Raw genomic sequence first — 359485 nt, 5'->3', positions numbered from 1 at the left:
TTCGACTGCGCCGGAAGTGGGGCGAATTATAGACCTCTGGAATCTGCCGTCAACCGTTAATTTCGCTTTTCTTTCAATAACTTGCGTATTGGTTAAAAAACATTCAATCAGATGAGAAAAGAGCTTCTTCTATATAGAAGAAGACTTAAAGGACGCCTTCCTCCTTCAACATAGCCACCGCGCCTGCCCCCAGACCCAGCACCCGCTGCAGAACCTCTAATGTGTGCTCACCTAATAAAGGAGGCGCATGACGATATTCAACGGGCGTCTCCGACAATCGAATCGGGCTGGCCACCTGGGGCACCATCCCCGCCAATGCATGCGGCAGTTCGATCGCCAGACCGCGCGCCTTCACTTGTGGATCCTCAAACACTTGCGACAAATCATTGATCGGCCCACAAGGCACGCCCGCCTGTTCCAGTTGTGCAACCCACTCGGCAGTCGTCTTGAAGACCGTAGCTTGGCGGATCAACGGGATCAGCACCGCGCGGTTCGCTACCCGCAGCTTGTTGGTCGCGAAGCGCGGATCATCCGCCCACTGCGGTTGGCCAGCCACCTCTGCGAACTTGCGGAACTGCCCGTCATTACCCACGGTAAGAATGAAGTCACCATCCGCCGTAGGAAAGTCCTGATAAGGCACGATGTTGGGATGCGCATTTCCCAGACGCTTTGGCGCATTGCCGGTGGTCAGGTAGTTCATCGCCTGGTTCGCCAGACACGCGACCTGTACATCCAGCAACGCCATATCGATGTGCTGGCCGCCACCGTCGTGATCGCGATGAGCCAATGCCGCGAGGATCGCCACCGTCGAATACAGCCCGGTAAGAATATCCGTCAGCGCCACGCCCACTTTCACCGGGCCAGCGCCTTCATCTCCTTCAGGTCGACCAGTCAGACTCATCAAGCCGCCAAGACCCTGAATCATGAAGTCATACCCTGCACGCTTGGCGTAAGGGCCGGTCTGGCCGAAGCCGGTGATGGAGCAATAGATCAGATTCGGGTTGAGCGCCTTCAGCGACTCATAGTCCAGACCATAGGCCGCCAGACCACCTACTTTGAAATTCTCAATCAGAATGTCCGACTTTGCCGCCAGGTCGCGCACCAGCTTCTGCCCTTCAGGGCGGGTGAAGTCGATGGTGACCGATTGCTTGTTGCGGTTTGCCGAGAGGTAATAAGCCGCTTCCGACGTGTTCTCGCCGTAAGCGTCTTTAAGGAAGGGCGGACCCCAGGCGCGGGTATCATCACCATTGCCCGGGCGCTCGACCTTGACCACTTCGGCGCCAAGATCGGCGAGGATTTGCCCGGCCCAAGGCCCGGCCAGCACTCGCGATAAATCCAGTACCCGTAGATGCGACAGCGCGCCCATGGTCCGCCCTCCTATTAATAGAACGCCTGCAGACCGGTTTGTGCACGCCCGAGGATCAGCGCGTGAACGTCATGGGTACCTTCATAGGTATTCACCACTTCCAGGTTGACGAGGTGACGGGCCACGCCGAACTCATCGGAGATGCCGTTACCACCGAGCATGTCGCGCGCCATCCGCGCAATATCCAGCGACTTGCCGCAGGAGTTACGCTTCATGATCGAAGTGATTTCAACGGCGGCGGTACCCTCGTCCTTCATCCGGCCCAAGCGCAGGCAGCCTTGCAGTGCCAGGGTGATCTCGGTCTGCATGTCGGCGAGTTTCTTCTGTACCAGTTGCGTCGCGGCCAACGGGCGACCGAACTGCTGACGGTCCAGAGTGTATTGGCGCGCGGTGTGCCAGCAGAACTCGGCGGCGCCCAGTGCGCCCCAGGAAATGCCGTAGCGTGCGGAGTTGAGGCAGGTGAAAGGACCTTTCAGACCACGCACGTCCGGGAAAATGTTCTCTTCCGGCACGAACACGTTGTCCATGACGATCTCACCGGTGATCGAAGCGCGCAGGCCGACCTTGCCGTGAATCGCCGGAGCGCTCAGACCTTTCCAGCCTTTCTCCAGAACGAAGCCACGGATATCGCCGGCATCGTCCTTGGCCCAGACCACGAATACGTCAGCGATCGGACTGTTGGTGATCCACATTTTCGCGCCGGTCAGGCTGTAGCCGCCATCGACCTTGCGAGCCCGGCTAATCATCGCGCCCGGATCGGAACCGTGGTTCGGTTCGGTCAGACCAAAGCAACCGATCCATTCGCCGGAAGCCAGCTTCGGCAGATACTTCTGTTTCTGTGCTTCGGTACCGAATTCGTTGATCGGCACCATCACCAGCGAGGATTGCACACTCATCATCGAGCGATAACCGGAGTCGACGCGCTCGACCTCACGTGCGATCAAGCCATAACTGACGTAATTCAGACCGCTGCCACCGTATTGCTCGGGAATGGTGGCGCCGAGCAGGCCGACTTCACCCATCTCGCGGAAGATTGCCGGGTCGGTCTTTTCATGCCGGAAAGCTTCAAGCACACGCGGCGCCAGACTCTGTTGAGCGAACTGGGCGGCGGTGTCGCGGATCATCCGCTCTTCTTCGGTGAGCTGTTGATCCAGCAGCAGGGGATCGATCCAATTGAAACTAGCTTTACCGCCCATGAGTGTGCCCTCGCAATCGGGTGAATTAACGTGGCATTGATCCTAGGCGCGGTTCGCCATCGCGGCAAACGAGGATTTCGCATCCTGTTGTGCTAATTTCTCACTCCGAAACGTCGCGAATTGCCTTTTATGCAGCGTATTAGTGAGGTTGACGTACATGCGCAGGAAGATCCCCAGCACCGCCGCACTGATCAGCTTCGAAGCCGCCGCCCGCCATGAGAGCTTTACCCGGGCCGCTGAAGAGCTGTCGCTCACCCAGGGTGCCATTTGCCGACAGATCGCCAGCCTTGAGGAATTCCTCAGCGTGGAATTGTTCCGGCGCTCGCGACGTGGAGTGAAACTGACCGAGGCGGGTCTTTCCTACAGTCGCCGGGTGGCGACTCAGCTCGATGCAGTGGAGCGCGACACCCTTTCGGTGATGGGCCAGCAGGGCACCAACGTCATCGAGCTCGCAGTCGTCCCGACCTTCGGCACGCAATGGCTGCTGCCACGGCTCAAGGATTTCCAGCTCAAGCACCCGGAAGTGACCGTCAACCTGACCAACCGCACTCGGCCATTCCTGTTTGCCGACACCGAATTCGATGCCGCGATCTACTTCGGTGATGCCGACTGGTCGGGTACCGAATCCCACAGGTTGATGGGCGAAAATCCGATGCCGGTGTGCAGCCCCGCCCTACTCGGCGATCGCAAGCAACTGACAGCGCAAGCCATCGCCGAGCTACCGCTGCTGCAGCAGACCACCCGACCTTACGCCTGGCGCCAATGGTTCAACTCGCAGCAACTGAATATCCCTCGCGACATGACAGGTCCGCGCTACGAGCTATTCTCCATGCTTGCCCAGGCAGCCATGCACGACATGGGCGTCGCGCTGATTCCGCCGTTTCTGATCCAGCGCGAGCTGGCAGAGAAACGTCTGGTGGTTGCCAACCCTCAAGCGCTCTCCAGCATCAAGGCCTATTACCTGATGATTCCGGAGCGAAAGGTCGAATCGGCATCGCTGAAGGCATTTCGCGACTGGCTGGTAAATCAAGCGCAGAGCTACAGCCTAGAAGAATAAAGGCTCTGCGCAATACTTAACCCCGTAGTCAGAAAAAACAAAGCCCTACAGATATAACTATTTGTCGCTTTTGCGCAGACTGTATCCGAAAGTCGTACAGACGTCCCACAAGCTGCCAAACACGTGGCTTTGAGCCTCTAATGGCGACTCATTACTGCCTATTCACGCCACCGATGCGAATTTTTTTCAAATTCAGCCAGAATCCATGCAGGGCACGGCCTGCAAGGGGTTCAACTGGCCATCTGCGACATTCGGTCACGGCATGACTTGTAGTTAATTTTCCGTCACCCGTCATAATCCCTTGAAGGGCATAAAGTTCGCCTGCAAAATGCCGCGCCCCGCCCTGATTCGGCGGGATCGTGCTGATCGGCCGCCCCAGTCGCACCATCCGTAGTGCATGGGTTTACTCAATAAGATCACGCAGGAGATTTGACGTGCACATTGGTGTTCCTCTCGAAACCCAGACCGGTGAAACACGGGTTGCTGCAACCCCGGAAACCATCAAGAAGCTGATCAGCCAAGGCCATAAGGTCACTGTGCAAAGCGGCGCTGGCGTCAAAGCCAGTGTCGTCGACAGTGCCTATGAAGCGGCCGGCGCAAGCATTGGCAGCGCCAATGACGCGTTTGGCGCCGAGCTGATTCTCAAAGTGGTCGCGCCAAGCGATGCCGAACTGACGCTGATCAAGCGCGGTACGGTGCTGGTGGGCATGCTCAACCCGTTCAACAACGAGACCATCGCGAAGATGGCCGAGTGCGGCATTACCGCGTTCGCCCTCGAAGCGGCGCCGCGTACCTCGCGGGCGCAGAGTCTTGATGTGCTGTCGTCGCAGGCGAATATCGCCGGCTACAAAGCGGTGTTGCTCGCGGCTCACTATTACCCACGCTTCATGCCGATGCTGATGACTGCTGCGGGCACCGTGAAAGCGGCGCGGGTGCTGATTCTCGGCGCAGGCGTGGCCGGTTTGCAGGCGATTGCCACGGCGAAACGCCTGGGTGCGGTGATCGAAGCGTCTGACGTGCGTCCAGCGGTGAAGGAACAGATCGAATCCCTCGGCGCGAAGTTCGTCGACGTGCCTTACGAGACCGATGAAGAGCGCGAATGCGCCGTCGGTGTCGGCGGTTACGCGCGGCCGATGCCGGCGAGCTGGATGCAGCGTCAGGCGCAGGCTGTGCACGAGCGCGCCAAGCAGGCCGATATCGTCATCACCACCGCGCTGATTCCGGGCCGCAAAGCGCCGACGCTGCTCAGCGCCGAGACCGTGGCACAGATGAAGCCGGGCTCGGTGGTCATCGACCTCGCCGCCGCCCAGGGTGGCAACTGTCCCCTGACCGTCGCCGATCAGGTCGTTGTGGAAAACGGTGTGACCATCGTCGGCCCGACCAACCTCGCCGGTGAAGTCGCTGCCGATGCTTCGGCGCTGTACGCACGCAACCTGCTGGACTTCCTCAAGCTGGTGTTCACCAAGGAAGGCCAGTTCGACGTCAACCTCGAAGACGACATCGTCGCCGCGTGCCTGATGTGCCGCGACGGCCAAGTCATCCGCAAAAACGCCTAAGCAGGGATTCAGACGATGGAAGAGCTTATCTCCCCCGGTATCTACAACCTGATCATCTTCGTGCTGGCGATTTATGTCGGTTACCACGTGGTCTGGAACGTTACGCCTGCGCTGCACACGCCGTTGATGGCAGTCACCAACGCGATCTCGGCGATCGTGATCGTCGGCGCCATGCTCGCTGCTGCGCTGACCGTCACGCCGCTGGGCAAAACCATGGGCACGCTGGCCGTGGCACTGGCGGCAGTCAATGTGTTTGGTGGCTTCCTGGTCACCCGCCGCATGCTTGAGATGTTCAAGAAGAAAGCCCCGAAAGCAAAAGAAGAGGCGCCGAAGTAATGAGCATGAATCTCGTCACGACGCTCTACCTGATCGCGTCGATCTGCTTTATCCAGGCCCTCAAAGGCCTGTCGCACCCGACCACTTCGCGGCGCGGCAACCTGTTCGGCATGCTCGGCATGGCGTTGGCGATCCTCACCACCGTTGGCCTCATCTATAAGTTGGGCGCCGAGCTGGCCACTGCCGGTATCGGTTACGTGATCGTTGGCCTGTTGGTCGGCGGCACCGCCGGTTCGATCATGGCCAAGCGCGTTGAAATGACCAAGATGCCGGAACTGGTAGCGTTCATGCACAGCATGATCGGCCTCGCGGCGGTGTTCATTGCCATTGCGGCGGTAGTTGAGCCGCAGTCGTTGGGTATCGTTAAACAGCTGGGCGATGCGATCCCGACGGGCAACCGTCTGGAGCTGTTCCTCGGTGCCGCCATCGGTGCGATCACCTTCTCGGGTTCGGTGATCGCCTTCGGCAAGCTCTCGGGCAAATACAAGTTCCGCCTGTTCCAGGGCGCACCGGTACAGTTCGCCGGTCAGCACAAGCTCAATGCGGTTCTGGGTCTGGCCACGCTGGTTCTCGGCCTGACCTTCATGTTCACCGGCAACCTCACGGCGTTCGCGCTGATGCTGGCGCTGGCGTTCGTGATGGGCGTGCTGATCATCATCCCGATCGGCGGCGCCGACATGCCGGTGGTGGTGTCGATGCTCAACAGCTATTCCGGCTGGGCGGCGGCGGGCATCGGTTTCTCGCTGAACAACTCGATGCTGATCATTGCCGGCTCGCTGGTGGGTTCGAGCGGTGCGATCCTCTCGTACATCATGTGCAAGGCGATGAACCGTTCCTTCTTTAATGTGCTGCTCGGCGGCTTCGGCAATACGGCAGACGCAGGTCCTGCCGGTGCGCAGGAAGCCCGTCCGGTGAAATCCGGCTCGGCTGATGACGCAACCTTCCTGCTGACCAACGCCGACACCGTGATCATCGTCCCGGGCTACGGTCTGGCAGTGGCCCGTGCACAACACGCACTGAAGGAACTGACCGAGAAGCTGACCCATCGCGGCGTGACTGTGAAGTACGCGATCCACCCGGTGGCCGGTCGGATGCCTGGGCACATGAACGTCCTGCTCGCCGAGGCCGAAGTGCCTTACGACCAGGTGTTCGAGATGGAAGACATCAACTCCGAGTTCGGTCAGGCCGACGTGGTGCTGGTGCTCGGCGCGAACGACGTGGTCAACCCGGCCGCGAAGAACGATCCGAAGTCACCGATTGCCGGTATGCCGATTCTCGAAGCGTTCAAGGCCAAGACCATCATCGTCAACAAGCGCTCGATGGCCAGCGGCTATGCCGGTCTGGACAACGAACTGTTCTATCTGGACAAGACCATGATGGTTTTCGGCGATGCGAAGAAAGTCATCGAAGACATGGTCAAAGCGGTCGAGTAATTCACCACTGCAATAGCGAACGCCCCGACTTGTCGGGGCGTTTTTGTTTGCGCCAGACGCTGGACAATTTGCCGCGTTGTTGCAGATCCGGTAACGGTGTTTTACTGCAAACCCGCGAAATAGAGGCCTCGTTTGCGACCTTGGTAGCGGGACAGGCGCCGGCCAAATTCACTAGACTGCGCATCCTGCTACTCGTTGCCCGAGATAATAATCCATGTACCGTGACCGTATTCGCCTGCCTTCGTTGTTGGATAAAGTGATGAGCGCTGCCGACGCCGCTGCTCTGATTGAGGACGGCATGACCGTCGGCATGAGCGGTTTCACCCGCGCCGGCGAAGCCAAGGCCGTTCCCCACGCACTGGCCGAGCGCGCCAAGGTCACGCCGCTGAAGATCAGCCTGATGACCGGCGCCAGCCTGGGCAACGACCTCGACAAGCAACTGACCGAGGCCGGCGTGCTGTCGCGGCGCATGCCGTTTCAGGTCGACAGCACGTTGCGCAAGGCAATCAACGCCGGCGAAGTGATGTTCATCGACCAGCATCTCTCGGAAACCGTAGAGCAACTGCGCAACCAACAGTTGAAGCTGCCGGACATTGCCGTCATTGAGGCAGTCGCCATCACCGAACAAGGCCACATCGTGCCGACCACTTCGGTGGGCAACTCGGCCAGCTTCGCGATCTTCGCCAAACAAGTGATCGTCGAGATCAACCTGGCCCACAACGCCAACCTCGAAGGCCTGCACGACATTTATATCCCGACGTACCGCCCGACGCGCACGCCAATCCCGCTGGTGAAAGTCGACGATCGCATCGGCAGCACGGCGATCCCGATTCCGCCGGAGAAGATCGTTGCGATTGTCATCACTCAGCAGTCGGACTCGCCGTCCACAGTGTCGGTACCGGACGTTGATACCAACGCTATCGCTGAACACCTGATCACCTTCTTCAAGCAGGAAGTTGCGGCCGGGCGCATGACCAACAAGCTCGGCCCGCTGCAAGCCGGAATTGGCAACATCGCCAACGCGGTGATGTGCGGCTTGATCGACTCGCCGTTCGAAGACCTGACCATGTATTCGGAAGTGCTCCAGGACTCGACTTTCGACCTGATCGATGCCGGCAAGCTGAGCTTTGCCTCGGGCAGTTCGATCACCCTGTCCGAGCGGCGCAACAGCGACGTGTTCGGCAACCTGGAGAAGTACAAGGACAAACTGATTCTGCGGCCGCAGGAGATCTCCAATCACCCGGAAGTGGTGCGGCGTCTGGGCATCATTGGCATCAACACTGCGCTGGAGTTCGACATCTACGGCAACGTCAACTCCACCCATGTCTGCGGTACGCGGATGATGAACGGCATCGGCGGCTCCGGCGACTTCGCGCGCAATGCGCATCTGGCGGTATTCGTGACCAAATCGATCGCCAAGGGTGGCGCGATTTCCAGCGTGGTGCCGATGGTCAGCCACGTCGACCATACCGAGCATGACGTCGACATCCTGGTGACCGAAGTCGGCCTCGCCGACCTGCGTGGCCTGGCGCCACGGGAGCGTGCACGAGTGATCATCGACAACTGCGTGCATCCGGACTTTCGCCAGGCACTGAATGACTACTTCAGCGCTGCCTGTGCAATCGGCGGTCATACCCCGCACATTCTGCGCGAAGCACTGAGCTGGCATATGAACCTGGAAGAAACCGGGCGCATGCTGGCGGTGTGATTCACACAGATAACCACCGAGGCAAACACAGTTTTGCGTCGGTGGATGTTCGCAAAGAACAGGATCACCAAAAACTGTACTGCTGTACCGGTCTTTTCCTACCGCAAACTCCTACTCAACCTCCTGATACAAGCAAAAATGCACCAATCAAGTGCGGACAGGTACAGTTTGCCCAATTTCGACCCGTACACCACCCATAAACAGTTAACTGCTCACTCACAATACAAATGAACTGTATCTACAGAGACTAGGCAAACGAGAGGATCATGGGCACCAGTCAAACCACTACCTGATCCCGCCACAAGCGGAAGGATGTCAACCATGGAACGTACACTCAGTTCCGAACTGTTTTTCGAAGACAAAGCTGTAAACACCCAGGCTTCCCTGCCTCTGCGCGTTATTGCCAACCTGATGTTGTGGCAGCGCCGCATCTCCAGCCGCCACCAACTGGCCCGTCTGGATTCGCGTCTGCTGGCCGACGCCGGTATCAGCGAAGCACAACGCTACGAAGAGCTGAGCAAGCCGTTCTGGCGCTAAGCAGCGTCGCTGGCTCTGGTCGTCAGACCCACCGCCAGCAACCCGAATTGCACAAGCAAAACCCGTCGTGGGCAACCACGACGGGTTTTGTCGTTTCAGGGCCTTGAATGCTCTAAAACGCATAACTGAATGAGTACAGGCACAATTCACGAAATCCCCAGATAACACCAGTACAGTTATGCAGAACCTTTGGAGTATCACTGGCCACCACTGGGCGAACCGGATTTGGCAGCCTAATATCCATGCAGAACGTGGCGAACGTTGCGCAACAGGCGTCTGACTCCTCAGATACCGAGCCACCTCTCACTACGGTTTATCCAAAGGAGTTACATCATGACCCGTCTTCGCCTGCTCAGTGCCGCCGCCCTGCTGGCCGTGGCTGCCAACGCCAGTGCTACCAGCTTCATCGTCACCACCGACTCGATCGTCGGCGCGCTGAAAGCCACTTCCGACGCCACTTCCGATGTGACCTCCTCGTTCCGTGACGACAAGATCGTCCTCGCCGCCCGCGACGATGCCGCCAGCTTCGTGGCCAGCGAAGGCGATATCCGTGGAGTGAAGCTGGAAAGCGCGCTCGATCACATCCGCCATCAGGCGCCACAACTCAATGCCACCGATGCCCAATTGGCTCAGGCCATTCTGACCCTCTGATCGTTTGCGGTATTGCGGGACACGCCAGCCGTGTCCCGATGTTTCAACGCTGGCTCTGGGCCGGGCATTTGCGCTAGCCTTCAGGCTCGTTAACAGTTGTCGAGTCCCATGCGCTTTCTTCCAACTCTGCTCATCTCTTCTACTTTATTCACCGCCTGCTGGGCGATGTCTGCCAACGCCTTCGATGCTTTCAATGCATCGACCCAAGGCACGGTTGTCAGCGGTTACGCGACCAGCATGGTGTCTTCTGCACCGTTCGACCGTAAACTGCTGCTCGCCGCTCACGATGACGCGGCCGCCTTTGTTGCCAGTGACGGTGAATGGCGAGGCGCACGGCTGGAATCCGCGCTGCATTACCTGCGCAAAACCCGGCCGAAACTTCATGCCAGCGACCTTGAACTGGCAGAGGCAATTCTCGTCCAATAGTTATCCTTGTCCTTCCGGAGTCGTTCCATGCGTAGCCCGCTGATTGCTGCCGCCCTTGGCCTGTTTGTGCTGGCCGATATGGCCCAGGCGCACACCCTGGTAGCCACCAGTAACATCATCGTTCGTGCCTCCCAGCGCAGCATCGATTTCACTTCCGATACCACCACGTCGATTCGCGATTCGAAAATCATCCGCGAAGCCCACGACGACGCCGCCAGTTTCGTCGCCAGCAACGGTGACATCCGTGGCGCGCACCTCGAAGCAGCCCTCAACACCTTGCGCACTCGCGTGCCGGAAGCGCGCGACGCCAGTGATCAGGTACTCGCCGAAGCCATTCTCGCGCTGTGAAGTCCGTTGGCGCCTGGCTGCTGGCCGGGGCGTTGTTGCTGCTTGGCAACAGCGCCCACGCCGGCCTGCAATTGCGGCTCAAGACCGAGGGTCTGAGCCCGGCTCAACAACAGGCCAGTCAGGCGCTGATCGATGAGGCGATGGCGAAACTGCCGCCGAGCTTCATCGAGCGGCTGGATCGGCGCATCGACGTCGGCTGGACCGACGACATGCCTGCCAACGCTTACGGGCAGGCGACGCTGGTGTCCGAGCTCGATCTGAATCGCAAACTGCTCGCCGGTCTCACCGATGGCAGCGCGGCGAAAGAGAAAACCAATCGCCCCCACGGCACTGTGCGCCAGGAACTGCTGGCCACGGTACTGCACGAAATCACGCATATCTACGACCGCGCGCGTTTATGGCCGAGCGCCGAGCGCACGTTGATCCAGCGCTGCACCCGACGCTTCAACAGCGCCGGGCTGATCGGTATTCCCGATGAGTGTCGCGGGCAGAACGGTCGGCGCTTCACCATCAGCGACGACCCGCGCCTGCTCGATCTGGCCGGGTGGCAACAGTACGTCGGCCGCCGTGGCGAGCGTGAACAACACAACCGCCAGATCGCCCGCAGTCCGGATCTCTACGAAATTTCCAGCCCCAAGGAGTTCGTTGCGGTCAACATGGAGTACTTCCTCCTCGACCCGAGCTACGCCTGCCGCCGCCCGGCGCTCTATCGCTACTACAAGGAACATTTCGGCTGGGCGCCGCCAGCGCAGGACACCTGCAGCAAGAGCTTTGCCTTTCTCAATGCGGGCAATGACTTCGCCAAGCAGCCTCTGGGGCAAGTCGATCCGGAACGGGTCTATGCCGTCGATTACCTGCTGGCCGAAGCCAATCAGAACTGGGTCAGCCGCTGGGGTCACAGCATGCTGCGCCTGGTGATCTGCGCCCCCGGTCGCCCGCGTGGCCCGGATTGCCGCCTCGACCTCGATCAGCACCTGGTGCTGTCCTATCGCGCTTTCGTTGGCGATGTGCAGCTGTCGAGCTGGGACGGACTGGTCGGCAAATACCCGTCGCGGCTGTTCGTGTTGCCGCTGGCACAGGTGATCGACGAATACACCAAGACCGAGCTGCGCAGCCTCGCTTCGGTGCCGCTGAACCTGTCTCGCGAGGAAATAGAAGGCGTGGTCGAACATGCTGCCGAGATGCACTGGAGTTACGACGGCAACTATTTCTTCCTGTCCAACAACTGCGCGGTGGAAGGCTTGAAACTGTTGCGCAGCGGCAGCAATAACAGCCAACTGGTCGGGCTAGACAGCATCATGCCCAACGGCTTGCTGGAAGTGCTCAAGGGCCGTGGTCTGGCCGATACCAGTGTGCTCGACAATCCGAAAGAAGCGCTGCGCCTGGGTTACCGCTTCGACTCGTTCCGCGATCGCTATCAAGCGATGTTCGATGTATTGAAGAAGCAGCTGCCGATCAAGCAGACCACTGTCGAGGATTGGCTGTCACTCAGCGCTGAGCAACGCCGCGAATGGTTCGATCGCGCCGACCTGCGCACCAGTGCGGCCCTGTTGCTGCTGGAGCAAGCCAGTTTCCGCCGGCAGTTATTGCTGGCCCAGGACGAGGTCAAGCAACGCTACCTCGGCGCCCGCGAGCTGGAAAACGGCGGCATGGACAAAGCCAACGCGACCTTGCAGGAGATCCTCGCCAACAGTGGCTTCCTCAGCCGCCCGGCGGAACTGCTCGACTCCAAAGGTTACGGACTACCGCAGCCCAGCGAGTTCGCCCGACTGGAAGCGGAAAGCAGCCAGCGGCAGAAGAAGCTGCTGGCCCTGTCCGGCGATCTCGATACCGAAGTGCGCAAGCTGCTTGAACCCAAGCGGGCGGCCGAGATTGCCGCCAGCGAGGCCAACGTCAAGCAGATTGGCGAGCATCTGCGCAAACTGCACAAGGCCTCGGGCGGACTGCAATTACCCTGAGCACAAAAAAGGCTTCAGAACGCCTGTTCTGAAGCCTTTTCTATTTCCCTGCGGCTTTAGACGCGAGCTTTGCGCACGCCTTGGGACAGCGCCGAACACAGACTCAACACACCATCGATGGCCTGCTCAGGCGTATCGGCACTGGCGATGTGATCAATCAGCGCCGAGCCCACCACCACACCGTCAGCCAGACGCGCGATGGCCGCAGCCTGCTCCGGTGTACGGATGCCGAAACCGATGCTGATCGGCAGGTCGGTATGCCGACGCAGACGTGCAACCGCCTCTTCCACATGTTCCAGAGTCGCTGCACCGGCACCGGTGACACCGGCCACCGACACGTAGTAGACGAAACCGGAACTGCCGTTGAGCACACGCGGCAGACGCACATCGTCGGTGGTCGGCGTGGTCAGGCGGATGAAGTCCAGGCCAGCAGCCTGCGCCGGGTCGCACAGCTCTTCGTTGTGCTCTGGTGGCATGTCGACCACGATCAGGCCATCGACGCCAGCCTCTTTGGCTTCGGCGATGAAACGCTCGACGCCGAATTTGTGAATCGGGTTGAAGTAGCCCATCAACACCAGCGGCGTGTCGCTGTTGCCCTCACGGAACTCGCGAACCATTTGCAGGGTTTTCGCCAGATTCTGTTTGGCGCCCAGGGCGCGAATGTTGGCCAACTGGATTGCCGGGCCATCGGCCATCGGATCGGTGAACGGCATGCCCAGCTCGATCACATCGGCACCTGCGGCAGGCAGGCCTTTGAGGATCGCCAGCGAAGTGTCGTAATCAGGATCACCGGCAGTGACAAAGGTCACCAGCGCCGCGCGGTTCTGTTGCTTGAGGTCGGCAAAGCGGGTTTGCAGGCGGCTCATCAGTGTTTCTCCTGCTGCGACTGTTGCATATGGTGCATCACGGTTTGCATGTCCTTGTCGCCACGGCCCGAGAGGTTGACCACCATCAGGTGATCCTTCGGCAGCTTCGGTGCGCGCTTGAACACTTCGGCCAGGGCGTGGGCGCTTTCCAGGGCAGGAATGATCCCTTCCAGACGGCAGCATTTGTGGAACGCTTCGAGGGCTTCGTCGTCGGTCACCGAGGTGTACTGGACGCGGCCGATGTCGTGCAACCAGGCGTGTTCAGGGCCGATGCCCGGGTAATCGAGGCCAGCGGAAATCGAGTGGGCGTCGATGATCTGGCCATCGTCGTCCTGCAGCAGGAACGTGCGGTTACCGTGCAGCACGCCCGGCACCCCGCCGTTCAGGCTGGCCGCGTGCTTGCCGGTTTCGATGCCGTAACCGGCGGCTTCGACGCCGATGATCTCCACGCTCTTGTCATCGAGGAACGGGTGGAACAGGCCCATGGCGTTGGAACCGCCACCGATGCACGCCACCAGGCTGTCCGGCAGACGACCTTCCTGAGCCTGCAGCTGATCGCGGGTTTCCTTGCCGATGACGGCCTGAAAGTCGCGGACCATTGCTGGATAAGGGTGTGGGCCGGCCACAGTGCCGATCAGATAGAAAGTGTTGTCGACGTTGGTCACCCAGTCACGCAGGGCTTCGTTCATCGCATCTTTGAGAGTGCCGGTGCCGGCCACGACCGGAATGACTTCAGCGCCGAGCAGCTTCATGCGGAAGACGTTGGCCTGCTGACGTTCGATGTCGGTGGTGCCCATGTAAATCACGCAATCGAGACCGAAACGCGCAGCAACGGTGGCCGTGGCCACGCCGTGCATGCCGGCGCCGGTTTCGGCGATGATGCGCTTCTTGCCCATGCGCCGCGCCAACAGAATCTGGCCGATGCAGTTGTTGATCTTGTGTGCGCCAGTGTGGTTCAGCTCTTCACGCTTGAGGTAGATCTTCGCGCCGCCGCAGAACTCGGTCAGGCGTTCGGCGAAATAAAGCGGGCTCGGACGTCCGACGTAATCACGCTGGAAGTAGGCCAATTCTTCCTTGAATGCCGGATCTTCTTTGGCCGCTTCGTATTCGCGAGCCAGGTCGAGGATCAACGGCATCAGGGTTTCCGCTACATAACGGCCACCGAACGCACCGAACAGGCCGTTGGCGTCAGGGCCGTTACGCAGATCAGAGGTGTTCGAAGTCTGGGTCATGGGTCGCTCCAGGTGAATTCGGTCAGAAGACAATGACGACCACTCTACCCCTGACTTTCCAGGCTGAAAACCGATAAGATCGCCGAAACCTGTCAGGAAAACTCACAGATCCCATGAGCCATGACCTTCCCCCGCTAAATGCCTTGCGCGCCTTCGAGGCCACCGCTCGTCTGAACAGTGTGAGTCAGGCTGCCGAACAGCTGCACGTCACCCACGGCGCGGTCAGCCGCCAGCTCAAGGTGCTTGAAGAACATCTCGGCGTGAGCCTGTTCGTCAAGGACGGACGCGGCTTGAAACTCACAGATGCCGGAGCGCGTCTGCGCGATGCCAGCGCGGAGGCGTTCGATCGCTTGCGCAGTGTTTGCGCCGAACTGACGCAAAGCACAGCGGATGCGCCGTTCGTGCTGGGTTGTTCGGGGAGCCTGCTGGCGCGCTGGTTTATTCCGCGTCTGGGGCGGCTGAATGCCGATTTGCCGGATCTGCGTCTGCACCTGTCTGCCGGTGAAGGTGATCTCGATCCCCGGCGCCCGGGCCTTGATGCGTTGTTGCTGTTCGCCGAGCCACCGTGGCCGGCCGATATGCAGGTCTATGAACTGGCGGCGGAACGCATCGGCCCGGTGATGAGCCCGTTGTATAGCGGTTATCAGAAGCTGCACACCGCTGTGGCCGCAGATCTTTTTGATGAGCCCGTGCTGCACACCACCTCTCGCCCACAAGCCTGGCCCAGCTGGGCGCAGCAAAACCACCTCGATCCCAAGGCGTTGAAGCTCGGGCAAGGTTTTGAGCATTTGTATTATTTGCTGGAGGCGGCTGTTGCAGGTCTCGGCGTGGCAATCGCGCCGGAGCCGCTAGTAATCGAAGATCTGAAGGCGGGTCGCCTGGTTGCGCCGTGGGGCTTTTGCGAAACCCCGGCGCAACTGGCGTTGTGGCTACCCAAGCGCGCCGCAGACGGACGCGCCCGGCAACTGGCGCAGTGGCTCAAGAACGAGCTGCGCCAGACTGATCACTCACCGCGCTTGAACAAAAAGTAGGCGGCGAGCAGACCGATTGCACCGACAGCCACGCCGGCTGTGGTCCATGGATGTTCCTGCGCGTAGTCACGAGTGGCAATGCCGGTCTCGCGGGTTTTCACTTTGACTTCTTCGTACGCGTCGCTGAGCAGATGACGGGAATGTTTCAGTGCACTTTCGGCATTGCTTTTCAGCGCCTTGAGGGTCTTGCGCGACTCGTCCGAAGCATCGTCTTTCAAGCTTTCCAACGATTTGAGCAGACTCTCGATCTCGGCTTCCATGCTTTGCAACGAGGCTTTACGTAAAGAGGTGTTGGCCATGGTGGCTCTCCTGCATTGGTGATGAGTGGCGTGTGTTGGTTGGGACTTCACCACTTCGAGAAAGTGCAGAAATTCTGAACTTCGGCAGCGCAGAGGCGCCGAAATCAACAGTGCAATTGCCTGCTAGGCTCAATTTCACACGCCATTCCAACCCAAGGAGATCGCCATGAGTGACCATCACACGTACAAGAAAGTCGAGCTGGTCGGTTCGTCCACCACCAGCATCGAAGACGCCATCAATAACGCGCTGGCCGAGGCGAACAAGACCTTGCGCAATCTGGAATGGTTTGAAGTGACCGAAACCCGTGGCCACATCGAAAATGGCCAGGTAGCGCACTTTCAGGTCACGCTGAAAGTCGGCTTCAAGATTGCCGCCAGCTGAGTTTGAGCTAGTCTTCTGAACTTGCGCGCTGGCCGAGTGCCATAGGGAATGGCAAAGCGCTACAAGGTGAGCGCATCGGGTGGATGACTCGATGCCCGCCTCTTTCAATCCGACCAGGGAGTGCGACCGATGAAGAAGTTCATGTTGGCAGTAGGTTTGTTGAGCCTTGCGGGTGGTGCGTTTGCAGCCGGCAAGCCATGTGAAGAGCTGAAAAGCGAAATCGCCGCGAAGCTCGACGCCAAAGGCGTTTCCGGTTATTCGCTGGAGGTTGTCGACAAAGGTGCGGCGGCTGATGGTGACGTTGTCGGCAGTTGCGAAGGCGGCAGCAAGGACATCGTTTACAAGCGCGGTTGATTGCGCCTGAAATACAAAAGCCGACGTGGATGCGTCGGCTTTTTTGTGGGCTCCATGTGCCCGATGTGGGAGTGAGCTTGCTCGCGAAACCGGTGGGTCAGTCGACATATCGAGTGCCTGACACTCCGTCTTCGCGAGCAAGCTCGCTCCCACAAGGTATGTGTGGTGAATCTTAGCCCTTCATCACCTGCGCCAGCAGCTCGTACGAGCGCACGCGATCAGCATGCTCATACAAATCGCTGGTGAAAATCAGCTCGTCCGCCTGGGTCTGCTCGATCAGCACCTCAAGCTTGGCGCGGATCTTCTGCGGGCCGCCGACCATGGCGAGGCCGAGGAAATCGCCCACCGCTTCACGTTCGTGGGGCAGCCACAGGCCGTCCATGGTTTTCACCGGTGGGCGCTGCACCAGGCTCTGGCCACGCATCAATGCAAGAATGCGCTGGTACACCGACGTCGCCAGGTAATCGGCTTGCTCATCGGTATCCGCTGCCACCAGCGGCACGCCGAGCATTACGTACGGCTTGTCGAGCACCGCCGACGGTTTGAAGTGATTGCGGTAGATGCGGATCGCCTCGTGCATGAAGCGCGGCGCGAAGTGCGAGGCGAAGGCGTAAGGCAAGCCGCGCTCACCCGCCAATTGCGCACTGAACAGGCTTGAGCCGAGCAGCCAGACCGGCACGTTGGTGCCGGTGCCGGGCATGGCGATCACCCGTTGCTCCGGGGTGCGCGGGCCGAGGTAGCGCATCAGTTCGGCAACGTCTTCAGGGAAGTCGTCAGCGCTGCCCGAGCGCTCACGGCGCAAGGCGCGGGCGGTCATCTGGTCAGAGCCGGGCGCGCGGCCCAGACCCAGGTCGATGCGTCCCGGGTACAGGCTCTCGAGGGTGCCGAACTGCTCGGCAATCACCAGCGGCGCATGGTTGGGCAGCATCACCCCGCCGGAACCGACGCGGATCGTCGACGTGCCTCCGGCCAGATAGCCGAGCAACACCGAAGTGGCCGAACTGGCGATGCCGTCCATGTTGTGGTGTTCGGCGACCCAGAAGCGCGTGTAGCCGAATTTCTCGGCATGCTGCGCCAGGTCCAGCGAGTTGCGCAGCGATTGCGCCGCGCTGCCGTTTTCGCGCACCGGCACCAGGTCGAGAGTGGAAAATTTAACGTCGGACAGTTTTTTCATGAACCTGCATCTCCGGGTGGGGAGGCAGGTTTTTCTTGCGAACGAAAACCTGCCAAATCCATAAGCGTGTTTTATGGAATGAGGGCATATACCCGAGATTCAATAGCAGCGACAAAATTTCCTACTAAAAAAGTCAACGATTCAGCCAGGCTGAACTTTGTTCCGCCGTCTATCCTCAGAAGCCTTGCTAGTAAAAAACGGCGACGGCGCGGCGTTCCGCGCCATATTTGAGGAGGCAGACATGGCTATCGTGAAAAAGGCATCGGCGCATTGGGAAGGCGATCTGAAAACCGGTCTCGGCTCGATCTCCACCGAAACCGGCGTGCTGCGCGAAGCGCCGTACGGCTTCAAGGCGCGCTTCGAAGGCGGCAAAGGCACCAACCCGGAAGAACTGATCGGCGCGGCCCACGCCGGCTGCTTCTCCATGGCGTTTTCGATGATTCTCGGCGATGCCGGCCTGAAGGCAGACAGCATCGACACCAACGCCGAAGTCACCCTCGATCAGGTTGACGGCGGCTTCGCGATCACTGCGGTGAAACTGATTCTCAAGGCGAAGATCCCGGGCGCAACTCAGCAACAGTTTGAGGAGTTGAGCAACAAGGCCAAGGAAGGGTGCCCGGTTTCCAAGGTGCTGAATGCGAAGATCACCCTCGAGGCTTCGCTCGTCAGCTGATTCGGCGTTTGCCGGGCTGACGCCTTCGCGAGCAGGGCTCGCTCCCACGGGGGATTTGTGCACGTCGCAGATCCAGTGTGTGAGCGAGCCTGCTCGCGAAGGCGGCCTCGGATTCAACTCAGCAACCGGCAATCAGTACAAGGTGTGAGCAAAGTCAGAACCCGCTCAGCAGAAATGTGGTCGAATAATCGACAGCAGCTTCAGCGCACACCCGTGCGCGCTGCCTCAAGGAGCTTCATCGATGAAACGTATTGGCTTGGCGATTCTTTGCAGTGCACTGGCCACGTCCGCTATCGCAGCCCCCAAAAAATGCGAGGAGCTTAGAAAGGAGATCGAGATCAAGATCCAGGCGAAGGCGATCCCAACGTACACCCTTGAAATCATCACGGCAGAAGAGGCGAAGCAGCACGACTCGGCCATGATCGTCGGTTCTTGCGAGAACGGCACCAAGCGGATTATCTATCAGAGAAACGATAGCTGATTGCCTATCACGGCACGCAATTGATCTGCCGCTCGTTGGCAACGATCTGCCCCTGACGATTGATCAAGCGTGCACTTGGCGTGAAGGCCAGCGATCGGGCCTCAAGGCGGTAACGCTGCCCGGCCTCGAAGTGTTCATAGGGCACCGTCATGTAACACAGCCGCTCTTGCGGATCGGTATCCATGCCCTGACCACCCCCGAATACTTCGAAGTCAAAGCGCACGGTGAGCTCATGACTACCGGGCGTCACCTGAAAAAACCGTCCGTCGCGCAAGCGCTGTTTATCCAGGCGCTCGGCCATCAGCACCTTGCCGCCGGGGGTAGGCATGGCGAAGTCGACCCAGGCTTTGTCTGGATCGGCCGCTGGCAACGGGCTCTGACAACCGGCGAGCACACTGGCGGCCAGCAATGTCGTCAACTTGCGCATGATCGATATCCTTTGACGGGATTTGCAGCATAGCGCCGATCAACTGCTCTGACAGCCCGCCGGTGTGCCCTGGCCGACAACCTTGCGCTGTTCGTCATAAAGCCTGGCCCAAGGCCGGAAGCCGATACTGCCCGCCTGCAACTGATAGCGCTGGCCGGCGTTGAAATCCTTGAATTTCACGCTCATCTGGCAATCGCGCCACAGCGGTTCGGCATTCGGGCCGATGTTGGTGGCCTCGACCGGGAATTGGTAGCGCACCTTCAGCTCATGGCTGCCGGGCTGCACTTCGAAATAACGTTTGTCGACAGCCTGTGTGGCGTCGACTTGTACGGCTTGCAGCGCCGTGTCGTGTTGGCGAGCGTCAAGATCGATCCAGGCTTGCGAAGGGTCGGGGTCGGGCATTCCGAAACCGGCACAACCGGCCAGCATCAGCAGGCCTCCTGTCAGCATCAACATGCGCATAGCGGTGCTCCTTGAGGCGGGATAGTCTTGGGGCAGACTTTCCGGGGAATTTCTTATTTTGATCAGGCCGTTTTCCAGCCTTGGGTTACTTGATCGCGTTTTTCCGATTTTGTTTCCGGGTGTGTTGTTTTTGTTGCTCAACGGTTGCACCAGCGTCAGCTATTACAGCCAGTTGGCCAGCGGCCAACTGCAATTGCTGCGCGCACGGGAGCCGGTCGAAAAAGTCATTGCCGACCCCAGCCGCGATGCCAAATTGCGCGCGCATCTGGCTCAATCACAAAAGGCCCGCACGTTCGCCAGCGAGCATCTGCACTTGCCGGACAACCAGAGCTATCGTCTGTACGCCGACATCGGTCGCCCGTACGTGGTGTGGAACGTGTTCGCCACCGCAGAGTTTTCCCTGACGCCGCAGAATCACTGCTTTCCGATTGCCGGCTGCGTGGCCTATCGCGGCTACTACAGCCAGAGCGCGGCCCGTGGCGAGGCGGCGATTCAACGTTTGCAGGGCATGGACGTGTCGATCGGCGGGGTCGAGGCGTACTCGACGCTTGGCTGGTTCGATGACCCGATCCTCAATTCGATGATGGGCTGGGGCGACGAACGGCTGGCCACGTTGATCTTTCATGAACTGGCGCACCAGAAGTTCTATGTGAAGGACGACACTGAATTCAACGAGTCTTTCGCCACCTTCGTCGAGCAGGAAGGCACGCGGCAATGGCGCACGTTTCGCGGGCTACCGGCAGAGTCGGATTCCAGGCTCAAGCAGCGTGACCAGTTCATCGAACTGGTACTCGACACGCGTTCAAGACTGGAGAAGCTCTATGCGCAGCCGCTGTCGGTTGAGCAGATGCGTGAGCGCAAAGCAGCTGAATTCGAGCACTTGCGCCGGGAGTATCGGGTCATGCGCGACAGTCAGTGGGCCGGGGACAAACGTTATGACGCTTGGGTCAATGCGCCACTGAACAACGCGCGATTGTTGCCGTTCGGGTTGTATGACCAGTGGGTGCCGGCGTTTGCGGCGCTGTTCAGGCAAATGGATGGGGATTGGCTGAGGTTTTATGCCGAGGTTGAGCGGTTGGGGCGATTGCCGGTTGATGAACGTAAGGCGGCTTTGAGGGCCTTGGCAGTTCCTGAGTCCACCAGCGGCTGAACGGGCCTCATCGCTGGCAAGCCAGCTCCCACAGGGACAGCGGTGAGCCTGAAGAATCGCTAACCTGTGGGAGCTGGCTTGCCAGCGATAGCCATCTGCTCAGCGCTGCAAAAAAGCCTGATGCAACGCATTCAAAGTTTCAAAGTGATAAGCCGGCGATTCGGCGTTCAATTCCTCGAAGCTGCCAAACCCATAGCCCACCGCCGCCGCATCCAGGCCATTGCTGCGCGCGCCGATCAGGTCGTGCTTGCGATCGCCGATCATCAGGGTCTGCGCCGGGTCCAGGCGTTCTTCCTCAAGCAAGTGCGCAATCAACTCAACCTTGTTGGTCCGCGTGCCGTCCAGCTCGCTGCCGTAGATCACCTTGAAGTGGCGGGCGAAGTCGAAGTGCCGGGCGATCTCGCGGGCGAACACCCACGGTTTGGAGGTGGCGATGTACAACTGCCGCCCCTGCCCGCTCAAGGTTTCCAGCAACGGCGTGACCCCGTCGAACACCCGATTCTCGTAGAGCCCGGTGACCTTGAAGCGCTCGCGATAGAAATTCACCGCTTCCCAGGCCCTGGCCTCGTCGAAGTCGTAGAACTGCATGAACGCTTGCAGCAGCGGCGGGCCGATGAAGTGTTCCAGTTTGCTCAGGTCCGGTTCGTCGATGCCGAGATTGGCCAAGGCAAATTGAATTGAGCGGGTGATGCCCTCACGCGGGTCGGTCAGGGTGCCATCGAGGTCGAACAGTACGGTCTGGTAATGCATGAGAGTTCCTGAGCTGGTGTAGGGCAATTCAGAGCTGGTCGTAGCCTTCGGCCAGATGCAGGTCCTTGAGCTTGACGTAGTTCGCCGCGCTGTACGTAAAGAAGGCGTTTTCCTTATCGGTCAGCGGGCGCACTTGCTTGACCGGGCTGCCGACATACAGGAAGCCGCTCTGCAGGCGCTTGCCCGGCGGCACCAGGCTGCCGGCGCCGATGATCACATCGTCTTCCACCACGGCGCCGTCCATGACGATGCTGCCCATGCCGATCAATACGCGGCTGCCAACGGTGCAGCCGTGCAGCATGACCTTGTGGGCGATGGTCACGTCATCGCCGATCAGCAATGGAAAACCGTCCGGGTTGAATGGGCCGGCGTGGGTGATGTGCAGCACGCAGCCATCCTGCACGCTAGTGCGCGCACCGATGCGGATGCGGTGCATGTCGCCACGGATCACCGTCAGCGGCCAGACCGAGCTGTCTGCGCCAATTTCGACGTCGCCGATCACCACCGCCGAACCGTCGACGAATGCGCCGTTGCTCAGGCGGGGGGTGTGATTCTGGTATTTGCGAAGGGACACGATTAGTTCTCTCTCTGTCGCCGATAGCTGCGGTGAGTGTCGATTGTAATTAAGATGGGCGCATGTTTCTTCCAGCCAAGGTGCCAACCGTGAGCGTGAACAACCCTCTTTTGCAGTCCTATGACCTGCCGCCGTTCTCCACGATCCGTGCCGAACACGTCCTGCCCGCCATCGAAACCATCCTCGCGGACAACCGCGCCGCCATCGCCGAAATTCTCAAGACCCAGGGCAAGAACCCGACCTGGGCCGGTCTGGTGCTGGCGATGGACGAACTCAACGATCGCCTCGGTGCGGCGTGGAGCCCGGTCAGCCATCTTAACGCCGTGTGCAACAGCGCCGAACTGCGTGAAGCCTACGAGTCGTGCCTGCCGGCCCTGAGCGCCTACTCCACCGAGATGGGCCAGAACCGCGAACTGTTCCAGGCGTATGAAGCGTTGGCCAACAGTCCGGAAGCTGCCAGTTTCGACGTCGCGCAAAAAACCATTCTGGAACACGCCCTGCGCGATTTCCGTCTGTCGGGTATTGATCTGCCGGAAGCCGAGCAGAAACGTTACGCCGAAGTGCAGAGCAAACTGTCCGAGCTCGGCAGCCGCTTCTCCAACCAACTACTCGACGCCACCCAGGCGTGGACCAAGCACATCACCGACGAAGCCGCCCTCGCCGGCCTGACCGATTCGGCCAAGGCGCAGATGGCTGCCGCCGCCCAGGCCAAAGGTCTGGATGGCTGGCTGATCACCCTGGAATTCCCCAGCTACTACGCGGTGATGACCTACGCGCAAGACCGTGCGCTGCGCGAAGAAGTCTACGCCGCCTACTGCACCCGCGCCTCGGACCAAGGCCCGAATGCCGGGCAGAACGACAACGGCCCGGTGATGGAAGAGATCCTCGACCTGCGTCAGGAACTGGCCCGACTGCTGGGTTTCGCCAGTTTCGCCGAGCTGAGCCTGGCGACGAAAATGGCCGAATCCAGCGATCAGGTGCTGAGCTTCCTGCGCGATCTGGCGCAGCGCAGCAAGCCGTTCGCCGCTCAGGATCTGCAACAGCTGCGCGCGTACGCCGCCGAACAGGGCTGCGCCGATCTGCAAAGCTGGGACAGCGGTTTCTACGGTGAAAAACTTCGCGAGCAGCGTTACAGCGTCGCTCAGGAAACCCTGCGAGCCTACTTCCCGATCGACAAAGTCCTCAGCGGCCTGTTCGCCATCGTCCAGCGTCTGTACGGCATCGAGATCGCCGAGCAGAAAGGCTTCGACACTTGGCACCCGGACGTCCGCCTGTTCGAGATCAAGGAAAACGGTCAGCACGTCGGCCGCTTCTTCTTCGACTTGTATGCCCGCGCCAACAAGCGTGGCGGCGCATGGATGGACGGCGCCCGCGACCGTCGTCGCACCATCGACGGTGTGCTGCAAAGCCCAGTCGCCAATCTGGTGTGCAACTTCACCCCGGCCGACAGCGGCAAGCCTGCGCTGCTGACCCATGATGAAGTGACCACCCTGTTCCACGAGTTCGGCCACGGCCTGCATCACCTGCTGACCCGAGTCGAACACGCTGGCGTATCCGGCATCAATGGCGTGGCCTGGGACGCGGTCGAGCTGCCGAGCCAGTTCATGGAAAACTGGTGCTGGGAGCCGGAAGGCCTGGCGCTGATTTCCGGCCACTACGAGACCGGCGAGCCACTGCCACAGGACCTGCTGGAAAAAATGCTCGCGGCGAAGAACTTCCAGTCCGGGCTGATGATGGTGCGTCAGCTGGAGTTTTCGCTGTTCGACTTCGAACTGCATGCCACCCACGGCGATGGCCGCAGCGTGGCGCAAGTGCTGGAGGGCGTGCGTGACGAGGTGTCGGTCATGCGCCCGCCGGCTTACAACCGCTTCCCCAACAGCTTTGCGCACATTTTCGCTGGTGGTTACGCGGCGGGTTACTACAGCTACAAGTGGGCTGAAGTGCTGTCCGCCGACGCCTTCTCGAAATTCGAGGAAGACGGCGTGCTCAACGCTGAAACCGGTCGGGCGTTCCGCGAGGCGATTCTGGCGCGCGGTGGCTCGCAGGCACCGATGGTGCTGTTCGTCGACTTCCGTGGCCGTGAGCCATCGATCGATGCGCTGCTGCGCCACAGCGGCCTGAGTGAGGACGCGGCAGCATGAGCGACGGCCCTGTGATCACCAAGAAGCGCTTTATCGCCGGTGCGGTCTGCCCGGCGTGCAGCGAGCCGGACAAGTTGATGATGTGGAACGAAGACGGCGTGCCGCACCGCGAATGCGTGGCTTGCGGATACTCCGACACCCTCAACGAGCAGGGCCTGTCGGTGCCCAAAGAACTGGGCACGCGGGTCAATACCAGTGCGCTGAAGCCTGCCGCCGACAAAAAGGTCCAGGCCGTGCAGTTCTTCCCCAACCCCAAGTTGAAGAAAAAGCCCGACGAGCAACAGTGACAACTACCGCCACCTGCCGATGATCGTCGTCAGGTGGCGGTAACTATCTACCACCTCACCCCCGCGCTTCGTGATTAGGCTGGTCAATCCAGCCCTCTCTCACGGAAGACGCCATGCCTGACACCAACCCACTCCTGCAACAATGGCAGTTGCCGCCCTGGTCGGCGATACGCGCCGAACATCTGCTGCCGGCAGTCGAGCGCATCGTTGCCGACAACCTGCTGATCATCGAAAACGTCATCGCCACTCAGGTCGATCATCCCAACTGGGACGACGTGGTCATTGCCATCGATGAAGCCGATGCACGCCTGAATGAAACCATGGCGATTATCGAATTCCTCTCGGTCAGGCATGCCGATGATCCCGAGTGGTTGGCGCAGGAAGCGCTCAGCACTCACGCTGCACAGCATTACAAAGCTGCGAAGGCCGGCAATCGACAGTTGCTCCAGGTTTATCAACGATTGGCACTGAGCTCCATAGCCGCCAGCTTCAGTGATGCACGCAAAGCCTCGCTGGCGAAAATCCTGCGCAGGTTTCACTTGGCCGGCAGCGAATTGTCGAGTGCGCAGCGCAAGGATCTGGCGCGATTGAACGGCGAAATCGATTTGCTGGAAAAGCGCTTCATGAGCAACCTCAAATCGGTCAACGCGGCATGGAGCAAGGACATCGACGATGCAGCGCTGTTGGCAGGACTGCCGGCCGAAACGCAGGCGCATCTGGCCGCCAATGCCAACAAGGCCGGCCTGCCCGGGTGGCGGCTGACACTCGATCAGAACACTTACGATCAGGTCATGAAGCGGGCGCGGCACCGCGGTTTACGTGAAGAGTGTTTCAAAGCCTGGTGCACCCGCGCTTCGGATCAGGGGCCATACGCCGGCCGCTTCGACAACGGACCGGTGCTGCACAAGCTGCTGGCGGCGCGTCATGCCAAAGCCCGGCTGTTGGGTTTCGACAACTTCGCTCAGCTGCGACTGCTCGATCGCATGGCCGTGGATACTGACCAGGTCCGCCGTTTTCTGCAGCAGCAGATCGCCCTCAATGCAGCGGCGCTTGCGCGCGAAACCGATGACCTGCAAGCCTCTGCACGCCAGTACGGTATTGATCAGATAGAAGCGTGGGATCACGACTTCCTCGCCGAGCAATTGCGCCTGAAACAGTTGGGCGGCGAGGTGCAGGACCTGCGCCTGTTTTTTCCGCTGGACGCCATACTGCAGAGCCTGTGCCGCTTCAGTGAGCACATGTTCGGCATCAGGATCAGCGAAAATATTCGCCTGGAGACTTTCAACGAAGAAGTGCGCCTGTTCGAAGTCAGCGAGCATGAGCAAGCGGTCGGCTTCATCTACATCGACCCGTTCCACCGCGCCGCTGGCGCCGACTACGCCTGGACAGGTGTACTGCGCAACCGACGGATCAATGCGGAAGGCCGGCCATCACTGCCGATAGCCTCGCTTCAATGCAATTACACGGCCGCCGCCGACGGGCTGAATCTGCTGGCACATCAGGATCTGCGCGTGCTGCTGCACGAATTCGGCCATTGTCTGCATCACGTGCTGACACGTTCGCCGCACTACAACCTGTCCGGCATTTCGCAACTGAGCCGCGACGCTGCCGAGTTTGTCGGGCAGCTGTTCGAGAAATGGGCGCTATCCGGGCAATTCCTGCGCTGGCTGGGTACGCATCATCAGAGCGGTGAGCGCCTGTCGCAAACGCAGGCCGACGCCGCGTTTTCCACCACCGAGATCCAGCGCAGCCGAGAGACGGCAATGCTGTTGCTGAGCGCGCTGTTCGACTTCGAACTGCATCGCAGTCACGGCGACGGTCGCACTGTTCAACAAGTGATGGCGGATGTGCAAAGCGCATTCCCGGGCCTGCATATTCCAGCCTACTGCCGCTTCGCCAACAGCTGCGATTATCTGGTCACCGGTTACGAGGCTTCGCTATACGCCTACAAATGGTCGGGTGTACTGGCGAGCGAGGCATTCAAACGCTTCGAACGTGAAGGTCTGTTCAATGAACAGACGGGCCGGGACCTGCGCAAACACCTGCTGTCGGGAGACAGACAGTCACTCCCCGCCGCGCTGCAAGCGTTCTTGGGTAAACCGATCGACAGCGCGCTGTTTCCTGCGCCAGCCGATTGAGCTGATCAACGCTGGACGTGCGCCGAGTCGAACCAGCTCTTCATCGAACACATGGCGAATGCACTGGTGCTGCATTCGCCATTGATCAAGGCTTCGTGCAACCGATCGACATCGGCCTGCATCACGTAGCGCACGCTGTCGTGGAAATGCTGACTGTCACCAAAACCGCCCTCGGTCATTTCCTTGAGCGCCTGCTCTTTGCTCCAGCCCTGCACCACCACGCGGTACATCGCCGCCATCAGACCGGTGCGGTCAGAACCGTGCTTGCAGTGCATGAGCACCGGGCCGTCGGCTTCGGCGGACTGAATCGCGCGCAGAGCCTTGAGCACATCGCTGTCGTCGACGTGGTTGGTGCGATACGGCAGTTGCACCTGCTTGATGCCCGGCGCGGAGAGCCAGTCGCTATCAGCGTCAGGCAGGAAGTTGATTACGGTGACGACATGCAGATCGTTCAACAGCGGCACCGCGCTACGGTCGGGCAAGGCGCTGCGATACAGCGTCGGTGACATGCGGAACAGGTTGAACTGCGCCTCAACCGGCTGTGCCCACTCGGCCGGGCGAGATGCCGTGGCGTCGGCCGCCCGGGCGGCAATGCCATGCAACAGGGCAACAAGCGAAAAACATAACGCGGGGAAAAAGCGCACTCGAGACATGCTGGGCTGACCGTTTCGGCAATCTTCATGGGAGGAATTGCAGCTTCGCTTTTGAGCGGTCAATACGCCGTGAGCCGGTCGTCAAAGAAACGTGAATCGTCGCTTCGCCGGGCTTTTTTCCAGGAAAACGGTTTTTCTTGATGCTTAGCCTGCTACCATTTGTCACATGATGTTGCAGACGTGGCGCCCTTTTTCGGGACAGACCCTTGTCATCGCGACGCAAATTCCTCGAGCTGCTCGCAGAAGCGGCTGACTTCTATGCCTGATGAGGTGCCCCCCATGTCTGATCAAGATCGAGACAACCCGCGGCGTGAGTTCTTGCGCAAATCCCTGACCCTGATTCCGGTGGTCACGCTTGCCGGTACCGGCCTGGGCAGCAGCGTGCTGCAAGCCGCACCTGAAAGCACACCGGCGCCGGCCGCAGCAAAACCGGCCTCTGTCGCTGGTGACTATCAGCCGAGCTTTTTCACCGCTGAAGAATGGGCATTCATCAATGCCGCCGTCGCCCAGTTGATCCCCAGCGATGCGCAGGGCCCGGGCGCGCTTGAAGCCGGCGTGCCGGAATACATCGACCGCCAGATGAACACGCCGTACGCCGCCGGTGCCCTGTGGTACATGCAAGGCCCATTCAATGCCGACGCTGCGCCGGAGATGGGCTGGCAGAGCAAACTGGTACCCAAAGACATCTATCGCCTCGGCATCGCCGCCACGGATCAGTGGGTAAAAGGTCTCAGCGGTAAAACATTTGCCGAGCAAGACAGCGCTACCCGAGACGATTTGCTCAAGCAACTCGAAGCCGGCAAGCCGCAGTTCGATGCGGTGCCGGCGAAGATCTTCTTCAATCTGCTGCTGCAAAACACCAAGGAAGGTTTCTTCTGCGACCCGATCCACGGTGGCAATAAAGGCATGGTCGGCTGGACCATGATCGGTTTCCCCGGCGCCCGCGCCGATTTCATGGATTGGGTGGAACGCAACGAGCAATACCCCTTCCCGGCAGTGTCGATTCGCGGCGAGAGGGCGTAAGCATGGCAACGGTATTGAAGAAGGTTGATGCAGTCATCGTCGGTTTCGGCTGGACCGGGGCGATCATGGCCAAGGAACTCACCGAGGCGGGCCTCAACGTGCTGGCGCTGGAGCGCGGGCCGATGCAGGACACTTACCCCGACGGCAACTATCCGCAGGTGATCGACGAACTCACCTACAGCGTGCGCAAGAAACTCTTTCAGGACATCTCCAAAGAGACGGTGACCATTCGCCACAGCGTCAACGACATCGCCCTGCCCAACCGCCAGTTGGGCGCGTTTTTGCCGGGTAACGGCGTCGGCGGCGCCGGTCTGCACTGGTCTGGCGTGCACTTTCGCGTCGACCCGATCGAGTTGCGCATGCGCAGCCACTATGAAGAACGCTACGGCAAAAGCTTCATCCCCAAAGACATGACCATTCAGGATTTCGGCGTCAGCTATGAAGAGCTGGAACCGTTTTTCGACTTCGCGGAAAAAGTCTTCGGCACCTCCGGCCAGGCCTGGACGGTGAAGGGCCAACTGGTCGGTCAGGGCAAGGGCGGCAACCCCTACGCGCCGGACCGTTCCAACCCGTTCCCGCTTGAAGCGCAGAAGAACACCGTATCCGCACAGCTGTTTGGTAAAGCGGCTACAGAGGTGGGTTACAAACCTTACAACCTGCCTTCGGCAAATACCTCTGGGCCGTACACCAATCCCTACGGCGCACAGATGGGGCCGTGCAATTTCTGCGGTTTCTGCAGCGGCTACGTCTGCTACATGTATTCCAAAGCCTCGCCGAACGTGAACATTCTGCCGGCGCTCAAGCCCCTGCCGAATTTCGAGCTGCGGCCCAACTCCCATGTGCTGCGGGTCAACCTCGACAGCAGCAAGTCCAAAGCGACCGGCGTCACCTACATCGACGGCCAGGGCCGCGAGATCGAGCAGCCGGCGGATCTGGTGATCCTCGGCGCCTTCCAGTTGCACAACGTGCGTCTGATGCTGCTGTCCGGGATCGGCAAACCCTACGACCCGATCAGCGGCGAAGGCGTGGTCGGGCGTAACTTCGCCTACCAGAACATGGCCACCATCAAAGCCTTTTTCGACAAGGACACCCACACCAACAACTTCATCGGCGCTGGCGGCAACGGCGTGGCGGTGGACGATTTCAACGCCGACAACTTCGACCACGGCCCGCACGGCTTTGTCGGTGGCTCGCCGATGTGGGTCAACCAGGCTGGCAGTCGACCGATTGCCGGCACCTCGAACCCGCCGGGCACGCCGGCCTGGGGCAGCGCGTGGAAACGCGCCACCGCCGATTACTACACCCACCAGGTGTCGATGGACGCCCACGGCGCGCATCAGTCCTACCGTGGCAACTACCTCGATCTCGATCCGGTGTACCGCGATGCCTACGGCCTGCCGCTGCTGCGCATGACCTTCGACTGGCAGGAAAACGACATCAAGATGAACCGCTTCATGGTCGAGAAGATGGGCAAGATCGCCCAAGCCATGGGCCCGAAAGCCATTGCGGTGATCGGCAAGCAGGTCGGCGACCACTTCAACACCGCCTCGTACCAGACCACCCACCTCAACGGTGGCGCAATCATGGGTACCGATCCGAAGACCAGCGCGCTGAACCGCTATTTACAGAGCTGGGACGTGCACAACGTATTCGTCCCGGGCGCCTCGGCGTTCCCGCAGGGCCTGGGCTACAACCCGACCGGACTGGTGGCGGCGCTGACCTACTGGTCGGCGAAAGCGATCCGCGAGCAATACCTGAAAAACCCCGGCCCGCTGGTGCAGGCTTAAGGAGCGATGACCATGAAAACTTTCGTTATCGCCACCCTCGCCCTGCTCGGCAGCACCGCAATTTATGCGGCCGATGTTGATCAAAATCTGATCAAGCAAGGTGAATACCTCGCCCGCGCCGGTGACTGCGTGGCCTGTCACACCGCCAAGGGCGGCAAGCCGTTCGCCGGCGGCCTGCCGATGGAGACGCCGATCGGCACGATCTACTCGACCAACATCACCCCGGATAAAACCGGCCTTGGCGATTACAGCTTCGAGGACTTCGATCAGGCCGTGCGCCACGGTGTGGCCAAAAACGGCAGCACGTTGTACCCGGCGATGCCTTATCCGTCTTACGCGCGAGTCAACCAGGCCGATATGCAAGCGCTGTACGCCTACTTCATGCACGGCGTCGAACCGGTGGCGCAGGAGAACAAGGCCAGCGATATTCCCTGGCCGTTGAGCATGCGCTGGCCGCTGATGGGCTGGCGCTGGCTGTTCGCACCGAAGGTCGAGGATTACCAGGCCACGTCGGCCGATCCGGTGATCGATCGCGGGGCATATCTGGTCGAAGGCCTCGGCCACTGCGGCGCCTGTCACACCCCGCGCGCGCTGACCATGCAGGAAAAATCCCTGAGCGCGGCGGACGGCAGCGAATTCCTCGCCGGCAGTGCGCCGCTGGAAGGCTGGATCGCCAAGAGCCTGCGCGGCGATCACAAGGATGGCCTCGGCAGCTGGAGCGAAGAACAACTGGTGCAGTTCCTCAAGACCGGGCGCAGTGATCGCAGCGCAGTGTTCGGCGGCATGAGCGATGTGGTCACCCACAGCATGCAGTACATGAGCGACGCCGACCTCACCGCGATTGCCCGCTATCTCAAATCACTGCCGGCCAATCACCCGGCGGATCAGCCGCATCAGTACGACGAGAAAGTAGCCAAAGCGCTATGGAACGGTGACGACAGCCAACGCGGCGCGTCGGTGTACATCGACAACTGCGCGGCCTGCCACCGTACCGATGGCCATGGCTACACCCGGGTGTTCCCGGCGCTGGCGGGCAATCCGGTGCTGCAGACGGATGACCCGACCTCGCTGATTCATATCGTGCTCAAGGGCGGGACTTTGCCGGCAACGCACACCGCGCCATCGACCTTCACCATGCCCGGTTTCGCCTGGCGCCTGTCGGATCAGGAAGTGGCAGATGTGGTGAGTTTCATTCGTGGCAGCTGGGGCAACAAGGGTGCGCCAGTGAAAGCTGCCGATGTTGCCGAGTTGCGTACGGAGGATATGAAGCAGACCTCCGGTGACGATCTGGGCCAAGTGACGCAACACAACTGACCACTCGCCCGACGGCACTAGCCAGATGAGGATCGCCCCGATACTGTGCGCATATACAGTATCGGGGCGTTTTCATGTCTATTCCATTGCCACCTCGCGGTCGCGGCACCGCAACCAATCCGCACAACCGCTTTGCGCCGAGTCGTTCAGTGGCCGAGGACGATGGCTGGTATCAGGAAGTGCCAGAGACGCAAAACACCGAAGTGATCATCGAGAAGGCCAAATCGATCATCAGCCGCAACACCTCGCCGGATCTGCCCTTCGACCGCTCGCTCAATCCCTATCGCGGCTGCGAACACGGCTGCGTCTATTGCTATGCACGGCCCAGCCACGCCTATTGGGACATGTCGCCGGGCCTCGATTTCGAAACCCGGCTGATTGCCAAGACCAATGCCGCCCAGGTCCTCGAGGAACAGCTGAGCAAACCCGGCTATCAATTTGCGCCGATCAATCTCGGCTCCAATACCGACCCGTATCAGCCCATCGAGCGCGAATACAAAATCACCCGGCAGACCCTGGAAGTGCTGCTGCGCTATCGCCACCCGGTGACCATCGTCACCAAAGGTTCGCTGATTCTGCGCGATCTCGATTTGCTCACGGAGCTGGCGCAGCAACGGCTGGTGGCGGTGATGATCAGCCTGACCACGCTGGATGATGAACTCAAACGCATCCTCGAACCCCGCGCCGCTGCGCCCAAGGCACGCCTGCGTGCGATCCGGGTGATGCGTGAAGCAGGCATTCCGGTCGGCGTGCTGTGTTCGCCGATGATTCCGATGATCAATGACAGCGAAATCGAAAGCCTGCTCACCGAGGCCCACACCGCCGGTGCGCAAAGCGCCGCCTACATGATGCTGCGCCTGCCGCTGGAAGTGGCGCCGCTGTTCGAGGAGTGGTTGCAGGCGCACTATCCGCAACGTGCCGCCCATGTGCTGAGCCTGATCCGCCAGAGTCGCGGCGGCGAACTCTACGACAGCCGTTTCGGTGCGCGCATGCGCGGTGAAGGACCGTTTGCAGACCTGCTCGCACAAAGATTTGCCAAGGCCATCAAAAAGCTTGGCCTGAACAAACGCGAAGGCTATAACCTCGACTGCTCGGCCTTCTGTCCGCCGGGTCGCCAGATGTCGTTGATTTAGCGACAATTGGCTTTGGGTTGACGGGTTGGAATCCTTCCGCCGAAACACGCCGGTCACGTTTTTTGTGACCTGGAACACACGTTCTAGAGCGTTTGATTCAGTTTCAATTAAGTTTCGGCGGCTACCTTGTTCATCGAGTGACTGACGGGTCGGGATGACCCGGATGGTTTAAACAGCCACTGGCTTCATACCGGAATACCGGGGAAGACTCCCTGAATCCGCACAAGAGGATGAATCATGAGTGACAAGGATAAACAGTCGTTGGCTGCCTCGGCGCAAAGCCCTGAAGCACAATCCGCCGATGCAGCACTGCGACAGATCGTTGATGGCTTTTTACGCTTTCACCATGACGTTTTTCCGCAGCAGGAAGAATTGTTCAAGAAGCTCGCCACCGCTCAGGCGCCCAAGGCGATGTTCATCACCTGCGCCGACTCGCGCATCGTTCCCGAGCTGATCACCCAGAGCTCGCCGGGCGATCTGTTCGTTACCCGTAACGTCGGCAACGTGGTGCCGCCCTACGGTCAGATGAACGGCGGCGTCTCCACCGCGATCGAATACGCGGTACTGGCGCTGGGCGTGCAACACATCATCATTTGCGGACACTCCGATTGCGGCGCCATGCGCGCGGTACTCAACCCCGACAGCCTGGAAAAAATGCCGACGGTCAAAGCCTGGCTGCGCCACGCTGAAGTCGCGAAAACCATGGTGCACGACAACTGCAACTGCACCGACGAAAAAGACAGCATGCCGATCCTCACCGAGGAAAACGTCATCGCCCAACTGCAGCACTTGCGCACCCATCCTTCGGTAGCCTCGCGCATGGCGAACGGTCATCTGTTCATCCATGGCTGGGTCTACAACATCGAAACCAGCGAAATCAAAGCTTACGACGCGGACCAGGGTCGTTTCCTGCCTCTCGACGGCAGCCATCCGATTCCTGTGGCGACGCCCAAAGCGCGCTTCTAAATCTTCCCAACAATCTGTGTGGTATGACGCCGGCCGCTGATTCAGCGGTCCGGCCTCGCCACGCCTGAAGAAAACTTCGGGAGAATCGCCATGCGTGCGGCTCAATTGAAAGCTGTGTTGCCACGGGAGCTGCTCGCCTCCGTGGTTGTGTTTCTGGTCGCCCTGCCGCTGTGCATGGGCATCGCGATTGCCTCAGGGCTGCCGCCGGCAAAAGGTCTGATCACCGGCATCATCGGTGGTCTGGTGGTCGGTTGGCTGGCGGGGTCGCCGTTGCAGGTCAGCGGTCCGGCGGCGGGTCTGGCAGTGCTGGTTTTCGAGCTGGTGCGCCAGCATGGCGTCGAGATGCTCGGACCGATCCTGCTGCTCGCCGGTTTTCTGCAACTGGTCGCCGGGCGACTGAAGCTTGGCTGCTGGTTTCGGGTCACGGCGCCAGCGGTGGTCTACGGCATGCTCGCGGGCATTGGCGTATTGATTGTGCTCTCGCAAATCCATGTGATGCTCGATGCCAAGCCGCAGCCTTCCGGGCTCGACAACCTCACGGCGTTCCCGGCGGCCGTAGCGCAAGCCTTGCCATCGTTCGGCTGGCAGGCGGGTCTGCTCGGTCTGTCGACGATTGCGGTGATGTGGCTGTGGGAAAAATTCCGCCCGCATTCGCTGCGCTTCATTCCCGGCGCATTGCTCGGTGTGGGTCTGGCGACGGTGGCGAGCCTGATGCTGGCGTTGCAGGTCAAACGCGTTGAAGTGCCGGCGAATCTGGCCGAAGCGATCGATTGGCTCAAGCCGGCCGACCTGATGAATCTGGCCGACCCGACGCTGCTGATCGCCGCGTTCGCCGTGGCGTTTATCGCCAGTGCCGAAACCCTGCTATCCGCTGCGGCGGTGGATCGCATGCACAGCGGCGTGCGTTCGGACTTCGACCGTGAACTGTCGGCGCAAGGCGTCGGCAACATGCTCTGCGGTCTGGTCGGCGCGCTGCCGATGACCGGAGTGATCGTGCGCAGTTCGGCCAACGTCCAGGCCGGTGCGACCACGCGCTACTCGACGATTTTCCATGGCCTGTGGCTGCTGGCATTCGTGCTGTTGCTGTCGAGCGTGCTGCAAAGCATTCCGGTGGCGAGCCTGGCGGGGGTGCTGGTGTATACCGGTTTCAAACTGGTCGACCTGAAAGCTTTCCGTGGTCTGGGTCGGTACGGGCGGATGCCGATGTTCACCTATGCTGCGACGGCGCTGGCGATCATCTTCACTGATCTGCTCACCGGTGTGCTGATCGGTTTCGGCCTGACCATGTTGAAACTGGCATTCAAGGCTTCGCGCCTGAAGATCAGCCTGATCGACTTGCCGCAGGACGGCGAGATGGAACTGCGTCTGGTTGGTGCAGCGACGTTCCTCAAAGTGCCGGCGCTGACTCAAGTGCTGGGCAGCATTCCCCACGGCACGACGGTGCATGTGCCGCTGAACAACCTGAGCTACATCGACCATTCGTGTCTGGAGTTGCTTGAGGAATGGGGCCGGGCGAATGCGGCGAAGGGATCGAAGCTGTTGATCGAATCGCGCGGGTTGAAGCGACGGCTTGAGGGGCGGGTTCGGACCAATACCGGGATTGGTGCGGCGGGTTAGAAGTCGACCTCAAAACGCAAACCCTGTGGGAGCGAGCCTGCTCGCGAAAGCGGTGTATCAGCCAACAGAGATGTTGAATGATCGACCGCATTCGCGAGCAGGCTCGCTCCCACACTGGATTTATGACACAAGAAAATCAGGCAGCAGGCTGATCCAGCTCAAGCCCCACACCCAACCGGCGGCTCATGCACGGCCAGCGTTTCCACGCCGCGCCAGTGTCCGGACTGCTGAGTTTTTCGCGGTAGGCTTCGACCGACTCCAAAGCAAAACTCTCTTCGTTGAGCATCTCGTCGATCGCGTGATGCACCGCTTCATCCAGTTGGTTGGCAAATTCCTCACCGATCAATTGGTGAGCAATCAGGTTGGCGACCGTCATGTCCAAGGGGATCAATGGCTGGCCGAAATGCTTGATGTACAGGTCGTTGACCTCTTCGACAAAACGATGTGCCAGATAGGCCTCGTCGAGCAGGCTGTCCAGGCCGACATGCCCGGCCATGATCGCCGGCGGCTGGAGGAAATACTGCTCGGCGATTTTCAGCACCGGTTTGATCTGCGATTCGATGCCTGCTTCCCTGGCGACTTCATTGGCTGCATCCAGCAGGTCCGGTACTTCATCGATGTAGGCGGCGACAAAACGCGTCAGCACGCCCTGGGCGTCGGCTTCCGGCAATTGGATCGCCGGGTGCAGGTGAGGCAGCTTGCTTTCCAGCTGACGGGTCAGCAGGCCGGTGTCTTTTTCGTGCTGTTGGGCTTTTTGGATCTGCTCGCGCAATGCGGCGGTGTTCATGAAAACTCCAGGAAACAAGGCAATGAAATAGGGAAGACATAACTTAGCTGGCTTACGAAAAACGCTAAGACGCATTTGTCATAATTATTTCATCCTTGATGCAGCTGCGTTATATCCATTCGCCACCACTCGTCTGCATCCTTCTCCATTCGGGCACTTGAACGCAAGCGCCGGGTGTTTCAGCTCATTTACGTGCCCGGGTTGCAATTCCCGGGCGCTGTCTATACTCGCCAATGAATGGAGTTAGCTGATGACGCCCGACTGCACCCGCAGCAAGGCCCGGCGATTCAAGTTCGTAGTCTGATGCAGCCGCTCCCTTGCCGCAGGCGATACGCCGGCGGGATAACAAGAACGATAAGGGGAACCCGCAATGATGCGACATCCACATGTCTGGATGGGCCTCCTGTTGTGGTCGATTTTCAGCCCGGCCAACGCGGCATGGACTGTGAATATGGCGCCTGGAGCGACTGAAATCAGTCACGCAGTATTCGACCTGCACATGACCATTTTCTGGATCTGTGTGGTGATCGGGATCATCGTCTTCGGCGCCATGTTCTGGTCGATGATGGTGCACCGCCGCTCTACTGGCCAGGTCGCGGCCAAATTCCACGAAAGCACCGGCGTCGAGATCATGTGGACCATCGTGCCGCTGCTGATCCTGGTGGCCATGGCCGTCCCCGCCACCGCGACGTTGATCAAGATGTACGACACCAGCGAGCCGGACATCGATATCCAGATCACCGGCTATCAGTGGAAGTGGCACTACAAATACCTGGGCCAGGACGTTGAGTTCTTCAGCAACCTGGCCACCCCCGCCGAACAGATTCACAACAAAGAAGCCAAGGGCGAGCACTACCTGCTCGAAGTCGACAAGCCGCTGGTGCTGCCGATCGGCGCCAAGGTGCGCTTTCTGGTGACCTCGGCTGACGTCATTCACTCATGGTGGGTGCCGGCGTTTGCGGTCAAGCGCGATGCGATTCCCGGGTTCGTCAATGAGGCCTGGACGCGCATCGACAAGCCTGGCCTCTACCGTGGCCAGTGCGCCGAATTGTGCGGCAAGGACCATGGCTTCATGCCGATCGTGGTCGAGGTCAAGGAGCAGGCCGACTACGAAAAATGGCTCGCCGAGCGCAAGGCCGAGGCCGCGCAACTCAAAGAACTGACCAGCAAGGAATGGACCCTCGACGAGCTCAAGGAGCGCGGCGACAAGGTTTACCACACCACTTGCGTGGCCTGTCACCAGGCCGAAGGTCAGGGCCTGCCGCCGATGTTCCCGGCACTCAAGGGCTCGAAAATCGCCACCGGGCCGATCAAGGATCACCTGAGCATCGTCTACCACGGCAAACCCGGCACCGCCATGGCGGCGTTCGGCAAGCAGCTGTCGGAAGTCGATATCGCAGCGGTCGTGACTTACGAACGTAACGCCTGGGGCAACAACAAGGGCGACATGGTCACGCCAAAAGAAGTGCTGGAGCTGAAACAGGCGGAAAGCAAATGAGCCGGTCAATTGCGTATTCAGTGAACCGGTCGGGGCAGCGCGCCCTGGCCTGCCCCGTCCACTTTCGTGAAGGAGACCGGCCATGAGCGCTGTCATCGATGACCACGGTCACGCCGACCACGCCCACGGCCCCGCCAAAGGCCTGATGCGCTGGGTGCTGACCACCAACCACAAGGACATCGGCACGCTGTACCTGTGGTTCGCCTTCTGCATGTTCCTGCTCGGCGGCTCGTTCGCCATGGTCATTCGCGCCGAGCTGTTCCAGCCCGGCCTGCAGATCGTCCAGCCGGAATTCTTCAACCAGATGACCACCATGCATGGTCTGGTCATGGTGTTCGGCGCGGTGATGCCGGCATTCGTCGGCCTCGCCAACTGGATGATTCCGCTGATGGTCGGTGCGCCGGACATGGCGCTGCCACGGATGAACAACTTCAGTTTCTGGCTGTTGCCGGCGGCGTTTCTGCTGCTGGTGTCGACGCTGTTCACCCCGGGCGGCGGACCGAATTTCGGCTGGACCTTTTATGCGCCCCTGTCGACGACCTACGCGCCGGAAAGCGTGACGTTCTTCATCTTCGCCATCCACTTGATGGGCATCAGTTCGATCATGGGCGCGATCAACGTAGTCGCGACCATCCTCAACCTGCGCGCTCCCGGCATGACCCTGATGAAAATGCCACTGTTCGTCTGGACCTGGCTGATCACCGCGTTTCTGCTGATCGCAGTGATGCCGGTGCTGGCCGGCTGCGTGACGATGATGCTCATGGATATTCACTTCGGCACCAGTTTCTTCAGTGCTGCCGGCGGGGGTGACCCGGTGCTGTTCCAGCATGTGTTCTGGTTCTTCGGCCACCCCGAGGTGTACATCATGATCCTGCCGGCGTTCGGCGCGGTCAGCCAGATCATCCCGACCTTCGCGCGCAAGCCGCTGTTCGGCTACACCTCGATGGTCTACGCCACGGCGAGCATCGCGTTCCTGTCGTTCATTGTCTGGGCGCACCACATGTTCGTGGTCGGCATTCCGCTGGTGGGCGAATTGTTCTTCATGTACGCGACCATGCTGATCGCCGTGCCGACGGGTGTGAAAGTGTTCAACTGGGCGAGCACCATGTGGCAAGGCTCGATGACCTTCGAGACGCCGATGCTGTTTGCCGTGGCGTTCGTCATTCTGTTCTCGATCGGTGGTTTTTCCGGGCTGATGCTGGCGATCGCCCCGGCGGACTTCCAGTATCAGGACACCTACTTTGTCGTCGCGCACTTCCACTATGTGCTGGTGCCGGGGGCGATCTTCGGCATCTTCGCCTCGGCCTATTACTGGCTGCCGAAGTGGACCGGGCACATGTACGACGAAACCCTCGGCAAGCTGCACTTCTGGCTGTCGTTCGTGGGCATGAACCTGACCTTCTTCCCGATGCACTTCGTCGGTCTTGCGGGAATGCCGCGACGGATTCCGGACTACAACCTGCAGTTCGCCGATTTCAACATGGTCTCGTCGATCGGCGCATTCATGTTCGGCGCCACACAGATTTTCTTCCTGTTCATCGTCATCAAGACCATCCGTGGCGGCGCACCGGCCCCGGCGAAACCGTGGGACGGTGCCGAAGGGCTGGAGTGGAGCGTGCCGTCGCCAGCGCCGTACCACACCTTCACCACGCCGCCGGAAGTGAAATGAACACCTGCTGTTTTTTGCAATGTGTGCAGAGGCACAGATCCCCAGTGGATGCTCACAGATCTCCTGTGGATGTACACAGATCCCTTGTGGGGAGGGGATTTATCCCCGTTGGGCTGCGCAGCAGCCCCAAAACCTGCAATCGAAATTCATCAGGTAGACCGTGTGCGCTGGATTCAGGGCCGCTTCGCAGCCCAACGGGGATAAATCCCCTCACCACACAGGTATTGCCGGGCAAAGGTGATCACCGGGGAGGCATGAATCATGGCTGACTCGATCTCGCTGAAGAAACTCGTCACCCGCCTGCTGCTGGTGGTGGTGGCGATGTTCGTCTTCGGTTTCGCCCTGGTGCCGATCTACGACGTGATGTGCAAAGCCTTCGGCATCAACGGCAAGACCGGCGGCCAGTACTCAGGCGAGCAAGTGGTCGACACGTCGCGCCAGGTGCGCGTGCAGTTTCTTTCGACCAACACCGCCGACATGCCGTGGGACTTTTACCCGAAACACGACGAGCTGACCGCCAATCCCGGCGCGGTGCACGAGATGGTGTTCATCGCGCGCAATCCCACCGACAAACCGATGAGTGCGCAAGCGGTGCCGAGCATCGCGCCGAGCAACGCGGCGGCGTTTTTCCACAAGACCGAATGCTTTTGTTTTACCCAGCAGGTGCTGCAGCCCGGTGAACAGATCGAGATGCCGGTGCGTTTCATTGTTGACCGCGACATGCCCAAGGAAGTGAAGCACCTGACGCTGTCCTACACGCTGTTCGATATCACCGCCCGACATCCGCCGGTGGCTGTTAACACTGGCGGTTGAGCGTGGCCGATAAGGAGAACAATAAATGGCAACTCATGAGCATTATTACGTCCCGGCCCAGAGCAAATGGCCGATCATCGCCACGCTCGGGATGTTCGTCACCGTGTACGGCCTCGCCACCTGGTTCAACGATCTCAAGGCCGCACGCCCGGATTCCCACGGCCCGCTGATCTTTTTCGTCGGCGGCCTGCTGCTGGCGTACATGTTGTTCGGCTGGTTCGGCGCGGTGATCAAGGAAAGTCGCGCGGGGTTGTACAGCCCACAGCTGGACCGCTCGTTCCGCTGGGGCATGAGCTGGTTCATCTTTTCCGAGGTGATGTTCTTCGTCGCCTTCTTCGGCGCGCTGTTCTATATCCGCGTCGTGTCGGCACCGGGGCTGGCCGGCGAAGGCAGCAAGGGCCTGTCGGAAATGCTCTGGCCGAACTTCGAATATGTCTGGCCATTGCTGAACAACCCCGACCCGAAACTGTTCCCCCCACCCAAGGACGTCATCAGTCCGTGGGGCCTGCCGCTGCTCAACACGATCCTGCTGGTCAGTTCCAGCGTGACCATCACCATCGCCCACCATGCGCTGAAGAAAGGCCATCGCGGCGCGCTGAAACTGTGGCTGGCGATCACCGTGCTGCTGGGCATCGCGTTCCTCGGTTTCCAGGCCGAGGAATACATCCACGCCTACCAAGAGCTGGGGCTGACCCTCGGTTCGGGCATCTACGGTGCGACGTTCTTCATGCTTACCGGCTTCCATGGCGCCCACGTGACCATCGGCACGATCATCCTGTTCGTGATGCTGATGCGCATCATGAAAGGCCATTTCGACAACGAGCACCAGTTCGGTTTCGAAGCGGCGAGCTGGTACTGGCACTTCGTCGATGTGGTGTGGATCGGTTTGTTCTTCTTCGTTTACGTCCTCTGACTGCTGGCGCTACCAGGGCGCATGGGACACCAACTGGCCGCTGTAGAAACCCCAGGCCATCAGGCCGACGGTGACCACGGCCAGTGCCACCCGAACACTCAAGGCGATGACCAGCCGATTGGAGCTGCTGTCGTCCTTGACCAGGAAAAACAGGCCGCTGAACAGGCTGAAGACCGTGGCAATCAGCATCAGGACGATCGCTGCTTTGAACATGGCAAGACTCCGGGGGACAGGCGATGCACTTGAGTATAGCGATCGCGATGACTGACTTTATGGCGCGCCCATGAAGCGCTTTCGCCCGGGCGTGATTCCCACTGTCGTGGTGGCGCTGTTGCTGCCGCTGATGGTTGCGCTGGGCTTCTGGCAACTGGGCCGTGGCGCGGAGAAAACCGCGCTGCTGGTCAGTTATGCCGAACGTCGCGTGGCCGAACCGCTGGCCAGCGGTGAACTGCTTGGCAGCGCCGACCCGGCTTACCGCCGCGTGCGCCTGCACGGCCAGTTCGACTCCGCCCACACGCTGTTGCTGGACAACCGCCAGCGTGGCGGCAAGGTCGGCGTCGAATTGCTGCAACCGTTTCAGGACCAACGCAGCGGCCTCTGGCTGCTGGTCAATCGCGGCTGGCTGCCATGGCCCGATCGGCGCGTGCCGCCGCAATTCACGACACCGGCCGAGGCGCTGACGCTCGACGCCTGGGTCTATGTCGCCCCCGGCGCAACGTTCCAGTTGCACGCCGATCCGGTCAGCCATGTCTGGCCGCAAACCATTACCGCCGTCGAGCCGGGCAAATTGTGGCAAACCCTGGAGCGCGACGGCTTCGCCTACGAATTACGCGCCGAACCCGGCCCGGCCAGCTACCAGACCGATTGGCCGGTAGTCGCGATGGGCCCGGAAAAACACCTCGGCTACGCCGTGCAATGGTTCGCCATGGCCACGGCCCTGCTCGGTCTTTACCTCTATTTCGGCTGGCACCACGCAAAGGAGAAACGCCATGGGAAGCGTCATGAATCCACCCAGCATGTCTGAGGCCAAACCCGTTCCCAGCCGCCGGCGCGGGCGCATTCAATTGTTGCTGATCGTGCTTGGCGTGGTCGGGCCGATGCTGCTCGCCACCGGCATGTACAAATTGCAGTTCTGGGTGCCGGAAGGACGCAGCTACCACGGCGAGCTGATCGGCAACGGCCAGACCCGCGCCGACCTCGGCGTGCAGGCCGATGAGCAGCGCTGGCAGATTCTGGTCACGGCGCCAAAGGACTGCGCCGTCGATTGCCAGCAACTGGTTTATCTGGCGCGGCAGATCCAGATCAGCCTCGGCCGCGAAGCCGGGCGCGCCAGCCACGCCCTCGCCGCCGCGCAACCACTGAGCGCTGATTACGCCGCGAAACTCGACCGTGAATATCCGCAGTTGCAGCGCTATCCGCTGGATGCCGGGGTGTTCGTCAGGACCACCGGCGACAAAGCCGTGCCGCAGCTGTGGATCGTCGACCCGCACGGCAATCTGGTGCTGCGTTACGAGCCGAATGTGAAGGGCAAGGATCTGCTTAACGACCTGCGGCATCTGCTGAAACTGTCGAACATCGGATGAGGGCATCGTCATGGCCAAACCTGGATTTCGCCTCGCGCTGTTTGCCACCCTGCTGGCGCTGATTGTGGTGCTGCTCGGCGCCTATACGCGCCTGACCCACGCCGGCCTCGGCTGCCCGGACTGGCCAGGCTGCTACGGCTTTATCAGCGTGCCGAAAAGCGAGGCGCAACTGGCCCATGCCGAACTGCATTTCCCTGACGCGCCAGTGGAGGCACACAAGGGCTGGAACGAGATGATTCACCGCTACTTCGCCGGCACCCTCGGCTTGCTGATTTCAGTTTTGGCCGGGCGCGCCTGGGTCAACCGGCGCCATCCGGGCCAGCCGGTGAAACTGCCGCTGTTTCTGCTGGCGGTGGTCATCGCCCAAGCGGCGTTCGGTATGTGGACGGTGACGCTCAAGCTTTGGCCGCAAGTGGTCACCGGGCATTTGCTCGGCGGCTTTGCCACGTTGAGTCTGCTGTTCCTGCTGACGCTGAGGTTGTCCGGCGTGCTGCCGGCGCTGACCGTACCCAAGCGCCTGCAATACTGGGCGACGGCGGGCCTGCTGCTGGTGATCGGCCAGATCGCCTTGGGCGGCTGGGTCAGTTCCAACTACGCAGCGGTGGCCTGCATCGACTTCCCCACCTGCCACGGCCAATGGCTGCCGCCGGCGGACTTCGCCAATGGTTTTCACCTGACCCAGCACATCGGCCCGAATTATCTCGGCGGGCAACTCGATAGCGATGCGCGCACGGCGATTCACCTGACTCACCGCATCGGCGCCTTGCTGCTGACGGTGGTGCTGCTCGGTCTGGCCTGGCAGTTGAAAGCGGTAGGCATGACCCGATTGGCCGGATTGCTGCTGATCGCCCTTGCGGCGCAGATCACCCTAGGCATCAGCAACGTGCTGTTTCATCTGCCGCTGCCGGTGGCCGTCGCCCATAACGCTGGCGGTGCGGCGTTGTTGCTGACGCTGGTACTGGTCAATTACCACGCCCGCACCAGCCTGTTGCGGGTGAGCCAACCGGTGCTGGCGCGCTGGCGCTTCAGTGCGCACAAACCTGTCGTCGCGCCCATCGCATTGAAAGGAGAAACGCCATGGCGAGTCTGATCGGCCAGCGTGCGGCGCAAGCGCTGTGGCGCGATTATCTGGAGCTGACCAAACCGAAAGTCGTGGTGCTGATGCTGATCACCTCGCTGGTCGGCATGTTCCTCGCTACCCGCGCGGGCGTGCCGTGGACAGTGCTGGTGTTTGGCAATCTGGGCATTGCCTTGTGCGCCGGCGGTGCGGCGGCGGTCAATCATGTGGTCGATCGGCGCATTGATGCGGTAATGGCGCGCACGCACAAACGGCCGCTGGCCGAAGGCCGGGTTTCACCTGCGGCGGCGCTGACCTTCGCCTTGGTGCTGGCATTGCTCGGCCAGGCGCTGCTGCTGACCTTCACCAATCAGCTGACCGCTTGGCTGACTCTCGCCTCGCTGCTCGGTTACGCGGTGGTCTACACCGGTTTTCTCAAGCGTGCGACGCCGCAGAACATCGTCATCGGCGGCCTCGCTGGCGCCGCGCCACCGCTGCTGGGCTGGACCGCCGCCACCGGCCATGTCAGCGCCGAACCGCTGTTGCTGGTGCTGATCATCTTCGCCTGGACTCCGCCACATTTCTGGGCGCTCGCGATTCATCGCAAAGAGGAATACGCCAAGGCCGACATTCCGATGCTGCCGGTGACCCATGGCGAGCACTACACCAAAGTGCACATTCTGCTGTACACCTTTGCGTTGCTGGCGGTGAGTCTGCTGCCGTACGTGATTCACATGAGCGGCGTGCTGTATCTGGTCTGTGCGCTGGCGTTGGGCGCAAGGTTTCTGCAATGGGCCGTGGTGCTGTACCGTGGCACTCGGCCGCACGCGGCGATCAATACCTTCAAGTACTCTATTTATTACTTGTTCCTGTTGTTCATCGCCCTGCTCGTAGACCACTACTTACTGTTGAACCTATGACCCGAACCCAGAAAACCGTCTTCATCCTCGTCGCCGTGATCGCGTTGATCCTCGGGCTTACCGTCAACAAAGTGCTGAGCGGCAAAGGCCAGGGCGACCCGACTGCGCTGATCGACGCCGGCATTATCCTGCTGCCGCAGAGCCGCAACCTGCCGGACGTGACCATGACCGATCAGGACGGCAAACCAGTTGCCATCGACGAGTTGAAAGGCAAGTGGAGTCTGTTGTTCTTCGGTTATACCTTCTGCCCGGACATCTGCCCGACCACCCTGGCGCAACTGCGGCAGATCAAGAGTGAATTGCCGAAAGAGGCTGTGGATAAATTGCAGATCGTGCTGGTCAGCGTTGACCCCAACCGCGACACGCCGAAGCAGTTGAAACAGTACCTGGGCTACTTCGATCCGCAGTTCATTGGCCTGACGCCTTCATCTATCGAGGAGCTGCAGAAGGTGGCGAACGCGGTGAGCATTCCGTTCATTCCGGCTGATACCAGCAAGCCGAATTACACCGTGGACCACAGCGGCAACCTTGCGGTGATCGGGCCGGATGGTACGCAGCGTGGGTTTATTCGGGCGCCGTTGAACAATGCCAAGCTGGTGGCGCAGTTGCCGGCGATGCTTGAGCGCAAATGACAGTTCAAAAGCTAAAAAGCCCCTCACCCTAACCCTCTCCCAGAGGGAGAGGGGACTGACCGAGGTGTTTATTCGAATTGCGCCGACCTGCAATTGTGAGTCGAACTCAGGCTCGAAAAGCTTGAAGGTCGGCCCCCTCTCCCTCGGGAGAGGGCTGGGGTGAGGGGCAGCTTCAAAGCAGGTCCAAAGCCAGACACCAGACACAAAAAAGGGGACGCGATTGGCGTCCCCTTTTTCATTGCAGCCATCCAAATCAGAACGCCGGCAATACCGCGCCTTTGTACTTCTCGGTAATGAACTGCTTCACTTCCGGGCTGTGCAGCGCAGCAGCCAGTTTCTTCATCGCGTCGCTTTCCTTGTTGTCCGCGCGGGACACGAGGATGTTCACGTATGGCGAGTCGTTGCCTTCGATCACCAGCGCATCCTTGGACGGATCGAGCTTGGCTTCCAGCGCGTAGTTGGTGTTGATCAGCGCCAGATCAACCTGGGTCAGCACGCGCGGGATGGTCGCGGCTTCCAGTTCACGGATCTTCAGGTCTTTCGGATTCTCGGCGATGTCTTTGACGGTCGACAGGATGTTTTTCGAATCCTTGAGCTTGATCACGCCAGCCTTGTCCAGCAGCAACAGCGCACGGCCGCCGTTGGTGGCGTCGTTCGGGATCACCACGTTGGCACCACCGGGCAGGTCCTTCAGATCCTTGAGCTTGCTCGAATAAGCACCCAGCGGTTCCAGGTGCACGCCGGTCACGGCGACGAGGCTGGTGCCCTTGGCCTTGTTGAACTCATCGAGGTACGGCTGGTGCTGGAAGAAGTTGGCGTCCAGACGCTTTTCCGCGACCTGTACGTTCGGCTGAATGTAGTCGGTGAAGACCTTGACCTTCAGATCCACGCCTTCCTTGGCCAGGGCCGGTTTGACGAATTCGAGGATTTCCGCGTGCGGCACCGGGGTGGCGGCAACGGTCAGGGTCTCGGCGTGGGCCGAAAACGCCGCAACAGCGGCGAAAGCAGCGATCAGTTTTTTCATTCAGCTGACTCCTTGTGAGGGCGCCCGCCAGCGAATGGCCCGCGCCTCTTGATTAAAAAACCGCTTATTTGCGCGAGAAATGCACGACCAGACGGTCGCCAACCATTTGCAGCACTTGCACCAGAATCAACAGCAGCACCACGGTGACGATCATCACGTCAGTCTGGAAACGCTGGTAGCCGAAACGGATCGCCAGGTCGCCCAGACCACCGGCGCCGACCACACCGGCCATCGCCGTGTAGGACACCAGTGTAATCGCTGTCACCGTAATCGCTGCGAAGATGCCCGGACGGGCTTCCGGCAGCAGGGCGTTCATGATGATCTGCCGCGTGGTCGCGCCCATCGACTGGGTCGCTTCGATGATGCCGCGATCGACTTCACGCAACGCAGTTTCCACCAGACGCGCGAAGAACGGCGTAGCACCCACCACCAGCGGCGGGATCGCCCCGGCCACGCCCAGCGAGGTGCCGGTGATCAGCACGGTGAACGGAATCATCACGATCAGCAGAATGATGAACGGCAGCGAACGCAAGATGTTCACCACCAGCGACAGCACGGCGTAGAGGCCACGGTTTTCCAGCAATTGACGCGGGCTGCAGAGAAACAGCAGCACGCCCAGCGGCAGGCCGAGCAGCACGGTGAACAGCAGCGAACCGCCGAGCATCAGCATGGTGTCGCCAGTCGCCAGCCAGATTTCGTACCAGTCGATATTGGCGAAGAAACTCATCAGGTCAGCCATTAGCGCAACACCTCCATGTGAACGTCAGCGGCGGTGAAGCGGGCAAACGCCGCCTCCATGTCGCCACCGGTGACAGCGAGGGTCAGTTGCCCGTACGGAATGTCTTTGATGCGGTCGATGCGACCGGCGAGGATGCTGTAGTCGACGCCGGTTTCCCGGGCGACGGTGCCGAGCAACGGCGCGTAGGTCGCCTCGCCCTGGAAGGTCAGACGCACGATACGCCCCGGCACGTGGGCGAAGTCGTCACGCTGCTCGCTCTCGTCGATCTGCTCGCTTTCCTGGACGAAACGCTTGGTGGTCGGGTGCTGCGGATGCAGGAACACATCGGCCACCGGACCCTGCTCGACGATCACGCCGGCGTCCATCACCGCGACCTGATCGCAGACGCGCCGGATCACGTCCATCTCGTGGGTGATCAGGACAATGGTCAGTTTCAGCTCGCGATTGATTTCTGCCAGCAGTTGCAGAACCGATGCGGTGGTCTGCGGATCGAGGGCGCTGGTGGCCTCGTCGCACAGCAGAATTTTCGGCTTGGTCGCCAGCGCACGGGCAATGCCGACGCGTTGCTTCTGGCCGCCGGACAGTTGCGCCGGGTACTTTTTCGCGTGGTCGGACAGACCGACCCGCGCCAGCAGCTCGGCCACCCGTTGATTGATTTCACTGCTCGACAGCTCACCGGCCAATGTCAGCGGCAAGGCCACGTTATCGGCGACAGTCTTGGAGGCGAGCAGGTTGAAGTGCTGGAAGATCATCCCGACCTGCTGGCGGAAACGGCGCAGGCCGTTGGCGTCCAGTGCAGTGACTTCTTCGCAGTCGACGATGATCTTGCCGCCACTGGAATCTTCCAGGCGATTGATCAGACGCAGCAGGGTACTTTTGCCCGCACCGGAATGGCCAATCAGGCCGAACACCTGGCCGTTCTCGATAGAGAGACTGGTCGGGTGCAGCGCGGGAATATCCTTACCGGCGACGCGGTAAGTCTTGTGGACGTTTTGAAACTCGATCACGTAGCGAACCTTGTGGGGCGCGTTGGAAAAGGATCAGCGGTTAGCCGGGCGCGCATTTTAGCCTGTCCGTATAGAGGTTCTTAGCATTTATTTCGCAATTAACCTTCGATTTGGCAATAACAAGATCAAAGGTCATAAAAAAGGAACGCTCCGAGCGCCTCATCAGTCACTAGTTAAGCGACTTGAAACCCTGGGTGCCGTGCCCGGGAATCACTCAAGGGTCTGCGGAAGGCATCCGGGGCCAAACGAGGAGTTTACGTCTGATGAGCATCAAAAAGCCTGCACCCGATAAAAGCGAGATGGCCGGAACCGACACCCCGGATCGCGCCAACACCAACGCCAAGCTCGACAGCCTGGAAGAATTCCGTTCGGACGCCACCGGTCAGGCACTGCGCACCAATCAGGGCGTGAAGATCGCCGACAACCAGAACACCCTCAAAGCCGGGCCGCGCGGGCCTTCGCTGCTGGAAGACTTCATCATGCGTGAAAAAATCACGCACTTTGACCATGAGCGGATTCCGGAGCGCATTGTCCATGCGCGCGGCACCGGCGCGCACGGTTTCTTTCAGACCTACGAGAACCATGCAGCGCTGACCAAGGCCGGTTTCCTACAGGATCCGGGCAAGAAGACGCCAGTGTTCGTGCGCTTTTCCACGGTGCAGGGGCCACGTGGTTCCGGCGATACCGTGCGTGACGTGCGTGGCTTTGCGGTGAAATTCTTTACCGACGAGGGTAACTTCGACCTGGTCGGCAACAACATGCCGGTGTTCTTCATTCAGGACGCGATCAAGTTCCCGGACTTCGTCCACGCGGTGAAACCCGAGCCGCACAACGAAATCCCCACCGGCGGCTCGGCTCACGACACGTTCTGGGACTTCGTCTCGCTGGTGCCGGAATCGGCGCACATGGTCATCTGGGCGATGTCCGACCGGGCGATCCCGAAAAGCCTGCGCAGCATGCAGGGCTTTGGCGTACACACCTTCCGCCTGATCAACGCCGAGGGCAAATCACGCTTCGTCAAATTCCACTGGCGCCCTACCGCCGGCACTTGCTCGCTGGTGTGGGACGAGGCGCAGAAGCTCGCCGGTAAAGACACCGACTACCATCGTCGCGACCTGTGGGAAGCGATCGAGATGGGCGACTACCCGGAGTGGGAACTGGGCGTGCAGATCGTCGAAGAAGAGAACGAACACGACTTTGATTTCGACATTCTCGACCCGACCAAGATCATCCCCGAAGAAATCGTCCCGATTACGCCGCTGGGCAAAATGACCCTGAACCGCAACCCGGACAACTTCTTCGCCGAAACCGAGCAGGTCGCCTTCTGCCCTGGCCACATCGTGCCAGGCATCGACTTCTCCAATGACCCGCTGCTGCAAGGTCGACTGTTCTCCTACACCGACACGCAGATCAGCCGACTCGGCGGGCCGAACTTCCATGAGCTGCCGATCAACCGTCCGGTGGCGCCGTTCCACAACGGCCAGCGTGACGCGCAGCACCGCACCACCATCGATAAGGGTCGTGCCTCGTACGAGCCAAACTCGATCGACGGCGGCTGGCCGAAAGAAACCCCGCCGGCGGCACAGGACGGTGGTTTCGAGAGCTACCCGGAGCGCATTGACGCCGCGAAGATCCGTCAGCGCAGCGAGTCGTTCAGCGATCACTTCTCCCAGGCCCGCTTGTTCTTCAACAGCATGAGCGACCACGAGAAAGAGCACATCATCGCTGCCTACAGCTTCGAGCTGGGCAAGGTCGAGCGTGAGTTCATCCGTGCCCGTGAAGTGAACGAGATCCTTGCCAATATCGACCTGACCCTGGCCAAACGCGTGGCGGAAAACCTCGGCTTGCCGGCGCCAGCCAAAGGCACGGTCGAAGTGCGCAAGACCTCGCTGGAGCAGTCGCCAGCGCTGAGTCAGGCCAACCTGCTACCAGGCAATATCAAAACGCGCAAAGTGGCGATCCTTGCTGCCAATGGTGTTGACGCTGCGGCCATCGATGCGATGAAGAAAGCGCTGGAAGCCGAAGGCGCCCACGCGAAACTGCTCGGCCCAACCTCGGCGCCAGTCAAGACTGCTGACGGCAAGGCATTGCCGGTGGATGCGTCGATGGAAGGCATGCCTTCAATTGCGTTCGATGCGGTGTTCGTACCGGGTGGCGCGGCGTCGATTACCGCGTTGAGCGGTGACGGCGTAGCGCTGCACTACCTGCTAGAAGCCTACAAGCACCTGAAGGCGATCGCGCTGCACGGCGAGGCCAAGCAGTTGCAGGACTTGCTGAAGCTCGATGCGGATGCGGGGCTGTTGCAGGGCGCGGATGTGGGTGCGTTGACCAAACCGTTCTTCGCCGCGATTGGCGAGCATCGGGTTTGGGCGCGAGAGCCTAAGGCCAAGGCGATTCCAGCGTAAAAGCAAAAGATCGCAGCCTTCGGCAGCTCCTACAGGATGTACTCGATCCCATCTAGGAGCTGCCGGAGGCTGCGATCTTTTTATGGTTTACGCGGGCTTAAAACCATCTGCGCCGGTACCGTGCGCAAGATCTGCTTCTCGATCTGCAAATCAAAATCAGGATCGAGCTTCTTTACTCGCTTGCTCAGCAACGTCGCCAGCCACGGATAATCCGCGGTGCGCGGCGCCTGGATGCTGACGGCGCATTCGTAATTCACCACATCAGCGGCGATAGCATCGAGTTGTCGTTGCAGCTTGTGAATATCGCCGATGTTCAACGCAACAGTGGTGCTCTCGGCGGTCGGGTCGATGACCTTGGCTTTCGGCCTGGCTTCGGCAGCCAGCAGCGCGGCCTCAGCCTTTTCCAGCTCGGCCTTGCGCGCTTCGGTGATCGCGCCGTTGACGCCGCCGGTCAGCGCTGGCGCCTTGGGCATCAGAGCACGGGCGCGGCTGAGCGCGGTGGCGGCAGCGTTGACATCGCCTTTCTGCAGAACGATCTGGCTGCGGCGCAGGTACGCTTCGGCCAGCTGCCGCTGGTACTGCTCAAGGGACTGATCGTTGGGGGTCGCGGCCTGCAACGCGGCCAACTGGTCTTCGGCGGTGGCCAGTTCGCTGCTGGCGAGGCTTTGCTCCAGCTGTGCGATGGCCGTAGCCCGCGCATCCGGGACTTCAGCCACCGGCGGCGTGCTTTGGCAGGCGCCCAGCAGCACTGAAAATGCGACAAGGAGCAGATAACGGGAGGCGAACGGCTTCATTCCTGCGACTCTCTAATTGCGCAAAAAGCGGCCAAGTCTACACCCCACGACGGGGCAGAACAAAACTCAACAGAAACAGCGCGGCTGCCGTCACCACGATCGACGGCCCCGCCGGGGTGTCCTTGAACCAAGACAACGCCAGCCCGCCGCACACCGCGAGCATGCCCAGCAGGCTCGCGCCCAGCGCCATCTGCTCCGGCGAACGGGCGTGACGCTGTGCCGCAGCCGCCGGGATGATCAGCAGCGAAGTGATCAGCAGCACCCCGACGATTTTCATCGCCACGGCGATCACCACCGCGATCAACAGCATCAGCGCCAAGCGCAAACCCGCAACCGGCAAGCCTTCGACCCGCGCCAGTTCTTCGTGCACGGTGACCGCCAGCAACGGCCGCCACAGCGTCACCAGCAACACCAGCACCGCCGCAGTGCCGCCGAGAATCCACGCCAGGTCGCTCGGACTGATCGCCAGCAAGTCGCCAAACAGATAGGCCATCAGGTCGATCCGCACTTCATGCATGAAGCTTAGTACCACCAGGCCGAGAGAGAGCGTGCTCGGTGCAAGAATTCCCAACAGCGTGTCGGACGCCAGCGGCTGACGCTGTTGCAGCGTCACCAAGAGCACCGCCAGCAGCAGGCAACCGACCGTCACCGCCACCGTCGGGCTGACGTCCAGCAAAAAGCCCAGCGCCACGCCGAGCAGTGCGGCGTGGGACAGCGTATCGCCGAAATAGGCCATGCGCCGCCACACCACAAACGAGCCGAGCGGCCCAGCCACCAGCGCCAGGGCCAGACCTGCAAGCAGGGCATACAAAAGAAAATCAGCCATGCTTGCAGCCGTCTCCATGAACATGAGGTTGCCCGCCGAGCGGGCCCTTGACCACCGAACCGTGCAGGTCGTGGGCGTGGTCGTGATGGTGGTGATAGATCGCCAGACTCGGCGCGTTCTTGCCGAACAGCTCGACGAATGCCGGATCGCCGCTGACCTGCTCGGGGTGCCCGGAGCAGCAGACGTGGCGGTTGAGGCAGACCACCTGATCGGTGGTGCTCATCACCAGATGCAAATCGTGGGACACCATCAGCACGCCGCAACCGTGGCGGTCGCGCAGCCGGGTGATCAGGCTGTACAGCTCGGCCTGCCCGGCCACGTCGACGCCCTGCACCGGCTCATCGAGCACCAACAGTTCCGGCTCGCGCAGCAGTGCCCGAGCCAGCAGCACGCGCTGCATTTCGCCGCCGGAAACGCTCTGCACCGGGCTGTCGATCACGTGTTCGGCGCCGACCTCCTTCAATGCGGCCAGGGCACGCGAACGATCGACGCCAGGCACCAGGCGCAGGAAGCGCAGCACTGACAGCGGCAGGGTCGGGTCGACATGCAGTTTCTGCGGCATGTAGCCGACGCGCAGCTTCGGTTTGCGCCAGACGCTGCCACTGTTCGGCTTCAACAGCCCGAGCACGGCGCGCACCAGCGTGGTCTTGCCGGCGCCGTTGGGGCCGATCAGGGTGACGATCTGCCCCGGCTCGACGCTCAGCTCGATGTTGTCCAGCACGGTCTGCCCGGCAAACGTGACGGCGACCTGTTCCAGACGGATCAGCGCATTGCTCATCAGGCCCCCTGGCAACCGGCGCACAGGCCAACCACTTCGACCGTCTGCGCTTCGACGATGAAACCCACGTCTTTGGCGCTGCTGATGATCGCGTCGCTGATCACTTTTTGCTCAAGTTCGATAGCGGCGTGGCACTCGCGGCAGATCAGGAACTGGCCCTGATGCGCGTGTTCAGGATGCACGCAGCCAACGAAGGCGTTGAGCGACGAGATGCGATGGACCAGGCCGTTTTCCAGCAGGAAATCCAGCGCGCGGTACACGGTAGGCGGCGCGGCGCGGCGGCCGTCCTGCTCGCTGAGCACCGCAAGGATGTCGTAGGCACCCAGTGGCTTGTGACTCTGCCAGACCAGTTCCAGCACGCGGCGGCGCAGGGCAGTCAGACGCAAACCTTTCTGCGCGCACAAGGTATCGGCCTCGGACAGAGCGCTGTGCACGCAATGGGAGTGGTCGTGGGGACGGCTGGCAATCGGTGTAATAGGCATGAGCGGCGACGAGATTTGCTGGAGACGTTATTATGTTACCCGTTCTCGCTTCCTTGAGTGGTCATCGTGTCCCGACTTTTTTCTGTTTTTGTGGCTTTTGTTGCCAGTTTTCTGCTGATCGGTACGGCTCAGGCCGAGGTCAAAGTGCTCACCAGCATCAAACCGTTGCAGTTGATTGCCGCTGCCGTGCAGGATGGCGTGGCGATTCCCGAGGTGCTGCTGCCGCCGGGTGCCTCGCCGCACAATTACGCCTTGCGCCCGTCCGACGTACGGAAGGTGCAGTCGGTCGATCTGCTCTACTGGATCGGCCCGGACATGGAAGGTTTCCTGCCGCGCGTACTCGGCGGTCGCAGCCTGCCGAGCGTCGCGGTGCAGGATCTGCCAGGCCTGAAGCTGAGGCATTTCGGCGCGGACAACCATTCCCATGCCGAAGAAGCCGACGAGCATGATCACGATCATCGCCCCGGCTCGCTGGATGCACATTTGTGGCTGTCACCGGTCAATGCGCGGGTGATCGCCGACAAAATGGCTGCCGACCTCAGCGCCGCCGACCCGGCCAATGCCCAGCATTATCAGAGCAATGCCAAAGCCTTCGATGAACGTCTGGATGCGCTCGATCAGCGTTTGAAGAAGCGCCTGGCCAATGTCGAAGGCAAGCCGTACTTCGTCTTTCATGAGGCGTTTGATTATTTCGAAGACGCTTACGGCCTGAAGCACGCGGGCGTGTTCGCGGTGGCCGCCGAAGTACAGCCCGGCGCCCAGCACGTCGCGGCGATGCGCAAGCGTTTGCAGGAAGTAGGCAAAACCTGTGTGTTCAGCGAACCGCCATTGCGTCCGCGCCTGGCGGAAACACTGGTGGCTGGCCTGCCGGTGAAGCTGGCGGAACTGGATGCGTTGGGCGGGTACACCCCGGCGACGGCTCAGGGCTATGAGCAGGTGCTGGAAAAACTCGGCAATGATCTGGCCGGGTGCCTGGAGTCGCTGTAACAACACAAACCCTGTGGGAGCGAGCCTGCTCGCGAAAGCGGTGGGTCAGTCAGCAAAAATGCTGAACGGGCCGCCGCCTTCGCGAGCAGGCTCGCTCCCACAGGTTCGTGTTTGCTTGGCGAATCTACTCAGAGGGCGAAGGGCAATGGTGTATTGACCTTCTGCCGCTGCGCCAGGCGCTGCTCGAATTCCTGCGGATCGTGAATCAACACATCCTGCCCGGCGAACTGTTCGGCGGCGATCAAGCGTGACAGCCAGAACCGCACACAAGCCACACGCAACATCGTTGGCCAGAGCTCAGCCTCCGCCGCCGTGAACGGGCGCAGCGCCGCGTAGGCACCGAGGAATGCCCGGGCGCGCGGGCCATCGATCACGCCCTCCTCGTCCGAACACCAGTCATTCAAGGCAATTGCCACGTCATACAGCATCGGCCCCGAGCAGGCGTTGTAGAAGTCGATCAGGCCGGTCAGGTGGGTGCCTTCGAACATGGCGTTGTCGCGGAACAGGTCGGCGTGAATGTTCGCCCGAGGCAGCGCGAGGATCTTGTCTTTGCGCTCGGTGATCTCATCCAGCGCCTTTTGCAGCAAGGCACGCGGCTCATCGCTCAGGTGCGAGAGAAATTCAGTGCCCTCCTCCAGCATCCAGTCCAGCCCACGATCGGTCTTGCGCTTGATCATGCGCTCGCCCTGGGTCGCCAGGTGCAGATGCGCCTGCAACTCGCCGACCTGGGCACAATGCTGGGCGTTGGCGACTTTGATGTGCTTGCCGGACAGGCGCGGTTGCAGCAGCGCCGGTTTGCCTTTGAGCTCACGCAGGGCCAAGCCGTCGGTGGTGCGCAGGGCGTAAGGCACCGGCAGTTCGGCTTCGTGCAGCACGTCGAGCAGGTCGATGAAGAACGGCATCTCTTGCACCGGGCCGCGCTCGACCAGGGTCAGGACAAACTCGCCCTGCTCCAGGCTGATGAAGAAATTGGTGTTTTCGCTGCCGGCGGCGATCCCCTGGAAATCAAGCAGGCGGCCGAGCCCGTAAGGGGCGAGAAAGGTTTCCAGCTCGGGCCGAGCCAAGGGAGTGAACACAGACATGTCTTAACTGCCAGTACGGGCGCCGCAGCGGCGGCGCCGAGTGAATTAAAAACCTACTTCCATTCGAAGATCTTCCATGACGGGATCAGCATATCCGGCTGGTCCGAGCGGATGAAATTGGCATCCGTCCCGTCGGCGCGCACCAGAAAGTACGGCGGCGCGCCCTTTGGCGTGACCTTGATCGCATACAGGAAACCGTTCTGGCGGTACTCCTGAATGGTCTTGTCGCCCTCCGTGCGGATGGTGACCTCGGGGTCGCCGCCCGGCGCATCATCCGCCGCCATCGCGGCCAGTGGTGAGACAGCGATCAACCCGACCAGCAGCAAGCGATTTAACGTACGCATGATAACCTTGTCCCTTTGTCGTCAACGGTCCCGCTATTCTAGCGCCGGACCCGCCGAAAAGGTTGATCCTGCTCATGAGCCAAGCCCCCCTCGTCCTGGTGGACGGTTCGTCTTACCTGTACCGCGCCTTTCATGCACTGCCACCACTGACCACGTCCAAAGGCCTGCCGACCGGTGCGGTCAAAGGCGTGCTGAACATGCTCAAGAGTCTGCGCAAGCAGTACCCGGACAGCCCCTTCGCCGTGGTGTTCGACGCCAAGGGCGGGACATTTCGCGATGAGATGTACGCCGAATACAAGGCCAACCGGCCGAGCATGCCCGATGACATGCGCGTGCAGATCGAGCCGCTGCACCAGAGCGTGATCGCCCTCGGCTTCCCGCTGCTGTGCGTCGACGGCGTCGAGGCTGACGATGTGATCGGCACCCTCGCCCGCAGCAGCGCGGCGGCCGATCGCCCGGTGATCATTTCCACCGGTGACAAGGACATGGCGCAACTGGTCGATGGCCACATTACCTTGGTCAACACCATGTCCGGTAGCTCGATGGATGTGGAGGGCGTTAAGGAGAAATTTGGCGTCGCACCGGAGCAGATCATCGATTATCTGGCGCTGATGGGCGATTCGTCCGACAACATTCCGGGCGTGCCGGGCATCGGCCCGAAGACGGCGTCCGGCCTGCTGGTTGGCGTCAACGGCGGTCTGACCGAGCTGTACGCCAACCTCGACATCGTGCCGACCCTGCCGATCCGTGGCGCAAAAACCTTGCCGGCCAAGCTCGAAGAGCACCGGGAGATGGCTTTCCTGTCCTATCAACTGGCGACCATCAAGGTCGACGTGCCACTGGATATCGGCCTCGATGATCTGCAGATGGGCCAGGAGGATCCGGCCAAACTCTACGAGCTGTACACCCTGCTGGAATTCAAGAGCTGGCTCAATGATCTGGATCGCGATGCCAAGCGTCTGGAACTGAGCGCGGCGGCCGAACCTGCGCCGGCGGGCGATCTGTTCAGCGCCCCGCAAGCCGAGGCACCTGCTGCCCCTGCCGAAGCCGCCTACGAAACCATCCTCGATCAGGCCCGCTTCGACGTCTGGCTGGAAAAACTGCGCAACGCCAGGCTGATCGCCTTCGACACCGAGACCACCGGCATCGACGCGCAGCAGGCGCAACTGGTTGGCCTGTCGTTCGCCGTACAGGCCAACGAAGCCGCGTACATCCCGCTGACCCATTCCTACATCGGCGTGCCGGAGCAGTTGGATCGCGACACCGTGCTGCGCGCACTCAAGCCGATTCTGGAAGACCCGAACAAGCTCAAGGTCGGCCAGCACGCCAAGTTCGACATGAACATTCTGGCCAACTGCGCCATTGGCGGCGATCAGAGTGAAGGCATCAGCGTGCGCGGCATCGCCTTCGACACCATGCTCGAGTCCTACGTGCTCAACTCCACCGCGACCCGCCACGACATGGACAGCCTCGCGCAAAAGTACCTCGACCACACCACGGTGAGCTTCCAGGACATCGCCGGCAAAGGTGCCAAGCAGCTGACCTTCGACCAGATCGCCCTGGAACAGGCCGGGCCGTACGCCGCTGAAGACGCCGACATCACCCTGCGCCTGCATCAGACCCTGTTCGACAAGCTCAGCGCGATTCCGAGTCTGGCCAGCGTGCTGACCGGCATCGAAATCCCGCTGGTACCGGTACTGGCGCGCATCGAACGCCAGGGCGCGTTCGTCGATGCCGAACTGCTCGGCATTCAGAGCATTGAGCTGGGCAACAAAATGGTCGCGCTGGAGCGTGAAGCCTTCGACATTGCCGGGGAGGAATTCAACCTCGGCTCGCCGAAGCAGCTGGGCGTGATTCTTTATGAAAAGCTCGGCCTGCCGGTGCTGAAGAAAACCGCCAAAGGCCAGCCGTCCACCGCTGAAGAAGTGCTGGCGAAACTCGCCGAAGACGATCACCGCTTGCCGAAGGTGCTGATGGAGCACCGTTCGATGAGCAAGCTGAAAAGCACGTACACCGATCGCCTGCCAGAGCAGATCAACCCGCGCACCGGACGTATTCACACCTCGTATCATCAGGCTGTGGCGTCCACCGGGCGTTTGTCCTCCAGTGATCCGAACCTGCAGAACATCCCGGTACGCACAGCCGAAGGCCGGCGCATTCGTCAGGCGTTCGTCGCACCCAAAGGCTACAAACTGCTGGCGGCGGACTATTCGCAGATCGAACTGCGGATCATGGCGCACCTGTCCCGCGACGAAGGCCTGATGAACGCCTTTCGCAACAATCTCGACGTGCACACTGCAACCGCTGCCGAAGTATTCAAGGTCGAGCTTGATCAAGTGACCTCGGACCAGCGCCGCAGCGCCAAGGCGATCAACTTCGGTCTGATCTACGGCATGGGCGCGCAGAAGCTCGGCAAGGACATCGGCGTCGACACCAAGACCGCCAAGGCTTACATCGACACCTACTTCGCCCGTTATCCAGGCGTTCGCGAATACATGGAGCGCACCCGCGCGCAGGCGGCGGATCAGGGTTACGTCGAAACTTTCTTCGGCCGTCGCCTCTACCTACCGGAGATCAACTCGAACAAGCCGCAGGAACGCGCCGCCGCTGAACGCACGGCGATCAACGCGCCGATGCAGGGCACGGCAGCGGACATCATCAAGAAAGCCATGGTGGCTGTGGATAACTGGCTGACAGCGTCGGGTCTGGACGCGCGGGTCATCCTGCAAGTGCACGACGAACTGGTGCTGGAGGTTCGCGAGGATCTGGTCGAGCAGGTCAGCGCCGAAATTCGTACGCACATGAGCGAAGCGGCGAAACTGGATGTACCGCTGCTGGTGGAAGTTGGCGTGGGCAACAACTGGGATGAGGCGCACTGAGTATTGGCAGAGTTGCCGCGACCTACCGTCGCGGCAACTCCCGGGAATCCGGCTTAGATCGAAAAACGCTTCAGGCTATTCCAAAGCTTTTTGAAAAAAATCTGAACTAATCTGTCGATCGAACACTCAGAGGTACTGAATGGCTGGTGAAGCCCTTCGATGCTCCTATGTTGTGTTAAGTGTTGGCAGATATCTGAACCCCGCCCTAGCGGTTCGGAACTTGAACCCCGGAATTTCTCCCTCCCCAATGAAATCCGGGGCTTTTTTTGCCAAAAAATCGGCTGTAGCGCGGCCATGCTGCGTTAAAAGCATCGCTAAAAATGCTCATTTAGGTCCCCTAAACTCCGCTTTTTAGCGCTACTTTTGCCTTGCCTGGCCACACTACAACCAATTTTTCCCCATTCTGAATTTACTCGGCTGCCGCCTCGGCGCCTTTGTCTGCCAGTTCCATCCAGTTGGCCAGTACAGTGTAGGCCTCTTCCAGGCCCATGCGTTTTGGTGCGGAGAACAACTGGATGGTGATCGAGTCGCCCCAGCCTTTGCGGATTTCCGACTGTACTTTCAGCAGGGTGTTCTTGGCTGCGCCGTAGGTGAGCTTGTCGGCTTTGGTCAGCAGGATGTGCATCGGCATGCCGGCGGCGACGGCCCAGTCGAGCATCAGCAGGTCGAAGTCGGTCATCGGATGGCGGATGTCCATCATCAGGATCAGACCTTTCAAACTCTCCCGACCACCGAGGTAAGCCTCGAGGTGGCGCTGCCAGTGTTGCTTGAGCGGGATCGGCACTTTTGCATAACCGTACCCCGGCAGGTCGACCAGACGGCGATCTTCGTCTAGCTTGAAGAAGTTCAACAGCTGTGTGCGACCCGGAGTTTTCGAGGTGCGCGCCAGGCTGGCGTGGGTCAGGGTGTTCAGCGCGCTGGATTTGCCAGCGTTGGAACGACCGGCAAACGCCACTTCGAAGCCTTCGTCGTCTGGGCATTGATCGACTTTGGCGGCACTGAGCATGAACGTGGACTGTTGGCACAGGCCGAGGATGGGATTCTTGAGTTGCATGGGATTTCCGATGTGGGCGGCGCCGGGATTGGGCGCGGAACGCGGTGTCGCTTCCGTTTCAGTGACGCCAGTATATAATGCCGCAGATTTTGTGTGTGCTTTGTCCCAGCGAAGGATGAAGTTCACGAGAGCGACAGACTTTGATTGCGCATTAGAACGCAGAACGCTCTCAACCCTGAAAAGGTCGTTTTATGACGAAATGGCTGCTGGCTGCCGGAGTCTTGATGCCGCTTTACAGCGCACAGGCTACACAGGATCCGGAAGCTGTGTACAACCGTGTTTGTGGTGCCTGTCATTCCGGCCAACTACCCATGGCGCCCGCAAGAGGCGATCAGGAAGCTTGGACGCCGAGGTTGGCGAAAGGTATGGGGACGCTGGTGCAACACGTGACCCAGGGTTTCAAGGCGATGCCGCCGCGTGGTTTGTGCATGGACTGCAGTGCCGAGGATTACCAGGCCATCATCCTGTGGATGAGCGAGAGTAAGCCCGGTCCATAACTTAACCCTTAGCCGTAGTTGGATTAGCTGATGAACAAATTGATCGTGAGTCTGCTGTTGACCGTGGGAATTTCAGGTGTCGCCCATGCTGCCGGCGATGCCGCAGCAGGCCAGGCCAAAGCTGCCGTGTGCGGAGCCTGTCACGGCCCGGACGGCAACAGCATGGCGCCAAACTTTCCGAAACTGGCAGGTCAAGGTGAACGCTACCTCGACAAGCAATTGCACGACATCAAGTCGGGCAAGCGCGTGGTGCTGGAAATGACCGGGCTGCTGACCAACCTGAACGATCAGGATCTGGCCGACATCGCCGCGTACTTCGCCAGCCAGAAAGGCAGCGTCGGCGCCGCCGATCCGAAGATCGTCGCTCGCGGTGAAGCGCTGTTCCGTGGCGGCAACCTGGAAAAAGGTCTGCCAGCCTGCACCGGCTGCCACTCGCCGAACGGCTCCGGCAATGCCGCCGCAGGCTTCCCACACTTGGGTGGCCAGCACGCTCAATACATCGCCAAGCAACTGACCGATTTCCGCAAGGAAGACGGCGGTCGCGCCAACGACGGCGACGCAATGACCATGCGCACCATCGCACGCAAGCTGAGCGACGAAGACATCGCTGCGGTTTCCAGCTACATCCAGGGCCTGCACTGAGGCCCTTATTCGAGGGTTGCACGAGGCGCGTAACGCCTGCGACGTTAACGCTCGATTAATCCTTCGCAGCAAGTATAAAAAGGGTGGCTTTGGCCGCCCTTTTTTGTGGCCGCTGCCGTTACACTACAGCACTCATGCCCGCCAGGATCTGTGTCGCAACAGGTCGAGCGAGGCGACCCAAATTGTTCAGGAGTAAAGCATGCGTAATCTGATCATCAGCGCCGCCCTCGTCGCTGCCAGCCTGTTCGGCGTCACCGCCCAGGCCGCTGAAGCCCCTGCCGCCCCTTACGTCGAACTGGCCAACCCGGTGCCGGTGGCAAAGCCTGGCAAAATCGAAGTGGTCGAGCTGTTCTGGTACGGCTGCCCGCATTGCTACGCTTTTGAGCCAGTGATCAATCCATGGGTTGAAAAACTGCCGTCCGACGTCAACTTCGTGCGCATCCCCGCCATGTTCGGCGGCCCATGGGACGCTCACGGTCAGATGTTCCTGACTCTGGAAGCCATGGGTGTCGAGCATCAGGTACACAACGCCGTGTTCAACGCGATCCAGAAAGAGCACAAGAAGCTCACCGACAAGAACGACATGGCTGACTTCCTCGCCACTCAAGGCGTGGACAAGGACAAGTTCCTCGCCACTTTCGACTCGTTCGCTATCAAAGGCCAGATCGTCAAGGCCCGTGAGCTGGCGAAGAAGTACGAAATCACTGGCGTGCCAACCATGATCGTCAATGGTAAATACCGCTTCGACATCGGCTCTGCCGGTGGTGCCGAGCAAGCATTGAAGCTGGCTGACGATCTGGTCGCCAAAGAGCGAGCGGCTAACAAGGCTGCTGCCAACTAAGCGCGGCATTCGCCATGCGCCGCTGGAAGTCCGAACGCATCGTTGGCCTGCATGATCCGCAGGTCAACGAGCATCATCTGGCGTCTACGGGCCTGCCCGCAGACCAGCGTCTGCGCTTGCTCAGCTTCAACATTCAGGTCGGCATCAGCACCGAGCGCTATCGACATTACCTGACCCGCAGCTGGCAGCATCTGCTGCCGCACACCGGGCGCTCCGGCAATCTGCAGAAGATCGGTGACCTGCTCGGCGACTTCGACCTGGTCGCGCTGCAGGAAGCCGATGGCGGCAGCCTGCGTTCAGGCTACGTCAATCAGGTCGAACATCTGGCCCACCTCGGCGCCTTTCCCTACTGGTATCAACAACTCAATCGCAACCTCGGTCGACTGGCCCAGCACAGCAATGGCGTGCTCAGTCGCCTGAAGCCGTGGGCGATCGAGGATCACCCGCTGCCCGGCCCGAAAGGTCGCGGCGCGATCCTGCTGCGCTTCGGCGAAGGTCCGGAAGCGCTGGTGGTGGTGATGATGCACCTGGCCCTCGGCGCGCGGACGCGCAGCCTGCAACTGGCCTACATTCGTGATTTGATCAGCGGGTACAAGCATCAGGTGCTGATGGGCGACATGAATACCCATGCCAGCGACCTGCTCGAACACTCGCCGTTACGCGATCTCGGCCTGCTGGCCCCGCAGGTGGAAGCGACCTTCCCCAGCTGGCGCCCACAGCGTTGCCTTGATCATATTCTGCTCAGCCCGACCCTGACCCTGGAAAAGGTCGAGGTGCTGGCCCAGCCCATTTCCGATCACCTGCCGGTCGCGGTGGAAATTCGTCTGCCGGGTTCGCTCACGGCCGACGCATTGCCCGCGTTGAGCCCTGCCCCTCGCGGAACCTGTGAATGAGCGACGACGCCCAGCGCTGGAAAGAGAAGTACCTCAAGAGCATCGAACAGCAGGACAAGCTCGAACGCCGCTGGGCCGCGCGACTCGACCTGCTGCGGCGCGGTCTGGTGCGCAGCACGCTGGCGGCCGAGGGCACCGACAAGGCTGTTGATCAGTGCATGAAAGAAATGCGCGAAGTCGTGCGCACCGATGACATGGACGCCGGCCTCGCCGCCCTGCTGCCGCGTCTGGAAAAAGCCGTGCTCGACTCCGAGCAGCGCCGCGAGACCCGCATCGATCAGGTCAGCACCGCGCTGACCGCGCTGGTCACCCAGTTGCAGGCTTTGCCGCTGCCGCGCGAAGTCGCGCAACCGCTGAAGAAATTTGCCAAACAACTGGACAGCCGAGTCGGTCAGGCGCGGGAAATGCCACTGCTGCTGAGCGAACTCAGTGGCTTGCAGGGCAAGGCCTTGAGTCAGTTGGAAACGCCTGCCGAGCCGGGGCGGCCGGGGTTGTTGCAGCGTTTGTTTGGTAGTCGCGACAGTGAAGAAACCGTTGCACCGGCGGCCGACATACCAGCAACACCAGTGCCGCAGCTGGTCGAAGCTCAGCAGCCTGAACCGGAGCCTGCGCAATCGGCACCGGTGGCCAACGCGGAGCCAGCGATCGCAGCGCCCGAGACCATCATCGAAACGCCCGCCCAGACGCCGCCTGATGAGCCGCAAGTCGTTGCGTTCGCTGCGCCTGTGGTCGTCGTTGAAGCCGAGCCAGTGCAGGTTGAACCAGCCGCTGACACCGAGATAACCGTCGCTGCGCAAGTAACCGAAGCACTCAACCCCGACGAACTGATCCACCCCGACGATCCGTCGCCGCTGCTCCTCGACAGCCTGCCCTTGCCCGAGCCGATCGCTCAGGCCTTGGCCGCCATCGACCCGGAGCAGTCGGAGCACGACATCCTCTTCGCTCTGCCGGATTCCCCGGAGCCGTCCTACAGCTCCGTAGCCAGACATATCGAAGACACGCTGATCGGCCTGCTCGACGACCTGACCCTGCCCGAGCGTCATCGGCCGCAAGCCGAAGCCATGCGCGAACGGCTCAAACACGGGCTGAACTGGTACGAACTGTTGCCGATCCTCGACGATCTCGCGACTTTAATGCTGGCGATTACCGACAGCGGTCAGCACGAATTCGAAGCCTATCTGCAGCAACTCAACGAACGCCTCGAAGCGTTTCAGAGCAACCTGCAAGCGGCCAGCGAAGGGCATGCCGACAATAGCTCGGCGGCGCGGGCCATGGACACGCAGATTCGCGAGCAGGTCGACGGCTTGCAGAGCAGCGTCCAGCAAGCAGCCGACCTCGATGACCTCAAGCATGTGCTGGAGAATCATCTGGAAGGCCTGCTGGGAACGATGGATCAGCACCAGAAGCAGCGCGACGCCCGCGAGCAGGAAGTCGCCGCCAGGTTGAAGAGCCTGTCGGAGCGCGTGGCGCATATGGAACAGGAAGCCATGGGCTTCCGTGAACACCTTGAAGAGCAGCGGCAGAAAGCCCTGATCGATCCGTTGACCGGCCTGCCCAACCGCGCGGCGTGGAGTGAACGCCTGGAGCATGAGATCCAGCAATGGCAGCAGCACGGCAACACCCTCAGCCTGGCCATGCTCGACCTCGATCACTTCAAGCGGATCAACGACAGCTACGGCCATCTGGCCGGCGACAAAGTGCTGAAGATCATCGCCACGGTATTGCGCAAACGCCTGCGCGGCTCGGATTTCATCGCCCGTTTCGGCGGTGAAGAGTTCGTGCTGTTGCTGCCCGCGACGCCACCAGCGGTGGGCGCGAAACTGCTGGAAACCCTGCGCGCGGCGATCGAAGCCTGCCCGTTTCATTTCAAGGGCGAGCGAGTGACCATCACCATTTCCATGGGACTCGCGTCATTTCGGGTGGGAGAACACAGCGATCTGGTGCTGAAAAGAGCCGATCAGGCGCTGTACCGAGCGAAAAACGCCGGGCGCAACCGAGTCGAGCTCGGCTAAGGCAATTGTTCCATTTTGTTTAAATCCGCCCGCTGGCGGACTCTGAGCAAATCCGTACGTTACACTGTTGCATTATCGTTTTCAGCGTATCGTCCTCTGCCATGAAATTCCTTGCCCTTGTTGCCTCGTTGTTCGTCCTCGCTGGTTGCGCCAGCGGCCCGCGTTACGACACCAGCCACCCTTCGGCCAATTACGACAGCCGCATCCAGTTCGTTGTGGTGCATTACACCTCCGCGTCTCTGGAGCGTTCGCTGCAATTGCTGACCCATGGCGACGTCAGTAGCCATTACCTGATTGGCGATGACAAGAGCGCCACCGTGTACAAGCTGATGGACGAAAACCAGCGCGCCTGGCACGCCGGCGAAAGTCAGTGGCAGGGCCGTACCTGGCTGAACTCCAGTTCCATCGGCATCGAAATCGTCAATCCCGGCTACAAGGACACCCCGACCGGGCGCCTGTGGTATCCGTACAGCGAAGCGCAGATCCAGTCGTTGACCACCCTGCTCAAGGACATCAGCAAACGCAACGGCATCAGCCCGCGGCACATCATCGGTCACAGCGACATCGCGCCGTTGCGCAAGCTTGATCCGGGGCCACTGTTCCCCTGGAAACGTCTCGCCGCCGAAGGCCTTGGCCTGTGGCCGAACGAGCAAGCGGTGGCGCGTCAGCAGGCTATTTTTAACAGCAACCCGTTGCCGGAGATCGGCTGGTTCCAGGCGCAACTCGCGCGTCTGGGTTACGACACACCGCAGACCGGCGAGCTGGACGTCGCCACGCGGCATGTCCTCGCCGCGTTCCAGATGCATTACCGCCCTGCCCGCTTCGACGGCACGCCGGATGCACAAACCGCGGCACTTCTTTTGGTCCTCAATCAGACAAAATAATGACGCCCGCCCGACGGTCAGGGCGAAATCGCAATCAGCAGCTATAACTCATGGTAATTCTTCGGAAAATCCCTGATGGCTGCGACCCGAGAGACGCTGCGTAGCTGGTTTTATCGCCCTGTTTTTTTGGCGATGATCGCGGCTGTCCTCAGCGCCAGCCTGCTGATTGCAGGCGGTATGTTCGCGGCGATGCGCCAGATGGAAATGCGCGAGAGCCAGGAAATGAACGCCCAGGGCGAGCGTTTTCTCGCGCGCCTCGAACAATTGTTCGGCCAGTTGCGCGAAAGTCTCGACGACCTTGAAGCCCAGCCCTTGCGCGGCTGCGACGAAGAAATGATCGCGACTCTGCAGCAAGTCACCTTCAACTACCGCTTCGTCTACGAAGCCGCGTACATGGACGCCTCGCGGTTCTGCTCCAACCGTCCGCGCCAGGAAGGTCTGTCGTTGGTGCGCGCGCCGGACATTCAGGGTCCGACCTACAGCTATTGGCTGAACACCACCACCGAACCCGATGAAAATCGCGCGGCGCTGATGCTCGGTCGCGGCAACTTTCGTGTCGCGACCTCGCGCGGGCATTTGACCGACATGGTCGATCTGTCGCCCGGCAGCAGCCTGCTGGTGGTACTCGATCACGGCACTCGCGCGATTCCGGTGCTCGGCACCGCACAGACCTGGCCACCGACCGAACCCTGGCCACCGAAGAGCCCTGATGCGCTGCAAGTCACGCAAACGCGGCTGATCTATCGCATGCCCACCGACAACCCGGAATACCAATTGGTGCTGATTACGCCGCGCACGGGCATGCACGTCCCGGCGGTGTGGTGGTGGCTGTTGCCGGTGTGCCTGATCGCCGGCGCCGTTGTCGGCTTTCTGACCTTGTTGCTGGTGCGTCAGCGCCAGTCGCTGGATGCCGAGCTGCACGGGGCGATCCGCCGGGGTGAGTTGCAGGTGCTGTATCAGCCGATCTTCGATCTCGACAGCCGCAACTGCGTCGGTGCCGAAGCGCTGCTGCGCTGGCGGCGCCCGGACGGCACGCTGACCAGCCCCGACCTGTTCATTCCCATGGCGGAGAACACCGGGCAGATCCGGCAGATGACCGACTTCGTCTTGCAGCGTCTGCTCGAACAGCTGGGCCAGTTACTGCGCGCCAATCCGCAGCTGTATATCTCGGTGAACCTCGCAGCCTGCGATGTCATGGTGCCGCGCATCGGCCAGGTCATGGCGCGGCTGCTCGCGCTGCACCGTGTCGCCGCGCGGCAGATAGCCTTCGAAGTCACTGAGCGGGGCCTGATTGATGTGGTGGTGGCGCGGGAAAACCTGCAAGCCTTGCGCGACGTCGGCCATCAGGTGCTGATCGATGATTTCGGCACCGGCTATTGCAGCCTCGCCTATCTGCAGACCTTGCCGGTGGACTGCCTGAAGATCGATAAGGCGTTCATCGATGCGCTCGGCCATGACGCAGCGAGCAGCGGCGTCGCTCCGCACATCATTCACATGGCGCAGGCGCTGGATCTGAAAGTGATTGCCGAAGGCATCGAGCTGGAATCCCAAGCCGCACTGCTCAGCAGTGAGGGAGTCAAGTTCGGTCAGGGCTGGCTGTTCGCTCACGCACTGAGCGCCGTGCAGTTCATTGAACTGATCACCCGTGGACGACGCCTGGCCGGACGGCGTATGGACGATGAAGCCTAAACCGCCAGCGCCATGTAGAACTGGGTGCCCTGCCCCGGCCGCGAATAAACGCCCATGCGCCCGCCGTGCAACTGGACGATTTCCTTGCACAGCGCCAGGCCAAGCCCGGCACCGCCCTTCTTGCGCCCGACCTGCACGAACGGCTCGAAAATCCGCCCCTGCTGGCCGTAGGCAATGCCTTCGCCATTGTCTTCGACACTGATGATGACCCGCTCGCCATGGCGGCGCGCCTGCAGACGGATCTGCCCGTCGCGGGCAGTGTGCCGCAGGGCGTTGTCGATCAAGTTGTCGAGGACGCGATCAAGTTGCGCCTGATCAGCCTGCAACCTCGGCAGCGGGCCTTGAATCTCGACGTTCAGCGCAACACCTTTGGCCGCAGCCACGTCGGCAAAGCGCAGTTGCGCCTGCTCCAGCAGGTCCTCAATGGAACATGGCGCCAGGGTGAGTTTCTGTAGACCGTTCTGGTAGCGCGAGAAATTCAGCAGATCGTTGATCAATTGCATCAGGCGCTGCATTTCTTCGTTGACCGTATCCAGCAGGTCAGCTTCGCGCGATTCCGCCGGGAACTTGGCCCGCTCGCGAAACAGCCCGAAGGCCATGTGCATGCCCGTCACCGGCGTACGCAGTTCATGGGACGCGCGCAAGACAAACTCACTGCGTACGCGCTCGAACGCGCGTTGCTCGGTAACGTCGTGCAGCACCATCACCGCGCCGAGAATATGCCCCTGGGTATGACTGACCGGCGTCAGGCTGTAGGTCAGCAGGCGCGATTCGCCATCGACTTCGATGCTCAGATCTTCCGGCGCGCGCTCCAGCGTGCCGCCGCGCAGGACCAATTGCAGTTGCGCATCCAGCTCCGGACGGCCGAGTGCAGTACCCAGGCCTTGGCCGAGCCGGTCATCTTCCCAACCCAACTGGCGCTGAGCAACAGGGTTGAGGTGTTCGAGCTGGCCCTGGCGATCAATCATCAACAAACCGTCGTCGATACTGTCGAGCACCGCTTGCAAGCGCTGCTGACCGGCCAACAGTTCGTCGACATTCATCGCCTGGTGTTCGCGCAGCGCCTCGGCCATCAGGCCGAAGCGTCGCGACAGCAGGTTGACTTCCATGGCCGTGGAAATCGGCAGGGTCACGTCATAGTTGCCCTGGCCGATGTTGTCGGCAGCCTTGGCCAGCGCTTCGATCGGTGCGCCGAAACGTCGGGCGATGCCCTGGGCAGTGACGAAACCGATGATCAGCACCGCCAGCCCGACCAGGCCAAGCAGCCCGGCAATCAGCAAGGCCCGTTCGCGGGCAGCGTGCTGGACGGCATTGATGGTTTCCAGTGCGTGTTTGTGCTCAGCGATCAAACCGTTACGGAGAATATTGAAGCGCTCGCGGAAATCCGCACTGGTGCTGGCGTTCTTCGCCGCTTCGGCAGTCACGTCGAATGAGGCGAGGAAGTTCAGGTAATCGGCCTTGGCCTGGCGGAAACCGTAAGGCTGGCCATCGCCCTCCTGCTGCTGGGCGATGCCTTGGTCAAGCAACTCGAAGTAGTGCTGCTTGGACGCTTCGAACGCGACGGGGTCGGGCTTCTCGGCGAGCATGATGATCAATTGATCACCGAGGGTCTGGCGCAGCTTGAGGCCAAGATCCAGGGTGACGAAGTTGCTGCGCACCAGCGCTTCCTGTGACCCGGCCATCTGCATCACGCTGACCAGCCCGAGCAAGAGCCCGAGCAAGGCCACGGTGATCAACGCAGAAATGCTCAGGAACAGGCGCGTGCGCAGCTTGATCGCCAGTTTCATCGCGCAGTGCTCACAGGTTGTACTGCTTGCGTTTGCGATACAGGGTCGAGGCGTCGATGCCGAGGGTTTTCGCCGCTTGATCCAGAGTGCCGGCGGTGGCCAGCACCGCGCCGATGTGCGCTTTCTCCAGCTCGTCCAGGCTCAGTGCCGCGCCGACCCGTGGCGCGTTGTTGGCCGGTTGTTCGGCCATGCCCAGGTGGCTGATTTCCACGCGTTCCTGCGGGCAGATGATGCTGGCACGCTCGACGACGTTGCGCAGTTCGCGAATATTGCCCGGCCAGCGATAACCGAGCAGTGCTTCCCGCGCCTCATCGCTGAAGCCGCGCGCCGGGCGTGCGTACTCTTTGACGAAACGCGCAAGGAAGCGATCGGCGAGGGTCAGGATGTCTTCGGCGCGCTCGCGCAATGGCGGTAGATGCAGGGTGATGACGTTGAGGCGATAGAGCAGGTCTTCGCGGAAACGGCCGTCGCGGACCATGTCTTCGAGGTTGAGGTTGGTGGCGGCGAGGATGCGCACATCGGCGCGGCGAGTGACCGGGTCGCCGACCCGCTCGTATTCCTTGTCTTGAATGAAACGCAGCAACTTGGGTTGCAAAGTCAGCGGAAAGTCGCCGATCTCGTCGAGAAACAGCGTGCCGCCGTCGGCCTGGTTGACCCGACCCAAAGTACTTTCGCTGGCGCCGGTGAACGCGCCACGGCTATGGCCGAACAGCTCGCTTTCCATCAGCTCGGCAGTCAGCGACGGGCAGTTGATAGTGACGCAGGATTTCTTCTCGCGCTTGCTCCAGCCGTGGATCGCACGGGCCAGCTCACCTTTACCCGTGCCGGACTCGCCAAGGATAAGAATGTTGGCGTCGGTGCTTGCGACCTGCCGGGCCGTTTCCAGCACGACTTTCATCGCCGGGCTGTGGGAATCGAGACCGTCTTTCGGTTTGCGGATCTCGCCTTCCAGCGCTTCAAGGCGCGCGGAGAGCTGGCGCACTTCCAGCTGCTTGGCGGTGGCCAGGCGCAGTTGATCAGGGCTGCATGGCTTGACCAGATAATCGGCGGCGCCAGCCTGGATGGCATCAACCGCGGTGTCGACCGCCGAATGGGCGGTGACGATCACTACGCGCATCCACGGCGCCTGAATGCGCATCTGCGCGAGGACGTCGAGACCGTTGTCCTCGCCCAGGCGCAAATCAAGGAAGCACAGATCGAAGACCTGACGTTGCAGCAAAGCATCGGCCTGGGCTGCGCTATTGGCAGTGGCTACCGTATAGCCTTCGTCTTCGAGGCAATAACGAAACGTACGCAGGATGGCGGATTCATCGTCCACCAGCAGAATGCGGCCTTGTTGCTCAGTGGCAGATTCCATTTTTCCTACGCTCCATAGTGATTAGTCTTGGGTTAGTCCCGGAAAAATCGGGCAAGTTGCATGGTTGATTCTGAACGATACCAGCCATAGGAGGGTAGCTCTCTACTGCCATAACGGCCAATTCATTGATTTCTTTGAGTTTTAAAACATTCTGCGTTTTGCAGGGCAGATCCTGCGTCCTCTTCTGACATCTGCGTACCGGTAGCAATTCCATATCATCGAAATTTCCCACGAAATAATCGTGCATTGCGCACGACCGCAGAAGAGCCATCGTGCAGGATGCGTCTTAGGAAATTTCTCAAACACTCCTAACCCGTTGTTTTCATTGGTTTTTTTATAGATGAAAAAACTGGCATGCAGGCTGCAATACCTCACTCAGCCCGGGCAGAACAGCACTGCCCCAACCGAACAAGCGTGAGGAACACAGGATGACTCGCCCAATCGCCGCCCAAGTACGTATTTCGCCACTGCAGATCCAGCAAGGTCTGTTCGGTGTACTGGCGTTGCTGATCACCCTGATCGTCTGCCAGCAGTACATGAGCTGGGAAAACAGCCGTAAACCCGAGCCACTGATTTCGATGCAGCACAGCACTCAAACGCACTTCAGTGCCGTGAGCAGCAGCCAGGCTGAAAACGCTTCGATGCACATGATCGATGTCGACCAGGCGCAACCGCTGGATCAATTGCCACGGGAAGAGCGCTGGGTTTTCTAAGTCAGTGAATACATTCAGGCGCGTAGCGTCGGAAACCGGAAATACCCCTAAATAGAGAAGTAAGGAGAATCACCATGTTGAGCTGGGCAATTACATTCTTGATCATTGCCATCATCGCCGCCGTTCTGGGCTTCGGTGGTATCGCGGGCACCGCCACGGGTATCGCCAAGATTCTCTTTGTCGTGTTCCTGGTGATGTTCATCGCTTCCTTCTTCTTTGGCCGTCGCGGCCGAGGTTAACGATGATCGGTCTCAAGACATTGGCCGCCGCCCTGCTTCTGGGCGGCAGTGCCATGGCCATGGCGGCCAATGACGGCCAGACCCGGGTCAACGAACTGCTCGCCTCCGACGCGCAGTACCGTGAAACCTGGGAAGGCGTGATCAAAAAGGAAGAGCGCGTACCGGAATGGGTGATCAACCTGTCCGGCACTTCCGAGCAACAGATGCACGCCGTTACGGAAGATGGTGATCAGTATCTGGTCGGCCCGCTCTGCGAGAGTCAGGACAAGTGCCTGAATCACCGCTTGATCGTGGCCTTCAGCTTCGACAAGGATGACGCCTACGCCATGCTGGTCGATGTGCCGGAAGGTCTGCCGCAGGACAAGTCGCCGACGCGCCACGCGACTTATCGCTTCTTCGGCAAACCTGATCAGGGCATGCAGGATCTGCTGATGGAAACCCTGAAGAAAGATCCGAAGTGGTACTGACGCAGGACGCGCAAAGGTTTCGAACACGAAAGCAGCGCCCCGCTGCTTTCCACTGCGCCGCCCGATGAGGGTCGGTGCATGACCAGGGGGCCGGGATGTTCTGACTGATACAGGGTCGGAGTGACCTACGGGTACAGGGAGTACCTGCGCAAGGGCCGGGTCAGGGTAAAAGCTGCGCCGCAGGTTCGTCGACCCGGTGGTCTGACGAATCTGCGCTGGGCTTTGAATCCGCTAAAACATTGATCCAGCACGCCAAATTCCTTTTTTCAATCGTCGACACTGCGAGGAAAACATTTCGCGGTGTTTCCTGGCGACCGTATATCGACAAAGATCGCGCTCGTTCCGTGTGACTTCTAGTCTTGCGATTCAGACTTTTTCCGGAAATTTCCGCCGGTTTTGCCTGTGCAAAATTTAACCAGCCTACGCTGTAACGGCCGGTTCACGGCACTTATGCTGGCACAAATGTCACAATCGAACCGCTTGGGACGCCAGTTTCAAATGAAAAAGCTCATGCCGATTAGGCATAGGGTAGGCGTTTACGGCATTAGACGGCGCCACCTTGCATCGGAATAGTTGCGCCTTTTTTCGCCTGCCGAAGAGCCGTAAACACGCGTTTCGGGGCACCTTATACGGAGGCAGATGCACAGACTTTTCCGCTGATGAGCGTTCCAGTTCCTGCATGTGCCTGAGTCAAACGCAAGTAAGGGTAAAGATAATGAAGAAGGCAAAAATCAGCCTCGCCTGGCAGATCCTCATCGGTCTGATTCTGGGGATTGCAATTGGTGCGTTGCTCAACCACTTCAGTGCTGAAAAGGCTTGGTGGATCAGCAACGTCCTGCAACCGGCAGGCGATATCTTTATCCGTCTGATCAAGATGATCGTGATCCCGATCGTCATTTCCTCGCTGATCGTCGGCATCGCTGGCGTCGGCGACGCCAAGAAACTCGGGCGTATCGGCCTGAAGACCATCATCTATTTCGAGATCGTCACCACCATCGCCATCGTTGTCGGTCTGGTGCTGGCCAACGTGTTCCATCCGGGCACCGGCATCGACATGAGCACTCTGGGCACGGTCGACATTTCGAAGTACCAGGCGACCGCCGCCGAAGTGCAGCATGAACATGCATTCATCGAAACCATCCTCAACCTGATCCCGTCGAACATCTTCGCGGCCATGGCTCGCGGCGAAATGCTGCCGATCATCTTCTTCTCCGTGCTGTTCGGTCTCGGCCTGTCGAGCCTGCAGTCGGACCTGCGCGAGCCGCTGGTGAAGATGTTCCAGGGCGTTTCGGAAAGCATGTTCAAGGTCACCCACATGATCATGAACTACGCCCCGATCGGCGTGTTCGCACTGATCGCGGTGACCGTGGCCAACTTCGGCTTCGCCTCGCTGCTGCCGCTGGCGAAACTGGTGATCCTGGTTTACGTCGCCATCGCCTTCTTCGCCTTCGTCGTGCTGGGCCTGATCGCCAGGCTGTTCGGCTTCTCGGTGCTCAAGCTGATGCGCATCTTCAAGGATGAGCTGGTACTGGCCTACTCCACCGCGTCCTCGGAAACCGTGCTGCCACGTGTCATCGAGAAAATGGAAGCCTACGGCGCACCGAAAGCCATCTGCAGCTTCGTGGTACCGACCGGTTACTCGTTCAACCTCGACGGCTCGACCCTGTACCAGTCGATCGCGGCGATCTTCATTGCCCAGCTGTATGGCATCGACCTGTCGATCAGCCAGCAACTGCTGCTGGTGTTGACGCTGATGGTCACCTCCAAAGGTATCGCCGGCGTACCGGGCGTGTCTTTCGTGGTGCTGCTGGCCACTTTGGGCAGCGTTGGCATCCCGCTGGAAGGTCTGGCGTTCATCGCCGGTGTCGACCGCATCATGGACATGGCGCGTACCGCACTGAACGTGATCGGTAACGCTCTGGCGGTGCTGGTTATCGCGCGCTGGGAAGGCATGTACGACGACGCCAAGGGCGAGCGCTACTGGAACTCCCTGCCGCACTGGCGCAGCAAGGAAAAACTGCCGGCTGGCGAGATTTCCAAGAACTGATGCAAAACCCTGTGGGAGCGAGCCTGCTCGCGAAGACGGTGTATCAATCTACAGAGATGTTGAATGTGCCGGCCTCTTCGCGAGCAGGCTCGCTCCCACAGTGATTGATGCACGCCCCACCAACGAACCCCGGAGCAATCCGGGGTTTGTCGTTTCTGGCGACCCCGCTATCATTCGCCGCATTCTTCGGGGGATTTGACTGATGCTTAATGGCCTGTGGCTTGGCTTCTTCATCGTGGCAGCCGTGTCGGCGCTGGCGCAGTGGCTGATCGGCGGCAACGCCGGGATCTTCGCGGCGATGGTGGAAAGCATTTTCGCCATGGCCAAGCTGTCGGTCGAAGTCATGGTACTGCTGTTCGGCACCCTCACCCTGTGGCTGGGCTTTCTGCGCATCGCCGAAAAGGCCGGGATCGTCGAGTGGCTGGCCAAGGTCCTCGGCCCGCTGTTTCTGCGGCTGATGCCGGAAGTCCCGGCCGGCCACCCTGCCCTTGGCCTGATCACGCTGAACTTTGCCGCCAACGGTCTGGGCCTGGACAACGCCGCCACGCCGATCGGCCTGAAAGCCATGAAAGCGTTGCAGGAGCTCAATCCCAGCGCCACCATCGCCAGCAACGCGCAGATCCTCTTTCTGGTGCTCAACGCCTCGTCGTTGACCCTGCTGCCCGTGACCATCTTCATGTACCGCGCCCAGCAAGGCGCGCCGGATCCGACGCTGGTGTTCCTGCCGATTCTGCTGGCGACCAGTTGCTCGACTATCGTCGGTTTTCTCTCCGTAGCTTTCATGCAACGCCTGCGCATCTTGGACCCGGTGGTCCTCGCCTATCTGCTGCCCGGCGCGCTGATCCTTGGCGGCTTCATGGCCCTGCTCGGCACGCTTTCCGCGACAGCACTGGCGGGATTGTCGTCGATCCTCGGCAATCTCACGCTGTTCGGCCTGATCATGCTGTTTCTGCTGATCGGCGCGCTGCGCAAGGTCAAGGTGTACGAGGCGTTCGTCGAAGGCGCGAAAGAAGGCTTCGATGTGGCGAAGAATCTCTTGCCGTATCTGGTCGCGATGCTCTGTGCGGTTGGCGTGCTGCGCGCCTCTGGTGCGCTGGATTTCGGCCTGGACGGCATTCGCCATCTGGTCGAGTGGGCCGGCTGGGACACGCGCTTCGTCGATGCGCTGCCGACGGCGATGGTCAAACCGTTCTCCGGCAGCGCCGCGCGGGCGATGCTCATCGAGACCATGCAGACCTCCGGCGTCGACAGCTTCCCGGCGCTGGTCGCGGCGACGGTGCAGGGCAGTACCGAAACCACGTTCTATGTGCTGGCGGTGTACTTCGGCGCGGTGGGGATTCAACGCGCACGGCACGCGGTGGGGTGTGCGTTGCTGGCGGAGTTTGCCGGAGTGGTTGGCGCTATTGGGGTCTGCTACTGGTTCTTTGGTTGAGCAAAATTCCCATGTGGGAGCGAGCCTGCTCGCGAAGACGGAGTGTCAGTCAACGCTTAAGTGACTGATACACCGCTTTCGCGAGCAGGCTCGCTCCCACAGGAGTTGTGGTGTGTCAGCGCGGTTGCGGGGCCAGTTTCTGGCCTTGCTCCACGGCCCAAGCCACAACCTTGGCCGTGAGGCGATCACTGGCCAGGCCAAACCCGGCAACCACCGCTGGCACCTGCACATCATTCAACGGCTGGCGCTCTTCAAAACGGCGGCTGGCGAGGATGCGCTGGTCGTAACCACGCACCAGCAACGCATCGACCCGCACCACGACGCCGGCCTGGGTGCCCTGATATTCGGTCTGAAACGCCTGCAAACTGCCGCCCAGCTCCAGATCCGCCTGGAAGTTGCTGTCGTCGGTGCTCAGGAGCGTCACTCTGCCGTCACGCTGGAATCCATCGAGCAGGCGATTGCGCAGCAGTACCGGCGCCGGATCGCTCCAGCGCGAGCCCTTGTAGCTGCTGATCACATCGCCCTGCGGGATAACGGCAATGCTCGGCCGGTTCAGTGCTTCGCTGGCCTGCAATTTATTCAAGCGCAGCGACCACGACTGCGTCGCCGCCGGGCTGGCCGAGGCGGGCGCTTGCGCGGCGGGCAGGCGGTAGACGTCCGAGGGTTCCGATTTGGGCAAGATCGAGCACGCGCCGATCAGGGTCAGGCCAGCGCCGAGCAGGGCGATTCGAGTCAGCTTCATGGGGTGAATTCCTTGTTCTTGTCGCTGCCCAGCAGGTAGCCGCTGGGGTTGGCCTCGAGGCGTTGGGAAATGGCGCGCAGCGAGGTCAGCGTCTCGCGCAGTTCGCGAATCGCCGGGGCCAGGCCGTTGAGGCCCTGCATGCCGTTATCCAGCGAATTCTGGTTTTTACTGAGCAAGCCGTTGATGGTCACGCTGCTTTGCTCCAGCGACTTCATCGCCTGTTCGGCACTGCCCAAGGCCTGCTTGCCCTGATCGTTAAGCAGGCCGTTGGCGTTGCGCATCAACAGTGAGGTCTGCTCGAGCATGCTGCCGGCCTGTTTGCCGACGGTCGCCAGTTGCTGCATGGCTTGTTTGATGTCGCCGCGCTGGTCGTTGATGGTGCCGGTGGTCTGTTCCAGATGGGCAAGGGTCTTGCTCACACGCTCGACGTTTTCCGCGGAGAACATGTGGTTGGCGTTTTGCAGCAGGGCGCTGATGCCGGTCATCAAGTCGCTGCTGTCGTTGAGCAGGCGGGAAATAGGCGAGGGCGAGGCGACCAGAGTTGGCAGCTTGCCGTCATGCCCGCGCAGTTTCGGGCTCTCGGGTGTGCCGCCGCTGAGCTGGATGATCGACGTGCCAGTAATGCCGGTCAGTGCCAGCTTGGCCTGGGTGTCTTCCTTGACCGGCGTGTCGCCCGCCAGACGAATCCGCGCCAGCACCCGGCGCGGGTCCTGCGGGTCGAGGCGCAGGCTGACCACGTCACCGACCTTGATCCCGCTGTACTGCACCGAACTGCCCTTGGACAGACCGCTGACCGCCTCGTTGAACACCACTTCGTAATCCTTGAACTCGGTGTCGACGCTGGATTTGGCCAAAAACAGGCCGAAGAGCAGGGCGCCGGCCACGACGATCACCGTGAACAGGCCGATCAACACATGATGGGCTCGGGTTTCCATATCAGACCTCGTTGAGCAGTTTGGCGGCGTCCAGCGCCGAGCGGCCGCGCGGGCCGTGGAAGTATTCGTGAATCCACGCGTCGGCGGTTTCCGAGACGACGTCGATAGGGCCGGCAACCAGCACTTTCTTCTGCGCCAGCACCGCCACGCGATCGGTGATGGTGTACAGCGTGTCGAGGTCGTGGGTGACCAGAAACACACTCAGACCCAACGCGTCACGCAGGGTCAGGATCAATTGATCGAACTGCGCCGCGCCAATCGGATCAAGGCCGGCGGTGGGTTCGTCGAGAAACAGAATGTCCGGATCCAGCGCCAAGGCCCGCGCCAGCGCCGCGCGCTTGATCATGCCGCCGGACAGCGACGCAGGGTATTTGTCCGCCGCCGACAACGGCAGCCCGGCCAGCGCCAGTTTCACCGCCGCCAGATGCTCGGCGTCGTGACGGCTGAGGCCGGCGTGTTCGATCAGGGGCAGGGCGACGTTCTCGGTCACGGTCAGCGAGGAGAACAGCGCGCCCTTCTGGAACAACACACCAAAGCGCCTTTCGATCAATGAGCGCTCATGCTCGGGCAGATTTGGCAGGTTCTGGCCGAAGACCTTGACCATGCCTTCGCTGGGCCGATTCAGCCCGACGATGCTGCGCAGCAGCACCGATTTACCGGTACCGGAGCCACCGACCACGGCGAGAATTTCGCCTCTGTACACGTCCAGATCAAGGTTCTCGTGCACGCTCTGCGGGCCGAAGCGATTGCACAGGCCACGGACTTCGATCACCGCCTCCGAGGGCGCGCGGGGTAGACGACTCACCAGCCCATCTCCATGAAAAACAGCGCGGCCACCGCATCGAGCACGATCACCACGAAAATCGACTGCACCACGCTGGAGGTGGTGTGCGCGCCGACCGATTCGGCGCTGCCGCTGACCTTGAAACCTTCCAGGCAACCAATTGCCGCGATCAGGAAGGCGAAGATCGGCGCCTTCACCAGCCCGACCAGAAAATGCTGAATGCCGATGTCCGATTGCAGCAGCGAGAGGAACATCGCCGGCGAGATGTCCAGCGACACCGCACACACCACACCGCCGCCGACGATCCCCGAGAGCATCGCCAGAAACGTCAGCATCGGCAGCGCCACCAGCAGCGCCAGCACGCGCGGCACCACCAGCAACTCGATCGGGTCGAGGCCAAGGGTGCGAATCGCGTCGATTTCTTCGTTGGCCTTCATCGAGCCGATCTGCGCGGTGAATGCACTGGCGGTGCGCCCGGCCATCAGGATCGCCGTGAGCAACACGCCGAATTCGCGCAGGAACGAGAAGCCGACCAGGTCCACGGTAAAAATCGTCGCGCCGAAACTGGCCAGCACTGTGGCGCCAAGAAACGCCACCACCGCGCCGACCAGAAACGTCAGCAGGGCCACGATCGGCGCGGCATCGAGACCGGTCTGCTCGATGTGCGCGATCATCGGTGTGATGCGCCAGCGCTTGGGCCGCAACAGGCCACGGGCGATGACTTCGAGAATCAGGCCGACGAAGCCGAGCAGTTGCAGCGTGTCGGTCCAGACCTTGTCCACCGCGCGGCCAATGCGCGTCAGCAGTTGCACGCTGACGCTGATTTCCGGCTCCTTGATCGGCACGCAGAAATCACTCAGCGAGCAGTACACGGTTTGCAGCAAGGCGCGATCAGCCGTCGAAAGGGTGCAATCAGGGTGTTCGGCGGTTTTGCCCAAGCGCTCGGAACCGAGCAGCTCGACCAGCAATGACGCGCCGGCGGTGTCGAGGGCTCCGAGGCCGTTCAGATCGATGGAAGTGTTGGCGTCGTACTGGCCGCGGAGCTTTTCGCTCAGATGCTTGAGCGCGGTGTAGTGGGCGAGCGTCCAGTCGCCGCTGACCCGCAGGCGGGCAGGGCTGAGCGCGGTGTCCAGGTGGGCACTGCCGGGGGTTGGGCTGCTGGTCATAAGCTCCGTGCTTGTACGGCCGTTACGAGATCCTACGTAATAGCACGAACCGGATTACTTTTCTTTGGCCGGTGTGCTGTCGGTAATTGCGAAACGCAGCACGCCGATCAACTGCCCGTCCTCTGTCAGCACCCGCACCTGCCATTTGCCCGCCGGGTTGCCGGGGAAGTTCTGCTTGTGCGTCCACGCCCGGTAGCCTTCCTTACGCCCGCCATGGATGTCGAGGGCGATGCGGTCGACCTCTTTGCCGTTGAAGGTCCAGACGTGATAAATCCGCTCATCGAGGCCGCGCGGCGCGTTGATCGCAGTGTAGGCGTAGAGCCCGCCGCTGCGGATCTGCTCGGCGCTGACGGTATCGAGGCTGGCGCCGGGGGTGCGATCCTGCAGCTGCGTGCTGATCGCTACGTCGGTCATCCACAGCGTTGCCGGCGGCACCCACGAACGCAGCGCCCAACCGACGCCGCCGATGCCGAAGGTAATGAACAGAATCGCCAGGGCGTTGCGCACCGTGCGGATCGGGAAGATCGATGCCAGGCTCGGGAACGACAGCAGCACGGCAATCCCCAGCGCCCATTTGAAACTCTGCGCGGTGGTCAGGTGCATGATCACCGGCAGCGCGGTGAGCAGGGCGGCGAACAGGGTCAGGGTGTGCAGCGCGAGAAACGCCCAGCGCCGTGGCGCCAGCCATTTGTAGTACAGCGGATCGACGATGGAGATCAGTGCAGCAACGCTGAGCAGCCCCGTGAAGACCAACTGGCCGCTGTTCCACGTGGTGGTGATGAAAAAGAACGGCAGAACGAAAAACAGGCTTTCCTGATGGATCATCTGCGTCGCGTAGCGCAGCAGCGGCTGGGGAATCTCGCGCTTGAAGATCCGTGTGAACAGCCCGGTCAGGGTGTTTTCCAGCATCAGCCAGATCCAGCTGAGCAGCATGATCACCGTGATCCAGCTGGCCAGCCCCTGTTGGCGATCGACGAGGATGAAACTGCCGACCCCGGAAATGAAACCACCCGCCGCGATCAACCCGGGGTAGCGCTTCATCAGCTCGAGAAGGCGCTGGATAAGGAGGGTCAGTTTTGGCATTTTGGCGGTTCACGACGATATGGGGAAAATCCCGGAAAGGTTAACGCCGCATGCCCCCTGTGGCGAGGGGATTTATCCCCGATCGGCGGCGCCGCCGTCGTAGATCCTGCAAGCGAATTTTGTCTGGCTATACCGAGGTGCCCTTATTGGAGCTGCTGCGCAGCCCATCGGGGATAAATCCCCTCGCCACAAGTGCTCACTCACCACAGGATTAATGGCTTCCGGCAATTTTGTGGCGACGATGCAGGCGCCAGCCGATCACGATCAGCAGCAACAACCCGATTCCACCAGCGACCAGCCACAACACCTGATCATCACTGATCAATGGCTTCTCGATCCGGATATACCCCGGCTGCAGCAACAGCTCGCGCATCGCCTTGTTCGCCGCTTCCAGCGTCACCCCTTGCAGCTCCCGCGCGGGATTGGCAAAGCGGCCATCCTGATAGTCGGCCAGCGCGCTCCAGTAATAGTCAGCCAGTGCGCTATTGCCCTGCACGGCCCAGGCCTGGTGGGCAATGGCGGCTTGTTTGATGCGGGCGAAGGTGCTCGGGTCGAGGCCGTTTTTCAGCAGGTCGGCCTTGAGGTCTTCCAGCACTTGAATGGCTTCGTCGACGTCATCGCGATCCAGGTCAGCGTTGAGGCTCATGAAGCCGACACCGCCGAACACTTCGCGCTCGGCCCACGGCCCGTACGACAAGCCATGGTTGAGACGAATCTGCCGGTACAGCGCCCAGTCGAGGTAATCCTTGAGAATGTCGAACGTCTGGTCGTACTGATCGTCGAGCACCGGTTCCGGCACCAGCCAGTGCAGCTTGGCGCTGTCGCCGATAAAGCCACGGGTAAGGGTGCGTTCATGGGCGGCGCTGGTGCGGATGTCCGGCAGCGCGCGGTGCTCGCTCGGCTCGACCGGCTCCAGCTCACCCCAGGTACGCTCCAGATAGGCCGGCAGCAGTTTGTCGAGTTCGCCGACGACGATCAGGGTCATGTTGTTCGGCGCATACCAGGCCTTGCGCACCTTCTCCAGTTGCTCTTGGGTCAGATGGCCGACTTCGGCGCGCTGCGGGCATTTCAGTCCCAGCTCGACAGCCAGTTGATTGCTCGCGGTATGACCGAGGTCCTGACGGTCGAGGAAACGTTGCAGCCTGGTGTAATGCCCGCCGTCCTCACGCTCGACCACTCGTTTCGCCGCGTTGATTGCGTTGTCGTCAATGCGTGTCTGGGTCAGCAGCGCGAGCAGCAGGTCGAGCACCTTGCGCTGGTTTTTCGCCGGGGCTTCGATGACGAACGTGGTGTCGGCATTGCTGGTGAACGCATTCCAGTCCCCGCCCAGCGCCTGCATGCGCTCTTCCAGACCGCCTTCGCCAGTGGCGTCGATACCGCTGAACAGCAGGTGTTGGAGCAAATGCGGCAGCTCTTTCTCGTCGCAATCGAAGTCATCCAGGCCAACGCCGACCACCAGCCGGATCGCCACATGCCCACGCTCGGTGCCGGGTTTGAGCATCAGCTGCAAACCATTGGGCAACGCATAGCCTTCGACCTGAAACCGATCCAGGGCAAAAGCGGGCAGGGAACCGAGCAACAGACAGGCGAACAACAGGCAACGCATAACAGGCTTCCATACGGCTGATTTGGAGATCCGTGTCGCTATTCAGGCCGCTATTCGCGAGCAGGTCGAATCGTCGCACCGTCGCTCCCACAATTGAAATACATTCCCCTGTGGGAGCGAGCCTGCTCGCGAAGATCTTGCGGCTGAACCACTGTAACTGACTGGCCCCAGCCCCAGACGTTCAAGGCGAATGCGTAATGTCGGCCATGTCATCCACCGCCAGCGCGCCGGTGTCCGCCGTTTCCAGCACCACATAGGCGCTGCTGCAGAACAGTGAATTGAGCCGTTTCATGTCGGCAATCAATTCCAGATGCAGCGAACTGGTCTCCAGACTCTGCACGATCTTGCGTTGCAAACGGCTGACATGTGCGTGGGCCAGACGCCGTTCCTGCGCACGAAAGCGGCGTTTCTCGCGCAGCAACTGCCGGGCGCTCTCGCGGTCGCCGCTGAGAAACACCGACAGGCCCAGGCGCAGGTTGGCGATCAGTTGCTGTTGCAGCCCGGCGAGGTCTTCCAGGCCTTCTTCGGAAAACGAACGGCGCTGCGAAGTCTTCTGCTGCTGGATCTTGCGCAGCATGCGCTCGATCAGGTCGGCGGCGAGTTTCAGGTTGATCGCCAGCTCGATGATCTCGGCCCAGCGCCGACTGTCGTGCTCGCCGAGATCCTCGCGGGGCATCTGCGCCAAATACAGCTTGATCGCGCTGTACAGCGCCTCGACGTCGTCGGTCAGGCGGCGCATTTCCTGGGTGACGGCGGTCTGCTTGCCGCGCAGCACGTCGAGGGAGGCGTCGAGCATGTTGTCGAGCAGATCGCCCATGCGCAGGGTTTCCCGCGCGGCATTGGCCAGCGCCAGGCTCGGCGTGACCAGCGCGGTCGGGTCGAGATGACGCGGCTTGGCGGTGCCGTTGACCTCCGGCCGCTCCGGCAGCAGCCACGCACAGAGCCGCGCCATCGGCCCGACGCTGGGCAGCAGGATCAGGCAGCGCGCGGTGTTGTAGAGCAGGTGGAAGCCGATGACCATTTCCTGCGGGCTGAAATCAAGGCTGTCGATCCAGTGCACCAGCGGGTCGAGCACCGGGATGATCAGCAGCAGGCCGATCAGTTTGTACAACAGACTGCCCAGCGCAACCTGGCGGCCGGCGGCGTTCTGCATGCTGGTGCTCATGAACGCGAGGATGCCGCTGCCGATGTTGGCGCCGATCACCAGGCCGATTGCCACCGGCAAGCTGATCACCGCAGCCCCGGCCAGCGTGGCGGTGAGCAGCACGGCGGCGAGGCTGGAGTAGGAAATCATCGCAAACAGTGCGCCGACCAGGGCATCGAGGAGGATGTCGCCGGTCAGCGAGGCGAAAATCACTTTCACCCCTTGCGCGTGAGTGATCGGCGCAGCGGCCTCGACGATCAATTGCAGGGCGAGAATGATCAGCCCCAGCCCGATCGACACCCGGCCCATCTGCCCGAGCCGCGTCTGTTTGCGCGACAGAAAGAAAATCACCCCGAGGAAAATCAGCAGCGGCGACAGCCACGACAGATCGAGGGTCAGCACCCGCGCCATCAACGCGGTACCGACGTCTGCGCCAAGCATGGTCGCCAGCGCCGGGGTCAGCGCCATCAGGCCCTGACCGACAAACGAAGTGACCAGCATCGCCGTAGCGTTGCTGCTCTGCACCATGGCGGTGACGAGAATGCCGGCGATGAACGCCAGCCATTTCTTCGACATGTTCTGGCCGATGACATGTCGCAGATTGGTGCCATAAACCCGCAGGATGCCGGTTCGGACTATGTGCGTGCCCCAGATCAACAGGGCGACGGCGGACAACAGATTGAGCAGGGTGAGCATGCAGACCCCCTGTAGTAGCAGCGCCCCAGAGGGGCAAGTGAACGGCACCGCGCGGTTTCTACGTTCTTGATACTTAAGCTGTAGTTGGCGAACGGTCTCGGCGCCAGCATTGCACAGCTAAAGCGTGGATTGAAACAAAAGTGTCATCAAAACAAATGCATCCACTCACCGAATCCGACACGTTTCCCCAAAACAACTGTGGGAGCGAGCCTGCTCGCGATAGGGTCGTCAGCTTCAACATCATCGTTGTCTGAGAGACCGCTATCGCGAGCAGGCTCACTCCTACAGGATTGTGGTTTTGCAGGATCAATCGCTGAAGTGGTCCCTGCTCAGGCCAACGTCGATTAAATACCTGGCCGTCTTCACATTCCGCTCATCACATCGCGCATAGCACTTGATGTGCATCAGCAGGCTGTATTTGTGTGGAACCAGAAGAATGACCCCATCCGCCTGATCAAAAAGCTTCGCTTGTAGCTGTCGCCTTTCATCATCACTCTGCACTTTGATCCAATCATTTCCCTCAACGGGTTCAGGAGTCCAGTTGGCGTTCCTGAACATCGTTTGCAGCTCGGCCAAGAGCGCAATTGTCTTATCAAAGGGAAGCGATTCAACCATTGGCGACGTCGTTATGCCGTCTACTTTTCCCTTGGTATAGCCCACCGCGCCGTAAATTGTTTTGGGCAAGGTAAAGCCATGCTCGGGATCATCAAAAGTAATCACGACCGGGCTGCTTATCCAAGTCGAGTCGACCTTGGGAGGGTCACTTGGATATATGGCTGTTTTTCGTTCAACAGGGAAACTGGAGTCTTTGACGACTTCGGCGTATGGCTTCCCAATATGAGCATAGATCCTGTCGACACCGGACATGGAGTAGGCGACAACAACCGCCAGAACGAGCGTTATCCCAGTCCCGGCAAATGCCAGTCGACGCGAAATAATCGTCACTTTATTCCGCCTCCGTTAGCAATATCCGTAATTGACTGTTTCAGTTGAGCACGAGTCGCTGGGTTCTTGAGCAAAGCATCAAATTGGCCAGCAGCTCGTAACACGAACTCCATTCGCTGATCCCTGTCCGCGAGATTAGCGATAGGATTCTTGGAAAATGAAACTTGTCTGTTATCGGGAGCCTTGCACTGACTAGCAAGCGTTAGTTGAATTTCCTCTGCTGCACCAGAGAACATGCCAGTCACCACGGATACGTAGTTGCCCGCATGAGTACCGCGCATCAGTGTTGCAAATTGCGTGTCCTCATACATTGCGGGCTGCAAGATATTCAACTGTTCATGTCGTGCCATCTGTTGAACGCTTTCGGCAATTTCACCGGCATCAATCGCTTCAAAGGTTCGGTAAATCTCACCCGCATCAATCCCAAACTGCACCTTATTCGCTATCGGCCACATTACATCCTTCTCAATGCCACGCCGGCTTCTCAAACACTTTTCCATTTCCTTGTACCCCCGCACCATGAAAAACCGGTGCAACGGATAAACATCGAGAAACAGCGACGTATTACCCAGCGCCAACATCTCATACACATAGTCCAGTTGCTGCTGAACCACTGAGCGTGGGTTGTCGCCGAAGGTGATGTCCTCCGTCGGCATCGGATTGGCTGCCCGAGCCTTGGCCAACTCCTGCTCTGCCTCGGGATTGGTCTTGCTGAACTTGAATCCAAAGCCTTCGAACAGAGTTTCCGATGGTGCGGTTCGCAGCTTTTCCTGTGCCGCCTTCTGTGCAGCGATGGCGGTTTGCAGTTTGGTGGCGTGGATCAGCCCACACCCCACCTGCTTCGAAGCAAACGCCGCCAACCCCGCCCACTGAAAACGGTTATCCGCCAGCCACAATTGCGCGTACGCGGCGTTGATTTTGCGGTTGCGGGCCTGGGGGTCGGCGATGAGGACGCCGCCGGGGGCGACCCAGTCTTCGGCTTCTTTCTGGAAGCGGCGCCACAGGCAGTTGCAGGTCAGCAGCGGGACTTCTACGCGGGTTTTCGGGTTGGGGCCGGCGGTGCTGGTTTCCCGTTTACAAGCGGGCAGCTCACAGGTGCTGTCCCAAAGTTTTTTCATGTCCAGGTCGTCTGGAGCGATGCATTGTCCGGTCATTGTTTCTTCCTTGAAGCTCAGGCGGTCCAGCGAACGACGGAGAGATCGGGCTGCAGGGTCGTGACGCTCTGCGTCATTCCCTGCGCATTGGTCAGGCCTTTGACGATACGGCCTTCGGCGGTTTCGATTTCGTAGCCTTGTTCGGCGATGGGCTCACCGTTACCGGCGCTGACCGCTTTGAATTCGACCAAGGACTGGCCGATGATTGGTAACGGTGGAACGAACGGAGCAGGGGTGTGCGAGCTGCCGATGATCACATTACCGGAACCGCCGACCACGACGCCGCCGTGGGTGGCCGTGCTGTCGAGGGTCATGGCGTTTTTGCCGTTGATGAACACCGTGGCGGAGAAGGCGCCATTCAGCGCTTGGCCGCAGGTGCAGGTGTCGCCGAGGCGAGCGGCGGCGAGGCCGTTGAAGAAGACATCGCCCGAACCACTGGCAATCGGGTTGGTGCCGTGACCGGGAATCGGGCAAGTGGTCGGGTCCGTGACGCGCGCGGCGGGTTTTCCAGACATGAACGTTCCTTGTTTGTCGTTGAGGCGAGCAGGGACGCTAACGAGCGAAGGTCGGTGAGTCAACCTTTTCGGCCCGTTTCGAATGGATGCGATATGCCTCTGTGGGAGCGAGCCTGCTCGCGAAAGCGGTGCGTCAGACAGCCTCTTTTTTCGACCGATGTGACGCCTTCGCGAGCAGGCTCGCTCCCACAGGTTGTGTGTCTGATCCAAGAGAGGATAAACATGGATTTCGCAGCGTGTTTACGTACACGCCGCGCTTTGGGGCTGGTCTCTATCGTTTGCTGGCCACTGCTCATCAGTGGTCGGAATTAGTAGCCCGGGTTGCTCGTTATTGTGCGCAAGCATCGTTGCGTCAGGTTATGCCTGATCCTGATGGTGGTTGTGCGCAGGGCACCTTCGGGTGCGCCGGAAAGCTAGCTCCCCGGTCTACTAACCTGCGTTCAGCCGCCTCCCTTCTTTTAGTAGAGAACGGCAGTGGCTTCATTCTATGGAGCAGCTGAACATGAAAAAGATAACGCCAGATCCACTGGTCACCGATCTTCCTCACCCCGACCTCGAAGCGCAAAGACTCAAACAAGCCGCCGACCGCGCTCTCGACAACCTCGTTCCCCCTGCATAAACACAAAAACCTGTGGGAGCCTGGGTTGCCAGTGATGGCGTCAGGTCAGCAAACATTAAAGTCGCTGACCGTACGCTATCGCTGGCAAGCCAGCTCCCACAGGTTTTGTGTTGCCGCTGGACTACCGGATTATTGGCCCGGCACATCCTTGCGCAGTTTCACCGGATCCTGCTGTTTCTTTTTCCGGGCCATCGCGCCGCGCAGTTTGATGTTGATCGCTTCCACCGCCAGCGAGAACGCCATGGCGAAGTAGACGTAGCCTTTTGGCACGTGCACGTCGAACGATTCGGCGATCAGCACGGTACCGACCACCAGCAGGAAGGACAGCGCGAGCATTTTCAGCGACGGGTGCTTGTCGATGAATTCGCTGATCTTGCCCGACGCCAGCATCATCACCAGCACTGCCACGACGATCGCCGCGACCATGACCGGAACGTGGGAGACCATGCCGACGGCGGTGATCACCGAGTCCAGCGAGAAGACGATATCGATGATCGCGATCTGGATGATGGTGTAGAGGAAGTTGCCGCCCTTGCCCGATGGCGCGTCGTCGCTTTCGTCTTCGCCTTCCAGCGCGTGGTACATCTCCTGCGAGCTTTTCCACAGCAGGAACAGGCCACCGAAGAACAGGATCAGGTCGCGACCGGAAATGCCCTGGCCGAACACTTCGAACAGGTCGGCGGTGAGACGCATGACCCAGGTAATCGACAGCAGCAACAGGATCCGCGTGATCATGGCCAGGCCAAGACCGAAGATCCGCGTGCGCTGCTGCATGTGTTTCGGCATGCGGCTGACCAGGATCGAAATCATGATGATGTTATCGATACCGAGGACGATTTCCAGGGCGGTCAGGGTAAAGAAGGCAACCCAGATTTCGGGGTTGGTCAGCCAATCCATGTGTATTCCTTTGAGCAATTGTTGAACCGGAAAAGGTCCGGGCTTCAAACCGCGAAGCCAGGACCCGTAACGGTGAGTCTTGGGCTTATAGAGTGCTGAACATCGGGAAAGTCCCCAACAGCAGTGCAGCAATCAGAATGCAGATGCACACCAGGATCGCCCATTTCAGGGTGAAACGCTGGTGATCACCGAAATCGATGCCGGCCAGCGCCACCAACAGATAGGTCGACGGCACCAACGGGCTCAGCAAGTGGACGGGCTGGCCGACGATCGAGGCACGGGCCATTTCCACCGCAGTGATCCCATAGTGGCTGGCCGCTTCGGTCAGCACCGGCAATACACCGTAATAGAACGCATCGTTGGACATGAAGAAGGTGAACGGCATGCTCACCAGTGCCGTGATCACCGCCAGGTACGGGCCGAGGAAATCCGGAATCACCGCCAACAGGCTCTTCGACATCGCATCGACCATGCCGGTGCCCGACAGGATACCGGTGAAGATACCGGCCGCAAAGATCAGCCCGACCACTGCCAGCACGCTGCCGGAATGCGCGGCGACGCGATCCTTTTGCATTTGCAGGCATGGGTAGTTGACGATCATGGCGATACTGAACGCCACCATGAACAGCACCGGCAGCGGCAACAGGCCGCCGATCAGCGTGCACATCAGGCCGAAAGTCAGTGCGGCGTTGAACCAGATCAGCTTCGGACGGCGTGCGTCGGGGAATTGCGAGACGCTGATTTCACTGTGATCGATCTCGTCGCCAACCAGGTGCAGCTCGCCGAGGCGGGCACGTTCACGCTTGCCGTAGAAGTAGGCAATCACCAGGATCGCCACGACACCGGCGGCCATGGCCGGGATCATCGGTACGAAAATGTCCGACGGGTCGACGTGCAGGGCACTCGCCGCGCGGGCGGTCGGGCCGCCCCACGGGGTCATGTTCATCACGCCACCGGCGAGGATGATCAGACCGGCCATGATCCGCGGGCTCATGCCGATGCGGCTGTACAGCGGCAGCATGGCGGCCACGCAGATCATGTAAGTGGTCGCGCCGTCACCATCGAGGGAAACGACGAGCGCCAGAACGGCGGTGCCGACCGAAACTTTCAACGGGTCGCCCTTGACCAGTTTGAGGATCTTGCGCACGGCCGGGTCGAACAGGCCGGAGTCGATCATCAGGGCGAAATACAGAATGGCGAACATCAGCATCACGCCGGTCGGCGCCAGTTTGGTGATGCCTTCGAGCATCATCGGGCCGATTTTCGGCGCGAAACCACCGAACAGCGCGAACAGGATCGGGATGATGATCAGGGCGATCAGCGCGGACAGGCGCTTGGTCATGATCAGGAACATGAACGTGATGACCATGGCGAAGCCAAGGAAAGTCAGCATGGGAATACTCCAGGCGTAGCGCGGCTAATGGAATGAGCGGATCGGGCGGGATCAGCGCAGAACGGCAGGCGCGAGGCGTACGGGTGGAGTGACCAGCAGGAAGCGGAAGAAACGGCGGGTTGCAGAAGACATCAGAATCACCATTGTTGTTGTTAATTGGGCCGGGCCTGTGGAAAAAACACAGGGCTTGGGCCAACCGGTCTGTTGCCGGGAGTGGGGCGATCCTAATCGGGGAAGCTTTCAGCTACCTTTCGGGCGCGAAAGCGATGAATGAATGGTCAACCGGCGGTCGGATGCAACGACAGCCAATGAATGCGGGCCGAGAAGCGATGCGAGGGAACGGACAGACAACGCTGGCTGGCAGTCTGGACATATTCGTTATCAGTTCAGTCCAAGCACCTGGTTAAAAGATCGACAGATCCAGCGGCCGCACCGCGCCCATCCAGATCGCGTGTTCGGTATGGTCGAGCAGGTCGTTGCCAGTGTCCGGATGCAGGAACACCACCAACCCATTGCGGTTAAGCGCCAGCCACGGCAGCACCTCGCCGATCAGCTCGGGGCCGAAAGCCAGTTGGCAGCTCCAGTCGGGGTGCGGCCCCACCGGGCGTTCGTGCACGCGGCCCATTTTCAGCGCAAACAACTGCGCGGCCTGTTCGCACAAGGCCCGCGCCTGGTCGATGCTTTGTGCGTCGAAATAGACATGGGCGTGATAGCCCTTGATCCCTTGCATCGTGTCGCCTCTCAATCGGTTCGAACCCTTGGCTGTTTCCACCGTCACAGGTCATATAGGACAACTATAAGGAAAACAGCCATGAAAAATGCCGAGACCCCAGTGGTCAAAGTGGTGCTTTATGGTGCCATGGCCAGCCTGGGCGGTGCATTGATGGCTGAATTGCTGCGTCGCCAACACGAAGTCATCGCCATTCTCGACGATCTCACCGCACTCGCGCCGCGTCCGGGGTTGCGCACCAAGACCGGCGATCTGTTCGATGCCGAGCGGGTCAATCAAAGCGTCGCCGGCAGCTCGGCGGTGATCTGCCTGCTGGACGCTCCGGGGTTGCCGTTCAGCAGCGACCACGTTGAGCGCTCGGTGACGCTGGGGCCGGTGGAACAAGTGCTGGCAGTCGACGCGCTGGTCGAAGGTTTGCAACTGGCCAGCGTGCCGCGCCTGTTTCTGGTCGGCAACTTCGGTGTGCTCGACGAGCCTGACAATGACGAGCGCCTGCAACGTCACGCTGCCGAAGAAATCCTCGAGGCGGTACAAAGCAGCTCACTGCGCTGGACCCTGGTCAATGCGCCCCATGGCGTGGCCGGGTTGACCATCGAGCACTTCAGTCAGGTCGGCGGCAATCTCGAACCGGGACTGGCCGAACCGCTGGAGCGCCTGAACCGTGTCGCGGTGGGCATCGCCGATGAACTGCGGTTGAACCTGCATGTGGGGCAGCATGTGAATTTTGTGGCGGCTTCTGATTCGTAAAAGATCGGACGATCTTTTGCTCTTCACACCGCAATCGAGGGCAGGGCCAGACCGTTAAGCGATTCGGCACTGCTGGCCTGTTCCGCCATTAACCAATCAACAAATTCTTGAATCAATGCACCCCGACGCTTGCGTTGCGGTAACACCACGTAATACCCCAGCCGCGACAGCGTGGTTTCCGCCAGCGGCCGGCATAGCAAACCCTGCACCAGCAAGTTATCCACAAGGTGCCGCCATCCGATCGCCACGCCTTGTCCGCCAATCGCCGCCTGAATCAGCAAGGTGTAATTGTCGAAGCGCAATTGCCCCGGCGCTGGCGGCGTAGTCAGGCCCAATTGACGAAACAAGCCACTCCAGTCGAACCAGTTGCTGCTGTTTTCCCCACGCAGATGCAACAGCGGAAATTCCAGCAGTGCCTGCGCGGGCAACGGCAATGAACGCTCCTTGAGCAGCAGCGGGCTGCACACCGGGAACACTTCTTCGCTGAACAGCCAGTGGCTCTCACCCTGCTTGAAGCGGCCATCGCCAAACAGGATCGCCACGTCGATGTCGGTGCGCAGCATGTTGTGGTTGCGCTCGCTGGTGACCAGGCTGACATCGATGTGCGGATTGGCCTCATGGAAGCGATGCAGGCGCGGCATCAGCCAATAAGCGGCGAAAGCGAAATCCGTAGCCACTTGCAGCACTTCATGTTGCTGCTGAGTGCTGATTGCGCTCAATCCTGCGTCGATATTCTGCAAACCGAGGGTAACTTGCTCGAACAGCAGGGCGCCAACCTCTGTCAACTCGATACCCCGGTAAATCCGGTCGAACAGGCGTGTACCGAGCTGCTCTTCCAGACGTTTCATTTGCTGGCTGATCGCCGGCTGCGTGGTGCCAAGCTCCACCGCAGCAGCGGTAAAACTGCGATGGCGGGCCGCCGCTTCAAAACCGCGCAGCAGATCGAGGGAGAGGTCACCGAGGGCGTCATACATAAGCTGTACTTATCCTAGTCATTGTCCAGCGCGGGCTTTACCGGAACAGGCATGGAATCCATGCTCGATCGCAGCACTCTCGCATAAATATTCAACATGGAATGCCGCGATCACATGAAGCGCAAGAACATTCTTTTCATCATGGCCGATCAAATGGCCGCGCCAATGTTGCCGTTCTACGGCCCATCGCCGATCAAACTGCCGAATCTGTCCCGCCTCGCCGCCCAAGGCGTGGTGTTCGATGCTGCTTACTGCAACAGCCCGCTGTGCGCGCCGTCGCGCTTCACCCTGGTCAGTGGCCAGTTGCCGAGCAAGATCGGCGCCTACGACAACGCGGCCGATTTCCCCGCCGACATTCCGACTTACGCGCATTACCTGCGGCGTCTCGGCTACCGCACCGCGCTGTCGGGCAAGATGCATTTCTGCGGGCCGGACCAGCTCCACGGCTACGAGGAACGCTTGACCAGCGACATCTACCCGGCCGATTACGGTTGGGCGGTGAACTGGGACGAGCCGGACGTACGGCCGAGCTGGTATCACAATATGTCTTCGGTGCTGCAAGCCGGGCCGTGCGTGCGCACCAATCAGCTGGATTTCGACGAAGAGGTGGTGTTCAAGGCGCAGCAATACCTGTTCGATCACATCCGCGAGGACGGCGAGCAACCGTTCTGCCTGACCGTGTCGATGACTCACCCGCACGATCCGTACACGATTCCCAAGGCTTTCTGGGATCTGTATGACGATGCCGATATTCCGTTGCCTACAGCCTTGAACCAGGACGAACTCGATCCGCACTCGCAACGTCTGCTCAAGGTTTACGACCTGTGGGACAAGCCGCTGCCTGTGGATAAAATCCGCGATGCCCGTCGCGCCTACTTCGGCGCTTGCAGCTATATCGATGCCAATGTCGGCAAACTGCTGCAAACACTTGAGGAAACCGGGCTGATCGACGACACCGTCATCGTCTTCTCCGGTGACCATGGCGACATGCTCGGCGAGAAGGGCCTCTGGTACAAAATGCACTGGTTCGAGATGGCCGCGCGAGTGCCGCTGCTGGTCAGCGCATCGGGACAATTCGAGGCGGGCCGGGTCAGCGCCGCGGTTTCCACCGCAGATTTGCTGCCGACGTTCGTGGATCTGGCCGGTGGCACGCTTGAGCCGGGCCTGCCACTGGACGGCCGTTCGTTGCTGCCGCACCTGCAAGGGCAGGGCGGGCATGACGAGGTGTTCGGCGAATACATGGCCGAAGGCACTGTCAGCCCGCTGATGATGATCCGCCGGGGCGCCTACAAATTTATCTACAGCGAAAGCGACCCGTGCCTACTCTTCGATGTGGATAACGATCCGCGCGAAGAAGAGGAACTGAGCCAATCGCCGCAACATCGTCAGCTGTTCGGCGATTTTCTCGCCGAAGCGCGGGCCAAGTGGGACATTCCGGCGATCCATCGGGACGTACTGGCCAGCCAGCGCCGACGCCGTTTCGTCGCCGATGCGTTAACCATCGGCAAGCTGAAGAGCTGGGATCACCAGCCGCTGGTCGATGCCAGTCAGCAGTACATGCGCAACCACATCGACCTTGATGATCTGGAGCGCAAGGCCCGTTATCCACAACCCTGCCAAAACCAATAACGTTAAGGGGAAGTCCATGCGCAAGTTATCCACAGCTGTCACCGTTGGTCTGATCGCATTGAGCAGCGCCTCGGCTTTCGCCGAGCAAAGTTGCGAAACCGTGAAGATGGCCGATCCGGGCTGGAGCGACATCGCCGCGACCAATGCCATCACCGGATTTCTGCTCGACGGCATGGGCTACAAGGCCAAGGTCGACACCCTCGCGGTGCCGATCACCTTTGGCGGCTTGAAGGATGGCCAGGTGGACGTGTTCCTCGGTAACTGGATGCCGGCGCAGCAGGGCTTCTATGACAAGTTCGTCGCCACCGGTGATGTGACGCAATTGGCGAAAAACCTCGAAGGCACCGAATTCACTCTCGCCGTCCCCGACTATGTCTGGGAGGCGGGTGTGCATGATTTTGCCGACCTGAACAAATTCGCCGACAAGTTCGACAAGAAGATCTACGGCATCGGATCAGGCGCGCCGGCGAACATTTCGTTGCAGGAGATCATCAAGAAGAATGACTTCAACATGGGCCAGTGGAAGCTGATCGAGTCCAGCGAACAGGCGATGCTCGCCGAAGTGTCGCGGGCGGTGAAGAAACAGAAATTCGTCACCTTCCTCGGCTGGACCCCGCACCCGATGAACGTGCAGCTGAAAATGCGTTACCTCAAGGGCGGCGAAAAATACTTCGGCGACACCGGCAACGTCTTCACCCTGACCCGCAAGGGCTACGCCGAGGCCTGCCCGAATGTGGGCAAGTTGCTGACCAATCTGGCGTTCACCCAGGACATGGAGAACAGCATCATGGCCGAGGTGGTGAATAAGAAGATCAGCAATGCCGAGGCAGCGAAAGCGTGGATCAAGGCCAATCCGGCGGTGCTGGACAAGTGGCTGGATGGCGTGAAGACCGTGGATGGCAAGGATGCGTTGATGGCGGTGAAGGCCAAGCTTTGATCTCAGGGTTGCTGGAATAGCGTTCGGCTGGAGATTTTTGCCCCCTCACCCCAGCCCTCTCCCCCAAGGGGGCGAGGGGGAAAGGGAGCCGATCGCTGTTGAATCAAAACTTGCGTTCAACGCCGAAATCGCAGGTCGGTGAATCTTCAACAAACAGCTCGGTCAGTCCCCTCTCCCTCAGGGAGAGGGCTAGGGTGAGGGGCTTTTACACCTGACACCCTGCTAACCTTGAACAAAACCCCAACCGCGAGGACCCATGGCCTTCCCCAGCCGCCATTCACTTTTTCCTTTCCTGAGCTGGTTGCCACGGCAAACCCGAGCCAGCGTCGGGCGGGACCTGATCGTCGGCCTCAGTGGTGCGATTCTCGCCTTACCCCAGTCGATTGCCTACGCACTGATTGCCGGGCTGCCACCGGAATACGGACTCTATGCGGCGATCATCCCGGTATTGATCGCGTGCCTGTGGGGTTCGTCATGGCATCTGATCTGCGGCCCGACGGCGGCGATTTCCATCGTGCTGTACGCCAGCGTCAGCCCGCTCGCCGTGCCGGCGTCCGAGGACTACATCACCCTGATCCTGCTGCTGACATTCCTCGCCGGGATTTTCCAGTGGCTGCTCGGTTTGCTGCGCTTCGGCGCGCTGGTGAATTTCGTTTCGCATTCGGTGGTGCTCGGCTTCACCCTCGGTGCCGCCGTGGTGATCGCCATCGGGCAATTGCCCAATCTGCTCGGGCTGGAATTGCCGGCCAACACCACAGCGCTCGCCAGCCTGATGGATCTGCTGCGACATCTGGGGGCTGTGGATAAGCCTTCACTGATGCTCGGCGTCGCCACGGTAATCGTCGGCGTGACCCTGAAAAAACTTCTGCCGCGCTGGCCGACGTTGTTGATAACGCTGGTGCTGGCCAGCCTGCTGGTGTGGATCTGGCCGGCGATGTTCGGTCATGTGCATCTGGTCAGCGCTTTCGTCGGACGCCTGCCGCCGCTGAGCGCCTTGCCGCTGGATCTGGAGGTGATCCTGCGCCTGCTGCCGAGCGCGGTGGCGGTGGGCATGCTCGGGCTGGTCACCAGTCTGTCGATCGCCCGTTCGATATCGGCGCGCTCGCAACAGTTGCTCGACGCCAATCAGGAAGTCCGCGCACAGGGTCTGTCGAACATCGTCGGTGCGTTCTTTTCCGGGTCGCTGTCCGCCGGATCGTTTACCCGCTCGGGATTGAGTTATGAGGCGGGTGCCTGCTCGCCGCTGGCCGGGGTGTTTTCGGCGCTCTGGGTGGCGCTGTTCGCGGTGTTCGGCGCGGGGCTGATCGCGCACATTCCGATCCCGGCCATGGCCGGCAGCATCCTGTTAATTGCCTGGGGTCTGGTCGATCACCGGGGCATTCGCGCTTTGCTGCGAGTCAGCCGTGCCGAGTTCGTGGTGATGGCCCTGACCTGTCTCGCGACCTTGCTGCTGGAATTGCAGACGGCGATTTACGCCGGGGTGCTGGCGTCGTTGTTCTTTTACCTCAAGCGCACCTCGCAACCACGGGTGCAGCATTGGCGCGACGGTGACGACGACGTGCTGCGCGTGGGCGGTTCGATCTTTTTCGGCGCCAGCCATTACCTGCAAGTGCGCCTGCAACGCCTGCATGGCGCACGGGTGGTGATCGAGGCGCAGCAGATCAACTTTATCGATTATTCGGGGGTGGAGATGCTGCATCAGGAAGCGCGACGCCTGCTGGGCCAGGGTCGCAGCCTGACCCTGCGCCGGGCGCGGCCGCCGGTGGTGGAGGAGTTGAGGAAGCTGGAAGGGGCTGAGAAGTGCCCGATCAGGTTTGAGGATTGATCTGATATCGCGGTGGTGATGCGATTCGCGAGCAAGCTCGCTCCCACATTGATCGTATTTCAATGTGGGAGCAAAGCTTAAAGGGCCAGTTGGCGTCGCAGCTCGGCGAGTACCGGCGCGGTATCCGGGCGTACGCCACGCCACAGCCAGAACGCCTCGGCTGCCTGTTCGGCGAGCATGCCCAGACCATCCATCGCCAGCGCCGCGCCGTGCTCAGTGGCCCAGCGGCAAAACGCGGTCGGTTCCTTGCCGTACATCATGTCGTAGCACAGCGTCTGGCCTGGCTCGATCAGGCTTGGCACAATCGGCGGCACGTCACCGGTCAGGCTGGCGGAGGTGGCGTTGATGATCACGTCCACCGGTTCGCGCAGCCAGTCGAAACCACTGGCCGACACCGGCCCGAGGTCGCAGAACAACTCGGCCAGCAGTTCAGCCTTGTCCACGGTGCGATTGGCGATGATCACCGAGGCCGGCTTCTCCGCCAGCAATGGCTCCAGCGCACCGCGCACCGCGCCGCCAGCGCCGAGCAAAAGGATGCGCTTGCCGGTCAGGCTGAAACCGGCATTGACCGTCAGATCACGCACCAGTCCCGCGCCATCGGTGTTGTCGCCGAGCAGTGAACCATCTTCCAGTTTGCTCAAGGTGTTCACCGCACCGGCCCGCTGCGCGCGGGCGGTCAGGCTGTTGGCCAGACGGTAAGCGTCTTCCTTGAACGGCACCGTCACATTGGCGCCGCGCCCTTCGCGAAAGAACGCCGTGGCGCAGCCGGCAAAATCATCCAGCGGCGCCAGCAGCGTGCTGTAATCGAGGCGTTGGCCGGTCTGTTCGGCAAACAACTGGTGAATCATCGGCGACTTGCTGTGGCCGATCGGGTTACCAAAAACAACGTAACGATCCATCACCCGTCCTCAGGCCTCGGCCAGCCAGTCGCGACCCTGCAGGAAATACTCGGTCAGACGCGCTTCTGCGCTGCCAGGTTCGGCCTTCCAGTCATAGCCCCAGCGCACTTGCGGCGGCAGCGACATCAGAATCGATTCGGTACGGCCACCCGATTGCAGACCGAACAGCGTGCCACGGTCGTAAACCAGGTTGAATTCGACGTAGCGGCCTCGGCGGAATTCCTGGAATTCGCGCTGCTGAGCAGTGAAGGCGTCGTTCTTGCGCCGCTGCACGATCGGCAGGTAGGCCTCGATGTAGGCATCGCCGATGGCGCGCATGAAGGCGAAACTGGTGTCGAAATCCCACTCGTTCAGATCGTCGAAGAACAGACCGCCAATGCCACGCGGCTCATGGCGATGCTTGATGTGGAAGTAGGTGTCGCACCAGGCCTTGTAGCGCGGGTAGACGTCCGCACCGAACGGCGCACAGGCTTGCTCGGCGACGCGGTGCCAATGAATGCAGTCTTCTTCAACGCCGTAGTAAGGGGTCAGGTCGAAACCTCCGCCGAACCACCAGACCGGTTCTTCGTCTTCTTTTTCAGCGATGAAAAAGCGCACGTTGGCGTGAGAGGTCGGCACATGCGGGTTGTGCGGGTGAATCACCAGCGACACGCCGAGCGCCTCGAAGCCACGCCCGGCCAGTTCCGGCCGATGGGCACTGGCCGAGGGCGGCAGGCCGCTGCCGAACACGTGGGAAAAGTTGACCCCGCCCTTTTCGATCAGCGTGCCGTTTTCCAGCACGCGGGTGCGCCCGCCACCGCCCGCCGGCCGGGTCCAGGCGTCTTCGACGAAACATTTGCCGCCGTCTTCGGTTTCCAGTGCAGCGCAGATGCGGTCTTGCAGATCGAGCAGATAGGCCTTTACGGCGTCGGTGCGGGTCGTCATGGCTTCACCTTGAATCGGGCGGCGCCCCGGCAGGCGGGCGGCGCAAATGGGCGCGTAGCATACCATCGCAGACCGGCGCGCCGCAGTTGACGAAGATCAAGCAGGGGAGTTGGATAGAGGGCTTAGCAACGACCCAAGGAGAGCAGGCAGATGGCAAAGCGTATCCAGTTCCGCGCCCACGGCGGTCCCGAAGTGCTCGAGTATGTTGACTACGAACCCGCTGCGCCCGGGCCGAATCAGGTGCGCGTGGCCAACCAGGCGATCGGCCTGAACTTCATCGACACCTATTACCGCAGCGGCCTCTATGCGCCGCCCGCGTTGCCGTCCGGCCTGGGCTCAGAAGGCGCCGGCATCGTCGAAGCGGTGGGCAGCGACGTCACCCGTTTCAAGGTCGGCGATCGTGTGGCATACGGCAGCGGCCCGCTCGGCGCCTACAGCCAGCTGCATGTGCTGCCGCAGGACAATCTGGTGCACCTGCCCGATGAAATCAGTTTCGAAACTGCCGCCGGCGTCATGCTCAAGGGCCTGACCGTGCAATACCTGCTGCGCCAGACCTACCAACTGGAGGGCGGCGAAACCATTCTGTTCCACGCCGCAGCCGGTGGCGTCGGCTCGCTGGCCTGCCAATGGGCCAAAGCGCTGGGCGTGAAGCTGATCGGCACCGTCAGCTCGAAGGAGAAAGCCGAGCTGGCCAAAGCCAACGGCGCTTGGGCCACCATCGACTACAGCCATGAAAACGTTGCCGAGCGCGTGCTGGCACTGACTGACGGCAAGAAAGTCCCGGTGGTGTATGACGGCGTCGGCAAGGACACTTGGCTCACATCCCTGGACAGCGTCGCACCTCGGGGCCTGGTCGTGAGTTTCGGCAATGCTTCCGGCGCGGTCGATGGCGTCAATCTGGGCATTCTCGCCGCCAAGGGCTCGTTGTACGTCACCCGGCCTACGCTGGCGACCTACGCCAACAACGCCGAGAACCTGCAACGCATGGCCGACGAGCTGTTCGAGATGATCATCAGCGGCAAGCTGAAGGTCGACATCAGCCAGCGCCATGCACTGGCGGATGCGGCGAAAGCACAAACCGAACTGTCGGCACGGCGCACGACCGGTTCCACAATTCTGCTGCCATAAAGCCTCAAGTTGATACTCGGCGAACTCTTCCATGCGTTCGCCGAGTATCTTGCGGCTATATCAAGTACATCTTGCGGTGAAGTTTCTTCGCCGCAGGCCTACGACCGGCAAACTTCCTGCGCAACTTCTTCGATTCATATACGAGCCATTTCTCAGCCCACTCTTCAATCACTGGCGGATCAATACTGACGGTTAAAAACATCACGATACTCCGGCTGATGCGCGTTCATGTTCACAGGCTGATCCAAGGCCATGAGGATTTGTCGCCACTCGGCAGACAACAGCCAATAATCGCCACGGGCACGTTGCTCGATATGCATTGCCTGCGAAGCGATCGGTGTCAGGCCGAAGCGCTGATACAGTTGCCGCTGTGGCGATCTGCACAAGGCCGTCACCCCGTGATATCCGCGATCGATCGCCCATTCCGCAGCGGTAGCGAGCAGGCCATTGATCGACACCGGCCGGTGCTGCTGGGAATGGGTGATCAAGCGACTGAATTCGACATGCCGTGCCAATGCCACAGTGGGAGACACGTGATGCTGCGCCAGTGAGGCCCATTCGAACGGCGCCGGGGTTGCCCGCAGCACTGCAATGAGTTGATCTCGCTGGTAGAGCAAGAAGTGCGTACTGCGCGAGGTTATCGCCAAGCGGGTTTCCAGCGCCCGGGCTCTGGAGGTGAGCATGTAATGCTGCAATCGCAGGCGAAACTGTCGATTGATGAAGCGTTCAAATTCCCCGGCATCCGATCCTGCCTCAAGAATGGCTACACGATAGTCGGCCTGTTGATTCTTGAGTGTCTCCTGAAAGCCCTGCAGATAATCCTTGAGGTGTAAATCCGTAATATCCATTACTTCTCCGCAGCCATTAATATTTCGAAGTTGCTTCAAGCACATTGAAAGGATGGATGCTTTTGGAAATCTCGCCACTGCACGCGTTCTGATAATCACGTGGGAAAACTTACAGATATTGCAGAGTCGAAGAACCGTCTGACGCATGCAAGAACAATGGCAACGGATAAGTTTTAAACGAGTGCAGGAATAAACTGCAGGCATGCGCAAAACTCCTCGTCGATAGCGCCGAGGAGTCCGCAAAAAATAAAAAAGAATGGCGTCAGTCAGGACGAACGACGTTACCGGTGGCCAGGTCGCGGATCACGCTGGGATTCTTGCGCCCGCCAAGGCTCCCGCCGAGCACCAGATCGACCTGCCCACGGAAATACTGCTCGATGCGCAAACGCGTGCGCGCCGGCGGTCGCCCCTGAGGGTTGGCCGATGTGGAAATCAATGGCCCGACCAGCGAGCACAGGTCGCGCACCTGCGGGTGATCGCTGACCCGCAGCGCCACGGTGTCATGCACGCCTGTGACCCATTCCGGCAACAGGTTCTGATGCGGCACCAGCCAGGTGTTCGGCCCCGGCCAGGTACTGGCCATGCGGTCGATCCAGTCCTGCGGGAAGTCCTCGAAGAGGAAATCGAACTGACGGATGTTGTCGGCGACCAGAATTAGGCCTTTGCTCACCGAGCGATTCTTGATCGCCAGCAAACGGTCCACCGCGTCTTCGTTCCACGGGTCGCAACCCAGCCCCCAGACGGCTTCGGTTGGATAGGCAATCACCGCGCCGGCGCGAACTTCACGCGCGGCTTGTTGCACACGCCAACTGTTGACCATGAAAAAACTCTCCACAAACAGGTTTCGCGCAGTTTACCGATCTTCATCGTAAAACCTAGCTCGACCGCGCCAGCCAGCGACCGTTTTCGCATACCGCACGGCCTTCGATTTCCAGCTCGGTCAACGTTGCCAGCACTTTCGGCAACGCCCAGCCACAGCTCGCGGCCAGGGCCTCGCTGGTGTGCGGCGCCGCGTGCAACAGCGCCAGCAACGGGTGATCGGCCTGCGGCGCCGCCGTGGATAACAGTGGCTGCTGCCAGCCGCGCAGGGCTTCAAGGATGTGTTCGATAGTCTCCACCAACACCGCCCCGTCGCGAATCAACTGGTGACAACCGCGCGCGCCGGGGTGATGGATCGAGCCCGGAATGGCATAAACCTCGCGGCCCTGTTCGGCTGCCAGCCGCGCGGTGATCAACGAACCGCTGGCAACACTGGCCTCGACCACCAGTACGCCGAGGGACAACCCGCTGATGATGCGGTTGCGCCGGGGGAAGTTGCTCGGGCTCGGCCCGGCGTCCAACGGAAACTCGGAAAGCACCGCGCTGCCCGAGGCAATCATCGCCTCGGCCAGGCGTTTATTGCGTTGTGGATAAAAATTTTCCAGCCCCGTGCCGAGCACACCCACGGTCAAGCCGCCAACATCCAGAGCAGCCTGGTGGGCAGCGGCATCGATGCCCAGCGCCAGACCACTGTTGATGACAAAACCGGCCCCGGCCAGACTGCGGGAAAACGCCGCCGCCGTATCCATGCCCGGGCGCGAAGCGCGGCGGCTGCCGACCATCGCCAGTTGCGGTTTTTCCAGAATCGACGGATCGCCCGCGACGAATAACAGCGGCGGTGGATCGGCGATTTGCGCCAGCAACGCTGGATAATCCGCTTGGTCCCACATCAATAAATGTTGGTCGGGGTGCTCTAGCCAGCGCATTGCGTGGCTGGCGCCGTCGCGCACCGCTGGACAACGCCGTGCTTCGGCGCAGGCCGCCGGCAACCCCAGTGAGCGCCAGGCACTGGCCGGCGCGCTGAGGGCTTTCGACGCCGAGCCGAAGGCTTCGAGCAGTTTGGCAAAACGCTTGGGGCCGATATCCGGCATGCGGTGCAGACGCAGACGCGCTTCCAGTTCCGCCGGGGAAATGGCCGTACTGACAGACAACATGAATGGATCATCCTTGATCGTTCTATGCTCCGAACCATTCGGAACAAGCTGTGGATAACTCTGTTGGTAACTTGTTAAGCAAGCTTACGGATTTCGCACCTTGTCGAGCACCGCCAGCGAGCGTGAAGCATTGAGGATCAGGCCGTAACTGAGTTTGTCGTAGGTGCGGAACACCATCAGCAGGCCGGCGCGTTCATCGGGAATTTTCAGCGGTTGGCCGGTAATCCGGTCGCGCACGGTTTCGCCGGTTTTCATCACCGCCAGGACATTGCCTTCGGCCAGACCGTCACGTTTGCCTTTGTTCAGGGTAACCACGTCCATCACACCGATCTGCGTTACGCCGCGTGGCACGTCAATGATCAGCCCGTCGATGGAACGCTTCGGCGCGCTGGGCATGAACGTTGAATTGATCGAACGTTCTTCACCGCCGAACAAGCGGTCACCGAGGCGCACTTCCTGGGTGGTGCGTTGCAGGGCGAGGGTGGCGACGTCGCCTTCGGTGGCAACAACCTCGCCGCCGCCGATATCGTCGGCGTTGATGCCGAGAAACTCCTTGGTCTGCGGGTCGGTGTAGACCTTGCCTTGACGGAAGATGCCGTACACCGGTTGCTCCGGATCGAAATGGCCGCGCGCGAAGATGCGGTCACCGGTACCGCTGAGCACCCGTTCGGCATCGCCGGCGACGATATACGGCGCCTTGTCGAAGTCTTCGGCCTTGTCGACGATGCGATTGCTCAGCAGAAAACTGTTGATCGATTTCAGCGGAATGCTCGGAATCGCCTCGGCCACCGGGCTGGTGCGAATCCGTGGCGAGAGTTTGATGGTGCCGCGCGACTCGCCACGATGGACGGTCAGTTGCGGCTGGCCGTTGACGTAGCTGAGGGTCAGCGTATCGCCGGGATAGATCAGGTTGGGGTTTTCGATCTGCGGATTGGCCCGCCACAGTTGTGGCCACTGCCACGGCTCGCGCAGGTATTTGCCGGAAATGTCCCAGAGCGTGTCCCCTGAAACCACCGTGTATTGCTGTGGAAAACCATCCCTGAGTTGCACTTGCCCTTGCGCGGCGCCGGCCGAAGCCAGAAGCAGCAGGGCGAGTAGTGTTTTCCTCATGCAGTGAATCCCTTTATCATGTGCATTCGCGTGAATCGTCAGAGCCCCCGTGGCTCGCTTCTGTTTTTCAGAAGCTACGCTTCACAACGGTAGCCTGCATCTTCGGACCCGCCAGGCCATCGACCCGACTTTACTCAACGTGTGCAGCAATCGAAGCCTATGGCCATTTTAAACATCCTCGAATTTCCGGACCCGCGTCTGCGCACTATCGCCAAACCAGTGGCTGTAGTGGACGACGAAGTGCGTCAGTTGGTCGACGACATGTTTGAAACAATGTATGAAGCGCCGGGCATCGGCCTCGCCGCGACCCAGGTCAACGTGCACAAACGTATCGTCGTGATGGACCTGTCCGAAGACCGTACCGAGCCACGGGTGTTCATCAACCCCGAGTTCGAACCGCTGACCGACGAGATGGACCAGTACCAGGAAGGCTGCCTCTCGGTACCGGGCTTCTACGAAAACGTCGACCGCCCGCAGAAGGTCAAAATCAAGGCGCTGGACCGCGACGGCAAGCCCTATGAGCTGATTGCCGAAGGCCTGCTCGCGGTGTGCATCCAGCACGAATGCGACCACCTCAACGGCAAATTGTTCGTCGATTACCTGTCCACGCTCAAACGCGACCGGATCAAGAAGAAGCTGGAAAAGCTGCACCGCCAGAACGCTTGATGCCCCTCTTCAAAGGCTTGCTGCGGCAAGCCTTTTTCTTTTTATGAGACGCCTTTCATGACTGAGCCACTGCGCATTGTTTTTGCCGGTACCCCGGAATTCGCCGCCGAACACCTCAAGGCCCTGCTGAGCAGCCCGTACGAGATCGTCGCGGTATACACCCAGCCGGATCGCCCGGCCGGCCGTGGGCAAAAACTCATGCCGAGCCCGGTCAAACAACTGGCCCTGGAAAATAATATCCAGGTATTGCAGCCGCCGACCTTGCGCAATGCCGAGGCTCAGGCAGAGCTGGCCGCGCTGAAGCCGGATCTGATGGTGGTGGTCGCCTACGGTCTGATCCTGCCGCAAGCGGTGCTGGATATTCCGCGTATGGGTTGCATCAACAGCCATGCGTCGTTGCTGCCGCGCTGGCGCGGTGCGGCGCCGATCCAGCGCGCGGTCGAACACGGCGATGCCGAAAGCGGTGTAACGGTGATGCGCATGGAGGCCGGGCTGGATACCGGGCCGATGCTGCTCAAGGTCGTCACTGCGATCAGCGCTGAAGATACCGGCGGCACCCTGCATGATCGCCTCGCCGAGATGGGGCCGCCCGCTGTGGTGCAGGCGATTGCCGGTCTGGCTGCCGGCACCCTGCAAGGTGAGGTGCAGAACGACGAACTCGCAACCTACGCACACAAACTCAACAAAGACGAAGCACGCATCGACTGGAACCGTCCGGCGGTGGAGCTGGAACGTCTGGTCCGCGCCTTCAACCCATGGCCGATCACCCACAGCACGCTCAATGGCGAAGCATTGAAAGTGCTGGCCGCGACCGTGGCCGAAGGCACTGGCGCCCCAGGTGAAATCCTCAGCGCCAGCAAGGACGGCCTGATTGTCGCCTGCGGTGCACAAGCGCTGTGCCTGACCCGCCTGCAATTGCCTGGCGGCAAGGCGCTGAACTTCAGCGACCTGTTCAACAGCCGCCGCGAGAAATTCGCCGTCGGCAGCGTCCTCGGCGCTGCGGTGGAAGCGCAATGAACCCGCGTCTGGCTGCCGCCAAGGCACTCGCTGCCGTACTCAGCGGCAAAGCCTCGCTGAACAGCTCCCTGCCGACGCAACTGGACAAGGTCGAGGATCGCGATCGCGGTTTCACTCAGGATCTGGCCTTCGGCACTGCACGCTGGCAGCCACGCCTGTCGGCACTGGCGGAAAAACTGCTGCAGAAACCATTCAAAACCGCCGACGCTGATGTCGAGGCGCTGCTGCTGGTTGGTCTGTATCAACTGCTCTACACCCGCGTGCCGGCGCACGCCGCCATCGGTGAAACCGTCGGGTGTGCCGACAAGCTGAAAAAGCCTTGGGCCAAAGGCCTGCTCAACGCCGTGCTGCGCAATGCCCAGCGCGAAAGCGAGACGATCTTCGCCGAACTTGAACGCGACCCGGTGGTGCGCACAGCTCACCCGCGCTGGCTGCAAAAATCCCTGAAGGCCTTCTGGCCCGAGCAGTGGGAAGCGATCTGCGCAGCGAATAACGCGCATCCGCCAATGATCCTGCGGGTCAACCGCCGTCATCACAGCCGCGATGCTTATCTTGCGTTGCTGGGCGAAGCCGGGATCGCCGCGACGCCGTGCGTTTACAGCCGCGACGGCATCGTCCTCGAAGCTGCTGCCGACGTGCGCAGCCTGCCGGGTTTCGCCGAAGGCTGGATCAGCGTGCAGGACGAAGCCGCGCAACTGGCTGCCGACCTGCTTGATCTGGCGCCGGGGCAGCGGGTGCTCGACGCCTGCTGCGCCCCTGGCGGCAAGACCTGCCACATCCTTGAAGCCGAACCGGCGCTGGCCGGGGTGGTGGCGGTGGATCTGGAAGCCAAGCGTCTGGTGCGGGTGAAGGAAAACCTGGAGCGCCTCGGCCTCGACGCTGAACTGATCGCCGCCGACGGTCGCGATATCGACAAATGGTGGGACGGCAAACCGTTCCAGCGCATCCTGCTCGATGCGCCATGCTCGGCCACCGGGGTGATCCGCCGCCATCCGGACATCAAGCTGACCCGCCAGCCCGACGACATCGTCGCGCTCGCGCAACTGCAAGGCGAACTGCTCGACGCCATGTGGAAAACCCTCGAAGTCGGCGGCATCCTGCTCTACGCCACGTGCTCGACGCTGCCGACCGAGAACACCGAAGTCATCGCTGCGTTTCTCGAACGCACCCCCGGTGCCCGTGAACTGGACCTGGCCACAGCGGCCGGGATCAAGCAGCCCCATGGTCGCCAGTTGCTGGCCCAAGAGGGCGGGCATGACGGCTTCTACTACGCCAAGCTGATCAAGATCGCCGCTGCGCGCGGCTAAACGGATTCATGGAGTGACTGGATGAAAATCATCATCCTCGGTGCGGGACAGGTCGGCGGTTCGCTGGCCGAACATCTGGCCAGCGAGGCCAACGACATCACTGTGGTCGACACCGATGGCGAGCGCCTGCGCGACCTCGGCGACCGCCTCGACATCCGCACCGTGCAGGGCCGGGGCTCGCTGCCGTCGGTGCTGCGCCAGGCCGGTGCCGACGACGCCGACATGCTGGTCGCGGTGACCAACAGCGACGAGACCAACATGGTCGCCTGCCAGGTCGCCCACACGCTGTTCCACACGCCGACCAAAATCGCCCGGGTGCGCGAAGCGTCGTACCTCAATCGCGAGGAACAGCTGTTCCAGAACGAAGCGATTCCGGTCGACGTGCTGATCAGCCCCGAGCAGGTCGTGACCAATTACATCAAGCGCCTGATCCAGCACCCCGGCGCCTTGCAGGTGATCGACTTCGCCGAAGGCGCGGCGCAACTGGTGGCGGTGCGCGCCTATTACGGCGGGCCGCTGGTGGGCCAGCAACTGCGCCAGTTGCGTGAGCACATGCCGAACGTCGAAACCCGCGTCGCGGCGATCTTCCGCCGTGACCGGCCGATCCTGCCCCAGGGCGACACAGTGATCGAAGCCGATGACGAGGTGTTCTTCATCGCCGCCCGCGAAGACATTCGCGCGGTGATGAGCGAAATGCGCCGCCTCGACGAAACCTACAAACGCATCGTCATCGCCGGTGGCGGACAGATCGGCGAGCGCCTGGCCGAGGCCATCGAAAGCCGTTATCAGGTGAAGATCATCGAGATGAGCCCGGCGCGCTGCCGCTACCTCTCCGACACCCTCGACAGCACCGTAGTGTTGCAGGGCAGTGCCTCGGACCGCGATCTGCTGCTGGAAGAGAACATCGCCGACGCCGATATCTTCCTCGCCCTGACCAACGATGACGAAGCCAACATCATGTCGTCGCTGCTGGCCAAACGGCTGGGGGCGAAGAAGGTCATGACGATCATCAACAACCCGGCCTACGTCGACCTGATCCAGGGCGGCGACATCGACATCGCCATCAGCCCGCAACTGGCAACCATCGGCACCTTGCTCGCCCATGTGCGCCGAGGCGATATCGTCAGCGTGCACTCACTGCGGCGCGGCGCGGCGGAAGCGATCGAGGCGATTGCCCACGGTGATGCGAAATCCAGCAAGGTGATCGGCAAACCGATCGAGAAGATCGGCCTGCCGCCGGGCACCACCATCGGCGCAGTGATCCGCAACGAGAAAGTGATCATCGCCCACGACGACACGGTGATCGAAGCGGGCGACCATGTGATTCTGTTCCTTGTGGACAAAAAGCATATTCGCGATGTGGAGAAGCTGTTTCATGTGGGGTTGAGCTTTTTCTGAGGTTGATCGTTCCCACGCTCCGCGTGGGAATGCAGCCCGGGACGCTCTGCGTCCCATAAGCGGACGCAGAGCGTCCAATGAGGCATTCCCACGCGGAGCGTGGGAACGATCATGCGAGGTTGAATAAAATGCTCGAATCCCTGGAAAAAATGCTCGCCAAGGGTGTGGATAACGCTCTGCTGCGCTTCGGTCTGGGCAAGGGTTATCTGGACTTGGGTGAAAACGCCAAGGCTGCCGAGCATTTTCAGCGTTGTGTCGCTTTCGATCCGAAATACTCGGCAGCGTGGAAGCTGCTGGGCAAGGTGCAGCTGGCGCTAGGTGATCACGCCGCTGCGCGTCAGGCCTGGGAACAAGGCCTCGAAGCGGCCCGCGCCCATGGTGACAAACAGGCCGAAAAGGAGATGACGGTGTTCCTGAAGAAGCTCGAGCGACAGGCGCCTTGAGCTACCGATAGTGCAAGGCGAGGCCGTCTGCATTAACCGTCCCCCAAGCGAAGTTGCTCAGTACCAGCGCGCCTCGCCCGGCGGACGCTTCTTGAAGCGTTTCATGCTCCACATGTACTGGCTCGGATACGCCGCGACGTAACGCTCGACCACTTTGCTCATGGCTGCGCAGGACTCGGCGGTATCGGTGCTGTACATGGCTTCGGGCGCGGCTTCGAGAATGACTTTGTAGCCCGAGCCGTCAGGCAGGCGCAGCGCATGCAGGAACACACCGACCGCTTTGCCGCCGGCCAACATGTTCGGCACGAATTTGCTGGTCAGCGCCTGAGTGGCGAAGAACGGCACGAAAATCCCGGCGGATTCGGCCGGTTCCGGGTCGGCGGGAATGCCCACGGCACCGCCCTTGCGCACTTCCTTGATGACGCTGAGAATGCCTTCCTTGGTCGACGCTGCGACCTTGTTGCCCAGTTGCACGCGCTGTTTGCGCAGCAATTCATCCACTGCCTTGAGCTTCGGCGGACGGTAGAAAATGATCGGTTTGCACTGGCTGCAATAGAAGTGGTTGAGCACTTCCCAGTTGCCGAGGTGGCTGGTGATGCCGACCACACCTTTGCCCGAGGCCAGCGCGTCTTTCAACACATCGAGGCCTTCGACTTCGCGAACCAGATCGATCGAGCGCTGCGCCGGCCAGATCCACGCGCAGGCGCTTTCGGTCAGCGACTTGCCGATGTCCTTCAGACTCTGCCCGACCAGGCGCTCACGTTCGGCCGCATCCATCTGGGGAAAACACTTGGACAGGTTGATCCGCACCACGTCGCGGGAACGGTTGGGGGTTTTCCACATGATCCAGCCGATCGCCGAACCCACGGCCTGCACGGCTCGCCATGGCAGCAGGGCAAACAGCCGCAGAGCGCCTACCAGCAAGGCGCCTTTAAACTTTTCCACAGGTCACTCCTGATCTTTGTGCTGTGCGCGAGGCGGGCATTCTAACCGGCGTTGGCGAGCTGCGCGTAGCGGTCGCAATCCTGGGTGTGGTCCATGACCATGCCCGACGCCTGCATCAGCGCGTAGCAAATGGTCGGACCGACGAAGGTGAACCCGGCTTTTTTCAGCGCTTTGCTCATTGCCAGCGCTTCGGGGGTGATCGCCGGGACTTCGCTGCGATCCTTGAAATGATTGATGATCGGTTGGTCGCCCACGAATGACCAGAGCAACGCCACCGGATCCTCCAGCGCCAGCCACGCCTGGGCATTGCGCCGGGCGGCGTTGAGTTTCAGGCGATTGCGGATGATGCCCGGGTCGAGCATGAGCTCGTCGATTTCGGCGTCACTCATCTGCGCCACGCGCTGCACGTCAAAGCCGAACAGCACCTCGCGATAGCGCTCACGTTTGCGCAACACAGTGATCCACGACAACCCGGCCTGGAACCCTTCGAGCAAAAGCAACTCGAACAAACCCTGCGCATCGCGCAGCGGCGTGCCCCACTCCTGGTCGTGATAAGCCATGTACAGCGGATCTTCGGTACACCAAAAGCAGCGTGGCATAAGGCTCCAGGGGGCGTGCGCAGCAACGAATCGGGTATACTCCCGCTCTTTAAATCGCAGCCCAAGAAACAGGTGAATTTCGTGAGCCAGCCTACGCCAGCCGTGCGTACCTTCCAAGACTTGATCCTCGCGCTCCAGCAATACTGGGCCGAGCAAGGTTGTGTGGTACTTCAGCCCTACGATATGGAAGTAGGCGCCGGCACTTTCCACACCGCGACCTTCCTGCGCGCCATCGGCCCGGAAACCTGGAACGCCGCGTACGTGCAGCCAAGCCGCCGTCCGACTGACGGCCGTTACGGCGAAAACCCGAACCGTCTGCAGCACTACTACCAGTTCCAGGTAGTCCTGAAGCCGAACCCGGACAACTTCCAGGAACTGTACCTGGGCTCGCTCAAGCATGTCGGCCTCGACCCGCTGGTACACGACATCCGCTTCGTCGAAGACAACTGGGAATCGCCGACCCTCGGCGCCTGGGGTCTGGGCTGGGAAGTCTGGCTCAATGGCATGGAAGTCACCCAGTTCACCTACTTCCAGCAAGCGGGCGGCATCGAGTGCTACCCGGTGACCGGCGAGATCACCTACGGTCTCGAGCGTCTGGCGATGTACCTGCAAGGCGTCGATTCGGTCTACGACCTGGTCTGGGCTGACGGACCGTTCGGCAAAGTCACCTACGGCGATGTGTTCCACCAGAACGAAGTGGAGCAATCCACCTACAACTTCGAACACGCCAACGTCGACAAACTCTTCGAGCTGTTCGACTTCTATGAAAGCGAAGCCAAGCGCCTGATCGAACTCGACCAGCCGCTGCCGTTGCCGAGCTACGAAATGGTCCTGAAGGCGTCGCACACCTTCAACCTGCTGGATGCGCGCCGGGCGATCTCGGTGACTGCGCGTCAGCAATACATTCTGCGCGTGCGCACCCTGGCGCGTTCCGTTGCGCAAGCCTACCTGCTGGCTCGCGCCAAGCTGGGCTTCCCGATGGCGACCCCGGACCTGCGTGACGAAGTACTGGCCAAGCTGGAGGCTGCACAATGAGTGCGCAAGATTTTCTGGTTGAACTGGGCACCGAAGAACTGCCACCCAAAGCCCTGAACACTTTGGCTGACGCGTTCCTCGCCGGTATCGACAAGGGCCTGCAAGCCGCCGGCCTGAGCTACGAAAGCAAAACCGTTTATGCCGCGCCACGTCGTCTGGCTGTGCTGATCACTGCGCTGGCCACTCAGCAGCCGGATCGCAGCATCAACCTCGATGGCCCGCCACGTCAGGCCGCGTTCGACGCTGACGGCAATCCGACTCAGGCCGCCCTCGGCTTCGCCAAGAAGTGCGGCGTCGAGCTGAGCGAAATCGACCAGAGCGGTCCGAAACTGCGCTACAGCCAGAACATCGCCGGCAAGCCGACTGCGAGCCTGCTGCCGACCATCGTCGAAGATTCGCTGAACGACCTGCCGATCCCGAAACGCATGCGTTGGGGTGCGCGCAAGGAAGAGTTCGTGCGTCCGACCCAGTGGCTGGTGATGCTGCTCGGTGATCAGGTCATCGATTGCACGATCCTCGCGCAGAAGGCTGGCCGTGAATCCCGTGGTCACCGTTTCCACCATCCGCAAGCCGTACGCATCGGTTCGCCGTCGAGCTACCTCTCCGACCTGCGTGCCGCTTACGTATTGGCCGATGCCAACGAGCGTCGCGAGATCATCAGCAAGCGCACCGAAGAGCTGGCCACCCGTCAGGAAGGCACGGCAATCGTTCCGCCGGCACTGCTTGACGAAGTGACTGCGCTGGTTGAATGGCCGGTGCCGCTGGTGTGCTCGTTCGAGGAACGCTTCCTCGACGTGCCGCAGGAAGCGCTGATCACCACCATGCAGGACAACCAGAAGTACTTCTGCCTGCTGGATGCCGACGGCAAGTTGCTGCCACGTTTCATTACCGTGGCCAACATCGAAAGCAAAGACCCGCAGCAGATCATCGCCGGTAACGAGAAAGTGGTTCGCCCACGCCTGACCGACGCCGAGTTCTTCTTCAAGCAGGACAAGAAGCAGAAGCTTGAAGACTTCAACCTGCGCCTGCAGAACGTGGTGTTCCAGGAAAAACTCGGCAGCGTCTACGACAAGGCCGAGCGCGTATCGAAACTGGCCGCGTACATAGCCGCACGTATCGGCGGCAACGCCTCGTGGGCTGCCCGCGCGGGCCTGCTGTCGAAGTGCGACCTGGCAACCGAAATGGTCGGCGAGTTCCCGGAGATGCAAGGTGTCGCCGGTTACTACTACGCCCTCAATGACGGCGAGCCGCAGGACGTCGCGCTGGCCTTGAACGAGCAGTACATGCCACGCGGTGCCGGGGCTGAATTGCCGGCGACCCTGACCGGTGCAGCCGTGGCGATCGCCGACAAGCTCGACACTCTGGTCGGCATCTTCGGTATCGGCATGCTGCCAACCGGCAGCAAAGACCCGTATGCCCTGCGCCGTGCGGCCTTGGGTGTGCTGCGTATCCTGATCGAAAAGAAACTCGATCTCGACCTGAACGACGCCGTGGCGTTCGCCGTGACTGCATTCGGCGGCAAGGTCAAGGCGGCCGGCCTCAACGATGCCGTGCTGGAATTCATCTTCGACCGTCTGCGTGCGCGTTATGAAGACGAAGGCGTCGACGTCGCCACCTACCTGTCGGTACGTGCACTGAAGCCGGGTTCGGCGCTGGACTTCGACCAGCGTGTGCAGGCGGTGCAGGCCTTCCGCAAACTGCCGGAAGCGGCAGCGCTGGCGGCGGTGAACAAGCGCGTGTCGAACCTGTTGAGCAAAGTCGAAGGCTCGGTACCGACCGTGGTCGAAGCCAAGTATTTCGACAACGCCAACGAGTTCTCGCTGTATTCGGCAATCCAGCAAGCGGATCAAGCGGTGCAGCCAATGGCCGCGGCGCGTCAGTACAACGAATCGCTGGCACGCCTGGCGGCACTGCGCGAGCCGGTCGACGCATTCTTCGACGCGGTGATGGTCAATGCCGACGACGCCAATGTGCGGGCCAACCGTTATGCGCTGCTGGCGCGTCTGCGTGGCTTGTTCCTCGGTGTTGCCGACATTTCGCTGCTGGGTTGAGGGATTGCTGTTGAAACTGCTGATTCTCGATCGTGACGGCGTGATCAATTACGACTCCGATGCCTACATCAAGTCGGTGGAGGAGTGGATTCCGCTGCCCGGCTCGATCGAAGCGATTGCGCAGTTGAGCAAGGCCGGCTGGACGGTGGCGGTGGCCACCAACCAGTCGGGCATTGCTCGCGGCTATTACGACCTCGCCACCCTCGAGGCCATGCACGCGCGCCTGCGCGAGCTGGTCGCGGCGCAGGGCGGCGAAGTGGGCTTGATCGTGTACTGCCCGCATGGCCCGGACGAAGGTTGCGATTGCCGCAAACCGAAACCGGGAATGCTGAAAGCCATTGCAGAGCATTACACGGTGCCGTTGACCAACGTCTGGTTCGTCGGCGACAGCCTTGGTGACCTGGAGGCCGCCAAAGCCGTCGATTCACAGCCAGTTTTGGTGAAGACCGGGAAAGGCGAAAAGACTCAGGGCAAAACCCTGCCGGTTGGCACTCTGATTTTTGACGATCTGGCGGCGATTGCCGCAGAACTTATCCACAACTAGAGTACTTCTGAATTTCCTGGCCAGGGATTGCTCGGGAGTGCGCTTGAACAGTCGGGCATTGCCCCGTAACGGTAACCGTCGCCATGTCGATACTGCGGGCCTTCAGAATCTTTCTTTTCTACCTGCTGCTGGGCACAACAGCGTTGCTGTGGTGCAGCCTGAGCTTTTTCATCGCGCCGTTTCTGTCCTTCAAGGCGCGCTATCGTTTCATCAACGTGTACTGGTGCCGTTGCGCCCTGTGGCTGACCAAGGTGTTCCTTGGCATCCGCTACGAAATCAAAGGCGCGGAGAACGTGCCAGACCGGCCCTGCGTGATTCAATCGAACCACCAGAGCACATGGGAGACGTTCTTTCTCTCCGCTTATTTCTCGCCATTGAGCCAAGTGCTCAAGCGCGAATTGCTTTACGTGCCGTTCTTCGGCTGGGCCATGGCCATGCTGCGCCCGATCGCCATCGACCGCGACAACCCGAAGGCCGCGCTCAAACAAGTCGCGGCCAAAGGCGACGAGCTGCTCAAGGACAACGTCTGGGTGCTGATCTTTCCGGAAGGGACACGAGTCCCGTACGGAACCGTTGGGAAGTTCTCCCGCAGTGGCAGCGCGTTGGCGGTGAATGCGGCGCTTCCGGTGCTGCCGATTGCACACAATGCCGGCAAATTCTGGCCAAAAATCGGCTGGGGCAAACAGGCCGGAGTGATCACCGTGGTCATCGGCGAACCGATGTATGCCGAAGGCAGTGGGCCGCGCGCCATCGCTGATCTGAATGACCGTGTGCAGGCGTGGAACGAGAAAACCCAGCGCGATATGGGCTCGCTGCCACCGGCGCCACAGGCACCGGCCGCGAGTGATCAACTGGCTGTCTGAATTTTGTGGATAACCTGTGTACGCTTTTGCTTTAAAAGTCTGTGATCGTTTTCTAACTTATTGATTTTCATCAATATTTATAAATCGATAAGTTGAACGAAATCCGTGCATAAGTTTTATTCCGATGTAAAAAGACCGGCCGTTATAGCCGGTTTTTTGCCCCTTTTCATTCAGCAATCAGCGGCAACTCGATGCGGAATGTGGTTCCCGCATCGACAACGCTGTGACACTCGATCGTGCCGCCATGATGATCAATCACCGCTTTGACCATCGACAGACCCAAGCCCACGCCGTCGATGCCCTGGGCGGAGGAGAAACGCCGATACTGGCTGAACAGGTCAGGCAATTCATCGGCGGCAATGCCCTTGCCCTGATCGGTCAATTCGCAGCGCAGCCACTGTCCAGCACAGCTGACCTTCAGTTGCACCGTGCTGTCTGCCGGGCTGTACTTGATCGCGTTTTCCAGCAGGTTGAACAGGGCGCGCGTCAGCAATCCCTGATCGGCCAGAATCAGCCGCTCCTGGCATTGCTCATCGACCTCGTTGAGCAGCTCGATGCGTTTCTGCTGAGCGATAGGCAGGGCCTGATCGAGGACGTCCAATACCAGCATGGCGAACAATGTCGGGCGGAACTGGTAGGTCTCGGATTCAGCCCGCGCCAACAAGACAAAACCATCGGTCAGATCCAGCGCGCGGCGCACCTGGCGCTCAATCTGCTCGAACAGCGGCGCATCAGCACCCGCCTGATGACGATGCACATCCAGCAGGGCGAGGATCGCCGAATGGGGGGCGCGCAGGTCGTGGGAAAGAAAACGCAGCAGGACGCCGCGTTGCTCCTCGGCCGCACGCTCGGCACTCAAGTCCGTCAGGCTGAGCAGCCAACCGATCGGCGTATCGCCGTCGACCGGCAGCAGCGCCGCTCTTTCCAGGCGCAGACTGCGTTCCTTGTGATCGCGAAATTCCAGCAGCGGCAGGGTGGCCAGCGGCGGTCGCGGCGTTGTGGATAATTCCGGATAGCCGAGCCGTGCCAGTTGCTCGAGTACTTCATCGCCCACGAGCGGATCCTCGAACAACTCGCGCGCCTTGCGATTGCCCAGCAGAATCTTGCCCAGCGGATCACTGATCAGCGTCGCCACCGGCAGATATTCCAGGCCATCGGCAATGAACCGCCGGGTGTCGCGGGTTCGGCTCATGGCTTGTTCGAGCGCCATGATCTGGCCCTGCAAACGGTCGGCACCGGTGAAGCGGGTCCGCCGTCGCTCCGGGAAGACTTTCGGCTCGCTGTCCAGCCGCGCCAGCTCCCAACCGAAGTAGGTCAGCACCACGCTCAGGCGTCGCCAGTTCCAGATCAGGTAACCAAACAACATCCCCAGGGCGGCTGGCGTTGGCGACCACCAGTAGCGGACTTCGGCCAGTAGGGCGCTGGCAATCAGCGCACAGGCCATGCCGATCAAGGTGACCCACAGCGCCCAACGCGGCCGCCACAGCAACAATCCCAGCACACTCGCGACCATCGCCACCGACAACAGTGCGCCGGGCGCTGGCGACGGATTGTGCAGATTGATCTGGGCGCGATAAGACAACAAGGCAGTCAGCGGCAACAGCACTAGACTTATCCACAACCACTCGCGCACCAGCCGGCGGAACAGACGCTGGACCTGGCTCGGCTCACGACTTTCACGTCGGCGTTGAGTGTTATGCATGAGGCACAGGGCAGGGCAGTGGGAATGGTTTCATAGGTCTCAGGTCTGAGGCGTAGACCCGAAGAATCATAGCGGACGTCGACCAACGACGGGCTGCTTCTTTCATCGCGGCCGGGGAGTCGCTATTGTCGACATCCCAGCCCCAGCGACAAGGAACACCGCCGATGCGCGTTGCCATTCTGGACGACGAACCCGCCGAACTGCGCCGGGTCGAGCAAACCCTGGAGCAAATGGCCGAAGCTGGCGAACAGCCGTGGTCACTGCACAGCTTCGAGCGCGGCGAAGACTTGTTGCGCCAGTTGCGTCGGGAGACTTTTGACCTGCTGATCCTCGATTGGCAACTGCCGGACCTCACAGGCCTGGCACTGCTGCGCTGGACCCGCGAACACATGGAGGCGCCACCCGCTGCAATCATGCTCACCAGCCGCGACGGCGAGAGCGATATCGTTCAAGCCTTGAATGCCGGGGCCGACGATTATGTCAGCAAGCCGTTTCGCCCGAATGAGTTGAAGGCGAGGGTGGCAGCGGTATTGCGTCGGCATAGCCAACCGCGCAGCGCGGCGGGCGAAGTACAGACGTTCCACGATCTGACTTTCGACGATGCGGAACTGACCGTCACCCGTGAAGGCAAACCGATCCTCATGACCGAACGCGAATACCGCTTGGCGCGCTGCCTGTTCAGCAACCTGGGGCGGCCATTGTCGCGGGATTACCTGTACGAGCGCTTCTGGCCGAACGAGGAGACAACTTCCTCGCGGCCGCTGGATACGCATATCTACCGATTGCGCAACAAGCTCGGGCTGACAGCGGATCGGGGTTGGCAGTTGCTGACAATTTATGGGTATGGGTATCGTTTGGAGAGTGTCGGCACTGGGAATGAGTGAGGCAAAAAAAACCCCGGCATTGGCCGGGGTTTTTCATGAGCGGGTAGCAATCAGGATCAGAAATCCAGGTTGGAAACCGCCAGTGCGTTGCTCTCGATGAAGTCTCGGCGAGGTTCGACCGCATCACCCATCAAGGTGTTGAAGATCTGGTCTGCACCGATGGCGTCTTCGATAGTGACCTTCAGCATGCGCCGCACGCTTGGGTCCATGGTGGTTTCCCACAGCTGATCCGGGTTCATTTCGCCCAGACCTTTGTATCGCTGAATGGTGTGGCGCTTGGTGCTTTCGGCCATCAGCCAGTCGAGGGCTTCCTTGAACTCGGTAACGGCTTTCTTGCGCTCGCCACGCTGGATGTACGCGCCTTCGTCGAGCAGGGTGCTCAGTTGCGCGCCCAGAGTGACCACGGTTTTGTAGTCGTTGCTGCCGAAGAAGTCGCGGTTGAAGGTGACGTAGTTCGACAGGCCGTGGGAGATCAGTTCGACCTCAGGCAGCCAGACGCCACGTTCACGGTCTTCGCGCAGGCTGGCCTTGTAGACCAGGCCAGACTTCTCGTTGGTACGCAGACGGACTTCGTACTGGGCCAGCCACTCTTGCATCGCAGCGTGGTCGCCGAGAGTTTCGAGGCTGACGGCTGGCAGGTAGATGAAGTGCTCGGTCAGTTCCTGCGGGTACAGGCGCGACAGACGCTTGAGCGTCTTCATCACCATGCGGAAGTCATTGACCAGACGTTCCAGCGCTTCACCGGAAATGCCCGGGGCTTCTTCGTTCAGGTGCAGGCTTGCATCTTCCAGGGCCGACTGCGTCATGTACTCTTCCATGGCGTCGTCGTCTTTGATGTATTGCTCTTGCTTGCCTTTCTTGACCTTGTACAGCGGTGGCTGGGCGATGTAGATGTAGCCACGCTCGATCAGCTCCGGCAGCTGACGGAAGAAGAAGGTCAGCAGCAGGGTGCGGATGTGCGAACCGTCGACGTCAGCATCGGTCATGATGATGATGTTGTGATAGCGCAACTTGTCGATGTTGTACTCTTCGCGACCGATGCCGCAGCCCAGCGCGGTGATCAGCGTGCCCACTTCCTGGGACGAGATCATCTTGTCGAAACGGGCTTTCTCGACGTTGAGGATCTTGCCCTTCAACGGCAGGATCGCCTGGGTCTTGCGGTTACGTCCCTGCTTGGCAGAACCGCCCGCGGAGTCACCCTCCACCAGGTACAGTTCGGACAGCGCCGGGTCTTTTTCCTGGCAGTCGGCGAGTTTGCCCGGCAGGCCGGCGATGTCCAGCGCACCTTTGCGGCGGGTCATCTCACGGGCCTTGCGCGCGGCTTCACGGGCGCGGGCGGCGTCGATCATTTTGCCGACCACCAGCTTGGCTTCGTTCGGATTTTCCAGAAGGAAGTCGGAGAAGTATTTGCCCATCTCCTGCTCGACCGCAGTCTTCACTTCGGAAGACACCAGCTTGTCTTTGGTCTGCGAGCTGAATTTCGGATCCGGCACTTTCACCGAGATGATTGCGGTCAGGCCTTCACGGGCATCGTCACCGGTGGTGGCGACTTTGTGCTTCTTCGCCAGACCTTCCTGCTCGATGTAGTTGTTCAGGTTACGCGTCAGTGCCGAGCGGAAGCCCACCAGGTGGGTGCCGCCGTCGCGCTGCGGAATGTTGTTGGTGAAGCACAACAGGTTCTCGTTGAAGCTGTCGTTCCACTGCAGGGCGATTTCCACGCCGATCCCGTCTTCACGCTGGATGTTGAAGTGGAACACTTGGTTGACCGCAGTCTTGTTGGTGTTCAGGTATTCAACGAACGCACGCAGGCCGCCTTCGTACTTGAACAGCTCTTCCTTGCCGCTGCGCTCGTCCTTGAGGACGATGCCGACACCGGAGTTGAGGAAGGACAGTTCACGAATGCGCTTGGCGAGGATGTCCCAGCTGAAGTGAATGTTCTTGAAGGTTTCGCTGGAAGCCTTGAAGTGGATCTGGGTACCGGTGGTTTCGCTGTCGCCAACGATGGCCATCGGTGCCTGAGGCACACCGTGGACGTAGGTCTGTTCCCAGATCTTGCCACTGCGGCGAACGGTAAGGACCAGCTCTTCGGACAGTGCGTTCACTACCGACACACCTACACCGTGCAGACCGCCGGAAACCTTGTAGGAGTTGTCGTCGAACTTACCGCCAGCGTGGAGGACGGTCATGATGACCTCGGCGGCGGAAACGCCTTCCTCTTTATGCACGTCTACCGGGATGCCACGACCGTTGTCTTTAACGGTGATGGACTCGTCCGGGTGGATGATGATGCTGATGTCGTCGCAATGGCCGGCGAGGGCTTCGTCGATCGAGTTGTCGACCACCTCGAACACCATGTGGTGCAGACCGCTGCCATCGTCGGTGTCACCAATGTACATACCGGGACGTTTGCGTACGGCATCCAGGCCTTTCAGCACTTTAATGCTCGTTGAGTCGTACGTATTTTCTTCGCTCAATGCCTTCACTCCCGATGGTCGTGGGTCTGGGTGATACGGCCCTGTTCCACGTGGAACAAAGCGACTGGCGTTTCCGTCTGCCAGCCTTCCCTCAGTAATTCGTGATCTACACAGGTGATGAACACCTGGCAGCGTAAGTCTTCCAGCAAGCGGCACAGCGCGCGACGGTGGCTCTCGTCCAGCTCGGACGGCAAGTCATCCACCAGATAAATACACTGTCCGCGGCGGGCCTGGCTGACCAGGTGCCCTTGGGCAATCCGTAGTGCACAGACCACAAGCTTCTGCTGACCCCGGGACAGGATGTCCGCGGCATTGTGTGCGCCCAATCTGAGACGCAAATCAGCTCGTTGCGGTCCGGCCTGGGTGTGCCCCATCTGCTGGTCCCGTTGCACGGAACCGGCGAGTACGGCGCTCAATTCGCGGTCCTTGTCCCAGCCTCGGTAATAGCTGAGCGTCAAACCCTCGAGCTCAACCAGTTCGCTCAAGGTCTGTTCGAAGACCGGTTTCAAGGCTGTGATGTAAGCGCGGCGGTATTCATCGATTTCAGCGCTGGCCTGGCACAGTTCCCTGTCCCAAACCGCTTGCGAAACGGCGTCAAGTGTACCATGCCGCAGCCAGGAGTTTCTCTGGCGCAGCGCCTTCTGCAAACGCTGCCAAGTGGCCATGAAACGCGGTTCAACGTGGAACACACCCCAGTCGAGAAACTGCCGGCGAATCTTCGGCGCGCCTTCCAGCAGACGGAAGCTGTCGGGATTGATCAACTGCAACGGCAGGATCTCCGCCAGCTGCGCAGCGCTACGGGCGTTCTGGCCATCGATGCGAATCTGGAACTCGCCCTGACGGTCGCGAGAAATCCCCAGCGCACTGTGCCCGCCTTCAGCCAGCTCAACCTGACCAAATACAGTACAGGCGAGCTGTTCGTACTGAATCACGGGCAACAGCCGCGTGCTGCGAAACGAACGGGCAAGCCCCAGCAGATGAATGGCTTCCAGAACACTGGTTTTGCCGCTGCCGTTGGCGCCGTAAAGAATGTTGATGCGGGGGGAGGGGGAGAAGGTCACCGGGTGCAGATTGCGCACCGCGGTGACCGAAACACGACTTAACGACATTCAGGATCAGCTGATTACAGACGCATCGGCATGACAACGTAAGCCGAGTCGTCATTGTCGGACTCTTGCACCAGCGCACTGCTGTTGGAGTCGGACAGGATCAGGCGAACCTGCTCGGTGGTCATCACGCCCAGCACGTCGAGCAGATAGCTGACGTTGAAACCGATCTCCAGCGAGCCGCCGTTGTATTCAACGCCCACTTCTTCTTCCGCTTCTTCCTGCTCCGGGTTATTGGCCTGGATCTTCAACTGACCGCTGGCCAGTTGCAGACGGATACCGCGGTACTTCTCGTTGGAAAGAATCGCGGTACGGCTGAAGGCTTCACGCAATGCCTGACGATCGCCGAGTACCAGTTTGTCGCCACCTTTCGGCAGGACGCGCTCGTAATCCGGAAATTTACCGTCGACCAGTTTCGAGGTAAAAGTGAACTCGCCGGTGGTGGCGCGGATGTGATGCTGACCGAGAACGATGCTGACATTGCCATCCGGCTCGGTGAGCAGACGCGCCAACTCGAGGATACCTTTACGCGGCACGATCACCTGATGGCGATCCGGCTGACCGATATCGGCTTGCATCGAGCACATTGCCAGACGGTGACCGTCGGTAGCCACGGCGCGGATCACACCAGCGGAAACTTCCAGCAGCATGCCGTTGAGGTAGTAACGCACGTCCTGCTGGGCCATGGCGAAGCTGGTGCGTTCGATCAAGCGACGCAGTTTGCTCTGCTCCAGGCTGCACGTCAGCGAGCCCGGGCCTTCTTCAACAGTCGGGAAGTCGTTGGCCGGCAGGGTCGACAGGGTGAAGCGGCTGCGGCCGGCCTTCACCACCAGTTTCTGCTCGTCGACCTTGATATCGATCAGCGCGTCGTTGGGCAGGCTTTTGCAGATGTCCATCAGCTTGCGCGCCGGCACGGTGATGGAGCCCGTTTCGGCCGGCTCTTCGAGTTGCACACGACCGACCAGCTCGACTTCCAGGTCGGTACCGGTCAGCGACAGTTGCTGGCCTTCGACGACCAACAGCACGTTGGACAGTACCGGCAAGGTCTGTCGGCGCTCGACGACGCCTGCGACCAGTTGCAGGGGTTTCAACAGGGCTTCGCGTTGAATGGTGAAATGCATGGTCTAGTCCCTTGCCTTAATAAGCTGCGCTGGTGTTCATCAAGTGGTCAGTGTACGCAGCAGGTTCTTGTAGTCCTCGCGGATGTCCGCGTCGGATTCCTTAAGTTCGTTGATCTTGCGGCAGGCGTGCAGCACGGTGGTGTGGTCGCGGCCGCCAAACACATCGCCGATTTCCGGCAGGCTGTGGTTGGTCAGTTCCTTGGACAACGCCATGGCCACCTGACGCGGACGAGCCACCGAGCGCGAACGGCGCTTGGACAGCAGGTCGGAAATCTTGATCTTGTAATACTCGGCGACGGTGCGCTGAATGTTATCCACAGAGACCAGTTTGTCCTGCAACGCCAGCAAGTCTTTCAGAGATTCGCGGATCAGCTCGATGGTGATGTCGCGGCCCATGAAGTGCGAGTGGGCGATTACGCGTTTCAGCGCACCTTCCAGCTCACGGACGTTGGAGCGAATGCGCTGGGCAATGAAGAACGCGGCGTCATGCGGCAACTCGACTTTGGCCTGATCGGCCTTCTTCATCAGGATCGCCACGCGGGTTTCCAGTTCCGGCGGCTCGACCGCAACCGTCAGGCCCCAGCCGAAGCGGGATTTAAGGCGTTCTTCAAGGCCTTCGATTTCTTTCGGGTAGCGGTCACTGGTGAGAATGACCTGCTGACCACCTTCAAGCAGCGCGTTGAAGGTGTGGAAAAACTCTTCCTGGGAACGCTCCTTGCGGGCGAAGAACTGAATGTCGTCGATCAGCAAGGCGTCCACCGAACGGTAGAAACGCTTGAATTCGTTGATGGCGTTCAGTTGCAACGCCTTGACCATGTCGGCCACGAAGCGCTCGGAATGCAGGTACACAACCTTGGCATTCGGATTCTTCTTTAATAGATGGTTGCCCACCGCGTGCATCAAGTGAGTTTTACCCAGACCGACGCCACCATAAAGGAACAGCGGGTTGTAGCCGTGCTTGGGATTGTCCGCCACCTGCCAGGCCGCCGCACGGGCGAGCTGGTTGGATTTACCTTCGACGAAGTTTTCGAAGGTGAACGTGCGATTCAGGTAACTGGTGTGCTTGAGCGCACCTTCAACCTGCACGGTGCGCTGCTCCGCGCGAACCGGGGCCTGCTGCGAAGCGGCGCCGGCCATCGGGTCGAAGCTGTCGCGGGAAGGTTCTTCGCTGACTTCAGCGGCCTTCTGTGTGGAACGTTTGGCCGGAGCAGGGGCTGGCGTCGGTGCCGGATTGCTCGCTGGCACATTATTGGCCTGCGCCTGAGCAACCTGCGCGGCCGCCAGTGGCGCATTGGGTGCGGCACGAGGTGCCGAGCTGCGTTTGCTGCCTATTAACAAGGACAGCGCCGGCGTCGAGCCATTGCCGTGCTCATCCAGCAATTCAAGGACGCGGCCCAGGTACTTTTCGTTGACCCAGTCCAGCACGAAACGATTCGGTGCGTAGACGCGCAACTCGTCGCCTTCGGCTTCGACCTGTAGTGGACGGATCCAGGTGTTGAATTGTTGGGCAGGCAGCTCTTCGCGCAAAAGCTCCACGCACTGCTGCCAAAGTTCCACTGACACGGATATCCCCTAAGTTGAAAGCCGGTGAGGCAAAAACAAGCGGCCATTGTAGCGGCGAGCGATTCACTTATCCACATGCAGGTAGGTTCGTCACCATCATTTATCAACGCGTTAACGCATTAAAAGGCGACCAACGGCATGTGAATAAGCCCTGTGGATAAACGCCTCTGAGGGCACTGGACAACTGGGGGCTAAACCCGGTGGATAACCAGCCTGTGGATAACAGGCCATTTCACGCACAGCTTATCCGATAGCGCAGCACAGGCTGAACACTGTTTTCCACTGTAGTTGTCATTCTCTGTACACCACACAAAATAAGGCCTAATAGCAGTTATCCACAGAAGATGGCGTGTCTAGCTTTTACAAGCTTTACAGAAAAGCTTTAAATAATTCCCTTCTTTATTTCTATATCTGGCTGACAGGCTTTCGAGCTTAAACCCTGCCCGGATCTATTTATAAGGAAACGCTGGTTGGAAATTGACCTGAAGGCTTGCTTTCTCTAGAATCCCCGGTCTCTTAAAACGGGGGCCATTCCGGCCCGTTGTGGACGAACCAGGTAACACGACATGAAACGTACTTTCCAACCAAGCACTATCAAACGCGCTCGTACCCACGGTTTCCGTGCTCGCATGGCTACCAAGAACGGCCGCGCAGTCCTGTCGCGTCGTCGCGCCAAAGGTCGTGCGCGTCTGGCAGTTTGATAATCCGGTACTGGAGGTGAGTCAGGACTTCAGTCGGGAAAAGCGTCTGCTTACCCCCCGGCATTTCAAGGCAGTCTTTGACTCCCCTACCGGCAAGGTTCCGGGGAAAAATCTCCTGCTCCTTGCACGCAACAACGATCTTGATCACCCCCGTCTCGGGCTGGTTATCGGGAAAAAGAGCGTAAAGCTCTCCGTTGAGCGCAATCGCCTCAAACGTCTGATGCGCGAATCGTTCCGTCTGCACCAGGATTCACTGGTCGGCTGGGACATCGTTATCGTCGCGCGCAAAGGTTTGGGTGATGTAGAAAACCCCGAATTGATTCAGCATTTCGGCAAACTCTGGAAGCGTCTGGCACGCAACAAGCCCGTTCCGGCAGTCAAAACCGAAACTGTAGGGGTAGACAGTACCGATGCGTAAACTGGCCCTCGTTCCGATCCAGTTTTATCGCTATGCCATTAGTCCTTTAATGGCCAGCCACTGTCGCTTCTACCCCAGTTGTTCCTGCTACGCGTATGAAGCCATTGAAAATCATGGCCTTCTGCGCGGTGGCTGGCTGACCTTTCGTCGTTTAGGTCGCTGTCATCCGTGGAATCCCGGTGGTTATGACCCGGTTCCACCTGTCCCTACCTCCCGTTCTTCTTCGATGGCCGAGTAATCATGGATATCAAACGCACGATCCTGATCGTCGCCCTGGCAATCGTGTCCTACGTCATGGTTCTTAAATGGAACCAGGATTATGGTCAGGCTGCCCTGCCGACTCAGAATGTTGCTTCCAGTACGACTACATCCGGTTTGCCGGACACCGCCACTGGCACAAATGCCGCCAGTGACGATATTCCGCGCGCCGCCAGCGATACCAGCGCACCTGCCGAAACGCCGGTCGCCGCCAGCAAGGATCTGATTCAGGTCAAGACCGATGTGCTCGATCTGGCGATCGATCCACAGGGTGGCGACGTTGCGCAACTGACTCTGCCTTTGTATCCACGTCGTCAGGATCGTCCTGACGTTCCGTTCCAGCTGTTCGATAACGGCGGCGAACGTGTATATCTGGCGCAAAGTGGTCTGATCGGTACTAACGGCCCGGATGCAAACCCGGCCGGTCGTCCGGTTTATTCCTCGGAGAAGAAGGTTTACCAACTGGCTGACGGTCAGGATCAACTCTTCGTTGACCTGAAATTCAGCAAGGACGGCGTCAACTACATCAAGCGTTTCACCATGAAACGTGGCCTGTACGACGTCGCTGTCTCCTACATTGTGGATAACCAGAGCGCTCAGCCCTGGAACGGCGCAATGTTTGCCCAGTTGAAGCGCGATGCCAGCGCTGATCCTTCGTCGACCACTGCTACTGGCACCGCGACTTACCTGGGCGCTGCCCTGTGGACAAGTTCCGAGCCGTACAAGAAAGTGTCGATGAAGGACATGGACAAGGCGCAGCTCAAGGAAACCGTCACCGGTGGTTGGGTAGCCTGGCTGCAGCACTACTTCGTGACTGCGTGGATTCCGGCCAAGGGCGAAAACAACATCGTCCAGACCCGTAAAGACAGCAAAGGCAACTACATCATCGGTTACACCGGTCCTACTCTGACCGCTGCTCCAGGTGCAAAAGTTGAAACCAGCGCTGTGCTGTACGCCGGTCCGAAAAGCCAGGCTGTGCTGAAAGAGTTGTCCCCAGGTCTGGAACTGACCGTCGACTACGGCATTCTGTGGTTCATTGCCCAGCCGATCTTCTGGCTGCTGCAACATATCCACGCCATTGTCGGTAACTGGGGCTGGTCGATCATCTTCCTGACCATGCTGATCAAAGGGATTTTCTTCCCGCTGTCGGCTGCCAGCTACAAATCGATGGCGCGCATGCGTGCCGTGGCTCCGAAACTGGCTGCGCTGAAAGAGCAACATGGCGATGACCGGCAGAAAATGTCGCAAGCCATGATGGAGCTGTACAAGAAAGAGAAGATCAATCCACTGGGCGGCTGCTTGCCGATCCTCGTGCAGATGCCGGTCTTCCTGTCGCTGTACTGGGTTCTGCTGGAAAGCGTGGAAATGCGCCAGGCGCCGTTCATGCTGTGGATCACTGACCTGTCGATCAAGGATCCGTTCTTCATTCTGCCGATCATCATGGGCGCAACCATGTTCATCCAGCAGCAGCTGAACCCGACGCCTCCGGATCCGATGCAGGCGAAGGTCATGAAAATGATGCCAATCATCTTCACCTTCTTCTTCCTGTGGTTCCCGGCGGGTCTGGTGCTGTACTGGGTTGTGAACAACTGCCTGTCGATTGCACAACAGTGGTACATCACGCGTAAGATCGAAGCGGCGACGAAAAAAGCCGAGGCGTAACTTGCACTGTGGATAACACCACTCAAAACGCCCCCTAGTGGGGCGTTTTGCTATCTGCCACTTTTGTCTGGATGCCGCTTTATGAGCACACCCCGTGAAACCATCGCTGCTGTCGCCACTGCTCAAGGGCGCGGCGGTGTGGGCATCGTCCGTATTTCCGGGCCGTTGGCCAGCGTGGCGGCAAAAGCCATCAGCGGCCGAGAGCTGAAACCGCGTTACGCCCATTACGGGTCGTTTTTCAGTGACGACCAGCAAGTGCTGGACGAAGGTCTGGCTTTGTATTTTCCGGGGCCGAACTCGTTCACAGGCGAAGACGTGCTGGAACTCCAAGGTCACGGCGGCCCGATCGTGCTGGACATGTTGCTCAAGCGCTGCCTGGAACTGGGTTGTCGTCTGGCCCGTCCTGGGGAATTCAGCGAGCGCGCCTTCCTCAATGACAAACTCGATCTGGCCCAGGCCGAGGCAATCGCCGATTTGATCGAAGCCAGTTCTGCCCAGGCTGCGCGCAATGCGCTGCGTTCATTGCAGGGTGCGTTTTCCCAGCGTGTGCATAACCTGACCGAGCAACTGATCGGTTTGCGTATCTACGTTGAAGCCGCGATCGACTTCCCGGAAGAGGAAATCGACTTTCTCGCCGACGGCCATGTGCTGAGCATGCTCGACAAAGTACGCGATGAGTTATCCACAGTGCTGCGCGAAGCAGGGCAGGGCGCGTTATTGCGTGATGGCATGACCGTCGTCATCGCAGGGCGTCCGAATGCCGGTAAATCAAGCCTGTTGAATGCTCTGGCCGGTCGCGAGGCTGCCATCGTTACCGAGATTGCCGGCACCACGCGGGATATCCTGCGCGAGCATATCCACATCGACGGCATGCCATTGCACGTTGTCGATACCGCAGGACTGCGGGACACGGACGATCATGTGGAAAAGATTGGTGTGGAACGGGCCTTGAAAGCCATTGGTGAAGCGGATCGGGTTTTACTGGTGGTCGATGCGACCGCACCAGAGGCACTGGATCCTTTTGCCTTGTGGCCAGAATTCCTTGAGTCTCGACCGGATCCGGCGAAAGTCACCCTGATCCGTAACAAGTCCGATCTGACCGGTGAAGCGGTTTCTCTGGAAACCAGTGATAACGGCCACGTGACCATCAGTCTCAGCGCCAAGTCCGCCGAAGGCCTCGATCTGCTGCGGGACCACCTCAAGGCGTGCATGGGTTACGAGCAGACCTCGGAGAGCAGCTTCAGCGCACGTCGCCGGCATCTGGAGGCACTGCGCCACGCCAGCGCGGCATTGGAACATGGCCGCGCGCAACTGACCCTGGCGGGCGCTGGCGAGTTGCTCGCCGAGGATTTGCGCCAGGCTCAGCATTCCCTGGGTGAAATTACCGGGGCGTTCAGCTCTGATGATTTGCTCGGAAGGATTTTCTCCAGCTTCTGCATCGGCAAATAACCCTCCTGCTATTCACAGACAGGTCCGTTCGCGACCTGTCTGCTTCCCTCTTTTCTAAAATCCTCCAAGAGTGCCGGGCAGATTTTTTCTCCCTGAGCGGTTTTCGGCTTCCCGATACCTCTTCCTCCATCAAATTTCTGTGGATTAAGCCCTGTGAATAACTGCCACTGAGGGCAGTTGATAACAGGGCCTCAAAACTGGAGATAACCCACGCTGTGGATAACCACCCCTTTCATCCACAGGCTTAAACCGGTTATCCAATGGCCTCATTGCCACATGAGCACAGAGTTTTGAACCTCTGTACACTTCGAAAAATAAGGCTTGTAGCGATCTATCCACAGAAACGTGGTTCAGTAAGAATAAACATAAAAACAAAGGTTTTATAAATTTCTCTCTTTTTTATTTTTTTAACCTCGAGTTCTCCACAGCTGGTTAAATTTTGTGCAGAGGGTTCTTTAGAAAGGGCGAAGTCCCTATACTTGCCGACCAGGTCCAGAAACCTGGTTTCAATATTTCCTGAATGACCTACTTAAGCAGGCACGAGGTGCGTGGTGGATTTCCCTTCTCGTTTTGAAGTGATCGTCATCGGCGGCGGTCATGCCGGTACCGAGGCAGCACTGGCGTCAGCACGCATGGGGGCAAAAACCCTGTTGCTGACGCATAACGTGGAAACCCTCGGCGCCATGAGTTGCAACCCGGCCATCGGTGGCATCGGCAAAAGCCATCTGGTCAAGGAAATCGATGCCCTCGGCGGCGCGATGGCCATGGCTACCGACAAGGGCGGCATCCAGTTTCGCGTGTTGAACAGCCGCAAAGGCCCGGCAGTACGGGCCACCCGTGCGCAAGCCGACCGAATTCTCTATAAGGCCGCTGTCCGCGAAATCCTGGAAAACCAGCCAAACCTGTGGATATTTCAACAGGCTGCTGACGACCTGATCGTCGAGCAGGAGCAAGTCCGTGGTGTGGTTACACAGATGGGGCTGCGTTTCTTCGCCGATTCCGTGGTGTTGACCACCGGTACCTTCCTCGGCGGACTTATCCACATCGGTTTGCAGAATTTCTCCGGCGGTCGCGCCGGTGATCCACCGTCGATTGCTCTGGCCCACCGTCTGCGTGAGTTGCCATTGCGTGTTGGGCGTCTGAAAACCGGCACGCCGCCGCGTATCGATGGCAAGTCTGTGGATTTCTCCGTGATGACCGAGCAGCCGGGCGATACGCCGATCCCGGTGATGTCGTTCATGGGCAACAAGGAACAGCATCCGCGCCAAGTCAGCTGCTGGATCACCCATACCAATGCCCGCACCCACGAAATCATCGCGGCGAACCTCGATCGTTCGCCGATGTATTCCGCTGCCGGTGAAATCGAAGGCGTCGGCCCGCGTTATTGCCCGTCGATCGAAGACAAGATTCATCGCTTTGCCGACAAGGAAAGCCATCAGGTGTTCATCGAACCGGAAGGTCTGACTACCCATGAGCTGTATCCGAACGGGATATCCACAAGCCTGCCGTTCGACGTGCAATTGCAGATCGTGCAATCGATCCGCGGCATGGAAAACGCACACATCGTGCGTCCGGGTTATGCGATCGAGTACGACTACTTCGATCCGCGCGACCTGAAGTACAGTCTGGAAACCAAAGTCATCGGCGGTCTGTTCTTCGCCGGGCAAATCAACGGCACCACCGGTTACGAAGAAGCCGGCGCTCAAGGTCTGCTCGCCGGGGCCAACGCTGCGCTGCGTGCCAAGGGCAAAGAGGCCTGGTGTCCGCGCCGCGATGAAGCGTACATCGGCGTTCTGGTCGACGACCTGATCACCCTCGGCACCCAAGAGCCGTACCGCATGTTCACGTCTCGCGCCGAGTACCGCCTGATTCTGCGTGAAGACAATGCCGACCTGCGTCTGACCGAAAAAGGTCGCGAGCTCGGTCTGGTCGATGACGCGCGCTGGGCGGCCTTCTGCAAGAAACGCGAAAGCATCGAGCTTGAAGAACAGCGCCTGAAAAGCACCTGGGTGCGGCCGAACACCCCGCAGGGCGATGCGATTGCCGAGAAATTTGGCACGCCGCTGACTCACGAGTACAACCTGCTCAACCTGTTGAGCCGTCCGGAAATCGATTACGCCGGTCTGGTCGAAGTGACCGGGCAGGGCGCCGAAGATCCACAGGTCGCCGAGCAGGTCGAGATCAAGACCAAATACGCCGGTTACATCGACCGCCAACAGGACGAAATCGCCCGTCTGCGCGCCAGCGAAGACACGAAATTGCCTGTGGATATCGATTACACCAACATCTCCGGTCTGTCCAAGGAGATCCAGAGCAAGCTCGGCGCCACACGTCCTGAAACGCTGGGCCAGGCTTCGCGGATTCCTGGCGTAACCCCGGCAGCGATTTCGCTGTTGATGATTCATTTGAAAAAACGCGGCGCGGGCCGTCAGTTGGAGCAAAGCGCTTGAGTGCCAAGGTCACTTCGCAACACGCCGAAGAGTTATCCACAGGAGCCCGCGAGCTCGGTGTCCATCTCACTGAAACCCAGCACGAATTGCTGCTGGGTTATCTGGCCCTGTTGATCAAATGGAACCAGGCCTACAACCTGACCGCCGTGCGCGATCCTGATGAAATGGTTTCGCGGCACTTGCTCGATAGTCTCAGCGTGATGTCGTTCATCGAAAACGGTCGCTGGCTCGATGTCGGCAGTGGCGGTGGCATGCCTGGTATCCCGCTGGCGATCCTGTATCCGGACTCGCAGGTGACCTGTCTGGACAGCAACGGCAAGAAAACCCGCTTCCTGACTCAGGTCAAACTGGAGCTGAAGCTGGATAACCTGCAAGTTATCCACAGTCGCGTCGAAGCCTTCCAGCCTGCGCAGCCATTCAACGGGATCATTTCCCGGGCATTCAGCAGCATGGAAAACTTCACCAACTGGACTCGCCACTTGGGCGATGCCGATACACGCTGGCTGGCAATGAAGGGCGTTCATCCGGCCGATGAGCTGGTAGCATTGCCGGCAGATTTCAAACTCGATAGCGAACACGCCCTGGCCGTCCCCGGTTGCCAAGGCCAACGCCATCTGCTGATACTGCGCCGCACGGCATGATTGGGAACACAAGCAAGAATGGCTAAGGTATTCGCGATAGCGAACCAGAAGGGTGGTGTGGGCAAAACCACCACCTGCATCAACCTCGCAGCATCCCTGGTCGCGACCAAGCGCCGGGTGCTGTTGATCGATCTCGATCCACAGGGCAACGCCACCATGGGTAGCGGTGTGGATAAACATGGTCTGGAAAACTCGGTCTACGATCTGCTGATCGGTGAATGCGACCTCGGCCAGGCCATGCACTTCTCCGAGCACGGTGGTTATCAACTGCTGCCGGCCAACCGTGATCTGACCGCAGCAGAAGTGGTGCTGCTGGAAATGCAGATGAAGGAAAGCCGTCTGCGCAGTGCGCTGGCGCCGATCCGTGACAACTACGACTACATTCTGATCGACTGCCCACCGTCGCTGTCGATGCTCACGCTCAACGCACTGGTCGCCGCTGACGGGGTGATTATTCCCATGCAGTGCGAATACTTTGCGCTGGAAGGTTTGAGCGACCTTGTGGATAACATCAAGCGCATCGCTGAACTGCTCAATCCGAACCTGAAAGTCGAAGGCCTGCTGCGCACCATGTACGACCCGCGCCTGAGCCTGATGAACGATGTTTCGGCGCAGCTCAAGGAACACTTCGGCGATCAGCTGTACGACACGGTGATCCCGCGCAACATTCGCCTGGCCGAAGCACCGAGCTACGGCATGCCGGCGCTGGCTTACGACAAGCAATCGCGTGGCGCCCTGGCCTATCTGGCTCTGGCGGGCGAGATGGTTCGTCGTCAGCGCAAAAATTCACGCATTGCTGCTGCTCAGCCAACTTAAGGAATCCCCATGGCCGTCAAGAAACGAGGTCTCGGACGTGGACTGGATGCACTGCTGAGTGGTCCGACGGTCAGCGCGCTGGAAGAACAAGCCGCGCAGGCCGACACCCGCGAACTGCAACACCTGCCGCTGGACCTGCTGCAGCGCGGCAAATATCAGCCGCGCCGCGACATGGACCCGCAGGCCCTGGAAGAGCTGGCACAGTCGATCAAGTCCCAAGGCGTGATGCAGCCGATCGTGGTGCGCCCGATTGGCGGCGGTCGTTTTGAGATCATTGCCGGTGAACGCCGCTGGCGCGCCAGTCAGCAGGCCGGGCAGGAAACCATCCCGGCGATGGTTCGCGATGTGCCGGATGAAACCGCCATTGCGATTGCGCTGATCGAGAACATCCAGCGCGAAGATCTCAATCCGATCGAAGAAGCCGTCGCCTTGCAGCGCTTGCAGCAGGAATTCCAGCTGACTCAGCAGCAGGTTGCCGAGGCTGTGGGTAAGTCGCGGGTGACTGTGGCTAACCTGTTGCGACTTATTGCACTGCCTGAAGTGATCAAGACCATGCTGTCGCACGGTGACCTGGAAATGGGTCACGCGCGTGCCTTGCTCGGTCTGCCGGACAATCAGCAGGTCGAAGGGGCGCGACATGTTGTCGCACGAGGACTGACCGTGCGCCAAACCGAGGCACTGGTTCGTCAGTGGTTGAGTGGCAAACCGGAGCCGGTTGAAGCCGCAAAACCCGACCCGGACATCGCTCGCCTCGAGCAGCGTTTAGCCGAGCGCCTAGGCTCTGCGGTGCAGATTCGCCATGGCAAGAAGGGCAAAGGCCAATTGGTGATTGGGTATAACTCGCTCGATGAGCTTCAAGGTGTGCTCGCACACATCCGCTGAAACATTTCCTCATGTAGCGCGCAGTCGGAAATCACTACCTGACAGTTGAATAGGGGCAGAACCGCCCCTATACTCTGCGCGCATTTTGTCGGCACAAATTATGCCAAGTTATTGAATTTCGGCAGCCGACCATTGGAGAGCAACTGTGATGGAAACCCGCACGCCAAACCGCTTGCCTTTCCATCGCCTGGCGGTTTTTCCGGTGTTGATGGCTCAATTTGTCGTTTTGCTCATTGCCGCTTTGGCGCTCTGGCAATGGCATGGAGTCGTTGCCGGATACTCGGGACTTTGCGGAGGCCTGATAGCCTTGCTGCCCAATGTTTATTTCGCTCACAGGGCATTTCGGTTTTCCGGCGCCCGAGCAGCCCAGTCCATCGTCCGGTCTTTTTATGCCGGCGAGGCAGGCAAACTTATTTTGACGGCAGTGCTGTTTGCACTGGTGTTCGCAGGTGTGAAGCCACTGGCGCCGATCGCAGTATTCGGCGTGTTCGTGCTGACGCAGTCGGTCAGCTGGTTCGCTCCCCTGCTGATGAGAACAAGACTTTCGAGACCTTAGGGCGTTTGAGGCAACCATGGCAGAGACAACCGCTTCGGGCTATATCCAGCACCACTTGCAGAACCTGACTTTCGGTCAGCTACCCAACGGCGGCTGGGGCTTTGCCCACACCGCAGCAGAGGCCAAGGAAATGGGCTTCTGGGCTTTCCACGTCGATACCCTCGGCTGGTCGGTCGCGCTGGGTCTGATCTTCGTTCTTCTTTTCCGCATGGCGGCGAAGAAAGCGACTTCGGGTCAGCCGGGTGCCTTGCAGAACTTCGTTGAAGTATTGGTCGAATTCGTCGATGGCAGCGTGAAAGACAGCTTCCATGGCCGTAGCCCGGTGATTGCACCGCTGGCGCTGACCATCTTCGTCTGGGTGTTCCTGATGAACGCCGTCGACCTGGTACCGGTCGACTGGATTCCTCAGCTGGCCATCCTGATCTCCGGCGATGCTCACATCCCGTTCCGCGCCGTGTCGACTACCGACCCGAACGCGACTCTGGGCATGGCGTTCTCGGTGTTCGCACTGATCATTTTCTACAGCATCAAGGTCAAGGGCATCGGCGGCTTCATCGGCGAACTGACCCTGCACCCGTTCGGCAGCAAGAACATCTTCGTTCAGGCCCTGCTGATCCCGGTGAACTTCCTGCTGGAATTCGTCACCCTGATCGCCAAGCCGATCTCTCTGGCTCTGCGTCTGTTCGGCAACATGTATGCCGGCGAGCTGGTGTTCATTCTGATCGCTGTGATGTTCGGCAGCGGCCTGCTCTGGCTCAGCGGCCTGGGCGTAGTTCTGCAGTGGGCGTGGGCTGTATTCCACATCCTGATCATCACCCTGCAGGCGTTCATCTTCATGATGCTGACCATCGTCTACCTGTCGATGGCGCACGAAGAAAACCATTAAGACCAGTCTCGACTAGTCTGATGTTCCTCCCGGTCAAACGGGAGGGAGCTCCTTGCGGGGCAGCTGAAACGATTTGTTTTACCGCTTTAATCTAAAAAACCTAAACCATACGACGTAAAAGTCGGGAGGAAAGATGGAAACTGTAGTTGGTCTAACCGCTATCGCTGTTGCACTGTTGATCGGCCTGGGCGCACTGGGTACCGCAATTGGTTTCGGCCTGCTGGGCGGCAAGTTCCTGGAAGGCGCAGCGCGTCAGCCAGAAATGGTTCCAATGCTGCAAGTGAAAATGTTCATCGTTGCCGGTCTGCTCGACGCCGTAACCATGATCGGTGTTGGTATCGCTCTGTTCTTCACCTTTGCGAACCCGTTCGTTGGTCAGATCGCTGGCTGATTACTCGGATCTTCCGAGTAATTTGGTGTGATGGACAACGTAACTGCGAGGTGTTGGCGTGAACATTAATGCGACCCTGATTGGCCAGTCCGTTGCGTTCCTGATTTTTGTATTGTTCTGCATGAAGTATGTATGGCCTCCGGTCATCGCTGCTCTGCACGAACGTCAAAAGAAGATCGCTGATGGTCTGGACGCTGCCAGCCGTGCAGCTCGCGACCTGGAGTTGGCCCAAGAGAAAGCGGGTCAGCAACTGCGCGAAGCGAAAGCTCAGGCAGCTGAAATCATCGAGCAAGCCAAGAAACGCGGTAACCAGATCGTCGAAGAGGCTGTTGAAAAAGCCCGTATCGACGCTGACCGTGTGAAGGTTCAGGCTCAAGCCGAGATCGAACAGGAACTGAACAGCGTCAAAGACAAGCTGCGTGCCCAAGTGGGCTTGCTGGCTGTTGGCGGCGCCGAGAAGATCCTGGGTGCCACAATCGATCAAAACGCGCACGCAGAGCTGGTTAACCAACTGGCTGCTGAAATCTAAGCGAGGGCGATCATGGCAGAACTGACCACGTTGGCCCGACCTTACGCTAAGGCGGCCTTCGAGCACGCTCAGGCCCACCAGCAACTGGCCAATTGGTCAGCCATGCTCGGCCTGGCAGCAGCGGTGTCGCAAGACGACACCCTGCAGCGCGTGCTCAAGGCCCCGCGACTGACGAGCGCAGAAAAGGCCGCCACGTTCATTGACGTGTGCGGCGACAAGTTTGATGAAAAGGCACGCAATTTCATCAACGTCGTTGCCGAGAACGACCGTCTCCTGCTTCTGCCGGAGATCGCCGCTCTGTTCGACCTGTACAAGGCCGAACAAGAGAAATCGGTAGACGTTGAAGTGACCAGTGCATTTGCATTGAACCAAGAACAGCAAGACAAACTCGCCAAGGTTCTCAGTGCACGACTCAACCGGGAAGTGCGCCTGCAAGTTGCGGAGGACGCTGCCTTGATTGGTGGTGTCGTGATCCGCGCCGGCGACCTGGTTATCGATGGCTCGATTCGCGGCAAAATCGCGAAACTTGCCGAAGCATTGAAATCTTGAGTTTGAAGGGGCAGCAGAGCAATGCAGCAACTCAATCCTTCCGAAATAAGTGAAATTATCAAGGGCCGCATCGACAAGCTCGATGTGACCTCCCAAGCCCGTAACGAAGGCACTGTCGTCAGCGTATCTGACGGCATCGTGCGGATTCACGGTCTGGCCGACGTCATGTACGGCGAGATGATCGAGTTTCCGGGCGGCGTCTACGGTATGGCTCTCAACCTGGAGCAGGACTCCGTAGGTGCCGTGGTATTGGGCTCCTACCAGTCGCTGGCTGAAGGCATGAGCGCCAAGTGCACCGGCCGCATCCTCGAAGTTCCTGTTGGTAAGGAATTGCTGGGCCGCGTAGTCGATGCTCTGGGTAACCCTGTTGACGGCAAAGGTCCACTGGGCAACACCGAGACCGACGCGGTCGAGAAAGTTGCTCCAGGCGTGATCTGGCGTAAGTCGGTAGACCAGCCTGTACAGACTGGCTACAAGGCTGTCGATGCCATGATCCCTGTCGGCCGTGGCCAGCGTGAGCTGATCATCGGTGACCGTCAGATCGGTAAAACCGCTCTGGCGATCGACGCGATCATCAACCAGAAAGACAGCGGCATTTTCTGCGTCTACGTAGCCATCGGTCAGAAGCAATCGACCATCGCCAACGTGGTTCGCAAGCTGGAAGAAAACGGCGCCCTGGCCAACACGATCATCGTGGCTGCCAGTGCTTCGGAATCTCCTGCGCTGCAATTCCTGGCACCGTACTCCGGTTGCACCATGGGTGAATTCTTCCGCGACCGCGGTGAAGACGCGCTGATCGTTTATGACGATCTGTCCAAGCAGGCAGTGGCTTACCGCCAGATTTCCCTGCTGCTGCGCCGTCCACCAGGCCGTGAAGCTTACCCAGGCGACGTGTTCTATCTCCACTCCCGTCTGCTGGAGCGCGCATCCCGCGTTTCGGAAGAATACGTAGAGAAGTTCACCAACGGCGCAGTGACGGGCAAAACCGGTTCCTTGACTGCACTGCCGATCATCGAAACCCAGGCTGGCGACGTTTCCGCGTTCGTTCCGACCAACGTGATTTCCATCACCGACGGTCAGATCTTCCTGGAATCGGCCATGTTCAACTCGGGCATCCGCCCTGCAGTGAACGCCGGTGTTTCGGTATCCCGTGTGGGTGGTGCCGCTCAGACCAAGATCATCAAGAAGCTCTCCGGTGGTATCCGTACCGCTCTGGCTCAGTACCGTGAACTGGCGGCATTCGCCCAGTTCGCTTCTGACCTGGACGAAGCGACCCGCAAGCAACTTGAGCATGGTCAGCGCGTTACCGAGCTGATGAAGCAGAAGCAATACGCACCAATGTCGATCGCTGACATGGCGCTGTCGCTGTATGCCGCTGAGCGTGGGTTCCTGACTGACATTGAAATCGCCAAGGTCGGCAGCTTCGAACAAGCGCTGATTGCTTTCTTCAACCGCGATCACGCCGATTTGATGGCCAAGATCAACGTTAAAGGTGACTTCAATGACGAAATCGACGCTGGCATGAAAGCCGGTATCGAGAAGTTCAAGGCCACCCAAACCTGGTAAGCCGCAGCGGGAGCCGCGAGGCTCCCGCTTGCTAACCTGATAGGTGTTACATGGCAGGCGCAAAAGAGATTCGCAGTAAGATTGCGAGCATCAAAAGCACGCAAAAGATTACCAGCGCCATGGAAAAAGTGGCGGTCAGCAAAATGCGCAAGGCACAAATGCGCATGGCTGCTAGCCGTCCTTATGCGGAGCGTATCCGCCAGGTAATTGGGCATCTGGCCAACGCCAACCCGGAATACCGCCACCCGTTCATGATCGACCGCGAAATCAAGCGCGTCGGTTATGTCGTCGTGAGCAGTGACCGTGGTCTGTGCGGCGGCTTGAACACCAACCTGTTCAAGGCCCTGGTCAAGGACATGGCGGTAAACCGCGAAAACGGCGTCGAGATTGATCTGTGTGTAGTCGGTAGCAAGGGTGCGGCCTTTTTCCGCAACTTCGGCGGTAACGTCGTTGCAGCTATCAGCCACCTGGGTGAAGAGCCGTCGATCAATGACCTGATCGGCAGCGTCAAGGTGATGCTGGATGCCTACCTGGACGGCCGTATCGACCGCCTGTCCGTGGTGTCCAACAAGTTCATCAACACCATGACGCAACAGCCTACCGTGGAGCAGTTGATTCCACTGGTGGCAACCCCGGATCAGGATCTCAAGCACCACTGGGACTATCTCTACGAACCGGACGCCAAAGAGCTGCTTGACGGCTTGATGGTCCGTTACGTCGAGTCGCAGGTCTACCAGGCGGTGGTCGAGAACAACGCGGCTGAACAGGCTGCGCGGATGATCGCGATGAAGAACGCTACCGACAACGCCGGTGATTTGATCAGCGATTTGCAGCTGATCTACAACAAGGCGCGTCAGGCTGCGATCACCCAAGAGATCTCGGAAATCGTCGGCGGCGCTGCCGCGGTTTAACGGTTCAAATATTCAGAGGATCCAGCTATGAGTAGCGGACGTATCGTTCAAATCATCGGCGCCGTTATCGACGTGGAATTTCCACGCGACAGCGTACCGAGCATCTACAACGCGCTGACTGTACAAAGCGCGGCCGCAACCACCCTGGAAGTTCAGCAGCAGCTGGGCGACGGCGTGGTGCGTACCATTGCGATGGGTTCCACCGAGGGCTTGAAGCGCGGTCTGGAAGTCACCGACTCTGGCGCAGCCATCTCCGTACCGGTCGGTAAAGCGACCCTGGGCCGGATCATGGACGTCCTCGGTAACCCGATCGACGAAGCTGGCCCGATCGACACCGAAGAGCGCTGGGGCATTCACCGCGCAGCACCTTCGTTCGCCGAGCAAGCAGGCGGCAACGACCTGCTGGAAACCGGCATCAAGGTTATCGACCTGGTCTGCCCGTTCGCCAAGGGCGGTAAAGTCGGTCTGTTCGGTGGTGCCGGTGTAGGCAAAACCGTAAACATGATGGAACTGATCCGTAACATCGCCATCGAGCACAGCGGTTATTCCGTGTTCGCCGGCGTGGGTGAGCGTACTCGTGAGGGTAACGACTTCTACCACGAGATGAAGGACTCCAACGTTCTGGACAAAGTGGCACTGGTTTACGGTCAGATGAACGAGCCGCCGGGAAACCGTCTGCGCGTAGCACTGACCGGCCTGACCATGGCCGAGAAGTTCCGTGACGAAGGTAACGACGTTCTGCTGTTCGTCGACAACATCTATCGTTACACCCTGGCCGGTACTGAAGTATCCGCACTGCTGGGCCGTATGCCTTCGGCAGTAGGTTACCAGCCGACCCTGGCTGAAGAGATGGGCGTTCTGCAGGAACGTATCACTTCGACCAAGGAAGGTTCGATCACCTCGATCCAGGCGGTATACGTACCTGCGGACGACTTGACCGACCCGTCGCCAGCGACCACCTTCGCCCACTTGGACGCCACCGTCGTTCTGTCCCGTGACATCGCTTCCCTGGGTATCTACCCGGCGGTAGATCCACTGGATTCGACTTCGCGCCAGCTGGACCCGAACGTGATCGGCCAGGACCACTACGACACCGCTCGCGGCGTTCAGTACGTTCTGCAGCGTTACAAAGAGCTGAAAGACATCATCGCGATCCTGGGTATGGACGAGCTGTCGGAAGCCGACAAACAGTTGGTTAACCGTGCTCGTAAGATCCAGCGCTTCTTGTCGCAGCCGTTCTTCGTGGCTGAAGTCTTCACCGGTGCTTCGGGTAAATACGTTTCCCTGAAAGACACCATTGCTGGCTTCAAAGGCATCCTCAACGGTGACTACGACCACCTGCCAGAACAAGCGTTCTACATGGTTGGCGGCATCGAAGAAGCGATCGAGAAAGCCAAGAAACTGTAATCCCGGCGCCCGGCAACGGGCGCTAATTTAGGTTGAGGCAATCAGATGGCTATGACAGTCCATTGCGATATCGTCAGCGCGGAAGGGGAAATCTTTTCCGGCCTGGTCGAGATGGTGATTGCGCACGGTGCACTGGGTGATCTTGGTATCGCTCTGGGTCACGCGCCGCTGATCACTAATCTCAAGCCGGGTCCGATCCGCCTGATCAAGCAAGGCGGGGAAGCCGAGGTGTTCTACATCTCCGGTGGTTTCCTCGAGGTTCAGCCGAACATGGTCAAGGTACTTGCCGATACCGTGCAACGTGCTGCCGACCTGGATGAAGCTCAGGCTCAGGCAGCTCTCAAGGCTGCCGAGAATGCCCTGAACGAAAAAGGCGCGGACTTCGATTACGGCGCCGCTGCCACACGTCTGGCCGAGGCTGCAGCCCAGCTGCGCACCGTCCAGCAGATCCGCAAGAAGTTTGGCGGTTAATCCGTCAGCCGCTTATTGTGCGATTGATAAAAAAGGGTAGCCTCGGCTACCCTTTTTTCTTTTCCGAATTCCCACAAACCGGTCGCAGTTGCTGACCACCCAGGATTGGTAGCCAGTCATGTCTCTCGAAATCGTTATCCTCGCGGCCGGTCAAGGCACTCGCATGCGCTCTGCGCTGCCCAAGGTGCTGCACCCGATTGCCGGCAACTCCATGCTCGGCCATGTTATCCACAGCGCTCGGCAACTTGATCCACAACGCATTCAGGTGGTGATCGGTCACGGTGCCGATGTGGTGCGTGAGCGTCTGGCAGCTGATGATCTGAATTTCGTGTTGCAGGACAAGCAACTGGGCACTGGCCATGCCACCGCCCAAGCGGTGCCGTTCATTGATGCCGACACTGTGCTGATTCTTTACGGCGATGTGCCGCTGATTGAAGTGGAAACCCTGCAACGTCTGCTCAAGCATGTCGTGCCGGGCCAGATGGGTTTGCTCACTGTCGAGCTGGATGACCCGACCGGTTACGGCCGCATCGTGCGTGATGCTGACGGCAAGGTCGCGGCAATCGTCGAGCACAAAGACGCCAGCGAAGCGCAACGTGCGATCACCGAAGGCAACACCGGCATCCTCGCTGTGCCGGCCGATCGTCTGGCGGACTGGATGAGTCGCCTGTCGAACAACAATGCGCAGGGCGAGTACTACCTCACCGACGTGATCGAAATGGCGGTCAGCGATGGTTTGGTCGTGGCTACCGAACAACCGCACGACCCGATGGAAGTGCAGGGCGCCAATGATCGCAAGCAGCTCTCTGAACTGGAGCGTCATTACCAGTTGCGCGCCGGCCGTCGCCTGATGGCTCAAGGCGTGACCCTGCGTGACCCGGCGCGTTTCGATGTGCGTGGCGAAGTCAGCGTGGGCCGCGATGTGCTGATCGACATCAACGTGATCCTCGAAGGCAAGGTGATTATCGAAGACGACGTAGAGATCGGCCCGAACTGCGTGATCAAGGACAGCACCCTGCGCAAAGGCGTGGTGATCAAGGCCAACAGTCATATCGAAGGGGCCATTCTCGGTGAAGGCAGCGACGCCGGTCCCTTCGCGCGTTTGCGCCCGGGCACTGTGCTCGAAGCGCGCGCCCATGTGGGTAACTTCGTTGAGCTCAAAAACGCCCACATGGGCGAAGGTGCCAAGGCTGGCCACCTGACCTACCTGGGCGATGCCGAGATCGGCGCGCGCACCAACATCGGCGCCGGCACCATCACCTGCAACTTCGATGGCGCCAACAAGTGGAAAACCGTTTTGGGCGCTGATGTATTCATCGGTTCCAATAACTCGCTGGTCGCGCCTGTGGATATCTCCAACGGTGCAACTACCGCTGCCGGCTCGACCATCACGCAGAATGTGGATAACGCTCAGCTGGCGGTTGGCCGAGCCCGTCAGAAGAACATTGACGGCTGGAAGCGCCCGGAAAAAATCAAGAAATCTTGATTTATCCACAACCTTCTGTGGGAGCGAGCCTGCTCACGAATGCGGTTTGTCAGTCACGTCTTCAGTGGCTGAGACTGCCCTTTCGCGAGGGGGCTCGCTCCCACAGTCATTTCAATCTTTCTGAATTTTTCTCCCCGCGTCTTGACGGCAACCTTTCGATAGAGTTTCATTGCTTGCGTTATCTTTCGAATCGAAACTTAAGCCGCCATGTCCAAACGCAACACTCCTCAGCGCCGTCATAACATCCTCGCCTTGCTCAACGAGCAGGGCGAAGTCAGTGTGGATGAGCTGGCCAAGCGTTTCGAAACTTCCGAAGTTACGATTCGCAAGGATCTTGCTGCGCTGGAAACCCATGGTCTTTTGCTGCGTCGTTACGGCGGTGCCATCACCATGCCGCAAGAACTGGTCGCAGAAACGGCGCAGAGTATTTCCAAGTACAAGCAGGCGATCGCCCGCGCGGCGGTCAAACGCATCCGCGAGCACGCGCGCATCATCATCGACAGCGGCAGCACCACCGCCGCGATGATTCCCGAACTGGGCCAGCAACCGGGCCTGGTGGTGATGACCAACTCGCTGCATGTCGCCAATGCCTTGAGCGAACTGGAACACGAGCCAGTGCTGCTGATGACCGGCGGTACTTGGGATCCGCACTCGGAATCCTTTCAGGGCCAGGTCGCCGAGCAAGTACTACGCTCCTACGACTTCGACCAACTGTTCATCGGCGCCGACGGTATCGATCTGGTGCGCGGTACCACCACCTTCAACGAACTGCTCGGCCTCAGCCGGGTGATGGCCGACGTTGCGCGAGAAGTGATCGTCATGGTCGAGGCCGACAAGATCGGTCGCAAGATTCCCAACCTGGAGCTGCCCTGGAGCAGCATCCATACCCTCATTACCGATGATCGCCTGCCCGTCGAGGCACGCGATCAGCTTCAGGCCCGCGGGATCACTTTGATCTGTGCGGCTGTCAGTCAGGAGAAATAACCATGTGTGGCATTGTCGGCGCAGTAGCTGAACGTAATATCACCGCCATCCTTCTCGAAGGCCTGAAGCGCCTCGAATACCGCGGCTATGACAGCGCCGGTGTGGCGGTTTACACCAACGACCGGACCCTGGAACGCATGCGTCGTCCGGGCAAGGTCAGCGAGCTGGAAACCGCACTGGCCGAACAGCCGCTGGCCGGCCGTCTCGGTATCGCCCACACCCGTTGGGCTACCCATGGCGCGCCGTGCGAGCGCAATGCCCACCCGCATTTTTCCGGTGACATTGCGGTGGTGCACAACGGCATCATCGAGAACCACGAAGCCCTGCGCGAACAGCTGAAAGCGCTGGGCTATGCGTTCAGCTCGGACACCGACACCGAAGTCATCGCCCACCTGCTGACCCACAAGCTCAAGGAACAACCGGACCTGACTGCCGCGCTCAAAGCGACCGTCAAGGAGCTGCATGGCGCCTACGGTCTGGCAGTGATCAACGCACAGCAACCGGATCGTCTGGTCGCCGCGCGCAGTGGCAGTCCATTGGTGATCGGCCTGGGCCTGGGCGAGAATTTCCTCGCTTCCGACCAGTTGGCTCTGCGTCAGGTCACTGACCGCTTCATGTATCTGGAAGAAGGCGATATCGCTGAAATCCGTCGCGACAGCGTGCAGATCTGGGACGTAAACGGCAACGCTGTCGAGCGCCAGACCGTGCAGTACACCGACGGTGCCGAAGCCGCCGACAAGGGCGAGTTCCGCCACTACATGCTCAAGGAAATCCACGAACAACCCGCCGTGGTCCAACGCACCCTCGAAGGTCGCCTGGGCAACAATCAAGTGCTGGTCGAGGCCTTCGGTCCGCAAGCCGCCGAGCTGTTCGCCAAAGTGCGCAATGTGCAGATCGTCGCCTGCGGCACGAGCTATCACGCCGGTATGGTCGCGCGTTACTGGCTCGAAGAACTGGCCGGTATTCCGTGCCAGGTCGAAGTCGCCAGCGAATTCCGTTATCGCAAAGTGGTGGTGCAGCCGGACACGCTGTTCGTGACCATCTCGCAGTCCGGCGAAACCGCTGACACCCTCGCGGCCCTGCGCAATGCCAAGGAGCTGGGCTTCCTCGCCAGCCTGGCGATCTGCAACGTCGGCATCAGCTCGCTGGTGCGCGAATCCGATCTGACCCTGTTGACCCAGGCCGGCCGCGAAATCGGCGTGGCCTCGACCAAAGCCTTCACCACGCAACTGGTCGGCCTGTTGCTGCTGACCCTGTCGCTGGGTCAGGTGCGCGGCACTCTGGCTAACGGCGTCGAAGCCACACTCGTCGAAGAACTGCGTCGCCTGCCGACCCGTCTCGGCGAAGCGCTGGCGATGGACAGCACCGTGGAAAAAATCGCCGAGCTGTTCGCCGAGAAAAACCACACCCTGTTCCTCGGCCGTGGTGCGCAATTCCCGGTCGCGATGGAAGGTGCCTTGAAGCTCAAGGAAATCTCCTACATCCATGCCGAAGCCTACCCGGCCGGCGAGCTCAAACACGGCCCGCTGGCACTTGTGGATAACGACATGCCAGTGGTGACCGTCGCGCCAAACAACGAACTGCTGGAAAAGCTCAAGTCCAACCTGCAGGAAGTCCGCGCCCGTGGCGGTGAGCTGATTGTGTTTACCGACGTCAAGGCCGCGATGACCAATGGCGAAGGCACACACGTAGTGCAGATGCCACACATTCACGACATTCTTTCACCGATCCTTTATACGATCCCACTGCAACTGCTGTCGTATTACGTTGCCGTGCTCAAGGGCACCGACGTTGATCAGCCGCGCAACCTGGCGAAATCGGTGACCGTGGAATAAGTTATCCACAGATGATCTACGCTTCTGGTTTTGAACAATAAGGATTGACACAAAACAATAAAGTTTGACACTTAAGAACATAGATTGACACAAGGCTCAAACCCCCGTATCTACGGGGGTTTTCCTGTCCAGGCTTTTCCTTTGGTCTGGATTCATCGCTTCAACTTTTACCGGGTGTAGTCTGGAAAATGTTTTGAATACGGCCGCTTTGGCAGTCGTGTCCTTTTACGACTTTTTCTCGACGCGAGGTGAAGCGGTCCGCATCGACTGAGGAGGCGTGGGTTGCGAGGTCGTAAATTTGCATCACAGCAGGACATTGAACGGCACATTGCAAATGGATTTGGCGAAGGCGCCGGGGCAAGCTACGTGCCTTGGCTGCGGGTACAAGATGTCCCGTCGATTGGTCGTTCGCACAAGATCCAAGGTGTGAGGATCGAGAGGATTCATCACCTCCTGTCAGATCTCGAGCGTTCTTACTTTCTTGTGTGTGAATTTTCTGAAGACGTCGTGGATATCCGGGAGCAATACCCGTTACTACCCACAGAGCGTGCGCAGGCGATAGCGTCGGCGATCGATGTACGTTATCCAAGATACCCTAGAACAACACTGCCTTATGTGATGACAACAGATTTCCTGTTAACTGTTAAGGACCCGAGCGGAAACTTCAAATCGGTAGCGAGGACGGTGAAGTATCGTTCCGATTTAGTTGGCAGCGGCAGTAAAAGAACGCTTGAAAAACTTGAGATTGAAAAGCGCTTTTGGGAAAGCCAAGGTGTTGATTGGAAAATCGTCACAGACGAATTTGTGACACGGGATTTGATCAAAAATCTTGGACTTATCAGAAAATACTCGAAGCTCTCTCGTGATTTAATGAAAGCCCCGTTGCATTCGAATTTTATCGAGTGCCTAGCAAACTCCCGGGAATATTCGTGGACCTTGGCCACCTGTCTAAGAAAAATAGCGTCCCTTCTTTCCATTTCCTACATAGACGCTCAAGCAATTTTCTTCCATCTGGTTTGGAACAAAATACTGAAAATAGATTTGGTTAACACTCCTCTCCACCTTACTGGTCTAGTCCCTGACTTCGAAGTTTCCCCGAGCCCTGTCCAAGTATCGTTGAAGGAGAAAATGTCATGACTGTTCTCGTTAATGACGTCTTCGAGCCTGTAACCGATCTGTCGGTCATCGCTACGATAGCCAGGCTCCTTTACCACGATGAAACGCAAGACTTAGCAGTTGTGATAGATCTAGCTGACCCACCCCGACAGCCGTACGCGGTTGGTCTGGAGGAGCTGCGTCGCTCGATAGCGTCTGGTCACACCAAACCAGCAGCCATTACCACGCCAGAGTTTATGCTTGTGCTTGAGGAACAGTTGGATGAGAGAGCCAAGCAAGGCCGGGACGAAAAGTGGGCCGTCATCGCCCCTCTGCTAGATCCTGAATACCCAGGACAAATATTTGTACGAGGTGAGTTAGGCCGACTTGTTAGCAAACGGGCGTCAGAGCTCGGAATCCAGCGGAAAACCATCTATCGGCTTCTTTACCGCTATTGGTCTTATGGTCAAGTTCGCAACTCATTGCTTAACAATTATACGGCAGTAGGTATTGCCGATAGAAAATATGATCCGAGCAGGCCACCAGGGCGAAAGCCTAAATTTCAAGGCGTTCTTACTTCGCCTTCCAAGATGCTCAGTGCCGTTGATAAACGATGCATCCGTGTTGGATATGCTCTTTATGTAAGAGATAAGAAATCTTCTATTTCGAGCGCATATGACGAAATGTTGAGACGATTCTACTCTGTTCGAGACATCTCCAAAAACAGTGAAGAAGAGCTTCGTTTGTTGCCTAGTTCAGAACTCCCCAGCTTGAGGCAGTTCCAATATTGGGGACAGATTTTTTTCGACGAGATTGCAACCGAGCGTGGCCGTAAAGGGTTGAGAAGGTGGTTAAAGGATTGCCGTCCGCTTTCAGGTACCGTTCGCGATTGGCTGCGTGGACCCTGTCATCAGTTCGAAATCGACGCAACGATTGCCGATATTTATTTGGTCAACAGCTACTCTAGACGGATGCTCATTGGTCGGCCCGTCGTTTATATCGTAGTGGATAGTTTCTCCGGAATGATTGCTGGTCTCTATGTAGGATTGGAGGGCCCTAGTTGGAATGGGGCGAGACAAGCGCTGTTCAACGCGTTTACCTCCAAAGTCGAGTTCTGCGCTCAGAACGGCGTTGAAATCAATGCAGATGATTGGAATTGTCACCACCTGCCCCACCAGATTTACGCCGACCGGGGAGAGATGCTGTCACTCGCAGCAGAGGGGTTATCCTCAGGATTGGGAATTGAGATGGGCACTGCTCCACCTTATCGGCCTGATTGGAAGCCTATGGTAGAAAGTCGGTTTGGCATTTTGAATGATTTGACGGGTATCAGATGGCTACCTGGCGGGGTGGCTGCGCGGGACAAAGAGCGCGGCGAGCGAGATTACCGGCTCGATGCCACGCTGAATCTCAAAGAGTTCACCCAAATCCTCATCAAGTGCGTACTCCACTATAACGGGCACCATCGACAGCCTGAACGACTGACGCAGGCGATGATGAATGACGGCGTTGAACCTACACCCAACGGGATATGGAATTGGGCCTGCGACAACGACCTGATCGAATCCAACAAACGTCCTGACGAGCTGGTTTACCTCCATCTCTTGCCTCGCGAGCGCGCGACCGTTCAAAAGGGTGGGGTTATGTTTCGCGGCATGCACTACGTGTGTGATATGGCCATAGAAAAAGATTGGTTTGCCAAGGCTCGCAAGGGGGGCGTTTGGTCAATAGAGTGTTGGTTCGATCCGAACTCGGCGGCACACATTTGGATTCAGGGAGAGGCCAAGCAGTTTATCCGTTGTGATCTTCGACGATCGGATGCCGGTTACGCGAATTACCGCTCGGACGAGATTTTTGATCTGCTCGAAGCCTATCGCCAAAAACCGCCTACTCGCCGGCGAGCCGAGCTGGAAAGCCGTGTGCAGCTTAGCGATCAGGTCCACCAGATCATCAGTCATGCACTCGCAGAACGAAAACTGGAACCTGCTCCGCCCACCAAGGCAGAGGCCACTGGAAACATCCGCGAGAACCGCGCAGAAGAACGTCTCCGTGAGCGTGAAAATGCGGTTGTTCCTGAAGGCGTTAGGGCGGAGCCAGCTTCACTTCAATCTGAATTGACACCGAAAGCGCATGATTCATATGCCGGCGAGCGGACTGCGCAGGTTATCGATTTGCTCAAAAGAATTCGGCCAGGACAGGCAAAATGAAAGGTGCACAGACGTTTGCCAATTACGTCAGACAGGACATTAGTGAGTATGCGGGTAACCCGCTTATCGAAGCTTTGCCTCCGATATTGTCGGAGGCCGCGGCTGTTGAGCTGATCTCGAATTTTCCTCAGCCGGTGGATCCGAAAGAGCTGACGCTCGAAGGAGCCACTCGAATTCACTGTATCGACCGGCTAAGAACCGTGGTACAGCCGTTTTTGCTACATCTGGAACTGGAGGCCCTGTTCTCACTGCTCATTCGTCGAGGGTATGTTGGGCGTAACCCGATGTCGCCCGCTACCGTCCGGCATTTGCATTCTTTATCGGGAGCTCAGCGTTACCACGATGCGTTCAAGTCCACTGCAGAAACGTTTACCGTCGTCGGCCTGAGCGGCATTGGCAAGTCGACGGCGCTCCACGCCATCTTGAGCCTTTATCCACAGACAATCCGTCATGAGCGCTATGAGGGAAAGCAGTTTGTTCATACCCAAATCACATGGCTGAAGCTTGACTGCCCTCGGGATGGATCGCTGGCTGGGTTTTGCCAGCAGTTTTTTTATGCGGTTGGTGACGCTCTAGGAGATAAGGACTACCACAAGCGCTACAGGCATCGAAACATCAATGATGCGCTGCAACAGATGGAGCAGGTGGCCAGCACGTTTTTCATCGGCGCCTTGTTGATCGACGAGCTGCAAAACCTCCACCTGGCGAAAACCGGTGGTAAAGAGAGCATGCTGAATTTTTTCCTGCACTTGGTAAACAACATCGGTATCCCGGTGGTTTTCAGTGGCACGAACTCGACGATCAGCCTGTTCTCAGAAGCCATGCGGACTGCTCGCCGAGTCTGTGGTGCCGGTACGCTCGAATTCAAACGATTCGAAAAGGATGATGAGGAGTGGCGGTTGTTAGTCGAAAATCTCTGGAGCTATCAGTGGTGCAAGCAGACGGCTGAGCTGACCGACGAGATTTTTGACTCGCTGTATGAGCACACTCAAGGCGTCACGGATTTCCTAGTCAAGCTGCTGGTATTGAGTCAGCGTTATGCGGTCCAGAGTGGCTCGGAGTGTTTGACTGCCGAGATCCTGGTGAAGGTAAGCAACTCAAAAATGCAGATTCTAAAGCCAGCCCTTTCAGCTCTGCGTAGCCGTGATCCGAAGCGAATGCGACAGTTTGACGATTTGCTGCCGATTGAGGATCAGCTGAGCGAAATGATGGTTTTCGATGGATTGGCACGAGAGGATCGCCTCACCTTGCTTCGAAGCGTTGTATCCCGTGAGAAGCCGGCAGACCCATCTCCGACCATTTTTGCGAAAGATCACCCATCGCCGATTGCTACTGCTGTGGAAAACTCAGAGGCTAAAGCGCTTAGCGAACATGACTCTCCCCTCGACGCTCTGCGCGCTGCGGGCTGGCTCAACGAGGACCTGTTTGAGTTCTCACCGATGTATCACAAAGCGTGAGTAGGAGGGGGGTGAAGTGCACGTTAAACTCCATTTCTTCCCCGCCGCGTTTCCCGACGAGACGCTGCACAGCGTGATTTCTCGTTATGCCCGTCTTTGCGGTGTTCGTAATTGCCAAGCAGCATTTGCCGGACTGAAATCGGCGGCAGCTTTTTCGCAAAATGTGGCATTCCCGAGTCACTTAGGGGATTTTGTCGACGCGCTACCCAGCGGTACCGAGCTATCGGTAGCCGAGGTCCTGATGCGCCACACATTACTACCCTATTACGCGCCGTTTTTGAGGGTGAGCCAGGTTGAACACGCTCGGACGCTGATGACCGCTGATGGTAAAGGCTTGATGTTAAAGCTGGGCGTCAACGCGAGCCGTATTGGATTCGCCTCCCGAGTGCGGTTATGCCCAGAATGTATCGCCCAAGATCAGGCTCAACGGGGAGTCGCTTACTGGCACAGGGTCCACATGCTTCCAGGCGTGCTTGTATGTCCGCATCACGGCACGTCACTCAGGATCCTTGATCCTCGCTGGTCCAGCCGCAGCTCTCGACAACTCAATCTGCCCAGTGATGAGAATGTGCAAGCACACACAGTACTTCTCGACACCCCGTTGCGGTGCATGCCACCGCTTCACGAAATAGCGTTGTGCTCACTTCAGGTCCTCGAGTCTGAAGTCACTGCTTTGTCGGCCGAGGCGGTGCGCTTCATGCTTTTACACAGGGCAACGCAGCTCAACCTTGCTTCTGATAACCATCGCCTGCACCTGCATATGCTGGCGCAGCACATGGCCGATTTTTTTGCCGCACTCCCGCGAGAATGGGAATTTTCTATACTCGGAGATGTTCGTGCAGGTACACCCGCCTCATGGGTCACGAAGCTGCTTCGTACGCCTATAACCTCTCACCATCCGCTCAAATACATTTTATTGGCCGGTGCTCTGGGCGTTGAAATGGTGAGCTTGCTGCATGGTCAATGCCCAGTGAAACAGGCGGTGGCATGTGATCCGAAAGCTCACATTCGGCTTCACGCGCGCCTTTCTCCGGTGATGCCTGGTGAAGGCCTGGACTGTTCGTCAGCCGCTGTGTGGGAACATGCTCTTGAAGGAGCTGATGCCAAAAAGATCGCCACCGTTCTAGGCGTTTCATCAGCGTATGTCTATCGTCACATCCGAAATGTACCCGGCGGGCAAGATGCTTGGAGGGAGGCACGATTTCACATTGAGCTATGCGCAAGACGCGCGGCTTTCGAGGCTGATTATCGATTCTACAAAGCACATGCATGCAGGGGGTATGCGTGGCTGTATCGCCACGATAAGCAGTGGCTTTCGGAGTCAACTGCAAACCCAAGCCCCCATCGTACGCCTCGTCTAAATAGCACCGAAATGTTCGCTGCCCTCGATGCGAGACTGGCCGGCGAAGTCCGTCAGTGTGCCGACGCGCTTTATGCTCTTGCGGGTAAGCCTGTCCGCATTTCGCGTACCAGGATAGGTCGGGAGCTTCATGTTCTTTCTCGCTTCGAAAAGCAGCTCTGCAAGCTTCCTCTATGTGCAGCAATGCTCGAAAAAGTATGTGAACCAATCGAAGGCTTTCACGATAGGCGTCTGCGATGGGCTAGATGCCAATTGCTCTCGGAGGGCAAGCCTGTATCACGTTCTTCGCTCTACCGGGTCGCGAGCATTCGACCCATGCTGTAATCCAGCTGGACATTCCCCCTCCATCTAAAAAAGTTCTAAATCAATTCACCATAAACCCATTATTTTGCTGTTAATGAAAAAATTCACCTCCAGAAAAGGTCCGGCATACCATCACGATCAGCATGTAAACGTACTAACCCGCGATCAACCGAAATAGTTTTGCAACCGGCATGGGCTGACCTACGCGGGTTTATCGATACGTGTTTTGTATTCGAGGAATACGGGCGCGGCAGGATTTAGATGAATTCACTACGATTCAAAGTTGAGCGGCTGTGTCATTTTCAAATCCAGACCGGATACAGAATTTTAGGGGTTGCATATATACTGCCCCCGGATGCACATTCTCTTCGAGCCCTACCTTTAATCGGTAAATGATGTCTGATCTATTATTTTTCCCCGTTTCGATGCCGGATGAAATGCTTTACTCTCGTGTCACCCGATATCACTATCTGTCAGGTAACAGAACCGCGACGGAAACCTATCGCGATTTGTTCGCATCGAAACCCTTTTGCATCGGTGGCATCGTACCCAAGCAGATCGAGAGGCTCGCGCACAGGCTGCCGGGGCAATCGGAGAGCAATCTCGCAGAGTTGATCAGTAGCAATACTACTTTTCCTGCTTACCGGCCGTTTCTTGGCGTTAAGCAGGGGCCGGAGAACGACGTAGGGCCACTGGGTTATGACGGGGTGGTACGGGTGCCCCGCAGAGAAGAGTCCACCCATGGCAAGGCTAAGCTTTGTCCTACCTGCGTTCAGGAAGATCTGATTGAGCGGGGTTCTGCCTACTGGCATCGATCTCACCAGATACCCGGTGTTGCCGTCTGTTGGCGTCATGGCGACGCATTGATCCATGCCTGCCCCGAGTGCTCTCGCCCGTTCTACCGTAAATTGAAGCTGCTTCCCAATCTGACTGAGCCATGTGCATGCGGCTGGAGCCCGTTAAACAGCGCAGCAATACACAAGGGGTCAAAGATGGAACAGAAAGTCGCTCTGTTCGCACACGATATCCTGCAACGCAATATCCCTCCGATAGGCAGTACGGTATTGAGTTCGTGCTACGTCCGCCAATGCAAGAAGCGCGGATTCATTTTCGGAAAAAATGCGGGTATTGCAAAACTGTTCGACAGCATCCAAAGCGCTTACGGCGACGAGCTTTTGGCGCAAATTGATCCGGCCTATAACACCGGGAAGCATGAGCAATGGATCCGGCTCAAATCAGACAAAGGTCAGCTAAATATGCCGCTCGCGCGGCATTTGATCATTGCTCTTCACTTGTTTTCCAGTGCAGATGGCTTTGAAGAGGCTCTGAAAAATGAGTCTATCCTGCTGAGTGCCGCTGTTTCTCCGCGAGCGCCCAAAGTCGAAGAATCGCGTCTAAGCCAAAAAACTAGATATCGCCAAAAAATCGAGTTGCTTTTAGCGCTACGTACCGATGCCGATATCGAGTACCTCTGGAAGAAGGCGTACAAACCTACGCAATGGATTCTAGAAAATGATAACGCATGGTTAATGGCAAAACTCCATGCACCTAAAAAAGCTACAGTTAAGGTCGAAAAGTCCATCGACTCAAGAGACGACGCCTATGCAGCCCTTATCGAAGCGGGCGTAGATGAGCTGTATAAAGTTACGAAAGATCCGAAGAGAGTGAACATTCGGAATTTACAATCGCTGCTCCCAGGTTCGTTACCTCATGAGCTGGATCTACGCAAGCAGAGGTTCCCTCTTACTTATCAACAGATCAAGATTCATCAGGAGTCAGTATGGCATTTCCGTCTAAGAACTTTAGTGTGGACTGTCTCTGAACTCATCAGGATGAAGCTCCCCGTGAATTACTCGACGGTAAGATTGACCTCAGCGGTATCAAGCAAGGTTTTCCTGGCTTTTTGCAGTTTCTTCGAGTGGGATCTGGAAAGCCTGGCAAGAACCGGGGTCGACGCGGAGGTCCTGCTCAGGTCTACCGGCGTATCGAGGAATTGGGAGGGACCACCGGTTCAAATAAGCTTTTGAGGGCATCTTTGTTCCGTCACCGTCTGCCAACCTTGGGTGTTAACAAAAATCCTATCTGGCTTGAAAGCGTAAATGCGGGGTAGCGTCCACCTTTCACATTAGTAACCTTCGCGGCAGCTTTCTGAAAGCTTTCACTTGTTACTCTTTAACTCAGTAAATTGAGCTTTAGGAGAAAATCATGAAAGCAATGACAGCAGTGAAAGCGTTTTGCGCCGCTTCGATTTTGACCTTATCTTCATTAGCCATGGCTGAAGGAGGCGGTGACCGCGTGTATGGTCGAATGATGCAAGAGAACCAACAAGCAATGGAGCAATATGCCTCAAGGAACGGCAAGACTCCTCCTGAAGTTGTTCATTATGAATATGGTATGAACCTCGATATCCAGAAGGTCGTCAGTGTCACGCAAGCCAATAAAACCTGTGGGGTTGCTCCTTCACGCATGACCTATGAAGACTCTACGGGCAAGCTTAACACCGTGGAATATAAGGTCATGGCCGACAACTGCCCCCATGGAAGCTAGACAATGAAAATTATTTAAGAACTGCATAATTTTCCTTTGTCCGAAACTAGCTTACTGCTCGCTGACGTAGAAGTAATTTTCAGGAAAGCCTGAAGTTATCCACTTTATGAAATCATGTCCGTCAGTCGAGGGGTTTCTAACGTGCAGTAAACAATTGCTCGACCACCTGATACATCCCGCCTCCTTGTTTTTCCTTTGGTTTGGGAGGTGGCTTAGGCGCCCTAGTGGCGCCTTTTTTACGTTCGAAATGAGCTATGTCCTCTGCACGGCCATGACCTTCACCATGCAGGAGCGAGATTAGAAGATCAGTTTTCGGGGTATTCAGCGACGACGTGGTCTGTGCCTGCCTTTGACAAGCCGATTACCTTATACGCGTCATGTTTCCCGTCCACTTCCATTCCTGGGGAGCCGGCCGGCATGCCTGGAACGGCAATCCCGAGCAGGTCATCACGTTTGCTCATCGCAATGATTTGCTCGGCGGGCACGTGACCTTCAACAAACTTTCCGTTGATGGTTGCTGTGTGACAGGACGAGAGCTCAGGAGAAATTCCGAAACCGCGCTTGATCGCGCTCATGTTGGTTTCCACGTGATCAACGACGGTAAAGCCGCTGGCTTCAAGGTGCTGGACCCATTTCTTGCAGCACCCGCAATTAGCGTCGCGATGTACATCGATCGTCAATGGCTCTGCTGCGTGACTGGCTGAACTGATGAACAGAGCCACGAAAGCAGCGAGACGAAGTGCCCGTCTGCGACGAAGAGAATTATTTCGCATGGGTATGTTCCTTCCCATCAGTATGTGTATGTGATTTGGGCTGTACGGTTGGAGTCGGGGCCGCGTCATCTGAAGCTTCCCTACCCTTATGATCGGCGTGGTCAGCAGGCTCCTTTGCAGATGGCGCTGCGGAGGGGCCATGGGCATGTGCCGTGTTTTTCTCGTCATCATGAGCGCGGACTTCCGCCCTTTGGTCGGCAGCACCTGCGCCACTTTGCCCCTGGATCGTTCCATGCTGACCCTCATGGTTGTGCATCACGCTTTCGCCACCACCGTGTTGATGGCCACTGCTACTCGTGATCAGAGCTTTGTATTGCTCTGCATCCAGTGACGGAAGCTGCTGGAGAAATGCAACCATCCCCCATACGTAGGGATCGGCCATGCTTTTGCCCCACGCGGGCATGCCGGTGGATTTGATTCCGTGTTTGATGATCCAAAAAGCTGCAGCTGGGTGCCCGTCGACGCCCAGTTTCGAAAGATTCGGAGGTGCAGGGTAAAGGCTGTTACTCAGTTCGGTGCCTGCAAGCCCCGGAGCCAAATGGCAACCGACACACATCGAGTTGTAGTTGCCAGCACCTTCACGGATGAGAGCTTCTTGGCTCAGGTCGGGGACCTGAATGTCGCGCGAGCGCACGTGTATCGAGCGATCCCGAGCAATAGAAAGTAGCGCGTAGACGGGGGCAGAGTGGGGATCATCCGCCCCGACATTGATCACGCCGAAATACACCACGCCGGCAGCCGCTGCTACGGTGGCCAGACCAGCAGCTATTAGTGCCTTCAGTGTAATCTTCATGCCCGGTTCTCAGAACCACATCCGTATACCGGCGACAAAGCGTGCCTCGCTGGCATCTTCACCTTCCTCACGTGCAAAGTCTGCCGTATTGCCATAGGAACGGCTCCAACTCACCCCGATATAAGGGGCAAATTGGCGGACAATCTCATAACGCAATCGGAGCCCCACTTCGGTGTTGGCTAATCCGGACCCGATGCCGCGCTGAGGGTCATTCTTCCCATAAAAATTGACCTCGGCCGTCGGCTGCAAGATCAATCGATTCGTCAGCAGAATGTCGTAATCGCCTTCCAGTCGAGCAGCCGATTGACCGTTCTCACCGATGTAGGCAGTTGCTTCGGCCTCGAAGTTGTAGAGGGCCATGCCCTGAATGCCGAGTGCGGCCCAGGTTTGAGGGGACCCTGGTTTGAAATCCTGTCGTACACCGGTGACGACGTCCCACCACGGTCCGATGGAGTGCCCCCAGAGCGCGGATAATTCAGCGCTTTCCGTCACGCCATTGGTACGTTCGCCTTCCGAGCGCAACCACAGTCGATCAATGTCACCGCCGATCCATCCTTTCGCATCCCAGGCCAACGCACTACCGTTGTCAGCATCCTGGTATTCAAACTTATCCAGCAGCATGAAAGAGTTGATTGTTTTGTCGTGGACACCATGACCAGCGACATCTGGGAAGGCGGCTGCACGGTCAGCATCGGTAAGAACGGGGATAGGGGTTCGACTGGTTGTCGTCGTCCCTTCATCCATACTTTCCATGCCGGTCATTTGACCGTCGTCCATTTTCATCTTGCTGTGCTCCATAGCCCCCATGTTGCTATGGTCCATCGCTCCCATGGAGCCATGGTTCATCTTGGAGTGATCCATCTCTTCAGCGGCGTGAGCCACGGCAAAGAAGACAGGACTCGTAGAAACTGCCAATACCATCAACGTTGGGCGTAAAAAATTCCTGGTCATGATCTCAATCCGCCTTCTTGTTTTCTTGGTCATGATCCATCGACTCATGGCGCATCTTGGTATGAGGCATCGTCGCGTGATTCGGCGTTGCCTCGTTTGACGTGGTCGCAGTCTTGTTCGGCGCATCCGCAGAAGTAGCAGGTGAAGGATCACCACGTTCTTCGACTGCCAATGCTACGCAGGAGAATCCACCCATCAGGCCAAAGGCAAAGAGGCAACCGACCAGCGATTTACGATTTAGGTGTGTGCTCACAGATCGTCTCCTTTACTCATCAACCCGTACTTCACGGAACATGCCCATTTCCATATGGAAAAGCAGGTGGCAGTGATAGGCCCAGCGACCTAAAGCATCGGCGGTGACTCGATAGCTGCGCTTGGTACCCGGTGGCATGTCGATTGTGTGCTTACGTACCATGAACTTGCCGTTTTCATCTTCAAGGTCGCTCCACATTCCATGAAGGTGGATGGGGTGCGTCATCATGGTGTCGTTTACCAAGGTGATGCGAAGACGCTCCCCGTACTTGAGGCGAAGGGGCTCAGCATCAGAAAATTTGATGCCGTTGAAGGACCAGGAAAACTTTTCCATGTGACCGGTCAGATGCAGCTCAATGGTGCGATTGGGCTCTCGGCCATCAGGGTCCTGGAAAGTGCTCTTCAGATCTGAGTAAGTGAGCACGCGTCGACCGTTGTTCCGCAAACCGATACCTGGATCGTTCAGTTTTGGCGTTGGGTTCATGGCCTGCATGTCAACCAACGGGTTGTTGGTTTCGGACGCTGGGTGAGATTGCATCTCGCCTCCCATGCCCCCCATGCCTCCCATCTGGCTGTGATCCATGCCGGCCATGTTGGGCATGTCACCTTTGTCCATCCCCGCCATCTTGCTGTGGTCCATGCCGGCCATGTTGGACATGTCACCTTTGTCCATACCTGCCATCTTGCTATGGTCCATGCCGGCCATATTAGTCATGTCACCACTGTCCATGCCGGTCATCCCGGTCATGCCACCTTCGTCCATTCCCTGCATCTTGCTGTGATCCATGCCAGCCATACCTGACATGTCACCCGGTTTCATATCGCCGCCGCCCATGCCAGCCATGCTGCCATGGTCCATGCCAGCCATACCGCCCATGCCCATGTCATCCATGGTCAACAGCGGACGCGGATCGATCGCCGGTACCGGTGCTTTCAGTCCTTCACGAACTGCCAAGGTCCCCCGCGCATAGCCGGTTCTATCCATGGACTGGGCGAAGATTGTGTAAGCCTCCTCGGTGGCAGGCTCAACAATCACATCATAGGTTTCTGCCACGGCGATGCGGAATTCATCGACACTGACTGGTTGGACATATTGGCCGTCGGCCGCCACCACGGTCATTTTCAAACCAGGAATGCGAACATCGAAATAGCTCATCGCTGAGCCATTGATAAAGCGCAGGCGCAGCTTCTCGCCAGGCTTAAAAATACCGGTCCAGTTGCCGTTCGGCGCTTGGCCATTCATGAGGTAGGTGTAGGTATCCCCGCTGACGTCTGCCAGATCAGTGGGGTTCATTTTCATTTCGGCCCACATTTTCCGGTCGGCGACGGCAGCAGACCAACCTTGCTTGCTGACGTCGTCGATGAAGTCGCCCACGGTACGTTTGTGGTGGTTGTAGTAGTCCGATTGTTTCTTGAGTTTGGCCATGACGCGACCAGGATCCTCATCGGTCCAGTCAGTCAGCATCACCACATAGTCGCGATTGTATTGAAACGGCTCAGGCTCTTTCGAATCGATGACTATTGGCCCGTAAACACCGGCCTGCTCTTGCAACCCAGAATGGCTGTGGTACCAGTACGTGCCGTTTTGATGCACCTTGAACTTGTACTCGTACATGCCGTCGGGCGCGATGCCATGGAAGCTCAAACCCGGTACACCGTCCATGTTGGCAGGCAAAATGATGCCGTGCCAGTGAATGGAGGTATCTTGCTCCAGACGGTTTTTCACGCGCAGAGTGACCGTCTCGCCTTCGCGCCAACGCAGCAAAGGCCCCGGCAACGAGCCATTGATGGTCATGGCTGTGCGCGGCGAGCCAGTGATGTTTACCGGCGTTTCACCAATAAACAGATCAAATTCGTTGCCGGTGAGGACGCTCGGCAGGCCGGGACTGGTCACTGCCCATACAGGAGTGCGCCACAGACCAAGGCCACCAAGGATGCCGCCGGCGGCCAGGCCTTTAACGAATGTCCGTCTAGAGGTTTTGGAATGCATGCCGTTTATTTCCAATCAGTCAAAAGGGAGCCGTTCAAATCAACCCGTGAGTTGGCAAGATGAGCTTCGCGTACCGAAAAAAAGACGAATTTTTCATTGCAAGCGAGCTCAGAAATTGCCACATCTAAACCACCTTCGTGATTACATTTCTGTCAGCTTGGCCGCGTGCCTGATCGTTCAGCAGTTTTTATGGTCCATCGCTTTGGCTTTGCTTTCAGCGACAGGCGGTTGAGCGCTCTGCGTTTGAGCTACCTGGTACGATTCCATCGAATTCGTCCTGGCCACTTCCATACGTGCGAAAGTCCGGTCACCACCGCCTTCAGCCATGGCCAGAGTGGAAACAGTCAGCGCTGCGACGACGAACAAGGTTTTGATGGTGTTCATATGGGCTACCTCAGATGTGTGAAAATATCCCCTCTGAATCACATCATGGATTGGACTCTTTGGGGGTGAGCAAAAGACTCAGTTGGACTATAAGAGACACCCCCTGTCAGGAAGCTTAGGCCAATATTACAGTTGTGTCAGTTTGGAATATTTTTCTTGAAGTACACGCTATTTAATACGTATGGTCTCCATCTTTTCGCATTGCGCGACTTTTATTGAATATAAGATTGAAGTGTAATCATTGCTTTGGGTTCCATTAATTCTCACGGAGGCGATGTTCTAGGTCTCTGCATTAAAATTAATAGGAGACTTGAATGCTCTGCTGCAACAGCTGGGTGTTCAATGATCAAAGAAGATAGTAATGCCACCGAGGGTGATTGATTGTGAGTATTAATTTTGAGAAAGCATTAGGCTCCGCAGAAAGAGCGTTAGTTTATCGTGGCCAAAGAGCTGAGATCTTAAGTAACAATATCGCGAACGCTGACACTCCGAACTTCAAAGCCCAAGACTTGGATTTTTCTACTGTGCTCGCCAGCCAAACCAAAGAACCTGCTACCACTGCGTTTTCTTTGAAAACAACAAACGCAAAGCATTTTCTTAAGAAAGAATCGGCGGTGGCTATATACGGGCGCGACTTGCTTTACAGCACGCCGGCTCAGCCTGCCTTGGACCAAAATACTGTCGATCAGCAGGTCGAGGTCGCGAAATACACGGAAAACGCGATACGTTTCGATGCCGCTTTTACTCGGCTAAATGGAGCATTCAAGGGTTTGCTCAAAGCTCTGCGCGGTGACTAGCAGCATAGGCGCATGCGAGCCAACTTTGGCCGATACAGCGGCTCAGGTACTTTCGGATTCAAAGGTATTCACCATCAGACGACGCTCTACTCAGGAGCAGGCGTCTCCATTCAATGGCTGATCTTGGAAGGAAAACCAACAGCCTCCACAGCTTTACGAAGCTGTTCCGCGTTTTCGCTACTTTCAACACTCACCTTACCGGTTGATCGATCGACTGAGACCGTAGCGTTGCCGTCCAGTGCCTGGATCGCTCTGGTGATTTTGCCGACGCAGCTGCCGCAACCAATGCCTGATACATCTAAGACGACCATGTTAATTATCCTCGTGCTGAGCGGTGTCTTTTCCCCGCAGCTAAAGCATCGACGTTGACACCGTGGCAAGGTCAACAATTATCTAATCAAGGCCGTGAGCGTCATTTCGAGAAATTTCACAAACTTGACCACCCGGTTGTTAATCAGCTCACTACCGTTTGAACGGATTCGACCAGTGCGCCCTATGGCCCTGGTCGGTTGAGGTCGCCTAACGGCACATTGCGGCTCTCTTGCTTGATCCCTCGATTTTGTAAGCCTCTCGTTCCGTCAAAAAGCTTTGATCTGTCCTCCCGCGAACCTTGCATAGGTATAGGGGGTACGCCTATCATGCGAGCTAATATAGCCAGGGGGGTATCACGTGGGCCACATCGCATCACACAAAGACGATCTTCTTAAACGCGTAAAACGTATTGCCGGACAGATTCAAGCTGTTGAACGAGCATTGGAATCGGATCTCGACTGCGCCAAGACACTCCATCTTGTTGCGGCCACTCGGGGTGCCATCAACGGGCTGATGGAAGAGATCATCGAGGATCACGCACGAGAGCATGTCGCGAACCCTGCGCTCAGCGAAGAAGAGCGTAACAAGGGCGTCGAAGAGCTTCTTGAAGCTATCCGCCGGTACTCCAAGTGAATGCATCCAGGTAAACACGTATGAGCAGGACAGACATCGATTACACACACGACCACGTGTTTCTAGGCTCAGCGCACGACGAGAATGCCAAGCGTACGCTTTGGGTTGTAGCACTCACGGTGGTAATGATGATCGGGGAGATCACCGCCGGCTATATCACGGGTTCGATGGCGTTACTGGCCGATGGCTTCCACATGGCAACCCATGCCGGCGCATTGGGCATCGCGGCGGCCGCTTACGGATACGCAAAACGCCACGCTACCAGCCAGCGCTACAGTTTCGGTACAGGAAAGGTTGGAGACTTGGGCGGGTTCGCCTCGGCGCTGATTCTCGGCATTGTTGCGTTGGGCATTGGCGTTGAATCGGTCATGCGTTTGTTGCAGCCAACACCGGTTCAATTTGGCACCGCGACCCTCATCGCCGTTGTCGGTTTGCTCGTCAACATTGTCAGTGCCCTGCTGCTGGGGCATGGGCACGACCACGACCACGACCACGACCACGACCACGATCACCCTCATGCCCACAACGGAAACGACAACAACTTGAGGTCGGCCTATGTCCATGTCATTGCAGACGCGTTGACGTCGATTCTGGCCATCGCTGCATTGCTTGCCGGTCGGTATCTGGGCTGGGTGTGGCTCGACCCGGTCATGGGTATCGTCGGCGCTTTCGTTATCGCGCGTTGGGCCTGGACCTTGATGGGGGTAACTGCGGGCGTGTTGCTCGATCAGACCGACGCCCACGTTGCCGAGGAAATCCGCGAACTCGTTGAGAAACCGGGTGGCGCTACCATTACAGACTTGCACGTTTGGAGGGTGGGTCCTCAAGCGCGCGCGGCGATCGTCAGCGTTCTAGGTGAAGCCACTGTGAACGCCGACAGCATTCGTGAACGTCTCAAACCGGTTCACGAAGTCAGCCACCTGACCGTCGAGTTCCGACAAACATGACTCAGCGCCTGTCCAGCACAGCCTCTATAGGAAACACCGATGCCGCCCGGTAAACGTGAGCTGGCTCGAATCGAGCGCCAGTTCATCGTCACGCTCACCGACGCGTGCGAAACAGCAAAGGACGAGATAAAGGGCTTTATTTGGCTCACTCACACCGCTGACCTAAGTGCGTTGGCTGAAACCCTAAAGGTCATCTGGGTGTTCGAAACCCTGGCTGACAGGAAGCGGGCCGAGATTGATGCGAAGGCCCGCATCTTTGAGTTGACGGCGATCGCCTTGAAAGAGGCCAATCTTGACCTGCCTGTTTCAGACCGCAATGTCCGCTTTGACTCGGAGCAAGAGTGCCAACGCACGCACATAGGCGACTGGAAACGTCGCATGGCTCAACTACATAAAGCTAAGGGGGACTGACCATGGCAAAAGAAATCGAGAATCCTTGTATCTCGGTTTGCCAACTCAGTGGTGATCTGTGTGTGAGCTGCGGGCGAAGCAAGGAAGACATCAGAAAGTGGAAGCGCATGAAGCGGCCTGAAAAAATGGCCGCTGTGCAACGGGCGAATGCGCGCTTAAAGGGACTGAAGAAAGCACATGGATAGCCATTCCCCCGAGTTAAAACCGCTGCAATTTTGAAGGTCAGTCAACTCGGGTATTCCTCAGCCTCAATGCATTGAAAACTACAGATGCAGAACTGACGCTCATGGCTATGGCAGCGATCATTGGCGACAGGAGGTGCCCCGTCAATGGATAGAGCAAACCAGCGGCAAGAGGTATACCCATTGAGTTGTAGAGAAAAGCAAAGCCCAAATTCTGGCGCATGTTTTTAACTGTGGCGACCGAAAGAGCTCGTGCTCGTAAGATCCCCATCAGGTCACCTTTGACCAGCGTGAGTTGCGCGCTATTCATCGCCACGTCAGTCCCCGTTCCCATGGCTATCCCCACATCTGCTCGCTCCAGGGCCGGAGCATCGTTGATACCGTCACCTGCCATGGCCACTTTTCGCCCGTGTTGCTGTAGGTCTGCCACCAGACGTTCCTTGTCTTGGGGTTTGACTTCACCGTGGACCTCTTCAATCCCCATCTCCCTGGCGACAGCCCGAGCGGTAGTAAGCCCGTCCCCAGTAGCCATGATGATTTTCACGTTGTGAGCCTTAAGCTTGGTGACGGCCTCTTTTGAGGTCGGCTTGATCGGATCTGATACGGCCAACAAACCTGCCAATGCGCCGTCGACGGCGAGGTAGATAATACTGATGCCGTCAAGTCGCAACACCTCAGCGCGCTCTTGTAGGGAGTTGGTGCTCACGCCTGCGGCTTCCATCAACGCTGTGTTCCCCAGCTGGAGCTTCTTGCCATCGACAACGCCACTGACGCCGATACCCGAATCCGACTCAAAGGATTCGGGCTTGGTGAGCTTTATGTTCTCGGCTCGGGCGTGATCGACGATCGCATGTGCTAAAGGATGCTCGCTGCCCTGATCAAGGCTGGCAGCCAGGTGAAGGACGTCGTCGGGATTGAAGGTGGGAGTGGCCTCCACGCTGTGAAACACGGGCCGTCCCTCTGTCAGGGTGCCTGTCTTGTCGACAATCAGCGTGTCGATTCTGCAAAGGCTTTCAATTGCACTGGCATCTCTGAACAAAACACCCATGCTGGCTGCTTTACCTGTCGACACCATGATCGACATAGGCGTAGCAAGTCCCAACGCACAGGGACAAGCGATGATCAGCACGGCGACAGCGTTGATTAGACCAAACACCCAACTGGGCTCAGGGCCGAAAAGCCCCCAACCGATAAATGTCATTATCGCAATCGCGATAACACCCATCACGAAGTAGCCGGCAATCGAGTCGGCCATTCGTTGCATCGGCGCCTTGGAACGCTGAGCTCTCGCGACCATCTGTACGATCTGGGACAGCATGGTTTCGGCACCGACCTTCTGGGCCTCCATCACCAGGCTCCCATGCGTATTCAGCGTGGCGCCGATCAGGCTATCTCCAGCTTTCTTCATTACCGGGACTGGCTCGCCAGTGAGCATCGACTCATCCACCGCACTTTCACCCTCAAGTAACGAACCATCAACTGGCACCTTTTCACCCGGTCTGACCCGTAAGTGGTCTCCCAGGTGCACATGTGTGAGAGGAATGTCTTCCTCCTGGCCATCGGCATTGATCCGGCGTGCAGTTTTGGGCGAAAGGCCGAGAAGAGACTTAATGGCGGCGGAAGTTTGTGATCGGGCTTTGAGCTCAAGGATCTGGCCAAGCAACGTGAGCGAGATGATGACCGCTGCCGCTTCGAAGTAAACGCCGATACGTCCATCTTGCATGAAATTGGAGGGAAAACTTTGGGGGAAGAGCGTTGCTATGACGCTGTACAGATAAGCTGCGGCGGTGCCCAACCCAATCAGAGTCCACATGTTGGGACTGCGATTTTTAACCGAGGCCAGTCCCCTTACAAAAAAAGGCCATCCTGCCCATAAGGTCACGGGTGTCGCCAGAGCGAACTCGATCCAGTTTTGAGCCGAACCATGAAGAAGTTGTAACGAGTGACCCGCCATCGCGAGCACGGTTACGACCACGGTTAAGGGCAGCGACCACCAGAAGCGGCGATTGAAATCCCGGAGTTCAGGATTTTCTTCTTCATCAAGCGCCGGCATGACAGGCTCTAGTGCCATGCCACATTTAGGACAGTTACCGGGGCCGGTCTGCCGTATTTCAGGATGCATCGGGCACGTAAATTCAGTGCCCGTTTGTACCGCAGACTCCGGCGTTGTGCTGCCTGACTCGTTGCGCACCACGTGGCCACTGTAGCGCTCAGGGTCCGCTCGAAACTTCTCCTGACATTTCAGGCTACAGAACCGATACGTCTGTCCCTGGTAAGTCTCAGCAAATTTACTCGACGAAGTGACTGCCATTCCACACACCGGGTCATGTAGATCAGCATCATCCCGGGAAGCAGCATGGGTGTGATTATGGTCGTGATGGCCAGAGGTGGTAGGCATGTCTATTCCCCTTGTAAGGTGCTACTAGAAATGAGCATATTCAGTACAACGCTGATTTGCGGCTCCACAGTGGTGCGGTGATGTTTCCGCACGGACCCCGGCTGAGAAGCGTTGCTATGTTACTTGCGACTTAGCGTAGCCAACTCTTGCGTCGGGCCGGCAGAAACAGCCGACTCCGGTTTATTTCAGATCAAATTCGCCGACCATTCCCGATTGGTAATGCCCCGGCACGTTGCAGGCAAACTGAAGCCCTGCACTGTCGTTGAAGGTCCAGATCAGCTCTTGGGTTGAGCCAGGCTCAATCAGGACACTGTTAGGGTCGTCATGCTCCATTGCGACCATCTTCATTCCGCCCATGCCGTGGCTCATGCCGCTCATCTTCCCGGTACCGGTAGGGCTTAATGTTCCGTTCTTGAACATGCTTGCCATTTCTTTCTGGTGTGCTGCATGAGCAGCGGCTTTGCCGATGTTGAACTCATGCAGCAGCGAACCCTCGTTGCGAAGGACAAAGCGGATTGTTTCACCAGGTTTTACGTCAATGCTTTTAGGCTTGAAAAAAATGTCGCCCATCTCGACCTCTACAGTGCGGGTAACGTCAGAGGCCACACCAGGCTGGCCTATGTCGTCTTGTCCATGCCCAGCATTAGCCATAGCCGTAGCAGCGAAAAAAAGGGTCATTGCTGCGATGAACGGGGTAGCGAGCGTAGTTTTCATGGTGACCTCAGGAATACGTGGGAACATTGGCTATGCTAATGATGCTCAGCTGCCAGCTAACTGACTTGGGCATTACTTCTTTGTCAGTTTTCTAAATAGATACGGCGTCCAATTGACGCCGCAACAAGATGCTGACAAGTACTTATCCTGGGGGCGTTTATTGATGGTTTTCTGAAAGCATCAATTTGTGCTCGCGCTGCATCTGGCGCAAAACGTCGTCAACAATTTTGTCGTGCTTCTCCATCCAGGCTAGATGCTGTTGGGGTGACATTGAGGCATCTGGGTGATCGTTGTGGAGCTGGCTCATGATGTCGCCAAGCATCTTCATGTGTTCTGCCATGTGGACGTGACGCTCTCCTTCAGGGGCTTGTTCAGCTTTCATCAACGTGGCCTCGGCCTTGTCGCGCAAACCTTCCATACGCTCAATCACACGATCTCCGCCGCTTTCAGCCCACACAGAAGCCGAGACCAGTATCGAGCTTACAAAAAACAGCATTTTCAGGTGGTTCATCGGGGTAGCTCCTCATGAGGGAATCCGACTTCCATACGATTCATCGCTCAGAGGTCGGTCGAGCACCAATGAAGTGCTCATGTCTGAACCCTAGCCAGCACTCGCTGACATCTACCTGAAGCCAAGATTACTTTTCTGTCAGTTGCTGGTTGGCTGCCAGTTTTCGTTGCAGACTCCGCTTAACCTTTATCTGAGAACGACCTCATGAGACTTCTTGTCGCTGAAGACGAACCAAAAATAGGTATCTATTTGCAGCAAGGGCTCAACGAGGCCGGGTTCAATGTCGACCGTTTCACGAATGGAAAAGAGGCGCTTCAGCACGCTTTGAGCGAAGCCTATGATCTGCTGATTCTCGACGTCATGATGCCGGGTTTGGATGGCTGGGAAGTCCTGCAGAAGGTGCGCGCTTCCGGGAAAGACGTCCCGGTGCTTTTTCTCACCGCCAGAGACCGCGTTGAAGACCGAGTGAAGGGACTTGAACTCGGTGCGGATGACTATCTGATCAAACCCTTCGCGTTTTCTGAATTGCTTGCTCGAGTCAGAACGCTGCTGCGTCGCGGTAGCAGCGCACCTTCGCAAACCTTTATGAAACTGGCTGACCTTGAAGTGGACCTGCTCAAGCGTCGAGCCATCCGAGGAGGCAAACGCATAGACCTTACGGCCAAAGAGTTCGCGTTGCTTGAGCTTCTGCTGCGTCGTCGAGGGGAGGTGCTGCCAAAGTCTCTTATCGCCTCCCAGGTTTGGGATATGAACTTCGACAGCGATACCAACGTTATCGAGGTTGCAGTGAGACGGCTCAGGGCCAAGATAGACGACGATTTTGAGGTCAAGTTGATTCATACCTCAAGGGGAATGGGTTACATGCTCGATGCACCAGATTCGGAGTCGTGATGAACCGGATGTCCCTGACGACTCGTATGAGTCTGATGTTTATGCTCGCGGTAACGGCCGTGCTCACGGTCGCCGGACTCAGTTTCAATAACCTCAGCCGGCATCATTTCAAGATGCTGGATCAGCAGGCATTGTACGAAAAACTCCACTCGACCCAGCGGATCTTGTCCGGGCTGAGCAACATCGATCAATTCAGCGAGGCTAAACCGGAGTTAGAAGCGCTGCTGGGCGCACACCGTGATTTGACTGCGCTTATCATCGATGGCGACGGCAAGGTGCTGTTTGCGGATCCCGGCCCGGTCGACGTTCCGAAGGCGTTTCGAACAACCACAAACACAACCGTCTGGGAATGGCGGGAGCAAGAGCAGATGTTCCGTGGTGTGACTGCGCAATCCGTAGTGACGGGACAAGAAAGGCCATTAACTGTCATGTTGATTTTTGACGTTACGCAGCATATGTCCTTTTTCGAGACGCTCGAACGATGGTTTTGGATAGGGTTGGTGATCAGCGCATTGGTCAGTGCTGCACTCGGCTGGATGGTAGCTAGCAGTGGCATGCGGCCTATCCGCCAGGTCACACGGGTTGCTGCCTCCATGTCAGCAAAATCACTCAAGGAGCGTATTCCCCTGGCACCCGTTCCGAAAGAGCTTCAACAGATGGTGTTGTCGTTCAACGCCATGTTATCCAGGCTCGACGATGCATTTGTCCGGTTATCCAACTTTTCGGCAGACATTGCCCACGAACTACGGACCCCCGTGAGCAACTTGATGACCCACACTGAAGTGGTGCTTTCGAGAAAAAGAAACATCGAGGACTACGAAGACAATTTGTACTCCAATCTTGATGACTTGAAGCGCATGAGCCGGATGATTGATGACATGCTTTTTCTGGCGAAATCTGACAATGGTCTAATTACGCACGAGAGCAAGCCAATAGACCTGGTGGCTGTCGTGGAAAAATTGCTTGAGTACTACCGCCTGTTGGCTGATGAACGAGGGATCGAGCTCAAGGTTTCAGGACGGGGGAGCGTGCGAGGTGATGTTCTTATGCTCCACCGAGCGATTTCCAATCTGCTCTCAAATGCGCTGCGCTACACCTATGAAGGGACGTCAATCAGTGTCGATATTCAGCACAAGGATGCGTCGGTAACGGTTGTCGTGGAAAACCATGGTGAGCCCATTGCCCCCGAACACCTTGAAAAGCTGTTTGATCGTTTTTATCGCGTGGACCCAGCGCGGCGAGAAGGAAGTCCAAGCAACGCAGGGCTAGGTCTGTCGATTACCCGATCAATTGTCGAAGCGCACGATGGCAAGATCTGGTGTACGTCAGGCGACGGGAAAACGGCTTTTCATCTTGAGTTTCCGGCCGTCGATTCGACGGTTAGCTGAGCGACAAAACATTTGGGACCAACGGCGTCTTGGCGTTGTGCGTTTAGCTACGCCTCTGCGGATTTTTCAGAGTGATTGAGCTCCCCGGTCCTGCGGTACGCCGTCTCTTTTCAGGCCTTGCTACGCTCAACGATTAGATGCCAAACATCGGATCAAGCTGACTGAAATGTAATCGAACAGTTTGTGATCGTGTGGCATCGTGTTCTCGCACTGTGACGTTAGGGCTAGCGAGTTTCTCCTGTTCAACCTGGCGAAGAGGACGGGGGCTCCGAGTTAATCAACAGTGGTTTTTAAAGAAATTAAAAACTAGTTCCTCCCAAAAAACCTCGAATCAACAGCGCTTGCTGTGAGGAGTCTTGCATGTCATTCCTTAAAACTACGTCCGTGGCCGTTGCAATCACTGCTGGTTTGCTTCTGAGTGCAGTGGCCCAGGCACATCCAAAACTTCTTTCTTCCACTCCGGCAGAAGGCTCGGATGCGGCGGCTCCGTCGAAAATCGAACTGCATTTTTCTGAGAATCTCACCACTCAGTTTTCCGGTGCAAAGCTGATCATGACCGACATGCCTGGCATGCCTAACTCCCCCATGGGTGTAAAGGCCGCTGTCGCTGCTGGTGGTGATCCGAAAACGATGGTGATTACGCCGGCTGCACCGCTGACCACCGGTACCTACAAAGTTGAATGGCGTGCAGTGTCTTCGGACACCCACCCGATCACCGGCAACTTTTCATTCAAAGTGAAATGATCCATGAGCGACTCATTAAATATCGTGGTTCGCTTTGCTCTCTATTTTGACCTGATGTTGTTATTTGGACTGGCCATATTCGGCTTGTACAGTCTCAGGGGAAAGGAAAGGGTATCGGGCACGGTCTTGAACTTTGAGTCGCTTCTTTACGGTACTTCTATTGCAGGTGTAGCTCTGTCCCTTGCTGCGATGTTGTTGCTTGCAAAAGCAATGAGCGGTGTATCGGAGCTTATGGAGCTACATCACCACATTTTTGAAATGGTCATCATGGGCACCGATGTTGGGTTGACCTGGATGGTTCGGATAGCCGCCTTGGTGGGGGCAATTCTGGGCGTCGCGTTGAATAAACGATATCCGACACCCAGCCTCTGGATCGTCACCGCCTGTGGAGCAATCGCGTTGGCCACGCTAGCCTGGACAGGGCATGGTGCCATGGACGAAGGCAGCCGCCGCTACTGGCATTTTCTCAGCGACATTTTCCATTTATTAGCGGCAGGTGGCTGGTTGGGTGCTCTAGCGGCCTTCGCTCTACTGCTGCGGTTGAAATCGCTGAAGGGTGAGGAGGAAGCACGTATTCTTGCCCGCGTGCTGACTGGCTTTGAGTCGGCCGGCGGTGTGATTGTTGCGATCATAAGCGTTACGGGAGTAGTAAATTACCTTTTCATCGTCGGTCCCAACCTTGATGAGGTCATGCTCAGTACCTATGGCCAGTTGCTGTTTTTGAAGATCCTGCTCTTTGCCGGGATGATCGTTTTAGCGACGCTGAACCGCTTTCACTTAAGCCCGCTATTGGAGCGCTCGGTTCGCAATGGTCAATACTCTGTAGCGGTCAATGCCTTGCGCCGCAGCATGAAATTCGAATTCCTGATGGCAATCCTCATCATCTGTCTTGTCGCATGGTTAGGCACGCTAAGTCCTGAAATGGAAATGAGCGCGCAATAGAGGTTTCTGGCAGCTAACCAAGAAGCCTAGAACGTGATTGTTAGCACCATTTCTACTGGCTACACTTCAGCCCATGACACGCTATCTACGGCTTTGCCTGATTTTCCTGATTAGCCTGGCGCTTCCCTTCAGCGGGATGGCGGGTGTTCAGGCGCCGACAGAGCCGTGCCCGATGCAAACCATGGGCATGGCGATGATGGACGGCATGGGCCAAGACTGCTGCCATGACATGAAAAGCCCAACCGAGCACGGTAAACCCTGTAAGCCGGGCCAGGAGTGCAAGACCGGCGGCATGCTGCAAGTCTCCATCATCAAGCCTCCGGTGACCCTGTCGAGCCCCCTCGCAGCGTCCATCTCCATAGATTCCCATCCTGTCCAAACTCCATCAGGGGTATGGCGACCTCCCCGCATTTGATTCCTGTACCACACTGAGCCTCATTCCGCGTCAGGCGGTATGGGATATCTGCGTGCATCTCTCATGAAGCACGCAGTGGATCATCACAGGAATCGTGAACATGAAATCCAAGTGCTATTGCACAGGGCGGCCCCTCGTGGCCATCTTGGCGGCAAGCGTATTGGCCACGCCGAGTTTCGCTGCTGCGTTGACACTCGATGATGCTTTGCAGCTGGCTGAAACCAATGCGCCGTCGCTGACTGCACAAGATGCAAAAATTCGTGCCGCCACTAGTGCAGCCATCCCAGCCGGGGAACTACCCGATCCCAAGTTGCTGGTAGGTATACAGAACTATCCCATTGGGGGGCCGGATCGCTGGAGCATCGATCAGGACTTCATGACCATGCAAATGGTCGGTGTCAGTCAGGAAATGCCGAACAGCGCCAAACGAAAAGCCCGAATCGAGGTTGCTGATGCAGCCATTGACCGCGCTGCCGCTGAGCGTCTGGTCGAACGTCTAAAGGTTCGTCAGGCCACGGCGCTGGCCTGGATCAGCAGCTATTCCGTTGAGCGTAAAGACGCGCTGTTCCAGGACTTCTATAGGGAAAACCGCCTGCTGGCCGATACCGTCCGCGCGCAGATTGCCGGTGGCCGCGCTCAACCTGCTGATGCCGTCACGCCCAAACAGGAGGCGGCACAACTGGAAGAGCAGCAGGACGATCTGATTCGCCAGAGATCGCAAGCCCGAGCAGCTTTGAAGAGCTGGATTGGACCAGCCGCAAACGATAAACCTGTGGGCAGCTTGCCTGAATGGCCTGTAGAAGCCTCTGGGTACTCTCACAACGTTCAACATCACCCAGAATTGGCAGCGTTTGCCCCAATGACCCGCGAAGCGCAGGCCAAGGTGCGCGAGGCCGAAGCGGAAAAGCGGTCTGATTGGAGCTGGGAAGTCGACTATCAGCATCGCGGCCGAGAGTTCGGCGACATGGTCAGCGTGCAGTTTTCATGGGATCTACCACTGTTTCCTGACTCGCGACAAAACCCAAAAATCGCAGCCAAGCATGCGGAACTCAATCAGCTTGAGGCTGAGCGTGAGGTCCTTTCACGCGAGCACACCCAGCAATTGGAGGATGACTTAGCGGACTATGAGCGCCTGAACCGCGCCGTTCATCGAGCCCAGACCAGCCTGCTCCCTTTGGCTAAGGAAAAGGTCGAGCTCACTATGGCCAGCTATCGCGCCGGCAAAGGCGATCTGAACTCCGTCGTGGCCGCTCGGCGCGAGCTTATCGAAGCCCGTCTCAAGCAGATTGATGTTGAAGAGCAGCGTGCTCTCACCAGCGCTCGCCTGTATTTCGCCTATGGGGAGTCCGCTCAATGATCTCTCGAACATGGAAAGGGGTTTTTGTTGTCAGCATCTCAATTGCTTTGGGAGTCGCCGGTGGTTACTGGTTGGCTCAACCGAGGGTGAGCGCAGTACCGGATGCAGCATCGGAGCCGAAGCCGGAGTCCTCAGTCGATCGCAAGGTTCTGTATTGGTACGACCCCATGTACCCACAACAGAAATTCGATAAGCCGGGTAAGTCGCCCTTCATGGACATGGAGATGGTCCCTCAGTACGCGGATAGCAAGGGGGACAGCGCCACTGTTCGCATTGATCCAAGCCTGACCCAGAATCTTGGTGTGCGACTGGCTACGGTCAATCGAGGTGTGTTTGCTTCGAGTCTGGACGTTGTAGGTGTATTGACCTTCAACGAGCGTGACGTCGCCGTCATCCAGGCCCGTACGGCGGGTTTCGTCGAGCGCGTGTATGCCCATGCTCCTGGCGATGTGATCAAAGCCAACGCCGCCTTGGCGGATATTCTTGTCCCGGAGTGGTCTGCGGCTCAGGAGGAGTTTCTCGCACTTAAGCGTAGCGGCGATGCGGGCTTGCTGGCAGCGGCTCGCCAGCGTTTGCGGCTTACCGGGATGCCGGCGGCATCGATTACTCAAGTAGAGCGCAGTGGCAAAGTCCAACCGAACCTGACCCTCACCAGCCCTATCAGTGGGGTGTTGCAAGAACTCGATGTGCGCGAAGGTATGACAGTGGCTGCCGGCCAAACACTGGCACGCGTGAATGGGTTGAGTAACGTCTGGCTGGCTCTGGCGGTCCCGGAGACTGAATTCGGGTCGATACAGCTGGGACAAGTGGCTGAGGCGCGTTTGCCCGCGTTCCCAGGCGTCGTGCTCAACGGCGTGGTAAGCGCGATTCTTCCAGAAACCAATCCCGATAGTCGCACCCTTCGCGTGCGCGTCGAATTGCCTAACCCGCAAGGCCGTCTCAGGCCGGGTATGACCGCACGCGTGAGCCTTAATCGCGCGACGGAGCAAAGTGTGCTGTGGGTGCCGAGCGAGGCGGTCATTCGCACCGGTCTACGTGCCCTGGTGATGCTCGCTGAAGACGCCGGTCGCTATCGTCCCGTGGAGGTGCAACTTGGGCAGGAAAGCGATGGCAAGACGGCGATATTGAAAGGGTTGGAAGAGGGCCAAAAAGTGGTTAGCTCTGGCCAGTTCCTGCTCGACTCAGAGGCCAGTCTTAAAGGCATCGTTGCCAAATCAGAGGAACCTTCACCCACCAGTGCAGCCGCCGCCGGTTTGCATGAAGCGGATGGGCAAATCGTTGAGATCAACGATAAAGAAGTCACTCTCGCTCACGGCCCTTTTAAGACGCTGGGCATGCCTGGCATGACGATGACGTTCCCGCTCGCCAATCCCGCTCTGATGCAGGGTCTTAAAACGGGCGACAAGGTCCGGATAGGTGTGAATCAGACCGACGACGGCTTGCGTGTTGAGCGTCTGGACAAATCAGGGGGCCAGCCATGATTGCAGCCCTGATTCGTTGGTCCGTAACCAACCGATTCCTGGTGCTACTGGCGACGCTGTTTATCACGGCGTGGGGCATTTGGTCGGTGCAGAGCACGCCCATTGATGCGCTACCAGACTTGTCCGATGTGCAGGTGATCATCCGCACCCCGTATCCTGGACAAGCACCCCAGATTGTCGAGAACCAGGTCACCTATCCGTTGGCCACCACCATGCTCTCAGTACCAGGTGCCAAGACGGTGCGTGGTTATTCCTTTTTCGGTGACAGCTTTGTCTATGTGCTGTTCGAAGACGGCACTGACTTGTACTGGGCTCGCTCGCGGGTGTTGGAGTACTTGAGCCAAGTACAAAGCCGCTTGCCGGCCAGCGCCAAGCCAGCGTTGGGGCCAGATGCGACAGGCGTAGGATGGATCTTCCAGTACGCGCTGGTGGATCGCACTGGCGGGCATGATCTGGCGCAGCTACGCGCACTTCAGGACTGGTTCCTCAAGTTTGAACTCAAGACCCTGCCCAATGTGGCGGAAGTGGCCACTGTGGGCGGCATGGTCAAGCAGTACCAAGTGCAGCTTGATCCGCTCAAACTGGCCAGTCTTGGTATTACGCAGGCCGAGGTGACCGAAGCGATCGGCAAGGCCAATCAGGAAACGGGTGGCGCGGTGCTGGAGATGGCAGAGACCGAGTTCATCGTGCGTGCATCCGGCTACCTGAAGACGCTCAATGATTTTCGGGCGATCCCCCTCAAGCTGGGATCGGGCGGTGTGCCGGTGAACTTGGGCGATGTCGCCACGATCCAGTTGGGGCCGGAGATGCGCCGTGGCATCACCGAACTCGACGGCGAAGGCGAGACGGTTGGCGGCGTGGTGATTTTGCGCAGCGGTAAGAATGCTCGCGAGACCATTGCGGCGGTCAAGACCAAACTCGACGAGTTGAAAAGCAGCCTTCCGGCCGGAGTGGAAATTGTCACCACCTACGACCGTGGGAAACTGATTGACCGCGCTGTTGAAAACCTCAGCCACAAGCTCATCGAAGAGTTCATCGTTGTCGCATTGGTTTGCGGGATCTTTCTTTGGCACCTGCGCTCCTCTCTGGTGGCTATTATTTCCCTGCCGGTCGGTGTACTGATGGCCTTTATTGTCATGCGCTACCAAGGGCTCAACGCCAACATCATGTCCCTGGGTGGGATAGCCATCGCCATCGGCGCCATGGTCGATGCTGCTGTGGTGATGATCGAAAACGCACACAAGAAAGTTGAGGCATGGCACGTGGCCAATCCAGGTGAGGAACTGAATGGTGAACGTCATTGGCAGGTAATGACCGAAGCGGCGACTGAAGTTGGACCAGCCCTATTCTTCTGTTTGTTGATCATCACTCTTTCGTTCATTCCGGTGTTCACCCTGCAAGCGCAAGAGGGTCGGCTGTTCGGCCCGCTGGCTTTCACCAAGACCTACGCCATGGCTGCAGCAGCGGGATTGTCAGTGACCTTGGTGCCGGTTTTGATGGGCTACTGGATTCGGGGACGGATTCCTAATGAAAAAAACAACCCGCTGAGCCGCTGGCTCATCCGGATCTACCAGCCGGCTCTGGATGCAGTGCTGCGGCGACCGAGGATCACGCTGCTTGTGGCGGCGTTGGTGTTTTTTAGTGCGCTATGGCCAATGTCGCGCTTGGGGGGCGAGTTTCTTCCGCCTTTGAATGAGGGCGACCTGCTCTATATGCCTTCGGCGCTGCCCGGATTGTCCGCACAGAAAGCGGCGCAACTGCTGCAACAGACCGACCGCCTGATCAAGACCGTGCCAGAGGTCGAACATGTCTTCGGTAAAGCGGGACGTGCCGAAACTGCCACCGACCCGGCGCCGCTGGAGATGTTCGAAACCACCATCCAGTTCAAGCCACAGGAGCAATGGCGACCAGGCATGACTCCGGAAAAACTGGTGGAGGAGCTGGACCGAGTGGTGCGAGTTCCTGGGCTGACGAATATCTGGATACCACCGATTCGCAACCGAATAGACATGCTGGCTACGGGGATCAAAAGTCCTATTGGTGTAAAGATTGCCGGCACCAACCTGACGGAAATCGATTCGGCGACTCAGGCGGTCGAGCGAGTGGCCAAGGGCGTAGCCGGTGTCAGTTCGGCTCTGGCCGAGCGATTAACCGGTGGACGTTACATCGACGTGGATATCGACCGACAAGCCGCCGCCCGATACGGACTGAATATCGCCGATGTGCAGTCGATCGTGGCCGGCGCTATCGGCGGGGAAAATGTCGGTGAAACCATTGAAGGGCTTGCACGCTTCCCAATCAACGTCCGTTACCCTCGGGAGTGGCGGGATTCGCTTAGCGCTTTGGAGCAGTTGCCAATCTACACCCCGCTAGGCAGCCAGATCACCCTTGGCACAGTGGCGAAGATCAAGGTCAACGACGGGCCGCCGATGCTCAAAAGTGAAAACGCACGGCCTTCAGGCTGGGTGTACATCGACGTGCGTGGCCGGGACATTGCATCGGTAGTCGCCGATCTACGTCGGCTCGTCAGCGAGCAGGTCAAGTTGCAGCCCGGCATGAGCCTGAGCTACTCAGGTCAGTTCGAGTTTCTTGAGAGGGCAAATGCACGACTAAAACTGGTGGTCCCCGCCACGCTGCTGATCATCTTCGTCCTGCTTTACCTGACATTTGCACGCTTTGATGAGGCTTTGCTGATTATGGCCACGCTGCCATTCGCTCTCACGGGCGGAGCATGGTTTCTCTATCTGTTGGGATTCAACCTGTCGGTTGCCACCGGGGTCGGCTTTATCGCCCTGGCTGGAGTTTCTGCCGAATTTGGCGTGATCATGCTGCTCTACCTGAAAAATGCCTGGGCCGAGCGTCAAGAGCTCGGTGACAACACAGAACGCGGGTTGATGGCCGCGATTCGTGAAGGCGCTGTGCAGCGCGTTCGCCCCAAGGCCATGACCGTTGCGGTGGTTATCGCTGGTTTGTTACCAATACTTTTAGGAGGTGGTGCCGGCAGCGAGGTGATGAGCCGCATTGCCGCCCCGATGATTGGCGGTATGGTCACGGCGCCGTTGCTGTCGCTGTTCGTCATTCCGGCGGCCTATCACCTCATGCGCCGTCGACGCCTATCCGCTGAGCCTGGCAGGCACTAACGCGGAAAAAATGTGCAAAAGGGGCTGCGCTTGCAGCCTCGTTTGAGTTGCACATCTCGTTGTCATCAGTTCTACGCGCGGTATGTATCGAAATTAGCGAGTTTATGTATTTTGCATAAACTCGCTAATTTCGATACATACGCTGTGGTCAGTGCCATTCCCCACCAGCACTTGCTAGAAAAACGCCCGCTTCCATCACTGCGTTTCGATGAGCCAAAAAAAGCACCCTGCTCAAAGCCGACTTAGCATTCGTCACCCTGATATCTCTCTTGAAATTGAGGCAAATGACCTTAATATGATCTTATCTTGCCGTCATCGTTTTCGATCATGGATGTTTCTCGGGGGGTAGGTCGGAATGGCAGAACAAGAAGACGCAAAGCCTGCGAGTGGGCGCTTTAATACGAATGATGAGACGAAGCGGATCGTATGGACACAGACCGCTGGTCATTGTGAACTGTGCGGCGCAGATCTAACGTTCGACTATCGTGCCGGCAAGCCAATGAAATGGGGCGAAGTGGCGCATATCCTACCCGCCAGTCCCAAGGGGCCTCGGGGACGTGCGGATCATGATGCTGAGGCGCACACAAACGATACTGCCAACCTGATGCTCCTCTGCCCAGGCTGTCATGACAGAATTGATCGTGACGCAGATGGTTACCCTGAAAATAGTTGGAGCCCAAGCTGAAAGAGATTTTGCATAGGGCAATTCTTGAGGGCTTCGACGAAGCTCGGGTGGCGATTCTGTCCCGAGATTATGGGCGCGCTTACTATTGGCTTGAACGTACCCACATCCTCTCACAACGCCGCACTTTGCTACGTGCAAAGTCACACGTCTTGATGCTGTACGTGGGCGTCAAGACACATGATCCTCGGGAGATCCTGGGACAAATAACACGAGTTATCGCTGCACTGCTATTTTCTAAAGTATGAGTGCCTTCGGGGAATGCTGGTCGTGCCCGGGTCAGTTCTTTTCAGGTGATGCCTCTTTCTCAAGAGCTGGAAACTCTTCTGAATGAAGATTGATCCTCATGCGCGGTCTGAGTCGTTGTCGCATCCGCTTACACCCATGGAGAGACATATGAGCGCTGGTCATAGTCACGGTCAAGCACGTGCAGGACATGAGAAAAAACTGTGGATCGCTCTAGCGTTAACGACGAGTTTTATGATTTCAGAGGTCATTGGGGCTTTCATTACCGGCAGCTTGGCGTTGTTATCGGACGCAGCTCATATGCTGACCGATTCCACTGCATTAGCTATTTCATTGGTCGCTATTCAGATCGCCAAGCGCGCTGCGGATAAAAAAAGGACATTCGGATATGCACGATTTGAGATTCTCGCAGCTGCTTTCAACGCGATTCTGTTGTTCATGGTGGCGGTGTACATCCTATACGAGGCCTACCAGCGGTTTAAAACTCCGACAGAAATAGAATCGATAGGCATGCTGATCGTGGCAGTGATTGGGCTAGTTGTGAACCTTGTCTCAATGCGCTTGCTGATGTCTGCCAGTGACGAAAGTCTTAACGTCAAAGGTGCTTATCTGGAGGTTTGGAGTGACATGCTAGGCTCCATAGGCGTGATAGGAGCCGCATTGATCATTCGCTTTACCGGATGGATTTGGGTTGACGCGATCGTTGCCGCAGCTATTGGGTTATGGGTCCTTCCCAGAACTTGGATCTTGCTTAAAGAAAGCATGAATATCCTGTTGCAAGGGGTTCCAGAGGGCATCGATATCGCTGAAGTGGAGCTAAGAATAAGGGCGGTTGAAGGCGTTGAAGATATTCATGATTTGCATATCTGGGCTTTGACCAGCGGCAAGAATGTCATGAGTGCACACCTTGTCGTCCAACGTTTCTCCCGCACCGAGCAGGAAATATTAGCTGAAGTAACGCACCTTATGAGCGAAGCGTTCCATATTAGCCATACGACGCTTCAATTAGAGGATTCGCGATTTCATGAAGGGCTCGAAGAAAGCGAAGGTATGCAGCACTAGTAAGATACGTCGCGAACAGCCCATGTCAATGGTAGGGCACGTAAGGGGAAGCCCCCTACACCACCAGAGTATTTCTAGAGGTATGTGGGGATTTGAGTGCGGATTATGCAAGCTTGATATTGAAACTCACCCCTGAACCCGTCTTGCCTGCTGCCAGGAAGTTTGTCCCTCGAGGTTTGGAAAGTTCAGCCTGAAAACAGTAATGCTACCAGGCATGCTCTGAACCTCCGCTGTTCCCTGATGAAGACTCATGATCGATCTGACAATCGCCAAGCCAAGACCAGTCCCACCTTCCGCACGGGAGCGACTGGTGTCGACTCTATAAAAACGGTCGAACAAGTGCGTCAGATGCTGAGGTTCGATTCCTGCGCCTGGATTGCCTACAAGTAGCGAGACTCGTTCGGCATGGCTTTCGATAACAATTGAAATAGATTGGCCGGCCGGGCAGTGGCGTATAGCGTTCGACAGCAGATTCGATATTGCTCGCTGAATCATCAGCCTGTCGCCAATGGTCTTGCCGTTTCCGGCGACGCTTAGGCTGATGCGCTTTTCTTCCGCCGACAGCGAAAACAGATCGACGACCTTCAATGCTTCATCTTCTAACGTAATTGTCTCGAACGGGACGAGCGCCGCTGGATGACTGACTTGAGCGAGGAAGAGCATATCCGAGACGATCCGGGTGACTCGGCCCAACTCTTCGGTGCAAGACTCCAACACCGCTTTGTACTCTTCTGCAGGTCGCTCCCGAGATAGTGTCACTTGTGCCTTCCCCATCAAATTGGTGATTGGGGAACGTAATTCGTGGGCCAAGTCATCGGAAAACTGCGACAGCTGCTGAATACCACTGTCGAGTCGGTGGAGCATGAAATTGATACCATGGGCCAGTTCACTCAGTTCCTGAGGCATTTTGACCACTGAAAGACGATGACTGAGATCTTGGGCCGAGATCATGGCGGCGACCTTTCGAAATTCTCTGAGGGGAGAGAGCCCTCGTTGCACCACAGCCCAAGCGCTAATTCCAATGAGTATCAGTAAAAGCGGTAGAGCAATGATCGTCGATCGAAGATACGCGCTGAGCAATGCTTCATCGTTCGCACTATCCATGGACAGCAAAACGGCGACATTTTTACCATTCTTCAATCGGATGAGTTTGTATGCGGTGAGGAAGTGTCGACCCTCACTATCGGAATTTGAAGAATATGAGAGATTGTCGATGGCGGCATTAGCAGCTTTCAATTCGATTCGTGGATCCGATAAACCAGTTCCGAATTTTAGTACTGGCGTCCTGAGGTTTGTCAGGTCATAAATGGACAAATTTAGATTGTCGTGCCCCATGACTTGATCCAGCAAGGAGTGCGGTTTCGAGTTCACCTCCGCCATATCCTCGTAAAATGAGAGGCTGTGTTCCACCTGCTCCATTTTCTTTTCCAGACTATGTTTCGCCAATTTATCCAGCTCATGCGTAAGCGCGAAAAAGGCCAATATAGCCAGAAACACCACTAACAAGGCCCCCAAGATACTCACCGTCAAACCTAGTCGCATTGACAGGCTCGCCGGCTTCATTCGCGTGCCTCCAATACATAACCAACCCCGCGAAGGGTGTGGATCAATTTGTTATCAAAGGGATCGTCAATTTTGGCCCTCAATCTACGGATTGAAACCTCTACAACGTTGGTGTCGCAGTCAAAATTCATATCCCACACTAAGGAGATGATTTGGGTTCGTGAGAGTACCTCTCCAGTCTGACGCATCAGTAGATGCAGAAGCGCGAACTCCTTGGTCGTCAAATCTATACGCTGCGCGCCACGAAAGGCACGGTGGCGCCCTTGATCGAGCTCCAGATCGGCTACTTTGAGTACCTGCGGTACAGGAATGTGTTCACTTCGACGCATAAGGGTTCGTACTCGGGCAAGCAGCTCTGGGAACTCAAACGGTTTAACCAGATAGTCATCAGCACCCAGATCGAGCCCGCGAATTTTGTCCGCAAGCCGTCCCCGGGCCGTCAACATCATCACCCTGGTATTGCTGCTTTGGCGCAGATGTTCAAGAACACCCCAGCCATCAAGTTCTGGAAGATTAACGTCGAGTATCACCAAATCATAGACATGTTGACGTGCAAGATGAAGTCCATCTGCTCCGGTTACCGCACGGTCGACTATATAGCCACTTTCTGTCAGCCCTTGATGCAAGTATTCGGCAGTTTTAGGCTCGTCCTCAATTACAAGGATTCGCATGATATTTCGCCCTCTTCAATAGGAAGTCAGTTGGGTCAGAAGTGTTATTGTTTTATTTTCTGAGAAGAATTATATAATTCGAAACCATTTAATTTTTTGCGCTTACCGATATCCGGCATTAGATATTAAATAATGATCTTAAAGCCTGTAGCCGCTACAGGGTCAAGCTTAAACCCCCGGTCTTGAGCCATCACAGCGACTCCTTGCGACAACGTGTCGCACTTTGACCGTTGAATCGAACACTGGGCAAGCGCCACACATGGTTAACCAAAATCGACAAGTGCTGTTCGGCAGATACCAGGTTGGTATTTGTTTCGGCATATTGCTGCCCCCACGTTCGAATCTTTCATTCCTCCTATGCTAGTGCAAAAAAAATAGCTGCATCGTTGGATAACGTATTTGTAATTTTTCAGTCACCTTGCTGATAAGTGCAAAACTTTACATTTACGTATAGAGAATAGGCGTTGAAGGAACTATGAAATTGCGTCCGCATAGAAAGTTAACTGCACCCTTGAACATACAAAAGTCCTTACTAGTTGTAGGCTTGAGTTGTATGTTCTTAATGGCAGACACCAGTTTTGCCGCAGTTTCGTCTTCTCAGACGCTGACCATGGATCAGGCACTGGAATCGGCCTTTGCTAACAATCCCGATTTGGCGGCAGCACAATGGGAAATTGGTATCAGCCAAGGAGATCGAAAACAAGCGGGTTTGATTCCCAACCCCGAGCTTTCTTGGGAAGCTGAAGATACCCGACGGAGCTCGCGCACTACGACGGTAATGATCAACCAACCGATTGAGCTTGGCGGCAAGCGCGGAGCTAGGATAGACGTTGCCAGTCGAGCCCAAGACGCGGCTAGTATTGAATTGGAGCGTAAACGCAATATTCTACGTGCAGAAGTCATCCAGGCCTTTTCTAGCGCCTCGACGGCCCAGCAGAGATTGCTCTTATCGCGTCAATCCCTTGTGCTTGCCGAGCGCGGTGTTCGTGTTGCTCAAGGACGGATTAATAGTGGTAAATCATCCCCCATCGAAGGTACACGAGCAGAGGTACAGTTATCTGAAGTGCGCCTAGAACTGCGGCGTGCTGAGCGCGACGAAGCAAATGCCTATCAGCAGCTTGCGCGCGTAATGGGCGCACCGTTGCCTTCGTTTAAATCCGTCGGTGAGTCAGACCGGCCAATGCCCAACGTTCCGGAACCGTCACTGCTGCTCAACCGCATCGGTGAAACTGCCGAATTACGATTGGCAAAACTACAAATTGATCAGCGTGAAGCTTCTCTTGATCTGGAGAAGTCTCAGCGTGTTCCAGATCTCACCGTAAGTGTGGGCAGTCAATACGATGAACGAGAACGCGAGCGTGTGAACGTTGTGGGGCTGTCGATGCCCATTCCGTTGTTCAATCGTAATCAAGGCAATGTACTGGCAGCAGCCCGCCGAGCCGATCAGGCCCGCGACCTTCGCAATTCAAGCGAGTTACGCCTGCGTACAGAAATTCAGATCGCTCTGGATCAGTGGATGACGGCGAACACCGAAGTTACCTCTTTCAATCAAACCATCCTGCCTGCCGCCCAAAATGCCGTCGACACCGCGACCCGAGGTTTCGAAATGGGCAAGTTCAACTTCCTGGATGTGCTCGATGCACAGCGCACGTTGATCAGCGCACGTAACCAATACATCCAGGCCATTGCAGAGGCAACAGACGCCTGGGTGCGCATTGAGCGAGTTTTCGGTGATGTCACTCAATTAACTCGTTCCCAGTGAATTTCATATAACGCTTTTGTACCGCTGCTCAGCACTGCATTGTCACGCTAATCCGTGACTGCCCGATTGAGCTGCGTAGGGAGTTTCCATGGATAAAAAACAAATCTTTGTGATCGCGCTGACCCTGACGGTGGGCATGGGAATCGGCTCATTCTGGGTTGGTAAAACGTCTGCACCGTCCGCCGAAGCTCAGCCTCATGAGGAGCATGGCCACGATGACGACGGCAACAAGGATGCCGGTGGGTCAACAGCTGTAGGCGAACATGCCGAGGGCGAAGAGGAGGAAGGTCACCTGACACTTAGCGAGGAGCAGATTAGCGCGGCTGGCATCCAGTTGGCCGAAGCAAAGGCACACAGCATCAGCCTGTCATTGCCCTTCCCAGGAGAAGTCCGGTTCGATGACGACCGGACTTCCCATGTCGTGCCCCGAGTGCCTGGCGTCGTCGAGTCGGTACATGTCAATCTTGGCCAGCCGGTGAAAAAAGGCCAGCTACTAGCCGTGATCGCCAGCCAGCAAATTTCTGATCAGCGTAGTGAGCAAGCCGCAGCGCAACGTCGTCTGGAGTTGGCGCGTACCACCTACGAGCGTGAGCGACAGTTATGGCAAGACAAAATCTCTGCCGAACAAGATTTCCTTCAAGCCCGTCAGGCTCTGCAAGAAGCTGAAATCGCCCTCAGCAATGCCCGTCAAAAAATCAGCGTACTCAGTGGCAGCTCGGTAGCCAGCGGCGGCAACCGGTATGAGCTGCGTGCGCCGTTCGATGGCGTCGTGGTTGAGAAACACTTGGGCCTTGGTGAGGTTGTCAGTGAAACCACCAATGCCTTCACTCTCTCGGACTTGTCGCGTGTGTGGGTAACTTTTGGCGTCTCCCCCAAGGATTTGAACAAGGTGCTGGTGGGCAAGTCCGTCACCGTCAATGCCCCAGAGTTAAGTGCCGAAGTCACCGGCACCGTGGCCTACGTAGGAAGTTTGTTGGGCGAGCAGACCCGTACCGCCACGGTCCGCGTGACCCTACCCAATCCGAAAGGCGCCTGGCGTCCCGGACTGTTCGTTACCGTGCTGGTAGATACCGATACCCGGCAGACGAAAGTCGCGGTGCCAGAAGTGGCGATCCAGACGGTCGAGGATAAACCGACAGTTTTCGTTCGAACTGATGACGGATTTAAGGCGCAGCCGGTGGAAATAGGCAGTCGTGCGGCGGGTCTGGTTGAGATCACAGAGGGCCTGGAGCCCGGTGTTCAAGTCGCTGCTGCCGGCAGCTTCATTCTGAAATCAGAGCTGGGTAAAGCCTCGGCTGAACACTCCCACTGATCCGCCATTTCCACGAGAAGGTTCTTATGTTCGAACGCCTGATCCAATTTGCAATCGAGCAACGCATCATCGTGCTGCTCGCGGTTCTTCTCATGGCTGGCCTCGGCATCGCCAGCTATCAGAAACTTCCGATCGACGCAGTACCCGACATTACAAACGTCCAGGTGCAGATCAACACGGGTGCCGCAGGTTTCTCGCCACTGGAGACAGAACAGCGAATCACCTTCCCCATCGAAACCGCCATGGCCGGCTTGCCAGCTCTTGAGCAAACGCGTTCGCTCTCACGCTCAGGTCTGTCGCAAGTCACCGTGATATTCAAGGAAGGCACCGACCTGTTTTTCGCCCGGCAATTGGTCAATGAGCGACTGCAGGTGGCCAAGGAGCAATTACCCGAGGGCGTGGAAGCGGTCATGGGGCCGATCTCTACCGGCCTGGGTGAGATTTTCCTCTGGACAGTCGAGGCAAAAGAAGGCGCCGTTAAAGAGGACGGCAGCCCTTACACCCCGACCGACTTGAGGGTGATCCAGGATTGGATTATCAAACCTCAGTTGCGCAACGTTCCCGGCGTCGCCGAAATCAACACCATTGGTGGTTTCGCCAAAGAATATCAAATTGCTCCCGATCCAAAACGCTTGGCGGCGTACAAGCTGACTCTGACTGATCTTGTGACGGCGCTGGAACGGAATAATGCCAACGTCGGTGCCGGATACATTGAACGCAGTGGTGAACAACTCCTGATTCGTGCTCCCGGGCAGGTGGCAACCACCGACGACATTGCCAACATCGTGATGGCCAACGTCGATGGCACGCCGATCCGCATCAAGAATGTGGCAACAGTTGATATCGGCCGTGAGCTGCGTACGGGGGCCGCTACCGAAAACGGTCGTGAAGTCGTGCTTGGCACTGTGTTCATGTTGATCGGTGAAAATAGCCGAACCGTCTCTCAGGCCGTTGCCGCCAAACTGGAGCAAGTCAATCGGTCACTACCTGAGGGGGTGGTGGCGGTCACGGTATACGACCGTACCAATCTCGTGGACAAGGCGATTGCCACGGTCAAAAAGAACCTGATTGAAGGTGCGATCCTGGTCATCGCAATTCTGTTCCTGTTCTTGGGCAACATTCGCGCCGCATTGATCACTGCCATGGTTATTCCTTTGGCCATGCTGTTCACATTCACCGGTATGTTCACCAACAAAGTCAGCGCCAACCTGATGAGTCTCGGCGCGTTGGACTTCGGCATCATTGTTGACGGAGCGGTGGTGATTGTCGAAAACGCGATCCGGCGCTTGGCTCATGCACAACAGCACCATGGACGTATCCTCACACGTTCCGAACGGATGCATGAAGTGTTTGCAGCGGCAAAGGAAGCGCGCCGCCCATTGATTTTCGGTCAGTTGATCATCATGGTCGTGTATCTCCCGATTTTTGCCCTGACCGGTGTTGAAGGGAAAATGTTCCACCCCATGGCGTTTACAGTCGTAATTGCCCTGCTGGGCGCCATGCTGCTGTCCGTTACCTTTGTTCCTGCGGCGATTGCCATGTTCGTAACTGGCAAGGTCAAGGAACAAGAGAACGTGATCATGCGTGGCGCGCGTCGGATGTATGCACCTGCGCTGGATTGGGTCATGAACCACCGATCAGTAGCCTTTGCCATGGCACTAGGCCTCATTGCAGTGTGCGGGGTTGTCGCCAGTCGAATGGGAAGTGAGTTTGTACCGAGCCTCAGCGAAGGGGATTTTGCCCTGCAAGCACTACGCGTGCCGGGCACCAGTCTGACGCAATCGGTAGAAATGCAGCAGCGTTTGGAAAAGCTAGTGCTGGCAAAAGTGCCTGAAGTCGAGCGAGTTTTTGCTCGTACCGGTACCGCAGAGATTGCCTCCGATCCAATGCCGCCGAATATCTCTGACAGCTATGTGATGCTTAAGCCTAAGGATCAATGGCCTGACCCGAACAAATCCCGGGATGAGTTAGTCGCGGATATTCAAAAGGCTACGGCCGCGATGCCCGGCAGCAACTATGAGCTTTCGCAGCCAATTCAATTGCGTTTCAACGAGCTGATATCAGGCGTGCGCAGTGACGTAGCCGTTAAGGTCTTCGGTGATGACATGGTAGTGCTTAACAGCACAGCTGCGAAAATCGCTGCCTCTATGCAGAAGGTCGAAGGAGCTTCAGAGGTCAAAGTCGAGCAGACCACAGGGCTACCAGTACTTACCATTAACATCGACCGTGACAAGGCCGCGCGTTATGGCCTGAATGTTGGTGATGTACAGGACACCATAGCGGTAGCGGTTGGTGGTCGCCAAGCGGGTACGATGTATGAAGGAGACCGTCGTTTCGATATGGTTGTGCGTTTATCCGATGCCATGCGCAAGGACATTGAAGGGTTGTCTACGTTGCTGATTCCAGTACCGGCGCTGGTCAATGGCAATGCAGAACAGATTGGTTTTATTGCCCTCTCAGAAGTGGCAACTCTCGATCTGGTGCTTGGGCCGAACCAGGTCAGTCGCGAAAATGGTAAGCGTCTGGTAATCGTAAGCGCTAACGTGCGAGGTCGGGATATAGGCTCTTTTGTTCAAGAGGCCAGCAGCGCTATTGATCGAGAGGTACAGGTGCCGGCTGGTTATTGGACTAACTGGGGTGGGCAATTTGAGCAACTCCAGTCGGCTGCGAAACGTCTCCAAATCGTTGTCCCGGTGGCCCTGCTCCTTGTATTTGCCCTGCTTTTCATGATGTTCAACAATCTCAAGGACGGCCTCCTGGTATTCACCGGTATTCCATTCGCGTTGACTGGAGGGGTCATGGCTTTGTGGCTACGTGACATCCCGCTATCGATCTCGGCGGGTGTTGGTTTCATTGCTTTGTCGGGGGTTGCGGTGCTGAACGGTTTGGTGATGATAGCGTTCATTCGCAATCTTCGAGAGCGGGGGTATTCGTTAAATTCTGCTATCAATGAAGGAGCCCTCACGCGGCTTCGTCCGGTATTGATGACAGCTTTGGTGGCTTCCCTCGGCTTTATACCTATGGCTCTGGCCACTGGCACCGGGGCAGAGGTTCAACGACCACTGGCCACCGTTGTGATTGGGGGCATCCTGTCCTCGACTGCATTAACGCTGTTAATACTGCCTGCGCTCTATCAATGGGTGCACCGCCACGATGAAGATGAACCCGCAGAAGGGAGAACAACAACCCAATAGTTCTTTTGGTTTTGAGCCCGCTGCGGTTGTTCATCAGCGGGTTTTTTATACCAGGAACGATTACGAATATGTAATCTGAGCGCCACCGTGATGATAGGTTCGCATTGATACCCTAATAGCGTTATCTATATGAGGTGTCAGAATGAAACTTACTAAAATCTTTGCTGTTGCGGGCGCTTTGGCCCTTTCTTCATTCGCTATGGCGGAAGGCGGTGGAGACAGAACATTCGAGAAGATGATGGCGGCAAAAGATCTGGCAATGGAGAAGTATGTGGCGAAACAAGGAAAAAATGCCTCAGTGGTGTCAAGTGACGAAAAGAATGAGAAGGCTAAGTAAGCGTAGCCATGCAGTTTGGAATCAGCCCGCCCCTAGGCTCCTAGTGGCGGGTTTTTTTTGCCGGTTTGATTACATACTTGTAATTTTAGCGCCACCCGGTCGCAATCATTAGCCTGATATTATCTTGACTGTATTAGTTGAGGTGCTGAATATGAAATCTATCAACATTTTAGCTTTGTTCGGAGTTTTAGCTGTCTCGTCAAGCGTGTTTGCAGAGGGGGGAGGAGATAAGGCTTTCGAAAAAATGATGGCTGCCAACACCAAAGCTATGGAGAAGTACGCAGTCAGCCAAGGAAAAAGCGCGCCGGTACCGAAGCGATATGAATATGGAATGAAGGTGGATGTGGTAAAGGTGATCAGTGTGGTGCGGCCTGCGAAAATCTGCGCAGTAGTGCCGGCCGCAATGACTTATGAAGACTCCGTAGGGCAACTAAACACGATCACTTACACTGTAGCTGGAGACTGCCGTAGGCGAGGCGGTTAATACCTGCGCTGTCATATGACAATTAAACGCGCGACCCGCTTCGTTAGTCAAAGGTGTCGGGCGTTTTTGTTTGTTCGAGTTCTGAAAGGCAAAAAAAGACGCCCCGAAGGGCGTCTCAAAATTCACCTTACCAAAGGAGCAAAGGAGCTTCCAAAGGTGAATGGATATGACAACTGAACAGCATTGAGTTTGGATTTTCACAATCTAGCTACTCATCCATAGAACCCCAGCCAGATGCGCTAGCTAAGATTCTATCAACTCACGATAAGTATAAAAAACATAACCTAACGTGAAGATGATTGAAAAATGACATTTCTGTAACTTTTCGAAGGACGGGACGCTCGCACAGCGAGTCATCCCGTTCGATGTCACATGACAGCTAATGGATACTCAACAATCACACGTACTTCATCAAGGTCAGATTCAAACGCTGTAGCACGAGTGTTTGCTTGGCGCAGGCGGAAAGACATGTCCTTCAAAGATCCGGTCTGAACGACATATTTCACCTCAATATCGCGTTCCCAGCGTTTCTGATCGGTCAGCGGATTTCCCTCTGCATCCCGTCGCATGTAGGTTCCATTAGCGTTGGAGTAATCGGCATCGGTGCCACGGGCGTAACGTGTCATAAACGACAGTCCTGGCACGCCATATGTCGTCATATCCAAGTCGTATCGGACCATCCATGAACGCTCTTTAGGCGAGTTGAAATCGCTGTATTGGATTGAGTTGTCGAGAAAAATGGAATCCGATTGGCGGAGGTAGTCGAAGTCGTCGTTACCATTGTTTCGTTGGTGAGACAATGCGACAGAGTGTGCGCCATACTTCACGCCGACTTTAGCACTCCAAATATTATTGTTGAATTCACCTAGCAATTTTTTGCCTTCGTCGACGGCTTTGTAGTAGTTCAAGCCGCCGAATACGGAGAGTTCATCCGAAAGCGAATAGTTTAATCCCGTGCCGGCATAATATTGATTCCAGGCGTCTTTAAGGCGGCTGGAGTAGAGGCTAACGATCACATTCTTGTTCAGATTGTAGTCACCGCCAAAGTAGCCGACCCACGGTGAATTAACAGGTCCGGCATAAAATGTCGCGAAATTGTCGCGCATATTGCTGGAAGTTGGCTGGCTCATAGCGTGAAGGCGGCCCGCCTGAACAGTCAATCCGTCAAAGCTGGTGTTTGTCGCCGTTACGCCTGTGAAACTTTCTGGTAGAAGTCTGGAGTCACCAGCGGCAACGACTGGGTTAGATGGGAATACGTCGCCGACCTTTACTACCGTGTCAAAGGCGCGAATTTTTGCTGCACCTCCAATTTTAGTATATTCGTCTCTAGCCTGCCCATCACTATTGACCGGTAGTACATCGAACGAACTACGGCCACCATTACGCCCGTCACCTGTGTCGAGTTTCAATCCGATCATGGCGAACGCGTCAACACCGACACCCACAGTGCCCTGAGTAAACCCGGACTCGAATTTACTAATGATGGCATGTGCCCAGGCCTCGGAGTAACCGTTGCCCGTTGCACTCGATTGGCCGTTGCGATGATCACGATTGAAGTAATAGTTTCGGTTGAGAACAGTAAGGCTGCTGCCTTCCACAAATCCTTCGGCCTTTTCTTCCGCAAATACCGTGGACGGGCCAGAACTGACAACGATCGCCAACGCGGCCATCGAAAATTTCGTGTTGTTATTCATACATCACTCCTTAGGTTCGGCAGAACTAGAAAGCTCTTCGGCTGGAATTATTGTTTACAGAAAGCAGGATGTGCCTCCCGCATCGTCGCCGAGCTGTATCGTTGCAATCTGGAGATAACGTGGACATGATCAGAAAATTACAATTTTGTAATGTAAATCTGCTTTTTTAAAATTGCCTTTATTTGGAGCGCGTGTCAGCTGATGTGCAGATCTTGTTTGCTACCTTAACGTTCATGGGAGCCTTATGATCCGCAGCGCACCGGGTATTCACACGCAATCTGCGCTCAGATCGTATCGGTCCAACGAAACGCCTTTTTTGACGCAACTGCGAAGCTAATGATGTCCGCCGAGCCAATACGTGGGTGGCTGTATTCGCGGTGAGGTGGGAGCCTGTTGGTAATCCAGAATGTATTACGCTTACTTCGTAGGTGGGAGGGACACGAACCATGGCTTGCCAGCGGCTAGCGACGAGTCCTCCCCGAGCGACATGTACGTACTAGATACGAAATCATCTAAGCTTATCCATGGCTGGGAACGGCTCAAATCGTTACTCGACCAATGCCTAAGCTTCATGCTTACAGCCATTGGCTGACATCTCTGAACGGCCGGAAAGAGCGACTGATGCATTTTCAAACGGCGCGCATACCGGCTGCTTCGCTTTTCCTAGCTATGGGGCTCGAGGGTACGAGATCACCTCTTCGGTATATTCTAAGACGGAGCAGACAAGCTTAAGACAGGAATTGTGCGATCACTGAAGAGACGTGTACGCAAATTAGCGAGTTTATCTCTTTCACATAAACTCGCTAATTTCAGTACATACGCTGTGGTCAGCGCTCTTAATAAGTCGCATTTACCATAAAACGACGCCGCCATTCCCCCTTCCGTTGGGGTCAAATACGACCTTGGTGCTTAAGACGATTCAGCCTCCGCCACTCTCAGATCTTTCTTGTATTTGGGGTGAATGACCTTAAGATGATTTTATCTGGCCATCATCGTTTTTTTCATGGATGTTTCTCGGGGGTAGGTCGAAATGGCAGAGCAAGAAGACGCTAAAGTCGCGAGCGGGCGCTTTAACACGAATGATGAGACGAAGCGGATCGTGTGGATACAGGCCGCTGGTCATTGTGAACTGTGTGGTACAGATCTAACGTTCGACTATCGTGCCGGCAAACCGATGAAATGGGGCGAAGTGGCGCATATCCTACCCGCCAGTCCGAAGGGGCCTCGGGGCCGCGCAGATCATGACGCTGAGGCGCATACCAACGATACCGCTAACCTGATGCTCCTGTGCCCAGGCTGTCATGACAAAATTGATCGTGACGCAGATGGTTACCCTGAAAATGATTTGAGTGGTTTACACCAAGCGTACATGGAACGCATCCGACTCGCCGCAACGACCCCCGATGGTGGCAGAGCCATTCCTCTCATCGTCCAGAGTCAGCATTTCCAGACTGTCACCGATATTCCCGTTCGCGATCTGTTGACTGCGATGTCTGCTGAGGGATTTATCGCCTTCGATCAAGGCATCAAAATCACTTTCCCTGCACCCGGACCGCGAGGTAGGGACGCGACCTATTGGCAGAACATCAAAGACAGTGTCCAGTATGAGCTGGAGCAGCAACTCAAGCGTCGCGGCGGCACCTATGGAGACTCGCCCGCGCTAGCAGTGGTAGGCTTGGCCGACATTCCGGCTTTGATGATGTTGGGCCAGAGTATCGGCGACCGTTCCAAGCGCTTGATCTTCTCCTTTCATCGCGAGCATCTTTTGCGCTGGCCCGATCAGTCCGCTGAGCCGCCCGTTTTTTTGTTTACACCTCCCTCCGACGGCGACGGGCCACTGGCGCTAGTGCTCTCCATTTCTGCGCAAGTTCCAGTTCGAGACGTGATCGACGCTCTGCCCGGTGCACGTATAGCAGAGCTGTCGATCCCAGAGCCAAGCTATGCGATGGTACAAAACCGTCGGGTGATTCATGCCTTTCGTGACGCACTTCAAATACGACTGAGCCAGCTTGAAGCTCTGACTCCTACCCCTATCCACGTCTTCGCCGCTATTCCTGCTGCATTGGCCATCGAGTTTGGCGCGTTGCTCACAACGCAGCACCAACATACGTACCTGATCTTCGATCGGGACAAAGAAAACCAAGATCGGTTTACGCAAACACTGCAATTGGGCTCGGTGGCCCAGGAGGCTAGGTAGATGCTATTGAGCAACGAACAGACCAAGCGCAGCAGTTGGGAATATTTTCTGCTTCGCGCCGCGCGGGAAATCTCGCTGTCGGAAGCGCAGTACGAAAAAATCAATGACCGCTACTCCCAACTGGAAAAAATCCTCTCGGCATCCGACAACCCGCTGCTCGCTGAGGCCCATATCTTCGTTCAAGGCTCGATGCGGCTGAAAACGACCATCAAGCCAATCCCCGGTGCGCCTGCGGATCTGGACACCATTGATGCGGACGCGATTATCTGGCTCCCTCACGCTCAAGGCGCTAGTGCGAAGGAAGTTCTAGAAGTGATTGAGCAGCGTTTTAGGGAGGGCTCCCGCGTTCAAGAAGAAGTTAAGCAATTACGTCGTGGCATCCGGATCGTTTATGCCGACGAAAATCCAGGTTTCCACATTGATGTCACACCTGCCCGCGCGATCAACGGAAATGGCGAAGCAAACGGCGAGGGTAAGCTGGAGGTTCCGGATCGGGTCACAGGGTGGAAAGCAAGCAGCCCTATCCCTTACTCGAATTGGTTACAGGTTGCCTCTGCCCAGGAAATCTCTCTTGAAAGCTTGGTAATTGCCAAAAGCCAGCGGATGCTCGATGCCGCGACACAAGATCCTTTGCCGCATTATCAGGATTACATCGATCAAGATCCCCTGCGTGCGACCATAAAACTGCTCAAGCGGCATCGCGATGAATGGGCCATCAACACAAGGAGCGCTGATACTCGCCCCATATCCGCTGTCATAACCACTTTGGCGACTCACGCATACCTGGATGTCGTGAAGGAATCGCAGTCGAAGCCCTTGGCGCCGCTCGATGCAATTTTGGAAATCGTTCGCAGAATGCCGCAGCACATCGCGCAAAGAGGTAGCGATTGCTTTGTCTGCAACCCTGCCGATAACGGCGAAAACTTTGCAGAGAAGTGGAATCGACCGGGCGAGGGACAAGGTTATCGCCAAGCATTTGCCAAGTGGCATGCGGACGCCAGTGCATCTGTGTCTCTGGGTTTGGAAAGTTTTGAATCCAACGATTCCTTCGCCGAGGCAGTGAAAAAGAATTTCGGTATTGCACCGGCGCTCATTACGGCAGTGAACAATGAGATCCCTGCGAATTGGACCATGCCCGGCCGACCGGATGGCACTACTCGAAACTCTGCTTCGATGGGTTCGCTCTTCGGAGGGGCCAGCGGTGGCGGAACGTCTCAGTCGAGCGTAAAGCCAGTTGGACGCCTTGGCTGATCCTATTACGACGCCATTGCAGCGCGGAATCGTCGCACTGCGAAATGCCCTAGGTCAGGACGCTGCCGATGCATTGCTCCAGCCCGCACCCATGCGGGCTGACGAAGCGGCGTCCTTTCACTTTCCCTTGCCCATCGATTACACGGGGCAGGAGCGGCGACTGCGTATTGGTTTCCCCTCCAACTTTCCCCGTGGGCTTTTGCGGCTGAACGTCGAACCCTCTCCATGGCTGGTTTGGCCGCATGCCACCAAGTCGGGGCTTTGCCTTCATGGCTTTCAGGAGCGCCCCATCATGGGTTCCTCGGAGGTTGTGGTAGAGGACAGCCTTGCTCGCTTGGCACAGATCGTTTCGTTGTCCAAGATGGGATCAAGCCAGGCAACGCGCGATATCGAATTTCAGAATGAGATCACTACCTACTGGTCTTTTCAGCACGGTCAGTCATTCCAGAACCTCTTACTGTTGGATCGACCTCAGGCTGCCTCGCAGTTGTTTGCGCTCAGCGATCCGCGCCGGGCTGTGCCATCCGGTCAGGAAACGGTTTGGTTAGCATCGAACGTAGCTGCACTCAAAGGGCATTACCGACGGGTTGTCGGGCGTTCCGCTGTCATTCGCGCGGCCGAAACTCCCGGTTTTTACGTCAAGCTTCAGACTTATCCGGATATCCGCACCCCGGATCCAGAAGATTTATTGCCGTGGCTAACGCCCCACCTTAAACCCGACGATGCCGAGCAATTGCTGGCATGGTTTGAGCTGAATGGAACGTTGGCGAGTCGATGGATTGTTCTGGAGCTTCCAGGAGGGGCAGATGCTCCAACATATTGCCTAAATGTACGCTCGCTCGGCGTACAGCAGGAGCGGGGGGCAAAGTTTGGCCTGCGTACAGCGCGGCGCCGGCCAGCTATCGCAAATGCACATCCACCGGCGCTCGTCCGAGCAACTACCCTGGACGTGCTTGATCGAGCGTCCATTCTGTCCCGCGATATAAGCGGCACAGCACAGCGCCTCGAAAATGCTCGGGTAGTTTGCGTTGGTGTTGGCTCGCTAGGCAGTGCGGTGGCAATACAATTGGCACGCTCCGGTGTTGGCCACCTTACCCTCATCGATCCTGACACTCTGGTGTCAGCCAATCTGGGTAGGCACGTTCTGGGAGCGGATAGCCTAGGGAGGCTGAAAGCCTCAGCGTTGAGGGACAAGATTCTGTTAGATCTTCCGACTACAGAGTGCACCGCTTATTCGACTTTCGCCGAAGTAGTGATGAGCAGCAAACCAGAAGTGTTCGATAACGCAGATCTTGTGGTGATCACGACAGCAGACTGGCAGTCGGAGGTCACTGTATGGCGAGCCAAATCCAGCGGCGCTTCTTGGGGACTTTTACAAGCCTGGAGCGAACCGTATACCCAGGTAGGCCACGCGCTATTCGCACCAGCCGGTACCTTTGATGGCCGTCATTTATTCACGAACATCGGCGATTTTCTTCATAAGTTTACAGAGTGGCCGGGAGGCGGTGTGGTTCCACTGCCGGCGTGTGGGGAGAGCTTTATTCCAGGCGGATCACTGGGGATGACCAATATTGCCTCTATGGTGTCGCACACGGCTTTACGCGCATTGACCGGCAACATTGCCACTGCATCTTGGGTCAGCAGTATCTACAGGCCTGAAGATGTGCCGAGCCTAGGAGGCCAATACCGTGGGCCCAAACTGCCAGAGGGGGCGCAGCAACTCCTACTCGAGCGCGGATGGCCGGAACCTAAGGATGAAATGGTATGACGGATATCGCTTGGCGCTGGCGATGGGCGGAGGTGGATTCCGAGCTATTGGTGTCGCAAGCTGTCGCGGACATCTTGGATAGTCATCGGCAGGGCCTTTTTGGCGTGGAGCGAGGGGGACAGTTATTCGTCAACCCGGTTAATCCGAAAGGGTTGCTGCTGGCCGTGGCCACGTTGCCTCATCGCGCCGATCGGTCAGGCTGGTCTTGGCTAGAGTTGGATGCGGAGCGGTGCCGTCAGGAGATCCAAGCTGCCAACGAACAAGGGTTACGTCTGGTGGGCTATTGGCATACGCATCCCCAATCTGTTCCGGTGATTTCTCCGGCAGACATAGGAAGTTTCTCCAGATTTGCTGCGCGTTACACGCAGGATCTGCCGCACCCAATAGCCGTTATCGTTGGCAAGTCCGAAAAACCAGAAGGCATCAAGGCTTGGTCGTTCAGGGGCGGCAGATATGTTGAGGCAACCTGGCTTAGATAAGCTTCAAGTCGGTGCCATGGGAGGCACGTCAGCGGTTACCTTTACCCGCCAGCATCAGCGCGAAGAGCTCTGCCTGAAAGCGAGCATCATCCAATGCGTTATGGTTCGGTTCGCTGAGTGGCTTCAGCGCAGCGGTCATCTTGGATGATTTTGTTTCCTGCCAGCTGCAACCTACAGCTCCCATGAAGTAGGCCTTCATGTCGATAGCGGTAAAACCAAAGGGGTTGGTATCCAAGTATTTGTGGAAGTAATAGTTGACGAATGACCAGTCAAACGGTGCATTGAGTCCTACGAAAATGACCTTTTGCCCCGTTTTGCAGGACGATTTCAGCCACTTATCAAATGCCAGCATCGCCTGTTGCGGAGCGAGGCCATCGCGCTCCAGCTTCTCCAAACTCAGCCCCGATACTGCCAGCGCTTCGGGGTCGTGTTTCGGACTGTCAGGTCGTAGTTCAAGATAGATGGACGTTTCAGGTTGGGCTACAAGACACGCTCCAATGGAGAGCAGACTGTATTCGCCTGGTATAGGCCCAGACGTCTCGACATCGACGGAAACATAAAGCTCATCAGGGTGCATGTCATATCCTTTCGTGTAGTTACCTGATCACGCTCAGGCTTAGCCATGTGAAGGTGGAAAGGCAGGTATTGCCGTTGACCCATTTTTGCCCTTTCACTCGCTATCCGGCGTTCGAGCAGCGGCAGTGCCTGTCGGTCAGCGGATCGCCGATTCCTTTGGTCAGCTCTGCGCCCAAGCATAATGATGTGTGTCATTCTGATGGCGGATGAGGGCCGGACGATCATGAGTGAAAACGAGCGTTGGATAGTCAAGTGCCAAAAAACTAAGGACGGCACTGGCGACATCATCATCGATCTGCCTCAAGAGTTGCTTGACCAAATGAGGTTAGGTATTGGGGACGACCTGGAGCTAACGGTAGCGAATGGCACATTAGTGCTAACGCCCGTGCACAACGCAACATCAGTGCGGCCCATGGTTTCTGGCGTCCTGCGTCAGGATGCCTATCATGCATATCGCATGCGTCTGGAGAGGCTTCTTCATATCTCTGTCAATGCCTCGGATCTGGACATTCACGACATGATAGTAGCTGGCTTCTCGGTCAGCCTGATCAAAATGCTTTGTGATGATGGAACCTTAAGCGACGAAGAGCGCGACAGAATCATTCACCCCAAAACCCTAAAAACAAGATTGTCAGCCAATCATCTTTTAACGCTGCCTGAGAGCGATCGCCTTTTCCGGTTTGTACATATAACCGCCATGGCCGAGGTGATCTTCGGTGACAAAGTTAAGGCCAAACAATGGCTATCCAAACCCAAAGCCCGCTTTTTGGGAGAAAGTCCGTCATCGATGGTCGCTACAACCTTTGGCACACATCTAGTCGAAGAAATGCTGATTCAAGTGTCGGAGGGCATGTCATTTTGAGCTTCTCGTTCGAATCGGTTTTTTGATCGGCAGGAGGTAGTCATGAATTTGGCAGATTATATTTCAGTGCTTTCTGATGGTGAGAAAATAGACGGATGCGAACTCACCACCCCAGATGCTGTAGCGCTCGCCCGCCTGCATTTCCCTTCCCGTGCCTATTGTCTTGTTACTGATTGGGCGATATTGGATCTCGCCGTCACAACAAGTCAGCGGAAAGCCATTACGGATAGAGAGCTAATTCCTGCTCTCGTTTACGCTTCGACCGTTATCCAAGACAGTAAAGGCCGCTTCGCATCTGGTGATTGGGTCAAAACGACACTGGGTGTTTCCTACATCCACGACTGCTTGTTTCTAACAAAAAACACCGTTTACGTGCTGATGGGGGCCGGCCGAAGGTTGCGCACAGATTTAGACACCGCACTAAGCCTGTGCTGAAAAACTCTATTCCAAACGGGTAAGTGCCAAGTCGCGCTCACATAGCGTTTCGGCATGAATGAACGCCGACGCTGTTGTGTCAATCTATGTTGTTACCAATCGAGCACCGTATTTGAAATGTGACGCGCCTGTGTCAATCTATGTTGCTGTTGTGTGGATCCCGGATCATCCTACAGCCCCCGGTTTACTTGAGGGGCTGTGTCAAACTATGTTGTTGGTAACCAGCTTCCCCAATCGCAGCCTCGGCTGCGATTGTCGTATCCGCCGCCGAGGAATCCCATGGACCGCTTTCAGGAAATGCAGATCTTCGTTGTCGTCGCCCAGGAGCAAGGCTTTTCGGCGGCTTCGCGGCGTCTGGGTCTGTCGGCGGCGAGTGTCACCCGGGCGGTGGCGGCGCTGGAGCAGCATATCGGTACGCAGCTGCTGGTGCGCACCACGCGCACCGTGCATCTCACCGAAGCCGGGCAGCGTTATTTCGATGACTGCCGGCGGATTCTTGCCGAGGTGCAGGAGGCCGAGGATTCGGCGGCAGGCAGCCATGCCTTGCCGCGCGGGCAGTTGACGATTACTGCGCCGGTGCTGTTTGGCGATCTGTTCGTGACGCCAGTGATGGCCGATTACCTTTGTCGTTATCCGGATGTGTCGATCAACGCGTTGTTGCTGGACCGGGTCGTCAACATGGTCGAGGAGGGCATTGATGTCGCGGTACGCATCGGTGAGCTGCCGGACAGCAATCAGCATGCGATCCGAGTTGGGGAAGTGCGGCGGGTAATCTGCGCTTCGCCGGGGTTTCTGGCTGAACACGGCCGCCCGGAGCATCCGCAGGCATTGGCCGGGCTGCCGGTGGTGGCGACGTCGGCGATCGGTCAGCAACGCAACTGGCCGTTTCTCGACGGCGGTGAAGCACTCAGTGTGCGCACCGAACCGCGCCTGACTGTCACGGCCAATCAGTCGGCGATCACCGCCGCGCGAAAAGGCTTGGGCCTGACGCGAGTGCTGTCCTATCAAGTAGCGGACAAGGTCGCAGCGGGCGAGCTGGAAATCGTCCTCGCCGAGTTTGAATTGCCGCCGTTGCCGATTCATGTGGTGTATCAGGGCGGGCGCAAGGCACCGGCGCGGATCCGCAGTTTTGTCGACTTCGCCGTGAAGGCGCTGCGTGAGCATCCGGCCTTGAGTGCTGCGGCGTTATTGCACGAGATGAAATAATCGATTGCAGTGGCTGGTTATTCTGTTGTTCCGGCAACCCATAGATGATGACTCCATCGGCGCGCTCATCCCCGTAGCGACGTCACTTTCCAGCGGAGTCGACCATGCAAGCGATCAAACTCTACAACTTCCCACGTTCCGGCCACGCCCACCGCGTCGAGTTGATGCTGTCGCTGCTGCAACTGCCGACCGAGCTGATCTTCGTCGATCTGGCCAAGGGTGAGCACAAGCAGCCGCAGTACCTGGCGATCAACAGCTTCGGCCAAGTGCCGGCGATTGATGACAATGGCGTGGTGTTGGCTGATTCCAACGCGATTCTGGTTTATCTGGCGCAGAAATATGGCAACGGACGCTGGCTGCCGACCGACCCGGTGGGCGCAGCGCGTGTGCAGCGCTGGCTGTCGGCAGCGGCGGGACCGATTGCGTTTGGCCCGGCGGCGGCACGCCTGATCACGGTGTTTGGTGCGCAACTGAATGCCGAGGAAGTCATTGGCCGTGCGCACAACCTGCTCAAGGTCATGGAACTGGAGTTGGGCAAAACGGCGTATCTGGCGGGCGAAGAGCCGACCATCGCTGACGTGTCTGCCTACAGCTACGTTGCTCACGCGCCGGAGGGCAATGTCTCGCTGGATGACTACGCCAATGTTCGCGCCTGGCTGGCACGGATCGAAGCGTTGCCGGGTTTTGTCGCTATGCCGCGCACGGTGGCCGGGTTGCAAACCGCAGTCTGATTTGCGCAGCCGCACTCTGGAGGCCGCGCCAGACAGGTTGTTCAGCAATGCTGAGCGGGCAAGCAAAATCTGCAGGAATGGGGTGAATGGCGCATCCCGGTGCGCAGTCGCTGTTGAACCGTTGCGTCAAGGGCAAGATGCGTACTGCATGGGAAGCGCCTCAGGCACTTCCAACAAATGGTGTACGCTGCGTTCGACTAGTTGCAGGCTGGCTTCACGCCAGCTAATCCATTGCCAATCGACAACGTCGCGGACAGCTGGAAATTGCCCGCTGCGCTGGAAGCAGCAAATCAGATTGGCGAGACTTTGCGGGTCCTGCAAGTCAAAGTACGCCATAAAATCTCCGCCGATTTCACGAAACACTGCTATATCGCTCCCCATTGCCGGCAAGCCTCGCTGCATGGCTTCCACCAATGGTAAACCGAAGCCTTCGACGAACGATGGAAAAACCAGTGCACTGGCATGAGCGTATGCATATTCAAGGCTAGTGTCGCTGAGGTCGTTGAACATGAACAGTCGTTGGTTCAGTTCTGAATGGTTGCTTACCCGGGTCAGCAATGCATCGCACTTCCAGCCGATCTTTCCTGCGATGCACAGATGCGCAGTGGAGCCTGCGGCCCAGGCGCGTTCGAAAGCGTCGAGCAGATACGCGTGATTTTTGCGCGGCTCAATGGTGCTGACCATCAGAAACACTGGATCGCTGGTCACGAATAGTTGCATCAGGTGCGGCTCGATTGTTCCTTCTGTGTCATGGAGATCTAGTTCTGAGCCAAGATGAAAGAAATCGAACCAGCATTTGGCGGTCTTTTCAGCGCCGATACGGAACTTCAACTCTTCACGCAACTGATCGCGCACTGTGGCGGAAATCGCCATGTAGCCATCGGCAGTGCGTGTGATCCACTCGAACCATTCGCCGAAAACCCCGACCAGACGGCTTTCGTAAAAATGCGGATGAGTCAGCGGGATAAGGTCGTAGATCACGGCAATTACGCCAACACCGTCGCTCTTGAACCTTTCTACTTGAGCGAAAAAGTCCGAGTGCCAGGAGGAGTCCAGCAACAACAATTGATCGCCCGGCTGGTGTTGCAGCGGTAAACAACGTTTGAGCAGTTGAGTGCGATTGACCCGTCGAATCAGTCGCAGCGATATTCCGAAGGCGCTAAAGGAGGTCAGTCGGTAGCCCACGTACAAAAGCCGTCGCGCCAGTTTCGAAGTGCATTTTGCGTCGCGTCGTTGATGCCATTGCCAAAAGCGATGAGCCAGGCGCTCCAACCGTTCACCAAAATTTTCAAGTTTGTTCAGGAAAGGTGAATTGAGCGGTGCGAGATGCAGCACGCGATACAGATAGCCATTGAGCACAACCACAGGTATGCATTCGACGCCTTTTGCGCTGGCGGGCAATTGTTTGATGACATTTCGCACCACACGCTGGATCCCCGAGTTCACCATCGGATGCTTAAACACGTGGGTGCATTCCACCAGTAAGCGAATCACGGCATACGCTCGAGCAAATCGGCTTCGACATAACGGCGCACCGTGGTCTTAGCGTTAAGCCATGAGCATCCGACAAAGTCTTCGTGGCGAATGTTGATGACATGAAACACCAAGCCCAAATCACGCCACTCGTAATTCTTGTCCAGATGCGAGTCCAGCCTCGACAGGCTGAGGGCGACGGAGTAATTGCCTTTGCCCAGACCCATTGCAAACGCGAAGCGGTAAATGACGCGCTCGCCGGCACGCAGATTTTCCAATGCCTGTTTCTGGCGGTGGGTATTGATACCGTACATGGGCTGACCGAGACGATCCTTGATCATGAACCCAAGTACCAGCCTCTCGATGTCCTGACGGACTTCAACCTCTACTTCCAATACGACAGACTGGCCGACTTCAGCAACTTCGATACAACGTTCGGATTCGTCCAGCAAACGCACTCCAAGGATGCCGGCTTCACCTGTTCCCGATACGGTCTGAACCTGGCCGCCGTCGAGCACTTCCTGGCGTACGCTTTGGCCCTCCCGTTCGGCTAGCAAGGCGTTGTAGTAATCCATGACCGCTTCAGGTCTGTCGTGCATCGCCATATGGCCGCCATCGAGCAAAATTGCGGAATCGCAGATCGCTTGAATGGCAGAGCGGTCGTGAGAGACTATAAGCAGGGTAGTGCCGGCCTTGCGAAAACTGCGGATCCGCTCGAAGCTTTTGTGCTGAAAGTATGCATCACCCACCGAAAGAGCTTCATCGACGATAAGAATATCGGGGCGGCGTGCTGTGGCGACGCTGAAAGCCAGGCGCATCTGCATACCGCTTGAATACGTGCGTACCGGTTGATCAATGGCCTCGCCAATTTCTGCGAATATTTCGATCTCCGGCATCAATGCGTTGATTTCTTCGACCTGCAGACCGAGCAGTTGGCCAGCCATCACGGCGTTTTGCCGACCGGTGAAGTCCGGGTGGAATCCCATGCCCAGCTCCAGCAGCGCCGCCACTCGTCCCGAAAGCTCGATGGTGCCGCAAGTCTGTCGGTTGGTGCCCGTGATCATCTTGAGCAGCGTGCTCTTGCCCGCTCCGTTGACACCGACGATACCCACAGCTTGGCCCGCAGAGATTTCGAATGTGAGGTCTTTCAATACCCAGTGCTGGCGGTGGCGCAATGGTGAAAAAGGCGTCAGCCATTCGATCAGACGGCTCCAGCGACTGGGATATTGTCTATAGGCTTTGCCCAGCCGTGTAACACGAATATGTCCCATCAGAGCTCATCCTCCATTGCGCCGACCTGTTTGCGAAACAGGTACAGGCCCATTGTGCAAAACACTGCGCCAGTCACGAATGTTGGCAGCAGCGAACTCCAGATCGGCCATTGGCCGTAAACGAACAGATTCTGGTAACTGCCTATCAGGTTGGTCAGAGGATTGAATCGGAGCAACTTCTGCAATGGCTCCGGCAATATGGTGATGGGATAAATTATGGGTGTCAGCCAGAACCAGAATTGCAAACAGATACCGAACAGCTGGCCGACATCCCGAAAAAAAACGTTCAGTATGCCCAGTACCATGCCAAGTCCGGCGCAGAGCATCATTTGCAGAGCAACCAGCGGCACTAGCGATAGCAATGCCACGCCCGGCCAGCGTCCGGTGATGAGTAGAAAGCCAAGAAACAACCCGATGATGATTGCGAAATTTATTCCCGCATTGATCAGTACGATCGTTGGCAGGCATATTTTTGGGAAGCTGACCTTCTTCAACAGGTTAGCGTTATCCAGAAACATGTTCTGGCTGCGCAGTGTGATTTCTGAAAAAAGCCCCCACGCCAGAAGTCCGGCGCACAGATAAATGCTGTAGGCCATGCCGTCATCCACGCCAGGCAAGCGAGCGTGCATGATGTGGGAGAAGACTACGGTGTAAATCACGATCATCGACAGAGGATTGAAGATCGGCCAGAGCGCGCCTAACAGGGAGTTGCGGTACCGCGCTTGAAACTCTCGTTGTACGCTGCCACTGATGAACCCTCGGTAGTCGTACAACGATCTGTACACTGAAAGCATTAAACTGTCCTCCAGTGTGAGTGATCGAAGCAGCTGACGCCGCACTGTGGCAAAAGCCGGCTGTGATGTATTTCTAACTGCGGCCAAAGATCGGTGGTGTCGTACCGCTCGGTGAGGTCGTTGGACAACGCCTCGGATTGCTGCTTCCACGAGGAGCCCGGAAATGTCGGATGCGACGAGACAGGGTGATCCACGAATCCATTGGAATCCGCGACGAATGGACGCTTTTTCAAAAATCGACCCCTTGGTTTTGACTAGCGCCGCTTTTCTACAGGCTTTGTAAAAAGGTCTGCCCGGCTGAAGAAACAGCTCGGTGACAGGCAGGCGAAGTCAGTTGTTGTAGTTGTTTGTCTACAATCTGTGCCAATTGCTCGGCAATTTCAACAGGGCAAACCGTGACTGGTCAGTTCTCATCAGCGTAGTCCGATTTATTCTCGCCGGGCGGTTCCCGGACTCGCGATGGATGTGTTTAGAATGGCCCTCATCACGCTTGCCAGGGATGTTCCGGCTCGTTGTGCGAAAAGGTGAGACTGACCACTAAAACAAGAACAAGACGAGACTTGAGACGAAGAACCGCGATCGATCAGGTTCTACGCTTGGCCGTCACTAGGGTGAAGCTGCCGGGAAGGCGGTTTCATTGTGGAATGCCATGAATTTCATTCTTTATTCGGACATCAACGAACACTCCATCAGGGAGAGTCTCGGCCATCCCGACGCCAGTTATTACTTCGTTCTGAAGGCCTACCGTTCGTTGCTCGAAACAGTCGGGCGAGTCCATGTAGTGGGTAATGTCGCAGAGGTCGATCCGCTGTTTCGGCAATTCCACGCGGCCGGCGAGGAGAGTGTGTTCCTCTCGTTCACCCGACCACAGAAAACGGTGATCGACCTTCAATGCCCGACCGTTTGTGTCGTGACCTGGGAGTACGACTCGATTCCCGATGAACAATGGGGCGATGATCCTGGCCAGGACTGGACGCGCATGTTGGCAAGGCATGGCCGCGTGATCACACTGTCCAGCCATACCGCCCGAGCGATTCGTCGCTCGATGGGAGAGGATTTCCCTGTGCTGGTATTGCCCGCCCCACTCGGAGAGGAGCTTGCGTCCATCGGTAAGCAGCACCTCAGCACACCGGTCAACACAGATACGACGTTGACACTCAAGGGGTGCATTTTCGATTCCCGCCAGATGAATCTGCATCCGGATAATCTGCTGCCCAAGCCGCTCACCGCCGAAGAGCTGGCGGAAATTGAAGCTCAGCTGGAGGCCTCGCGACCACCACCGCTGACGTTGAAACGACGCTTCGTCATCGCAAAACATTACCTGCGCCTGTGGCTGCTCAATGCCGGCCATGATCAGACACCCCCGGTGCCGCGGGTGTGGTTTTTGCAGAATTGGTACTGGGAGGGGATCCGCGATTTGCTCCGGCATTCCTGGCATGACTGGCTTGCCAGGTATCTGCCCGGCATCGCCGGTCCTCAACCTTTGCCAGTGTCAGTGCAACCGCCACCGCGAGATATGCCGGACACCTCATTGCAGGTTCAAGCCGAGGTCAACGGTGTCGTCTACGTATCGGTGTTCCGCCCGGAGGACGGGCGTAAGAATTGGCTGCAGATCCTCACCGCTTTCTGCGCAGCTTTTCGTGACACGCCCGACGCCACACTGGTAATGAAATTTACCCAGAGCGACCTGGCGGCCGTCTATGCACACTTGATGACGCCACTGGCGCAACTGGCGCCTTTTTCCTGCCGGGTCGTGATGATTCACGGTTACATGGACGATGCGCAATATGCGCGGCTTTACCAGTCGGCGAGTTTTTACGTCAATGCTTCGCATTGTGAAGGTCTGTGCCTTCCGCTGATGGAATTCATGGCCTGCGGCAAGCCGGTGATCGCTCCCGACCACACGGCGATGCAGGACTATATCGATGAGTCCGTGGCGTTCGTGGTCGAATCCAGCGTTGAGGCGTGCACGTGGCCCCACGACCCGCGCATGCTGTTTCGTGCGCATCGTCACCGGCCAGACTGGGGCTCCTTGAAACAAGCCTACGAAGACAGTTACCGGATGGCCACGACACAGCCTCAGGATTATCAGCGAATGTCGTTGGCTGCCGCGCAGCGCATGGAGCATTTCAGTGCGATCGCGGTTCTGCAAAAGCGCGTCGAGGATTTTTTCGGGCTCGAACCACAGCCCGGTCACGTTGCCCAGGTCAGGGATAGCGCCCCATGCTGATCATCATCCATTCGGAAACCAACCAGCACACCATCAGCCGCAACCTGGGGCGCTCGGAGTACAGCTATTACTTCGTGCTCAAGGAGTATCGGCCAGTGCTCGAACGTCTGGGTCGGGTGATCGAGGTCATGGACCCGAACAGCGAAGTCGATGCGTTGTATGCAGAGTGCCAGTCACGTGGCGAGGCTTGCGTATTTCTGTCGTTCTCGCCACCGCATCGCACCCCGGTGCATCTGGCGTGTCCGACCCTGCCGGTCTTTGCCTGGGAGTTCAGCACGATTCCCGATGAGCCATTCGCTGGCGATCCGCTGAACGACTGGCGCACAGTACTTGCCGCCTGCGGTGCTGCGATCACGCACTCCAGTTACACGGTCGATGCCGTGCGCAAAGCAATGTCTGTCGAGTACCCGATAGTCGCCGTCCCAGCGCCGGTCTGGGATCGGTTCGCAGCGCGCGGCGTTCAATTGCAGGGACAGCCAGCCGTCGATTCAGTACGGCTGAAAATCAAAGGCCTGGTAGTCGACAGTCGCGAGATCGCCTTGGATGCGTTCGCTCCTGTGCCGTTGCGCCGTGGGCGTGGAATCGATTTCCTCGCGCCGGTCACCGAGCAAGAGCTGGTGCTTGAAGGTGTGGTGTACACCTCGGTGTTCAACCCCCGGGACGGGCGCAAGAACTGGGAGGACATGATCAGTGCCTTCTGTGCCGCTATGCGTGAAAACGCTGATGCAGCCCTGGTGCTGAAACTCACCCATCACGATGCTGAAGAAGCCCTCACCGACATCCTCCATCACCTTTACAAGAATCAGCCTTATCGCTGCCGCATCGTCCTTATCTACGGCTATCTGGCAGACGCGGATTACGAACGTCTGGTGCAGGCGACCCGTTACGTCGTCAACACTTCCTACGGCGAAGGCCAGTGCCTGCCGCTGATGGAATTCATGTCGTGCGGCAAGCCGGCGGTGGCACCGTGCACCACGGCAATGATCGACTATATGAATGCCGATAACGCTTTTCTGATCGAGGCAACCGAGCAATTCACGGCCTGGCCTCACGACCCGCGTTCGGCCTATCGAACCTTGCGCTACGCAACGAGCTGGGCTTCGATCTGTGCCGCTTACACTGCCAGTTACGACGTCGCGAAAAACGATCTCCAGCGTTACGCCACCATGTCGGCACAGGCTGTCGTGAGTCTCGAGGCGTTTTGCAGTCAAGCGGTGGCCGAGCAGCGATTACGAGCGTTTCTGGCGAGCCTGCTGCAAGCCCGCGCCGAAATGGCGACGGAGGTTATCGGCGCATGATTCGCAGATTGCTCCATCGATTGTTTGCCCAAGCGCAATCTTCGCAATCTTCGCAACCGCCGCCAGCGGCTGAACCGATAGCGGAACCGGTGATTGAGCCGACGCCAGACGCTGAACCCGAGCCTTTATTTGTCTGGTCGCCCCGTGATGTCGGTTTGCGTGATGCCGTGCTGGACGGCTGGTTTCTCAATGACAGCGGCGAATTGCTCAAGGGCTTTGCCATTACGCCTGACGACACCTTGCTCGACGTCGGTTGCGGCGAGGGTGCCGCAACATTGTTTGCCGTGCGCCAGGGCGCATCGGTGATTTTCACCGACAGTGAATACGACAAAGTGCGCGAGCTGGCGCGTCAGGTCGAGGCGCAAAGCGCAAATGCCAGTCTTGGTCTGGTCAGCAACAGCCTGCCATTGCCGTTGGCCGACGGCTGCTCCAGCCGTGTCGTGTGCATGGAGGTGCTGGAGCACGTCGACGAACCCGAAGCGTTCATGGCCGAACTGGCGCGTATGGGGCGCCCCGGTGCGTTGTACCTGCTCAGTGTGCCGGCTCCAGTGGGCGAACATCTGCAAAAAGGCATCGCTCCGCAGAGTTATTACCAGTCGCCCAACCACGTGCAGATCTTCACTCCAGAGCGCTTCGCCGCACTGGTCGAAGACGCCGGACTGATCATTGAGCATCGGCAGGCGACGGGGTTTTTCTGGGTGATGGGGATGATCTTTTTCTGGGCCAGCGAAAAAGCGGCCGGCAAGGATCCGGGTGGTGCGGTGCGTGATCGCATTCACGCGCCTTTTCCTCATCTGATGGGTGGATGGGCGAGGACCTGGGAAGAGATGCTCGACCGGCCCGACGGACTTGCGATCAAACAGGTGCTGGACCAGTTCATGCCCAAAAGCCAGGTGATCATCGCCCGTAAACCGCTGGATGCGGGAGACGCCGGATGAGCAGTAAACGCATCATGGACATTGAGGTGCTGCGCGCCATTGCCGTGCTGGGGGTGCTGTTTCATCACTTGGCAGGCAATCTGTTCCGCGATCCGGTGCCTTTGCTTGAAGCCATTCATGCCTGGGCACAACCCTGGTGGGGCGTTGACCTGTTTTTCGCCATTTCCGGCTTCGTGATTGCGCGCAGTCTGATTCCTGCGCTGCGTGATTGCAGCAGCCGTCAGCAATACTGGGAGCAAACGCGCAATTTCTGGCTGCGCCGCGCTTTTCGCCTGCTGCCTTCGGCCTGGCTGTGGCTGGCCCTGGTGCTGCTGATGTGCATGTTCTTCAATCGCTCCGGGGCGTTCGGCACGCTGCAGGCCAATCTGCAGGCGACGCTCGCAGGAGTGTTGCAGTACGCCAATTTCCGCTTTGCCGATGCGTTCTTCCGCTACGAATATGGCAGCAGTTTCGTCTACTGGAGTCTGGCCCTGGAGGAACAGTTCTACCTGTTGTTTCCGTTGCTGATTCTGCTATGCCGCAGACATTTGGTCTGGGTGCTGCTGGCGCTGGTCGCAGTGCAACTGCTGGCGGTGCGAACGCCGCTGCTGATGGTCGTTCGAACCGACGCGCTGGCCCTTGGCGTACTGTTGGCAATGTGGAGTGCTCAACCGAGTTACCAGCGTTGGCAGCCGCTGTTTCTGAGTCGCAACGGGGCCGGAATCTCAGCGCTGATTGTCGTCGCAACGCTGATGAGTTACCTGGCCACCGATGGATTTTCCGCGACTCACTTTCGCGTTGGCGCCATCGCTTTATTGAGTGCCTTGCTGGTGTGGATCGCCTCTTACAATCAGGATTACCTGTTATCGGCCGGGCGCTTGCAGCAATTGATGGGATGGGTGGGCAGTCGGTCGTACGGCATCTACCTGATTCATATTCCCGTGTATTTCCTGGTACGAGAAGTTACTTTCCGTTTGCAGGAAGCGGGCCTGCCGAGTCCAGCAGGTCATCCAGTGGTCACCTTGCTGTGGGCGTTCGGTCTGATTGCCCTGCTCAGCGAATTGAATTACCGCTTCATCGAAATGCCTATGCGCAACCGCGGTGCCGCGCTAGTGCAACGTCTTGGTACGTCCAGCACACCAACTGCGTCTTCTGAAGCCGCAGTCTGATCGACTCGCTCACGCCATGTTTTGTGTAACCTTGCAGCCCTGTGGCTTCAGGGATTTCCAAGGTATGCGGTTTATTGCGGGTCTGATCTTTAGCGTCTTGCTGGCAGGTTGCGAGCAACACGTCGCGCCGGCCCTCGACCAGCAACTCTACGTCTGGCAGCGCCAATGGACGCCTGCGCATGAACCGGCATTGCGCGACAGTCGCACTGACTTCTCGACCCTGCGCGTACTGGCATTGCAGGCCTTTCCCGGCGAACGGTGGAGCAGGGCACGGGTTCATCCGGCATTGTTGAAAGCCGATGGTCGCCCTCTGATCGCAGTGATTCGCCTCGATGGTCAGCTGCAGTCACTGGACCAGCAGCAGGTCACCGCGCAGATTCTGCAGATCATTGCCGATTGGCAAGCGCAAGGCCTTACGCTGAACGGTATCGAAATCGACCACGATGCCGGCAACGCGCGGCTGCCGGCGTACGCTGAATTCCTCAAAAATTTGCGTGCGGCCTTGCCGCCATCGTTGCCTTTGAGCATCACCGCGCTACCGGCCTGGCTCGATAGCGCGCAGTTGCCGGCGCTGTTGCAAAGCGTCGACAGCAGCGTGCTGCAAGTCCACGCCGTGAGCGATCCGCGACTGGGCCTGTTCGATCCCGAGCAGGCGTTGAAATGGGCCAAGGCCTGGGCACGTATCAGCGACAAACCGTTCTATCTGGCGCTGCCGGCCTACGGCGTTGCGCTGTTGAGCGATGACGGTGGCGCGCCGGTAGTGGAAAGCGAAGTGCAACTGGAGCGCGGCGGGCAGCGCCGGGAGTTGCTCGCCGATCCGCAGCAACTCAGCCAATTGGCCAAGACTTTGCGCGAGGATCCGCCTGAGCATCTGACCGGTTTGATCTGGTTTCGCCTGCCGCTGGCCAACGATCGTCGCGCCTGGAGCCTGACTACTTTGCGCGCCGTGGCTCGCGGAGATGTGCTGAACAGTCAGTTGCGCCTGTCATTCAAAGAGCAGGGCGGTTTGTATGACATCCAGCTCGATAACCGCGGCAATCTCGACAGCCCGTGGCCCGCGCAAATCACCCTAAAGGCGCGGGATTGTGCAGGCGCCGATGCGCTCACCGGTTACTCGTTGCAACAAAGTGCCAATCTGCTTACCTTCACCCGCCTGCGTGACGGCCGCTTGCCGGCGGGCGGACAGCGCGCTGTCGGTTGGGCGCGTTGTGCACATATTGATCAAGGAGGTTCGCATGTTGACCCGTAACTGGCCCCGCCATCTGCTTTGCCTGAGCCTCAGCCTGCCGCTGGGTTCGGCGCTGGCCTGCGGCCCGGACTTCCCGATGCGCCTGCTCGACAACCGCGCGCAAACCTTGGCCGATCTGCCCGAAGGCAGTTTCAGTTTCGAAGTCAGTCGCCTGGGTAAAACCATTGCCGGGCTGAAAAACGTCACCGCAGCGACCCATAACCCTAACGATTATGCCGAAGACAACGCGTCAGAACTGGCGCGCGAACAGGCTGAGCAGGTGGGCCTGAGCGTCGAGCAATACGCTGTGGTCAAGCGCCTGCGCGGGCTTAGCGATGCAAGTCAGGCCGAGGAGCAGGGCGCCAGTCTGCCGGCGGAAATCCGTTTGTACGTTGCCGGCGCGGTGGCTTTTGCCACCGGTGATCATCAATTGGCCACGGAGTATTTCAACAAGGTGCTGGCGCTGCCGGCAGACCAGCGTCCGTTGCGCAGCACGTGGGCGGCGTATTCCCTCGGGCGCATCGCCTTCGCCATGAGCAACGAGGCGCACGATCGCATCGAAGCGCTGGAAGAAGCGCGCGATGCCTTCCGCCAGGCCCGGCAACTGAGCATCGACGGCTTCAGCGATCCGTTGGAACTGGGCGTTGCCAGCCTCGGTGAAGAGGCGCGGGCGTTGCGCAGCGCGGGCGACTGGAGCGGCGCCATCGAACTGTACGAAGCACAGAACCTGCACGGTTCGGCCGTCGGCTACACCTCGCTCAAGCAACTGATGAACGAACTGGCCGAGTTGCCAGAATCTCAGTTGGCCAAACTGCTGCAGCAGCCAGCAGTGCAGCAACTGGTCACGGCATCGCTGGTCAGCCGTCAGGGCTGGTCTTTCGGTGAGCAGCCGTCGAATGAAAAGAAACTCGTCACACTCTTGCAAAACAGCACCCGTGGCAGCCTCGACAATGCCGATCGACTGGCGGCGATGAGTTATCAACAGGGCGACTACGCATCTGCCAAGGCCTTTCTGGTAAACGCTGGGGACGGCGGACTGGCCTGGTGGCTGCGGGCAAAACTGGCAGTGCGTGACGGCGACACGACTGCCGCTGCCGCCGCCTACGCCAAAGCCGCCCAGGCCTTTCCACAGAATGAAGACTGGGGCTATCGCCGCACGCCGGACTGGGCGTTTGAAACGGTGCAGCCAAAATGCCGGGTCGAGGGCGAAAGCGCGATCCTGGCGCTGCAACGCGGCGAATACCTGCAAGCGTTCGTGCAGCTGTATCGCAGCAACAGCCTTTACTGGTTCGATGCCGCCACCGTTGCCGAGCGGGTGCTGACGGTCGATGAGCTCAAGCAGTACGTCGATGCGAACGTGCCGGCGCCGCCGCCATTGACGCAGCAGGAGCGCGACAACTATGTACCGCTGTCGGTGGCCGCCAATCTGCGCAATCTGCTCGGTCGGCGCTTGCTGCGTGAGGGCCGTTACGAGGAAGCGGTCGGTTATTTCGCCAGTGACGATCTGCAGCACAAGGCCCGGCTCTATGGCGAGCAACGGCTCAAGGCCGAGTCGGCGTGGTGGCCGAGCAAACGCGCCAGTGCGTTGTACAACGCCGCGTGGACAGCCCGGGAGTGGGGCATGGACATCCTCGGTTATGAGATGGCGCCTGATTACGCCACTTTCGGTGGCAATTACACGCTGGAGAGCACGAAGCTGGATGTCGGCCCGCTGATTTCCACGGCGGAAGTGCAGCGCCAGCAGGCCAGCGCCGCGCAACCGGATCAGCGTTATCACTATCGTTTTGTCGCCACGGCACTGGCCAGTCGCGCCGCCGATAATTTGCCGCACACCAGTCAGGCGTTTGCTGCGGTGTTGTGCAATGCCGCCGGCTGGAACAGCAGCCTTGAAGACCAGAGTGCGCTGTATCAGCGCTACGTCAAGGAAGGCCCTTATGTGCCGTGGGCGCAAGACTTCGGCAATCAATGCCCGTACCCGGACTTCGAAAATGCCGACAAGCGCTACGTCACCCAGGTGACCGATGCCGTGCGTGGGACGCTGCGGCCGTACAAGTGGCCGGTGCAGATCGGCGCGGTCATCCTGGTCGCTGTTGCTGCGCTACTGCTGATCACCCGTCGTCAGCGCAAGGTGTTCAAAGGCTAGGCCTGTTGAATGAAGCTCAGGCGTACGGCGAAGCCAATCAACAGACTGCCGAACAGCCATTGCTGAATGCGCTGGGCGGTCGGACTGTGTTGCAGCCAACGGCCCAGTGCCGCGCCGGTCATGGCGACAACACTGTCGAACAGCAGGCCGACGCTGACCAGCACCAGGCCGAGCACGGCGAACTGCGTCAGCACCGGCGCGCCGCCGCTGACGATAAACTGTGGCAACAGTACCGAGCAGAACAGCAACGCCTTGGGATTGAGCAGGTTGGTCAGCAAACCGCGACGGATCGCATCGCGCCACTGGCCGGGAGCAGGTGCCTGCTCTTGGTTTTGCAGACTCGGTACCAGCGAGCTGCGAAAACACTGGACGCCGATCCACAACAGATAGGCCGCGCCAGCGATGCGCACCACGTCAAAGGTCCACGGCGCCGTTTTGAACAGCGCCGCCAGCCCCAATGCCGCCAGTGCCACGTGGCAGGCGCGGGCGATGGCCAAACCCAACGCCGTGGCCAGCGCCGCAGCTCGACCTTGCCGCGCACCGGTTTGCAACAGCAGGATCATGTCTGGTCCCGGCAGTAGCAGGACTACCGCCAGCGTCAGGATAAACAGCCACAGACTTGCCACATCACACCCCTTTTTGATGTCGATTTGCTCGGGCCAGTCTAGAGCGAGAGGGCAGGGCAGGTGCTTGCGTAGTCGGCTTCAATTGTTCGCAGCTTTGGCATAACCTGCTGGTTTTCAACCGTCAGACTATCGGGATCTGCCAAAGATGAAACTCGACGCCTATGACCGCAAGATTCTCGCCGCGCTGCAACGCAACGGGCGCTTGAGCAATGTCGAGCTCGCGGAAGAAATCGGCCTGTCGGCTTCGCCGTGTTTGCGCCGGGTGCGCATACTGGAAGAGGCGGGGGTGATCCGAGGCTACCAGGCCAATCTGGATCGCGATGAAGTCGGACTGGGGCTGACGGTGTTTGTCGGGGTCAAGGTCGAGCGGCACAACGAAGAACGCGCCGAGGCTTTTTATGCCGCTGTTACTGCGCTGCCTGAGGTGGTCTCAGCGTTTCTGGTGTCCGGCGAATCGGACTTTTTGTTGCAGGTAGTGGTGCCTGACTTGCGCGCTTATGACCGCTTTGTCAGCGCGCACCTGCTGAAACTGCCGGGGGTGAGCGATATTCGCAGCAACTTTGCCATTCACACGGTGAAAGCGCCGGGGGCGCTGCCGTTGGGGCATCTGCCGCTGTAGACCGGGTGGCACCATTCGCGAGCAGGCTCGCTTCCACATGGGGAACGCATTCCAAAGTGGGAGCGAGCCTGCTCGCGAAGACGGCGGCAAGGTTTGGAACCTACATCTGCGTCGCCATCCCCTCGACATTCATTGCTGCCTGACGCAGAGCTTCCGAACGCGTCGGGTGCGGATGGCAGGTAAGGGCAATGTCCTCGGCCGAGGCGCTGAACTCCATCGCCACACAGAACTCGCCGATCATCTCGCTCACGCTCGGCCCGACCAGGTGCACGCCGAGCACTTCGTCCGTGCGCTCGTCGGCGAGGACTTTGGCAAAGCCTTCTGTCTCGTGATTGATCTTCGCCCGGCTGTTGGCGGTGAAGGGAAACTTGCCGACCTTGTAGGCACGGCCCTCGGCCTTGAGCTGTTCTTCGGTCTGGCCGACGCTGGCCAGCTCCGGCTGGGTGTAGATGACGTTGGGGATCAGCGCGTAATTGACCTCACCGGCCTTGCCGTGGATCTGCTCGACGCAGGCCATGGCTTCGTCTTCAGCCTTGTGCGCGAGCATCGGGCCGGACGTGACGTCGCCGATGACCCAGACCCCAGCCGCTTCGGTGCGATGTTGCTTGTTGGCGAGCATGCCGCGTTTGTCGGTACTCAGGCCGACGTTCTCCAGCCCCAGGCCCTGGGTGTACGGCCGGCGGCCGATGGCCACCAGCACATAGTCGGCTTCGATCAGCTCAGCCGTACCACCAGCGGCAGGCTCGACGCTCAGCTGCACTCCTGTAGCGGAACTGGTGGCGCTAGTGACTTTGGAACTCAATTTGAAGGCGATGCCTTGCTTGCTCAGCGCGCGCTGCAAGGTCTTGCCGGCCTCGCCATCGACGCCGGGGCAGATGCGATCAAGGTATTCGACCACGGTGACCTGCGCGCCGAGTCGACGCCATACAGAACCCAGCTCCAGGCCGATCACCCCGGCACCAATCACTACCAGATGTTTAGGCACTTCACTCAACGACAGCGCGCCGGTGGAATCGAGGATGCGCTGGTTGTCGATCTCGACGCCGGGCAGGGGAGTGGGTTCGGAGCCGGTGGCAATGATGATGTCCTTGGCGCTGAGCTCGGTCTTGTTGCCCTGATCGTCGGTCACGGAGACTTTGCCCGGGCCGTCGATGTGACCCCAACCCTTGATCCAGTCGACTTTGTTCTTGCGAAACAGAAACTCGATGCCCTTGGTCAGGCCGGCGACGCTTTCGTCCTTCTGCTTCATCATCTGCGCAAGGTTCAGCTTCGGTTCGACCTCGATGCCGAGATTGGCGAACTCCGTGCCCACCGCAGCGGCGTACAGCTCCGACGCGTGCAGCAAGGCTTTGGACGGCATGCAACCGACGTTCAGACAGGTGCCGCCGAGGGTTGCACGTCCTTCGACGCAAGCGGCCTTGAGCCCGAGCTGGCCTGCGCGGATCGCCGCGTTATAACCGCCGGGGCCGCCGCCCAGAATCACCACGTCATAGTTGCTCATGCGCTTGCTCCAGATTGCTCGATGGGGATAGCCAAGATTAGTCGCGATAAAAATTATGTGCGTAATATGAGCTTCGTCGAACATTTCGGTCAAGGCTTCAGGCAAGCGACAGCTGCCGCATCCTTGAATAAGCGTAATTGTGTACGAATATTTCACAGCTTGCGTTATATCGTAACGCTATGAACGCAGAGCCTATATTTTCGGGGTGTTATGCAAGTCGATCTTGAGTTGGACGCCACGCCAGTCACCGGGTTGCCGCGCTTTCAGCAGGCAGCCGCGCAGTCACGCAAATTGCGTCGGTTGGCGTATGGGCTCGGCGCAGTGGCTGTGTCGGGCTGGGTGCTGGCGTTTTTCGTCGGCCTGTTTGCGCCGCAGTCCCTGTGGTTGCCGTTGTTGGTCAATCAGGGCGCAGCGTTGCTGGTGCTGGTCGCCGGTCTGCAATCGGCGTGGTGGGTGACGCGATGGCGCGCGCGGGTGATGCATCCGCCCGCTTCGCAATCGACCGTCGTGGAGAAGGGAGCCGCAGCCGAGGGCTGGTACGAAAGGCTGCTGGAGCGATTGAGTCAGCAGAGCCGCCATCTGCTTGGACAAATCGGTGCGCCGACGTTGTGGCTCGGCGGCTGGGCGTTGCTGGTTCTGCTTGGTATTGAGCAGGTGTGGAATCTCACGTTGCCGGCGGCGGCCTTGGGGCTGTCGGCGAGCATCGGTGCGGCATTGGCGTTGTTGCTGGCGTTTGCCCTGCTGGTGCTGGAGCGGCACCTGGCGCAGGAACCGCCGGCGCAATGGCCGGAAGCGGCTGCGCTGGCGCAACTGACCCGGGTGGTGATTATCATTCTGTTGATCGGTGCGCTGTGTCTGTTGTTTGCCAGCGAAAACGCAGTCTGGCCGGTACGCGTGGCGGTGCTCAGCGCAGTCCTGCCGATGTTGGTTGCCATCGAACTGATGTTGCGCGCGGTGCTGTCTGTTTTCAGCCCGCGCCGCGAACAACTCGAACCGACCCTGCTGGCGCGCAGTTTTATCGCCGATATGCTGCGTTGGCCGCCGCAGCCGTGGCTGGCGTTGCAGCATGAAATGCACACTCGGTTCGGCATCGATCTGCGGCAGATCTGGGCCTTCAGTTACATGCGCCGGGCCTTGTTGCCGGTGCTGGCGGTGGTCGCCCTGAGCGGCTGGCTGCTGACCGGCGTACATGAGATTCCCCTGCAAGGTCGCGGCATCTACGAGCGCTTCGGGAAACCGGAACAGGTTTTCGGCCCGGGTTTGCATGCCGGTTTGCCCTGGCCATTGGGGCGTGTGATTTCCGTTGAAAACGGTGTGGTTCATGAACTGGCAACCAGTGTCGGCGACAAGCCAATCGCCGTGCAGTCCGATTCCGCTGAAGGCCCGGCGCCGCTGACCGCCAACCGTTTGTGGGACGCCAGCCACGTTAATGACAAGTCCCAGGTCATCGCCAGCAGCCGCGGCGCGCAACAGGGCCTGCAAATCGTCAACATGGACGTGCGTTTCGTTTACCGCATCGGTTTGAACGACGAAGCGGCACTTGCTGCGACCTACAACAGTGCCGATGTACCGACGCTGATTCGCAGCACCGCCAGCCGCATCCTGGTTCACGATTTTGCCTCGCGCACCCTCGACGGTCTGCTCGGCGACGACAGGGCAGGGCTGGCCGAGGAAATCGGTCGCGCAGTACAAAGTGATCTGAACAGATTGAACAGTGGTGTGGAAATCCTCGCCACAGTCGTCGAAGCGATTCATCCACCGGCCGGCGCGGCGAATGCCTACCACAGTGTGCAAGCGGCGCAGATCGGCGCGCAGGCGTTGATCGCTCGCGAACGCGGCGCGGCTGCGCAGGCCACTAACGAGGCGCAGTTGCAGGCGAGTACGGCGCGGGATCAGGCAATGGCAAACGCGCGGGAGATCAACGCCGCTGCGCAAACCGCCGACCTGAAATTCAGCGCCGAACAGAAAGCCTTCGTCAGTGCTGGCCAGGCTTTCGTGCTGGAGCAATATCTCAGCCAGCTCAGTCAGGGCATGAGTAAAGCCAAGTTGCTGATACTCGATCATCGACTCGGCGGCAGCGCAAATGCGCCAACCATCGATCTGCGTACTTTCACACTGCCGACTGATCCGTCGCCCGCCCGTACCACCGCTCAACCAGGAGCCACCCATTGAGCCAGTCGCCTGTTCATGACGTTCACGACCACAGCGGCCACGACCATGGCCACGGCGGGCATCACCATCATCATGGTCATCACCACCATCACGGCGAGGTGCCAGAAGTCGGACCATTTCCGTGGCGGCGTATAGGCTGGGCTGCGTTGCTGGTGGCGTTTGCCATTGCCGCCGCGAGTCTGGTGCAAGTGCGCTCCGGTGATGCCACGGTCATCACCCGTTTCGGTAATCCGTCGCGGGTCTTGCTTGATCCCGGGTTGAATTGGCGCTGGCCTGCACCGTTCGAAGCGGCGATCCCGGTGGACTTGCGTCTACGTACCACCTCAAGTGGTTTGCAGGACGTCGGCACCAAGGACGGTTTGCGCATCATCGTTCAGGCCTACGTCGCGTGGCAGGTGCAGGGTGATCCTGAACACGTGCAGCGTTTCATGCGTGCCGTGCAGAATCAGCCGGACGAAGCGGCGCGGCAGATTCGCACTTTTGTCGGCTCAGCGCTGGAGACCACGGCCAGCAGTTTCGATCTGGCCAATCTGGTCAACACTGATGCCAAACAAGTGCGCATCGGCGATTTTGAAACGCAGTTGCGTCAGCAGATCGAGCAACAGTTGCTCGCTACATATGGCGTGCGCGTTGTGCAGGTGGGTGTCGAGCGTTTGACTTTGCCATCGGTCACGCTCAGCGCCACGGTCGACCGCATGCGTGCCGAGCGTGAAACCATTGCTACCGAACGCACGGCTGTTGGCAAACGCGAAGCGGCGCAAATCCGTTCCGCCGCCGAGCGCGATGCGCGGATCGTCCAGGCTGATGCAATGGTGAAAGCCGCTGACATTGAAGCGCAATCGCGAGTCGAGGCTGCGCAGATTTATGGGCGCGCCTACGCCAGCTCGCCACAGCTTTACAACCTCCTGCGCTCGCTCGACACCCTCGGCACCATCGTCACGTCGGATACCAAATTGATTCTGCGCACCGATGCTGCGCCGTTCCGTGTATTGGTCGACGGCCCACCGACGCTCGACAACAAAGCTGGATCGCAGCCATGAGCGAAGAAGTTCCACGTGGAACACATGCGTTGAACAGTCCGTGGATTCAGGCCGGTCGTCTGACCTTCATCGCCCTGTATGCGATCACTGTTTTGGCCGCACTGGCATGGGTGTTCTCGAATGTCCGGCAGATTGATCCGCAAAACCGCGCCGTGGTGCTGCACTTCGGTGCGCTGGATCGCGTTCAGAATGCCGGACTGTTATGGGCATGGCCGCAACCTTTTGAACAGGTGATTCTGCTGCCAGCGGCGGATCGGGTGATCGAGCGCCGAGTGGAAAATCTGTTACGCAGTGACGAAGCGCTGAAGGCAGACCGGGTGGCATCCTTCGCCACGCCATTGAGTGATGCACTCGCCGGGTCTGGTTATTTATTGACCGGCGATGCCGGCGTAGTGCAACTGGACGTGCGGGTGTTTTACCAAGTCTCCGATCCGTACGAATTCGTGTTGCAAGGCGAGCATGTGCTGCCAGCACTCGATCGGCTAGTGACGCGCAGCGCCGTGGCCCTGACCGCCGCGCGAGATCTCGACACCATTCTGGTCGCTCGCCCGGAACTGATCGGCGCCGACAATCAGGCGGCCGAGCGTCGTGAACGATTGCGCGGTGATCTGGTGCAAGGCATCAACGCGCGTCTCGCTGAACTGAAGGCGAGCGGGCAGGGCATCGGTATCGAGGTATCGCGGGTCGATGTGCAATCAAGTCTGCCGGAGCCAGCGGTCAGTGCCTTCAATGCGGTGCTGACCGCCAGTCAGCAGGCTGACAAAGCAGTGGCTAACGCGCGCACCGATGCCGAGAAACTTACCCAGTCCGCCAACGAACAGGCAGACCGCACGCTCCAGGTGGCTCACGCGCAGGCAGGCGAGCGTCTTGCAAAAGCCTCGACCGATACCGCAACCGTCTCGAGTCTGGCCACGTCTGCCGACCCGCAAATGCTGCTGCGTCTGTATCGCGAGCGCATACCGAAGATCCTCGGTCAGGCCGGGTCGGTCACCACCGTCAACCCGAAAGACGATTCCCGGTTGATCATTCAAGGAGCCAGTCAATGACGGCGACCACCGCTGCTCCGAGTCTCTTGTCCTCGGCCGAACAACGTCGCGCCGCGCGTCAGTTGACCCTGGCGATGCTTGCGCTCGGGTTGCTGGGTCTGGGTTTGCTCTGGCGCTGGATGCTCCCGGAGCAAACCGGTGTCAGCCAGTTGCTGCTGGGTTTCGCCTCGTTGCTGGTAGCGGTTCCGGTGATGCGTTCGGCGTGGTACAGCCTGCGTTACCCAAGCCTGCACGGCATCACCGATCAGTTGATCGCGCTGGCCATGCTCGGTGCCTGGGCGACCGGTGATCTGCTCACTGCGGCGTTGTTGCCGATCATCATGATCTTCGGCCATGTGCTCGAGGAGCGCAGCGTGATCGGCTCCCAGGAAGCGATTAATGCGCTTGGCCAGTTGACCCGCAGCCATGGGCGCAAGCTGCAAGTAGATGGTTCGATCATCGAAGTGGACAACGGCGCGCTCAGCGCTGGCGATGTTGTCGAGGTGCGGGCCGGTGATCGGGTGCCGGCGGACGGTCGGGTCTTATCGGGGCAGGCGAGCCTTGATACCGCGTCGATTACCGGTGAGTCGGTTCCGGTGGAAGCGGGCGTCGGCATGCTGGTGTTCGGCGGCGCGATCAACCTCGATGGATTGCTGCGCGTCGAAGTCACCCGCATCGGCGACGAATCCACCTTGGGTAAAGTCATCGCCCTGATGCAAAACGCCGAGCGCTCGAAACCGCCGATCACGCGATTGCTAGAACGCTATGCCGGCAGCTACATGGTGCTGGTCTTGTTGCTGGCGGCGGTTACCTGGTTCGTCACCCATGATGCACAGGCGATGCTCGCGGTGTTGGTGGCGGCGTGTCCGTGTGCGTTGGTGCTGTCGGCGCCGGCCACGGCGGTTGCCGGTGTCGCCGTCGCCGCGCGTCACGGGATTCTGATTCGCAGCTCGGCGTTCCTCGAAGAACTCGCCGATCTGACCTCGCTGGTGGTCGACAAGACCGGCACGCTGACGTACGGCACCTTGCGTTTGCAGTCGATCGACAGCCTGAATGCGGAAACCGCCGAAGTGCAGACACTGGCCGCCAGTCTCGGCGCGGCGAGCAGTCATCCGGTGAGCCGGGCACTCGCCGGGATGACCGATCAGGAGGCCTATTGGCCTCTGACCAACATCCATGAGCGCCAAGGCTTGGGCGTAGTGGCGACGACAGAAAAGGGCGAGGCCGCGCTCGGTCGTCCAGAGTTGTTCACGCAACTGGGTATCACAACCACCCTTGTTCCTGAGCACGATGGCCCGATCGCCGGGTTGGCCCTGAACGGCGAATTCCTCGCCTGGCTGCTGCTAGCAGACAGCATCAAACCGGAAGCGCGCTTCGCCTTGAACGAGTTACGCGAATTGGGGCTGGGACGCCAACTCCTGTTGACCGGTGATCGTCAGAGCGTCGCGCGAAACCTGGCGCAGGACGTCGGGCTGAACGAAGTCCAGGCGCAAGCGCTACCGGAGGACAAACTCAATCGCGTGCTCAAGGAAATCGATCACGGCTTTCGTCCGATGGTGGTAGGCGACGGCATCAACGATTCGCTCGCGCTCAAGGCCGGCGTGGTCGGCGTGGCGATGGGCGCTGGCGGGGCCGACATTGCCTTGGCGTCGGCGGACATCGTGTTGATCGGCAGCGACTTGCGTCGCCTCGGTACTTGCGTGCGCTTGAGTCGTCAGTGCCGGCGTACTTTGCAGGTCAACGTGATTATCGGCCTCGGCTGGACGCTGGCTATCGTGGTCTTCGCGGCGTTCGGCTGGCTTGGTGCGGCCGGGGCGATGATCGCGGCTCTGCTGCATAACCTGAGCACCCTGTTGGTGTTGGGCAACGCCGGACGTTTGCTGCGCTTTCAGGAGCCATTGCCCAGGCTCGACCCTCGGGATAAATGAAAGAAAATTCATCGAACCGCCAAGTGCGCAGACAGTCATCTATCGTAAGGCGCGTCGTCTGTGGCGTTCAGCCGAAGTGCCGATCACGATAGACAAGGCCGATCGAATCGATAGCCTGCTATTTTTCCAGGTTGGTCTACCCTCAGATCAGACGTCTGAAACAAGGGGGGATTTTCCATGCTCGCGCAACTTCCACCGGCCTTACAGAATCTGCAGTTACCGCTTCGCCTGCGACTCTGGGACGGCCACGAGTTCAATCTGGGCCCGACGCCCAGCGTAACCATCGTCGTCAAGGACCCGCAGATGGTTACTCAATTCACCCACCCAAGCCTGGATGCGCTGGGTGCGGCGTTCGTCGAAGGCAAGCTGGAACTGGAGGGCTCGATCAGCGAGGTCATCCGGGTTTGCGACGAGTTGAGCAATGCGCTGCTCGATCAGGACGAAGGCAGTCAGCCGGTGCGTGCGCATCACGACAAGGACACCGACGCCAAAGCCATTTCCTATCACTACGACCTGTCGAATGCGTTCTACCAACTATGGCTGGACAGCGACATGGCGTATTCCTGTGCCTATTTTGAAACCGGCAGCGAAACCCTCGAACAGGCGCAGCAAGCCAAATTTCGCCATCTGTGCCGCAAGCTACGCTTGCAGCCGGGCGAATATCTGCTGGATGTCGGTTGTGGTTGGGGGGGGCTGGCGCGGTATGCGGCGCGAGAGTTTGGCGTCAAAGTGTTTGGTATTACCTTGAGCAAGGAACAGTTGGCCCTGGCGCAGGAGCGAGTCAAAGCCGAAGGGCTGGACGATCAGGTCGAACTGCAATTGCTCGACTATCGCGATCTGCCGCAGGACGGCCGCTTCGACAAGGTTGTCAGCGTCGGCATGTTCGAACACGTTGGCCATGCCAATCTCGCCGAGTACTGCGCAACTCTGTTCGGTGCGGTGAAGGAGGGTGGATTGGTAATGAATCATGGCATCACCGCCAAGCACACCGATGGCCGCCCGGTTGGACGAGGCGCTGGCGACTTCATAGAAAAATATGTGTTCCCCAACGGCGAGCTACCGCATCTGGCGATGATCTCTACCGAGATCAGTGACGCGGGGCTGGAGATCGTCGATGTCGAAAGCTTGCGCCTGCACTACGCGCGCACGCTCGATCACTGGAGTGAGAGACTGGAGGATAACCTCGAAGCTGCGGCGAAACTGGTGCCTGAGCAAGCACTGCGTATCTGGCGTCTGTATCTGGCCGGTTGCGCGTATGCCTTTGCGCGTGGCTGGATCAATCTGCATCAGATCCTCGCCGTGAAAGCGCATCCGGATGGCAGCCACGAACTGCCCTGGACCCGCGACGACATCTACCACCCCTGAAACGGAGCGCTCAGAGTATCGGTGAAATCAGCCGGGCGATCCGCATGCCGACCTGTTGCAGGCGGTGGATCTCCCGGCTTTCTTCTTTGGCCACTTCATCGGCCAGGGCGAAATCGTCATTGAGCATGTGTTCCACGGCGGCGGCGAACTCGCTGTCGACGGTCAGCAACATCACTTCGAAATTCAGGCGGAACGAGCGATTGTCCAGATTGGCGCTGCCGATGGCGCTGATTTCGCTGTCGATCAGCACGACTTTCTGATGCAGAAAACCCGGACGATAGCGGAACACCCGCACGCCGGCACGCACCGCCTCGAAGGCATACAGGCTGGACGCGGCATAGACGATGCGATGATCAGGCCGCGACGGCAACAGCAGGCGCACATCGACACCACGCAACACCGCCAGCCTCAATGCCGCGAACACCGCTTCGTCCGGGACAAAGTAAGGGCTGGTGATCCATACGCGTTGCGTTGCTGCGTGAATGGCTTCGACGAAAAACAGCGAGCAGGTTTCGTAGGCATCCGCCGGGCCGCTGGCGAGCAATTGGCAAAGCACGCCATCCTCCGGGTACGTATCCGGAAGGATCAACGGCGGCAGAGTGCGAGCAGCCCAGAACCAATCTTCGGCGAACGATTCCTGCATGCAGGCCACCACCGGCCCGCGGACTTTGACGTGGGTGTCACGCCACGGCGCCAATGGTGGCTTCTCACCCATGTATTCATCGCCGACGTTATGCCCGCCGACAAAGCCGACTACGCCATCGACTACAACGATTTTGCGGTGGTTGCGAAAGTTGACCTGAAAGCGGTTGAGCCAGCCGCTGCGCGTGGCAAAGGCTTTGACCTCGACGCCGGCATCACGCAGCGACTGCACGTACTGATGGGGCAGGGCATGGCTGCCGATGCGGTCGTAGAGCAAATGAATTGATACGCCTTCGGCGGCTTTCTTCAACAGCAAATCACGCAAGCGCTGGCCGAGCCGATCGTCGTGAATGATGAAGAACTGGATCAGCACGGCTTCCTTCGCTTGTGCGATCGCCTGAAAAATCGCATCGAAGGTCGCGGTGCCGTTCACCAGCAGTTGCACCTCGTTGTTCGCCAGGCACGGCATGCGACCCAGTTTCGGCATTGCGCGCAGTGAGGCGTAGGCACTCGAAGCGCGAGCGGCCAAGGCTTCCTCCACCCATGGACGCCAGTTCAGTTCGGAAATGGCCAGGCGCATCTGCTCGTTGGCCTGGCGCCGCGCCTTGATGTAGCCATCGAAGGTGCTGCGACCAAATACCAGATATGGAATAAGCGTGAGGTAGGGAATGAAGATCAGCGACAATGCCCAGGCGATCGAGCCTTGCGCAGTGCGCACGGTGAGCACCGCATGGATCGCAGCGATCGAACCGAGTGTGTGCAACAGGGCGATCAGGTAACCGAAAATGTGCGGTCCGAAAAAATCCATGGGGCAGCCTTGCTCCGCGAGATGCAATGCTTAACAGACCATGTTCTGCTGCGAATGTCTCTATTTAATCGGTGCATGAACCGACGCAACCGGCCGGCGTCTAACGGCCACAACTGATCAGGAGTTTCTCGATGAACGTTCGTCTGCTGGGTTTGGCGCTGGGCCTGGGTTTGGCATTGCCGGTGGTTGCGCAGGCACAAATGCTGCAGCCGGGGTTGTGGGAAATGTCTTCGAGCAATCTGAAGGTCGATGATCAGGCCATGGACGTGCAATCGATCCTTGGCCAGATCCAAGGCCAGATCACCCCGCAGCAGCGCGCTGCGCTGGAGAAGAACGGCATCAACATCGGCGGCAAAGGCATCCGCGCTTGCCTGACGCCGCAGCAGGTGGCGACCAACGACATCCCGTTGGCCGACCCGCAATCGGGCTGCAAGCAGCAGATCACCGAGCGCACCGGCAACCAGTGGAAATTCCGCTTCAGCTGCCCGAAAGCCCAGGGCACAGGCGTGGCGACATTCCTCAGTGACCGCGAATTCACCACCGTCGCCAATGGCACCTTCAACGCCATCGGTATCAACCAGAAGGGTAGTCTGGAAACCCGTGCCGTGTGGCTGGGTCAGGATTGCGGCACGGTAAAACCCCGCGCTTGAAACCTCTGTGACGCCCACAGTTGGAAGCCATTCCAACTGTGGGAGCGAGCCTGCTCGCGAATAGATCGGAAGTTCGCCTCAAGTCATGGCTGACTCAACGCCTTGTACAACGTATTGAGGTTGTACTCGAACAGCCCGGTAAAAGTGCTCGCAGGCCCGGTGGAAGCCAGTGCATCCGAGTACAGCGTGCCACCGATGTGTGCGCCGCTTTCATCCGCGATCTGCTTGAGCAGGCGCGCGTCCTTGATGTTTTCCATGAACACCGCTTTGACCTTGGCCTGGCGAATCTGCGTGATCAGCGCAGCGACTTCGGCGGCGGAGGGTTCGCGTTCGGTGGATAAACCCTGTGGCGCGATAAAGTCGATGCCATAAGCCAGACCCAGATAGCCAAAGGCATCGTGGCTGGTGACGATCTTGCGATTACCCGGCGGCAGCGCGCCGAGTTTGTTTTTGGCTTCGGCGAGCAGGGCATAGATCTGCTTGAGGTAGGTCTGGCTGTTGCGCTCGTAGTCAGCCTTGTTGCCCGGGTCGGCGGCGATCAGCGCCTTGGTAATGTTGGCGACGTACAACTCGGCGTTCGCCAGATTGTGCCAGGCGTGCGGATCCGCAACGGTCTCGCCGTCTTCATCGAGCGAACGTGGAATCACCCCGCGACTGGCACTGATCACCGTTGCCTTGCTGTCGGTGCTGGTCACCAGGCGATCCAGCCAAGGTTCGAAACCGAGGCCGTTCTTGATGATCACTTTGGCTTTGAGCAGCGCCTTGGCGTCATCCGGGGTCGGCTCGTAGGTGTGCGCATCGGCATCCGCGCCGACCATGTTGGTAATCTGAACGTGCTCGCCGCCGACCTGATGAACCATGTCGGCAAGGATGCTGAAGCTGGTAACCACCGGCAGTTTTTCGGCGGCTGACAATGACATCGACAGCATCAGGCTGAACAGCACGAGTAGAGCGCGCATCGGGAAACACCTCATTGGGATGTGAGCAAAGGCGGGCGGCGCAGCAAACCGTGAACCGGTCCGCACACCACCGACAGCAGATAGCCGACCCCCGCGACCAGCACGATGGCCGGGCCGCTGGGCAGCGAGTAGTAGAACGACAGCAGCAAGCCGAGCCACACAGACACGCAGCCCATGACGGCGGCGACGGCAATCAGTATCGGCAGACGACGACTCCAGAATCTCGACGCGGCAGCCGGAAGCATCATCAGCCCGACTACCATCAGTGCGCCGATGGCCTGAAAGCCGATCACCAGATTCAGCACGACCAGAGTCAGGAACACCCCATGAGCCAGCGGCCCGAGGCGACTGACCGTGCGCAAGAACAATGGGTCCAGTGTGTCCAGCAGCAGAGGTTTGTAGATCGCCGCCATCGCCATGAGGCTGACCGCCGAGACCCACAGCATGCCGGTCAGCGTCGGTCCATCCACGGCTAGCGCCGAACCGAACAGCAAGTGCAGAAGGTCGAGGCGCTTGCCGGCGATGCCAAGGATCAAAACGCCGCTGGCCAGTGAGATCGGATAGATCGCGGCGAGGCTGGCATCTTCTCGCAACCCCGTTCGCCGGGTGATCCAGGCTGCGAGTCCGGCCATGCTCAGCCCGGCTCCCAAGCCACCGAGGGTGAGTGCGGGAAGGCTCAAACCGGCAAACCAGAATCCCAGCGCTGCACCAGGGAGAATGCCGTGGGCGACGGCGTCACCGATCAAACTCATGCGCCTGAGTATCAGAAAAACACCTAAGGGCGCCGTGCTGCATGCCAGCACCAGGCCGCCGAGCAAGGCGCGGCGCATGAACACGAATTCGCTGAACGGCTGCCAGAAATGGCTGACGGTGGCGAGCATCAGGCGACCTGCATGTGCGGTGTTGGCTGGATCAGTTCTCGGCTGGTTCCGTACACGCAGTCGCCGTTTTTGATCAGCAGGGTATGCGGAATGTGTTGGCGGACAGCCGCCAGGTCATGGCAGACCACAAGCAGTGTCCGGCCCTCGGCGTGCCAGTGGTGAATGTGTTGCCAGAGCAATTGCTGGCCAAGTTCGTCGAGTGCGGCGTGCGGTTCGTCCAGCAACAGCACCGGGGCGTCAGCAAGGCTCAGTCGCGCGAGCAGGGCACGTTGTAGCTCACCGCCGGACAGGGCCATCAACGGACGCTGTTCGAGTCCACTCAAATGCCAGTCTTCCAATGCGTTTTTCAGTCGCTGCGTGCGCAGCTGTGTCGAGAGCCGACGGCCCCAGAAACCTGCGGCGATGAGCTCTTCGAGGCTTATTGGAAACTGCCGATCCAAATGTTGCTGTTGCGGCAGAAAGGAAATGCCGCTTTGGCGTGGAACAGCCATTTCCACCTTGCCGGCCAAGGGCTTCTGCAAACCGGCGATGACTTTCAGCAGACTGCTTTTGCCGCAGCCGTTGGCGCCGATGATTGCGGTCACGCTGGCGCTTTCTAACTCAAGACTCAGGGGCGTCGTCAGCGGTTGGCCGGGTGCACCCCAAGCCAGCGATTGGCAGCGGATCATTTTTGCTCCCGTCGCCAGCTGCTTTCGGCGACGGCGTCATGGGCATGCAGGCTTTCGGCGTGGATCACGCGGATGTGGAATTGGTTGATGCCGGGTGTGCGTTGCAGTGCCAGGTTGAGGCGGCGGGCGGCGTCTTCGCAGAACATCAGGTTTTGCCCATTGGCGAGTGCGAAGGCTTGCTCGTCGGGGCGCTTTACTGCGGTCTGCACGGCGGTGCCGAGGGCTGCTTCGGCGTCATTGATGATCGCGGTCAGCGATAGCTCGTCGATGAAATTGTCGAGATGCAGGTGCAGTTGCGCATAGCTGCGCTGGCTATGCGGTGTCGCTACGATCCCTTTGGTTGAGCCAAGCCATGCCAAAACATCGGCATGTTGCAAAGCCTTGTTGGCGAAATCGTCGACGAATTGCTGTTGGATCAGCTGCCTTGCCAAGGCTGCGGAGCATGGGCATGTCGAGGAATAGGGCAGTTCAATTTTTAGTTCCACGTGGAACATTTGCTGTTTCAGGCTCGCTGAAATGGACGCCGGATAGGATTTCCAGCCGGCCAAGGGGCTGACCAACGCGGGTCGTTTCAGCAACAAGTCAGTGTGAATATTCAGATATGCGCAGGCGGATAGACCTTGATGGCTTGTCAGAAAACACTTGAGTACCTGGTGCAGCAAAGCGGGAGAAAGGCTTCGCTGTTCGAGGGTTTCGAGTGCCAGATACAAGCGCGACATGTGAATACCACGTGCTTCACCATCGTCCAGACTCACACCAGCGTCGACTCTGGCGCTGAGGCGTTGGCCTTCAAGCAAAACGGGCAGAGCAATCCCACGCATGCCTACCCAGTCGAGGGGCAGTGCCAAGCGTGCAGATTGGGCGGCGATATCCGGGAGAGTAAGAGCATTCATGGTTGAGACCGTCGTGTTGATCTCTTTTAACGTTACATTATAACAATCCATTCAGCGACGCTTTTTTCATGAAAAGGTTTTCACTAGCAGCCCGTCATCCGGCTGCAAGTGAACCTTGCGCTGCTACCGCCCGAGCTGGAGAAGCGGTTGATGGTTGTCCAGCCGACACGGCGGGTGTAGCCAACCCAAGCCTCGCCATCGGAGGCGATGCCGGTAAAAAAGGTCAATTGGCCGAAGCGGCTGTTGGTTTGCGCCCAATAGCGATGGCCGTCCTTCTCGAATCCGCGCAGGTAAAGCGTGGTGCCTACCGTATTGACGCTATAGGCATTGCCGTCGACGTCTACACACGCCAGCAGATTAGCGCTGCGTGTGCAGTGCGCCGGCCCTGGCATGTGCGCCTGTGCTTGGCTGGCCAGCGACATAGCAAAGCTCAAAAGCAGGCATTTCAACCCCTTGTTCATTGCGAGTTTCCACGATCGGTGGTGCAGCAATTTGCGAAATCTCCCCTGTCGGACTGGCAAACTAAAGTTGTTATACTATAACATAAATCGCAACCAGCCTGAGCTGCCGATCACAATCGTATGCCTTCTTTGACCCGGTTAAATGAAGCGCAACACGCCAAGCGCACCTCAAAGCGCAAATCGGCTGCCATTTATGAGGATTATCTAATGTCAGCCAAATTGCCCGTGACCGTACTTTCAGGATTTCTCGGCGCGGGAAAAAGTACACTTTTGAATTACGTACTACGTAACCGAGACGGCTTGCGCGTTGCGGTGATCATCAACGATATGAGCGAGATCAACATCGATGGCAGTGAAGTCCAGCGCGATGTCAGCCTGAACCGCGCTGAGGAAAAACTCATCGAAATGAGCAATGGCTGTATCTGCTGTACGTTACGTGAAGATTTACTGGAAGAAGTCAGCAAACTCGCTCGCGAGGATCGTTTCGATTACCTGCTGATCGAATCCACCGGCATTTCCGAACCGCTTCCGGTTGCTGAAACCTTCACCTTCCGCGATGAACAGGGGCAAAGCCTCGCCGACATTGCTCGCCTCGACACCATGGTCACCGTGGTCGACGGTGTGAATTTCCTGCTCGATTACCAGGCAGCCGAAAGTCTTGCCTCTCGCGGCGAAATCCTGGGTGAAGAAGACGAGCGCTCCATCACCGATCTGTTGATCGAGCAGATCGAGTTCGCCGACGTCCTGCTGATCAGCAAAATCGACCTGATCAGTCAGCACGAGCGTGAAGAACTCACCGCCATCCTCAAGCGCCTCAATGCCCAGGCTGAAATCATTCCAATGGTGATGGGCGAAATCCCACTGGAGAAAATCCTCAACACCGGTCGTTTCGATTTCGATCAGGCCGCACAAGCGCCCGGATGGCTACAGGAATTGCGCGGTAAGCACGTCCCGGAAACACAGGAATACGGCATCGCCTCGACGGCCTACCGCGCGCGCCGGCCATTTCACCCGCAACGCTTCTTCAGCTTCATCGATCGGCCTTGGCTGAACGGCAAGCTGCTGCGCTCCAAAGGCTTCTTCTGGCTGGCCAGCAAACCCACCGATGCCGGTAGCTGGTCGCAGGCTGGTGGCTTGATGCGGCATGGATTCGCCGGTCGCTGGTGGCGTTTTGTGCCAAAGAATCAATGGCCGCAGGATCAGGAAAGTGTCCAGGCGATCATGGGAAACTGGATTCCAAGCGTAGGAGATTGCCGCCAGGAGCTGGTTTTCATCGGTCAGAACATAGATTTCCTACAGCTCTCCGCCGAACTCGATGCCTGTCTGCTGACCGACGAAGAAATGGCCATGAGTGTAGAAGGCTGGCGCTTGCTGCCTGATCCATTCGGTCCTTGGCACGAAGAGGCCGCCTGATGCTCGCACTCCAAGATCAGCCGCTTCTTACCCGTCATCAGCACCAGGGCGTGACCCCGGAAACGTTGACGCGAATCCTGGAAGACCAGACCAATCTGGCCGTCTGGCAACGTCAGCTGCCCGTGCACATTGCCGATTTTGCGCAATTGGTGCTGTCGCTCAACGAGCCCTTGGCCGAGTCGCTGTGTCTGGAATTGCCCGACGAAGATGCCGAACCGGATCTCGCCGGTCTGGCTGCAGGGCTGCGTGATCTGCAAGGTTTCGAAGGTTTCATGAGCGATCTCAAATGGCTGATCAGTGCCTTCGCCTGCCTGCTCGGGGCGCGGCGTATCGGCGTGCGTTTGCGCGTGCTGGACAAGGCCATGTGTCCGCGCTTCCACGTCGATCACGTGCCGGTGCGCTTGATCACAACTTACGCTGGCATCGGCAGCCAATGGCTTGAGGAGGGCGCGATGGATCGCCTGCAACTTGGCCAGGTCGATGCCGAACCGCAAGATCCAGCGTCGATTCGCCAGCTCAACAGCGGCGACGTCGCGTTGCTCAAAGGCGAAAAATGGTACGGCAATGAAGGCTTCGGCCTGATCCATCGTTCGCCGCAACCGGCACCCGGTGAACGCCGTCTGCTGCTGACCCTCGACTGGCTCGGCTGAAATTCAGGGCTTGCGCCAGGCGCCCTGGCTCTGGCCTTCGCAATAAGGCTTGAGATACGCCGCATCAGTGGCCACGCCGTAATAGTGGATATCCTGGCGATAGGGCATATTGGCGACTTGCGCGTTGCTGCACACGCCGAAAGCGCCGCTGGGGCACTGGTCGACGTATTGCACCTCGACCTTCTGCCCGGCCAGCGTCGGTTGGCAGAAGCCGTCATTGAACAATTTCTGCGGAATCGTCCGGTTCTGCTGACAGACTTTGACGTCGAGCCGTTCGCCCTGTGTGTGCACCACGCAGGCCTGAGCCCACGCTTCACTCGACAGCAGCGCCAACAGCAACGACCATCCCGACCAGCGCATCTTCGATCTCCTCAATAACTGTCCGCAGAAAAGTGCCCGCCATGTTGCAGAACATTCCGACCCACGTCATCGCCGGCCCGTTGGGCGCCGGCAAGACCAGCCTGATTCGTCAGTTGCTGGCGCAACGGCCTGCGGACGAGCGCTGGGCGGTACTGATCAACGAGTTCGGCCAGATTGGTCTGGACGCCGCGTTGCTCTCTCGCGACGACGATGGTATCGCACTGGGTGAGGTGGCCGGGGGCTGCCTGTGTTGCGTCAATGGCGCGCCATTCCAGATCGGCCTCGGCCGCCTGCTGCGCAAGGCCAGGCCGGATCGACTGTTTATCGAGCCATCCGGGCTGGGCCATCCGGCGCAGTTGCTCAAGCAATTGAACGAGGCGCCGTGGCTGGGCGTGCTGGCGGTTCAGCCCTGTGTGCTGGTTCTGGACGCTCAGGCATTGCACGCGGATAGGGCCTTGCCGGACGCCCAGAAGCAAGCATTGACCAGCGCGGGTTTGCTGCTGTTGAACAAGGCGGAAGATCTCGATGAAGCGGTTCGAGAGAAAATCGCCAGTCGGTTGCCGCCCGTCAGACTGATCTGGACGCAGCAAGCGCAACTGCCTCTGAGCGAGCTGCCGGGGCTGGCAGTAAAAGCGAACGAAGGCGCAGGGCATCTGCCGCTGCCCACTGGATTGGCACAGCTGCCAGCGGTCTGGAGCGATCCGGCCGAACCGATTTGCCTGAGTCAGGCGCAGGAGGGTGGATGGAGCATCGGTTGGCGCTGGCATCCGCGGCAGGTATTTGATCAAGCACGCATCGCCGATTGGCTGAGCGCGCTGGACTGGAAGCGGGCGAAACTGGTTATCCACAGCACGGATGGCTGGGTTTCGGGCAATGCGCTGGAGCATGCCGAGCTGAGTTGGCAAGCCAGCGAATGGCGAAAAGACTCAAGAATCGAGCTGATCTTCGCTGAACCGCAGAACATCGAACAGCTGCAAGCCGGTTTGGCTGAATGCCGGATTCAGTGAGTCAGCTCAAGGCTTCCACTTGGTATGTTCCTGGCGCCACTGGCTCAGCTCGATGACTTCCGCCCGAGGCTTGTGCACTTCGACCACCGGCGGCGTATCGTCGAACGGCGCCGGGTAGGGTGCCAGTTCAATCTGCGCACTGTGCGCGCCGAACTGGGTGACGGTGCCGTTGTGGCGGCTTTCGCCGGTCACGGTGAACTCGAAGTTATAGACCCGCGCCAGTCGCCGGCGACCGTTGGCATCCCTGATCAGACCGATTTTTTTCAGCGCGACGTTACCGTCCAGCAGTTCAACGCCAACATTGGTGCAATGCTGCTTGACCCGCTCCAGCGCGCGCTCGCGCAAGCCGTGGTTGTGCCATAGCCAGGCACCAGCGGCGGCGAACAGCATCAGCACGAAGATGTTTTCCAGGGTCAGCATCGACATCGAACTCCAAATGATGGCGTCAGCTTAACTGTCTCGCCGGTCTGTCGTACAGGCTGTGTTTCGTCGCATACTGCGCGGCTTGAATTTCAATCGTTTTACGGAATGACCCGAATGAAACGTACGCCTCATCTGCTCGCCATCCAGTCCCACGTGGTGTTTGGCCACGCCGGCAACAGCGCTGCGGTTTTTCCGATGCAGCGCGTCGGGGTCAACGTCTGGCCGCTCAACACCGTGCAGTTCTCCAACCACACCCAGTATGGTCAGTGGGCCGGTGAAGTGCTGGCGCCGCAGCAGATTCCCGAGCTGATCGAAGGCATCGCCGCAATTGGCGAGTTGGGCAATTGCGACGCGGTGCTCTCCGGCTACCTCGGCAGCGCCGCGCAGGGACGGGCGATTCTCAGCGGTGTGGCGCGGATCAAAGCGGTCAATCCGAAGATGCTGTATCTGTGTGATCCGGTCATGGGTCATCCGGAAAAGGGTTGCAGCGTGCCCACCGAGGTCAGCGATTTCCTCCTCGATGAAGCTGCGGCCGTGGCAGACATCATGTGCCCGAACCAGTTGGAGCTGGACAGTTTTTCCGGGCGCAAGCCGCAGTCGCTGTTCGATTGCCTGGCGATGGCACGGGCGCTGCTGGCGCGCGGGCCGAAAGCGGTACTGGTCAAGCACCTGGATTACCCGGGCAAACCGGCGGATGGCTTCGAAATGTTGTTGGTGACGGCTGAGGGCAGTTGGCATTTGCGCCGTCCGTTGCTGGCGTTTCCACGTCAGCCAGTGGGCGTCGGCGATCTGACCTCTGGTCTGTTCCTGGCCCGGGTGTTGCTGGGCGACAGCCTGCTGGCAGCGTTCGAATTCACCGCAGCGGCAGTGCATGAGGTGTTGCTGGAAACCCAGGCGTGCGCCAGTTACGAGCTGCAACTGGTGCGGGCGCAGGATCGCATTGCGCATCCGCGGGTGAAGTTCGAGGCTACAGCGATCAGTCTGTAAGACCGCGTTGCCCCCATTCGCGAGCAAGCTCGCTCCCACATTTGGTTTGTGTACGCCACAGAGCCTGTGTGGGAGCGAGCTTGCTCGCGAAAGCGTTGTTCAGAGCGCTAAAAATCTCAGGCGTCGCCCTTGATCTCCTGATAACGCTTCTCCAGCTCCTGGCGAATCTGCCGGCGCTGCTGCGCCTGCATGAAGCGGCGTTTGTCTTCGCTGTTCTGCGGTTGCAACGGCGGTACGGCGGCCGGTTTGCGCTGATCATCCACCGCGACCATGGTGAAGAAGCAGCTGTTGGTGTGGCGCACCGAGCGTTCGCGGATGTTTTCGGTGACCACTTTGATGCCAACTTCCATCGACGTGTTGCCGGTGTAGTTGACCGAGGCGAGGAACGTCACCAGCTCGCCGACATGAATCGGCTCGCGGAAAATCACCTGATCCACCGACAGGGTCACCACGTAGCGCCCGGCATAACGGCTGGCGCAGGCGTAAGCCACTTCGTCGAGGTATTTGAGCAGGGTGCCGCCGTGGACATTGCCAGAGAAGTTGGCCATGTCGGGGGTCATCAGTACCGTCATCGACAGCTGGGCGTTTCCGGGTTCCATAACGTTCTCACGGATCAAGGCTGATTGCAGGAAGCGCCTCTGCGGGCACCTGGTGGCTTTTCAAGAAGCACCGTTATCGGGACGCCGCGCGGCGGGCCGCCGTCACGCCGGTAGCGATCTGTTTCCATATATTGCACCGGCTTCCAGAGCGAAGTCGCGGTGTTAACCTGCAAAAGCCCTGCCCAAGGGCAATTCCTACATTAAAAGCGGATTTTTACCCTGCTCGCGCAGAACGTTCTGACGTCTGTCCGCGCGCCTCGTCATCAAGGAGCCCACGCCATGCATGCCATCAGTTTCATTCAGGATCTGGCAGTGATCATGCTGGTCGCGGGCGTGGTAACCGTACTGTTTCATCGTTTCAAACAACCGGTGGTGCTCGGCTACATCGTCGCCGGCTTCATCATCGGCCCGCATACGCCACCGTTCGGCCTGATTCACGACGAAGAAACCATCAAGACCCTCGCCGAACTCGGGGTGATCTTCCTGATGTTCTGCCTTGGCCTGGAGTTCAGCCTGCGCAAGTTGTTCAAGGTTGGGGCAACGGCGTTCATTGCCGCGTTTCTCGAAATCATCCTGATGATCTGGATCGGTTACGAAATCGGTCGCTGGTTCGACTGGAACACCATGGATTCGTTGTTTCTCGGCGCGATTCTGGCGATCTCCTCAACCACCATCATCGTCAAAGCGCTGAATGACCTGAAGATGAAGAACGAGCGCTTTGCGCAGTTGATCTTCGGTGTGCTGATTGTCGAGGACATCCTTGGCATCGGCATCATTGCGCTGCTGTCGAGCATCGCCGTCAGCGGCACGGTGAGCTCGGGCGAAGTCTTCTCCACGGTCGGCAAGCTGTCGCTGTTCATGATCGTTGCGCTGGTCATCGGCATCCTGCTGGTGCCGCGTCTGCTGGCTTATGTAGCGAAATTCGAAAGCAACGAGATGCTGCTGATCACCGTGCTCGGCCTGTGTTTCGGCTTCTGTCTGCTGGTGGTCAAGCTCGAATACAGCATGGTGCTCGGCGCTTTCCTGATCGGCGCGATCATGGCCGAGTCCCGGCAATTGCTGAAAATCGAACGGCTGGTCGAGCCGGTTCGCGACCTGTTCAGTGCGATCTTTTTTGTCGCCATCGGGCTGATGCTCGACCCGCTGATTCTCATCGAATACGCCTGGCCGATCGCGGTGATCACCGTGGCCGTGGTGCTGGGCAAGATGTTGTCCTGCGGCCTCGGTGCGTTTATCGCCGGCAATGACGGACGGACCTCACTGCGGGTCGGCATGGGTCTGTCACAGATCGGCGAATTTTCCTTCATCATCGCCGCGCTGGGCATGACCTTGCAGGTGACAAGCAACTTCCTCTACCCGGTCGCCGTAGCCGTGTCGGTGATCACCACACTGCTGACGCCGTACCTGATTCGCGCGGCGGATCCGTTGTCGATCAAGCTCTCGGCAGTCGTGCCCAAGCGTCTCGGGCGTGTGCTCGGCATGTATGGCGAATGGTTGCGCAGCATCCAGCCGCAAGGTGAGGGCGCGCTGCTGGCGTCGATGATCCGGCGGATCCTGTTGCAGGTCGGGGTCAATCTGGCGCTGGTGATTGCGATCTTCTTTGCCGGCGCATACTTCGCCGAGCGCATGTCGTTGTGGCTGCAGGACTGGATCAGCGATCCGAGCTGGCAGAAGGCACTGATCTGGGGCGGAGCGTTGTTGGTCTCGCTACCATTTCTGATCGCGGCTTATCGCAAGCTCAAGGCGCTGTCGATGCTGCTGGCGGAGATGGGCGTCAAGCCGGAGATGGCCGGGCGTCACACGCAGCGAGTGCGCCGGGTGATCGCCGAAGTGATCCCGATTCTCTCGCTGCTGGTGATTTTCCTGCTGTTGGCAGCCTTGTCGGCCAGTATCCTGCCGACCAACAAGCTGCTGGTGCTGATCGCCGTCGTCGCGGCCGCCGTAGCGGCGCTGCTGTGGCGCTGGTTCATCCGCGTGCATACGCGGATGCAGGTGGCGCTGCTGGAAACCCTCGACAACCACAAGGAGTCGTCGGGGCATTGACCAGCCGGGGCGTGTGGCGGATCAGCTTTCCAGCCAGACGTCCCGCGCCCAGTGCCACACCGATTCCCAGGTTTCTTCGGCAATCAGTTCTTCTTCGGCCTGCCACAGCACCACGGTGCCGTCTTCTTCGACACAGTAGTAGTCATCGCCGTCCTGACAGATCGGGATCAAGCTGCGATCAACACCCACATCCCATGCATTGGCTGCCACGTCCGGCAGGTAGGTGTGCGATTGCGGATCAGTGACGGTCACCGGCTCGAGGCTGCCATAGACCACATCGCTGACGGTCAGCAAAAATTCTTTGAAGACGAATGGAATGTCGATGAACAGTTGTTCTTCGATTTCCACCAGCAGGTCTTCGTCAGGCAACTCCAAAGGAACCGGTACGGGTTCGTTGGCTTCGCGCAGTTGTTCGATGATTTCTTCCACGTCCGGGATCCTCTTGCTGAATGGCGCGGTTTATATGGGCCGGTTTATACAGTAGCTCGCCATAGATGCAACCGTGAAATGAAAAACCCCGGCCGAGGCCGGGGTTCTGTTACCGCAAGTGAAGCGCAGCAGGGATCAGCCGTTCTGGCGGATACCGGCGACCAGCCAAGGCTGGTTGTCGCCCTGCGGACGTTCCATGTTCCAGCTTTCGCTGAACACTTCGCCCTGGTCGAAACGCGAGGTTTTCGACACGCCGGTGAAGGTCAGGGTGGCGATGGTCTTGTCGGCACGATCGTCGACGCCGTCCAGCTGCACCTGCAGGTTGTCGATGTAGGTCGACTGGAAGCCGTCGCCCAGATCCGCACGCTCACGCTTGAGGAACTCAAGCATTTGCGGGGTCACGAACTCGGCGATCTTGTCCATTTCGTTGGCGTCCCAGTGCTGCTGCAGCGACTGGAAGTGGCTGCGCGCAGCTTCAAGGAAGCGCTCTTCGTTGAACCAGGCCGGTGCGTTGATCACCGGACGGGCGGCAGCCGGAGCAGCCGAACCACCAAAGATCGAACCCATGGCGGCAGGCTTCTGCTCGAACACTTCACGCTGCATCGGCGCGCCGGCCGGAGCGAATTGCTCCTGCTGCTTGCGACGACGGGCGGCGATGAAGCGGAAGATCACGAACGCGATCAGGGCCATGATCAGGATGTCGAAGATCTGCATGCCCTGGAAACCGTCGCCCATGAACATCGACGCGAGCAGGCCACCGGCGGCAATACCCGCCAATGGGCCGAGCCAGCGCGACGCACCGCCGGCCTTGGCTGCGGCGCCAGCAGCACCGGCAGCGCCAGCGGTCGCTGCTGCGCCGCCCACGCCTGGAGAAGAAGGAGCCATCTGGCTGGTCTGGTGCGTCGGCGCAGCGCCGGCGCTTTTGCCACCACCAAAGCGCTTGGCGTTGGCGTCGAGGCTCATCGTCAGGCCGATGCACAACGCCATGGCGATGCTAAGAAAACGTTTCATAAAGGGTATTCCCGTTTTGTGGAGACACGCGCGCCATGTTGCACAGCTGAAGTGTTACTGGCTAGCGAGAGAGTGTTTCGGGCTTTTGCCTGACAGGTTGCGTTCAGCTTGGCGAGGCAATCAGCCGATGTACTTTTGTCTGTAGGAAAAGGCGATAGGTTCAGAGGGATTGATGCACTTGCGCCGCATAACCTGTGGGAGCGAGCAGGCTCGCTCCCACATGGCTTCAGTGCCGGTGGTTAGATCGCTTCCAGCTTGGCATAGCCGAGCATCAGCCACTTGCTGCCTTCGCTGAAGTTCACCTGCACCCGGGCCTGGGCGCCGGAACCTTCGAAGTTGAGGATCACCCCTTCGCCGAAGATCGAGTGACGTACGGCCTGACCGAGCACAAAACCGGTTTCCGGAATCTCGCTGCCGCTGAACAGGCTGCTGCCGCTCATCGACTGGTTGCCGCCGAACGGTCGGCTGACGCTATTGGACAGGCGCACTTCCTGGATCAGGCCTTTGGGCACTTCGCGGACGAAACGCGACACCTTGTTATAGGTTTCGCTGCCGTACAGGCGCCGGGTTTCCGCGTAGGTCATGACCAGATTCTGCATCGCCCGGGTGATACCGACGTAAGCCAGACGCCGTTCCTCTTCAAGACGCCCCGGTTCTTCCAGGCTCATTTTGTGCGGGAACAGGCCTTCTTCCATGCCCACGAGGAACACGTAAGGGAATTCCAGGCCTTTGGCGCTGTGCAGGGTCATCAGCTGCACGCTGTCTTCGTGCTCGTCGGCCTGAGTGTCGCCGGCCTCCAGCGATGCGTGGCCGAGGAACGCCGCCAGTGGCGTGAGTTCTTCGTCCTCTTCGGTGTTCTCGAAGTTGCGTGCGGCGCTGACCAGTTCCTCAAGGTTTTCTACCCGGGCCTGGCCTTTCTCACCTTTTTCCGCTTCGTGATAAGCGATCAGGCCGGACTGCTCGATGACGGTTTGCGTCATCAGGTGCAGCGGCATCTCGGCGCACTTGGCAGCGAGGTTCTCGATCAGTTCGATAAACGCACCGAGCGCACTCGCGGCGCGCCCGGTCAGGCCTTTGTTGGCCACCAGTAGGCGCATCGCTTCCCACATCGACACATCGCTGTGCCGCGCATGCTCGCGGATCGCTTCGACGGTTTTCTCGCCGATGCCCCGCGCCGGTACGTTGATCACTCGCTCCAGCGCCGCGTCGTTGCCGCGACCCTCAAGCAAACGCAGGTAGGCCATGGCGTTCTTGATTTCCGCGCGCTCGAAGAAGCGCTGACCGCCATAGATGCGGTACGGGATGCGCTCGCGCAGCAGGGCTTCTTCAAGCACCCGCGACTGGGCGTTGGAGCGGTACAGAATGGCGATATCGCTACGGGCCAGACCGGTTTTCAGCGCGCTTTCGATGGTTTCCACCACGTAACGCGCTTCGTCGTGCTCGTTGAACGCGGCGTACAGATTGATCGCTTCGCCGTCGCCACCGTCGGTCCACAGCTCTTTACCGAGACGCCCGGTGTTGTTGGCGATCAAAGCGTTGGCGGCTTTGAGGATGCCGGCGGTGGATCGGTAGTTCTGCTCCAGGCGAATCGTTTCGGAGTCCGGGAAGTCGGAAGAGTACTGATGGATGTTCTCGATCTTCGCCCCGCGCCAGCCGTAAATCGACTGGTCGTCGTCGCCGACCACCATCAGGCTGTCGCCGCCCTTGCCGAGCAGGCGCAACCAGGCGTACTGCACGGCGTTGGTGTCCTGGAACTCGTCGACCAGAATGTGCCGGAAGCGCTTTTGGTAGTGCGCCAGCAGGCCGGGGTGATCGCGCCACAGATCGAGGGCGCGCAGCAGCAGTTCGGAGAAATCGATCACGCCAGCCCGCAGGCACGCCGCCTCGTAGGCTTCGTAGATGCCGCGCATGGTGGCGAGGAACAGGTCGCCGCTGGCCTGAATGTGTTGCGGCCGCAGACCTTCATCTTTCTGGCCGTTGATGAACCACTGCGCCTGACGCGCCGGCCAGCGTTGCTCGTCCAGGCCCAGTTCGCGGATCACCCGCTTGACCAGACGCTGCTGGTCATCGCTGTCAAGAATCTGGAAGGTCTGGCTCAGGCCCGCCTCCTGCCAGTGCGCCCGCAGCAAACGGTGCGCGAGGCCGTGGAAGGTGCCGACCCACATGCCGGCCGGGTTGATGCCCAGCAACTGCTCGATGCGATGGCGCATCTCGGCAGCGGCCTTGTTGGTGAAGGTCACCGACAGGATGGAGTGAGGCGAGGCGTTTTCGACCTGGATCAACCAGGCGATACGGTGCACCAGCACTCGGGTTTTACCGGAACCGGCGCCGGCCAGGACCAACTGACGGCCAACGGGGGCTGCTACGGCCTGGCGTTGGGCATCGTTGAGGGAGTTCAGCAGAAGGGAGAGATCATCGCGCATCGGGGCATTCTAGGGTGCGCCGCAGGCCCGGGCAAACCGTGCGTTGCATTAGCCGATGAAAGTGCTGCCGATGACGACCGGTCGGTCACTGGCTGCAGGCTTCGGCCCGTCTCGCCTGAGCGGTTGCAGTGGTGCGCAAGCGACGGAAAATTTCCCTGCAATTGTGATCCGCAGCAGTTTGGCATCGGGATCGGCTTGTGTATGCTCCGTCCACGTTTCGGGCGCACGCCCTCCTTATAAGAACAAGAACGTTGCCCATGATCCTCAGCGCCGAACTGTCGGGGCCCTCCGTGGACCCCCGGGTGATCCGCAAGCACTATGCCGTCGAAATGGCGGTGGAGCGCACGCGTCTGCTGTATCAGGGCTCGCTGTTGCCCACGCTGTTCATGTTGATCAATGGTCTGGTCTGCGCCGCTTTGCTCTGGAGCCCGCAGCGCTACTTCGTGGTCAGCGTCTGGCTGGTGTGGCTGCTGTCGCTGGTCGCGCTGCGGGTGATTCAGGTAGCCGCGTTCGATTCGGCGATTCCCGATCGTCAGGCCCAGCCGATCTGGTTCCGCATGTTCCTGCTCGGTTCGACCATGACCGGCCTGACGCTGGCCGGAGCCGGCATCGCTCTGGTACCCGCTGACAACTTCATGCAGCAAGCCTGGGTGTTCGGCCTGATCGGCGCGGCAACGCTGTCGGCCAGCGTCGCCTACGCGGTGAGCCTGCCGGCGTTCCTCTCGTTTACCTTGCCGTGCCTGCTGCCAGCGATCGGCTACCTGTTCTGGGGCGGCGACGATCAGGCACGGGGCTGGGGCTGGCTGGGTCTGATCCTGCTCGGTTCTCTGAGTGTGGTGGCATGGCAGGTCAATCGGCTGATCGACCGTGGATTGCTTCGGCGCTTCCAGAATCAGCACCTGATCGAGCATTTGCAGCAAGCGCAGACGCGCAGCGAACAACTCAATCAGGAGCTGGGCAAAGAGATCGAACAGCGCCGCTGTGCCGAGGCGCAGTTGCGTGAAGCGCAGGTCGATCTCGAAGATCGCGTGGCCCAGCGCAGCCGCGAACTGGATGCCGCCAATCAGGCCCTGAGCAAAAGCGAAGCGCGCCTGGCGCTGGCGCTCAAGGCCAGTGAGCTCGGATTGTGGGACTGGAACCTGCAGACCGACGAGGTCCATCACACGCAGATTCAGGAACTGTTCGGCCTCGCCCCGGAATACGTCACCGCGCTGCTGCGCGACCTCAAGCCACGACTGCATCCTGAAGATGTGCCGTCACTCAAGTTCGCCCTGGTCGAGCATCTGAAGGGGCGCACCGAGGATTATCAGGTCGAATATCGCCTGCGCCATGGCGACGGCCACTGGGTGTGGATCGAGGACCGTGGCCGCGCCGTAGAGCGCAGCGCCAACGGCCGGGTGATCCGCATGGTCGGCACTCGCCGCGATATCAGCGCCAGCAAAAGCCTTGAAGAGCAGCAGCGGCTGGCGGCGACGGTGTTTGAAGCGGCCAGCGAAGGCATCGTGATTCTCGACCCGAACTACGCGCTGATTGCGATCAACCAGGCGTTCAGCCGGGTCACCGGTTACGAGATCGACGACATGCTCGGGCGCAACGTCGTCGAGTTGCCGTGCAGCCGCGATGCCCGTCGTCACTATGTGGCGATCCGTCATGCGCTGGAGCAGTACGGCAGTTGGCAGGGCGAGCTGGTGGAGACGCGCAAGAACGGCGAGCTGTATCCGCAGTGGCTGCAACTCAATGCCGTGCGTGATAGCCGTGGCAATGTCAGCCACATCGTCGGCTTCTTCGCCGATCTCTCGGCGCGGCGGGCCTCGGAAGAACGCCTGCGCTATCTGACCCATTACGACGAGCTCACCGGCCTGGCCAACCGTTCACTGTTCCGCGAGCGTCTGCACGAAGCTCATCAGCGGGTGCGCCAGGGCGGGCGCCGCAGTCTGGCGTTGCTGCACATCAATCTCGATCGCTTCAAATTGCTCAATGACAGCCTCGGCCACGAAGTCGCCGATCAGCTGCTGCAAAAAATGGCGCGGCGGCTGGTCAATGCCTTGCCGGAAGCCGACACCATTGCGCGCCTGTCCGGTGACGAATTTGCCGTGCTGTTCGATGCCTACGGCAATCTGTCGAGCCTGGCACGGGTAGCGACGCGGTTGTCGGCCAAGCTGCGTTTGCCGCTGAGCGTTGACGGGCATGAACTGGTGGTCAGCGCTTCGATGGGCATCAGCCTGTTGCCGGACAACGCGCGTGAGATCTCGGCGCTGGTCAGCCAGTCGAACATGGCCATGCAACATGCCAAACATCTGGGCGGCAACAATTTCCAGTTCTTCACCGACAGCCTGCAAGCCAGCACACTCGAACGTTTGCAGCTGGAAAACCACCTGCGCAGGGCCATTGAAGAACAGCAACTGACGGTGTTCTACCAACCGAAACTGTGCCTGCAAACCGGCCGCATGAATGCCGCTGAAGCGCTGGTGCGCTGGGATCATCCGAGCATGGGCCAGGTGCCGCCGGCGGATTTCATTGGCCTGGCCGAAGAGACCGGTCTGATCGGGCCGATCGGCGAGTTCGTTTTGCGCCAGGCGTGCTGGCAAGCGTGCGAATGGCAGCGCCAGGGCCTGGCGCCGATCCGCGTGTCGGTGAACCTGTCGGTGCATCAGCTGCGCCAAGGCAAGCTGGTCAGTCTGGTGCGGCAAGTGCTGGAAGAAACCGGGCTGGCGCCGCACTACCTCGAGCTCGAGCTGACCGAAAGCCATTTGCTCGACAGCGTCGAACACATCATTGCGACGTTCCAGCAACTGCGCGATCTGGGGGTGAAACTGGCGATCGATGATTTCGGTACCGGGTATTCGTCGTTGAGTTACCTCAAGCGCATTCCGGTGGATTACGTGAAGATCGATCAGGCGTTCATTCGCGGCTTGAGCGAGGGCAGTGCGGACGCGGCGATCACTCGCGCGATCATCGCCATGGCCCACGGACTGGCGCTGAAAGTAGTGGCGGAGGGTGTCGAACGTGAGGATCAACTGGCATTTCTGCGCGCCGAACACTGCGACGAAGTGCAGGGTTATCTGATCAGCCGGCCGGTAGACGCTGCTTGTCTGGCCGGGCTTTTGCGTGACCAGAAAAATCCGCAGTAAGGGCTACATGCTCCTCAGCGTGCCTGACGCCGGGACATCGAGTTACGCATTGAGCAGGCAAAATGCCCATTCATGTAGTATAACTACAAGCTTGCTACATCCTTGCCCACAAGAAGAGTCCAGCCCCTTGAATCTGCTGCAACACATCGCCCAGTCACGTCACCTGTTACGCAAGTCGGAGCTCAAGGTCGCCGACCACGTGCTGCTTGACCCTGCGGCAGTGATGCACAGTTCCATGGCCGACCTGGCTCACAGCGTCGGCATCAGCGAGCCGACCATCGTGCGTTTCTGCCGCGCGATCGGTTGTTCCGGCTTTCAGGATCTCAAACTGAAACTGGCGCAAAGCCTGGCCGCCGGCGCCAGCTTCGGCCAGTTCGCGATCCACGAAGACGACTCCGTCGCCGACTACAGCCTGAAGATTTTTGACACCACGCTGCACACCTTGATGGAAGTGCGCGAGAAGCTCGATCCGGTGGAGCTGCAGCGCGCGGTGACGCTGATGTCCCAGGCGCAGCGTGTCGAGTTCTACGGCTTCGGTGCTTCCGGTGCGGTGGCCGCGGATGCACAGCACAAGTTCTTCCGTTTGTTGCTGACCGCAGCGGCGTATTCCGATCCGCACATGCAGGCGATGTCGGCTGTGACGCTGAAGCCTACCGATGTGGCGATCTGTATTTCCCAGTCGGGGCGCTCCAAGGATTTGCTGATCACCGCTAACCTCGTTCGCGAAAGCGGGGCGTCGTTGATCACCCTGTGTCCGAGCCAGACGCCGTTGGCCGAACTGTCGACCGTCAATCTGGCGATCGATGTGCACGAAGACACCGAGATCTATACGCCGCTGACCTCGCGAATCGCCCACCTGGTGGTGATCGACGTGCTGGCGATGGGCGTGGCCATGGCGCGCGGGCCGAGCCTGGTCAATCACCTCAAGAGCGTCAAGCGCAGTCTGCGCAGTTTGCGTTTGTCTCCAAAAGCCGTGAAAGCGCTGGATGACTGAGCAAGGTCGTTCCGACCTTGTTCGCGAGCAGGCTCGCTCCCACAGGGGATCTCCTGAGAACATAAATTCTGGGTCATAACGGGATCAGATGTGGGAGCGAGCCTGCTCGCGAAAGCGCCCTCCAAAAAATCACATTCCTGCGCACATTTCATCACATTGTCATCCCCGCGCAGCCAAATCGTCATCCCCCACGCCTATCGTGAAACTCCCGTACTCGCATTGGGAGAATCGAAATGGCTCAGCCCTACGAAGAACGCAACAGCGCCGCGAAAACCCGTCGTCAGCAGGAAGACCAGCGCCGCATGGAATTTCGCCGCGCAATCGAAGATCGCTTCGAACTTCGCCAGCTTCAGGCCGAGATCGGCGATTTTCCCGAAATCACGCACTGGCAGGCGACCCCCGCAGCTTCCCGTCGAAGCGCTCAACCAACGCAATAATCTGCGCCCGCTCGCTGCGGATAAACGCCAGGAAGGCGTGCGCCACCGGTGACAGCCGCTTGGCTTTGGCCTGCACCAGACACCAGCTGCGCAGCAGCGGCAACTCTTCGACCGGCAGCTCGACCAGGCCGCCGGTCGCCAGCTCCAGGTTCAGGGCGTGGCGCGTCAGCAACGCCAGGCCCAGACCCGCCACCACGCATTCGCGCTGGGCTTCGGCCGAGGCTACCTCCTGGGTCTGGGTGAAGTGCACGCGCTTTTCCTTGAAATATTCTTCGCAGGCCAGACGTGTGCCCGAGCCCGGCTCGCGGATCAGCAGCGTATACGGTTCCAGATCCTGCAAGCGCAGCGGGCCCATGTGCGCCAGCGGATGATCCGGGCGCGCGACGGCGACAATCGGATTGTTGAGGAACGGCAGGAATTCCAGGCCCATGTCCTGCGGCACCATCGACATGATCACCAGATCATCGCGGTTGTCCGAGAGGCGGCGAATGACCTGGCCACGGTTGACCACAGTCAGCTGCAAATTGACTTCCGGATGCTGGCGCTTGAACGCGGCGAACAGATGCGGCACGAAATATTTGGCGCTCGATTCCACTGCCAGTTTCAGCTGACCCTGCAGCGAACCCTGCATGTCCGACAGTTGCATATCGAGGTTTTCCAGCCGCCCGAAAATGTCGCGACTGGCACGTTGGAGCGCTTCCGCCGCCTCGGTCATGTAGAGTTTTTTGCCGACATAGTCGAACAGCGGCTGGCCAATCAGCTCTTCCAGCTGACGAATCTGTAGGCTCACGGCCGGTTGTGTGAGGGACATTTCCTCGGCGGCGCGGCTGTAGGAGCGTAAATCACACACCTCATTAAAGATCTGCAACTGACGCAATGTCATACGCATCAATGACTTACGCATTTTATTCAGGCTCTCACGGCACACGGTTGTTCCGACTATAAGTGTTTACTTATGCCTGACCCAATTTTTATTCATTTTTGTTAATCCCTCAGCAGCGCTAGTGTGGACCTGCGACTGAATTGAAACATTTGGTCACGCGTCGACCTGGCTCCAGCAGGTCGTGGTGCCACCGGCTCAAGGGAACCTCCAAGTGATAAAAAAGATCCTGATCGCCAACCGTGGTGAGATTGCCGTACGCATCGTACGAGCCTGCGCCGAAATGGGCATTCGCTCGGTTGCGATTTTCTCCGATGCCGATCGCCATGCCTTGCATGTAAAGCGTGCGGACGAGGCCCACAGCGTCGGTGCCGAGCCACTGGCCGGTTACCTCAACCCGCGCAAGCTGGTGAACCTCGCCGTGGAAACCGGCTGCGATGCGCTGCACCCCGGCTACGGTTTCCTGTCGGAAAACGCCGAGCTGGCGGAAATCTGCGCTGAGCGCGGCATCAAATTCATCGGCCCGTCGGCGGAAGTCATCCGGCGCATGGGCGACAAGACCGAAGCGCGGCGCAGCATGATCAAGGCCGGCGTACCGGTGACGCCCGGCACCGAGGGCAACGTCTCCGGCATCGAAGAAGCCTTGGTTGAGGGCGACCGCATCGGTTACCCGGTAATGCTCAAGGCCACCTCCGGTGGTGGCGGTCGCGGTATCCGTCGCTGCAACAGCCGCGAAGAACTCGAACAGAACTTCCCTCGTGTCATCTCCGAAGCCACCAAGGCGTTCGGTTCGGCGGAAGTGTTCCTGGAAAAATGCATCGTCAATCCCAAGCACATCGAAGCGCAGATCCTTGGCGACAGCTTCGGCAACGTCGTGCATCTGTTCGAGCGTGACTGCTCGATCCAGCGCCGCAACCAGAAGCTGATCGAAATCGCGCCGAGTCCGCAACTGACCCCGGAACAGCGCGCCTACATCGGCGACCTGTCGGTGCGTGCGGCCAAGGCTGTGGGCTACGAGAACGCCGGCACCGTGGAGTTCCTGCTCGCCGAGGGCGAGGTGTACTTCATGGAAATGAACACGCGGGTGCAGGTGGAACACACCATCACCGAAGAAATCACCGGCATCGACATCGTCCGCGAACAGATTCGCATCGCTTCCGGCCTGCCACTGTCGGTAAAGCAGGAAGACATCCAGCACCGTGGCTTTGCGTTGCAGTTCCGTATCAACGCCGAAGACCCGAAGAACAACTTCCTTCCAAGCTTCGGCAAGATCACCCGTTACTACGCCCCCGGCGGCCCGGGCGTGCGCACCGACACGGCGATTTACACCGGTTATACCATTCCACCGTTCTACGACTCGATGTGCCTGAAACTGGTGGTTTGGGCACTGACCTGGGAAGAGGCGATGGACCGTGGCTTGCGTGCCCTTGATGACATGCGTCTGCAGGGCGTGAAGACCACCGCCGCCTACTACCAGGAAATCCTGCGCAACCCGGAGTTCCGTAGCGGCCAGTTCAACACCAGCTTCGTTGAAAGCCACCCGGAACTGACCAACTACTCGATCAAGCGCAAACCCGAAGAGCTGGCCCTGGCCATCGCCGCCGCCATCGCCGCCCACGCAGGCCTGTGAGGAATACAAGAATGAGCAAGAAAATCTTCGTAACAGACACCATCCTGCGCGACGCTCACCAATCGCTGCTCGCCACCCGCATGCGCACCGAAGACATGCTGCCGATCTGCGACAAGCTCGACAAGGTCGGCTACTGGTCGCTGGAATGCTGGGGCGGCGCGACGTTCGACGCCTGTGTGCGCTTTCTCAAGGAAGACCCGTGGGAGCGCCTGCGCCAACTGCGTGCGGCGTTGCCCAACACCCGTCTGCAAATGCTCCTGCGCGGGCAGAATCTGCTCGGCTATCGCCATTACAGCGACGACGTGGTCAAAGCCTTCGTCGCCAAAGCAGCGGTGAACGGCATCGACGTGTTCCGCATTTTCGATGCGATGAACGATGTGCGTAACCTGCGCGTGGCCATCGAAGCGGTGAAGGCTGCCGGCAAACACGCACAGGGCACCATCGCCTATACCACCAGTCCGGTGCACACCATCGATGCTTTCGTCACCCAGGCCAAGCAAATGGAGTCCATGGGTTGCGACTCGGTGGCGATCAAGGACATGGCCGGTCTGCTGACCCCGTATGCCACCGGTGAACTGGTGCGCGCGTTGAAAGCCGAGCAGTCGCTGCCGGTGTTCATCCACTCCCACGACACCGCTGGCCTAGCCGCCATGTGCCAGCTCAAGGCGATCGAAAACGGTGCCGACCACATCGACACCGCGATCTCCAGCTTCGCCTCGGGCACCAGCCACCCGGGCACCGAATCAATGGTCGCCGCGCTCAAGGGCACCGAGTACGACACCGGCCTGAATCTGGAACTGCTCCAGGAAATCGGCCTGTACTTCTATGCCGTGCGCAAGAAGTACCACCAGTTCGAAAGCGAATTCACCGCCGTCGACACCCGTGTGCAGGTCAACCAGGTGCCGGGCGGGATGATCTCCAACCTCGCCAACCAGTTGAAAGAGCAGGGCGCTCTGAACCGCATGGGCGAAGTGCTCGCAGAAATCCCGCGCGTACGTGAAGACCTCGGCTTCCCGCCGCTGGTGACCCCGACCTCGCAAATCGTCGGCACCCAGGCGTTCTTCAACGTACTGGCCGGCGAGCGCTACAAGACCATCACCAACGAAGTGAAGCTGTATCTGCAGGGCGGCTACGGCAAGGCACCGGGCGTCGTGAATGAAAAGCTGCGGCGTCAGGCGATCGGCAGCGAAGACGTCATCGACGTGCGCCCGGCCGATCTGCTCAAGCCGGAAATGACCAAGCTGCGTGCCGATATCGGTGCACTGGCCAAGTCCGAAGAAGACGTACTGACCTTCGCCATGTTCCCGGACATCGGCCGCAAATTCCTCGAAGAACGCGCCGCCGGCACCCTCACGCCGGAAGTGCTGTTGCCAATCCCGGAAGCGGGCGCGGTTGCCTCGGCGGGCGGCGAAGGCGTGCCGACCGAGTTCGTCATCGACGTCCACGGCGAAACCTATCGCGTCGATATCACCGGTGTCGGCGTCAAGGCCGAGGGCAAGCGCCACTTCTATCTGTCCATCGACGGCATGCCGGAAGAAGTGGTGTTCGAACCGCTCAACGAATTCGTTGGCGGCGGCAGCAGCAAACGCAAACAGGCCTCGGCACCAGGCCATGTCAGCACCACCATGCCCGGCAACATCGTCGATGTGCTGGTCAAGGAGGGCGACAGCGTCAAGGCTGGCCAGGCGGTACTGATCACCGAAGCGATGAAGATGGAAACCGAAGTCCAGGCCGCCATTGCCGGCAAGGTTGCCGCGATTCATGTGGCCAAGGGCGACCGGGTCAACCCGGGCGAAATCCTCATCGAGATCGAAGGCTGAGATAACAGTCGCGATCCAACGCTTTAAACCTCGGGGGAGCATGTGCTCCCCTTTTTTTTGCCTGTGATTTTCGACCTTGTCAGGTCATTGCCAAGGATCACATGTGGGAGCGAGCCTGCTCGCGAATGCTCCAGGTCAGCCAATAGCATCTTTGTATGATCCAGCGCTTTCGCGAGCAGGCTCGCTCCCACAGGAGGCGTGCTTAATGCATCAGAACGCCATGCGCCATTGACCCGCCACGCCATACGTTCGGCTGTCATTACCCAGCTCACCCGTTAAGCCCACGCCCAGTGTGTGCGCCGCCGATAGACCAAGGTCGAGCCCCGCATCCACCGCGAGGCTGTTCCGATCCAGTGTCGCCCCGGTCACTTCAAAGCGCTTGCCGCCCTTGCGCAGTTGCTGGCGGGTGTCGCTGTCGATCGCGCCGAAGGTATGTTTCCAGCCTGCGCTCAAGCGCGGGGTCAAATGCATGCCGTTATCCAGCGTATTGATCTGCGCAAGCCGCAGGCCAAAGGTGCTGCTGAAGTTGTCGCGGGTCTGGCCGTAGACTTTCAGTGCCGCGTCGCCGCCCTTTTCGTTGTAGCTGTCGCGTTGATAACGCTGATAGCCGAGGCTGGCGTAGGGCTCGAGGGTGACGCTATCCCGGCCCAGATTGAACCCGGCTTCGGCGAATGCCTGTTGAGTATTGGCGTCGTAATTGCCCTTGAGACGATCGCTGAAACCCTTGAACGCTACCCGCCGTGTGCTGCTGCCGTCATGGCTGGCGTAGGTCGCACCTAGGCGCAAAGACAGCGGGCCATCCTGACGCATGGCGTAGGCGCCGAGGTGCCAGCTGTCGAGGTCGCCGTCGTACTGGCGGGCATCGAGTTTGGTCTGCGATTTGCCGCCAAGCAGGCCGACATGCCAGTGCTCATCGAGTCGCCAGTCAGCGCCCACGACCAGCCCTTGCGTGGCATGTTGGAGGATACCGTCAGCGTCGCGATCAACCTTGCCGCCGTGGCCCAGCGCCTGAATCCACACCTGCCCGGAATCTTCGTTGCCTGCGGCCTGACGCGGTGAACTGCGCGAGCCGAAGGTCGAGGCGGAATGATTGTCCAGCTGCCGCATTGCCGAAAGCATGCTCGTACTGACCGGCGTGATACTGCTCAGCGTGGCTTTGGCGAGGTTGGCATTGCTGCCTGCGGCAAGTTGATCGAGGGCGATGGGCGCGGTGGTTTTATCGCTGGTCAGCAGTGCGGCTACTGCCGCGTTAGCAGGTTTTGTAAGTTGAGGCACGGGCTGGGCGGCGGCTTCGCTGGTTTGCGCAGTCAAGATTTCGTTTGGTATCGATGAGGTCGCTGGCGCGGAGTCTTCAATCAGGGCTGCAACCGAGGTCAGGACTGGCACTGGCACTGCGATGACCGCTGCCGTAGGAGTTGAAGCGGGCATTGGCGAAGTGGGTGTTGAGGTCGGTGCAGTAGTAGCAATTAATGCTTCCTGCCCGGTAATACTGCCTGCAAGTGCAGCTGCGTTTTCCGTAGGCGCGAGGCTTTCAAGTGCTACATCATTGCGAGCGTAAGTCAGCCCAACCGATTTCTTGTTGTATTGAGCCGTGGCCGTCATATACGCCAGATCGTTCTCGATCCGGCCAAACTCGCCTTTCACCTCACGGGCTTCGATGATTTTGTATTGGCTGCTCTGCGGATATTCACCCGCCGCGACGACTTTCAGGGTGGCGCCGTCAAGCTGAGCTGTGCCATCGACCTTGATCGTCTGACCACCAGCGGGAGTGACCTCGTAAGCCAATTCGGCACCAGGCGCCAAGTGCAAATTACCCTTCACTCGAGGTGCGCCAAGCGCTGCATTGACGGTGAGCAGCCCACCCACCTCAAGATTTCCCACCGTGCCTTTACCGGCGAAACTGCCGCCATTCTGGACATACACATCACCCTTGATGCTGCCAAGGTTGGTCAGTGCCCCACCGCTGTTGACCAGAACGCCTTCATGAAAATCACCCTTTGAGCTCAGCGTCCAGTTGCCTTGGGCGACGAATAACCCATTGAAGTTGCGCGTGTCGTTCAACGCGCCGCCATCCGCAGCATTCAGAAACAACACGTTATCGCCCTTGCCGCCATCCAGCCGGCCAGTGAAGCTTGCGCCGTCTGTGAGGGTAATCAAGTCGTTGACGTCAGTCCCTTTGAACACGGTTTCCGGTGTCGTGAAGGTGATCGGTACCGTGCTCGCGTCAGTGAGAAAACCCTGGAGCCGTTCCATCGCCTGTTGCTTGGGGTTGGCTTCGGGCTGCTCCGTCGTTTCCATGTTTGGGGGCTGCTCGATTGCTTCAGTGGACTGCTCGGCGTTAGCCAGCGCTACGCCACCCAGCGCCAGTGAAATAGCCAGAGCCAGGTGTTTTGGTGCGAATAGGTGTTGAGTGGGCATCAGGTTCGATTTCCGTATCGAGAAAATCCAACTCTATTGCTGCCTGAAAAAAACCGATGTCGGCCGCTTCCCGCATCCACGCAGGCGACATCGGATCGTTGTGTAGAAAATCCTCACTGGTTTTCACAAATCAGAGATTTTGCGCAGTGGTGGCTGTTCTTTTTCCTACGGCTTTCTACCGTTGAAGAACCTTAACCAGCGGCACGTCAGACGCTTAACTGCATTAATTTGCGTTCAGACGGCCACATGGGAATGCAAATCTGCATTTTGTTGCAGATATTCCGGCGCGTGAAACTGCTTGGATGCACTATATTGCATGCATGAATAGTTTTTTCTCGTTGAGCTGCATTTAAATGCATACGGAATCAACATGTACAACCTGACAATCCAGATCTTCACCGCCGGGCAATGGCACGACGCGATGATTCTTGACTTCGATGATCCGGAAAAAGGCTTCGAAAGCCGCTGCAGTTTTGGCTATGAAGCGGACTATCTGGTGGAAAACATCGAGTTGATCGGGTCGGCTTTTTCCCAAGCGGTGAGTGCCCTGTATCCGCTGGATTGGGAAGGTCGGCGCGCGAAGACGCCGGCCTTTGTCCACGACATCGCACCGGCAGGCGCAGCCAAGCGGTTTCTGCTCGCCCGCCTGGGTCAGGAAAGACCCGCCGAGATCAGCGCCGATCTGTTTCTGCTGGGTCGCAGTACACCGGCTCCCATTGGCAACATGCGAATAAAGGAATCGGCGGAAGCAGTCGATGAGAGGAAGCCGATCGGATTCAAGCGCGAGGAGGTCATTAGCCGCGACAACCGCTTTCTTGAATATGTCTACGAGCTGGGCGCGGCCATCGGTGGCGCGACGGGGGCAGGTGGGGAAGCTCCGAAGCTATTACTGGCAGAGAACAGCGCCGGGCTTCTGTATCCCGATGCGGTACTGGACGATGAAGAAGTGCGACAGCACTGGTTTGTGAAATTCGCCAGAAACAGGGGCGGGCAGACCGACCAGGACATCCTGCGCAGCGAATTCCATTACTACAAAGCGCTGCAAACATTGGGCATCGAAACGGTCGCGGCAGAAGGCCTGGCCTTGGAAGAGGCGAACAAACCGAGTTTGTGGATGCGGCGTTTTGATCGACAAGTGAAAGATGGGGCGGTGTCGCGCTTTGCCGTCGAATCGATTTATTCGCTGGCAGAAGTGACGACGCCAGGCAGCGCCATGAATCATCTGGAAGTGATCCGCATGCTCGCCGGGCTCTGGCGCAAAGCGGGTCAGGCCAGCCAGATTGCCGGCCTCGTCGCCGATTATCTGCGTCGCGACCTGATCAATAAAATCCTCGGAAACTCAGATAACCACGGTCGTAACACGGCGATCATCCGGCAAGAGAACGCTTTCCAGCTCGCGCCGATTTATGACCTCGCCCCGATGGTCATGGATGACGAAGGCGTGACTCGTACGACCAAATGGCCAAGAGAGTTGGAGCGGGCGGGCGATGTCGATTGGCGAGGTGTCTGCCGCGTATTGGCCGATAGCGCAGATCCGCACGATTCGTTGGCGGGGCTGGATGCCTCGGCGCTGTTCGAAGGCCTGCGCGCGGATGCCCGCCGTCTGACCGCACTGCCGGATATTCTTGCGGCCAGCGGTTTGCCCGCCAGAACCATGAATCACCCGAGCGTTCATCTGAAAAACCTCGAGCAACGTTTGAAAGAGTGGGACCTGCAATGAGTCTGACCGTCCTCGAGCGCACGGCGCTCATCGAAAGCATTCAGCAATCACTGGCCGAAGGCACTCTGGAAATCGGTGACGCCGTGCGCCGTTTACGGGTCGAAGTCACCGGTCTGCATCAGTCCCAGTTCGCGAAGATGTGCAAGATTTCTGTGCGCACGCTGGTGCATATCGAACATGGCGAAGGCAATCAGACCCTGAAGTCGCTGAACGCGGTGTTCCGCCCGTTCGGCATGAAAATGGGCGTAGTGCGGATTCGCCGGGACACCATTTGAATGCACCTCAACTACGGCGCACATACGCCTTGCCGTAATGCCGCTCCATCCGTGCCTGAATCAGCTCCAGCCCGATCGACAGCAGCCAGTAGATGATCGCCGCCGTGGTGAGCATTTCGATGTAGCGATAGCTTGAGCGCCCGTAGGACTGGGCGAGAAACATCACTTCCCAGACGCCCATTACCGAGATCAGCGACGAGTCCTTGAGCATCGAGATGAACTGGTTGGTGGTCGGCGGGATAATCGTGCGCATGGCCTGGGGCAGGGTGATGCGCCAGAAGATCACGCTTTCGCGCAGGCCAAGCGCCAGGGATGCTTCGCGTTGGCCGTGATCGACGCCGAGGATGCCGGCGCGGAAGATTTCGCTCAGGTAGGCGCCGTAATTCAGCGACAGGGCAATGATGCCGGCGACGATGGCGCCGGGGACGATGCCCAGTTGCGGCAAGCCGAGGTAGATCAGCAGGATCTGGATCAGCAGTGGCGTGCCGCGAAAGAACGAGGTGTAGAAACTGGCGATGCCAAATGCGACGGCGCTGTTCGACAGGCGCGCCAGCGCGGTGATGAAACCGAGCAGCGACGAGGCGATGATCGAGCATGCGCAGAGAAACAGCGTCAGCGCTGCGCCTTGCAGGAAGCCGTTCGGCGCCAGCTTCAGGCCAACGAGGTTGGGCAGCTTGTCGAGGATGATCGCGAACTTCAGGTCGAAGCTGAGGAAGAATCCGGCAAACAGGCAGAACAGCGCCGCCCACGTCAGGTACAGGCGCGTTCGGAAACCAAAGAGCTTTTGCAGGCGTGTTTCAGCCACCGGTTGCGGTGGCTGGGGCGGGGTCGGAAAGGAAGTCATTGGCTGATATCGGCGCCGATCCATTTCTGCGACAGCTTGCTCAGGGTGCCGTCCTGTTTCAGTTGTGCGAACACCTCGCGCACCTTGGCGTCCCACTGCGGGTCACCCTTTTCGATGGCCACCGAGTTGGGTTCCGAGTAGAGCGGTTCGCCGGCCAGTTTGAAGCGCTGGTCCTGGTTCAGGCGCGGCTGCGCGGTGACCAGATTGGTGAGGATCGCATCCAGGCGCACGCCGGCGCCCAGGCCCAGATCCTGGAAGGCGACGTTGTCGGTGTCGTACGGAGCGATCTGCACATCCTCGAACGGATACTGCAACTGCGTATCCTCGGCGCCTTCGATGACCAGGTTCTTGTTCAGATAACTTTCGTAGCTGGAGGCGCTGGTGAGGCCGACCTTTTTGCCGCTCAGGTCCTTGGCGCTGTGGATGCGCTCGTCCTTGGCATTGACCACGATTACCGCTGGCGAGGCGTAGTACTCGACCGGGAAGTCGAACACTTCTGCGCGGGCCTTGCTCGGGGTCATCGAGCAGATGCAGATGTCGTAGCGCCCGCTCCAGCGGCCGGCGGCGATCACGTCCCACGACGGCGTTTCCAGACGCAGTTTGACGCCAAGCTTGTCCGCCACCGCTTTGGCAACGTCGACATCGAAACCGTCGAGTTGATTCTGCTCATTGAGAAACGAGAAGGGCGGATAGCTTTCCATGAGCACGCCGACCAGCTCTTTTTTCTGTTCGACACGATCCAGCGTCGCGCCGCCGAAGGCTTGGGTGGAGGCCAGAATGGTCAGGCCCAGGGCCAATAGCGGTTGGAGTTTCACAGTCGCTTCCTGTTGAAAAAAGAGGTTGTTATTAACTGAGTGGTGCGTATTAAATAGTTATAAGAACGACTCTGATAGTGAGTTATTTTCATAAGCATATGAGTGAAAAGCATATGGGCGCAGCGAACAGGGTCATTCTCGACGGCGGCATGGGACGCGAGTTGCAACGCGCCGGCGCGCCGTTTCGCCAACCGGAGTGGTCGGCACTGGCGCTGAGTGAAGCGCCGCAGGCGGTCGAGGCGGTGCATGCCGCGTACATCAACAGCGGCGCCGACGTGATCACCAGCAACAGTTACGCGGTGGTGCCATTTCACATTGGCGAAGCGCGATTTGCGGCTGAAGGCCAGGCGCTTGCGGCACTGGCGGGGGAGTTGGCACGGCGGGCGGTGCAGGCATCCGGCAAGTCAGTGCGTGTTGCCGGTTCGTTGCCGCCGCTGTTTGGTTCGTATCGTCCGGATCTGTTCGAAGCGGATCGCGTGACCGAGCTGCTGACGCCGCTGGTCAATGGGTTGGCCCCGCATGTTGATCTGTGGCTGGCGGAAACCCAGAGTTCGATTATTGAGGCGCGGGCCATTCACGCCGGGTTGCCGAAGGACGGCAAACCGTTCTGGCTGTCGTTCACCCTCAAGGATGAAGACACCGATGAAGTGCCGCGCCTGCGCTCCGGTGAGCCGGTAGCCGAAGCGGCTGCGCTGGCGGCTGAACTTGGCGTCGAAACCCTGCTGTTCAACTGCAGTCAGCCGGAAGTGATTGGCGCGGCCATCGACGCGGCGCGCGCAACCTTTGAGCGTCTCGGCGTCACGATCAACATCGGCGCGTATGCCAACGCGTTTCCTCCGCAACCGAAAGAAGCCACGGCCAACGACGGGCTCGACCCGTTGCGTGACGATCTCGATCCGCCTGGGTATCTGCACTGGGCGCTGGACTGGCAACAGCGCGGCGCCAGTCATCTGGGTGGTTGCTGCGGGATCGGCCCGGAGCACATTGCGGTGCTGGCGCAAGAACTGCGTCGTTAAGAAAAGCCCCGCCAATTGTGGGAGCGAGCCTGCTCGCGAAAGCGGTCAGTCAGTCAATATTTCAGTGACTGACACAGCGCCTTCGCGAGCAGGCTCGCTCCCACAGGGGCTTTGTGACGATCAGCTACGGCACTCGGCCAAGCCTTTCACCTGGCCATCAGGCGTCTGGTTTTCATCGCTCAGCCAGCGCTCGAATCCCGCACCGATCGCCGGCCATTCCGCATCCAGAATCGAATACCACGCGGTGTCGCGGTTCTGCCCCTTGACCACCATGTGCTGGCGAAACACCCCTTCGAAACTGAAGCCCAGACGCTCGGCTGCGTATTTGGAGCGGGCGTTGCCGTTGTTGCACTTCCATTCCAGGCGCCGGTAACCCAGCTCGAACGAATACTTGGCCAGCAGGTACACCGCCTCGGTGCTTTTCGGCGAGCGCTGCATTGGCGCACCGAAAGTGACGTGGCCGATTTCGATGCGGCCCTGCGCCGGAACGATCGACATCAGGCTGAGGATGCCTTGGACCTGACCAGTCGCACGGTCGATGACGCTGAAGAAGTACGGGTCGCTGTTGGCCGCATGATTGTTCAGCCAGTCGTTGAACGCGCTGCGCTCGCGAAACGGCCCGTAAGGCAAGTAATCCCAAAGCTTCGGATCGGCACCCGGCCCTTCGAGGGCGGCGTAAAGCTCATCGCCATGACGCGCCGGGTCGAGTTTTTCCAGGCGTATGAAACGGCCTTCGAGCAGGGTGGCGGAGGGGGCGGGGACGCCTTTCCAGTCAGCGAGTGAAGCGGTCATGTGCGCGTCTCCTTAAAGGGCTTTACGAAACTGGATGAATCCCGGACGTTCGGCAATGCGCTCGTAGAGCTGGATCGCCGTTGCATTGGTTTCGTGGGTCAGCCAGTGGACTTTGCAGCAACCATCAGCCTTGGCGGTAGCGTAGACATGCTCGATCAACAGCCGACCGACACCGGTGCCACGGGCTTCCGGCACCACCAGCAGATCCTGCAGATAGCAGGAATTCTCGATGCTCCAGTTCGAGCGATGATAGATGTAATGCACCATGCCCAGCGCTTTGCCTTCAGCCCAGGCGAGGGCGGCGTGGGTCGGTTCATTCGGGTCGAGAAAACGCTGCCAAGTGCTTTGGGTGACAGCGTCCGGCAGTTCCGTGTTGTAGAAGCGCAGGTACGCCTGCCATAGCGGCAGCCAAGCGGCGTGGTCCTTGGCGCTGACCGGGCGAATGTCGATCTGAGTCATGCGGATTTCCTTAGCGCATCAGGCTGGCGAGGGTTTGATCGTTGGCGTCGGGGCTGGCGGCAAGGCCTTCGCGCACCCCGGCAATATCTTCGGCGCTGCGGTTCTGGCTGAGCTTGCGTTTGCCTTCGAGGCGGTCGATGGGAATGGCGAAGCCGACGATGGCTTTGAGCATGGTGTCGATGTAGTCGGCCGGCGCATCGTCCACCGACCACGGCTGGGCACGGCCTGCCTCGTGACGGTCGGTGAGGGTGCTGACGATGTCGAGCAAGCGGCCGCCATCGCTGAAGGTCTCGGCCTGACCGTAGGCGTGCACGGCGATGTAGTTCCAGGTCGGCACGACCTTGCCGTGCTCGGCCTTGCTCGGATACAAGCTTGGGCTGACGTAGGCATCTGGTCCGGCAAAGATCAGCATGGCCTCGGCGCCGTCACGCAGGTCTTTCCACTGCGGATTGGCCTTGGCCAGATGGCCGTAGAGCGTGCCGTATTCGCCCTGTTCGCGATGCAGCAGCACCGGCACGTGGCTGGCTTGCAGGCCGCTTTCGCCGTGGCTGACCAGAATGGCCAGGCGCGTGGCGAGGATCAGTTCGTGCAGTTGGGACAAGTCTTCGATGGCAAAGGCGCGTGGCGTGTACATGGACAGATTTTCCTTGGCGAATGCCTGCATCCTAGGCAGGCTATTGGTCCGTTGTAAGAGCCATTGCTGAGCCATTTCATAGGTCCATTCGCCATGCCTGATCTGCCACCCTTGTCGATGCCTTTCAATCCGGCCGGTATCGAGCTTGATCGCCGTCAGGGCCTGAGCCGCCAGCTCTATCAGGCTCTGCGCCTGCGGGTGCTGGATGGACGTCTGGCCAGTGGCACGCGATTGCCGGCCAGCCGAGATCTGGCCTCGGCGCTGGGCATTTCCCGCAACAGCGTGGTGCGCGCTTACGATCAGTTGTATGCCGAGGGCTTTATCGAAGGACGCGTTGGCGACGGTACTTACGTGGCGCAATTGGCTCAGGCATCCACGCCTGAGAAAAAACTATCCACAAATTCATCCACAGGCTTGTCAACAGCCTTACCCACAGCCTTATCCACAAATTGGCTGGATTCACCTGTGAATCCATCCAGCAAAGTTATCCACAGCGACGGATTTTCCCGCATTGAAAAGCATCATTTGCCGCGACCACCGAGCGGTCCGCCGCGCGCTTTTCGGGTGGGAGTGCCGGCCTTCGATCTGTTTCCGTTCGAGGTCTGGGCCAAGCTCAACGCGGCTTTCTGGCGTAAACCGGATCTACAGCAGCTGTGTTACGGCGACCCGGCCGGTGACGCGCGGCTGCGCGGCATGATTGCTGCCTATTTGCGCAGCTCGCGGGGCATGCAGTGCACGGCTGAGCAAATTGTGATCACCAGTGGCGCGCAGCAGGGCATCAGCCTTTGTGCACAGCTGCTGGTCGAGCCAAGGGACGGTGTGGCGATCGAGAATCCGGGCTATCGCGCCGCCGGACATGCCTTCGCTGTAGCGGGGGCGAAATTGCATGGGGTGGCGGTAGACAGCGACGGCATTGATTGCAGCGCCATGGCTCAGCTCAGCGATTGTCGGGTGGCTTACGTGACGCCGTCTCATCAGTACCCGACCGGCGTGGTGATGAGCCTGGCCCGGCGTCTGGAGCTGCTCGCCTGGGCCGAGCGTGTCGGCGGCTGGATCGTCGAGGATGATTACGACGGCGAGTACCGCTACACCGGCGCACCGCTGGCGCCGTTAGCGGCACTTGATCGTCAGGGGCGTGTGCTCTACGTCGGCACGTTTGGCAAGGTCGCTTTTCCGGCGTTGCGCCTGGGCTATCTGGTGCTGCCGCCCGCGCTGGTCGAGGCGTTCGCGCAACGCCGCGCCGTCGATGTGCGGCACTCGGAGGTCAGCACGCAAGCGGTGATGGCCGAATTCATGGCCGCCGGGCATTTCCAGCGGCATATCCGCCGCATGCGCCGGGCTGCGCTGAGCCGACGCAACTGCCTGCTCGAAGGCTGGCCGACGGTCGCCGGCGTCGGTCAACTGCCCGCCGTGCCGGCCGGGCTGCACTTGACCGTCGCCGTGGACAACATCGAGCGCGAGCAGCAGTTGATCGCTCAGGCCGCTGAGGTCGATGTCGAAATCAACGGCCTGAGCAGCTACTGGCTCCCCGATTCGACTACGCCCATGGATAAGCGCGCCGGCCTGGTGTTGGGGTTCGCTGCTGTACCAGAGCCAGCAATCAAAGCGGCGCTGTCGCGTCTGCGGCAGGCTTGGCGAGAGTGAAGAACAGCGTTTCGGCGCTGCGACTGGAAATTTCGCTGCGATGGATTTCGATCAGCCTCTGATTATCCACATCGGTTATTTCAGAGGTGCCTCCCAAGCGGTGTTGGGCAACTGTCTTCATGTGTCCACGCAAAAATGCGCCATCGGGCGCGTCGGCGCTGCTGTAATGGAAATGCGCATAGCAGAGGACCTTGTCGGTATGCGCATCACGAATCTGATACTCGTCGAGGAAGTCATTCTTATGGCGCCTCAGGCGCCGTCGGGTCAGGGTTTTCGAAATGTTCACTTCGCCCTTGTCCTTGAGCCACTCGACCCCGGCGGCTGTTGGTAGTTGTTGCTTGACCAGACGGATTCGCGTGCTGGTGCCCTTTTCCTCCAGCGTCGTAGCCGCAGCGTCGAGCTTGTGGTTGAGCGTTTCGGACGGTTCATGCAGAGCAGCGGTGAGGTTACTCGCCGTCAACGCTTCATCGATGGCGGCACCGGCCTTGCGCAACAGGGCGGCGTGGTTGTGGTATTCCTCTTCGACTTCCACCGGAATGCGCGAGCCGCGTTTGAGGCGCGCCTCGATGCGCCGATGGAACGCCGCCAGCCCGTCGATCAAGGCCTGCCCTGCGCTGATGCTGTTGTTGAGGTTGGGCCGGGCTTTTGGCGACGGTGTCGGCCGTGCATTCTGTTCGACCCAGATACCTGGCGACTCCTCCTTGAATGTCGCGATGACTCTCGTCAGTGCTGTACTGACTTCGACCAGATCGGTGTCTTTGCCGTCGAGGCTTTTTTTCCGTTCGCCGACCAGGATGCCCTTGTTGCGCGTCTTGATGATCTGCCGATTCGAAGATGACGTGGAAGGTCTCGACGGACCGGCTTGCGGCACCAGTAAATGCCGGTAGCGCAACAGATCGGCGAGTCGATTGTCGGCGTTTTCCTTGAATGCGGCCACGCGCGCCTGCAACTGCTTGAGTCGCTCCGTGTGTATGTGTTCGGAATATTCACTCGCCAGGTCATCGAATCGCTTGTCCACGGAAGCAAACTGTTCGCTCACCTGGCTCAGGGCGTCGATGCGTATGCGCAGATCACTGAGGCTTTCATCGGCGCTAAGGTCCCGTGAACTCTGAACGTTCAGCGCAGCATCTTCGAACAGACCGGCCAGCGCTTGTTGTGCCTCGACATGAGCGGTGGAATCGCCGGGCTTGATGCAGGTGTACTGGCCGAGACTGATCTGCAGAGTCTTCAGGTCATCCAGCGGGTAGGGCGCCAGGCTGATGTTGTATTTCTGCTTTATATCAAGGCCATCCGGTCCCAGCCTGGTGAGCTCCTCCATGCAGGCTTCAGCCGACTCCATTTTCTCGATAATGGTTTGAGTGACATCGTTCAACTGTTCGAACGCAGAGGTGGCGGCCTGCGATTCGCTGCGCAGTTCGTCGTCGAGTATCGCCTGCACCGCCAGTACCCGCTGCTGGTAATCCGAAGCGTTATTACTCAGCCACTCCTGTCCCAGAAACAACTGCATGTCCAACCGCTCCGGCATTACCGTGCGGTAGTTGGGAATCGACTGCTTGCAGTTGAGCTGCTTGATCAGCTTGATGTTTGCGGCATATTCGTTGTGCTGTGAATCGAGCGTGGCAAGGTACTGCGCAAGCGCTTGCTCGCGTGCCTGCGCAGGGGCATCGTGCAGGCTGTTGCGGTCTGCATCGAGACGGCTCCCTTTGCTCTCCATCGTCAAATCGAACGCAGTAATCTGCTCGGCCAATACGGCCACCTCCTTGTTTCTAATGCCTTGCGCGGCTTGGCGACCTTCCTCCAGTCCGCCGCCGCGCAAACGCAAGCGCAGATCGATTACCCACTGGCCATTGGCGGTATAGGCCAGCCTGGGTCCGGCAGGTCGGGTGGGCTGACGCGTATCGACGATGTGCACATCGCCATGCGCGTTGCGCGCGACTTCGAACCAGCGTTCACCGACGCGGGCGTACCATTTGTCTGCGTGGGCGTAGAGGCCTCGCTGCGCACCCTCTCTGGTGGCAGCGCCAAGCCCTTTGGGCTTGGCGAGCTTGAACGTATCCAACAGCTTGGCGAGGGCCAACGGGGATCGTTTCAACGCCGTGATGCTGTCGATCGATGTGCCATGGGCTTCGGTCAATTGCGGGCCGGTGATGTCCGGCTGGCGCAGCGCTTTGACGATTCTGGCGGCAGGTTTGCTCGTCGCTGTGTCCTCTTCGAACGTTGTGGCCACGGGCGTCGATGGCGCATCACCGATTGCCGCACGATGGGCGAGCACCATGCCCAGCGCCAGGAGGATATCGGCGATGGCCGTCCAGGCGACTTTCGCCGATTGCTCGTTGGCGCCGTCGGTGATTTCCTGCAGATCATCCATGATCTGCCAGATCCACGCCGCTGTACCTACGCTGCGGCCCAGAAACGGCAGTGCGGCATTGAGCATCACCCAGCCACCCTGTTTCAGCGAGGCCCAGCGTGCTTCTGCATCGGAGACCGATTGCCGGTCGGCTTGAGTGACAAGCGCCTTGACGTTGCGTTCGTGCAGGGTGGCGAGGACATCGCTGGCGATCACCTGAGTGCCCAGCGCGACCGCGCCTGACATGTCCAGTGCTGTGGTCGGGTTGATCATCAGTTGCGGGATCGTCCACACCGACGGCAGCCTGGCGGTGAAGACGAACTGGCTGTAATTGAAGCGCACATCGTCCGGCAACCAGGCCAGTACCGAGTCGCGCAGATGTCGCGAATGCTGGATCGCAAAAAGCAGATTGGCCGGCCCCGGATATTGCAGCAGAGCTTTGTCGAACAGCGGTCGATACAGCACGCACGGCCCTTTGTCGGCATCGCGCGGGCCTATGACATACATGTTGTCGACAGTGTCTGCGGTGGAGCGGCTGCGATGGGCCACGAACGCCAATGGGCGAATGACGATTTCCTCACCATCGACGTAGCGTTCTGCGTCAGTCGTGGCCAATGCGGCAACCACGTATCGATAACCCGATTCGTCAATGCCGGCTCTGCCCTGGATCTTGTGCTGCAACGCCAGCAATGGCAGCTCGACGCGTAGCTGACTGGTATAGAGCCTTTCCAACCGTGACGCTTGCACTGAGTCGTCTATGAGTACGGCCTTGAGATGCGCCGGGTAGGTCTTGCCGATGTCGACCGTGCTGACCAGCTTCTCCAGAAAAGTCGCGCTCATCCACTCGGGTACGGGGCTGCCATCCTTGTACCGCACAGTCTTGTTGCCCAAGGGCAGGCCTGCGAGGTTTTGCAGGGCAAGCTCGGTCAGCGTCCATGTCTGGGTCTGAGTATTTCCCGGCAACACAAACGTGCCCCAGACCACGAGACTGGTGATGGTGATTTCGATGTTGTCGATGTCCAGGTCTTTGGCGTCGGGCTGCTCCTTGAGAATCTGTTTGATCAGCGCTGCCCGAGTGAACGCCTGCAGGCTGGTGATTTCGTTCTGAAAGGATTTGCCGTTGTTCTCGTGCTGCAGCGTCGTCAGGTCCAGCAGGTGCCGGCTGTAACGTGTCTGATCGATGGGCAAGGCGTCGTTCAGCCAGTCCGGAAGCATCGGCTGTAAACGCTCGAAGTGCGCTTCGAGGCGCGGTGTCGGTTGTGCCGGTTTGCCGGCCGTGCCGGTATGCGGATAGACGCGTTTATCAGGGGAGTCCTGAAAAAAACTGATTTTGCCCAAGGCATCCGCTTCCAGGGAAATCAGGGTGCAGGCCTGCTGGTCGAAGAAATTGCCCTGGGGTTCGACCAGCCGCCACTTGAGATCTTCGCCAGAGGCGTTTGCGCCATATATCCGCAGCAGAGCCTCGCCGAGTTCCTCCAGTGAATCGAAACGCTGAAAGCCCTGAGTAATCGCGTGGGTGAGAATCAACGTACGGTCTGCGATGCTGCCGACCAACACTGCGGCGTCGAGCAGGGTCAAGTGGCTTTGCGTGTCGGCGTTCCCCCGATCGAGATCAATCAGATATGCCTTTGCCGAGTACGGGGCGGGGGCCAGGCGTTGTTGCGGGTCGGGCTGTTTGAAAATCGCCTGGGCCATGGCGATTTCATCGGCATCCCAGCCGACGCTGGCATCGACGTTCCACAGGTTGCGCAGTGCCTCGGACAATTGCTGCCAGCGCGGTTGCCCGGGATAGGTGAATTCGTCCCAGTAGTCGACGTGCTGCTCCTTGTAGGCGATGAACAGCAGCGGTGCGAGTTCGTTGAGCAACAGGCCGATCGCATCGATCTTCACCGGCAGATGCGCAGGGGCGGGCACGCCGGGTTGCAGGGTCAGGTAATGCTCGCCATCGAGGTACGTCACCGTGGTGCCGGACAGGCCGAGCCGCACCAGGGCGTTGGTCAGCGATCCAGCCTGATACCCGTCGGGTACCACTCGACCCTCCACAATGGCCCAGGCGGGTTGCACGACCATCGCCAGACGCGGGTCTATGTCGAGATTCGGATACAACGTCTTGAGGGCTTCGCGCAGCGTTTTTGATGCGACTTCTTGCAGCGAGGGGCCGGTAACCAGCTGAGTCACGATATCGACGGCACTGGCTTTGGGAATGGCGGTCATGTTGGTTTCCTGCTCTGTCGGGACGCCGCGAGGGCGGCGGAGCAGGGCAAGTTAAAAGGCGCGACAGCGACCCGTGCGGTAGATAAAGCTGCCAGGCAAAAAAAGACCCGCCTCGGCGGGTCTTCGGCAAACGAGCCGGTTTCAGGTCCCGGATTTGATTTTCGTCCAGGCCCGCGTGCGTGCGCGTTCGGCATCCCGAGGCAGCGGCTGCAAGGTGTAGAGCGTGCTCATTGCCGCATCGGTCGGGTACAGGTTCGGGTTGTTGCGAATGGCTGGATCGACCAGGCCGGTGGCGTCCTTGTTCGGGTTCGGATACCCGACAAAATCGCTGACCGGGGCAATCACCGCCGGTTGCAGCAGGTAGTTGATGAAGGTGTAGGCGTCTTCGGTGTTCTTCGCGCCCTTGGGAATCGCGAGCATGTCGAACCAGATCGGCGCACCTTCCTTCGGCAGACGCATATCGACCACCACGCCGTTCTTCGCTTCCTTGGCGCGGTTGGCCGCTTGCGAGAAGCTGCCGGAATAACCGACGGCCACGCAGATGTCACCGTTGGCGATGTCGGCCATGTATTTGGAGGAATGGAAGTACGTCACGTAAGGGCGGATCTTCATCAGCAGCGCTTCGGCCTTGGCGTATTCCGCCGGCTTCTTGCTGTTGGGGTCGAGACCCAGGTGTTGCAGGGCCAGCGGCAGAATCTCCGACGGCGAGTCGAGCAGGGCGACGCCGCACTGCTTGAGCTTGCTGATGTTTTCCTCTTTGAAGATCAGGTCCCAACTGTTCACGGGCGCGTTGTCGCCCAGTGCTGCCTTGATCTTGGCCGGGTTGAAACCAATGAGGATGGTGCCGTACATGTATGGCACGGCGAACTTGTTCCCCGGGTCGTTGGCCTCGATCAGCTTCATCAGTTTCGGATCAAGGTGATTCCAGTTCGGCAGTTTGCTGCGATCCAGCGGCTGGAACACCCCGGCCTCGATCTGCTTGGCGAGGAACACGTTGGACGGCACCACCACGTCATAGCCGGAGTTGCCGGTGAGCAGCTTGGCCTCGAGCGCTTCGTTGGTGTCGAAGATGTCGTAGATCAGTTTGGTCTGGCTGTTCTGTACCTTGAAGTCGTCCAGCGCCTTGGGCGTGATGTAGTCGAACCAGTTATAGACGCGCAGCGTGCGTTCTTCGGCGTGGGCGCCAGCGTTGAGCAGAGCCGCGCACAGCGCCGAGGCGATCAGTCGCTTTTTCATTGTTCGAAACCTTCCAGCACGTTCACTGCGTTGATGCCGATTTCTTCCACCGCGTAGCCACCTTCCATGACGAACAGGGTCGGCTTGCCGAGGGCGGCGATGCGCTTGCCCATGGCCAGGTAATCCGGGCTGTCGAGTTTGAACTGCGAGATCGGGTCGTCCTTGAACGTGTCGACGCCGAGGGAGACGACGATGATGTCCGCGCCATAGCGATCGATCTCGTCGCAGGCCTGATCCAGCGCCGCGCTCCACACATCCCAGCCGGAACCGGCCGGCAGCGGATAGTTGAAATTGAAGCCTTCACCGGCACCTTCGCCGCGCTCGTCGTCGTAGCCGAGGAAGAACGGAAACTCCGCTTCCGGGTGGCCGTGGATCGAAGTGAACAGGACGTCGCTGCGTTCGTAGAAAATCGACTGAGTGCCGTTGCCATGGTGGTAGTCGACGTCAAGGATCGCGACTTTCTTGTTGCCCTGATCGAGAAAGGCTTGAGCGGCGATGGCGGCGTTGTTGAGGTAGCAATAACCGCCCATCAAGTCGCTGGCGGCATGGTGCCCCGGCGGACGGCACAGGGCGAAGGCCGCGCGTGCGCCACGCTGGATTTCTTCTTGTGCGGTCAGGGCCACTTGCGCTGCGCTGTAGGCCGCTTGCCAGGTGCCGGCGGTAATCGGCGCGCCGCCGTCGAAGCTGTAATAACCGAGCTGGCCGTGCAGGCTGGTCGGTTTGATCGCACGCAGCGTGCGCGCCGGCCAGGTGTAGGGCAGCAGGTCGCCGTCAGTGTTGAACTCGGTCCAGCGTTGCCATGCACCTTTGAAAAATTCCAGATAGTCACGGCTGTGAATGCGCGCGATCGGCTCCAGGCCGAAATCCTTCGGCGCTTCGACCGCCCCGAGATTTTGCTTCTGCACGCGTTGCAGCACATGGTCGGCACGCGACGGCATCTCGAAGCACGGCTTGAGCTGGCCATCGATGAGTTCGCAGCGGCCGTGGTGCAAGTGGTGATCGTCTGAGTAGATCGTCAGCATTTGTTGTTCTCCGCAAGGCTGATTCGGTGGTCTTCAGTGTTGCGGCGCAAGTTGAATCGGAGAACGTCGGGAGCGGCCAAAAGGGGATCGATATGGCCAAAACCTCTGACCGCAATTCGCCCCTTGTTCATGCAGGCTCATGCCTGGAGCAGACATCAATGCGGTCTGAACTGACTCGGCGCCACGCCGCTCCAGCGCACAAACGCATGCCGGAAACTCGCGGTCTCGCTGAAGCCCAGCGTCTCGGCGATCCGATAGATCGGCAGCTGATCCTCACACAACATCTGCTTGGCCCGTTCGAAGCGCAGTTCATCGAGCAGCTCCTGATAGCTGCTGCCCATGTCTTTCAAATGCCGGCGCAGGGTGCGCGGTGAGCACTTCATCTGCTGTGCCAGACCTTCCAGTCCCGGCGCGGCATTCAGTTGCGCGCTGAGCAACTGACGAATCCGCCCCAGCCAGGCCTGACGTCCGGTGAACTCCAGATTCTGCTTGCGGCAGCGCTCGGCCATGGCCTGATGGGTGATGGCGTCGGCCAGCGGCAGCGGCTGATCGAGCCAGTGGCGGTCGAAGGCGAAGGCGTTGTCCTTGGCCGAAAAGTGCAGCGGCGAGTCGAAGGGTTCGGCGTAGCTGGCGCGATAGTCCGGCGCTGCATGTTCGAAGCGTGTGGCGCGCAGTGGCAGGGAATGGCCGAGCAAGTCGTCGCAGATGACTTTCAGCGACACCAGACAGAATTCGGCGTTGAACACCGCCATCGCCGGGCTCTCGCGATAGTCGGCGGCGACGAACCAGACCTGCTCGCCATCGTCTTCCAGGCTCAGTTCGAACAGCGTGCCCAGCAGCGCCGGATAACGGATCGCCAGCCGCAAAGCGTCACCGAAGGTGGCACAGGTCAGCAGGGCGTAACCGAGCATGCCGTAACAGGACACGTGCATGCGCCGACCCAACTCAAGGCCAATGTCACGTTTGAGCGCGACCGCGTTGGTGCAGACCTGCATCTCTTGATGGGTGGTGATGCGCGTATCGGCACGCTGCAGATCGGCCGCCACGATGCCGCTGCCAGCCAGCAGCGCCTCACTCGACAGGCCTTCGGCCTTGAACGTGTTGAGGATCAGCGAGACCGCGTTGAGGGTGGTGAGGTGGGAGTGGAGCATGGGATCTTCCAGCCTGGAGGTGGCTGGGACGCAGCAATTTATATGCCGTACAAAAAACCCTGGTGGGAGCGAGCCTGCTCGCGAAAGCGGTGTGTCAGGCACACGAATGCCAAATGTGTCATGGCTTTCGCGAGCAGGCTCGCTCCCACAGGGGGATTTGCGTTGTGACAGATCAGCTCAGTTCGCCGCAGAGATCCAGCTCAATAAATCGACGCACTTCAGCCGTTTCCAGCCCGGCCCCCAGCAAGCCATGCAATTTGCCGAACGCCGCCTCGCGCGTCATGCCGCCACCCGACAACACGCCAACACCTCGCAAGCGGCTGCCGGCCTCGTAGACATCCAGCTCGACCCCACCTTCATGGCATTGCGTCACTGCAACCACCACCACGCCGTTATCCCGTGCGCGGCCAAGGCTGGCGAGGAACTCAGGGTTATCGCTCGGACCGGTCCCACTGCCGTAGCATTCCAGCACCAGACCTTGAATGCCGCTGTCGAGCAGGCCGTCGAGAACCTCGGCACTGATCCCGGGAAACAGCGGCAACACCGCCACTTTCGCCAGTTGCTTCGGCTGGTTGTAGTTCAGCGCGACTGGGATCGACGGCGCCTTCACACCACCGCCCTGACGCTCCAGGCGTTTGAACGGATGGCGGCCGAAGCTGCGCACTTTTGCGCAGCGGGTCGGCGCCAGCAGTTCGCCGTGGAAGTACAAATGCACGCCCGGCGCCAGGCCCTGGCCGAGGGCGACCAGCGCGCCGCCGAGGTTTTCCCAGGCATCGCTGTCGGTCACGCCCGCCGGCAACATCGAGCCGGTGAAACACACGCGGGCATGCAGGCCGAGCAACTGAAAACTCATGGCCGCCGCGCTGTACGCCAGCGTGTCGGTGCCGTGCAGGATCAGCACGCTGTCGCAGCCTTGCACGTCCACGGCATCGACCACCGCTTCGCGCAGTTGCTGCCAGTAGGCCGGGGTCATGTTGGCGCTGTCGATCAGCGGCGACATTTCCCGAAACTGCCACTGCGGCACTACCAGCTCAGGCTGGCTGTGCAGATAGTCGCGCATCCGCGCTTCGAAACCGGACGCCGGGGCAAGCCCGTTGGCGCTGGCCTGCATGCCGATGGTGCCACCGGTGTAGAGCACCATGACGTGTTGAGCGGCGGGGTAGGTCGACGAGCTCATAGGATTCTCCGAAACGATGAGGGCCTTGCAGGAGCGAGCAGGCTCGCTCCTGCAGGTTATTGCATCACAATAACTGACGGGCGCAGGGGATGCGCCCGTCATTCACCTGTCAGCGTTGCGCTGCAGGTACGCCTTGCGGCGCAGTTTCAGTCTGGCCCGCCGCTGCTGGCGGGTTGACCGGCCAGGCGTTGCGATCCAGATCCAGGTCGGCGAATTTGCTCGAATCGAACACTGGCTGTTTGACGCCGGCGCGACGCTGCTCGTCGTAGTCGCGCATCACCCGCAGGCCGACCTTGAACAGCATGGCCAGGGCCACGAGGTTGACGAAGGCCAGACAGGTCATGGTGATGTCGGCGAAGGCGAATACCGTCGTCAGGTCCTGCATCGAACCCCACACCACCAGCGCCAGCACCAGGCCGCGGAACAGCATCAGCAGAGCGCGGTTGCGGCTGAGGAACTGCAAGCTGTTCTCGCCCAGGTAGTAGTTGTAGAGGATGCAGGTGAAGACGAACAGCGACAGCGCGACGCTAACGAACATGCGACCCCAGTCACCGACCACGGCAGCCAGCGAGTTCTGGGTCAGGACGATGCCGTCACCTTCGAAGCCCGGGGTGTAGAAGCCCGACAGCAGGATCAGCAGCGCGGTGCAGGTGCAGATCACGAAGGTGTCGAGGAACACGCTGAAAGCCTGGACCACGCCCTGCGCGCCCGGATGCTTGACGGCGGCCACAGCGGCGACGTTCGGCGCACTGCCCAGGCCCGCTTCGTTGGCGAACACGCCACGCTTCACGCCCATGACAATGGCGCTGCCGAGCAGACCGGCAAAGGCCGGGTCGAGGCCGAAGGCGCTCTTGAAGATGGTTTCCAGCATGGCCGGTACGTGTTCGATCTGGGTGCCGATCACGTACAGGGTCACGCCGATATAGGCCAGGGTCTTGATCGGTACCAGCAGGTCGGAGACCGAAGCGATGCGCTTGATCCCGCCGATAAAGGTGATGGCCAGCAGCACCGCGAGGACGATACCGGTGTGTTGTGGATTGAAGTCAAAGGCGTTCTGCAGCGAGTGGGTCACGGTGTAGGACTGCAGGCCGATGAAGGCGAAACCGTAGGTGACCAGCAGCAGAACGGAGAAGACTATCGCCATGCCTTTGAGCTTGAGCCCGTGCTGGATGTAGTAGGCCGGACCACCGCGGTACAGGCCGTCGCCATCGGCGCGCTTGTAGACCTGGGCCAAAGTGCACTCGAAGAAGCTGCTGGACATGCCGACCAGTGCGGTCACCCACATCCAGAACACCGCACCCGGACCACCGAGGGTCACGGCGATGCCGACACCGGCGATGTTGCCTGCACCGACGCGGCCGGCGAGGCTGAGCATCAAGGCCTGGAACGAGCTGAGTTGCCCGGCGCTGCCTTTGAGGCTGTCGCGGAACACCGCGAACATGTGGAAGAAGTGACGCAGTTGAACGAAACGCGAGCGAATCGTGAAGTAGCTACCGAGCCCGACAATGAGCACGATCAGTACTTTCCCTGAGAGGAAGTCGTTGATGACTTCGAGCATGGATTTATCCTCGCTGTTTTTTGTGGGTGCAGATGCTGGATCGGAGAAACATCGTGTTACACCGGTCTGCGCGCGGCACGACGGGTGAGGCGAAGGTTTCGTCCCGGATCCATATCGCGGGTTTTGTTATTAGTTCGGGTTTCGCATGGGTTATGGCCTCGTTACCGACGACCGCTCACGCGAAGAGGGGCGGCACTATACCGATCAGTGGCGCGCCCGTCTGCACGGTAGTGGTGCAAGCGACGAAACGAAGCTTTGAAACACTTGGCGTTTGTGGCGAGGGGATTTATCCCCGTTCGGCTGCGAAGCAGTCGTAAACCATTGCACGCGGTGTTTCTGGTACATCTTTATTGTTGGTATCGGGGCCGCTTCGCAGCCCAACGGGGATAAATCCCCTCGCCACAAAGGCTCACCTGCATATTGTTCAGTCCTCTACGTTCGGGTCTCAGGATAAACAGTTAAAAAAAAGGGCTCGGGGACAAAATCCCCAAGCCCTCAAAAGGTGAGAGGTGTCTAGTCCCTCGACCTGGTGAGCGGTGCTACAAGTTCGCGTCGGCTCAGGCTTTGAGCGGAACCAGACGCGGGGCAATCATGTTTTCCGGGCGCAGGATGTCGGCGAGCATGGCTTCGTCGAGCAGACCTTCTTCGCGCACCAGTTCCAGTACGCCACGGCCGCTTTCAAGGGCGATACGGGCGATGCGGGTGGCGTTTTTATAGCCGATGTACGGGTTCAGTGCGGTGACCAGACCGATCGAATGCTCGACCAGTTCGCGGCAGCGCGCTTCGTTGGCGGTGATGCCGACGATGCAGTGCTCGCGCAGCATGTCCATGGCGCGTTGCAGCAGGCGGATCGAATCGAGGATCTTGAAGGCGATCAGCGGCTCCATCACGTTCAGTTGCAGCTGGCCGCCTTCGGCTGCCATGGTCAGCGCCAAGTCGTTACCGATGACCTGGAACGCGACCTGGTTCACGGCTTCCGGGATCACCGGGTTGACCTTGCCGGGCATGATCGAGCTGCCTGGCTGACGCGCCGGCAGGTTGATTTCATTGATGCCGGTGCGTGGGCCGCTGGACAGCAGACGCAGGTCGTTGCAGATCTTCGACAGCTTGACCGCGGTGCGCTTGAGCATGCCGGAGAACAGCACGAAGGCGCCCATGTCGGAGGTCGCTTCGATCAGGTCGGCGGCCGGTACCAGCGGTTGGCCGCTGATCAAAGCCAGACGTTGAACAGCCAGTGCCTGATAACGCGGGTCGGCGTTGATGCCGGTGCCGATCGCGGTGCCGCCGAGGTTGACTTCGGTCAGCAGTTCCGGGGCCAGCGTCTTCAGACGCGCGAGGTCTTCGCCCATGGTGGTGGCGAACGCGCGGAATTCCTGGCCGAGGGTCATCGGCACGGCGTCTTGCAGCTGGGTACGGCCCATTTTCAGGACGTGGTCGAACTCTTTGCCCTTGGCCGCGAACGCCTGAATCAGGCTGTCGAGGCTGGCCAGCAGCGCGTCGTGACCCAGCAGCAAACCCAGACGGATCGCCGTCGGGTAGGCGTCGTTGGTCGACTGCGCCATGTTCACGTCGTCGTTCGGGTGCAGGTACTGGTATTCGCCTTTCTCGTGGCCCATCGCTTCCAGAGCAATGTTGGCGATCACTTCGTTGGCGTTCATGTTGGTAGAGGTGCCGGCGCCACCTTGAATCATGTCGACCACGAACTCTTCGTGGTAATCGCCACGGATCAATCGCGCACAGGCTTCGCTGATGGCAGCGTGCTTGGCTTCGCTCAGGTGACCCAGCTCGCGGTTGGCGTCAGCGGCGGCCTGTTTGACCATCGCCAGGCCCACAACCAGTTTCGGGTAATGCGAAATCGGAACGCCCGAGAGGCGGAAGTTGTTCACCGCTCGCAGGGTCTGGATGCCGTAGTACGCATGGGCCGGTACTTCGAGGGCGCCAAGCAGGTCGGTTTCTGTGCGGAAAGATGCAGCGGAGGACATGATAGAAATCATCTCGATAAGGACCCGGTCTGTGCCGGAACGCTGCGAATGCTAGGCTTGTGGGGATTTTTGGGCCAATGCTGTTCAGCACTGCCCTATGCACATTCGGCATAATGCCCATGTGACGCCGCCTGTGCGGCAGACGTGTGACCTGTTTTGGTGCGTGTCCGGGAGGACGTGATGAATCTGGAAAGCAAATGGCTCGAGGACTTCAGTGCCCTGGCCGCCACCCGCAGCTTCTCGCAGGCGGCCGAACGGCGCTTCGTGACTCAGCCGGCATTCAGTCGGCGGATCCGCAGCCTCGAAGCGGCGCTGGGGCTGACCTTGGTGAATCGCTCGCGCACGCCGGTCGAACTGACGGCGGCGGGGCAGTTGTTTCTGGTGACCGCGCGCACCGTGGTCGAACAACTCGGTGAAGTGCTGCGCCATCTGCATCATCTGGAAGGCGGGCAGGGCGAGGTCATGCAAGTCGCAGCGGCGCACTCGCTGGCGCTGGGCTTTTTTCCGCGCTGGATCGCCCAGTTGCGCAACGAAGGGCTGAACATCGCCACGCGGCTGGTGGCGACCAACGTTGGCGACGCCGTGCACGCTTTGCGTGAAGGTGGCTGCGATCTGATGCTGGCGTTCTACGACCCGGATTCGGCGATGCAGATGGACCCGGAAATCTTCCCGTCGCTGCATTTGGGCCAGACCGAGATGCTGCCGGTGTGCGCGGCGGATCTGGATGGCAAACCGCTGTTCGATCTGGAAGGCGAGGCGAGTGTGCCGTTGCTGGCGTACAGCGCCGGGGCGTTTCTCGGCCGTTCGGTGAATGGATTGTTGCGCCAGCGCCAGTTGCGCTTCACCACGATCTACGAAACCGCGATGGCCGACAGCCTGAAAAGCATGGCCTTGGAAGGCCTCGGCATCGCCTGGGTGCCGCAACTGAGCGTACGCGCTGAGCTGGCCCGCGGTGAACTGGTGGTGTGCGGCGGCCCGCAATGGCATGTGCCGCTGGAGATTCGTTTGTACCGCTGCGCCCTGGTACGCAAGGCCAACGTGCGGTTGCTGTGGCGCAAGCTGGAAGGCGGCGCTGCCCAAAACACTTGAAGCTGATGAAGATCGAATGTGGGAGCGAGCCTGCTCGCGAATGCGCAGTGTCAGGCCCTGAGGTATCGTCTGACACAACGCTTTCGCGAGCAGGCTCGCTCCCACAGGGGGATTTTTGCGCTGTTCTTTCGCTGACCTCAAGGTCAATAAAACCGGGCCTTTCGCTCATTTGACAGATGGTCGTTTCGGGGGCTGTTTATTGCTTTCTTTGCGGTATACTGCGCGGCCTTCGGCCGGCACGTCCGGCCATTTTTCGTACAATCAAGCCACGCAACCTGCGTGGCTTGTTGTTTTATGACGCGCCCGCGGGCGCTCCAGAGAGAAGAGGCGCGACGATGAGTGCACTGGTTGGCGTGATCATGGGCTCCAAGTCCGATTGGTCCACCCTTAGCCACACCGCCGATATGCTGGAAAAGCTCGGCATCCCGTACGAGGTCAAGGTGGTTTCCGCCCACCGCACCCCGGATCTGCTGTTCCAGTACGCCGAAGAGGCTGAAGGCCGCGGCATCGAGGTAATCATCGCCGGTGCCGGTGGCGCCGCCCACTTGCCAGGCATGTGTGCGGCCAAGACCCACCTGCCGGTGCTGGGCGTGCCGGTGCAGTCGGCCATGCTCTCGGGCGTCGATTCGCTGCTGTCGATCGTGCAGATGCCGGCCGGCATTCCGGTTGCCACCCTGGCCATCGGCAAGGCTGGCGCAATCAACGCCGCCCTGCTCTCGGCGAGCATCCTCGGCGCCAAGCACCCGCAATTTCACGCGGTACTGAAAACCTTCCGTGCCGAGCAGACAGACAGCGTCCTGGACAATCCAGACCCACGTATTGCCTGAGGTTGTTGAGATGAAGATCGGTGTAATCGGTGGCGGCCAGTTGGGTCGCATGTTGGCCCTGGCGGGCACTCCGCTGGGCATGAACTTCGCTTTTCTCGACCCTGCGCCGGACGCTTGTGCGGCCGCGCTGGGCGAACACCTGCGGGCCGATTACGGCGATCAGGATCATCTGCGCCAACTGGCCGATGAAGTCGATCTGGTGACCTTCGAATTCGAAAGCGTCCCGGCCGAAACCGTGGCATTTCTCTCGCAATTCGTGCCGGTCTACCCGAGCGCCGAAGCCCTGCGCATCGCTCGTGATCGCTGGTTCGAAAAGAGCATGTTCAAGGACCTCGGCATTCCGACCCCGGCCTTCGCCGACATCCAGTCGCAAGCCGACCTGGACGCCGCCGTCGCTTCGATCGGTCTGCCGGCCGTGCTGAAAACCCGCACCCTGGGTTATGACGGCAAGGGCCAGAAAGTCCTGCGCAAGCCGGAAGATGTTGCCGGTACGTTCGCCGAACTGGGCAGCGTTGCCTGCCTGCTGGAAGGCTTCGTGCCATTCACCGGCGAAGTGTCGCTGATCGCCGTGCGTGCCCGCGATGGCGAAACGAAGTTCTATCCACTGGTGCACAACACCCACGACAGCGGCATCCTCAAGCTGTCGGTGGCCAGCACCGATCACCCGTTGCAGGCGCTGGCGGAAGATTATTCCAGCCGTGTGCTCAAGCACCTCGACTACGTCGGCGTGATGGCTTTCGAGTTCTTCGAAGTCGACGGTGGCCTGAAAGCCAACGAAATCGCCCCGCGCGTGCACAACTCCGGGCACTGGACCACCGAAGGTGCCGAGTGCAGCCAGTTCGAAAACCACCTGCGTGCCGTGGCCGGCCTGCCGCTGGGTTCGACCGCCAAGGTCGGCGAGAGCGCGATGCTCAACTTCATCGGCGTAGTGCCGCCGGTGGAGAAAGTCATCGCCATCGAAGACTGCCATCTGCATCACTACGGCAAAGCTTTCAAGGCCGGACGCAAGGTCGGCCACGCCAACCTGCGCTGCGCCGACATGGCCACGCTGCAGGCGCAGATCATCAAGGTCCAAGCGCTGATCGCCGAGTAAACCAGTTTCATGTGGCCGCGGCGGAACCATTCAGGGGCCGCCGTTCTCTCATGGCAGGATGCCAAAGTCTGTCTAGGCTTTGGCATATCTACCAAATCAGAGGGAAATGCCATGGGAATTATCGGAACCATCTTTATCGGCTTGATCGTCGGCCTGCTGGCTCGGTTCCTGAAACCGGGCGATGACAGCATGGGTTGGATCATGACCATCCTGCTCGGTATCGGCGGTTCGCTGGCAGCCACCTACGGCGGCCAGGCTCTGGGCATCTATCAGGCGGGCGAGGGCGCGGGTTTCCTCGGCGCACTGGTCGGCGCTGTCGTGTTGCTGGTGATCTACGGTCTGATCAAAAAGAACTGATCGAAAGCGACCAAGCCCTCTCGGCCCGCGCGGCCGGGAGGGCTAGAATGCGCGGCGACTCACCGTCCATTCCTTTGCCTGCCGAGCACCTTCATGCGCCGTCTTCTGTTGACTCTCCTCTTGCTGGGCAGCTATCTCGCCCACGCCGGCGAACTGCCGGAAACCGACTGGCTGGAACTGATGCCCAAGTCGGATCAAAAGGCCCTCGAGGCCATGCCGGAAATCGACCACAACACCCCCGAAGCCACCGGCACCTTCACCGAGAAAGGCGGGATGAAGCAGGCCAAAGGTCTGCCAGCGGTGATGTATTCGACGAAAACCGTGGCGTCGATGAACGACAAGCACATCCGCATCGGTGGTTACCCGGTGCCGCTGGAGTCCGATGCCAAGGGCCGCAGCACGTTGTTCTTCCTCGTGCCGTATCCGGGCGCCTGCATCCACGTACCGCCACCACCGCCGAATCAACTGGTGCTGGTGCGGTATCCGAAAGGGTTGAAGCTGGAGGACATCTACACACCGCTGTGGGTGACCGGCACGCTGAAAATCGAGAAGGTCAGCAATGACCTCGCTGATGCGGCGTATGCGCTGGAGGCGGAGAAAGTGCGGGTGGTGCAGGAATCTGATCTGTAGGGCCGATACAAAACAACTGTGGGAGCGAGCTTGCTCGCGAATGCTGTCTCTCAGTCACATTGATGTTGACTGATACGACGCTTTCGCGAGCAAGCTCGCTCCCACAGTTTTATCGGGTGTTGCTTAGAGCGGTTTGCTGGCCACGCTGACACCCATGGTATGGCTCGCCCCCGGCGCCAGGGTCACCAGATCATCCATCACGTTCGCCGTTTCGATGCACAGCATGCGCTGCCAGCCATCGTTGTCCATGTCCGGCAGGGCGGCGGCGCGGTCGATCCATGGGTTCCAGATCACCGCCGTGCGTGAGCCGGTGGAGGTCAGCACAATGCGTCGTTCCCAGCTCGGATCAACGATGCTCAATTGCGGCGGAACGTCAAGGTAGATGCGGTCGGTCTCGCCGGCGAAATGCAGATCGCCGCTCTGGCTGGCCGTGTTCCAGTCATCCAGGGTCTCGATGTAGTTGAGCCCGGCCACACCGTCGACATGCACATTACGCACGTCACTCACGGCGAAATAGGTGTGCAGCGCCTGACTCAGCGTGACGCTGTCAGTACCACGGTTATGGCTGGTCAGGCTGTAATGCAGTTGATCCGCCAGATGCAGGGTCAGGGTCAGATCGACTTCGTGGGGCCAGCCCGGCAGGCCACCTTCCGGGTAGGGCAGCTTGAACTCGACCTTGATGCCGTCAGCCTCTGATTCGATGTTGCCCAATTCCCAGTCCATCGCCCGCACCAGACCGTGCGCGGGGGCCGGTTGCGCGCCGGTGTACATGGCCTGCACGCTGCTCGGGTTGCGTTCGAATTTGCCGAACCACGGCCAGCACACCGGCACGCCGGCGCGGATGCTTTTGCCGGTCTTGAACTCGGCCTTGTCGTTGAGCCAGATGATCGGCGGCTGGCCGTCGATCTGATAACTGAGGATGTGCGCGCCTTGCTGGGCCACCAGCACTTCGGCCTTGCCGTGGCGGATGCGCCAGCAGTTCAGTTCATCCTGTTTCACGGCTTCAACGTTGGGCGTGTTCATGGGCAACTCTCGATCAGACACTGGGGACGACTATCGACCGCAAAACGGCCGCGAGGTTTAACGCGCGCGTGGCGGCACCGAACGGGTGCGACCGCTGCCGTCGATGGCGACGAAAACGAAAACCGCTTCGGTGACCTTGCGCCATTCGCTGGACAGTGGGTCATCGCTCCACACTTCGACCATCATCTGGATCGAGCTGCGGCCGATTTCCAGGGTCTGGGTATAAAAGGACAACTGCGCGCCGACCGCGACCGGGACGAGGAACGCCATGCGGTCGATGGCGACAGTGGCAACGCGGCCACCGGCCACCCGGCTGGCCATGGCAGTGCCGGCCAGATCCATCTGCGCGACCAGCCAGCCGCCGAAAATATCGCCAAAGCCGTTGGTTTCGCGCGGGAGTGCGGTGATTTGCAGGGCCAGGTCGCCCTGTGGGATCGGATCTTCTTGTTCGAGCTCTATCATGCCGAGGGGCCTCTGACCCGTGACTCTTCGTGGGTATTGCGGGTGGTAGCCGTCTTCAAGAAAAACGATTCAACACCGAACACACTGCGTTCGTCACGTTTTCCATCAGGCGCCTAAAGGGAAACTCTGCGAAAAAGGCTAAATCCCGAGCAAAGGACGGGCCAACAACGTTTTCGCACAGCAACCTCTTACAAATCCTGCGCAGGTGGCGAGTATATCGGTCGATAGACCCCGCGACGACCACCCGGTTCTGATTTCGACCGTCAATTACGCGCCTCTATGTGCTTTTTCGAACAATTTGCTATGGTGCCGAACCTGTCCGAGCCACCGCCAGCGTTGTTGTGGCGACAGATTCGACTATAAGAGAAGCCCTTGCCATGACCACAGCGCCTTCGAGCCTCGCGCAGCCCGAGCAACCCGCACGACCGTTGACCCGCAATGACTACAAGACTCTGTCGCTGTCCGCCCTCGGCGGGGCGCTGGAGTTCTACGATTTCATCATCTTCGTTTTCTTCGCCACCGTCGTCGGCAAGCTGTTTTTCCCGGCCGACATGCCCGAGTGGCTGCGCTTGATGCAGACCTTCGGCATCTTCGCCGCCGGCTATCTGGCGCGTCCTTTGGGCGGCATCGTCATGGCGCACTTCGGTGACCTGCTGGGGCGCAAGAAGATGTTCACTCTGAGCATTTTCATGATGGCCGTGCCGACGCTGATCATGGGCCTGCTGCCGACCTACGCGCAGATCGGCATCTGGGCGCCGATCCTGTTGCTGCTGATGCGGGTGATCCAGGGTGCGGCGATTGGCGGTGAGGTGCCGGGGGCGTGGGTCTTCGTTTCCGAACACGTACCGCAAAAGCACATCGGTTATGCCTGCGGCACTCTCACCAGCGGTTTGACTGCCGGCATCCTCCTCGGCTCGCTGGTCGCCACGGCGATCAACAGCATTTATACGCCAGCCGAAGTGTCGGATTACGCCTGGCGGATCCCGTTCCTGCTCGGCGGCGTGTTCGGCCTGTTCTCTGTGTACCTGCGCCGCTGGCTGCACGAAACTCCGGTGTTCGCCGAACTGCAATTGCGCAAGGCACTGGCCGAAGAAGTGCCGTTGCGCGCGGTGCTGCGTGATCATCGCGGCGCCATCGCCATTTCGATGCTGCTGACCTGGCTGCTGTCGGCCGGCGTCGTCGTAGTGATCCTGATGACCCCGACCGTGCTGCAAACGGTCTACCACTTCTCGCCGACCACGGCCCTGCAGGCCAACAGCCTGGCCATCGTCTTCCTCAGCCTCGGCTGCATTGGCGCCGGCGCGCTGGCCGATCGCTTCGGCGCCGGTCGCGTCTTCGTCTTTGGCTGCCTCGGTCTGCTGATCAGCTCCTGGACCTTCTACCACAGCCTCGCCGACCACCCGGACTGGCTGTTCCCCCTGTACGCACTGACCGGTTTGCTGGTCGGCACCATCGGCGCGGTGCCGTACGTGATGGTCAAAGCATTCCCGCCGGTGGTTCGCTTCAGTGGCTTGTCGTTCTCGTACAACGTCGCTTACGCGATCTTTGGTGGCTTGACGCCGATGGTGGTGAGCCTGCTGCTGAAAGAAAGCGCGATGGGGCCTGCTTACTATGTAGCGGTGCTGTGCGGGATGGGGATTGTGGTAGGTGCGTGGCTGTGGAAGAAGGGGCGTTGATTTTCTCTCCCGCCTGATCGTTCCCACGCTCCGCGTGGGAATGCATCCTGTGACGCTCCGCGTCACGTCTCAAATGCGGACGCAGAGCGTCCATGGCGGCGTTCCCACGCAGAGCGTGGGAACGATCTGTTCATCCAGCAAAACCCGATGCTGGCCTTTCATCCAATTGTCATATTTCAGCCATAGAGTGTTCACATGGCCTGCTGATACTTGGCCCCGACTTAACACACCCTATCTGCTAGGAGTAAGGCATGAAACTGAAGCGTTTGATGGCGGCAATGACTTTTGTCGCTGCTGGCGTTGCGACTGCCAACGCGTTCGCCGCTGTTGACCCTGCTATCCCGAGCTACACCAAGACCACTGGTGTGTCGGGCAACCTGTCCAGCGTCGGTTCCGATACCCTGGCCAACCTCATGACCCTGTGGGCCGAGAACTACAAAAAAGAATACCCGAACGTCAACATCCAGATTCAGGCTGCCGGTTCTTCCACCGCGCCACCTGCACTCACCGAAGGCACCGCCAACCTGGGCCCGATGAGCCGCAAGATGAAGGACAACGAGCTGCAGGCTTTCGAACAGAAGTACGGCTACAAGCCGACGGCAATCCCGGTTGCCGTGGATGCCCTGGCGGTGTTCGTGCACAAGGACAACCCGATCAAGCACCTGACCATGGCTCAAGTCGATGCGATCTTCTCCTCGACGCGTCTGTGCGGTGCCAAAGCTGACGTCAAGACCTGGGGCGACCTGGGCGTGACCGGTGACCTGGCCAACAAGCCAGTCCAGCTGTTCGGTCGTAACTCGGTGTCCGGCACCTACGGCTACTTCAAGGAAGAAGCCCTGTGCAAAGGCGACTACAAGCCTAACGTCAACGAACAACCAGGTTCGGCGTCGGTGGTGCAGTCGATCAGCAGCTCGCTTAACGGCGTCGGCTACTCGGGCATCGGCTACAAGACCGCCAGCGTGAAAACCGTCGCCCTGGCCAAGAAAGAAGGCGGCGAGTTCATCGAAGACACCGAAGAAAACGCCCTGAACGGCAAGTATCCGCTGTCGCGCTTCCTCTACGTTTACGTCAACAAAGCCCCGAACAAGCCTTTGGCCCCGCTGGAAGCCGAGTTCGTGAAACTGGTGCTGTCGAAGCAGGGCCAGGAAGTGGTAGTGAAAGACGGCTACATCCCGCTGCCAGCCAAGGTTGCTGCCAAGGCACTGGCTGACCTCGGTCTGCAGGAAGGCGGCGCTGTCGCCAAGAAGTAACACCCTGAGGCCGGCCTGAAGCCGGACTCCTGTGGGAGCGAGCCTGCTCGCGAAGGGGTGGTCACATGCTCTATCGATGTGACTGACCCGACGCCTTGGCGAGCAGACGCGCTCCTGCAACCACCAAATTTTCGACTCCGCTGCCGGACTTCCGGCTGGCGGATTTGCTGCGTCACTGCACTGTCATCTTTCTGTCATACAGGATCGCTAGGGTGTGCGCATGAATGATCTGGCCAATTCCCCAATGACTACGTCTTCCCCTCCCAAGCGCATTGATTTCAATACGCCTGAGCTGCAACGCAAACGCCGCATCCGCGCGCTCAAGGATCGCTTCACCCGTTGGTACGTCCTCGTCGGCGGCCTGGCGGTGCTCGCGGCCATCACCCTGATCTTCTTCTTCCTCGCCTACGTCGTTGCGCCACTGTTTCAAGGCGCCGACCTGACCGCGAAAGACTCGATCACCCCGGCCTGGATGCAGGACGCCGGCAAGCCGCTGATGATCTCGCTCGAAGAGCAGAATCAGGTGGCCATGCGTGTATCCGACAAGGGCCAGGCGCTGTTCTTCGATCTCGACAGTGGCGCTGAATTGAGGCGTGTCGATCTGCCGCTGCCTGCGGGCGCTACCGTGACATCTATTGGCGAAGACCAGCCGGGTCATCCGCTGGTGGCCGTGGGGCTGTCCAACGGTCAGGCGCTGGTGTTCCGTCATACCTATAAAGTCAGCTACCCCGATGGCAAGAAAACCATCAGCCCGGCCATCGAATATCCCTATGGCGAAGCACCGATCGCGCTGAACGAAAGCGGCGGCGCGCTGGAGCATGTCAGCCTCAATGCCACCGACTCGACGCTGATGCTGGTCGGCTCCACTGGCTCGCAACTCAACGTGCTGTCGCTGACCAGCGAAGAAAACATGATGACCGGCGAAGTCACCAACGAGCAGACGCGCATCGATCTGCCGCAGATGACTGAGCCGGTGAAAAACATCTTCGTCGACCCGCGCCAGCAGTGGCTGTACGTGGTCAACGGTCGTGCCCAGGCCGACGTGTTCAGCCTGCGCGACAAGAGCCTCAACGGGCGCTACAAACTGCTGGAAAACGCTGACGCCCAAGTCACCGCTACCGCGCAGCTGGTCGGCGGTATCTCGCTGATCGTCGGCGATTCCAAGGGCGGTCTGGCCCAGTGGTTCATGGCCCGCGATACCGATGGCGAGCAGCGTCTGAAGCAGATCCGCACCTTCCAGATGGGCACCACGCCGATCGTTGAAATCGCTGCCGAAGAGCGCCGCAAAGGCTTCCTCGCCCTTGATGCCAGCGGCAAGCTCGGCGTGTTCCACAGCACCGCACACCGCACGTTGCTGGTCGATCAGGTGGTTGAAGGCCAGGGCCTGTTCGGTCTGTCGCCGCGCGCCAACCGGGTGATCGTCGAAGCCGGCGGCAAGCTGCAGCCGTTGCTGCTCGACAATCCGCACCCGGAAGTATCGTGGAGCGCGCTGTGGAGCAAGGTCTGGTACGAGAACTACGACGAGCCTAAGTACGTCTGGCAATCGACCGCGGCCAACACCGATTTCGAACCGAAACTGAGCCTCTCCCCGCTGACTTTCGGCACCCTGAAAGCCGCGTTCTACGCCATGCTGCTGGCCGCGCCACTGGCCGTCGCCGCGGCGATCTACACCGCGTACTTCATGGCCCCGGGCATGCGCCGCAAGGTCAAACCGGTGATCGAACTGATGGAAGCGATGCCGACGGTGATCCTCGGTTTCTTCGCCGGCCTGTTCCTCGCGCCGTACGTAGAAGGCCATCTGCCGGGCATTTTCAGCCTGCTGATGTTGCTGCCGATCGGCATTCTGGTCGCCGGTTTCACCTTCAGTCGCCTGCCTGAATCGATCCGCCTGAAAGTCCCGGACGGTTGGGAAAGTGCGCTGCTGATTCCGGTGATCCTGTTTGTGGGCTGGCTGTCGCTGTACATGAGTCCGTTCATGGAGAACTGGTTCTTCGGTGGCGACATGCGCATGTGGATCTCCCACGACCTGGGCATCACCTACGACCAGCGCAACGCTCTGGTGGTCGGTCTGGCCATGGGCTTCGCGGTGATCCCGAACATCTACTCGATCGCCGAAGACGCCGTGTTCAGCGTGCCGCGCGGTCTGACCCTGGGTTCGCTGGCCCTCGGTGCCACGCCATGGCAGACCATGACCCGCGTGGTGATCCTGACCGCCAGCCCGGGGATTTTTTCGGCGCTGATGATCGGCATGGGCCGTGCGGTCGGCGAAACCATGATCGTGCTGATGGCCACCGGCAACACCCCGGTCATGGAGATGAACCTGTTCGAAGGCCTGCGCACCCTGGCCGCCAACGTCGCGGTGGAAATGCCCGAGTCGGAAGTCGGCGGCAGCCACTACCGCGTGCTGTTCCTCTCGGCGCTGGTGCTGCTGTTGTTCACCTTCGTCATGAACACCCTGGCAGAACTGATTCGTCAGCGTCTGCGCAAGAAATACTCGTCGCTTTAAGCAAAGGTAGAAGTCTGTGAAACAGAACTCCCTGAAAGGATGGTTCAAGAGCGGCGCCCCGGGCGTCTGGATCAGCGGTGGCGCGGTGTCCATCGCGGTCATCATGACCATTGGCCTGTTGGCGGTGATTGCCGTGCGCGGTCTCGGTCACTTCTGGCCGGCGGACCTGATCCACGCCCATTACGACGTACCGGGCCAGGCCAATCACCTGGTGATCGGCGAAGTGGTGCAAAAAGAAGAAGTGCCGCGCGCGCGTCTGAAGAGCGCCGGCCTGCCGGTGCCTGACGAAGGTCCGGAATTCATGACCCGCGAGCTGATCAAGGTCGGCAACCGTGACCTGAACGGCAACGACTTCACGTGGATCGTCGGCGAGTGGCTGACCAAGCAGACCACACCGCCAGAATTGATGGCGATCGAGCGTCGCGAGTGGGGCAACTTCTACGGCTATCTGGTCAACGTCAAACAGGATGGCAAGGTCATCGCCGAGGGCGAGGCCGCATGGCCTGAGCTGCAAGCGCGCATCGATCGGGTGAACGATCTCGCGGCTCAACTGAAGACGCTGGAAAAAACCGACATCGGCGCAATCAACGCCGGTCTTGAACGCATCCGACTGCATGGGCGCAAGCTCGAGCTGGAAGGCAAACTCGACGCCACCGCACAAGCGGACATGGAGTCCGAGCGCGCCGAGCTGGACGCGCGCTACAAAGACATCGAAGCACGTCTGTCTGATTTGCATGCACAGTTCAACCGCGACGCCTTGACCGCCCGTGACGCCAACGGCAAGGAAATCGAAATCGGTCTGGGCAAAGTCGTGCATGCCTACCAGCCAAACGGCATGAGCACCTTGACCAAGGTTGGTTTCTACTTCAGCAAGATCTGGGAATTCCTCTCCGACGACCCGCGTGAAGCGAACACCGAAGGCGGGATCTTCCCGGCGATTTTCGGCACCGTGATGATGACCCTGATCATGGCGATGATCGTCACCCCGTTCGGCGTGCTGGCAGCGGTGTACCTGCGCGAATACGCCAAGCAGAACACCCTGACCCGGGTCATTCGCATTGCGGTGAACAACCTCGCCGGCGTACCGGCGATCGTTTACGGCGTGTTCGGTCTGGGCTTCTTCGTCTACGTGCTGGGTGGCTCGGTCGACCGCTTGTTCTTCCCTGAAGCTCTGCCGGCGCCGACATTCGGTACGCCGGGCCTGCTCTGGGCTTCGCTGACCCTCGCGCTGCTGGCCGTGCCGGTGGTGATTGTGGCGACCGAAGAAGGTCTGGCGCGGATTCCCCGCACTGTGCGTGAAGGTTCGCTGGCCCTCGGCGCGACCAAAGCGGAAACGCTGTGGAAAATCGTTATCCCGATGGCCAGCCCGGCCATGATGACCGGGATGATCCTCGCCGTGGCCCGTGCCGCCGGTGAAGTGGCGCCGCTGATGCTGGTGGGTGTGGTGAAACTGGCGCCGTCGCTGCCGGTGGACGGCAACTACCCGTACCTGCACCTGGACCAGAAGATCATGCACTTGGGCTTCCACATTTATGACGTCGGCTTCCAGAGCCCCAACGTCGAAGCAGCCCGCCCGCTGGTGTACGCCACCGCGCTGCTGCTGGTGCTGGTGATCGCGACGCTGAACCTGTCGGCGGTGTATATCCGCAACCACCTGCGCGAAAAATACAAAGCACTGGATAGCTAAAGCCCTTAGCCACAAGCGGCAAGCTACAAGCCGCTTTTGCTCAAACTTGCAGCTTGCAGCCAGAAGCTTGCAGCTACGAACGGAGTGAGAACCCCATGCAGCACGAAACATACAGCCACGGCATCAACATGTCTGCCCTGGGCCGCGACAAGCAGAGCCTGGACCTGGCGCAGGAAACCGTTGCCATCGAAGTGCCGGGCCTGAGCCTGTACTACGGCGAGAAGCAGGCCCTGTTCGACGTCAGCATGAACATCCCGAAACAGCGCGTGACTGCGTTCATCGGCCCGTCGGGCTGCGGTAAGTCGACGCTGCTGCGTACCTTCAACCGGATGAACGATCTGGTCGACGGCTGCCGTGTCGAGGGCGCGATCAACCTGTACGGCAACAACATCTATCGCAAGGGCGAAGACGTGGCCGAGCTGCGTCGACGCGTCGGCATGGTGTTCCAGAAGCCCAACCCGTTCCCGAAGACCATTTACGAAAACGTGGTCTATGGCCTGCGCATCCAGGGCATCAACAAGAAGCGCATCCTCGACGAAGCCGTTGAGTGGGCGTTGAAAGGCGCGGCATTGTGGGACGAGGTCAAAGACCGCCTGCACGACTCGGCCCTCGGTCTGTCCGGCGGTCAGCAACAGCGTCTGGTGATCGCGCGCACCATCGCGGTTGAGCCGGAAGTGTTGCTGCTCGACGAACCGTGCTCCGCTCTCGACCCGATCTCGACGCTGAAAGTCGAAGAGCTGATCTACGAGCTGAAGTCCAAGTTCACCATCGTCATCGTTACCCATAACATGCAACAGGCGGCACGGGTGTCCGACTACACCGCGTTCATGTACATGGGCAAACTGGTGGAATTCGGCGACACCGATACCCTGTTCACCAATCCGGCGAAGAAGCAGACCGAAGACTACATCACCGGTCGCTATGGCTGATTGGGGCAGCTGCAAGCCGCAAGCTTCAAGCTTCAAGCGGCAAGAAAGAATTGGTGCGATATCAGGACTTACACATAACTGCTTGAAGCTTGCAGCTTGAAGCTTGCAACTTTCGCGGAGCGAACAATGATTTCCAAAGAAGGCCTTACCCATCACATTTCCGCGCAGTTCAACGCTGAACTGGAGGAAGTGCGCAGCCACCTCCTTGCCATGGGCGGGCTGGTCGAGAAGCAGGTCAACGACGCGGTCACGGCGCTGATCGAGGCCGATTCCGGCCTGGCTCAGCAGGTGCGTGAGATCGACGACCAGATCAACCAGATGGAACGCAACATCGACGAAGAATGCCTGCGCATTCTCGCCCGTCGTCAGCCGGCAGCCTCCGACCTGCGCTTGATCATCAGCATTTCCAAGTCGGTAATCGACCTTGAGCGTATCGGCGACGAAGCGACCAAGATCGCCCGTCGTGCCATTCAGTTGTGCGAAGAAGGCGAAGCGCCGCGCGGTTACGTCGAGGTTCGTCACATTGGCGACCAGGTGCGCAACATGGTGCGTGATGCGCTGGACGCTTTCGCCCGTTTCGACGCCGATCTGGCCTTGTCGGTGGCGCAGTACGACAAGATCATCGACCGCGAATACAAAACCGCTTTGCGTGAGCTGGCCACCTACATGATGGAAGACCCGCGCTCTATCTCGCGGGTGCTGAGCATCATCTGGGTCCTGCGTTCGCTGGAGCGCATCGGCGATCATGCGCGCAACATCTCTGAACTGGTGATCTACCTGGTGCGCGGCACCGACGTGCGCCACATGGGCCTCAAGCGCATGAAAGAAGAAGTTGAAGGCACAAGCGCTGAAACCGCTAATGTTCCGGGCGAAGCTGACGATAAGTAAGATTGCCTGAGAAAAGCGCCCGGCCCTCTGGCCGGGCGTTTTTGTTTCTGCTTTTCGAAGGCAGATACGGATTGGAAAGCGAATTAAAAAGCAGCACCCGCGAACGAAAAGTCCCGGCGTGACTGAAGAGTTTTGGCAATGTGCCATCAGCCAGCGTTATGCTTGCCGGGATTTTAATAGGGGTGTTGGATGAGCAAGATCAGTGTGTTGGTCGTGGACGATGCTTCGTTCATTCGTGACCTGGTGAAAAAGTGCCTGCGTAATTACTTCCCGGGGATCCGCACCGAGGACGCCATCAACGGCAAAAAGGCCCAGGCGATGCTGGCCAAAGAGGCTTTCGACCTGGTGCTGTGTGACTGGGAAATGCCGGAAATGTCCGGCCTCGAACTGCTGACCTGGTGCCGCGAGCAGGACAACCTCAAGACCATGCCGTTCGTCATGGTCACCAGCCGTGGCGACAAGGAAAACGTCGTGCAGGCGATTCAGGCCGGCGTATCCGGTTACGTCAGCAAGCCGTTCACCAACGAGCAGCTGCTGACCAAGGTCAAGCAAGCACTGAACAAGGTCGGCAAGCTCGACACCTTGATGAACAGCGCGCCGACCAAGATGAATTCGGCATTCGGCAACGATTCCCTGAGCGCACTGACCGGCGGCAAGCCGGCCGTGGTCGGCGGCGCTGCGGCCAGGCCTGCCGCTGCCGCTGCTGCACCCGCTCCAGCCGCTGCACCGTCGCGCGGTTTGCTCAACAGCCCGCCAGTTCAGGCGCCCGGTGCATCCAAGGCGCCGGTCGGCGGTCGTGGTCAGGGCCAGTTGCGCCTGCCGAGCGGTACTCAGCAATGCGTGATCAAGGCCCTGAGCATCAAGGAAGCGCTGCTGGTAGTGAAGCGCACTGAAACCCTGCCGCAGATCCTCGACAGCGCCGTGCTCGATCTGGAGCAGGGTGACAACGCCGAGATCGCGCGCCTCAACGGTTACCTGCACGCCATCGTCGCCCACGAGCAGAAAGCTGACAGCGACTGGCTGCAACTGACCTTCCGCTTTGTCGACCAGGATGCGCAGAAGCTCGACTACATCTCGCGCCTGATCGCCCGTGGCACGGCGCAGAAGCATTTCGTACCGGGCGCGTAAGCTTCGTCGCCTGATAGGCCGCCTTCGCGAGCAGGCTCGCTCCCACCCTGGAACGCATTCCAAATGTGGGAGCGAGCCTGCTCGCGAAGGGGCCAGCCGAAACACCACTTGTCTCCGGTGCTCTGATCGTTCCCACGCGCAGCAAAGGAATGCCTCAACCGGACGCTCCGCGTCCTCTGTGCAGGGGACGCAGAGCGTCCCGGGCTGCATCCCCACGCAGAGCGTGGGGACGATCATTTGAAACATCTGTCGACTAGCCTGGTCTGTCTCAGCTGCTAGGCTGATTCCCAGGCCTTCCTTCGACAGACTTTTGCCCATGCTCGCGCGCCTGCTGTTTTTCTGCGGTCTCTGCCTGGCCTCCCAGCTGGCGATGGCCATGACCATCTACAAATCCACCGACGCCAACGGCGTGGTCTCGTACAGTGACCGCCCGAGCAAAGGCGCGAAAGTGTTCGTGTTTCAGGACCGCATGGTCGAGCGCCTCGACCGCCAGGTGTACCTGGACATCAAGAAGCAGAAGGGCGTTGATGTGGTATTTGCGCGCAACGATCTGTACGCGCCGGTCGAGGTTGCCCTGGCCTTCATCGGCACGAGCAATGTGCGTGGCGCGCCGTCGCGAGCGATCCGTCGTGTGCTGCCACCGCGCAGCAACACGCGGCTGGCGCTGCTGACGGCGATCAGTCGTGACCAGCCGCTGGTGTATTCGCCGCAGTTCCAGTATTCGCTGGGCGACCCCGCAGGCACCGCGCAGAGCTATCGCTATCCGCTGCCCTGGCGTGGCGGGCCGTTTCGCCTGAGCCAGGGAGCCAACGGCCAATACAGCCACTACGGGCCGAAAAACCGCTACGCCATGGACATTGCCATGCCGGTGGGCACGCCGATCATCGCCGCGCGAGCGGGTGTGGTAGTCAAGACCGAGAACTCCCAGAGCGGGCGCGGTACCGATGCCTCCGGCAATTTCGTCCGAGTGCTGCACGACGACGGCACCATGGGCGTGTACCTGCATTTGAAACAGGGTTCGGTGAGCGTGCGCGAAGGCCAGCGGGTCAAGGTCGGCAGCCCGCTGGCGCTGTCGGGCAACACCGGCAACAGCAGTGGCCCGCACCTGCACTTCGTGGTGCAGCGCAATACCGGCGAAGGACTGGTGTCGATTCCCTACCAGTTCAACCAGCCGATGGGGGCGTTGCCCAACTTTGCGTTGGGCAAGCAGTAGGCGCGATAGGGTGTTGAGGGTTTTTGTGGCGAGGGGATTTATCCCCGTTGGGCCGCGAAGCGGCCCCAAATATTGCAACTCTGTACTAACTGACTGCATTCAATGGTTTTGGGACGGCTGCGCCGTCCAACGGGGATAAATCCCCTCGCCACAAGAGCCCCCCAAACTCCCATCAATCGAGCATCAACACCTTGGCCAGGACAATCTTCGGCCCTTTCATCTTCTTGATTATGATGCGCAGGCCTTCGACTTCCAGCACTTCTTCCTCTTCCGGCACCCGTTTCAGGGTTTCGTAAACCAGCCCGGCGAGGGTTTCCGCTTCGATGTGATCGAGATCGATGCCGAGCAGGCGCTCGACCTTGAACAACGGCGTATCGCCACGCACCAGCAACTTGCCCGGCTGATAGGCGAGGATGCCGCGCTCTGCCTTGCGGTGTTCGTCCTGAATGTCGCCGACCAGCACTTCCAGCACGTCTTCCATGGTCAGGTAGCCGATGATGTTGCCGTCAGCCTCCTCGACCACGGCGAAGTGCGAGCCACCCTTGCGGAACTGCTCCAGCAGCTGCGACAGCGGCATGTGCCGCGATACGCGCTCCAGCGGGCGGGTCAGCTCGGCCAGGTTGAACGACTCGGGAATGTGGTCCAGCGCGGCCAGTTCCAGCAGCAGATCCTTGATGTGCAGCAGGCCGACGAACTCCTGGCGCTCGCTGTCGTACACCGGATAACGGCTGAACTTGTGGCGACGGAACATCGCCAGGATTTCCTTCAGCGGCGCGTTGAATTCGAGGGTGATCAGGTCTTCGCGGGAGTTGGCCCAGTCGACCACTTCCAGCTCGCCCATTTCCACGGCCGAGGCCAATACGCGCATGCCCTGATCGCTCGGATCCTGGCCACGGCTGGAGTGCAGGATCAGTTTCAGTTCTTCGCGGCTGTAATGGTGTTCATGGTGCGGGCCGGGTTCACCTTGCCCGGCGATACGCAGAATCGCGTTGGCGCTGGCGTTGAGCAGGTAGATCGCCGGGTACATCGCCCAGTAGAACAGGTACAGCGGCACCGCCGTCCACAGCGACAACAGCTCGGGTTTGCGGATCGCCCACGACTTGGGCGCCAGCTCGCCGACCACGATGTGCAGGTACGAAATGATGAAGAACGCGGTGAAGAACGACACGCCTTTGATGATCTCGGGCGATTCGACGCCGACCGCGCTCAGCAGCGGTTCGAGAATATGCGCGAACGCCGGCTCACCGACCCAGCCCAGACCGAGAGAGGCGAGGGTGATGCCGAGCTGGCACGCCGACAGGTAGGCATCGAGCTGACTGTGCACGGTGCGCAGGATGTGCCCGCGCCAGCCGTGTTGTTCAGCGATGGCCTCGACCCGGGTCGAGCGCAATTTGACCATGGCGAATTCCGCCGCAACGAAAAAGCCGTTGAGCAACACCAGGATCAGAGCAAAAAGGATCATGCCGAAGTCGGCAAAAATGGTCGCGAGGGACAAGCCAGGGGAAGGGTCCATGATGGAGTTTTGCGGGTTCCGTGTGATTCGAAAGTAGGGAGAAACAGCGCCTGAAAGGCAGGCACAAGTCAGCCAATGTAGCGGCTGACCGTGCGATTGCCTAGTGGCGTGTGCCGGGCGGCATCACTCGGTGGCGCTGATCGGCCGTGCGCTGGCCACCTGGGCCGGGGCGAAATGGCAGGTGAACGTGCTGCCGTGGCCGGGCACGCTGCTGATCTCCATGCGCGCGCGGTGGCGCAGCAGCACGTGCTTGACGATGGCCAGGCCGAGGCCGGTGCCGCCGGTGTTGGAGTTGCGGCTGGAATCGACGCGGTAGAAACGTTCAGTCAGGCGCGGCAAGTGTTTGCTGTCGATGCCGATGCCGGAATCCTGCACGCTCAGGTGCGCGCCCTGATCGTCGCCCCACCAGCGAATGCGGATGTTGCCCTCGGCGGGGGTGTACTTGACCGCGTTGAACACCAGATTGGAGAACGCACTGCGCAGCTCGGCCTCGCTGCCCTTGAGCAGCACCCCGGCATTGGCCTCGAGGCTGATGCGCTGGTTCTTCGCCCCGGACAACTGCTGCGCATCGCTGGTGATCGATTGCAGCAGTGTGTCGATCTGCACTGGCTGGTTGTCCGACGGATAGTCGGTGGCTTCCAGCTTGGCCAGCAGCAACAGGTCGTTGAGCAGTGTCTGCATGCGCCCGCCCTGTTGCTGCATCTGTTGCAGGGCTCGGCTCCAGCGCGGGTTCACTTCCTCGACATTGTCGAGCAGGGTTTCCAGATAGCCGCATATCACCGTCAACGGTGTACGCAGTTCGTGGGAGACGTTGGCGATGAAGTCCTTGCGCATCTGTTCCAGCTGATGAATGCGCGTCACGTCGCGGACCAGCATCAGGTGTTCATTGTTGCCGTAGCGGGTCAGGTACAGCTGAATGCGCACGCGATCGTTGGTCGGCGAAGGGATTTCCAATGGCTCGGCGAAGCTGTCCTGCTCGAAGTATTCCTTGAAGCGCGGATGGCGCACCAGGTTGGTCACCGGTTGGCCGCTGTCCTGCGGAGTCTTCAGGCCGAGCAGGGTTTCCGCGGCGCGGTTCCACCATTCGAGGTTGCCGTCGCTGTCGAGCATGATGACCGCGTCTTTCAGCGCGGCGGTGGATTCCTGCACCCGGTCGATCACCGCTTGCAGACGTCCGCGCACCCGTTGGTCGCGGCGTTGCAGGTGGTAGATGCTGTCGAACACCTCGCCCCACAGGCCATAGCCATCGGGCGGCGCTTCGTCGGGTTGATGCTGGCGCAGCCATTCGTGCAGACGCAGCAATTGCTTGAGCGTCCAGGCCAGATAAAGCCCCAGACCCGCCGCGAGGCTCCAGCCGTAATAGCCGGTGATCAGGCCGATCACCAGGCAGGCGGTGACCAGCAACAGCATGTGGCGAATCAGGGTGCCATGCCAGTTTTGATTCACAGTCGATACGGTCCTTGTCAGCGAGTCTGGCGGGCGGATCAGGCCTTTGTAGAGAACCGATAACCGGTGCCGCGCACGGTTTGTACCAGATTTTCGTAAGCGTCGCCGAGGGCCTTGCGCAGGCGGCGGATGTGCACGTCGACGGTGCGCTCTTCGACATAGACGTTGCCGCCCCAGACCTGGTCGAGCAACTGGCCACGGGTGTAGGCGCGTTCCTGATGGGTCATGAAGAATTGCAGCAGGCGGTACTCGGTCGGGCCCATCTCGGCGGGTTTGCCGTCGATGGTCACGCGGTGGCTGATCGGGTCGAGCAGCAGGCCGCCGACTTCGATCGGCGCTTCGCCATCGGTCGGTCCGGCGCGGCGCAGCACAGCCTTGAGGCGGGCGACCAGTTCACGCGGCGAAAACGGTTTGGTGATGTAGTCGTCGGCGCCAACTTCCAGGCCCTGGATCTTGTTGTCCTCTTCGCCCTTGGCGGTGAGCATGATGATCGGGATGTCCCCGGTCAGCTCGTCACGCTTGAGGCGCCGGGCCAGTTCGATGCCTGAGGTGCCGGGCAGCATCCAGTCGAGCAGGATCAGGTCCGGTTTGCGGTCGACGATGATGGCGTGGGCCTGCTGCGAGTTCTCTGCCTCGAGGCAGTCATAGCCGGCCATTTCCAACGCCACGGCGATCATTTCGCGAATGGGCGCTTCGTCGTCGACGATCAGAATGCTCCTGCCAACCATGCCTTAATCCTCTTGTCATTTAACTGTCTTGCGCCGCATTAGATAACGGAATTATTGCAGTCGTGTGACAGTATTTCAGGCGCGCAACATTTGCACCCATCCTCGACTAAGCTCTAAGTCCGAATCCTGACAACCACAAAAGAAGGTTTCCATGACTCAGATGACTGCTTCGTTCAAAGCCCTGCTGCTGGCTGCCGCCCTGACATTGCCAGGGCTGGCCATGGCGGCCGATCCGGCGATGGAAAAGGACGGCATGTACACCGACCACAAGGGCATGACCCTGTACACCTTTGCCAAGGACTCCGCTGGCAAGTCCGCGTGCAACGACAAGTGCGCGGCAAACTGGCCGCCGCTAATGGCGACAGCGAATGACAAGTCGATGGGGGACTGGACGGTAATCACTCGTGATGATGGCAGCAAGCAATGGGCCTACCAGGGCATGCCGCTGTACACCTTTGTGATGGACAAGAAGGCCGGCGACATGACCGGCGACGGCAAAATGGACGGCGCGTGGAAAGTCGCCAAGGCCAAATAACTACGGTCCAAAACCCTGTGGGAGCGAGCCTGCTCGCGAAGCGGTGTATCAGTTATCGCAGAGGTGACTGCCATGACGCCTTCGCGAGCAGGCTCGCTCCCACAGGTGTCATGCATCAGCGCAATGCGTAATCCAGCACGATCCCGACAAATATCGCCAACCCTGCCCAATGGTTGTGCAAGAAGGCCTGGAAGCAGCGCATGCGGTCTTTGCTGCGCGTGTACCAGAACTCCCACGCATAACATCCCGCAGCCACCAGCACACCGAGGTGGAACCAGATCCCCAGCTCGAACTTCGACCCGGCCAGGATCAGACAGCCCAACGACAGCGCCTGCAAGCTGAGGATGATCACCCGATCCGCCTCGCCAAACAGAATCGCCGTGGATTTCACGCCGATCTTCAGGTCGTCATCGCGATCGGTCATTGCGTAATAAGTGTCATAACCCACCGTCCACAGCAGATTGGCGATCCACAGCAGCCAAGCCGCCGCCGGCAATTCTCCGGTCTCAGCGGTAAAGGCCATCGGCATGCCCCAGGAAAACGCCGCCCCCAGCACCACTTGCGGGTAGTAGGTGTAGCGCTTCATGAACGGATACGTGAATGCCAGCGCCAGACCGCCCAGCGACAGCCAGATCGTCGGTGCGTTGGTGCACAGTACCAGCAGAAAACTGATGCCCATCAGCACGGCAAAGAACACCAGGGCTTCCTTCGAGCTGATCCGGCCAGCAGCAAGCGGCCGTTGCGCGGTGCGTTTGACGTGGCCGTCGACCTTGCGGTCAGCCCAGTCGTTGATTACGCAGCCGCCGGCACGGGTCAACACCACGCCGAGGACAAAGATGACGATGTTGGCCAGCGACGGCGAACCCTTGCCGGCAATCCACAACGCCCACAGCGTCGGCCACAGCAGCAGGTAAATGCCGATCGGCTTGTCCATGCGCGTCAACTGAACGAAATCCCAGGCGCGCGGGTTCAGACGGTTGAGGGACTTGAGCAGGCTCTGATACATCAGCAGTTCTCCGGGTGGGCGCGGGCGACGTCCCACAGGCTGGGCAGGAAGATTTCCGCGACCAGCACGCTCAGCGCGCCACGGTCGAAACGCGAACGCCGGCCCCACAGCTCAGGGGCTTGCACCGCTGGCGGCAACCATTGTTCAGGGTAGTGGCAGACTTCAATGGCGCGGCGCTGGAACGCATGATCGCAAAACAGCAATTCGCCCAGCGAGCGGCTGCCCAGTTCATCCATGTGCAAACCATCACCTTGCAGGGCCGCCCGCGAGGCAACGCTGCGGGCAAACACCCAGGCCTCGCCGTGGCCGCGCAAATACACCTCGCGCACCCAGCCTTCGCTGCCCTCGGCCAGATCCAGTGCCGCGCATTCATCAGCGCGCAAGGTGCCCCAGCCTTCGAACAGCGGCGACACGCTGAAGCCGTCCTCGGACAAACGGGTCAAACGGCGGGTCAGCGAGCCTTCGTCGAACAACCAGTCGAGGGTCAACGGATCGGGGCGGGGCGTCAGGCGGTCTTGGGTCAGCCAGAGCGGGGCGGGGCAGGCATTTGAATGTTGCACAATGAGTCATTATTGGCCGCAAATGAGGCGGCGAGCTTACCATGGCGGGCGACAGGATTGAGCGGCGCCGGCCGCCGTTGCGCCGAACAGGCTTGCATCTGCGCGGCACCCTCAGTACAAAACGCCCTGAGCCGGATGGCAACGCAGCACCCATCGACCGTCCGCGCCGGCACTACGCCTGAACCCTGAGGAAGTACCTGAATGAAGAAGTGGCAATGTATCGTCTGTGGCCTGATCTATAACGAAGCCGATGGCTGGCCGGATGACGGCATCGCGCCGGGCACCCGCTGGGAAGACGTACCGGCAGACTGGCTGTGCCCCGACTGCGGCGTCGGCAAGATGGACTTCGAAATGATCGAAATCAACTAAGCAAATCAGAGGAGTAAGGCATGAGCGCACCAGTCGTCATCATCGGCACCGGGCTTGCGGGCTACAACCTGGCCCGCGAGTTTCGCAAGCTCGACAGCGAAACCCCGCTGCTGCTGATCACCGCCGATGACGGCCGCTCTTACTCCAAGCCGATGCTCTCCACCGGTTTCGGCAAGAACAAGGACGCCGACGGCCTGAGCATGGCTGAACCCGGCGCCATGGCCGAGCAGTTGAAGGCCGAAGTGCGCACCCACACGCGCATCAGCGGTATCGACGCCGGCCACAAACGCTTGTGGATCGGTGAAGAAGCCGTGCCCTATCGCGACCTGATTCTGGCCTGGGGCGCGGAAACCGTGCGCGTGCCGATCGAAGGCGACGGCGCGGAACTGGTGTTCCCGATCAACGATCTCGAAGACTACGCGCGCTTCCGTGCCGCAGCGGCGGGCAAGCGTCGGGTCTTGGTGCTCGGCGCCGGGCTGATCGGCTGCGAATTCGCCAATGACCTGATCCTCGGCGGCTACGAAGTGCAACTGGTCGCGCCATGCGAACAGGTCATGCCGATGCTCTTGCATCCTGCCGCTGCGGCGGCCGTGCAGGCCGGGCTGGAAAGTATTGGGGCGAAGTTTCACCTCGGCCCGGTGCTGACCCGCCTGGAGAAAGTCGCCGATGGCCTCGAAGCGCACCTGTCCGACGGTCAGATCATCCCGTGCGATGTGGTGGTCTCGGCGATCGGTCTGCGCCCGCGCATCGATCTGGCAGCGGCTGCCGGCGTGCAGATCAATCGCGGCGTGATGGTCGATCGTTACCTGAAGACCTCTCACGCCAACATCTACGCCTTGGGCGACTGCGCTGAAGTCGATGGGCTCAATCTGCTCTACGTGATGCCGCTGATGAGCTGCGCGCGCGCGTTGGCGCAAACCCTCGCCGGAAACCCGACCGCGGTCAGCTACGGGCCGATGCCGATCACCGTGAAAACCCCGGTGTGCCCGCTGGTGGTGTCGCCGCCGCCACGGGGCAGCGAAGGCATTTGGAGCGTCGAAGGGCAGGGCGCCGACATCAAAGCGCTGTGCCACAGTGCCGAGGGTCAGTTGCTCGGTTACGCCCTGACCGGCGGGGCAGTCATGGAAAAACTGGCCCTGAACAAACAGCTGCCGCCGCTGCTGGCGTAAATGCCGGTCGTTCTGTCGCAAACACCGCTCTTTTGCCCCGACAAAGGTCTTGGGGAGACTGGCGCCGCCGTTGGCGGCGTGCCATTCTCACTCCCGTCTGCCGCAGAGTAGAGCCTGCGGCGCCTTGGGCGCTGTTCCAACGAGAACAGCACGGACATAACAACAAAAAACCGTCAAAGGGGCTTCACTAATGCGTAAACCAGAACTCGCCGCTGCAATCGCCGAAAAGGCAGACCTGACCAAAGAACAGGCCAACCGCGTTCTCAACGCCGTCCTCGAAGAAATCACCGGCGCCCTGCACCGCAAGGACAGCGTGACGCTGGTCGGCTTCGGCACCTTCCTGCAACGCCACCGCGGCGCCCGCACCGGCAAAAACCCGCAGACCGGCGAACCGGTCAAGATCAAGGCCAGCAACACCGTGGCGTTCAAGCCAGGCAAATCGTTGAAAGACAGCGTCAATCCTTGATAACGGCGTACTCCCCTGAATGACGGGGAGAACCGCAAATGAGAAATGGGCACACCGATTGCGGTCGGGTGCCCATTTTTTGTGGTTGGAGCATTCGTCTAGATCAGACGGAGAAGAAGTAACGCGTCAGGTGAAAGAAGAGCGGTGCCGCGAAGCATATCGAGTCCATCCAATCGAGGATTTCGCCGTGACCTTTGATCATTGTGCCCCAGTCCTTCGCGCTCAGACTGCGTTTGATAGCGGACATGACCAAGCTGCCTAGCCAGCTTGCGGCAGTCATTGGGACTTAAGCGTCGGGCAGCACGCCGACTACTCGGTCATCCGAACTGTTAATCGCAATGGCTTATCCTGGAATTGCTCAATTCGTAGCCTGCCCAGAATTTCATCGTTCGTACTCCGCCCTTTGCATACCAATTCATATTTGAAGACTTTACTTAACCGGGAGTCCGCATATTTACACTCGACTGAAAGCATGTTCTCGTTCGACCCATGCTCGTCCAGTGGTTCATCTGCCAGGTCATTAATATGTATCCAGACGGCGCTTAAGCCAAGTTTCTCTGGATCCTCAGTCATGTCCATGATCCAGATCTTGATTTCGCTGAGGAGCGTGAGACAGCCCCCAATGCTGGGAAGTAATTTGATGTTGAACTTGGCGGTCTGCGCAGTGGGTTGCCAAGGTTGTTTAAATTTTTTGACTCCAAGGTTGGGGTCTCTTGCGTAGTTTTCTGGCGCGTAACAGTAATATGGGGAAAACGGCTGATAGTGCGCTTCGGCGGTGACGCTAAAATTCGCAGGGATGTCCATGTTCAGTGTTGCCGAACTGGAGAACGAGTTGCATCCAGTTCCAAATATTATGAAGCTGGCCAATAACAAAGCGCGGATCGAGTGCGTTGCAGTGGCGAAGTTTAACTTGGGGGATAACGAGAGCATCGGTACTTCCTTGTTGACTGATTAAGTTAAATGAACGAATCAATATCCAGCTGAAACGGCGCGCCAACCGCATGCCCACCGGTCATCGCGGCGATAGCGGCGTCGTGGTCTTCAGCGGCTGGCGGAATCATCGCCAGTTGCTCCTGAACCAGGTTTTCAGGGTGGGCGTTCCAGCGCAGCAGACTTTCCTCGACCCATTCGGGCTGGTCGGCATAGCTGCCGTAAACGTCGACCTCGGTGACCCGTTGACTGCGCAGCGCTGTCAGGCGGGCCTTGGTCATGCTGATCTTGTCTATTTCCTGATTGAGCATCAGCGTCTTGTGCGCGCGCTCCTGCTCTCGCACGTAAGAACGGTGGTTGTTTTGCAGATCGCGCTTAACGGCCCGCAGCTGTTGCTGAATATTCTCCAGGGCGCTGCTGATCCACTCGTATTCGCGATTGGTCACCAGCGAACGCTTGCGCTGCAGTGCTTCCTGCCAACGGCGCAAGCTGGCCCAGCAGCCGGGGATGTAGCTGCCGACCATTGAGTGGTGACCCCGGTCGAACAACTGCCGTAGAAACGATCCGCGTTCGGGCAAGCCGTTGGTAGCGCGCAGGGCCTTGGCGCAGCCGTGATCGACGATCGTGCTGCAACCCGGCTCCCAGAGAAGGGAGGATCGGTGGTCCTTGTCGAACTCAACGGGCATGAAATGGCGCAAAGCACCGTGATGCCCATAGTCGTCGCCAAAGAAATTGATGATTCCCCAGATCAGCAGGCCGAGGCCGGCGACCGGGTTGAAGCCCAGCACCACGGCGTTGGTTGCGTACATCGGCCCAGGCTTGGCAAAGGTGTTCATCCAGGTCGCCGGCACGCTCGGTACCGGATCGTTCTGATTGACGATGCGGTGATGCACCAGCGATCTGGCGCTTTCGATGAAGGTAGTGTCGCCGGCGCGGGGGGCGCCGTAGGTGTAGAGCACGATTTGCGGGGAGAACTCCAGGTTGCGTCTCAGCATCTCGGACAGGATCAGTGCAACTGCACCGCCCAGACTGTGACCCGTGATCAGCAGCTTTTGCCCGCTGTAGAATTTTTCCAGATAAGTCACGATGAATGGATAAGCCGCCAAAGCGCCACCGTAGAAACCGCGGTGCACTTTGCCTTCGCCTTCGGCAAAGGGAACCTGATAGGCATCCCCGTCACGCCGGCCGTCGGGCCAGATCTCACTGGTACCTCGCACGCTGATCAGGATCAACTCGTCGTGGTGGCAGATGAAAGCTTGGGTATCAGTACTGTTGTCTTTGTTACGGTCATCGAGACAGTGCAACTTGGCCGGGTGTTCTTGTTCGTCGCCCAACGCGGGGTCATTCACTTCGGGGTAAAGGTTCGGGTCGAACGGCACCACTTCCAAGCGTTTCGAATACGGCACGTCTTCGTACAGTGGGTAGTATTTCTGCGTTTGCGAGTCATCGACCTTCCACAACTCGTCGAACTGCGGTAGCGCGTGGCCGAACCAGTTGCCGCTGCTGGGCTGTAGCGGAAAGCTTACCGTGTCGGTCTGCACCGGTTGAGTGTTGGGTTCCTGTCCGAAATCGGTGTAGCTCAGCGTCGCCATCACCGACAGCTGATAAAGGTTAAGCGCGCAGAACGCTTCGCCTGTCGACAGCATTGGCCGTAGCGCTCTCATCGGCCGTACTTCCAGCACATGGTGTTTGTTCGGCAGCAGTGCGACGCCCTTGGGCGGCGGCGGGGAAAACCCCAGTTCGACGGTGGCCATCTCCGCCGCACTCAAGATTGTGTGCAGTCCGCCATCCGCAGAAGTTTTATCTACGAGCGTGAAGTCTCTGGACTTCGCCGCCGATCGCATGAGCTTGTGCGCCGCCCTCTTCGGAGGGTCGCGACGAGCAACCAGTGGTGGCAGGTGGGCGATGTGCTTTACCAGTTCACTGACTTCGACCTGACAGTACGCGTCGGTTTCGGGCAGGTCCTTGGCGGGGTTTGCCTGGGTGCGAGTGCCTGTTTTGTGGAAGAAGCGGGTTTTTTCGGCGCGGACCTGGAGTTCGGTGATGGGAAGGGGATAGTGGGGGCGCTTTTGCAAAAATGTGTAAGATTTTTCGCTGCCTTGATAGCGGCTCTTCAATTTGAGTACTAGCGGACCGCAATAATGATCGTCGATCTTTGCAGATCCAGTCGCATCAAGTTTTCCGCTATGGACCGTGTCTTCGTAATCAATCACTTCGTAAGACAGACCAGCGTATGGCTTACCGTCGCCGAATTCGTCCACTAGCTGGAAGCTGGTACGATGGCCGCGTTTAGGGCAGGCATGTATGTCGCCCTGCATGAAGCGCAAATCGGTCGCCGAGGGAGTCTCAATGTTCATGGTGCCCCTTGCTCCGTGCATCCCGGATAGATGGTGCAAACCCGCCCATCGACCATTTTAAAAGTGCTGAAATTTGTGTCGTTGCCGTAGCAAAAGGCGTATTGATCCTCGAAGTTCTCACCCATACAGCGCTTCCAGCCGCGGGTTACTTTGATCCAGGTATCGCCGATGGCTGGAAGTTCTTCACTTGCCAGCCTGACCTTCAGCGTCACCGTTTTGCCCTCAAGTTGAGTCAATGTGTACGCCGTGGAAGGTCTCGTTCGCAGCACGTTGCCCTGTGCATCCATGTTTTTGCAGGTCAGCAGTTTGATCAGGAAACGATGTGGACCGACGGTGCGGAATGACCACCTGCATTCACCATAAAACTCCCCTGCACCGTCCTCGTTGAATGTGCCCTTTATTCGTTTCAGCAACTCTGGACGCACGAAAATCGAGGCGTAGTCCATGCTGAAGTTGCTTCGGCCTTTTCCATAAAAGCCGATGACCTTGATTTCCACTTTGTTGAGCGCCAACGGACAATCGCTGATGGTTTTGTACAACTCGATTTCCGCAGTGTTTACATATTCCATGGTGGGTTTATTGAAGCTCACCCAGAAATCCGGCTTTCCTGGCACGCGGCAGGTTTCACCCGCTGCGGGCAGGTAGATAGCCTTCAGCTCATATTTGAATCCAGGTGGAAAGTCCGGAACAAACGTAAAGGTGTTCGGGGTCTTCGCCGTCGTACAACCCACCAGCAATCCCAGGCAACCACTCAGCATCAACCCTCGTTTCAAGTGCCTCATCGACCTACCTCTCCCTGCCAATACAACGCTTCCTGATATACCCGCTCAAAATGCATCGCCGGATCTTCACCGGGTTTGGGCAGCCATGATTTGCCTGGCCGATATCCCGGTAACTGCAAACTGCGGGTCAGCAAGAAATGCACTTGCTCCGGTTGTTGCCAGCCCCACAAGTGCGTCAGTTGAATCAGGCCCCACAGCCACTCATCGACGTCGAGCTGTTCGGCCAGCGTGGCCATTGCTTCGGTGTGTTCGCCGACCAGATAACGGCGGGTGTTGTCGAACAGCACGTTGGCGTAGATCAGCTCCGGGGTCGGCGTGTGCAGCCAAGGCGGATCCATCGGCAGCGGGTGGTGGCCGGGGTCCGGGTTGTCGATGGCGTTCCATCGCTCTGCGTGCCAATAGCAGACGCTGTTGAATGGCCCGAGAAACGCCGCGCGGTGCTCGGGTTGCAGGTGCGCCAGCGCACGTCCCAGAACCCGGTTGTCATGCACGCGGTACACCGCCTGATTCGGGCGTTCGCCGGTTATCAGGCGCTCGCGCCAATGCGCCGCCAGCAGATCAAGTTCGACGTGACGGGCACTGGCCAGCCAGCCCCAATTGCGCTCGGGCGTGGCGAGCAAGGTCTGGATGGCGGGATGCTGCGCCGTATCGATTTGCAACAGCAGCGGGCCGGTCGGCACCAGCGACTCGGCCGGCGTGCCGCTGTAGAGCGGACGAAACCGCTCGGTGCCGAGGTCGCGGGTCAACGCAGCGTGCTCTGCGCTTTGGCCGTCGGTGTCGAGCATCAGATACAGTTCGCAGCCGGCGCGGGACTGAGCGTGCAACCATTGTTCGACCGGGCTCATGCGACTTCTCCCAGCTCGCACAGACCCGCTGCGCAGGCTTCGCACAGCGGGCAAAAATCCGCTGCCTGCTGGCGGGCACTGTTGACGATCGACAGCGGCGTGGCGTTGATCGCAGCTGGCAGGCCGGCCTCAACTTGCAGCGTTTGTAGCGGTGCGAGACCCGGCAGTGGCGCGCCGCCCTGAACGATGGGCACGCTGCTGAAAATCCCGCCGGCATTGATCACGATGTGATGACCGCCCGCTGACAGCGTCAGGCTCATGCCGGCATCGATCACCACGTTGCTTGCCGTGACATGCGCCTGCTGGCCGGCCTGGATCACCAGAGCGCCCAGGGTCTGGCTGCTGGTGCCGCTGACCTGCAACAAGTCGTCGGCGTTGATTACTGTGCTTCGCAGTCCTTGATGAGTGCGCGAATCCTTGCCCTCGATGAGACTGGTGCTGTCATTGCCGACATGCTCATGGCGGTCGCGAGTGATCAGGCTGCGGCTGTCGTTGAGGATCAGTTGCTCGAGGTCGCGCTGCGCGCGCAGGTAGATCTTCTCCTGCCCGGCGCGATCCTCGATCGACAGTTCGTTGTAGCCGCCATTGCGCGGTGAGCTCTGGCTGCGTAATACCGTGCGGGTTTTACTCGCCGGCAAGGGATGGGCGACGGCATTGACCTTGTTGGCGATGCAGCCGGTAATCAGCGGTTGGTCCGGGTCGCCTTCCTGGAAGGTCACGACCACTTCCATGTCGACCCGGGGAATGGTCACCGCACCGAATCCGTCACCTGCCCAACTGGAAGCTACGCGTAACCAGCAGCTGCTTTTTTCGCTGTTGCGTTCAGCGCGATCCCAGGGAAACTCGACACGAACCCTGCCGTACTCATCGCAGAAGATCTCTTCTCCGGGAGGCCCGGTAACGCGCGCGGTCTGGCAGACCAGCAAGGGCCTTGGCGCGGGCAAAGGCGGACGGTAGACCACCTCTGCGGGAATGGCCCTGAAGGTATTGCGATAGCCTTGGGAAAAACCATCGGCAGGTTTCGCCTCGCTGCTGAAAGCCTCTTCGAGCACTGCCGGTTGCTTGCCTTCGTGACTGAGACTGACCAACAGCCACAACTCGTTGCAGTCGGCCCTGGGATGTTCGCTCAGCTCGAACAGGTGACCGCTGCGCAAAATCGCCTGATCGCTTTTGCCTTCAATCCATTGATAGTCGCTGCGATGGCGCTCCAAGGCCTGACGCGCCAGCTGTTTGCCGTACTTCTCGGACTTCATCAACAGTGGATAGCGATACTCCTCCAGAGCCGGCGTGAACTCTGCGGTGAAGCGGCTTTCCAGCAGCAGGCTTGGCCGCTTGAGGTCATAGTCACGGCGGGTGACGGTGCTGGTACGGGTGTTGAAGCCCATGGTCAGGTGGTTGACCACCGGGTGTTCGGCAACCATGCCGCTATCAACCCGAAAGGCTGTCGTACCCAATTTGGGTGCGAACACCGGGCTGTCGCTGAATACCAGTAAGTGCCCGTCGAGCGAATGTTGATGGTGCCAGGCGATACCCTCTTCGGCGCACAGGCGCTGGATGAACAGGAAGTCGCTTTCGCCGTATTGCGTGCAGTACTCACGAGGCTCACCGGCGGCGACATTGAACGTGAAGTCATCGGCCTGGATGCCATGCCCTTTGAGGACTTGCGCGACGATGTGCGGCACGGTCAGTTGCTGGAAAATCCGCTGGTCGTGGCTCAGTTGCAGATAATGCAGCGCCGGTACCAGTGTCAGTTCATAACGGGTCAGGCGCTTGCCTGATTCGCCGAGCATGACGTTTTCGATCCGCCCGTGAATGCCTTCGCCCGCTGATCCGAACTGCAGAAACGCGGGCTGGCTGAGGAGGCTTTCCAGATCGAAATCCGCGTGCTCGCTCATCAGCTCGATGCGAAATGCGTACAGCTGACTGATGGCTTCAGTGCCAGTGAACGCGAGCACCTTGAAGTCGTGACGAATGGTCGGGATGTGCAGTGAGAATGGCGCGCAGTGGCCTTTGCCGAACATGGGCTTGTCCTTAAGCAAAGTGAGTCAAAGCGCGATACCGTCCTCCTTGATCGCCGCGCATGAAAAGTTGCCAGGGCAAGCTAGCGGCGCGGCAAACTAATTGATGTAAGAAGTATCCCTGAAATTTGTCAGAGTATTCCGGTGTGGAAGTCTTGGTTGGGATGCGAGAAGTGTCTGTAGGACGCGGCTTCGATAACTATCGAAGTGCCAGTATTTGCCGGGGAAGTAAAGTTTCAGAATAATGAAATGCCATCATTATAGTGGCACTTTTTGCATTGATCGTTGTCGCTGCAACTTCTCGATGGAACCCGATCATTTTCGGAAGTGTCCTACTTCTATTTTTTTTTGAATTTGGCATGCTGCACGCCGCTCGAGGGTGCGGGCGTCAGGTAAACTCGCCCGGCTGCGGCCGAGGCTCTGGGACAATGGTTTGGCGGGAGCCGGGAAAATGCGCTGATCAATAAACGGCATCAGGGAAACCCCTGCGACATATAGGGTGATCTCCTACAGACCTCAATGAACAGTTCGTCTTGTTGTTTAATCAGATGCTTGCTAGTGGCCATCATAGTGATTACGATGCGCCCACTTGAAAGAGCACATCTCAATTGGATGAGTCGCTGAACTGCTCTTCGATACTGTCCCGCGTTGCTGAAACTCCATTCGCGCGCATGACTGTAATCCTTAATAAAGGCCATGGATGTCCTACTCAAGCAAACTTTCCGCCCATTACCTCGAACTCGCAAAAGTCTCTGTTTCCAAAGAGAATTTCGCGGGCGAAGACGTTCGTTTTTCGAGCGAGTTCGAGGCGCTGGAAAGTGAGCTGGCCAAGGCTTCGTCGATGCACGAAAGCGGGCAGATCGACTGGCTGAAAATCCGCGAAAACAGCGAAAATCTGCTGCGTACCCAATCCAAGGATCTGCGGGTCGGCGCCTGGCTGACCTGGTCGCTGTACCAGCGCGAATCCTTCCCCGGGCTGCTCGCCGGCCTCGGTCTGCTGCACCATCTGTCGGAAAACAACTGGGCCGACGTTCACCCGCTCAAACCCCGCACCCGTGCCGCCGCGATCGGCTGGCTGGTGCCGCGTCTCGAGCAGGTCATCACCGAAAACATTGCGATCAAAGAGCAGTTGCCGATGTTCCGGCAGCTCTCCGAGCACCTGGCCGGCCTTGAGGCCGCGTGCACTGAACATCTGGGCGATGACGCGCCGCTGTTATTGCCGATCTCCCGCCGCCTGAAAACCATGATCCAGCGTGCCGCCGACAACCAGCCGGCCCCCGGCGTGGTGGGCGCGGCGGTGGCGCAGGTCAAGCAGGCCGCGACCCAGCTGCTCACCCCCGGCGCGCCGATCGACAACGAACGCGATGCGCACAAAGCCCTGCGTGCCCAGCAGGACAGCGCCCGGCCGTTGTGTGCCTGGTGGCTCAAGCAGAAGGCTACTGACCTGCGTGCCCTGCGCCTCAATCGCACGCTGCTGTGGATGACCATCGACGCGGTGCCCGAGCGCAACGCCGAGCAGATCACCGTGCTGCGCGGCCTGCCGCTGGAAAAACTCAAGCTCTATCAGGACCGTTTCGATCAGGGCAAATACGCCGACCTGCTGGTGGAACTGGAGGCGAGCCTGGCGAAGGCGCCGTTCTGGTTCGATGGCCAGAGGATGGTCTGGGAATGTCTCCAGAACCTCAACGCCGAGCTGGCCATGCGCGAAGTGGAAATCCACTTCGCGCTTTTGATTCAGCGCCTGCCGGGCATCATCGAGTTGCGCTTCCATGACGGCGCGCCGTTTGCCGATCCGTCCACCCGGGCGTGGATCGCCGCCAACGTCATGCCGCATCTGCAAAGCGCCAGCGCGCCGCGCAAGGTCGAAAGCGAGAACGTCGAAACCCAGCCGGCCTGGGAAAAAGCCCTCGAGGAAGTCCAGCCGATTCTGCGCAAGGAAGGTTTGAAGCCGGCCGTGCAGATTCTCAAGCAGGGTCTGCAATCGGCCCACGGTGGCCGTGAACGCTTCTTCTGGCAGTTCACCCTCGCGCGGCTGTGTTTCCTGGCCAAGAAATACGAACTGGCCAAGAACCAGCTCGAAACCCTCGATCAGACATTACAGGACTCAGGCCTGCACGCCTGGGAGCCCGATCTTGCATTGCAAGTGCTGCACCTGCTGCACAGTTGCTGCGAGTTGTTGCCGCAGAACCACGCCGTACGTGAAAGCAAGGAAGAGATTTATCGCAGGCTGTGCCACCTCGACCTCGAAGTGGTACTCGAATAGGCCCCAGGGCCACAACCGCAAGGAGAAAAGCCATGGCCAAAGAAGGCTCGGTAGCCCCCAAGGAACGCATCAACGTCACCTTCAAACCCGCCACCGGCGGAGCTCAGGAAGAGATTGAACTGCCGCTGAAGCTGCTGGCAATCGGTGACTACACCCACCGCAAGGACGATCGCAAAATCGAAGATCGCAAGCCGATCAGCATCGACAAGATGACCTTCGACGAAGTGTTGGCCAAGCAAGAGCTGGGTCTGACGCTGAGCGTGCCGAACCGTCTGCAGGAAGATGGCGAGGCTGAAGAGCTGGCCGTGCAATTGCGCGTCAATTCGATGAAGGACTTCAACCCGGCCAGCCTGGTCGAGCAAGTGCCTGAGCTGAAAAAACTGATGGAACTGCGCGATGCGCTGGTGGCCCTCAAAGGCCCGCTGGGTAACGCACCTGCGTTCCGTAAAGCGATCGAAGGCGTGCTCGCCGACGACGAATCCCGCGGTCGCGTACTCGGTGAGCTGGGCCTGAACGCCGCAGCCCCGGACGCCTGAGACTCCAGTAGCCAAGGAAGCCAACACAATGAGCACTAGCGCAGCACAAGAGAAGAGCGCCGCCAGCGGCGAATACAGCATTCTCGACAGCATCATCGCCGAAACCCGTCTGACCCCGGACGACGAAGCCTACGACATCGCCAAGCGTGGCGTGTCGGCGTTCATCGAAGAGCTGCTCAAGCCGCAGAACAACGGTGAGCCGGTCAAGAAAGCCATGGTTGACCGCATGATCGCCGAGATCGATGCCAAGCTCAGCCGTCAGATGGACGAGATCCTGCACCACCCGGATTTCCAGGCGCTGGAATCGTCGTGGCGTGGTCTGCAGTTGCTGGTCGACCGCACCAACTTCCGCGAAAACATCAAGATCGAAATCCTCAACGTCTCCAAAGAAGACCTGCTGGACGATTTCGAAGATTCGCCGGAAGTCATGCAGTCGGGCCTGTACAAGCACATCTACACCGCTGAATACGGCCAGTTCGGTGGTCAGCCGGTGGGCGCGATCATCGCCAACTACTACATGTCGCCAAGCTCGCCAGACGTCAAGCTGATGCAGTACGTGGCCAGCGTTTCTTGCATGTCCCACGCGCCGTTCATCGCTGCCGCCGGGCCGAAATTCTTCGGTCTGGAAAGCTTCACCGGCCTGCCGGATCTGAAAGATCTGAAAGACCACTTCGAAGGCCCGCAATTCGCCAAATGGCAGAGCTTCCGTACTTCGGAAGACTCGCGCTACGTTGGCCTGACCGTGCCACGTTTCCTGCTGCGCAACCCGTACGATCCGGAAGAAAACCCGGTGAAATCGTTCGTGTACAAGGAAACCGTTGCCAACAGCCATGAGCATTACCTGTGGGGCAACACCGCTTACGCCTTCGGCACCAAGCTGACCGACAGCTTCGCCAAATTCCGCTGGTGCCCGAACATCATCGGCCCGCAGAGCGGTGGCGCGGTTGAAGACCTGCCTCTGCACCATTTCGAAAGCATGGGCGAAATCGAAACCAAGATCCCTACCGAAGTATTGGTTTCCGACCGTCGTGAATACGAACTGGCCGAGGAAGGCTTCATCTCCCTGACCATGCGCAAAGGCTCCGACAACGCGGCGTTTTTCTCCGCAAGCTCGGTGCAGAAGCCGAAGTTCTTCGGCATCAGCGCAGAAGGCAAGGCGGCAGAGCTGAACTACAAGCTCGGCACCCAACTGCCGTACATGATGATCGTCAACCGTCTGGCTCACTACTTGAAAGTGCTGCAGCGCGAGCAACTCGGTTCGTGGAAAGAGCGTACCGACCTCGAGCTGGAACTGAACAAGTGGATCCGTCAGTACGTGGCCGACCAGGAAAACCCGAGCGCCGAAGTGCGTGGCCGTCGTCCGCTGCGCGCTGCGCAAGTGATCGTCAGCGACGTAGAAGGCGAGCCGGGCTGGTACCGCGTGAGCTTGAACGTGCGTCCGCACTTCAAGTACATGGGTGCCGATTTCACCCTGTCGCTGGTTGGCAAGCTGGACAAAGAGTAAGAGCGACTCATGGACGGATACGGCAGCCTGTTCGAACGCCTCAACGGCGACGCACAACTACGCAAGGGCAACAGCCTTGAAGCTTGCGCCATGGCGTCAGTGGCTGCCCATCTGGCCAAAATGCTCAGCACCCGGGCCGGCAGCGTGCAAACGCTGGCCGACTACGGGTTGCCCGATCTCAATGACATGCGCCTGAGCCTGCACGACTCGCTGAGTCAGGCCCGCCTGGCTATCGAAAACTTCATCGAAGCCTACGAGCCACGCCTGAGCAACGTGCGTGTCATTTCCCTGCCGCGTGACCACGATCAACTGCGCCTGGCCTTCAGTATCGAAGGCCTGCTGGAAGTCGAGGGTTTCAAGCGTCAGGTCAGTTTCTCCGCGCGCCTGGATGGCAGCGGTCAAGTCAAGGTCACCTAAGGAGATCCCCGATGTCTGGCAAACCCGCAGCACGCGTATCCGACCCCACCGCTTGCCCGCTCCCCGGCCACGGCACCAACCCGATCGCCGCCGGTTCCGGCGACGTGTTCTTCGACGGCCTCGCGGCCGCCCGCCAAGGCGATGCCTCGGCGTGTGGTGGTGCGTTGGTCGGCGATCTTGCGACTACCGTTTTGATCAACGGCAAACCGGCCGCCACGGTTGATTCGGTGGGGACCCATGGCAACAAGGTTACGGCTGGGTCCGGGACGGTGATTATTGGCAATTCGCATTCGCCAGCGCCGTTTGTTCCGCCGTTGCCGGTGGAGCTCAGTTGGCCGTTCAATGAGCACTTCGTCATCAATTGTCAGGACACCGGAAAACCGTTGTCCGGAATCGAGTACACATTGAAAACGGCATCCGGAAAAACCGTGAACGGTGTTACGGGCGCCGATGGCAAGACAAAGATGATTCATTCGGAGATCGCCGAGCCTGTTGAGCTGATCATTGAACAGCAAACTAAGGTGGCGATCGCTTGAGAATGTACAGAATGGCTCTCCGCTGTCTGTGGCAGGGTGGACGAGTAACAATGACCGGGATGTTGAAATGGCAAATACAACAGTAACTGCGACGCTGTCGCCGGCGAGTAACAAGACCGGGCAGACGGCAACTGCACGTCGATTTTCAGTCTCAGACATCCCTGGGGCAATGGACAAAATAAACTGGCCTGTTGCTGCTGGATTGATGCGCTATTGGTTTAAAGGCAATCCATGGGCCACCGAAGATGGCGGGATGGATGAACTCACCAAGGATCATAAAAAAGAGCCACTCGATCCCTATATAGAAAGCTCGATCGTAAAAATGGCTTGGGTGCTAAAGTTTGAACGCGCCAACAAGGTATTTAAAGAACTAAAGCTGAAATGGAATAGTCCGAACGCGCTGATTCGAATGCGTAATGATTTTCCGGCGAAGTTCGCAGGTAAAGTCGACGGTGCCTATCAGCAAAAATTTGGAAGTGCACGGGACGCTGAGAAATTTGGGTATACCAATACAATTTCGATTCAGACCTCAAATGCTAATGTTTTTCTGTTGGATGAACTTAGGGGTGCCCTTGCAAATTTCAATATGAGGGTCATTGCCGAAGGTGAAATTATTATTGCCTCAGGAAAAATCAGCTTTCTGGTTAATCGTCTGGGGTATTACGTTGATGATAGTTACGATTTCAGCGACGTGGGCAACCGTTTCAGTCAGCCTCTGGGTTATTGGAATTATGACGGTGTAGCTGATCCAGTAACAAGCAATGGGTCGAATTTCCTTGCGGCAATGGGTAAAGCAGAAATGGCCAGAACCGCTGCAATGCGTGGGGAGGACGTACAAGCTCTATTTAGGGATATAGACGGTAAACGCTACCACTTGATCCAAAACAGTGATTTTGCCGAGTACCGGGCGACGTATGGAAAAGGCGGAGATTTTACCGTGTATTCTGACATTTTGTATGAGGACGTAACTCCGCCTGTCTTAATCAAGGTAGTTGATTAGATGCCTCTCAGAATCCCAGGTCTGGTTTTGTCAGCGACCCTGATGTTCGGGGCACTATCGTTTTATTCATTTATCGATAATCTTTCTGTGCGGCGTCCAGCTGTTATCGAGTTAAGTGATTCAAGGCAGTATATTGTTGAGCGTGTAGATTTTCCGTCTTTATTTTTCGGCGAAGATTTTTCTTATCTGCGAGTTACAGATCAAGATGCGCCTAAGTATATTTACCGTAGTCCTCTGTATCCAACCCGACTCTTGCTCCTGCAAGTAAATGAAGGCGAGGGAAGGGTAAGTGTTCCTAATATAGATTTTCTCACGGCTGAGAAGATATTTGTTTTTCATGATCGCCGTTGGATGGATCATGCGATGAATTATTTTGTGAGCAATACACCGTACGTTGTCGAGTCATTGGGTGAGGGTGAAAGATAATGGCTGGCCTGAAGTATTTAATATTTCATAAGTACAGGAAGGCGGCTTTCTGGGTGGCTGTATTATTTGTGTTTTTTTCTGTTTCATTGTTTTTTGTTGTGTCTGCCATGCGAAATTACCCGGCTAGCTCAACGGTAATTAGCCCTTCCGGCCGATATGTTATGGAAAACGTGCGGGTTGGAAAGATTCTTACCCTCGGTGGAATGGCCTATTTGAGAGTTATTGACAGGCAAAATCCGCAAGAAGTTTATCGTACACCGCTGTATGACACTCAGTCGTTGGACATGAGGGCATCAGAGAATGCATCAACTGTCGGTATTGTATGGATATATTTTAATAAGGATAAGAAAACTTTCGAGATAGCATTGCCTCAATGGGAAACCCATTGGTTGAATATTTTTATCAGTAATACGCCGTATGTATATCTTGAGAACTGAGATCCGTATGGGCCATTACGCAAATCTAGCCTGCACGCCTGATCTTAAGTTCAGGTCGGATACCGCGCATCATGCACAGGACAATCGGGACTGCGAATCCGGGCGGGATATTTTTTTGATGAGTTCCACTACCAGGCAGGTACCCCGTGTCCTTTAACCACTACTACCAAAGCGAACTCACCGCACTGCGTCAGCTCGGTCGCCGTTTCGCCGAGCGTAGTCCGGCGCTGGCACCGTATCTGGGCCAGGCCGGGCGGGATCCGGATGTGGAGCGGTTGCTCGAAGGCTTTGCGTTTCTGACCGGGCGCCTGCGGCAGAAGCTCGATGACGAACTGCCGGAGCTCAGCCATTCGCTGATGCAGCTGCTGTGGCCGAACTACATGCGCCCGCTGCCGGCGTTCAGCATTCTGCAGTTCGATCCGCTCAAGCGTTCCGGGCCGGCGCTGCTGGTTGAGCGCGATACGCCGATCGAGAGCAAGCCGATCGAAGACGTGCGCTGCCGCTTCCGTACGTGCTACCCGACCGAGGTGTTGCCGCTGGATCTGGCTGCGCTGAATTACTCGGTGAAGGGCGATGGCTCGCTGCTCAGCCTGCGTCTGGAAATGAGCGCTGACGGCCACCTCGGCGAACTGGAGCTGAGCAAGTTGCGCCTGCACTTTGCCGGTGAGCGCTACATCAGCCAGATGCTCTACCTGAGCCTGCTGCGCAACCTCGACGGCATCGAACTGATCCCGCTCGACGGCGCCGGCAAGCCGATTGATGGCGTCAGCGGCAAGCCGATGGCGTTCAAGATTCCCGGCGACCGGGTGAAACCGGTGGGCTTTGCCGAAGAAGAAGCGTTGATTCCGTATCCGCTGAACACCTTCCGTGGCTATCGCTACCTGCAGGAATATTTCGCCTTCCAGGACAAGTTCCTGTTCGTCGACGTCAACGGTCTGGACATTCTCAAGGCGCTGCCGGAAGACACCCTCAAGCAGATGCGCGGCCTCGAATTGCGTTTTGACATTCGCAAGAGCGGCATCATGCGCATGCGCCCGACGCTCGATAACGTTAAGCTGTTCTGCACGCCGATCGTCAATCTGTTCGAGCACGACGCGCTGCCGATCCGTCTCGATGGCAAGCAGGATGAGTACCTGTTGCTGCCGGCGGAATACGACCTGGAAAACTGCGGCGTGTTCTCGGTGGAAACCGTCACTGGCTGGAAGCCCGGCGGTCTCGGTTATCAGGAGTACGTGCCGTTCGAATCCTTCGAGCACGACCCGAGTTTCGACGTGCCCAACAGCCGTCCGCATTACAGCATTCGCCAGCGTTCGTCTTTGCTGCATGACGGCCTCGACACTTACCTGAGCTTCGGCATCCGCCACACCGAAGCCCACGAAACGCTGTCGATCGAGCTGATGTGCACCAACCAGAACCTGCCGAAAAAGCTCAAGCTCGGCGACATCTGCATGGCCAGCGAGCAGACCCCGGAATTCCTCAGTTTCCGCAATATCACCCCGGCCACGTCGAGCTTCGCGCCGCCGCTGAACCGTGACTTCCTGTGGAAGCTGATCAGCAACATGTCGCTTAACTATCTGTCGCTGGCGGACGTCAATGCGTTGAAGGTGATTCTGGAAACCTACGACCTGCCGCGCTACTACGACCAGCACGCGGAGAAGGTCAGCAAGCGCCTGCTCGGCGGCCTCAAGCACATCAAGCATCACCACGTCGACCGACTGCATCGTGGTCTGCCGGTACGCGGTTTGCGCACCGAACTGACCATCGACCCGGAAGGCTATATCGGCGAAGGCGACCTGTTCGTCTTCGCTTCGGTTCTCAACGAGTTTTTCGCGCTTTACGCCAGTCTCAATTCATTCCATGAGCTGCGGGTAAAAAGCACACAGGGAGAGGTGTACCAATGGACACCACGTATGGGCCTGCAGCCCCTGCTTTAAGCGGGCTGACCAAGGTAATACGCGAGTACTCGCTGTTTCAGGCCGTGCTGCTGGTGATCGACCGGCTGCGCGAGGCACACCCGCACCTGAGCGAAGACGATCTGTACGACCAGGTCGAGTTCCAGGCCAACCCGAGCCTGGGCTTTCCGCGCAGCGACGTCGATCGCGTCGAGTTTTTCGAAGAGCACGGCAAGATGCGCGCGCGCATGCGCTTCAACCTGATCGGCCTGGTCGGCTCCGGTTCGCCGCTGCCAGCGTTCTACGGCGAACAGGCTCTGGGCGACAGCGAAGACGGCAACCCGACGCGCAATTTTCTCGACCTGTTCCACCATCGCCTGCAACGGCTGATGCTGCCGATCTGGCGCAAGTACCGTTACCGCGCGAGCTTCCAGAGCGGCGCGATCGACCCGTTCTCGGCGCAACTTTTTGCGCTGATCGGACTGGGCGGCGACGAGATCCGCAAGGCCAAGGAACTCAACTGGAAACGCCTGCTGCCGTACCTCGGTTTGCTCAGCTTGCGGGCGCACTCGGCAGCGTTGATCGAAGCCGTGCTGCGTTACTACTTCAAGCACGAAGACCTGGTCATCGAGCAGTGCATCGAGCGCCGCGTGGAAATCCTCGACGAGCAGCGCAATCGTTTGGGCCGCGCCAACAGCGTACTCGGCGAAGACCTGGTGCTGGGCGAGCACGTGCGCGATCGCAGCGGCAAATTCCGCATTCATATCACCGAACTCGACTGGCAGCGATTCCATGAATTCCTGCCAATCGGTTTCGGCTACCAGCCGCTCTGCGCGCTGGTGCGGTTCACCTTGCGTGACCCGCTCGATTACGACATCCGCCTGGTCCTGCGCCAGGAAGAAATCCGCGAACTGCGCATCGGTGAGCAGAACGCCTGTCGCCTCGGTTGGACCAGTTGGCTGGGCCGCGAAAAAGCGGACGGCGTGGTGACCCTGGGCAGCAAAATTCATTAAGGACGTGAGCCATGATCAACGTAGACCTGCAACAACTCATCCAAGCGCTGGACGCCGAAACCCGTCGTGATCTGGAACGTTCGGCCGAGCGTTGCGTCGCCCGTGGCGGCAGCAAGATTCTCGTCGAAGACTTGCTGCTGGGCTTGCTTGAGCGCCCGAACGGCTTGCTGTCGCGCGCGCTGCAAGATGCTGACGTCGACGCCGGTGAACTGACCGCTGCATTGCAATCGCGGGTCGAACACAGCGCTTCGCGCAACCCGGTATTCGCTCCGGAACTGGTGCAATGGCTGCAAGACGCGCTGCTGGTGGCCAACCTCGAGCTGGGCCAGACCCAGGTCGAAGACGCCGCGCTGATCCTGGCGTTGCTGCGCAACCCGATGCGTTATGCCGGCAGCCGCTATCAACCGCTGCTTGCCAAACTGAACATTGATCGCCTGAAAGAATTTGCCCTGTCGCAACAGGAGCAACCGGCGGCCAACGGCAAACCGGCCGCACAGGGCGAATCGCTGTTGCAGCGCTTCACCCACAACCTGACCCAACAGGCCCGCGACGGCAAACTCGACCCGGTGCTGTGCCGTGACGGCGCGATCCGCCAGATGGTCGACATCCTCGCCCGTCGGCGCAAGAACAACCCGATCGTCGTCGGTGAGGCCGGTGTCGGCAAGACTGCGATCGTCGAAGGTCTGGCTTCGCGCATCGCTGCCGGTGAAGTGCCGCAGGTACTCAAAGGCGTTGAATTACTCTCGCTGGACATGGGCCTGTTGCAGGCCGGCGCCAGCGTCAAAGGTGAATTCGAGCGTCGTTTGAAAGGCGTGATCGACGAAGTCAAAGCCTCGCCGAAACCGATCATCCTGTTCATCGACGAAGCCCACACGTTGATTGGCGCCGGCGGCAATGCCGGGGGTTCCGATGCGGCCAACCTGTTGAAGCCGGCCTTGGCCCGTGGCGAACTGCGCACCATCGCCGCGACCACCTGGGCCGAGTACAAGAAATACTTCGAGAAAGACCCGGCGCTGGCCCGTCGCTTCCAGCCCGTACAACTGCACGAACCGACTGTCAGCGAAGCGGTGACCATTCTGCGTGGTCTGGCTCAGGTCTACGAGAAGAGCCACGGCATCTATCTGCGCGATGACGCGGTGGTGTCCGCTGCTGAATTGTCCGCGCGTTACCTGGCCGGTCGGCAACTGCCGGACAAGGCTGTCGACGTCCTCGACACTGCGTGCGCTCGCGTGCGCATCAGCCTCGCTGCGGCCCCGGAAAGCATCGAGCGTCTGCGTGGCGAACTGGCTGAAGGCGGCCGTCAGCGTCAGGCCCTGCGCCGCGATGCCGAGGCCGGTCTGCTGATCGACCACGAAGCGCTGGAGGCACTGGAAGCGCGGCTGGACGAAGCCGAAAGCGAGATGGTTGCGCTCGAGTCCCTGTGGACTGAGCAAAAAGAACTGGCCGAGCGTCTGCTGGAACTGCGTCAGCAACTGGCCAAGGCCCGTGAAGCCGCAGCCGTCGAGCCGACCGTCAGCGTTGAAGAAGACGCCGAAGGCACCGTGATTGAAACTCTGGTCGCCGAAGTCGAAGAAGGCCAGAGCGTCGAAGCGCTGGAAGCTCAGCTGCATGAAACCCACGCCGCGTTGACCGCTGCGCAAGTCAAAGAACGTCTGGTCAGCTTCGAAGTCTGCCCGCGTCTGGTCGCCGAAGTGATCAGCGCCTGGACCGGTGTGCCGCTGGCGCAACTGGCCCGCGAGCACAACGCCAAGGTCGCCAGTTTCGCCACCGATTTGCGCACCCGCATCCGTGGCCAGGAACAAGCCGTGCACGCGCTGGATCGCTCGATGCGCGCCACCGCTGCCGGTCTGAACAAGCCTGATGCACCGGTCGGTGTGTTCCTGCTGGTCGGCCCGAGCGGCGTCGGCAAGACCGAAACCGCGCTGGCCCTGGCTGACCTGCTGTACGGCGGCGACCGCTTCATCACCACCATCAACATGTCCGAGTTCCAGGAAAAGCACACCGTCTCGCGCCTGATCGGTGCGCCACCGGGCTACGTCGGTTACGGCGAGGGCGGCATGCTCACCGAGGCCGTGCGCCAGAAGCCGTATTCGGTGGTGTTGCTCGATGAAGTCGAGAAGGCTGATCCGGACGTGCTCAACCTGTTCTACCAAATCTTCGACAAAGGCGTGGCCAACGACGGCGAAGGTCGCGAGATCGACTTTCGCAATACGTTGATCCTCATGACCTCCAACCTCGGTAGCGACAAGATCAGCGAACTCTGCGAGGACGGCGCGCGGCCGACCGCCGAAGTGCTCGAAGAAACCATTCGCCCGGTACTCAGCAAACACTTCAAACCGGCGCTGCTGGCGCGGATGAAAGTGGTGCCGTACTACCCGGTGGGCGGGCCGGTGCTGCGCGAGCTGATCGAGATCAAACTCGGCCGTCTCGGCGAGCGCCTGAACCGTCGTCAGCTGGAGTTCAGCTGGTGCCAGAACCTCGTCGATCACCTGTCCGAGCGTTGCACGCAAAGCGAAAGCGGCGCGCGCCTGATCGATCATCTGCTCGATCAACACGTGCTGCCGCTGGTGGCCGATCGTCTGCTTGATGCGATGGCGACCGGCGAAAGCCTCAAGCGTGTGCATGCCACGCTCGACGGCAACTCCAGCGTGACCTGCGAGTTCGCCTGAGGTGGGCGTGATGTTCACTCAAGTGCCGCAGCCACTGGTCTATGCCGAAGCGTTGCTGGCGCAGTTCGCCAGTCTGTCGCGGGCGGCGGACAGTGCTGCGCTGCTGAGTGAATTCGTCCGTGGCCTGGCCGAGCTGAGTGGCTGTGAACTGACGCAGCTGTATCTGCTCGACGCCACCCACACCTGCCTGGGGATGAACGCCGAGTGCCTCGACGGCGCGCTGCAACCGCGTCAGGCGGCGAGCCTGCCGGCGGATTACAACGGTGAGCAACTGCTGCAATTCGCCCTGTGCCAGAACCGCGTGGTGTGCCTCGATGACCTGACCGGCAGCCTGCACGAAACCAGTTTTCTGCCGGCGACGAGCACGCCGTGGCAGTCGCTGTTGTGCGTGCCGCTGGTCAATCAGCACAAGTCGGTTGAGGGCTTGTTGCTGTGTGCCAGTCGTCGTCGCACTGACTTGCAGGGTTTCGCCGACTCCCTTGGCCAGCTCGGCTCGTTCGTGCTCGGCCAACTGCATCTGCTGCAACGCCTGCGTCAGCCAGCCGCCGAATCGGCCACCGCCACTCGCAGTGTGCCGAGCATCAGCGGCTACGGCCTGATCGGCAAAAGCGCGGCGATGCGCCAGACCTATTCGCTGATCAGCAAGATCCTCCACAGCCCGTACACCGTGCTGTTGCGTGGCGAGACCGGCACCGGCAAGGAGGTGGTGGCGCGGGCGATCCACGATTGCGGCCCGCGTCGCTCCCAGGCCTTCATCGTGCAGAACTGCGCGGCGTTCCCGGAAAACCTGCTGGAAAGCGAACTGTTCGGCTACCGCAAAGGCGCCTTCACCGGCGCCGATCGCGATCGTGCCGGGCTGTTCGACGCGGCCAATGGCGGCACATTGCTGCTCGATGAAATCGGCGACATGCCGTTGTCGCTGCAAGCGAAGATTCTGCGCGTGTTGCAGGAAGGCGAGATTCGTCCGCTGGGTTCCAACGACACGCACAAGATCGACGTGCGCATCATCGCCGCAACGCACCGTGATCTGGCGGCGCTGGTCAGCGAAGGCAAGTTCCGCGAGGACTTGTACTACCGCCTCGCGCAGTTCCCGATCGAACTGCCGGCCCTGCGTCAGCGCGAAGGCGACATCCTCGATCTGGCCCGGCATTTCGCCGAGAAGACCTGCACGTTTTTGCAGCGTGATCCGGTGCGCTGGTCGGATTCGGCGCTGGAGCATCTGTGCGGCTACACCTTCCCCGGCAACGTTCGCGAACTCAAGGCACTGGTCGAGCGCGCGGTGTTGCTCTGCGAGGGCGGCGAGTTGCTCGCCGAGCATTTTTCCCTGCGCCTGGAAGCGATGCCGGAAGACAACAGCGGCCTGAATCTGCGCGAACGCCTGGAGCAGGTCGAGCGCACATTGCTGCTCGATTGCCTGCGCAAGAACGACGGCAACCAGACCCTCGCCGCCCGCGAACTGGGCCTGCCACGGCGCACGCTGCTGTACCGCCTCGGGCGCCTGAATATCAATTTGGGTGACTTTGATGGTTGACCTACAGCACTTCTTCGAACCCAACACATACCCTGTGGCGAGGGGATTTATCCCCGTCCGGCTGCGCAGCGGTCGCAGTCCGGTACATACGGTTTCACTGAGAAATCGCGCTGGCAGGTTATGGGGGCGCTGCGCACCCCAAGGGGGACAAGTCCCCTCGCCACGGGAGGTCGCTGTACCTCCAGGCTATGGTGTAAGGCCCCGATCTAGAGGCTTCGAGCCCACCTCAAAAACTTATTTCAGCGCCGCCCGCAAGGGTCGGCGCTTTGTGCTTTGTCTACACCTGGAGACCCTCTGATGTCTGTTCGTCACTGGCACGCTGTCCTGCTGACCCTCGTCGTTCTATGCGGCCTTGGCGGCTGTAGCGGCAATTACAAATTCAACGACAACGACTATCGCCCGTTGGGTGATCCGCAAGCGGTCAATCGCGGCAAGTGACCGCAAGGAGCATCAAACATGGAATTGGTTTTCGAAATGCTGAACACCAAGCAGTTCGTGCCCACCGAGCTGTGCCAGCGGACCTTCAAACAGGCCGGTGGCGTGATCGGGCGCGGCGAGGACTGCGACTGGATCATCCCTGACCGCAAGCGGCACCTGTCCAATCACCACGCGATTGTCAGCTACCGCGAGGGCTCGTTCTTCCTTACCGATACCAGCAGCAACGGTGTCCAGGACGGCAGCAGCGGCGCGCGCCTGCACAAGGGCGAGCCGGTGCGTATCGAGCACGGCAGCACCTACATTCTCGGCGACTTCGAGATCCGTGCGCGGCTGGTTCGCGACCCGGCCACCTTCGACGGCGAAGTCGGCCGCCCGCGTGCCGCTGGCAGCATCATTCCGGACGACGCGTTCCTCGACCTCGACCCGCTCAACGCCCTCGAACAGCAAGAGCGCGTGTACTCGGAAATCGACGAACTGCTGTCGCCCAGCGCCAAGCCGGAAGACTCCCGTCAACGTGCCGACTATGCGCGCATCGACATGGAAAGCCTGATGGTCCCGGAGCTGATTGCCGCCCCGGTCGAACCTGAGCCGGCGCCTGCGCCGAAAGCTGTCGAGCGTCAGAGCGAAGGTTTCTGGGAGCACTTCGGCGCGGCGCTCGGCGTCGACGTCAAAGGCCTCAGCCACGACGAACGCGAAGCGCTGGCGCTGAACGCTGCGCGGCTGCTGCGCCAGAGCATCGGCGGTTTGCAGCAAAGCCTGCGTACCCGCTCCGAGCTGAAAAACGAACTGCGTCTGGCGCAGACCACCGTGCAGGGCACCAACAAGAACCCGCTGAAATTCGCCGTCGATCCGAGCGAAGCACTGCAGATTCTGTTGCAGCCAAGCAAGCCTGGACACCTGCCGGCCGAGCAGGCGATCTCACGTGCATTCCGTGATTTGCAGGCGCACCAAGTGGCTTTGCTGACCGCCAGTCGCGCCGCTGTGCGTGGCACGCTGGAGCACTTCTCGCCAGAGCAGCTGACCCTGCGTTTCGAGCGCGACAGCAAGCCATTGATTGCAACATCGGGTGGGCGCTGGAGAGCGTTCGGCCGCTATCACCAGGCACTGCGTCAGGACGATGACTGGAGCGAGCGTCTGCTGGCCCGCGACTTTGCCCAGGCCTACGAAGAACAGATCCGCCTGATCTCCACCCTCCACACCGACCACCAAGGATGATGCGCATGTCTCGCCGCTCGACCGCTTTTTTCAAGACGCTGACTGCGCTCACCGTGCTGGTGCTGCTCGCCGGTTGCTCGTCGCTGTCGCCGTACTCGAAAGTGACCAAGATCAATCTGAAACTGACCGGCAGCGATCAGCTCAACCCGGACCTCAACGGGCGGCCGTCGCCGATCGTCGTGCGCCTGTTCGAACTCAAGCACCCGGTGACCTTCGAGAACGCTGATTTCTTCAGCCTCTACGAGCGCGCCAAGGAATCCCTCAATCCGGATCTGGTGGCCAGCGAAGAACTCGAACTGCGCCCGGGTGAAACCGTGGAACTGAAACTCAGCGTGGAGGAGGGCAGCCGTTACGTGGGCATCCTCGCTGCCTATCGCGACCTGCCGGATACCCAATGGCGCCACACCGTGCAGATCACTCCGCTGGAACTCACCGAGGCTGATCTGACCCTCGATCAGGCCGGTATCCGCAATACCCAACAAGTGCTCGCCAAGGCGGATGACTGATCATGAACACCCATAAAGTCATTTGGCAGGAAGGCATGCTGCTGCGACCGCAGCACTTCCAGCACAACGATCGTTATTACGATCACCAGATGAAAACCCGCACGCAATTGCTCGGTGGCTACACCTGGGGTTTTCTCAATCTGGAAATCGACTTGCAGTTCCTCAACATGGGCAAACTGGTGATCAGTGAAGCCTCGGGGATTCTGCCGGACGGCAGCCTGTTCGAACTTGGTGGCAACACTGAGCCGCTGGCGCTGGACGTGCCGCCGAACACCGGCAACACGCCGATCTATCTGGCGCTGCCGCTGGTCACTGGCAACCACATCGAGGCCCGGCGCCCGGAGCAATCCGACGTGCTCGCGCGCTACACCGCGTATGACGCCGAAGTCGCCGACTCCAACGCCGGCGATGATTCCGCCAGCCAGGTCAGCTGCGGTCGTCCGGACTTCAAACTGTTGCTCGGCGAGCAGCAGAGCGATCAGGCCTACGTGAAGCTGAAAATCTGCGACGTGCTCGATACCACGCCCGACGGCGTGATCAGCCTCGACCCGGATTTCGTCCCGACCTACATTCAGGCCCACGCCTCCAGCTACTTGCTGTCGTGCCTGAAAGAAGTCATCAGCATGCTCAGCCACCGTGGCGACACGATTGCCGAGCGGATTCGCTCCAATGGCAAGGTCGGCGGCGCTGAAGTCGGCGACTTCATGATGCTGCAACTGATCAACCGTACCGAACTGCTGCTGCGCCATTACCTGGGTCTTGAGCAGGTGCATCCGGAAGAGTTGTATCGCACGCTGCTGACCATGCTCGGCGATCTGGCGACCTTCTCCGGCGAGAGCAAACGCCCGCGTCTGGACAGCCGTTACTCCCACGCCGATCAGGGCGCGAGCTTCCGCAAACTGATGGAAGCGATCCGTCAGGTGCTGTCGATGGTGCTCGAACAGCACGCCATCGAACTGATCCTGCAGGCGCGTCAGTACGGCATCATCGTCTCGCCGTTGCACGATCACAAACTGCTCGGCTCGGCCTCGTTCGTGCTGGCAGCCAGTGCCAACTGCGACTCCGAAGAACTGCGTCAGCGTTTGCCGCAGCACCTCAAGGTCGGCCCGGTGGAGCGCATCCGCCAACTGGTCAATCTGCACTTGCCGGGGATCAAGGTCAAACCGTTGCCGGTGGCCCCACGGCAGATCGCGTTCCACTCGAACAAAACCTATTTCATCCTCGAACTCAGTTCCGAAGACCTGGCACAACTCGAGCGCTCCGGCGGTTTCGCGTTCCACGTGTCCGGCGAATTCGCCGAGCTTGAACTGAAATTCTGGGCCATCAGGAACTGACCGACATGATCAAGGAAACGGATTACAACCAGGACGACAAAACCGTCCTGCTCGACCGTCAGGGCCACGGACCGGCATCGAGTCCGCTGACCGACTTCGCCGCGCCGCCGCGTTTCGAGCAACTGGAAGAACGCATGATCTACGCCGCGCGCCTGCGTCCGGCCGAGGCGTTCAACATCAGCCTCAACTCGCTGGTCGCGGCCTCGTCCGATCTGCTCTCGGAAGTGGTGCGCCTCAAGCACAGCGAAACCCGTGAAGACCTGTACGCGCTCAATGAGCGGCTGACCGCCGGGCTGAAGTTGTTCGAAGTGCGCGCCCTGCACAACGGCGCCGAAAGCAGCCAGGTGATGGCCGCGCGTTACGTGCTCTGCACCGTGGTCGACGAAGCCGTCGTGACCACGCCGTGGGGCAACGAAAGCGAGTGGTCGCAGATGAGCCTGCTGAGCAGCTTCCACAACGAAACCTTCGGCGGCGAGAAGTTTTTCCAGCTGCTCGATCGGCTGTCGAAAAACCCGGTCAAGCACCTGCCGATGCTCGAACTGATGTACCTGTGCCTGTCCCTCGGTTTCGAGGGCAAGTACCGCGTCCAGGCGCGCGGCATGCTTGAGCTTGAAGGCATCCGCGACGCCTTGTACCGGCAGATCCGTCAGTTGCGTGGCGACGTGCCGCGCGAGTTGTCGCCGCACTGGGAAGGCCTCAACGATCAGCGCCGCAACCTGGTGCGCATCGTGCCGGCGTGGATGGTGGTGCTCTTTACTCTGGTCTGCCTGGTGGTGATGTATTCGGGCTTCGCCTGGGTCCTGAGCGAACAACGCGACACCGTTCTGCATCCTTATCAGCCGCTTGATCCAGCCGCGGTGCAACCGCAGGCGCAGCCGTAAAACAGGGACGTGTGATGAAAAAGTTTTTCAAGAAAGTCGGCGCCTTCCTGCGCCAGACCTGGGTCTGGACTCTGCTGCTGGTGCTGTTCGTGGCGCTGCTGGTGTGGTTCGTCGGCCCGTTGTTGGCGGTCGATGATTACAAGTTCTGGGAAAGCGCGACCTCGCGCCTGCTGACCATCAGCGTGCTGTTCCTGATCTGGGGCCTGACCATGGTCTTCGTCAGCTGGCGCGCCGGTATCCGCAAGAAAGCCGAGGAGGAAAGCGAGGACGGCCAGGACCGTATCCGCCGCGAAGAGCTGATCGACGAAGAACAGAAAGAGTTGAAGGCGCGGTTCAAGGACGCGCTGAAAACCCTGAAGACGTCGAGCCTGTATCGCGGTCGCAGCGAGCGCTGGCGCAGTGACTTGCCGTGGTACCTGCTGATCGGTCCGCAGGCCTCGGGTAAAACCAGCCTGCTGGATTTTTCCGGTCTGGAATTTCCGATCAACAAGATCGACCGCAAGCTGACCCGCGACACCCTCGGCACCCGTCATTGCGACTGGTATTTCGCCGATCACGGTGTACTGATCGACACCGCCGGGCGCTACACCACTCAACCGGACGCCGAAGTCGACGGCAACGCCTGGACCACCCTGCTGGAACTGCTGCGCAAGCGTCGTCGCGGCCGTCCGTTGAACGGCGTGCTGGTGACCATTCCGGTGGAAACCCTCACCGGCGGCAGCGAGCAGGACATCGAGACCCTCGCGCGCCAGGTGCGCAGCCGTTTGCAGGACGTGCATCAGAAACTCCACGTCGATGTGCCGGTGTATCTGGTCCTGAGCAAGGCTGACAAGCTGCTCGGCTTCGACGAGTTCTTCGATCAACTGACCCGCGAAGAAAGCGATCAAGTGCTCGGCACCAGTTTCCGCAAGGATCAGGTCGGCACCGACGTCACGGTTCTGCGCAACGAGTTCGAAGAGCTGCTGCGCCGCCTGAACAGCCAAGTGATCATGCGCATGCACTCCGAGCGCGACACTCAGCGCCGTGGCCGCATCCTCGACTTCCCGCATCAGCTCGGGCAGATCGGCGAGCGCCTGTGCCTGTTCGTCGACATGGCGTTCACCGGCAACCGTTATCAGCGTGCCACGCAACTGCGCGGTTTCTACCTGACCAGCGCGCCACACCTGACCCAGGAAATGGATTCGACCACCGCCGGCATCGGCGCCAGCCTGGGCATGAACGCCGGCGTGCTGCCGACTCTGCGCAGCGGTCGTTCGCGCTTCATCCACCACTTGCTCAGCCAAGTGATTTTCCCCGAAGCCGATCTGGCCGGTCTGGACAAGCGCGAGCGCAGCCGCATTCATTGGGGCCAGCGTGCGCTGTACGTCGGGGCGCTGGCGGCACTGGCACTGTTCGGCATGCTCTGGGCCGGTGGTTTCTCGGCCAACTACGAGCGTCTGGAAAACTTGCGCACACTGGCGCAGAACTGGACTCAGCAACGCTCGGCCGTCACGCCGCGTGATGACGCCATGGGCGTGCTGAAAGTGCTCGACACCAGCTACGCCGCGACCCAGGTGTTCCCGAGCAAGGGCGACGTCTCGTACCACGAACGTGGCGGTCTGTATCAGGGCGAAGAGATCAACCCGGTGGTGAAAACCGCCTACGAGCGTGAGCTTGAAGCGCAGTTGCTGCCACGGGTGGCGACCATGCTCGAAGGGCAGATCCGCGCCAACATGAAGGACCGCGATCGCCTGCTCAACAGCTTGCGCGCGTACCTGATGCTGAACATGAAGGATCGTCGCGACGCGGCGTGGCTCAAGGACTGGGTCGCCACTGACTGGTCGCAGCGCTACACCGGCAACACCGCGGTGCAGAATGGACTGAACACGCACCTCGAGCGTTTGCTCAAGCAGCCGTTCATCTACCCGCTGAACGATCAGTTGGTGACGCAGGCGCGTCAGGTCCTGCGCAGCGAATCGCTGGCCAACGTGGTTTACCGCATGCTCCGCGAGCAGGCGCGCAACCTGCCGGACTATCGCTTCAGCCAACACCTCGGCCCACAAGGCTCGCTGTTCATCGGCACTGAATACGTGATCCCGGGTTTCTACACCCAACAGGGTTATCAGCAGTATTTCTCGGTGCAGGGCGCGGCGCTGGTCACCGACATCCTGCGTGACAACTGGGTGCTGGGCGAAGGCGCGGGCATCAGCGACATGGACTTGCGTCGCCTGATGGTCGAGCTCGAGCAGCTGTACTTCCGCGACTACGCCAATTACTGGAGCGAAGCCGTTGGCCAGGTCGCATTGCCACCGATCAGCGACGCCGGCGAAGGCGCCGAGCAACTGGCGGGCCTGACTTCGGCCAACTCGCCGGTACTCGCATTGCTCACCGAAGTACGTGAAAACACTCGCTTCGAAGCCGCGGCTGATCCGGTCGATGAAGCCGGCGAAGCCGCCGATGCGCTGGCCGGACAGAAAGGCAAACTGGGCAAGGTCGGCAAACTCGCCGCGGCTGCCGCCGACAAGGCTTCGGCGCTGAACGTGGCGAAGAACCTGCCGGACACCGCGAAGAAATCCCTGCAACGCCGCTTCGAACCGCTGCATCGTCTGCTCGATGACAACAACGGCCCGGGTGCTGACCTGACGCCAGCGTTCAGCGCGCTCAACGACCTGCAACTGCAACTGGCCGGCCTGGCCCGTTCCAGCACGCCGGAGCAAGCCGCGTTCGAGATGGCCAAGACGCGCATGAGCGGCCAGCGTGATGCGCTGACCAACCTGCGCAATGCCTCCGGTCGTCTGCCGCGTCCGCTGAGCGTGTGGTTCAACGTGCTGGCCGAAGACTCGTGGCGTCTGGTGCTCAACGATGCCTATCAATACCTGAATGGCCGTTATCAGAACGAGCTGTACAGCGTGTATGGCAAAACCATCAGCAAGCGCTATCCGTTCAGTGCCAGCAGCACCAGCGACGTAGCGATCAGCGACTTCCGCGAGTTCTTCCGTGCTCAAGGTACTGTCGATCGCTTCTTCGACAGCTACATGCGGCCGTTCGTCAGCGGCGATCCGGGCAACTACCGCATGCGCAGCGTCGACGGCCACAGCCTGCCGGTATCGAAGGTCTACCTCGATCAGATGGCCGCCGCGCAGACCATTCGCCAGAGCTTCTTCTCGATCAACCCGGCCGAGCCGACCGTGCAGTTCAAGCTTGAGCCGTACACCCTCGATCCGGCGGTCAGCCGCTCCGAATTCAAGTTCGGCGACAAGACCATGGAATACCGTCACGGCCCGATCCTGCCAATGACCTTCAAGTGGCCGACCGATGCTGAAGACGGTCGCACCAGTCTGGTCATGGACAAGATGGCCGGGCGTCCGATCGGTATCGAGAAGAACTCCGGCCCATGGTCGCTGTTCCGTCTGTTCGATCTGATGCAGACCGAGTACCTGAACGGTCGTGACGTGCTGGTACTGAAAGCCGACGTGGGCGGCCTGCGCGCCAACTACCTGCTGACCAGCCAGCGCACGCCGAACCCGTTCGACATGGGCGTACTGCGCACCTTCCGTATGCCGGTGCAGCTCTGATGCTGGTGGCCAGTCCCTGGCGCAGCGCGGCGCGTACCGACCCGGGCAAGGTGCGGGCGCGCAACGAAGATGCCTTCCTCGACTCGCCGCAGCATGGGCTGTGGGTGGTCGCGGACGGCATGGGCGGTCATCAGGGTGGTGACATCGCCAGCCAGTTGATCGTCGCCAGCCTGGCTGAGTTGCCGCAACACGAGGACTTCGACGAACGCCTCAAAGCCATCCGCCAGTGCCTGCACTGGCTGAACCGGCGCTTGGGCCAGGAGTTGACCGTCACTGCCGGGCGTCACGACAGCATCATGGGCAGCACCGTCGTCGCGCTGCTGGTGGAAGGCAATCGCGCGGCCTGCATCTGGGCCGGCGACAGCCGTTGCTATATGTGGCGCGGGCAGCGGTTGTATCAGCTGTCCAAGGACCATTCGCTGCAACAGCAGCTGATCGACGAGCAGCAAATGAGCGTCCAACAGGCAGCAGCGCACCCGGCGGCTCAGGCACTCACCCGAGCCGTCGGCGCCGCCGACACACTGACCCTGGATGTGCTTGAACTCGAGGTCTATCCGGGCGATGTGTTCTTGCTCTGCAGCGATGGTTTGTATCAGGGCCTGAGCAGCGACGCCCTCGGCAATGCCCTCAGCCTCAGCGCGCCGCACGTGGCGCTGGAACGTTTGTTCGACGGCGCCCTGCGAGGCGCTGCGCGGGACAACCTGACTGCCGTGGTGATCCGCCAATGAGTGAACTCGAATCGCCCATCGATGACCTGCTGATCAGCGAAGAACAGGCCAGCAACCTGACCTACTTCGCCTTCGCCAAGGGCAACAAGGCCGAACCGTTGCTGGCGCCGACCAAGGCCAGCATCGGTGCGCTGCCAGATGTACTCGCCGGTCGCTACCACCTCGAGCGTCTGCTCGGGGCCGGTGGCATGGGCGCCGTTTACCGGGCGCGGGATCTGCTGCATGAGCAGTTCGGCGATCCCGACCCTTACATTGCGCTGAAAATCCTCAGCGAAGAATTTGCCGAATCGCCGGACGCCAGTGCCTTGCTCTACAGCGAGTTCGCCCTGACCCGACGCCTGCGCCACGACAACGTCGTGCGTGCACACACCTTTGAAGTCGACACCGACTGCCAGCGGGCCTTCATCACCATGGAATACATGCGTGGCCTGACCCTGGACAAATTGCTCTGCGAGCGGCCCCTCGGCCTGCCGTGGCAAGAACTGCGCGACATCGTCCTGGCGCTGCTCGACACGTTGGCCTACGCCCACGGTCGCGGCGTGCTGCACGGTGACCTGAAACCGAGCAACGTCATGCTCAGTGAAGACGGCCTGCGCCTTTTCGACTTCGGTCTGGGACAGGCAGAGGAGGGCACCTTGCCCGGGCTGCCGCACCTGAGCCGCGAGCGTTTCAACGCCTGGACCCCGGGCTACGCCGCCCCCGAACTGCTTGAGGGCCAACCGTTGTCGGCCAGCGCGGACGTGTACGGCGTGGCCTGCGTGATCTATGAACTGGCGGGCGGCAAACACCCGTTCCGCCGCTTGCCCTCGACCCAGGCCCGCGACGAGCATCTGGAGCGCGAACTGCGCGCCCCAGCGAATCTACCCCAGCACGGCTGGCAAGCGCTGCGAACCGCGCTGAGCTTCAACCCGGCAGAACGCACCATCACTGCCCAACAATTGCGTGACGCCTTGGGCGCCACTTCGTCCTGGCTGCAACGTCTGCGACTTCGGGCGTAACGGATGACATTCGAACAGGGAGCACACGATGTTCAACTCAGCTAACGAAACCCACTTCAGCCTCAAGGTCGAAGACTACGTCGGCGACCTGCAAGTGCTGTCGTTCACCGGCACCGAAGGCATCAGCCAGCCGTTTCGTTTCGACCTCGAACTGGTCAGCGAAAACCCCGATCTGGACCTCGAACAACTGCTGCACAAGCAGGCGTTCCTGGCGTTCGATCCACAGGGCTCGGGCATTCACGGGCAGATCTACCGCGTCGCCCAGGGCGATGCCGGCAAGCGCCTGACCCGCTACAAAGTCTCGATCGTGCCGCAACTGCAATACCTGCATCACCGCACCAACCAGCGTATCTACCAGCAGATGTCGGCGCCGAAAATCATCGCGCTGATCCTCGAAGAGCACGGCATCAAGAGCAACGCCTACAGCTTCCAGCTCAGCCAGCCGTGCCCGGATCGCGACTACTGCGTGCAATATGACGAAACCGACCTGCATTTCGTCCAGCGTCTGTGCGAAGAAGAGGGCATTCACTACCACTTCCAGCACAGCGAAAAGGCCCACCTGCTGGTGTTCGGCGACGACCAGACCGTGTTCCAGAACTTGGGGCAGCCAACTGCTTATGTGCAGGGCAGCGGTATGGTCGCCGACGAGCCGGTAATCAAAGCCTTCAAACTGCGTCTGGAAACCCGCACCACGCGCACCACGCGCCGCGACTACGACTTCGAAAAACCGCGCCTGCGAATGGAAGCCGCGTACAAACCCGACGGCGACAGCACCGAGCCGGATCTCGAAGATTACGACTACCCCGGCCGCTTCATCGACCGCGCGCGCGGCAAGTTCCTCAGCCAGCGCGCCCTCGAACGCCACCGCGCCGACTACCGCCAGGCCGAAGGTCGTGGCGATCAGACCAGACTGGTCAGCGGTCACTTCATGGAAATGTCCGACCACCCGCGCAGCGAGTGGAACGACCTCTGGCTGCTCACCGAAATCTTCCACGAGGGCAAACAACCGCAAGTCCTCGAAGAAGGCGTGACCAGCGACACCACCGACAACAAAGACGACTTCCACCAGGGCTACCGCAACACCTTCCTCGCCACCCCGTGGGACGTGTTCTACCGCCCGGCCCTCGAACACCCGAAACCCCGCGTGCTCGGCAGCCAGACCGCCATGGTCACCGGCCCCAAAGGCGAAGAAATCCACTGCGATCAATACGGCCGCATCAAAGTGCAATTCCACTGGGACCGCGAAGGCCTCGCCGACGACAAAACCAGCTGCTGGCTACGCGTCTCCAGCTCCTGGGCCGGCGACCGCTACGGCGCCATCAGCATTCCACGCATCGGCATGGAAGTCCTCGTCACCTTCCTCGAAGGCGACCCCGACCAACCGCTGGTGACCGGCTGCCTGTACCACAAGGAAAACCCGGTGCCGTACGCCTTGCCGGCGAACAAGACTCGCAGCGTGTTCAAAACGCTTAGCTCGCCGGGTGGCGGTGGGTACAACGAACTGCGCATCGAAGACAAGAAAGGTGCGGAGCAGATCTACATTCATGCGCAGCGTGACTGGGATGAAAACGTTGAGCACGATCAGAAGATTCGGGTCGGTAATGAACGTCACGACACGGTGGTGAAGAACACCTACACCGAGCTGAAGGCTGAAGAACACCGCACCACTATCAGCGACCGCAAGATTGAAGCGAAGCTGGATGATCACCTCACGGTTGGGCAGAACCAGCATGTGAAGCTGGGGACTGCGCAACTGACCAGCGTGGGGAAAGAGATTCACCTCAAGGCTGGGGACAAGATCGTTATTGAGGCGGGGACAGAGCTGACCATTCTTGGGGGTGGGAGCTTTATCAAGCTTGATGGCGGTGGGGTGACTGTGGTTGGGCCGGTGATCAAGATCAATGCGGGTGGTTCGGCGGGATCGGGGACTGGGATTGGGATTAAGCCTCCGGTGCTGCCGGGGGCGGCGGATAAGGATAAGGCGGGGAGTTTGATGGATCAGGCGTTGGCGAATGCGGTGCCTGAGAAGGTTAAGCCGAAGGCTTTTTTTGTGTTTTCCGAATGATGAGTGTCGTGATGACAACAAACGGGTACGTAAGGCAGATGAAGTGGTTTTCGATTGTTTTGTTGTGCTGGGGGATGACTTCGGAGGCCTTTGCTTCTTCGTCCAGCACCGCCCAATGTCCAAGCGGCAATTTTGCTGATTTCGTAAAAGTTTTTGCATCTGAGCCAGAGACACAGAAAGGGTTTATTGCGTCTCCTCTGAAGCATGTTCACGTGATAGCTGATGGGAAAATACCAAAGGTTGTCGAACGGAGCTTGGGCTCGATTTCCTCCGATGAGTTGAAGATGCTGCTTCCGGGAAATGCTGCCAAGTTGGGTCTCACTATTGAAACCAAGATGCCTGACAGAGTGGTCGTGCGTGATGAGGCGGGCCATTTTTTAAAGATTTTCGTCTTCAAACATGGTGATTGCTGGACTCTGAGTCGAGTGGAGGATTGGGCAATCGATGCGGTCATGGAAAAGATCACTCAGTCTGAGAAACTAACGCCCGGTGAGGTAGAACTCAAAAAAGGCGTCATATTTGACAGACTGGTCAATAAAACGTCTGCCGAATCAGGAATCTATTTATACGCCGCGGCATTGGATAGCTATTTAGATGGTGCCCGGAAGGGTTCGGCGCAAGCAGCATTTGCTGCTGCGGGAATCAGCCTTTCTGGGCAGGCGCCACGCTTGGAGAATTCCAGAATCGTGGCGTTATTGATTCAAGCTTCAGAGCAAGTGCCGGATGCCGGCTTGACTCTCGCAGATTTTTATTGCGATGAAGGTGAATACGACGAAAGTCACGGTTGTATTAATCCCAGAGAATCAATAGCGACATTGGAGCGTGCCGCCCGCCTAGGTTCGACTAACGCACTGATTCGATTAGGTGAAGTGTATGAAGCGGGAGCCCTCGTAGCGGCTGACTTGCCACGCGCGATGGCGTGTTACCGGAAGATCCAGAAAACCGATCCTAACACGGCTACCGCGTTGGTTGAGCGCTTGGCAGCCCGAGGCGTCGTCAGCGATAACTCTATTCAATGTTTTGAAGCAGGAAGCTTTTGATGAGCACAGGACTACTTGAGCAAAGGCAGCAATATCGCACTGGTTATGAGTACGGCCCTTTCAAGGGCGAGACAGACCATGATGAAGATGGCAAGAAGGAAATCGACTGCTCCGGGCTTCTGTATCGAATGCTTAAGGATGCGGGATATACGATTCCTTACCTCACAACATCTGGGTTAAATGCCGACACTACTTTTTTTGATGTAATCCCGCTTGCGGAAGTACAGCCTGGCGATATTGCGCTGTGGATAAACTTTCATGGACACACGGGGGTTATCGAAGACATCTCCGGGTCGCCTGTTCGAGATAGGGGGAATTTCTTCGGTTCACAGTCTTCAAGCGGACCGAAATCTGCCAAATATGGGGCGGGTAGTGGTTACTGGCCAATGCCTGAAAAGTTTTTACGCCCGAAGCCCCAATTCAGAGGTGCTCAACCAGCCCCCGCACCTACTCCTGCGCCGGCCCCTGCACCGGCAGGCCCAGCTCCGCTGATGAGCTTCGAATATCCATTCAGAAAAGCTGACGGTAAGCAGTTTTCTGATGCGGATGAGATTTACAAGGCTCTCGAAAACGAGAGTGCCGGGCATTATTTGCTTGGCAGCAACAAGTTCTGGCACGGTGGCATTCACATCAGTAATGCCAGCGCTCCCCAATGCATTTTGAATGAACCGATTCGCTGCATGGCCGACGGCGAGGTCGTGGCATATCGTCTCAATGAAGATTATTTGGAGTCGACCTTTGGGGAGAACGAGAAAAAACTGAAGTATTCGAATTCTTTTTGTCTTGTACGCCATGAGTACAAGTCCGAGCCTAATCCTGAAGATGGGCCAAACAAGGGCAAGCAAAATAAGCTGATTTTTTTCAGCCTTTATATGCATTTGCTACCTTATAAGCGTTATCCGTTGTCGGAGGAGGAAACGCCCAAGCCTAAGGTGACAATGCAGGTTGACGACTTTAAGGCCTACGATAGTTTTCCCGAAGCATCCGGCTGGCCCTCTCCAGGAAAGTTGGCCAGCGGGACCAAGCTTGAAGTGTTGGAGGAAAAAGCCGCAGGGGATATTACCTATGCGAAGGGTAAGATTCTTTCCGGATGCGTCAAGAACAACGCACAAAAAGTACGCTTGTCAGGCAGTGTTGTCTGGTTTGCATATCTGAAAAATAGTGAGCCATTTAAGAATTCGCAGCAAAAGCGTATATGGCGTGCCGACCTGATTCCTGAGCGGAATAAACCAAAATATTGGCAAGGAAAGGTAAAAGGTACTGCTATCAAAAAGCTGGATCTTTATCAGGAACCGGCTTCGCCGCAGAATGGACAGCCCGCAGGTCCCCGAAAAGGAACAATGCAACTTAATCCGGGAAGCGTCGTTGAGTTTGAAAGTAAAGATGTATTGAACCTGACGGTGTCGGGACTCACCCGACGAATGGCGAAATGCACGAAAATCAGTGGCGACCTTGCGGGCGCGGGTGAGGTGACAACAAGTTTTTGGGCATTCGTGGAGAATGAATTTGTTGCTTGGGATGTCATTCCAACAAGTTTTGATTCCGTCGAGCTCACGGGTACAGGTATCAAGGCTGGCGATCCGATTGGCTATCTTGGGCTAACGGAAAATTTGTCTGGAGAGGACGGTAGTGTTTCAAGCAAGCATCAGGTTCATATCGAGTTTTTCACAGCAGAAACCCATGTAACGGACTTTTTGAAGAATAGCGCGGGGTTGAAAGTCGGGAAACAATATCTTCACTTGTTAGCAGGAACAAATCTGAAAAGAAATGCGCCAGCGACAGATTTGACTCCGCTCAAGAAAGCACATGCCGTTGATCTGAACAACGCCCGCGCCATCAAAGAAGGCGCTGAGGATTATTATCAGGTTTCCATTATCGAGGACGGCTTGCCCTTAGCTGGGCTGGTAAATAAAAAAGAAATTGAAATCATCACGCAGCACGACTGGGGAAAACTTGGCTTCGTTATTGTTGAGGAAGCAAACGCAACGGCAGACGGATTCCTTGATCCGGAAAGCATGCCGCAGTTCTTCAAAGAGCTATTCCTGAAGATGGATACCAATGACGATAAGGAAGTTGACCCTGCAGAGCTTGCCGTTGCATTGAAAACTGCAGATACAAGAGCGAAATGGGCCAAGCTGATCGCCCGTCACCCTACGGAATGGAAAGAAGGAGCAGATGCTGCCAAATGGAGTCGACTTGGTCTTATTTTAGAAGACACTCCGAAAACCTTGAAACACGAAAAAGAACGAATCACGAAGTATGTGTTTTGGGAGGATCTGAAAGACAAGGCCGCCATGAGTACGGACTTGGTTTGGCATTTTCATCCTATTGAAATGCTGAGTAACTTCATGAGTCGCTCCGAATTTATAGATGTCGAGCGGTTTGTAGCCATGTATGCTGAGCAACATGCTTCGTTTCAGGCTGATGCGCCTCCGTTTTCTGCTGCGTCCAAGTCTAATTTGCGCAAGATCGCAGAGAATATTAATAAATATTTAAACAAAACCAAAGAAGTTTATACAGTCTATGAATTGTCATATATGTTCGCGACGGCTCGTCACGAGGCTTACCAATTTATGATTGCTGAGTATTTTAGCGCTGCGCCGGAGTATGGGCCGGTTTCCTATTTTGATAAATATGACCCTGTGCTTGCAGATACCGCAACACGCAGACAAACTGCGATCGGCAACGGTAATACGGTACAAGGGGACGGTTTTAAATATAGGGGTCGTGGTCTCGTTCATTTGACTTGGAAGAAGAACTATCAAAAGGCGAAAGATTATTTCGGGATTGATTTTGTCGAACATCCCGATGAGGCTGCTGGGTTTGAAAACTCCGTGCCTATCATGATATGGGGCATGAAAGAAGGTATATTTACTGGGAAAAAACTTGGCGATTATGTAAATAATAGTGCTAAGGACTATGAAGGGGCGCGGAAGGTAATCAATGGTTCCGACCAAAAAGCGTTGATCGCTAGTTATGCTGTGAAATTCGAAGCGATACTAAAGGCCACGTCAATTGCGCCGGAGACCAAATAAATATGAATATTAAGTTGCCTGTAGGTTTAGCTGTCGTAACTTTCGTGCTAGCAGGTTCCGCAGTCGCCGAGCCGCATGACGTGTATTCAGCCGATGTTGACGCCCAGTCTCTGACCGTTACTTGGTCAGGTGGTAGCAAAACAATAGAAGGCGTAGTCGGGAGTCAAGGCGAAACAACTAGGGAACTGGTTGAATTTAATGGAGGTAAGGCCCTCCATTACGAAAATCTCGCCTCGCGTGCTCCTTTTGAAGCCTATTTTACGTTAACTAGGCATGGCGCGGATGTTCTGATAGATTGCGTTTATACAAATATTCGGAACGAGCAGAATGGAGTTCTAATAAACAAAGCCGTTTGCGGCTTGGATCGCCCATTAGCTGAAGAATATGAGGAAGCAGTTTCTGAATTTTCGGATCAGTGGAAAAACTTGACTAGCAAGGTGGTTATAGCGCCTTTGTTGGCAACGCCCCCGGTATTGATAGAGGTTGAAGACTCGGCTTTCGGTGGGGTGAAGTTATCCAGAACCTATCATTCTCCCAATGACCTAAAGTTCTCGCGTCCCGAAAGCGTGGTAAAGAAAGACAAAGTCAGCCATTCCTTTGGTAATGGCTACGTATTTTCCGTTTACGCGCCTGGGGATTTAACTAGTCCGCTCTATATCGATGTGTCTTCTGGAAAGCTTGACAGTGCATTCGTTAGGTATGATCGGGCTGCTTTAAATAAGCTGTTCTGATCAACTCTTCTGGCCTCAAAGAAAGGACAGATCTGTTTGGTGTGCAATGCGATTTCTGTCTAGATTGCGAAGGCAAACAGATCTGTTCCGTTTACTCACTGGCTTAAATCATGGCAGTGGCACTTACAAACTAAGACCGGTTTTTCGTTACCAAGCCAAAGTCGGCATGTTTGAGAGTTACAACCGGACTGCGGCGATGGCTTCGTTAACCTGCGCGTCGACAAAAAACGTAAAGCGTTGCTCAGCACCTACTGGGGAACATACCCAAGCAATGCATCACCCGAATCACCAAACGCAAAGCCTGAATGACTCAAGGATGAACACAGTGAAACGTTTTGTTTTAACCCTGCTGGCCGTATTGCTGCCGGCTTCAGCTGCCTACGCGCAGGACGACTGCAGCCAGGTCACCTCAAGCCTGGAAATGGTGCCCTGCTCGGAGGCGGCGAAGAAGGCTGCCGATAAGCAGTTGAATGTCAGCTACAAGCAACTGATGACGCGACTTGAGTCTGACTATCGAGCGGATCCGGCATTGGGCGCGGAGTACGCCGCGAAGGTCAAAGAGTCGCAACGTGCGTGGTTGAAGTTGCGCGATGCGAACTGCCCTTTGGAGGCATTCGAAATCGAGACGGGGATGCCAGCGCATGTGTTTGCCGTTAACTCGTGTATCGCCAGAATGAGTCGCGAGCGCTCGGCATATCTGGACAAGATCGTCCCTGCTCTTGCATCCGACAAGAGCACTTCGACGGCACCCACCAGAGACGCTTGCCCCTCGGAGGAGTTCGCGCCTTTCCTGACAGCATTTTCCGCCAACAGCGAATCACAGCGCCGCCTGACTGCGATGACGGTCAAGTCGCTCGTGTTGAAGCCGGTAGCGGGGAAGGAACGTAGCACCTTTGAGCCTTCCACCTCGGGTGTCAGTGGAGCTACTTTTACCTACCCGCTGATGGCCGCAATCACACCCGGCAAAACGCCGGGAGTCGAGATCGAAGAGGTCGACGACAGTCACGTCAACGTTGTGGACAAACGGGCGGGCAACAGCAATATCAAGATTTTCAACTTCTCTCGTCAGGCGTTCTGGGTGCTTGAGGGGATTGAGGATTGGTCGATCAATGAGAAGGATCTTGTCTCAACAGATAACCCGGGAATGAGCCGCGCCGAGAACTTCTGTTATCAGCGTGCCGAAGCGCTAGGTGGGCTGGGGTTTCTTGAGCAATACCCGCTGACTGTGGAGTTGATTGAAGCGTCGCTGGAAAATTTTGTGTGTGCTGCAGAATCGGGTGATGCACAGGCGAGCCTGTCGGCGGCAAGCCTAAGTCTTTCGCAAATGGCGTCTCAGTTGGAAACCCCGAAGGTTGAGGCTTTGTTCAAAGCGGCTTCGAAAATACCAAAGGGTGCGATGGGCTATGCGACGTTTCTTTGTTCAGGAAACTCCACCGACTATAACGGCCCTTGCCTTCACCCCAAGCAGGCAGAAGAGCAGGTTATTCGGGCGATTACCATGGGCTCCACGGACGCGATGAATTACCTGGCCTCTACCTTTGAGGGTGGGGAGTTAGGAACGAAGGATATATCGCGGGCGTTAGCCTGTTATCAAATGGCGGCTGACAAAGGTGACCAGTTGGGCGTCTTCAACGTGGGGCGATTGGGATCGTCAGCCACGGCGCCGATCAAAGTCAGCCACTGCATTTGAGTTTCGAGGGGCTGTTTGAGGCGGTTTTGCACAAGTTTTGTCTGAATCCCCTACGCTAAAACGTTTAACGCTTGAGCATCTGACGACCCCGATTTTCCTTTAAACTCCCCACCCCCAAGGAACGCGCTCAGGACACGGAATGCCAGCCTCTTCTTCCTCGCTTCGCCCAGCGTTGGTGCTTTGGCTATATGCCGCTGCGATCACGCATATCCTCGCCGGTCTCACCCTGACCTGGGCCGGTGACTCCGGCTTGCTCGATGGCTACCTGCAAGTCCTCGAACTGTCGTTCTGGGGCGCCGACGCAGTACCCGCCGCCGGCCACGAACAACAAGTCTGGTGGCTCGCGCTGTTCGGCGCGACGCTGCAAAGTTATTCGTTGTACATGCTCGCGTTGGTGCACTTGGGCAATCGCTTGAAAGCCCCGGCAATCTGGGGCTGGTTGAGCGCCGGCATCCTGTTATGGGCGCCGCAGGATATGTGGCTCTCGGCGCAACAACAGGTCTGGTCGCACGTGTGGCTTGATGGATTTGCGTTGCTGGTGTTGTTGCCGCCGCTATTTTGGCTCTATCGACATGACTGTCGGAAAGGTAATTGCGAGACCGAATCGAGCGACCCGAGCCATGGCTGATGTATCACTGACAGGGCTCATAAAACCTCGCTACCTACGCAGCCTACTGTTTGGTTTTGCACTGACGCAGGTTAGTCATGCCATCGCCGCTAATAGCGTGTTGGTCGGTAATGCTTCCGATCAATCGCAGGCCGCTCAGGGGCCAGTTACCGCTTTGGTGGTTATGACACCCTGCCGGTTTTCGATGACGCTTACGCAAGATCAATGGTTGCAGTTCAATTCGCCTGATCTGATATTCGTTGCGGCAAAACAACTTCCCGACACATTGAACGCGCCGCACTTGTGGCAGGCGCAAAGCTCAAACAGCGCTGAGTGGAATTTCGAAAAGTCAGCGGGTCTGAGCGAGCCATGGTTTGGTGTTATGTGTGAAAGCGCGGGAAGTTTTTCCGCCCTCACTAGTCAGAAGTTGCCGTCCGATGGCGCGATTGAGCTGCAGCTGTTGCGTGAAGCCAACGACCGCAAGTGTCCGGCGACTCTGACTGATCACGGCTGGGGGCCAACGTTGTTGGCGGGCGATCCGCAAACCTACACGTTTGAGTCGCTGAACGGGGCGAAGTCGTCAGGATTCATCATCGGTTATCACGATGAGAGTCAACCTCTGTTCAGTCGCATCACCTTCTGCCTTTTGCATAACGAACAGGTACTGATTGGGTCCGCGGCGTCGGGCTCATCCGCCCCGTTGTCGATAAGCGCTGAAGGATTTGAAGAAATCAAAACAGCAGTGCGGAGCATCGCCTTCGAGTGAGGATGTTGACGATGCATTGCATAGATGGAGCTACAGCGTGAAAGGATTTTCAGTTCTTCTCGGCAGCTTGATATTGGCTGCCGCGTCCATGGCATTCGCTGCCGATCCAGCCTTCAAGGATTACACCGTCACGCCCGTTTTCACCGGCCCCAACCATAAGCTGGTGCCGCAAGAAAACAGCAGCTCAATGATGGATCAGGCACGGATGCAAGCCCTGAAAGGCAAGGTCAACTTCGCCGGCCATTACATCCTGCACAGGCTCGGTTGTGGCGGTAGCGCCATTTGCGGCGAAGTGCTGGACGTTCAGACCGGTGAAGTGGTTGGCGGTCTGCCGAATGCTTACGACGGCAGCACGTTCGGCATGGTTTACCAGCCCGATAGTCGCTTGATCATCGTGTCCGGCATCACGCTCGACGGCGAAGAAGATGCCCAAGGGAATGCGTTGGAAAGTGGTAACCGGGATCGTTACTACGAGTTTGTGAACAATGAGTTTCGGCTGCTAAGCATGACCGATGTGGAATCGTCGCCGATGGATGAGGAATGAGTGGATGAACCGTCTTCTCGCGGGCAGCCTTTCGCTACTGCTCTCTCTGCCAGCCTTCGCCGCGCCTTCGGACGCCTTTACTCAGCGCGATGTCATGCAGTGTGGCGGTGTTGAAGTGGTGTTGGTTTCGTCCTGTCGATCCGTGACAGTGGATGATGCGGAAACCCACGTCATCCCGGTCTGCTCCGACCAGACCATCAACATCGGTAGCAAGGTGCTTCGACGCGATATCAGCAAAGTTTCACAGCTCACTTCCGACGGTGCGAAGACGAAGATGTTGAGCAATGTTGTTGTGGCGATGGATTGCGTGGAAGGCACCAAGGGCAGCCTTGTTTCGATAGGCGGATATGGCGGTTGTAGTGCCTGCGCGGAGTGGCATGGGTATTACTCGACAGCAGGGCGATTGGAGCAATACAGCTTCGATAGTAACCAACGCTCTTTTGGCTCGAAGGGATCTCGGGAAGAGCTGATCAAGGCCTATGGCGTTACGAAGAGGCAGCTAATGTCAGAAAGCCCGGCGGTGACGAGGATCGTCTATGGTCAGCCTTAAGTGGGTAGTGATGATCAGCTGCCTTTTTGCCGCCACAAGCGCTCTTGCCGAGGACCCGCCCATAGTCGGTATCGACGGACACACCGTGACGTTTCGAGCGACAAAATGGACGATGCCCGGTGTGAATTCCGCGACCGCATGGTTCACCGCCAACGGCAAAACCTTCCCGCTCTTCAGTGCCGATGTTGGCGCCGATGGACACCCGGACTGGCTCAGCCCTGACAAGAAAACCTTGTTGCTCGACCCGGTGGTCTTCGGCATGTTGTCGGATGAGAATCAAGAAGAAAAACTCGTGTCGCAACAGCATTGCGATGTGATCTCCATGGAAACCGGTTGCGTGCTGGCCGAGCGTTCCCCTCGTTTTTGTCTCGGCAAATGGGTGGGTAATCAGTGGTTTTCGGAAGATGGCGAAGTCCTTACGCCTATCCTGGAAACGGAGTCCCCGAAGGAGTGGTTGAAATATATTTCGACCATCAAAGCTGCGCAGTCCCGCGCTGATACCATCGAATCGAGCCTGACTTTTTTGAGTCCAGAGTCCTACATGGCGTGCCATCCCCCGGCGCAAAATGTTCAGGCGTACAACGACCTGGGTTTTTATCTGGCCGAGGGCGGTAGAGATGAGCTGGCGCTGAAGTTTTATCGCGGCGTTGAGGCCGTTGGTAAACGCACAGTGCTGATGCTGAACATGGCTGATTCGCTGTGGCGACTTGATCGGCAAGAAGAAGCGCAGCGTTATTACCGCGAGTACCGCGACGCGATGAGTGCCGACGGCAAGGCGCAGAAAATTCCGCAAAGAGTGATTGAGCGAACTGCACATCAGGGAATGAAAAATTGAACAGGATTGTCCGTTTTATCGCATTGCCTCTTGGAACGCTGTGCGCATCAATCGCGCATGCCGAGGACACCTGCAAAGTCATCAACGTGAGCTGGCAATACGATGAGTGCTTGGAGGCCGACCGTAAGAATGCCGACGCACGACTCAATGCCAGCTACAAAAAACTGATGTCGCGTTTTGAGTCCAGCCCCGAACCGGAACTGACCAAGACAAATATGGCCGCTGCCAAAGAGTCGCAACGTGCCTGGATCAAATTGCGTGACACCACCTGCCCCCTTGAAACCACGGCTGTCGCACCCGGTTCGCAGGCTTATTCCCAAGTACTCAATAAGTGCATCACCAGAATGAGTCTGGAGCGTGCCGCCTACCTGGATGCGATTGCGCCTGATGGCCCGAGTGATGTGGTCGATGTGGCCAAGGTTTCTGCATCGGCCTCGCAACGTTTCGGCGATGTGGTAGCTCGCTACGTCACTACGTTTGGCAACCCTTGCCTCAATGTCCAGCTTCTCGCGCCCGAAGGCAATTGGCGAGTGCTGGCGTCCAAGCGGTTCTGCAGCTTCGAGGGCAAGTCGTTTTGGGATGGCTATGCCAGTGCGGTGTTTGAGGATCATGCGTTCGCTACTGATGGTTTACACCTGACGCTCAGCTTGTTCGAGCTTCGTGGGGAAAGAGAGAAGCGGCTCGCTTGTGTGATACTGATCCAGAATGAGCAAATCAAAGAGCTGAAGTGCGGCGCACCTGAGTCATCGTAAAACCCTCAGCCTAAACATTTGAAGATTGATTAACAGGGAAGTGAGTGGAATTGGCCAGGCTCTTAAGTTGTATGAGTGCGTTCGGATTCATGGTTGCCTTGTTGGCTCGGCAGGCAATAGCGAGTGACCCACAAACCATCGGTGAGCTGCATCCGCCTGTGATTGCATCGCTCGGTGATCAAAAGATCACAGTGTTCTTTTTGAAGAACAACCTCAAAGGTCAGGTAAAGGAAGGACATGTTCCTTATGCTGAGATCTTCTACACCTCAATGAACGCCGTGAAGCCTTCGCTGAATTATGTGTGGAAGGTCGAAGGTGAGCAGATCGCCTCGGTGTTCTTCTTCGAGCGCAAATTCCCGGAGCAAGCGGGGAAGTCCATGTTTGTTCTGACAAAACAAAAAGTCTCGCACAGTCAATTCGAAGGTGATTCCTATTCGGTGCTGGAATTGCCTTTGGTGAAGGACAGCGATCAGTTGGCCTTGCGGTTTTTTAGTGGCGACCCACCAGATCCCGAGCTTGAGAACTGCCTCGACGGTCTAAATCTGGCGGATGATGTAAAGGTCGAATGTGCTTACAAGGATGCGACCAGCATTAAAAAGCGCTTGGCAGACTTGGATGCAAAGATAATTGCGGATTCAAAACTGCATCAGAACATCGGCCAGAATCCACTCAAAGTCGAGGTTGATACGTCCAATGTTGCTTGCCCTTCGACCGACTTTTCAGCGTTCCTCTCAGCTTTCTCCGAACGCGCAGATGTGCAAAAAGCCTTCGTACAACAACCGCTGAGAATGGCCACGACCGTGGCCGGCGATCCTGAGCCTGAGATGGAAAAACGCAGTCTCAGCGGCGATCAACTTAAGTTTCCTGTCATTCCGGATCAAGCAAAGCGAGAGGCCCAGGGCCTGACGTTGACCGTCAAGGAACAGCGGGGTGACAAGGCGATCGCGATCCTGCAGAAGCCAGATACCGACTATGTTTTCGAATATCGGTTTGTTCGTGGGCAGTGTTGGCGGCTGGAAGAAGTGGCGGATTATTCGCTTTAGAAACGCTGGCGTTCATAGGCATAAGCGCATTCAACAGAACGGGTTCAGAGGGATTTGTGAAGAAGTTATTTTTAGTGCTGTTGTTGGTGTTGCCGTTGACGGCCCACAGTGAAGTTTCTACACAGGTAAGGTGCTTCCATTCGTTGGAAGGCAAAAACATCAATTTTGAGTTCAAAACCTCTTACGACGTGGCCGCTAAATGGAGCGGCGCAAGTGTCAGGTACAGCAAGTCGAAGAAAGCCATTACTTTGGTTCATCACCGAACCGAAGAGTACGTCATGACGGAGAGCGGGCCGTACGAATTCACGACGACTTGGGTGGAAGTTTCAGACGGTGCGGTGACGGGGCAGTATGTCATCGCAACGCAAGGCGCTCGGGTGAACTCGATGCGCTACACGAATTACAAATCCGGCAAACAGTATTCGTTCGACGAAGACTTTAGCATTGAGGCCTCTCCAGAGACGGGTTGTCAGTGGGGATGAACTCTTAAAGAAAGGGGGCTCAACGCCCCCTCTTTCTCATCCGCGGATCTCGCTAAAACTTGGCAGCCAGGTTCCGCACTTCAATGTGATCAAGCGTCCCTTCCACCATCAATCTCACCCCGTCCGCCATTCTACTCAATGCCAGTGCCACCGAGCGGCGTGAGCCATCTATGTCGTCCGCAAGGTCCGCAGCGATGACGCTGATGGACAGCAGATCTTCCGAGGCGTTGGCCAGGAGGGCTTCGGCATCGATGTCCGGGTTCAGGCTGAACAGGCCTTCGCGGCGTGGGGCCGGTGGATGGCCGGGGTTGCCCAAATGGTGATCAAGGGTGCGTTTGGCGGCTTCATGTAATTTTCCTGAATCGAAGGATTCGTAGGGGGAGGTGTCCTCGGTGTTGGCAGTTGAATTGGTCATCGGTGTAAATCCCTTGGAGTAAGAAGAAATTGCTCCCGAATTCGGACTTGCACATCCGGTCACCGAATAGCCGATGACGCAGGAAGCCTATCGGTGGTCTTCAAGCCCGCCTAGTTCACGGACAGCCCCGCACTTTGCAGGAAACTTCCCATGGATTCGCGGGGCGGAAGATCAAAAGATCGCAGGCTTCGCCAACTCCTACAGGTATGTGTTTCAACAGGTGTAGGAAAGGTGAGTGGTGAGACGCGGAGCGTCTCGGGATGCATTCCCACGCGGAGCGGGGGAACGATCAGTGGGCGAGCGCTTAATCGTGACTTGGCAGTCATCGTGCGGGAAATGGTCTGCATCCTCTTCCAACAGCTTCAGATACTGGCGTTATCGTTCGAATCCCTTACACTGCCCCGGCCGTTCATTTTCCTTTTGAGGCTGTGCGCATGAAATTTCGTTTTCTTCTGTGGATGATGGGTTTGTTGATGGGTAAGGCCAGCCGGACAAATCCTGCGTTCCAGCAGCAGTTGGGTGACAAGGATCTGGTGTTTCAGCTGCAGACGCTGGACGGGAAAGTGGCGCGGCATTTCGTGGTCAAGGATCAGCGCATCACCAGCAAATCTGGCGTGGTGGCGGAGCCGGCGTTTGCGATTGCGTTTAAAGATGCCGGTTATGGCTTTGCCACGATGCAGGCAAAGAACAAGCAGTTGGCATTTATGCAGGGAATTCAGGACAAGTCGATCCAGCTCAAGGGCAATCCGGCGCTGGTGATGTGGTTTCAGGGGTTGATGAAGTATTTGAAGCCGAGGAAGGCAAAGGCCAAGGCTTGAGATTCTCTTGGTTGGCTCAAAGCGAGGCGCATCAACAAATCGTGCGCTCGTTGGCTCGAAAAGTCGCTGTTCAGGTCTGTGAAGACAGTCGAACTGTCATTTCTATCAGGTGCTTCGCGCATCCCTACGATGCTCTACTCAAGCTCCGGTCCCGCAAGGACGCAACGCACTTGATGGAGCAAGAACATGACTCAGGCTCAAGTCTTAACCACCCCAGGTACCCCTGATCCATCTTTCGCCCTGAATGGTTTATTGAAGTTGCCGATACCGGGCATCGCGAGCCATGAGGCTGCGGCCGTTTTGGCACTCCCCGACAGGAAGTTGCTGGTCGCCCTTCCTCAGGAAGGAAATGATGCGCCGCTTGCCATCGCACGATTGAACGAAGACGGGACGCTCGACAAGTCCTTCGGCAGTCATGAGACAGGTTTCGTCGAGATATCTTTAAAGGACGCGAGCATCAGCGCCGTGTTTGGGCTCGATGCGTTGCAGGACGGCGGCTGGCTGGTGCGTGTTCAGTACTTCACACAGAAGGCCGTCGACGCTGGCCAAGCAATGATCCGCTTGAAAGGCAACGGTGAGCTGGACGATTCGTTCGGCGATAACGGTGTGAGTTTATTTTCTTTCTACAAGATCCCAAGCTCCACGCCTGCGTCGTCGGCAGGGGCGAAGTCAAGCCAAAAGTCCCCCGCTACAAATGCCTTTACCGGCTCTCCAGTTCAGCAGGCCGATGGCAAAATCGTCCTGCTCCATTTCCTGCTGATCGATGAGCCATGGCCATCGCCCGTCGTGATGCGTCTTTTGGCGAACGGCTCGCTCGATCAATCATTTAACGGCGCGGGCTACGTCTCGGTGGATGTCGGTGCCACCTCGAGCACCGCCGGCGCTATCGCTGTTCAAGCCGATGGCAAGGTGCTGGTTTGCGGATCCTTTCAGAATGGTGAGACAGGCTCCGGAGTTTTTCTGGCACGTTTGGACGCAGCGGGGAAGCTGGATAAGGATTTCAACAATGGCCAGGCGAAGCTGATTTTCAACGAGGATGGCGAGCGCTCTCTGAAAGCCATTTCGGTGCGGGGAAGTGATGGCCGGATCGTTGCGGTCGGTGATGCCTGGCAAGAAAACGTCCACGGCGGGTTAGTGGTTGTGCTGACCGCCAGTGGAGCGGCCAATCTTGTATTCAATAATGGCCAGCCTCTGTTTTCCCCGTTACTGCCAGACGGGTTGACGTGGTGGCATACATCACAGCTCGACGGCTCGATCATTGTCGTTGGTGCCGGGGATTCAGCGGTAATGACCGCGCGCTTTCTTGCTGAAGGCAAACTGGACACGGCCTTCAACGGTATTGGCTATACGCTCTTCGATGACGTCGCGGGGCCAGTGTTTCCTCGGGATCTGGCAATCATGGAGGACGGCCGGATAGTGGTGTCCATGACCCACACCAGCCTTTCTGATCCTTCACGGGTGGATGGCTGGATCGCTCGCTATCTCAGCGCAAACCTGACGGGTGGCACGCTTGATTTTGATCCGTCTTTTGGTGACAGCGGCATCGTCAGATTCCCCCTTGGAGGACTGTCTGAGTTTGACGTAAGAGCGCTGCTGGCGCTGCCCGACAACAAGTTGCTGGTGGCTGTCCGTCGACGCAAGGATGGCCTGGAAACGCTGATCGCCCGGCTTCTGGAGAACGGCCAACTGGACCTTGAGTTTGGTGAAGAAAGGACCGGATTCGTCGAAATCTCACTCAAGGACGGTCTATATATGCACTCGATGCTCGAGTTGACGCCGTTCCCGGATGGCGGTTGGCTCGTTCGTGCCGAGTATCAGAATAATGGGCCTGTTGTTTCTGCCGGGCTGGTTGTCGTGAAACAAGACAAAGATGGGCGGCTGGATCAGGACTTTGCTGAACAGGGTGTGCGTTACCTTCCTTATGCGCAGATGGGCAGCGCGGGCCCTACCGGCGACGCTGTTTTGCAGCTGGGCGACAAAATCCTGCTGGTCAGCTCCGTCGAAGACGGCACTGGCCGTTTGAGTGGCATCGTCATGCGGCTCAATCCGGATGGTTTCAACGACATCACATTCAATGGTGCGGGGTTCGCGTTTGTCGAACTCGCTGGCATTGCACACCAGCACAGTTCTGCGCAGGTGGTCGCGCATCAACCTGACGGCGGTGTAGTGGTTGGTGGCAGCTACAGCGGACCATCTCCGGGCGCGTACGTCATTCGATTCGACGCTAACGGCAAGATCGACAGGTCATTCGGCGAGAGCGGTAACGGCGTCGTGATCATCTCTGGAGAGGATGATATCCACCTGTCCGCCATTTCAATTGTGGATGGCAAAATTGTTCTTGCAGGGTCTGCCGTAAGGGACGGTGCCATGCGTGGAGTGATTGCGGTCCTCACGTCCAAAGGCTCCTACAATCTCGTATTCAATAACGGTAAACCGTTGTTCTCCGACTTCGTCCCGCAAGGCTTGAGGTGGTTGCACTGTGTGGCGCGACTTGACGGCTCAATCGTCGTCAGCGGCGATACCGGGATCGGAGTCACTGACGATGATCCGAGTGCGATTACGGCGAAGTTTTTGGCAGACGGAACACCAGACCTGTCATTCAACGGCACAGGGTTCAGTATTTTCGACGAGGACGGCGTCCTGGAAGCTCTTCATGACATGGCGGTTTTGACGGACGGCCGAATTGTAGTGGGAGGGTATTTCATTGGAAGCTTCCCGAACCCGCAGGGCTGGGTGATTCGGTACCGAGGTTGATTACGCCAATCAACAGTTGGCCGCAACACACCCGCTCCTGGGGATCGCATCGATCTCGTGGGAGCGGGCTTGCCCGCGAGCTTTTCAGCCCTGGCTGAATTGTGAAGCCAGTTCACGCAGCAGCACTTCAGCCTCAAGCACTTTGCTGACGACATCGTTGGCTTTGTCACGACTCAAACCAACGCGTTCGAGCAACGCATCCGGAATATCTTCATCCGGTCCGGAGCCAATCCCGCGACTGCGCAGCAGGCGTACGGCCAGGCAGACGAGGTTCGGGTATTCGGCGTAGGCGCCGTCGTAGCTTGGGTCGTGCTGGAAGCGCAAAGCGGTGGCCAGCTCATCCGGCATGTCCCAGTAGCGCATCAGCCACGAGCCGATCTGTTCGCGGCTGATACCGAGCAGGTGTTGCTCGATGTAGCTGTGGCACAGGTGCGGGTTGACCTCCAGGTGGCGGCAGATCAGCGAGAAGTGCGGCGGAAACACGTGGGCCAGCAGCAGGTAACCGAAGTTATGCAGCAGACCGGCCAGATACGTCAGGCCGGCTTCCGGGCGCTGGGCGCGCGGCATGGCGCGGGTCAGGCCTTCGATGACGGCGGCGGTGTAGATCGACTGCTGCCAGTACGGCGTGGTGTGTTGCGGATGGTCTTTCGGCAGGCTCAGGGTCTTGCCGAGGGCCAGGCCCAGCGCGAGGTTGATCACCAGATCGAAGCCCAGCACGCGGACGATCGCGTCTTCCACCGAACGAATCTTGCCCGGCGAGGCGTAATACGGCGACGCCGCCCAGCTCACCACTTGCGCGGCCAACGCCGGGTCGGTTTCGACCACGCCAGTGATGTCGTCGATGGTGGCGTTGGGATCGACGCGCAGCTTGATGATTTTTTGTGCAGTCTCGGCCAGCGGCGGAATCTCGATGGTCGCTTCCAGACGCTGTTGAATGCGCCGCGCAGTGAACGCCTGCACGGCCTGGGTGATTTCCTCGCGGTCATCGTCCGGGCGGTCGAGGTTGGGGCGAATGCTGCTCAGGGCTTCGCCGAAGTTGGCGGCGCTGGCTTTGGTCAGCATCGATTTGAAGTCTTCGCTGCTGATTTCCAGCAGCAGGCCCGGCTCGCCGGAGTTGATCAGCAGCTTCGGCTCGCGCAGCAGGCTTTCTTCGTAGAGGCACGGCGAACTGGTCAGCGCCGGCAGGCCCGGCAGCAGGCTGAGATTGTGTTTGCCGAGCATCTTCTCCAGGCGCTCGGTGGACACGGCTGTGAGGCGGCGACCAGTGAGTTCGGCGAGGCGATTGAGATCCAGCAACTGGCTCTGTGGAAACAGCACCATCAACGCGCCCACGGCGTCGTCCAGCAGTACGGCCTGCACTTTGCGCGAGGCATTGAGGCCGTGGTGGTCGAGCACTTCTTCGTAGGCAACGCCCAGCTTGTTGAGCAGCAGCCGAATAACAGACGGAGCTTGCGGAGATTCGGGGACGAGAGCAGCTTCGGTCATGGTCTGTATCCGTTTTTGAAACAATGGCAGGAGTATAACCAGCTCTGTAGGAACGATCCTGCACAAACTGCGACGGTGCTCACACTTGGCCGTATTGCTGCCCATGCCGCAGCCAACGGTCAAGCAATGGGCTGACGTGCGTCGGCCAGCGCTCCAGCAAAGCCTGGGCAGCATCGCGTACGGCGGGCAATAAGTCGGCGTCGCGCATCAGGTCGGCGACTTTGAATTGCAGCAGGCCGGTCTGGCGGGTGCCGAGCATTTCCCCGGGGCCGCGCAGTTCGAGGTCTTTTTCGGCGATGACGAAACCGTCGTTGGTCTCGCGCATGATGCCCAGGCGCTGACGACCGATCTGCGACAGCGGCGGATGGTAGAGCAGCACGCAATGGCTGGCGGCGCTGCCCCGGCCAACGCGGCCGCGCAACTGGTGCAGTTGCGCGAGGCCGAGGCGCTCGGGGTTTTCAATGATCATCAGGCTGGCGTTGGGCACGTCGACGCCGACTTCGATCACGGTGGTGGCGACCAGCAGTTGCAGGTTGCCGGCCTTGAACTCGGCCATCACTGCGGCTTTCTCGGCCGGCTTCATGCGCCCGTGAATCAGCCCGACTTTCAATTCGCCGAGGGCGGCGGTGAGGTCCTCGAACGTGGTTTCGGCGGCCTGGCAAGTCAGCTCTTCGGATTCTTCAATCAGCGTGCACACCCAATAGGCCTGCCGCCCTTCGGCACAAGCACTACGCACCCGTTCGATGACTTCGACGCGGCGGGTGTCGGTGACCAGCACGGTGTTGACCGGGGTTCGGCCGGGCGGCAATTCATCGAGGATCGAGGTGTCGAGGTCGGCGTAGGCACTCATCGCCAATGTGCGTGGAATCGGCGTGGCGGTCATGATCAGTTGGTGCGGGCACATGCGCCCGCCGACGCCTTTCTGCCGCAGCGCCAAACGCTGCTGCACGCCGAAGCGGTGCTGTTCGTCGATGATCACCAGAGCGAGGTTCTTGAACTGCACTTCGTCCTGAAACAGCGCGTGGGTGCCGACCACCATTGGCGTGCCGCTGGCAATCTGTTCCAGCGCGGCGACGCGATTCTTGCCCTTGAGCTTGCCGGCCAGCCACGCGACTTCAATGCCCAGCGGTTCGAGCCAGCGCTTGAAGGTGATGAAGTGCTGTTCGGCGAGGATCTCGGTCGGTGCCATCAGCGCGACCTGATAACCGGCCTCCAGCGCCTGCAACGCGGCGAGGGCGGCAACCACGGTTTTACCCGCGCCGACGTCGCCCTGAATCAGGCGCAACATCGGTTCGTGCTGGCTGAGGTCGTAGGCAATTTCATTGCCGACGCGCTGCTGAGCACCGGTTGGGCTGAAGCCGAGGTTCTTCAGGTATTTCGGCGGCAGCCTGGTGGCTTTCGGCATCGCTGGCGCGCGCAGCGAGCGCATGCTTTCGCGCAGACGCTGCTGCGACAGTTGATGGGTGAGCAGTTCTTCGAAAGCCAGGCGATGCTGCGCCCAGTGATGGCCGAGGGCGAGCTCATCGACATCGGCATCGGCGGGTGGGTTGTGCAGATAGCGGATCGCATCGGCCAGCGGCGCCAGTTGATAGTCGCGGGCGAGTTCGGTCGGCAGCCAGTCGGGCAGGGTGCTCGGCTTGAGCAGCGTCAGGGTCTGCATGCACAACTGGCGCAGGCGCTGTTGGGTCAGGCCTTCGGTGAGCGGGTAGACCGGGGTCAGGGTTTCATCGACTGGCGGCGGTTCATCGCCGGTGATCGCGCGGTATTCCGGATGATAGATTTCCAGGCCTGAGGCGCCGGGCCGGGCTTCACCGTAGCAGCGAACCCGCGTGCCACGCTTGAGGCCTTCTTTCTGCGCATTGCTGAAATGGTAGAAGCGCAGGCTCAGCCCGCCGGTGCCGTCCTGCAAGCGCACGACCAGGCTGCGGCGGCGACCCATGACTACATCGGCGCCGCTGACGGTGCCTTCAACCACGGCGTCCTGTCCCGGTCGCAGCGCACCGATCGGCACCACGCGGGTGCGATCCTGATAACGCAGCGGCAGGTGGAACAGCACGTCCTGCAGATTCTCCAGGCCGACCTTTGCCAGTTTCTCGGCCATGGCCTCGCCGACACCCTTGAGTGCCGTCACCGACACTTGCGACAGCTCCGTCATGACGCTCGCTTAACCGGCCGTAACCGGCGCGGCAGGCTTGGCCACCGAGCACAGGCGAATGGAGTCGGCGAGGATCTCGATGGCTTTCGGCCGTGGGAAGCTCGCGCGCCAGGCGATCGCCACGGTGCGGAACGGTACCGGCGCGGTCAGTGGGCGCACTTCGATCACGCCGGGGGCGTAGTGATGGCTGTCCACCGCTGACAGCGGCAGGATCGAGATGCCCAGGCCGGAGGCGACCATGTGGCGAATGGTTTCCAGCGAGCTGGATTCCACCGTGGTGTGCTTGGCGCCGTCGTTGCCCTTGGTCAGCGTCGGGCAGGCCTCGAGCACCTGATCGCGGAAGCAGTGGCCTTCACCGAGCAGCAGCAGACTCTTGTCATTGAGCAGGCCGGCGTCGATGGATTCTTTTTTGGTCCACGGGTGCTGGGCCGGCATCAGGACGTAGAACGGCTCGTCGTACAGCGGCAGGGTCAGCACGTCGGCTTCGTTGAACGGCAGGGCGATGATGATCGCGTCGAGCTCGCCGTTGCGCAGTTTGTCGCGCAGTACGTGGGTAAAGTTTTCTTCGATGTACAACGGCATCTGCGGGGCGACCCGGTGCAGTTGTGGAATCAGATGCGGGAACAGATACGGGCCGACGGTGTAGATGGCGCCGACTTTCAGCGGCGCGGTCAGCTGATTCTTGCCGGCCTGGGCCAGTTCGCGAATGCCTTGGGCCTGTTCCAGGACTTTTTGCGCCTGGGCGACGATGCCTTCGCCGACCGGGGTCAGGCGCACGGCGCTTTTGCTGCGCTCGAAAATCAGCACACCGAGTTCGTCTTCAAGTTTCTTCACGCCCACCGACAGCGTCGGCTGACTGACGTGGCAACGCTCGGCGGCATGGCCGAAGTGCTGCTCTTGGGCGAGGGTAACGATGTAGCGTAATTCTGTGAGGGTCATAGCAAGCGTCCATGAAGATGCGCGCCAAGCATACCGGCTGCAATCGATAGACGCACGTTATCAGACTGCGGGCTGAGTGCGACACCGGTCGAGGTCGGTTTGCCGCTGGCAGATACGCAAAAGGCACCTTTCGGTGCCTCTTGGCTGGATCTACTGGTTAGCACATCACTTTGTGGGAGCGAGCTTGCTCGCGAATGCGGTATGTCAGACGAAACTGCTCTGACTGACCTGGCGCCTTCGCGAGCAAGCTCGCTCCCACAGGTATTGCGGTGTTGCTTAGCGACGGCGTTCGAGCGAATAAACAAACGGCGCAACAATTTCGATCGAGCCGTTGTTGAGCATGTCGGCCGGCGGCTTTGGCAGTGGTTGGGCGCGGCGGATCATGTCCAGGGTGGCCCGGTCCAGATCAGCATTGCCGGAGCGGCCCACCAGTTCGAACGACAGCACATTACCTTCGCCATCAACCACGAAGCGCAGACGATTCAAGCCTTCCTTGCCCCGCGACTGCGCACTCTGCGGGTACTTCTTGTACTTGGCCAGATGCGTGAGCAGGGCGCCTTGCCAACTGGCCTTAGCCGCCACTTGAGCTGGCGATGGGCCCGGTGCAGGCTGGGCGGATTTCTCCGTCGGTGCCTGGGTCGGCTGGGTATCGGCCGGTTTCTCCTCGGAAGGTTTTTCCTTCGGCGGCTCGGGCAGCTTTTTCTCGACCGGCTTCGGCGGTTTTGGCTTGGGCTTCGGCTTGGGTTTGGGTACCGCGATTTCCGCTTTCGGTGCTTCAGCCAGTTTCGGAATCGGCAATTCTTCCACCGGAGCCGGTGGCTGCGGCGGTGTGACGACTTTCGGCGGAGCCGGCGGTGGCGGGGCAGGCAACGGGGCCAGCTCGACCATCATTGCCTGCGGCGGCAATTCGATGGGCGGGCGGGCAGTCCAGTTCAGCGCCAGCGCGATGGCCAGCGCATGCACGCCCAGCACCACGGCCAGGCTACCGCTGTAACGCGTCAGCTTATGGCGCGTCGTGATCATTTCTTGGCTGCCGTCTCGAGACCTACCAGGCCGACCTTCAGGTAACCGGCGGCGCGCAGGCTGTCCATCACGCTCATCAGGTCACCGTAATCCACGCCTTTGTCAGCCTGGAAGAAGATCGTGGTGTCTTTCTTGCCCTGAGTCTTGGCGTCGAGGGTGGCGCCGAGGGTTTCGGCTTTCACTTCGTCGTCACCGAGGAACAGGCGCTGGTCAGCTTTCACACTGAGGAACACCGGTTTCTCTGGCCGCGGCGCCGGTTTGGCGGTCGAGGCGGGCAGGTCGACTTTGATGTCTACAGTGGCCAACGGCGCGGCCACCATGAAGATGATCAACAGCACCAGCATCACGTCGATGAACGGCGTGACGTTGATTTCGTGGTTCTCGGCCAGATCGTCGTCTGCGCCTTCTTTCAAATGCAGGCCCATGGCCGATTACCCCACTTTAACCATGTGCGGCTGCGAGCTGCGCTCAGGCTGGTGGTCGAGATCGCGGCTGACCAGCAGCAGGACTTCTGCCGAGGCATCGGAGACCTGCGCCTTGTAACCGGCGATGGAGCGGGCGAAGACGTTGTAGATCACCACCGCAGGAATCGCCGCAACCAGACCCAGTGCAGTGGCCAGCAGGGCTTCAGCGATACCCGGTGCGACAACGGCGAGGTTGGTGGTCTGGGTTTTGGCGATGCCGATGAACGAGTTCATGATGCCCCACACGGTACCGAACAGGCCGACGAACGGCGCGGTCGAACCGATGGTGGCGAGGACGCCGGTGCCGCTGCTCATGTTGCGACCGCAGGCCGCTACGAGGCGCTCAAGGCGGAAGCTGACGCGCTCCTTGATGCCTTCTTTCTCGCGGCTGTTGACCGACAGGCGCATCTCTTCGAGCGCGTCATGCACCAGCAGGTTGGCGAGGGTGCCTTCTTTACCAGCGGTGGCACTGGCTTCCTTGAGGGTGGTGGCTTTTTTCAGTGCGGCAATTTCGCCACGCAGACGACGCTTGGCGCCCATCAGCTCGAAGCCTTTGGCGATCCAGATAGTCCAGGTGATGATCGATGCGATGGCCAGACCGATCATCACGATTTTCACGATGATGTCGGCGTTCTGATACATGCCCCACGGCGACAGGTCGTGGGCCATGCCCAAGGTGTTGTCGGCTTCGAGGACTTCAGGTACGTCGGCCGCGTCGACAGCCTGCACCGGATCGGTGGCGGCCGGTGCACCCGGAGCGGCAGCGGGTGCGCTCTGCTCGGTGGCGGCTGGGGTGGCGGGCGCTTGGGCGTCGGCGAAGGCGGCGGTCGGTGCCAGCATCAGGCTGAGCAACAGAGCCGCGACGGCGCTCCAGGCGCGAGGTCGAGTGGTTGGCGAAGCGGGAGTTTGATTACGTGTCATGCTGGCCGGACCTGAGATAGAAAAACGTTGTTGCTCTTCCAGGCCTCGTGAGGCCGAGAACAAAAGTGGCGTGCATTATTGCAAGTAATTCTTGTTAACAAAAGTAATAGAGTAACTTTTTTTCCTTCATTGCTAGCCGTTCGTCCTGTGCCAGAGCTAGTCTGTGCCTTTCCGATGGGAGTTTTCTGATGTCCGCGCCTTCTGTTTTGATTGCCGGTTGTGGTGATGTCGGCAGTCGTCTGGCCACGCAATTGCTGGCGGCTGGCTGGCAAGTCCATGGCCTGCGCCGCGACGTTTCCAAGCTGCCGGAGGGTGTCATCGGCGTCGCCGGCGACCTGTTCAGCGAAGAATGCCCGGCGACCTGGCCGGTGGGTGCCGTGGATTATCTGGTGTATTGCGCAGCGGCCACCGATCACGATGAAGAGGGCTATCGCAAAGCTTACGTGCAGGGTTTGCAGAATGTGCTGAGCTGGCTGGGTGACTATGGTCAAGTGCCCGAGCGGCTGATCTTTGTGTCCAGCAGCAGCGTGTACGGCCAGCAGGATGGAGCATGGGTGGATGAGACCTCCGAGACTGTCGCGGCCGGATATTCAGGTCGCTTGATGCTCGAAGCCGAGCAGGTCGCGCTCAATAGCGGCATCCCGGCTAGCGTGCTGCGCCTGACCGGCATTTACGGTCCGGGGCGCGAGTGGCTGCTGACCCAGGTGCGTCGCGGCTATCGCGTGGCAGTCGAGCCGCCGCTGTATGGCAATCGGATTCATGCCGATGATGCAGCGGGGCTGCTGGCGTTCTTGCTGGAAAAAGACCGCGAGGGCGTCAAGCTGGACCAGCTCTATATCGGTGTGGATGACGCGCCAGCGCCGTTGGCCGAAGTGGTGGGCTGGTTGCGCGAGTATCTGGGCGTGACTGAATGGGCCGAAGACGCCAGCGTGCGGCGCACTGGCAGCAAGCGTTGCAGCAATGCGCGGGCGAAAGCGTTGGGGTGGGTGCCGAAGTATCCCAGCTACCGTGAAGGCTACGCAGCTATTCTTGAAGGTAAGTGCTGAATTACCAGCAACACAAATACCACTGTGGGAGCGAGCCTGCTCGCGAATGCGGTATGTCAGTCATTATCAGTTTGACTGACCCACCGCGTTCGCGAGCAGGCTCGCTCCCACATTTGATCTTCTGAGATTTCGGAGGCAGGTTACTGTTTCTCCAGCAACCACTTGCGCTCACCTGCGGCGAACTGCGGTTGCTCATCCGCCAGCGCAGCGTTCACTGCCTGCAGAATCTCCAGCTCCTTGCCCTTGCGCACAAAGATCCAGTTGTTGCCCTGGCCATTGAGTTGCAGCCACATGCTGTCGTTGCCATTGCTCATGGACGCGCAATCGCCGGCCAGACACAAGGCATAACGATCAACGCCCGGCAGGCCGGTCACCTGGCCGTCGGCCTGGAACTGCACGGTGCCGCCTTCACCCTGGCCGCTGGCGATGATCCAGTTACCGCCCAGATATGCCGAATACAGAGCGCGTTCGAAGCTGGCCCCGATTGGCGCGCCTTCCGGCACCGGGATCTGTGCGCGATCGAAAAGCTGTTCGGGTTCGTTGTCGCTGGCAGCTTGCTGCAGGCGCCCGCCATCGCGTTTCAGTTCGCTGGCGGAGCTGCCGTAGAAGTCGACTTTCCAGGCGCCGGACTCTTCGCCCAGCAGCCGTCCTTCGACGTTCTCAAAACCGTTGGTGTAGCGGGCCTGACCGGCCTTGGTGTTGACGTCCCATTCCAGATTCGGGCCGTAAGCCTGCAGCGCTTCACGCAGGGGACCGCCCTTGGCGGCGGCATCGATCGCCACCTGGTTGATCCAGGTGCCGCTGATGTCACGGTCGGCAGGGTCGCTGGCGCAGCCGCCGAGAAACAGGGCGAGCAGCGAGAGAGCTAGCGCTTTGCGCATGGTGGAATCCTTTCAAAACCTTTTCTTGCAGCAGTCGGCGCGGCGTGGAGGCCGCGCCGTGCGCATCACTCGATGACCAGAATGGCATCCATTTCAACCTGCGCACCCTTCGGCAGGGCGGCCACGCCAATGGCGGCGCGGGCAGGGTATGGCTGGTCGAAGTACTTGCCCATGATCTCGTTGACCTTGGCGAAGTGGCTCAGGTCGGTGAGGAAGATGTTCAGTTTGACGATGTCCTTGAACGAACCGCCGGCGGCTTCGGCCACGGCTTTGAGGTTCTCGAAGACCTGGACGGTCTGGGCTTCGAAGCCCTCAACCAGTTCCATGGTTTTCGGGTCCAGAGGAATCTGGCCCGACATGTAAACGGTGTTGCCTGCCTTGATCGCCTGGGAGTAAGTGCCGATGGCGGCCGGGGCCTTGTCGCTGGTGATGACGGTTTTGGTCATGTAGGACTCCTTGTAATAGGCAGGTTATGCACGCATGCGGGTGATGCGGATCACCCCGGTCAAAGCGCGCAGTTTCTTGATCACGCGGGCCAGGTGCACACGGTCGTGAACGCTGACCACCAACTGCACGACGCTGATGCGACCATCGCGTTCGTCCATGCTGATTTTCTCGATGTTGCCGTCGGCCGCGTTGACGCTGCTGGCCAGCAGGGCGATCAGGCCACGCTGATGTTCCAGCTCGACCCGCAGCTCGACGTTGAATTCGCCGGTGACATCCTTGGCCCACGAGAGCTGGATGCATTTTTCCGGGTTGTGCCTGATTTCGCTGATGTTGCGGCAGTTGTCCAGGTGCACGACCATGCCTTTGCCCGCCGACAGGTGACCGACAATCGGGTCGCCGGGGATCGGCGTGCAGCACTTGGCGTAACTGAGCACCAGGCCTTCGGTGCCGCGAATCGCCAGCGGACCTTCCGGACTTGGCAGTTGTTCGCCTTCGCCAAGCAGGCGGCGGGCGACCACGTAGGCCATGCGGTTGCCCAGGCCGATGTCTTCGAGCAGGTCTTCGATCAGTTCGAGGCGGTACTCGGTAAGCATTGCCTTGACGCGCTCTGCCGGGATCTTCTCCAGCGAGCTGTCGAAACCGTTAAGCACCTTGTTCAGCAGGCGTTCGCCGAGGCTGATGGACTCGGAGCGGCGTTGTAGCTTCAGCGCATGACGAATGTGCGTGCGCGCCTTGCCGGTAACGACGAAGTTGAGCCACGCCGGATTTGGCCGTGCGCCGGGGGCGCTGACGATCTCGACCGTGGAGCCGCTTTGCAGCGGTTCGGACAGCGGCGCGAGACGACGGTTGATGCGGCAGGCGATGCAGCTGTTGCCGACGTCGGTGTGTACCGCGTAAGCAAAATCGACCGCCGTGGAGCCTTTTGGCAGCTCCATGATCCGGCCTTTGGGCGTGAACACGTAGACCTCGTCCGGGAACAGGTCGATCTTCACGCTTTCGATGAATTCCAGCGAGTTGCCGGCGCGTTGCTGCATTTCCAGCACGCCTTTGACCCATTGGCGGGCGCGGGCGTGCGTGCCTTTCGGCTGCTCGTCGCCGCTGGATTTGTACAGCCAATGGGCGGCGATGCCGTTGTTGGCCATCTCTTCCATTTCGCGGGTACGGATCTGGATCTCGATCGGTACACCGTGCATGCCGAACAGCGTCGTATGCAGCGACTGGTAGCCGTTGGCCTTAGGGATCGCGATGTAATCCTTGAAGCGCCCCGGCAACGGTTTGTACAAATTATGCACAGCACCCAGTACGCGGTAGCAGGTATCGACCTTGTCGACGATGATCCGGAACGCGTAGACGTCCATGATTTCGTTGAAGGCCCGACGCTTGCCGCGCATTTTCTTGTAGATGCCGTAGAGGTGTTTCTGCCGACCGCTGACTTCGCCCTGGATGCCGTCGATGGCGAGGCAGTGGCCGAGGGACTCTTCGATCTTGTTGACGATTTCCTTGCGGTTGCCCCGGGCGCGCTTGACCGCCTGGTAGATCCGCGCGGAACGCATCGGGTGCATGGCCTTGAAGCCGAGGTCTTCGAATTCGATGCGGATCGCGTGCATGCCCAGCCGGTTGGCGATGGGTGCGTAGATCTCGAGGGTTTCCTTGGCGATGCGCCGGCGCTTTTCGCCGGACAGCACTTCCAGCGTGCGCATGTTGTGCAGACGGTCGGCGAGCTTTACCAGGATCACCCGGATGTCGCGCGCCATGGCCATGGCCATTTTCTGGAAGTTTTCCGCCTGGGCTTCGGCCTTGGTCTCGAAATTCATCTGGGTCAGTTTGCTGACCCCGTCGACCAGTTCGGCCACGGTTTCACCGAACTGCGCTTGCAGCGCTTCCTTAGCGATACCGGTGTCTTCGATCACGTCATGCAGCATCGCGGCCATCAGGCTCTGATGGTCCATGTGCATGTCGGCAAGAATATTGGCCACGGCAAGAGGATGCGTGACATACGCCTCGCCGCTGCGACGGCGTTGACCGTCATGGGCTTGTTCGGCGTAGAAATACGCTCGGCGGACCAGGTTGACCTGGTCATTGCCGAGGTAGGTCGATAAGCGATCGGCGAGGGCGTCTATGCTCGGCATGATGATTCCTGCCGAAAGCTGTGACCCCGCGCCGTGCTACGTCGACCAGGCATAGGCTTAGACGGCCTCGTTCGACTCGTCCTCGAACGCTGCGAACAGCGGTTCATCCTGGACGATTTCCTGCTCGGCGATGAACTCGTAGCTCATCAGGCCTTCAGCAATTTCACGCAGCGCGACAACGGTCGGCTTGTCGTTTTCCCACTGCACCAATGGCTCTTTGCCGCCGGTGGCCAGTTGACGGGCACGCTTGGTAGAGAGCATGACCAGCTCAAAGCGGTTTTCCACGTGTTCTAGGCAGTCTTCAACGGTTACGCGGGCCATGGTATTCCTCGGAGCGAATGCAATATGCGCGCTGCCCGGTTGGGCGAGCGGACTGAGCAGTTTAAAAAATCACCAGCGATTAGGGAAGCGCTGATTTTTTGACCAGACCCTTCAACGCGCTGCAAGCACCAATGTAAAGCGCTTGCAGGCATTTTGGGAAGTGCTGTTTTAGCCGAGCAATTCAGCCAGCAATTTGCCGAAACGCACTTGCTGGCGTTTCTGTTGCAGCTGATTGGCGCGGAAAATCGCTTTCAGATCGTCCAGCGCGTGGGCGAAATCGTCGTTGATGATCAAGTAATCGTAATCGACGTAATGGCTCATCTCGCTGACCGCCTCGCGCATGCGGCCGTCGATGATCTCGTCGCTGTCCTGGCCACGGTTGGTCAGGCGCTGGTGCAGGGCTTGCAGCGACGGCGGCAGGATGAAGATCGAGCGCGCCTGCGGCATCAGCTTGCGCACTTGCTCGGCGCCTTGCCAGTCGATTTCCAGAATCAGGTCGTGACCTTCGTCCAGGGTCTGCTGCAGGCGGCTTTGCGAGGTGCCGTAGAAGTTGCCGAAGACTTCGGCGCGCTCAAGAAAGTCGCCGTGCTCGCCCATCTTCACGAACTCTTCGCGGGTCACGAAGTGGTAGTTCACGCCATCCACTTCGCCCGGGCGCATGGCGCGGGTGGTGTGCGAAACGGAAACGCGAATCTCCGGATCGGCGTCCGTCAAGGCCTTGACCAGACTGCTCTTGCCCGCGCCCGACGGCGCGGAAATGATGTACAGGGTGCCGGTGTGTTGGGTCATGTCAGGGTAGCCTTACTCAATATTCTGCACTTGTTCGCGCATCTGCTCGATCAACACCTTGAGGTTGACGGCGGCCTGGGTGCTGCGCGGGTCGAAGGCTTTGGAGCCCAGTGTGTTGGCTTCGCGGTTGAGCTCCTGCATCAGGAAGTCCAGACGCCGCCCGGCGGCACCGCCGGACTTGAGCACCCGGCGAACTTCGATGATGTGAGTGCTCAGGCGATCCAGTTCTTCGGCCACGTCGCTTTTTTGCGCGAGGATGACCATTTCCTGTTCCAGGCGCTGCGGGTCGAGCTCGGCCTTCATGTCGGCAAAGCGGTCGAGAACCTTCTGGCGCTGGGTGGCGAGCATCTGCGGCACCAGTTCACGCAGGGTCACCACGTCTTCTTCGATGGACGTCAGGCGGTCATTGATCAAGCGAGCCAGCTCCGCGCCTTCGCGCTCGCGGCCAGCCTTCAGATCTTTCAAACCCTGATTGAACAGCGCCAGCGCTTCGGCGTTCAGCGCCTGCGGGTCGGTCGCATCGGCCACCAGCACGCCGGGCCAGGCCAGCACTTCCAGCGGATTCAGAGCAGCGGGATTCTTGATCAGCCCGGCAACGGTTTCCGCAGCAGCCACCAGTTGCGCGGCGCGCTCGCGGTCCACTTGCAGCGGTTTGCCGGTGCTTTCTTCGGTGAAGCGCAGCGTGCATTCCAGTTTGCCCCGCGACAGGCCCTGACGCAGCGCTTCACGCACGGCGCCTTCGAGGTCGCGGAACGATTCGGGCAAGCGCAGGTGCGGTTCCAGATAGCGGCTGTTGACCGAGCGCAGTTCCCAGCTCAGGGTGCCCTGAACGCCGGCTTTCTCGACGCGGGCGAAGGCGGTCATGCTGTGCACCATGGCGGTGACCTCGCAATGCAGATCGGCGCGAAACGCTGTTTCGCAGGCGCGATTTCAATGAATTTAAGCCGACTGGCAGCAAAGGCGCAGGATTGTAGCGCAGTGCGGCGAATGCGCCCAAACACACGGTGTGACAAACCGCTGCAGCCCGTCGGTTATGCGCGCTTGAGGGGCTTCGGTCGTCGGCCGGCGGTTTTAACCAGTGCCCACTCGCGGTGCAGCGCTCTATAATGCTCGGCAGTTTTCCGTCCTCAGTACAGGTATCCCTATGAAACGTCCAAGTGGTCGCGCTGCCGATCAGCTCCGCTCGATCCGCATCACCCGCAACTACACCAAACACGCCGAGGGATCCGTACTGGTCGAATTCGGTGACACCAAAGTCATCTGCACTGTCAGCGTCGAGAACGGCGTGCCGCGCTTCCTCAAAGGCCAGGGCCAGGGCTGGTTGACTGCCGAGTACGGCATGCTGCCACGCGCCACCGGCGAGCGTAACCAGCGTGAAGCCAGTCGTGGCAAGCAGGGCGGGCGTACTCTGGAAATCCAGCGCCTGATCGGCCGCTCCCTGCGCGCGGCACTGGATATGTCCAAGCTCGGCGACGTGACCCTGTACGTCGATTGCGACGTGATCCAGGCCGATGGCGGTACTCGCACCGCGTCCATCACCGGCGCCATGGTTGCGCTGGTCGATGCCCTGAAAGTGATCAAGAAGCGCGGCGGCCTGAAAGGCGGTGACCCGCTCAAGCAGATGATCGGTGCGGTCTCGGTCGGCATGTACCAGGGCGAGCCGGTGCTGGATCTGGACTATCTTGAAGATTCTGCAGCTGAAACCGACCTGAACGTGGTGATGACCAGCACCGGCGGCTTCATCGAAGTGCAGGGCACCGCTGAAGGCGCGCCGTTCCAGCCTGATGAGCTCAATGCCATGCTGGAACTGGCCAAGCAGGGCATGAACGAAATCTTCGAATTGCAGAAGGCTGCGCTGGCCGACTGAGGTTTTGACCACAAGGAGGACGTGATGAGTGACGAGCAAGAGTTGCTGCCCAAACCGAGCCAGGAGGTTCGCCAGTGGGCAATGTTCTGTCACCTGTCCGCCTTGCTGGGGATCTGGATTCCGTTCGGCAATCTGATCGGGCCGCTGATCCTTTGGCAGATGAAGCGCGAGAAGGACCCGTTCATCGATGCACAGGGTAAAGAGGCGCTGAATTTTCAGATCACTGTCGCCATTGCCTCGATGATCTGCTTCCTGCTCATGCTGCTGATCATTGGTTTCTTCCTGTTTGGCTTGCTGGCGATCGCGGCACTGGTCCTGACGATCATTGCAGGGGTCAAAGCCAACGAAGGTTTCCCATACAGATATCCGTTCACTTGGCGACTGATCAAGTAACAGTCTGTTGTATCGCTATATGGAAATGCCCCGGCTTATCGGGGCATTTTTATTTGTGCAACTCAATAATTGTTTTTTGTTGTAGGACTAGTCTGTTGTCGATGTGCGGTTTGGCATTTATTTGCTGATATTTCTCTATTACATCTTTGGTCACAACTGATCGACCGCGTGCTTATTCTCGTTCTTGTTATTGGCGCGAGCTGGTTGTTAAAGTTGCCCGATGTAATGTTTCGGTTGAAACATTCCGATATGTTCAAGCCATCGATGGCACTTGAATTCCCCAGTAATCAGTGTTGATAAAATCAGCCGGTTCACCCGTCGAGCCCAGGTAAACGCTCGCCTCGTGAATACTTAGCCAAGAATAATCCACATGATTGAGCTCGATTTCTACGGCACGCTCGTGGCCGCTTCTTTAGTACTGCTGCTCGGACGCGGACTTGTTACGCGTGTCGGCTTTCTGCGAAGTTACAATATTCCTGAACCGGTAGCAGGCGGCCTTGTGGTTGCCGTGCTCCTGTTGATATTGCGCACGTTCGATATTGAAGTCCGCTTCGATACATCATTGCAAACACCGTTAATGTTGGCTTTCTTTGCCACCATTGGCTTGAGTGCCGACCTTGCCAGTCTGAAGAAGGGCGGCCGCATTGTCGGTATCTTCCTGCTGGCGGTCATTGGCTTGCTGGTGGTGCAGAACGCCATGGGCATCGGGTTGGCAACCCTGCTCGGGCTCGACCCTTTGATGGGCTTGCTGACGGGCTCGATCACGCTGGCCGGCGGCCACGGCACTGGCGCTGCATGGGGCGCGGTGTTCAGCGAGAAATATGGCCTGGCCTCGGCTTCAGAGCTGGCGCTGGCCTCAGCTACGTTCGGTCTGGTGCTGGGTGGTCTGATTGGTGGGCCCGTTGCCCGGTTGCTGATCAAGCGCGTGGAAGTGCCGGGCTGCAGTCCCCAGCAAGCGCCGCGACTGCCGAAAGGTTTTGAACAGCCAAACAAGGAACGTTCGATCACGCCGTTTTCGTTCGTCGAGACGCTGGCGCTTATTGCCGTCAGCCTGCTCGCAGGCAACCTTCTGAATGGCTTGCTGCATGGCACTGCATTCGAACTGCCGACGTTTGTTTGCGTGCTGTTTGTGGGTGTGGTGTTGCGCAACAGTCTGTCAGCGCTTGGCTTGTATCAGGTATTCGAGCGCGAAGTTTCCGTGCTCGGCAATGTCAGCCTCTCGCTGTTTCTGGCAATCGCTTTGATGTCGCTGAAGCTTTGGGATCTGGCGGCGCTGGCATTGCCGATCTTCATCATCCTGGCCGTGCAGGCGCTGGTCATGGCGCTGTTCGCGATTTTCGTGACGTTCCGGGTGATGGGCAGCAACTACGATGCCGCAGTGCTGGCTGCGGGACATTGCGGCTTCGGTCTGGGCGCCACGCCGACGGCGATTGCCAACATGCAAGCGGTGACGCAGCGCTATGGGCCATCGCAGATCGCGTTTCTGGTAGTGCCGATGGTAGGAGCGTTCTTCATCGATATCGTTAACGTCATCGTGATCAAGCTGTACCTGGCCTTGCCATTCTTCGCTGCCGTCTAGAAAGCACGGCGCATAAAAAATGCCCGCATCTCACGATGCGGGCATTTTTTTGGCTGCGATACGACGCTTAGATGGTCAGCGTCCAGTCGTAGTCGACGATCAACGGCGCGTGCTGCGAGAACCGTGGCTGACGCGGCAGGCG

325 protein-coding genes and 2 pseudogenes (1 of these 327 cut by a window edge) are annotated in these 359485 nt (G+C 58.9%); 203 read left to right on the top strand and 124 right to left on the bottom strand.

Features of this window, described 5'->3' with window-relative positions; genetic code table 11:
• Positions 1-145: 145 nt before the first annotated feature.
• Complete coding sequence (locus AAEZ10_RS07490; RefSeq protein ID WP_350568611.1) at positions 146-1366, bottom strand: CaiB/BaiF CoA transferase family protein; 1221 nt, start codon at positions 1364-1366, stop codon at positions 146-148.
• Between the two features lie 14 nt (positions 1367-1380).
• Positions 1381-2562, bottom strand: a complete 1182-nt coding sequence (locus AAEZ10_RS07485; RefSeq protein WP_024015035.1) for an acyl-CoA dehydrogenase — start codon at positions 2560-2562, stop codon at positions 1381-1383.
• Positions 2563-2719: 157 nt separating this feature from the next.
• On the opposite strand from AAEZ10_RS07485, the gene AAEZ10_RS07480 reads away from it, so the two are divergent.
• The 10 genes from AAEZ10_RS07480 to AAEZ10_RS07435 all read left to right on the top strand — a co-directional run bounded on the left by AAEZ10_RS07480 (position 2720) and on the right by AAEZ10_RS07435 (position 12572).
• Positions 2720-3619 (top strand): LysR family transcriptional regulator, encoded by a 900-nt coding sequence (locus AAEZ10_RS07480; protein ID WP_350568609.1) that lies wholly within the window; start codon positions 2720-2722, stop codon positions 3617-3619.
• Between the two features lie 434 nt (positions 3620-4053).
• Positions 4054-5175, top strand: a complete 1122-nt coding sequence (locus AAEZ10_RS07475; protein ID WP_110644714.1) for a Re/Si-specific NAD(P)(+) transhydrogenase subunit alpha — start codon at positions 4054-4056, stop codon at positions 5173-5175.
• A 15-nt stretch (positions 5176-5190) separates the two neighbouring features.
• Positions 5191-5511 carry an NAD(P) transhydrogenase subunit alpha part 2 gene (locus AAEZ10_RS07470; RefSeq protein WP_003220416.1) on the top strand — a complete coding sequence of 107 codons (321 nt, stop codon included), beginning with the start codon at positions 5191-5193 and terminating at the stop codon, positions 5509-5511.
• A complete protein-coding gene (locus AAEZ10_RS07465) occupies positions 5511-6944 on the top strand; it encodes an NAD(P)(+) transhydrogenase (Re/Si-specific) subunit beta (RefSeq protein WP_350568606.1) in 1434 nt (477 codons plus the stop codon). Before AAEZ10_RS07470 ends, AAEZ10_RS07465 begins: the two co-directional genes overlap by 1 nt.
• Positions 6945-7158: 214 nt before the next feature.
• Positions 7159-8652 carry a succinyl-CoA:acetate CoA-transferase ScpC gene (scpC, locus tag AAEZ10_RS07460; RefSeq protein WP_071173986.1) on the top strand — a complete coding sequence of 498 codons (1494 nt, stop codon included), beginning with the start codon at positions 7159-7161 and terminating at the stop codon, positions 8650-8652.
• A 321-nt stretch (positions 8653-8973) separates the two neighbouring features.
• Positions 8974-9189, top strand: a complete 216-nt coding sequence (locus AAEZ10_RS07455; protein ID WP_007911656.1) for a DUF1127 domain-containing protein — start codon at positions 8974-8976, stop codon at positions 9187-9189.
• A gap of 333 nt (positions 9190-9522) precedes the next feature.
• Positions 9523-9840: a DUF2388 domain-containing protein gene (locus AAEZ10_RS07450; protein ID WP_016772298.1), complete on the top strand. Its 318-nt coding sequence runs from the start codon at positions 9523-9525 to the stop codon at positions 9838-9840.
• A 108-nt stretch (positions 9841-9948) separates the two neighbouring features.
• A complete protein-coding gene (locus AAEZ10_RS07445) occupies positions 9949-10266 on the top strand; it encodes a DUF2388 domain-containing protein (protein WP_095182269.1) in 318 nt (105 codons plus the stop codon).
• A 27-nt stretch (positions 10267-10293) separates the two neighbouring features.
• Positions 10294-10614 (top strand): DUF2388 domain-containing protein, encoded by a 321-nt coding sequence (locus AAEZ10_RS07440; protein WP_076564885.1) that lies wholly within the window; start codon positions 10294-10296, stop codon positions 10612-10614.
• Positions 10611-12572, top strand: a complete 1962-nt coding sequence (locus AAEZ10_RS07435; protein WP_350568602.1) for a DUF7844 domain-containing protein — start codon at positions 10611-10613, stop codon at positions 12570-12572. Before AAEZ10_RS07440 ends, AAEZ10_RS07435 begins: the two co-directional genes overlap by 4 nt.
• A gap of 56 nt (positions 12573-12628) precedes the next feature.
• On the opposite strand, the gene trpA is transcribed toward AAEZ10_RS07435, so the two are convergent.
• Together trpA and trpB are read right to left on the bottom strand one after the other, a co-directional pair.
• Positions 12629-13438, bottom strand: a complete 810-nt coding sequence (gene trpA, locus AAEZ10_RS07430) for a tryptophan synthase subunit alpha (RefSeq protein WP_071173982.1) — start codon at positions 13436-13438, stop codon at positions 12629-12631.
• On the bottom strand, positions 13438-14670 hold the full coding sequence (gene trpB, locus AAEZ10_RS07425) for a tryptophan synthase subunit beta (protein WP_016772302.1): 1233 nt from the start codon (positions 14668-14670) through the stop codon (positions 13438-13440). Before trpB ends, trpA begins: the two co-directional genes overlap by 1 nt.
• Positions 14671-14783: 113 nt before the next feature.
• On the opposite strand from trpB, the gene AAEZ10_RS07420 reads away from it, so the two are divergent.
• Positions 14784-15701: a LysR family transcriptional regulator gene (locus AAEZ10_RS07420; protein ID WP_122748180.1), complete on the top strand. Its 918-nt coding sequence runs from the start codon at positions 14784-14786 to the stop codon at positions 15699-15701.
• Here AAEZ10_RS07420 and AAEZ10_RS07415 read toward each other — a convergent pair.
• Entirely contained in the window at positions 15674-16000 is a 327-nt protein-coding gene (locus tag AAEZ10_RS07415) for an ElaB/YgaM/YqjD family protein (protein ID WP_039757078.1), read from the bottom strand. The two genes, AAEZ10_RS07420 and AAEZ10_RS07415, sit on opposite strands and share 28 nt — an antisense overlap.
• 166 nt (positions 16001-16166) lie before the next feature.
• On the opposite strand from AAEZ10_RS07415, the gene AAEZ10_RS07410 reads away from it, so the two are divergent.
• The gene (locus tag AAEZ10_RS07410) at positions 16167-16382 is read left to right on the top strand and encodes a dodecin (RefSeq protein WP_016772305.1); all 216 of its coding nucleotides are present in this window, start codon (positions 16167-16169) and stop codon (positions 16380-16382) included.
• Between the two features lie 129 nt (positions 16383-16511).
• A complete protein-coding gene (locus tag AAEZ10_RS07405) occupies positions 16512-16736 on the top strand; it encodes a DUF1161 domain-containing protein (RefSeq protein WP_071173980.1) in 225 nt (74 codons plus the stop codon).
• A 172-nt stretch (positions 16737-16908) separates the two neighbouring features.
• Here the strand turns inward: AAEZ10_RS07405 and AAEZ10_RS07400 are convergent, their stop codons facing one another.
• Complete coding sequence (locus tag AAEZ10_RS07400; protein WP_071173979.1) at positions 16909-17910, bottom strand: LLM class flavin-dependent oxidoreductase; 1002 nt, start codon at positions 17908-17910, stop codon at positions 16909-16911.
• Between the two features lie 241 nt (positions 17911-18151).
• Between AAEZ10_RS07400 and AAEZ10_RS07395 the strand changes: the two genes are divergently transcribed.
• Complete coding sequence (locus tag AAEZ10_RS07395) at positions 18152-18583, top strand: OsmC family protein (protein WP_016772308.1); 432 nt, start codon at positions 18152-18154, stop codon at positions 18581-18583.
• Positions 18584-18824: 241 nt separating this feature from the next.
• Positions 18825-19064, top strand: a complete 240-nt coding sequence (locus tag AAEZ10_RS07390) for a DUF1161 domain-containing protein (protein ID WP_071173978.1) — start codon at positions 18825-18827, stop codon at positions 19062-19064.
• 7 nt (positions 19065-19071) lie between these two features.
• On the opposite strand, the gene AAEZ10_RS07385 is transcribed toward AAEZ10_RS07390, so the two are convergent.
• Together AAEZ10_RS07385 and AAEZ10_RS07380 are read right to left on the bottom strand one after the other, a co-directional pair.
• Entirely contained in the window at positions 19072-19491 is a 420-nt protein-coding gene (locus tag AAEZ10_RS07385) for a PA0061/PA0062 family lipoprotein (RefSeq protein ID WP_016772310.1), read from the bottom strand.
• A gap of 39 nt (positions 19492-19530) precedes the next feature.
• Positions 19531-19953, bottom strand: a complete 423-nt coding sequence (locus tag AAEZ10_RS07380) for a PA0061/PA0062 family lipoprotein (RefSeq protein WP_273528714.1) — start codon at positions 19951-19953, stop codon at positions 19531-19533.
• Between the two features lie 58 nt (positions 19954-20011).
• Here AAEZ10_RS07380 and AAEZ10_RS07375 point away from each other — a divergent pair, with 58 nt between their 5' ends.
• Complete coding sequence (locus AAEZ10_RS07375; protein ID WP_273528713.1) at positions 20012-21103, top strand: aminopeptidase; 1092 nt, start codon at positions 20012-20014, stop codon at positions 21101-21103.
• A gap of 99 nt (positions 21104-21202) precedes the next feature.
• On the opposite strand, the gene AAEZ10_RS07370 is transcribed toward AAEZ10_RS07375, so the two are convergent.
• Positions 21203-21853: an HAD family hydrolase gene (locus tag AAEZ10_RS07370; protein WP_073470769.1), complete on the bottom strand. Its 651-nt coding sequence runs from the start codon at positions 21851-21853 to the stop codon at positions 21203-21205.
• 28 nt (positions 21854-21881) lie between these two features.
• A complete protein-coding gene (locus AAEZ10_RS07365; RefSeq protein ID WP_016772314.1) occupies positions 21882-22427 on the bottom strand; it encodes a gamma carbonic anhydrase family protein in 546 nt (181 codons plus the stop codon).
• 89 nt (positions 22428-22516) lie between these two features.
• Here AAEZ10_RS07365 and prlC point away from each other — a divergent pair, with 89 nt between their 5' ends.
• The 3 genes from prlC (at position 22517) to AAEZ10_RS07350 (ending at position 26993) form a co-directional block, all read left to right on the top strand.
• Positions 22517-24568 (top strand): oligopeptidase A, encoded by a 2052-nt coding sequence (gene prlC, locus AAEZ10_RS07360; RefSeq protein ID WP_051600831.1) that lies wholly within the window; start codon positions 22517-22519, stop codon positions 24566-24568.
• Positions 24565-24855: a YheV family putative zinc ribbon protein gene (locus AAEZ10_RS07355; protein ID WP_016772316.1), complete on the top strand. Its 291-nt coding sequence runs from the start codon at positions 24565-24567 to the stop codon at positions 24853-24855. Before prlC ends, AAEZ10_RS07355 begins: the two co-directional genes overlap by 4 nt.
• 113 nt (positions 24856-24968) lie before the next feature.
• A complete protein-coding gene (locus AAEZ10_RS07350) occupies positions 24969-26993 on the top strand; it encodes a M3 family metallopeptidase (RefSeq protein ID WP_273528575.1) in 2025 nt (674 codons plus the stop codon).
• Positions 26994-26998: 5 nt separating this feature from the next.
• On the opposite strand, the gene AAEZ10_RS07345 is transcribed toward AAEZ10_RS07350, so the two are convergent.
• Positions 26999-27646, bottom strand: a complete 648-nt coding sequence (locus AAEZ10_RS07345; RefSeq protein WP_350568594.1) for a phosphatase domain-containing protein — start codon at positions 27644-27646, stop codon at positions 26999-27001.
• A gap of 279 nt (positions 27647-27925) precedes the next feature.
• Here AAEZ10_RS07345 and AAEZ10_RS07340 point away from each other — a divergent pair, with 279 nt between their 5' ends.
• From AAEZ10_RS07340 to AAEZ10_RS07315, 6 genes are all read left to right on the top strand, one after another.
• Positions 27926-28669 (top strand): gluconate 2-dehydrogenase subunit 3 family protein, encoded by a 744-nt coding sequence (locus tag AAEZ10_RS07340; protein WP_282386180.1) that lies wholly within the window; start codon positions 27926-27928, stop codon positions 28667-28669.
• 2 nt (positions 28670-28671) lie between these two features.
• Complete coding sequence (locus tag AAEZ10_RS07335; protein WP_071173972.1) at positions 28672-30456, top strand: GMC family oxidoreductase; 1785 nt, start codon at positions 28672-28674, stop codon at positions 30454-30456.
• A gap of 12 nt (positions 30457-30468) precedes the next feature.
• The gene (locus AAEZ10_RS07330) at positions 30469-31770 is read left to right on the top strand and encodes a c-type cytochrome (RefSeq protein ID WP_350568591.1); all 1302 of its coding nucleotides are present in this window, start codon (positions 30469-30471) and stop codon (positions 31768-31770) included.
• A gap of 74 nt (positions 31771-31844) precedes the next feature.
• Positions 31845-32903 carry a PA0069 family radical SAM protein gene (locus AAEZ10_RS07325; protein ID WP_350568589.1) on the top strand — a complete coding sequence of 353 codons (1059 nt, stop codon included), beginning with the start codon at positions 31845-31847 and terminating at the stop codon, positions 32901-32903.
• A gap of 237 nt (positions 32904-33140) precedes the next feature.
• Positions 33141-33869: a carbonic anhydrase gene (locus tag AAEZ10_RS07320; RefSeq protein ID WP_016772323.1), complete on the top strand. Its 729-nt coding sequence runs from the start codon at positions 33141-33143 to the stop codon at positions 33867-33869.
• Positions 33870-33959: 90 nt separating this feature from the next.
• Positions 33960-35486 carry a SulP family inorganic anion transporter gene (locus AAEZ10_RS07315; protein ID WP_016772324.1) on the top strand — a complete coding sequence of 509 codons (1527 nt, stop codon included), beginning with the start codon at positions 33960-33962 and terminating at the stop codon, positions 35484-35486.
• Positions 35487-35622: 136 nt separating this feature from the next.
• Here the strand turns inward: AAEZ10_RS07315 and AAEZ10_RS07310 are convergent, their stop codons facing one another.
• On the bottom strand, positions 35623-36273 hold the full coding sequence (locus AAEZ10_RS07310; protein WP_024015006.1) for a hypothetical protein: 651 nt from the start codon (positions 36271-36273) through the stop codon (positions 35623-35625).
• A 370-nt stretch (positions 36274-36643) separates the two neighbouring features.
• Here AAEZ10_RS07310 and coxB point away from each other — a divergent pair, with 370 nt between their 5' ends.
• The 4 genes from coxB (at position 36644) to AAEZ10_RS07290 (ending at position 41166) form a co-directional block, all read left to right on the top strand.
• Complete coding sequence (gene coxB / locus AAEZ10_RS07305) at positions 36644-37771, top strand: cytochrome c oxidase subunit II (protein ID WP_016772326.1); 1128 nt, start codon at positions 36644-36646, stop codon at positions 37769-37771.
• A gap of 82 nt (positions 37772-37853) precedes the next feature.
• A complete protein-coding gene (gene ctaD, locus AAEZ10_RS07300; RefSeq protein WP_016772327.1) occupies positions 37854-39440 on the top strand; it encodes a cytochrome c oxidase subunit I in 1587 nt (528 codons plus the stop codon).
• A 261-nt stretch (positions 39441-39701) separates the two neighbouring features.
• Positions 39702-40253, top strand: coding sequence for a cytochrome c oxidase assembly protein (locus AAEZ10_RS07295; RefSeq protein WP_350568585.1), 552 nt, complete (start codon positions 39702-39704; stop codon positions 40251-40253).
• 25 nt (positions 40254-40278) lie between these two features.
• A complete protein-coding gene (locus tag AAEZ10_RS07290) occupies positions 40279-41166 on the top strand; it encodes a cytochrome c oxidase subunit 3 (RefSeq protein WP_016772329.1) in 888 nt (295 codons plus the stop codon).
• A gap of 9 nt (positions 41167-41175) precedes the next feature.
• On the opposite strand, the gene AAEZ10_RS07285 is transcribed toward AAEZ10_RS07290, so the two are convergent.
• On the bottom strand, positions 41176-41379 hold the full coding sequence (locus AAEZ10_RS07285; protein ID WP_273528570.1) for a twin transmembrane helix small protein: 204 nt from the start codon (positions 41377-41379) through the stop codon (positions 41176-41178).
• Between the two features lie 70 nt (positions 41380-41449).
• Here AAEZ10_RS07285 and AAEZ10_RS07280 point away from each other — a divergent pair, with 70 nt between their 5' ends.
• The 5 genes from AAEZ10_RS07280 to AAEZ10_RS07260 are packed head-to-tail and all read left to right on the top strand — an operon-like array spanning position 41450 to position 45358.
• Positions 41450-42190, top strand: a complete 741-nt coding sequence (locus AAEZ10_RS07280) for an SURF1 family protein (protein WP_273528569.1) — start codon at positions 41450-41452, stop codon at positions 42188-42190.
• Positions 42156-42749: a PA_0111/PP_0108 family redox-active disulfide protein gene (locus tag AAEZ10_RS07275; protein ID WP_151551965.1), complete on the top strand. Its 594-nt coding sequence runs from the start codon at positions 42156-42158 to the stop codon at positions 42747-42749. The genes AAEZ10_RS07280 and AAEZ10_RS07275 overlap by 35 nt, the downstream gene beginning before the upstream one ends.
• Positions 42750-42759: 10 nt before the next feature.
• Entirely contained in the window at positions 42760-43839 is a 1080-nt protein-coding gene (locus AAEZ10_RS07270; protein ID WP_122705388.1) for a COX15/CtaA family protein, read from the top strand.
• Positions 43827-44726, top strand: coding sequence for a heme o synthase (cyoE, locus tag AAEZ10_RS07265; protein ID WP_071173963.1), 900 nt, complete (start codon positions 43827-43829; stop codon positions 44724-44726). Before AAEZ10_RS07270 ends, cyoE begins: the two co-directional genes overlap by 13 nt.
• Entirely contained in the window at positions 44723-45358 is a 636-nt protein-coding gene (locus tag AAEZ10_RS07260) for an SCO family protein (RefSeq protein WP_041476474.1), read from the top strand. Before cyoE ends, AAEZ10_RS07260 begins: the two co-directional genes overlap by 4 nt.
• A 253-nt stretch (positions 45359-45611) precedes the next feature.
• On the opposite strand, the gene AAEZ10_RS07255 is transcribed toward AAEZ10_RS07260, so the two are convergent.
• From AAEZ10_RS07255 to AAEZ10_RS07245, 3 genes are all read right to left on the bottom strand, one after another.
• Complete coding sequence (locus tag AAEZ10_RS07255) at positions 45612-46382, bottom strand: MetQ/NlpA family ABC transporter substrate-binding protein (protein ID WP_122705392.1); 771 nt, start codon at positions 46380-46382, stop codon at positions 45612-45614.
• Positions 46383-46446: 64 nt separating this feature from the next.
• Positions 46447-47121, bottom strand: a complete 675-nt coding sequence (locus AAEZ10_RS07250) for a methionine ABC transporter permease (RefSeq protein WP_016772337.1) — start codon at positions 47119-47121, stop codon at positions 46447-46449.
• Positions 47121-48128 (bottom strand): methionine ABC transporter ATP-binding protein, encoded by a 1008-nt coding sequence (locus AAEZ10_RS07245; protein WP_122692257.1) that lies wholly within the window; start codon positions 48126-48128, stop codon positions 47121-47123. Before AAEZ10_RS07245 ends, AAEZ10_RS07250 begins: the two co-directional genes overlap by 1 nt.
• Before the next feature lie 263 nt (positions 48129-48391).
• Between AAEZ10_RS07245 and katE the strand changes: the two genes are divergently transcribed.
• Complete coding sequence (gene katE, locus AAEZ10_RS07240) at positions 48392-50533, top strand: catalase HPII (protein ID WP_024014993.1); 2142 nt, start codon at positions 48392-48394, stop codon at positions 50531-50533.
• Positions 50534-50613: 80 nt separating this feature from the next.
• Here katE and AAEZ10_RS07235 read toward each other — a convergent pair whose 3' ends face one another.
• From AAEZ10_RS07235 to AAEZ10_RS07220, 4 genes are read right to left on the bottom strand one after another with little or no spacing between them, the layout of a single operon-like run.
• Positions 50614-51327 (bottom strand): PA5502 family lipoprotein, encoded by a 714-nt coding sequence (locus tag AAEZ10_RS07235; protein WP_016772339.1) that lies wholly within the window; start codon positions 51325-51327, stop codon positions 50614-50616.
• A 37-nt stretch (positions 51328-51364) separates the two neighbouring features.
• Positions 51365-52153, bottom strand: coding sequence for a zinc ABC transporter permease subunit ZnuB (gene znuB / locus AAEZ10_RS07230; RefSeq protein WP_016772340.1), 789 nt, complete (start codon positions 52151-52153; stop codon positions 51365-51367).
• Positions 52146-52931: a zinc ABC transporter ATP-binding protein ZnuC gene (gene znuC / locus AAEZ10_RS07225; protein WP_024014991.1), complete on the bottom strand. Its 786-nt coding sequence runs from the start codon at positions 52929-52931 to the stop codon at positions 52146-52148. Before znuC ends, znuB begins: the two co-directional genes overlap by 8 nt.
• Entirely contained in the window at positions 52931-53413 is a 483-nt protein-coding gene (locus AAEZ10_RS07220) for a Fur family transcriptional regulator (RefSeq protein ID WP_024014990.1), read from the bottom strand. Before AAEZ10_RS07220 ends, znuC begins: the two co-directional genes overlap by 1 nt.
• 66 nt (positions 53414-53479) lie before the next feature.
• Between AAEZ10_RS07220 and AAEZ10_RS07215 the strand changes: the two genes are divergently transcribed.
• Positions 53480-54400, top strand: a complete 921-nt coding sequence (locus tag AAEZ10_RS07215; protein ID WP_350568578.1) for a zinc ABC transporter substrate-binding protein — start codon at positions 53480-53482, stop codon at positions 54398-54400.
• A 128-nt stretch (positions 54401-54528) separates the two neighbouring features.
• Here the strand turns inward: AAEZ10_RS07215 and AAEZ10_RS07210 are convergent, their stop codons facing one another.
• The gene (locus AAEZ10_RS07210) at positions 54529-55482 is read right to left on the bottom strand and encodes a homoserine kinase (protein WP_110644676.1); all 954 of its coding nucleotides are present in this window, start codon (positions 55480-55482) and stop codon (positions 54529-54531) included.
• 53 nt (positions 55483-55535) lie between these two features.
• On the bottom strand, positions 55536-55826 hold the full coding sequence (locus tag AAEZ10_RS07205) for a DUF2782 domain-containing protein (protein ID WP_039757137.1): 291 nt from the start codon (positions 55824-55826) through the stop codon (positions 55536-55538).
• Between the two features lie 74 nt (positions 55827-55900).
• Between AAEZ10_RS07205 and polA the strand changes: the two genes are divergently transcribed.
• Complete coding sequence (gene polA / locus AAEZ10_RS07200; RefSeq protein ID WP_350568575.1) at positions 55901-58705, top strand: DNA polymerase I; 2805 nt, start codon at positions 55901-55903, stop codon at positions 58703-58705.
• Positions 58706-59114: 409 nt separating this feature from the next.
• Here the strand turns inward: polA and yihA are convergent, their stop codons facing one another.
• Positions 59115-59759 carry a ribosome biogenesis GTP-binding protein YihA/YsxC gene (gene yihA, locus AAEZ10_RS07195; RefSeq protein ID WP_110644670.1) on the bottom strand — a complete coding sequence of 215 codons (645 nt, stop codon included), beginning with the start codon at positions 59757-59759 and terminating at the stop codon, positions 59115-59117.
• 191 nt (positions 59760-59950) lie between these two features.
• On the opposite strand from yihA, the gene AAEZ10_RS07190 reads away from it, so the two are divergent.
• The 7 genes from AAEZ10_RS07190 to AAEZ10_RS07160 all read left to right on the top strand — a co-directional run bounded on the left by AAEZ10_RS07190 (position 59951) and on the right by AAEZ10_RS07160 (position 67217).
• A complete protein-coding gene (locus AAEZ10_RS07190) occupies positions 59951-60256 on the top strand; it encodes a c-type cytochrome (protein ID WP_016772347.1) in 306 nt (101 codons plus the stop codon).
• A gap of 30 nt (positions 60257-60286) precedes the next feature.
• Positions 60287-60898 (top strand): c-type cytochrome, encoded by a 612-nt coding sequence (locus AAEZ10_RS07185; protein WP_016772348.1) that lies wholly within the window; start codon positions 60287-60289, stop codon positions 60896-60898.
• A gap of 199 nt (positions 60899-61097) precedes the next feature.
• Complete coding sequence (locus AAEZ10_RS07180; protein ID WP_016772349.1) at positions 61098-61739, top strand: thiol:disulfide interchange protein DsbA/DsbL; 642 nt, start codon at positions 61098-61100, stop codon at positions 61737-61739.
• Between the two features lie 14 nt (positions 61740-61753).
• Positions 61754-62632 carry an endonuclease/exonuclease/phosphatase family protein gene (locus tag AAEZ10_RS07175; RefSeq protein ID WP_024014985.1) on the top strand — a complete coding sequence of 293 codons (879 nt, stop codon included), beginning with the start codon at positions 61754-61756 and terminating at the stop codon, positions 62630-62632.
• Positions 62629-64644 (top strand): GGDEF domain-containing protein, encoded by a 2016-nt coding sequence (locus tag AAEZ10_RS07170; protein WP_130928316.1) that lies wholly within the window; start codon positions 62629-62631, stop codon positions 64642-64644. The genes AAEZ10_RS07175 and AAEZ10_RS07170 overlap by 4 nt, the downstream gene beginning before the upstream one ends.
• Positions 64645-64745: 101 nt before the next feature.
• The gene (locus tag AAEZ10_RS07165) at positions 64746-65528 is read left to right on the top strand and encodes an N-acetylmuramoyl-L-alanine amidase (protein ID WP_350568571.1); all 783 of its coding nucleotides are present in this window, start codon (positions 64746-64748) and stop codon (positions 65526-65528) included.
• Between the two features lie 75 nt (positions 65529-65603).
• A complete protein-coding gene (locus AAEZ10_RS07160; RefSeq protein ID WP_024014982.1) occupies positions 65604-67217 on the top strand; it encodes an EAL domain-containing protein in 1614 nt (537 codons plus the stop codon).
• On the opposite strand, the gene AAEZ10_RS07155 is transcribed toward AAEZ10_RS07160, so the two are convergent.
• Both AAEZ10_RS07155 and algB read right to left on the bottom strand, forming a co-directional pair.
• A complete protein-coding gene (locus AAEZ10_RS07155; RefSeq protein ID WP_122751329.1) occupies positions 67214-69004 on the bottom strand; it encodes an ATP-binding protein in 1791 nt (596 codons plus the stop codon). The genes AAEZ10_RS07160 and AAEZ10_RS07155 overlap by 4 nt on opposite strands.
• Before the next feature lie 10 nt (positions 69005-69014).
• Positions 69015-70361 (bottom strand): sigma-54-dependent response regulator transcription factor AlgB, encoded by a 1347-nt coding sequence (algB, locus tag AAEZ10_RS07150; protein WP_024014980.1) that lies wholly within the window; start codon positions 70359-70361, stop codon positions 69015-69017.
• Positions 70362-70789: 428 nt separating this feature from the next.
• On the opposite strand from algB, the gene AAEZ10_RS07145 reads away from it, so the two are divergent.
• From AAEZ10_RS07145 to AAEZ10_RS07125, 5 genes are all read left to right on the top strand, one after another.
• Complete coding sequence (locus tag AAEZ10_RS07145) at positions 70790-71074, top strand: hypothetical protein (RefSeq protein WP_024014979.1); 285 nt, start codon at positions 70790-70792, stop codon at positions 71072-71074.
• A gap of 74 nt (positions 71075-71148) precedes the next feature.
• On the top strand, positions 71149-71313 hold the full coding sequence (locus AAEZ10_RS07140) for a DUF1328 domain-containing protein (protein ID WP_003177151.1): 165 nt from the start codon (positions 71149-71151) through the stop codon (positions 71311-71313).
• A 2-nt stretch (positions 71314-71315) separates the two neighbouring features.
• Entirely contained in the window at positions 71316-71780 is a 465-nt protein-coding gene (locus AAEZ10_RS07135; RefSeq protein WP_016772356.1) for an inhibitor of vertebrate lysozyme family protein, read from the top strand.
• A gap of 715 nt (positions 71781-72495) precedes the next feature.
• Complete coding sequence (gene gltP / locus AAEZ10_RS07130; RefSeq protein WP_073470793.1) at positions 72496-73827, top strand: glutamate/aspartate:proton symporter GltP; 1332 nt, start codon at positions 72496-72498, stop codon at positions 73825-73827.
• Between the two features lie 202 nt (positions 73828-74029).
• The gene (locus AAEZ10_RS07125; protein ID WP_073470794.1) at positions 74030-75259 is read left to right on the top strand and encodes a spore maturation protein; all 1230 of its coding nucleotides are present in this window, start codon (positions 74030-74032) and stop codon (positions 75257-75259) included.
• A gap of 115 nt (positions 75260-75374) precedes the next feature.
• On the opposite strand, the gene AAEZ10_RS07120 is transcribed toward AAEZ10_RS07125, so the two are convergent.
• The 13 genes from AAEZ10_RS07120 to AAEZ10_RS07060 form a co-directional block, all read right to left on the bottom strand.
• Positions 75375-76001 carry an ABC-type transport auxiliary lipoprotein family protein gene (locus AAEZ10_RS07120; RefSeq protein WP_122506333.1) on the bottom strand — a complete coding sequence of 209 codons (627 nt, stop codon included), beginning with the start codon at positions 75999-76001 and terminating at the stop codon, positions 75375-75377.
• Complete coding sequence (locus tag AAEZ10_RS07115; protein ID WP_016772359.1) at positions 75998-76936, bottom strand: MlaD family protein; 939 nt, start codon at positions 76934-76936, stop codon at positions 75998-76000. The genes AAEZ10_RS07120 and AAEZ10_RS07115 overlap by 4 nt, the downstream gene beginning before the upstream one ends.
• Position 76937: 1 nt before the next feature.
• The gene (locus tag AAEZ10_RS07110; RefSeq protein WP_122705406.1) at positions 76938-77741 is read right to left on the bottom strand and encodes an ABC transporter ATP-binding protein; all 804 of its coding nucleotides are present in this window, start codon (positions 77739-77741) and stop codon (positions 76938-76940) included.
• A complete protein-coding gene (locus tag AAEZ10_RS07105; protein ID WP_073470796.1) occupies positions 77738-78886 on the bottom strand; it encodes an ABC transporter permease in 1149 nt (382 codons plus the stop codon). The genes AAEZ10_RS07110 and AAEZ10_RS07105 overlap by 4 nt, the downstream gene beginning before the upstream one ends.
• Before the next feature lie 54 nt (positions 78887-78940).
• Positions 78941-79969 carry a DUF5924 family protein gene (locus AAEZ10_RS07100; RefSeq protein ID WP_350568565.1) on the bottom strand — a complete coding sequence of 343 codons (1029 nt, stop codon included), beginning with the start codon at positions 79967-79969 and terminating at the stop codon, positions 78941-78943.
• 211 nt (positions 79970-80180) lie between these two features.
• A complete protein-coding gene (locus AAEZ10_RS07095) occupies positions 80181-81575 on the bottom strand; it encodes a M16 family metallopeptidase (protein ID WP_350568563.1) in 1395 nt (464 codons plus the stop codon).
• Between the two features lie 181 nt (positions 81576-81756).
• The gene (locus tag AAEZ10_RS07090; protein ID WP_122612878.1) at positions 81757-83415 is read right to left on the bottom strand and encodes a Na/Pi cotransporter family protein; all 1659 of its coding nucleotides are present in this window, start codon (positions 83413-83415) and stop codon (positions 81757-81759) included.
• A 306-nt stretch (positions 83416-83721) separates the two neighbouring features.
• Positions 83722-84360 carry a hypothetical protein gene (locus AAEZ10_RS07085; protein ID WP_231507541.1) on the bottom strand — a complete coding sequence of 213 codons (639 nt, stop codon included), beginning with the start codon at positions 84358-84360 and terminating at the stop codon, positions 83722-83724.
• Positions 84357-85514: a DUF2515 family protein gene (locus tag AAEZ10_RS07080; protein WP_350568560.1), complete on the bottom strand. Its 1158-nt coding sequence runs from the start codon at positions 85512-85514 to the stop codon at positions 84357-84359. The genes AAEZ10_RS07085 and AAEZ10_RS07080 overlap by 4 nt, the downstream gene beginning before the upstream one ends.
• Positions 85515-85531: 17 nt before the next feature.
• On the bottom strand, positions 85532-86029 hold the full coding sequence (locus AAEZ10_RS07075; protein ID WP_350568558.1) for a PAAR domain-containing protein: 498 nt from the start codon (positions 86027-86029) through the stop codon (positions 85532-85534).
• 748 nt (positions 86030-86777) lie between these two features.
• Complete coding sequence (locus tag AAEZ10_RS07070) at positions 86778-87545, bottom strand: TerC family protein (RefSeq protein WP_243241203.1); 768 nt, start codon at positions 87543-87545, stop codon at positions 86778-86780.
• An 85-nt stretch (positions 87546-87630) separates the two neighbouring features.
• Positions 87631-88938: a CitMHS family transporter gene (locus AAEZ10_RS07065; RefSeq protein ID WP_073470799.1), complete on the bottom strand. Its 1308-nt coding sequence runs from the start codon at positions 88936-88938 to the stop codon at positions 87631-87633.
• 403 nt (positions 88939-89341) lie between these two features.
• Positions 89342-89668: a DOPA 4,5-dioxygenase family protein gene (locus AAEZ10_RS07060; protein ID WP_273528393.1), complete on the bottom strand. Its 327-nt coding sequence runs from the start codon at positions 89666-89668 to the stop codon at positions 89342-89344.
• An 81-nt stretch (positions 89669-89749) separates the two neighbouring features.
• Between AAEZ10_RS07060 and AAEZ10_RS07055 the strand changes: the two genes are divergently transcribed.
• Positions 89750-90415, top strand: coding sequence for an NAD(P)-dependent oxidoreductase (locus AAEZ10_RS07055; protein ID WP_041476500.1), 666 nt, complete (start codon positions 89750-89752; stop codon positions 90413-90415).
• A gap of 23 nt (positions 90416-90438) precedes the next feature.
• Here AAEZ10_RS07055 and AAEZ10_RS07050 read toward each other — a convergent pair whose 3' ends face one another.
• Positions 90439-91389 carry a choline sulfate utilization transcriptional regulator gene (locus tag AAEZ10_RS07050; RefSeq protein ID WP_350568555.1) on the bottom strand — a complete coding sequence of 317 codons (951 nt, stop codon included), beginning with the start codon at positions 91387-91389 and terminating at the stop codon, positions 90439-90441.
• Between the two features lie 114 nt (positions 91390-91503).
• Between AAEZ10_RS07050 and betC the strand changes: the two genes are divergently transcribed.
• The 3 genes from betC to AAEZ10_RS07035 all read left to right on the top strand — a co-directional run bounded on the left by betC (position 91504) and on the right by AAEZ10_RS07035 (position 95780).
• On the top strand, positions 91504-93018 hold the full coding sequence (gene betC, locus AAEZ10_RS07045; protein ID WP_273528391.1) for a choline-sulfatase: 1515 nt from the start codon (positions 91504-91506) through the stop codon (positions 93016-93018).
• A 16-nt stretch (positions 93019-93034) separates the two neighbouring features.
• Positions 93035-93955, top strand: coding sequence for a choline ABC transporter substrate-binding protein (choX, locus tag AAEZ10_RS07040; protein WP_273528390.1), 921 nt, complete (start codon positions 93035-93037; stop codon positions 93953-93955).
• A gap of 256 nt (positions 93956-94211) precedes the next feature.
• Positions 94212-95780 (top strand): SulP family inorganic anion transporter, encoded by a 1569-nt coding sequence (locus AAEZ10_RS07035; RefSeq protein ID WP_350568552.1) that lies wholly within the window; start codon positions 94212-94214, stop codon positions 95778-95780.
• Between the two features lie 77 nt (positions 95781-95857).
• Here the strand turns inward: AAEZ10_RS07035 and aroE are convergent, their stop codons facing one another.
• Both aroE and hemF read right to left on the bottom strand, forming a co-directional pair.
• Positions 95858-96679 (bottom strand): shikimate dehydrogenase, encoded by an 822-nt coding sequence (gene aroE, locus AAEZ10_RS07030; RefSeq protein WP_350568550.1) that lies wholly within the window; start codon positions 96677-96679, stop codon positions 95858-95860.
• 9 nt (positions 96680-96688) lie between these two features.
• Positions 96689-97603 (bottom strand): oxygen-dependent coproporphyrinogen oxidase, encoded by a 915-nt coding sequence (gene hemF, locus AAEZ10_RS07025; protein ID WP_350568548.1) that lies wholly within the window; start codon positions 97601-97603, stop codon positions 96689-96691.
• A 150-nt stretch (positions 97604-97753) separates the two neighbouring features.
• Here hemF and AAEZ10_RS07020 point away from each other — a divergent pair, with 150 nt between their 5' ends.
• Positions 97754-98731 carry a quinone oxidoreductase family protein gene (locus AAEZ10_RS07020; protein ID WP_071173932.1) on the top strand — a complete coding sequence of 326 codons (978 nt, stop codon included), beginning with the start codon at positions 97754-97756 and terminating at the stop codon, positions 98729-98731.
• A gap of 179 nt (positions 98732-98910) precedes the next feature.
• Here AAEZ10_RS07020 and AAEZ10_RS07015 read toward each other — a convergent pair whose 3' ends face one another.
• The 4 genes from AAEZ10_RS07015 to AAEZ10_RS07000 form a co-directional block, all read right to left on the bottom strand.
• Positions 98911-99783: a hypothetical protein gene (locus AAEZ10_RS07015; RefSeq protein ID WP_256205847.1), complete on the bottom strand. Its 873-nt coding sequence runs from the start codon at positions 99781-99783 to the stop codon at positions 98911-98913.
• A gap of 58 nt (positions 99784-99841) precedes the next feature.
• Entirely contained in the window at positions 99842-100399 is a 558-nt protein-coding gene (tsaC, locus tag AAEZ10_RS07010; RefSeq protein WP_039757175.1) for an L-threonylcarbamoyladenylate synthase type 1 TsaC, read from the bottom strand.
• Positions 100400-100454: 55 nt separating this feature from the next.
• The gene (gene dprA, locus AAEZ10_RS07005) at positions 100455-101552 is read right to left on the bottom strand and encodes a DNA-processing protein DprA (protein WP_071173930.1); all 1098 of its coding nucleotides are present in this window, start codon (positions 101550-101552) and stop codon (positions 100455-100457) included.
• 84 nt (positions 101553-101636) lie between these two features.
• A complete protein-coding gene (locus AAEZ10_RS07000) occupies positions 101637-102662 on the bottom strand; it encodes a LysM peptidoglycan-binding domain-containing protein (RefSeq protein WP_350568545.1) in 1026 nt (341 codons plus the stop codon).
• 159 nt (positions 102663-102821) lie between these two features.
• Between AAEZ10_RS07000 and def the strand changes: the two genes are divergently transcribed.
• The 5 genes from def (at position 102822) to AAEZ10_RS06975 (ending at position 107493) form a co-directional block, all read left to right on the top strand.
• Positions 102822-103328, top strand: a complete 507-nt coding sequence (gene def / locus AAEZ10_RS06995) for a peptide deformylase (protein WP_016772378.1) — start codon at positions 102822-102824, stop codon at positions 103326-103328.
• Positions 103329-103385: 57 nt separating this feature from the next.
• Positions 103386-104345 (top strand): methionyl-tRNA formyltransferase, encoded by a 960-nt coding sequence (fmt, locus tag AAEZ10_RS06990; RefSeq protein WP_110644634.1) that lies wholly within the window; start codon positions 103386-103388, stop codon positions 104343-104345.
• Positions 104342-105652, top strand: coding sequence for a 16S rRNA (cytosine(967)-C(5))-methyltransferase RsmB (gene rsmB / locus AAEZ10_RS06985; protein ID WP_348970374.1), 1311 nt, complete (start codon positions 104342-104344; stop codon positions 105650-105652). Before fmt ends, rsmB begins: the two co-directional genes overlap by 4 nt.
• Before the next feature lie 21 nt (positions 105653-105673).
• Complete coding sequence (trkA, locus tag AAEZ10_RS06980) at positions 105674-107050, top strand: Trk system potassium transporter TrkA (protein ID WP_016772381.1); 1377 nt, start codon at positions 105674-105676, stop codon at positions 107048-107050.
• Between the two features lie 128 nt (positions 107051-107178).
• Entirely contained in the window at positions 107179-107493 is a 315-nt protein-coding gene (locus AAEZ10_RS06975) for a tetratricopeptide repeat protein (RefSeq protein ID WP_095182323.1), read from the top strand.
• A 57-nt stretch (positions 107494-107550) separates the two neighbouring features.
• On the opposite strand, the gene AAEZ10_RS06970 is transcribed toward AAEZ10_RS06975, so the two are convergent.
• Together AAEZ10_RS06970 and AAEZ10_RS06965 are read right to left on the bottom strand one after the other, a co-directional pair.
• Positions 107551-108438 (bottom strand): lysophospholipid acyltransferase, encoded by an 888-nt coding sequence (locus tag AAEZ10_RS06970; RefSeq protein WP_039757181.1) that lies wholly within the window; start codon positions 108436-108438, stop codon positions 107551-107553.
• Positions 108439-108479: 41 nt separating this feature from the next.
• Entirely contained in the window at positions 108480-109037 is a 558-nt protein-coding gene (locus AAEZ10_RS06965; protein ID WP_024014954.1) for a DNA-3-methyladenine glycosylase I, read from the bottom strand.
• Positions 109038-109118: 81 nt separating this feature from the next.
• Between AAEZ10_RS06965 and glyQ the strand changes: the two genes are divergently transcribed.
• The 4 genes from glyQ to AAEZ10_RS06945 all read left to right on the top strand — a co-directional run bounded on the left by glyQ (position 109119) and on the right by AAEZ10_RS06945 (position 113530).
• A complete protein-coding gene (gene glyQ / locus AAEZ10_RS06960; protein WP_003187265.1) occupies positions 109119-110072 on the top strand; it encodes a glycine--tRNA ligase subunit alpha in 954 nt (317 codons plus the stop codon).
• Positions 110069-112123 (top strand): glycine--tRNA ligase subunit beta, encoded by a 2055-nt coding sequence (glyS, locus tag AAEZ10_RS06955; protein WP_243241210.1) that lies wholly within the window; start codon positions 110069-110071, stop codon positions 112121-112123. Before glyQ ends, glyS begins: the two co-directional genes overlap by 4 nt.
• A gap of 4 nt (positions 112124-112127) precedes the next feature.
• The gene (gene gmhB / locus AAEZ10_RS06950; RefSeq protein WP_172834008.1) at positions 112128-112667 is read left to right on the top strand and encodes a D-glycero-beta-D-manno-heptose 1,7-bisphosphate 7-phosphatase; all 540 of its coding nucleotides are present in this window, start codon (positions 112128-112130) and stop codon (positions 112665-112667) included.
• Positions 112668-112750: 83 nt separating this feature from the next.
• A complete protein-coding gene (locus AAEZ10_RS06945) occupies positions 112751-113530 on the top strand; it encodes a lysophospholipid acyltransferase family protein (RefSeq protein WP_071173920.1) in 780 nt (259 codons plus the stop codon).
• Positions 113531-113696: 166 nt separating this feature from the next.
• Here AAEZ10_RS06945 and AAEZ10_RS06940 read toward each other — a convergent pair whose 3' ends face one another.
• A complete protein-coding gene (locus AAEZ10_RS06940) occupies positions 113697-115232 on the bottom strand; it encodes a sensor histidine kinase (protein ID WP_243241211.1) in 1536 nt (511 codons plus the stop codon).
• Between the two features lie 164 nt (positions 115233-115396).
• Between AAEZ10_RS06940 and AAEZ10_RS06935 the strand changes: the two genes are divergently transcribed.
• The gene (locus AAEZ10_RS06935; RefSeq protein ID WP_110644624.1) at positions 115397-116116 is read left to right on the top strand and encodes a response regulator transcription factor; all 720 of its coding nucleotides are present in this window, start codon (positions 115397-115399) and stop codon (positions 116114-116116) included.
• A 56-nt stretch (positions 116117-116172) separates the two neighbouring features.
• Here the strand turns inward: AAEZ10_RS06935 and gyrB are convergent, their stop codons facing one another.
• Genes gyrB through dnaA form a run of 4 tightly spaced genes read right to left on the bottom strand, consistent with a single transcriptional unit; the run spans position 116173 to position 122380 of the window.
• Entirely contained in the window at positions 116173-118590 is a 2418-nt protein-coding gene (gene gyrB, locus AAEZ10_RS06930) for a DNA topoisomerase (ATP-hydrolyzing) subunit B (RefSeq protein WP_024014948.1), read from the bottom strand.
• Between the two features lie 5 nt (positions 118591-118595).
• Positions 118596-119699: a DNA replication/repair protein RecF gene (gene recF / locus AAEZ10_RS06925; protein ID WP_016772389.1), complete on the bottom strand. Its 1104-nt coding sequence runs from the start codon at positions 119697-119699 to the stop codon at positions 118596-118598.
• 14 nt (positions 119700-119713) lie between these two features.
• The gene (dnaN, locus tag AAEZ10_RS06920; RefSeq protein ID WP_016772390.1) at positions 119714-120817 is read right to left on the bottom strand and encodes a DNA polymerase III subunit beta; all 1104 of its coding nucleotides are present in this window, start codon (positions 120815-120817) and stop codon (positions 119714-119716) included.
• A gap of 39 nt (positions 120818-120856) precedes the next feature.
• A complete protein-coding gene (dnaA, locus tag AAEZ10_RS06915) occupies positions 120857-122380 on the bottom strand; it encodes a chromosomal replication initiator protein DnaA (protein ID WP_024014947.1) in 1524 nt (507 codons plus the stop codon).
• Between the two features lie 566 nt (positions 122381-122946).
• Between dnaA and rpmH the strand changes: the two genes are divergently transcribed.
• From rpmH to AAEZ10_RS06780, 27 genes are all read left to right on the top strand, one after another.
• Positions 122947-123081 (top strand): 50S ribosomal protein L34, encoded by a 135-nt coding sequence (gene rpmH / locus AAEZ10_RS06910; protein ID WP_003213577.1) that lies wholly within the window; start codon positions 122947-122949, stop codon positions 123079-123081.
• A gap of 16 nt (positions 123082-123097) precedes the next feature.
• Complete coding sequence (gene rnpA, locus AAEZ10_RS06905) at positions 123098-123499, top strand: ribonuclease P protein component (protein ID WP_024014946.1); 402 nt, start codon at positions 123098-123100, stop codon at positions 123497-123499.
• Positions 123492-123737, top strand: a complete 246-nt coding sequence (gene yidD, locus AAEZ10_RS06900; RefSeq protein ID WP_027901580.1) for a membrane protein insertion efficiency factor YidD — start codon at positions 123492-123494, stop codon at positions 123735-123737. The genes rnpA and yidD overlap by 8 nt, the downstream gene beginning before the upstream one ends.
• A gap of 2 nt (positions 123738-123739) precedes the next feature.
• On the top strand, positions 123740-125419 hold the full coding sequence (yidC, locus tag AAEZ10_RS06895; RefSeq protein WP_350568536.1) for a membrane protein insertase YidC: 1680 nt from the start codon (positions 123740-123742) through the stop codon (positions 125417-125419).
• 81 nt (positions 125420-125500) lie between these two features.
• Positions 125501-126868: a tRNA uridine-5-carboxymethylaminomethyl(34) synthesis GTPase MnmE gene (gene mnmE, locus AAEZ10_RS06890; RefSeq protein ID WP_350568534.1), complete on the top strand. Its 1368-nt coding sequence runs from the start codon at positions 125501-125503 to the stop codon at positions 126866-126868.
• Between the two features lie 551 nt (positions 126869-127419).
• The gene (gene mnmG, locus AAEZ10_RS06885; protein WP_122603541.1) at positions 127420-129318 is read left to right on the top strand and encodes a tRNA uridine-5-carboxymethylaminomethyl(34) synthesis enzyme MnmG; all 1899 of its coding nucleotides are present in this window, start codon (positions 127420-127422) and stop codon (positions 129316-129318) included.
• Positions 129315-129959 carry a 16S rRNA (guanine(527)-N(7))-methyltransferase RsmG gene (rsmG, locus tag AAEZ10_RS06880; RefSeq protein WP_071173913.1) on the top strand — a complete coding sequence of 215 codons (645 nt, stop codon included), beginning with the start codon at positions 129315-129317 and terminating at the stop codon, positions 129957-129959. Before mnmG ends, rsmG begins: the two co-directional genes overlap by 4 nt.
• A gap of 18 nt (positions 129960-129977) precedes the next feature.
• Positions 129978-130775 (top strand): ParA family protein, encoded by a 798-nt coding sequence (locus AAEZ10_RS06875; protein ID WP_016772400.1) that lies wholly within the window; start codon positions 129978-129980, stop codon positions 130773-130775.
• A gap of 9 nt (positions 130776-130784) precedes the next feature.
• A complete protein-coding gene (locus tag AAEZ10_RS06870; RefSeq protein ID WP_003229785.1) occupies positions 130785-131657 on the top strand; it encodes a ParB/RepB/Spo0J family partition protein in 873 nt (290 codons plus the stop codon).
• A 148-nt stretch (positions 131658-131805) separates the two neighbouring features.
• Positions 131806-132213 (top strand): F0F1 ATP synthase subunit I, encoded by a 408-nt coding sequence (locus AAEZ10_RS06865; RefSeq protein ID WP_008064605.1) that lies wholly within the window; start codon positions 131806-131808, stop codon positions 132211-132213.
• 16 nt (positions 132214-132229) lie between these two features.
• Entirely contained in the window at positions 132230-133099 is an 870-nt protein-coding gene (atpB, locus tag AAEZ10_RS06860; protein ID WP_016772402.1) for a F0F1 ATP synthase subunit A, read from the top strand.
• A gap of 133 nt (positions 133100-133232) precedes the next feature.
• Positions 133233-133490, top strand: coding sequence for a F0F1 ATP synthase subunit C (atpE, locus tag AAEZ10_RS06855; RefSeq protein WP_003097235.1), 258 nt, complete (start codon positions 133233-133235; stop codon positions 133488-133490).
• 58 nt (positions 133491-133548) lie between these two features.
• Positions 133549-134019, top strand: a complete 471-nt coding sequence (locus AAEZ10_RS06850) for a F0F1 ATP synthase subunit B (RefSeq protein WP_016772403.1) — start codon at positions 133549-133551, stop codon at positions 134017-134019.
• Between the two features lie 12 nt (positions 134020-134031).
• Positions 134032-134568, top strand: a complete 537-nt coding sequence (locus AAEZ10_RS06845) for a F0F1 ATP synthase subunit delta (RefSeq protein WP_016772404.1) — start codon at positions 134032-134034, stop codon at positions 134566-134568.
• A 21-nt stretch (positions 134569-134589) separates the two neighbouring features.
• Positions 134590-136134, top strand: a complete 1545-nt coding sequence (gene atpA, locus AAEZ10_RS06840) for a F0F1 ATP synthase subunit alpha (RefSeq protein WP_016772405.1) — start codon at positions 134590-134592, stop codon at positions 136132-136134.
• 50 nt (positions 136135-136184) lie between these two features.
• Positions 136185-137045, top strand: a complete 861-nt coding sequence (gene atpG, locus AAEZ10_RS06835; RefSeq protein ID WP_007911960.1) for a F0F1 ATP synthase subunit gamma — start codon at positions 136185-136187, stop codon at positions 137043-137045.
• Positions 137046-137072: 27 nt separating this feature from the next.
• The gene (atpD, locus tag AAEZ10_RS06830) at positions 137073-138452 is read left to right on the top strand and encodes a F0F1 ATP synthase subunit beta (protein ID WP_016772406.1); all 1380 of its coding nucleotides are present in this window, start codon (positions 137073-137075) and stop codon (positions 138450-138452) included.
• 45 nt (positions 138453-138497) lie between these two features.
• Positions 138498-138923 (top strand): F0F1 ATP synthase subunit epsilon, encoded by a 426-nt coding sequence (locus AAEZ10_RS06825; protein WP_016772407.1) that lies wholly within the window; start codon positions 138498-138500, stop codon positions 138921-138923.
• A 118-nt stretch (positions 138924-139041) separates the two neighbouring features.
• A complete protein-coding gene (gene glmU / locus AAEZ10_RS06820; protein WP_350568526.1) occupies positions 139042-140409 on the top strand; it encodes a bifunctional UDP-N-acetylglucosamine diphosphorylase/glucosamine-1-phosphate N-acetyltransferase GlmU in 1368 nt (455 codons plus the stop codon).
• 207 nt (positions 140410-140616) lie between these two features.
• Positions 140617-141393 (top strand): DeoR/GlpR family DNA-binding transcription regulator, encoded by a 777-nt coding sequence (locus AAEZ10_RS06815; protein WP_041476528.1) that lies wholly within the window; start codon positions 140617-140619, stop codon positions 141391-141393.
• A 2-nt stretch (positions 141394-141395) separates the two neighbouring features.
• Entirely contained in the window at positions 141396-143228 is a 1833-nt protein-coding gene (gene glmS / locus AAEZ10_RS06810) for a glutamine--fructose-6-phosphate transaminase (isomerizing) (RefSeq protein WP_350568523.1), read from the top strand.
• A 282-nt stretch (positions 143229-143510) separates the two neighbouring features.
• Complete coding sequence (locus AAEZ10_RS06805; RefSeq protein ID WP_039593186.1) at positions 143511-144365, top strand: TnsA endonuclease N-terminal domain-containing protein; 855 nt, start codon at positions 143511-143513, stop codon at positions 144363-144365.
• Positions 144362-146530: a TnsB C-terminal domain-containing protein gene (locus AAEZ10_RS06800; RefSeq protein WP_350568521.1), complete on the top strand. Its 2169-nt coding sequence runs from the start codon at positions 144362-144364 to the stop codon at positions 146528-146530. The genes AAEZ10_RS06805 and AAEZ10_RS06800 overlap by 4 nt, the downstream gene beginning before the upstream one ends.
• Positions 146527-147987 carry an ATP-binding protein gene (locus tag AAEZ10_RS06795; protein ID WP_083182132.1) on the top strand — a complete coding sequence of 487 codons (1461 nt, stop codon included), beginning with the start codon at positions 146527-146529 and terminating at the stop codon, positions 147985-147987. The genes AAEZ10_RS06800 and AAEZ10_RS06795 overlap by 4 nt, the downstream gene beginning before the upstream one ends.
• 16 nt (positions 147988-148003) lie before the next feature.
• The gene (locus AAEZ10_RS06790) at positions 148004-149671 is read left to right on the top strand and encodes a TnsD family Tn7-like transposition protein (RefSeq protein ID WP_058402488.1); all 1668 of its coding nucleotides are present in this window, start codon (positions 148004-148006) and stop codon (positions 149669-149671) included.
• Positions 149672-150045: 374 nt separating this feature from the next.
• Positions 150046-151677: a TniQ family protein gene (locus AAEZ10_RS06785; protein WP_230082024.1), complete on the top strand. Its 1632-nt coding sequence runs from the start codon at positions 150046-150048 to the stop codon at positions 151675-151677.
• A 187-nt stretch (positions 151678-151864) separates the two neighbouring features.
• Positions 151865-152197, top strand: a complete 333-nt coding sequence (locus AAEZ10_RS06780; RefSeq protein WP_039593249.1) for a DUF2790 domain-containing protein — start codon at positions 151865-151867, stop codon at positions 152195-152197.
• Between the two features lie 305 nt (positions 152198-152502).
• On the opposite strand, the gene AAEZ10_RS06775 is transcribed toward AAEZ10_RS06780, so the two are convergent.
• The 6 genes from AAEZ10_RS06775 to AAEZ10_RS06750 all read right to left on the bottom strand — a co-directional run bounded on the left by AAEZ10_RS06775 (position 152503) and on the right by AAEZ10_RS06750 (position 157340).
• Positions 152503-152970 (bottom strand): DUF411 domain-containing protein, encoded by a 468-nt coding sequence (locus AAEZ10_RS06775; RefSeq protein WP_039593193.1) that lies wholly within the window; start codon positions 152968-152970, stop codon positions 152503-152505.
• Entirely contained in the window at positions 152960-153763 is an 804-nt protein-coding gene (locus tag AAEZ10_RS06770) for a c-type cytochrome (RefSeq protein WP_039593194.1), read from the bottom strand. The genes AAEZ10_RS06775 and AAEZ10_RS06770 overlap by 11 nt, the downstream gene beginning before the upstream one ends.
• Before the next feature lie 9 nt (positions 153764-153772).
• Positions 153773-154747 (bottom strand): copper resistance protein B, encoded by a 975-nt coding sequence (locus tag AAEZ10_RS06765; protein ID WP_039593195.1) that lies wholly within the window; start codon positions 154745-154747, stop codon positions 153773-153775.
• Positions 154719-154967, bottom strand: a complete 249-nt coding sequence (locus AAEZ10_RS06760; RefSeq protein WP_143170045.1) for a hypothetical protein — start codon at positions 154965-154967, stop codon at positions 154719-154721. Before AAEZ10_RS06760 ends, AAEZ10_RS06765 begins: the two co-directional genes overlap by 29 nt.
• Before the next feature lie 12 nt (positions 154968-154979).
• Positions 154980-156956 (bottom strand): copper resistance system multicopper oxidase, encoded by a 1977-nt coding sequence (locus AAEZ10_RS06755; RefSeq protein ID WP_024014918.1) that lies wholly within the window; start codon positions 156954-156956, stop codon positions 154980-154982.
• 177 nt (positions 156957-157133) lie between these two features.
• Positions 157134-157340, bottom strand: a complete 207-nt coding sequence (locus tag AAEZ10_RS06750; RefSeq protein ID WP_019816895.1) for a co-regulatory protein PtrA N-terminal domain-containing protein — start codon at positions 157338-157340, stop codon at positions 157134-157136.
• A gap of 383 nt (positions 157341-157723) precedes the next feature.
• Between AAEZ10_RS06750 and flgB the strand changes: the two genes are divergently transcribed.
• Positions 157724-158137 (top strand): flagellar basal body rod protein FlgB, encoded by a 414-nt coding sequence (gene flgB / locus AAEZ10_RS06745; protein ID WP_019816894.1) that lies wholly within the window; start codon positions 157724-157726, stop codon positions 158135-158137.
• Between the two features lie 110 nt (positions 158138-158247).
• Here flgB and AAEZ10_RS06740 read toward each other — a convergent pair whose 3' ends face one another.
• Positions 158248-158448, bottom strand: coding sequence for a heavy-metal-associated domain-containing protein (locus AAEZ10_RS06740; RefSeq protein WP_047292961.1), 201 nt, complete (start codon positions 158446-158448; stop codon positions 158248-158250).
• A gap of 358 nt (positions 158449-158806) precedes the next feature.
• Here AAEZ10_RS06740 and AAEZ10_RS06735 point away from each other — a divergent pair, with 358 nt between their 5' ends.
• From AAEZ10_RS06735 to AAEZ10_RS06720, 4 genes are read left to right on the top strand one after another with little or no spacing between them, the layout of a single operon-like run.
• Positions 158807-159082 (top strand): metal/formaldehyde-sensitive transcriptional repressor, encoded by a 276-nt coding sequence (locus tag AAEZ10_RS06735; RefSeq protein ID WP_073470825.1) that lies wholly within the window; start codon positions 158807-158809, stop codon positions 159080-159082.
• Positions 159083-159102: 20 nt separating this feature from the next.
• Complete coding sequence (gene dmeF, locus AAEZ10_RS06730) at positions 159103-160029, top strand: CDF family Co(II)/Ni(II) efflux transporter DmeF (protein WP_047292963.1); 927 nt, start codon at positions 159103-159105, stop codon at positions 160027-160029.
• Between the two features lie 39 nt (positions 160030-160068).
• Positions 160069-160440 carry a hypothetical protein gene (locus tag AAEZ10_RS06725; protein ID WP_350568514.1) on the top strand — a complete coding sequence of 124 codons (372 nt, stop codon included), beginning with the start codon at positions 160069-160071 and terminating at the stop codon, positions 160438-160440.
• Between the two features lie 2 nt (positions 160441-160442).
• A complete protein-coding gene (locus AAEZ10_RS06720) occupies positions 160443-160625 on the top strand; it encodes a DUF1289 domain-containing protein (protein ID WP_024616838.1) in 183 nt (60 codons plus the stop codon).
• A gap of 37 nt (positions 160626-160662) precedes the next feature.
• Here the strand turns inward: AAEZ10_RS06720 and AAEZ10_RS06715 are convergent, their stop codons facing one another.
• From AAEZ10_RS06715 to AAEZ10_RS06705, 3 genes are all read right to left on the bottom strand, one after another.
• The gene (locus AAEZ10_RS06715) at positions 160663-163020 is read right to left on the bottom strand and encodes a heavy metal translocating P-type ATPase (RefSeq protein WP_350568512.1); all 2358 of its coding nucleotides are present in this window, start codon (positions 163018-163020) and stop codon (positions 160663-160665) included.
• 180 nt (positions 163021-163200) lie between these two features.
• A complete protein-coding gene (locus AAEZ10_RS06710; RefSeq protein WP_019816982.1) occupies positions 163201-163734 on the bottom strand; it encodes a cupredoxin domain-containing protein in 534 nt (177 codons plus the stop codon).
• A gap of 157 nt (positions 163735-163891) precedes the next feature.
• On the bottom strand, positions 163892-164245 hold the full coding sequence (locus tag AAEZ10_RS06705) for a co-regulatory protein PtrA N-terminal domain-containing protein (protein ID WP_024014911.1): 354 nt from the start codon (positions 164243-164245) through the stop codon (positions 163892-163894).
• Positions 164246-164449: 204 nt separating this feature from the next.
• On the opposite strand from AAEZ10_RS06705, the gene AAEZ10_RS06700 reads away from it, so the two are divergent.
• From AAEZ10_RS06700 to AAEZ10_RS06650, 11 genes and pseudogenes are all read left to right on the top strand, one after another.
• Positions 164450-165136 carry a heavy metal response regulator transcription factor gene (locus tag AAEZ10_RS06700; protein WP_019816984.1) on the top strand — a complete coding sequence of 229 codons (687 nt, stop codon included), beginning with the start codon at positions 164450-164452 and terminating at the stop codon, positions 165134-165136.
• Positions 165136-166524, top strand: a complete 1389-nt coding sequence (locus AAEZ10_RS06695) for a heavy metal sensor histidine kinase (protein ID WP_024014910.1) — start codon at positions 165136-165138, stop codon at positions 166522-166524. Before AAEZ10_RS06700 ends, AAEZ10_RS06695 begins: the two co-directional genes overlap by 1 nt.
• Positions 166525-166884: 360 nt before the next feature.
• Positions 166885-167268 carry a copper homeostasis periplasmic binding protein CopC gene (gene copC / locus AAEZ10_RS06690; protein ID WP_024014909.1) on the top strand — a complete coding sequence of 128 codons (384 nt, stop codon included), beginning with the start codon at positions 166885-166887 and terminating at the stop codon, positions 167266-167268.
• 3 nt (positions 167269-167271) lie between these two features.
• Positions 167272-168210, top strand: a complete 939-nt coding sequence (copD, locus tag AAEZ10_RS06685) for a copper homeostasis membrane protein CopD (protein WP_024014908.1) — start codon at positions 167272-167274, stop codon at positions 168208-168210.
• A gap of 73 nt (positions 168211-168283) precedes the next feature.
• On the top strand, positions 168284-168625 hold the full coding sequence (locus tag AAEZ10_RS06680) for a hypothetical protein (RefSeq protein WP_080377434.1): 342 nt from the start codon (positions 168284-168286) through the stop codon (positions 168623-168625).
• A 100-nt stretch (positions 168626-168725) separates the two neighbouring features.
• Complete coding sequence (locus AAEZ10_RS06675) at positions 168726-169982, top strand: TolC family protein (protein WP_024014906.1); 1257 nt, start codon at positions 168726-168728, stop codon at positions 169980-169982.
• Entirely contained in the window at positions 169979-171463 is a 1485-nt protein-coding gene (locus AAEZ10_RS06670) for an efflux RND transporter periplasmic adaptor subunit (RefSeq protein ID WP_039593196.1), read from the top strand. Before AAEZ10_RS06675 ends, AAEZ10_RS06670 begins: the two co-directional genes overlap by 4 nt.
• Positions 171460-174603 carry an efflux RND transporter permease subunit gene (locus tag AAEZ10_RS06665; protein ID WP_024014904.1) on the top strand — a complete coding sequence of 1048 codons (3144 nt, stop codon included), beginning with the start codon at positions 171460-171462 and terminating at the stop codon, positions 174601-174603. The genes AAEZ10_RS06670 and AAEZ10_RS06665 overlap by 4 nt, the downstream gene beginning before the upstream one ends.
• A 355-nt stretch (positions 174604-174958) precedes the next feature.
• Positions 174959-175288, top strand: coding sequence for an HNH endonuclease signature motif containing protein (locus AAEZ10_RS06660; RefSeq protein ID WP_073470827.1), 330 nt, complete (start codon positions 174959-174961; stop codon positions 175286-175288).
• Positions 175273-175626: pseudogene (locus tag AAEZ10_RS06655) on the top strand (DUF3703 domain-containing protein). Before AAEZ10_RS06660 ends, AAEZ10_RS06655 begins: the two are co-directional and overlap by 16 nt.
• Before the next feature lie 55 nt (positions 175627-175681).
• The gene (locus AAEZ10_RS06650) at positions 175682-176593 is read left to right on the top strand and encodes a cation diffusion facilitator family transporter (RefSeq protein ID WP_024014903.1); all 912 of its coding nucleotides are present in this window, start codon (positions 175682-175684) and stop codon (positions 176591-176593) included.
• Between the two features lie 126 nt (positions 176594-176719).
• Here the strand turns inward: AAEZ10_RS06650 and AAEZ10_RS06645 are convergent, their stop codons facing one another.
• Positions 176720-178156 carry a heavy metal sensor histidine kinase gene (locus tag AAEZ10_RS06645; RefSeq protein WP_024014902.1) on the bottom strand — a complete coding sequence of 479 codons (1437 nt, stop codon included), beginning with the start codon at positions 178154-178156 and terminating at the stop codon, positions 176720-176722.
• Positions 178153-178827, bottom strand: a complete 675-nt coding sequence (locus AAEZ10_RS06640; RefSeq protein ID WP_039593197.1) for a heavy metal response regulator transcription factor — start codon at positions 178825-178827, stop codon at positions 178153-178155. The genes AAEZ10_RS06645 and AAEZ10_RS06640 overlap by 4 nt, the downstream gene beginning before the upstream one ends.
• A gap of 553 nt (positions 178828-179380) precedes the next feature.
• Between AAEZ10_RS06640 and AAEZ10_RS06635 the strand changes: the two genes are divergently transcribed.
• From AAEZ10_RS06635 to AAEZ10_RS06615, 5 genes are all read left to right on the top strand, one after another.
• Positions 179381-180589 (top strand): TolC family protein, encoded by a 1209-nt coding sequence (locus tag AAEZ10_RS06635; protein WP_024014899.1) that lies wholly within the window; start codon positions 179381-179383, stop codon positions 180587-180589.
• Positions 180590-180677: 88 nt separating this feature from the next.
• Positions 180678-181901 carry an efflux RND transporter periplasmic adaptor subunit gene (locus AAEZ10_RS06630; RefSeq protein ID WP_024014898.1) on the top strand — a complete coding sequence of 408 codons (1224 nt, stop codon included), beginning with the start codon at positions 180678-180680 and terminating at the stop codon, positions 181899-181901.
• Between the two features lie 26 nt (positions 181902-181927).
• On the top strand, positions 181928-185095 hold the full coding sequence (locus tag AAEZ10_RS06625) for a CusA/CzcA family heavy metal efflux RND transporter (protein WP_350568504.1): 3168 nt from the start codon (positions 181928-181930) through the stop codon (positions 185093-185095).
• 142 nt (positions 185096-185237) lie between these two features.
• On the top strand, positions 185238-185432 hold the full coding sequence (locus tag AAEZ10_RS06620) for a co-regulatory protein PtrA N-terminal domain-containing protein (protein ID WP_024014896.1): 195 nt from the start codon (positions 185238-185240) through the stop codon (positions 185430-185432).
• Positions 185433-185583: 151 nt separating this feature from the next.
• Positions 185584-185916, top strand: coding sequence for a DUF2790 domain-containing protein (locus AAEZ10_RS06615; RefSeq protein WP_024014895.1), 333 nt, complete (start codon positions 185584-185586; stop codon positions 185914-185916).
• Positions 185917-186284: 368 nt separating this feature from the next.
• Here AAEZ10_RS06615 and AAEZ10_RS06610 read toward each other — a convergent pair whose 3' ends face one another.
• A complete protein-coding gene (locus AAEZ10_RS06610) occupies positions 186285-187610 on the bottom strand; it encodes an OprD family porin (RefSeq protein ID WP_024014894.1) in 1326 nt (441 codons plus the stop codon).
• 1030 nt (positions 187611-188640) lie between these two features.
• Between AAEZ10_RS06610 and AAEZ10_RS06605 the strand changes: the two genes are divergently transcribed.
• Genes AAEZ10_RS06605 through AAEZ10_RS06590 form a run of 4 tightly spaced genes read left to right on the top strand, consistent with a single transcriptional unit; the run spans position 188641 to position 193305 of the window.
• Positions 188641-189807, top strand: a complete 1167-nt coding sequence (locus tag AAEZ10_RS06605; protein WP_024014893.1) for an SAVED domain-containing protein — start codon at positions 188641-188643, stop codon at positions 189805-189807.
• Positions 189808-191058 carry a nucleotidyltransferase domain-containing protein gene (locus tag AAEZ10_RS06600; RefSeq protein ID WP_024014892.1) on the top strand — a complete coding sequence of 417 codons (1251 nt, stop codon included), beginning with the start codon at positions 189808-189810 and terminating at the stop codon, positions 191056-191058.
• A complete protein-coding gene (locus tag AAEZ10_RS06595) occupies positions 191042-192826 on the top strand; it encodes a ThiF family adenylyltransferase (RefSeq protein ID WP_024014891.1) in 1785 nt (594 codons plus the stop codon). Before AAEZ10_RS06600 ends, AAEZ10_RS06595 begins: the two co-directional genes overlap by 17 nt.
• A complete protein-coding gene (locus AAEZ10_RS06590; RefSeq protein WP_024014890.1) occupies positions 192823-193305 on the top strand; it encodes a Mov34/MPN/PAD-1 family protein in 483 nt (160 codons plus the stop codon). Before AAEZ10_RS06595 ends, AAEZ10_RS06590 begins: the two co-directional genes overlap by 4 nt.
• 28 nt (positions 193306-193333) lie before the next feature.
• Here AAEZ10_RS06590 and AAEZ10_RS06585 read toward each other — a convergent pair whose 3' ends face one another.
• Positions 193334-193882 carry a 3'-5' exonuclease gene (locus AAEZ10_RS06585; RefSeq protein WP_024014889.1) on the bottom strand — a complete coding sequence of 183 codons (549 nt, stop codon included), beginning with the start codon at positions 193880-193882 and terminating at the stop codon, positions 193334-193336.
• 222 nt (positions 193883-194104) lie between these two features.
• Here AAEZ10_RS06585 and AAEZ10_RS06580 point away from each other — a divergent pair, with 222 nt between their 5' ends.
• The 4 genes from AAEZ10_RS06580 to AAEZ10_RS06565 all read left to right on the top strand — a co-directional run bounded on the left by AAEZ10_RS06580 (position 194105) and on the right by AAEZ10_RS06565 (position 197115).
• Positions 194105-194743 carry an antitoxin Xre/MbcA/ParS toxin-binding domain-containing protein gene (locus AAEZ10_RS06580; protein ID WP_230383555.1) on the top strand — a complete coding sequence of 213 codons (639 nt, stop codon included), beginning with the start codon at positions 194105-194107 and terminating at the stop codon, positions 194741-194743.
• Between the two features lie 42 nt (positions 194744-194785).
• A complete protein-coding gene (locus AAEZ10_RS06575; RefSeq protein WP_024014887.1) occupies positions 194786-195178 on the top strand; it encodes a DUF6957 family protein in 393 nt (130 codons plus the stop codon).
• Positions 195179-195457: 279 nt separating this feature from the next.
• The gene (locus AAEZ10_RS06570) at positions 195458-196384 is read left to right on the top strand and encodes a LysR family transcriptional regulator (protein WP_041476539.1); all 927 of its coding nucleotides are present in this window, start codon (positions 195458-195460) and stop codon (positions 196382-196384) included.
• A gap of 104 nt (positions 196385-196488) precedes the next feature.
• A complete protein-coding gene (locus AAEZ10_RS06565; RefSeq protein WP_350568498.1) occupies positions 196489-197115 on the top strand; it encodes a glutathione S-transferase family protein in 627 nt (208 codons plus the stop codon).
• A 126-nt stretch (positions 197116-197241) separates the two neighbouring features.
• On the opposite strand, the gene AAEZ10_RS06560 is transcribed toward AAEZ10_RS06565, so the two are convergent.
• Genes AAEZ10_RS06560 through AAEZ10_RS06550 form a run of 3 tightly spaced genes read right to left on the bottom strand, consistent with a single transcriptional unit; the run spans position 197242 to position 200653 of the window.
• Positions 197242-198609, bottom strand: coding sequence for a glycosyltransferase family 4 protein (locus AAEZ10_RS06560; protein ID WP_122705445.1), 1368 nt, complete (start codon positions 198607-198609; stop codon positions 197242-197244).
• The gene (locus AAEZ10_RS06555; RefSeq protein ID WP_122705446.1) at positions 198606-199859 is read right to left on the bottom strand and encodes an ABC transporter ATP-binding protein; all 1254 of its coding nucleotides are present in this window, start codon (positions 199857-199859) and stop codon (positions 198606-198608) included. Before AAEZ10_RS06555 ends, AAEZ10_RS06560 begins: the two co-directional genes overlap by 4 nt.
• Positions 199859-200653: an ABC transporter permease gene (locus AAEZ10_RS06550; RefSeq protein ID WP_122705447.1), complete on the bottom strand. Its 795-nt coding sequence runs from the start codon at positions 200651-200653 to the stop codon at positions 199859-199861. The genes AAEZ10_RS06555 and AAEZ10_RS06550 overlap by 1 nt, the downstream gene beginning before the upstream one ends.
• A gap of 649 nt (positions 200654-201302) precedes the next feature.
• Between AAEZ10_RS06550 and AAEZ10_RS06545 the strand changes: the two genes are divergently transcribed.
• From AAEZ10_RS06545 to AAEZ10_RS06520, 6 genes are all read left to right on the top strand, one after another.
• Positions 201303-202883 (top strand): glycosyltransferase family 4 protein, encoded by a 1581-nt coding sequence (locus tag AAEZ10_RS06545; RefSeq protein WP_350568495.1) that lies wholly within the window; start codon positions 201303-201305, stop codon positions 202881-202883.
• The gene (locus AAEZ10_RS06540; RefSeq protein WP_073470839.1) at positions 202877-204181 is read left to right on the top strand and encodes a glycosyltransferase; all 1305 of its coding nucleotides are present in this window, start codon (positions 202877-202879) and stop codon (positions 204179-204181) included. Before AAEZ10_RS06545 ends, AAEZ10_RS06540 begins: the two co-directional genes overlap by 7 nt.
• Positions 204178-205119, top strand: a complete 942-nt coding sequence (locus AAEZ10_RS06535; protein WP_350568493.1) for a class I SAM-dependent methyltransferase — start codon at positions 204178-204180, stop codon at positions 205117-205119. The genes AAEZ10_RS06540 and AAEZ10_RS06535 overlap by 4 nt, the downstream gene beginning before the upstream one ends.
• A complete protein-coding gene (locus tag AAEZ10_RS06530; protein WP_110644590.1) occupies positions 205116-206267 on the top strand; it encodes an acyltransferase family protein in 1152 nt (383 codons plus the stop codon). The genes AAEZ10_RS06535 and AAEZ10_RS06530 overlap by 4 nt, the downstream gene beginning before the upstream one ends.
• 64 nt (positions 206268-206331) lie before the next feature.
• Positions 206332-207516, top strand: coding sequence for a DUF3142 domain-containing protein (locus tag AAEZ10_RS06525; RefSeq protein WP_350568491.1), 1185 nt, complete (start codon positions 206332-206334; stop codon positions 207514-207516).
• Positions 207503-209638 (top strand): hypothetical protein, encoded by a 2136-nt coding sequence (locus AAEZ10_RS06520; protein ID WP_350568489.1) that lies wholly within the window; start codon positions 207503-207505, stop codon positions 209636-209638. The genes AAEZ10_RS06525 and AAEZ10_RS06520 overlap by 14 nt, the downstream gene beginning before the upstream one ends.
• Here the strand turns inward: AAEZ10_RS06520 and AAEZ10_RS06515 are convergent.
• Positions 209635-210264, bottom strand: coding sequence for a LysE family translocator (locus tag AAEZ10_RS06515; protein ID WP_350568487.1), 630 nt, complete (start codon positions 210262-210264; stop codon positions 209635-209637). The genes AAEZ10_RS06520 and AAEZ10_RS06515 overlap by 4 nt on opposite strands.
• Positions 210265-210409: 145 nt before the next feature.
• On the opposite strand from AAEZ10_RS06515, the gene AAEZ10_RS06510 reads away from it, so the two are divergent.
• On the top strand, positions 210410-210883 hold the full coding sequence (locus AAEZ10_RS06510) for an Lrp/AsnC family transcriptional regulator (protein WP_073470845.1): 474 nt from the start codon (positions 210410-210412) through the stop codon (positions 210881-210883).
• Between the two features lie 100 nt (positions 210884-210983).
• Here the strand turns inward: AAEZ10_RS06510 and lpdA are convergent, their stop codons facing one another.
• Positions 210984-212384 (bottom strand): dihydrolipoyl dehydrogenase, encoded by a 1401-nt coding sequence (gene lpdA / locus AAEZ10_RS06505; protein WP_282385450.1) that lies wholly within the window; start codon positions 212382-212384, stop codon positions 210984-210986.
• A 210-nt stretch (positions 212385-212594) separates the two neighbouring features.
• Here lpdA and hflK (AAEZ10_RS06500) point away from each other — a divergent pair, with 210 nt between their 5' ends.
• The 5 genes from hflK (AAEZ10_RS06500) to cfaB all read left to right on the top strand — a co-directional run bounded on the left by hflK (AAEZ10_RS06500) (position 212595) and on the right by cfaB (position 219914).
• Positions 212595-214556, top strand: a complete 1962-nt coding sequence (hflK, locus tag AAEZ10_RS06500) for a protease modulator HflK (protein ID WP_350568484.1) — start codon at positions 212595-212597, stop codon at positions 214554-214556.
• On the top strand, positions 214553-215596 hold the full coding sequence (gene hflC / locus AAEZ10_RS06495) for a protease modulator HflC (RefSeq protein WP_350568482.1): 1044 nt from the start codon (positions 214553-214555) through the stop codon (positions 215594-215596). The genes hflK (AAEZ10_RS06500) and hflC overlap by 4 nt, the downstream gene beginning before the upstream one ends.
• Positions 215593-216642, top strand: coding sequence for a protease modulator HflK (gene hflK, locus AAEZ10_RS06490; protein ID WP_130928376.1), 1050 nt, complete (start codon positions 215593-215595; stop codon positions 216640-216642). The genes hflC and hflK (AAEZ10_RS06490) overlap by 4 nt, the downstream gene beginning before the upstream one ends.
• Positions 216639-218549: a heavy metal translocating P-type ATPase gene (locus AAEZ10_RS06485; protein WP_350568480.1), complete on the top strand. Its 1911-nt coding sequence runs from the start codon at positions 216639-216641 to the stop codon at positions 218547-218549. The genes hflK (AAEZ10_RS06490) and AAEZ10_RS06485 overlap by 4 nt, the downstream gene beginning before the upstream one ends.
• 177 nt (positions 218550-218726) lie before the next feature.
• Positions 218727-219914 carry a C17 cyclopropane fatty acid synthase CfaB gene (cfaB, locus tag AAEZ10_RS06480; protein ID WP_350568478.1) on the top strand — a complete coding sequence of 396 codons (1188 nt, stop codon included), beginning with the start codon at positions 218727-218729 and terminating at the stop codon, positions 219912-219914.
• Positions 219915-219924: 10 nt separating this feature from the next.
• On the opposite strand, the gene cls is transcribed toward cfaB, so the two are convergent.
• A complete protein-coding gene (gene cls, locus AAEZ10_RS06475; RefSeq protein ID WP_350568476.1) occupies positions 219925-221364 on the bottom strand; it encodes a cardiolipin synthase in 1440 nt (479 codons plus the stop codon).
• Positions 221365-221495: 131 nt separating this feature from the next.
• Here cls and AAEZ10_RS06470 point away from each other — a divergent pair, with 131 nt between their 5' ends.
• Positions 221496-222014 carry a DUF3617 domain-containing protein gene (locus AAEZ10_RS06470; protein ID WP_016772436.1) on the top strand — a complete coding sequence of 173 codons (519 nt, stop codon included), beginning with the start codon at positions 221496-221498 and terminating at the stop codon, positions 222012-222014.
• An 83-nt stretch (positions 222015-222097) separates the two neighbouring features.
• Here the strand turns inward: AAEZ10_RS06470 and AAEZ10_RS06465 are convergent, their stop codons facing one another.
• The 5 genes from AAEZ10_RS06465 to AAEZ10_RS06445 form a co-directional block, all read right to left on the bottom strand.
• On the bottom strand, positions 222098-222973 hold the full coding sequence (locus AAEZ10_RS06465) for a metal ABC transporter substrate-binding protein (protein WP_350568474.1): 876 nt from the start codon (positions 222971-222973) through the stop codon (positions 222098-222100).
• Positions 222974-222984: 11 nt separating this feature from the next.
• Positions 222985-223854 carry a metal ABC transporter permease gene (locus tag AAEZ10_RS06460; RefSeq protein WP_350568472.1) on the bottom strand — a complete coding sequence of 290 codons (870 nt, stop codon included), beginning with the start codon at positions 223852-223854 and terminating at the stop codon, positions 222985-222987.
• Positions 223854-224522 carry a metal ABC transporter ATP-binding protein gene (locus AAEZ10_RS06455; RefSeq protein ID WP_350568470.1) on the bottom strand — a complete coding sequence of 223 codons (669 nt, stop codon included), beginning with the start codon at positions 224520-224522 and terminating at the stop codon, positions 223854-223856. Before AAEZ10_RS06455 ends, AAEZ10_RS06460 begins: the two co-directional genes overlap by 1 nt.
• A complete protein-coding gene (gene folE2, locus AAEZ10_RS06450) occupies positions 224519-225415 on the bottom strand; it encodes a GTP cyclohydrolase FolE2 (RefSeq protein WP_350568621.1) in 897 nt (298 codons plus the stop codon). The genes AAEZ10_RS06455 and folE2 overlap by 4 nt, the downstream gene beginning before the upstream one ends.
• A gap of 83 nt (positions 225416-225498) precedes the next feature.
• The gene (locus AAEZ10_RS06445; protein WP_073470857.1) at positions 225499-225876 is read right to left on the bottom strand and encodes a glutamine synthetase; all 378 of its coding nucleotides are present in this window, start codon (positions 225874-225876) and stop codon (positions 225499-225501) included.
• A 207-nt stretch (positions 225877-226083) separates the two neighbouring features.
• On the opposite strand from AAEZ10_RS06445, the gene zigA reads away from it, so the two are divergent.
• Complete coding sequence (gene zigA / locus AAEZ10_RS06440; protein WP_243241252.1) at positions 226084-227289, top strand: zinc metallochaperone GTPase ZigA; 1206 nt, start codon at positions 226084-226086, stop codon at positions 227287-227289.
• Complete coding sequence (locus tag AAEZ10_RS06435) at positions 227289-227939, top strand: DUF1826 domain-containing protein (RefSeq protein WP_122751251.1); 651 nt, start codon at positions 227289-227291, stop codon at positions 227937-227939. Before zigA ends, AAEZ10_RS06435 begins: the two co-directional genes overlap by 1 nt.
• A 3-nt stretch (positions 227940-227942) precedes the next feature.
• On the opposite strand, the gene AAEZ10_RS06430 is transcribed toward AAEZ10_RS06435, so the two are convergent.
• Positions 227943-228299, bottom strand: a complete 357-nt coding sequence (locus AAEZ10_RS06430; protein WP_016772443.1) for a hypothetical protein — start codon at positions 228297-228299, stop codon at positions 227943-227945.
• A gap of 41 nt (positions 228300-228340) precedes the next feature.
• On the opposite strand from AAEZ10_RS06430, the gene AAEZ10_RS06425 reads away from it, so the two are divergent.
• Complete coding sequence (locus AAEZ10_RS06425; protein ID WP_350568467.1) at positions 228341-229306, top strand: CobW family GTP-binding protein; 966 nt, start codon at positions 228341-228343, stop codon at positions 229304-229306.
• Positions 229307-229312: 6 nt separating this feature from the next.
• On the opposite strand, the gene AAEZ10_RS06420 is transcribed toward AAEZ10_RS06425, so the two are convergent.
• Complete coding sequence (locus AAEZ10_RS06420) at positions 229313-229726, bottom strand: DUF3301 domain-containing protein (RefSeq protein WP_038861179.1); 414 nt, start codon at positions 229724-229726, stop codon at positions 229313-229315.
• A gap of 117 nt (positions 229727-229843) precedes the next feature.
• Between AAEZ10_RS06420 and pdxY the strand changes: the two genes are divergently transcribed.
• Positions 229844-230716: a pyridoxal kinase PdxY gene (gene pdxY, locus AAEZ10_RS06415; RefSeq protein ID WP_042608042.1), complete on the top strand. Its 873-nt coding sequence runs from the start codon at positions 229844-229846 to the stop codon at positions 230714-230716.
• Positions 230717-230832: 116 nt separating this feature from the next.
• Here pdxY and AAEZ10_RS06410 read toward each other — a convergent pair whose 3' ends face one another.
• Positions 230833-231315, bottom strand: a complete 483-nt coding sequence (locus AAEZ10_RS06410) for an acyl-CoA thioesterase (protein WP_016772447.1) — start codon at positions 231313-231315, stop codon at positions 230833-230835.
• Between the two features lie 279 nt (positions 231316-231594).
• On the opposite strand from AAEZ10_RS06410, the gene AAEZ10_RS06405 reads away from it, so the two are divergent.
• On the top strand, positions 231595-233358 hold the full coding sequence (locus AAEZ10_RS06405) for a cation:proton antiporter (protein ID WP_056790983.1): 1764 nt from the start codon (positions 231595-231597) through the stop codon (positions 233356-233358).
• Positions 233359-233379: 21 nt separating this feature from the next.
• Here AAEZ10_RS06405 and AAEZ10_RS06400 read toward each other — a convergent pair whose 3' ends face one another.
• From AAEZ10_RS06400 to uvrD, 3 genes are all read right to left on the bottom strand, one after another.
• Positions 233380-233787 (bottom strand): SMI1/KNR4 family protein, encoded by a 408-nt coding sequence (locus AAEZ10_RS06400; RefSeq protein ID WP_038359443.1) that lies wholly within the window; start codon positions 233785-233787, stop codon positions 233380-233382.
• 135 nt (positions 233788-233922) lie between these two features.
• On the bottom strand, positions 233923-234798 hold the full coding sequence (locus tag AAEZ10_RS06395) for a Tim44 domain-containing protein (RefSeq protein WP_016772449.1): 876 nt from the start codon (positions 234796-234798) through the stop codon (positions 233923-233925).
• Positions 234799-235037: 239 nt separating this feature from the next.
• Positions 235038-237221 (bottom strand): DNA helicase II, encoded by a 2184-nt coding sequence (uvrD, locus tag AAEZ10_RS06390; RefSeq protein ID WP_016772450.1) that lies wholly within the window; start codon positions 237219-237221, stop codon positions 235038-235040.
• 257 nt (positions 237222-237478) lie between these two features.
• Here uvrD and AAEZ10_RS06385 point away from each other — a divergent pair, with 257 nt between their 5' ends.
• The 3 genes from AAEZ10_RS06385 to AAEZ10_RS06375 all read left to right on the top strand — a co-directional run bounded on the left by AAEZ10_RS06385 (position 237479) and on the right by AAEZ10_RS06375 (position 241783).
• Positions 237479-240352, top strand: a complete 2874-nt coding sequence (locus tag AAEZ10_RS06385; protein WP_350568463.1) for an EAL domain-containing protein — start codon at positions 237479-237481, stop codon at positions 240350-240352.
• A 127-nt stretch (positions 240353-240479) separates the two neighbouring features.
• Positions 240480-241346, top strand: coding sequence for a transcriptional regulator HexR (gene hexR / locus AAEZ10_RS06380; RefSeq protein WP_007962240.1), 867 nt, complete (start codon positions 240480-240482; stop codon positions 241344-241346).
• 233 nt (positions 241347-241579) lie between these two features.
• Positions 241580-241783: a PA3496 family putative envelope integrity protein gene (locus AAEZ10_RS06375; protein ID WP_083386923.1), complete on the top strand. Its 204-nt coding sequence runs from the start codon at positions 241580-241582 to the stop codon at positions 241781-241783.
• On the opposite strand, the gene AAEZ10_RS06370 is transcribed toward AAEZ10_RS06375, so the two are convergent.
• Positions 241725-242687 (bottom strand): LysR family transcriptional regulator, encoded by a 963-nt coding sequence (locus AAEZ10_RS06370; protein ID WP_071171371.1) that lies wholly within the window; start codon positions 242685-242687, stop codon positions 241725-241727. The genes AAEZ10_RS06375 and AAEZ10_RS06370 overlap by 59 nt on opposite strands.
• A gap of 190 nt (positions 242688-242877) precedes the next feature.
• On the opposite strand from AAEZ10_RS06370, the gene AAEZ10_RS06365 reads away from it, so the two are divergent.
• Both AAEZ10_RS06365 and oadA read left to right on the top strand, forming a co-directional pair.
• Entirely contained in the window at positions 242878-244293 is a 1416-nt protein-coding gene (locus tag AAEZ10_RS06365) for an acetyl-CoA carboxylase biotin carboxylase subunit (RefSeq protein ID WP_024014853.1), read from the top strand.
• 11 nt (positions 244294-244304) lie between these two features.
• On the top strand, positions 244305-246113 hold the full coding sequence (gene oadA, locus AAEZ10_RS06360) for a sodium-extruding oxaloacetate decarboxylase subunit alpha (RefSeq protein ID WP_122705493.1): 1809 nt from the start codon (positions 244305-244307) through the stop codon (positions 246111-246113).
• A 210-nt stretch (positions 246114-246323) separates the two neighbouring features.
• Here the strand turns inward: oadA and AAEZ10_RS06355 are convergent, their stop codons facing one another.
• Positions 246324-248531 carry an autotransporter outer membrane beta-barrel domain-containing protein gene (locus AAEZ10_RS06355; RefSeq protein WP_350568459.1) on the bottom strand — a complete coding sequence of 736 codons (2208 nt, stop codon included), beginning with the start codon at positions 248529-248531 and terminating at the stop codon, positions 246324-246326.
• 370 nt (positions 248532-248901) lie between these two features.
• Here AAEZ10_RS06355 and AAEZ10_RS06350 point away from each other — a divergent pair, with 370 nt between their 5' ends.
• Together AAEZ10_RS06350 and AAEZ10_RS06345 are read left to right on the top strand one after the other, a co-directional pair.
• Positions 248902-250251, top strand: a complete 1350-nt coding sequence (locus tag AAEZ10_RS06350) for a HipA domain-containing protein (protein ID WP_350568457.1) — start codon at positions 248902-248904, stop codon at positions 250249-250251.
• Complete coding sequence (locus tag AAEZ10_RS06345) at positions 250248-250526, top strand: helix-turn-helix domain-containing protein (RefSeq protein ID WP_071171374.1); 279 nt, start codon at positions 250248-250250, stop codon at positions 250524-250526. Before AAEZ10_RS06350 ends, AAEZ10_RS06345 begins: the two co-directional genes overlap by 4 nt.
• A gap of 7 nt (positions 250527-250533) precedes the next feature.
• On the opposite strand, the gene AAEZ10_RS06340 is transcribed toward AAEZ10_RS06345, so the two are convergent.
• Both AAEZ10_RS06340 and AAEZ10_RS06335 read right to left on the bottom strand, forming a co-directional pair.
• Entirely contained in the window at positions 250534-251370 is an 837-nt protein-coding gene (locus AAEZ10_RS06340) for an amino acid ABC transporter permease (RefSeq protein ID WP_071171375.1), read from the bottom strand.
• The gene (locus AAEZ10_RS06335; protein ID WP_110644543.1) at positions 251367-252185 is read right to left on the bottom strand and encodes an ABC transporter substrate-binding protein; all 819 of its coding nucleotides are present in this window, start codon (positions 252183-252185) and stop codon (positions 251367-251369) included. The genes AAEZ10_RS06340 and AAEZ10_RS06335 overlap by 4 nt, the downstream gene beginning before the upstream one ends.
• A gap of 113 nt (positions 252186-252298) precedes the next feature.
• Between AAEZ10_RS06335 and AAEZ10_RS06330 the strand changes: the two genes are divergently transcribed.
• On the top strand, positions 252299-253201 hold the full coding sequence (locus tag AAEZ10_RS06330) for a homocysteine S-methyltransferase family protein (RefSeq protein ID WP_073470869.1): 903 nt from the start codon (positions 252299-252301) through the stop codon (positions 253199-253201).
• A gap of 120 nt (positions 253202-253321) precedes the next feature.
• Here AAEZ10_RS06330 and AAEZ10_RS06325 read toward each other — a convergent pair whose 3' ends face one another.
• From AAEZ10_RS06325 to AAEZ10_RS06315, 3 genes are read right to left on the bottom strand one after another with little or no spacing between them, the layout of a single operon-like run.
• A complete protein-coding gene (locus AAEZ10_RS06325) occupies positions 253322-253993 on the bottom strand; it encodes a GNAT family N-acetyltransferase (RefSeq protein ID WP_207807591.1) in 672 nt (223 codons plus the stop codon).
• A 12-nt stretch (positions 253994-254005) separates the two neighbouring features.
• Entirely contained in the window at positions 254006-254452 is a 447-nt protein-coding gene (locus AAEZ10_RS06320) for a GNAT family N-acetyltransferase (RefSeq protein WP_243241266.1), read from the bottom strand.
• Positions 254453-254462: 10 nt separating this feature from the next.
• Positions 254463-255086 carry an FMN-binding negative transcriptional regulator gene (locus AAEZ10_RS06315; protein ID WP_073471070.1) on the bottom strand — a complete coding sequence of 208 codons (624 nt, stop codon included), beginning with the start codon at positions 255084-255086 and terminating at the stop codon, positions 254463-254465.
• Positions 255087-255179: 93 nt separating this feature from the next.
• Here AAEZ10_RS06315 and pdxR point away from each other — a divergent pair, with 93 nt between their 5' ends.
• Positions 255180-256730: a MocR-like pyridoxine biosynthesis transcription factor PdxR gene (gene pdxR / locus AAEZ10_RS06310; RefSeq protein ID WP_350568453.1), complete on the top strand. Its 1551-nt coding sequence runs from the start codon at positions 255180-255182 to the stop codon at positions 256728-256730.
• Here the strand turns inward: pdxR and AAEZ10_RS06305 are convergent.
• The 7 genes from AAEZ10_RS06305 to aspA form a co-directional block, all read right to left on the bottom strand.
• Positions 256687-261291: a dermonecrotic toxin domain-containing protein gene (locus tag AAEZ10_RS06305; protein WP_350568451.1), complete on the bottom strand. Its 4605-nt coding sequence runs from the start codon at positions 261289-261291 to the stop codon at positions 256687-256689. The genes pdxR and AAEZ10_RS06305 overlap by 44 nt on opposite strands.
• Before the next feature lie 141 nt (positions 261292-261432).
• The gene (locus AAEZ10_RS06300; protein ID WP_350568448.1) at positions 261433-262527 is read right to left on the bottom strand and encodes a polyamine ABC transporter substrate-binding protein; all 1095 of its coding nucleotides are present in this window, start codon (positions 262525-262527) and stop codon (positions 261433-261435) included.
• Positions 262524-263549: a histone deacetylase family protein gene (locus AAEZ10_RS06295; protein ID WP_071171382.1), complete on the bottom strand. Its 1026-nt coding sequence runs from the start codon at positions 263547-263549 to the stop codon at positions 262524-262526. The genes AAEZ10_RS06300 and AAEZ10_RS06295 overlap by 4 nt, the downstream gene beginning before the upstream one ends.
• A 155-nt stretch (positions 263550-263704) precedes the next feature.
• Entirely contained in the window at positions 263705-264700 is a 996-nt protein-coding gene (locus AAEZ10_RS06290; RefSeq protein ID WP_130928398.1) for an AraC family transcriptional regulator, read from the bottom strand.
• Between the two features lie 172 nt (positions 264701-264872).
• Positions 264873-265877 carry an asparaginase gene (locus tag AAEZ10_RS06285; protein ID WP_350568444.1) on the bottom strand — a complete coding sequence of 335 codons (1005 nt, stop codon included), beginning with the start codon at positions 265875-265877 and terminating at the stop codon, positions 264873-264875.
• A gap of 109 nt (positions 265878-265986) precedes the next feature.
• On the bottom strand, positions 265987-267435 hold the full coding sequence (locus AAEZ10_RS06280) for an alanine/glycine:cation symporter family protein (protein ID WP_016772471.1): 1449 nt from the start codon (positions 267433-267435) through the stop codon (positions 265987-265989).
• Positions 267436-267992: 557 nt separating this feature from the next.
• Entirely contained in the window at positions 267993-269417 is a 1425-nt protein-coding gene (gene aspA, locus AAEZ10_RS06275; RefSeq protein ID WP_016772472.1) for an aspartate ammonia-lyase, read from the bottom strand.
• A gap of 180 nt (positions 269418-269597) precedes the next feature.
• Here aspA and AAEZ10_RS06270 point away from each other — a divergent pair, with 180 nt between their 5' ends.
• The 5 genes from AAEZ10_RS06270 to AAEZ10_RS06250 all read left to right on the top strand — a co-directional run bounded on the left by AAEZ10_RS06270 (position 269598) and on the right by AAEZ10_RS06250 (position 273413).
• On the top strand, positions 269598-270506 hold the full coding sequence (locus AAEZ10_RS06270) for a LysR substrate-binding domain-containing protein (protein WP_122748256.1): 909 nt from the start codon (positions 269598-269600) through the stop codon (positions 270504-270506).
• Positions 270507-270841: 335 nt separating this feature from the next.
• Complete coding sequence (purE, locus tag AAEZ10_RS06265) at positions 270842-271333, top strand: 5-(carboxyamino)imidazole ribonucleotide mutase (RefSeq protein WP_007954291.1); 492 nt, start codon at positions 270842-270844, stop codon at positions 271331-271333.
• Between the two features lie 10 nt (positions 271334-271343).
• Positions 271344-272426 carry a 5-(carboxyamino)imidazole ribonucleotide synthase gene (locus AAEZ10_RS06260; protein ID WP_073470876.1) on the top strand — a complete coding sequence of 361 codons (1083 nt, stop codon included), beginning with the start codon at positions 271344-271346 and terminating at the stop codon, positions 272424-272426.
• A 111-nt stretch (positions 272427-272537) separates the two neighbouring features.
• Positions 272538-272783, top strand: a complete 246-nt coding sequence (locus AAEZ10_RS06255) for a GlsB/YeaQ/YmgE family stress response membrane protein (RefSeq protein ID WP_016772475.1) — start codon at positions 272538-272540, stop codon at positions 272781-272783.
• A gap of 93 nt (positions 272784-272876) precedes the next feature.
• A complete protein-coding gene (locus AAEZ10_RS06250) occupies positions 272877-273413 on the top strand; it encodes a DUF3299 domain-containing protein (protein WP_282387784.1) in 537 nt (178 codons plus the stop codon).
• 123 nt (positions 273414-273536) lie between these two features.
• Here AAEZ10_RS06250 and AAEZ10_RS06245 read toward each other — a convergent pair whose 3' ends face one another.
• Together AAEZ10_RS06245 and AAEZ10_RS06240 are read right to left on the bottom strand one after the other, a co-directional pair.
• Positions 273537-274436, bottom strand: a complete 900-nt coding sequence (locus tag AAEZ10_RS06245; RefSeq protein WP_350568437.1) for a D-hexose-6-phosphate mutarotase — start codon at positions 274434-274436, stop codon at positions 273537-273539.
• 57 nt (positions 274437-274493) lie between these two features.
• A complete protein-coding gene (locus AAEZ10_RS06240) occupies positions 274494-274898 on the bottom strand; it encodes an acyl-CoA thioesterase (RefSeq protein WP_003229628.1) in 405 nt (134 codons plus the stop codon).
• A 377-nt stretch (positions 274899-275275) separates the two neighbouring features.
• Here AAEZ10_RS06240 and AAEZ10_RS06235 point away from each other — a divergent pair, with 377 nt between their 5' ends.
• The 8 genes from AAEZ10_RS06235 (at position 275276) to AAEZ10_RS06200 (ending at position 286175) form a co-directional block, all read left to right on the top strand.
• The gene (locus AAEZ10_RS06235) at positions 275276-276574 is read left to right on the top strand and encodes an MFS transporter (protein ID WP_073470879.1); all 1299 of its coding nucleotides are present in this window, start codon (positions 275276-275278) and stop codon (positions 276572-276574) included.
• 251 nt (positions 276575-276825) lie between these two features.
• Positions 276826-277824, top strand: a complete 999-nt coding sequence (locus AAEZ10_RS06230) for a phosphate ABC transporter substrate-binding protein PstS (protein ID WP_016772480.1) — start codon at positions 276826-276828, stop codon at positions 277822-277824.
• Positions 277825-278044: 220 nt separating this feature from the next.
• Entirely contained in the window at positions 278045-280330 is a 2286-nt protein-coding gene (locus AAEZ10_RS06225) for an ABC transporter permease subunit (protein WP_024014834.1), read from the top strand.
• A gap of 16 nt (positions 280331-280346) precedes the next feature.
• The gene (gene pstA / locus AAEZ10_RS06220; protein WP_016772481.1) at positions 280347-282017 is read left to right on the top strand and encodes a phosphate ABC transporter permease PstA; all 1671 of its coding nucleotides are present in this window, start codon (positions 280347-280349) and stop codon (positions 282015-282017) included.
• Between the two features lie 95 nt (positions 282018-282112).
• Positions 282113-282946, top strand: coding sequence for a phosphate ABC transporter ATP-binding protein PstB (gene pstB / locus AAEZ10_RS06215; RefSeq protein WP_350568430.1), 834 nt, complete (start codon positions 282113-282115; stop codon positions 282944-282946).
• A gap of 126 nt (positions 282947-283072) precedes the next feature.
• The gene (gene phoU, locus AAEZ10_RS06210) at positions 283073-283834 is read left to right on the top strand and encodes a phosphate signaling complex protein PhoU (protein ID WP_016772483.1); all 762 of its coding nucleotides are present in this window, start codon (positions 283073-283075) and stop codon (positions 283832-283834) included.
• A 189-nt stretch (positions 283835-284023) separates the two neighbouring features.
• Entirely contained in the window at positions 284024-284962 is a 939-nt protein-coding gene (locus tag AAEZ10_RS06205) for a response regulator (protein WP_039757306.1), read from the top strand.
• A gap of 316 nt (positions 284963-285278) precedes the next feature.
• The gene (locus AAEZ10_RS06200; RefSeq protein WP_151550901.1) at positions 285279-286175 is read left to right on the top strand and encodes a peptidoglycan DD-metalloendopeptidase family protein; all 897 of its coding nucleotides are present in this window, start codon (positions 285279-285281) and stop codon (positions 286173-286175) included.
• Between the two features lie 172 nt (positions 286176-286347).
• Here the strand turns inward: AAEZ10_RS06200 and AAEZ10_RS06195 are convergent, their stop codons facing one another.
• The 3 genes from AAEZ10_RS06195 to phoB form a co-directional block, all read right to left on the bottom strand.
• Positions 286348-287688: a hemolysin family protein gene (locus tag AAEZ10_RS06195; protein ID WP_110644534.1), complete on the bottom strand. Its 1341-nt coding sequence runs from the start codon at positions 287686-287688 to the stop codon at positions 286348-286350.
• Positions 287689-287811: 123 nt separating this feature from the next.
• Positions 287812-289098: a phosphate regulon sensor histidine kinase PhoR gene (gene phoR, locus AAEZ10_RS06190; protein WP_350568618.1), complete on the bottom strand. Its 1287-nt coding sequence runs from the start codon at positions 289096-289098 to the stop codon at positions 287812-287814.
• 74 nt (positions 289099-289172) lie between these two features.
• A complete protein-coding gene (phoB, locus tag AAEZ10_RS06185; protein WP_007896474.1) occupies positions 289173-289862 on the bottom strand; it encodes a phosphate regulon transcriptional regulator PhoB in 690 nt (229 codons plus the stop codon).
• 151 nt (positions 289863-290013) lie between these two features.
• On the opposite strand from phoB, the gene AAEZ10_RS06180 reads away from it, so the two are divergent.
• Positions 290014-290397, top strand: a complete 384-nt coding sequence (locus tag AAEZ10_RS06180; protein WP_073470882.1) for a COG4315 family predicted lipoprotein — start codon at positions 290014-290016, stop codon at positions 290395-290397.
• A gap of 115 nt (positions 290398-290512) precedes the next feature.
• Here the strand turns inward: AAEZ10_RS06180 and ubiA are convergent, their stop codons facing one another.
• Together ubiA and AAEZ10_RS06170 are read right to left on the bottom strand one after the other, a co-directional pair.
• On the bottom strand, positions 290513-291403 hold the full coding sequence (gene ubiA / locus AAEZ10_RS06175; protein WP_350568423.1) for a 4-hydroxybenzoate octaprenyltransferase: 891 nt from the start codon (positions 291401-291403) through the stop codon (positions 290513-290515).
• On the bottom strand, positions 291403-291963 hold the full coding sequence (locus AAEZ10_RS06170) for a chorismate--pyruvate lyase family protein (protein ID WP_350568420.1): 561 nt from the start codon (positions 291961-291963) through the stop codon (positions 291403-291405). Before AAEZ10_RS06170 ends, ubiA begins: the two co-directional genes overlap by 1 nt.
• 201 nt (positions 291964-292164) lie before the next feature.
• Here AAEZ10_RS06170 and AAEZ10_RS06165 point away from each other — a divergent pair, with 201 nt between their 5' ends.
• The 3 genes from AAEZ10_RS06165 to AAEZ10_RS06155 all read left to right on the top strand — a co-directional run bounded on the left by AAEZ10_RS06165 (position 292165) and on the right by AAEZ10_RS06155 (position 293967).
• Positions 292165-292332: a rubredoxin gene (locus tag AAEZ10_RS06165; RefSeq protein WP_003177199.1), complete on the top strand. Its 168-nt coding sequence runs from the start codon at positions 292165-292167 to the stop codon at positions 292330-292332.
• Positions 292333-292352: 20 nt separating this feature from the next.
• Positions 292353-293501 carry an NAD(P)/FAD-dependent oxidoreductase gene (locus AAEZ10_RS06160; protein ID WP_273526337.1) on the top strand — a complete coding sequence of 383 codons (1149 nt, stop codon included), beginning with the start codon at positions 292353-292355 and terminating at the stop codon, positions 293499-293501.
• A gap of 190 nt (positions 293502-293691) precedes the next feature.
• A complete protein-coding gene (locus AAEZ10_RS06155) occupies positions 293692-293967 on the top strand; it encodes an HU family DNA-binding protein (protein WP_003213368.1) in 276 nt (91 codons plus the stop codon).
• A gap of 103 nt (positions 293968-294070) precedes the next feature.
• On the opposite strand, the pseudogene AAEZ10_RS06150 reads toward AAEZ10_RS06155, so the two are convergent.
• The 6 genes and pseudogenes from AAEZ10_RS06150 to tssI all read right to left on the bottom strand — a co-directional run.
• Positions 294071-294232: pseudogene (locus AAEZ10_RS06150) on the bottom strand (phosphatidate cytidylyltransferase); the annotation flags it as partial.
• A gap of 44 nt (positions 294233-294276) precedes the next feature.
• The gene (locus tag AAEZ10_RS06145; protein ID WP_125927437.1) at positions 294277-294897 is read right to left on the bottom strand and encodes a hypothetical protein; all 621 of its coding nucleotides are present in this window, start codon (positions 294895-294897) and stop codon (positions 294277-294279) included.
• 26 nt (positions 294898-294923) lie between these two features.
• The gene (locus tag AAEZ10_RS06140) at positions 294924-297254 is read right to left on the bottom strand and encodes a lipase family protein (RefSeq protein ID WP_110644531.1); all 2331 of its coding nucleotides are present in this window, start codon (positions 297252-297254) and stop codon (positions 294924-294926) included.
• Positions 297251-298036 (bottom strand): hypothetical protein, encoded by a 786-nt coding sequence (locus tag AAEZ10_RS06135; protein WP_110644530.1) that lies wholly within the window; start codon positions 298034-298036, stop codon positions 297251-297253. The genes AAEZ10_RS06140 and AAEZ10_RS06135 overlap by 4 nt, the downstream gene beginning before the upstream one ends.
• A complete protein-coding gene (locus AAEZ10_RS06130; protein ID WP_110644529.1) occupies positions 298033-298881 on the bottom strand; it encodes a DUF4123 domain-containing protein in 849 nt (282 codons plus the stop codon). Before AAEZ10_RS06130 ends, AAEZ10_RS06135 begins: the two co-directional genes overlap by 4 nt.
• Positions 298878-300902 carry a type VI secretion system tip protein TssI/VgrG gene (tssI, locus tag AAEZ10_RS06125; RefSeq protein WP_110644528.1) on the bottom strand — a complete coding sequence of 675 codons (2025 nt, stop codon included), beginning with the start codon at positions 300900-300902 and terminating at the stop codon, positions 298878-298880. The genes AAEZ10_RS06130 and tssI overlap by 4 nt, the downstream gene beginning before the upstream one ends.
• A gap of 697 nt (positions 300903-301599) precedes the next feature.
• On the opposite strand from tssI, the gene tssA reads away from it, so the two are divergent.
• From tssA to AAEZ10_RS05960, 33 genes are all read left to right on the top strand, one after another.
• Positions 301600-303162 (top strand): type VI secretion system protein TssA, encoded by a 1563-nt coding sequence (gene tssA, locus AAEZ10_RS06120; protein WP_056790892.1) that lies wholly within the window; start codon positions 301600-301602, stop codon positions 303160-303162.
• Between the two features lie 32 nt (positions 303163-303194).
• Positions 303195-303698, top strand: a complete 504-nt coding sequence (tssB, locus tag AAEZ10_RS06115; RefSeq protein ID WP_016772498.1) for a type VI secretion system contractile sheath small subunit — start codon at positions 303195-303197, stop codon at positions 303696-303698.
• 28 nt (positions 303699-303726) lie between these two features.
• Positions 303727-305202, top strand: a complete 1476-nt coding sequence (gene tssC, locus AAEZ10_RS06110) for a type VI secretion system contractile sheath large subunit (protein WP_016772499.1) — start codon at positions 303727-303729, stop codon at positions 305200-305202.
• Positions 305203-305211: 9 nt separating this feature from the next.
• Positions 305212-305619, top strand: a complete 408-nt coding sequence (tssE, locus tag AAEZ10_RS06105; protein ID WP_007920274.1) for a type VI secretion system baseplate subunit TssE — start codon at positions 305212-305214, stop codon at positions 305617-305619.
• Between the two features lie 11 nt (positions 305620-305630).
• Complete coding sequence (locus tag AAEZ10_RS06100) at positions 305631-306155, top strand: PAAR domain-containing protein (RefSeq protein ID WP_071172086.1); 525 nt, start codon at positions 305631-305633, stop codon at positions 306153-306155.
• 67 nt (positions 306156-306222) lie between these two features.
• Positions 306223-307155, top strand: a complete 933-nt coding sequence (locus AAEZ10_RS06095; RefSeq protein ID WP_073470891.1) for a DUF6402 family protein — start codon at positions 306223-306225, stop codon at positions 307153-307155.
• Positions 307156-307581 (top strand): hypothetical protein, encoded by a 426-nt coding sequence (locus AAEZ10_RS06090; protein ID WP_130928406.1) that lies wholly within the window; start codon positions 307156-307158, stop codon positions 307579-307581.
• Positions 307581-308018, top strand: coding sequence for a hypothetical protein (locus AAEZ10_RS06085; RefSeq protein WP_071172089.1), 438 nt, complete (start codon positions 307581-307583; stop codon positions 308016-308018). The genes AAEZ10_RS06090 and AAEZ10_RS06085 overlap by 1 nt, the downstream gene beginning before the upstream one ends.
• Positions 308019-308164: 146 nt before the next feature.
• Positions 308165-309952: a type VI secretion system baseplate subunit TssF gene (gene tssF, locus AAEZ10_RS06080; protein ID WP_039757337.1), complete on the top strand. Its 1788-nt coding sequence runs from the start codon at positions 308165-308167 to the stop codon at positions 309950-309952.
• A complete protein-coding gene (gene tssG, locus AAEZ10_RS06075; RefSeq protein ID WP_056790879.1) occupies positions 309916-310923 on the top strand; it encodes a type VI secretion system baseplate subunit TssG in 1008 nt (335 codons plus the stop codon). Before tssF ends, tssG begins: the two co-directional genes overlap by 37 nt.
• Before the next feature lie 11 nt (positions 310924-310934).
• Positions 310935-313592, top strand: coding sequence for a type VI secretion system ATPase TssH (gene tssH, locus AAEZ10_RS06070; RefSeq protein ID WP_350568405.1), 2658 nt, complete (start codon positions 310935-310937; stop codon positions 313590-313592).
• Between the two features lie 10 nt (positions 313593-313602).
• Positions 313603-315123 (top strand): sigma-54 interaction domain-containing protein, encoded by a 1521-nt coding sequence (locus AAEZ10_RS06065; protein ID WP_280038424.1) that lies wholly within the window; start codon positions 313603-313605, stop codon positions 315121-315123.
• 297 nt (positions 315124-315420) lie between these two features.
• Positions 315421-315561, top strand: a complete 141-nt coding sequence (locus AAEZ10_RS06060) for a hypothetical protein (protein WP_003229566.1) — start codon at positions 315421-315423, stop codon at positions 315559-315561.
• Positions 315562-315579: 18 nt separating this feature from the next.
• Positions 315580-316776 carry a type VI secretion system-associated FHA domain protein TagH gene (gene tagH, locus AAEZ10_RS06055; protein ID WP_073470894.1) on the top strand — a complete coding sequence of 399 codons (1197 nt, stop codon included), beginning with the start codon at positions 315580-315582 and terminating at the stop codon, positions 316774-316776.
• Positions 316777-316781: 5 nt separating this feature from the next.
• Positions 316782-317282, top strand: coding sequence for a type VI secretion system lipoprotein TssJ (tssJ, locus tag AAEZ10_RS06050; protein ID WP_016772509.1), 501 nt, complete (start codon positions 316782-316784; stop codon positions 317280-317282).
• Between the two features lie 2 nt (positions 317283-317284).
• Entirely contained in the window at positions 317285-318616 is a 1332-nt protein-coding gene (gene tssK / locus AAEZ10_RS06045; RefSeq protein WP_016772510.1) for a type VI secretion system baseplate subunit TssK, read from the top strand.
• Positions 318617-318621: 5 nt separating this feature from the next.
• On the top strand, positions 318622-319497 hold the full coding sequence (gene icmH, locus AAEZ10_RS06040; RefSeq protein WP_016772511.1) for a type IVB secretion system protein IcmH/DotU: 876 nt from the start codon (positions 318622-318624) through the stop codon (positions 319495-319497).
• A gap of 14 nt (positions 319498-319511) precedes the next feature.
• Positions 319512-323051 (top strand): type VI secretion system membrane subunit TssM, encoded by a 3540-nt coding sequence (gene tssM, locus AAEZ10_RS06035; RefSeq protein WP_016772512.1) that lies wholly within the window; start codon positions 319512-319514, stop codon positions 323049-323051.
• Positions 323051-323779, top strand: a complete 729-nt coding sequence (locus AAEZ10_RS06030) for a PP2C family protein-serine/threonine phosphatase (RefSeq protein WP_122748277.1) — start codon at positions 323051-323053, stop codon at positions 323777-323779. Before tssM ends, AAEZ10_RS06030 begins: the two co-directional genes overlap by 1 nt.
• On the top strand, positions 323776-324777 hold the full coding sequence (locus AAEZ10_RS06025; RefSeq protein ID WP_122748278.1) for a serine/threonine-protein kinase: 1002 nt from the start codon (positions 323776-323778) through the stop codon (positions 324775-324777). Before AAEZ10_RS06030 ends, AAEZ10_RS06025 begins: the two co-directional genes overlap by 4 nt.
• 28 nt (positions 324778-324805) lie before the next feature.
• On the top strand, positions 324806-326842 hold the full coding sequence (locus AAEZ10_RS06020) for a type VI secretion system Vgr family protein (RefSeq protein WP_243241284.1): 2037 nt from the start codon (positions 324806-324808) through the stop codon (positions 326840-326842).
• Positions 326843-326880: 38 nt separating this feature from the next.
• The gene (locus AAEZ10_RS06015; protein WP_130928413.1) at positions 326881-327882 is read left to right on the top strand and encodes an SEL1-like repeat protein; all 1002 of its coding nucleotides are present in this window, start codon (positions 326881-326883) and stop codon (positions 327880-327882) included.
• Positions 327882-330917 (top strand): hypothetical protein, encoded by a 3036-nt coding sequence (locus tag AAEZ10_RS06010; RefSeq protein ID WP_350568395.1) that lies wholly within the window; start codon positions 327882-327884, stop codon positions 330915-330917. The genes AAEZ10_RS06015 and AAEZ10_RS06010 overlap by 1 nt, the downstream gene beginning before the upstream one ends.
• A 2-nt stretch (positions 330918-330919) precedes the next feature.
• Positions 330920-331648 carry a hypothetical protein gene (locus tag AAEZ10_RS06005; protein ID WP_350568392.1) on the top strand — a complete coding sequence of 243 codons (729 nt, stop codon included), beginning with the start codon at positions 330920-330922 and terminating at the stop codon, positions 331646-331648.
• Positions 331649-331973: 325 nt separating this feature from the next.
• Entirely contained in the window at positions 331974-333338 is a 1365-nt protein-coding gene (locus AAEZ10_RS06000; protein WP_350568389.1) for a lysozyme inhibitor LprI family protein, read from the top strand.
• A 139-nt stretch (positions 333339-333477) separates the two neighbouring features.
• Entirely contained in the window at positions 333478-333966 is a 489-nt protein-coding gene (locus tag AAEZ10_RS05995; RefSeq protein ID WP_122748281.1) for a cell division protein, read from the top strand.
• A complete protein-coding gene (locus tag AAEZ10_RS05990) occupies positions 333959-334711 on the top strand; it encodes a hypothetical protein (RefSeq protein ID WP_350568386.1) in 753 nt (250 codons plus the stop codon). Before AAEZ10_RS05995 ends, AAEZ10_RS05990 begins: the two co-directional genes overlap by 8 nt.
• 88 nt (positions 334712-334799) lie before the next feature.
• Positions 334800-335255: a hypothetical protein gene (locus tag AAEZ10_RS05985; protein ID WP_130928473.1), complete on the top strand. Its 456-nt coding sequence runs from the start codon at positions 334800-334802 to the stop codon at positions 335253-335255.
• 4 nt (positions 335256-335259) lie between these two features.
• Positions 335260-335805: a hypothetical protein gene (locus AAEZ10_RS05980; RefSeq protein ID WP_130928418.1), complete on the top strand. Its 546-nt coding sequence runs from the start codon at positions 335260-335262 to the stop codon at positions 335803-335805.
• The gene (locus AAEZ10_RS05975) at positions 335792-336640 is read left to right on the top strand and encodes a tetratricopeptide repeat protein (RefSeq protein ID WP_130928419.1); all 849 of its coding nucleotides are present in this window, start codon (positions 335792-335794) and stop codon (positions 336638-336640) included. Before AAEZ10_RS05980 ends, AAEZ10_RS05975 begins: the two co-directional genes overlap by 14 nt.
• On the top strand, positions 336637-337392 hold the full coding sequence (locus AAEZ10_RS05970) for a lysozyme inhibitor LprI family protein (protein ID WP_130928420.1): 756 nt from the start codon (positions 336637-336639) through the stop codon (positions 337390-337392). Before AAEZ10_RS05975 ends, AAEZ10_RS05970 begins: the two co-directional genes overlap by 4 nt.
• 71 nt (positions 337393-337463) lie before the next feature.
• Positions 337464-338435 carry a hypothetical protein gene (locus tag AAEZ10_RS05965; RefSeq protein WP_241150639.1) on the top strand — a complete coding sequence of 324 codons (972 nt, stop codon included), beginning with the start codon at positions 337464-337466 and terminating at the stop codon, positions 338433-338435.
• Between the two features lie 56 nt (positions 338436-338491).
• A complete protein-coding gene (locus AAEZ10_RS05960; RefSeq protein ID WP_350568381.1) occupies positions 338492-338917 on the top strand; it encodes a hypothetical protein in 426 nt (141 codons plus the stop codon).
• Positions 338918-338969: 52 nt separating this feature from the next.
• On the opposite strand, the gene AAEZ10_RS05955 is transcribed toward AAEZ10_RS05960, so the two are convergent.
• Entirely contained in the window at positions 338970-339332 is a 363-nt protein-coding gene (locus AAEZ10_RS05955; protein WP_122748286.1) for a DUF6124 family protein, read from the bottom strand.
• 434 nt (positions 339333-339766) lie between these two features.
• On the opposite strand from AAEZ10_RS05955, the gene AAEZ10_RS05950 reads away from it, so the two are divergent.
• Both AAEZ10_RS05950 and AAEZ10_RS05945 read left to right on the top strand, forming a co-directional pair.
• The gene (locus AAEZ10_RS05950) at positions 339767-340150 is read left to right on the top strand and encodes a hypothetical protein (protein WP_007920327.1); all 384 of its coding nucleotides are present in this window, start codon (positions 339767-339769) and stop codon (positions 340148-340150) included.
• 186 nt (positions 340151-340336) lie between these two features.
• Positions 340337-342904, top strand: a complete 2568-nt coding sequence (locus tag AAEZ10_RS05945; RefSeq protein ID WP_130928421.1) for a hypothetical protein — start codon at positions 340337-340339, stop codon at positions 342902-342904.
• Between the two features lie 84 nt (positions 342905-342988).
• Here AAEZ10_RS05945 and AAEZ10_RS05940 read toward each other — a convergent pair whose 3' ends face one another.
• The 6 genes from AAEZ10_RS05940 to exbB all read right to left on the bottom strand — a co-directional run bounded on the left by AAEZ10_RS05940 (position 342989) and on the right by exbB (position 349891).
• Positions 342989-344389, bottom strand: a complete 1401-nt coding sequence (locus tag AAEZ10_RS05940) for an aminoacyl-tRNA deacylase and HDOD domain-containing protein (protein ID WP_073470910.1) — start codon at positions 344387-344389, stop codon at positions 342989-342991.
• 79 nt (positions 344390-344468) lie between these two features.
• A complete protein-coding gene (gene recG / locus AAEZ10_RS05935) occupies positions 344469-346544 on the bottom strand; it encodes an ATP-dependent DNA helicase RecG (protein WP_016772532.1) in 2076 nt (691 codons plus the stop codon).
• Between the two features lie 9 nt (positions 346545-346553).
• Positions 346554-347483, bottom strand: coding sequence for a hydrogen peroxide-inducible genes activator (locus AAEZ10_RS05930; RefSeq protein ID WP_024014805.1), 930 nt, complete (start codon positions 347481-347483; stop codon positions 346554-346556).
• A 276-nt stretch (positions 347484-347759) separates the two neighbouring features.
• Complete coding sequence (locus AAEZ10_RS05925; RefSeq protein WP_071172106.1) at positions 347760-348506, bottom strand: TonB family protein; 747 nt, start codon at positions 348504-348506, stop codon at positions 347760-347762.
• Positions 348503-348931: a TonB system transport protein ExbD gene (gene exbD, locus AAEZ10_RS05920; RefSeq protein ID WP_016772535.1), complete on the bottom strand. Its 429-nt coding sequence runs from the start codon at positions 348929-348931 to the stop codon at positions 348503-348505. The genes AAEZ10_RS05925 and exbD overlap by 4 nt, the downstream gene beginning before the upstream one ends.
• Before the next feature lie 6 nt (positions 348932-348937).
• Positions 348938-349891 carry a tonB-system energizer ExbB gene (gene exbB, locus AAEZ10_RS05915; RefSeq protein ID WP_350568374.1) on the bottom strand — a complete coding sequence of 318 codons (954 nt, stop codon included), beginning with the start codon at positions 349889-349891 and terminating at the stop codon, positions 348938-348940.
• 188 nt (positions 349892-350079) lie between these two features.
• Here exbB and AAEZ10_RS05910 point away from each other — a divergent pair, with 188 nt between their 5' ends.
• Entirely contained in the window at positions 350080-350937 is an 858-nt protein-coding gene (locus AAEZ10_RS05910; RefSeq protein WP_122748288.1) for an SDR family oxidoreductase, read from the top strand.
• 140 nt (positions 350938-351077) lie between these two features.
• On the opposite strand, the gene AAEZ10_RS05905 is transcribed toward AAEZ10_RS05910, so the two are convergent.
• The 6 genes from AAEZ10_RS05905 to AAEZ10_RS05880 form a co-directional block, all read right to left on the bottom strand.
• The gene (locus tag AAEZ10_RS05905; protein WP_071172109.1) at positions 351078-351818 is read right to left on the bottom strand and encodes a hypothetical protein; all 741 of its coding nucleotides are present in this window, start codon (positions 351816-351818) and stop codon (positions 351078-351080) included.
• Between the two features lie 65 nt (positions 351819-351883).
• Complete coding sequence (gene ridA, locus AAEZ10_RS05900) at positions 351884-352264, bottom strand: deaminase RidA (protein WP_014340863.1); 381 nt, start codon at positions 352262-352264, stop codon at positions 351884-351886.
• Between the two features lie 24 nt (positions 352265-352288).
• Positions 352289-354394, bottom strand: a complete 2106-nt coding sequence (gene spoT, locus AAEZ10_RS05895) for a bifunctional GTP diphosphokinase/guanosine-3',5'-bis pyrophosphate 3'-pyrophosphohydrolase (protein WP_007920338.1) — start codon at positions 354392-354394, stop codon at positions 352289-352291.
• Positions 354395-354451: 57 nt separating this feature from the next.
• A complete protein-coding gene (gene rpoZ, locus AAEZ10_RS05890; RefSeq protein ID WP_008030604.1) occupies positions 354452-354715 on the bottom strand; it encodes a DNA-directed RNA polymerase subunit omega in 264 nt (87 codons plus the stop codon).
• A 168-nt stretch (positions 354716-354883) separates the two neighbouring features.
• A complete protein-coding gene (gene gmk, locus AAEZ10_RS05885) occupies positions 354884-355504 on the bottom strand; it encodes a guanylate kinase (protein WP_039757364.1) in 621 nt (206 codons plus the stop codon).
• A 12-nt stretch (positions 355505-355516) separates the two neighbouring features.
• Entirely contained in the window at positions 355517-356380 is an 864-nt protein-coding gene (locus AAEZ10_RS05880) for a YicC/YloC family endoribonuclease (RefSeq protein ID WP_016770639.1), read from the bottom strand.
• 268 nt (positions 356381-356648) lie between these two features.
• On the opposite strand from AAEZ10_RS05880, the gene rph reads away from it, so the two are divergent.
• The 3 genes from rph (at position 356649) to gltS (ending at position 359343) form a co-directional block, all read left to right on the top strand.
• A complete protein-coding gene (gene rph, locus AAEZ10_RS05875) occupies positions 356649-357371 on the top strand; it encodes a ribonuclease PH (protein WP_024014799.1) in 723 nt (240 codons plus the stop codon).
• 24 nt (positions 357372-357395) lie between these two features.
• Entirely contained in the window at positions 357396-357764 is a 369-nt protein-coding gene (locus tag AAEZ10_RS05870; RefSeq protein WP_016772541.1) for a DUF4870 domain-containing protein, read from the top strand.
• A 370-nt stretch (positions 357765-358134) separates the two neighbouring features.
• Positions 358135-359343 carry a sodium/glutamate symporter gene (gene gltS, locus AAEZ10_RS05865; protein WP_243241298.1) on the top strand — a complete coding sequence of 403 codons (1209 nt, stop codon included), beginning with the start codon at positions 358135-358137 and terminating at the stop codon, positions 359341-359343.
• A 67-nt stretch (positions 359344-359410) separates the two neighbouring features.
• On the opposite strand, the gene crc is transcribed toward gltS, so the two are convergent.
• Positions 359411-359485, bottom strand: partial view of a catabolite repression control protein Crc gene (gene crc, locus AAEZ10_RS05860; RefSeq protein WP_016772543.1) — the 3' end only. Its footprint extends 705 nt past the window's final position; only the last 75 of its 780 coding nucleotides appear in the window; its start codon lies beyond the right edge, outside the window — the gene reads right to left on this strand; its stop codon occupies positions 359411-359413.

This window comes from Pseudomonas sp. H26/SER47-MNA-CIBAN-0231, assembly GCF_040310465.1.
GTDB lineage: Bacteria > Pseudomonadota > Gammaproteobacteria > Pseudomonadales > Pseudomonadaceae > Aquipseudomonas > Aquipseudomonas atacamensis.
Note: the sequence above shows the minus strand (reverse complement) of the source record. Positions and strands in the feature narration are given on the sequence as shown.

Bases quoted from the DNA above. Each gene is read 5' to 3' on its own strand.
- AAEZ10_RS07320 (WP_016772323.1), top strand. From the start codon at position 33,141: ATGAGTGACAAGGATAAACAGTCGTTGGCTGCCTCGGCGCAAAGCCCT.
- AAEZ10_RS06675 (WP_024014906.1), top strand. From the start codon at position 168,726: ATGAAATCCAAGTGCTATTGCACAGGGCGGCCCCTCGTGGCCATCTTG.
- yidC (WP_350568536.1), top strand. From the start codon at position 123,740: ATGGATATCAAACGCACGATCCTGATCGTCGCCCTGGCAATCGTGTCC.
- AAEZ10_RS05950 (WP_007920327.1), top strand. From the start codon at position 339,767: ATGAAATTTCGTTTTCTTCTGTGGATGATGGGTTTGTTGATGGGTAAG.
- AAEZ10_RS07180 (WP_016772349.1), top strand. From the start codon at position 61,098: ATGCGTAATCTGATCATCAGCGCCGCCCTCGTCGCTGCCAGCCTGTTC.
- ubiA (WP_350568423.1), bottom strand. From the start codon at position 291,403: ATGTATCAGAGCCTGCTCAAGTCCCTCAACCGTCTGAACCCGCGCGCC.
- AAEZ10_RS06570 (WP_041476539.1), top strand. From the start codon at position 195,458: ATGGACCGCTTTCAGGAAATGCAGATCTTCGTTGTCGTCGCCCAGGAG.
- ridA (WP_014340863.1), bottom strand. From the start codon at position 352,264: ATGACCAAAACCGTCATCACCAGCGACAAGGCCCCGGCCGCCATCGGC.
- AAEZ10_RS07205 (WP_039757137.1), bottom strand. From the start codon at position 55,826: ATGCGTACGTTAAATCGCTTGCTGCTGGTCGGGTTGATCGCTGTCTCA.
- AAEZ10_RS05945 (WP_130928421.1), top strand. From the start codon at position 340,337: ATGACTCAGGCTCAAGTCTTAACCACCCCAGGTACCCCTGATCCATCT.
- AAEZ10_RS06525 (WP_350568491.1), top strand. From the start codon at position 206,332: ATGCGGTTTATTGCGGGTCTGATCTTTAGCGTCTTGCTGGCAGGTTGC.
- AAEZ10_RS06575 (WP_024014887.1), top strand. From the start codon at position 194,786: ATGAATTTGGCAGATTATATTTCAGTGCTTTCTGATGGTGAGAAAATA.
- AAEZ10_RS06550 (WP_122705447.1), bottom strand. From the start codon at position 200,653: ATGCTTTCAGTGTACAGATCGTTGTACGACTACCGAGGGTTCATCAGT.
- AAEZ10_RS07345 (WP_350568594.1), bottom strand. From the start codon at position 27,646: ATGTCTCGAGTGCGCTTTTTCCCCGCGTTATGTTTTTCGCTTGTTGCC.
- AAEZ10_RS06670 (WP_039593196.1), top strand. From the start codon at position 169,979: ATGATCTCTCGAACATGGAAAGGGGTTTTTGTTGTCAGCATCTCAATT.
- betC (WP_273528391.1), top strand. From the start codon at position 91,504: ATGAAGCGCAAGAACATTCTTTTCATCATGGCCGATCAAATGGCCGCG.
- AAEZ10_RS05925 (WP_071172106.1), bottom strand. From the start codon at position 348,506: ATGATCACGACGCGCCATAAGCTGACGCGTTACAGCGGTAGCCTGGCC.
- AAEZ10_RS06635 (WP_024014899.1), top strand. From the start codon at position 179,381: ATGTTCTTAATGGCAGACACCAGTTTTGCCGCAGTTTCGTCTTCTCAG.
- AAEZ10_RS06280 (WP_016772471.1), bottom strand. From the start codon at position 267,435: ATGCTCGAAGTCATCAACGACTTCCTCTCAGGGAAAGTACTGATCGTG.
- pdxY (WP_042608042.1), top strand. From the start codon at position 229,844: ATGAAACGTACGCCTCATCTGCTCGCCATCCAGTCCCACGTGGTGTTT.
- atpD (WP_016772406.1), top strand. From the start codon at position 137,073: ATGAGTAGCGGACGTATCGTTCAAATCATCGGCGCCGTTATCGACGTG.
- algB (WP_024014980.1), bottom strand. From the start codon at position 70,361: ATGGAATCTGCCACTGAGCAACAAGGCCGCATTCTGCTGGTGGACGAT.
- AAEZ10_RS06230 (WP_016772480.1), top strand. From the start codon at position 276,826: ATGAAACTGAAGCGTTTGATGGCGGCAATGACTTTTGTCGCTGCTGGC.
- phoU (WP_016772483.1), top strand. From the start codon at position 283,073: ATGATTTCCAAAGAAGGCCTTACCCATCACATTTCCGCGCAGTTCAAC.
- dmeF (WP_047292963.1), top strand. From the start codon at position 159,103: ATGAGCAGGACAGACATCGATTACACACACGACCACGTGTTTCTAGGC.
- AAEZ10_RS07310 (WP_024015006.1), bottom strand. From the start codon at position 36,273: ATGAACACCGCCGCATTGCGCGAGCAGATCCAAAAAGCCCAACAGCAC.
- fmt (WP_110644634.1), top strand. From the start codon at position 103,386: ATGACTGAGCCACTGCGCATTGTTTTTGCCGGTACCCCGGAATTCGCC.
- AAEZ10_RS06765 (WP_039593195.1), bottom strand. From the start codon at position 154,747: ATGACCAAGAAAACAAGAAGGCGGATTGAGATCATGACCAGGAATTTT.
- AAEZ10_RS05905 (WP_071172109.1), bottom strand. From the start codon at position 351,818: ATGCGCAAAGCGCTAGCTCTCTCGCTGCTCGCCCTGTTTCTCGGCGGC.
- AAEZ10_RS06720 (WP_024616838.1), top strand. From the start codon at position 160,443: ATGGCAAAAGAAATCGAGAATCCTTGTATCTCGGTTTGCCAACTCAGT.
- znuC (WP_024014991.1), bottom strand. From the start codon at position 52,931: ATGAGCAATGCGCTGATCCGTCTGGAACAGGTCGCCGTCACGTTTGCC.
- AAEZ10_RS06780 (WP_039593249.1), top strand. From the start codon at position 151,865: ATGACAGCAGTGAAAGCGTTTTGCGCCGCTTCGATTTTGACCTTATCT.
- AAEZ10_RS07450 (WP_016772298.1), top strand. From the start codon at position 9,523: ATGACCCGTCTTCGCCTGCTCAGTGCCGCCGCCCTGCTGGCCGTGGCT.
- uvrD (WP_016772450.1), bottom strand. From the start codon at position 237,221: ATGCGCGATGATCTCTCCCTTCTGCTGAACTCCCTCAACGATGCCCAA.
- purE (WP_007954291.1), top strand. From the start codon at position 270,842: ATGAGTGCACTGGTTGGCGTGATCATGGGCTCCAAGTCCGATTGGTCC.
- AAEZ10_RS06795 (WP_083182132.1), top strand. From the start codon at position 146,527: ATGAAAGGTGCACAGACGTTTGCCAATTACGTCAGACAGGACATTAGT.
- AAEZ10_RS06195 (WP_110644534.1), bottom strand. From the start codon at position 287,688: ATGGACCCTTCCCCTGGCTTGTCCCTCGCGACCATTTTTGCCGACTTC.
- AAEZ10_RS06935 (WP_110644624.1), top strand. From the start codon at position 115,397: ATGCGCGTTGCCATTCTGGACGACGAACCCGCCGAACTGCGCCGGGTC.
- AAEZ10_RS06695 (WP_024014910.1), top strand. From the start codon at position 165,136: ATGAACCGGATGTCCCTGACGACTCGTATGAGTCTGATGTTTATGCTC.
- AAEZ10_RS06600 (WP_024014892.1), top strand. From the start codon at position 189,808: ATGCTATTGAGCAACGAACAGACCAAGCGCAGCAGTTGGGAATATTTT.
- AAEZ10_RS07400 (WP_071173979.1), bottom strand. From the start codon at position 17,910: ATGAAAAAACTGTCCGACGTTAAATTTTCCACTCTCGACCTGGTGCCG.
- AAEZ10_RS06130 (WP_110644529.1), bottom strand. From the start codon at position 298,881: ATGAGCCCGGTCGAACAATGGTTGCACGCTCAGTCCCGCGCCGGCTGC.
- AAEZ10_RS06430 (WP_016772443.1), bottom strand. From the start codon at position 228,299: ATGCGCTGGTCGGGATGGTCGTTGCTGTTGGCGCTGCTGTCGAGTGAA.
- AAEZ10_RS06300 (WP_350568448.1), bottom strand. From the start codon at position 262,527: ATGAAAAAGCGACTGATCGCCTCGGCGCTGTGCGCGGCTCTGCTCAAC.
- polA (WP_350568575.1), top strand. From the start codon at position 55,901: ATGAGCCAAGCCCCCCTCGTCCTGGTGGACGGTTCGTCTTACCTGTAC.
- exbD (WP_016772535.1), bottom strand. From the start codon at position 348,931: ATGGGCCTGCATTTGAAAGAAGGCGCAGACGACGATCTGGCCGAGAAC.
- tssB (WP_016772498.1), top strand. From the start codon at position 303,195: ATGGCCAAAGAAGGCTCGGTAGCCCCCAAGGAACGCATCAACGTCACC.
- AAEZ10_RS06060 (WP_003229566.1), top strand. From the start codon at position 315,421: ATGTCTGTTCGTCACTGGCACGCTGTCCTGCTGACCCTCGTCGTTCTA.
- atpG (WP_007911960.1), top strand. From the start codon at position 136,185: ATGGCAGGCGCAAAAGAGATTCGCAGTAAGATTGCGAGCATCAAAAGC.
- AAEZ10_RS06250 (WP_282387784.1), top strand. From the start codon at position 272,877: ATGCGCCGTCTTCTGTTGACTCTCCTCTTGCTGGGCAGCTATCTCGCC.
- AAEZ10_RS07405 (WP_071173980.1), top strand. From the start codon at position 16,512: ATGAAGAAGTTCATGTTGGCAGTAGGTTTGTTGAGCCTTGCGGGTGGT.
- AAEZ10_RS07490 (WP_350568611.1), bottom strand. From the start codon at position 1,366: ATGGGCGCGCTGTCGCATCTACGGGTACTGGATTTATCGCGAGTGCTG.
- tssM (WP_016772512.1), top strand. From the start codon at position 319,512: ATGAAAAAGTTTTTCAAGAAAGTCGGCGCCTTCCTGCGCCAGACCTGG.
- AAEZ10_RS06755 (WP_024014918.1), bottom strand. From the start codon at position 156,956: ATGCATTCCAAAACCTCTAGACGGACATTCGTTAAAGGCCTGGCCGCC.
- AAEZ10_RS06625 (WP_350568504.1), top strand. From the start codon at position 181,928: ATGTTCGAACGCCTGATCCAATTTGCAATCGAGCAACGCATCATCGTG.
- AAEZ10_RS07185 (WP_016772348.1), top strand. From the start codon at position 60,287: ATGAACAAATTGATCGTGAGTCTGCTGTTGACCGTGGGAATTTCAGGT.
- AAEZ10_RS06285 (WP_350568444.1), bottom strand. From the start codon at position 265,877: ATGAGCTCGTCGACCTACCCCGCCGCTCAACACGTCATGGTGCTCTAC.
- AAEZ10_RS06640 (WP_039593197.1), bottom strand. From the start codon at position 178,827: ATGCGAATCCTTGTAATTGAGGACGAGCCTAAAACTGCCGAATACTTG.
- trpA (WP_071173982.1), bottom strand. From the start codon at position 13,438: ATGAGCCGCCTGCAAACCCGCTTTGCCGACCTCAAGCAACAGAACCGC.
- cls (WP_350568476.1), bottom strand. From the start codon at position 221,364: ATGGATTTTTTCGGACCGCACATTTTCGGTTACCTGATCGCCCTGTTG.
- glyS (WP_243241210.1), top strand. From the start codon at position 110,069: ATGAGTGCGCAAGATTTTCTGGTTGAACTGGGCACCGAAGAACTGCCA.
- AAEZ10_RS05985 (WP_130928473.1), top strand. From the start codon at position 334,800: ATGGCATTCGCTGCCGATCCAGCCTTCAAGGATTACACCGTCACGCCC.
- dprA (WP_071173930.1), bottom strand. From the start codon at position 101,552: ATGTTGTCTGTCAGTACGGCCATTTCCCCGGCGGAACTGGAAGCGCGT.
- recG (WP_016772532.1), bottom strand. From the start codon at position 346,544: ATGACGGAGCTGTCGCAAGTGTCGGTGACGGCACTCAAGGGTGTCGGC.
- AAEZ10_RS07410 (WP_016772305.1), top strand. From the start codon at position 16,167: ATGAGTGACCATCACACGTACAAGAAAGTCGAGCTGGTCGGTTCGTCC.
- AAEZ10_RS06020 (WP_243241284.1), top strand. From the start codon at position 324,806: ATGTTCAACTCAGCTAACGAAACCCACTTCAGCCTCAAGGTCGAAGAC.
- AAEZ10_RS06740 (WP_047292961.1), bottom strand. From the start codon at position 158,448: ATGGTCGTCTTAGATGTATCAGGCATTGGTTGCGGCAGCTGCGTCGGC.
- AAEZ10_RS06875 (WP_016772400.1), top strand. From the start codon at position 129,978: ATGGCTAAGGTATTCGCGATAGCGAACCAGAAGGGTGGTGTGGGCAAA.
- AAEZ10_RS06650 (WP_024014903.1), top strand. From the start codon at position 175,682: ATGAGCGCTGGTCATAGTCACGGTCAAGCACGTGCAGGACATGAGAAA.
- ctaD (WP_016772327.1), top strand. From the start codon at position 37,854: ATGAGCGCTGTCATCGATGACCACGGTCACGCCGACCACGCCCACGGC.
- AAEZ10_RS06065 (WP_280038424.1), top strand. From the start codon at position 313,603: ATGTTCACTCAAGTGCCGCAGCCACTGGTCTATGCCGAAGCGTTGCTG.
- AAEZ10_RS06845 (WP_016772404.1), top strand. From the start codon at position 134,032: ATGGCAGAACTGACCACGTTGGCCCGACCTTACGCTAAGGCGGCCTTC.
- AAEZ10_RS06140 (WP_110644531.1), bottom strand. From the start codon at position 297,254: ATGAACATTGAGACTCCCTCGGCGACCGATTTGCGCTTCATGCAGGGC.
- AAEZ10_RS06940 (WP_243241211.1), bottom strand. From the start codon at position 115,232: ATGCATAACACTCAACGCCGACGTGAAAGTCGTGAGCCGAGCCAGGTC.
- AAEZ10_RS07290 (WP_016772329.1), top strand. From the start codon at position 40,279: ATGGCAACTCATGAGCATTATTACGTCCCGGCCCAGAGCAAATGGCCG.
- AAEZ10_RS07140 (WP_003177151.1), top strand. From the start codon at position 71,149: ATGTTGAGCTGGGCAATTACATTCTTGATCATTGCCATCATCGCCGCC.
- tssJ (WP_016772509.1), top strand. From the start codon at position 316,782: ATGTCTCGCCGCTCGACCGCTTTTTTCAAGACGCTGACTGCGCTCACC.
- zigA (WP_243241252.1), top strand. From the start codon at position 226,084: ATGTCAGCCAAATTGCCCGTGACCGTACTTTCAGGATTTCTCGGCGCG.
- AAEZ10_RS07050 (WP_350568555.1), bottom strand. From the start codon at position 91,389: ATGTATGACGCCCTCGGTGACCTCTCCCTCGATCTGCTGCGCGGTTTT.
- AAEZ10_RS06945 (WP_071173920.1), top strand. From the start codon at position 112,751: ATGTCGATACTGCGGGCCTTCAGAATCTTTCTTTTCTACCTGCTGCTG.
- AAEZ10_RS05870 (WP_016772541.1), top strand. From the start codon at position 357,396: ATGAGTGACGAGCAAGAGTTGCTGCCCAAACCGAGCCAGGAGGTTCGC.
- icmH (WP_016772511.1), top strand. From the start codon at position 318,622: ATGATCAAGGAAACGGATTACAACCAGGACGACAAAACCGTCCTGCTC.
- AAEZ10_RS07335 (WP_071173972.1), top strand. From the start codon at position 28,672: ATGGCAACGGTATTGAAGAAGGTTGATGCAGTCATCGTCGGTTTCGGC.
- AAEZ10_RS06320 (WP_243241266.1), bottom strand. From the start codon at position 254,452: ATGACTCAGATCGACATTCGCCCGGTCAGCGCCAAGGACCACGCCGCT.
- AAEZ10_RS07165 (WP_350568571.1), top strand. From the start codon at position 64,746: ATGAAATTCCTTGCCCTTGTTGCCTCGTTGTTCGTCCTCGCTGGTTGC.
- AAEZ10_RS07020 (WP_071173932.1), top strand. From the start codon at position 97,754: ATGGCAAAGCGTATCCAGTTCCGCGCCCACGGCGGTCCCGAAGTGCTC.
- AAEZ10_RS06585 (WP_024014889.1), bottom strand. From the start codon at position 193,882: ATGCACCCTGATGAGCTTTATGTTTCCGTCGATGTCGAGACGTCTGGG.
- AAEZ10_RS07115 (WP_016772359.1), bottom strand. From the start codon at position 76,936: ATGGAAACCCGAGCCCATCATGTGTTGATCGGCCTGTTCACGGTGATC.
- AAEZ10_RS06385 (WP_350568463.1), top strand. From the start codon at position 237,479: ATGATCCTCAGCGCCGAACTGTCGGGGCCCTCCGTGGACCCCCGGGTG.
- AAEZ10_RS06135 (WP_110644530.1), bottom strand. From the start codon at position 298,036: ATGAGGCACTTGAAACGAGGGTTGATGCTGAGTGGTTGCCTGGGATTG.
- AAEZ10_RS07080 (WP_350568560.1), bottom strand. From the start codon at position 85,514: ATGACCGGACAATGCATCGCTCCAGACGACCTGGACATGAAAAAACTT.
- AAEZ10_RS07285 (WP_273528570.1), bottom strand. From the start codon at position 41,379: ATGTTCAAAGCAGCGATCGTCCTGATGCTGATTGCCACGGTCTTCAGC.
- AAEZ10_RS06155 (WP_003213368.1), top strand. From the start codon at position 293,692: ATGCGTAAACCAGAACTCGCCGCTGCAATCGCCGAAAAGGCAGACCTG.
- AAEZ10_RS06325 (WP_207807591.1), bottom strand. From the start codon at position 253,993: ATGACCGCTTCACTCGCTGACTGGAAAGGCGTCCCCGCCCCCTCCGCC.
- AAEZ10_RS06435 (WP_122751251.1), top strand. From the start codon at position 227,289: ATGCTCGCACTCCAAGATCAGCCGCTTCTTACCCGTCATCAGCACCAG.
- AAEZ10_RS06540 (WP_073470839.1), top strand. From the start codon at position 202,877: ATGCTGATCATCATCCATTCGGAAACCAACCAGCACACCATCAGCCGC.
- AAEZ10_RS07370 (WP_073470769.1), bottom strand. From the start codon at position 21,853: ATGCATTACCAGACCGTACTGTTCGACCTCGATGGCACCCTGACCGAC.
- oadA (WP_122705493.1), top strand. From the start codon at position 244,305: ATGAGCAAGAAAATCTTCGTAACAGACACCATCCTGCGCGACGCTCAC.
- atpB (WP_016772402.1), top strand. From the start codon at position 132,230: ATGGCAGAGACAACCGCTTCGGGCTATATCCAGCACCACTTGCAGAAC.
- AAEZ10_RS06025 (WP_122748278.1), top strand. From the start codon at position 323,776: ATGAGTGAACTCGAATCGCCCATCGATGACCTGCTGATCAGCGAAGAA.
- AAEZ10_RS05910 (WP_122748288.1), top strand. From the start codon at position 350,080: ATGTCCGCGCCTTCTGTTTTGATTGCCGGTTGTGGTGATGTCGGCAGT.
- phoR (WP_350568618.1), bottom strand. From the start codon at position 289,098: ATGCTGTTGCTGGTCACCGCCTGCCTGGTGATCGGCCTGATCACCGGC.
- hflK (WP_350568484.1), top strand. From the start codon at position 212,595: ATGCAAGTCGATCTTGAGTTGGACGCCACGCCAGTCACCGGGTTGCCG.
- AAEZ10_RS06010 (WP_350568395.1), top strand. From the start codon at position 327,882: ATGAGCACAGGACTACTTGAGCAAAGGCAGCAATATCGCACTGGTTAT.
- AAEZ10_RS07280 (WP_273528569.1), top strand. From the start codon at position 41,450: ATGAAGCGCTTTCGCCCGGGCGTGATTCCCACTGTCGTGGTGGCGCTG.
- pstB (WP_350568430.1), top strand. From the start codon at position 282,113: ATGCAGCACGAAACATACAGCCACGGCATCAACATGTCTGCCCTGGGC.
- scpC (WP_071173986.1), top strand. From the start codon at position 7,159: ATGTACCGTGACCGTATTCGCCTGCCTTCGTTGTTGGATAAAGTGATG.
- AAEZ10_RS06205 (WP_039757306.1), top strand. From the start codon at position 284,024: ATGAGCAAGATCAGTGTGTTGGTCGTGGACGATGCTTCGTTCATTCGT.
- AAEZ10_RS06680 (WP_080377434.1), top strand. From the start codon at position 168,284: ATGACACGCTATCTACGGCTTTGCCTGATTTTCCTGATTAGCCTGGCG.
- AAEZ10_RS06460 (WP_350568472.1), bottom strand. From the start codon at position 223,854: ATGCTCGCCACCGTCAGCCATTTCTGGCAGCCGTTCAGCGAATTCGTG.
- AAEZ10_RS07250 (WP_016772337.1), bottom strand. From the start codon at position 47,121: ATGGCTGACCTGATGAGTTTCTTCGCCAATATCGACTGGTACGAAATC.
- AAEZ10_RS07445 (WP_095182269.1), top strand. From the start codon at position 9,949: ATGCGCTTTCTTCCAACTCTGCTCATCTCTTCTACTTTATTCACCGCC.
- gltS (WP_243241298.1), top strand. From the start codon at position 358,135: ATGATTGAGCTCGATTTCTACGGCACGCTCGTGGCCGCTTCTTTAGTA.
- aroE (WP_350568550.1), bottom strand. From the start codon at position 96,679: ATGGATCGTTACGTTGTTTTTGGTAACCCGATCGGCCACAGCAAGTCG.
- AAEZ10_RS06725 (WP_350568514.1), top strand. From the start codon at position 160,069: ATGCCGCCCGGTAAACGTGAGCTGGCTCGAATCGAGCGCCAGTTCATC.
- AAEZ10_RS07235 (WP_016772339.1), bottom strand. From the start codon at position 51,327: ATGAAGCCGTTCGCCTCCCGTTATCTGCTCCTTGTCGCATTTTCAGTG.
- AAEZ10_RS06345 (WP_071171374.1), top strand. From the start codon at position 250,248: ATGAGTCTGACCGTCCTCGAGCGCACGGCGCTCATCGAAAGCATTCAG.
- AAEZ10_RS05990 (WP_350568386.1), top strand. From the start codon at position 333,959: ATGGCTGATGTATCACTGACAGGGCTCATAAAACCTCGCTACCTACGC.
- AAEZ10_RS06545 (WP_350568495.1), top strand. From the start codon at position 201,303: ATGAATTTCATTCTTTATTCGGACATCAACGAACACTCCATCAGGGAG.
- AAEZ10_RS06270 (WP_122748256.1), top strand. From the start codon at position 269,598: ATGAATCTGGAAAGCAAATGGCTCGAGGACTTCAGTGCCCTGGCCGCC.
- recF (WP_016772389.1), bottom strand. From the start codon at position 119,699: ATGTCGTTAAGTCGTGTTTCGGTCACCGCGGTGCGCAATCTGCACCCG.
- coxB (WP_016772326.1), top strand. From the start codon at position 36,644: ATGATGCGACATCCACATGTCTGGATGGGCCTCCTGTTGTGGTCGATT.
- atpE (WP_003097235.1), top strand. From the start codon at position 133,233: ATGGAAACTGTAGTTGGTCTAACCGCTATCGCTGTTGCACTGTTGATC.
- AAEZ10_RS06815 (WP_041476528.1), top strand. From the start codon at position 140,617: ATGTCCAAACGCAACACTCCTCAGCGCCGTCATAACATCCTCGCCTTG.
- tsaC (WP_039757175.1), bottom strand. From the start codon at position 100,399: ATGGTCAACAGTTGGCGTGTGCAACAAGCCGCGCGTGAAGTTCGCGCC.
- AAEZ10_RS06555 (WP_122705446.1), bottom strand. From the start codon at position 199,859: ATGGGACATATTCGTGTTACACGGCTGGGCAAAGCCTATAGACAATAT.
- AAEZ10_RS06660 (WP_073470827.1), top strand. From the start codon at position 174,959: ATGGCAGAACAAGAAGACGCAAAGCCTGCGAGTGGGCGCTTTAATACG.
- AAEZ10_RS06160 (WP_273526337.1), top strand. From the start codon at position 292,353: ATGAGCGCACCAGTCGTCATCATCGGCACCGGGCTTGCGGGCTACAAC.
- AAEZ10_RS06800 (WP_350568521.1), top strand. From the start codon at position 144,362: ATGACTGTTCTCGTTAATGACGTCTTCGAGCCTGTAACCGATCTGTCG.
- choX (WP_273528390.1), top strand. From the start codon at position 93,035: ATGCGCAAGTTATCCACAGCTGTCACCGTTGGTCTGATCGCATTGAGC.
- AAEZ10_RS06165 (WP_003177199.1), top strand. From the start codon at position 292,165: ATGAAGAAGTGGCAATGTATCGTCTGTGGCCTGATCTATAACGAAGCC.
- AAEZ10_RS06370 (WP_071171371.1), bottom strand. From the start codon at position 242,687: ATGCGTAAGTCATTGATGCGTATGACATTGCGTCAGTTGCAGATCTTT.
- AAEZ10_RS07105 (WP_073470796.1), bottom strand. From the start codon at position 78,886: ATGACCAGCAGCCCAACCCCCGGCAGTGCCCACCTGGACACCGCGCTC.
- AAEZ10_RS07155 (WP_122751329.1), bottom strand. From the start codon at position 69,004: ATGAAACTGGCGATCAAGCTGCGCACGCGCCTGTTCCTGAGCATTTCT.
- AAEZ10_RS07295 (WP_350568585.1), top strand. From the start codon at position 39,702: ATGGCTGACTCGATCTCGCTGAAGAAACTCGTCACCCGCCTGCTGCTG.
- pdxR (WP_350568453.1), top strand. From the start codon at position 255,180: ATGCCTGATCTGCCACCCTTGTCGATGCCTTTCAATCCGGCCGGTATC.
- katE (WP_024014993.1), top strand. From the start codon at position 48,392: ATGAGCATCAAAAAGCCTGCACCCGATAAAAGCGAGATGGCCGGAACC.
- AAEZ10_RS06315 (WP_073471070.1), bottom strand. From the start codon at position 255,086: ATGTACACGCCACGCGCCTTTGCCATCGAAGACTTGTCCCAACTGCAC.
- rph (WP_024014799.1), top strand. From the start codon at position 356,649: ATGAAACGTCCAAGTGGTCGCGCTGCCGATCAGCTCCGCTCGATCCGC.
- AAEZ10_RS06530 (WP_110644590.1), top strand. From the start codon at position 205,116: ATGAGCAGTAAACGCATCATGGACATTGAGGTGCTGCGCGCCATTGCC.
- znuB (WP_016772340.1), bottom strand. From the start codon at position 52,153: ATGGCTGATTTTCTTTTGTATGCCCTGCTTGCAGGTCTGGCCCTGGCG.
- tssK (WP_016772510.1), top strand. From the start codon at position 317,285: ATGAACACCCATAAAGTCATTTGGCAGGAAGGCATGCTGCTGCGACCG.
- AAEZ10_RS06200 (WP_151550901.1), top strand. From the start codon at position 285,279: ATGCTCGCGCGCCTGCTGTTTTTCTGCGGTCTCTGCCTGGCCTCCCAG.
- AAEZ10_RS06445 (WP_073470857.1), bottom strand. From the start codon at position 225,876: ATGAACAAGGGGTTGAAATGCCTGCTTTTGAGCTTTGCTATGTCGCTG.
- AAEZ10_RS07090 (WP_122612878.1), bottom strand. From the start codon at position 83,415: ATGCTCACCCTGCTCAATCTGTTGTCCGCCGTCGCCCTGTTGATCTGG.
- AAEZ10_RS06785 (WP_230082024.1), top strand. From the start codon at position 150,046: ATGTCTGATCTATTATTTTTCCCCGTTTCGATGCCGGATGAAATGCTT.
- AAEZ10_RS06825 (WP_016772407.1), top strand. From the start codon at position 138,498: ATGGCTATGACAGTCCATTGCGATATCGTCAGCGCGGAAGGGGAAATC.
- AAEZ10_RS06705 (WP_024014911.1), bottom strand. From the start codon at position 164,245: ATGAACCACCTGAAAATGCTGTTTTTTGTAAGCTCGATACTGGTCTCG.
- AAEZ10_RS07065 (WP_073470799.1), bottom strand. From the start codon at position 88,938: ATGCTGACTTTCCTTGGCTTCGCCATGGTCATCACGTTCATGTTCCTG.
- AAEZ10_RS06535 (WP_350568493.1), top strand. From the start codon at position 204,178: ATGATTCGCAGATTGCTCCATCGATTGTTTGCCCAAGCGCAATCTTCG.
- aspA (WP_016772472.1), bottom strand. From the start codon at position 269,417: ATGTCCTCCGCTGCATCTTTCCGCACAGAAACCGACCTGCTTGGCGCC.
- AAEZ10_RS07055 (WP_041476500.1), top strand. From the start codon at position 89,750: ATGAAAAATGCCGAGACCCCAGTGGTCAAAGTGGTGCTTTATGGTGCC.
- AAEZ10_RS06715 (WP_350568512.1), bottom strand. From the start codon at position 163,020: ATGCCTACCACCTCTGGCCATCACGACCATAATCACACCCATGCTGCT.
- AAEZ10_RS06770 (WP_039593194.1), bottom strand. From the start codon at position 153,763: ATGAAGATTACACTGAAGGCACTAATAGCTGCTGGTCTGGCCACCGTA.
- AAEZ10_RS07380 (WP_273528714.1), bottom strand. From the start codon at position 19,953: ATGCGCATGTTGATGCTGACAGGAGGCCTGCTGATGCTGGCCGGTTGT.
- folE2 (WP_350568621.1), bottom strand. From the start codon at position 225,415: ATGAATGCTCTTACTCTCCCGGATATCGCCGCCCAATCTGCACGCTTG.
- AAEZ10_RS07350 (WP_273528575.1), top strand. From the start codon at position 24,969: ATGCCTGACACCAACCCACTCCTGCAACAATGGCAGTTGCCGCCCTGG.
- AAEZ10_RS06405 (WP_056790983.1), top strand. From the start codon at position 231,595: ATGCATGCCATCAGTTTCATTCAGGATCTGGCAGTGATCATGCTGGTC.
- AAEZ10_RS06355 (WP_350568459.1), bottom strand. From the start codon at position 248,531: ATGCCCACTCAACACCTATTCGCACCAAAACACCTGGCTCTGGCTATT.
- AAEZ10_RS06015 (WP_130928413.1), top strand. From the start codon at position 326,881: ATGAAGTGGTTTTCGATTGTTTTGTTGTGCTGGGGGATGACTTCGGAG.
- AAEZ10_RS06260 (WP_073470876.1), top strand. From the start codon at position 271,344: ATGAAGATCGGTGTAATCGGTGGCGGCCAGTTGGGTCGCATGTTGGCC.
- AAEZ10_RS05980 (WP_130928418.1), top strand. From the start codon at position 335,260: ATGAACCGTCTTCTCGCGGGCAGCCTTTCGCTACTGCTCTCTCTGCCA.
- phoB (WP_007896474.1), bottom strand. From the start codon at position 289,862: ATGGTTGGCAGGAGCATTCTGATCGTCGACGACGAAGCGCCCATTCGC.
- AAEZ10_RS06395 (WP_016772449.1), bottom strand. From the start codon at position 234,798: ATGAAACGTTTTCTTAGCATCGCCATGGCGTTGTGCATCGGCCTGACG.
- AAEZ10_RS07095 (WP_350568563.1), bottom strand. From the start codon at position 81,575: ATGCGTTGCCTGTTGTTCGCCTGTCTGTTGCTCGGTTCCCTGCCCGCT.
- AAEZ10_RS07440 (WP_076564885.1), top strand. From the start codon at position 10,294: ATGCGTAGCCCGCTGATTGCTGCCGCCCTTGGCCTGTTTGTGCTGGCC.
- AAEZ10_RS07390 (WP_071173978.1), top strand. From the start codon at position 18,825: ATGAAACGTATTGGCTTGGCGATTCTTTGCAGTGCACTGGCCACGTCC.
- AAEZ10_RS06100 (WP_071172086.1), top strand. From the start codon at position 305,631: ATGTCTGGCAAACCCGCAGCACGCGTATCCGACCCCACCGCTTGCCCG.
- AAEZ10_RS06965 (WP_024014954.1), bottom strand. From the start codon at position 109,037: ATGCCACGCTGCTTTTGGTGTACCGAAGATCCGCTGTACATGGCTTAT.
- tagH (WP_073470894.1), top strand. From the start codon at position 315,580: ATGGAATTGGTTTTCGAAATGCTGAACACCAAGCAGTTCGTGCCCACC.
- copD (WP_024014908.1), top strand. From the start codon at position 167,272: ATGAGCGACTCATTAAATATCGTGGTTCGCTTTGCTCTCTATTTTGAC.
- AAEZ10_RS07420 (WP_122748180.1), top strand. From the start codon at position 14,784: ATGAGCCATGACCTTCCCCCGCTAAATGCCTTGCGCGCCTTCGAGGCC.
- tssC (WP_016772499.1), top strand. From the start codon at position 303,727: ATGAGCACTAGCGCAGCACAAGAGAAGAGCGCCGCCAGCGGCGAATAC.
- AAEZ10_RS07175 (WP_024014985.1), top strand. From the start codon at position 61,754: ATGCGCCGCTGGAAGTCCGAACGCATCGTTGGCCTGCATGATCCGCAG.
- AAEZ10_RS06520 (WP_350568489.1), top strand. From the start codon at position 207,503: ATGTTGACCCGTAACTGGCCCCGCCATCTGCTTTGCCTGAGCCTCAGC.
- AAEZ10_RS07340 (WP_282386180.1), top strand. From the start codon at position 27,926: ATGTCTGATCAAGATCGAGACAACCCGCGGCGTGAGTTCTTGCGCAAA.
- AAEZ10_RS06095 (WP_073470891.1), top strand. From the start codon at position 306,223: ATGGCAAATACAACAGTAACTGCGACGCTGTCGCCGGCGAGTAACAAG.
- AAEZ10_RS07395 (WP_016772308.1), top strand. From the start codon at position 18,152: ATGGCTATCGTGAAAAAGGCATCGGCGCATTGGGAAGGCGATCTGAAA.
- trkA (WP_016772381.1), top strand. From the start codon at position 105,674: ATGAAAATCATCATCCTCGGTGCGGGACAGGTCGGCGGTTCGCTGGCC.
- tssI (WP_110644528.1), bottom strand. From the start codon at position 300,902: ATGTTCGGCAAAGGCCACTGCGCGCCATTCTCACTGCACATCCCGACC.
- AAEZ10_RS06420 (WP_038861179.1), bottom strand. From the start codon at position 229,726: ATGCTGACCCTGGAAAACATCTTCGTGCTGATGCTGTTCGCCGCCGCT.
- AAEZ10_RS07255 (WP_122705392.1), bottom strand. From the start codon at position 46,382: ATGAAAAAACTGATCGCTGCTTTCGCCGCTGTTGCGGCGTTTTCGGCC.
- AAEZ10_RS06630 (WP_024014898.1), top strand. From the start codon at position 180,678: ATGGATAAAAAACAAATCTTTGTGATCGCGCTGACCCTGACGGTGGGC.
- spoT (WP_007920338.1), bottom strand. From the start codon at position 354,394: ATGCCGAGCATAGACGCCCTCGCCGATCGCTTATCGACCTACCTCGGC.
- AAEZ10_RS06090 (WP_130928406.1), top strand. From the start codon at position 307,156: ATGCCTCTCAGAATCCCAGGTCTGGTTTTGTCAGCGACCCTGATGTTC.
- dnaN (WP_016772390.1), bottom strand. From the start codon at position 120,817: ATGCATTTCACCATTCAACGCGAAGCCCTGTTGAAACCCCTGCAACTG.
- AAEZ10_RS07125 (WP_073470794.1), top strand. From the start codon at position 74,030: ATGCTTAATGGCCTGTGGCTTGGCTTCTTCATCGTGGCAGCCGTGTCG.
- AAEZ10_RS07120 (WP_122506333.1), bottom strand. From the start codon at position 76,001: ATGAAGCTGACTCGAATCGCCCTGCTCGGCGCTGGCCTGACCCTGATC.
- copC (WP_024014909.1), top strand. From the start codon at position 166,885: ATGTCATTCCTTAAAACTACGTCCGTGGCCGTTGCAATCACTGCTGGT.
- def (WP_016772378.1), top strand. From the start codon at position 102,822: ATGGCCATTTTAAACATCCTCGAATTTCCGGACCCGCGTCTGCGCACT.
- AAEZ10_RS05995 (WP_122748281.1), top strand. From the start codon at position 333,478: ATGCCAGCCTCTTCTTCCTCGCTTCGCCCAGCGTTGGTGCTTTGGCTA.
- AAEZ10_RS06455 (WP_350568470.1), bottom strand. From the start codon at position 224,522: ATGATCCGCTGCCAATCGCTGGCTTGGGGTGCACCCGGCCAACCGCTG.
- AAEZ10_RS06180 (WP_073470882.1), top strand. From the start codon at position 290,014: ATGACTCAGATGACTGCTTCGTTCAAAGCCCTGCTGCTGGCTGCCGCC.
- AAEZ10_RS06085 (WP_071172089.1), top strand. From the start codon at position 307,581: ATGGCTGGCCTGAAGTATTTAATATTTCATAAGTACAGGAAGGCGGCT.
- AAEZ10_RS07070 (WP_243241203.1), bottom strand. From the start codon at position 87,545: ATGGATTGGCTGACCAACCCCGAAATCTGGGTTGCCTTCTTTACCCTG.
- AAEZ10_RS06645 (WP_024014902.1), bottom strand. From the start codon at position 178,156: ATGAAGCCGGCGAGCCTGTCAATGCGACTAGGTTTGACGGTGAGTATC.
- AAEZ10_RS06330 (WP_073470869.1), top strand. From the start codon at position 252,299: ATGGGCGCAGCGAACAGGGTCATTCTCGACGGCGGCATGGGACGCGAG.
- AAEZ10_RS06590 (WP_024014890.1), top strand. From the start codon at position 192,823: ATGACGGATATCGCTTGGCGCTGGCGATGGGCGGAGGTGGATTCCGAG.
- AAEZ10_RS06620 (WP_024014896.1), top strand. From the start codon at position 185,238: ATGAAACTTACTAAAATCTTTGCTGTTGCGGGCGCTTTGGCCCTTTCT.
- AAEZ10_RS06700 (WP_019816984.1), top strand. From the start codon at position 164,450: ATGAGACTTCTTGTCGCTGAAGACGAACCAAAAATAGGTATCTATTTG.
- AAEZ10_RS05975 (WP_130928419.1), top strand. From the start codon at position 335,792: ATGGTCAGCCTTAAGTGGGTAGTGATGATCAGCTGCCTTTTTGCCGCC.
- AAEZ10_RS06750 (WP_019816895.1), bottom strand. From the start codon at position 157,340: ATGAACACCATCAAAACCTTGTTCGTCGTCGCAGCGCTGACTGTTTCC.
- AAEZ10_RS06510 (WP_073470845.1), top strand. From the start codon at position 210,410: ATGAAACTCGACGCCTATGACCGCAAGATTCTCGCCGCGCTGCAACGC.
- AAEZ10_RS07270 (WP_122705388.1), top strand. From the start codon at position 42,760: ATGGCCAAACCTGGATTTCGCCTCGCGCTGTTTGCCACCCTGCTGGCG.
- AAEZ10_RS07470 (WP_003220416.1), top strand. From the start codon at position 5,191: ATGGAAGAGCTTATCTCCCCCGGTATCTACAACCTGATCATCTTCGTG.
- AAEZ10_RS07260 (WP_041476474.1), top strand. From the start codon at position 44,723: ATGACCCGAACCCAGAAAACCGTCTTCATCCTCGTCGCCGTGATCGCG.
- AAEZ10_RS06235 (WP_073470879.1), top strand. From the start codon at position 275,276: ATGACCACAGCGCCTTCGAGCCTCGCGCAGCCCGAGCAACCCGCACGA.
- AAEZ10_RS07100 (WP_350568565.1), bottom strand. From the start codon at position 79,969: ATGCCAAAACTGACCCTCCTTATCCAGCGCCTTCTCGAGCTGATGAAG.
- yidD (WP_027901580.1), top strand. From the start codon at position 123,492: ATGCGTAAACTGGCCCTCGTTCCGATCCAGTTTTATCGCTATGCCATT.
- AAEZ10_RS07145 (WP_024014979.1), top strand. From the start codon at position 70,790: ATGACTCGCCCAATCGCCGCCCAAGTACGTATTTCGCCACTGCAGATC.
- AAEZ10_RS06615 (WP_024014895.1), top strand. From the start codon at position 185,584: ATGAAATCTATCAACATTTTAGCTTTGTTCGGAGTTTTAGCTGTCTCG.
- AAEZ10_RS06350 (WP_350568457.1), top strand. From the start codon at position 248,902: ATGTACAACCTGACAATCCAGATCTTCACCGCCGGGCAATGGCACGAC.
- AAEZ10_RS07315 (WP_016772324.1), top strand. From the start codon at position 33,960: ATGCGTGCGGCTCAATTGAAAGCTGTGTTGCCACGGGAGCTGCTCGCC.
- AAEZ10_RS06145 (WP_125927437.1), bottom strand. From the start codon at position 294,897: ATGCTCTCGTTATCCCCCAAGTTAAACTTCGCCACTGCAACGCACTCG.
- AAEZ10_RS06580 (WP_230383555.1), top strand. From the start codon at position 194,105: ATGAGTGAAAACGAGCGTTGGATAGTCAAGTGCCAAAAAACTAAGGAC.
- tssG (WP_056790879.1), top strand. From the start codon at position 309,916: ATGGACACCACGTATGGGCCTGCAGCCCCTGCTTTAAGCGGGCTGACC.
- AAEZ10_RS06245 (WP_350568437.1), bottom strand. From the start codon at position 274,436: ATGAACACGCCCAACGTTGAAGCCGTGAAACAGGATGAACTGAACTGC.
- AAEZ10_RS07385 (WP_016772310.1), bottom strand. From the start codon at position 19,491: ATGCGCAAGTTGACGACATTGCTGGCCGCCAGTGTGCTCGCCGGTTGT.
- glmU (WP_350568526.1), top strand. From the start codon at position 139,042: ATGTCTCTCGAAATCGTTATCCTCGCGGCCGGTCAAGGCACTCGCATG.
- AAEZ10_RS07075 (WP_350568558.1), bottom strand. From the start codon at position 86,029: ATGTCTGGAAAACCCGCCGCGCGCGTCACGGACCCGACCACTTGCCCG.
- tssE (WP_007920274.1), top strand. From the start codon at position 305,212: ATGGACGGATACGGCAGCCTGTTCGAACGCCTCAACGGCGACGCACAA.
- exbB (WP_350568374.1), bottom strand. From the start codon at position 349,891: ATGACACGTAATCAAACTCCCGCTTCGCCAACCACTCGACCTCGCGCC.
- AAEZ10_RS06565 (WP_350568498.1), top strand. From the start codon at position 196,489: ATGCAAGCGATCAAACTCTACAACTTCCCACGTTCCGGCCACGCCCAC.
- rpmH (WP_003213577.1), top strand. From the start codon at position 122,947: ATGAAACGTACTTTCCAACCAAGCACTATCAAACGCGCTCGTACCCAC.
- tssA (WP_056790892.1), top strand. From the start codon at position 301,600: ATGTCCTACTCAAGCAAACTTTCCGCCCATTACCTCGAACTCGCAAAA.
- AAEZ10_RS05965 (WP_241150639.1), top strand. From the start codon at position 337,464: ATGAGTGCGTTCGGATTCATGGTTGCCTTGTTGGCTCGGCAGGCAATA.
- AAEZ10_RS06465 (WP_350568474.1), bottom strand. From the start codon at position 222,973: ATGCGCGCTCTACTCGTGCTGTTCAGCCTGATGCTGTCGATGTCATTG.
- AAEZ10_RS07355 (WP_016772316.1), top strand. From the start codon at position 24,565: ATGAGCGACGGCCCTGTGATCACCAAGAAGCGCTTTATCGCCGGTGCG.
- mnmE (WP_350568534.1), top strand. From the start codon at position 125,501: ATGAGCACACCCCGTGAAACCATCGCTGCTGTCGCCACTGCTCAAGGG.
- AAEZ10_RS05955 (WP_122748286.1), bottom strand. From the start codon at position 339,332: ATGACCAATTCAACTGCCAACACCGAGGACACCTCCCCCTACGAATCC.
- AAEZ10_RS06975 (WP_095182323.1), top strand. From the start codon at position 107,179: ATGCTCGAATCCCTGGAAAAAATGCTCGCCAAGGGTGTGGATAACGCT.
- AAEZ10_RS07330 (WP_350568591.1), top strand. From the start codon at position 30,469: ATGAAAACTTTCGTTATCGCCACCCTCGCCCTGCTCGGCAGCACCGCA.
- AAEZ10_RS06870 (WP_003229785.1), top strand. From the start codon at position 130,785: ATGGCCGTCAAGAAACGAGGTCTCGGACGTGGACTGGATGCACTGCTG.
- AAEZ10_RS07325 (WP_350568589.1), top strand. From the start codon at position 31,845: ATGTCTATTCCATTGCCACCTCGCGGTCGCGGCACCGCAACCAATCCG.
- AAEZ10_RS06255 (WP_016772475.1), top strand. From the start codon at position 272,538: ATGGGAATTATCGGAACCATCTTTATCGGCTTGATCGTCGGCCTGCTG.
- AAEZ10_RS06305 (WP_350568451.1), bottom strand. From the start codon at position 261,291: ATGACCGCCATTCCCAAAGCCAGTGCCGTCGATATCGTGACTCAGCTG.
- AAEZ10_RS06290 (WP_130928398.1), bottom strand. From the start codon at position 264,700: ATGCTCCACTCCCACCTCACCACCCTCAACGCGGTCTCGCTGATCCTC.
- AAEZ10_RS07415 (WP_039757078.1), bottom strand. From the start codon at position 16,000: ATGGCCAACACCTCTTTACGTAAAGCCTCGTTGCAAAGCATGGAAGCC.
- cfaB (WP_350568478.1), top strand. From the start codon at position 218,727: ATGCTCGCGCAACTTCCACCGGCCTTACAGAATCTGCAGTTACCGCTT.
- AAEZ10_RS07190 (WP_016772347.1), top strand. From the start codon at position 59,951: ATGACGAAATGGCTGCTGGCTGCCGGAGTCTTGATGCCGCTTTACAGC.
- lpdA (WP_282385450.1), bottom strand. From the start codon at position 212,384: ATGAGCAACTATGACGTGGTGATTCTGGGCGGCGGCCCCGGCGGTTAT.
- AAEZ10_RS07485 (WP_024015035.1), bottom strand. From the start codon at position 2,562: ATGGGCGGTAAAGCTAGTTTCAATTGGATCGATCCCCTGCTGCTGGAT.
- AAEZ10_RS06710 (WP_019816982.1), bottom strand. From the start codon at position 163,734: ATGAAAACTACGCTCGCTACCCCGTTCATCGCAGCAATGACCCTTTTT.
- AAEZ10_RS07455 (WP_007911656.1), top strand. From the start codon at position 8,974: ATGGAACGTACACTCAGTTCCGAACTGTTTTTCGAAGACAAAGCTGTA.
- AAEZ10_RS07220 (WP_024014990.1), bottom strand. From the start codon at position 53,413: ATGCCTATTACACCGATTGCCAGCCGTCCCCACGACCACTCCCATTGC.
- glmS (WP_350568523.1), top strand. From the start codon at position 141,396: ATGTGTGGCATTGTCGGCGCAGTAGCTGAACGTAATATCACCGCCATC.
- AAEZ10_RS06470 (WP_016772436.1), top strand. From the start codon at position 221,496: ATGAACGTTCGTCTGCTGGGTTTGGCGCTGGGCCTGGGTTTGGCATTG.
- AAEZ10_RS06295 (WP_071171382.1), bottom strand. From the start codon at position 263,549: ATGCTGACGATCTACTCAGACGATCACCACTTGCACCACGGCCGCTGC.
- AAEZ10_RS07135 (WP_016772356.1), top strand. From the start codon at position 71,316: ATGATCGGTCTCAAGACATTGGCCGCCGCCCTGCTTCTGGGCGGCAGT.
- AAEZ10_RS06425 (WP_350568467.1), top strand. From the start codon at position 228,341: ATGTTGCAGAACATTCCGACCCACGTCATCGCCGGCCCGTTGGGCGCC.
- rpoZ (WP_008030604.1), bottom strand. From the start codon at position 354,715: ATGGCCCGCGTAACCGTTGAAGACTGCCTAGAACACGTGGAAAACCGC.
- AAEZ10_RS07170 (WP_130928316.1), top strand. From the start codon at position 62,629: ATGAGCGACGACGCCCAGCGCTGGAAAGAGAAGTACCTCAAGAGCATC.
- AAEZ10_RS07015 (WP_256205847.1), bottom strand. From the start codon at position 99,783: ATGCCTGCAGTTTATTCCTGCACTCGTTTAAAACTTATCCGTTGCCAT.
- yihA (WP_110644670.1), bottom strand. From the start codon at position 59,759: ATGCAACTCAAGAATCCCATCCTCGGCCTGTGCCAACAGTCCACGTTC.
- AAEZ10_RS06410 (WP_016772447.1), bottom strand. From the start codon at position 231,315: ATGGAACCCGGAAACGCCCAGCTGTCGATGACGGTACTGATGACCCCC.
- AAEZ10_RS07210 (WP_110644676.1), bottom strand. From the start codon at position 55,482: ATGTCTGTGTTCACTCCCTTGGCTCGGCCCGAGCTGGAAACCTTTCTC.
- AAEZ10_RS05880 (WP_016770639.1), bottom strand. From the start codon at position 356,380: ATGGTGCACAGCATGACCGCCTTCGCCCGCGTCGAGAAAGCCGGCGTT.
- AAEZ10_RS06865 (WP_008064605.1), top strand. From the start codon at position 131,806: ATGGAAACCCGCACGCCAAACCGCTTGCCTTTCCATCGCCTGGCGGTT.
- AAEZ10_RS05930 (WP_024014805.1), bottom strand. From the start codon at position 347,483: ATGACCCTCACAGAATTACGCTACATCGTTACCCTCGCCCAAGAGCAG.
- AAEZ10_RS06605 (WP_024014893.1), top strand. From the start codon at position 188,641: ATGGCAGAGCAAGAAGACGCTAAAGTCGCGAGCGGGCGCTTTAACACG.
- gmk (WP_039757364.1), bottom strand. From the start codon at position 355,504: ATGACCCAACACACCGGCACCCTGTACATCATTTCCGCGCCGTCGGGC.
- AAEZ10_RS06340 (WP_071171375.1), bottom strand. From the start codon at position 251,370: ATGACTTCCTTTCCGACCCCGCCCCAGCCACCGCAACCGGTGGCTGAA.
- AAEZ10_RS06610 (WP_024014894.1), bottom strand. From the start codon at position 187,610: ATGAATAACAACACGAAATTTTCGATGGCCGCGTTGGCGATCGTTGTC.
- tssH (WP_350568405.1), top strand. From the start codon at position 310,935: ATGATCAACGTAGACCTGCAACAACTCATCCAAGCGCTGGACGCCGAA.
- AAEZ10_RS07035 (WP_350568552.1), top strand. From the start codon at position 94,212: ATGGCCTTCCCCAGCCGCCATTCACTTTTTCCTTTCCTGAGCTGGTTG.
- AAEZ10_RS06375 (WP_083386923.1), top strand. From the start codon at position 241,580: ATGGCTCAGCCCTACGAAGAACGCAACAGCGCCGCGAAAACCCGTCGT.
- hflK (WP_130928376.1), top strand. From the start codon at position 215,593: ATGAGCGAAGAAGTTCCACGTGGAACACATGCGTTGAACAGTCCGTGG.
- AAEZ10_RS07060 (WP_273528393.1), bottom strand. From the start codon at position 89,668: ATGCAAGGGATCAAGGGCTATCACGCCCATGTCTATTTCGACGCACAA.
- AAEZ10_RS07000 (WP_350568545.1), bottom strand. From the start codon at position 102,662: ATGAGGAAAACACTACTCGCCCTGCTGCTTCTGGCTTCGGCCGGCGCC.
- atpA (WP_016772405.1), top strand. From the start codon at position 134,590: ATGCAGCAACTCAATCCTTCCGAAATAAGTGAAATTATCAAGGGCCGC.
- gltP (WP_073470793.1), top strand. From the start codon at position 72,496: ATGAAGAAGGCAAAAATCAGCCTCGCCTGGCAGATCCTCATCGGTCTG.
- rsmB (WP_348970374.1), top strand. From the start codon at position 104,342: ATGAACCCGCGTCTGGCTGCCGCCAAGGCACTCGCTGCCGTACTCAGC.
- AAEZ10_RS07275 (WP_151551965.1), top strand. From the start codon at position 42,156: ATGGGAAGCGTCATGAATCCACCCAGCATGTCTGAGGCCAAACCCGTT.
- AAEZ10_RS06005 (WP_350568392.1), top strand. From the start codon at position 330,920: ATGAATATTAAGTTGCCTGTAGGTTTAGCTGTCGTAACTTTCGTGCTA.
- AAEZ10_RS07465 (WP_350568606.1), top strand. From the start codon at position 5,511: ATGAGCATGAATCTCGTCACGACGCTCTACCTGATCGCGTCGATCTGC.
- AAEZ10_RS06030 (WP_122748277.1), top strand. From the start codon at position 323,051: ATGCTGGTGGCCAGTCCCTGGCGCAGCGCGGCGCGTACCGACCCGGGC.
- AAEZ10_RS06665 (WP_024014904.1), top strand. From the start codon at position 171,460: ATGATTGCAGCCCTGATTCGTTGGTCCGTAACCAACCGATTCCTGGTG.
- AAEZ10_RS06240 (WP_003229628.1), bottom strand. From the start codon at position 274,898: ATGATAGAGCTCGAACAAGAAGATCCGATCCCACAGGGCGACCTGGCC.
- trpB (WP_016772302.1), bottom strand. From the start codon at position 14,670: ATGACCCAGACTTCGAACACCTCTGATCTGCGTAACGGCCCTGACGCC.
- AAEZ10_RS06775 (WP_039593193.1), bottom strand. From the start codon at position 152,970: ATGCGAAATAATTCTCTTCGTCGCAGACGGGCACTTCGTCTCGCTGCT.
- AAEZ10_RS06485 (WP_350568480.1), top strand. From the start codon at position 216,639: ATGACGGCGACCACCGCTGCTCCGAGTCTCTTGTCCTCGGCCGAACAA.
- hemF (WP_350568548.1), bottom strand. From the start codon at position 97,603: ATGACGACCCGCACCGACGCCGTAAAGGCCTATCTGCTCGATCTGCAA.
- AAEZ10_RS05940 (WP_073470910.1), bottom strand. From the start codon at position 344,389: ATGACCGAAGCTGCTCTCGTCCCCGAATCTCCGCAAGCTCCGTCTGTT.
- AAEZ10_RS06225 (WP_024014834.1), top strand. From the start codon at position 278,045: ATGAATGATCTGGCCAATTCCCCAATGACTACGTCTTCCCCTCCCAAG.
- AAEZ10_RS07480 (WP_350568609.1), top strand. From the start codon at position 2,720: ATGCGCAGGAAGATCCCCAGCACCGCCGCACTGATCAGCTTCGAAGCC.
- AAEZ10_RS07160 (WP_024014982.1), top strand. From the start codon at position 65,604: ATGGCTGCGACCCGAGAGACGCTGCGTAGCTGGTTTTATCGCCCTGTT.
- cyoE (WP_071173963.1), top strand. From the start codon at position 43,827: ATGGCGAGTCTGATCGGCCAGCGTGCGGCGCAAGCGCTGTGGCGCGAT.